Origin of the sequence: Duganella sp. P38 (assembly GCF_050859475.1) — a bacterium.
Classification (GTDB): domain Bacteria; phylum Pseudomonadota; class Gammaproteobacteria; order Burkholderiales; family Burkholderiaceae_D; genus Rugamonas.
Map to the genome: position 1 here is coordinate 4,585,743 of NZ_CP193936.1, position 454,727 is coordinate 5,040,469.

General features: G+C 65.0%; 398 protein-coding genes, 2 tRNA genes, 28 pseudogenes and 2 riboswitches (2 of these 430 cut by a window edge). Of the genes and pseudogenes, 195 read left to right on the forward strand and 233 right to left on the reverse strand.

Annotation, left to right across the window (positions count from 1 at the left end):
• The 5 genes from ACRQ5J_RS21325 to ACRQ5J_RS21345 all read right to left on the reverse strand — a co-directional run.
• A protein-coding gene (locus ACRQ5J_RS21325; protein WP_432379588.1) for a peptidoglycan DD-metalloendopeptidase family protein crosses the window boundary here: on the reverse strand, nt 1-184 show its start. It extends 743 nt beyond the left edge of the window; only the first 184 of its 927 coding nucleotides appear in the window; the start codon lies at nt 182-184; the stop codon falls past the left edge of the window.
• 29 nt (nt 185-213) lie between these two features.
• Nucleotides 214-1,080 (reverse strand): protein-L-isoaspartate(D-aspartate) O-methyltransferase, encoded by an 867-nt coding sequence (locus ACRQ5J_RS21330; protein ID WP_432379590.1) that lies wholly within the window; start codon nt 1,078-1,080, stop codon nt 214-216.
• Nucleotides 1,077-1,814 carry a 5'/3'-nucleotidase SurE gene (gene surE / locus ACRQ5J_RS21335; protein WP_432379591.1) on the reverse strand — a complete coding sequence of 246 codons (738 nt, stop codon included), beginning with the start codon at nt 1,812-1,814 and terminating at the stop codon, nt 1,077-1,079. The genes ACRQ5J_RS21330 and surE overlap by 4 nt, the downstream gene beginning before the upstream one ends.
• Before the next feature lie 70 nt (nt 1,815-1,884).
• A complete protein-coding gene (locus ACRQ5J_RS21340; RefSeq protein WP_432379592.1) occupies nt 1,885-3,837 on the reverse strand; it encodes a KGGVGR-motif variant AAA ATPase in 1,953 nt (650 codons plus the stop codon).
• Nucleotides 3,838-3,846: 9 nt separating this feature from the next.
• Nucleotides 3,847-4,452: a toll/interleukin-1 receptor domain-containing protein gene (locus ACRQ5J_RS21345; RefSeq protein WP_432379593.1), complete on the reverse strand. Its 606-nt coding sequence runs from the start codon at nt 4,450-4,452 to the stop codon at nt 3,847-3,849.
• A 156-nt stretch (nt 4,453-4,608) separates the two neighbouring features.
• On the opposite strand from ACRQ5J_RS21345, the gene ACRQ5J_RS21350 reads away from it, so the two are divergent.
• Nucleotides 4,609-5,586: an NADPH:quinone oxidoreductase family protein gene (locus ACRQ5J_RS21350; protein ID WP_432379595.1), complete on the forward strand. Its 978-nt coding sequence runs from the start codon at nt 4,609-4,611 to the stop codon at nt 5,584-5,586.
• A 101-nt stretch (nt 5,587-5,687) separates the two neighbouring features.
• Here ACRQ5J_RS21350 and ACRQ5J_RS21355 read toward each other — a convergent pair whose 3' ends face one another.
• The 9 genes and pseudogenes from ACRQ5J_RS21355 to ACRQ5J_RS21395 form a co-directional block, all read right to left on the reverse strand.
• Entirely contained in the window at nt 5,688-7,724 is a 2,037-nt protein-coding gene (locus ACRQ5J_RS21355) for an ATP-dependent DNA helicase (protein WP_432379596.1), read from the reverse strand.
• A 25-nt stretch (nt 7,725-7,749) separates the two neighbouring features.
• Nucleotides 7,750-7,950 (reverse strand): YdcH family protein, encoded by a 201-nt coding sequence (locus ACRQ5J_RS21360; RefSeq protein ID WP_135202455.1) that lies wholly within the window; start codon nt 7,948-7,950, stop codon nt 7,750-7,752.
• A gap of 97 nt (nt 7,951-8,047) precedes the next feature.
• Nucleotides 8,048-8,686, reverse strand: coding sequence for a hypothetical protein (locus ACRQ5J_RS21365; RefSeq protein WP_432379597.1), 639 nt, complete (start codon nt 8,684-8,686; stop codon nt 8,048-8,050).
• A 9-nt stretch (nt 8,687-8,695) separates the two neighbouring features.
• Entirely contained in the window at nt 8,696-9,793 is a 1,098-nt protein-coding gene (zapE, locus tag ACRQ5J_RS21370; RefSeq protein WP_432383703.1) for a cell division protein ZapE, read from the reverse strand.
• Nucleotides 9,794-9,964: 171 nt separating this feature from the next.
• Nucleotides 9,965-11,367, reverse strand: a pseudogene (gene lpdA / locus ACRQ5J_RS21375) (dihydrolipoyl dehydrogenase).
• 31 nt (nt 11,368-11,398) lie between these two features.
• Nucleotides 11,399-11,719 carry a PspC domain-containing protein gene (locus ACRQ5J_RS21380; RefSeq protein ID WP_432379598.1) on the reverse strand — a complete coding sequence of 107 codons (321 nt, stop codon included), beginning with the start codon at nt 11,717-11,719 and terminating at the stop codon, nt 11,399-11,401.
• 56 nt (nt 11,720-11,775) lie between these two features.
• A complete protein-coding gene (gene odhB, locus ACRQ5J_RS21385; protein WP_432379599.1) occupies nt 11,776-13,032 on the reverse strand; it encodes a 2-oxoglutarate dehydrogenase complex dihydrolipoyllysine-residue succinyltransferase in 1,257 nt (418 codons plus the stop codon).
• A 77-nt stretch (nt 13,033-13,109) separates the two neighbouring features.
• Nucleotides 13,110-15,965: a 2-oxoglutarate dehydrogenase E1 component gene (locus ACRQ5J_RS21390; RefSeq protein ID WP_432379600.1), complete on the reverse strand. Its 2,856-nt coding sequence runs from the start codon at nt 15,963-15,965 to the stop codon at nt 13,110-13,112.
• Nucleotides 15,966-16,180: 215 nt separating this feature from the next.
• Nucleotides 16,181-17,098, reverse strand: a complete 918-nt coding sequence (locus ACRQ5J_RS21395; RefSeq protein ID WP_432379602.1) for a LysR family transcriptional regulator — start codon at nt 17,096-17,098, stop codon at nt 16,181-16,183.
• Between the two features lie 99 nt (nt 17,099-17,197).
• Here ACRQ5J_RS21395 and ACRQ5J_RS21400 point away from each other — a divergent pair, with 99 nt between their 5' ends.
• From ACRQ5J_RS21400 to ACRQ5J_RS21425, 6 genes and pseudogenes are all read left to right on the forward strand, one after another.
• The gene (locus ACRQ5J_RS21400) at nt 17,198-18,043 is read left to right on the forward strand and encodes an MBL fold metallo-hydrolase (RefSeq protein ID WP_432379603.1); all 846 of its coding nucleotides are present in this window, start codon (nt 17,198-17,200) and stop codon (nt 18,041-18,043) included.
• A 62-nt stretch (nt 18,044-18,105) separates the two neighbouring features.
• Nucleotides 18,106-19,504 (forward strand): annotated as a pseudogene (locus ACRQ5J_RS21405) (leucine-rich repeat-containing protein kinase family protein).
• 18 nt (nt 19,505-19,522) lie between these two features.
• Nucleotides 19,523-19,903, forward strand: coding sequence for a BlaI/MecI/CopY family transcriptional regulator (locus ACRQ5J_RS21410; RefSeq protein WP_432379604.1), 381 nt, complete (start codon nt 19,523-19,525; stop codon nt 19,901-19,903).
• 219 nt (nt 19,904-20,122) lie between these two features.
• Nucleotides 20,123-20,479, forward strand: coding sequence for a hypothetical protein (locus ACRQ5J_RS21415; RefSeq protein WP_432379606.1), 357 nt, complete (start codon nt 20,123-20,125; stop codon nt 20,477-20,479).
• Between the two features lie 33 nt (nt 20,480-20,512).
• Complete coding sequence (locus ACRQ5J_RS21420; protein ID WP_432379608.1) at nt 20,513-20,845, forward strand: PilZ domain-containing protein; 333 nt, start codon at nt 20,513-20,515, stop codon at nt 20,843-20,845.
• 77 nt (nt 20,846-20,922) lie between these two features.
• Nucleotides 20,923-21,026: riboswitch (SAM-I-IV-variant riboswitch) on the forward strand.
• Between the two features lie 41 nt (nt 21,027-21,067).
• On the forward strand, nt 21,068-21,373 hold the full coding sequence (locus ACRQ5J_RS21425; protein WP_432379610.1) for a hypothetical protein: 306 nt from the start codon (nt 21,068-21,070) through the stop codon (nt 21,371-21,373).
• A 146-nt stretch (nt 21,374-21,519) separates the two neighbouring features.
• Here the strand turns inward: ACRQ5J_RS21425 and gltA are convergent, their stop codons facing one another.
• From gltA to ACRQ5J_RS21460, 7 genes are all read right to left on the reverse strand, one after another.
• Nucleotides 21,520-22,821: a citrate synthase gene (gene gltA, locus ACRQ5J_RS21430; protein ID WP_432379612.1), complete on the reverse strand. Its 1,302-nt coding sequence runs from the start codon at nt 22,819-22,821 to the stop codon at nt 21,520-21,522.
• 53 nt (nt 22,822-22,874) lie between these two features.
• The gene (locus ACRQ5J_RS21435; protein WP_432379614.1) at nt 22,875-23,156 is read right to left on the reverse strand and encodes a succinate dehydrogenase assembly factor 2; all 282 of its coding nucleotides are present in this window, start codon (nt 23,154-23,156) and stop codon (nt 22,875-22,877) included.
• A 148-nt stretch (nt 23,157-23,304) separates the two neighbouring features.
• Nucleotides 23,305-24,015 carry a succinate dehydrogenase iron-sulfur subunit gene (locus ACRQ5J_RS21440; RefSeq protein WP_432379616.1) on the reverse strand — a complete coding sequence of 237 codons (711 nt, stop codon included), beginning with the start codon at nt 24,013-24,015 and terminating at the stop codon, nt 23,305-23,307.
• An 11-nt stretch (nt 24,016-24,026) separates the two neighbouring features.
• Complete coding sequence (gene sdhA / locus ACRQ5J_RS21445) at nt 24,027-25,805, reverse strand: succinate dehydrogenase flavoprotein subunit (protein WP_432379618.1); 1,779 nt, start codon at nt 25,803-25,805, stop codon at nt 24,027-24,029.
• A gap of 2 nt (nt 25,806-25,807) precedes the next feature.
• A complete protein-coding gene (gene sdhD / locus ACRQ5J_RS21450) occupies nt 25,808-26,179 on the reverse strand; it encodes a succinate dehydrogenase, hydrophobic membrane anchor protein (RefSeq protein ID WP_432379620.1) in 372 nt (123 codons plus the stop codon).
• 1 nt (nt 26,180) lies between these two features.
• On the reverse strand, nt 26,181-26,603 hold the full coding sequence (sdhC, locus tag ACRQ5J_RS21455) for a succinate dehydrogenase, cytochrome b556 subunit (protein WP_432379622.1): 423 nt from the start codon (nt 26,601-26,603) through the stop codon (nt 26,181-26,183).
• Nucleotides 26,604-26,798: 195 nt separating this feature from the next.
• Nucleotides 26,799-27,584, reverse strand: a complete 786-nt coding sequence (locus tag ACRQ5J_RS21460) for a GntR family transcriptional regulator (RefSeq protein ID WP_432379623.1) — start codon at nt 27,582-27,584, stop codon at nt 26,799-26,801.
• A 237-nt stretch (nt 27,585-27,821) separates the two neighbouring features.
• On the opposite strand from ACRQ5J_RS21460, the gene ACRQ5J_RS21465 reads away from it, so the two are divergent.
• From ACRQ5J_RS21465 to ACRQ5J_RS21485, 5 genes are all read left to right on the forward strand, one after another.
• Complete coding sequence (locus ACRQ5J_RS21465) at nt 27,822-28,811, forward strand: malate dehydrogenase (RefSeq protein ID WP_432379624.1); 990 nt, start codon at nt 27,822-27,824, stop codon at nt 28,809-28,811.
• A 101-nt stretch (nt 28,812-28,912) separates the two neighbouring features.
• Complete coding sequence (locus tag ACRQ5J_RS21470) at nt 28,913-29,917, forward strand: HpcH/HpaI aldolase/citrate lyase family protein (RefSeq protein WP_432383704.1); 1,005 nt, start codon at nt 28,913-28,915, stop codon at nt 29,915-29,917.
• On the forward strand, nt 29,918-30,427 hold the full coding sequence (locus ACRQ5J_RS21475; RefSeq protein WP_432379626.1) for a hypothetical protein: 510 nt from the start codon (nt 29,918-29,920) through the stop codon (nt 30,425-30,427).
• Between the two features lie 147 nt (nt 30,428-30,574).
• Entirely contained in the window at nt 30,575-33,283 is a 2,709-nt protein-coding gene (gene acnA / locus ACRQ5J_RS21480; RefSeq protein ID WP_432379627.1) for an aconitate hydratase AcnA, read from the forward strand.
• Nucleotides 33,284-33,497: 214 nt separating this feature from the next.
• A complete protein-coding gene (locus ACRQ5J_RS21485; RefSeq protein ID WP_432379629.1) occupies nt 33,498-34,760 on the forward strand; it encodes a DUF2863 family protein in 1,263 nt (420 codons plus the stop codon).
• Nucleotides 34,761-34,841: 81 nt separating this feature from the next.
• Here the strand turns inward: ACRQ5J_RS21485 and ACRQ5J_RS21490 are convergent, their stop codons facing one another.
• Genes ACRQ5J_RS21490 through ACRQ5J_RS21500 form a run of 3 tightly spaced genes read right to left on the reverse strand, consistent with a single transcriptional unit; the run spans nt 34,842 to nt 37,963 of the window.
• A complete protein-coding gene (locus ACRQ5J_RS21490) occupies nt 34,842-35,306 on the reverse strand; it encodes a CYTH domain-containing protein (RefSeq protein ID WP_432379631.1) in 465 nt (154 codons plus the stop codon).
• Between the two features lie 2 nt (nt 35,307-35,308).
• Nucleotides 35,309-36,436: a M14 family metallopeptidase gene (locus tag ACRQ5J_RS21495; protein WP_432379632.1), complete on the reverse strand. Its 1,128-nt coding sequence runs from the start codon at nt 36,434-36,436 to the stop codon at nt 35,309-35,311.
• Between the two features lie 33 nt (nt 36,437-36,469).
• Nucleotides 36,470-37,963 carry an acetyl-CoA hydrolase/transferase family protein gene (locus ACRQ5J_RS21500; RefSeq protein WP_432379634.1) on the reverse strand — a complete coding sequence of 498 codons (1,494 nt, stop codon included), beginning with the start codon at nt 37,961-37,963 and terminating at the stop codon, nt 36,470-36,472.
• A gap of 92 nt (nt 37,964-38,055) precedes the next feature.
• Between ACRQ5J_RS21500 and ACRQ5J_RS21505 the strand changes: the two genes are divergently transcribed.
• Nucleotides 38,056-38,952: a LysR substrate-binding domain-containing protein gene (locus ACRQ5J_RS21505; protein ID WP_432379635.1), complete on the forward strand. Its 897-nt coding sequence runs from the start codon at nt 38,056-38,058 to the stop codon at nt 38,950-38,952.
• Here the strand turns inward: ACRQ5J_RS21505 and ACRQ5J_RS21510 are convergent.
• From ACRQ5J_RS21510 to cphA (ACRQ5J_RS21525), 4 genes and pseudogenes are all read right to left on the reverse strand, one after another.
• Nucleotides 38,927-40,027, reverse strand: a complete 1,101-nt coding sequence (locus tag ACRQ5J_RS21510; protein ID WP_432383705.1) for a patatin-like phospholipase family protein — start codon at nt 40,025-40,027, stop codon at nt 38,927-38,929. The genes ACRQ5J_RS21505 and ACRQ5J_RS21510 overlap by 26 nt on opposite strands.
• A gap of 51 nt (nt 40,028-40,078) precedes the next feature.
• Nucleotides 40,079-41,533, reverse strand: coding sequence for a catalase (locus tag ACRQ5J_RS21515; protein ID WP_432379637.1), 1,455 nt, complete (start codon nt 41,531-41,533; stop codon nt 40,079-40,081).
• Nucleotides 41,534-41,707: 174 nt separating this feature from the next.
• Nucleotides 41,708-44,279: pseudogene (gene cphA, locus ACRQ5J_RS21520) on the reverse strand (cyanophycin synthetase).
• 16 nt (nt 44,280-44,295) lie between these two features.
• A complete protein-coding gene (cphA, locus tag ACRQ5J_RS21525; protein ID WP_432379638.1) occupies nt 44,296-46,455 on the reverse strand; it encodes a cyanophycin synthetase in 2,160 nt (719 codons plus the stop codon).
• A 206-nt stretch (nt 46,456-46,661) separates the two neighbouring features.
• Here cphA (ACRQ5J_RS21525) and ACRQ5J_RS21530 point away from each other — a divergent pair, with 206 nt between their 5' ends.
• Both ACRQ5J_RS21530 and ACRQ5J_RS21535 read left to right on the forward strand, forming a co-directional pair.
• Nucleotides 46,662-48,932 (forward strand): ABC transporter ATP-binding protein, encoded by a 2,271-nt coding sequence (locus tag ACRQ5J_RS21530; RefSeq protein ID WP_432379639.1) that lies wholly within the window; start codon nt 46,662-46,664, stop codon nt 48,930-48,932.
• Between the two features lie 4 nt (nt 48,933-48,936).
• Complete coding sequence (locus ACRQ5J_RS21535; RefSeq protein ID WP_432379640.1) at nt 48,937-49,407, forward strand: DUF1854 domain-containing protein; 471 nt, start codon at nt 48,937-48,939, stop codon at nt 49,405-49,407.
• 101 nt (nt 49,408-49,508) lie between these two features.
• Here the strand turns inward: ACRQ5J_RS21535 and ACRQ5J_RS21540 are convergent, their stop codons facing one another.
• From ACRQ5J_RS21540 to ACRQ5J_RS21575, 8 genes and pseudogenes are all read right to left on the reverse strand, one after another.
• On the reverse strand, nt 49,509-51,077 hold the full coding sequence (locus ACRQ5J_RS21540) for an oleate hydratase (RefSeq protein WP_432379642.1): 1,569 nt from the start codon (nt 51,075-51,077) through the stop codon (nt 49,509-49,511).
• 130 nt (nt 51,078-51,207) lie between these two features.
• Complete coding sequence (locus tag ACRQ5J_RS21545) at nt 51,208-52,494, reverse strand: sugar MFS transporter (protein ID WP_432379644.1); 1,287 nt, start codon at nt 52,492-52,494, stop codon at nt 51,208-51,210.
• Between the two features lie 211 nt (nt 52,495-52,705).
• A pseudogene (locus tag ACRQ5J_RS21550) lies at nt 52,706-55,015 on the reverse strand (glycoside hydrolase family 3 N-terminal domain-containing protein); the annotation flags it as partial.
• A 90-nt stretch (nt 55,016-55,105) separates the two neighbouring features.
• Nucleotides 55,106-56,467: a GH1 family beta-glucosidase gene (locus ACRQ5J_RS21555; protein ID WP_432379646.1), complete on the reverse strand. Its 1,362-nt coding sequence runs from the start codon at nt 56,465-56,467 to the stop codon at nt 55,106-55,108.
• Nucleotides 56,464-56,742, reverse strand: a complete 279-nt coding sequence (locus ACRQ5J_RS21560) for a hypothetical protein (RefSeq protein WP_432379648.1) — start codon at nt 56,740-56,742, stop codon at nt 56,464-56,466. Before ACRQ5J_RS21560 ends, ACRQ5J_RS21555 begins: the two co-directional genes overlap by 4 nt.
• The gene (locus ACRQ5J_RS21565) at nt 56,670-57,743 is read right to left on the reverse strand and encodes a glycoside hydrolase family 5 protein (protein ID WP_432379650.1); all 1,074 of its coding nucleotides are present in this window, start codon (nt 57,741-57,743) and stop codon (nt 56,670-56,672) included. Before ACRQ5J_RS21565 ends, ACRQ5J_RS21560 begins: the two co-directional genes overlap by 73 nt.
• A 74-nt stretch (nt 57,744-57,817) precedes the next feature.
• Nucleotides 57,818-58,831 (reverse strand): LacI family DNA-binding transcriptional regulator, encoded by a 1,014-nt coding sequence (locus ACRQ5J_RS21570; RefSeq protein WP_432379652.1) that lies wholly within the window; start codon nt 58,829-58,831, stop codon nt 57,818-57,820.
• 51 nt (nt 58,832-58,882) lie between these two features.
• A complete protein-coding gene (locus ACRQ5J_RS21575; protein WP_432379653.1) occupies nt 58,883-60,169 on the reverse strand; it encodes an ABC transporter substrate-binding protein in 1,287 nt (428 codons plus the stop codon).
• Between the two features lie 154 nt (nt 60,170-60,323).
• Between ACRQ5J_RS21575 and ACRQ5J_RS21580 the strand changes: the two genes are divergently transcribed.
• Complete coding sequence (locus ACRQ5J_RS21580) at nt 60,324-61,787, forward strand: pilus assembly protein TadG-related protein (RefSeq protein ID WP_432379655.1); 1,464 nt, start codon at nt 60,324-60,326, stop codon at nt 61,785-61,787.
• Complete coding sequence (locus ACRQ5J_RS21585) at nt 61,784-62,362, forward strand: TadE/TadG family type IV pilus assembly protein (protein ID WP_432379657.1); 579 nt, start codon at nt 61,784-61,786, stop codon at nt 62,360-62,362. Before ACRQ5J_RS21580 ends, ACRQ5J_RS21585 begins: the two co-directional genes overlap by 4 nt.
• Before the next feature lie 20 nt (nt 62,363-62,382).
• Here ACRQ5J_RS21585 and ACRQ5J_RS21590 read toward each other — a convergent pair whose 3' ends face one another.
• Both ACRQ5J_RS21590 and ACRQ5J_RS21595 read right to left on the reverse strand, forming a co-directional pair.
• The gene (locus tag ACRQ5J_RS21590; protein ID WP_432379659.1) at nt 62,383-62,592 is read right to left on the reverse strand and encodes a hypothetical protein; all 210 of its coding nucleotides are present in this window, start codon (nt 62,590-62,592) and stop codon (nt 62,383-62,385) included.
• Nucleotides 62,593-62,681: 89 nt separating this feature from the next.
• Nucleotides 62,682-63,278, reverse strand: a complete 597-nt coding sequence (locus ACRQ5J_RS21595) for a BRCT domain-containing protein (protein ID WP_432379661.1) — start codon at nt 63,276-63,278, stop codon at nt 62,682-62,684.
• 498 nt (nt 63,279-63,776) lie between these two features.
• On the opposite strand from ACRQ5J_RS21595, the gene ACRQ5J_RS21600 reads away from it, so the two are divergent.
• The gene (locus ACRQ5J_RS21600) at nt 63,777-64,697 is read left to right on the forward strand and encodes a hypothetical protein (RefSeq protein WP_432379662.1); all 921 of its coding nucleotides are present in this window, start codon (nt 63,777-63,779) and stop codon (nt 64,695-64,697) included.
• Between the two features lie 565 nt (nt 64,698-65,262).
• Here the strand turns inward: ACRQ5J_RS21600 and ACRQ5J_RS21605 are convergent.
• On the reverse strand, nt 65,263-65,493 hold the full coding sequence (locus ACRQ5J_RS21605) for a hypothetical protein (RefSeq protein WP_432379664.1): 231 nt from the start codon (nt 65,491-65,493) through the stop codon (nt 65,263-65,265).
• Between the two features lie 71 nt (nt 65,494-65,564).
• Between ACRQ5J_RS21605 and ACRQ5J_RS21610 the strand changes: the two genes are divergently transcribed.
• On the forward strand, nt 65,565-65,699 hold the full coding sequence (locus ACRQ5J_RS21610) for a hypothetical protein (RefSeq protein ID WP_432379666.1): 135 nt from the start codon (nt 65,565-65,567) through the stop codon (nt 65,697-65,699).
• Nucleotides 65,700-65,879: 180 nt separating this feature from the next.
• Here the strand turns inward: ACRQ5J_RS21610 and ACRQ5J_RS21615 are convergent, their stop codons facing one another.
• Complete coding sequence (locus ACRQ5J_RS21615) at nt 65,880-66,320, reverse strand: hypothetical protein (RefSeq protein ID WP_432379668.1); 441 nt, start codon at nt 66,318-66,320, stop codon at nt 65,880-65,882.
• Between the two features lie 28 nt (nt 66,321-66,348).
• Nucleotides 66,349-66,425 (reverse strand) — tRNA-Pro (locus tag ACRQ5J_RS21620).
• Between the two features lie 70 nt (nt 66,426-66,495).
• Here ACRQ5J_RS21620 and ACRQ5J_RS21625 point away from each other — a divergent pair.
• The gene (locus ACRQ5J_RS21625; RefSeq protein ID WP_432379669.1) at nt 66,496-67,320 is read left to right on the forward strand and encodes an SIR2 family NAD-dependent protein deacylase; all 825 of its coding nucleotides are present in this window, start codon (nt 66,496-66,498) and stop codon (nt 67,318-67,320) included.
• A 5-nt stretch (nt 67,321-67,325) separates the two neighbouring features.
• Here the strand turns inward: ACRQ5J_RS21625 and ACRQ5J_RS21630 are convergent, their stop codons facing one another.
• The 5 genes and pseudogenes from ACRQ5J_RS21630 to ACRQ5J_RS21650 all read right to left on the reverse strand — a co-directional run bounded on the left by ACRQ5J_RS21630 (nt 67,326) and on the right by ACRQ5J_RS21650 (nt 74,604).
• Entirely contained in the window at nt 67,326-68,033 is a 708-nt protein-coding gene (locus ACRQ5J_RS21630) for a fumarylacetoacetate hydrolase family protein (protein WP_432379671.1), read from the reverse strand.
• 84 nt (nt 68,034-68,117) lie between these two features.
• Nucleotides 68,118-68,729 (reverse strand): TetR/AcrR family transcriptional regulator, encoded by a 612-nt coding sequence (locus tag ACRQ5J_RS21635; protein ID WP_432379673.1) that lies wholly within the window; start codon nt 68,727-68,729, stop codon nt 68,118-68,120.
• A 77-nt stretch (nt 68,730-68,806) separates the two neighbouring features.
• The gene (adeC, locus tag ACRQ5J_RS21640; protein WP_432379675.1) at nt 68,807-70,249 is read right to left on the reverse strand and encodes an AdeC/AdeK/OprM family multidrug efflux complex outer membrane factor; all 1,443 of its coding nucleotides are present in this window, start codon (nt 70,247-70,249) and stop codon (nt 68,807-68,809) included.
• Between the two features lies 1 nt (nt 70,250).
• The gene (locus ACRQ5J_RS21645) at nt 70,251-73,388 is read right to left on the reverse strand and encodes an efflux RND transporter permease subunit (RefSeq protein WP_432379677.1); all 3,138 of its coding nucleotides are present in this window, start codon (nt 73,386-73,388) and stop codon (nt 70,251-70,253) included.
• An 11-nt stretch (nt 73,389-73,399) separates the two neighbouring features.
• Nucleotides 73,400-74,604 (reverse strand): annotated as a pseudogene (locus tag ACRQ5J_RS21650) (efflux RND transporter periplasmic adaptor subunit).
• Between the two features lie 208 nt (nt 74,605-74,812).
• On the opposite strand from ACRQ5J_RS21650, the gene ACRQ5J_RS21655 reads away from it, so the two are divergent.
• The 3 genes from ACRQ5J_RS21655 to ACRQ5J_RS21665 are packed head-to-tail and all read left to right on the forward strand — an operon-like array spanning nt 74,813 to nt 80,030.
• Nucleotides 74,813-76,960 (forward strand): diguanylate cyclase domain-containing protein, encoded by a 2,148-nt coding sequence (locus ACRQ5J_RS21655; RefSeq protein WP_432379678.1) that lies wholly within the window; start codon nt 74,813-74,815, stop codon nt 76,958-76,960.
• Nucleotides 76,961-77,008: 48 nt separating this feature from the next.
• The gene (locus tag ACRQ5J_RS21660; RefSeq protein ID WP_432379679.1) at nt 77,009-78,496 is read left to right on the forward strand and encodes an ATPase domain-containing protein; all 1,488 of its coding nucleotides are present in this window, start codon (nt 77,009-77,011) and stop codon (nt 78,494-78,496) included.
• 4 nt (nt 78,497-78,500) lie between these two features.
• On the forward strand, nt 78,501-80,030 hold the full coding sequence (locus ACRQ5J_RS21665; RefSeq protein WP_432379681.1) for a response regulator: 1,530 nt from the start codon (nt 78,501-78,503) through the stop codon (nt 80,028-80,030).
• 18 nt (nt 80,031-80,048) lie between these two features.
• Here the strand turns inward: ACRQ5J_RS21665 and ACRQ5J_RS21670 are convergent, their stop codons facing one another.
• The 11 genes and pseudogenes from ACRQ5J_RS21670 to ACRQ5J_RS21720 all read right to left on the reverse strand — a co-directional run.
• The gene (locus ACRQ5J_RS21670) at nt 80,049-81,947 is read right to left on the reverse strand and encodes an MFS transporter (RefSeq protein WP_432379682.1); all 1,899 of its coding nucleotides are present in this window, start codon (nt 81,945-81,947) and stop codon (nt 80,049-80,051) included.
• 103 nt (nt 81,948-82,050) lie between these two features.
• Nucleotides 82,051-82,608: a hypothetical protein gene (locus tag ACRQ5J_RS21675; protein WP_432379684.1), complete on the reverse strand. Its 558-nt coding sequence runs from the start codon at nt 82,606-82,608 to the stop codon at nt 82,051-82,053.
• The gene (locus ACRQ5J_RS21680; RefSeq protein ID WP_432379686.1) at nt 82,605-82,823 is read right to left on the reverse strand and encodes a hypothetical protein; all 219 of its coding nucleotides are present in this window, start codon (nt 82,821-82,823) and stop codon (nt 82,605-82,607) included. The genes ACRQ5J_RS21675 and ACRQ5J_RS21680 overlap by 4 nt, the downstream gene beginning before the upstream one ends.
• A 32-nt stretch (nt 82,824-82,855) precedes the next feature.
• Nucleotides 82,856-84,415: a PepSY-associated TM helix domain-containing protein gene (locus ACRQ5J_RS21685; protein WP_432379687.1), complete on the reverse strand. Its 1,560-nt coding sequence runs from the start codon at nt 84,413-84,415 to the stop codon at nt 82,856-82,858.
• Nucleotides 84,412-84,681 carry a hypothetical protein gene (locus tag ACRQ5J_RS21690; RefSeq protein WP_432379689.1) on the reverse strand — a complete coding sequence of 90 codons (270 nt, stop codon included), beginning with the start codon at nt 84,679-84,681 and terminating at the stop codon, nt 84,412-84,414. The genes ACRQ5J_RS21685 and ACRQ5J_RS21690 overlap by 4 nt, the downstream gene beginning before the upstream one ends.
• Entirely contained in the window at nt 84,671-84,943 is a 273-nt protein-coding gene (locus ACRQ5J_RS21695) for a hypothetical protein (RefSeq protein ID WP_432379691.1), read from the reverse strand. Before ACRQ5J_RS21695 ends, ACRQ5J_RS21690 begins: the two co-directional genes overlap by 11 nt.
• A gap of 9 nt (nt 84,944-84,952) precedes the next feature.
• Nucleotides 84,953-87,091: a TonB-dependent receptor gene (locus ACRQ5J_RS21700; protein WP_432379692.1), complete on the reverse strand. Its 2,139-nt coding sequence runs from the start codon at nt 87,089-87,091 to the stop codon at nt 84,953-84,955.
• A 72-nt stretch (nt 87,092-87,163) separates the two neighbouring features.
• Nucleotides 87,164-87,412, reverse strand: a complete 249-nt coding sequence (locus tag ACRQ5J_RS21705; RefSeq protein WP_432379694.1) for a sensor histidine kinase — start codon at nt 87,410-87,412, stop codon at nt 87,164-87,166.
• Complete coding sequence (locus ACRQ5J_RS21710; RefSeq protein ID WP_432379696.1) at nt 87,355-88,410, reverse strand: histidine kinase; 1,056 nt, start codon at nt 88,408-88,410, stop codon at nt 87,355-87,357. The genes ACRQ5J_RS21705 and ACRQ5J_RS21710 overlap by 58 nt, the downstream gene beginning before the upstream one ends.
• Before the next feature lie 29 nt (nt 88,411-88,439).
• Nucleotides 88,440-88,718 carry a response regulator transcription factor gene (locus ACRQ5J_RS21715; RefSeq protein ID WP_432379698.1) on the reverse strand — a complete coding sequence of 93 codons (279 nt, stop codon included), beginning with the start codon at nt 88,716-88,718 and terminating at the stop codon, nt 88,440-88,442.
• 67 nt (nt 88,719-88,785) lie between these two features.
• Nucleotides 88,786-89,142, reverse strand: a pseudogene (locus ACRQ5J_RS21720) (response regulator); the annotation flags it as partial.
• Nucleotides 89,143-89,200: 58 nt separating this feature from the next.
• On the opposite strand from ACRQ5J_RS21720, the gene ACRQ5J_RS21725 reads away from it, so the two are divergent.
• Nucleotides 89,201-89,830 (forward strand): energy transducer TonB, encoded by a 630-nt coding sequence (locus ACRQ5J_RS21725; protein WP_432379700.1) that lies wholly within the window; start codon nt 89,201-89,203, stop codon nt 89,828-89,830.
• A 123-nt stretch (nt 89,831-89,953) separates the two neighbouring features.
• Nucleotides 89,954-90,511 carry an outer membrane beta-barrel protein gene (locus ACRQ5J_RS21730; protein ID WP_432379702.1) on the forward strand — a complete coding sequence of 186 codons (558 nt, stop codon included), beginning with the start codon at nt 89,954-89,956 and terminating at the stop codon, nt 90,509-90,511.
• 91 nt (nt 90,512-90,602) lie between these two features.
• Here the strand turns inward: ACRQ5J_RS21730 and ACRQ5J_RS21735 are convergent, their stop codons facing one another.
• Entirely contained in the window at nt 90,603-91,331 is a 729-nt protein-coding gene (locus ACRQ5J_RS21735) for a class I SAM-dependent methyltransferase (protein WP_432379703.1), read from the reverse strand.
• A gap of 92 nt (nt 91,332-91,423) precedes the next feature.
• Between ACRQ5J_RS21735 and ACRQ5J_RS21740 the strand changes: the two genes are divergently transcribed.
• Nucleotides 91,424-92,263, forward strand: coding sequence for a polysaccharide deacetylase family protein (locus ACRQ5J_RS21740; protein WP_432379705.1), 840 nt, complete (start codon nt 91,424-91,426; stop codon nt 92,261-92,263).
• Here the strand turns inward: ACRQ5J_RS21740 and ACRQ5J_RS21745 are convergent.
• The 21 genes and pseudogenes from ACRQ5J_RS21745 to ACRQ5J_RS21845 all read right to left on the reverse strand — a co-directional run bounded on the left by ACRQ5J_RS21745 (nt 92,205) and on the right by ACRQ5J_RS21845 (nt 109,987).
• The gene (locus ACRQ5J_RS21745; RefSeq protein ID WP_432379707.1) at nt 92,205-92,879 is read right to left on the reverse strand and encodes a 4'-phosphopantetheinyl transferase family protein; all 675 of its coding nucleotides are present in this window, start codon (nt 92,877-92,879) and stop codon (nt 92,205-92,207) included. The genes ACRQ5J_RS21740 and ACRQ5J_RS21745 overlap by 59 nt on opposite strands.
• A gap of 36 nt (nt 92,880-92,915) precedes the next feature.
• On the reverse strand, nt 92,916-93,407 hold the full coding sequence (locus ACRQ5J_RS21750) for an excinuclease ATPase subunit (protein ID WP_432379709.1): 492 nt from the start codon (nt 93,405-93,407) through the stop codon (nt 92,916-92,918).
• 10 nt (nt 93,408-93,417) lie between these two features.
• Nucleotides 93,418-94,650 carry a beta-ketoacyl-ACP synthase gene (locus tag ACRQ5J_RS21755; protein WP_432379711.1) on the reverse strand — a complete coding sequence of 411 codons (1,233 nt, stop codon included), beginning with the start codon at nt 94,648-94,650 and terminating at the stop codon, nt 93,418-93,420.
• Nucleotides 94,647-95,384: a 3-ketoacyl-ACP reductase FabG2 gene (locus tag ACRQ5J_RS21760; RefSeq protein WP_432379713.1), complete on the reverse strand. Its 738-nt coding sequence runs from the start codon at nt 95,382-95,384 to the stop codon at nt 94,647-94,649. Before ACRQ5J_RS21760 ends, ACRQ5J_RS21755 begins: the two co-directional genes overlap by 4 nt.
• Entirely contained in the window at nt 95,381-95,842 is a 462-nt protein-coding gene (locus ACRQ5J_RS21765) for a 3-hydroxylacyl-ACP dehydratase (protein ID WP_432379714.1), read from the reverse strand. The genes ACRQ5J_RS21760 and ACRQ5J_RS21765 overlap by 4 nt, the downstream gene beginning before the upstream one ends.
• Nucleotides 95,839-97,023: a beta-ketoacyl-ACP synthase gene (locus ACRQ5J_RS21770; RefSeq protein ID WP_432379716.1), complete on the reverse strand. Its 1,185-nt coding sequence runs from the start codon at nt 97,021-97,023 to the stop codon at nt 95,839-95,841. The genes ACRQ5J_RS21765 and ACRQ5J_RS21770 overlap by 4 nt, the downstream gene beginning before the upstream one ends.
• Nucleotide 97,024: 1 nt before the next feature.
• Complete coding sequence (locus tag ACRQ5J_RS21775) at nt 97,025-97,546, reverse strand: DUF3261 domain-containing protein (RefSeq protein WP_432383706.1); 522 nt, start codon at nt 97,544-97,546, stop codon at nt 97,025-97,027.
• Between the two features lie 29 nt (nt 97,547-97,575).
• A complete protein-coding gene (locus ACRQ5J_RS21780; RefSeq protein ID WP_432379718.1) occupies nt 97,576-98,823 on the reverse strand; it encodes an NAD(P)/FAD-dependent oxidoreductase in 1,248 nt (415 codons plus the stop codon).
• Nucleotides 98,816-101,188 carry an MMPL family transporter gene (locus tag ACRQ5J_RS21785; RefSeq protein ID WP_432379720.1) on the reverse strand — a complete coding sequence of 791 codons (2,373 nt, stop codon included), beginning with the start codon at nt 101,186-101,188 and terminating at the stop codon, nt 98,816-98,818. Before ACRQ5J_RS21785 ends, ACRQ5J_RS21780 begins: the two co-directional genes overlap by 8 nt.
• Nucleotides 101,185-101,808: an outer membrane lipoprotein carrier protein LolA gene (locus ACRQ5J_RS21790; protein WP_432379721.1), complete on the reverse strand. Its 624-nt coding sequence runs from the start codon at nt 101,806-101,808 to the stop codon at nt 101,185-101,187. Before ACRQ5J_RS21790 ends, ACRQ5J_RS21785 begins: the two co-directional genes overlap by 4 nt.
• A complete protein-coding gene (locus tag ACRQ5J_RS21795; RefSeq protein ID WP_432379723.1) occupies nt 101,795-102,232 on the reverse strand; it encodes an acyl-CoA thioesterase in 438 nt (145 codons plus the stop codon). Before ACRQ5J_RS21795 ends, ACRQ5J_RS21790 begins: the two co-directional genes overlap by 14 nt.
• Nucleotides 102,225-103,789, reverse strand: a pseudogene (locus ACRQ5J_RS21800) (HAL/PAL/TAL family ammonia-lyase). Before ACRQ5J_RS21800 ends, ACRQ5J_RS21795 begins: the two are co-directional and overlap by 8 nt.
• Nucleotides 103,776-104,718, reverse strand: a pseudogene (locus ACRQ5J_RS21805) (acyltransferase). The pseudogenes ACRQ5J_RS21800 and ACRQ5J_RS21805 overlap by 14 nt, the downstream one beginning before the upstream one ends.
• Entirely contained in the window at nt 104,715-105,467 is a 753-nt protein-coding gene (locus ACRQ5J_RS21810; protein ID WP_432379725.1) for a glycosyltransferase family 2 protein, read from the reverse strand. Before ACRQ5J_RS21810 ends, ACRQ5J_RS21805 begins: the two are co-directional and overlap by 4 nt.
• Nucleotides 105,460-106,827 carry a hypothetical protein gene (locus ACRQ5J_RS21815; protein ID WP_432379727.1) on the reverse strand — a complete coding sequence of 456 codons (1,368 nt, stop codon included), beginning with the start codon at nt 106,825-106,827 and terminating at the stop codon, nt 105,460-105,462. The genes ACRQ5J_RS21810 and ACRQ5J_RS21815 overlap by 8 nt, the downstream gene beginning before the upstream one ends.
• Entirely contained in the window at nt 106,721-107,407 is a 687-nt protein-coding gene (locus tag ACRQ5J_RS21820) for a hypothetical protein (protein ID WP_432379729.1), read from the reverse strand. The genes ACRQ5J_RS21815 and ACRQ5J_RS21820 overlap by 107 nt, the downstream gene beginning before the upstream one ends.
• Complete coding sequence (locus ACRQ5J_RS21825) at nt 107,400-107,945, reverse strand: hypothetical protein (protein WP_432379731.1); 546 nt, start codon at nt 107,943-107,945, stop codon at nt 107,400-107,402. Before ACRQ5J_RS21825 ends, ACRQ5J_RS21820 begins: the two co-directional genes overlap by 8 nt.
• A 5-nt stretch (nt 107,946-107,950) precedes the next feature.
• Nucleotides 107,951-108,220, reverse strand: coding sequence for an acyl carrier protein (locus ACRQ5J_RS21830; protein ID WP_432379733.1), 270 nt, complete (start codon nt 108,218-108,220; stop codon nt 107,951-107,953).
• Between the two features lie 10 nt (nt 108,221-108,230).
• Nucleotides 108,231-108,485: a phosphopantetheine-binding protein gene (locus ACRQ5J_RS21835; RefSeq protein ID WP_432379735.1), complete on the reverse strand. Its 255-nt coding sequence runs from the start codon at nt 108,483-108,485 to the stop codon at nt 108,231-108,233.
• The gene (locus ACRQ5J_RS21840; RefSeq protein ID WP_432379737.1) at nt 108,478-109,263 is read right to left on the reverse strand and encodes a lysophospholipid acyltransferase family protein; all 786 of its coding nucleotides are present in this window, start codon (nt 109,261-109,263) and stop codon (nt 108,478-108,480) included. The genes ACRQ5J_RS21835 and ACRQ5J_RS21840 overlap by 8 nt, the downstream gene beginning before the upstream one ends.
• Nucleotides 109,256-109,987 carry a beta-ketoacyl synthase chain length factor gene (locus ACRQ5J_RS21845; RefSeq protein WP_432379738.1) on the reverse strand — a complete coding sequence of 244 codons (732 nt, stop codon included), beginning with the start codon at nt 109,985-109,987 and terminating at the stop codon, nt 109,256-109,258. The genes ACRQ5J_RS21840 and ACRQ5J_RS21845 overlap by 8 nt, the downstream gene beginning before the upstream one ends.
• 266 nt (nt 109,988-110,253) lie before the next feature.
• Between ACRQ5J_RS21845 and ACRQ5J_RS21850 the strand changes: the two genes are divergently transcribed.
• From ACRQ5J_RS21850 to ACRQ5J_RS21870, 5 genes are all read left to right on the forward strand, one after another.
• Nucleotides 110,254-110,595 carry a ribonuclease E inhibitor RraB gene (locus ACRQ5J_RS21850; RefSeq protein ID WP_432379740.1) on the forward strand — a complete coding sequence of 114 codons (342 nt, stop codon included), beginning with the start codon at nt 110,254-110,256 and terminating at the stop codon, nt 110,593-110,595.
• Nucleotides 110,596-110,677: 82 nt separating this feature from the next.
• Complete coding sequence (locus tag ACRQ5J_RS21855) at nt 110,678-112,108, forward strand: sensor histidine kinase (RefSeq protein WP_432379741.1); 1,431 nt, start codon at nt 110,678-110,680, stop codon at nt 112,106-112,108.
• Nucleotides 112,098-112,658 (forward strand): hypothetical protein, encoded by a 561-nt coding sequence (locus ACRQ5J_RS21860; protein WP_432379742.1) that lies wholly within the window; start codon nt 112,098-112,100, stop codon nt 112,656-112,658. The genes ACRQ5J_RS21855 and ACRQ5J_RS21860 overlap by 11 nt, the downstream gene beginning before the upstream one ends.
• Nucleotides 112,655-114,058, forward strand: coding sequence for a sigma 54-interacting transcriptional regulator (locus ACRQ5J_RS21865; protein ID WP_432379744.1), 1,404 nt, complete (start codon nt 112,655-112,657; stop codon nt 114,056-114,058). The genes ACRQ5J_RS21860 and ACRQ5J_RS21865 overlap by 4 nt, the downstream gene beginning before the upstream one ends.
• 208 nt (nt 114,059-114,266) lie before the next feature.
• Nucleotides 114,267-114,599 carry a BON domain-containing protein gene (locus ACRQ5J_RS21870; protein WP_432379746.1) on the forward strand — a complete coding sequence of 111 codons (333 nt, stop codon included), beginning with the start codon at nt 114,267-114,269 and terminating at the stop codon, nt 114,597-114,599.
• Nucleotides 114,600-114,671: 72 nt separating this feature from the next.
• On the opposite strand, the gene ACRQ5J_RS21875 is transcribed toward ACRQ5J_RS21870, so the two are convergent.
• The 3 genes from ACRQ5J_RS21875 to ACRQ5J_RS21885 form a co-directional block, all read right to left on the reverse strand.
• The gene (locus tag ACRQ5J_RS21875; RefSeq protein WP_432379748.1) at nt 114,672-115,631 is read right to left on the reverse strand and encodes a DUF4351 domain-containing protein; all 960 of its coding nucleotides are present in this window, start codon (nt 115,629-115,631) and stop codon (nt 114,672-114,674) included.
• A 120-nt stretch (nt 115,632-115,751) separates the two neighbouring features.
• On the reverse strand, nt 115,752-117,074 hold the full coding sequence (locus ACRQ5J_RS21880) for a homoserine dehydrogenase (protein WP_432379751.1): 1,323 nt from the start codon (nt 117,072-117,074) through the stop codon (nt 115,752-115,754).
• Between the two features lie 104 nt (nt 117,075-117,178).
• Nucleotides 117,179-118,411, reverse strand: coding sequence for a pyridoxal phosphate-dependent aminotransferase (locus tag ACRQ5J_RS21885; RefSeq protein ID WP_432379753.1), 1,233 nt, complete (start codon nt 118,409-118,411; stop codon nt 117,179-117,181).
• Between the two features lie 187 nt (nt 118,412-118,598).
• Here ACRQ5J_RS21885 and ACRQ5J_RS21890 point away from each other — a divergent pair, with 187 nt between their 5' ends.
• The 11 genes from ACRQ5J_RS21890 (at nt 118,599) to ACRQ5J_RS21940 (ending at nt 128,728) form a co-directional block, all read left to right on the forward strand.
• On the forward strand, nt 118,599-118,979 hold the full coding sequence (locus ACRQ5J_RS21890; protein WP_432379754.1) for an Mth938-like domain-containing protein: 381 nt from the start codon (nt 118,599-118,601) through the stop codon (nt 118,977-118,979).
• A gap of 20 nt (nt 118,980-118,999) precedes the next feature.
• On the forward strand, nt 119,000-120,409 hold the full coding sequence (locus ACRQ5J_RS21895; RefSeq protein WP_432379756.1) for an ArnT family glycosyltransferase: 1,410 nt from the start codon (nt 119,000-119,002) through the stop codon (nt 120,407-120,409).
• Complete coding sequence (locus tag ACRQ5J_RS21900; RefSeq protein WP_432379758.1) at nt 120,385-120,660, forward strand: hypothetical protein; 276 nt, start codon at nt 120,385-120,387, stop codon at nt 120,658-120,660. Before ACRQ5J_RS21895 ends, ACRQ5J_RS21900 begins: the two co-directional genes overlap by 25 nt.
• A 16-nt stretch (nt 120,661-120,676) precedes the next feature.
• On the forward strand, nt 120,677-121,048 hold the full coding sequence (locus ACRQ5J_RS21905; protein ID WP_432379760.1) for an SMR family transporter: 372 nt from the start codon (nt 120,677-120,679) through the stop codon (nt 121,046-121,048).
• Nucleotides 121,049-121,099: 51 nt separating this feature from the next.
• A complete protein-coding gene (locus ACRQ5J_RS21910) occupies nt 121,100-122,239 on the forward strand; it encodes a DegT/DnrJ/EryC1/StrS family aminotransferase (protein WP_432379762.1) in 1,140 nt (379 codons plus the stop codon).
• Nucleotides 122,236-123,246 carry a glycosyltransferase gene (locus tag ACRQ5J_RS21915; protein WP_432379764.1) on the forward strand — a complete coding sequence of 337 codons (1,011 nt, stop codon included), beginning with the start codon at nt 122,236-122,238 and terminating at the stop codon, nt 123,244-123,246. Before ACRQ5J_RS21910 ends, ACRQ5J_RS21915 begins: the two co-directional genes overlap by 4 nt.
• Nucleotides 123,239-124,162: a formyltransferase gene (locus ACRQ5J_RS21920; protein WP_432379766.1), complete on the forward strand. Its 924-nt coding sequence runs from the start codon at nt 123,239-123,241 to the stop codon at nt 124,160-124,162. Before ACRQ5J_RS21915 ends, ACRQ5J_RS21920 begins: the two co-directional genes overlap by 8 nt.
• Nucleotides 124,107-125,222 (forward strand): bifunctional UDP-4-keto-pentose/UDP-xylose synthase, encoded by a 1,116-nt coding sequence (locus tag ACRQ5J_RS21925; RefSeq protein WP_432379768.1) that lies wholly within the window; start codon nt 124,107-124,109, stop codon nt 125,220-125,222. Before ACRQ5J_RS21920 ends, ACRQ5J_RS21925 begins: the two co-directional genes overlap by 56 nt.
• A gap of 21 nt (nt 125,223-125,243) precedes the next feature.
• Nucleotides 125,244-126,188 (forward strand): polysaccharide deacetylase family protein, encoded by a 945-nt coding sequence (locus ACRQ5J_RS21930; RefSeq protein WP_432383707.1) that lies wholly within the window; start codon nt 125,244-125,246, stop codon nt 126,186-126,188.
• A 21-nt stretch (nt 126,189-126,209) separates the two neighbouring features.
• Nucleotides 126,210-126,665, forward strand: a complete 456-nt coding sequence (locus ACRQ5J_RS21935; protein ID WP_432379769.1) for a peroxiredoxin — start codon at nt 126,210-126,212, stop codon at nt 126,663-126,665.
• Nucleotides 126,666-126,925: 260 nt separating this feature from the next.
• Nucleotides 126,926-128,728 (forward strand): PhoH family protein, encoded by a 1,803-nt coding sequence (locus ACRQ5J_RS21940; RefSeq protein WP_432379771.1) that lies wholly within the window; start codon nt 126,926-126,928, stop codon nt 128,726-128,728.
• 96 nt (nt 128,729-128,824) lie between these two features.
• Here ACRQ5J_RS21940 and ACRQ5J_RS21945 read toward each other — a convergent pair whose 3' ends face one another.
• Nucleotides 128,825-129,472, reverse strand: coding sequence for a CCXG family PEP-CTERM protein (locus ACRQ5J_RS21945; RefSeq protein ID WP_432379773.1), 648 nt, complete (start codon nt 129,470-129,472; stop codon nt 128,825-128,827).
• Between the two features lie 278 nt (nt 129,473-129,750).
• Here ACRQ5J_RS21945 and ACRQ5J_RS21950 point away from each other — a divergent pair, with 278 nt between their 5' ends.
• On the forward strand, nt 129,751-130,038 hold the full coding sequence (locus tag ACRQ5J_RS21950) for a type II toxin-antitoxin system HicB family antitoxin (protein ID WP_432379775.1): 288 nt from the start codon (nt 129,751-129,753) through the stop codon (nt 130,036-130,038).
• 37 nt (nt 130,039-130,075) lie between these two features.
• Here the strand turns inward: ACRQ5J_RS21950 and ACRQ5J_RS21955 are convergent, their stop codons facing one another.
• The gene (locus ACRQ5J_RS21955) at nt 130,076-130,831 is read right to left on the reverse strand and encodes a DUF4349 domain-containing protein (protein WP_432379776.1); all 756 of its coding nucleotides are present in this window, start codon (nt 130,829-130,831) and stop codon (nt 130,076-130,078) included.
• A 77-nt stretch (nt 130,832-130,908) separates the two neighbouring features.
• On the opposite strand from ACRQ5J_RS21955, the gene ACRQ5J_RS21960 reads away from it, so the two are divergent.
• Nucleotides 130,909-131,109 (forward strand): heavy-metal-associated domain-containing protein, encoded by a 201-nt coding sequence (locus tag ACRQ5J_RS21960; protein ID WP_432379777.1) that lies wholly within the window; start codon nt 130,909-130,911, stop codon nt 131,107-131,109.
• Here the strand turns inward: ACRQ5J_RS21960 and ACRQ5J_RS21965 are convergent, their stop codons facing one another.
• From ACRQ5J_RS21965 to ACRQ5J_RS22010, 10 genes and pseudogenes are all read right to left on the reverse strand, one after another.
• Entirely contained in the window at nt 131,110-131,832 is a 723-nt protein-coding gene (locus tag ACRQ5J_RS21965; protein WP_432379778.1) for a glutathione S-transferase, read from the reverse strand.
• A gap of 39 nt (nt 131,833-131,871) precedes the next feature.
• Nucleotides 131,872-133,845 (reverse strand): TonB-dependent receptor, encoded by a 1,974-nt coding sequence (locus tag ACRQ5J_RS21970; protein ID WP_432379780.1) that lies wholly within the window; start codon nt 133,843-133,845, stop codon nt 131,872-131,874.
• 127 nt (nt 133,846-133,972) lie between these two features.
• Nucleotides 133,973-134,191, reverse strand: a riboswitch (cobalamin riboswitch).
• Nucleotides 134,192-134,335: 144 nt separating this feature from the next.
• Entirely contained in the window at nt 134,336-134,722 is a 387-nt protein-coding gene (gene cueR / locus ACRQ5J_RS21975) for a Cu(I)-responsive transcriptional regulator (RefSeq protein WP_432379782.1), read from the reverse strand.
• Nucleotides 134,719-136,954 (reverse strand): annotated as a pseudogene (locus tag ACRQ5J_RS21980) (heavy metal translocating P-type ATPase). Before ACRQ5J_RS21980 ends, cueR begins: the two are co-directional and overlap by 4 nt.
• Nucleotides 136,955-137,021: 67 nt before the next feature.
• Nucleotides 137,022-137,759 (reverse strand): FecR family protein, encoded by a 738-nt coding sequence (locus ACRQ5J_RS21985; RefSeq protein ID WP_432379784.1) that lies wholly within the window; start codon nt 137,757-137,759, stop codon nt 137,022-137,024.
• Complete coding sequence (locus ACRQ5J_RS21990) at nt 137,728-138,324, reverse strand: hypothetical protein (protein WP_432379786.1); 597 nt, start codon at nt 138,322-138,324, stop codon at nt 137,728-137,730. Before ACRQ5J_RS21990 ends, ACRQ5J_RS21985 begins: the two co-directional genes overlap by 32 nt.
• Nucleotides 138,325-138,362: 38 nt before the next feature.
• Nucleotides 138,363-141,314, reverse strand: a complete 2,952-nt coding sequence (locus tag ACRQ5J_RS21995) for a filamentous hemagglutinin N-terminal domain-containing protein (protein WP_432379788.1) — start codon at nt 141,312-141,314, stop codon at nt 138,363-138,365.
• Between the two features lie 15 nt (nt 141,315-141,329).
• A complete protein-coding gene (locus ACRQ5J_RS22000) occupies nt 141,330-142,916 on the reverse strand; it encodes a ShlB/FhaC/HecB family hemolysin secretion/activation protein (protein WP_432379790.1) in 1,587 nt (528 codons plus the stop codon).
• Between the two features lie 193 nt (nt 142,917-143,109).
• Entirely contained in the window at nt 143,110-145,368 is a 2,259-nt protein-coding gene (locus ACRQ5J_RS22005) for a CHASE2 domain-containing protein (RefSeq protein ID WP_432379791.1), read from the reverse strand.
• Nucleotides 145,355-146,980: an HD domain-containing phosphohydrolase gene (locus ACRQ5J_RS22010; protein WP_432379792.1), complete on the reverse strand. Its 1,626-nt coding sequence runs from the start codon at nt 146,978-146,980 to the stop codon at nt 145,355-145,357. Before ACRQ5J_RS22010 ends, ACRQ5J_RS22005 begins: the two co-directional genes overlap by 14 nt.
• Nucleotides 146,981-147,211: 231 nt before the next feature.
• Between ACRQ5J_RS22010 and ACRQ5J_RS22015 the strand changes: the two genes are divergently transcribed.
• Nucleotides 147,212-148,108: an MBL fold metallo-hydrolase gene (locus ACRQ5J_RS22015; protein ID WP_432379794.1), complete on the forward strand. Its 897-nt coding sequence runs from the start codon at nt 147,212-147,214 to the stop codon at nt 148,106-148,108.
• Here the strand turns inward: ACRQ5J_RS22015 and ACRQ5J_RS22020 are convergent.
• From ACRQ5J_RS22020 to rpsF, 10 genes are all read right to left on the reverse strand, one after another.
• Entirely contained in the window at nt 148,105-148,656 is a 552-nt protein-coding gene (locus tag ACRQ5J_RS22020; RefSeq protein WP_432379795.1) for a hypothetical protein, read from the reverse strand. The two genes, ACRQ5J_RS22015 and ACRQ5J_RS22020, sit on opposite strands and share 4 nt — an antisense overlap.
• 70 nt (nt 148,657-148,726) lie before the next feature.
• Nucleotides 148,727-149,197, reverse strand: coding sequence for a GNAT family N-acetyltransferase (locus ACRQ5J_RS22025; protein ID WP_432379797.1), 471 nt, complete (start codon nt 149,195-149,197; stop codon nt 148,727-148,729).
• 14 nt (nt 149,198-149,211) lie between these two features.
• On the reverse strand, nt 149,212-149,592 hold the full coding sequence (locus tag ACRQ5J_RS22030) for a hypothetical protein (protein WP_432379798.1): 381 nt from the start codon (nt 149,590-149,592) through the stop codon (nt 149,212-149,214).
• Nucleotides 149,593-149,630: 38 nt separating this feature from the next.
• The gene (locus ACRQ5J_RS22035; RefSeq protein ID WP_432379800.1) at nt 149,631-150,644 is read right to left on the reverse strand and encodes an inorganic phosphate transporter; all 1,014 of its coding nucleotides are present in this window, start codon (nt 150,642-150,644) and stop codon (nt 149,631-149,633) included.
• Between the two features lie 20 nt (nt 150,645-150,664).
• Entirely contained in the window at nt 150,665-151,291 is a 627-nt protein-coding gene (locus ACRQ5J_RS22040) for a DUF47 domain-containing protein (RefSeq protein ID WP_432379802.1), read from the reverse strand.
• Between the two features lie 62 nt (nt 151,292-151,353).
• Nucleotides 151,354-152,739 carry a replicative DNA helicase gene (locus tag ACRQ5J_RS22045; protein WP_432379804.1) on the reverse strand — a complete coding sequence of 462 codons (1,386 nt, stop codon included), beginning with the start codon at nt 152,737-152,739 and terminating at the stop codon, nt 151,354-151,356.
• A 121-nt stretch (nt 152,740-152,860) separates the two neighbouring features.
• Nucleotides 152,861-153,313 carry a 50S ribosomal protein L9 gene (rplI, locus tag ACRQ5J_RS22050; RefSeq protein ID WP_432379806.1) on the reverse strand — a complete coding sequence of 151 codons (453 nt, stop codon included), beginning with the start codon at nt 153,311-153,313 and terminating at the stop codon, nt 152,861-152,863.
• A 27-nt stretch (nt 153,314-153,340) separates the two neighbouring features.
• Complete coding sequence (gene rpsR, locus ACRQ5J_RS22055) at nt 153,341-153,631, reverse strand: 30S ribosomal protein S18 (RefSeq protein ID WP_090176193.1); 291 nt, start codon at nt 153,629-153,631, stop codon at nt 153,341-153,343.
• Between the two features lie 15 nt (nt 153,632-153,646).
• Nucleotides 153,647-153,952 carry a primosomal replication protein N gene (priB, locus tag ACRQ5J_RS22060; RefSeq protein ID WP_432383708.1) on the reverse strand — a complete coding sequence of 102 codons (306 nt, stop codon included), beginning with the start codon at nt 153,950-153,952 and terminating at the stop codon, nt 153,647-153,649.
• A 21-nt stretch (nt 153,953-153,973) separates the two neighbouring features.
• Nucleotides 153,974-154,354, reverse strand: a complete 381-nt coding sequence (gene rpsF / locus ACRQ5J_RS22065; protein ID WP_432379808.1) for a 30S ribosomal protein S6 — start codon at nt 154,352-154,354, stop codon at nt 153,974-153,976.
• A 159-nt stretch (nt 154,355-154,513) separates the two neighbouring features.
• Here rpsF and ACRQ5J_RS22070 point away from each other — a divergent pair, with 159 nt between their 5' ends.
• Together ACRQ5J_RS22070 and lexA are read left to right on the forward strand one after the other, a co-directional pair.
• Nucleotides 154,514-155,272 carry a DUF5695 domain-containing protein gene (locus ACRQ5J_RS22070; RefSeq protein ID WP_432379810.1) on the forward strand — a complete coding sequence of 253 codons (759 nt, stop codon included), beginning with the start codon at nt 154,514-154,516 and terminating at the stop codon, nt 155,270-155,272.
• 123 nt (nt 155,273-155,395) lie between these two features.
• Nucleotides 155,396-156,034 carry a transcriptional repressor LexA gene (gene lexA, locus ACRQ5J_RS22075; RefSeq protein WP_432379812.1) on the forward strand — a complete coding sequence of 213 codons (639 nt, stop codon included), beginning with the start codon at nt 155,396-155,398 and terminating at the stop codon, nt 156,032-156,034.
• Nucleotides 156,035-156,071: 37 nt separating this feature from the next.
• Here lexA and ACRQ5J_RS22080 read toward each other — a convergent pair whose 3' ends face one another.
• From ACRQ5J_RS22080 to ACRQ5J_RS22175, 20 genes are all read right to left on the reverse strand, one after another.
• Nucleotides 156,072-156,869, reverse strand: coding sequence for a tetratricopeptide repeat protein (locus tag ACRQ5J_RS22080; RefSeq protein ID WP_432379814.1), 798 nt, complete (start codon nt 156,867-156,869; stop codon nt 156,072-156,074).
• A gap of 108 nt (nt 156,870-156,977) precedes the next feature.
• Nucleotides 156,978-158,222 carry a cystathionine gamma-synthase family protein gene (locus ACRQ5J_RS22085; RefSeq protein WP_432379816.1) on the reverse strand — a complete coding sequence of 415 codons (1,245 nt, stop codon included), beginning with the start codon at nt 158,220-158,222 and terminating at the stop codon, nt 156,978-156,980.
• Nucleotides 158,223-158,319: 97 nt separating this feature from the next.
• A complete protein-coding gene (gene purF / locus ACRQ5J_RS22090; protein ID WP_432379818.1) occupies nt 158,320-159,846 on the reverse strand; it encodes an amidophosphoribosyltransferase in 1,527 nt (508 codons plus the stop codon).
• Nucleotides 159,847-159,884: 38 nt separating this feature from the next.
• Complete coding sequence (locus tag ACRQ5J_RS22095; protein ID WP_432379820.1) at nt 159,885-160,373, reverse strand: CvpA family protein; 489 nt, start codon at nt 160,371-160,373, stop codon at nt 159,885-159,887.
• 1 nt (nt 160,374) lies between these two features.
• Entirely contained in the window at nt 160,375-161,289 is a 915-nt protein-coding gene (locus ACRQ5J_RS22100; RefSeq protein ID WP_432379821.1) for an SPOR domain-containing protein, read from the reverse strand.
• Between the two features lie 106 nt (nt 161,290-161,395).
• On the reverse strand, nt 161,396-162,685 hold the full coding sequence (gene folC, locus ACRQ5J_RS22105) for a bifunctional tetrahydrofolate synthase/dihydrofolate synthase (RefSeq protein WP_432379823.1): 1,290 nt from the start codon (nt 162,683-162,685) through the stop codon (nt 161,396-161,398).
• A gap of 148 nt (nt 162,686-162,833) precedes the next feature.
• Nucleotides 162,834-163,706 (reverse strand): acetyl-CoA carboxylase, carboxyltransferase subunit beta, encoded by an 873-nt coding sequence (gene accD / locus ACRQ5J_RS22110; RefSeq protein ID WP_432379825.1) that lies wholly within the window; start codon nt 163,704-163,706, stop codon nt 162,834-162,836.
• A gap of 234 nt (nt 163,707-163,940) precedes the next feature.
• The gene (gene trpA, locus ACRQ5J_RS22115; RefSeq protein WP_432379827.1) at nt 163,941-164,738 is read right to left on the reverse strand and encodes a tryptophan synthase subunit alpha; all 798 of its coding nucleotides are present in this window, start codon (nt 164,736-164,738) and stop codon (nt 163,941-163,943) included.
• Nucleotides 164,739-164,835: 97 nt separating this feature from the next.
• Nucleotides 164,836-166,056, reverse strand: coding sequence for a tryptophan synthase subunit beta (trpB, locus tag ACRQ5J_RS22120; protein ID WP_432379828.1), 1,221 nt, complete (start codon nt 166,054-166,056; stop codon nt 164,836-164,838).
• On the reverse strand, nt 166,025-166,729 hold the full coding sequence (locus ACRQ5J_RS22125; RefSeq protein ID WP_432379829.1) for a phosphoribosylanthranilate isomerase: 705 nt from the start codon (nt 166,727-166,729) through the stop codon (nt 166,025-166,027). The genes trpB and ACRQ5J_RS22125 overlap by 32 nt, the downstream gene beginning before the upstream one ends.
• A gap of 12 nt (nt 166,730-166,741) precedes the next feature.
• On the reverse strand, nt 166,742-167,545 hold the full coding sequence (gene truA, locus ACRQ5J_RS22130; protein WP_432379831.1) for a tRNA pseudouridine(38-40) synthase TruA: 804 nt from the start codon (nt 167,543-167,545) through the stop codon (nt 166,742-166,744).
• A gap of 52 nt (nt 167,546-167,597) precedes the next feature.
• Nucleotides 167,598-169,052 carry a FimV/HubP family polar landmark protein gene (locus ACRQ5J_RS22135; RefSeq protein WP_432379833.1) on the reverse strand — a complete coding sequence of 485 codons (1,455 nt, stop codon included), beginning with the start codon at nt 169,050-169,052 and terminating at the stop codon, nt 167,598-167,600.
• Nucleotides 168,968-170,317: a type IV pilus assembly protein FimV gene (locus ACRQ5J_RS22140; RefSeq protein ID WP_432379835.1), complete on the reverse strand. Its 1,350-nt coding sequence runs from the start codon at nt 170,315-170,317 to the stop codon at nt 168,968-168,970. The genes ACRQ5J_RS22135 and ACRQ5J_RS22140 overlap by 85 nt, the downstream gene beginning before the upstream one ends.
• Nucleotides 170,318-170,512: 195 nt before the next feature.
• A complete protein-coding gene (gene asd, locus ACRQ5J_RS22145) occupies nt 170,513-171,640 on the reverse strand; it encodes an aspartate-semialdehyde dehydrogenase (protein ID WP_432379836.1) in 1,128 nt (375 codons plus the stop codon).
• A 91-nt stretch (nt 171,641-171,731) separates the two neighbouring features.
• Nucleotides 171,732-172,802 carry a 3-isopropylmalate dehydrogenase gene (leuB, locus tag ACRQ5J_RS22150; protein ID WP_432379838.1) on the reverse strand — a complete coding sequence of 357 codons (1,071 nt, stop codon included), beginning with the start codon at nt 172,800-172,802 and terminating at the stop codon, nt 171,732-171,734.
• 11 nt (nt 172,803-172,813) lie between these two features.
• A complete protein-coding gene (gene leuD / locus ACRQ5J_RS22155; RefSeq protein ID WP_432379840.1) occupies nt 172,814-173,461 on the reverse strand; it encodes a 3-isopropylmalate dehydratase small subunit in 648 nt (215 codons plus the stop codon).
• A gap of 125 nt (nt 173,462-173,586) precedes the next feature.
• Nucleotides 173,587-173,673 carry an entericidin A/B family lipoprotein gene (locus ACRQ5J_RS22160; RefSeq protein ID WP_432383709.1) on the reverse strand — a complete coding sequence of 29 codons (87 nt, stop codon included), beginning with the start codon at nt 173,671-173,673 and terminating at the stop codon, nt 173,587-173,589.
• Nucleotides 173,674-173,755: 82 nt separating this feature from the next.
• Nucleotides 173,756-175,159, reverse strand: a complete 1,404-nt coding sequence (gene leuC / locus ACRQ5J_RS22165) for a 3-isopropylmalate dehydratase large subunit (RefSeq protein ID WP_432383710.1) — start codon at nt 175,157-175,159, stop codon at nt 173,756-173,758.
• A 271-nt stretch (nt 175,160-175,430) separates the two neighbouring features.
• On the reverse strand, nt 175,431-177,347 hold the full coding sequence (locus ACRQ5J_RS22170) for a chemotaxis protein CheA (RefSeq protein WP_432379842.1): 1,917 nt from the start codon (nt 177,345-177,347) through the stop codon (nt 175,431-175,433).
• On the reverse strand, nt 177,347-178,198 hold the full coding sequence (locus ACRQ5J_RS22175; protein WP_432379844.1) for a protein phosphatase CheZ: 852 nt from the start codon (nt 178,196-178,198) through the stop codon (nt 177,347-177,349). The genes ACRQ5J_RS22170 and ACRQ5J_RS22175 overlap by 1 nt, the downstream gene beginning before the upstream one ends.
• 264 nt (nt 178,199-178,462) lie before the next feature.
• Between ACRQ5J_RS22175 and ACRQ5J_RS22180 the strand changes: the two are divergent.
• From ACRQ5J_RS22180 to ACRQ5J_RS22215, 8 genes and pseudogenes are all read left to right on the forward strand, one after another.
• Nucleotides 178,463-178,928, forward strand: a pseudogene (locus ACRQ5J_RS22180) (universal stress protein).
• Nucleotides 178,929-179,013: 85 nt separating this feature from the next.
• Entirely contained in the window at nt 179,014-179,658 is a 645-nt protein-coding gene (locus ACRQ5J_RS22185; protein WP_090176109.1) for a response regulator, read from the forward strand.
• 203 nt (nt 179,659-179,861) lie between these two features.
• The gene (locus ACRQ5J_RS22190; protein ID WP_432383711.1) at nt 179,862-180,653 is read left to right on the forward strand and encodes a Crp/Fnr family transcriptional regulator; all 792 of its coding nucleotides are present in this window, start codon (nt 179,862-179,864) and stop codon (nt 180,651-180,653) included.
• A gap of 191 nt (nt 180,654-180,844) precedes the next feature.
• A complete protein-coding gene (locus ACRQ5J_RS22195; protein WP_432379846.1) occupies nt 180,845-181,048 on the forward strand; it encodes a hemin uptake protein HemP in 204 nt (67 codons plus the stop codon).
• 111 nt (nt 181,049-181,159) lie between these two features.
• Entirely contained in the window at nt 181,160-181,492 is a 333-nt protein-coding gene (locus ACRQ5J_RS22200; RefSeq protein WP_432379848.1) for a hypothetical protein, read from the forward strand.
• Nucleotides 181,493-181,506: 14 nt separating this feature from the next.
• A complete protein-coding gene (locus ACRQ5J_RS22205) occupies nt 181,507-182,232 on the forward strand; it encodes a hypothetical protein (RefSeq protein ID WP_432379850.1) in 726 nt (241 codons plus the stop codon).
• On the forward strand, nt 182,232-182,480 hold the full coding sequence (locus ACRQ5J_RS22210; RefSeq protein ID WP_432379852.1) for a hypothetical protein: 249 nt from the start codon (nt 182,232-182,234) through the stop codon (nt 182,478-182,480). Before ACRQ5J_RS22205 ends, ACRQ5J_RS22210 begins: the two co-directional genes overlap by 1 nt.
• Entirely contained in the window at nt 182,477-182,800 is a 324-nt protein-coding gene (locus ACRQ5J_RS22215; RefSeq protein ID WP_432379854.1) for a DUF2325 domain-containing protein, read from the forward strand. The genes ACRQ5J_RS22210 and ACRQ5J_RS22215 overlap by 4 nt, the downstream gene beginning before the upstream one ends.
• Before the next feature lie 80 nt (nt 182,801-182,880).
• On the opposite strand, the gene ACRQ5J_RS22220 is transcribed toward ACRQ5J_RS22215, so the two are convergent.
• Genes ACRQ5J_RS22220 through ACRQ5J_RS22240 form a run of 5 tightly spaced genes read right to left on the reverse strand, consistent with a single transcriptional unit; the run spans nt 182,881 to nt 187,307 of the window.
• Complete coding sequence (locus tag ACRQ5J_RS22220) at nt 182,881-184,245, reverse strand: sulfite reductase subunit alpha (protein ID WP_432379856.1); 1,365 nt, start codon at nt 184,243-184,245, stop codon at nt 182,881-182,883.
• Entirely contained in the window at nt 184,242-185,267 is a 1,026-nt protein-coding gene (locus tag ACRQ5J_RS22225; RefSeq protein ID WP_432379858.1) for an FAD:protein FMN transferase, read from the reverse strand. Before ACRQ5J_RS22225 ends, ACRQ5J_RS22220 begins: the two co-directional genes overlap by 4 nt.
• A 7-nt stretch (nt 185,268-185,274) precedes the next feature.
• Nucleotides 185,275-186,117: a DUF4198 domain-containing protein gene (locus ACRQ5J_RS22230; RefSeq protein ID WP_432379859.1), complete on the reverse strand. Its 843-nt coding sequence runs from the start codon at nt 186,115-186,117 to the stop codon at nt 185,275-185,277.
• A 14-nt stretch (nt 186,118-186,131) separates the two neighbouring features.
• The gene (locus tag ACRQ5J_RS22235; protein ID WP_432379861.1) at nt 186,132-186,641 is read right to left on the reverse strand and encodes a DUF2271 domain-containing protein; all 510 of its coding nucleotides are present in this window, start codon (nt 186,639-186,641) and stop codon (nt 186,132-186,134) included.
• Nucleotides 186,642-186,659: 18 nt separating this feature from the next.
• Nucleotides 186,660-187,307 (reverse strand): PepSY-associated TM helix domain-containing protein, encoded by a 648-nt coding sequence (locus tag ACRQ5J_RS22240; RefSeq protein ID WP_432379863.1) that lies wholly within the window; start codon nt 187,305-187,307, stop codon nt 186,660-186,662.
• A gap of 147 nt (nt 187,308-187,454) precedes the next feature.
• On the opposite strand from ACRQ5J_RS22240, the gene ACRQ5J_RS22245 reads away from it, so the two are divergent.
• Nucleotides 187,455-187,952 carry a pyridoxamine 5'-phosphate oxidase family protein gene (locus ACRQ5J_RS22245; RefSeq protein WP_432379865.1) on the forward strand — a complete coding sequence of 166 codons (498 nt, stop codon included), beginning with the start codon at nt 187,455-187,457 and terminating at the stop codon, nt 187,950-187,952.
• On the opposite strand, the gene ACRQ5J_RS22250 is transcribed toward ACRQ5J_RS22245, so the two are convergent.
• The 6 genes from ACRQ5J_RS22250 to ACRQ5J_RS22275 form a co-directional block, all read right to left on the reverse strand.
• The gene (locus ACRQ5J_RS22250; RefSeq protein WP_432379867.1) at nt 187,953-188,339 is read right to left on the reverse strand and encodes a KGG domain-containing protein; all 387 of its coding nucleotides are present in this window, start codon (nt 188,337-188,339) and stop codon (nt 187,953-187,955) included.
• A 133-nt stretch (nt 188,340-188,472) separates the two neighbouring features.
• Nucleotides 188,473-189,135, reverse strand: coding sequence for a ligase-associated DNA damage response endonuclease PdeM (pdeM, locus tag ACRQ5J_RS22255; RefSeq protein WP_432379869.1), 663 nt, complete (start codon nt 189,133-189,135; stop codon nt 188,473-188,475).
• Entirely contained in the window at nt 189,132-191,597 is a 2,466-nt protein-coding gene (locus ACRQ5J_RS22260; protein ID WP_432379871.1) for a ligase-associated DNA damage response DEXH box helicase, read from the reverse strand. The genes pdeM and ACRQ5J_RS22260 overlap by 4 nt, the downstream gene beginning before the upstream one ends.
• Nucleotides 191,594-192,904 carry an ATP-dependent DNA ligase gene (locus ACRQ5J_RS22265; protein ID WP_432383712.1) on the reverse strand — a complete coding sequence of 437 codons (1,311 nt, stop codon included), beginning with the start codon at nt 192,902-192,904 and terminating at the stop codon, nt 191,594-191,596. Before ACRQ5J_RS22265 ends, ACRQ5J_RS22260 begins: the two co-directional genes overlap by 4 nt.
• Nucleotides 192,787-193,212, reverse strand: coding sequence for a hypothetical protein (locus ACRQ5J_RS22270; protein WP_432379872.1), 426 nt, complete (start codon nt 193,210-193,212; stop codon nt 192,787-192,789). Before ACRQ5J_RS22270 ends, ACRQ5J_RS22265 begins: the two co-directional genes overlap by 118 nt.
• Complete coding sequence (locus tag ACRQ5J_RS22275; protein ID WP_432379874.1) at nt 193,205-194,395, reverse strand: ligase-associated DNA damage response exonuclease; 1,191 nt, start codon at nt 194,393-194,395, stop codon at nt 193,205-193,207. The genes ACRQ5J_RS22270 and ACRQ5J_RS22275 overlap by 8 nt, the downstream gene beginning before the upstream one ends.
• Here ACRQ5J_RS22275 and ACRQ5J_RS22280 point away from each other — a divergent pair.
• Together ACRQ5J_RS22280 and ACRQ5J_RS22285 are read left to right on the forward strand one after the other, a co-directional pair.
• Entirely contained in the window at nt 194,367-194,657 is a 291-nt protein-coding gene (locus ACRQ5J_RS22280) for a hypothetical protein (RefSeq protein ID WP_432379876.1), read from the forward strand. The two genes, ACRQ5J_RS22275 and ACRQ5J_RS22280, sit on opposite strands and share 29 nt — an antisense overlap.
• Before the next feature lie 164 nt (nt 194,658-194,821).
• Nucleotides 194,822-195,328, forward strand: a complete 507-nt coding sequence (locus ACRQ5J_RS22285) for a GAF domain-containing protein (RefSeq protein WP_432379878.1) — start codon at nt 194,822-194,824, stop codon at nt 195,326-195,328.
• A 9-nt stretch (nt 195,329-195,337) separates the two neighbouring features.
• On the opposite strand, the gene ACRQ5J_RS22290 is transcribed toward ACRQ5J_RS22285, so the two are convergent.
• The gene (locus tag ACRQ5J_RS22290) at nt 195,338-196,126 is read right to left on the reverse strand and encodes a YciI family protein (protein WP_432379880.1); all 789 of its coding nucleotides are present in this window, start codon (nt 196,124-196,126) and stop codon (nt 195,338-195,340) included.
• Nucleotides 196,127-196,168: 42 nt separating this feature from the next.
• On the reverse strand, nt 196,169-196,615 hold the full coding sequence (locus ACRQ5J_RS22295; protein ID WP_432379881.1) for a VOC family protein: 447 nt from the start codon (nt 196,613-196,615) through the stop codon (nt 196,169-196,171).
• 307 nt (nt 196,616-196,922) lie between these two features.
• Between ACRQ5J_RS22295 and ACRQ5J_RS22300 the strand changes: the two genes are divergently transcribed.
• From ACRQ5J_RS22300 to ACRQ5J_RS22315, 4 genes are all read left to right on the forward strand, one after another.
• Nucleotides 196,923-200,144 carry an efflux RND transporter permease subunit gene (locus ACRQ5J_RS22300; protein ID WP_432379883.1) on the forward strand — a complete coding sequence of 1,074 codons (3,222 nt, stop codon included), beginning with the start codon at nt 196,923-196,925 and terminating at the stop codon, nt 200,142-200,144.
• Nucleotides 200,137-201,285, forward strand: coding sequence for an efflux RND transporter periplasmic adaptor subunit (locus ACRQ5J_RS22305; protein WP_432379885.1), 1,149 nt, complete (start codon nt 200,137-200,139; stop codon nt 201,283-201,285). Before ACRQ5J_RS22300 ends, ACRQ5J_RS22305 begins: the two co-directional genes overlap by 8 nt.
• Nucleotides 201,282-202,688 (forward strand): efflux transporter outer membrane subunit, encoded by a 1,407-nt coding sequence (locus tag ACRQ5J_RS22310; RefSeq protein WP_432379887.1) that lies wholly within the window; start codon nt 201,282-201,284, stop codon nt 202,686-202,688. Before ACRQ5J_RS22305 ends, ACRQ5J_RS22310 begins: the two co-directional genes overlap by 4 nt.
• 156 nt (nt 202,689-202,844) lie before the next feature.
• The gene (locus ACRQ5J_RS22315) at nt 202,845-203,333 is read left to right on the forward strand and encodes a Dps family protein (RefSeq protein ID WP_432379888.1); all 489 of its coding nucleotides are present in this window, start codon (nt 202,845-202,847) and stop codon (nt 203,331-203,333) included.
• 4 nt (nt 203,334-203,337) lie between these two features.
• On the opposite strand, the gene ACRQ5J_RS22320 is transcribed toward ACRQ5J_RS22315, so the two are convergent.
• The 3 genes from ACRQ5J_RS22320 to ACRQ5J_RS22330 all read right to left on the reverse strand — a co-directional run bounded on the left by ACRQ5J_RS22320 (nt 203,338) and on the right by ACRQ5J_RS22330 (nt 207,092).
• Entirely contained in the window at nt 203,338-204,381 is a 1,044-nt protein-coding gene (locus ACRQ5J_RS22320; RefSeq protein ID WP_432379890.1) for an alpha/beta fold hydrolase, read from the reverse strand.
• Between the two features lie 55 nt (nt 204,382-204,436).
• A complete protein-coding gene (locus tag ACRQ5J_RS22325) occupies nt 204,437-206,182 on the reverse strand; it encodes a methyl-accepting chemotaxis protein (protein ID WP_432379892.1) in 1,746 nt (581 codons plus the stop codon).
• Between the two features lie 256 nt (nt 206,183-206,438).
• Entirely contained in the window at nt 206,439-207,092 is a 654-nt protein-coding gene (locus ACRQ5J_RS22330) for a hydrolase (RefSeq protein ID WP_432379894.1), read from the reverse strand.
• A gap of 209 nt (nt 207,093-207,301) precedes the next feature.
• Between ACRQ5J_RS22330 and ACRQ5J_RS22335 the strand changes: the two genes are divergently transcribed.
• On the forward strand, nt 207,302-208,936 hold the full coding sequence (locus tag ACRQ5J_RS22335) for a diguanylate cyclase domain-containing protein (RefSeq protein WP_432379896.1): 1,635 nt from the start codon (nt 207,302-207,304) through the stop codon (nt 208,934-208,936).
• Here the strand turns inward: ACRQ5J_RS22335 and ACRQ5J_RS22340 are convergent.
• Both ACRQ5J_RS22340 and ACRQ5J_RS22345 read right to left on the reverse strand, forming a co-directional pair.
• The gene (locus tag ACRQ5J_RS22340) at nt 208,920-211,172 is read right to left on the reverse strand and encodes a TonB-dependent receptor (protein ID WP_432379898.1); all 2,253 of its coding nucleotides are present in this window, start codon (nt 211,170-211,172) and stop codon (nt 208,920-208,922) included. The two genes, ACRQ5J_RS22335 and ACRQ5J_RS22340, sit on opposite strands and share 17 nt — an antisense overlap.
• 75 nt (nt 211,173-211,247) lie before the next feature.
• Nucleotides 211,248-212,261, reverse strand: a complete 1,014-nt coding sequence (locus ACRQ5J_RS22345) for a glycoside hydrolase family 53 protein (protein WP_432379900.1) — start codon at nt 212,259-212,261, stop codon at nt 211,248-211,250.
• Between the two features lie 321 nt (nt 212,262-212,582).
• Here ACRQ5J_RS22345 and ACRQ5J_RS22350 point away from each other — a divergent pair, with 321 nt between their 5' ends.
• Together ACRQ5J_RS22350 and ACRQ5J_RS22355 are read left to right on the forward strand one after the other, a co-directional pair.
• A complete protein-coding gene (locus ACRQ5J_RS22350) occupies nt 212,583-213,422 on the forward strand; it encodes a biotin carboxylase (RefSeq protein ID WP_432379902.1) in 840 nt (279 codons plus the stop codon).
• A gap of 2 nt (nt 213,423-213,424) precedes the next feature.
• Nucleotides 213,425-214,288 (forward strand): ion transporter, encoded by an 864-nt coding sequence (locus tag ACRQ5J_RS22355; protein WP_432379904.1) that lies wholly within the window; start codon nt 213,425-213,427, stop codon nt 214,286-214,288.
• Between the two features lie 7 nt (nt 214,289-214,295).
• Here ACRQ5J_RS22355 and ACRQ5J_RS22360 read toward each other — a convergent pair whose 3' ends face one another.
• The gene (locus ACRQ5J_RS22360; RefSeq protein ID WP_432379906.1) at nt 214,296-214,985 is read right to left on the reverse strand and encodes a DsbA family protein; all 690 of its coding nucleotides are present in this window, start codon (nt 214,983-214,985) and stop codon (nt 214,296-214,298) included.
• Nucleotides 214,986-215,179: 194 nt separating this feature from the next.
• Between ACRQ5J_RS22360 and ACRQ5J_RS22365 the strand changes: the two genes are divergently transcribed.
• The 6 genes from ACRQ5J_RS22365 (at nt 215,180) to ACRQ5J_RS22390 (ending at nt 225,088) form a co-directional block, all read left to right on the forward strand.
• Complete coding sequence (locus ACRQ5J_RS22365; RefSeq protein ID WP_432379908.1) at nt 215,180-217,018, forward strand: glycoside hydrolase family 2 protein; 1,839 nt, start codon at nt 215,180-215,182, stop codon at nt 217,016-217,018.
• A 20-nt stretch (nt 217,019-217,038) separates the two neighbouring features.
• The gene (locus tag ACRQ5J_RS22370) at nt 217,039-219,291 is read left to right on the forward strand and encodes a TonB-dependent receptor (protein WP_432379910.1); all 2,253 of its coding nucleotides are present in this window, start codon (nt 217,039-217,041) and stop codon (nt 219,289-219,291) included.
• The gene (locus tag ACRQ5J_RS22375; protein ID WP_432379912.1) at nt 219,281-220,591 is read left to right on the forward strand and encodes a right-handed parallel beta-helix repeat-containing protein; all 1,311 of its coding nucleotides are present in this window, start codon (nt 219,281-219,283) and stop codon (nt 220,589-220,591) included. Before ACRQ5J_RS22370 ends, ACRQ5J_RS22375 begins: the two co-directional genes overlap by 11 nt.
• A 47-nt stretch (nt 220,592-220,638) precedes the next feature.
• Nucleotides 220,639-221,334 carry a GntR family transcriptional regulator gene (locus ACRQ5J_RS22380; RefSeq protein ID WP_432379914.1) on the forward strand — a complete coding sequence of 232 codons (696 nt, stop codon included), beginning with the start codon at nt 220,639-220,641 and terminating at the stop codon, nt 221,332-221,334.
• 95 nt (nt 221,335-221,429) lie between these two features.
• Complete coding sequence (gene mutS, locus ACRQ5J_RS22385) at nt 221,430-224,108, forward strand: DNA mismatch repair protein MutS (RefSeq protein WP_432379916.1); 2,679 nt, start codon at nt 221,430-221,432, stop codon at nt 224,106-224,108.
• Complete coding sequence (locus ACRQ5J_RS22390) at nt 224,105-225,088, forward strand: hypothetical protein (RefSeq protein WP_432379917.1); 984 nt, start codon at nt 224,105-224,107, stop codon at nt 225,086-225,088. The genes mutS and ACRQ5J_RS22390 overlap by 4 nt, the downstream gene beginning before the upstream one ends.
• Nucleotides 225,089-225,215: 127 nt before the next feature.
• On the opposite strand, the gene ACRQ5J_RS22395 is transcribed toward ACRQ5J_RS22390, so the two are convergent.
• Entirely contained in the window at nt 225,216-225,761 is a 546-nt protein-coding gene (locus ACRQ5J_RS22395; protein WP_432379919.1) for an FKBP-type peptidyl-prolyl cis-trans isomerase, read from the reverse strand.
• A 194-nt stretch (nt 225,762-225,955) separates the two neighbouring features.
• Here ACRQ5J_RS22395 and ACRQ5J_RS22400 point away from each other — a divergent pair, with 194 nt between their 5' ends.
• From ACRQ5J_RS22400 to ACRQ5J_RS22430, 7 genes and pseudogenes are all read left to right on the forward strand, one after another.
• Entirely contained in the window at nt 225,956-226,510 is a 555-nt protein-coding gene (locus ACRQ5J_RS22400) for a carboxymuconolactone decarboxylase family protein (protein ID WP_432379921.1), read from the forward strand.
• 2 nt (nt 226,511-226,512) lie between these two features.
• Nucleotides 226,513-227,583 (forward strand): acyl-CoA dehydrogenase family protein, encoded by a 1,071-nt coding sequence (locus tag ACRQ5J_RS22405; protein WP_432379923.1) that lies wholly within the window; start codon nt 226,513-226,515, stop codon nt 227,581-227,583.
• Nucleotides 227,580-228,434 carry an ABC transporter ATP-binding protein gene (locus ACRQ5J_RS22410; RefSeq protein WP_432379925.1) on the forward strand — a complete coding sequence of 285 codons (855 nt, stop codon included), beginning with the start codon at nt 227,580-227,582 and terminating at the stop codon, nt 228,432-228,434. The genes ACRQ5J_RS22405 and ACRQ5J_RS22410 overlap by 4 nt, the downstream gene beginning before the upstream one ends.
• Nucleotides 228,431-229,659 (forward strand): annotated as a pseudogene (locus ACRQ5J_RS22415) (ABC transporter substrate-binding protein). Before ACRQ5J_RS22410 ends, ACRQ5J_RS22415 begins: the two are co-directional and overlap by 4 nt.
• Nucleotides 229,659-230,414 (forward strand): ABC transporter permease, encoded by a 756-nt coding sequence (locus ACRQ5J_RS22420; RefSeq protein WP_432379927.1) that lies wholly within the window; start codon nt 229,659-229,661, stop codon nt 230,412-230,414. The pseudogene ACRQ5J_RS22415 and the gene ACRQ5J_RS22420 overlap by 1 nt, the downstream one beginning before the upstream one ends.
• A gap of 120 nt (nt 230,415-230,534) precedes the next feature.
• Nucleotides 230,535-231,654 (forward strand): annotated as a pseudogene (locus ACRQ5J_RS22425) (JmjC domain-containing protein).
• Between the two features lie 105 nt (nt 231,655-231,759).
• Nucleotides 231,760-232,146 (forward strand): hypothetical protein, encoded by a 387-nt coding sequence (locus ACRQ5J_RS22430; protein WP_432379929.1) that lies wholly within the window; start codon nt 231,760-231,762, stop codon nt 232,144-232,146.
• Nucleotides 232,147-232,857: 711 nt separating this feature from the next.
• Here the strand turns inward: ACRQ5J_RS22430 and bamC are convergent.
• The 9 genes from bamC to ACRQ5J_RS22475 form a co-directional block, all read right to left on the reverse strand.
• The gene (gene bamC / locus ACRQ5J_RS22435; RefSeq protein WP_432379931.1) at nt 232,858-234,051 is read right to left on the reverse strand and encodes an outer membrane protein assembly factor BamC; all 1,194 of its coding nucleotides are present in this window, start codon (nt 234,049-234,051) and stop codon (nt 232,858-232,860) included.
• A gap of 80 nt (nt 234,052-234,131) precedes the next feature.
• Entirely contained in the window at nt 234,132-235,007 is an 876-nt protein-coding gene (dapA, locus tag ACRQ5J_RS22440; protein ID WP_432379933.1) for a 4-hydroxy-tetrahydrodipicolinate synthase, read from the reverse strand.
• Between the two features lie 84 nt (nt 235,008-235,091).
• Nucleotides 235,092-235,640 (reverse strand): class I SAM-dependent methyltransferase, encoded by a 549-nt coding sequence (locus ACRQ5J_RS22445; RefSeq protein WP_432379934.1) that lies wholly within the window; start codon nt 235,638-235,640, stop codon nt 235,092-235,094.
• Between the two features lie 15 nt (nt 235,641-235,655).
• A complete protein-coding gene (locus ACRQ5J_RS22450; RefSeq protein ID WP_432379935.1) occupies nt 235,656-236,858 on the reverse strand; it encodes a tryptophan--tRNA ligase in 1,203 nt (400 codons plus the stop codon).
• 7 nt (nt 236,859-236,865) lie between these two features.
• Complete coding sequence (locus ACRQ5J_RS22455; protein WP_432379937.1) at nt 236,866-237,540, reverse strand: site-2 protease family protein; 675 nt, start codon at nt 237,538-237,540, stop codon at nt 236,866-236,868.
• Between the two features lie 81 nt (nt 237,541-237,621).
• A complete protein-coding gene (locus tag ACRQ5J_RS22460) occupies nt 237,622-238,245 on the reverse strand; it encodes an L-threonylcarbamoyladenylate synthase (protein ID WP_432379939.1) in 624 nt (207 codons plus the stop codon).
• Between the two features lie 2 nt (nt 238,246-238,247).
• Nucleotides 238,248-239,132 (reverse strand): protease HtpX, encoded by an 885-nt coding sequence (htpX, locus tag ACRQ5J_RS22465; RefSeq protein ID WP_432379941.1) that lies wholly within the window; start codon nt 239,130-239,132, stop codon nt 238,248-238,250.
• Nucleotides 239,133-239,323: 191 nt separating this feature from the next.
• Nucleotides 239,324-240,163, reverse strand: coding sequence for a 3',5'-nucleoside bisphosphate phosphatase (locus ACRQ5J_RS22470; RefSeq protein ID WP_432379943.1), 840 nt, complete (start codon nt 240,161-240,163; stop codon nt 239,324-239,326).
• A gap of 58 nt (nt 240,164-240,221) precedes the next feature.
• Complete coding sequence (locus ACRQ5J_RS22475; RefSeq protein ID WP_432379945.1) at nt 240,222-241,058, reverse strand: alpha/beta fold hydrolase; 837 nt, start codon at nt 241,056-241,058, stop codon at nt 240,222-240,224.
• Nucleotides 241,059-241,193: 135 nt separating this feature from the next.
• On the opposite strand from ACRQ5J_RS22475, the gene ACRQ5J_RS22480 reads away from it, so the two are divergent.
• Complete coding sequence (locus ACRQ5J_RS22480) at nt 241,194-241,718, forward strand: gamma carbonic anhydrase family protein (protein ID WP_432379947.1); 525 nt, start codon at nt 241,194-241,196, stop codon at nt 241,716-241,718.
• 4 nt (nt 241,719-241,722) lie between these two features.
• Nucleotides 241,723-242,673, forward strand: a complete 951-nt coding sequence (gene hslO, locus ACRQ5J_RS22485; RefSeq protein WP_432379949.1) for an Hsp33 family molecular chaperone HslO — start codon at nt 241,723-241,725, stop codon at nt 242,671-242,673.
• Between the two features lie 79 nt (nt 242,674-242,752).
• Here hslO and ACRQ5J_RS22490 read toward each other — a convergent pair whose 3' ends face one another.
• Together ACRQ5J_RS22490 and ACRQ5J_RS22495 are read right to left on the reverse strand one after the other, a co-directional pair.
• Nucleotides 242,753-243,718, reverse strand: a complete 966-nt coding sequence (locus tag ACRQ5J_RS22490; RefSeq protein ID WP_432379951.1) for a bile acid:sodium symporter family protein — start codon at nt 243,716-243,718, stop codon at nt 242,753-242,755.
• Complete coding sequence (locus ACRQ5J_RS22495) at nt 243,718-244,029, reverse strand: hypothetical protein (protein WP_432379952.1); 312 nt, start codon at nt 244,027-244,029, stop codon at nt 243,718-243,720. The genes ACRQ5J_RS22490 and ACRQ5J_RS22495 overlap by 1 nt, the downstream gene beginning before the upstream one ends.
• A gap of 113 nt (nt 244,030-244,142) precedes the next feature.
• Between ACRQ5J_RS22495 and ACRQ5J_RS22500 the strand changes: the two genes are divergently transcribed.
• Nucleotides 244,143-246,524, forward strand: a complete 2,382-nt coding sequence (locus tag ACRQ5J_RS22500; protein WP_432379954.1) for a TonB-dependent receptor — start codon at nt 244,143-244,145, stop codon at nt 246,522-246,524.
• Nucleotides 246,524-247,705, forward strand: coding sequence for a glycerophosphodiester phosphodiesterase (locus ACRQ5J_RS22505; protein WP_432379956.1), 1,182 nt, complete (start codon nt 246,524-246,526; stop codon nt 247,703-247,705). Before ACRQ5J_RS22500 ends, ACRQ5J_RS22505 begins: the two co-directional genes overlap by 1 nt.
• Here ACRQ5J_RS22505 and ACRQ5J_RS22510 read toward each other — a convergent pair.
• Together ACRQ5J_RS22510 and ACRQ5J_RS22515 are read right to left on the reverse strand one after the other, a co-directional pair.
• Nucleotides 247,702-249,087 (reverse strand): ATP-binding protein, encoded by a 1,386-nt coding sequence (locus tag ACRQ5J_RS22510; protein ID WP_432379958.1) that lies wholly within the window; start codon nt 249,085-249,087, stop codon nt 247,702-247,704. The genes ACRQ5J_RS22505 and ACRQ5J_RS22510 overlap by 4 nt on opposite strands.
• Nucleotides 249,084-249,776, reverse strand: coding sequence for a response regulator (locus ACRQ5J_RS22515; RefSeq protein ID WP_432379960.1), 693 nt, complete (start codon nt 249,774-249,776; stop codon nt 249,084-249,086). Before ACRQ5J_RS22515 ends, ACRQ5J_RS22510 begins: the two co-directional genes overlap by 4 nt.
• Before the next feature lie 159 nt (nt 249,777-249,935).
• On the opposite strand from ACRQ5J_RS22515, the gene ACRQ5J_RS22520 reads away from it, so the two are divergent.
• A complete protein-coding gene (locus tag ACRQ5J_RS22520) occupies nt 249,936-250,715 on the forward strand; it encodes a MipA/OmpV family protein (RefSeq protein ID WP_432379962.1) in 780 nt (259 codons plus the stop codon).
• On the opposite strand, the gene ACRQ5J_RS22525 is transcribed toward ACRQ5J_RS22520, so the two are convergent.
• Both ACRQ5J_RS22525 and ACRQ5J_RS22530 read right to left on the reverse strand, forming a co-directional pair.
• On the reverse strand, nt 250,709-251,902 hold the full coding sequence (locus tag ACRQ5J_RS22525) for a hemin-degrading factor (RefSeq protein WP_432379964.1): 1,194 nt from the start codon (nt 251,900-251,902) through the stop codon (nt 250,709-250,711). The two genes, ACRQ5J_RS22520 and ACRQ5J_RS22525, sit on opposite strands and share 7 nt — an antisense overlap.
• 10 nt (nt 251,903-251,912) lie before the next feature.
• Nucleotides 251,913-254,222, reverse strand: coding sequence for a TonB-dependent receptor domain-containing protein (locus ACRQ5J_RS22530; protein ID WP_432379966.1), 2,310 nt, complete (start codon nt 254,220-254,222; stop codon nt 251,913-251,915).
• Between the two features lie 142 nt (nt 254,223-254,364).
• Here ACRQ5J_RS22530 and ACRQ5J_RS22535 point away from each other — a divergent pair, with 142 nt between their 5' ends.
• Nucleotides 254,365-254,805, forward strand: coding sequence for a hypothetical protein (locus ACRQ5J_RS22535; RefSeq protein ID WP_432379968.1), 441 nt, complete (start codon nt 254,365-254,367; stop codon nt 254,803-254,805).
• Here ACRQ5J_RS22535 and ACRQ5J_RS22540 read toward each other — a convergent pair whose 3' ends face one another.
• The 10 genes from ACRQ5J_RS22540 to ACRQ5J_RS22585 all read right to left on the reverse strand — a co-directional run bounded on the left by ACRQ5J_RS22540 (nt 254,806) and on the right by ACRQ5J_RS22585 (nt 263,429).
• Nucleotides 254,806-255,336, reverse strand: a complete 531-nt coding sequence (locus ACRQ5J_RS22540; protein ID WP_432379970.1) for a gamma carbonic anhydrase family protein — start codon at nt 255,334-255,336, stop codon at nt 254,806-254,808.
• 8 nt (nt 255,337-255,344) lie between these two features.
• Nucleotides 255,345-256,130 carry a hypothetical protein gene (locus tag ACRQ5J_RS22545; protein WP_432379972.1) on the reverse strand — a complete coding sequence of 262 codons (786 nt, stop codon included), beginning with the start codon at nt 256,128-256,130 and terminating at the stop codon, nt 255,345-255,347.
• A 54-nt stretch (nt 256,131-256,184) separates the two neighbouring features.
• Nucleotides 256,185-256,817 carry a glutathione S-transferase gene (locus ACRQ5J_RS22550; RefSeq protein ID WP_432379974.1) on the reverse strand — a complete coding sequence of 211 codons (633 nt, stop codon included), beginning with the start codon at nt 256,815-256,817 and terminating at the stop codon, nt 256,185-256,187.
• Between the two features lie 52 nt (nt 256,818-256,869).
• A complete protein-coding gene (locus tag ACRQ5J_RS22555; protein WP_432379975.1) occupies nt 256,870-257,811 on the reverse strand; it encodes a L,D-transpeptidase family protein in 942 nt (313 codons plus the stop codon).
• A gap of 55 nt (nt 257,812-257,866) precedes the next feature.
• Nucleotides 257,867-258,184 carry a VOC family protein gene (locus ACRQ5J_RS22560; RefSeq protein WP_432379977.1) on the reverse strand — a complete coding sequence of 106 codons (318 nt, stop codon included), beginning with the start codon at nt 258,182-258,184 and terminating at the stop codon, nt 257,867-257,869.
• A gap of 61 nt (nt 258,185-258,245) precedes the next feature.
• Nucleotides 258,246-259,052, reverse strand: a complete 807-nt coding sequence (locus tag ACRQ5J_RS22565) for a hypothetical protein (protein ID WP_432379979.1) — start codon at nt 259,050-259,052, stop codon at nt 258,246-258,248.
• Nucleotides 259,053-259,060: 8 nt separating this feature from the next.
• Entirely contained in the window at nt 259,061-259,390 is a 330-nt protein-coding gene (gene ftsB, locus ACRQ5J_RS22570) for a cell division protein FtsB (protein WP_432379981.1), read from the reverse strand.
• Between the two features lie 42 nt (nt 259,391-259,432).
• Nucleotides 259,433-260,716, reverse strand: coding sequence for a phosphopyruvate hydratase (eno, locus tag ACRQ5J_RS22575; RefSeq protein ID WP_432379983.1), 1,284 nt, complete (start codon nt 260,714-260,716; stop codon nt 259,433-259,435).
• Nucleotides 260,717-260,913: 197 nt separating this feature from the next.
• A complete protein-coding gene (gene kdsA, locus ACRQ5J_RS22580) occupies nt 260,914-261,768 on the reverse strand; it encodes a 3-deoxy-8-phosphooctulonate synthase (protein WP_432379985.1) in 855 nt (284 codons plus the stop codon).
• Nucleotides 261,765-263,429, reverse strand: coding sequence for a CTP synthase (locus ACRQ5J_RS22585; protein ID WP_432379986.1), 1,665 nt, complete (start codon nt 263,427-263,429; stop codon nt 261,765-261,767). The genes kdsA and ACRQ5J_RS22585 overlap by 4 nt, the downstream gene beginning before the upstream one ends.
• Before the next feature lie 144 nt (nt 263,430-263,573).
• Here ACRQ5J_RS22585 and ACRQ5J_RS22590 point away from each other — a divergent pair, with 144 nt between their 5' ends.
• Nucleotides 263,574-263,993, forward strand: coding sequence for a PRC-barrel domain-containing protein (locus tag ACRQ5J_RS22590; protein WP_432379988.1), 420 nt, complete (start codon nt 263,574-263,576; stop codon nt 263,991-263,993).
• Nucleotides 263,993-264,169: a hypothetical protein gene (locus ACRQ5J_RS22595; RefSeq protein ID WP_432379990.1), complete on the forward strand. Its 177-nt coding sequence runs from the start codon at nt 263,993-263,995 to the stop codon at nt 264,167-264,169. Before ACRQ5J_RS22590 ends, ACRQ5J_RS22595 begins: the two co-directional genes overlap by 1 nt.
• Here ACRQ5J_RS22595 and ACRQ5J_RS22600 read toward each other — a convergent pair.
• Nucleotides 264,166-267,332, reverse strand: a pseudogene (locus ACRQ5J_RS22600) (error-prone DNA polymerase). The gene ACRQ5J_RS22595 and the pseudogene ACRQ5J_RS22600 sit on opposite strands and share 4 nt — an antisense overlap.
• Nucleotides 267,333-267,546: 214 nt before the next feature.
• Here ACRQ5J_RS22600 and ACRQ5J_RS22605 point away from each other — a divergent pair.
• From ACRQ5J_RS22605 to ACRQ5J_RS22640, 8 genes are all read left to right on the forward strand, one after another.
• The gene (locus ACRQ5J_RS22605) at nt 267,547-268,038 is read left to right on the forward strand and encodes a PhzF family phenazine biosynthesis protein (RefSeq protein WP_432379991.1); all 492 of its coding nucleotides are present in this window, start codon (nt 267,547-267,549) and stop codon (nt 268,036-268,038) included.
• Between the two features lie 418 nt (nt 268,039-268,456).
• Entirely contained in the window at nt 268,457-270,775 is a 2,319-nt protein-coding gene (locus ACRQ5J_RS22610; RefSeq protein ID WP_432383713.1) for a TonB-dependent receptor plug domain-containing protein, read from the forward strand.
• A 217-nt stretch (nt 270,776-270,992) separates the two neighbouring features.
• Nucleotides 270,993-271,475 carry a DUF2844 domain-containing protein gene (locus tag ACRQ5J_RS22615; protein WP_432379993.1) on the forward strand — a complete coding sequence of 161 codons (483 nt, stop codon included), beginning with the start codon at nt 270,993-270,995 and terminating at the stop codon, nt 271,473-271,475.
• Nucleotides 271,476-271,488: 13 nt separating this feature from the next.
• Nucleotides 271,489-273,207 (forward strand): DUF3443 family protein, encoded by a 1,719-nt coding sequence (locus ACRQ5J_RS22620; RefSeq protein WP_432379995.1) that lies wholly within the window; start codon nt 271,489-271,491, stop codon nt 273,205-273,207.
• 85 nt (nt 273,208-273,292) lie between these two features.
• Nucleotides 273,293-275,410, forward strand: coding sequence for a bifunctional 2',3'-cyclic-nucleotide 2'-phosphodiesterase/3'-nucleotidase (locus tag ACRQ5J_RS22625; RefSeq protein ID WP_432379997.1), 2,118 nt, complete (start codon nt 273,293-273,295; stop codon nt 275,408-275,410).
• A 1-nt stretch (nt 275,411) separates the two neighbouring features.
• Complete coding sequence (locus ACRQ5J_RS22630) at nt 275,412-276,137, forward strand: tetratricopeptide repeat protein (protein WP_432379999.1); 726 nt, start codon at nt 275,412-275,414, stop codon at nt 276,135-276,137.
• 99 nt (nt 276,138-276,236) lie between these two features.
• Nucleotides 276,237-276,713 carry a cytochrome P460 family protein gene (locus ACRQ5J_RS22635; protein ID WP_432380001.1) on the forward strand — a complete coding sequence of 159 codons (477 nt, stop codon included), beginning with the start codon at nt 276,237-276,239 and terminating at the stop codon, nt 276,711-276,713.
• Nucleotides 276,714-276,813: 100 nt separating this feature from the next.
• The gene (locus tag ACRQ5J_RS22640; RefSeq protein ID WP_432380003.1) at nt 276,814-277,320 is read left to right on the forward strand and encodes a hemerythrin domain-containing protein; all 507 of its coding nucleotides are present in this window, start codon (nt 276,814-276,816) and stop codon (nt 277,318-277,320) included.
• A gap of 122 nt (nt 277,321-277,442) precedes the next feature.
• Here ACRQ5J_RS22640 and coaD read toward each other — a convergent pair whose 3' ends face one another.
• The 5 genes from coaD to ACRQ5J_RS22665 form a co-directional block, all read right to left on the reverse strand.
• On the reverse strand, nt 277,443-278,579 hold the full coding sequence (coaD, locus tag ACRQ5J_RS22645; RefSeq protein WP_432380004.1) for a pantetheine-phosphate adenylyltransferase: 1,137 nt from the start codon (nt 278,577-278,579) through the stop codon (nt 277,443-277,445).
• A gap of 32 nt (nt 278,580-278,611) precedes the next feature.
• Complete coding sequence (locus tag ACRQ5J_RS22650; protein WP_432380006.1) at nt 278,612-280,000, reverse strand: ATP-binding protein; 1,389 nt, start codon at nt 279,998-280,000, stop codon at nt 278,612-278,614.
• On the reverse strand, nt 279,997-280,656 hold the full coding sequence (locus tag ACRQ5J_RS22655) for a response regulator (protein WP_432380008.1): 660 nt from the start codon (nt 280,654-280,656) through the stop codon (nt 279,997-279,999). The genes ACRQ5J_RS22650 and ACRQ5J_RS22655 overlap by 4 nt, the downstream gene beginning before the upstream one ends.
• A gap of 135 nt (nt 280,657-280,791) precedes the next feature.
• Nucleotides 280,792-282,309, reverse strand: a complete 1,518-nt coding sequence (locus ACRQ5J_RS22660; protein ID WP_432380010.1) for a Do family serine endopeptidase — start codon at nt 282,307-282,309, stop codon at nt 280,792-280,794.
• A gap of 152 nt (nt 282,310-282,461) precedes the next feature.
• Nucleotides 282,462-282,914 carry an Hsp20 family protein gene (locus tag ACRQ5J_RS22665; protein WP_432380012.1) on the reverse strand — a complete coding sequence of 151 codons (453 nt, stop codon included), beginning with the start codon at nt 282,912-282,914 and terminating at the stop codon, nt 282,462-282,464.
• A 185-nt stretch (nt 282,915-283,099) separates the two neighbouring features.
• Between ACRQ5J_RS22665 and ACRQ5J_RS22670 the strand changes: the two genes are divergently transcribed.
• The 3 genes from ACRQ5J_RS22670 to ACRQ5J_RS22680 all read left to right on the forward strand — a co-directional run bounded on the left by ACRQ5J_RS22670 (nt 283,100) and on the right by ACRQ5J_RS22680 (nt 286,153).
• Complete coding sequence (locus tag ACRQ5J_RS22670; protein ID WP_432380014.1) at nt 283,100-284,977, forward strand: M61 family metallopeptidase; 1,878 nt, start codon at nt 283,100-283,102, stop codon at nt 284,975-284,977.
• A gap of 182 nt (nt 284,978-285,159) precedes the next feature.
• Nucleotides 285,160-285,798, forward strand: coding sequence for a glutathione S-transferase family protein (locus ACRQ5J_RS22675; RefSeq protein ID WP_432380016.1), 639 nt, complete (start codon nt 285,160-285,162; stop codon nt 285,796-285,798).
• A gap of 16 nt (nt 285,799-285,814) precedes the next feature.
• Nucleotides 285,815-286,153: a hypothetical protein gene (locus tag ACRQ5J_RS22680; RefSeq protein ID WP_432380017.1), complete on the forward strand. Its 339-nt coding sequence runs from the start codon at nt 285,815-285,817 to the stop codon at nt 286,151-286,153.
• Here the strand turns inward: ACRQ5J_RS22680 and ACRQ5J_RS22685 are convergent.
• The 3 genes and pseudogenes from ACRQ5J_RS22685 to imuA form a co-directional block, all read right to left on the reverse strand.
• Entirely contained in the window at nt 286,150-286,908 is a 759-nt protein-coding gene (locus ACRQ5J_RS22685; RefSeq protein WP_432380019.1) for an alpha/beta hydrolase family protein, read from the reverse strand. The genes ACRQ5J_RS22680 and ACRQ5J_RS22685 overlap by 4 nt on opposite strands.
• 9 nt (nt 286,909-286,917) lie before the next feature.
• Nucleotides 286,918-288,395 (reverse strand): annotated as a pseudogene (locus ACRQ5J_RS22690) (Y-family DNA polymerase).
• Complete coding sequence (gene imuA / locus ACRQ5J_RS22695; protein ID WP_432380021.1) at nt 288,325-289,017, reverse strand: translesion DNA synthesis-associated protein ImuA; 693 nt, start codon at nt 289,015-289,017, stop codon at nt 288,325-288,327. The pseudogene ACRQ5J_RS22690 and the gene imuA overlap by 71 nt, the downstream one beginning before the upstream one ends.
• Nucleotides 289,018-289,125: 108 nt before the next feature.
• Between imuA and ACRQ5J_RS22700 the strand changes: the two are divergent.
• Nucleotides 289,126-290,378: pseudogene (locus ACRQ5J_RS22700) on the forward strand (putative Na+/H+ antiporter).
• Between the two features lie 7 nt (nt 290,379-290,385).
• On the opposite strand, the gene ACRQ5J_RS22705 reads toward ACRQ5J_RS22700, so the two are convergent.
• Complete coding sequence (locus tag ACRQ5J_RS22705) at nt 290,386-291,435, reverse strand: extracellular catalytic domain type 1 short-chain-length polyhydroxyalkanoate depolymerase (protein WP_432380022.1); 1,050 nt, start codon at nt 291,433-291,435, stop codon at nt 290,386-290,388.
• 66 nt (nt 291,436-291,501) lie between these two features.
• The gene (gene hrpA, locus ACRQ5J_RS22710) at nt 291,502-295,662 is read right to left on the reverse strand and encodes an ATP-dependent RNA helicase HrpA (protein ID WP_432380023.1); all 4,161 of its coding nucleotides are present in this window, start codon (nt 295,660-295,662) and stop codon (nt 291,502-291,504) included.
• Between the two features lie 338 nt (nt 295,663-296,000).
• On the opposite strand from hrpA, the pseudogene argA reads away from it, so the two are divergent.
• Both argA and ACRQ5J_RS22720 read left to right on the forward strand, forming a co-directional pair.
• Nucleotides 296,001-297,310 (forward strand): annotated as a pseudogene (gene argA / locus ACRQ5J_RS22715) (amino-acid N-acetyltransferase).
• Between the two features lie 35 nt (nt 297,311-297,345).
• Nucleotides 297,346-297,618 (forward strand): oxidative damage protection protein, encoded by a 273-nt coding sequence (locus ACRQ5J_RS22720; RefSeq protein ID WP_072781290.1) that lies wholly within the window; start codon nt 297,346-297,348, stop codon nt 297,616-297,618.
• Nucleotides 297,619-297,709: 91 nt separating this feature from the next.
• Here ACRQ5J_RS22720 and rpiA read toward each other — a convergent pair whose 3' ends face one another.
• Nucleotides 297,710-298,387: a ribose-5-phosphate isomerase RpiA gene (gene rpiA / locus ACRQ5J_RS22725; protein ID WP_432380025.1), complete on the reverse strand. Its 678-nt coding sequence runs from the start codon at nt 298,385-298,387 to the stop codon at nt 297,710-297,712.
• Nucleotides 298,388-298,590: 203 nt separating this feature from the next.
• On the opposite strand from rpiA, the pseudogene ACRQ5J_RS22730 reads away from it, so the two are divergent.
• Both ACRQ5J_RS22730 and ACRQ5J_RS22735 read left to right on the forward strand, forming a co-directional pair.
• A pseudogene (locus tag ACRQ5J_RS22730) lies at nt 298,591-298,827 on the forward strand (response regulator); the annotation flags it as partial.
• An 88-nt stretch (nt 298,828-298,915) separates the two neighbouring features.
• Nucleotides 298,916-299,392 carry a DUF6265 family protein gene (locus ACRQ5J_RS22735; protein WP_432380027.1) on the forward strand — a complete coding sequence of 159 codons (477 nt, stop codon included), beginning with the start codon at nt 298,916-298,918 and terminating at the stop codon, nt 299,390-299,392.
• On the opposite strand, the gene ACRQ5J_RS22740 is transcribed toward ACRQ5J_RS22735, so the two are convergent.
• Nucleotides 299,374-300,210: a helix-turn-helix domain-containing protein gene (locus tag ACRQ5J_RS22740; RefSeq protein WP_432380029.1), complete on the reverse strand. Its 837-nt coding sequence runs from the start codon at nt 300,208-300,210 to the stop codon at nt 299,374-299,376. The two genes, ACRQ5J_RS22735 and ACRQ5J_RS22740, sit on opposite strands and share 19 nt — an antisense overlap.
• 89 nt (nt 300,211-300,299) lie before the next feature.
• Between ACRQ5J_RS22740 and ACRQ5J_RS22745 the strand changes: the two genes are divergently transcribed.
• Both ACRQ5J_RS22745 and ACRQ5J_RS22750 read left to right on the forward strand, forming a co-directional pair.
• Nucleotides 300,300-301,718, forward strand: a complete 1,419-nt coding sequence (locus ACRQ5J_RS22745) for a cytochrome P450 (protein ID WP_432380031.1) — start codon at nt 300,300-300,302, stop codon at nt 301,716-301,718.
• 73 nt (nt 301,719-301,791) lie between these two features.
• Nucleotides 301,792-302,103 (forward strand): hypothetical protein, encoded by a 312-nt coding sequence (locus ACRQ5J_RS22750; protein WP_432380033.1) that lies wholly within the window; start codon nt 301,792-301,794, stop codon nt 302,101-302,103.
• 3 nt (nt 302,104-302,106) lie between these two features.
• Here the strand turns inward: ACRQ5J_RS22750 and ACRQ5J_RS22755 are convergent, their stop codons facing one another.
• Entirely contained in the window at nt 302,107-302,820 is a 714-nt protein-coding gene (locus ACRQ5J_RS22755) for an NAD(P)H-dependent oxidoreductase (RefSeq protein WP_432380035.1), read from the reverse strand.
• Nucleotides 302,821-302,901: 81 nt separating this feature from the next.
• Between ACRQ5J_RS22755 and ACRQ5J_RS22760 the strand changes: the two genes are divergently transcribed.
• Nucleotides 302,902-303,795: a LysR family transcriptional regulator gene (locus tag ACRQ5J_RS22760; protein WP_432380037.1), complete on the forward strand. Its 894-nt coding sequence runs from the start codon at nt 302,902-302,904 to the stop codon at nt 303,793-303,795.
• Between the two features lie 73 nt (nt 303,796-303,868).
• Here ACRQ5J_RS22760 and eda read toward each other — a convergent pair whose 3' ends face one another.
• Nucleotides 303,869-304,495, reverse strand: a complete 627-nt coding sequence (gene eda, locus ACRQ5J_RS22765) for a bifunctional 4-hydroxy-2-oxoglutarate aldolase/2-dehydro-3-deoxy-phosphogluconate aldolase (protein WP_432380039.1) — start codon at nt 304,493-304,495, stop codon at nt 303,869-303,871.
• Nucleotide 304,496: 1 nt separating this feature from the next.
• A complete protein-coding gene (gene edd / locus ACRQ5J_RS22770; RefSeq protein ID WP_432380041.1) occupies nt 304,497-306,419 on the reverse strand; it encodes a phosphogluconate dehydratase in 1,923 nt (640 codons plus the stop codon).
• 213 nt (nt 306,420-306,632) lie between these two features.
• Between edd and pgi the strand changes: the two genes are divergently transcribed.
• Together pgi and ACRQ5J_RS22780 are read left to right on the forward strand one after the other, a co-directional pair.
• On the forward strand, nt 306,633-308,285 hold the full coding sequence (gene pgi, locus ACRQ5J_RS22775) for a glucose-6-phosphate isomerase (RefSeq protein WP_432380043.1): 1,653 nt from the start codon (nt 306,633-306,635) through the stop codon (nt 308,283-308,285).
• Between the two features lie 104 nt (nt 308,286-308,389).
• Nucleotides 308,390-309,286, forward strand: a complete 897-nt coding sequence (locus ACRQ5J_RS22780) for an SMP-30/gluconolactonase/LRE family protein (RefSeq protein WP_432380045.1) — start codon at nt 308,390-308,392, stop codon at nt 309,284-309,286.
• A gap of 9 nt (nt 309,287-309,295) precedes the next feature.
• Here ACRQ5J_RS22780 and ACRQ5J_RS22785 read toward each other — a convergent pair whose 3' ends face one another.
• The gene (locus ACRQ5J_RS22785; protein WP_432380047.1) at nt 309,296-310,807 is read right to left on the reverse strand and encodes a methyl-accepting chemotaxis protein; all 1,512 of its coding nucleotides are present in this window, start codon (nt 310,805-310,807) and stop codon (nt 309,296-309,298) included.
• A 272-nt stretch (nt 310,808-311,079) separates the two neighbouring features.
• Between ACRQ5J_RS22785 and zwf the strand changes: the two genes are divergently transcribed.
• The 9 genes from zwf (at nt 311,080) to ACRQ5J_RS22830 (ending at nt 320,204) form a co-directional block, all read left to right on the forward strand.
• Entirely contained in the window at nt 311,080-312,552 is a 1,473-nt protein-coding gene (gene zwf, locus ACRQ5J_RS22790) for a glucose-6-phosphate dehydrogenase (RefSeq protein WP_432380049.1), read from the forward strand.
• Between the two features lie 6 nt (nt 312,553-312,558).
• Nucleotides 312,559-313,413, forward strand: a complete 855-nt coding sequence (locus ACRQ5J_RS22795; protein WP_432380050.1) for an SIS domain-containing protein — start codon at nt 312,559-312,561, stop codon at nt 313,411-313,413.
• A 62-nt stretch (nt 313,414-313,475) separates the two neighbouring features.
• Nucleotides 313,476-314,912: an ATPase domain-containing protein gene (locus tag ACRQ5J_RS22800; RefSeq protein ID WP_432380052.1), complete on the forward strand. Its 1,437-nt coding sequence runs from the start codon at nt 313,476-313,478 to the stop codon at nt 314,910-314,912.
• A 9-nt stretch (nt 314,913-314,921) separates the two neighbouring features.
• Nucleotides 314,922-315,320: a response regulator gene (locus tag ACRQ5J_RS22805; protein ID WP_432380053.1), complete on the forward strand. Its 399-nt coding sequence runs from the start codon at nt 314,922-314,924 to the stop codon at nt 315,318-315,320.
• A 3-nt stretch (nt 315,321-315,323) separates the two neighbouring features.
• Nucleotides 315,324-315,578, forward strand: coding sequence for a hypothetical protein (locus tag ACRQ5J_RS22810; RefSeq protein ID WP_432380055.1), 255 nt, complete (start codon nt 315,324-315,326; stop codon nt 315,576-315,578).
• Nucleotides 315,503-316,183: an EamA family transporter gene (locus ACRQ5J_RS22815; protein ID WP_432380057.1), complete on the forward strand. Its 681-nt coding sequence runs from the start codon at nt 315,503-315,505 to the stop codon at nt 316,181-316,183. Before ACRQ5J_RS22810 ends, ACRQ5J_RS22815 begins: the two co-directional genes overlap by 76 nt.
• Before the next feature lie 62 nt (nt 316,184-316,245).
• The gene (gene tal, locus ACRQ5J_RS22820; RefSeq protein ID WP_432380059.1) at nt 316,246-317,181 is read left to right on the forward strand and encodes a transaldolase; all 936 of its coding nucleotides are present in this window, start codon (nt 316,246-316,248) and stop codon (nt 317,179-317,181) included.
• 225 nt (nt 317,182-317,406) lie between these two features.
• Nucleotides 317,407-318,480, forward strand: a complete 1,074-nt coding sequence (locus tag ACRQ5J_RS22825; RefSeq protein WP_432380061.1) for a patatin-like phospholipase family protein — start codon at nt 317,407-317,409, stop codon at nt 318,478-318,480.
• A gap of 86 nt (nt 318,481-318,566) precedes the next feature.
• Complete coding sequence (locus ACRQ5J_RS22830; RefSeq protein ID WP_432380063.1) at nt 318,567-320,204, forward strand: methyl-accepting chemotaxis protein; 1,638 nt, start codon at nt 318,567-318,569, stop codon at nt 320,202-320,204.
• Here the strand turns inward: ACRQ5J_RS22830 and hemW are convergent.
• The 5 genes from hemW to ACRQ5J_RS22855 are packed head-to-tail and all read right to left on the reverse strand — an operon-like array spanning nt 320,170 to nt 324,711.
• Complete coding sequence (gene hemW, locus ACRQ5J_RS22835) at nt 320,170-321,426, reverse strand: radical SAM family heme chaperone HemW (protein WP_432380065.1); 1,257 nt, start codon at nt 321,424-321,426, stop codon at nt 320,170-320,172. The genes ACRQ5J_RS22830 and hemW overlap by 35 nt on opposite strands.
• On the reverse strand, nt 321,423-322,007 hold the full coding sequence (rdgB, locus tag ACRQ5J_RS22840) for an RdgB/HAM1 family non-canonical purine NTP pyrophosphatase (protein WP_432380067.1): 585 nt from the start codon (nt 322,005-322,007) through the stop codon (nt 321,423-321,425). Before rdgB ends, hemW begins: the two co-directional genes overlap by 4 nt.
• 8 nt (nt 322,008-322,015) lie before the next feature.
• Nucleotides 322,016-322,750, reverse strand: a complete 735-nt coding sequence (gene rph, locus ACRQ5J_RS22845; protein WP_432380069.1) for a ribonuclease PH — start codon at nt 322,748-322,750, stop codon at nt 322,016-322,018.
• Between the two features lie 18 nt (nt 322,751-322,768).
• Nucleotides 322,769-323,707, reverse strand: a complete 939-nt coding sequence (locus tag ACRQ5J_RS22850; protein ID WP_432380071.1) for a PP2C family protein-serine/threonine phosphatase — start codon at nt 323,705-323,707, stop codon at nt 322,769-322,771.
• A gap of 11 nt (nt 323,708-323,718) precedes the next feature.
• Nucleotides 323,719-324,711, reverse strand: a complete 993-nt coding sequence (locus tag ACRQ5J_RS22855; RefSeq protein WP_432380073.1) for a serine/threonine-protein kinase — start codon at nt 324,709-324,711, stop codon at nt 323,719-323,721.
• Nucleotides 324,712-324,799: 88 nt separating this feature from the next.
• Between ACRQ5J_RS22855 and ACRQ5J_RS22860 the strand changes: the two genes are divergently transcribed.
• Together ACRQ5J_RS22860 and ACRQ5J_RS22865 are read left to right on the forward strand one after the other, a co-directional pair.
• A complete protein-coding gene (locus ACRQ5J_RS22860; RefSeq protein WP_432380075.1) occupies nt 324,800-325,690 on the forward strand; it encodes a YicC/YloC family endoribonuclease in 891 nt (296 codons plus the stop codon).
• A 139-nt stretch (nt 325,691-325,829) separates the two neighbouring features.
• Nucleotides 325,830-326,216 (forward strand): nuclear transport factor 2 family protein, encoded by a 387-nt coding sequence (locus tag ACRQ5J_RS22865; RefSeq protein WP_432380077.1) that lies wholly within the window; start codon nt 325,830-325,832, stop codon nt 326,214-326,216.
• Nucleotides 326,217-326,294: 78 nt separating this feature from the next.
• On the opposite strand, the gene ACRQ5J_RS22870 is transcribed toward ACRQ5J_RS22865, so the two are convergent.
• Nucleotides 326,295-326,582, reverse strand: coding sequence for a putative quinol monooxygenase (locus ACRQ5J_RS22870; protein ID WP_432380079.1), 288 nt, complete (start codon nt 326,580-326,582; stop codon nt 326,295-326,297).
• 49 nt (nt 326,583-326,631) lie between these two features.
• On the opposite strand from ACRQ5J_RS22870, the gene ACRQ5J_RS22875 reads away from it, so the two are divergent.
• From ACRQ5J_RS22875 to ACRQ5J_RS22890, 4 genes are all read left to right on the forward strand, one after another.
• A complete protein-coding gene (locus ACRQ5J_RS22875) occupies nt 326,632-327,375 on the forward strand; it encodes a DUF72 domain-containing protein (protein WP_432380081.1) in 744 nt (247 codons plus the stop codon).
• A gap of 83 nt (nt 327,376-327,458) precedes the next feature.
• Nucleotides 327,459-328,097: a guanylate kinase gene (gene gmk / locus ACRQ5J_RS22880; protein WP_432380083.1), complete on the forward strand. Its 639-nt coding sequence runs from the start codon at nt 327,459-327,461 to the stop codon at nt 328,095-328,097.
• A gap of 29 nt (nt 328,098-328,126) precedes the next feature.
• Nucleotides 328,127-328,330 carry a DNA-directed RNA polymerase subunit omega gene (gene rpoZ / locus ACRQ5J_RS22885; RefSeq protein WP_005665923.1) on the forward strand — a complete coding sequence of 68 codons (204 nt, stop codon included), beginning with the start codon at nt 328,127-328,129 and terminating at the stop codon, nt 328,328-328,330.
• 81 nt (nt 328,331-328,411) lie between these two features.
• A complete protein-coding gene (locus ACRQ5J_RS22890) occupies nt 328,412-330,742 on the forward strand; it encodes a RelA/SpoT family protein (RefSeq protein ID WP_432380085.1) in 2,331 nt (776 codons plus the stop codon).
• Between the two features lie 83 nt (nt 330,743-330,825).
• Here the strand turns inward: ACRQ5J_RS22890 and ACRQ5J_RS22895 are convergent, their stop codons facing one another.
• Genes ACRQ5J_RS22895 through greB form a run of 3 tightly spaced genes read right to left on the reverse strand, consistent with a single transcriptional unit; the run spans nt 330,826 to nt 332,193 of the window.
• The gene (locus ACRQ5J_RS22895; RefSeq protein ID WP_432380087.1) at nt 330,826-331,167 is read right to left on the reverse strand and encodes a hypothetical protein; all 342 of its coding nucleotides are present in this window, start codon (nt 331,165-331,167) and stop codon (nt 330,826-330,828) included.
• A 59-nt stretch (nt 331,168-331,226) separates the two neighbouring features.
• Nucleotides 331,227-331,625, reverse strand: coding sequence for a hypothetical protein (locus tag ACRQ5J_RS22900; RefSeq protein ID WP_432380089.1), 399 nt, complete (start codon nt 331,623-331,625; stop codon nt 331,227-331,229).
• 1 nt (nt 331,626) lies between these two features.
• Nucleotides 331,627-332,193: a transcription elongation factor GreB gene (greB, locus tag ACRQ5J_RS22905; RefSeq protein ID WP_432380091.1), complete on the reverse strand. Its 567-nt coding sequence runs from the start codon at nt 332,191-332,193 to the stop codon at nt 331,627-331,629.
• A 48-nt stretch (nt 332,194-332,241) separates the two neighbouring features.
• Here greB and ACRQ5J_RS22910 point away from each other — a divergent pair, with 48 nt between their 5' ends.
• The 9 genes from ACRQ5J_RS22910 (at nt 332,242) to ACRQ5J_RS22950 (ending at nt 342,720) form a co-directional block, all read left to right on the forward strand.
• Nucleotides 332,242-332,811, forward strand: coding sequence for a hypothetical protein (locus ACRQ5J_RS22910; RefSeq protein ID WP_432380093.1), 570 nt, complete (start codon nt 332,242-332,244; stop codon nt 332,809-332,811).
• A gap of 12 nt (nt 332,812-332,823) precedes the next feature.
• Complete coding sequence (locus ACRQ5J_RS22915) at nt 332,824-333,996, forward strand: ATP-binding protein (protein WP_432380095.1); 1,173 nt, start codon at nt 332,824-332,826, stop codon at nt 333,994-333,996.
• Between the two features lie 45 nt (nt 333,997-334,041).
• Nucleotides 334,042-334,689: a response regulator gene (locus ACRQ5J_RS22920; RefSeq protein ID WP_432380097.1), complete on the forward strand. Its 648-nt coding sequence runs from the start codon at nt 334,042-334,044 to the stop codon at nt 334,687-334,689.
• Nucleotides 334,690-334,854: 165 nt separating this feature from the next.
• Nucleotides 334,855-336,447: a GGDEF domain-containing protein gene (locus tag ACRQ5J_RS22925; protein ID WP_432380099.1), complete on the forward strand. Its 1,593-nt coding sequence runs from the start codon at nt 334,855-334,857 to the stop codon at nt 336,445-336,447.
• A 456-nt stretch (nt 336,448-336,903) separates the two neighbouring features.
• Nucleotides 336,904-338,532, forward strand: a complete 1,629-nt coding sequence (locus ACRQ5J_RS22930) for a flagellin (protein ID WP_432380101.1) — start codon at nt 336,904-336,906, stop codon at nt 338,530-338,532.
• A gap of 96 nt (nt 338,533-338,628) precedes the next feature.
• The gene (locus ACRQ5J_RS22935) at nt 338,629-339,015 is read left to right on the forward strand and encodes a flagellar protein FlaG (RefSeq protein ID WP_432380103.1); all 387 of its coding nucleotides are present in this window, start codon (nt 338,629-338,631) and stop codon (nt 339,013-339,015) included.
• Between the two features lie 134 nt (nt 339,016-339,149).
• A complete protein-coding gene (gene fliD, locus ACRQ5J_RS22940) occupies nt 339,150-341,927 on the forward strand; it encodes a flagellar filament capping protein FliD (protein ID WP_432380105.1) in 2,778 nt (925 codons plus the stop codon).
• A gap of 25 nt (nt 341,928-341,952) precedes the next feature.
• Entirely contained in the window at nt 341,953-342,387 is a 435-nt protein-coding gene (fliS, locus tag ACRQ5J_RS22945; RefSeq protein ID WP_432380107.1) for a flagellar export chaperone FliS, read from the forward strand.
• 3 nt (nt 342,388-342,390) lie between these two features.
• Nucleotides 342,391-342,720, forward strand: a complete 330-nt coding sequence (locus ACRQ5J_RS22950) for a flagellar protein FliT (protein WP_432380108.1) — start codon at nt 342,391-342,393, stop codon at nt 342,718-342,720.
• Here the strand turns inward: ACRQ5J_RS22950 and ACRQ5J_RS22955 are convergent.
• On the reverse strand, nt 342,717-343,400 hold the full coding sequence (locus ACRQ5J_RS22955; protein ID WP_432380110.1) for a hypothetical protein: 684 nt from the start codon (nt 343,398-343,400) through the stop codon (nt 342,717-342,719). The genes ACRQ5J_RS22950 and ACRQ5J_RS22955 overlap by 4 nt on opposite strands.
• A 25-nt stretch (nt 343,401-343,425) precedes the next feature.
• Here ACRQ5J_RS22955 and ACRQ5J_RS22960 point away from each other — a divergent pair, with 25 nt between their 5' ends.
• From ACRQ5J_RS22960 to ACRQ5J_RS22975, 4 genes and pseudogenes are all read left to right on the forward strand, one after another.
• On the forward strand, nt 343,426-344,154 hold the full coding sequence (locus ACRQ5J_RS22960; protein WP_432380111.1) for a flagellar hook-length control protein FliK: 729 nt from the start codon (nt 343,426-343,428) through the stop codon (nt 344,152-344,154).
• Nucleotides 344,151-344,482: pseudogene (locus ACRQ5J_RS22965) on the forward strand (EscU/YscU/HrcU family type III secretion system export apparatus switch protein). The gene ACRQ5J_RS22960 and the pseudogene ACRQ5J_RS22965 overlap by 4 nt, the downstream one beginning before the upstream one ends.
• 15 nt (nt 344,483-344,497) lie before the next feature.
• A pseudogene (locus tag ACRQ5J_RS22970) lies at nt 344,498-345,255 on the forward strand (flagellar brake protein).
• Between the two features lie 264 nt (nt 345,256-345,519).
• Nucleotides 345,520-346,416 (forward strand): IS110 family transposase, encoded by an 897-nt coding sequence (locus ACRQ5J_RS22975; RefSeq protein ID WP_432380113.1) that lies wholly within the window; start codon nt 345,520-345,522, stop codon nt 346,414-346,416.
• A 121-nt stretch (nt 346,417-346,537) separates the two neighbouring features.
• Here the strand turns inward: ACRQ5J_RS22975 and fliE are convergent, their stop codons facing one another.
• Nucleotides 346,538-346,882 (reverse strand): flagellar hook-basal body complex protein FliE, encoded by a 345-nt coding sequence (gene fliE / locus ACRQ5J_RS22980; RefSeq protein ID WP_432380115.1) that lies wholly within the window; start codon nt 346,880-346,882, stop codon nt 346,538-346,540.
• Nucleotides 346,883-347,066: 184 nt separating this feature from the next.
• On the opposite strand from fliE, the gene fliF reads away from it, so the two are divergent.
• The 14 genes from fliF (at nt 347,067) to ACRQ5J_RS23050 (ending at nt 367,765) form a co-directional block, all read left to right on the forward strand.
• Nucleotides 347,067-348,812: a flagellar basal-body MS-ring/collar protein FliF gene (gene fliF / locus ACRQ5J_RS22985; RefSeq protein ID WP_432380117.1), complete on the forward strand. Its 1,746-nt coding sequence runs from the start codon at nt 347,067-347,069 to the stop codon at nt 348,810-348,812.
• On the forward strand, nt 348,805-349,803 hold the full coding sequence (gene fliG / locus ACRQ5J_RS22990) for a flagellar motor switch protein FliG (RefSeq protein ID WP_432380118.1): 999 nt from the start codon (nt 348,805-348,807) through the stop codon (nt 349,801-349,803). Before fliF ends, fliG begins: the two co-directional genes overlap by 8 nt.
• The gene (locus ACRQ5J_RS22995) at nt 349,803-350,570 is read left to right on the forward strand and encodes a flagellar assembly protein FliH (protein WP_432380120.1); all 768 of its coding nucleotides are present in this window, start codon (nt 349,803-349,805) and stop codon (nt 350,568-350,570) included. The genes fliG and ACRQ5J_RS22995 overlap by 1 nt, the downstream gene beginning before the upstream one ends.
• Nucleotides 350,571-350,574: 4 nt before the next feature.
• The gene (gene fliI, locus ACRQ5J_RS23000) at nt 350,575-352,035 is read left to right on the forward strand and encodes a flagellar protein export ATPase FliI (protein ID WP_432380121.1); all 1,461 of its coding nucleotides are present in this window, start codon (nt 350,575-350,577) and stop codon (nt 352,033-352,035) included.
• A 35-nt stretch (nt 352,036-352,070) separates the two neighbouring features.
• A complete protein-coding gene (gene fliJ, locus ACRQ5J_RS23005) occupies nt 352,071-352,511 on the forward strand; it encodes a flagellar export protein FliJ (RefSeq protein WP_432380123.1) in 441 nt (146 codons plus the stop codon).
• 90 nt (nt 352,512-352,601) lie between these two features.
• Nucleotides 352,602-354,107, forward strand: coding sequence for a flagellar hook-length control protein FliK (locus tag ACRQ5J_RS23010; RefSeq protein ID WP_432380124.1), 1,506 nt, complete (start codon nt 352,602-352,604; stop codon nt 354,105-354,107).
• Between the two features lie 266 nt (nt 354,108-354,373).
• Nucleotides 354,374-354,823, forward strand: coding sequence for a flagellar basal body-associated protein FliL (fliL, locus tag ACRQ5J_RS23015; RefSeq protein ID WP_432380126.1), 450 nt, complete (start codon nt 354,374-354,376; stop codon nt 354,821-354,823).
• A 19-nt stretch (nt 354,824-354,842) separates the two neighbouring features.
• Entirely contained in the window at nt 354,843-355,826 is a 984-nt protein-coding gene (gene fliM, locus ACRQ5J_RS23020; protein WP_432380128.1) for a flagellar motor switch protein FliM, read from the forward strand.
• A 14-nt stretch (nt 355,827-355,840) separates the two neighbouring features.
• Nucleotides 355,841-356,275 (forward strand): flagellar motor switch protein FliN, encoded by a 435-nt coding sequence (gene fliN / locus ACRQ5J_RS23025; RefSeq protein ID WP_432380130.1) that lies wholly within the window; start codon nt 355,841-355,843, stop codon nt 356,273-356,275.
• Nucleotides 356,272-356,982, forward strand: coding sequence for a flagellar biosynthetic protein FliO (gene fliO / locus ACRQ5J_RS23030; RefSeq protein WP_432380132.1), 711 nt, complete (start codon nt 356,272-356,274; stop codon nt 356,980-356,982). Before fliN ends, fliO begins: the two co-directional genes overlap by 4 nt.
• Nucleotides 356,972-357,745 carry a flagellar type III secretion system pore protein FliP gene (gene fliP, locus ACRQ5J_RS23035; protein WP_432380134.1) on the forward strand — a complete coding sequence of 258 codons (774 nt, stop codon included), beginning with the start codon at nt 356,972-356,974 and terminating at the stop codon, nt 357,743-357,745. Before fliO ends, fliP begins: the two co-directional genes overlap by 11 nt.
• A 9-nt stretch (nt 357,746-357,754) precedes the next feature.
• Nucleotides 357,755-358,024 carry a flagellar biosynthesis protein FliQ gene (gene fliQ, locus ACRQ5J_RS23040; protein WP_432380135.1) on the forward strand — a complete coding sequence of 90 codons (270 nt, stop codon included), beginning with the start codon at nt 357,755-357,757 and terminating at the stop codon, nt 358,022-358,024.
• Nucleotides 358,025-358,075: 51 nt separating this feature from the next.
• Entirely contained in the window at nt 358,076-358,927 is an 852-nt protein-coding gene (gene fliR, locus ACRQ5J_RS23045; RefSeq protein ID WP_432380137.1) for a flagellar biosynthetic protein FliR, read from the forward strand.
• Nucleotides 358,928-358,999: 72 nt separating this feature from the next.
• Nucleotides 359,000-367,765, forward strand: a complete 8,766-nt coding sequence (locus ACRQ5J_RS23050; RefSeq protein ID WP_432380139.1) for an iron-regulated protein frpC — start codon at nt 359,000-359,002, stop codon at nt 367,763-367,765.
• Nucleotides 367,766-367,853: 88 nt separating this feature from the next.
• Here the strand turns inward: ACRQ5J_RS23050 and flgL are convergent, their stop codons facing one another.
• The 11 genes and pseudogenes from flgL to flgB all read right to left on the reverse strand — a co-directional run bounded on the left by flgL (nt 367,854) and on the right by flgB (nt 378,676).
• Nucleotides 367,854-369,116 carry a flagellar hook-associated protein FlgL gene (gene flgL / locus ACRQ5J_RS23055; protein ID WP_432380141.1) on the reverse strand — a complete coding sequence of 421 codons (1,263 nt, stop codon included), beginning with the start codon at nt 369,114-369,116 and terminating at the stop codon, nt 367,854-367,856.
• A 25-nt stretch (nt 369,117-369,141) separates the two neighbouring features.
• Nucleotides 369,142-371,088, reverse strand: a complete 1,947-nt coding sequence (gene flgK / locus ACRQ5J_RS23060) for a flagellar hook-associated protein FlgK (RefSeq protein ID WP_432380143.1) — start codon at nt 371,086-371,088, stop codon at nt 369,142-369,144.
• A 52-nt stretch (nt 371,089-371,140) separates the two neighbouring features.
• Nucleotides 371,141-372,112, reverse strand: a complete 972-nt coding sequence (gene flgJ, locus ACRQ5J_RS23065; protein WP_432380145.1) for a flagellar assembly peptidoglycan hydrolase FlgJ — start codon at nt 372,110-372,112, stop codon at nt 371,141-371,143.
• 11 nt (nt 372,113-372,123) lie between these two features.
• On the reverse strand, nt 372,124-373,239 hold the full coding sequence (locus tag ACRQ5J_RS23070; RefSeq protein WP_432380147.1) for a flagellar basal body P-ring protein FlgI: 1,116 nt from the start codon (nt 373,237-373,239) through the stop codon (nt 372,124-372,126).
• A 5-nt stretch (nt 373,240-373,244) separates the two neighbouring features.
• Nucleotides 373,245-373,898 carry a flagellar basal body L-ring protein FlgH gene (locus ACRQ5J_RS23075; RefSeq protein ID WP_432380149.1) on the reverse strand — a complete coding sequence of 218 codons (654 nt, stop codon included), beginning with the start codon at nt 373,896-373,898 and terminating at the stop codon, nt 373,245-373,247.
• 10 nt (nt 373,899-373,908) lie between these two features.
• Entirely contained in the window at nt 373,909-374,700 is a 792-nt protein-coding gene (flgG, locus tag ACRQ5J_RS23080; protein WP_432380150.1) for a flagellar basal-body rod protein FlgG, read from the reverse strand.
• A gap of 68 nt (nt 374,701-374,768) precedes the next feature.
• Complete coding sequence (flgF, locus tag ACRQ5J_RS23085) at nt 374,769-375,509, reverse strand: flagellar basal-body rod protein FlgF (RefSeq protein ID WP_432380151.1); 741 nt, start codon at nt 375,507-375,509, stop codon at nt 374,769-374,771.
• A 25-nt stretch (nt 375,510-375,534) separates the two neighbouring features.
• Nucleotides 375,535-377,091, reverse strand: a complete 1,557-nt coding sequence (locus tag ACRQ5J_RS23090; RefSeq protein ID WP_432380153.1) for a flagellar hook protein FlgE — start codon at nt 377,089-377,091, stop codon at nt 375,535-375,537.
• Between the two features lie 29 nt (nt 377,092-377,120).
• Nucleotides 377,121-377,816: a flagellar hook assembly protein FlgD gene (locus ACRQ5J_RS23095; RefSeq protein ID WP_432380155.1), complete on the reverse strand. Its 696-nt coding sequence runs from the start codon at nt 377,814-377,816 to the stop codon at nt 377,121-377,123.
• Between the two features lie 19 nt (nt 377,817-377,835).
• Nucleotides 377,836-378,246 (reverse strand): flagellar basal body rod protein FlgC, encoded by a 411-nt coding sequence (gene flgC, locus ACRQ5J_RS23100; RefSeq protein WP_432380156.1) that lies wholly within the window; start codon nt 378,244-378,246, stop codon nt 377,836-377,838.
• A gap of 2 nt (nt 378,247-378,248) precedes the next feature.
• A pseudogene (gene flgB, locus ACRQ5J_RS23105) lies at nt 378,249-378,676 on the reverse strand (flagellar basal body rod protein FlgB).
• A gap of 155 nt (nt 378,677-378,831) precedes the next feature.
• On the opposite strand from flgB, the gene flgA reads away from it, so the two are divergent.
• From flgA to ACRQ5J_RS23120, 3 genes are all read left to right on the forward strand, one after another.
• Nucleotides 378,832-379,524 carry a flagellar basal body P-ring formation chaperone FlgA gene (flgA, locus tag ACRQ5J_RS23110; protein WP_432380157.1) on the forward strand — a complete coding sequence of 231 codons (693 nt, stop codon included), beginning with the start codon at nt 378,832-378,834 and terminating at the stop codon, nt 379,522-379,524.
• Nucleotides 379,525-379,622: 98 nt separating this feature from the next.
• Nucleotides 379,623-379,940, forward strand: a complete 318-nt coding sequence (gene flgM, locus ACRQ5J_RS23115; RefSeq protein WP_432380158.1) for a flagellar biosynthesis anti-sigma factor FlgM — start codon at nt 379,623-379,625, stop codon at nt 379,938-379,940.
• A gap of 7 nt (nt 379,941-379,947) precedes the next feature.
• Nucleotides 379,948-380,424: a flagella synthesis protein FlgN gene (locus ACRQ5J_RS23120; RefSeq protein WP_432380160.1), complete on the forward strand. Its 477-nt coding sequence runs from the start codon at nt 379,948-379,950 to the stop codon at nt 380,422-380,424.
• A 124-nt stretch (nt 380,425-380,548) separates the two neighbouring features.
• On the opposite strand, the gene motD is transcribed toward ACRQ5J_RS23120, so the two are convergent.
• From motD to ACRQ5J_RS23175, 11 genes are all read right to left on the reverse strand, one after another.
• Nucleotides 380,549-381,319 (reverse strand): flagellar motor protein MotD, encoded by a 771-nt coding sequence (motD, locus tag ACRQ5J_RS23125; RefSeq protein WP_432380161.1) that lies wholly within the window; start codon nt 381,317-381,319, stop codon nt 380,549-380,551.
• Nucleotide 381,320: 1 nt separating this feature from the next.
• On the reverse strand, nt 381,321-382,067 hold the full coding sequence (locus ACRQ5J_RS23130) for a flagellar motor protein (protein WP_432380163.1): 747 nt from the start codon (nt 382,065-382,067) through the stop codon (nt 381,321-381,323).
• A complete protein-coding gene (locus ACRQ5J_RS23135) occupies nt 382,049-382,780 on the reverse strand; it encodes an RNA polymerase sigma factor FliA (protein WP_432380164.1) in 732 nt (243 codons plus the stop codon). Before ACRQ5J_RS23135 ends, ACRQ5J_RS23130 begins: the two co-directional genes overlap by 19 nt.
• Before the next feature lie 15 nt (nt 382,781-382,795).
• Nucleotides 382,796-383,599: a MinD/ParA family ATP-binding protein gene (locus ACRQ5J_RS23140; RefSeq protein WP_432380166.1), complete on the reverse strand. Its 804-nt coding sequence runs from the start codon at nt 383,597-383,599 to the stop codon at nt 382,796-382,798.
• On the reverse strand, nt 383,592-385,019 hold the full coding sequence (flhF, locus tag ACRQ5J_RS23145) for a flagellar biosynthesis protein FlhF (protein ID WP_432380167.1): 1,428 nt from the start codon (nt 385,017-385,019) through the stop codon (nt 383,592-383,594). The genes ACRQ5J_RS23140 and flhF overlap by 8 nt, the downstream gene beginning before the upstream one ends.
• Nucleotides 385,020-385,148: 129 nt before the next feature.
• On the reverse strand, nt 385,149-385,295 hold the full coding sequence (locus ACRQ5J_RS23150; RefSeq protein WP_432380168.1) for a hypothetical protein: 147 nt from the start codon (nt 385,293-385,295) through the stop codon (nt 385,149-385,151).
• 513 nt (nt 385,296-385,808) lie between these two features.
• The gene (locus ACRQ5J_RS23155) at nt 385,809-386,012 is read right to left on the reverse strand and encodes a hypothetical protein (RefSeq protein ID WP_432380169.1); all 204 of its coding nucleotides are present in this window, start codon (nt 386,010-386,012) and stop codon (nt 385,809-385,811) included.
• A 43-nt stretch (nt 386,013-386,055) separates the two neighbouring features.
• A complete protein-coding gene (gene flhA, locus ACRQ5J_RS23160) occupies nt 386,056-388,179 on the reverse strand; it encodes a flagellar biosynthesis protein FlhA (RefSeq protein WP_432380170.1) in 2,124 nt (707 codons plus the stop codon).
• On the reverse strand, nt 388,176-389,366 hold the full coding sequence (gene flhB / locus ACRQ5J_RS23165; protein WP_432380172.1) for a flagellar biosynthesis protein FlhB: 1,191 nt from the start codon (nt 389,364-389,366) through the stop codon (nt 388,176-388,178). The genes flhA and flhB overlap by 4 nt, the downstream gene beginning before the upstream one ends.
• A gap of 120 nt (nt 389,367-389,486) precedes the next feature.
• Nucleotides 389,487-390,464, reverse strand: a complete 978-nt coding sequence (locus ACRQ5J_RS23170; RefSeq protein WP_432380174.1) for a fumarylacetoacetate hydrolase family protein — start codon at nt 390,462-390,464, stop codon at nt 389,487-389,489.
• On the reverse strand, nt 390,461-391,177 hold the full coding sequence (locus tag ACRQ5J_RS23175) for a pseudouridine synthase (RefSeq protein WP_432380176.1): 717 nt from the start codon (nt 391,175-391,177) through the stop codon (nt 390,461-390,463). The genes ACRQ5J_RS23170 and ACRQ5J_RS23175 overlap by 4 nt, the downstream gene beginning before the upstream one ends.
• Before the next feature lie 123 nt (nt 391,178-391,300).
• On the opposite strand from ACRQ5J_RS23175, the gene ACRQ5J_RS23180 reads away from it, so the two are divergent.
• Nucleotides 391,301-391,588: a hypothetical protein gene (locus tag ACRQ5J_RS23180; RefSeq protein ID WP_432380178.1), complete on the forward strand. Its 288-nt coding sequence runs from the start codon at nt 391,301-391,303 to the stop codon at nt 391,586-391,588.
• Between the two features lie 170 nt (nt 391,589-391,758).
• Here the strand turns inward: ACRQ5J_RS23180 and ACRQ5J_RS23185 are convergent, their stop codons facing one another.
• The 4 genes from ACRQ5J_RS23185 to ACRQ5J_RS23200 are packed head-to-tail and all read right to left on the reverse strand — an operon-like array spanning nt 391,759 to nt 394,783.
• Nucleotides 391,759-392,748, reverse strand: coding sequence for a S49 family peptidase (locus ACRQ5J_RS23185; protein WP_432380180.1), 990 nt, complete (start codon nt 392,746-392,748; stop codon nt 391,759-391,761).
• 19 nt (nt 392,749-392,767) lie between these two features.
• Nucleotides 392,768-393,133 (reverse strand): Rieske (2Fe-2S) protein, encoded by a 366-nt coding sequence (locus tag ACRQ5J_RS23190; RefSeq protein ID WP_432383714.1) that lies wholly within the window; start codon nt 393,131-393,133, stop codon nt 392,768-392,770.
• A complete protein-coding gene (locus ACRQ5J_RS23195; protein WP_432380181.1) occupies nt 393,133-393,792 on the reverse strand; it encodes an HAD-IIIA family hydrolase in 660 nt (219 codons plus the stop codon). Before ACRQ5J_RS23195 ends, ACRQ5J_RS23190 begins: the two co-directional genes overlap by 1 nt.
• Before the next feature lie 10 nt (nt 393,793-393,802).
• Complete coding sequence (locus tag ACRQ5J_RS23200) at nt 393,803-394,783, reverse strand: RluA family pseudouridine synthase (protein ID WP_432380183.1); 981 nt, start codon at nt 394,781-394,783, stop codon at nt 393,803-393,805.
• A gap of 667 nt (nt 394,784-395,450) precedes the next feature.
• Between ACRQ5J_RS23200 and ACRQ5J_RS23205 the strand changes: the two are divergent.
• The 11 genes and pseudogenes from ACRQ5J_RS23205 (at nt 395,451) to moeA (ending at nt 416,282) form a co-directional block, all read left to right on the forward strand.
• A pseudogene (locus ACRQ5J_RS23205) lies at nt 395,451-398,640 on the forward strand (Rne/Rng family ribonuclease).
• A gap of 648 nt (nt 398,641-399,288) precedes the next feature.
• Nucleotides 399,289-399,774: pseudogene (locus ACRQ5J_RS23210) on the forward strand (TolC family protein); the annotation flags it as partial.
• Between the two features lie 118 nt (nt 399,775-399,892).
• Nucleotides 399,893-400,579 (forward strand): TolC family protein, encoded by a 687-nt coding sequence (locus ACRQ5J_RS23215; RefSeq protein WP_432380184.1) that lies wholly within the window; start codon nt 399,893-399,895, stop codon nt 400,577-400,579.
• The gene (locus tag ACRQ5J_RS23220; protein ID WP_432380186.1) at nt 400,576-401,331 is read left to right on the forward strand and encodes an efflux RND transporter periplasmic adaptor subunit; all 756 of its coding nucleotides are present in this window, start codon (nt 400,576-400,578) and stop codon (nt 401,329-401,331) included. The genes ACRQ5J_RS23215 and ACRQ5J_RS23220 overlap by 4 nt, the downstream gene beginning before the upstream one ends.
• Nucleotides 401,332-401,373: 42 nt before the next feature.
• Nucleotides 401,374-402,210, forward strand: coding sequence for a phage tail protein (locus tag ACRQ5J_RS23225; protein ID WP_432380188.1), 837 nt, complete (start codon nt 401,374-401,376; stop codon nt 402,208-402,210).
• 72 nt (nt 402,211-402,282) lie between these two features.
• Nucleotides 402,283-403,221: a tetratricopeptide repeat protein gene (locus ACRQ5J_RS23230; RefSeq protein ID WP_432380190.1), complete on the forward strand. Its 939-nt coding sequence runs from the start codon at nt 402,283-402,285 to the stop codon at nt 403,219-403,221.
• Between the two features lie 39 nt (nt 403,222-403,260).
• Nucleotides 403,261-409,626 (forward strand): Ig-like domain-containing protein, encoded by a 6,366-nt coding sequence (locus ACRQ5J_RS23235; RefSeq protein ID WP_432380191.1) that lies wholly within the window; start codon nt 403,261-403,263, stop codon nt 409,624-409,626.
• Complete coding sequence (locus ACRQ5J_RS23240) at nt 409,623-411,020, forward strand: efflux RND transporter periplasmic adaptor subunit (RefSeq protein ID WP_432380193.1); 1,398 nt, start codon at nt 409,623-409,625, stop codon at nt 411,018-411,020. The genes ACRQ5J_RS23235 and ACRQ5J_RS23240 overlap by 4 nt, the downstream gene beginning before the upstream one ends.
• A 2-nt stretch (nt 411,021-411,022) precedes the next feature.
• Complete coding sequence (locus ACRQ5J_RS23245) at nt 411,023-413,113, forward strand: HlyD family efflux transporter periplasmic adaptor subunit (RefSeq protein WP_432380195.1); 2,091 nt, start codon at nt 411,023-411,025, stop codon at nt 413,111-413,113.
• A gap of 89 nt (nt 413,114-413,202) precedes the next feature.
• Nucleotides 413,203-414,310: pseudogene (moaA, locus tag ACRQ5J_RS23250) on the forward strand (GTP 3',8-cyclase MoaA); the annotation flags it as partial.
• 4 nt (nt 414,311-414,314) lie between these two features.
• On the forward strand, nt 414,315-416,282 hold the full coding sequence (gene moeA, locus ACRQ5J_RS23255) for a molybdopterin molybdotransferase MoeA (RefSeq protein ID WP_432380197.1): 1,968 nt from the start codon (nt 414,315-414,317) through the stop codon (nt 416,280-416,282).
• Here moeA and ACRQ5J_RS23260 read toward each other — a convergent pair.
• The 5 genes and pseudogenes from ACRQ5J_RS23260 to cqsA form a co-directional block, all read right to left on the reverse strand.
• Nucleotides 416,257-417,383: pseudogene (locus ACRQ5J_RS23260) on the reverse strand (MFS transporter). The gene moeA and the pseudogene ACRQ5J_RS23260 overlap by 26 nt on opposite strands.
• 5 nt (nt 417,384-417,388) lie before the next feature.
• Nucleotides 417,389-418,168, reverse strand: coding sequence for a DeoR/GlpR family DNA-binding transcription regulator (locus ACRQ5J_RS23265; RefSeq protein ID WP_432380198.1), 780 nt, complete (start codon nt 418,166-418,168; stop codon nt 417,389-417,391).
• A 59-nt stretch (nt 418,169-418,227) separates the two neighbouring features.
• Nucleotides 418,228-419,517 carry a DNA recombination protein RmuC gene (locus ACRQ5J_RS23270; RefSeq protein ID WP_432380200.1) on the reverse strand — a complete coding sequence of 430 codons (1,290 nt, stop codon included), beginning with the start codon at nt 419,515-419,517 and terminating at the stop codon, nt 418,228-418,230.
• A gap of 4 nt (nt 419,518-419,521) precedes the next feature.
• Entirely contained in the window at nt 419,522-419,914 is a 393-nt protein-coding gene (locus tag ACRQ5J_RS23275) for a group II truncated hemoglobin (protein ID WP_432380202.1), read from the reverse strand.
• Nucleotides 419,915-419,929: 15 nt separating this feature from the next.
• On the reverse strand, nt 419,930-421,162 hold the full coding sequence (gene cqsA / locus ACRQ5J_RS23280) for an alpha-hydroxyketone-type quorum-sensing autoinducer synthase (protein WP_432380204.1): 1,233 nt from the start codon (nt 421,160-421,162) through the stop codon (nt 419,930-419,932).
• Between the two features lie 151 nt (nt 421,163-421,313).
• Between cqsA and ACRQ5J_RS23285 the strand changes: the two genes are divergently transcribed.
• The 3 genes from ACRQ5J_RS23285 to ACRQ5J_RS23295 are packed head-to-tail and all read left to right on the forward strand — an operon-like array spanning nt 421,314 to nt 423,595.
• The gene (locus ACRQ5J_RS23285; RefSeq protein WP_432380206.1) at nt 421,314-421,637 is read left to right on the forward strand and encodes a hypothetical protein; all 324 of its coding nucleotides are present in this window, start codon (nt 421,314-421,316) and stop codon (nt 421,635-421,637) included.
• Nucleotides 421,628-422,584: a sensor histidine kinase gene (locus ACRQ5J_RS23290; protein ID WP_432380208.1), complete on the forward strand. Its 957-nt coding sequence runs from the start codon at nt 421,628-421,630 to the stop codon at nt 422,582-422,584. The genes ACRQ5J_RS23285 and ACRQ5J_RS23290 overlap by 10 nt, the downstream gene beginning before the upstream one ends.
• A 3-nt stretch (nt 422,585-422,587) precedes the next feature.
• Nucleotides 422,588-423,595 carry a response regulator gene (locus ACRQ5J_RS23295; protein WP_432380210.1) on the forward strand — a complete coding sequence of 336 codons (1,008 nt, stop codon included), beginning with the start codon at nt 422,588-422,590 and terminating at the stop codon, nt 423,593-423,595.
• 142 nt (nt 423,596-423,737) lie between these two features.
• Here ACRQ5J_RS23295 and ACRQ5J_RS23300 read toward each other — a convergent pair whose 3' ends face one another.
• From ACRQ5J_RS23300 to ACRQ5J_RS23310, 3 genes are all read right to left on the reverse strand, one after another.
• The gene (locus ACRQ5J_RS23300; RefSeq protein ID WP_432380212.1) at nt 423,738-426,272 is read right to left on the reverse strand and encodes an ABC transporter permease; all 2,535 of its coding nucleotides are present in this window, start codon (nt 426,270-426,272) and stop codon (nt 423,738-423,740) included.
• Nucleotides 426,273-427,280: an adenosine deaminase gene (locus tag ACRQ5J_RS23305; protein WP_432380214.1), complete on the reverse strand. Its 1,008-nt coding sequence runs from the start codon at nt 427,278-427,280 to the stop codon at nt 426,273-426,275. It lies immediately after the preceding gene.
• 120 nt (nt 427,281-427,400) lie between these two features.
• Nucleotides 427,401-427,718, reverse strand: a complete 318-nt coding sequence (locus ACRQ5J_RS23310) for a hypothetical protein (protein ID WP_432380216.1) — start codon at nt 427,716-427,718, stop codon at nt 427,401-427,403.
• A gap of 4 nt (nt 427,719-427,722) precedes the next feature.
• Here ACRQ5J_RS23310 and ACRQ5J_RS23315 point away from each other — a divergent pair, with 4 nt between their 5' ends.
• The 15 genes and pseudogenes from ACRQ5J_RS23315 (at nt 427,723) to ACRQ5J_RS23385 (ending at nt 445,194) form a co-directional block, all read left to right on the forward strand.
• A complete protein-coding gene (locus ACRQ5J_RS23315; protein WP_432380218.1) occupies nt 427,723-429,645 on the forward strand; it encodes a PrkA family serine protein kinase in 1,923 nt (640 codons plus the stop codon).
• A gap of 104 nt (nt 429,646-429,749) precedes the next feature.
• Nucleotides 429,750-431,018, forward strand: a complete 1,269-nt coding sequence (locus ACRQ5J_RS23320; protein WP_432380220.1) for a YeaH/YhbH family protein — start codon at nt 429,750-429,752, stop codon at nt 431,016-431,018.
• Nucleotides 431,015-432,556, forward strand: a complete 1,542-nt coding sequence (locus ACRQ5J_RS23325; protein ID WP_432380222.1) for a SpoVR family protein — start codon at nt 431,015-431,017, stop codon at nt 432,554-432,556. The genes ACRQ5J_RS23320 and ACRQ5J_RS23325 overlap by 4 nt, the downstream gene beginning before the upstream one ends.
• Nucleotides 432,557-433,074: 518 nt before the next feature.
• Nucleotides 433,075-433,737, forward strand: a complete 663-nt coding sequence (locus ACRQ5J_RS23330; protein ID WP_432380223.1) for an energy transducer TonB — start codon at nt 433,075-433,077, stop codon at nt 433,735-433,737.
• A gap of 84 nt (nt 433,738-433,821) precedes the next feature.
• Entirely contained in the window at nt 433,822-434,739 is a 918-nt protein-coding gene (locus ACRQ5J_RS23335) for a MotA/TolQ/ExbB proton channel family protein (RefSeq protein WP_432380225.1), read from the forward strand.
• Nucleotides 434,740-434,745: 6 nt separating this feature from the next.
• Entirely contained in the window at nt 434,746-435,174 is a 429-nt protein-coding gene (locus ACRQ5J_RS23340) for an ExbD/TolR family protein (protein WP_432380227.1), read from the forward strand.
• A 60-nt stretch (nt 435,175-435,234) separates the two neighbouring features.
• Nucleotides 435,235-435,666 carry an ExbD/TolR family protein gene (locus tag ACRQ5J_RS23345; protein WP_202412810.1) on the forward strand — a complete coding sequence of 144 codons (432 nt, stop codon included), beginning with the start codon at nt 435,235-435,237 and terminating at the stop codon, nt 435,664-435,666.
• Between the two features lie 107 nt (nt 435,667-435,773).
• Nucleotides 435,774-436,960: pseudogene (locus ACRQ5J_RS23350) on the forward strand (tetratricopeptide repeat protein).
• Between the two features lie 496 nt (nt 436,961-437,456).
• Nucleotides 437,457-438,413 (forward strand): bifunctional riboflavin kinase/FAD synthetase, encoded by a 957-nt coding sequence (locus ACRQ5J_RS23355; protein ID WP_432380229.1) that lies wholly within the window; start codon nt 437,457-437,459, stop codon nt 438,411-438,413.
• Nucleotides 438,414-438,476: 63 nt separating this feature from the next.
• Nucleotides 438,477-441,344 (forward strand): annotated as a pseudogene (gene ileS, locus ACRQ5J_RS23360) (isoleucine--tRNA ligase).
• 92 nt (nt 441,345-441,436) lie between these two features.
• The gene (lspA, locus tag ACRQ5J_RS23365) at nt 441,437-441,973 is read left to right on the forward strand and encodes a signal peptidase II (RefSeq protein WP_432380230.1); all 537 of its coding nucleotides are present in this window, start codon (nt 441,437-441,439) and stop codon (nt 441,971-441,973) included.
• Between the two features lie 15 nt (nt 441,974-441,988).
• Nucleotides 441,989-443,210: pseudogene (gene coaBC, locus ACRQ5J_RS23370) on the forward strand (bifunctional phosphopantothenoylcysteine decarboxylase/phosphopantothenate--cysteine ligase CoaBC).
• A complete protein-coding gene (gene dut / locus ACRQ5J_RS23375) occupies nt 443,211-443,660 on the forward strand; it encodes a dUTP diphosphatase (protein ID WP_432380232.1) in 450 nt (149 codons plus the stop codon).
• A 21-nt stretch (nt 443,661-443,681) separates the two neighbouring features.
• Nucleotides 443,682-444,782 (forward strand): M48 family metalloprotease, encoded by a 1,101-nt coding sequence (locus ACRQ5J_RS23380; protein WP_432380233.1) that lies wholly within the window; start codon nt 443,682-443,684, stop codon nt 444,780-444,782.
• Nucleotides 444,783-444,798: 16 nt separating this feature from the next.
• Entirely contained in the window at nt 444,799-445,194 is a 396-nt protein-coding gene (locus ACRQ5J_RS23385; protein ID WP_432380234.1) for a surface-adhesin E family protein, read from the forward strand.
• Here ACRQ5J_RS23385 and ACRQ5J_RS23390 read toward each other — a convergent pair.
• Entirely contained in the window at nt 445,191-445,319 is a 129-nt protein-coding gene (locus tag ACRQ5J_RS23390; RefSeq protein ID WP_432380236.1) for a hypothetical protein, read from the reverse strand. The two genes, ACRQ5J_RS23385 and ACRQ5J_RS23390, sit on opposite strands and share 4 nt — an antisense overlap.
• Before the next feature lie 44 nt (nt 445,320-445,363).
• Between ACRQ5J_RS23390 and ACRQ5J_RS23395 the strand changes: the two genes are divergently transcribed.
• The 8 genes from ACRQ5J_RS23395 (at nt 445,364) to ACRQ5J_RS23430 (ending at nt 451,279) form a co-directional block, all read left to right on the forward strand.
• Nucleotides 445,364-446,386: an XdhC family protein gene (locus ACRQ5J_RS23395; RefSeq protein WP_432380238.1), complete on the forward strand. Its 1,023-nt coding sequence runs from the start codon at nt 445,364-445,366 to the stop codon at nt 446,384-446,386.
• 140 nt (nt 446,387-446,526) lie between these two features.
• Nucleotides 446,527-447,399: a DMT family transporter gene (locus ACRQ5J_RS23400; RefSeq protein ID WP_432380240.1), complete on the forward strand. Its 873-nt coding sequence runs from the start codon at nt 446,527-446,529 to the stop codon at nt 447,397-447,399.
• Nucleotides 447,396-448,328 carry a DNA-3-methyladenine glycosylase family protein gene (locus tag ACRQ5J_RS23405; RefSeq protein WP_432380242.1) on the forward strand — a complete coding sequence of 311 codons (933 nt, stop codon included), beginning with the start codon at nt 447,396-447,398 and terminating at the stop codon, nt 448,326-448,328. Before ACRQ5J_RS23400 ends, ACRQ5J_RS23405 begins: the two co-directional genes overlap by 4 nt.
• Before the next feature lie 65 nt (nt 448,329-448,393).
• Nucleotides 448,394-449,233 carry a class I SAM-dependent methyltransferase gene (locus ACRQ5J_RS23410; RefSeq protein WP_432380244.1) on the forward strand — a complete coding sequence of 280 codons (840 nt, stop codon included), beginning with the start codon at nt 448,394-448,396 and terminating at the stop codon, nt 449,231-449,233.
• Nucleotides 449,234-449,243: 10 nt separating this feature from the next.
• The gene (locus ACRQ5J_RS23415) at nt 449,244-450,287 is read left to right on the forward strand and encodes a MerR family transcriptional regulator (protein WP_432380246.1); all 1,044 of its coding nucleotides are present in this window, start codon (nt 449,244-449,246) and stop codon (nt 450,285-450,287) included.
• A 46-nt stretch (nt 450,288-450,333) separates the two neighbouring features.
• Nucleotides 450,334-450,885: a DUF29 domain-containing protein gene (locus ACRQ5J_RS23420; RefSeq protein ID WP_432380248.1), complete on the forward strand. Its 552-nt coding sequence runs from the start codon at nt 450,334-450,336 to the stop codon at nt 450,883-450,885.
• On the forward strand, nt 450,831-451,049 hold the full coding sequence (locus tag ACRQ5J_RS23425; protein WP_432383715.1) for a DUF29 family protein: 219 nt from the start codon (nt 450,831-450,833) through the stop codon (nt 451,047-451,049). Before ACRQ5J_RS23420 ends, ACRQ5J_RS23425 begins: the two co-directional genes overlap by 55 nt.
• Entirely contained in the window at nt 451,007-451,279 is a 273-nt protein-coding gene (locus ACRQ5J_RS23430; RefSeq protein WP_432380250.1) for a hypothetical protein, read from the forward strand. The genes ACRQ5J_RS23425 and ACRQ5J_RS23430 overlap by 43 nt, the downstream gene beginning before the upstream one ends.
• Nucleotides 451,280-451,301: 22 nt before the next feature.
• On the opposite strand, the gene ACRQ5J_RS23435 is transcribed toward ACRQ5J_RS23430, so the two are convergent.
• Nucleotides 451,302-451,378 (reverse strand) — tRNA-Met (locus ACRQ5J_RS23435).
• Between the two features lie 162 nt (nt 451,379-451,540).
• Between ACRQ5J_RS23435 and ACRQ5J_RS23440 the strand changes: the two genes are divergently transcribed.
• The 5 genes and pseudogenes from ACRQ5J_RS23440 to ACRQ5J_RS23460 all read left to right on the forward strand — a co-directional run.
• Nucleotides 451,541-452,125 (forward strand): NUDIX hydrolase, encoded by a 585-nt coding sequence (locus tag ACRQ5J_RS23440; RefSeq protein WP_432380251.1) that lies wholly within the window; start codon nt 451,541-451,543, stop codon nt 452,123-452,125.
• Between the two features lie 10 nt (nt 452,126-452,135).
• Entirely contained in the window at nt 452,136-452,864 is a 729-nt protein-coding gene (gene aat / locus ACRQ5J_RS23445) for a leucyl/phenylalanyl-tRNA--protein transferase (RefSeq protein WP_432380253.1), read from the forward strand.
• Nucleotides 452,865-452,901: 37 nt separating this feature from the next.
• Nucleotides 452,902-453,630, forward strand: a complete 729-nt coding sequence (locus ACRQ5J_RS23450; protein ID WP_432380254.1) for an arginyltransferase — start codon at nt 452,902-452,904, stop codon at nt 453,628-453,630.
• Nucleotides 453,631-453,666: 36 nt separating this feature from the next.
• Nucleotides 453,667-454,705, forward strand: a pseudogene (locus tag ACRQ5J_RS23455) (quinone-dependent dihydroorotate dehydrogenase).
• Between the two features lie 12 nt (nt 454,706-454,717).
• Nucleotides 454,718-454,727, forward strand: partial view of an aldo/keto reductase gene (locus ACRQ5J_RS23460; protein ID WP_432380256.1) — the 5' end (the start) only. 1,040 nt of this gene lie beyond the right edge of the window; 10 of the gene's 1,050 nt are visible here — the first part of the coding sequence; its start codon is at nt 454,718-454,720; its stop codon lies off the right edge, out of view.

Here is a 454,727-nt window from a genome sequence, read left to right on the forward strand (position 1 = left end):
CTTTTTTCACGGTGTACAGGCCGCGCTCCTCGCGCGCGATCTGCGCCGTTTCACTTGGCGTGGCGGGTTTGACAGCGGGCGTGATCGGGCGGTCGATGACCGGGGCCTGGTGGGGAGTGGTCTGGCAGGCGCTCAATATGAGCAGCGCCATGCCCGTGGCGAGCAGCTTGCTTTTATTCGTCATTCTCATCTTCATGTAGTGGCGGGCGCCATCTAGACAACGCCCGGGCGCAAGGGCACGAAGTGGCAATCTTCCAGCGTTTGGCTGGTCCACTCCTGCTTGCCGATGCGCGTAATCAGTTCCAAATGCTGCGTCTGGGCGCCGACCGGCGCGACCAGGCGGCCGCCGATGGCCAGCTGGTCCAGCAGCGCCTGCGGCACGGCCATTCCGGCCGCGGCCAGAATGATACCGTCAAACGGTGCCGCTTGCGGCAGCCCAAGCATACCATCTCCGTAGTGCAGACGCAGGTTCGGCACGCGCAAGGGGCGCAGATTGGCCTTGGCCAGCTCGTGCAGAGGCTTGATGCGCTCGATCGAGTACACCTGCTGCGCCACGCACGACAGCACCGCCGCCTGGTAGCCGCAGCCGGTGCCGATCTCCAGCACGCGCGCCAGCGGGCCGCCGTTGCGCATCACCTCGATCATGCGGGCGACGATGTAGGGCTGGGAAATCGTCTGCTGGTGGCCGATCGGCAGCGAGGCGTCGACATAGGCTTGCGGCGCCAGGCCCTCGTCCATGAACAGATGGCGCGGCACCGATTCCATCGCCGCCAGCACCACCGGGTCCTTGACGCCCTGCCGGGCGATGCGCTGCACCATGGCGCGGCGCACGCCGTCCGACACCAGCGCGCTCTGGCGCGGCGCCGGCTGCGCCGCCTGGGCGCGCTCCAGCGCGGAACTGTGCGACTTGGACGGCGCCGCCACCGGCTTGGCCGCCGGATAGGGCGGCGGCGCGTAGCGCGCGGCGTTCTGCGTGGCCGTTTGCGGCGTCGCCACCGGTTTGAAGACCGCCGCCTTCCTGGCCCCCTGATCGACTACCGAGGACAGCGGCAAAGGAAAGGTACGGTGTTTTTCGGTCATGCCAAGGCCCTTGCCAATGCATTGAGTTGGGTGGTGTGGGTCAGATCGATCTGCAAGGGCGTGATCGACGTCTGGCCTTGCGAGCAGGCGTTGAAGTCGGTGCCCTCGCCGGCGTCCTTGCAGGCGCCCGGCGGGCCGATCCAGTAAATATCGCGGCCGCGCGGGTCCTGCGCGCGGATCACCGGTTCGGCCTGGTGGCGCCGGCCCAAACGGGTGGCGACCACCTGGTTCAGCTGCTCATAAGGACGGTTGGGGATGTTCACGTTCAGCAGATACGGATGCGGCAACGTTTCATAATAACGCTGCACGATGTCACGCGCATGACGTGCGGCGTCGTCGATATGCTCCCAGCCGTACGTGCCCTGCGAGAACGCCATGGCCGGAATGCCGAACAGATAGCCCTCGGTGGCGGCCGCCACGGTGCCGGAGTACAGCGTGTCGTCGCCCATATTCGGGCCGTTGTTGATGCCGGACACCACTAGGTCGGGCCGGTAGTCGAGCAGCGCGGTCAGCGCCACGTGCACGCAATCGCTGGGCGTGCCGTTGACAAAATAAAAACCATTGCTGGCCTGCTGCACCGACAAAGGCCGGTCCAGCGACAGGGAGTTCGACGCGCCCGAGCGGTTGCTGTCCGGCGCCACCACCACGATCTCGGCGATCTGGGCAAGCGCGTTGGCCAGCGCATTGATGCCGGGCGCCAGGTAGCCGTCGTCATTGCTTATCAGGATTCTCATTCAAAGGATTTTACCTGAAGCAATGGCCGGACTGCGCATGCCGGCCCTGCCCTTTTCGCATAAATTTTGATTAGCGCGGGTTGTCACGGGTGCCGGACAGGTAGCCGTCCAGCGCCAGCAGGTCGTCGGCGCCGCGCGGCCAGGCACTGTTGGCAGAGGCGCCACGGCGGCGCGGCCGCAGCGGCGCGCCGCCGTAATCGTCCATCGAGGCGTCCTGATGCAGCTCGGGCACCAGCGGCGCCTCGTCGGCCGGCACTCCCAGTTGCAGCTGGACATCGATCAACTGCTCGCGCGCGTCGCGGGTTTGCGCATGGTCCGCCCCCAGCCGGCGCAAATTGGCTTGCAGCACCGCATCCAGCAGATTACGCGCGACGTCCAGTTCTTGCATTTGAAGCAAGGTGTGCGCCAGTTCGGTCTTGCTGCGCAGCGTCTCGGCGTGCTCGGCGCCCAGCAGCCGGCGCCGCGCCGCCAGCACCTGCTCCTGCGTGGCCAGCGCCAGTTCCACCTCGCCCCGCTGCAACAGCAGCTTGGCGCGCGCCGCCTTCGCGGACAGGGTCAGCAGGTGATCGGGGCCGAGCAGGCGCAGATAGGCGTCCAGCACCTGTTCTTGCAGCGGCAGCGCCTCGGACAGGCGACCCTGCAAGCCCAGCGTCGCAGCCAGCCCGGCGCGCGCGCTCAGCGTATCGAAGTGGTCGGCGCCCAGCATGCGTTCGCGGGCGTCGACGATGCATTCGTCGAGGAATAGCGCCTCGTCCAGCCGGCCCTGCTGGCGTAGCGTGTCGGCCAGGTTGATCTTGCTGACCAGCGTATCGGGATGATCCTCGCCCAGTCCGCGCTGGCGCAGCGACAGGCTCTCCTCGAAACTGGCCAGCGCCTGCCGCAGCCGCCCCTCGCGGCGATACAGCTCGCCCAGCGCGTTGAGGTCGCGCGCCAGCGGCGGCGGCACCGCGCGCGCGCCGGCCCCGCCCTCGTCCAGCGCCCGCCGCGCCGCGCCGATGGCGCCCTGAAGCTTGATCTCGCCCAGCGACTGCCACGGGAAATAGCCGGGCGCCAGCCAAGCCAGCAGCGACTCGAAGGTGCGCGTCAGCGAAAAACGGTCGCCGTCGCCATGCTCCTGCCGCACCGCCACCTGCTCGCCATAGGCCAGCGCGCGCGTCTGCTGCAGCTGCACCTCGTCGAAATAGCTCTCCAGCGACACCATCTGCATGCCGTAACTGTCGCGCAGCACCTCCTCGAAGCCGGACTGGTAACCGGCGATATTGCGCGCGGCATCGCCGCGCCGCCACTGGGCGCGCAGGGAGCTGTCGTCCATCTCCATGCGCGACGGCAAAGGATAGACCATCAGCGGGCGCTGCTCGTCCTCGTGACTGCGGCGGTAGGTGGTGGCGCGCTTGACCAGCGCCTGCACGCCCTCCAGGCTCTGCCGGTTGGGGGTGAACACCAGCACCAGCTTGCGCGGCAGCAAAGTGGTGCAAATGCCGGCGACATCGGTGCGGCCGGTGCGCGAATCGACCAGCACGTAGCGGAAGTGGCGCGACAAGCGCTCGGCGAAGCAGCGGAACAATGCCGGGCAGCGGTGGAACAGCGTCTCCCACTCCATCGCGGCCAGCCGTTCCGGGAAGGTATCGTCCAGACGCCCGGCGCGCATCAGGTACAGCTGGCTGGCCTCGTCCACGCGGCTCACATATTGCTCCCAGCCAACAGCGGTCAGCACCTCGTGCGCCAGCGCGTCGTCGTCCAGGGTGGCGCCTTGGCGGCGCAGCAACTGCTCATGGCAGGCCTCGAAGAATTCCAGCACGCCGGGCTTGTGCTCGTGCTGGTGTTCAAAATAATGATGCAAGCCCGGCGCTTCCAGGTCCCAGTCGATCATCAGCACCGGCGTGGTGGCGCTCTGCTGGCGCGCCAGCAGCACCGCTATATTAGACAGCGCCATGGTGCGACCCGTGCCGCCCTTGTATGAATAGAAAGTAATGACTTCGCCGCCGCTGCTCAGCGGCGGTAGTGGCAGGGAAGTGAGTTCCATGACAAACCTTTAGCGTGGGAAATGTGGAGGAGGAATGGCGCGCCATGCGGGCGGGATCTCCGGCAAGACGAAACGGCTGCAGTCGTGCCCCGGCGGCGTACTCTGTTTTAGGCAGTGATAGTGCTCGGCAATGCGGTGGACGATTTTTTCAATGTCCGGGATGAAATCTGGGTTGGCCTTCAGGTCGCCGCTGGCCAGCGTATAGCGGGAAAAATCCACATACATGCCGGGACCGGCGATTTGCGGCGGCAGGCTGACCGGGTGGCGGGTCATGATCACCGGAATAATCAGGTGGCTGGGCAGGGTGTACCACTGTTTGCGCTCGTTTTCGATAAGTTGCATCGCAGCAAATTCGCGGCGGGTGTAACCATGGGCCTCGTATTTGGGTGTGTAAATGACAATCATGCAGACGCTCTCGCACAGGGCGCGTGCGATCTTGCCGTCGAGGTCATCCCCTCCTCCGAGCTGCTCACTATCAATGAACAATTCATTCTCATTGTCGAAGTGCGGTTCCAGATAGCATTTCAAGGCATCGACAAGGTCGTTCTTGAACTTGCTCATATAAGCATGCTGGCCATGTGCATAACTGAAAAAGCAGCCGTGACGGATAGTCATGATACCCCCTGCGTTTAACCAACTCTAACAATCCTTTCGGCGCACACTTTGATGCAAAACAAACGCGCGGCAGTCCGAACTTTGCGCAAACGGCTGGCGTTTTCCGGTAAGATAAAAATATAACGAGCGTTCTTTTTTATAAACAAGGAGACCAGAATGAAAGCTGTCGTATGCGAAGCGTGGGGAAACCCAGACGCGTTAGCGGTAAAAGAATTGCAAGACCTGGAGGCCGGTGCGGGCGAGGTGGTCATCGACGTCCACGCCGCCGGCGTCAACTTTCCTGACGTGCTGATCGTGCAGGGAAAATACCAATTCAAGCCCGCGCTGCCGTTCGTACCGGGCAGCGAAGTCTCCGGCGTCATCCGCTCGGTCGCTGCCGATGTGACGACTTTCAAGCCCGGCGACAGGGTCATCGCCTTCGTCCCGACCGGTGGCTTCGGACAACAACTATTAGCGCCGGCACAAGCCGTGATCCCGATGCCGCCCGCCATGGAGTTTGATACGGCTGCCGCCATCACCCTCACCTATGGCACCTCGTACCATGCGATTATCGACCGCGCCAAGCTAGAAGCTGGCGAAAACATGCTAGTTCTTGGCGCGGCTGGCGGTGTGGGCCTGGCGGCGATCGAGATCGGCAAGGCGCTTGGAGCCCGCGTCATTGCTTGCGCTTCGACGGATGAGAAGCTGGAAGTATGCCGCCAGCACGGCGCGGACGTGCTCATCAACTACAGCAAGGAAGACTTACGGGAAGCGGTGAAGGCGGCGACTGGCGGCAAGGGGGCGGACGTCATTTACGACCCGGTTGGGGGCGAATACAGCGAGGCGGCATTGCGCTCGATCGCCTGGGGAGGGCGTCACCTGGTGGTCGGCTTCGCCAACGGCGACATCCCCAGGCTACCGCTCAACCTGACGCTGCTGAAAGGCGCCTCGCTGGTCGGAGTCTTCTGGGGCGAATTCACCAAGCGCAACCCCAAAGCCAACATGGCCAACATGGGCCAGTTACTGAAATGGCTACACGAAGGCAAAATCAAGCCACACATCTCGGCCCGTTACCCACTCGACCAAGCCGCCCAGGCCCTCAACGACATGGCCGCCCGCAAAGTCACCGGCAAAGTGATCGTGTTGCCTCAATAACACCTCCGGGGTCAGGTCTGACATTCGCACACGAGCTCAACTGCAACGCAGTTGAGCTCGTGTGCGAATGTCAGACCTGACCCCGGTTTTGGTACTAAAAGTTACTGGTTGGAATTCTTGTTTTTGAAGAATTCGATGACGACTTCCTGTTCGCGCGTGCGCTTGAAGGATGGCAGGCTTTGCCAGATGCGCTTGCCATAGGGTTTGGAGATGACGCGCGGGTCGCATAGCATCAGCACGCCCCGGTCGTTTTCGTCGCGGATCAGGCGCCCGGCGCCCTGCTTCAGGTTGATGATGGCTTCCGGCAGCGTGTGGTGCATGAAGCCGTTTTTGCCTTGCTTTTCCATCACTTCGATGCGCGCGGCCAGCACCGGGTCGTCCGGCGGTGCGAACGGCAGCTTGTCGATGATGACCAGCGATAGCGCGTCGCCGCGCACGTCAACGCCTTCCCAGAAGCTTTGTGATCCGATCAGCACGCCATTGCCGGCCTTGCGGAACTGGTCCAGCAGCTCGGTCCGACCTTTGTCGCCTTGCACGAACAGCGGATACGGCAGGCCGCGCTTTTCGAATTCGTCGCGCAGGCGCTCGGCGGCGCGCTTGACCGCCCGCAAAGTGGTGCATAGCAGGAAAGTTTTTCCGCCGGCCGCTTCGATCACCGGCAGCGCCAGGTCCAGCACCGCGTCCGTGTAGCCGAACGAGTTCGGGTCCGGCAGGCCGGTCGGCACGTACAAGATGCCCTGTTCCTCGTAGTTGAACGGGCTGGGCCAGGACATCGATGGCTCGTCAGTCAGCCCCATCTGCTCGGAGAAGTGGCTGAAGTCTTTCTTCACCGCCAGCGTGGCCGAGGTGAAGATCCAGCTGCGCGGCACGCCCTCGCGCTGGCCGGCGAAGATCGGCGCGATCGATAGCGGCGTTTTGTGCAACTGCAGCGACGAGGCGTAGGCTTCCACCCAGAATACCGCTTCCTCTCCCTTGGCGACCTTGGCTTTCGGGTCGAATTTCCAGGCGGCCAGCCGCGCTACCAGCTCGAGGCCGCGCTGGCGGCACTGTTCCAGCGTTTCGGCGCGCTCGGCCTGGGTTTCCAGCACCGCCATCATGCCGTCCAGCTCGTCCTTCAAGGTTTGCAGCGCCGGGAAGAAGTCGCTCGACGGGGCGATCTGCGGCAGCGATAGCCGGACGATGTCTTGCGGGAACGTCAGGCGCAGGTCGCGCGCGGCTTTTTCCACCACCGTCACCACCTTGCCCCAGTCGGCGCCGTCGCGCGCGTTCGACAGGCCTTCGGCCAGCACGTCGCGGCACAGTTCCAGCACCTGCGAGGTGGAGAAGGTGTCGCCGAAGAACAACGTCGCCGTGTCCGGCAGCTGGTGCGCCTCGTCGAAGATGATGGTGTTGGCGGACGGCAATAGCTCGGCCACGCCGGAGTCCTTCAGCGCCACGTCGGCAAAGAACAGGTGGTGGTTGACCACCACCACGTCCGCCTGCTGCGCTTCCTTGCGCGCCTTCATGATGAAGCAGTCCTGGTAGTACTGGCACTCGGTGCCCATGCAGTTGTCGCGGGTCGAGGTCACCAGGTTCCAGATCAGCGCGTTTTCGGGCACGCGCGCCAGCTCGGCCTTGTCGCCGGTCTTGGTCATTTTCAGGAAACGCGAGATTTCACGCAGGTGGCCGACGTCGTCGCGCGAAGTCATGCGGCCATTCTGCAGCGTGCGCTCCAGGTGGTAGTGGCACAGGTAGTTCGAGCGCCCCTTCAGCAGCGCCACCGATACCGGTGCCTGCAACGCCGCCCGCACGGTCGGAATGTCGCGCAGGAACAACTGGTCTTGCAGATTCTTGGTGCCGGTCGAGACGATGGTCTTGCCGCCCCACAGCAGCGCCGGCACCAGGTAGGCGAAGGTCTTGCCCGTGCCGGTTCCGGCCTCGGCGATCAAGGTGGTTTGCGCGGCGATGGCCGACGCCACCGCCTTGGCCATCTCGGTTTGCGAGCGGCGCGGACGGAAGTCGCCTACGGCCGGGCCCAGCGGACCGCCGGCGCCGAACAGGCGCTCGACCTCGGAATCATACTTGCCGGGAGGCTGTTCTGGCGTGGCGCCGATGACGGCGGGCGTGGCGTCGGGGGACGGTGGGAGGTGTTGGGTCAAAATAAACTTCGTTGTGGCGTTCGGCTCAGGCCGGCACGTCCGGCACCAATTGCATCTTCAGCAGGGTGATATGGTCTTTCAGTTGCAGCTTGCGCTTTTTGAGGCGGCGCAATTGCAGTTGGTCGTGGTGGCCGTCCAGAGTGAGCATATTGATGACCGCGTCCAGGTCGCGGTGTTCGACGTCGAGTTCGATCAAACGACGTTGGATATCTTGCACATCAGTCATATTTCTCAACCAATTAGTTTCACCACAACAAAAGGCAATCGCGCGCACGGCGCAACACGGCCATAGTGTAAACGACGCCGCGCCGCGCGCCAACCAATCATCGCGCCGGCTGCGCCGCCTTTTGCTCGGCGGCGGCCTCGCGTTCGGCCGCGCGGCGCGCCTTTTCCTCGTTCTCCGCCTTCTTGCGGGCGACGATGCCCTGGCGACGCTCGGCCTCGGCCTGCTTGCGCTCGAACGCGGCGACGTTGGCCGCGCGCTTGGCGGCATTGGCGGCCTCCTGCTGCTGCTGGCGCTTGACCTTGGCGTCGTACTGCGCTTCGCGCTCGGCCAGGCGCGGGCCGGTCGGCGCCTTCGGCTCAGGATGCTCTTGCTTCGGCGCTTTCGGCGGCTGGGCCGCGCGCGTGGCGGCTTCCTCCGCGTCCTTGCGGACGCGCTCGGCCAGGTCGGCGTCGCGCCCGGCCACCGAGTCGACCCGCTTGAAGTGCTCGGCGTCGACCTCGCGCGCGCGGATTTCGGCCAGCGCTACGCGGCGCTTTTCCTTGGCCTTGTCGAGGCAGTTGTTGACGAAGAACCGGGTGTAGCACTCGCGTTCGCTTGCGGCGAACTCGTCGCTCACGGCGGTGCGGTCGGTGGCGACCTTTTCCAGCGCGGCGTCGGCCTCTGCGACCGAGGTCACCTGGGCTTGCGCCGCTGCGCTGAGCACAGCCAGCGCGATCATGATAATACGGGCTTTCATTGCTTTTCCTTACGCCAGCGAGGCAGCGGCGCCACGCTGCTGGCGGTTCATGTATTCCTGCGATTGCATCTCGACAATGCGCGACACGGTCCGGTGGAACTCGTTGGCCATGGCGCCGGTCGTGTACAGCTCTTCGGGCGCGACTTCCGCCGACATCAGCAGTTTAACGCCCTGGTCGTAAAACACATCGATCAGCCAGGTGAAGCGGCGCGCCTCGGACGACATCGACGCCGACATCATCGGCACCCCGGACAATATCACGGTATGGAAACGGCTGGCGATTTCCAGGTAATCGTTCTGCGAGCGCGGCCCGCCGCACAGCGTGTGGAAGTCGAACCAGATGATGGTGCCGGCGCGGCGCAGCGCGCGGATCTCGCGCGCCTCGATGCGGATCACCGGGTCCTCGTCGGCGGTCTCTGCCACGCTGGCGTAGGCCGCGCGCAACGCCGCGTCGGTCTTGGCGTTGAGCGGCGTGTAGTAGGCCTCGACCTGCTCCAGCGCGCGGCCGCGGTAGTCGATGCCGGCGTCGATGTTCATCACGTCGAGCTTTTCGTACAGCAGCGCGATGGTCGGCAGGATGCGGTCGCGGTGCAGGCCGTCCGGGTACAGCAGTTCCGGATCGTAATTCGAGGTCATGATGAAGGACACGCCGTTGTCGAACAGCGCCTTCAGCAGGTTGTACATGATCATGGCGTCGGCCACGTCCGAGATGTGGAACTCGTCGAAGCAGATCAGCCGGTATTTCTTGGCCACGCGCTTGGCCACCTCGTCGAGCGGGTCGGCCACGCCGCGCAGCTCGTCGAGCTGACGGTGCACGTCGCGCATGAATTCGTGGAAGTGCAGCCGGGTCTTGCGCACCAGCGGCACCACCGAGAAGAAACTGTCCATCAGGAAGGACTTGCCACGGCCGACACCGCCCCACATGTACACGCCTTTCGGCACGGACGGACGGTTGATCAGGCGCTTGAAGGTGCTGGAGCGCTGCGACTTGTACTCGACCCATTCGTCATAGCATTGCTGCAGACGAGTGATGGCGCGCTGTTGCGCCTCATCGGCCTTGTAGCCGCGCTGCGACAGCGCGTTGTGGTAGTACTCTTGGACGTTCATGATGTTGTGTGTCTTACCGTTGTAGTCGTTCCCGCGCAGGCGGGAACCCATGCTGACGATGCTTCGCTGTTCCATGGATGCCCGCCTGCGCGGGAATGACGGGTTTGCGGTCTGCGCAAATAAAAACGGCGGGCCGTAGCGGCCCGCCCTGTAACGCAAGCTACATCAGGCTTAGAAGTTCAGCGTACGCTTGTCGATCGCCAGCGCCGCTTCCTTGGTCGCTTCCGACAGCGACGGGTGCGCGTGGCAGATGCGCGCGATGTCTTCGGCCGAAGCCTTGAACTCCATCGCCACCACGGCTTCCGAGATCAGCTCGGAAGCCATCGGGCCGATGATGTGCACGCCCAGGATTTCGTCGGTGGTCGCGTCCGCCAGGAACTTGACCATGCCCGAGGTATCGCCCAACGCACGTGCGCGGCCGTTGGCCAGGAACGGGAAAGTACCGGCCTTATAAGCGACGCCGTCAGCCTTCAGCTGCTGCTCGGTGCGGCCGACCCAGGCAATTTCCGGCGAGGTGTAGATTACCCACGGAATGGTGGCGAAGTTGGTGTGGCCATGCTGGCCGGCGATACGCTCGGCCACGGCAACACCCTCTTCTTCCGCCTTGTGCGCCAGCATCGGGCCACGCACCACGTCGCCGATCGCCCACACGCCTGGCAGGTTGGTTTTGCAGTCGTCATCGACCGCCACGAAGCCACGCTCGTCCAGCGCCAGGCCGACCTTGTCGGCGGCCAGGCCGTTGGTGTTCGGGGTGCGGCCGATCGAGACGATCAGCTTGTCGAACACGGCGGTGTTGGCCTCGCCCTTGGCGTTGTCATATTCCACGGTGACGTTGTTGTCGCCCTTGGTGATCTTGCCGATCTTGCAGCCGAGGTTGATGCTCAGGCCTTGCTTGGTGAACAGCTTGTTGGCTTCCTTGGCGATCTGCTCGTCCACGGCGCCGAGGAAGGTCGGCAGACCTTCCAGCACGGTCACTTCCGAACCCAGGCGACGCCATACCGAACCCATTTCCAGGCCGATCACGCCGGCGCCGATCACGCCCAGCTTCTTCGGCACCTCGCCGATGGCCAGCGCGCCGGTGTTCGACAGGATCAGTTGCTCGTCGAACTCGGCGCCCGGCAGCGCGCGCGCGTTCGAGCCGGTGGCGATGATCACTTGCTTGCCGACGATGGTTTCGTTGGCCGGGGCCGACACGGTCAGCGGGTAGCCTTCAGCGGTGGCGGCGCCAGCAAACGACGCGCGGCCGTGGAAGAAGGTCACCTTGTTTTTCTTGAACAGGAACAGGATGCCGTCGTTGTTTTGCTTCACAACGGTGTCCTTGCGCTTGATCATTTGCGGCAGGTTCAGCGACAGGCCGGCAACGTCGATGCCGTGTTCCTTGAACGCGTGGCCGGCGTGCTCGTAGTGTTCCGACGATTGCAGCAGCGCTTTCGACGGGATGCAGCCGACGTTGGTGCAGGTGCCGCCCGGCGCCGGGCCGCCTTTTCGTTTTCCCACGCGTCCACGCAAGCGACCGAGAAGCCCAGCTGCGCGGCGCGGATGGCAGCGATGTAACCGCCAGGACCGGCGCCGATAACTACTACGTCAAATTGTTTTACTCATTTTTTAATTTCCAATCAGTTCGTCTTCTGGAACGAAGATCCATAACAGAATGTAGATCGCGATGCCAAAACCAAACGTGACGACGAACAGCACGAACAGCACGCGCCAGATCCACGACTCGACGCCGCTGATGCGGCCCAGTCCGCCGCACACGCCGCCCAACCAGCGGTCGCTGCGCGAACGGCGCAAGGTGGTGATGTCGCTGGTGCCGCCGGCGGGCGGATTGTTCAGCAATCGGGCTTTGGCGGCGGCGAACTCCTCGTCCGACAGCGCACCGGCCTGATGCAGTTCGTGCAAACGCTTGATTTCTTCAGCAACGCTCATTCAAGACCTTCCTGAGAATCCCCCGAAGCCGTGCGGCTCCGGGGTCACGCGATGAATTACAGGTCCAGCAGCAGGCGTGCAGGATCTTCCAGCGCTTCCTTCATGGCCACCAGGCCCAGCACGGCTTCGCGGCCGTCGATGATGCGGTGGTCGTAGGACATCGCCAGGTAGTTCATCGGACGAACAACGATCTGGCCGTTTTCCACCACGGCGCGGTCCTTGGTCGCGTGCACGCCCAGGATCGCCGATTGCGGCGGGTTGATGATCGGGGTCGACAGCATCGAGCCGAAGGTGCCGCCGTTCGAGATCGAGAAGGTGCCGCCGGTCAGGTCGTCCAGGGTCAGCTTGCCTTCCTTGGCTTTGGCGCCGAATTCGCCGATTTTCTTCTCGATTTCAGCGATCGACATCTGGTCGGCGTTGCGCAGGATAGGCACCACCGGGCCGCGCGGCGAACCGACCGCGATACCGATGTCGAAGTAGCCGTGGTAGATGATGTCGTTGCCGTCGACCGAGGCGTTCAGGATCGGGTATTTCTTCAGCGCGGCAACAGCAGCCTTGACGAAGAACGACATGAAGCCCAGCTTGACGCCGTGTTCTTTCTCGAACTTGTCCTTGTACTTGGCGCGCAGGTCCATCACCGGCGCCATGTTGACTTCGTTGAAGGTGGTCAGGATGGCGTTGGTCGATTGCGATTGCAGCAGGCGCTCGGCGATACGGGCGCGCAGGCGGCTCATCGGCACGCGCTCTTCCGGACGGTCGCCCAGGTTGGCGGCGGCAGGCGCGGCCACTTGGGCCAGCGCTGGCTTGGCGGCTGGCGCGGCCAGCGGTGCTACGGCCGGGGTCGACGATGCCGAGGCGGCCAGGGCGTCGCCCTTGGTCACGCGGCCATCTTTGCCCGAACCGGCGACATCGCCAGCGCTCAGGCCTTTTTCCGACAGGATCTTGGCGGCGGCCGGCATGGCCACGTCGCCTTTCGAACCACCGGTCGCGGCGGCAGGCGCTGCGGCAGCGGCAGGCGCGGCGGCAGGTGCGGCAGCAGGAGCGGCGGCAGCCGGGGCAGCAGCGGCGCCAGCGTCGGTATCGATGATGGCGATCACTTCGTCAGCCACCACGGTGCTGCCGTCGCCCTTGATGATTTGCACCAGGACGCCTGCGGCAGGTGCCGGCAGTTCCAGAACCACTTTGTCGGTTTCGATGTCGATCAGGTTTTCGTCGCGCGCAACGGCTTCGCCGATTTTTTTATGCCAGGTCAGCATGGTCGCTTCAGCGACGGATTCCGACAGTTGAGGAACTTTGACTTCGATTTGTGCCATGAAAAAACTCCGTATATTTTGTTTTTGCGGCGCCCGCCGCGTAGCGGCCGGGCGCTCCGTTCATAAAGTGGTGCTGCTTATTTGGTCAGGATGAAACCTTTGAGTTTCGAGAACGCGGTTTCCAGCAGTTCTTTTTGCTGGGCGTAGTGCTTGTCGTAGTAACCGACTGCTGGCGACGCCGATGCCGGGCGACCGGCGTACGCCAGGCGCTGGCCCGATTCCAGGCTCTCGAAGATGTTGTGCTGAATCTGGAACCATGGGCCCTGATTCTGCGGTTCGTCCTGTGCCCACACCACTTCGGTCGCGGCTGGGAACTTTTTCAGTTCGGCGGCGAAGGCCTTGTGCGGGAACGGGTACAGCTGCTCGATACGCACGATGGCGGTATCGGTCTGGCCGCGCGTCTTGCGTGCGTTGACCAGGTCGTAGTAGACCTTGCCCGAGCAGGCGATCACGCGTTTGACTTTCTTGGCGTCGATGCTCTCGTCCACTTCGCCGATCACGGTCTGGAACGCGCCCTTGGCCAGTTCGCTCAGCGGCGAACCTGCGTCCTTGTTACGCAGCAGCGATTTCGGCGTCATGATGACCAGCGGCTTGCGGAACTGGCGCACCATCTGGCGACGCAGCACATGGAAGATCTGCGAGGCGGTGGTAGGCTGCACCACTTGCATATTGTTGTCCGCGCACAGTTGCAGGAAGCGCTCAGGACGTGCCGACGAGTGTTCCGGACCCTGGCCTTCGTAGCCGTGCGGCAGCATCATCACCAGGCCGGAAGCGCGGCCCCACTTCACTTCGCCGGAGCTGATGAACTGGTCGATGACAACCTGGGCGCCGTTGACGAAGTCGCCGAACTGGGCTTCCCAGATGGTCAGGGTGTTCGGCTCGGCGGTCGAGTAGCCGTATTCGAAGCCCAGCACCGCCTCTTCCGACAGCACCGAGTCGATCACGGTGAACGGCGCCTGGCCTTCGGCGATGTTTTGCAGCGGCACGTAGGTGCCGGCGTCCCAACGCTCGCGGTTCTGGTCGTGCAGCACGGCGTGACGGTGCACAAAGGTGCCGCGGCCGGCGTCCTGGCCGGTCAGGCGGATCGCGTAGCCGGACGATACCAGCGAGGCGAAGCCCAGGTGTTCGCCCATGCCCCAGTCGAGGTTGATTTCACCGCGGCCCATGGCGGCGCGGTCGGCCAGCACTTTTTCCACCAGCGAGTGGACCTTGAAACCTTCCGGCACGGTGGTGATGCGCGCGGCCAGGCGTTTCAGTTCGGTCAGCGGCACGGCGGTGTCGGCGGCGTCGGTCCATTTCTTGTTCAGGAACGGCAGCCAGTCGACCGCGAACTTGTTCTTGAAGTTGGAGATGACCGGATCGACGGTGTGCTTGCCGGCGTCCATGGCGTCGCGGTAGGCGGCTTGCATCTGCTCGCCGCCGTCGGCCGCGATCACGCCCTGGGTCGCCAGCTTGTCCGCATACAGCTTGCGGGTGCCTGGGTGCTTGCCGATTTTCTTGTACATCAGCGGCTGGGTCAGCGCTGGCGTGTCTTGCTCGTTGTGGCCCAGCTTGCGGTAGCAGATGATGTCGACCACGATGTCCTTGCCGAACTCGGCGCGGTAGTCCATGGCGATCTGCGAGGCCAGCACGGTCGCTTCCGGATCATCGGCGTTGACGTGCAGCACCGGCGCTTCGATCATTTTGACCACGTCCGAGCAGTAGATGGTCGAACGGGCGTCGCGCGGGTCGGAGGTGGTGAAGCCGATCTGGTTGTTGATGACGATGTGCACGGTGCCGCCGGTGCCGTAGCCACGGGTCTGCGCCAGATTCAGCGTTTCCATCACCACGCCCTGGCCGGCGAACGCGGCGTCGCCGTGCACCAGGATCGGCAGCACTTGTTTGCCGCCGTGGTCGCCGCGACGGTCCATGCGGGCCTTGACCGAACCTTCAACCACCGGGTTGACGATTTCCAGGTGCGATGGGTTGAACGCCAGCGACAGGTGCACCGGGCCGCCCACGGTCGAGATGTCCGACGAGAAACCTTGGTGGTACTTGACGTCGCCGGCCGGCAGGTCTTCGGCGTGCTTGCCTTCGAATTCCTCGAACAGGTCTTTAGGCGCCTTGCCCAGGGTGTTGACCAGCACGTTCAGACGGCCGCGGTGGGCCATGCCGATCACGATCTCTTGCACGCCTTTTTCACCGGCGCGCTGGATGATCTCGTCGATCGAGGCGATGAAGGTCTCGCCGCCTTCCAGCGAGAAACGCTTCTGGCCGACGTACTTGGTGTGCAGGTAACGTTCCAGGCCTTCGGCGGCGGTCAGGCGCTCCAGGATGTGCTTTTTCTTTTCCGGGGTGAAATTCGGGGTCGAGCGGATCGACTCCAGGCGCTCTTGCAGCCAGCGCTTTTCGGTCGGGTCCGAGATGTACATATACTCTGCGCCGATCGAACGGGTATAGGTGTCGCGCAGGTAGTTCAGCAGGTCGCGCAGGGTCGCGGTTTCGCCACCGAAGTAGGTGTTGCTGATGTTGAATACGGTGTCCAGGTCGGCATCGGTGAAGCCGTAGAAGCTTGGTTCCAGCTCAGGAATGTTCGGACGCTCCTGGCGTTGCAGCGGGTCCAGGTTGGCCCAGCGAGAGCCCAGGTAACGGTAGGCTGCGATCAGCTGGGTAACGGCGACGCGCTTGCGACCCATTTCCACGTCGGTGGAGGCGGTCACGGTACGGATCGGGCCGGCTTTGGCGCGCTCGGCGAAGGAGGCGATGACGGAGGCGTGGGCGACGTCGGCTTTGTTGGAACCATCGACTGCCGGCACGTGCTGCATGGCGTCGAAGTAGGCACGCCAGTTGTCTGGCACCGAGCCCGGGTTATTCAGATACGCTTCGTACAGTTCTTCAACGTACGGTGCGTTCCCACCGAACAGGTAGGAGTTGGACGTATATTGTTGCATCATTCTTGCTCACCTTTCTTCGCGCTTCGCGAGGAATTAGCGGGTTGGTCTAACCTTCCGCGACACGGCCTGACCGGTTAGCGGATTGCACATCAAGTTGTGGGGGAAGGGCTATTTATTCGGGTGTTACCTAAAACGGGTCCTTCAGCATAGCACCGGTATTGTATCGCAACAACCATTTGTGCGGACGAATACCGAACAATCTTGCACCATTAATTTTAACTTAAGCCGCGCCCCTGCTCGCTCTGCCGTTCGGCGGCGAACCACGTTAGCAATAAGTCCAGCATGGCGCGCAGGGCTGGCGACATGTGCTGGCGCGAGGTGTAAATACCGTGGATTCCCATGCTTAAGGGAGTGTAGCCAGGAAGCAACGCCAGCAGGCGGCCCGAGCGGATCAGCGGCGCCGCGCTGTACAGCGGCTGCAAGGCGATGCCGGCGCCCTGCTCCACCGCTTTCAGCAGGATGAAGTCCTCGTTGGCTGACAGATTGCCGCTGACCGGCACCGACAGCTTTTCACCGTCAGCGCCGGTGAACTGCCACAGGCTCTTGCCGAAGTAGTTGTAGGTCAGGCAGTTGTGGCCGGCCAGATCCTGCGGCAGCGTCGGCGTGCCGTGGGCCTGCAAATACGATGGTGCGGCGCACACCACCGAGTCGCACACGCCCAGTTGCCGGGCGATCAGGTTCGGCTCCAGTGTATTGGTCACGCGCAGCGCCAGGTCGATGCGCTCCTCGATCAGGTTGACGGCGCGGTTACTCATTTGCAAGTCAACCGCGGTGTGCGGATAGCGCCGGAGAAACTCGCTGACCGCGCCCAGCAGCTCGGCCTGCGCCAGCGCCTGCGAGCAGGTGATGCGCAGCAGGCCGCGCGGCGTGTCGGCGTCGGCGCCGGTGGCGACCGCCATGCCGTCGGCCACGTCCAGCATGCGGCGGCAGCGTTCAAGCGTGAGTTCGCCGGCGTCGGTCAGGCTCAGGCGGCGGGTGCTGCGATGCAGCAGGCGCGCGCCGGCCCATGCCTCCATCTCGGCCAGATAGCGCGTGACCATGGCGCGCGACATGTCGAGGGCGTCTGCGGCGGCGATCATGCTGCCGCGCTCGGCGATGCCGACAAACACGCGCGCGGCGGTGATGCGGTCCATTATTCATCCGATTTATGCAATTAATAAACGCAGAATACCGTATTTTTCTATCGGATCGAGAAATTTAAGATGGCGTCATTCTTACTGACTGGAGTGATCATGTTCAAACAAGCCCTGCTGACCGCCGCCCTTGCCACCACCGTCGCCGCCCACGCCGCGCCGCTGAAGCTGGATGTATTCAACCCCGGCGAGGCCGCCATCTTCCCGGTGGCGTCCGTCATCGTCAGCGGCGACAAGGACGCGGTGCTGATCGACGCCCAGTTCTCGCGCGGCGAGGCGGTCAAGCTGGTGGAGCGCATCCGCGCCGGCGGCAAGCATCTGACCACCATTTATATCAGCCACGACGATCCGGATTACTACTTCGGCCTGGACGTGGTGCACGCCGCCTTCCCGGACGCCAAGATCGTCGCCACGCCGGCGGTGATTGCCGGCATCGAAAAGAAGAAAGCCGCCAAGGTCGCCTACTGGGGCCCGATCCTGAAGGAAAACGCGCCGCATGAGGTCATCGTGCCGCAGCCGCTGAAGGGCGACACCATCACGCTCGAAGGCAAGACCCTGGAAATCAAGGCGGCGCCGCGCGGTTACGTATGGATTCCGTCGATCAAGGCGGTCGTCGGCGGCGTCACCGCCTTCAACGAACTGCACGTGTGGACGGCGGACACGCAAACGCCGGCATCGCGCAAGCAGTGGCTGACCACGCTGGACGGCATCGCCGCGCTGAAACCGGTGACCGTGGTGCCGGGCCACTTCAAGCCGGGCGCGCCACTGACGCCGGAGTCGGTCGGCTACACCCGCGATTACCTGGTCAAGTTCGAAGCCGAAGCCGCCAAGGCCGCCGACTCGGCAGCGCTGATCGGTCGCATGAAGCAGCTGTACCCCAACGCCGGCCTGGAAAGCGCACTCGACATCAGCGCCAAGGTCGCCAAGGGCGAAATGAAGTGGTGAGGTAAGCCCGGCGGCGACGGCGAAGTGATACACTGCGCCGTCGTTTTCAATCGCCACCTCACATGCATACTCTGGAGCAGCTGCGCAGGCGGCGCGCTGGCCGGCATCCAACGCCTGACCCTGCGCTGCGGCCTCACCGAATTCCCACGCGAGATTTTTACGCTGGCCGACAGCTTGGAAATCCTCGACCTGTCCGGCAACGCGCTGTCCTCGCTGCCGGACGACCTGCCGCGGCTGCACAAACTGCGCATCATCTTTTGCTCCGACAACCAGTTCACCGAACTGCCGGCCATGTTGGGCGCGTGCCCGGCGCTGAGCATGGTCGGCTTCAAGGCCAACCAGATCCGCCACGTGCCCGCCGCCGCGCTGCCGGCCGGCCTGCGCTGGCTGGTGCTGACCGATAACGCTATCGAAGAACTGCCGGCCGCGCTGGGCGAGCGCCCGCAACTGCAAAAGCTGATGCTGGCCGGGAACCGCCTGCGTGCCCTGCCCGCCTCGATGGCGGCGCTGCACAAGCTGGAACTGCTGCGCATCGCCAGCAACCAGCTGACCGCGCTGCCAGACTGGCTGCTGTCGCTGCCGCGCCTCACGTGGCTGGCCTATGCCGGCAATCCCTTCACCGAACAGCGCGAGGAGGCACTGGTTCACACGCCGTCGGCGGCGATCCGCTGGCAATCGCTGACACTGCGCGAAAAGCTTGGCGAAGGCGCCTCAGGCATCATCTACCGCGCCGACTGGCACGCCGCTGCGTCGCCGGCCGCGTCCGTCGGGCGCGGCCACGCGCCCGCCCCTGCGGCCACGCCAGCCGCTGCGCCGCCGCTGCTGCCGGCCGCCGGCGAAACCGCCGCGAGCGCGCCCGGCGCCGGCCAACCGGTCGCGGTCAAGCTCTTCAAGGGCGCAATGACCAGCGACGGCTCGCCGCTGAGCGAAATGGCGGCCTGCCTCGGCGCCGGCGCCCACCCGAACCTGATTCCTATCCTCGGCCACATTGAAGACCATCCCGGCCACGCGCACGGGCTGGTGATGTCACTGATCCCGCCCGAGTTCCGCAACCTCGCCGGCCCACCCAGCCTGGACAGCTGCACCCGCGACATCTACGCCGAAGATGCGCGCTTCGCGCTGAAAACCGCGCTGGGCATCGCGCGCGGCATCGCCGCCGCCGCCGCCCAGCTACACGCCCATGGCATCCTGCACGGCGACCTCTACGGCCACAACATCCTGCACGACGACCACGGCCAAACGCTGCTGGGCGACTTCGGCGCCGCCTCGTTCTACGACCCTGCCAGTCCGCAAGCCGGCGCCCTGCAAACGCTGGAAGTGCGCGCCTTCGGCAATCTGCTGGAAGAGCTGCTGGACCGCAGCGACCACGCACCAGCGGCATTGCGCGCCCTGCAAGCCGCCTGCCAACAGGGCACGCCGCGCTTCACCGACATCAAAGAAGAGCTAGACAATCCATTCTAGATATTTTATTCTACATCCATGAGTACCAAGAACCTGCCCAAACCGACCGCCGCCGAACTGGAAATGCTGCGCCTGCTATATGCGCTAGGCCCGGCCACGGCGCGCCAGGTGCATGTAGCCGCCGTGGAAACGCGCCCCGACGCCAACTACGCCACGGTCCTGCGCGTGCTGCAAATCATGCACACCAAGGGCCTGGTCAAGCGCGACGAAAGCCAGCGCGCCCACATCTACGCGCCGGTGCAGGAGCAAGACTCGGTACAGACCGGCCTGTTGAAAGACCTGATCCAGAAAGCCTTCGCCGGCTCCGGCAAGGCACTGGTGCTGGCCGCGCTGCGCGGCGGCCACGTCAGCAAAAAAGAACGCGAAGAAATCCAGGCCCTGCTCGACCAGGAAAAATAACTCCGGCCCGCCCCCGTCATGCCCGCGAAGGCGGGAATCCATGCTGAGTTTGCCGTTGAGGCGCGCGATGAAGTGAAGCATATGCGGTATGGATTCCCGCCTACGCGGGAATGACGGGCGCGGCAAGTGAGACTACAATGGTCGCCTTTCACCACGGCCCCAATAATGATTAATCGCTTCGATTCCTGGCCTGAGCGCTCCCATCCTGTTATTGCCGTCATGCTGGCGGTAGCGATCTGCGCGGTGCCAGTGGTGCTGCCGCACTTCGATCTGGCCAACCTGCCGGCCAACCTGTTCGCCTACGTCTTCTGCTGCGTGCTGGCCTACCCGTTTGCGGCGCTGCTGCGCCACCGCATCACCAGCCTGCCGGCGGTGTGGGGCATCGCCGCCCTGCTTTTGTTGGCGGCCTGCTTCTACCACACCAACATCATGGCCGAGACCGCCAACAGCGCCTGGCCGCAGCGGCGCGACGCCACGCTCGATAAATTCCTGTTCAATTTGCCGCAATTGACGATCGGAGTGTTGTGTTGGTGGTTATTGGTGCTGCGTCCCGACCGCCGCAACCGGAGAGTGTGATAATCTTTCCATAATCAAACTTCCGCTAGCATTATGATTCAGAAAGCCCGCACCGCCCGCCGCCATGCTGTCCGCCAGCCGGCCGTGCTGACCATGACCGATGAAAGCCGCCACGAGGTCCACACGCTGGACCTGTCCCACGGCGGCATCAGCCTGCAAACCGGAAGCCAGATGCGCCTGGCGCAATACTGCGCCGTCTCCTTCAATGTGCAGCTGGGCGATATCGACCACAGCGTGCTGGCCATGGGCCAGGTGGTCTACAGCGATCCCGACGCCGAACTCGGCTTCAAGACCGGCGTCCAATTCCTGCGCATCGACGACGCCAGCCGCGCCGTCTTCCACCAGCTGCTGCAAGAAAATCAATAAGCGCAGGCCGGTTGCATGACCGCGCGTTTTCCGCTATATTGAACACACTTTCGCTATAACGGATTTTCGCTATAGCTCATCAGCATCAAGAGTCGGTTGATCCGACGCCAACCTGCCTCCCCGGGCAAGGTGGAAGCCATTGCGGCGATGCGGCCTTTTAACGGCAACGAAGCGGGTGTGACATGGTTACTCCAAATCGAGCCAAGCTTTCAGGAGAACACCATGACCACTTCCCCACACACCGCACCGCTGGACAGCCAGTTCCGCATGACCCACACCTTCCACCTGTCGCTGGGCGCTGGCGAACCTGCCGCCGGCCAGCTGGAATCCACGTTAAAGAGCGCCAGCGCGCGCGTCGACAAATGGCTGATCCAGCGGCGTGGCGGCAGTTATGAGCATAGCATTACGGTCGGCGGCATCGGCGAAGGCTCGGCCCGCGCCCTGCGCAAGGCTCTCGCCAGCCTGAATAGTGAAATCAAGGTGCACGTCGAGCATATGCTGCATTTCGATAGCGCGGCCAAGGCTTGAGGCCAGCGCCCCTCGTCATTCCCGCGCAGGCGGGAATCCATGGGGCGCGGGCTGTTCATGCTCAGCATGGGTTCCCGCCTGCGCGGGAACGACGGCGAAAAAACGGGCCGAGGCCCGTTTTTTTAGTGCTACATGCTACGCATGGATTAACGCTTGTCCAGCGGCGGCACGTCGCGCACGGTCGAGCCGATGAACAGCTGACGTGGACGGCCGATTTTTTGCTCTGGATCGGCGATCATTTCGTTCCACTGGGCGATCCAGCCGATGGTACGCGCCATCGCGAAGATGCCGGTGAACAGCGACACTGGAATGCCCAGCGCCGATTGCACGATGCCCGAGTAGAAGTCGACGTTCGGGTACAGCTTGCGCGAAACGAAGTATTCGTCGTTCAGCGCGATCTTTTCCAGTTCCATCGCCAGCTTGAACAGCGGATCGTCCTGCAGGCCCAGTTCGGCCAGCACTTCGTGGCAGGTTTCGCGCATCAGCTTCGCGCGCGGGTCGAAGTTTTTGTAGACGCGGTGACCGAAGCCCATCAGCTTGACGCCGGAGTTCTTGTCTTTGACCTTGGCGATGAAGTCAGGAATGTTCTCAACCGAGCCGATTTCCTTCAGCATGGTCAGTGCTGCTTCGTTGGCGCCGCCGTGAGCAGGGCCCCACAGGCAGGCGATACCGGCAGCGATACAGGCGAACGGGTTGGCGCCCGACGAACCGGCCAGACGCACGGTCGAGGTCGAAGCGTTCTGCTCGTGGTCGGCGTGCAGGATCAGGATGCGGTCCAGCGCGCGCACCAGCACGTCGTTGACTTTGTATTCTTCGCACGGATTGCCGAACATCATGCGCATGAAGTTGGCCGAGTACGACAGGTCGTTGCGCGGGTACATGAACGGCTGGCCGATCGAGTACTTGTAGGCCATCGCCACCAGGGTCGGCATCTTGGCGATCAGGCGGATGGCCGAGATTTCACGCTGCTTGGCGTCGTTGATGTCCAGCGAGTCGTGGTAGAACGAGGCCAGCGCGCCGACCGTGCCAACCAGCACCGACATCGGGTGGGCGTCGCGGCGGAAGCCGCGGAAGAAGAATTGCATCTGCTCGTGCACCATGGTGTGCTTGGTCACGGTGTCCACGAATTCCTGCTTCTGCTTGGCGTTCGGCAGTTCACCGTTCAGCAGCAGGTAGCACGACTCCATGAAGTCGGCGTTCACCGCCAGCTGTTCGATCGGGTAGCCGCGGTACTGCAGTTCGCCCTTGTCGCCGTCGATGTAGGTGATCGACGAGTTGCACGACGCCGTCGACATGAAGCCTGGGTCGTAGGTGAACTTGCCGGTCGCGCCGTACAGTTTGCGGATATCGATCACGTCGGGACCAACGGTGCCTTTGTAGATCGGGAATTCGACCGAGGCGCTGCCGTCGGAGAACGAGAGAGTGGCTTTGTTATCAGAGATATTCATGGACTCTTCCTTCTTGGAGAGATGATGCAAGTAAAAAGAAACTGGGTGTGCTGCTACGCCAGGCGCAACTGCTGCAGCAACGCGCGAACGTGCGGCAGGTCAATCTCGCCTTCCGGCTCTTTACGGGCCAGTACCAGATCCATCAGGGCATTGTCCGACAAGTCGAGGAGCCGCGTTAACGCGTCCACTTCCTCGTCGGTCAATTCAGTTTCACGCGCATCCAGAAAACGGGTGAGGATGATGTCGTTTTCCAGCAGACCCCGGCGGGCGCGCCAGCGCAGGCGGGCGCGGTTGGCTGGATCGGACTGATGCGCGGAGTGATTCGTTTCAGTCATCGTTTTGCTACTTTACACGTTGTGCTCCGATGTTGCTGGAGCTACTGCTCTAATAGAAAACTACTGTCATTCCCGCGTCGGCGGGAATCCATAGAGCGCCTGAACGCAGGCTCGGCATGGGTCCCCGCCTGCGCGGGGACGACGGGGCTTAGATTGCGCGGCGTACCATCAGTTCTTTGATCTTGCCGATCGCCTTGTTCGGGTTCAGACCCTTAGGGCAGACATCGACGCAGTTCATGATCGAGTGGCAGCGGAACAGGCGGTACGGGTCTTCCAGGTTGTCCAGGCGCTGGCCGGTGGCTTCGTCGCGCGAGTCGGCGATGAAGCGGTAGGCTTGCAGCAGGCCGGCAGGACCGACGAACTTGTCCGGATTCCACCAGAACGACGGGCACGAGGTCGAGCAGCACGCGCACAGGATGCACTCGTACAGGCCGTCCAGCTCTTCGCGCTGTTCCGGGGTTTGCAGGCGTTCTTTTTCAGGACGGATCGAATCGTTGATCAGGTACGGCTTAATCGAATCGTACTGCTTGAAGAACTGCGTCATGTCGACGATCAGGTCGCGGATCACCGGCAGGCCTGGCAGCGGACGCAGCACGATAGGCTCGGTCAGCTCGTTCAGGTTGGTGGTGCAAGCCAGGCCGTTCTTGCCGTTGATGTTCATCGCGTCCGAACCGCACACGCCTTCGCGGCACGAGCGGCGCAGGGCCAGCGAGTCATCGACGTCGGACTTGATGCGTTGCAGCGCGTCCAGCAGCATCTTGTCGGTGTCTTTCAGCTCGACGGTGACATCCTGCATGTACGGCTTGGCGTCACGATCCGGATCGTAACGGTAGATTTTCAGTTTCAGAGTGCGTGCCATGTTGTATAGCCTTAGAAAGTACGTGGTTTCGGTTTGAAGGTATCAACCGTCAGCGGCTTGGTCACCACCGCCTTGTAGTCGAGGCGGTTGCCTTCCGAGTACCACAGGGTATGCTTCATCCAGTTGTCGTCGTCGCGGTGCGGGTAGTCATCGTGGGCGTGGGCGCCGCGCGATTCCTTGCGGGCCGCAGCCGAAACGATGGTGGCTTTCGCGGTTTCGATCAGGTTGTCCAGTTCCAGCGCTTCAACGCGGGCGGTGTTGAACACCTTGGACTTGTCCTGGAACGACACGTGCTTGCGGCGCTCGTCGAGTTTCAGGATTTCTTCCACGCCCTTGTTCAGCATCTCGTCGGTACGGAACACGCCACAGTATTTCTGCATGGTCGAACGGATGTCGTTGGCGACGCCCTGCACTTTTTCGCCGCCGGTCGAGGTTTCCAGCTTGTTCAGGCGGTTCAGCGCGAAGTCGGCCGCGTCTTTCGGCAGCGGCTTGTTTTCCTTCTGCTTCAGGTTCGAGGCCACCACGTGGTTGCCGGCCGCGCGGCCGAACACCACCAGGTCCAGCAGCGAGTTGGTGCCGAGGCGGTTGGCGCCGTGCACCGACACGCAGGCGCATTCGCCGATCGCGTACAGGCCGTTGACCACTTTCTGCGTGCCGTCGCCGTTTGGCGTCACCACCTGGCCGTGGATGTTGGTCGGGATGCCGCCCATCTGGTAGTGGATGGTCGGCACGACCGGGATCGGTTCCTTGGTCGCATCGACGTTGGCGAACTTGTGGCCGATTTCCAGAATCGACGGCAAACGCTTCTCGATGGTGTCCTTGCCGATGTGGCGCAGGTCCAGCATCACGTGGTCCTTGTTCGGACCGCAGCCGCGGCCTTCCTTGATCTCCTGGTCCATCGAACGGGAGACGAAGTCGCGCGGCGCCAGGTCTTTCAGCGTCGGCGCATAACGTTCCATGAAACGTTCGCCCTCGGAGTTAATCAGGATACCGCCCTCACCGCGCACACCTTCGGTAATCAGCACGCCGGCGCCGGCCACGCCGGTCGGGTGGAACTGCCAGAATTCCATGTCTTGCAGCGGCAGGCCGGCGCGCGCCGCCATGCCCATGCCGTCGCCGGTGTTGATGAAGGCGTTGGTGGACGCGGCGAAGATGCGGCCGGCGCCGCCGGTGGCGAAGATGGTGGTCTTGGCTTCCAGGATCATGACATCGCCGGTTTCCATTTCCAGCGCGACCACGCCGACCACGTCGCCTTCGGCGTCGCGGATCAGGTCCAGCGCCATCCACTCGACGAAGAAGTGGGTACGGGCGCGCACGTTACGCTGGTACAGCGTGTGCAGCAGCGCGTGGCCGGTACGGTCGGCCGCGGCGCAGGCGCGCTGCACGGCTTTCTCGCCGAAGTTGGCGGTGTGGCCGCCGAACGGACGCTGGTAGATGGTGCCGTCCGGGTTGCGGTCGAACGGCATGCCGAAGTGTTCCAGCTCGTACACGACCTTCGGTGCTTCGCGGCACATGAATTCGATCGCGTCCTGGTCGCCCAGGTAGTCGCCACCCTTGACGGTGTCGAACATGTGCCAGAACCAGTTGTCTTCTGCCATATTGCCGAGCGAGGCGCCGATGCCGCCCTGCGCCGCCACGGTGTGCGAGCGGGTCGGGAAGACTTTCGACAGCACCGCGACGTTCAGGCCGGCTTCGGCCAGTTGCAGCGATGCGCGCATGCCGGAGCCGCCGGCGCCGACGATTACCGCGTCAAAGCGGCGGGTTGGAATACCAGATTTAATAGCTGCCACGATTACACACTCCAGATAATTTGAATCGACCACACGGCGCAGCCGATCAGCCAGGCGATGGTGGCGATTTGCAGGAACAGGCGCACGCCGACGGCGCGCACATAGTCCATCCAGACGTCACGCATGCCTACCCAGGCGTGGTAGAACAGGCCGATCAGCGTCACTGCGCTGATCAGTTTGAACCATTGCTGGGCGAACAGGCCGGCCCAGCCTTCATAGGTGAAATTCTGGCCGGTCAGGAAGGCCAGCAGCAGGATGGCGGTGTACGCCACCATGATGACCGCGGTGACGCGCTGCACCAGCCAGTCCTTGACGCCGTAGTGGGCGCCGACCACGCGGCGCTTAGGGCCGATACCGTTATCGTTGATGGACATCTCAGAATACTCCAAACAGTTTCAGGGCGATCAGCGCGGTCAGCGCCAGGCTGATGACCAGCACGGTGATCGACGATTTGCGCGCGGACTGCTTGTCCAGGCCGATGTGCAGGTCCATCACCAGGTGACGGATGCCGGCGCACATATGGTGCAGGAAGCTCCAGCTCAGGCCGAGGATGATCAGCTTGACCAGCGGGTAGGTGACGAAACCTTCGTAGTAAGCGAAAGAGATCTCGGAACGCAGCGAATTCTGCAAGAGATACAGCACGAAAGGCAGCAGCACGAACATGCCGACACCGGAGATGCGGTGCAGGATCGACACATAAGCGGCTGGCGTCATACGGTAGTTGGACAGCTCGGTAACGTGAATGTTACGGAACTCCGGCCGTTCTTTTTTAGGGGCTTCCCTCACGGCTTCTGACATAACAAGACCTCCTCAGGCTAATACAAAATTTTGGTAAGACTGCGATTTTCGCCGATTTCCACTCTCATAACCAATATCTATTGTTACATATAACCAAAATAGTGGTCTGCGGCGGCGGCGGGCGGCTACTTTCCGTAGCTCAACGTATTATCAGCGCAACAATGCTACGGGCGTATGACTGCGCGCCGGTCTCCTTCAATTCAACTCGTTGTGATAATGGTGGCGCTCGGTCAGGTACAGGCCGCGGCGCAGCTCGACCGGCTTGTCGCCGTACGTAAACGACACCCGCTCCGACGCCAGCAGCGGCGTGTTGACGGCAACCTTCAGCAGCGCGGCGTCGCCCTCGGCGGCGCACACGGCGCGGATTTTCTCGGTGGCACGTATCATCCGCGTGCCGAATTCGGATTCGAACAGCCCGTACATCGGGCCCTTGTATTCTTCCAGCCGCTCGGCCGTCAGCCCCTTGAAGGTGATGCCGGGCAGCCACAGCTCCTCGACGATGGTCGGCACGCCGTCGAAATGCTGCACCCGCTTCACAAAGATCACGGCGTCGCCGGACTTCAGGTCCAGCAGGCGCGCCACGTCGGCCGGCGCGCGCATGCGCTTGACTTCGATGAACTGGCTCACGCCCGGATGCGGCACGCCCTCGTCCGGCATCAGCCGCAGGAAGCGGAACTGCGCCCGTTCTTCATGATGGGTGGAAACAAACGTGCCCTTGCCCTGCTTGCGCATGACCAGGTTCTCGGCGGCCAGCTCGTCGATCGCCTTGCGCACGGTGCCCTGGCTGACCTTGAAACGGTTGGCCAGTTCCACTTCGCTGGGGATCAGTTCGCCCGGCTTCCATTCGCCGGACTGCAGGCTCTTGGTGATCAGGGCCTTGATTTGCTGGTACAACGGGGAGAAAGTAGGCGACACCGTAGCCGCACTACCGGCGCTGGCAGCGGTAGCATTGTTGTTCGGATTGGGTGGCGCGGAACTCATAGACCAAGATTTCACCACAAATGAACAGTGCCGTCCAGAAAAAACGGCAATAAGTTATCTGTCTTATATAAGACATAAGATAGGATTGACAGATAGTGGTGACAGGCCTACACTCGCCGCCAACACTTATGGATACATCATTATAAGCGTTGATTTTTGCAGTATGATTACGATTTCCCGGACCTGCCCACGGTCCAGCTTCAAGAACGTTTTACTTACACACTTTGGAGATTCATCATGGCTAAAACCCCATTGCGCGTTGCTGTCACCGGCGCTGCTGGTCAAATCGGTTACGCACTGCTGTTCCGCATCGCCAACGGCGACATGCTCGGCAAGGATCAACCAGTCATTCTGCAACTGCTGGAAATCCCTGACGAGAAGGCGCAGAAGGCGCTGAAGGGCGTCATGATGGAAATCGACGATTGCGCATTCCCGCTGCTGGCCGAGATGACCGCGCACTCCGACCCGCTGACCGCGTTCAAGGACGTCGACTACGCCGTGCTGGTTGGCGCCCGCCCACGTGGCCCAGGCATGGAGCGCAAGGACCTGCTGGAAGCCAACGCGCAGATCTTCACCGCCCAGGGCAAGGCGCTGGACCAGGTGGCATCGCGCAACGTCAAAGTGCTGGTGGTCGGCAACCCTGCCAACACCAACGCCTACATCGCCATGAAATCGGCCCCTTCGCTGCCAGCGAAGAACTTCACCGCCATGCTGCGCCTGGACCACAACCGCGCGCTGTCGCAAGTGGCCGCCAAAACCGGCACCCAGGTGAAAGACATCGAGAAGCTGACCGTGTGGGGCAACCACTCGCCGACCATGTACGCCGACTACCGTTTCGCCACCGTCAACGGCAAAAACGTCAAGGAACTGATCAACGACCAGGAATGGAACGCCAACACCTTCCTGCCGACCGTCGGCAAGCGCGGCGCCGCCATCATCGAAGCGCGCGGCCTGTCGTCGGCTGCTTCGGCCGCCAACGCCGCCATCGACCACGTGCACGACTGGCACGTCGGCACCAACGGCAAGTGGACCACCATGGGCGTGCCGTCGGACGGTTCGTACGGCATCCCTGAAGGCATCGTGTTCGGCTTCCCGGTCACCACCGAAAACGGTGAATACAAAATCGTTCAAGGCCTGGAAATCGACGCCTTCTCGCAAGAACGCATCAACCTGACCCTGAAAGAACTGACCGAAGAGCGCGAAGGCGTCAAGCACCTGCTGCCATAAGCCCTTCCCTGCCCGTGGAACCGGTTAAACAACCGATCCGCCGCACCCGCCGCGCTGCCGAGAGCAGCGCGGCGGTTATTTCTTCTACCGCACCATCACGCATGCACCCATCCGAGGTTTTATTCCAGGGTAATCGCCAGCCGCTGCTGCTGCCCGCCTGCGACCATTACGCCGGCTCCGAGAAGCTGATGCGCAAATCGATCGCCCTGCAACAAGAACTTGGCCCGCTGTTCGACATCACCCTCGACTGCGAGGACGGCGCCAGCGCCGGCAACGAGGAAGCCCACGCCCGCCTGGTGGCGCAGCTGGTCAACTCCGCCGAGAACCAATTCAACCGCATCGGCGCCCGCGTGCACGACGTGCACAGCCCCTGGTTCGCGCAGGACGTCGAACTCATCTGCGACGCCGCCGCGCGCCTGGCCTACATCGTGCTGCCCAAGGTGCACAGCGTCGACGAGGTGGCGCGCGCCATCAAGCTGATCGAGACGCACGCCGCCCGCGCCGGCCGCAAGGACCTGCCGGTCCACGTGCTGATCGAAACCCACGGCGCGCTGCACGACGTCTACGCCATCGCCGCGTTGCCGCAGGTGCAGTGCCTGTCGTTCGGCATCATGGACTTCGTCTCGTCGCACTACGGCGCCATTCCCGGCAGCGCGATGCGCACGCCGGGCCAGTTCACGCACCCGCTGGTGGTACGCGCCAAGCTCGATATCGCCGCCGCCTGCCACGCGCACGGCAAGGTGCCGTCGCATAACGTCACCACCGACATCAAGGACACGGCGGTGGCCGCCAACGACGCCCAGCGCGCCGCCGCCGAATTCGGCTATACGCGCATGTGGAGCATCCACCCGAACCAGATCAAGCCGATCATCAAGACCTTCACGCCGCGTCTGTCGGAAGTGAACGAGGCGGCCGCCATCCTGCACGAGGCGGCGGCCGCGCAGTGGGGCCCGATTGCCCAAAATGGCCGATTGCACGATCGCGCCAGCTACAGATATTATTGGACTGTTTTGCAACGCGCCAAGCTGGCGGGCCTGAGCCTGCCGGAATCGGTGGCGCCGCTGTTCAACGGTCCGTCCCCCGACCAGCCACAGGAAGCAAATTAAATGTCGATCTCCAAATTATTCATGGCCTGCAGTCTCGCGCTGGCCTCGCTGACCCTTGCCGCCGGCGCCCACGCCGAAGGCGAGGTCAAGAAACCGGTCAAGAAGGAAGCGGTCAAGAAGACCGCCGCCAAGGCCAAGAAGGCCGCCAAGCCGGCCGAGCCGAAAGTGCCGAACGAGGAAGAGGACGAGCCGGTCATCACCGACACCGCCGCCACCGACTTCGACTGCGAACTGGGCAACAAGATCACCATCTACCAGAACGCCGGCGACGACAGCCACATCGCGCTGCGCTGGAAAAAGCGCCTGCACCGCCTGACGCGCGTGGGCACCACCACCGGCGCGCTGCGCTTCGAGAACAAGCTGTACGGCCTGATCTGGATCGGCATCCCGGCCAAGGGCATGCTGCTCGACTCCAAGCAGAACCGCCAGCTGGCCAACGAGTGCCGCAACGCCGAACAAATGAAGCCGGTGGTGACGGCCGACACGCCGGCCGATACGGTTCAGCAATAACGATAGCCCGTCATTCCCGCGCAGGCGGGAATCCATAGAGCGCCTGCGGGACCGGCTCAGCATGGATTCCCGCCTGCGCGGGAACGACGTCACAACAGCAGCACCACGCTTTTTAAAATAGACGATACCCAATACGAAGGAGAGGTCATGTCACACAACACTCTGAACACGCTTAAGGAATTCGACATCGCGGGCAAGAAGGCCAAGTTCTACTCGCTGCCGGCGCTGGAAAAGAGCCTGGGCGCCAAAATTTCCCGCCTGCCGATCTCGATCCGCGTGGTGCTGGAGTCCGTACTGCGTAACGTCGACGGCAAAAAAGTCACCGAAGAACACGTCCGACAAGTGGCCAACTGGTCGGCCACCGGCGAGCGCACCGACGAAATCCCGTTCGTGGTCGCGCGCGTGGTGCTGCAGGACTTCACCGGCGTGCCGCTGCTGGCCGACTTGGCCGCGATGCGCAACGTCGCCTACAAGATGGGCGTGAACGCCAAGAAAATCGAGCCGCTGGTGCCGGTCGACTTGGTGGTCGACCACTCGGTCACCATCGACCACTTCCGCGAGCCGAAGGCGCTGGACCTGAACATGAAACTGGAATTCCAGCGCAACAACGAGCGCTACCAGTTCATGAAGTGGGGCATGCAGGCCTTCGACACCTTCGGCGTGGTGCCGCCGGGCTTCGGCATCGTCCACCAGGTCAACCTGGAATACCTGGCGCGCGGCGTCCACAAGGATGCCAACGGCGTCTACTACCCTGACTCGCTGGTCGGCACCGACTCGCACACCACGATGATCAACGGCATCGGCGTGGTCGGCTGGGGCGTCGGCGGCATCGAGGCGGAAGCCGGCATGCTGGGCCAGCCGGTCTACTTCCTGACCCCGGACGTGATCGGCGTCAACCTGACCGGCGTGCTGCGCGAAGGCTGCACCGCGACCGACCTGGTGCTGACCATCACCGAAATGCTGCGCAAGGCCAAGGTGGTCGGCAAGTTCGTCGAATTCTTCGGCGAAGGCACCGAGACGCTGTCGGTCACCGACCGCGCCACCATCGCCAACATGGCGCCGGAATACGGCGCCACCATGGGCTTCTTCCCGGTCGACGACGCCACCATCGAGTATTTCGAGGGCACCGGCCGCACCAAGGCGGAGATCGACGCCTTCGCCGCCTACTTCAAGGCGCAGGGCATGTACGGCGTATCGAAAGCCGGCGACATCGACTACACCCGCGTGCTGGAACTGAACCTGACCGACGTTACGCCGTCGCTGGCCGGTCCGAAGCGCCCTCAGGACCGTATCGAAATCGGCAACGTCAAGAACAACTTCATCGAGCTGTTCTCGAAACCGACCTCGGAAAACGGCTTCAACAAAAAACCGGAAGACCTGAGCCAGACCTACACCACCAGCAACGGCGTGCACGTCAAGAACGGCGACGTGCTGATCGCCGCGATCACCTCGTGCACCAATACCTCCAACCCGAGCGTGCTGCTGGCCGCCGGCCTGCTGGCCAAGAAGGCCGTTGAAGCCGGCCTGACCGTGGCGCCGCACATCAAGTCGTCGCTGGCCCCCGGCTCGCGCGTGGTGACCGAGTACCTGACCGCCGCCGGCCTGCTGCCGTACCTGGAGAAACTGGGCTTCGGCGTCACCGCCTACGGCTGCACCACCTGCATCGGCAACGCCGGCGACCTGACGCCGGAACTGAACGCCGCCATCACCTCGAACGACATCGTCGCTTCGGCCGTGCTGTCGGGCAACCGTAACTTCGAAGCGCGTATCCACCCGAACATCCGCTCCAACTTCCTGGCCTCGCCGCCGCTGGTGGTGGCCTACGCCATCGCCGGCAACATGACCGTTGACCTGATGACCCAGCCGGTTGGCAAGGGCAGCAATGGCAAGGACGTGTACCTGGGCGACATCTGGCCGACCTCGCAGGAGATCGCCAAGCTGATGAAGTTTGCGATGAACTCGAAAGTGTTCAAATCGAACTACGCCGACGTCAAGGGCAATCCGGGCAAGCTGTGGGAGCACGTGTCGTCGACCGAAGGCCAGGTCTACAACTGGCCGGCCTCGACCTACATCGCCGAGCCGCCATTCTTCGACGGCTTCGAGATGACGCCGAAGGCGACCGATCCGAACATCACCGGCGCCCGCGCGCTGGGCGTATTCGGCGACTCGATCACCACCGACCACATCTCCCCTGCCGGCTCGATCAAGGAAGACGGCCCGGCCGGTAAATGGCTGAAGGAAAACGGCGTGCAGAAAGCCGACTTCAACTCCTACGGCTCGCGCCGCGGCAACCACGAGATCATGATGCGCGGCACCTTCGCCAACGTCCGCATCAAGAACAAGATGATCCCGCCGAAAGCCGACGGTTCGGCGGTCGAAGGCGGCATCACGATCCACCAGCCATCGGGCGAACAGCTGTCGATCTACGACGCGGCCATGAAGTACGTGGCGGCCGGCACCCCGACCATGGTGTTCGGCGGCGAAGAGTACGGCACCGGCTCGTCGCGCGACTGGGCCGCCAAGGGCACCCAGCTGCTGGGCGTGAAAGCGGTGATCGTGCGTTCGTTCGAGCGCATCCACCGTTCCAACCTGGTCGGCATGGGCGTGCTGCCGCTGCAATTCATCGGCAACGACTCGGTCGAATCGCTGGGCATCACCGGCAAGGAAACCTACGACCTGAAGGGCCTGGACGGCGAAATCAAGCCGCAACAGCTGGCCACGCTGGTGATCCACCGTGAAGACGGCAGCAGCCAGGACGTCAAGGTACTGCTGCGCATCGACACCCCGATCGAAGTCGACTACTACAAGCACGGCGGCATCCTGCCGTTCGTCCTGCGCCAGCTGCTGGCCGCGTAAGGTTCGCGCTTTATCGCTAAAAAAGCCGGGCTTGCCCGTAATGCCGTTAAGTCGCGCTTGAAATTGCACCGTGTCGTTCCCGCGCAAGCGGGAACGACCGCGACCGACTTAACGGCGTTCCGGGCTTGCCCGGCTTTTTCTATGCACGTTTGCCGAATCATCTACAATAGGGTCATAATCCGTTTTATTCACTTTTAATGAGACTCTTCGCGCAATGCGTCGTTCAAAACAAGCTTCACCCCACAAGTTGTCCGCCGAGAGCCAGCGCCTCGCCACCTATGCCCAGGCAGTCGGGCAGGCGGCCAGCCGCATCGAAGAACGGGCATGGGAACACTCCCTCGATGCACAGCTTCAGAAACTGCTGAAGACGGGCCACCAGGACACCATCGACGCCACCCTCAACGCGCTGTTCAAGGAAGACCTGAACGCCTACGACGTGCTGATGGACGGCGTGGAAGCGGTCAGCGAATCGAGCCACCTCACCATCGATACCGCCGACGGCGTCAGCAAGCCGTATGACGTGCTGCTGGTGGCCGCGCCGATCCTGGCCTGGACCCGCTTCGCCATCGCCTCCGGCGCCATCCCGGCCGACATCCTGCAAACGCTGACGGCGCACTTCGCCGCCCACCTGCTGGCCGACGGCACGCAGCTGGCCATGTCGCCGACGCTGTTCTCGATCGACCAGCTGCCGCGCAGCCACGTCGAAACCTACGCCAAGGTGCAGAAGCTGGCGCAGGCCGCCATCAAGGGCACCACGCTGAAAGCCGACACCAAGGTGCCGGAGACCGCTCCCTTCCTGGCCGACACGCGCTACCTGCTGGTGGCCGTGGTGGCGCCGGCCGGTGCGCCGCTGTTCCGCTGGCAGATGCCGGAACACCAGTCCGGCTTCGCCGCCGAGCGCAGTGCCGCGCTGGAAGCCTGGCGCGCGCAAGCCACGCCGACCATCAACCGCCTGTTGCCGGGCTGCGGCGTCGAGCTGCTGCTGCCGGAAGCCTACTACATGGCCTGCCGCGAGGCGGACAAGCTGATACGCCCGGTGTCGATCCGCGCGGCCGTGCACTACCTGACGCACACGCTGGACGTCGAGCCGTCCGACCTGCGCGCGGTCATCGCCGGCTTCGGCGAGGAAAGCGCCGATGGGCAGGTGGACGAATACCGCGTGGCCTTCACCCAGCGTTCGTCGACGGATGTGATCTATGGTGTGGTGTGGCCGCTGTATGGCCAGGAGGACGAGGAAGGCACGCCGCCTGAAGGTCCGGGCGCGATCGGCGGCCAGCAGAAGCCGCTCACGCCGGTGGAAGACATCATCTCCCACCTCAACGCGGCCGGCATCACGCAGATCAAAAAGCATAGCGAGCGCTATGTGGTGGAGTTTTGCGACGACTGCGGCGCGCCGCTGTTCGCCGATCCGCAAGGTGAGCTGGCGCACGCGGAAATGCCCGAAGACGCGCCAAGCGGCACCGAGCACTTCCACTAAGCCCGTCGTTCCCGCGCAGGCGGGAACCCATGGAATGCCAGCTCGGCATGGGTTCCCGCCTGCGCGGGAACGACGGGGGCGTTACCAGGTGGAGAACGGCTTCTTGATCAGGCTGGAATTGAAGTAACGCGCATCGCCGGTGACCTCCTCGCCGATCCAGTCCGGCTTATCGAACTGCTGGTCTTCCGACTGCAACTCGATCTCCGCCACCACCAGCCCGGCATTCACGCCGAGGAACTCATCGACTTCCCAGACATTGCCGCCGAACTCGATGCGGCGGCGATACTTCTCGATCAAAGGCTGCTCGCACAAACCATCGAGCAGCTCGGCCGCATCGGCGACAGGAATCTCGTACTCCCATTCGCCGCGCGTCGCGCCCTTGCTAGCGCCCTTGATCGTCATCACCGCCCGCTCGCCCTCGATACGCACGCGCACCACCCGCTCCTTCTGCGAGGACAAGTAGCCCTGCTTGAAAAACACCGGCTCGCCCAGGTGCATCCAGCCATCGCCGGACAGCAGGAACTTGCGTTCGATCTCGACGCCCACGATCAGTAGTCGTCCAGCGACAGCAGGATAGGCTGCAGGATCGCCGCGCCCAGCGCCGCGCTGCGCGCGCCATTCCAGCCCACGTGCGGGTCCGGCAGGTCGGCGTTGTCCTTGAACGGCATTTCCAGCGTCAGCGCCAGGCAGCCGAAGTGGTGACCGACATACTTCGAGGCCAGCGTCAGCATGTCTTCCTTGTACTTGCTGGCGGCATAGCCCACCTTGTCCTGGAAGTCCGGCGAGGCGTTCTTGTAGCGGTCAATGAAGGCCTGCTGCTTCTGGCGACGCTCGTCGCTGAAGTTCTCCAGCATCTCGTTGCCGGCCACGAAGTTGTAAGGCAGCGCCTCGTCGCCATGGATGTCGAAGAACATGTCGATGCCGGTTTCGTGCATCTTCTGCTTCACATACAGCACTTCCGGGCTGCGCTCGACCGAAGGCGTCATCCACTCGCGGTTCAGGTTCGCGCCGGCGGCGTTGGTGCGCAGGTTGCCGCGCACCGAACCGTCCGGATTCATGTTCGGCACAATGTAGAACACGCAGCGCTGCAGCAGCTTGCGGGCGATCGGATTGGCATCGTCCAGCAGCGAATCGATCAGGCCTTCGATGAACCACTCGGCCATCGACTCGCCAGGGTGCTGGCGCGCGATGAACCAGATTTTCTTTTCCGCTTCCGGCTTGCCGATGACAACCAGGTTCATATCGCGGCCATCGACCGTCGAGCCGAGATCGTGCACGCGCGCCAGCGGATGCTCGCCCACCTCGCCCAGCAGGCGCAGATGGCGCTCGAACGAATACGGCTCGAAGTAAGCGTAGTAGATGCTGTCGGTGTCCGGCGTGTGATTGATCGTCATGACCGCGCCATCGAACTTGGTCGGCACGCGGAACCAGTTCTCCGTGTCGTAGCTGGCAACGGCCTGGTAATCCTCGAAGCCCTTGGCGTAAGTCGCCTGGCCGGCGTTCACGAAGCGCATCGTCAGCTTCTGGCCGCGCGCGCCCTGTACGCGGAAGTGGAACCACTGGTGGATGTCAGCGTGAGAGTCCTTGCGCAGATTCAGTTCGATGGTGGAAGCACTGTCGGCGCGCAGCACTTCGATGGCGCCGGAGTCGAAGTTCTGGCTGATTTTGATGGTCATGTTGATCCAATACTAAGTGAACGCTAATGACCATTATTTTACCAGCATGCTCCCTTCGCGTTTATAGCGGGCATGCCACGACAAGGCCTTTTCCAGCACATGCGGGGTCTGCCCGCCGCCCTGCCTCGCCTCCTCGAAATAGGCGCGCAGTTGCGGGCGATAATCCGGGTGCGCGCAGTTCTCGATGATAAGCGGCGCGCGCTCGCGCGGCGCCAGGCCGCGCAGGTCGGCCAGGCCCCATTCCGACACCAGCAGGTCGACATCGTGCTCGGTGTGGTCGACGTGCGCGGCGAACGGCACCACGCTGGAAATCGCGCCATCCTTGGCCACCGACTTGCTGACGAAAATCGACAGCTGGCCGTTGCGCGCGAAGTCGCCCGAGCCGCCGATGCCGTTCATCATATGCGTGCCGCCAACGTGGGTCGAATTGACGTTGCCATAAATGTCGAACTCCAGCGCCGTGTTCAGCGCGATGATGCCCAGCCGGCGCACGATCTCCGGGTGGTTGCTGATCTCCTGCGGCCGCAGCACCACGCGCTCGCGGTACTGCTCGATGTTGCAGATGAACTTCTCGTGCATGGCCGCCGACAGCGTGATCGACGACGCCGACGCCATCTTCAGCTGGCCGGAATCGAGCAGCTCGATGGCGCTGTCCTGCAACACCTCCGAATACATGGTCATGTCGTGGAACGGCGAATCGATCAGGCCATGCAGCACGGCGTTGGCGATGGTGCCGATGCCCGCCTGCAGCGGCCGCAGCGACGGCTCCATGCGCCCTGCTTTCACCTCGCCTTCGAGGAAGGCGATGACGTGGCGCGCGATGGCGTCGGTCTCGTGATCCGGCGGCAGCGCGTTGGACGGGCTGTCGGGGCTATCGGTGATGACGATGGCGGCGATGCGCTCGGGCGGCACCGCAATCGCGGCGGCGCCGATGCGCTGCCATGGCGTCAGCAGCGGAATCGCCTCGCGGTACGGACGGGCGCCGGGCACGTAGATATCGTGGAAGCCCTCCAGCGCCAGCGGCGCGCTCAGGTTGATCTCGACGATCACCTTGTCGGCCTGCTGCACGAAGTTGGCGGTGTTCCCGACCGACATCGACGGAATGATGCCGCCATCCGGCGTGATCGCCACCGCTTCGATGACCGCGATATCGACCGCCTTCAGGTCGCCGGAGCGCAGCTGCTCGGCGGTTTCCGACAGGTGCTGGTCGATGAACATCACCTCGCCGCTGTTGATCTTGCGGCGCAGCGCGGCGTCGGCCTGGAACGGCATGCGGCGCGCGACCACGCCGGCGTTGGCCATCAGGCCGTCGCTGTCGTTGCCGAGCGAAGCGCCGGTCAGCAGGGTCAGGTGCAGCGGCGCCGAACGCGCGCGCTCGACCAGCGCCGCCGGCAGCGCCTTGGCGTCGCCGGCCCGGGTAAAGCCGCTCATGCCCACTGTCATGCCGTCCTTGAATAACAGGGCGGCCTGCTCCGCGCTCATCAGCTGGTTCATGAGCGCCGGACGGCGGATGCGATCTTCGTACATGGTTTGGGTTCTCCTCATTCTTTTGTTTCAGTATAGAATCAGAAAAACTGTAGTTTTATGACTTAAATTCTCACTTTCCATTCTTTTTATTCATGGATTTGCGCTCGCTCCGCTACTTTGTCGAAACCATCCGCCTGAGCAGTTTTACGCAGGCGGCGGAATCGCTGCATGTCACCCAGTCGACCATCAGCAAGATGGTGAAGCAGCTGGAAGAGGAAGTCGGCGCGCAACTGCTGATACGCGAAGGCCGCAAGCTGACGCTGACCGACACCGGCCAGGTAGTCTACGCGCGCGGGATGGAAATGCTGGCCACCATGCGCCAGCTGGCGGCCGAAGTGCACGACACGCAGACAGTGGAGCGCGGCCACCTGACGGTCGGCATACCGCCGATGATCAACCTGTTGTTCACGCCTGTGCTGAAGGCCTTCCGCCAGCGCCATCCGAATATCACGCTGACGCTGCGGGAGGACGCCGGCCAGGCGATCGAACGCCAGGTGGCGCACGGCGAACTGGAAATCGGCATGACGGTGCTGCCCGCGGACCCGCAACTGGAGCTGCAATCAGCGCCCATCGCCAGCTATCCGGTGTGGGCGCTGGCGGCGCAAGGCACCTTCCAGAAGCACCGCGCCACCATCAAACTCAAAGCGCTGGCCAACACGCCGCTGGTGCTGCTGAAGGACGATTTCGCCATGACGCGCACGCTGCGCGCCGCTTTCACCGCCGCCGGCTTCGAGCCGCAGGTGGCCGCGCAAAGCGGCCAGTGGGACTGGCTGGTGGCGATGGCCTCCGCCGGCATGGGCGTGGCGCTGCTGCCGGAACCGTTCATCCACCGCCTCGCCATCGGCCACGTCGATGCGGTGAAGGTCGCCGATCCCGAACTGGCCTGGCAGCCGGCGCATGTCTGGCGCAACGGCTACCTTTCCCACGCAGCCCGCGCCTGGCTGGAAGTGTGCGGCGAGGTGCTTAGCGCTCCGGCAGTTCGTGGATAGCGATGCCTTCGATCGGATCGATCGGCTGTTCCCATGGGCGCAGCTTGAGGAAACGCTGGGTGTCGGCATAGCCGGCCTGCCAGCGGGCGCGGATGCCGCTGGAGCTGAAGTCGATGTCCTTGGTATGGTCCTCGTTGCCGATGCGCGGCGCGCGCAGCGACACCACATGCATATCGGTGCCGCAGCCCCATGACGCCAGCTCGCGCACTTCCGGCAGCGCCAGTTCGCCGGCGTCGAGGTACTTGGTCAATTGGCGGATCACATGCCGCAAACGGTGCAGCTTGCGCTGCTGCTCGATGTTGCTGGCGCGGCTGGCGTACTGGATTTCCTTCTGCTTATCCAGCACATCGAGCACGCTCTGCGGCTCGGTGCCGTCGGGATTCCACACCTCCACCGAGAAGATCACCGATTGCCGGCGCGGCTCATCGTCCAGCACCGCCTCGATCGGCGTGTTGGAGTAGATGCCGCCGTCCCAATACGGCTCGCCATCGATGCGAATCGCCGGAAACGCCGGCGGCAGCGCGCCGGACGCCATCACATGCTCGACGCACAGCGGTTCCTTGCGGGTGTCGAAGTAGCGCATCCCGCCGGTGCGGGCGTTGACCGCGCCGACCGTCATCCGCATATCCTTATCGTTCAGCACATCGAAATCGACCAGGTCTTCCAGCGTGGCCCGCAGCGGCGTGGTCTGGTAGAACGACGCCTGCTCGACGCCCACATGCGCGTCCGGATTCCACCACGACACCAGATTAGGCTCAAAGAACGCCGGTATGCCCTGCCCCAGCGTGATCGCATTGGCCAGCACGCGCGGCATGGTGGTGAAGCCGAAGGAGTTGCGCTCCATGCGGTGCCAGAATTCGCGCAGCCGGTCGAGGCGCTGCGCAGGCGGATTGCCGGCGATGATGGCGCCGTTGATGGCGCCGATCGATGTGCCGATCACCCAGTCCGGCTCGACGCCGGCTTCGTGCAAAGCCTGGTACACGCCCACCTGGTAGGCGCCTAAAGCGCCGCCGCCCTGCAGGACCAGAACGATCTGGCCCGGCAAGGCAGGCGACGGCGGACAAGCGGGATTCAAGCTCAAGCCAACCTCCACGATGCACTGCAACGTGGAGATTGTAAGCCATCTTTACGCCAGGTTGACGCCGCGCGCTTGCAAGGCCGCGCGCACGCCGGCGCCATACGCCGGATCGGCCTGGTCGAAGTGCGCCAGCTGGCGGGCGATGATCTCGGCGCTTACCTGGCTCAGTGGACCGGCGATGTTGTTGAACAGGTTTTGCTGTTCGTCTGCCGGCATCAGGCGGAACAGATCGCCGGCCTGGGTGTAGTCGTCTTCCTTGCCGCGGCCGTCGTAGCGGCCGGCCGCGCCGTCCAGCGCCAGCGGCGGTTCGCCGTGGCCCATGCCGTGCGGATTGCTGCCGTTGGCCTGCACCGGATCGTAGTTCTGCGCCGCGCCGCCGTTGGCGCCGGCCATGGCGCCGTCGCGCTGCTGGTTGTGGAACGGGCAGCGCGGCGCGTTCACCGGCAGATGCTGGTGATTGGTGCCGACGCGGTACAGCTGCGCGTCGTGGTAGGCGAACAGGCGCGCTTGCAGCATCTTGTCCGGCGAGTAGCCCATGCCCGGCACCACGTTCGACGGCGACAGCGCCGCCTGCTCGACTTCGGCGTGGTAGTTGACCGGGTTGCGGTTCAGCTCCAGCACGCCGACCGGCAGCAGCGGGAAGTCCGCGTGCGGCCATACCTTGGTCAGGTCGAACGGATTCCAGCCGGTGCGCGCTTCCCATGCCGCCAGTTCAGCCTCGGTGGCCACTTGCAGCTTGACGTCCCAGCGCGGGAAGTCGCCGCCGGTGATGGCGTTGAACAGGTCGCGCTGGGCGTAATCCGGATCGGTGCCGGCGATGCGCGTGGCTTCGTCGGCGCTGAGGTTCTTGATGCCCTGCTGCGTCAGGAAATGCCACTTGACGTATACACGCTCGCCGGCGGCGTTAATCAGGCTGTAGGTGTGGCTGCCGAAACCATGCATGTGGCGGTAGCCGTCCGGCGTGCCGCGGCTGGAGAACAGCGTGGTGACCTGGTGCAGGCTTTCCGGCGTGCGGCTCCAGAAATCGAACATCGCGGTCGGCGATTTCAGGTTGGTTTGCGGATCGCGCTTTTGCGTGTGGATGAAGTCCGGGAACTTGATGCCGTCCTTGAGGAAGAACACCGGCGTGTTATTGCCGACCAGGTCCCAGTTGCCTTCTTCGGTGTAGAAGCGCACCGCGAAGCCGCGTGGATCGCGCTCGGTGTCGGCGCTGCCCTTTTCGCCGCCCACGGTGGAAAAGCGCAGGAAGGTTTCGGTCTGCTTGCCCACTTCGGCGAACAGCCTGGCCTTGGTGTATTGGGTGATGTCGTGGGTGACGGTGAAGGTGCCGTAGGCGCCGGAGCCCTTGGCGTGCACCACGCGCTCGGGAATGCGCTCGCGGTTGAAGTGCTGCAGTTTCTCGATCAGGTGGAAGTCTTGCAGCAGCACGGGACCACGGGGGCCGGCGGTGAGGGAATTCTGGTTGTCGGCGACGGGGATGCCGGAGGCGGTGGTGATCTTCATACTATGACTCCTCGTTGTTTGATAGCGTTAGGCTATTTTAAACAAGGGGAGTCATAAATAAAAACTATATATATTTATGGAAAATATAGCCAAAACCTATCGTCGTTCCCGCGCAGGCGGGAACCCATGGAACGCAGGCGCGCCATGGATTCCCGCATGCGCGGGAATGACGGGTCAGGCTTCGGCGATGCGTTTGGCGATGTGCGCCAGCGCGTCTTCCACCTGGTCGATCAGGATCAGGCACAGATCGCCGTCCTGCAGCCGCGCCAGGGCCGTATCGATGGCCTTGAACTCGCCGTAGATTTCCTCGATGTGCGTGGTGCGCGGCGCGCCGTTCAGGCCGGAACGCAGCAGCGCCACCACTTCGCCATCGACACGGCCACGCTGGCAGGCGTCCTCGTACAGCAGCACATCGTCGAAGGCGCGGCCGAGGATCTCGGTCTGCTGCGTGATGTCTTCGTCGCGGCGGTCGCCGGCGCCGGAAATCACCACCACGCGGCGCTTGGCCGGGATAGTCTCCACCGCCTTCACCAGCGCCAGGATGGCGTCCGGATTGTGGCCGTAGTCGGCGATCAGCGTCGCGCCCTTGTAGTCGAACACGTTGAAACGGCCCGGCGCGTTGTCCGAATCGTTGGCGAAGGTTTTCAGGCCGAGACGGATCGCGTCCCAGCTGATGCCCACGCCCCACGCGGCGGCCACCGAGGCCATCACATTCTCCACCTGGAAGCCGATGGCGCCGTTGCGCGTGATCGGCACCGCCGACAACGGCAGGCGATGCTGCGTGCGCCCTTCCGCCGCCACGATGTCGCCGTCTTCCACGTACACCGTGCGGCTGCCCTGCGCCAGATGGGTGGCGATGACCGGATGCGAACGGTCGGCGCCGAAGAAGATGATCTTGCCACGGCAGTTGGCCGCCATGCCGGCCACGATAGGATCAACCGCGTTCAGCACCGCGTAGCCGCTTTCGGCGACGTTCTGCACGATGACGCGCTTCAGCACCGCCAGGTCTTCCACGGTGGTGATGTAGTTCAGGCCCAGGTGGTCGCCCATGCCGATGTTGGTCACCACCGCCACCTGGCAGCGGTCGAAGGCCAGGCCTTCGCGCAGGATGCCGCCGCGCGCGGTTTCGAACACCGCCGCGTCCACGTCCGGGTGCAGCAGCACGTTGCGCGCGCTGCGCGGGCCGCTGCAGTCGCCGCTGTCGGTCTGGCGGCCTTCGATGTAGACGCCGTCGGTATTGGTCATGCCGGTGCGCAGGCCGCTGGCGGTCAGCAGGTGCGCGATCAGGCGCACGGTAGTGGTCTTGCCGTTGGTGCCGGTCACCGCCACCACCGGGATGCGGCCGTTCTCGCCCGGTGCAAACATGGTGTTGACGATGGCCTCGCCCACCGCGCGGCCCTTGCCGAACGATGGCGCGATGTGCATGCGCAGGCCCGGCGCGGCGTTCACTTCCACCACGCCGCCGCGCTGGTTCTCGATCGGCTCCAGCACGTTGTCGCACACCACGTCCACGCCGCACAGATCGAGGCCGATCATTTGCGCCGCCTCCACCGCGCGCGCCGCCACTTCCGGATGCACGTCGTCGGTGACGTCGGTGGCCGAGCCGCCGGTCGACAGGTTGGCGTTGTTGCGCAGGATCACGCGCTGGCCCTTGGCCGGCACCGATTCCGCGTTCAGGTCCTGCAACGCCAGGCGCGCCAGCGCGATATCGTCGAAGCGGATCTTGGTCAGCGAGGTGGCGTGGCCCGAGCCGCGGCGCGGATCGGCATTGACGATGTCGACCAGCTCGCGCACCGTGTGCACGCCGTCGCCGATCACCAGCGGCGGATCGCGGCGGGCGGCGGCCACCAGCTTGTTGCCGATCACCAGCAGGCGGTAATCGTGGCCCGGCAGGTAGCGCTCGACCATGACGTCGTCGCGGAATTCCTTGGCGGTGCGGAAGGCGGCTTTCAGGTGGTCCTCGGTCATGATGTTGACCGTGACGCCCTTGCCCTGGTTGCCGTCCTTCGGCTTGACCACCACCGGCAGGCCGATTTCCTGCGCGGCCTTCCAGGCGTCTTCTTCATCCTCCACCGAGCGGCCGATAGGCACCGGCACGCCGGCCGCGTGCAGCAGTTTCTTGGTCAGTTCCTTGTCCTGCGCGATGGTCTCGCCGATGGCGCCGGTGGTGTCCATTTCAGCGGCCTGGATGCGGCGCTGTTTCGAACCCCAGCCGAACATCACCATCGAGCCCTCGGTCAGGCGGCGGAATGGAATGTCGCGCGCCACGGCGGCGTTGACGATGGCGCCGGTGCTTGGGCCCAGGCGCACGTCTTCATCGAGGTCGCGCAGTTCGGTCAGCGCCGCATCCAGGTCGAAGGCGGTATCTCGCCAGCACCGAGGCGATCAGCGCCTCGGCCAGCTCCACCGCGCGGCGGCCGACGGCTTCCTCGGTGTATTCGACAACGGTTTGATAGATGCCGCTTTCCAGCGTGGCGGTGGTGCGGCTGAAGGTGACCGGGCAGCCGGCTTGCGCCTGCAGGCTCAGGGTCGCCACTTCCAGCACGCGGGCCAGCGACACGACATCGTCCTTGCCGACGGCGTGCAAGGCGCCCACGGCCGGGAAGCGCGCGTGCAGGCGCTGTTCAAAATTGGGCAGCGCGGCGATCGATTGCTCTTCCGGCGGGCACGAGACGATGACCTCCACCGCAGTGTGGTGGCTCCAAAGATTCGGGCCGCGAAGGGCGCGGGTGCGTATAACTTCCATGATTCTTGTTGTTCTTTCAGTGAGGTTTCTTTGGATTCGCTTCCCAGGTGCGCAGGCCGGCGCCGATCAGGTCGTGCGTCAGGCCCAGCGCCCAGCCGGCGGCAATCGCGGCCAGCACGGCTTCCGGCGGCACCAGCGGCGACAGCGGCAAGGCGCCCACCTCGGTGTGGCCCTGTGCCATCACGATGCAGTCGGCGCGCTGGAACACCACGCGCTTGTCCGCCTGGCGATGGGCGGCGATGGCGGCCAGGTGCTCGTCCACGCCGTAGAAAATCACTTCGCCGTCGCACAGCTCGGCCATTTCCACCACTTGCGGATCGGCGGCATTGAGCACGGCGGCGCCGCTCGGCAGCACCACGTCCACCTGCGTGCGCAGCACGTTGTACAGGCGCTCGTCGCTGTCGATGTGGAACTCCGCCAGCGCTTCCAGGCCGCCGACGTCGGTCACCACGCCGACCGCGCATTTGTCGTAAGCCAGGCCTTCGGCCAGGATCATGCGCGCGCTGTTCTCGAACACGCCCGCTTCGACGCTCTTGTTGAGCAGCAGGCGCTCGCCGGTTTCCCAGTCGGAGAAGCCGTCGCGCGGCAGCAGGCGGCCGTTGACGAACAGGCCGTCGGCGCAGGTCAGGCCGGTTTTCTTGCCGCTGATTTGCAGCAGCCAGGCGACCAGGTGCGCGGTCATCGTGGTGCCGTGCGTGCCGGCGATGCCGACGATCGGCATGCGGCCGGTGGCCTCGCCGAACAGGTGCTCGACAATCGCCTCGCCGACGTTGCGCGGCTCGCCTTCGGCCGGCTTCAGGTGGGCCAGCAGGCCCGGGCTGGCGTTGACTTCGATGATGGCGCCGCCGGTTTCCTCCAGCGGACGGGTAATGTCCGAGGTCACCAGGTCGATGCCGGCGATGTCCAGCCCGACCACGCGCGCCGCCAGCGCGGCCATCGCCGCCACCTGCGGGTGCACCTTGTCGGTGACGTCGATGGCGACGTTGCCGTTCGGCTGGATCAGCACTTTCTGGCCTTCGGCCGGCACCGTGGCGTAGGTCATGCCCTGGCGTTTCAGTTCCAGGATGATCTCGCCCGATTCATGCGGCTTGACCAGGCCCAGCGGGAACTCTTCGGTCTCGCCGCGGCGCGGGTCGATATTGATTTGCGTGTCGCACAGTTGCAGCACGGTGGACTTGCCATCGCCGGTGATCCACAGCGACTCGCCGGCGGCGGCGGCCACCACGCGGCGCCCCACCACCAGCAGCCGGTGCTCGTCGCCGACGATGAAGCGCTCGACGATGACGCTGCTGCTGTCGCCTTCCTGCGCTGCCAGCTCGTAGGCGGCGGCGACGTCGGCCTCGTTGGTCAGGTTCAGCGAGACGCCGCGGCCGTGGTTGCCGTCATACGGCTTCAGCACGACAGGCAGGCCGATGTCCTGCGCCGCAGCCCAGGCCTGCGCGGCGCTGGTGACCAGCTCGCCCTCGGGCACCGGCACGCCGCACGACGACACCAGCGTCTTGGTCAGGTCCTTGTCCGAGGCGATGCCTTCGGCGATGGCCGAGGTGTGCTCGGTTTCGGCGGTCCAGATGCGGCGCTGCGCGGCGCCGTGGCCCAGCTGCACCAGGTTGCCGTCGGTCAGGCGGATGAACGGGATCTGGCGCACGCCGGCGGCGTCGACGATGTTGCCGGTGCTCGGCCCCAGGCACAGGCTCTCGACCATGTCGGTCAGGCGGGCAACGGTGGCGTCCAGGTCGTATGGGCGGTCCTCGATGGCGGCCATCAGCAGGTCGCGGCCGGCGGCCAGCGCGGCGCGGCCGACTTCCTCCTGGCGGGTGCGGAAGGCCATTTTATACAGGCCGCTGTCCGGGATGATTTCGCGGGTTTTGCCAAAGCCGGTTTTCATGCCGGCCAGGTTTTGCAGCTCCAGCACAACATGTTCCAGGATGTGGCCGGCATACGTGCCGTCACGCAGGCGCTCCAGGAAGCCGCCGTGCTCGCCCACGCCGCAGCGGTGGACGATCAAGCCGGGCAGGATGGTTGTCAAACGTTCATACAAACCGGGCAACAGATTCGATGGGAAGTTCTCCAGCTCGCCAATGTCCAGCCACGCCTCGATCACCGGGCGATACGTCCAGATATTGGGTCCGCGCAAATAGGTTACGCGGAGAACTTCGATGTCTTTCTTCTTAGTCATGTATTGATTCTTGTAACTTTGTTATCGGCTTTGCCAGCCCGCGCCGTATTGTAAACCCTGTACCCGTGCCATGCTGCTGTGCGGTATACTTGCCGCCAGCACAAAACATCCGGTTTTATTGTTCTCTGTCAAATGTTTGATGAATGACAGAATACCGTAAATAAGCCATAACATCAGCCCCTTTCCCCTCCGGAGCATGCCTCACGATGACGACTGAACAACTTTCCAACGTATCCAGCCTGAGCGAGCTTCCCGAGCGCTGGCGTTCCGAGATACAGGCACAACTTTCCCAAGGGGAAAACGTTGTAAGTGCCCTGGAGGTTGACTTGGATCAGCAACTTCGTTTTTCCAAGGGCATGGTATTGGTCACGCCAAGCCGTTTACTGGCGCGCGCGCCGGGCGCGGACACGTGGCTGTCATGGCCGTTCACGCCGGACCAGGTGCTGAAACACCACGACCACGCCGGCGTCGGCCACCTGGAACTGGTCAATACGCAAGGCCGGCTGGGCGCGTGGCGCTTCACGCTGGGCCAGAACCTGGCGGCGATCCGCCTGGTCGAACAGTTCGACGCCCACCGCGACAGCCACGCCAGCGGCGAGCCGGTGGTGGTCGACGATAAAAACGTCTGCCCGAGCTGCAAGGCGCCGATGGAGCCGGAGCAGGAGGAATGCCCGGTCTGCACCAAGGTGGTCTATACGCCGCCGTCGACCTGGACGCTGTTCCGCCTGTGGCGCTTCGCCAAGCCATACAAATGGCAGCTGGCGCTCGGCTTCACGCTGATGCTGCTGTCGACCGGCGCGCACATGATTCCGCCCTACCTGACCATCCCGCTGATGGACAATGTGCTGATCCCTTACCAGAACGGCAAGGACGTCGATCCATCGCTGGTGGCGCTGTACATGTCCGGCCTGGTCGGCGCGGCGGTGCTGGCGTGGATTTTCGGCTGGGGCAAAACTTACGTGCTGGCGCTGGCGTCGGAACGCATCGGCGCCGACCTGCGCACCACGACCTACCAGCACTTGCTGCAACTGTCGCTGGAATACTTCAGCGGCAAGCGCACCGGCGACCTGATGTCGCGCATCGGCTCCGAGAGCGACCGCATCTGCGTGTTCCTGTCGCTGCACCTGCTGGACTTCCTGTCGGACTGCCTGATGATCATCATGACCGGCATCATCCTGTTCAACCTCGACCCGTGGCTGGCCATCTGCACCCTGGGGCCGCTGCCGTTCATCGCCTGGATGATCCACCTGGTGCGCGACCGCCTGCGCACCGGCTTCGAAAAGATCGACCGCGTATGGGGCGAGGTGACCAACGTGCTGGCCGATACCATTCCCGGCATCCGCGTGGTGAAGGCCTTCGCGCAGGAGGCGCGCGAGGCTAACCGCTTCCGCACCGCCAACAGGCACAATCTGGCGGTCAACGATAAGCTCAACCGCGTGTGGTCGCTGTTCTCGCCGACCGTATCCTTCCTGACGGAGCTCGGGCTGCTGGTGATCTGGGTGTTCGGCATCTACCAGGTTTCCAAGGGCAATATCACGGTTGGCGTGCTGTCGTCGTTCATCGCCTACGCCAGCCGCTTCTATGGCCGTCTCGATTCGATGAGCCGCATCGTGTCGGTGACGCAGAAATCGGCGTCGGCCGCCAAGCGTATCTTCGATATCCTCGACCACGTGTCGTCGGTGCCGGAGCCGGTCAATCCGGTCAGGCTGGACAAGGTCGAGGGCGATATCTCGCTGCGCGAAGTCGGCTTCCGCTACGGGAACCGCGCGGTCAATCGCGGCATCAATCTCGATATCAAGGCTGGCCAGATGGTCGGCCTGGTGGGCCACTCTGGCTCCGGCAAATCCACGCTGGTCAACCTGATCTGCCGCTTCTACGATGTCGCCGAAGGCGCGATTCTGCTGGACGGAAAAGACATCCGCTCGTTCAAGGTGGCCGACTACCGCCGCAACATCGGCCTGGTGCTGCAGGAGCCGTTCCTGTTCTTCGGCACCATCGCCGAGAATCTGGCCTACGGCAAGCCGGATGCCACGCGCGAGGAAATCATCGCCGCCGCGCGCGCCGCACACGCGCACGAGTTCATTTTGCGCCTGCCGCAAGGCTACGACTCGATGGTCGGTGAGCGCGGCCAGGGCCTGTCGGGCGGCGAGCGTCAGCGCATCTCGATCGCGCGCGCGTTGCTGATCGATCCGAAGATCCTGATCCTCGACGAAGCCACCGCCTCGGTGGACTCGGAAACCGAAAAAGAAATCCAGAAGGCGCTCGACAACCTGGTGCAGGGCCGCACCACCATCGCCATCGCCCACCGCCTGTCAACGTTGCAAAAGGCCGACCGCCTGGTGGTGCTCGATCGCGGCGTGGTGGTGGAAGACGGCCCGCACGACGAACTGATGGCGCTCGAAGGCGCGTACTACCGCCTGTATCAGGCGCAGGCCCGCAATGTGGACACGGACCTGGACGACGCCAGCAAGGAATAAGAAGATGACGACGACTAAATTTGAACTGACCCGCAATCCCTTCGGCCGCCTGATCCTCACCACTGCGGACGGCGTGGTGCACGAAGGCGTCTCGCCGGTGCGCGCCTTCCCGGTGCAGGCGCCGCAGGACGGCATCTCGCTGCTCAACACGGACGGCAAGGAAGTGGCGTGGATCGACGCCATCGGCGACCTGCCGCCGGCGATCGGCGCGCTGGTGTCGGAAGAACTGGGCGGACGCGAATTCATGCCGGAGATCGCGCGCATCAACAGCGTGACCAGCTTCGCCACGCCGTGCACCTGGTCGGTGGCGACCGATCGCGGCGACACCGAATTCGTGCTGCGCGGCGAAGAGGACATCCGCCGCCTGACGGTGGACACGCTGCTGATTTCGGACATCCACGGGATTCACTATCTGGTGCGCGACATCCGCGAACTGGATAAGCACAGCAAAAAAATTCTCGACCGCTTCCTGTAAAAGCCGAAGGCCCAACCCCGTCGTTCCCGCGCAGGCGGGAACCCATGCCGCGCGTGCCGCATGCCGTCCATGGATTCCCGCCTGCGCGGGAATGACGCGGGCTACTTAAACGCCTTAATCAGCGCATCGAACTTCACCTTCAGCGATTCGTCATGCGCCGTAATAGGCGGCACTTCGCGCTGCACGCCGAGCAGCTGGTACACCGCCATCTGCGCCGCCCGCACCGAGTATTCAACGGTAAACACCACATCCCCCGGCACCTCGACAAACTGGCTGACAAAGGCCAGATTGCGCGAACCAACAGGCACCGGCAACGGCCGGTCGCTGTACTGGCGCGGCATGAACATGCTGGTGATATAAGGCATACGGCACGGGATGCAATTCGCGTTCGCCATCACCTCGGCGTAATCGAAATTCAGATGTCCGCACAACTCGCGCAAAATCTCCTCCCCGCTGCACTCCGCCATCGGCTTCGCGACAAAATTGCCGACGCGGTCCGGATGCAAACCATAGCCCCAGAACACCTGCACGCCCTCCGGCTGCCCGGCAAAATGCGGCTGATGCGCCAGCACCACCGACATGAACCAGTTGGAGTCCTTGAACGTCACCAGCCCGCCGGTGCCGGCGACGTTGCCGGTGAATTTCTCCATGCGGTCGAAGAACACCGGGTCCTTCAGCGTGACGGTGAACGACTCCCACCACGATTCCGGAATACTGCTATTGAACGCCGCCGGATTGCCGAACTGCGGCCGCCCCGCGGCCAGCTTCTCCCACAAGGCCCAGCCCTGGCTGTCGCGCTTATCCAGCCTGGCCGGCGCGCTGTGCATGCTGCCGTAACTCGACGCATCGGTCATGGAGCCATTCTGGAAGAACACCAGATCCTCGGGCCGCACCTGAAGGGTGAACGCCTCGCCATCGCGCACGTAGCGGATCGCCGTCACAGTGGACGCATCCCCGGTCAGCGACAGATCCTCGACCTTCGCGCCAAGCAGCACCTGCACGCCCTGCTGCTGCAACCAGTGCTGCAAAGGACGCACCAGCGAATCGTACTGGTTATACACCGTGCGCTTGACGCCGGCCAGCGTCTCGATGCGCGAAAACTCCTTCATGAAGCGATGCAGGTAGCGCTTGAACTCCACCGCGCTATGCCACGGCTGGAAGGCGAAGGTGGTCGCCCACATATACCAGAATTTAGTCTCGAAAAATTCCGGCGACAGCCAGTCGGTGATGGCGCTGTCGCCCATGTCCTTCTCGTCGGCTTCCTCCAGCTTCACCAGCTCCAGCCGATCCTGCATCGAAAAGCCCATCGAACTCACATCCACCTTGAAGCGGTTGCGGTCCACCAGCCGTGCGCGCGAGTGCGACTTGTGCAGCTCGTTGAAGGCGATGGTTTCGTCGTACACCGTCTGTCCCGGATGCTCCAGCGACGGGATGCTCCTGAACAGGTCCCAGGTGCACTCGTAGTTATCGGTGGTGAGCATGCGGCCGCCGCGCAACGTGTAGCCGCTTTCCGGATCGCCGCCGCCGTCAAGGCTGCCGCCGGCCACCGGCAAGGCTTCGAAGATGGTGATATCGCTGCCGGCCACGCCGCCATCGCGGATCATGAACGCCGCTGCGGCCAGCGAACCGATACCGCCACCGATCAAATATGCTTTAACAGGATTACTCATGACGCAAACTCCCTCAGTTGAGATGAGCCGATTCTAGGCAGTCATCTCAACCAAGGTCAGTGCGCACGATTCAGAAAAGCCGGGATTAGAAGCGCTTACCTAAAAGGCAATCTGATCGAACAAAAACAGCTTATTTTTCAGCGTACATATTGGCGTACTTCAGGCCGAAGTACAGGATGAACAGATAGCAGGCGGCCGGCACCAGGAACGACAGCTGCAAGCTCACCGTGTCCGCCAAGTAGCCCTGCGCGAACGGCACCAGCGCGCCGCCGACAATCGCCATGCACAGCACGCCCGAACCCTGGCCGGTCAGCGGCCCCAGTTTGTTCAGCGCCATCGAGAAGATGGTCGGGAACATGATGGAGTTGAACAGACCCACCGCCAGAATCGCCCACATCGCCAGCTGGCCGCTGCTGAAGATCGCCACCAGCACCAGCGCGATCACCGCCGCCGCATTGAAAGCCAGCGCCTTGCCCGGGCTGACGGTGCGCATCACCGCGAAACCGATGAAACGGCCAATCATGGCGCCGCCCCAATAGAAGCTGACGTAATGCGCCGCCGTCTCCGCCGGCAGCGCCGCCACATGCGGCTCGCCGAGGAAGTTAATCAGGAAACTGCCGATCGACACCTCGCCGCCGACGTACAGGAAAATCGCCACCACGCCCAGCGCCAGATGAGGGTGCTTCAGCGCCTCGGCAAAGCCGCCCTGCGAGCCGCCCTGCTCCGCGTCGACGATTTTCGGCAGGCGCGCCAGCGCGAACAGGATCGCCAGCACCAGCAACGCGGCAGCCAGCGCCAGGTACGGGCCTTGCACGCTGGCCGCTTCCTTGGCGCGATATGCGGCCTGCTCCACCGCCGGCAGCCTGGCCAGATCGGCAGAACTCAGAACACCGCCACCCAGTATCAGCATGCCGCCCAGCGTCGGCGCCACCGTGGTGCCCAGCGAGTTGAAGGCTTGCGTCAGCGTCAGACGGCTGGACGCGGTGCGTGGATCGCCCAACACCGCGACATACGGGTTGGCCGCCACCTGCAAAATGGTGATGCCGCCCGCCAGCACAAAGAAGGCGATCAGGAACAGCGTGTAGCCGCTGGTGGCAGCCGGATAAAACAGCGCGCAGCCGGCGGCCGCAATCGTCAGGCCGGCCACGGCGCCATTCTGGTAGCCCAGCTTCTTGATCAGCATCCCCGCCGGCAGCGAAACGATGAAGTACGCGCCGAAGAAGCAGAACTGCACCAGCATCGCCTGCACATAGGTCAGCGTGTAGACCGCCTTCAGGTGCGGAATCAGCACGTCGTTCAAGGACGTGAGCAAGCCCCACATGAAGAACAGGATAGTGACGATGACCAGCGGCCCGGTATTGCCGCCCGCAGTCTGCGACTGCCCCGGCGCCACCGCAGTTTGCGAATAATGTTCCATACTTTACTTCCCCTTTATTGTTTAAAGTCCGCGCACGACAGCGCATCCTTGTCCCTGGCGGCGGCGCCAACGATCTGGATATTGGCGAACGTCGCCGCAAACGGCGCATCGGCGGCAACGCTGAACGGCGTGCTGAAAGCGGCCAGCGGCAGCCCCTGGCGGCAAAGCAGGACAGCGGAATCTTCACCGTCTGCTTGCCCTTGCCGGTCAGCTGCTTCAGGACAGCGCTGGCGTCCAGCTCCACCGTCTCCATGCCGATCAGCACCTTGCCCTGCGGCGCGGCCGTCACGATGGTATCAAACTGCAGCGCGCCGTCGGTGCTGGCAAACGCCGGCAGCTTGCGCGCCTTGCCGGCCTGCGCTTCCAGTTTCGCCGGCCCGGTCCAGGTCAGGCGCTTGGCGTCCTGTTGGGTATTGATCTGCGCCGTTTCCACTTTCACCGTCGGCAGGTTGAACACCGCGTTCAGGTCCGCCCCCAACGCCACACGCTGGCCGCCGCTGCTGACATACAGGCCATACGTCGCGCGGTCGGTCGGATTGTACACCGGCACCGCCAGCGACTTGCCGCAGCCGCCTTCCGGATAGCTGGTATCGAGCTGCGGCACGGTCGCCTTGCTGCCGTAGTCCAGGCCATAGCCGTATTTGAACAGCGGCGCGTAGTCCGCGTCGCCGACGTTGAGCGGCGTCTGGCAGGCCGCCTTCGGCCACGAGAACGATAGCTTGCCGCGGAAGTCCACATTGACCTTGCCGTCCGCCTTGCGAAACAGCACATCGCTCACGCCTTTGCCTTCGGTGCCCGGCAGCCATGCGGCCACCACGCTGTCCGACAGGTTGAAGATGTCGTTGGCGTACAGCGGACGGCCGGTAATCAGCACCGTCACCACCGGCTTGCCCTTGCCGGCGACCGCTTGCAGCACCGCCAGGTCTTCCGGGTGACGGCCGGACAGGCGCAGCGTGCCGGCCGGGCCGATGTCGCCGTCGCCCTCGGCGTAAGGCGTTTCGCCGATCACCGCGATCACCACGTCATATTTGCCGACATCGATGCCGGCCGCGTTCTCGCTGTAGGTGACGTGCTCCTTGCCGGCCACTTCCTGGATGCCGGCGAGGATGGTGTCGCTGAACGGATAGTCGCTGTTCTTGTTGTCCGTGCCCTGCCAGGTCAGCGACCAGCCGCCGGACTGGTTGGACATATTGTCGGCGCTTTTGCCGACCACGAGGATCTTCTTGCCGCGCGCCAGCGGCAGCACGCCGCCGTTATTCTTCAGCAGCACCAGCGATTCCTGCACCGCCTTGCGCGCCAGCGCGCGCTCCTGCAAGGCTTCCTGCTTGCCGGCGTAGATGTTCTGCGAAGGCTTCTTGCCGTCGAACAGGCCGGCGCGCATCTTCACGCGCAGGATGCGCGTCACCGCGTCATCGATGCGCGACATCGGAATCTCGCCCTTCTCCACCTGCGCGATGGTGTTGGCGATGAAGCTCTTCCACTTCTCCGGCACCATGACCAGGTCAACGCCGGCGTTGATCGACTGCGCGCAGCTGTCCTCCGCGCAGCCGGCCACTTCGCCGATGCCGTTCCAGTCGCTGACCACCAGGCCGTCGAAGCCCATTTTCTCCTTCAGCGCCACGGTCAGCAGTTCGCGGCTGCCATGCAGCTTGCCGTAGTCGTTCCAGCTGTTGAAAGACGCCATCACCGTCTGCACGCCCGCCGCCAGCGCCGGGTAGTAGCCCGCCGCATGCAGATTAATCATCTCCTCCGGCGTGGACTTGTTCAGGCCCCGGTCCTTGCCCTCGAAAGTGCCGCCGTCGCCGACAAAGTGCTTGGCGGTGGCCACCACCGTGTTATCGGATTTCAGGTCGCCTTGCAGGCCTTTGACGTAGACGCCGGCGTACTCGCTGACGATGGAAGCATCTTCCGAGAAGCTTTCGTAAGTCCGCCCCCAGCGGTCGTCGCGCACCACCGCCAGCGTCGGCGCGAACACCCAGTCGATGCCGGTGGCGCGCACGGCGCGCGCGACCGACTTCGCCATCTCGCCAACCAGCTGCGGATCGCGCGCGGCGCCAAGGCCGATGTTATGCGGGAACAGCGTGGCGCCGTACATATTCGAGTTGCCGTGCATGGCGTCGATGCCCCAGATGACCGGGATCTGCACCTTCATGTCGGTGCTCATCGAGGCGTCGTAGTAGGCGTCGGCCAGCTTCACCCAGTCGGCGGCGCTGGCGTGCTTGTTCCCTTGCGCCCAGCTGCCGCCGCCGTTCAGCACGGAACCGATGTAGTATTTGCGGATGTCTTCCGGCGTGCTGAATTTGATTTCCGGCTGCGTCATCTGGCCGATCTTCTGCGCCAGCGTCATGCCGGCGACGATTTCCTTGATGCGCGCTTCCATTGCCTTGTCTTGTTTGACGGCGCTGGTGATGCGGGGCCAGTCGGTCAGCGGTTTGCTGGTTGGTGCGGCGGTGACGCCGGCGCCCAGTGTCATGGCGGCCGTTACGACGGCGCAGCGCAGGATGTGATTTTGCGATTTCATTGTGTAGGTCTCCGTTATGTGTCGTCATTCCCGCGCAGGCGGGAATCTATGCCGGGTATGGGTTCCCGCCTGCGCGGGAACGACGGGTGGCTAGTGTCCGCGCACGAAAGCGCTGTACCACTGGCCGCTTTGCTTGATGATGCGGCGCTGCGTCGGGTAGTCGATATAGGTCAGGCCGAAGCGGCGCAGGTAACCCTCGGCCCACTCAAAGTTATCCAGTAGGCTCCAGGCAAAGTAGCCCTTGATCCTGCTGCCGCCCGCAATCGCATCGCGCATCGCGGCCAGGTGGCGGATCAGGTAATCGCGGCGCTGCGTATCGATCACCGCGCCATGTTCAAGATGATCGTCGTAGGAAGATCCGCTTTCGGTCACATACAGGTCGCCGACCAGGTAGTCGCGCGCCACGCGCTCCAGCAGCGTCACCATCCCTTGCGGCGACACCTCCCAACCGAAGTCCGTGCGCTGGCGGTCCTGCGGGTACACGATCTCCGCGCGCAGCGGATACTCGTCCGGCGCATTCTGCACCACTTCCGGGAAGTAGTAGTTCACGCCCAGGAAATCGCACTGCACGGCGATGGCTTCGAGGTCGCCCGGCATCACCACCGGCGCATCCTCGCCCACCAGCGCCAGCGCTTCGGCCGGATACCCCCGGCCATACAGCACATCGAGGAACCAGCGGTTGCGCAGCGCGTCGTGGCGCGACGCGGCGGCGGCATCGGCCGGGCTGTCGCTGGCCGGCTCCACCGGATGCAAACTCAATGCGATGCCGACCTTCGCGCCCGGCACATTGGCGCGGATCAGCGGCACCGCGCGGCCGTGCGACAGCAGCACGTGATGGCACACCTGCAACGCCAGCGGCAGCGACTTGTTGCCCGGCGCGTGCATGCCGTCCCAGTTGCCGTGCATGGCCGTGCACCACGGCTCATTGTGCGTGATCCAGTGCTTGATGCGGTCGCCCAGGTGGCGTGTAATCACATCCACATATTGCAGGTACAGGTCGACGGTGGCGCGGTTATTCCATCCGCCCTGGTCCTCGATGTACTGCGGCAGGTCCCAGTGGTACAAGGTGCACCACGGCTGCAAGCCGCGCGCCAGCATGCCATCCACCAGCCGCGAATAGAACGCCAGGCCTTTGGCATTCGGCTGCGCGTCCACGCCATTGAAGATGCGCGGCCATGCAATCGAAAAACGATAGGCGTTCAGGCCCATGGACTGCGCCAGGTCGAGGTCCTCCTCCCAGTGGTGATAGTGATCGCAGGCGACGGCGCCGGTGGAGCCGTCGCGGATCTTGCCGGGCCTCGCGGAGAAGGTGTCCCAGATCGACGGCACGCGGCCATCGACGGCGGCCGCGCCTTCAATCTGGTACGCGGAGGTGGACACGCCCCATACAAAGTCACTGGCAAAGTCGGAACGCTGGATCGCCATAGGCAGGTCGGTAGAAGTCTTGGTCATGGTTGGAATGGAGTAGGCGGTGTGGGAGAGTTCATCCACTTGATGGCGGTTTGCTGTGGCTCATACGGCACGCTGCCGAAGAGGCGGAACAGGTTTTCAATCTCGGCCAGCGAGGCCTTGTTGAAATCGAGTTTGGGAATCTTTGCGCCAGGCGCGTTGGTGACCAGGCCCCAGGTGCCCTTGCCCTGGCCGCCCTTGTTGGTCACCACCTTGTAGGCCCACGCGGTCGAGGCCCAGCCGTTGGCGACATAGGTGTCGTAAGTCGCCCGCAGCACCTGGCCGCCGAGCTCCGCTCCCATGAAGGCCCACGGCTGGAACTCGCCGACGAAAAAGGCGGTATCGAGCGCCGCCAGCTTCCGCTTCCACTTGCACACGCTGTCACCTTCGCCGGTGCATTGCAGCCAGGCCCTGTGCACCGCCAGTCCCGGCTTGCCCCAGCCGAAATGGCCGGGATAGGGATGCATCTCGAAGGCGACGTTGCGCATCCGTGGTCGGACGGCTTGCCGTAGGCGTCGATGCCCTTGACGTGGCCGGGCAGGATGATGACGTGGTTCTGATCGACCTCGCGGATAGCCGTGTACAGCGTGCGCATCACCGCCGCCATGTTCTCCGGCGTGGTGCCCCACGGTTCATTGAGAATGCTGTAGCCGGCCACCGCGCCGCGATCCTTGTAGCGCGCGGCGATCTGCTGCCACAGCCAGATGGTGCGCTGCTGGTATTCCGGCGTGTCCCAGTATCGATTGCGTCCCGCGCAGCCGCTGTGATGCTCCCAGCCCTGGCTGCCGACGGCGCCGTGCAGATCGAGGATTACATAAATGCCGCGCTTCTCCGCCTGCTCGATGGCGTTGTCCAGATACTTCCAGGCGTCGGCGCGCAGGTGGCGCGGGTTCTTTTCATCTTCCACTACGCTGTAGATGAACGGCAGGCGCACCAGGTTGAGATTCAGCCTGGGCAGCATATCCCAATCGCGTTCCGTGATCCAGTTATCGCGGAACAGCGTGTACAGGCGCTGACGTTCTTCGTAGCCAAAGCGCTGGTCGAGCACCGCCTCCAGCTTGCACTGATCGCCGACCGCCTTGGTCTGCTGCCCCATCATCCAGAACTCCTGGATCAGGTAGTTGCCCAGATTGACGCCGCGCAGCGCCGGCTGCGCGCCATCGGCCGCCAGCCACTTCGTGCCTTCCGTGTGCAACATCGGCAGCGGCGCCGGCGCTTGCGCGCGCGCCACGCCGGCCAGCAGCACGGCCACGCAGCAAGCGATTCGTTTTATCAGCATACGGCCTCCGTTGATGGAATCGTTTCCAAGCATACTGCAAAAAAGAGCATGCGGCCAGCGCGTGCTCTCGATCTTTACTTCGTTTTACGCGTAGCCAGCGACGCCCGCCGCGCCACATGCAGCTGATAGCCGCGCGTCACCGGTCGCTGCAGGCCATAGCACTGGTTCAGCAGATAGTTCAACCCGTTCATCGTCATCTCGCTCCACGGGATATGCACGCTGGTCAGCTGTGGCGCGGAGAACTGCGCGCTATGCGTATCGTCGTAACCGAGCACCGACACCTGCTGCGGCACCTGCACCCCCGCCTTCTGGAAAGCGGACAGCGCACCCACCGCCATTTCATCATTGGCGCAAAACACCGCCGTAAATTCCTCGCCCGACGCCAGCAGTTTCTCCGCGCAGGCAAAGCCGCCTTCCGAGGAGAACTCGCCGTCGGCCATCCACACCTTGCCGCTGTCGATGCCTGCCGCGTCCAGCTCCGCCTTGAAGCCGGCGATACGCTGCTGGTTGTCCGGCGCCGCCGCGCGGCCCGCGATCACCGCGATCTGGCGGTGTCCCGCGTCGAGCAGGGTGCGCGCCGCCAGTCGCCCGCCGGCCACGTGGTCCACCGTGAAGCACTGCCTGCTCAAGCTGGCGACCTCCTGGTTGATGACCACCACCCGGGACTGGAAAGGCCCCAGCGCCGCGAAATCCTCGTCCTCCATCGCATTGCTCATGACGATCAGGCCATCGCTGCCACGCTCGATCAGGAAGTTCAAGCCATCGATCGCCTGGTTGCGCGCATCGCCGTCGCCGACGCCGAACGCCACCACCATGTTCAAACCCGCCTCGCGCAGCGCCGTGTAGATCGACTGCAGAATCGGCGTATAAAACGTGCCGCTCAGGTAGGGGATGTACACACCGATCATCTGGCTGGTGCCCGACAACAGCGAGCGCGCCGCGTGCGAAGGCCGGAACTCCAGCTGCTCGATCGCCTTGCGCACCTTCTCCTGCGTGGATTGCGACACCGATCCCTTGCCGCTGATAACGCGCGAAGCGGTTCCTAAACCCACGCCCGCCAACCGGGCCACGTCTTTGATGGTTGCCACTCGATCCCTTATCCGTTCAGTCTATGCGGCGGCAAGGATAACCCGGGCCGCTCAATCCATCAAGGCGGCGGCGATGCCCTTCTGCGCCTTCTCCACCGGCATGCGGCTGTTCCAGTAGGTTGTCAGCACATCCTGTAGCGCGCCGTTCTGGTCCGGCGTCAGGTACACCTCGATCATGCCGAGCGCGCGCGTCTTCTCCTTCAGGATCGCCATGCCGGCCTGCGCGCACAGGTCCATGCCCGAGGTATCCACATTGCTCAGGATCGGCAGCGAACCCTTGATCCTGTTAAATTCCTGCTGCGCCTTCGGCGCCAGCATCGTCGTCGCCAGCAGCTTCTGCGCGCGCACGGCGTCCGGGTTGCGCGTCTTCGGGAAAACGAAGGCGTCGCCCTGGATCAGGTACGGCACATTCGGCCCCAGGCCGGCGATGCAGCCGAAGTCCTTGCCGGCGGTCTGCCGCGCGGCGGCGAACTCGCCCTTGGCCCAGTCGCCCATGATCTGCACCCCGGCCTTGCCGCTGATGAGCATCGCGGTGGCGTCGTTCCAGTTGCGGTTGGGCGAGCCGGCGTCCACATAGCTTTGCAGGCGCTTGAAGGCCAGCAGCACCTTTTTAAACGCCTCCGAATTGATCGCTTTCGGATTACGGTCGCGCAGCACCTGCAGGTACAGCTCCTTGCCGCCGATATTGGCCAGCATGGCCTGGAACAGGATGTTCTCCTGCCACGGCTGGCCGCCGTGCGCCAGGCCGACCAGGCCGGCGGCTTTCAGCTTGTCGAGCGCGGCGAACAGTTCGTCCGGCGTCGTCGGTTCTGCGGCGATGCCGGCTTTCTGGAACGCGGCCTTGGAATACCAGATCCAGGTCGACATATGAATGTCCACCGGCGCCGCGTAAAAGTGGCCCTTGACCTTGATGACGTCCAGTATCGGCTGCGGCATCAGCTGATCCCAGCGCTCGCGGAGGGCGATGTCATCAACGTTGTTAAGCGAACCCTGTTCGATCAGGTCGCGGAACTGCCACGTGGTATTAAACTGCGCGGCGGTCGGCGGATTGCCGCCAACGATACGGTTGATCGCCACCGCCTTGGCCTGGTCGGCGCCGGCAATGGCGGTATCGGCCCAGGCGCCGCCGGCGGCGCGGTAGGCGTCGGCAAACTTGCGCACGGCGGCGGACTCGCTGCTGGATGTCCACCAGTGCAGCACCTCTGCCTTGGGCGCGGCGGCGGCCGGCGCAGCGGACGCCGCGCCGCCGGCCAGCGCCAACGCCACCGCGGCCCCCGCAGCCACGGCACAGCGCAGCCGCCCGCCCGGACGCGCGGCGTCCCTGGTGTGCTTGTCCATCCTGTCTCCGTAGTTATTTTGATTGATTGGAAACGTTCCCAATTCCACCAAATATAGCACCGCTTGATTTTCAGTGTCAACGGAAACCCTTGCGGCAACTCAAGGGCGAATATTTCCCGTTGGATAAAATCGAGCGCGTCGACACCGTCAGGAGATGCCCGTGCCCGCCGTCCGCCCGAGCCTGCCCCGCCAGCGGGGCGTGATCGCCGTGCTGTGCTGCGCCATGCTGCTCGGCATGCTCGCCTTGATGGGCCTGGCATTGGACCTCGGCCAGTTGTACAACCGCAAAGCCGAACTGCAGGTGCTGGCGGACGCCACCGCGCTTGCCGCCGCGCGCGAGCTGAACGGCACAGGTGGCGGCGTCACCGAGGCCCTCAACGCGGCAGCCACGGCTGCCGCCCGCTTCCCGGTCGGCTACAACAAGATCAGCATCACCTGGGCGGCCGACGCGCTGCGCTTTGCCGCTGCGCCGGACGGCGCGTGGACCGATGCGGCGGGCGCCCAGGCCGCTGCCGCGCGCATGATGTACGTCAAGGTCGACACGCGCCAGCTGTCCGGCGATCCGGGCCTGGTCAACCTTATCTTCATGCGGCTGCGGGGCAGCGTCAGCGCCTCCGCGCAAGCCGTCGCCGGGCGCGCATCGACGCTGGTAACGCCGCTCGCGATCTGCGCCCAATCGACGCAACCGGCCGCCGCGCGCGCCAACGTCGGCGGCAACAGCGCCTTCGACGAACTGGTGGAGTTCGGCTTCCGGCGCGGTGTCGCCTACGACCTGATGAACCTCAATCCGCAAGGCCTGACGCCGCAGCATTTCCTCATCGACCCGCTGGCGCCGCCCGGCGTGGCCGGCGCCGCCGCCGACTTCGCCACCGACGTGGTCGGCCCCTTCGTCTGCAACGGCTCGCTGCCGATGCCCACCGTCATCGGCGGACCGCTGACGGTGCAGCGCGGCTTCCCGCTGGCCACGCTCTACCAGCACCTGAACTCGCGCTTCGACAACTACAGCGGCAACGTCTGCACGCCGGACGGCGCGCCGCCGGACAGCAACGTCAAGCCCTACCCCTACACCGCCATCAGTTGGATGGCGGCCGCGCCGGCGACGCAAACGGCCGGCGCCTGGACCAGCGGCGGCGTCAGGCTGTGGACACGCGCCGACCCGCTGCCGGGCGACGCCAGCAACACCGCCGCGCAGTACGGCCCGCTATGGGCCGGCGCCCGCGCCGTGCCCTATTCGGCCTACGTCGCGCAGCCGGTCGAGCCGGCCAATGGCTATGGCGTCTTCGCCGCCAGCGCGTGGAGCAGCCTGTATGCGCCGGGCGCGCCGGCCGCCAGCGGCTATCCGGCCGGCCAAGCCAACGCCACGCCTTACATCGCCACCGCCGGCACCCACTTCCTCGCGCCCAGCGCGGGGCACCAGCCCGGCGTTGCCAAACGGCGCGTGCTCCATGTCGCGCTGCTCGACTGCCCGGTGGCGGCCGGGCCCACCGCCAGTGCCACCGTGCTCGGCGTCGGCCGCTTCTTCATGACGGTACCGGCCACGCCCACCAGCCTTGCCGCCGAATTCGCCGGCATCGCCCCGCCATCGTCGCTCGGCGGCGCGACGGAGCTGCAACGATGAGGCGCCAGCGGCGGGCGCGCGGCGCCACCGTGGCCGAGTTTGCGCTTGCCATCGCCATCTTTCTTGGCGTGGTATTTTTCGTGCTGGAAGCGGCACGCGCACTCTACCTATGGAACACTTTGCAGGAAGTGACGCGCCGCGCAGCTCATGCGGCCGCCGTCAGCGACTTCAGCAACCCGGCCGCGATGGATGGCGTGCGGCAATCGGCGATCCTGCGCGACAGCGCCGGCCCGCTGGCGCTGGGCATGCCCATCACCGACGCCCACGTGCGCATCGACTACCTCTCGCTCGCGCGCGGCGCCGACGGCAGCCTGACGCCGACGCCGATTGCGGCAGGCGCGCTGCCGGCCTGTCCGGTCCAGGCGCGCATCAACTGCGCGGCCCATCCGCTCGGCGGCGACTGCATCCGCATGGTGCGCGCCCGCATCTGCGCGCCCGGCGCGGAAGACTGCGGCGCGGTCGCCTACCAGCCGATATTCCCGGTGCCCGGCTTCAGCTTGACGCTGCCGCAATCGCCGACCACCAGTCGCGCCGAATCGCTCGGCTTCCGGCCGGGAAGCACCTTATGTCCGTGAATATGACGGCGGGGAGGCGGCTATTTTTCGGTTAGCATGTTGTTAATCGCCGCCACCACTTCTGGTGCCTGGCTCTTGGGAATGATGATAATACTGTCCTCATTGCCATCCATGCCCTGCTGGCGCAGCACGATCTCGCCGTTACTGTTCGCGTAAATCGCCAGCGCATCCACACGCGGCAACACCAGCGACTCGCGGGCCGAAGCACTGTTCCAATCCCAATCCGCCATATCCGTCCCCTGTTATCAGACAAAGCAAATATGATAGCCCATTGCCACAAGAAAACAAAAACGGCGAGGCGGACCTCCCCTCGCGCGAATCACAAATGGCTATACCAGTGCTCTTCACCGACGATCACAATCCGGCCTCCGGCGGCGTTGTATTCGATAGCTTTCTCAATTTTTCTGCCATGCGTGGAATGCACACAGTTTTCGTTACCGATATCACCAATAACCAGATAATTCAGCTTTTTTGTAATCGAACCCGATGTGACGCCCCCACGCTCCGTGACCTGCTGCTCACACCAAGTGCGCTTGCCGGAGTTAAAAGCGCCGGTAAAGCAAAACACTTGATCGGCAAATTGGATTGGTCGCGCCGGCTCAGTGAAAGGCAGCCGGGTACTGCCGCTGGAGTTACCGTATTGCGGCGTAGTGTTACCGCCGACCGTTTTGGTCAGCAGTTCAAGAATCTCGGATTCTTCCTGAAGATCTAACTTACCGTCTGCCATTACAGCCAAGAGGCGCGGATACAAAACTTTGGCTGGCCAAAGGTTCGCAGCGCGGCGATTGGACTCCATCCAAGAAATCAGGAACTCAAGCTCGCCCTGCGAAACCATCCCGTCTGCAAGTACACCTTTAATGATCCCAATCAGTTCGTCAATCTGACGATCTGTAATGGCTTCGTTGCGAAAAAGCAAAGATAAGAGAAGCGTCGGTGGTCATGTCTTTCCTGGTAGCTAGGCCGTGGCTCGGCAATGTCTTTAAGTATAGACAAATTTACAGGAAGAAATATCACGCTTTATCACGTCAAAGATAAAAGTCGGTCGTCCAAAACTAAGAAACGAAAGATGCCAATCGATGATTGGCCTCCGTCTTTGATTGTGTTTGTCGGGGCGAGAAGATTCGAACCTCCACCCCATACACCCCATGTTTTGTTTTGTGCATCCGAGAAGGTCTTGGTCGATCTCACCCGCAAACAATCAAAGCCCCTGCGAAATAAAGTTTTGATTCTCCAGAGGTTCCGGCGATGTACACTAAGGGCCGAGGCAATTTAAGGCAAGGTTAAGGCAAGAAACGACTTATAGTAAAATCACAGCGCAGCAGGTGCGGCACTCAGGCCAGATTTGACGGCCAATTAACATTGTAACCTTAGTTCTTAATGTGGCGACGCAGAGCAAATTTTAAAAGGAAATACTATGAGTGAACTAGGGGAGCACGAACTTGTGCATGTTACCGGCGACCTCGAAATTATATCGCGGCAAGAACCGGCTTCAATTGTTTTTCTATGTAATGTATCTGCAGAGGAAGCCAACAAAAAACTTCGAAGCTTAAGGGATTTTTCCCAGGCAAAGATATTAGTTGAACTGGTGCGCATGAATATATCAGACTTCGTCAACACCGTAAAATTTCATGTACAGGAATATGCCGACAATGGAAATATCTCTGAGGAATCAATTACACAGGCCCGCCTAGATTTTATTAGGAAAATATTGAATATCTTATCATCATTCAGGACTTTTTTAGATCACGCCGATTGCGCAATTTCAAGAAAAAATGGGAAGTTATCCAACGAGTACTCCAAGTGGAAATCCGCACAAAGCGCGCAATACGATAGCTCTGCAGCATATCGAATTGTTTCTCGGCTGAGAAACTATTGCCAACATGTGGGCGTGCCACCCATGCAAATCACTTTTGGAAGTGAAAGATTGTCCGGCGAGATCACGCTCCAACTCCTTTTAGAACGAGATAGCTTATTGTCTGAACGCGACATCTGGAATCAAAAAACCAGACAAGACTTGGAAGCATTCCCCCCGCAATTCTCGATATTTGAACTGCTTGCGTCGTGGGAAGAGTGCTTCAATATGCTGTCACAGCATGTTTTGATTAGCGCTAGGGACGTGGCCCTGCCTCATGCTCAGACCATATTATCATATAGGAATACTCACAATATCCCCGAAAATGTGGGAAAATTGGCCTTCATGCAAACTCTAGTAATCTCTGATGAAAAAAATAAAGTTAATTTTAAATTAAATTGGCTTCCGGAAGGTGGTGCCCAAGAAATACTAACATTGACTGAAAATTCCGCACAGTTTGATCCCATCTTGCAGTTCAGCTAGTCCATTTGCAGTATCAGGTCCGGCGGCACCACTGCGACAGGCCACGACTTCTGCACCTGAATGTTTGCCACGCTGAGTGGTGCTGACACAGCTAACCGCCGATATTACGTCCGCGCTCCCCGCGAACGCCGACGCCCCCGCTAACTTTTCGCTGCGATAAGGCGGGCAATAATAGCGCGAGCTGGTGATCGTTCCAACCGAATGGGATAGCAGGCTCAGCTGCAAATCAGAATGCGCTTCTTTTGGGCTAGCAATCATGAAGAATATCTACCTCAGAACCTTTCTCTGATTCAGAGCATTTGGAACTTTACTGTCCGCAAATAGCCCTAAAATCAAGGTTCCCATTCGTAAGCCTGCGTCAGTGGCAACAACTTGGCGGCATGCTTCCGAAAAATTCTCTCCGGCATCGCCAAAATGCTATTTGTACATCTGGTTGTGCTCAAGAATATCCAAACTTTTCAACATAAGAATTTTGAAGTCTACGGCTCTTTCTTTTTTCTGGGCTTCTTAGTGGTCATTGCGTCGGTCTTGGAAAAACCCTTTCGGTATTATTTCATGAGCCCTATCACACAGAAATTCTTACAGGCTCAAGATTCGCAAGGCCGACCTGGCGCGCGTGCTGGATGTGCACACCCCACAAATCGACCGTCTGTCCGATCTTGATCATTCGTCCAAAATCGAATTCGTCGATCAAGCAGCCAAGGTTCTCGACAAAACTCTGAACTTCTCGCTCGCCTGATAGCGACGCATCCCCGCCATCGCCGTGAGGCGCCGGCACCTTAATTTGGTTTTCCATGAACAACATCGCACTATACTCGAGACGCAGGTTAACACCCTAAGCTTTCTCTACTTCAAACGACTAAAAACATGGACGACAATTTCACCGTAAGCTTCATCGACAACCCCGACGCATTTCCAGCACTGCACCAGCAGTTGGAGAAACGTGGATTGCGACTTACGCTGAACCACCCGGCCTTGGTCGGCCTGCCCACAACAGCTTGAACGAAGATCGCTATCAGGCAATGTTCGAAAGCACTTTTCTTCACAGCGCACGAGTATCAAGGCTGCGGTTCACACATTCGACGTAGGCAATGGGTTCCCCGACTTCTACGTCATTTACGACAGGGCGCGATTCGCAGATTCCGAAAAGTTAGGGCGGGAGCTTAAACGGCTCGGCATCCTTTAATGGGCGCCAGAAACAGTAAACGCCCGCGACTTTGAGGGGGGGGCCTGCGCGCCGATCAGCAGGACGGCCGACGGCGATGCCATGACCGCCAGGAAAATCATTACGCCGCCCTGCTTTGGCAGAGAGCGCACGAGCGTCGCCGCGCAATCGGTGCCGATAAACGCCGCTTGGACAAAGCACTGAAGGAGGGCCAGCGCGGCAGACTCCACACGGGGGACGAGTTGCATTGCCGCAGGCGACCTGGCCGCGCGCCTGACGCCTGCCAGGCAGCGCGAGCTCAACGCCCTGCGCGACCTGACCAAATCTGCCAGCAGCGTGGTCAACTCAACCAGGCCGAGGTCATCGACCTTGACGTGAAACACCTGCCAGCACCACCAGCATCGCGGCAGGTAAGGCGGAATCCTGACCGCCGCGTCAGATAAGAAAAAGGCCAGCATCTCGGCTGGCCTAAGTCTTTGATTTTGTTGGTCGGGGCGAGAGGATTCGAACCTCCGACCCCATGCACCCCATGCATGTACGCTACCAGGCTGCGCTACGCCCCGACGAACGGCTTATTATAGCAGCGGGTTTAAGTATTTGTCATGTTTGCCGAACGCGGCTAGCATAGCTTGGATGAACACTTCCGATCTCCACCGTGCCGCCGCCCTCGTCCAGCAAGCCGACCTGCTCATTGTCGCCGCCGGCGCCGGGCTTGGCGTCGATTCAGGCCTGCCGGATTTTCGCGGCAATCAAGGCTTCTGGCAGGCCTACCCTGCCCTCGGCCGCGCGCGCATGGCGTTCACCAGCGTCGCCTCGCCGGCGACCTTTAGTGAGGATCCGGCGCTGGCCTGGGGATTTTACGGGCACCGGCTCAATCTTTACCGCGCGACCACGCCGCACGCCGGCTTCGGCCTGTTGAAGAAATGGGGCGAGCGCATGCGGCTTGGCTACGCCGTTTTCACCAGCAATGTTGATGGCCAGTTCCAGGCGGCCGGCTTCGACCCGCAGCGCATTTATGAATGTCACGGCTCGATCCACCACCTGCAATGCCTGGCGCCGTGCGGCGCGGATATCTGGAGCGCGGACGGCTACACGCCGCAAGTCGATAACGACGCTTGCCAGTTGCTGAACCAGCCGCCCGCCTGCCCCCATTGCGGCGGCATGGCGCGGCCGAATATCCTGATGTTCGGCGACTGGGGATGGCATGACCACCGCTCCGCCGCCCAGGAGGCGCGCCTGGGCCGCCTGCTGCGCCAGGCGCAACGCCCGCTGGTCGTGGAACTGGGGGCCGGCGTGGCGATACCGTCGGTCCGCCACTTCGGCCAGTCGGTGATCAGCCATCACAACGGCCGCATGGTCCGCATCAATCCGCGCGAGCCGCAGGTTGCGGGCCCGCGCGATGTCGGACTGGCCGCCGGCTCGCTGGCGGCGCTGAACGCCATCGACGCTTTGCTATAAACGGTTTATACCAGTTTCACCGTGATCGGCGACAGGCCGGCGACCTTGCCTTCGAGGACGTTGCCGCGCACGACCGCGCCCACGCCTTCCGGCGTGCCGCTGAAAATCAGGTCGCCCGGCGCCAGCGTGAAGTAGGTCGACAGGTTGGCGATGGTTTCGCTGACCGACCAGATCAGCTGGGCGATCGACGACGATTGCCTGGTCACGCCGTCGACATCGAGCTCGATCGCGGCATTGTTGATGTCGCCCGCCTCTGCGGCACGGTGGATCAGGCCGATCGGCGCCGAGAAGTCGAAGGCCTTGCCGATTTCCCACGGACGGCCGGCGTCGCGCATCTTGAATTGCAGGTCGCGCCGCGTCATGTCGAAGCCGACCGCGTAGCCGAAGATGTGCGCGGCCGCGTCTTCCACCGCGATGTTGGCGCCGCCCTTGCCGATGGCCACCACCAGCTCGCATTCATAATGCAGGTTGCTGGTCAGCGGCGGATACGGCAGTTCCAGCACGCGGTTGGGCGCGGCCGGCACCACCGCTTGCGCATCGCCGGGCTTGGAGAAGAAGAACGGCGGTTCGCGGTCCGGGTCGGAACCCATCTCACGCGCGTGGCCGGCGTAGTTGCGGCCGACGCAGTAGACGCGGCGCACGGGGAACAGGTCGGAGGTGCCGGCCACCGGCAGGCCGACGATGTCATGGGCGGGAATTACGTAGGAGGTCATGATGCGCCTATCAGCTGATTAAGACCTCATGATGGTACAACAGCGCGCGCCCCTCTGCTGCGGCGCGAAACATTATGAGACAAATCAGGTCAGCAGCAATGCCGTCAGCACGACGCGCCACCCTGCCACCAGGGAGTCGCGGTTCATGTCGGGACGCTGTATGGCGCGGATCGACAGGCCCTGGAACAGCGACACCATGGTGTCGATGCGGCCGTCGAGCGTGGCGTCGTCGACCGCCAGGCCGCGCCGCTCGCGCTCGCGCTTGATGATGGGACGGAAGCGCTCCCCCACCTTGCGGTCGGCGGCGCGCAGCGCCTCGGCGATCTTCGGGTTGCGCGAAGCCTCGGCAAACATCTCCAGCGGCAGCTCGGTCTGTTGCGGGTCGAGGTGCTTCTCGATGTGCTCCGGCGCGCCGTCGATCATCGATTGCAGCGGGTCTTCCTGGCTATCGAGCTCGCCGAGCTTGATCAGCACATCCTCGGCATGCAGGTCGACAAACGCCATGATGATGGCGTCCTTGTTGTCGAAGTAGTTGTAGATATGGCCGGCGCTCATGCCGGCTTCCTTCGAGATTTCCGACATGCTGGCGGCGTGGAAGCCGCTGCGGGCGAAACACACGGCGGCCGCCTGCAAAACCTGATTGCGGCGGTTCTGCGCGCGCTCTGGGTCGGTGCGGCGTTTGACCGGGGTGCTCATGGGTGTCCTTGGTTATGTGCCTGGGGCGTGTATCGATGAGAGAACGGCGGGCGCGCGACGGCGCCCGCCGTGCCGGATCAGCCTTGCGGCTGCTGCTGCGGCAGCTCCGGCTGCCAGCCGCCGCCCAGCACCTTGTACAAGGTGACGGCGTTGCTGGTTTTTGCAAGGCGGGTGGTGATCAGGCCTTGCTGGGCCGTGTACAGCGCGCGCTGCGACACCAGCGCGTTCAGGTACGAATCGGCGCCCTGGCGGTAGCGCGCCTCGTTGATGGTGTAGCTCTTCTGCGACGCTTCCACCAGCGCCGTCTGCGACGCCAGGCGCTCGTCCAGCGTGCCGCGCGTGGCCAGGGCGTCGGCCACTTCGCGGAACGCGGTCTGCACCGATTTCTCGTACTGCGCCACCGAGATGTCGCGCTCGGCCTTGGCGATGTCGAGGTTGGCGCGGTTGACGCCAGCGTCGAAGATCGGCAGGTTGATCTGCGGGACAAAGCTCCAGGTCGACGAGCCGGCCTTGAACAGGCCGGAAAGCGTGGTGCTGGCGCTGCCGCCGGACGCCGTCAGCGAGATGCTCGGGAAGAAGGCGGCGCGCGCCACGCCGATGTTGGCGTTGGCGGCGCGCAGCGCGCGCTCGGCTTCCTGCACGTCCGGGCGGGCGCGCAGCAGGTCCGACGGCAGGCCGGCCGGAATCGCGGCCAGCTGCGTCACTTCTTCCAGATCGCCGGTCGGCAGCAGGTCGGCTGGCACGCTGCTGCCCACCAGCAGCGTCAGCGCGTTCAGGTCCAGCGCCACTTGCGCGGTGTAGACGGCGGCGTCGTTGCGCGCCGTCTCCACGCTGGTCTGGGCGTCGTACATGTCGGTGCCGGCCACCACGCCCGAGGCGAAGCGCTTCTTGCTCAGGTCATACGAGGTCTGCTGCGATTTCAGCGTCTCCTGCGCCAGCTTCAGACGCTGCTGGTCGGCGATCAGGGTCGAATACGCGTTGGCCACTTCCGCCACCAGCGTGATCTGCTGCGTGCGGCGCGCCTCTTCGGTGCCCAGATAGCTTTGCAGGCCGGCCTCGGACTGGTTGCGCAGCTTGCCGAAGAAGTCCAGCTCATACGAGGACATCACCAGGCCGCCGGTGTACTGGCGGCTGATGGCCGCCTCGCCGGTGCCGGTCATGGTCGACGGCGTGCGCGAGGCGCTCTGGTTGACATTGGCCGACAGCTTCGGCAGCAGCGCCGCCGTGTCGATGTTGTACTGCGCCTTGGCCTTCTCGATGTTGAGCACCGAGACGCGCAGGTCGCGGTTGTTGGCCAGCGCCAGCTCGATCACCTTGCGCAGTTTGGCGTCGGCGAAGTATTCGCGCCACAGGATCTGCGACACCGGCTTGGCGTCGGCCGCCGCCGGCGGCACGCCCTGGTAGGCGTCGCCGCTAGGATAGGCCTGCGGCACCGCTTGCGCCGGGCGTTCGTACACCGGCGCCAGGCTGCAGCCGGCCAGCAGCGCCAGCGCCGCCATCGTGATTAAGGATTTTTTCATATTAATGCACCTCCACAGCGGTTGCCGGCGCGGCCGGCTGCTTCGGAGCGAAGTAGCCACGCACCAGCACAAAGAACAGCGGCACGAAGAAAATGCCCAGGAAGGTCGCGGTCAGCATCCCGCCCAGCACGCCGATACCGATCGCGTTCTGGCTGCCGGAGCCGGCGCCGCTGCTGATCGCCAGCGGCAGCACGCCCAGGCCGAAGGCGATCGAGGTCATCAGGATCGGCCGCAGACGCAGTTTCACCGCGTGCAGCGTGGCCTTCTTCAGGTCCTCGCCCTTGTCCTGCAGCTCTTTCGCGAACTCCACGATCAGAATCGCGTTCTTCGCCGACAGGCCCACCACGGTCAGCAGGCCGACCTGGAAGTAGACGTCGTTCGACAGCTTGAACAGCATCGTGCCCAGCACCGTACCGATCACGCCCAGCGGCACCACCAGCAGCACCGAGAACGGCACCGACCAGCTTTCATACAGCGCGGCCAGGCACAGGAACACGATCAGGATCGAGATCGCGTACAGCACCGTGGTCTGCGAACCGGAGTCGCGCTCCTCGATCGACAGGCCGGTCCACTCGTAGCCGATACCGGCCGGCAGCTTCTCCGCCAGCTTCTCGATTTCCGCCATCGCGGCGCCCGAGCTCTGGCCCGGCGCCGGCGCGCCCAGGATCTCGGTCGACGACAGGCCGTTGTAGCGCTCCAGGCGCGGCGAGGCGTAAATCCACTTGCCGCTGGAGAAGGCCGAGAATGGCACCATCTCGCCGTCGGCGTTACGCACGAACCACTTGTTCAGGTCTTCCGGCGTCATGCGGGCTTCCGGCGCGCCTTGCAGGTACACCTTCTTCACGCGGCCGCGATCGACGAAGTCGTTGACGTAGGAGCTACCCCAGGCGGTGCTCAGCACCTTGTTCACATCATCGACCTTCAGGCCCAAAGCGATGGCCTTCTGCTGGTCGACGGTGATCTTGTACTGCGGCGTGTCTTCCATGCCGTTCGGACGCACGCCGGCCAGCACCTTGCTCTGCGCGGCCATGCCCAGCATCTGGTTGCGCGCGGCCATCAGCGCTTCGTGACCGACGCCGCCGATGTCCTGCAGCTGCAAGTCGAAGCCGGAGGCGTTACCCAGTTCAAGCACCGCCGGCGGGGCGAAGGCGAACACCATCGCGTCCTTGATCTGCATCAGCGCGCCCATGGCGCGGCCGGCGATCGCGCTGACGCGATTTTCCTTGCCCGAACGCTCGGACCAGTCCTTCATCCGCACGAAGGCGATGCCGCTGTTCTGGCCATTGCCGGCGAAGCTGAAGCCGGCCACGGCGAACACCGACGCGACGTTGTTCTTCTCGTTGGTCAGGAAGTGGTTCTCGACTTTCTCGATCACCTTCAGCGTGCGCTCCTGCGTGGCGCCGGTCGGCAACTGGATCTGCGAGAACAGCACGCCCTGGTCTTCTTCCGGCAGGAAGGAGGTCGGCAGGCGCATGAAGGCGAAGGCCAGCACCACCACGATGGCGGCGTAGACGATCAGCGAACGGCCGCTGCGATTCAGGATCGATGCGACCACGCCCTGATACCTGGTGCTGCTACGGTCGAAGGTGCGGTTGAACCAGCCGAAGAAACCCTTGTCGGCCATGTGGTGGCCCTTCTCGACCGGCTTGAGGATGGTCGCGCACAGCGCCGGCGTGAAGATCATCGCCACCAGCACCGACAGCACCATCGCCGACACGATCGTCACCGAGAACTGGCGGTAAATCACACCGGTCGAACCGCTGAAGAAGGCCATCGGCACGAACACCGCCGACAGCACCAGCGCGATGCCGACCAGCGCGCCGCTGATCTGGGTCATCGATTTGCGGGTTGCCTCCAGCGGCGACAGGCCCTCCTCGCTCATGATACGTTCAACGTTTTCCACCACCACGATGGCATCGTCGACCAGCAGGCCGATCGCCAGCACCACCGCGAACATGGTCAGCGTATTGATCGAGTAGCCCAGCGCCGACAGGATGGCGAAAGTACCCAGCAGCACCACCGGCACCGCCATGGTTGGAATCAGCGTGGCGCGGAAGTTTTGCAGGAACAAATACATCACCAGGAACACCAGGATCACCGCTTCCACCAGGGTTTTCACCACTTCCTCGATCGACAGCTTGACGAACGGGGTGGTGTCGAACGCCACCACCGCCTTCAGGCCTTGCGGGAAGCGTTTTTCCATCTCGGCCACTTTGGCCTTGACCAGGTTGGCGGTATCGAGCGCGTTGGCGCCGGTGGCCAGCTTGATCGCCACGCCGGACGCCGGCTTGCCGTTGTAACGGGCGACGATGTTGTAGGTTTCGCGGCCCAGCTCCATGCGGGCGACGTCGCGCAGGTGCACGGTGGCGCCGTTGGCGGAGGTCTTCAGCAGGATGGCGCCGAATTGTTCCGGCGTTTGCAGACGGCTTTGCGCCGTCACCGTGGCGTTCAGCTGCTGGCCCTTGACGGCCGGCAGGCCGCCCAGTTCACCGGCCGAGACTTCGGCGTTCTGCGCGGTGATGGCGGTCGACACGTCGGCCGGCGTCAGCTGGTAGCTTTGCAGCTTGGCGGCGTCCAGCCAGATGCGCATGGCGTACTGCGAACCGAAGTTGGTCACATCGCCCACGCCTTCCACGCGCGAGATCGGGTCCAGCACGTTGGCGGTGACGTAGTCGCCGATGTCGGCGTTGTTCATCGAGCCGTCTTCGGACACGAAGCCCAGCACCAGCAGGAAGTTCTTGGTGGCCTTGGCAACCACCAGGCCTTGCTGCTGCACGGCGGCCGGCAGCAGCGGCGTTGCCAGCTGCAGCTTGTTCTGCACCTGCACCTGCGCGATGTCAGGATTGGTGCCGCTCTTGAAGGTCAGCGTCAGGTTGACGCCACCGGTGGCGTCGGACGACGACGACATGTAGCGCAGGCCGTCGATACCCTTCATCTTCTGTTCGATGATCTGGGTAACGGCGTCTTCCACGGTCTTGGCCGAGGCGCCCGGATACGAGCCGGTGATCGAAATCGACGGCGGTGCAATGCTTGGATACTGCGATATCGGCAGGCCGAGAATCGCCATCACGCCGCCAAGCATGATCACGATCGCGACCACCCACGCAAAAATCGGGCGATCAATAAAGAAACGGGACATGTGCTATCTCCTTATTGCGCGCTCTTGGCGTTGGCAGGCGCGGCGCCGCCGGCGGCAGCCGTGGCGGCCGGCGCGGCCGCCGGCTTGGCAGGCGCGCCCGGTTTCACTTTTTGCAGGCCTTCGATGATCAGCAGGTCGCCCTCGGCCAGGCCGGATTTGACCAGCCACTTGTCGCCCTGGGTGCTGCCGGTGACCAGCGTGCGCTGTTCAACCTTGCCTTCCTTGTTGATCACCATGGCGGTCGCTTCGCCTTTCGGGTTGCGCGTCACGCCCTGCTGCGGCACGGCGATGGCTTTTTCATCCACGCCCGACTCCACCACCGCGCGCACGAACATGCCAGGCAGCAGATCGTGTTTCGGGTTCGGGAACAGCGCGCGCAGCGTGACGTTGCCGGTGCCCGGATCGACCGAGACGTCGGAGAATTGCAGCTTGCCGGTTTCGGCGTACTTGCTGCCGTCCGACAGCAGCAGCGTGACCTTGGCCTGGCCGTCTTTTTCAGGCCGCCGTTTTCCACTTCGCGCTTCAGGCGCAGCATGTCTTCGCTGCTCTGGGTGACGTCGACGTAGATCGGGTCCAGCTGCTGCACGGTGGTCAGCGCGGTGGTCTGGTTGGCGGTGACCAGCGCGCCCGGCGTGACGGTCGAGCGGCTGATGCGGCCGCTGATCGGCGCATCGACGTGGGTGTAGTCCAGATTGATCTTGGCTTGCTGCAGCGCGGCGTTCGCCGATTCGACCTCGGCCTTGGCCTGTTCGAAGGCGGCAACGGCGTCGTCGTATTCCTGCTTGCTGACGCCTTCGATCGCCACCAGCTCCTTGTAGCGCTGCACCTTCGGCTCGGCGGTCAGCAGGTTGGCCTTGGCCTTGGCCAGCGCGGCCTTGGCGGAATTGTACGAAGCCTGGTAAATGGCCGGGTCGATCTGGTACAGCGGCACGCCGGCCTTGACGTCGGCGCCCTCGACAAACAGGCGTTTCTGAATCAGACCGTTGACCTGCGGGCGCACTTCAGCGACTTGGTAAGCGCTGGTGCGGCCCGGCAGTTCGGTCGTGACTTGCAGCGGCGCTTGCGCCACCTTGAAAACGCCCACTTCCGCCACCTGCTGCTTTTGAGGTGCTTCGGTCGTGGACTTGGAGCAGCCGGCCAGGACGGCCAGCGCGGAGACTATGGCTGCGGCACCCGCGGTGCGCAACATCGTTTTTTTGCAGAAAAAGGCTTCCATCGGTGTGAGCTTTCTGTATAAAAATTAAGCACAGCCTCTAGAATGAACGATCATTCTAATTAAGTCAAGCAACTTTTTAATGCGGCGCAGCAACTCGAAGCGTTGTTTAAGTGGGACTTAAGACAGCCGGCCGGACAAGTCGCCGGACCGCCCCGGTCTTGCAATGCTACAATCAGATAATTTCTTTGTGACATCTTTTAGTACGACCGTGCATCTTTCATCCACCCCTTCCCGCGCCGCCCGTCCCCGCCTCACCACGCTGGTGACGGTGGGCGTCAGCGCCACGGTGCTGCTGACGGTGCTGTCGCTGCTGATCCTGGTCGACCATTTCGCCATCGACTACGCGCGGCGCGAGGCCGGCGCCCGCCTGCAACAGCTGGCGTGGCAGATGCGCGACTCGCTCAACAGCGTGGTGCGCAAGGCCACCGGCGACGTGCGACTGCTGGCGGAGCTGCCGCGCGTGCGCGCCGCGCGCTCGCCGGACGAGGTGCGCAAGGTGCTGGAAAGCCTGCAAAAAACCTTCCCCGACTACGCCTGGATCGGCCTGGCCAACCGGGACGGCAAGGTGGTGGCCGCCACCCAGGGCATGCTGGAGGGCGTGGACGTCAGCCAGCGCGACTGGTTCAAGGGCGGCCGCGACCGGCTGTTCGCCGGCGACTTCCACCCGGCCACGCTGCTCAACAACAAGCTGCCGGCCAGCGCCGATCCGTGGCGCTTCGTCGACGCCGCCGCGCCGGTGCGCGACAGCGCCGGCCGCGACCTCGGCGTGCTGTGCGTGCACATGAGCTGGGGCTGGGCGCGGCGCATGGTGCACACCATGCTGGCGCCGGCCGACCGCCGCTACGCCGCCGAGGTCCTGGTGGTGCGCGGCGACAATACCGTGATCCTCGGCCCGAAGGGGCTGGAAGAGCAAAAGATCGCCAGCGACAGCCTGACGCTGGCGCGCGCCGGCCACGCCGGCGCCCTCAAGGAAACCTGGCCCGACGGCCGCAGCTACCTGACCGGCTACGCCCGCAGCGGCGAGCCGGGCAACCCGGCCACCCTGAGCTGGTCGATCCTGGTGCGCCAGCCGGAGGAACAGGCGCTGGCCGGCGCGCGCGCGCTGGAGCGCCAGATCCTGCTGCTGGGCGCCATCCTCGGCGCCGCGCTGGCGTGCGCCGGCGCCCTGGTCGCCCGGCGGCTGACGCGCCCCCTCAACGCGCTCAGCCACGCCATCGAGCACCGCCTGGCCAGCGCCGACCCGGCGCCGCTGCTGCCGGCGCTGCAGCCGGTCGACACCTTCCACGAGGCGCAGGTGCTGTCGCGCGCGCTGGCCGGGCTGCTGCGCAACGAGCAGCAGCATCTGGACGCGCTGCGCGGCCTGAACGAAAAGCTGGAATCGACGGTTGCCGAGCGCACCCGCGAAATCGTCCGCAAGGCGCTGCAACTGGAACGCGCGCTGGGCCAGGAACACAGTACCCAGCAACTGCTGCAGGAACGCGCCGCCGAGCTGCGCGCCATCCTCGACAACGCCCACGACGCCTTCATCGCGCTCGATCCCGGCGGCGTGGTGCGCGAGTGGAACCAGCAGGCGGAAAAGCTGCTGGGCTGGAAGCGCAGCGAGGTCATCGGCCAGCCGCTGGCGGCCATGATGCTGCCGCCGCAGCTGCGCCGCGCCTACGAGCGCGACATGCGCCTGCTGGCCGAGCACGGCGCCGCCGTGCCGAGCCGCCGCGTCGAGCTGACGCTGCACAACCGCGCCGGCCAGGAGCTGCCGGTGGAAGTGTCGCTGGCCTATGTGCCGCGCAGCAGCGGCCACCTGTTTATTGCCTTCCTGCATGACATCAGCGAGCGCAAGTCGCTGTTCGCCTCGCTGGAGGCAATGGCGCTGCGCGACACCCTGACCGGCCTGTGCAACCGGCGCGCGCTGATGCAGGCGCTGCCGGCCGCGCTGCAGCGCGCCAACCGCAACCGCCACAGCTGCGCCGTGCTGTTCCTCGACCTCGACCGCTTCAAGCAGGTCAACGACCGCTACGGCCACGAGGAAGGCGACGAGCTGCTGCGCCAGTTCGCCGCCCGCGTGCGCGGCGCCGTGCGCAAGACCGACACCGTCGGCCGCCTGGCCGGCGACGAGTTCATCGTCATCCTCGAAATGCTGGCCGGCGACGCCGCCGCCCGCGAGGCGGCCGACAAGCTGGAACTGGCGCTGCGCCGGCCGTTCGCGCTGAAAACCACCACCGTCGAGCTCAGCGCGAGCATCGGCATCGCGCTGCACCATCCGGACGACCCGCAGGACGTCGAAACCCTGCTCGGGCGCGCCGACCGCGCCATGTACCGCCACAAGCAACAGGGAATTCAGCAGCGCGCTCGCCGCTGACGCTTTCGGGTAGCATGGCCCGATCTTCTTCCTGTACGGACCGCGCCCATGCAAGAACAAAACAGCCTGACTACCGACTTTCTATCGACCGGCGTGCCCGGCCTGGATGACGTGCTGGCCGGCGGCCTGACCCGCGACCGGCTGTACCTGGTCGAGGGCGAACCGGGCACGGGCAAGACCACGCTGGCGCTGCAATTCCTGACCGAGGGCGTGCGGCGCGGCGAGTCGTCGCTGTATGTCACGCTGGCCGAAACCACGGTCGAGCTGCGCAGCGTGGCGCAGTCGCATGGCTGGGACATGGCCGGCATCCACATCGAGGAAATCATCCCCGACGAACACGCGCTCGATCCGGACCAGCAATACACCATCTTCCACCCATCCGAAATCGAGCTGGGCAGCACCACCCAGCGCATCCTGGCCGCGGTCGACCGGCACCGGCCACGCCGCGTGGTGCTCGACTCGCTGTCGGAGCTGCAGCTGCTGGCCGAAAGCCCGCTGCGCTACCGCCGCCAGGTGCTGGCGCTGAAGCAGTATCTCAGCGGGCGCGGCTGCACCACCATCTTCCTCGACGACCGCACCGCCCTGTCCACGGACCTGCAGGTGCGCAGCGTGGCGCACGCGGTGCTGACGCTGGAACTGGCCGATCAGGACTATGGCGCCGAGCGGCGCCGGCTGCGCGTGGTCAAATACCGCGGCATCGCCTACCGCGGCGGCGCCCACGACTACCGCATCCTCAGGGGCGGGCTGCAGGTCTACCCGCGCCTGGTGGCGGCCAATACGCGCGAGAACAGCGAACGGGCACAGCTGTCGAGCGGCCTGCCACAGCTGGACGCGCTGATCGGCGGCGGCCTGGAGGAAGGCATGAGCACGCTGATCAGCGGCCCGTCCGGCACCGGCAAGTCGTCGCTGGCGGCGCAGTTCGTGCACGCGGCCACGCTGCGCGGCCAGCGCTGCGCCATGTTCCTGTTCGAGGAGGCGCGCAACAATATGCTGAACCGCTGCGCCAACCTCGGCATGAACCTCGGCGACGCCATCGCGCAGCAGCTGCTGTCGGTGCAGCAGATCGATCCGGCCGAGCTGGCGCCGGGCGAATTCGCCAGCGCCGTCATGCAGGCGGTCGAACAAGGCGCGCGGGTGGTGGTCATCGATAGCCTGAACGGCTACCTGAACGCGGTGCCGGAGGAGCGCTTCCTGATCATCTACCTGCACGAGCTGCTGACCTACCTCGGCCAGCGCGGCGTGGTCAGCATCATCGTCGGCGTGCAGTCGGGCATGCTCGGGGCCGGCATGAGGAACGCTGTCGACGCCAGCTATCTGGCCGACAACGTCATCCTGCTGCGCTACTTCGAGGCAGCCGGCGAGGTACGCCAGGCGATCTCGGTGTTCAAGAAACGCGGCAGCACCCATGAACGCACACTGCGCGCGTTCGAGGTCGGTCCCGGCGGACTGAAGGTCGGCCCGGTGCTGAAGGATTTCCACGGCGTGCTGACCGGCGTGCCCAGCTACCATGGCGCCGCCGACGCCGCCCCCGGCTGAGCCGATGGAAACGCGCATCCTGATCTACGCCCCCACCGGCCAGGACGCGCCGCTGGCGGCCAAGGTGCTGGCCATGGCCGCCATCGGCAGCCACGTCTGCGCCACGCTGGCCGATCTGGAGCAGGCGCTGGCGGACGGCGCCGGCGCCGTGCTGACGGTCGAGGAAGCGCTGGCGCCGGGCGGCCTGCAACTGTTGCAGGCCTGCGTCGCCCGCCAGCCGGACTGGTCCGATCTGCCGATCATCCTGCTGACGCACAGCGGCGCCGATTCGCCGGTGGTGCGGCAGGCGGTGGCGGCGCTGGGCAACCTGAGCCTGATGGAGCGGCCGGTGCGCACGCTGACGCTGATCACCGCGCTGCACGCGACGCTGCGCGCGCGCAACAAGCAGTACCAGGTGCGCGAAGCGGCGCGGCGCAAGGATGAATTCCTGGCCAGCCTGGGCCACGAGTTGCGCAACCCGCTGGCGCCGATCCGCACCTCGGTGTCGCTGCTGACGCACCTGTATCCGGACGCCGCGCCGGTGGCGCGCATCCGCGACATGGTCGAGCGCCAGGTGCGCCTGCTGACGCGGCTGGTGGACGACCTGCTGGACGTGGCGCGCATCACCAGCGGCAAGATCACGCTGCAACGCCAGCTGGCGTCGCTGGCGGCGGTGATGAACCACGTCAACGAGCTGTGCCAGGACGCCGCCGCGGCCAAGCGCATCCACATCGCCTGGCAGTTGCCGCCGAGCGAAGTCATGCTCAATATCGACTACGCGCGCGTGGTGCAGATCTACGCCAACATCGTCTCCAACGCGGTCAAGTTCACGCCGCAGGGCGGCCATGTGGCGGTGGCCGCCGCCATCGACGACGGCGGGCTGCTGGTGAGCATCCGCGACAACGGCATCGGCCTCGACGCCGACAGCATCGCCCGCATCTTCAATATGTTTGAGCAGAGCAAAACCGTCAACGGCCAGTTTTCCAGCGGCCTCGGCATCGGCCTCAGCCTGGCGCGCCAGTTTGCCGAGATGCACGGCGGCACGGTGGAGGCGTTCAGCGAGGGCGCCGGCAAGGGCGCCGAGTTCGTCGTCCGGCTGCCGGTGCTGGACCAGGCCGGCCAGCGCGACGCCGTGCCGCTGGCGCAGGCGGCCGGCGCGGACGGCCGCAAGCTGCGGGTGCTGGTGGTCGACGACAACGAGGACGCCGCCGATTCGCTGACGGCGCTGCTGGAACTGGATGGCTTCGACGTGCGCACCGTCTACGACGGCGCGGCCGCCATCGGCGCGGTCGGGCAGCAGGCGCCGGACATGATCATCATGGACCTCGGCATGCCGGGCATGGACGGCTACGAGACCGCGCGCGCCATCCGCCAGCAGCCCGGCGCCGAGCGCATCCTGATGCTGGCGCTGACCGGCTGGGGCCAGAGCGACGCGCGCCGCCGCACCCTCGACGCCGGCTTCGACCACCACCTGGTCAAGCCGGTCGAGCTGGACCAGATCGTCCGCCTGGCCGGCGCGCGCCAGAACCGCGACCAGGTGCAGGCGGCGCGCTAGGCGCCGGCCGCGCCCGGCTTATTTCCAGTCGCCGCGCAGCGCCGCCACGCGCAGCTTCAGCGCGTCGGGCGTGACGTCCTGCGGCGCCACCGGTTCGCCGACCACCAGTTCCAGCCGCGAGCGCAGGCCGCTGCGGAAGGCGCGGCCGAAGACGTTGGCCTGGTTGCGGCTCAGCAGGTGGCCCCACAGGCCGCGCAGCGCCATCGGAATCACCGGCACCCTGCTGCGCTCGATGATCTTGGCGATGCCGCCCTTGAAGTCGTTGATGTCGCCGGTGCGGGTCAGCTGGCCCTCGGGGAAAATGCAGACCAGCTCGCCCTCGTGCAGCGCCTGGGCGATGTCGACATACGCCTTCTCCATCAGCCACGGGTCTTCCTTGGCCGGCGCGATCGGAATCGCGCGCGCGGTGCGGAAGAGCCAGCCCAGCAGCGGCAGCTTGAAGATGCGGTGGTCCATGACGAAGCGGATCGGCCGCGGCGCCGCCGCGCCGATGACGATGGCGTCGACATAGCTGACGTGGTTGCACACCAGCACCGCCGCGCCCTCGTCCGGAATGCGCGCGGTGTCGACCGTGTGCACGCGGTGGATGGTGTGGATCAGCAGCCAGGCCAGGAAGCGCATCAGGAATTCCGGCACCAGCGAGAAGATGTAGACGGCCACCAGCGCGTTCAGCAGCGCCGTCACCAGGAACAGCTCGGGAATGCTCAGGCCCTGCCCCAGCAGCACGATGGCCAGGCCGGCGGCCGCCACCATGAACAGCGCGTTGAGGATGTTCATGCCGGCGATGGTGCGCGAGATGTGCGCCGGGTCGCAGCGCGTCTGGATCAGCGCGAACAGGGGCACGATGAAGAAGCCGCCGAACATGCCGATCATCAAAATGTCGAACAGGATGCGCCACATGCCGTGCTGCGCCAGCAGCGCCAGCGCGTCCAGGTGGGCGCCGGCCGCCGCCGCGCTGCTGTAGGCCAGGCTGGCGAAATACAGGTCGATGCCGAAAATCGTCAGGCCGATCGAGCCGAACGGCACCAGGCCGATTTCCACCTTGCGCCCGGACAGTTTTTCACACAGCAGCGAGCCGCTGCCGACACCAAGCGAGAAGATGGTCAGCAGCAGCACGAAGGCGCCGTGGTCGCCGTGCAGATAATCCTTGGCGTACACCGGGAACTGCGCCAGCACCAGCGCGCCGTAGAACCAGAACCAGGAGTTGCCCAGCATCGACAGGAACACCGTGCGGTTATTGCGCGAGAAATTGATGTTGCGGATCGATTCGCCGACGAAGTTCCAGCTGATCTTCAGTTCCGGCGCCGGCGCCGGCGAATGCGGAATGCGGTAGGCCGCCACCAGCCCCATGGCGGCCACCAGCACAGTGGCGGCCGCTTCCAGCCACAGGCCGTGCGGCTGCTGCACCACCAGCACCGCGCCCAGCACCTCGCCCATCAGGATGCCGACAAAGGTGCCCATCTCGGTGACGCCGTTGCCGCCGATTAGCTCCTCCTTACTCAGCTGCTGCGGCAGGTAGGCGTATTTGACCGGGCCGAACAGCGTCGAATGGATGCCCATGCCGACCACCGCCGCGATCAGCAGCCACAGATGGTGCGTGACCCAGCCGACGGCGGCCACGGCCATGATGGCCACCTCCAGCCACTTGACGCAGCGCGTCAGGCCGGACTTCTCGAACTTGTCGGCCAGCTGGCCGGCGGTGGCGGAAAACAGCACATACGGCAGGATGAACAGGCCGGGAATCAGGTTGGTCACCAGCGACGGCGACATCGTGGTCCAGCTCAGCGCGTCAAACGTGATGATGACCACCAGCGCAGTCTTGAACAGATTGTCGTTGAACGCACCGAGGAACTGGGTCCAGAAAAACGGCGCGAAGCGGCGTTGCTTCAACAGGGAAAACTGATTGGGCTGGCTCATGAGGGAGGTGTCCGTTCAGGAAAGATTGAGCGGATTATAACCGCTCGCCGCAACCAAGCATCATGCAAACAAGCAATTGCACTGCGCCGTATCAATGCCCCAGTCATCCAGCGCGTGCGCGGCCCCGCTGCAGGTCAAGGCGCCCGCCACATGCGCCGTCATCCCGCGTACCGCGGGTCGCCCGCTCCAGAATCCGCTCTGCATCGGGCAGCAGCTTGCGCCACTGCAAACCGTACAGAAACGTCGGGGTGGAGAGAATCAAAACACTGTCCGGTAGTCGCACCAGGAAGTTGGCTTTGCGAATATCCGAATCCTCAAACAGCAGCAAGCCGGCATCGATACCCTCCTCAAGTTCCGCGGCGAGCACCTCCGCCGCCGCCATTTCACCGCGATTGCGCGTACGCAGCGTGGGATTGAAGGCCAGTAATGCCTGGAATTCCGCAAACTCCTCAGTGGCGGCTAGTTCCACCAGTTGCCGATTGCGCTCGACCCAGGCCAGGAGCGTGCGCGCGCCGGGCTTATCGGCATACCTGGTGACTTCAAAGTGCACCATGTCCGGAATCACAATCCGCGTGCCCAGCAGTTTGAGCGTGTCCAGCGCATCCGCTACCGCAAGCGTGATCAGCGGTCTGGCGTCGGTGACGATCAGCGCGATGTTCATCCGAACACCGTGTCAAACAAGCACTGCTGTGCTTCATTGAAATGCACGCGGGTGTCGACACGCGGCAACGCCAGCCCCCTGTCCGCCAACGCCGACAAGATGTCGCCGAACCACCATCCGGTTGCTTTTTCCAGCTGGCGGCGGCTTATTCGACCAGCCGAATAAGCCGCCAGCAGTTGCTCCAGTTCACCGTCAGCTACAGCCAGATCTTCCATGGCTCACCTCCATGGATCGACTACACACCGCGTTATGCGGCCTGCTGCATCGTCTGCTGCGCGGACGCGGGCGGGCGCAGCGACCAGACGCTGTGCGGATCGCCATGGCGGCCGCGATGCAGCACGGCGCGCGCCATCTTCCAGTAGGCGACGGCGAACAGCAGCGCGATCGCCGCCACGCCGGCCACGATGGGGTCGCCCTGCAACAACGCCAGCAGCGGGTTAAGGCCGGTGCGCCACCAATGCGCCAGCGGCACGGCCAGCGTCAGCACGGAACACAGCACCAGCAGCTCGTGCGCGGCGCGCGCCGGCGGCCGGGCAAACGCCCACAGCACACAGGCGAAGAACACCGCGTAATAGCCGCGCTCCTCCCACAACGGCAACTGCGCTGCCGGTCCCAGCTTGTTCAGCACGAACACCGCCGACACCCCTGCCACGCAGCCAAGGCACACGCCCAGCGTGGCCTGCGCCATCAGCCTGCCGCTGCGCGGCTGCACCAGTTTCTGCCGCTTGCGCCGCGCCTCGATCCACAGCAGATTGCCGCTATAGAACAGGAACGCGCCGGCGATGCCGAGAATGAAATACACCCAGCGCACCGCCAGCTCGCCGAAACTGCCGAAGTGCAGCGCCTGCAGGCTGCGCAGGAAGCGCGTACCGGGCGTGAAGTTCTCCGGCATCATCACCCGCTGCACCTGGCCGCTGCTGGCGTTGAGCACCACGGCGCCCATGTCCGCCACCGATTGCTGCTGCACATGGCCGTACGCCTGCACCTGCGCATTGGCGTCGCCGGCATGGCGGTAGCTCAGCGTCGACACCTCGATGCCCGGCACTGCGCGCCGCACCTCGGCAAGCAGTTGCGCCGCTGGCGCCAGCGGCGCCGCCACGCCGGCCGCCTTCACCGGCGCGGCGGCGTTGATGTCCGGCCCCACCAGCTGCAACAGCTTGCCGTCGAAGACCAGGTACTGGAACGGCGCCAGCAAAACCAGGCCCAGCGCCAGCACCGCGCTGCTCCACGCGTACATCAGGTGGAAAGGCAGCGACAGCATGCCGATGGCGTTATGCGCGTCCTGCCACATGCGCTTGATGTTTTTGCCGATGCGCAGCGCGAACAGATCCTTGAAGAAGGTCGGCGCGTAAATAATCACGCCGCTGGCCAGCGCCACGCCATACAGCACGCACACCACGCCCAGCACATAGATACCCCAGCCGCGCGGCAGGCCGGCCGTGTAGTGCAGACGGTAGATGAAGTCCACCAGCTGCGAACGTTCCTCGAACTCTTCCAGCTTGCCGCCGGCGTCGAGGCGGAAATGGCGCTCGTCGAATTCCAGCATCATCCCCGGCTCGAACGCGGACGGCAGGCGCAGGAAGAAGCCCTCCTTCGCTTTCGGGTGCGCCTGCAATACCGCATCGATCAGTTGTTGCGGGTCTTGCGGCGCGGACGCCACCTGCGGCAGCGGCGTCTCCCACGCGTGCAGCTCCTCATGGAACAGCGTCACCGCGCCGGCATAAAAGGCGATGAACAGGCCGAAGCCAGCGATCAGCCCGACCCAGGTGTGCACCGAGATATAGGTGCGTAAGGTAGCGGCCTTCATGCGACGATCCTTATCAGGCCACTGGCCTTGAGAAAATGCAGCGCGGTGTAGCCGGCCACCGTCAACCCGCCCATCCACAGCCAGGCGCGCAGGCCGCTTTTGAACAGGAAGGCGCCGGTCATCACGGCGATCCACACCAGGAAAAACACCAGCAGCCATGGCAGCGTGGTGACGGACTGCGAGCTGCTGAGCAGCGCCGCAAAGCCGACCACCAGCACCGACAAGGGCATGCCGAGAAAAATCGCGGCGGTCGATTTACCCCACATGGCGCGCTCCTTTCCTGCGCCACGCGTCCAGGTAAGGCAGCAGCACCAGCGCGCTCATGAAGCCGGCCAGCGCGATGCACACGCCGCACCAGAAGCCATAGGCCTCGACCGCGCTGGCGATCGAACCGACGGCCAGCGGCACCGACAGCCAGCGCAAAAAGGCCTGGCGCTTCAGCGCCGCCGGCCATAGCGACTGGTGCGGCGAGGCCAGGTACAGACAGAGCGCGGCCAGTGCCGCCACGCCGATACAGATCCAGTTCATCGCGCCTCCTTACATTGCACCCTGCACGCCGAAGCCGTACTGGCGCGCGCTGCCCAGCGCCACCGCATAGCGGCCGGTCACGGTTTCCAGCTTGTTGTGGGTGACATAGTGATGGTTGGTCAGGTTGCTGCCATAGGCGAACAGCGTCAGGCCGTTGGCCAGCGTGTAGGCGGCCTTGCCGCCCAGCGTGGTGTGGCCGTCGTTGCGGTCGAGGTTCTCCGGGCCGATGTAGGTGCCGGTGGCGTGCTGGAGGTTCATGTTCAGCATCCAGCGTCCCGGCGTCCAGCTAAAGCCCAGCGACTGCGTCTGGCGCGGCGAGCGCGCGAACTCGTGGCCGCTGTAATCGCCGCCCGGCGAATCGAAGTCGATGAATTTGGTGCGCGCCAGGCCCACCGCGCCAAACAGCTCCAGGTTGCGGGTCACGCGGCCGCGCAGTTCCGCCTCCAGTCCTTGCAGGCGCGAGCTGCCGGCGTTGACGAACCACGTATCGAGCGTGTTGGCGCCGATATTGACCTGCTGGTCGGTCCAGTTGACGCGATAGGCGTTCAGCGACACCACCATGCCGTTATTCAGCGCGCCCTTCAGCGACGCCTCGTAGTTCCTGGTGTACTCGGGCGCGAAGGCGTGCGAGCCGCGCTGGTAGCTGTAATCGACGCCGCCGGTGCGGTAGCCGCGCTGCGCCGTCAGGCCCGCCACCCACTCCGGCGACAACGCATAGCGCAAGCCCAGCTTGGGCAGCCACACCGCGTTATCGGTGCGCAGGTCCTGCGTGCCGTCCGGCGAAAAGGCGCCGCCGGCGATCAGCTGCTTGTAGATCTGGCGCGCCAGCGCCGAAGTGCCGTCGGTTTCGGTGGCCAGCACGCGGCTCTGGCGCTCGCCGTCGTAGCGCATGCCGGCGGTCAGCGTCAGCTTGTCGATGACGTAATCGAACTCGCCGTAGACGGCGCGCGTCTTGCTGGCATTGTCCTGCATCTGGCGGCGGCTGATGAACTCCGCGCTGTAGGCCGCGTCGCACACCGCCTGCACGCGGCACTGGCCGATCAGTCCCAGCACGTAGGACACCGGCACCACGAACTTGTCGTCGCCGGCGTAATACTGCTGCGAGTAGTACAGGCCCGCCACGCCTTTCAGCTTGTGGCCGAACAGCTGCGTGTCGAAATTGGCGCGCGCCTCCTGCACCCACTGGCGGTCGATGTTCTCGCCATTGCGGATGCCCTGATTGAGCTCCGTGCCGTCGTAGTCGGCCACGCGGGTGTAGCGGTTGTGCGAATAGGTGGTCAGCAGCGTGATGTCGGCGCCGAGCGCGCGGAAAGTCTGCTCCAGCGCGGCTGAGCGGGTGTGGTTGACCACCTCGCGCGTTTCGTTGGAAAAGTTGAGGCGCGCCGCGGCCGGGGTTTTCACCGCCTCCACCGTGTTGTAGCCGGGGCGCTGCTTGTCGTCCACCAGCGTCACCAGCGCCTGGTAGGCGTCGCCCCAGGGCGTGATGCGCAGCTTGCCGCGCAGCGTGTGGCCGTCGTCGCGGTTGGCGCGCTTGTCGTCGCGGGTGACGTTGTACACATCGCCGTCGCGGCGGCGCTGTTCCAGCGTAACGCGGCCGGCCAGCACCTGTTCGACGATGGCGCCGCCGCCGGCCAGCGCCACCTGCGTCGCGTTCTGGTTGCCGGCGCTGACGCGGTAGCTGAAATCGCGCGCATCCTGCGGATCGCGCGTGCGCAGCACCACCGCGCCGGCCAGCGAGTTGCGCCCCTGGTTGGTGGACTGCGGGCCCCGCAGCACTTCCACGCGGTCGGCGTCCCACACGCTCAGTCCGGAAATGGTCTGGCCAAAGCCGTCCTGCGGCACGCCGTCCACCACCACGGTAATGGTCTTGCCGCCGCCGCCGGTCGGGCCATACGACTGCACGCCGCGGATCGACAGGTTCTCGGCGGTGCCGACGTTGGCCATCTGCGCGATCACCTCTTCCACGGTTGCCATGCCGGATTCGTCGATCTGGCGGCGGTTGCGGGCGCCGACGCTGGCGCTGCTGTCGATTTCCGTGCGTTTCAGCTTGTCGCCGGAAATGACCACTTGTTCGATCGGCTCTTCGGCGTGTACCGACCAGCAGGCCATGACGCCTGCCAGTGCCGCCACCATCAGTTTGATGCGCATTACTCGTTTCCCCGTTTTATTATCTAAAAAAGAAGATAGTAAATGAGAATCGTTTACAATCAAAGCGCTTTATTAAAGTGGTATCATGATGGCGATGCGGGTGCCGGCCGCCAGCCCGGTATCAATGGTGACAGTGCCGTTGACGGCATACACCCGTTCGCGCATGCCGACCAGGCCGATGCCGCCGGCCGCCTGCGTGGCGTCGAATCCCTTGCCGTTGTCGGCGATACCCATGTGCAGCGCGCCCGCTTCCCGCGCCAGCGTCACCGTCGCGTGCGTGGCGCGCGCATGCTTGACGACGTTGGCCAGCGCCTCCTGCACGATGCGATACGCGGAGATGGCAATGTTTTTTCCATCCGCGAGAAGTCTCCCTGGGCCTGCAATTCGAAGCGGCAGCCGCCGCGTGCGCTGTCATAATGGCGCACCAGCTCCTCCACCGCGCCATCCAGCCCCAGCATGTCCAGCACCTCGGGCCGCAAACGGCGCACCAGCGAACGGCCGCTGTTGTACAAGCCCAGCGCCAGCTTGGTGATGGACTGCGCCCTGGCGCGCGTCTCGCCCTCCGGGTTCAGGTCGGCAATGCGCTGCGCTTCCAGCCGCACGGCGATCAGCGTGGCGTTGAGTTCGTCATGGATTTCCAGCGCGATGCTCTGGCGCTCATCCTCGACCGCCGTGTTGACCTTGCGGATCAGCCTGCGCTTCTCGTCGTCCGCCTCGCGCAGCGCCCGCATCGACGCCTGCAATGACGCGTCCAGCCCCTTGGCCAGTTGCCACGCCAGCAGCACGCAAGCCAGCAGCCCCAGGCTGCCGACCGCCAGTTCCACATAAAAGCGGCGCGTCTGCCTGAGCAGCAGCGCCGATGGCGACATCGTCACCCGCACATAACCCATGGTTTCCACCGTGACGCCGCTGGCGCCGGCCGGCTTATCCTTCTGGTAGGGCTTGCCGTCTGGGCCAAGCACCGACACCCACATCAAGCGCTTGAGAACCGGCGCCTCGTAGTAGCGCAGCTCGGCCGCGCTGGCTGGCGCGCGCGCGGTGGCCTGCACCAGCGCGCGCCGCTGCGCATCCAGCACGTCGATGCGGTAGATGCTGGGATCGGCGCGCAGCAGGCCGTTGATGGTCAGCTTGAGATCGTCATAGCGGCGGGCTACCACGCTGAACTCGCTGCTGTCGGCCAGCACCTTGGCCACCAGCGGGCCGCGCTCGGCCATTTCCTCGCGCACCTCGGCCAGCCGCGACTGGTAGGCGTACCAGACGAAGGTGCAGAACAGATAAGCGAGCGGCATGGCGGTCATGGCCACCAGTCGCGTGCGCACGCTCCACCGCCGCCAGGGCTGCCAGCGCATCAGGGTTCAATCAGGCCGTGCTTGACCGCCAGCCGCGTGATGTAGGCCGGGCGGTGCACGCCCAGCTTTTCTTTCACCGCCTGGCTGATATTGCTGATGGTCTTGGTCGAGACGTCCAGCTTTTCGGCGATTTCCGCATTGGTCAGGCCTTCGGCCATCAGCGTGAAGATTTCCAGCGCGCGCTCGTCCAGTTGCGACTGCGGCGACAGGTCGCCGCGGTACCGACAGGTTGGCCAGCCGCTCGGCGATGTGCGGCAGGAAGTACAGCTCGCCGTCATGCGCGCGGCGCACCGCCGCCGCCAGGTCGGCCGGATCGCAGTCCTTGGTCATGAAGGCGCGGCCGCCGATACGGTAGGTTTCCTTGATCAGGCTGTCCTGGTCGAACTGGCTGAGGAAGATGATGGCGGCCGACGGGGTCTGCGCCAGCATCTGTTTTGCCACATCGAGCCCGGTCAGCTGCTCGCCGAAGCGGATGTCCAGCACGCACACGTCCGGTTGCAGTTGCGCGAATTGCGCCAGCGCCTCCTCCGGCGACCGCGCCTGCGCCACCACTTCCAGCCCTTGCCCTTCCAGCGCCATGGCGAAGCCTGTCATTACCATCGGATGATCGTCCGCCAGCATCACGCGTATTTTCTTCATTTTGCTACCTGTAGGTACTTGATGGTGCAAGCATAACATATAAATTGTGCTTTTATTTGCCATTCAATGGAATAGTATACTTCCATCAAGTAGCAATTTTAACGACCACAAAGGAGCAAGCATGAACCAAAAGAAGAATCTGACGGGCATGACCACGGTAGTCCTGCTGCACGCCGTGCTGCTTGCGGCCTTCCTGCAAGGATCGAAGCTGACAGTGTTCAAATCGAAGCAGCCAGTGGTGGACCTGCTGACCAATGTCGAGCCGCCCAAGCCCAGGCTGCAAGAGCCGCAGGTCGAGGAGCCGCGCATGACGCCGCCGGACATCTTCGTGCCGCAAACGCCGGTGGATGTGGTGATCGACACGCCGCCCAAAGTCAGCACACGGCCGCTGGCGGACGCGCCGCCGGCCCAGCCGCCGGGCCGTGGCGTGGCGGAGCCGGGCGAGAGGACGCCGCCGCTCAAGGCCGCGCCGGTGGTCACCGCCGCCGTGGTGGACGCCCAGGCCTGCAGCAAGCCGGACTATCCAAAGAACGCGCTGCGCAACGGCGACACCGGCACCGTCATGCTGGCCTTCCTGATCGGCGCCGATGGCAAGGTGGCCGAGGCGCGGGTGGAGCGTTCCAGCGGCTTCCGCGAGCTGGACCGCGCGGCCCAGGCCGGCCTCAGCCTGTGCAAGTTCAAGCCGGGCACGGTGGACGGCGTGCCGCAGCAATCCTGGACCAGGATGCAATATGTCTGGAGCCTCGACTGATACTTGATGAAGTTGGCGTGCAGGATTTTCTACTCTCCTATATAATATTGCCCCAGCGAAACGGAATGCCCGCAAGACGCGTTTCCGTTTTGCTGTTCTTAGCCACAACTTTAGGAATAGCAAATGAAAAAGAATGTACTGTTCGCCCTGATCGCAGCCCTGGCTGCTCCACTGGCCGCTCACGCTGAAGGCGCCTACATCGGCGGCAACGTCGGCCGTGCCGAACAGAAAGCCGACTTCGACGGCTTCTCGCTGAAAGACCACAACACCGCGTACAAAGTGTACGGCGGCTACAACTTCACCCAGAACTTCGGCATCGAAGGCGGCGTAGCCGACCTGCGCGAAGCGGAAAAATCCGAAAGCGGCCTGCGCGTTGCTTCGAAAGCACGCACCGCCTACGTGGCTGCCACCGGCACCCTGCCGCTGAACGAACAGTTCGCCCTGATCGGCAAAGTAGGCGCCGCCTACAGCCACGTTAAAGTGTCGGCATCGGCACTGGGCTTGTCGGACAGCGGTTCGGACAACCACGCATCGCCATACGCCAGCGTAGGCGCGGCATTCGTGCTGAACAAGAACGTCAGCTTCGTTGCTGAATACGAGTACTTCGGCAAGATCGCCAAAGACGGCGACGCCCACATCAAGGCCAACCTGGTGTCGGCCGGCGTGCGTTACACCTTCTAAGAAATGTCGTTCCCGCGCAGGCGGGAACCCATGCTGAATCGGCTATGCCAGCGTTCCATGGGTTCCCGCCTGCGCGGGAACGACTGAGAGCTTATGACGGCTTCACCGCCACCAGGTTAATCAGCGTCTCCTCGCGCACCGCCGGCGGCTTGATGCGCAGCACGGTTTCCATCATGCCCAGGTCCTCGCGGCTCCACCACAAAAACGGATACGACACCGCGCTATCCGGCACCAAAAATCCTGCGTTGCGCACCATGGCCAGGTATTCCGGCGCGGTCTTCTGCACATCCATCGGATGGCGGAACAGCAAGCGAATCACCCACGAATGAATATAGCGCCGCGTCGATTCGGCAAACAGCAGCACTCCGCCCGGCTTGAGCACGCGGAAAAATTCCTCAATCGCGCGTTCCTGATCAATCAGGTGATGGAAAGTCTGGTGGCAGAACAGCAGATCCACCGAGTTATCTTCCAGCTTGATATTGGAACTGGAGCAGCAGACGAAGTCCGCCTTGATGTTCAGCGCCGCCACTTCCCTGGCCGATTCCTCCAGCATTTCCGGATCGATGTCCATGCCGATCAGCCGTTTCGGCGCGAAACGCTGTTGCAGCTTGCCCAGCGAACGGCCGTAGCCGCAGCCCACGTCCGCCACCACCTCGAAGCTGCGCGGCGCGCCGGCCGGCATCAGGCGGTCCAGGTCCTTCAGCGCGCGTTCCAGCACATGCACGGTCCAGGTCTCGGTGCGCAAAAACCATTTGCCGAAAGCCGTCTCCGGCACATGGGGATCGCCCGGCGGCTGCATCAAATCTACATTGGCGCTCATAAGTCTTCTTCTCTCTACGTTATTCACCGCGGGGCGAAACTTTCAAATTCACGTACAATATCGGACCTTCTTCAGCGATTCATTCCGTGTCAGTGTTACGTCCCCGCCTGCTGCTTGCTGCTTTCTCTCTACTGCTCTGCTGCGCAGGTGCGCTGGCCCAGGGCCAACCGGCGCCGGTGCGCTTCCTGCTGACCTTTGACGATGGCCCGGCGGCGGCCATCAACGACAACCCGACCGGGCACATTCTCGACGTCCTCGCGCGCAAGCACATCAAGGCCGTCTTCTTCACCCAGACCCGCGCCTGGCACGGCGGCGGCACCGAAATGGGCCGCTTCCTGATCCGCCGCGAACACGGCGAAGGCCACGTCGTGGCGCTGCATTCAGCCACCACCTTCCATTCCAACCACCGCTTCATGAGCCGCGAGAAGCTCGATGCAACGATGCGCCTGGGCGTCGATGACCTGATTGCCGAAACCGGCGTCGCCCCCAAGCTGGTGCGCCCGCCGTTCTGGGCCTACGACGCCACCACGCTGGCCTCGTACCGCGCGCACGGCCTGCACATGCTGCTGACCGACCTGAATGCCAACGACGGCAAAATCTACGGCATCAACTTCAGCTGGCACAAGCGCTCCAACATGCTGACCCACCTGGCCGAAACGCGCCAGCGCTGGGCCGCCGGCGCCATGGCGTCGGTGGACGGCTACACGCCGGTGGTGGTCACCTTCCACGACGTGAACACCTACACCGCGCGCCACATCGAGGAATACATCGACATCCTGCTGGACGTGGCGCGCGAACTGAACGTGCCGCTGGCCGACAAGCCGTTCTACGATAATCGCGATGAGCTGGAGCGCGCCGCGCTGGCCGCCACCATCAGCAACCCGGACGCCAAGCCGCAGCTGCCCGGCCTGTGGAACTGGCTGTGGCAGTAGCCGTCCGCGTCACGGCAGCCTGACCAGCTCGATCTGCGGCGGCCGCGCCAGCGGCTGTTCGCTGCACACCACCACCGACAGCTCGGCATGCGGCACGGCCACGCAATGCCCCCGCAGCGCCCAGCTTGAAGCGCGCCTCCTTCTCGCTCCATAAACGATAAAACCCGTCGGTGCGCTCGTCGCCGGGCAGGTGCTGGATGCGCGCCCATTGCGCCATCTCATCGGCCTCGAACGCTTGCGCCGCCAACGCCGGCAAATCGCGCGTGGCGTCGCGCAGTTCGATGTCCAGCCCGAGCGCGGTGTGCGCGCTGACCGCGCACGCCACCCAGCGGCCGCTGTGCGCAATGCTGAAGCCGGGCGCGCCGTTCTTCGGCACCGGCGCCGCCAGCCTTGGCGCCTTGCCGATCTGTTCTTCCAGCCTGATCTCCTGCGGCATGGCGCCCAGCAGCCGGCCCAGCGCGGCACGCAGCAGCACGCGGCCAACGATGAACTGCCGCTGTCGCTGGGCGCGCACAAAGCGCTGATGGCGCGCCATCTCGCTGGCCGTCAGCCAGCCACGGTAGCGCTGCAGGTCGGCATCCGCCACCGCGTCGGCATCGCTGATCCACAGGGACACAACAGGCGAAAATGCTTGAGAGTGATTCAAAACCGACTAATTCCTCAGAGGGATGTTATGCAATAAACCAGCGCTTATCCCGATTGTAACTTGCCTACTCGGCGACCTTGACGAAGTCCCCTTCAGCGCAACGCCCGCCATGATGGCGCCATCGGCGCATTCGAACTCGGTGGCGCTGGCCATCTCGACATCCTTGAAGTTGCTGACGATGTTAATCACCGCGTTGGCGCCGACTTCCTTGGCGCGCTTTTGCAGCGCCAGCATGGCCGACAGGAATACCCAGTTGCAGGACTTCTCGGCCGATTTGCCGAAGCCGTTGGTGCGCTGGCTGGTTTTGTCGCTGGTGATTTTGGTCAGCACCTTGGGCGTCTGCTGGCCGGCGAAATAGAACTTCACGCCTTCATCCAGGCGCTTCTCGGCGTCGTTGACGGCCAGCGCGCCGGCGATCGGCAGCTTGATCATGGTGTCGGCGGCCGATGCGGAGAACGAGGCAGCCATCAGGGTGGCGACAAAGATTATCTTCTTCATGTGGTTTTCCTTATTTGACGTAGCGTTTAAAAATCAGCGACGTGTTAATGCCGCCGAAGGCGAAGTTATTCGACATCACGTAATCGCACTGCAATGCGCGGCCCTCGCCGGCGATGTAGTCCAGCGCCGCGCATTCCGGGTCGACCTGGTCCAGGTTGATGGTCGGCGCGAACCAGCCCTCGTTCATCATCTGGATGCTGATCCAGGCCTCCAGCGCACCGCAGGCGCCCAGCGTGTGGCCCATGTAGCTCTTTAAAGAGCTGATCGGCGTGGCGTTGCCGAACACCGCCAGCGTGGCCTGCGATTCGGCCACGTCGCCCTGCGCCGTGCCGGTGCCGTGGGCGTTGATGTAGCCGATGTCCGACGCCTGAAGGCCGGCGTCTTCCAGCGCCAGCTGCATCGCCGTGCGCATGGTGTCGGCGTTGGGCTGCGTGACATGGCAGCCGTCGCTGTTGGTGCCAAAGCCCACCAGCTCCGCGTAGATGGCGGCGCCGCGCGCCTGCGCGTGTTCCAGGTCTTCGAGAATCAGGCAGCCGGCGCCTTCGCCGATCACCAGTCCGTCACGCCCGCCATCGAAGGGGCGCGGCGTGGTGTGGCCGGCGTCGTTGCGGGTGCTGGTGGCAAACAGGGTATCAAACACCGCCGCTTCGGTGGCGCACAATTCCTCGGCGCCGCCGGCCACCATGGCCACCTGCTTGCCGCCCTTGATCGCCTCATACGCGTAGCCGATGCCCTGGCTGCCGGAGGTGCAGGCGCTGGACGTGGTGATGACGCGGCCGGTGATGCCGAAAAAGACGCCTATGTTGACCGGCGCCGTATGCGCCATCATCTTGATATAGGTGGTGGCGTTGATGCCCTTGGTGGTGCGCTCCTCCATCATGCGGCCAAAGTCGCCGATGGCGCTCGGCGTGCCGGCCGAGGAACCGAAGGACACGCCCATGCCGCCGCTCTTCAGCAGCGGATGTTCCAGCAGGCCGGCGTCTTGCAGCGCCAGCTCGGTGGCGCGGGTGGCCATCAGCGCCACCCGGCCCATGCTGCGGATCGCCTTGCGGTTGTAGCGCTCGTTCAGTTCAAACGGCGCGGCCGGCGCGCCGAGGCGCGTGTTCAGCCCCTCGTAGTCTTCCCAGTCGGCCATGCGCACCACGGCGTTGCGATACTCGCCCAGGCGCTGGCGGATGGCCGGCCAGTCGTTGCCGATCGGGCTGATGCCGGCCATGCCGGTGACGGCTACGCGGCGGCTCATGCCAGGCCACCATTGACGGAAATGACCTGGCGCGTGATGTAGCCGGCCTCCTCGCCGACCAGGAAGCTGACGGCGGCCGCCACCTCTTCCGGCTTGCCGACGCGGCGCGCGGGAATCTGCTTGAGCGCCTCTTCCATCGGCACGTCCTCGATCATGTCGGTTTCGATCAGGCCCGGCGCCACGCAATTGACGGTGATATTGCGCTTGGCCAGTTCCAGCGCCAGCGCCTTGGTGGCGCCGATGATGCCGGCCTTGGCGGCGCTGTAATTGACCTGTCCGCGATTGCCGATCAGGCCCGAGACGGAGGCCAGCGTGACGATGCGGCCCGGCTTGCGGCGCTGGACCATCGGCATGATCAAGGGGTTCAGCACGTTGTAGAAGCCGTCCAGGTTCGTTTGCAGCACGATGTCCCAGTCCTCGCCGGACATCGCCGGGAAGGCGTTGTCGCGCGCCACGCCGGCATTGCACACCACGCCGTAGTAGCAGCCATGCTGCTCGACGTCAGCCTCCAGCGCGGCGGCAGTGGCGGCGCGGTCGCCGATGTCGAATTGCAGCACGCGCGCCGCACGGCCCATGGCTTCGATCTCCTGCGCCACGGCGTCGGCCTCGGCGCGCTGGCTGCGGCAATGCAGCACCACATCGTAACCATCGCGCGCCAGGCGCAGCGCGATCGCCTTGCCGATGCCGCGCGACGATCCCGTCACCAGCACGCTCATGGATTTATTCTGATTCATCCTACGTTTCCATCTTTGAGAAATTGATTGACATTATGCGGCTGGAACACCGTCACCGTGGCCGTGGCGGCGGCGCTGGCGCCATCGACGACATCGATCCGGCACTCGAACGCGCCCAGGCCATTCTCGGCCTGCAGCACGCGGTGCACATGCACGTGCAGCACCTCGCCCAGCGCGAACTGCGCCACCTTCGCCTCGTATTTGCGCGAGCCAAGCAGGAAGCCGACCTTGACTTCATCGCCACGCTGCATGGCCAGCCAGCCCGCGTGGGCGGCAATCGCCTGCGCCATGTATTCGATGCCGACCCAGGCCCCGACGCCGCCCTCGTTGGCCAGCATGCTGCCGGCGTGGATGCGCACCTCGGCGCACAGGTCGTCGGTGTCGGCGCTGACCACGCGGTCCAGCAGCACCATCTGGCCGGAATGCGGCACCAGCGTGCGGATATCGGGCAGGCTCACGACGCTCTCCCCAGCAGCAGCACGGCGTTCGAACCGCCAAAAGCAAAGGAGCTGCTCAGCACATGGCGCAGCGGCCGGCCCAGCGCGGCGCCCACCGCCGCCAGGTTCAGCGCCGGCAGCGCGCTGTCGGCGACGCCGTCCCACAGGTGCGGCGGCAGCATGCCGTCGGCGTTATCGTCCTGCATCGCCAGCCAGCAGATGGCCGCCTCGATGGCGGCCGCCGCGCCCAGCGTGTGGCCGGTGAACGGCTTGGTCGAGCTGACCGCCACTTCGCAGCCAAACAAGTCGGCGATGACCTTCGATTCCATGGCGTCGTTCTGCGGCGTGGCGGTGCCGTGCATATTGATGTAATCGACCTGCGCCGGCTGCACGCCGGCGCGCTGCAAGGCTTGCGTCATCGCCAGCCGCGCGCCCTCGCCGGCCGGATCGGGCGCCGACATATGGTGGCCGTCGGACGATTCGCCCCAGCCCATCAGCGCCACCGGCGCCGCTTCCGCCGTCATCAGGAACAGCGCCGCGCCCTCGCCGATATTGATGCCGTGGCGGTTGGCGCTCATCGGATTGCACTGCTCCCGGCTGACTGACTCCAGCGAGGCGAAACCGGCCACAGTGAAGCTGCACAGCGAATCGGCGCCGCCGGTGATCACCGCGTCGCACAGGCCCATGCGGATCAGGCGCGCGGCGCTGGCCATGGCCTTGGCGCTGGACGAGCAGGCGCTGGAATGCACATAGGCCGGGCCGCGCAGGCCCAGTTCATGCGCCAGCATCTCGGCCGGCGATCCCATCTCCTGCACCGCGTAATGGAAGTCCTGCGGCAGCGATCCGACGGCGGCGTACTGGCCCACCGCCTGCTCGGTTTCGCCGATGCCGGAGGTGCTGGTGCCGATCACCACGCCCACGCGGTCGACGCCATAGCGCGCGATCGCCGCGTCCACGGCGGGACGGATTTGCGCCAGCGCCGCCAGCGCCAGTGCGTTATTGCGGCTGCGAAGGTGCGGCGGCAGGTGCGCCAGCGACGGCAATGGCGCGCGCACGGCGCCCAGCGGCAGCTCGCGTCCGGACGACCAGCGGCTGCTCGCGGCCACGCCGGTCTGGCCGGCGTACAGGCGCGTCTTGACCTGCGCGTGGCTGTCGCCAAGCGCGCAGATGATGCCGCAATCGTTCAGGTAAATATTCAACATGCTAGCTCTCTGGTGCAAACTGTATCGTGAGCTTATAGTGATATCGCAGGTTTTCCAACACCACCGTGCCGCTCCAGCGCGGATCGCCGCTGTAGGCTATCTCCATAATAGGTTCATCGGCAAGGTACACGGTGCGCTTGCGCCCCTGCTCCGCCACGCGCCAGCCGGCCGGCAGCGCGGCGGCGATGGCGTCGGCGGGCCATAGCGTCAGCTGCATGTCCTCCAGCACATCCTCGGCGCGTACCTGCGACGGCAGCATGATGTGGCGCCACGACGTCAGCTCCTTGCCGTCGTAGCGCAGCGTCAGCACGCGCTGGCCGAAGGCCAGCCCCACCACGTCGATCGCCTCCGGCTCCACCTGCAAAGCCACGTCCAGGTCGTCGGTGCGGCCGTTGCGCTCCACCTTCAGGTGCTGCTGCACGCTGATGGACGCGCCCAGCGCCGCCGGCGCCAGCTTCAGGCCGAGACGGGCGGCCGGCGGCGGCCTGGTGGCGCAGGCGGCCAGGGTCAGCGCCACCGCCATCGCGGCGGCGGCATGCCAGCGGCGCGCTGTCAGGAACACAGCGCCTCCAATGCCGTCAGGCGGCGCGACGTTTCCTTGACCAGCGGGTTGCTCTGGTCCCAGGCATAGCCGGCCAGGATCGAGGCGATCATGCGCTTCACGTCCGGCTGCTTCTGTTGGTGGAAGATGATCTTCTGGAAGCCGCCGGCATACCACGACTCGACAAAGGCGCGGAAGGTGTCCACGCCCTTGCGCAGCGGGACGCCGTAATCGGCCTGCCAGTCGACCGTCTCGCCGGCGAACTGGCGTTGCAGCGCGGCCGCCGCCAGGCTGGCCGATTTGAAGGCAATGGTCACGCCGGACGAGAACACCGGATCGAGGAACTCGCCCGCATTGCCCAGCAGCGCGTAGCCCTGGCCCCACAACTTGTCGACGTTGGCCGAGTAGCCGACGATCTGGCGCGCCGGCGTGTCCCAGTTGGCGTTGGCCAGCAAGGCGTGCAGCGACGGTTCCTCCGCGAGGATGGCGCGCAGGCGCTCGGTCGGCGTGCCTGCGTAGCTGTCGAGGAAGCTGGTCTCCGCCACCACGCCCTGCGAGCAGCGGCCGCCGGCGAACGGAATGGTCCAGAACCAGACGTCGCAATGTTTCGGGTGCACGGTGACGCGGATCTTGTTGCGGTCAAAGCCGCCGTCGCGAATGCCGTCTTCGACGTGGGTGAAGATGGCGCCGCGCACCGGGAAATTGGACGGCGTTTCCAGCTTCAGCAAGCGTGGCAGGATGCGGCCAAAGCCGCTGGCGTCCAGAATGAAACCGGCGTCCACCAGGTACTGCCGGCCTTCCGGATCCTGGACGGTGACGCGCGCACCGCCGCCGGCGCCCTGCCCCAGCTCGATATTCAGTACCTCGTGACGGTAACGCACCTCGGCGCCAAAACGTTCCGCCTCCCTGGCCAGGATATGGTCGAAGTTCGCGCGCTGCACCTGGTAGGTGGTGCCCCAGCCAGCCGAGTGCTTGTCGCGAAAATCGAAATCGGTGTAGCAGCCGTCGCGCATGAAGGCGGCGCCGTTCTTGAACTGGAAGCCAGCTTCCACCACCGCTTGCAGCATGCCCGCCTGCTCCAGGTAGGCCATGCTTTGCGGCAGCAGGCTTTCGCCGATGGAGAAGCGCGGGAACTGTTCGCGCTCGATCACCAGCACCTGCCGGCCCTGCTGACGCAACAGGGCCGCAGCGACCGAGCCTGCCGGCCCGGCGCCAACGATCAGGATTTCAGCGGTTTCGATCTTCAATGCGTCACTCATGTCTGCTTTCTCGGTGAAGGGAGCCAAAACAAGGAACAATCAGCCAGACCAGCGCGGTCCCCAGCAGCATCGTCAGGCCGAACGCCTGCAGTGCCGGTGTTGAGCTCAGGCCCAGCAAGCCAAACGACAAAATCGTATTCGCGGCCGACATGCCGACCGCCAGCCACGGCGTGGCGTCGCGCCGGTCCGGGTGCTCCTGCATGAAGATGCCGTAATCGACGCCGACGCCGAGCAGCAGCATCAGCGCCAGCACGTGGAACAGTTGCAGGTTCTGCGCGGCGTAGCCGAGTATCGCCAGCGTCGCCACGCTGGCCAGCGCGGTCGGCGCCAGCACGCGCCAGGTACGGCCGCGATAGCGGCGGAACAGCAGGCCGAACACCACCAGGTAGGCCGCGCCCACCACCCAGCTCATATACGCGCGGTAGCGGCCCAGCACCGACGAAATCTCGGCCACCTTGTCGACCCACTGCACGCCGTCCAGCCCTTCGGCCGCCAGCAGCACCTGCGGTGCGGCCGCGCTGCTCAAGCCGCGCAGCGCCACGATGCTGGCGAACACCGGCTTGCCGTCGCCGCCACGCTCGCTGTCGCCCAGCCACAGGTGGCGCCAAGGCTCGCTGGCCGGCGATTGCAGGAAGGCGTCCAGCGTCAGCGGCGCGGCAGCTTGCAGCAGGCCGTCGCGGGTCGCGGCGATCCACCGCCCATCCTCGCCCGCCTGTTCGGCGACGCCTTTCAGCGGACCGTCGTCGCGCAGCAGTTTTTCTTCAATCAGCGCGCGGCGCGAAGCCTGCGCCTGCGCCGAGGGCACCCAGTTCGATATCGCCTGATAGCCGGACAGCCGCCTGGCAGCGATCAGCGAGTCCAGCCGGGCCTTCAAGAGCTCCTCGCGTTGCAGCACCATTTCGGCGGACTCGCCGCGCACCAGGAAGTACTGCACCGGCGTCGGCGCATCCAGCAGCTTGCTCAACTTGATCTGGTCATCGACCAGATGCTTGGGCGGGTTTTGCAGCAGGCGGATATCATCGTTGGCGCCCAGCCGGCTGATGCCGTAGCCGGCGGCCAGCATGAACACCCCGGCCGCAACCAGCGTGCCGCGATTGAGGCGCAGCAGCGGCCAGCGTTGCAGGGCCGCGCCATAGACGCGCACCAGACCGCCGCTTTTCAGCGAACGGCTGCCGATCAGCTGCGGGAACCAGAACACCACCGTCAGCCATGCGAACACCAGGCCGAGCGCCGAGAACACCGCCATCTGCCGCAGGCCGGGGAACGGCGTCAGGCCCAGGCCCATGTAGCCGATGACTGCCGCAAGCAGCGTCAGGCCAAGGCCCGGCAGCAGGCGTTTGAGCAGCGCCGGCGAATCGACCTTTTCATCGGCCGCCAGGCGGTTGCACAGGAAGTAGATGCCGTAGTCCTGCGCCACGCCGATCAGGCTAGCGCCGAAAACCAGCGTCATCAGGTGGATATGCCCGAACAGCATCCAGCACACCGACAGCGCGCCTAGGCAGCCGATGCCAATCGACAGCAGGATCAGCGAAATCGGCTTGAACGAATGGAAGGCGAACCACATCAGCAAGATGATGCCCAACAGCGAGCCGATGCCGATGGTCGACGCCTCGCCGCTGGCCTTGCCGCTGGCGCTGGCCGCGTGCAGGATCACGCCGGCCTGTATCAGTTCCACTTCCGGCGCCGCCTTGCGCGCGGCATCGCCGGCCTGTTGCAGCAGCGGCAGCACGGTGTCCTGCGCGGTCATCGACAACGCGGGCACTTTCAGCGTCATTGGCAGCAGCACATACTGGCGCTGGCCGTCGGCCACGAACAGGTGGCCATCGCGCGGGCGCACCGGGGTTTCCATCGCGCGCTCCTGCACCCAGCCGGCGAACAGGCCGAATGGGTCGTCCTGCCACGATCCGAGCTTAGGGCCGCCGAATGGGGCGTACAGCTTGGCCAGCGCTGTCTCCAGCCAGAATTGCGACGGCTGCTCGCGCAGTTGTGCTTCCTGCTGCGCCGTCAGCAAAGTCAGGCGATGCTGCTGGAACAGCGAGAGCCAGTCGTTCTGCGTCTGCTCGTTGACCGGCGTGGACGCGAAAACATCCTTGCGCGCCGCCAGCACGGCGCTGTAGGCGTCGGCGGCGCGCGTGGCGTCTTGCCAGTCTTCCGCGCCAACCAGCACGATCAGGCGCTGCTGCGCGGCGTCGACCATGTGGCTGAACGACGCCTGCAACACCGGGTCGCGCTCCTGCTTCGGCAGCAGCGCCATGATGTCGGTGTCCGGCATGATGCGCTTGATCGACCACAGATAGACGTTATGGCCGAGCAGCAGGCACACGGCCAGCAGCCAAAGCAGCGCGAGTTGTCTGGTGCGTGTCAAAACAGCGCCGCTTCTTCTTTGGTCATCGCGCCGTCGCCGGTCTGGATGGCGGAGAACACGATGCTGGTGCGGTCGCCGCTCGCCTCGTTCATGACGATCGATTTGACGTAGCTGCCGCCTTCCAGCCTGATGGTGCCGATGGCTTTTTCCAGTGCCGCCTGGCGCGGCTTCAGCGCCACGTTCCAGCTACCGCCATCCACGCTGCCGTCGCCTTCGAACAGCGAGTCAAGCTGGCCAAGGTCGCCGGCCAGCAGCGAGAACAGCACGTTGTTAATCACGCGCACCGTCGGTTCGGTCTTGGCATCCAGGCGCATCGCCACGCGGTCGCCCTGGTAGTTGACGATTTCGTCGCGCGTCAGGCGCAGCGTGCTTGGGAAAGGCTTGAGCGTGCGCCACAGGATGCCCTTGCCGGCCACCACGCAGAAACGGCCCTCGGCGGCCAGCGGCTTTTTCATGCCGGCCAGGTTCTTGGTCTGGTCGAAGCGGCCGCACATGACGGCGGGCTTGGCCAGCATGGCCTGGATCTTCGCGGCCGGAATGGCGGCGTGCACAGGGTTCAGCGCGGCCAGCATGGCCAGCGCCGATGCCCCCGCCGCGATAGCGTACTTAATTTTGTTCATGTGTGATTCCCAGTTTTTCAAACAGCACCGGCGGCGAGACGAAGCACATTTCCTTGGTGGCGATATCGACGGCGACCATGGTGGTCGTGGCGCGGTTCAGGCGCTTGCCGGTTTCGGCGTCGGTGATCAGGTAATCGATCTTCAAACGGTTTTCCCATTCGACGATATCGGCGCGCAGCTTGAGCTTCTGGCCGAAGACCGCCGAGCCTACATAGCGCAGCTGCATGTCGATCACGGGCCAGGCGTAGCCGGATTCCTTCATCTGCGGGTAGTTGTAGCCTATCTTGTCGAGCAAGGCGCAGCGCACCACTTCAAGATACTTGACGTAGCGGCCGTGCCAGACGATCTCCATCGGGTCCAGGTCGAAGAACTGCACCTGCATCTCGACTTCCGCGAACCAGCGGCTTTCCTTGGCTTTACGCATACAGCTCCCATGCCTGGCTGCGGATGCGCTGCAACAGCACGTGCAGGTCCGGTTCCAGTCGGCGGTCTTCCTCGACCGGCTTGATATCGGCCGCCAGCGCGTCCTGCATCGCCGCCAGCGCGGCATGCGGTTGCAGCTCCGGGCTGGCCTGCATGCGCAGCCACACGCCCTGGCGCACGGTGATCAGCAGCGCGGCAACAACCTGCTCGGTCAGTTCCAGCACACGCAGGCAGTCGCGCGCGGCGATGGTGCCCATGCTCACCTTGTCCTGATTGTGGCATTCGGTGGAGCGCGAGAACACGGAGGCCGGCATGGTCAGCTTCAATGCTTCCGCCGTCCACGCCGAGGCGCTGATCTGCAAGGCTTTCAGGCCGTGATTGATTGGCGCGCGCGCACCGGTGGCGCCGGACAGGTTGGCCGGCAGGCCGTGGTTGTAGCGGCTGTCGACCAGCAAGGCCATCTGGCGGTCCAGCAGGTCGGCCAGGTTGGCGACGGCGTTCTTCATGCCGTCCATGGCGAAGGCGATGTGGCCACCGTAGAAATGGCCGCCGTGCAGCACGCGTTCGTTGTCGGCGTCGATCAGCGGATTGTCGTTGGCGCTGTTCAGTTCATTTTCGATCGAGGTACGGAAGAACGGCATGGCGTCGGCCAGCACGCCGATGACGTGCGGCGCACAGCGGATCGAGTAGCGGTCCTGCAGGCGCTTGCCGTTGCGTTCCCAGGTGTCGGTTGGCAGGTCGCCGCGCAGCCATGCGGCCACCTGCTGCATGCCGCCATGCGGCTTGGCCGAGAACAGCACTTCGTCGAAGTGGTGCGCGTTGCCATCCATCGCAAACGAGGCCATGGCGGTGATGCGGGTGGTCAGCTTCACAAGATAGCCGGCGCGGTCATAGGCGAGGCAGGCCAGCGCGGTCATCACGGCGGTGCCGTTCATGATGGCCAAGCCCTCCTTCGGGCGCAGGCGCAGCGGCGTGATGCCGGCTTCCTGCAAGGCTTGCGCGGCCGACACCTGCTCGCCGTTGCGCCACACTTCGCGCTCGCCGCACAGCACCGCCGCCAGATAGGACAACGGCGTCAGGTCGCCGCTGGCGCCGACCGAGCCCTCGGATGGAATCAGCGGCAGCAGGCCGGCGTCCAGCAGGCGCGTAATCTGCAACAGCAGTTCGACGCTGACGCCGGAGTAGCCTTGCTCAGCGACGCCAGGCGCGCCGCCAGGATGGCGCGCGATTGCGCCGGCGTGAAGTATTCGCCCAGGCCGACGCCGTGGTAGGTGTACAGGTGGTGCGGCAGGTCCGCCACCAGTTCCGGCGGCACGGTAACGGTGCAGGAGTCGCCATAGCCGGTGGTGACGCCGTAGATGGTGCCGTCCTCGCGCAGCAGGCGTTCGAGGAAGTCGGCGCCGCGCGCGATGGCGGCGCGGAAGGCTGGATCGTCCGACAGCTCGGCGCTGGCGCGGCCCTGCGCGATATCGACGATGTCTTCGATGGCCAGGCGGTTGCGGTCGAAGCGCACGGTGCGCGTAGGCTGGTTAAGTTGGGCTATGTCAGCGAGATGCATCTGGGCGTTCCAATTGTGGTGAGTGCCAAAAATCGTAGTAATTAAACCATTGCAGCGGTGCGCGCAAGGTGTAGTGTTCCAGCCGTTGCGCGTAATCGGCGGCCAGTTCGTTGAAGGCTTCCTGGCGGCCCACGCGCGGGATGCGCACCGCTTCGCGGAAGCGTTCGAAATACACCGCCGCGCTGCGCCCTTCGCGGATGGAGAACAACAGGTAAAACCGGGCATTGCAGAATGTTGGCTAGCACGTACGGCCCAACCGGGAAGGCGGCCGGCGCGCCGATGAAGTCCGCCATCGCCACGCGTGGGTTGTGCGACACCGGCACGCGGTCGCCGGCGATGACGACGAATTCACCGCGCGCCACGCGCTCGGACAGCAGCATGGCGGTGGCGGGCGACATGTCGGTCACCTGCATCAAATTCATCTGACTGGCCGGATTGAGCTTGCCCAGCATGTCGTTGAAGGCTTGCGCGTGCTTGGTGTGCACCAGCACCGTGAGCTTGATGTCATGGCGCTGGCGCGACAGCACGCGGCACAGTTCCAGGTTGCCCAGGTGAGCACAGATCATCAAGCCGCCCTTGCCTGCGGCGACGGCGTCGGTAATCAGGTCGCCGCCATGCAGCTCGACGCTGTCGACCTTATACAGGCCGCCCCACAGCAGCATTTTATCGAGGATGCTTTCACCGAAGGCGGCAAAGTGGCGCAACACGCCGGGCAGCCTGCTTCCGGTATGGTCGCTGACGCGTTGCAGGTATTCCTGCGAGGCGCGGCGTGGCAGCGGCTTGGTCATCACGTACCAGCCGAGGATCGGGTACAGGAACAAGCGGAACGGCCAGCGACCGAAAACGCGGGCGATCCAGAACAGCAGCCGCATGCCAGCCACGAAGCTGATCTCGTTGATCGATGCCCAGTGCAGTCCGCGCGCGCTCATCGGGCTTGCCATTTTCGCGCCAGCAGTTTGGGGATGCGCGGCAGCATGCCGAAGAACAGCTTGGTGTGCATCCAGGAGATCATGACGTTGTCGCGCCAGACGCGGAAGTGCGAGACGCCGTCCGATGGATACGATACGCGCGTGCCAAGGTTGACCACTTGCAGCCCGCTCCAGAACAGGCGCACCAGAATATCAGTGTCGAAGTTCATGCGCTGACCGATGTTGCGACGCGCCGCCAGCGCGTTGACCGGTTCGACCGGATACACGCGGAAGCCGCACATGGAGTCCTTGATGTCGAACGACAGCGTGTTTATCCAGACCCAGATGTGGGTGGCGTAGCGGCCGTACAGGCGCGCTTTCGGGACCGACTCGTCGTAGATCGGGTAGCCGACGATGACGGCTTGCGGGTGCGCGGCGGCTTGCGCCAGGAAGGCCGGCACGTCGGCGGTCTGGTGCTGGCCGTCGGCGTCGATTTGCAGCACGTGGGTGTAGTCCAGTTGTCCGGCGCGGCGGAAGCCGGCCAGCACGGCGGCGCCCTTGCCGCCGTTTTGCGGCAGGCGTTCCAGCAGCACCGGCGGCTGATGCTGGCCGTACCTCTGCGTCAGCGCGTCCAGCGCGGCGGCGCAGGCGGCGCTGCTGCCGTCGTCTACCAGCATGATTGGCACGCCGTGTCGGAGCAGGCCCTCAACCACGGCGCCGATGGCGTGTTCGTGGTTGTAGACGGGGACGACGATGCACGGCTTAAACATCGGCGCCCTCCAGCATCACGCGGCCGCTGGCGTGCTGGCCGGCTGCGGACATGTAGCGGAAATTCAGGCTGCTCTTCGCGGTGTCGTGGATCAGTTCCACTTGCACCGGGACTTCCGGCTGGATCACCTGCTGGAACTTCAGCGCGTTGATGCCTTTGAAGTGCGTCGGCAGCGAGAAGTACTGGCGGCCGTAGTGCATGGCCCAATCGACTTGCACCACGCCCGGCAGGATGGGGGCGACGTCGAAGTGGCCATCGAAGTACAGCAACTCGGCGGGTGCGGTGATTTCCAGCAGTACGCGTGGCTGCGCGCCGTCCTCGTTTCGCTCCAGTTCCCGCACACGCGGGAAGCGCGGACGCTCCTGCGGCGTGTTCTCACGCCGCTCCGGCGCCGGCGTCGTGCCTGTCGCGGCGCCGGCAGCCGCCATGGGCACGGTCGCCGCGTCCGCCTGTATCTCGTGCGCCTGGCGCGCCGCATCCTCGGCTGGGCTATCGCCGCCATTCAGCAACGCCTGCAAGGCGGCGAGCGTGATCTTGCCTTGGGTGTTGACCGGCATTTGTTCGATGTAGCGCCAGCGGCGCGGCAGCGCGACTGCCTCCACCGTGGTCGCCAGCACGCCGCGCAGTTGGGTATTGAGCGCGTTCCTGCCCTGCTCTTCCAGCAGCGCGCGGCCGGCGGCAGTCGGCACGACCAGCGCTGCAAGGCGCTGACGTTCGCCGGCTACCGGCTCGCACAATATCACGCGTGCTTCAGCGGCGAGGCCGGAGGCCAGCAGCGCCGCCTCCATCGCAGTCAGCGAAATGCGCTTCTCTTCAATCTTGACGATGCGGTCCGCGCGGCCCAGCAGCAGGAAGCGCGGTGCGCCGCTATGCTGGACACGCGCGGCACGGTCGGCCAGCACCAGCCATTCATCATTCTCCAGATGCGGCGAGCGTACTTCAAGCGCGCTATCCTCGTCGCCGATGCGCCAGTCGACAGTCGGGAAAGGCAGCCACGAATCGTCGCCGCAGCGGCTGCGCTGGCGCCAGGCGATGCCGCCGGTTTCCGAGCTGCCGTACACCTCGATCGGTATTTCGCCCAGCAGGCTGCCGGTGGCAAACGCGGTTGCTTCCGGCAGCGGCCCACCGGACGAGAACACGCCGCGCACCATGCGCGCGGCGCAGCTCCAGTCCAGATGCTCGGGCAGGCGCTTGAGGTGCGCCGGACTGGCCACCAGCAGGCATGGCCCGGCTGCCATGGCCGGCGCCAGCTCCTCATGGAATGCGATGCTCTGCGCGTGAATGGCGCGCGCTGCGGTCAGTGGCCACAGCACCTTGAACAGCAACCCGTAGATATGCTGGTGCGACACCGTCGCCAGCACGGCGGCATTGCCGGCCGCGCGGCCGAACAGCTGTTCCAGCGTGGCGACTTCGCTGGCGATCTGCGACAGCTTTTGGGAATGGCCTGCGCCGCGCCGGTGCTGCCGGAGGTGAACACCACCAGCGCCGGCAGGTCGGCCGACAGCGTCTCACCCGGCGCGACATCCGCAGCGGGCCAAGCAGCGTCGGTGGCGCCAGCAGCCGGCCTCGCGCCTCCCCCGCCGCCAGCGGCTGCGGCTGTGATGGCGACGGCGAGAGTGGCGACAGCGATGCCGGAAACTGGCCGAGGAAGCCGTCGACCTGCGCGCGCAGCGAGGCGCATGTCGCCTCCAGCGTATCGGCGCTCAGCCAGACGGTTTTGCCGGCATGCCAGGCGCCCAGCAGCGCCGCGCCGAATTCGATGCTGTCGTCGAGGTACAGCGCAAAATTGCGGCCCGCCTGCGCCCGCAGCAGCACATGCCAGTCGCGCACGCGCGACAGGAACTGCGCATTGCTGACCGCCACACCGGCGCGCCAGCCAACCAGCCCATCGGCCGGCCGCGCCGCAATCGCGGCGACCAGATCTTCCATACGATCAGACATGATGCAAACGCTTGAAACGCAAGCGCACCAGATACTCGGCGCCGAACAATGCCGCCATCAGCACATACGAAATCACGCCGGTGTACAAAGACCACACGGCCTCCGACGCCCACAGCGCGGTGCCCAGCGCGATTGCGCCATTGAGCACAAAGAAACCGCACCACACCTGCGTCACCGTGCGCATATACGCCTGCGCCACCGGCGGAAAATCAGCGCCGCGCAAGCGCGCCATGCGCTCGACCGCCGACACCGGCGTGGTCAGGCTATAGCCGAAGCCCGCCAGCAGCGCCATGTTCACCAGCACCGGATACAGCTTCAAAGGCAGCAGCAGATTGCTCCAGATGGCGCATGCCACCAGCACCAGCGCGCCGGCCACCGACCAGCGGGCCACGCCGCTCAGCTTCAGCGCCGGCAGGCGCGTGGCTGCGGCCAGCAGCAGCAGGCCGGCCAGCCAGCGCGGCTCCACCTGCCCGTGCCCGAACCAGATCGCCAACGGATACAGCAGCGTAATGGCCGCCGTCAAAACAGTCATCGGCATCGTGCTTATGCTGCCTGCTCCGTCATGCCGGCCAGCGCATCGACCACGTCGCCGATGGTGCGGATGGTCTTGAACACTTCCGGCTGCAAACGCTTGCCGGTCAGCTGCTTCAGCTTCACCGCCAGGTCGACCGCATCGATGCTGTCGATATCGAGGTCGGTGTACAGGTTCGATTCGGCCGTGAGGTCGGCCTTGTCGAGTTCAAACATGTCGGCCAGCAGATCGACCACCCAGGTCTGCAGCTGCTCTTTATTCATTTCGCTCAAGTCAATCATGGACAATCCCTTACTTTTTTCTATGGCTTTCAATCATCGCCGCCAGCGCCTGCACCGAGGCGAAATGACGGCGGGTATCTTCCGAATCTGCGGACAGAGAGATCCCGTACTTCTTTTGCAGCGCCACGCCCAGTTCCAGCGCGTCGATCGAATCGAGGCCCAGGCCGTCGACAAACAGCGGCGCCGCGCTGTCGATATCATCCGGCGTGATGTCCTCCAGTTGCAGCACATCGATAATCAGTTCTTTGACTTCCTGTTCAAGCATGGCTTTGATACTTCCCCGTAAAATAATTTTGTAAAAACTCGGTCAACTGGCGCGCCGCCATCACTTCGCTGGCGCCGCCATCGATAAAGCGGCCAATCGCCAGGTCATCCTGCACATCGATGCGCATCAGCACGCGGCGCGGCGGCACGCGCCACCATTTTTCGCCCTTGCCCAGCGTGACCGGCTCGCAGCGGATCAGCACCGGCGTCATGTCGCGCGCGCCGCGCACCGCGATGTTGGCGGCGCCGCGCTTCATGCTGATGACGCCATTGCCCGGGGTGCGCGTCCCTTCCGGGAAGACGATCAGGTTGTTCCCGCGCTGGAGCGAAGCGATGCAGTCGTCCACCAGCTCCGCCCCGCCCTCATTGTTGATATAGCCGGCCGCGCGCACCGGACCGCGCGTGAACGGGTTATTCCACAACGCGCCCTTGACGATGCAATCGGCGTTCCTGACGAAGGCCATCAGGAACACGGTATCGATCAGCGTCGGATGGTTCGCCAGTATCAGCAAGCCGCCGCGCTCCAGCTTTTCCAGGCCGGTGATCTCGTAGCGCAGCACGCCCAGGGCGCGCATCAGGTCCACGTACGCGCGGAAGGCGCGCCGTATCACCTCGCGTGCCGCCGCCACGCGGCGCTGCGGCTGGCGCACCATCAGGTTCAGCAGCGGGAACACCACCAGGCGCATGAGCAGCCCGCCCACCCCAAACACCACAAAACTCAATCCCGTCGCCAACACCCGCCAATACAACGACACCCGCGCCAGCAGTGCCTCAAGCATCGCGGCTCCAGCACCAGCGCAGGCGGCCGTCGCAGCGCTCCATGCTGCGCGACCCGCTTTGGTGGAAGGCCGCCACCTGCAAGCCGCCCGGCTGGCCGCCTTGGGGCCCGTCGTCGCAGGTGCTCCAGTCCAGTGCAAGCGCTTCGCCATCGGCCTCAGTCATCAGCCAGGCCCACGCGAACGGCTGTTCTTCGCAGGCCTCGAACGGCTTGAATAACTGCGGCAGCGGGCAATCGCAGGCCACCAGCAGCACTGCCGGCGCGCCGTCGGCCAGCAGGCCGCAGGCTTCGATCACCGCGTGCTCGATGGTCGCCGCGCCGGCAGCCAGCGCGATGTGGTTGGCGCGGTCGCCGCGGGCGATGGTGAACAGGCCGGGGATGGCGTTGTGCACCGCCATGCCGAAAGCGGTCGGCGACAGCGCCTCGCCGTTGGCCAGGTCGGTCAGCAGTTCAACCGCGCGCGTGACGTCGCCATGGCGCGAGCAGAATACGGTGGGCACGCCGGCGCGGCCGTCGAGGCAGGCGTAAGCCACTTCCAGCGCCATCTTGCCGAGGAAGCCGGCGCGCCGGCGCAGCATCGGCGGCATCGCCTTCACGCCCGGCTCTTCGCCACGCACAATCGGATACGGCGCCTGCGCCCAGGCCGCCCAGGCATCATCGGAAGTCAGGCCCGGGGCCCATAGGGCATGCCGGGAAATGGAAAAGCGAACGCCAGGGGAGCGCATGGTAATGATTGATATCTAGAACTTGGAGAAAAAAGCAGCTGGCGTACTTTTCAAATTATAAACGAGCGACCTCGGCTGTATCAAAATAAATAGACCATAGGCAACTTTTTTATTGATATATCTCTAAAGTTGTGCACAACCGCGCACAAATTCTCTCTGAAACTCACACTTTTTGAGCAGGAAACGGCAATTATCGCGTCTGACGCGCCGATCGCACCGCGTATCGTGTGCGCGGTAAAATACGGTCTGGACTTCAAGGAATACTTATGATTAGCAAAGAAGAAATGGAAACGCTGTTCGCCGACATGAAAGCGAACGCGCCGTGGGACATCAGCAAGCCGCTGCTATGGGGCTACTTTTTCGCCGACGCCGACAAGGCCAAGCTGGAAGCCGCGCAGGCGCCGCTGAAGGCCAAGGGCTACCAGGTGGTCGGCATCTACGACTCCAAGCCCGAGGGCGACAATCCCGCGCTGTGGTGGCTGCACATTGAAAAAGTCGAGAAGCACACGGTCGACACGCTGCACGCGCGCAACCAGGAGTTCTACAAGTTCGCCGACGAACACCAGCTGGAATCCTACGACGGCATGGACGTCGGCCCCGCCGCCTGACCGGCGCGGCGCCCAATCGAACAGGCTGTCGCAGCCGTTTGGCCATATTATTCAGTCAATATGGCCATTTTCTAACCCCACAATGCTCTCGAAACTCTCGTTTCGCCAGTTGTTGCTGGGCGTCTTTTTGCTGATTGCCGTGCTGCTGAGCGCCGCCTCGCTGCATGCCTTGTGGACGCTGGACCGCCTGGCCGCCCACAGCCGCGACAGCGGACGCCACGCGCTGGCGCTCACCGAAAATACCCAACAACTGGCCGAACGCAGCGTCGCCATGGCGCGCAGCGCGCGCCAATACCTGGTGCTCGACGATCCCGCGTTCCGCAAGCGCTATGCCGACGCCTGGCGCGACGCCCGCCTGGCGCTGGACGGCGTGGCGGCCGCCCTGCCCCACACGCCGCCGGCGCTGTTCGCGCGCTGGCGCCAGTCCGGCGAGCAGGCATGGGAGATCCTGCAGGCGCCGTCGCGCCCCGGCAGCGGCCGCACCGCGCGCCAGCTGGCGCTGGAAAAGGCGCTGCTGCCGCTGCTCGAGGTGAACGAACGGCTCGACGACGAGGTCAAACAGGAGGTGGAACGCCGCAACGGCGAGCTGCTGGCCGAACTCGACCAGCGCCGCGCCGTGCTCAAGGCGCAGGTGATCGCTTCGATCCTGATCGCCGCCGCGCTGGCGTCCGGCTTCGGGCTGTGGCTGTCGCGCCCGCTGGCGCAGATCGAGCAGGCCATCGACACGCTGGGCGAGAACCGCTACGACCAGCCGGTCGTGGTGCGCGGCCCGAGCGACCTCGAGCGCGTGGGCCAGCAACTGAACTGGCTGCGCCAGCGCCTGGCGGACCTGGAAGCGGACAAGGCGCGCTTCCTGCGCCACATCTCGCACGAGCTGAAGACACCGCTGGCGGCGCTGCGCGAAGGCGTGGCCTTGCTGGAAGACGGCGTGGCCGGCGCGCTCTCGCCCAACCAGCGCGAGATCGCCGGCATTCTCAAGCAAAACACGGCGGCGCTGCAATCGCAGATCGAGGCGCTGCTGCGCTACAACACCGCCACCTTCGACGCCCAGCACCTGCAACGCCAGCCGGCCGACTTCGGCGCGCTGCTGACCCAGGCCATCGACGCCCAGCGCCTGCAATGGCAGGCCGCGCGGCTGACGGTGGCAAGCGAGGGCCGCGCCTCGCCGCTGGCGATCGACGCCGACAAGATGGCCACCGCCATCGGCAACCTGCTGTCGAACGCAGTGCGCTTCAGCCCGCCAGGCGGCCTGATCAGCTTCCGCCTCGGCGAGCTCGACGGCAAGCTGCTGCTCGACTGCGTCGACCAGGGGCCGGGCGTGGCGGCCGAGGACGCGGCGCGCATCTTCGAGCCGTTCTACCAGGGACAGCGCCAGCCGCCCGGCGCGCGCCGCGGCAACGGCATCGGCCTGTCCATCGTGCATGAATACGTGGCCGCGCATGGCGGCGTTTTAAAACTGATGCCCTCGCAGCGAGGCGCCCACTTCCGCATTGAACTGCCCTATGAAAGCTAAGCTCCTCCTATTGCTGGCCTGCCTGGCCCTGTCGGCCTGCACGCTCAATTCGCCGCTCCCCGAGGACCCGGCGCCGCCACCGGCGCCGGCGCCGGTGATCGAAATCGTCACCACGGCGCCGCCGCCACCGGACGAGATCGCTCCGCTACTGAACTATCATCAGACGCTGCGCCGCATGAGCCAGGGCGAACTGCTGAAGGAGTTGAGCGGCCTCGGCCTGCAAAAACGCAGCCCGCGCGTGGCCATCCAGATGGGCATGGCGCTGATGCTGACGCGCGGCGGCGGCGACCTGGCGCGCGCGCAGGCGCTGCTCGACAGCGTGGCCACCTCGGCCGACGTCGAAGCCGGGCCGTTCCGGCCGCTGGCGCAGCTCTTGTCGAGCAATTGCGCCGAAACGCGCCGCCTGTACGACCACGCCGACAAGCTGGCCGCGCAGCAAAAAGACAGCCTGCGCCGCATCGACCAGCTCAACGAGATGCTGGAAGGGCTGAAGACCATCGAACGCACGTTGCCGGTCCGCCCGGCGCCAGGACCACAGGTGACCAAATGACCACCACTCCCCAGGGCCAGGGCGCCCATCTGCTGCTGGTCGACGACGACGACGACCTGCTGCGCCTGCTGTCGATGCGGCTGACCGCCAACGGCTACCGCGTCACCGCCGTCGGCAGCGCCGAGGAGGCGCTGACGCGGCTGTCGATGGAACTGCCTCGTCTGGTGATCAGCGACATCCGCCTGCCCGAGCGCGACGGCATGTGGTTGTTCCAGGAAATCCGCCGCAGCTATCCGGCGCTGCCGGTGATCCTGCTGACCGCGCACGGCACCATCCCGGACGCGGTCGAGGCCACCACGCTGGGCGCCTACGCCTACCTGACCAAGCCGTTCGACGCCAAGACGCTGCTGGAGCGCATCGCCCAGGCGCTCAGCCTGGCGGCGCCGGCCGCCAGCAACGACGAGGGCGACCAGGCCTGGCGCGCCGACATCATCAGCCGCAGCCAGTGCATGGACGAGCTGCTGGCCGAGGCGCGGCTGGTGGCCGCATCCGAGGCCAGCATCCTGATACGCGGCGAGAGCGGCACCGGCAAGGAGATGCTGGCGCAGGCCATCCACCGCGCCAGCCGCCGCGCCAAGGCGCCGTTCATCGCCATCAACTGCGGCGCGATTCCGGAAGCCTTGCTGGAATCGGAACTGTTCGGCCACGTCAAGGGCGCCTACACCGGCGCGGTCGGCGCGCGCGAGGGCCTGGTGCAGGCCGCCGACGGCGGCACGCTGTTCCTCGACGAGATCGGCGACATGCCGCTGCTGTTGCAGGTCAAGCTGCTGCGCGTGCTGCAGGAACGCGTGGTGCGCCAGCTGGGGTCGGACGTGGCCAGGCCGGTCGACGTGCGCATCCTGTCGGCCACCCACCGCGACCTCGACGCCGCCATGCAGGAAGGCCAGTTCCGCGAGGACTTGTATTATCGCCTCAACGTCATCACGCTGACCTTGCCACCGCTGGCGCAGCGGCGCGAGGATATCGTGCCGATGGCCAACCAGTTCCTGCAAACGCTGGCCGCCAAGTACGACAAGACCGTGCGCGGCTTTGCACCCGACGCCCTGGAGGCGCTGACCACCTCGGCCTGGCCCGGCAATGTGCGCCAGCTGTATAACGTCATCGAACACGTCTGCGCGCTGGCGACAGCGCCGCTGATTCCCTTGTCGCTGGTGCAGCGGGCGCTGCGCGTGCCGTCGCTGGAGGTGCTCAGCTATACCGAGGCGCGCCAGCGCTTCGAGCGCAATTACCTGGTCCAGCTGCTGAAACTGACCGATGGCAACGTCGCCGACGCCGCCCGCCTGGCCGAGCGTAACCGCACCGAGTTTTACCGTTTGCTGCAGAAGCACAATCTGGACGCGAGCCTGTTCCGTGGCGATGTCGCCAGCGAGCGACAAGACGAACCCCTTAAAAATCAATGACTTGGACCATACCCGCTGGCTATCGTCGCTATTTCACGACAAAATCGCGGCAATATGGCCGGAAAATTTACGAACTTGTTATTTCCCCTTAGAAATTAACAAGTAAGTGTTTGAAAATAAAGGGAAAATCAGAGCTGGCACGGGGTTTGCAAAGGAGTGGGTAACGTCACAGACGTTTTATCCTCAAACTCGATAAAGGAAGCAAATCATGATGACCAACAAACTGATCGCCCGCCTGATGGTAGCCGCCACCCTGACCGCCGCTGCCGCAACCGGTACCGCATTCGCCGCTGGCCAACAGGATGCAGCCCTGGCTGGCGCCGCTAAAGCTGGCGCCGCCACCAACGACGAGGCTATCACCAGCAAGATCAAGGCTTCCCTGGCTGATCAAAAGCAGATCGGCGTTACCACCGCTGAAGGCGTTGTGACCCTGAGCGGCACCGTTGCCAACACCGACGAAGGCACCAAGGCAATCCAGGTTGCATCGGCCGTGCCGGGCGTCAAGGAAGTGAAGAGCGAGCTGACCGTCGCGTCGAAGTAATCCGTAGCCAGCTCTAGTCGTAAAAAGAACCCTTTACCGGGACGGCGTGCGTAGACGCTGTCCCGGCTTTTTTTATCTGAACACCTGGCTCAGCGACTCAGCCTCCGGCAGCGCATCGCTCCACGCCTCCAGTTGCGCCAGCTCCGCCTTCGTCAGCTTGTTTCGCACCTTCTTCGGCAGCGGCCCGAAGCGCCGTACCAACTGCCGCTCCAGCAACGCCAGCGCTCCTTCCCGACGGCCCGCTTCCAGGCCTTCTTCCCGGCCTTCTTCACGGCCCGCTTCCAGACCCGCTGCACGTCCTTCCTTCAAGCCTTTTTCCCAGCCGCGATCCATGAACATCTGCTCCAGCGGCGTCACTATTTCCATGAGTTCGGACAGTCGTGTCATGTCAACCTCCATATCCAGCTCGATGACAGCGTCCCAGTAACGCTGCTGTAGCGGCGCCGGCAGCACCATCATCCAGTTAATCACTTTGAACATCGCCAGTATGCGCTCCTTGTGCCAACCATGTTGGAACATTAGCCTGGTGAGTTGCGACTTGACCGCATACAGTTGATTGGGATCATGGCGCGCCTGCTGCGTGCGCAGATGTGCCAGCACCACCCAGGCAAACGGATTATCCGACGCCAACAACGCCGCGTCCTGTTCGGCATGATCGAGCAGCTTGGCGGTGGCGAACGAGATACCCATCACCGTGCCAAGCACATCGTTATGAAATGCGCCCGGACGCCAGTCAGGGTCCTCATCGGCCAGCAACACAAGGCTGGCCACCGGCTGCCGATACTCGTTGAAGATGCGGTAGTTATAGTCGAGCACTCGCCGCGCCAGCTCTGGATCTCGCTGCGCTTGCACTTCGATGTGAACCAGTACCCACTGTGTGCGTCCAGCGGCAAGGCGAAGCTCGACCAGCTTGTCGGCCACCATGTTGTCCGGCGTGGCGCCGAAAGTGATGCCGGTAAGTTCCTTGTCGCGGAAGCGTGGCGGCTTGCGCCAATCGATTTGCGGATGGAGTTCGGGAAAGAAGAAGGCCATGAAGTCGCCAAACGCGTGGCTTAGCGCGATCTTCCAGGGCAAGTCATAGCGGGCGGCTGCGGGTGGCATCCGCCCAGTCTACGGCCGGACTGAACCCGGCCGTATTGAGGCGCTACAAACCTAGCTGAGGTTTTCCAGGCGGATCTTGGTGACGCTGCCGCCCACCGTCGACAGCGCTTCCATCTTGGCGATGGCGGCGCTCACGTGCTTCTCCTGCGTCTGGTGCGTCAGGAAGATGATGTCGGTGCGGGTTTCCCCTTCGGCCGGCTCCTTTTGCAACATGGCGTCGATCGAAATGCCGCCGTCGGCCAGGATGCGCGTCAGGTCGGCCAGCACGCCCGGCTCGTCGCTGACGTTCATGCGCAGGTAGTAGCTGGTGGTCACTTCCGCCATCGGCAGAATCTCGATATTGGTCATCGCGTTCGGCTGGAACGCCAGGTGCGGCACGCGGTGTTCCGGATCGGCCGTGGCCAGGCGGGTGATGTCGACCAGGTCGGCGATCACGGCCGACGCGGTCGGCTCCGAGCCGGCGCCCTTGCCGTAGTACAGCGTGGCGCCGACGGCGTCGCCCTGCACCAGCACCGCGTTCATCGCGCCCTCGACGTTGGCGATCAAACGCTTCGATGGGATCAGCGTCGGGTGCACGCGCAGCTCCACGCCTTCCTTGCCGCCCACCTTGGCGCGCTTGGCGATGCCCAGCAGCTTGATGCGGTAGCCCAGCTGCTCGGCGTACTTGATGTCGACCGCGTTCAGCCGCGAGATGCCCTCCACGTGCGCCTTGTCGAACTGCACCGGGATGCCGAAGGCGATCGCCGACATGATGGTGGCCTTGTGCGCCGCGTCCACGCCCTCGATGTCGAAGGTCGGATCGGCCTCGGCGTAGCCCAGTTGCTGCGCCTGCTTCAGCACGGTGGCGAAGTCCAGGCCCTTGTCGCGCATCTCGGACAGGATGAAGTTGGTGGTGCCGTTGATGATGCCGGCGAACCAGTCGATGCGGTTGGCGGTCAGCCCTTCGCGCAGCGCCTTGATGATCGGGATGCCGCCGGCCACCGCCGCCTCGAACGCCACCATCACGCCCCGGTCCTGCGCCGCCTTGAAGATTTCATTGCCGTGCACGGCCAGCAGCGCCTTGTTGGCGGTGACCACGTGCTTGCCATTGGCGATGGCCTGCAGGACCAGTTGGCGCGCCTCGTCGTAACCGCCGATCAGCTCGACGACGATGTCGATTTCCGGATCGTTGACGATGTCGGCCGGGTTGGCCACCACCTGCACTTTGCCGCCGGTGCGCGTCCTGGCGCGCTCCAGGTTGCGGGCCGAGACGGCCACCACTTCGATGCTGCGGCCGGCGCGGCGGCGGATTTCTTCCTGATTGCGCTCCAGCACATCGAACGTGCCGCCGCCGACATTGCCGACGCCTAACAGGCCTACTTTGATTGGTTTCATATAAATCCCAAAGATCTCATTCTTCATTCCCGCGCAGGCGGGAATCCATACAACGCTGGCACTGAGACTCAGCATGGATTCCCGCCTGCGCGGGAACGACGGCGTTAAAAGCTGGCGCCGTGGCGCTTGCGGTAGCTTTCCATGAATTTGGCCATGCGGCCGAAAGCCTCCACCATATCGTCCGAGTTCGGCAGGAACACGACGCGGAAGTGGTCCGGCGCGATCCAGTTGAAGCCGCTGCCCTGGACGATCAGCACTTTTGTTTCGGCCAGCAGCTCGTAAGCGAACTGCTGGTCATCCGCGATCGGATAGATCTTCGGATCAAGACGGGGGAACATATACAGCGCCGCTTTCGGCTTGACACAAGTGACGCCCGGAATCTCGGTCAGCAGCTTGTAGGCCAGATCGCGTTGCTTCAACAGGCGCCCGCCCGGGCCCACCAAATCGTCGATGGACTGGTAGCCGCCGAGCGCAGTCTGGATCGCAAACTGCCCCGGAGCGTTGGCGCACAAGCGCATCGAGGCCAGCATGTTGAGGCCTTCGATATAGTCTTTCGCGTGCGACTTCTCGCCCGACACCACCATCCAGCCGGAACGGTAGCCGCAGGCGCGGTAATTCTTCGACAGGCCGTTGAAGGTCACGAACAGCACGTCGTCGGCCAGCGAGGCGATCGACACGTGCTGGGCGCCGTCGTACAGCACCTTGTCGTAAATTTCATCGGCATAAATAATCAGGTCGTGCTGGCGCGCCAGCTCGATGATCTGCAGCAGCAGCTCGACCGGATACAGCGCGCCGGTCGGATTGTTCGGGTTGATGACGACGATGGCGCGCGTGTTCGGCGTGATCTTGCTGCGCATGTCGTCGATGTCCGGATACCAGTCCTGCTGCTCGTCGCAGATGTAGTGCACCGGCGTGCCGCCCGACAGCGACACCGCCGCCGTCCACAGCGGATAATCGGGCGCCGGCACCAGCACCTCGTCGCCGTTGTTGAGCAGCGCGTTCATCGACATCACGATCAGCTCGGAGGCGCCATTGCCCAGGTAGATATCGTCGATCGACACGCCGGCGATGTTCTTGCCCTGCGTGTAGTGCATCACCGCCTTGCGCGGCGCGAACATGCCCTTGGAATCGGTGTAGCCCGCCGCGTTGGACAGGTTCATCTTCATATCCTGGACGATCTCGTCCGGAGGGTCGAACCCGAACACGGCGAGGTTGCCGATATTCAACTTCGTGATCTTGTGGCCCTCTTCCTCCATCTGCCGGGCTTTTTCCGGCACCGGGCCGCGGATCTCGTAGCAGACTTCCGCCAGTTTGTTCGATTTTTGAATCGGTCGCAAAATAAAATCCTGTTTATGTGAGGCAAACTTCTCTGACCTGCCAAAACCCCGGCCGCGGCCCGTGCTGCAATGCGAAAAGAACCATTCTGCCGAAAGGGGCCGATTTAATCAACCTTTCAGGCCTGAGCCTCCCTGAAAACGCTACAATGGCGCTCTTTTTTGCCGACTTTCACAGAGCAATGACGCCATGAAGCTCCATCAAAGCGATACCCAGAAATACCAGACCGTCACCGGCTACGACGCCAGCGGCGTCGAAATCAACGCCGAACGCTACGACTACAGCCTGATCGTGCTGCCGGAAACGCCGCCGCGCCCGCTGAACGCGCCGACCTTCGAGTCGCTGACCGCCGCGCACTTCGACCTGATCGGCCAGGACAGTCCGGACGTGGTGATCCTCGGCACCGGCGAGCGCCAGCGCTTCATCCATCCGAAACTGACCGCCGCGCTGACCATGCGCCGCATCGGCGTCGAATGCATGGACAGCCAGGCCGCCTGCCGCACCTACAACATCCTGATGGGTGAGGGCCGCAAGGTCACGCTGGCCCTGATCATCAATCCAGCCGCATAAATACAATAACGACGTGCCTGATGAACGACCTGTACAACTCGAAGAAAGTCGTCTGGACTTTGGTGGCGGTGTTCGCCCTGGTCTGGCTGTATGCGCTGGGCATCCGCTCGCTGGTCCCGCCTGACGAAGGCCGCTACGCCGAAATGGCGCGCGAGATGTGGGCCAGCGGCGACTGGATCACCACCCGCCTGAACGGCATCAAGTACTTCGAAAAACCCCCGCTGCAAACCTGGATGAACGCGCTGACCTTCGCCGCCTTCGGCCTCGGCGAATGGCAGGCGCGCCTGTGGACCGGCTTGTGCGGCCTGGGCGGCGTGCTGTTCACCGGCTACGCCGCCACCCGCGTGTTCGGCGCCCGCGCCGGCTTCTACGCCGGCGTGGTGCTCGGCTCCAGCCTGTTCTGGGTCGCCAGCGGCCAGATCAACTCGCTCGACATGGGCCTGAGCGGCATGATGACCCTCGCCCTCGGCGCGCTGCTGATCGCCCAGCGCGACGGCGCCACGCCCGCCGGGCGGCGCAACTGGATGCTGCTGTGCTGGGCCGGCATGGCGCTGGCGGTGCTGGCCAAGGGCCTGATCGGCGTGGTGCTGCCGGGCGCGGTGCTGGTGCTGTACACGCTGCTGTCGCGCGACGTTTCCATATGGAAACGCCTGCACCTGGCCAAGGGCTTGCTGCTGTTTTTCGCCATCGCCGCGCCGTGGTTCGTGCTGGTGGCGCTGAAGAATCCGGAACAGCCGCACTTCTTCTTCATCCACGAACACTGGGAGCGCTTCTTCCTCAAGACCCACCACCGCGAAGGCGCGTGGTACTACTTCCTGGTGCTGCTGATCCCCGGCGTGATGCCGTGGCTGGGCCTGCTGCCGCAGGCGCTGTTCAACGGCGCCCAGCGCCAGGCCGGCGCCGTGTTCCAGCCCAAGCTGCTGCTGCTGGTGTGGGTGGTGTTCATCACCTGCTTCTTCAGCTATTCCAGTTCCAAGCTGCCGGGCTACATCCTGCCGGTGTATCCGGCGCTGGCCATGCTGCTGGCGGTGCAGCTGGAAAACGCCTCGCGCCTGAGCCGCATGGTGGCGGCCGGCCTGCTGGTGCTGGCCGGCGTGGCCGGCATCGCCATGATTCCGCACATGATACAAGCGGCCTCGCGCCACCCGGACGAGCGCGCGCTGCTGGAGCTGTACCAGCCGTGGGTGATGGCCGGCGCCATTATCGCCGCCGCCGGCGGCGCGCTGGCGCTGCTGCAGGCGCGCCAACTGCGGCGCGACCTCGCCGTGCTGACGCTGGCCATCGCCAGTTTCGCCGCGGTGCAGGTGCTGCTGGCCGGCTTCGAGACGTACGGCCAGCTACGCTCCGGCAAGGCGCTGGCATTGCAGATCAAGCCCGAGCTGCAGCCGGACACGCCGGTATCTCGGTGTTCGTCTACGAACAGTCGATGACCTTCTATCTTGGCCGCCCGGTCACGCTGGTGTCGTACTGGGATGAGTTCGCCTTCGGCCTGCGCCAGCAGCCGCAACTCTCGGTGCCGGCGCTGGACGCTTTCTACGAGCGCTGGCGCGCGCACACGACCAGGCACGAAAAGGCGCTGGCCATTGTCGGCATCGAAACAATGGGCGTCATGCAAGGACACGGTTTACAGTTCCGCATCCTCGCCCAGGACAGCCGCCGTGCCGTCCTTACCAATATGTAATGAACAAAACCATAAAATGAATTTCGCTACTTTTTGCTTCATCGTCTTCGGTGTTTTGCTCAACGCGGTCGCCCAATTATTGTTGAAAGCGGGCGCGCGCAACATCGGTGAAATCCACATTACGCTGGCGAATATTTTCAGCGTCGGCTGGCGCGTCGCAACGCAGATCCCCATAATTGGCGGGCTTGCTTGCTATGTGCTATCGGTGGTGCTGTGGATTATCGCGCTGTCGCGGGTCGATGTTTCGGTCGCTTATCCGATGCTCTCGCTGGGCTATGTGGTGACCGCGCTGGGGGCCTGGTATCTGTTCGGCGAGGCGCTGTCGATGCAGCGCCTGATGGCCATTTTAGTGATCCTCGTAGGGGTTGCTTGGCTAGCGCGCACCTGACGAACAATTTAGAATTGCAGCCAGATCACCCATCAACTAGATTAATACCCCATGAGTGCTGCGCTGCCCTTCCTGCCCTTCTCCCGGCCGACGATAGACGAGGCCACCATTACCGCCGTCGGCGACGTGCTGCGCTCGGGCTGGATCACCAGCGGCCCCAAAGTGGCCGCCTTCGAGGCCCAGCTGTCCGAGTACGTCGGCGGCCGCCCGGTGCGTACCTTCAATTCCGGTACCTGCACGATGGAGATCGCGCTGCGCGTGGCCGGCATCGGCCCCGGCGACGAGGTCATCACCACGCCGATCTCGTGGGTGGCCACCGCCAATGTCATCCTTGAAGTCGGCGCCACGCCGGTGTTTGCCGACATCGATCCGCTGACGCGCAACATCGACCTCGACCTGGTGGAAGCCGCGATCACGCCGCGCACCAAGGCCATCATCCCGGTCTACCTGTCCGGCCTGCCGGTCGACATGGACCGCCTGTACGCCATCGCCCGCAAGCACCAGCTGCGCGTGGTGGAGGATGCGGCGCAGGCCCTCGGCGCCGAGTGGCAAGGCCAGCGCATCGGCGCCCTGGGCGACTTCGTCTCGTTCAGCTTCCAGGCCAACAAGAACATCACCACCGGCGAAGGCGGCGCACTGGTGCTGAACAACCTAGACGAAGCCAGGCTGGCGGAAAAATACCGGCTGCAAGGCGTGACCCGCAGCGGCGTCGACGGCATCGATGTCGACGTCCTCGGCGGCAAATACAATATGAGCGACATCATGGCCGCCATCGGCCTGGGCCAGTTCGCCAATATCGACCACGTCACCGCGCAGCGCCGCGCGCTGGCGCGCCGCTACTACGAAGCCTTCGGCCCCGAATTTGAGGCGCAGTCCGGCGCACAGCTGCCGCTGCAAGCCTTCGACAGCAGCAACTACCACCTGTTCCAGATCATCCTGCCGGACAACGGTCCCACCACGCGCGCCGACTTCATGCGCGCCATGCAGGAAGGCTACAACATCGGTACCGGCTACCACTACGCGCCGATTCATTTGTTCACCCTGTACCGCGAGCGCGGCTTCAAGCCAGGCATGTTCCCGATCGCTGAAAAGATCGGCCGCCTGACCGTGACGCTGCCGATGTTCCATGCCATGACCACGGCCGATGTCGACCGTGCTGTCGCAGCCGTGAAAGCGATCCTGATCAAATGACCGCCCTGCTGATCAACCCTGAAATTTCCGTCGTCATCCCGATCTACAACGAGCAAGCGGGCCTGGCTGCGCTGTTCGCCCGCCTGTACCCGGCGCTCGACAAGCTCGGCTCCGCCTACGAGATCGTGTTCGTCAACGACGGCAGCCGCGACAACTCGGTGTCGCTGCTGGCCGAGCAGTTCCGCAAGCGCCCCGACGTCACGCGCGTGGTGCTATTCAACGGCAACTACGGCCAGCACATGGCGATCCTGGCCGGCTTCGAGGCGGCGCGCGGCGAGATCATGGTCACGCTCGACGCCGACCTGCAAAATCCGCCGGAGGAAATCGGCAACCTGGTGGCCAAGATCCGCGAGGGCTACGACTACGTCGGCTCGATCCGCCGCAAGCGCCAGGACTCGGCGTGGCGCACCTACGCGTCCAAGGCCATGAACCAGCTGCGCGAGCGCATCACCAACATCAAGATCACCGACCAGGGCAATATGCTGCGCGCCTACGGCCGCAACGTGGTCGACCTGATGAACCAGTGCTGCGAGGTCAACACCTTCGTGCCGGCGCTGGCCTACCGCTTCGCCCGTAACCCGACCGAGATCATCGTCGAGCACGAGGAACGCGCGGCCGGCGAATCGAAGTACTCGTTGTACAGCCTGATCCGCCTGAACTTCGACCTGGTCACCGGCTTCTCGCTGGTGCCGCTGCAGTTCTACTCGATGCTGGGCATGGCGATGTCGTTGTTCTCCGCCATCATGGTGGTGGTGCTGGCCTACCGCCGGCTGGTGGTCGGCGTCGAGGCGGACGGCGTGTTCACGCTGTTTGCCGTGGCCTTCTTCTTCATGGGCGTGATCCTGTTCGGCATCGGCCTGCTCGGCGAGTACGTCGGCCGCATCTTCCAGCAGGTGCGCGCGCGGCCGCGCTACGTGGTGCAAACCATTTTGCAGCAAAAGCCCGGCGAACACGCCGAGCTGCCGATCAGCGTCGAGAAACGCAGCGTGGCGCGCCATCATGACTGAACTCGAACCGCGCCAGCGCGCCGTCGTCTTCGGCTATCACAATGTCGGCGTGCGCTGCCTGAAGGTGCTGCTGGCCGGCGGCGTCGATGTGGCGCTGGTGGTGACCCACGAGGACAGCGCCGGCGAGAACATCTGGTTCGAATCGGTGATCTCGCTGTGCCAGGCCGAAGGCATTCCCTACATCACGCCGGCCGATGCCCTCTCGCCGGAACTGCTGGCGCAGGTCAAGGCCGCCAGGCCGGACCTGATGTTCAGCTTCTACTACCGCCACATGCTGCCGGCCGCGCTGCTGGAGGTGGCGCCCGCGTTCAACATGCACGGCTCGCTGCTGCCGGAATTCCGCGGCCGCGCGCCGGTCAACTGGGCGGTGCTGCACGGCGCCACCGTCACCGGCGCCACGCTGCACGAGATGACCGTCAAGCCGGACGCCGGCGCCATCGTGGCGCAGATGGAGGTGCCGATCCTGCCGGACGACACGGCGCACGAAGTGTTCGGCAAAGTGCAGGTGGCGGCCGAGCAGGCGCTGTGGCGCGTGCTGCCGTCGCTGCTGGCCGGCCACGCGCCGCGCCTGCACAACGACTTGAGCCAGGGCAGCTACTTCGGCGGCCGCACGCCCGAAGACGGTCGCATCGACTGGAGCTGGCCGGCGCAGCATGTCTACAATTTGCACAGGGCGGTCGCCCCTCCCTATCCAGGCGCGTTCACCGACATCGATGGCGTACGCTACGTCATCCAGCGCGCGCGCCTGGCCGGCAATGTGGTCGGACTCAGCCTGCCGCCCGGGCTGGCGGTGCTCGACCACCGCATCGTTGGCGTCTGCGGCGACGGCCGCATGCTGACGATCGACGCGCTCACGGCCGATGGCGTCGCCATCACCGCGGAACAGCTGCAGGCCCGCCTGGCTGCGGCGGCATAAACATCTCTGGAAAAATCATCATGAAAAAGTTCTCATCCTTGGCGTCAACGGCTTCATCGGCCACCACCTGTCGAAACGCATCCTCGAAACCACCGACTGGCACGTCTACGGCATGGACATGAGCACCGACCGCATCCCGGAACTGCTGGACCATCCGCGCATGCACTTCTTCGAAGGCGACATCACCATCAACAAGGAATGGGTGGAGTACCACGTCAAGAAGTGCGACGTGATCCTGCCGCTGGTGGCGATCGCCACGCCGTCCACCTACGTCAAGGCGCCGCTGCGCGTGTTCGAGCTGGATTTCGAGGCCAATCTGCCGATCGTGCGCTCGGCCGCCAAGTACGGCAAGCACCTGGTGTTCCCGTCGACCTCGGAGGTGTACGGCATGTGCCACGACGAGGAATTCGATCCCGAGAACTCGGAACTGATCTGCGGCCCGATCAACAAGCCGCGCTGGATCTACTCCAACGCCAAGCAGCTGATGGATCGCGTGATCTGGGGCTATGGCATGGAGGGCCTGAACTTCACGCTGTTCCGGCCCTTTAACTGGATCGGCGCCGGCCTCGATTCGATCCACACGCCGAAGGAAGGCTCGTCGCGCGTGGTGACGCAGTTCTTCGGCCACATCGTCCGTGGCGAGAACATCTCGCTGGTCGACGGCGGCCAGCAAAAGCGCGCCTTCACCGACATCGACGACGGCATCGACGCGCTGATGAAGATCATCGCCAACCGCGGCGGCGCCGCCAGCGGCAAGATCTACAACATCGGCAACCCGGTCAACAACTACTCGATCCGCGACCTGGCCGGCATGATGCTGGACCTGGCCCGGCAGTATCCGGAATACGCGGCCGGCGCGGCGCAGGTGAAGCTCATCGAAACCACCTCCGGCGCCTACTACGGCGAGGGCTACCAGGACGTGCAGAACCGCGTGCCGAAAATCACCAACACCTGCGAAGAACTGGACTGGAAGCCATCGACCTCCATGGCCGAGGCGCTGAAGAAAATTTTCGACGCCTACCGCGGCCAGGTGGCGGCGGCCCAGGCGCTGGTGGACTGAGCGTTGGCCGCCAAACCCTTGATGGTGTTGAAGATCGACGTCGACACCTACCGCGGCACCCGCGAGGGCGTGCCCAACCTGGTGCGCATGCTGAAAGCGCGCCAGGCCGGCGCCACCTTCTTGTTCTCGCTCGGGCCGGACCACACCGGCCGGGCGCTGCGCCGCGCGCTGCGGCCCGGCTTCTTCAGCAAGGTGTCGCGCACCTCGGTGGTCGAGCACTATGGCCTCAAGACGCTGATGTACGGCGTGCTGCTGCCCGGCCCCGACATCGGCAAGGACTGCGCGGCCGGGCTGCGCGCCGTGCGCGACGCCGGCTTCGAGTGCGGCATCCACACCTGGGACCACGTGCTGTGGCAGGACAACGTGGCCCGGCGCGACGCCGCCTGGTCGTCCGCCATGATGCGCAAGGCAGCCGCGCGCCACACGCAAATCTTCGGCACGGCGCCGCGCACCCACGGCGCCGCCGGCTGGCAGATGAACAACGGCGCCTTCCACGAGCACGACGCCGCCGGCTACGCCTACGCCTCCGACGGCCGCTGCGGGCTGAACCCGGACGGCACGCTGGCCAACCCGGCCGACGGCCCGCACCGCCTGTGCGACGGCGGCCAGCCGCTGCGGCACATCCAGATGCCCACCACGCTGCCCACGCTGGACGAGGTTTTAGGCCGCGAAATCAACGGCGTGACCATCGGCGTCGGCAATATCGCGGCTTTCCTGCTCAATTTGACAGAGGGCGCCACGCGCGACCACGTTTATACTTTGCATGCAGAGCTTGAAGGACAGAAACTCGCCCCCATATTCGAGCAGCTATTGGCAGGATGGCAAGCGCAAGGATACCAATTGGCGTCCATGGCTGACTACTATCAGAAGATACGTACCCTGCCGATGCCGGTTTGCCCCATCACCTGGGGCGAATTGCCGGGACGCTCGGGCCAGCTGATCATTCAAGGTGCTGCCCAAGCTTAGTAACCCTCTTAGGAGACGCCTGTGGCTGATGTAGTAACCGATTTCTCCGCGCCGATGACCAGCGACCGGACCTTCCAGTTGTCCGGCCGCCCGGCGCGTTATACCGTGCTGTTCTTCTACCCCAAGGACAACACCCCAGGCTGCACCACGGAAAACGTGGCCTTCCGCGACCTGTACCAACAATTCCAGGCGGCCGGCGCCGAAATCTACGGCATCAGCCGCGATTCGCTGCGCTCGCACGAAGGCTTCCGCGCCAAACTGGGCCTGCCGTTTGAACTGATTTCCGATCCGGAAGAAAAAGTCTGCGAGCAGTTCGGTGTCATGAAGATGAAGCAAATGTACGGTAAGACTGTACGCGGCATCGAGCGCAGTACGTTTGTGATTGACGCTAACGGCCAATTGGTGAAAGAATGGAGAGGCGTGAAGGTAGCGGGTCACGTCGATGAAGTGCTGGAATTTGTGTCGCGCCAGGCTTAGTTGTTACGGTGCGCTGCGGCTTCCGGTTTGCTCAACCCGTAGGAACGACACCACATTGAGTCAACACTGTAACTCTTACCCTCCTAGGTGGCCAGCCGGCCACCTTGCGGTACTCATCGGGCAAGACCAATGCCCTTCGGCAGTCTTTCACCGTTTTTCCCTATCGCATCCACCCCATCCGCTGTCAATGCTGCCGTCCGCCCGGCAGCGTCCTGCATCGATGGGCGGATTCCTCCAGATATCTTTCGATTGAGATCCTGATGCCACTGCCAAAAATACCAAGTAAGCCAGCGACTATACTGTTGGCAAAAGATTATCCCAAGGCCGCCGGCCGCGTGACGCCTGCCCTCGCGGCAGTTGCCGACATCGCCCCCGAGCCTGCTCCAGCGCCGAAGAAAGCGGCGACCGTTAAAGCCGTTCCCGTAGCAAAGAAACCGGCAGCCGCCAAGCCGGGCGCCAAATCCAAGGCCGTGGCCGCCGTGCTGCAAGCCGCGCCGGCCGTGCTGCAGGCCGCCGCCGAGGCAGTCGAGGCCAAGGGCAAGCCTTCGCCGCGCGGCAAGGTCACGCCGATCGTGGCCGAGGCGCCGCATCCGGCCAAGCACAAGGCCAACGAGGTGACGATCAAGTCGTCCACCAGCCGCAACGCCGACCAGACCGGCCGCACCAAGATGTTTGTGCTCGACACCAACGTGCTGATGCACGATCCATCGTCGCTGTTCCGCTTCGAGGAGCACGACGTCTACCTGCCGATGATGACGCTGGAAGAGCTGGACAACCACAAGAAAGGCATGACCGAAGTGGCGCGCAACGCGCGCCGGGTATCGCGCACGCTGGACGCGCTGGTCTCCAACACCGACGACGACGCCATCGAGAACGGCATCCCGCTGTCCAAGCTGGGCAACAAGGACGCCAAGGGCCGCCTGTACTTCCAGACGCGCCTGCAAACGGCGGAACTGCCGGTCGGCCTGCCATCGGGCAAGGCCGACAACCAGATCCTGTCGGTGGTGCGTTCGCTGGAAGCCGAGCAGGCCGGCCGCGCCATCGTGCTGGTGTCGAAAGACATCAACATGCGCATCAAGGCGCGCGCGCTGGGCCTGCCGGCGGAGGACTACTTCAACGACCACGTGCTGGAAGACACCGACCTGCTGTACTCGGGCATCGTCCAGCTGCCGGACGATTTCTGGAACAAGCACGGCAAGGACCTCGAATCCTGGCAGGAGAACAAGAACGGCCAGAGCGCCACGTTCTACCGCGTGACCGGCCCGTTCGTGCCGTCGATGCTGGTCAACCAGTTCGTGTTCCTGGAGCCGAAGAATGGCGAAGCGCCGTTCTATGGCCAGGTCAAGCAGATCAACGGCAAGACCGCCGTGCTGCAAACCCTGCGCGACTTCAGCCACAACAAGAACAACGTCTGGGGCGTGACCGCGCGCAACCGCGAGCAGAACTTCGCGCTGAACCTGCTGATGAATCCGGAGTGCGACTTCGTCACGCTGCTGGGCCAGGCCGGTACCGGCAAGACCCTGCTGGCCCTGGCGGCCGGCCTGGCGCAGGTGCTGGAAACCAAGCTCTACAACGAAATCATCGTCACCCGCGTGACGGTGCCGGTCGGTGAGGACATCGGTTTCCTGCCGGGCACCGAGGAAGAGAAGATGTCGCCATGGATGGGCGCCTTCGACGACAACCTCGAAGTGCTCAACAAGTCCGATTCGGACGGCGGCGAGTGGGGCCGCGCGGCAACGCAGGACCTGATCCGTTCGCGCATCAAGATCAAATCGCTGAACTTCATGCGCGGCCGTACCTTCGTCAACAAGTTCCTGATCATCGACGAAGCGCAGAATCTGACGCCGAAGCAGGTCAAGACGCTGGTCACGCGCGCCGGTCCGGGCACCAAGATTATCTGCCTGGGCAATATCGCGCAGATCGACACGCCATACCTGACCGAAGGTTCGAGCGGCCTGACCTACGTGGTCGACCGCTTCAAGGGCTGGTCGCACAGCGGCCACGTCACCCTGGCGCGCGGCGAACGCTCGCGCCTGGCGGACCACGCCAGCGAAGTGCTGTAAGCCGCCCCCGTCATTCCCGCGCAGGCGGGAATCCACGGACGGCCCAACGGACCACCGGCAAAAGCCCCGCTGACAGCAATGTCAGCGGGGCTTTTTTCACGCTGCCGGTTTGCCGCGCCGGCGGCGGGCGATAGCGCCCACCAGCCCCAGTCCACCCAGCATCATGGCGTAAGTTTCCGGCTCCGGCACCGCCGCAGCCAAACGCAGCGTGTCGGCGCTGAAGCTCTGGAAGGCCGCGCCGTTGGCCGAGAACTGCACTTGCTGGCCGCCGTCGCAACAGCCTTCGAGGCCGTAGATGGTCAGGGTGTGGTTGCCGGCCGCCAGCGCCTGGCTGCCGACGCTGAACACCGAATTGGTGTTGTTATAGCTGTGCGCCCACCACATATCGCTGCTCTTGAAGGCGACCGCCTGGCCGTCGAGGAACACGGCGCCGCCATTGCCGAAGTCGACACCGGCGCGGAACGCGTAGCTGCCAGCCGCATCGAGGCCGAAATTGATCGTGGATTTGAAGGCGATATGGTTGGCGCCGGCGCCGAACAGCGACTGGTTGGAAACGATGTCGTAGTTGTTGAGCACGGTCGAATGCGACGAATTGGCAACAGCCGCCTCCACCACATCGCGATACTCGATGGCGGAGCCTTGTGCGCCGGCGTTGGAGTAACCGGTCTGGAAAGTAATGACAGCGGCTTCAGCCGTGCTGAACGCCATAGCAACGGCCAAGGCCGCGAGTTTGACAAATTTCATGATGATCCCCGAAGTGGTTAGGTGAATAAAGCGTGGCGCTTGACCAGGTACGGGGATATGGGACCGTGGCGTTGTGTATTTCTACACAAATATTTTAGATGCCTTTCGGCATGTTTTAAATGTTATCTGAGGCAATTATCGATGTCAATCGCTTAAAGCGTCGAACAAAAGCGGAAAACCGTTCAGAGAAATTGCTTGAAACCGGCGGCAAGCTGTATGACACTACACATCCAAGTTATTGATTTTGCCCGTGTTTCCCCACTGTCGAGGTAGACACCATGGACATCCCTATCCTGATCCAGCGGACGATAGGCACGCAAAAATACGGCGTCACGGTGCCGGACATTCCGGGCTGCGTCACAACAGGCGAGACGGTGGACAAAGCCATGAGCAATGCCGCCAAAGCCATCTACGGCCACGTCGGCCAACTGGTCGAACAAGGCCGCTCGTTCGAAATCAAACCTTCCGACGTGGAATCGCTGTTGCAGGAACCGGGCTATGTCGGCGGCATCTGGGCCTTGATCAATCTCGACCTGGCGCGCCTGGACGATCCGCCGGCAGGCTAGCGCCCCCCGACAGGACCCAAGCCCGCGCCGGTGCCGGTCATTTCCTGAATACCCGCCGCCACAGTTTGCGGCCGAGCCACCAGCACAGCGATAGCACCAGCAGCCAGGGCAGCAGGTACGCCACGCCGGTGACGGTGCTGGCGATGCCGCTGGACAGATTGCGCTTGAACTCGCCGAAGGCGCGTGCGATCGGCGTCCAGAATGATTGCCGGTCGCGCGACTGGATCTGCACATTCAGGATATCCAGATTAATGCGGGTCATCAGATGCGTATTCTGGCCGGTGGCCTCCTCCAGGTCGGCCTGTACGCTGGCCAGCTCCCTGGACAGCTTGATCAGCGCATCGGCATCCAGGCCCGGACGGCGTTCAAGGTCACGCAGTTTCTGCTGATAGGCGCGCAGCATGTCCAGCCGCTTGGCGTTGTCGGCCACCGGACGCGCCAGGTCTTCCACGCGCGTTTCCTGCCGCGCCAGCTCGCCGCCCGATGCCGCCAGCGCCAGCAGCTTGTTGACACCCGCCGTCTTCGCGCGCAGGCGCAGACTCGCGCCTTCAAACCGGCCACCCTCGACCGAGGAATTCAGCACGGCGCAGTGATTGTCGCGGTCCGCCGCGCAAGCGGCCACCAGCTTGCTCAACAGCGGCCTGACGTTACCTTCCTCGGCGTCGATGGCGATTGTATGCTCATAAGCCAGAAACTTATCGCGCGCCTCGGCGGCGGGCGTGGACGACGGCGCCTCGCCGGAGCGGCCGCAAGCGCTCAGCAACAAAACGACTAACAGGGTAAAGAATCTCATCATCATAAAATCAGCTTGACCTTCCCATGGCTGGAAGCCTTACAGTATAGGGTATCGAAACTGTTCGGGAGAACATGATGTATGAGCTTCAAGTGGAAAACATGACCTGCGGCCATTGCGTGCGCGCAGTCACGCAGGCGGTACAGGAAGTCGACGCGGCAGCCCAGGTGGAAGTCGACCTGGCCAGCAAATCGGTCAAAATCAACAGCGCCACCCCACTGGCCCCGCTGAAATCGGCCATCGCCGATGCCGGCTATCCAGTCACCAGCGCAGCCTGACTAACCATCAAGCTCGGGATAGCGGCGGAAAATGCCGCTTTCGTTGAACGGGATGCGGCGTTTGGAATTCAGGTAGGCGGCGATATTGGGACGCGCCGCCACTTTGTCACGCAGCGCGATCAGGCCGGGGCAGGATGGTTCGAGGCGCGCCATGGTTTTCGGGAAGGCGTAGCGCAAGCCTTCGATCAGCTGGAATAGCGACAGGTCCACATACGACAGCCGTGCGCCTACCGCGTAGCCGCCGCGCGCCCGGTTGCGCTGGATGACGCCTTCAAAATAATCCAGGAATTTGGGAATGCGCTGCTCGCGGAAGTCCCTGGCGCGCGCCTTCGCTTCCTTCTTCTGGTCTTCGTAATACAAATTGGTGGAAACAGGATGGTGCGTGTCGTGCGCCTCGGCGACGATATCGGCGATCGTCAGTTGCAGCTGATTGGCCCACAAGCGGCCCTGCTGCGAGCGTGGCGCCAGTCCGTGCTTCGCCCCCAGAAACATCAGGATATTGGTGGTCTGCCCGATCAGCATATCGCCCGCCAGCAGCGCCGGCGGCGCGAATGACGGATGATCGACCTTGTCGCCATCGAGGCTGGCTTTCAGCTTCGGCATGCCGCCCTTGTGCCGCGCCACGTCCACATAAGGCGCTCCCGCCTCTTCCAGCGCCAGCCGGACAAATTCACCGCGGCCCTGCAAGCCGTCCCAGTAATAGAGTTGGTATGGAGTCGTCATGAGACGATGGTAGCACCCTCGCCTCATCACCGTAGCGCGTTAGAACGTCGCCTTGACCGTCAGGCGGAAAGTGCGCCGTTCGGCCGGATGGTAATGCACATCCTCCACGCCCTCTGCCGCCTCGCCCGGCAGGCGCGAGGCATAGTAATAATCCACGTCGCTGACGCGGCGATCGAACAGATTGAAGGCATCCAGCTGCGCCGACCAGCGACGATTGAACTTGTAGCCCACGCGCGCATACGCAATCGCGGTGGTGGCCGAACGCCGGCTGTTATCCTCGATCAGCGGACGAGGTCCGAAGTAACGCATCTGGAACGCCGCCGACCACGGGCCAAGATCGGTAATGGTGGCGCCGAACGACGCGACCTTGCCGATCGCGCCGGGGATATGATCGCCCGCCTCATCGTGCTCGGTATAGTGCCCGCGCGAATACGCGAGATCGAGGTCGAATAGCAGCCACGAATTGGCGATGTAGTGGTTGTTCCACTCGATGCCGGAGCGATAGCTGCCACGGCTCGGCGAGGTGTCGCCGGCATCGCCGGAAAACACCAGCTCCGAATCCGAGCGCAGCTTCCACAGCGCGACGGAGCTTTGCAGGCCGGGCAGGAACTCGGTGCGCGCGCCGATCTCGGCGCCGCGCGTTTTCACCAGCGGCGTCACCGGATCGATAGGTTCGCGCTCCTTCGGCGTCAGGTGCACGGTGGTGCCACGCGCATCATTGCTGTGGAAACCCTCACCGTAATTGACGAAGAATTCGGTCCTGGCCCAAGGCCCCAGCACCACCGACAGTTTCGGCGACGTGGTGCCGGCGCTGACCTTGCCCGAGTTCTCGGCGATATCGCTGTCGACATCAAAGCGGTAGCGGTCATAACGCAGGCCTGCCGTGGTGCGCAGCCAATCGCGCCACTGCACGGTGTTTTCCAGATACGCTCCCACGCTGCCCTGCTTCACGCGCGACTCCGAGATGGCGCGCAGCGGCTGCTGGTTGCGCGTCGCATACAGCGACAGCGGCGACAAATAATCATAGCGGCCCTGCACGCCAACCTTGTTGCTGACATCGAGCCCGCCCCAGTGGCTGAACCACGTCTGCGCCACATCGAAGCCGCCCATGCGGCGCTTCTCGTGCTGGCGCGACTGGTCGCCGTTGACCGGATCGTCGAGGAAGTAAGTGAAGTTGTTGAACAGCGTCAGGCTCGATTGCACAAGATAGGCGTTCGCCTGCAGCAGCGCGTCGCTGGAGCGCTTGCGCATGGTGGCGGAGACACTGTAACGCGAGGTGTCGCCGCCATCGCTCGGGTCGACCGCGCCGAATTCGTCCAGCGCTCCTTCCCGCACCGCGCGCAGCGGAATCTGATTGCTCGCGTGCCAGGCGCCCTTGTAGAACATGCCGGTCACGCTGAATTGCTGGTCGCTCGCACCCTGCGTATAACGCAGCACGCCGATATTCTTGTGGAAGGCTTCCGGCGTCACCCAAGGGCCGTTGTTGTGGCCCAGCTCAGCGCCATACACCAGACTTCCCGCGCCAAGCGGCGTCGAGCCGGTAACGACGGCGCGTAGATAGTCGTTTTCGCCGACGCTCACGCTGGCGGTGTTGTCGCGCAGCCTGTTCGCCAGCGTCATATGCGCCGCGCCGGCCGAGGCGAAATCGCCTTCGTCGGCGTAGTACGGCCCTTTCTTGTAGTTGATGCGGTCCACCAGTTCGGGGATCAGGAAGTTCAAGTCGGTATAGCCCTGGCCGTGGGCGTGGCTGCGCATATTAATCGGCATGCCGTCGACGAAGGTGGCGAAGTCGGTGCCATGATCGAGGTTGAAGCCGCGCAGGAAGTACTGATTGGCCTTGCCGTCGCCGCTATGCTGGGTGACGATCACGCCGGGCACGAATTCCAGCAACTCGCCCGGACGCAGGGCCGGGCGATTGGCGATCAGGTCCGCCGTCACCGCGCCCTGGCTGGCGGCGCTGGAGGTGCCGACGCCGTTATCGTAATGGCCTCGTACTTCAATCGTGGTGTCCACGGGGTCTGCATGGACGGCAAGCGGCAATACCGCAATCATTACGGCGATGGATTTACTTATCATGAATGGTTGAATGAGTAGCGCAATCCCCTCACCTCCCCGTGAGCGGATTGAACAGAGACGCCTGGACGTCTCCACCTGTCTGGCCGGTATCCGGGCTGGCAAGCGAATCCGCCTGACCTTCCCATGCAAAAAGCACAGTGGTGTAGAGAGGCGGATTGTCGTCGCGAGACGACGCTTGTTGACCGTTGCGGGGGCAGCACAGGTTCACCAACGAAGGCTTCCTGTTTCCCGTTTAACTACGCATTCAGAAAAACGCGCGAGCACCATACTTGACAGGATTATACGTACTTCTTCACGTTTGCAAAGCGTTGGCGTCGCATCACACCGAAGCAGCTGAACGTCAGCACCATCCCCGCCCCTAGCATGCTCAGCGCTTGCGCGAATATCGCAATATCGCGCATTCCGGGCACACCGATTTTGCGGCGGGTCAATCGGCGAGGTTTTGCAGGATGGGGCAGTCCGGGCGATGGTCGCCGTAGCAGCAGCTGGCCAGGGTTTGCAGCGTGTCGCGCATGTCGGTCAGTTCGGCGATGCGCTGGTTCAGTTCCGCCACGTGGCCCATGGCGATGGTTTTGACGTCGGCGCTGGCGCGCGCCTTGTTCTGCCACAGCGACAGCAGGTCGCGGATCTGCTCCAGCGAGAAGCCCAGCAGGCGCGCGCGCTTGACGAAGCGCAGCGTGTGCAGGTCGTTCTCGCCGTAGACGCGGTAGCCGGCATCGGTGCGCCGCCCCGCTGGAATCAGGTCGATGCTTTCGTAGTAGCGGATCATCTTGGCCGAGATGCCGGACGCCTTGGCCGCTTCACCAATATTCATTTGCCCTCCGGTTTCCAGCGCCGCAGCAGCAGCGCGTTGCTGATGACGCTGACCGAGCTGAGAGCCATCGCGCCACCAGCCACCATGGGGTTGAGCAGGCCGAGGGCCGCCAGCGGAATGCCGATCAGATTGTAGATAAAGGCCCAGAACAGGTTCTGGCGAATTTTGCTGTAGCTGCGGCGCGAGATCGAAATCGCCGCCGCCACCAGCGCCGGATCGCCGCGCATCAGCGTTACGCCGGCGGCGTGCATGGCGACGTCGGTGCCGCTGGACATGGCGATGCCGACATCGGCCGCCGCCAGCGCCGGCGCGTCGTTGATGCCGTCGCCCACCATGGCGACAGTGGCGCCCTCGCCTTTCAAGCCGGCGATGGCGCCGGCTTTGTCCGCCGGCAGCATATTGGCCACCACGCGCTGCACGCCGAGTTGCCTGCCTACCGCGTCCGCGCTGCCCTGGTTGTCGCCGGTGAGCAGGACAGTCTTGATGCCCATCGCGTGCAGCGACGCAATGGCGGCTTGCGCCTGCGGCTTGATCCGATCGCCGAAAGCCAACAGGCCAAGCAGCTGATGCGCGCCATCGTCGGCCAGCCAGGAAATGGTGTGGCCGGCGCGCTCCAGCTCCTCGGCGCGCGCCGACAGCGCCTGCAGCGAGACGCCCTGCTCGCGCATCAGGCGCGTGCTGCCGAGCAGCAGGCGCACGCCGTCCACCGTCGCCGCCACGCCTCGCCCCGGCAAGGCGCTGACTGCGGCCGGCGCCGATGTCAGCGCCGCCCCGCGCGCTTCCGCAGCCTGCTGCACGGCGCGTGCCAGCGCATGCTCGCTGCCGCGCTGCACGGCGGCGGCCAGTTGCAGCAGCCGCGTTTCGTCGCCGCCCGGTACGGCGGCCAGCACCGCCAGCGATGGCTGCCCTTCGGTCAGCGTGCCGGTTTTATCGAAAGCCACGGTGGTGATGCGGTGCGCCAGTTCCAGCGCTTCAGCGTCCTTGATCAGAATCCCATGGCGCGCGGCGACACCGGTGCCGGCCATGATGGCGGCCGGCGTGGCCAGTCCCAGCGCGCATGGACAGGCAATCACCAGCACCGCCACCGCGTTGATGATGGCCTGTTCGGCGTCGCCGCCCACCAGCCACCAGACGGCAAAGGTCAACAGCGCCAGCACCAGCACCACCGGCACGAACACCGCACTCACGCGGTCGACCAGATGCTGCACCGGCGCCTTGGCCGCCTGCGCGTCCTCCACCAGCCGAATGATGCGCGACAGCGTGCTCTCGGCGCCGATGGCCGCCACGCGCACCAGCAGCAGGCCTTCGCCGTTGATCGCGCCGCCGGTCACCCGCTCGCCGGCATGGCGCGCCACGGGCAGGCTCTCGCCGGTGATCAGCGCTTCGTCGACATGGCTCGCGCCCACTGTAATCACGCCATCGGCGGCGATACGTTCGCCGGGACGCACGACGATGATGTCGTTCACGCGCACTTCATTGATCGCCACGTCGATATCCACGCCGCCGCGCCGCACGCGCGCCGATTCCGGCCGCAGCGTTTGCAGCGCGCGGATCGCGGCCGCCGTCTGGCGCTTGGCGCGCGCCTCCAGCCACTTGCCCAGCAAGACCAGCGTAATGACCACCGACGATGCTTCAAAATACAGGTGCGGCAGGTCGCCGCCGGCCAGCAGCAGGTAGACGCTGAGGCCATACGCGGCGCTGGTGCCGAGCGCCACCAGCAAGTCCATATTGCCGCTGCGCGCGCGCGCGGCAAGCCAGCCGGCGCGGTAGAAGCGCGCGCCCAGCCAGAACTGCACCGGCGTGGCGAGCAGCCATTGCAGGCGGCCGTCCAGCATCCAGTGGATGCCGGCCAGTTCCAGCAGCATCGGCAGCAGCAAGGGCAAGGAGAACAGCGCGGCCAGCAGCACCGCCGCGCCGCCAGTTGGCATCAGCGCGGGCTTTGTTACGTGCGATGCGGACGATTGGCCCCCGGCGCCCTGTGGATCGACGGCCGCGGGGGCGTGCGGCGCGCCCGGCTCAGGCGCAGGCAGCGAGGCCTGATAGCCTGCCTTGTCGATCACCTTCGCCAACGCGGCGAAATCGACCGGCTCGGCCGACTCCACCCGCGCCATCTCGGTTGCCAGGTTGACACTGACTTTATCGACGCCAGTGCACGGCCGCCAGTACCCGCTCCACCCTGCCGACGCAGGAGGCGCAGCTCATGCCTTCAATTTTGATCGCTAGCTGATTCATGGGACACCTAATGCTGTTTCTACACTTGCAGCATCAAGTATCCCACGATTGGAAGGTCAAGGTTTTTTTAGCGGACGATGCAATCGACAGCTTCGGGCTGTTGCGGCGCGCCAGCGCTGTTCGCCGGCCCGGTGCTGCTATTGAATGCCGGCGGCGGCGTGAACTGGATGCCGGGATTCTGCGGCACGATCACGGGCGGCGCCAGCGCGCTCGGCACATAGCCGAACTGTCCCACACCGAATAGCTGGGAGCCGCCCTGGTTGCTCAGATTGATGCTGCCGTCAGTCACCTGCACATACAGGCCGGGCGGCTGGCTGTTGGGCGGCGCCGGCGTCACCAGTGGTTGTACCCACTCGGCAATGAAGGTGGTGCCGCGAATGCCGATGGTGGCACTCGGCGTCTTCATCTCGAACTTTTCCTTGTTACGCTTGCCCAGCAGCCCGGTCACCGAGCGCAGGCCGCCTTTGAGCAGATTGAAAGAGGCCTTGTCGCCGTCCGGTTTATCGGCGTCGTAGGAAAAGTTATCGACCTTGAAGGTGGTCGATGGCTTGAGCGTGATTTCGCTGTTGTCGATGAACTTCACCATGGCGTAGGTGTTTTTCTCGGTGATCAGCGTGTCGCCGCTTTCCACTTCGGAACGCTTGGACAGGATGCGTACGGCGCCATCGGCTTTTTGGGCCATCAGCGGACCGCTGAGCTGGACGACGGTACCGGCGACCTGGGCGGCCAGGCTTGCACCGGCCAGCCAGAACAACATCAGCGCCAGCCAGGCTTTAATTGCAGTACATTTTTTTGGTTGCGTCATTTTGTTTTCCGGTCTTGTCGCTGGCTGCGGGGCCTGCGGATTTGTCAGACGTCTCGTCGTCGCCTGGCGTGGTCGAGGTGGCGCTGTTACCTGCCCCGCCGCCCTTGCTCTCGCCAGCGCCCGAAGCCAGCGTGGTGACGACCTGGTTGGTCGCCTGCTGCACCGGCTTGACCGGCTCCGCCGCGGTCGGCGGCGACAATACCTGACACAGCGCGGAGTTCGGCGCGATGGTGCAGATGTCCGCCGATGGTGTCGGCACTGGCGTTGGAACAGGTGTCGGCACAGGCGTCGGCGTCGGGGTGGGCACAGGCGTCGGCACAGGCGTAGGCACCGGTGTGGGCACCGGCACCGGCACCGGCGTCGGTGTCGGTGTCGGTGTTGGCGTTGGCGTTGGCGTTGGCGTTGGCGTTGGCGTTGGCGTCGGCGTCGGCGTTGGTGTTGGTGTTGGTGTTGGTGTTGGCGTTGGCGTTGGCGTTGGCGTCGGTGCTGGCGTCAGCGTGGTGGTTACGCCATTGGTTGCCGTCACCGTCCCATTCTGGTTATAGCTGGTGGCCAGCACAGTCACGTGCCCTCCAGTCGTGACCAGGCCTGACGACGCAACCGTCACCGAGTTACTGACATCGTAGGCCTCCCCGCCGTCAACGTAATATTGCCGCTGTCGGAATGCACTGTACCGTCAATCTGAAGCGGGCTATGCGTTTGCAACGTGATATTGCCGGTGCTGGTCGATACCACACCTGCAACCGTCATGCCGCCAGTATTGTCGATTTTAATGAACCCGCTACCGCCATCCTGCGTAACGTCGTTCACCTCCAGCATCGACACGCCATTATTGGTGTTGGAGATATTGATAGCCGAAGTGTCATTGACACCGCCGACATTCACAGCCGACAGGCTGGACACCTTGGTCGTCAGGGCACGGCCGTTGGTGCCAATACCGCCGGCGGCCCGCATCACCAGATTACCAGCAGTAATCAATCCAGTGCCGCTGATACTGCCCCCGACAAGCGACACCTGATTGGTGCCGGCGTTCAAAGCGCCAGCCACCGTGATATCGCCAGCGCGAATGCTGATGAAAGGATCCGCACCGCTACCATTGAGGACAACGTCGTCCAGCGTAATCGCATCGTTGTTGTTAAACGAAATCGCAGCCAAATTCGCAGCACTCAAGGTATTTACCCGATTGTCCCAAGCATTCAGGCTCACCTGTCCAGCGGCATCGAGGGTCAAGGTCTTGGTGACGATTGCGGCGTTAACATCCTGGAAAATGCCGTCGCCGGAAGTCAGCATCGTATTGCCATTGGCCGCACTGATTCCAGTGCCGCCGATCGTCATCTGATCCCGGGTCGTGAAACTGAAATTGCCGCTGGCGGCAGAACCCTGCACCGTATCGACCACGTTCGCGCCCTGCAATGTGACCGAACTGCCCTGCGCCATCAGATTGGCGGCGGTAATCACGCCGGTGCCACTGAGCGCGCCAACACTACGCAGCAAAAGAGAATCACCCGCAGTGAAATCATGGTTCAACTTGATTGTGCCGTGACTTTCCAGCCGCAGATCGGCCACACCGGTGACGGCCACTGGCCCACTGGTGCTGATGTTGCCCGAGCCGCTATGACCGATCAGCAGCGTACCTGCACCGATGGCGTCGAGGTCGCTCTGCGTCAAGGCCAACACGTTAGTCGGACTGCTGTCCCCCAGTCTGATTTCACGGGGACCTTGATACGCCGATAACGACACCGTATCCGAACCGCCCGCCGCGCCACTCCCGACACTACCGGCGCCGCCGTTCAGATCGATATTGTCCGCGACAATCGCAATCAATCCGTTCCCGGTTCGGCTGGTGACCACACTGCCGGTCTGCCCCACGGTAAATGCGCCGCCAAGCGCGCTCGCCCGCGCGTCAAGGCTGCCGTCACCAAGGTCAATGCGGCCATCGACGTTAATCTTGTACGCGTTCAGCGTCAGTAAGCCGCCATTGGTGCCGAGCGCGGTATTGCCATTCTGGCTGAGGATATTGATTACGCCGGAGCCATCAGCGGTACCGCTGGCGAAGTCATTGGCGATCAACGTCACCGCACCTCTCATCAGCAGCGGTGCATTCACATTGATGTCATGGCCGGCCTGCGCGGTCAGGCTAACGCCGTTATTTGCATTGTTGACAGCGGCATCGAAGAAAATATCGTTCTTGGCTTGCAGAATAATGCCGGTGGTCGCCCCCGACAACAGCCCGGCATCGATCAAGGTTTCGCCGCTATCAGGCGGCTTGGAAAAGTCATCCACGTCATCCAGCGTGACGGAGTTGTTCACGGTGGTGATCCTGATGTCATAAGGGTCCAGCAGCCAGTTGCCGGTCTTGCCCCTGGCGGCGCTGGTATTGACGCGCGCGCCGGCAACGTCGAGATGATTGGCCGAGGTTTCCACCAGGCCGCCGTCGCCGCCAGCCGCGCCGCCGCGTGCCGACAGCGTGCCGTGCATGCGCGTCGCGTCCTGGCTCCATACCACCACGGTGCCGCCGTTGCCCTGCCGCGTGGCGTCCGCGCTGATCACCACATCCTTGCCAACGTAGGTCGCATCGGCGTTGCGCACAGCGGTGTTCTTACCCTGATAGTCGCCGCCGACCAGCACCTTGCCGCCGCCTGTCTCGCCGCTGGCGTCGACCAGCGCGTTGCCCGTCAAGCCGACCTGGGCGCCAAGCAGCACGATGTCGCCCCCCGTGTTCAGATTGCTGCCGGTGGCGGTGGTGCTGCTGCCCGCCTCGACCAGCGTGGTGCCGCTGGCCTTGAGCACGATCTTGCCGTTCTCGCCGCGCACCGCGCTGTTGGCGTTGATGACGCCGCGCTGGTTGACCAGCGCGCCGAACACGCCCACGCGGCCGCCCTGCGCGACTATGCTGCCGAGGTTGAGCGCCTGGTCGGACGGCGCCGACACCACCACCTGTACATTCGGATCGGCCGAGTCGAACAACTGCACGCTCTTGCCGGCCGCCAGCACCACGTCGCCGTTCGGTGATGAAATGATGCCGCTGTTTTCCACCGCCGGCGCGATCAGGAAGATCTGGCCGCCGGCCGGCGTGGTGATCGCGCCTTGGTTGCTGACCTTGCCCGCGCTGCTGTCGCCGCTGAAGTTGTGCTTGCCCGCCAGGAAATCGGCGTTGGAGATGTTGAGGCTGGACGCCACCAGGCCGCCGACGTCGACGCGCGCGCCGGCGCCGAAGACCACGCCGTTCGGATTAATCAGGAATACCTTGCCGTTCGATTGCAGCGAGCCGAGGATCTGGCTCGGGTCCTGGCCGGTGATGCGGTTCAGCACCTTGCTGTCCGCGCTTTGCTGGATGAAGCGGGTGATCTCGCCCGGCGCGACCGAGAAGCTGCGCCAGTCGATGATGGTGTTGGGCGTGTTGGTGATCGTGTACAGGCTGCCCTGCTGGTTGAAGGTCGCCGTGCCGTGCACTACGGTGGGCGACACCGGTGCGGCCTGGGCGGCGCCGAAAGCGGCGGCCACCACCACGGCCAGCGCGTTGCGGCGCAAGTTAAACGGGGTTTGCGGTTTCATTTGCGTTCTCTTCAATCAATAGGCGAGGCCCAGCCGCACATGCAGGCGGTTGGCGTCGGCGCGGGTGGTGGCGCCGGCCTTGGTCACATGGCCATAGTCCAGTTGCAGGTTCACATTGGTCGACAGCACAAAGCGCGCGCCGACGCCGGCGCTGGCGATGGTGGTGCTGTCCACTTCGCCCGGCAGCGCCTTGTTGCGGTTGACATAGGCGCTGTCGTAAAAGCCCAGCAGGCGGCAATTCCAGCCGTCGCGCGGGCACAGGTTGGGCGTGTAGGCTTCCAGGTTGAGGTTCAGGCCGGAATCGTTGGCCACTTCCCGTTCGAGGAAACCTCGCACCGAGGTGGCGCCGCCGGCGCCGAACTGCTCGCCGGGAATCAGCGCATCGCGCGTGTACTGGCCGTTGACGATGGCGCGCAACTGCCAGTCGCCCCCGACTGCACGGGTGACGCTGCCGCCGAAGCGCAGGATGGTGTAAGCGGTTCTGGCGTGTGCGCGCGCCAGCGCGAAGGCATCGTGGCCGCCGTTGGAGCCGCCGGGAAGATTGCGCAGCAGCGTCAGTTGCCAGCCGGCCTCGCCGCTGCTGATCGGCATGCTGGCCTGATAGCCGATGCTGAGCGGGTGCACCGTCACGTCATTGCCCAGCTCCGTGCCGTCGAGCAGCACACTGTTCTTGAAGGCCTTGACGTCGATGCCATACGACAGGCGCGCGTCGAGCTCGCCCCGTTTGGCCAGTGCCTGGTTGTAGCGCGCGCCGTACACCGCGCCCTTGCCGCTGACGGCCAGGTTGAACAGGCCGGCATTGATGGTGCCGGAGTCGACGTTGGAATAGCTGGCGTAGAAGTCCAGCGAGTCGCCCGACGCGTACAGCGGAACGTGGTAGCCGGCGCCATACACCTTGACGCGCCCCGGCTCCTCGGCCGAGGTGGTGTATTGCAGCGTGGCGATGTGGTCGCGGTTGAACAGGTTGGCGTTTTGCAGCAGCACGCCCACATGCGTCTTGCCGCTGGCGTCGGTGCCGGTGTTGTCGACGTTGCCGATGACTTTCCACGGCGACTCGTCCTTGACTTCCAGCAGCGCGTCGACTTCGTCGTCGCGTTCGCCGGCGCGCAACTTCATCGTCACCTGCCGGGACGGATTCTCGTTGGCCTGCTTCAGGTTGGCCGACACCGCCTTCAGGTCGGGCGAGCGGCCCTCCTGCAAGGCCGGCAGGCTGCGGCGGATATTGGCCTCGTCAAAATATTGGTTGTTGCGGACGCTGACGCGGCCGACTTTGCTTTCCACCACGCGCAGCGTGACGACGCCGCCGTTCAGCTCCTGCTCCGGCAATTCGACGATGACCACGTTGTAGCCACGCTGGTGGTAAGCGGCCTCCAGCGCCTCCAGCGCGCGCTGCACGTCGCCGAAGTCGCGCTGCTGGCCCGCATGCGGCGCCAGCAGCGCCGCCACTTGCGACTGCGGCAGCAGCGTGTTGCCCTGGACGTCGAAGCGCGTGATTTCAAAGCGGACGACACCGTCGTCCGCGCCCCAGGCCGAGGCGGCCGAGGCGGCAAGAAGGGAACCTGCAAGCACGCGCTTCAGGGTATTTCGCAGTTGTTGACTCATGGTTATATGGATGTGGCGAGAACGTCGCCTGTTTGTAGTTCCCGCAGTAACTATTGCCGATGCTAGCACGGCAACACCGCCCCGCGCGGACCATCTTGCTTTTGAGAACTTAAGTGTTGGATTTGTGTCTGGACTGACTAGCAATAGTGTTTGTCGGCTTGGCCACTAAGATGTCGATTTGCTAGCGTCTCCACTATTTGCTGTCAAAACTCGTCACGCCATCCCACTCCGCGCCCGGCGGATGCTGGCGATAGTGGGCCACGCGCGCGGCGTACAGCCGGTACAGGCCGCGCTGCGGCGCCGACTGCTGCAACCCGGCCAGCAGCGACTCGGCCTCGTCCCAGCGCTGGGCGCGCACGGCAGCCAGCGCCGCGTGCCAGCGCGCCAGCTCCTGCCGCGTGCCGGCGTCGATCTCGTGCGCCAGCCCGACCGGCTCGAAGATCGCCACCGGCGCCTGCTTGCCTTTGACGCGCACGCGGTCCAGCTCGCGGTAGCAGAACTCCGGCGCCGCCGCGCACGTGGCTTCGCCGACGGCGATGCCGACGTCGTACACCTTGGTCACGCCCTCCAGCCGCGACGCCAGGTTGACCGCGTCGCCCATCACCGTGTAGGCGCGGCGGATGTTGGAACCCATGTCGCCGACGTGCATCAGGCCTGAGTTCAGGCCGATGCCGATGTTCAGCGCCGGCCAGCCGCGCGCAATGAAGTCCTGGTTCAGCCGGCGCGCGCTGTGCTGCATGCGCAGCGCGGTGGCCACGCCGCGGCTGGCATGGTCGTCGAAGTGCACCGGCGCGCCCCAGAACGCCATGACTGCGTCGCCGATGTATTTGTCCAGCGTGCCCTGGTGGGCGCTGCGGATGTCTTCCGACATCGCCGTCAGGTACAGGTTGATGTATTCGCGCAGCTGCTTCGGCGTCAGCCCTTCCGAAATGCCGGTGAAGCCGCGCACGTCGACAAACATCACGGTCAGCTCGCGGCTTTCGCCTTCCATATTGTACTGTCCCGGATTCTCGGCCATGCGCGCCACCAGTTCCGGCGCCACGTATTCGCCAAAGCGCGACACCAGCCCGCGATTGCGGCGCACCTCGAAGAAGTAGCCCCAGGCCAGGTTGAACACGAACACGGCGCCGATCAGCAGCAGCGTCATCGCCATCCGCAGCACCCAGTCCAGTTCGCTATAGGCCCAGTAGTTGAAGCCGATCACGGCGCCCGCCGTCGCCGTCGCCAGCAGCATCGACGGCAGCGGCGCCAGCACCGCCAGCGCGATCGCCAGCACGCCGCCGGCCAGCAGCACCTGGATCGCTTCGACGCCGTCGGCATAATCGGGACGCACCTTGAAGCGTTCGTCGAGGATGGACTTGATCATGTTGGCGTGCACTTCCACGCCCGGATAGGCGCTGTTGACCGGCGTTGGCCGCAAGTCCAGCAGGCCGGGCGCGGTGGTGCCGACCAGGACGATGCGGTCGGCCAGCACCGCCTTGGGCACGCGGCCGGCCAGCACGTCGGCCGCCGACACGTACGGGAAGGCGCCGCCGTTCGGCCCGCCGGCGCCGCGGTACTCGATCAGCGCGGTGAGGTTCTCGCCGACCGGGATGCGCAGCGGTGCTTTTTGCTGGCCGATGAACATCAGCAGCTCGTCCAGCCCGCCATTGGCGCGCTCGCTGGCCGACATCCGGTCCACCGCCTTGCCGAACGCCGGCGTGACGGCGCGCGCCTGCAAGGCCACCGCTGCGGTCGCCAGCGACAGCGTCGGATAGAACCCGTCGCCGATGCGCATCAGCAGCGCCGAGTGGCGCAGGATGCCGTCCGGGTCCGGCGTGGCGGTGAAGATGCCGCCGCCGGCCGCCGCGTCCTGCAGGCGCGCCAGGTTGGCCAGGTAGCCGCGCGCGGCGACCGCCGGCAGCGTGCGGCCGTTCAGCGTGTCGCTGGTGAAGAACGGCGCCGGCAGCTTGCCCTTGCGCTGGCCGTCGGCGATGTTATAGCCCAGCACCACCGGCTGCTGGCGCAGCGCAGCGGCCAGCAGGCCGTCATAATCCATCGCCTGCTGGAGCGCGTCGACCCGCTCGCGGAAGCCGCGCACGTCCTTCAGCTGGTCGCCGGCCAGCGCGCTCAGCACGTCATAGCCGGAACTATTGTCGGCTTCGGGAAACACAATGTCGAAGCCGGCCGCCGCCACGCTGTAGTCGTCGGTCAGCCGGGTGACCAGCCGGGCGACGATCTTGCGGTTCCACGGAAAGTGGCCGACTTCGGCGATGCTCGTTTCATCGATGTCGACAATGACGATGCGCGGATCGGGCGCCGGCTTTTGCAGGCGCATGCGCAGGTCGGCGAGGAAGGTGTCCATGCGGCTGACCGGATCGATGCGCAACTGCCCCGCCACGTGCAGCAGCGCGAGCGCGGTCAGCAGCAGGCCGGCGGCCCAGCGCGCGCCGTACTTGTTAAGCGCCCGCACGGTATCCCGGGATCTGCGACTCGTCGATCGGGTCGATCTGCCGCTCGTCCATATTGCGCCGCGCGAAGTCCAGATAGATCCGGTTGCGGATGAAGATGTCGAACAGGTCCGGATCGATGTGGCCGTTCAGCGCGAAGTTGCCGAGGATGCGCAGCGATTCCGACAGCATCTTGCCCTTCTTGTACGGCCGGTCGCGCGCGGTCAGCGCCTCGAAGATGTCGGCGATCGCCATCACCCGCGCCGGCACCGACATCTGCGCGCCGGTCAGGCCGCGCGGATAGCCCTTGCCGTCCATGCGCTCGTGGTGGCCGCCGGCGTACTCGGGCACGTTCTTCAGGTGCCTGGGCCACGGCAGCGCCTCCAGCATCTTGATGGTCACCGCGATGTGGTTGTTGATCTGCTTGCGCTCGGCCTCGGTCAGCGTGCCGAACTTGATGGTCAGGTTGAGCAATTCATCGGCGCTGAGGAAATCCTGCTCGGCGCCGTCCGGCCCGACCCAGCGGCGCTTGCCGATCTGGCGCACGCGCGCCTGGTCGGCCGCCGGCATGCTCTCGCCGCCGATGTTGGCAAAGCGGATGAACTCGCGCTCGGCGCGCAGCGTTGCCTGCTGCCGGGCCAGCTCGGCGTCGATCGCCGCGTGGTCGGCGCCGGGCGCCAGCTTGCGCCTGAGCGCGGCGATCTCGGCGTCGCGCAGCAGCACCTCGAAACGGGTGTCGACCATGGCGATGCGGTCGAAAATGGTTTCCAGCTTGGTGGCCTTGTCGACCACGTGCACCGGCGTGGTGATCTTGCCGCAATCGTGCAGCAGGCCGGCCAGCCACAGCTCCTTGCGGTCGGCGTCGCTCATGCGGAAGCTGGCCAGCGGACCGCTGTCGGTGTCGTGCACGGCTTCGGCCAGCATCATGGTCAGCTCCGGCACGAACTGGCAGTGGCGGCCGGTGTACGGCGACTTCTCGTCGATGCCGATGTTAATCAGGTTGACCAGCGCTTCCAGCAGCTCTTCCAGCTGGGCGATCAGGCGCTGGTGCGTCAGCGCCACCGCCGCCTGCGCCGCCAGCGCTTCGATGAAACGCTGGTCGGTGCGGCTGAAGGCGCGCACCGCGCCGGTCGCGGCGTCCTTGGAATTGATCAGTTGCAGCACACCGACCAGTTCGCCCTCGTGGTCGCTCATCGGCACCGTCAGGAACGATTGCGAGTGGTAGTTGTGCAGCCGGTCGAACTCGACCATGCCGGAAAAATTGAAGTCGCCGGCCTGGTAGGCGTCCTCGATATTCACCGAACGGCCCAGGTGCGCCACATAGGCCGCCACCGCCGCCAGGTTTTGCTCGCCGCCGTCGTGGTACAGCGGCACGGCGCCGGCCGTCACCGGCTGGCCGCCCGAGCCACCCTGGTGGATCTGCAGGGTGTCATTGATGAGGATGTGGAAATTCAGCCGCCGCTGGTCGTCGCTGGGACGGTACAGCGTGCCGCCGTCGGCATTGGTCATGCGCTTGGCCAGCACCAGGATGCGCTCCAGCAGCGAATCGGTGTCGTGCGAGCTGCCCAGCAACACACTGAGTTCGGTCAGCTGATCCAGCCGTTCGGCGATTTGCGTTTGGCTCAACTCGTGCATGGTTATGTGTTTCAATACCTGTTCAGGACAAGACGCAACGGCGCCTGCGCGCGGCGCAGCATAGACAGAGTGTAGCTTCAGCGCAAGCTGTTGTACATGAGGAAATGAAAGGAACGCTGTTTTTGCAGCGGCCAGTCGCCGCCGGTGGAAAAAAAGCTATCATCAGTTGTAGGTAATGCGGCAACACCACATAGCGAATAGCAAAATAAAAAGCACAACAGGGATTGCTTTATGAAATTTAAATTTTGGGGAGTACGCGGCTCCATCCCGTCCCCCGGCCCGCGCACCGCGCGCTACGGCGGCAATACCACCTGCATCGAAGTGCGCACCGACGACGACACCCTGATCATCATCGACGGCGGCACCGGCCTGTTCGCGCTGGCGCAGTCGCTGTTGCAGAATAAGACCAAGCCGATCCACGCCAACATCTTCATCACGCACAGCCACTGGGACCATATCCACGGCCTGCCGTTCTTTTCGCCGCTGTTCATCCGCGACAGCCGCGTGCGCCTGCATGGCGTGACCGATCCTTCCAGCGGCAACGGCATCGAGCATGTGATGGGGGTGCAGCTGCAAAACAGCTATTTCCCGGTCAGCGAAACGCAGATGGACGCCACCATCGAATACCAGACGCTGGAAGTCGATGTGCCGGTCACGGTCGGCGACGCCACCGTCAGCAATGTGGTGATGAACCATCCGGTGATAGACCTTGGCTACCGCGTCGAGTGCAACGGCAGTTCGCTGTTCTTCACCGGCGACCATGAGCCGCACTACAACATCCACCCGCCCGGCCATCCCGAGCATGCGGCGTATGCAGCCTGGATCGCCGAACGCGACGCCGCCATCGAAGCCACGGCGCGCGGCGTCGACGCGCTGATCGTCGACTGTTCCTACACGCGCGAGGAATACCCGGCCAAGCAGGGCTGGGGCCACGGCACCTTCGACAGCGCCGTGGCGCTGGCCTTGCGCACCGGCGCGCGGGCGCTGTACTGCACCCATCACGAACCGACGCGCAGCGATGATGAACTGGAAGCGGTGTTCGCCGACGTCATGGCGCGCCATGCACCACGCCTGGGCGGGCTGCAGGTATTCCTGGCGTACGAGGGATTGGAAGTCCGGCTGCCTTAGCGCGCGGGGACGGCTGCCATGGACGGCGCCAGAAAGGGTTTGCGGACCGACATCAGGATGGTGCGGGCGGTCTGCATCAGGTTGGCGCGCGGCTTGCGGCGGCGGTCGGCCAGCGCGCGCAGGCGCGCCAGGCCGGCCTTGACGTTGAACGAGCGGCCGGCCAGCATGGCGTCCACCAGTTGCGTGGCCATGGCCAGCGCCGGCGCAGCGGCGCTTTTCGCGCTGTACGGCAGCACCAGGCGATAGCGGCCCTTCATGCGCGGCACCACGCCGACGAAGCCGACGGTGACTTCATTGAGCGCCAGGCGACGCAGCTCGATGGCGGTTTGCTGCACCAGCGCCACCAGCGGCGGCACGGCGTCGGCGTCGGCGCGCTTGCCCACCAGGCCGCGCAGGCGGCGCAAGCCAGGCAGTGCGGCGTACAGGCGCTCCTGCGCCTGCGCCGCGAGTTCAGGTTGCACCGGCTCCAGCTCCAGAATACTGAGCAGGCACGGTTGGGTCGAATAGCGATTGTCGCTGTCCAGATAACGTTGATCGATGATTTTCATGGACAGTATTGTGCCCGCCGGCGCTCCCGCACGGTAGCGGCGCATGGCGCAGCGCCTTGTAAGACCATACTTACAGCTGTTTCTCGAAACAAACCGCGAGCGGGTTGCCGATGTATTTGCCGTAGTTGGCGATGCGCGTGTAGCCGCGCGCCGCGTAGAAATCCACCGCGCGGCGGTTGACCAGCCGGGTTTCCAGCCACACCGCCTGATAGCCGAGCGCGGCCGCCTCTGACTCCAGGAAGCGCAGCACCGCGCTGCCGACGCCGCTGGTGCCATGGCGCGCATACATGCGCTTGATCTCGGCCACGCCAGGTTGTAGCGGGCGCAATGCGCCGCAGCCGACCGCTTTGCCGCCGGCGTCGCGCGCCACCACGAAGCATCCCGCCGCACCGGCCGCGTCAGCCGCGTCGAACGAGGCCTTGCCGCTGTCGCCGGTAATGGCTTCAAGCGCGCTCGATAACTCGTCCATCAGCCACACCGAATCGGCGGCGGCGGGATCTTCCTTGCTGAGCTGTAAAGGCGCGGTCGTCACGCGGCGCATTATTGCACAGCCCGTTAGGCGTCGACCAGCAACTGCGGCCGCAGCGCGCGGATGCGCAGTTCGGTGAAGTAGCCGCCGGCTTCGTTGTAGCGCAGGTAGTGGCGCCCGCACTTGACGCAGCGCACCACCAGGCACTGGTTGTACGGATAGTAGCGCGGGGCGATCGGCGCCTCGGCGCTCTCGTAGCGGGTGCCGTCGGGGTGGTATTCGGCAAAGGCCGGCTCCTCGTAAGGGTCTTCAACCAGCGTGCCGACCTCGTTGAGCTGCTCCAGCTCCAGGGTCATCGGCAACGGTTGCCAGCCCAGCATCGCGGCGTCGGCGCAGTTGCACGGCAGGCTGACCGCCGCCGATGCGTCGGCCAACTGCTTCAAATGCGCAAAATCGATAAACGTCATTGTCGTTCCAATAAAAAAGGGAGCCGAAGCTCCCTTTGTCACATGATGTGGTGGCCGATCCACCAGGCGATCGCGGCCACGAAGGCCGAGGCGGGGATCGTGAAGATCCAGGCCCAGACGATGTTGCCGGCCACGCCCCAGCGCACCGCCGACATCTTCTGCGCCGAGCCGACGCCGACGATGGCGCCGGTGATGGTGTGGGTGGTCGATACCGGCACGCCCAGCGCGGTCGCGGTGAACAGCGTGATGGCGCCGCCGGTCTCGGCGCAGAAGCCGCCCACCGGTTTCAGCTTGGTGATCTTCTGGCCCATGGTCTTGACGATGCGCCAGCCGCCGAACAGCGTGCCGAACGAGATCGCCGTGTAGCACGAGACGATCACCCACAGCGGCGGCTCGGCCTCGCCGGCGCTCGAATAGCCGGCGGCGATCAGCAGCATCCAGATGATGCCGATGGTTTTCTGGGCGTCGTTGCCGCCGTGGCCGAGGCTGTACGAGGCAGCCGAGAACAGTTGCAGGCGGCGGAACCACTTGTCGACCCGGCGCGGCGTCGAGCGCACGAAGATCCACGACACCAGCAGCATCATGATCGAGCCGAACACGAAGCCCAGCAGCGGCGACAGCACGATGAACAGCACGGTCTTGATCAGGCCGGCCGAGATCAGCGCGCCGGTGCCCGACTTGGCCACCGCGGCGCCAACCAGGCCGCCGATCAGCGCGTGCGACGACGACGACGGAATGCCGTAGTACCAGGTAAACACGTTCCAGACGATGGCGCCGACCAGCGCGCCGAAAATGACGTACTGGTCCACCACGCCGGGATCGATGGTGCCCTTGCCAACCGTGGCGGCCACGGTCAGCTGGTGGAACACGAAGATGGCGACAAAGTTGAACAGCGCCGCCATGGCAACGGCCGTCTGCGGCTTCAGCACGCCGGTCGAAACCACGGTGGCGATGGCGTTGGCGGCGTCGTGGAAGCCGTTCATGAAGTCAAATATCAGCGCCAGGGCGATCAGCATGCCCAGCACGTAGATACTGATTTGTAGGGTTTGCATGTCAGGTCAGTCTTCTGTAATCAAGCATTTTCGACGATGATGCCTTCGATGATGTTGGCCACATCTTCGCAACGGTCGGTCACAGTTTCCAGGATTTCGTAGATGGCCTTCAGCTTGATCAGGTTGCGCACGTCCGGCTCGTCGCGGAACAGCTTGGACATGGCGGCGCGCATCACGTGGTCGGCGTCCGATTCGAGGCGGTCGATCTCTTCGCACACGGCGACGATCTGGCGCGAATTGTCCATATTGTGCAGCATGCCGACCGCTTCTTTCACCTTCTCGGCGCAGGCCAGCACCAGCTCGGCGAGCCGCTTGGCTTCCGGCGTGACCGAGTGCAGGTCGTACAGCGAGACGGTCTGGGCGGCGTCCTCCAGCAGGTCGAGGATGTCGTCCTGGCGCGTGATCAGCTTGTGGATGTCGTCGCGGTCGATCGGCGTGATGAAGGTTTTGTGCAGCAGGTCGACGGTCTGGTAAGTGATCTTGTCGGCCTGCTTCTCGATGCTCTCGATCGCGTGCACGCGGTTTTCCAGGTCATCGAAATTCGACATCAGGCCCACCATTTCTTTTGCCCCCTTGACGCACAGTTCAGCATGCTGATTGAACAGGTCAAAGAATTTGCCCTCGGTGGGCATCAAACGTCCAAACATATTTTTCTCCGTTTATTACTACTGCAGATCGCCAGTCCGGTCGTGCCGGGCCGGCGTCAAGATTAGTCGCCCTGGTAAATACCCAAACTACCAGAGTAATTGCCGAACTTGGTGTAGGCGCCGATCCAGGTCAGGCGCACCGCGCCAATTGGACCGTTACGCTGCTTACCGATGATGATTTCAGCGGTTCCCTTGTCCGGCGAGTCGGCGTTGTACACCTCGTCGCGGTACAGGAAGATGATGACGTCCGCATCCTGCTCGATAGCGCCGGATTCGCGCAGGTCGGACATGACGGGACGTTTGTTGGGGCGTTGCTCCAGCGAGCGGTTCAGCTGCGACAGCGCGATCACCGGGCAGCCCAGCTCCTTGGCCAGGCCCTTGAGCGAACGCGAGATTTCGGAAATCTCGGAGGCGCGGTTGTCGCCGGCCTTGGAACCCTGCATCAGCTGCAGGTAGTCGACGATGATCAGGCCCAGCTTGCCGCACTGGCGCGCCAGGCGGCGCGCGCGGGCGCGCATCTCGATCGGGTTCAGCGCCGGCGTCTCGTCGATGAACACCTGGGCGTCGTTCATCTTCTGGATCGCGTGCGTCAGGCGCGGCCAGTCCTCGTCGTTCAGGCGGCCGGTGCGCAGGCGGTGCTGGTCGAGCTGGCCGACCGAACCGAGCATACGCATCGCCAGCTGCGCGCCGCCCATCTCCATCGAGAAGATGGCGACGGGCAGGCCGGCTTCGATGGCGACGTTTTCGCCGATGTTGACCGAAAATGCCGTTTTACCCATCGACGGACGGCCAGCCACGATGACCAGATCGCCGCCCTGCAAGCCCGAGGTCATGCGGTCGAGGTCGATGAAGCCGGTCGGCACGCCGGTGATCTCGGACTGGTTGTCGCGCGAGTACAGCTCGTCGATGCGCTCGACCACCTGGGTCAGCAGCGGCTGCACCGCCAGCCAGCCGGCGGCGCCGCGCGCGCCCTGCTCGGCGATGGCGAAGATGCGCGACTCGGCCTCGTCGAGGATTTCCTTGGTTTCCTTGCCCTGCGGGCTGAACGCCTGGCCCGAGATATCGTCGGCCACGGTGATCAGCTGGCGCAGCACCGAGCGGTCGCGCACGATCTCGGCGTAACGGCGGATGTTGGCGGCCGACGGCGTGTTCTGCGCCATCGCGTTCAGGTAGGTCAGGCCGCCGACGTCGTCGGCCTTGCCCAGCTGGGTCAGGTTCTCGAAGACGGTGATCACGTCGGCCGGCTTGGAGGCGTTAATCATGCGCACGATCTGCTCGAAGATGATGCGGTGATCGTAGCGGTAGAAGTCTTCCGGCTGCATCATGTCGGCAATACGGTCGAACGCCGAGTTATCGCGCAGCAGGCCGCCGATGACGGACTGTTCTGCTTCGATGGAATGCGGCGGGACGCGGAGCGACTCGACTTGCGGATCGGAGGGGGCGTTCATGGCGACGAATTATACCTGCTTGTGCAGTATTACAAAATTATGACGAGAAAAAAGCCGGGGCTCAGCCCGGCTTTTTTCTAGGGTGTTGCGTACCAGACAGGCGTTGCCGCCCGGTCTAGTCTTAGGCGGCTTCGCCCACAACAGCAACGGTTACTTCTGCGATCACGTCGGTGTGCAGCGCAACGCTGACTGGGAACTCGCCAGTGGTCTTCAGCGGACCGGTTGGCAGGCGCACAGCAGCTTTTTCAACAGCGAAACCTGCTTTGGTCAGGGCTTCGGCAATGTCGAAGTTGGTTACCGAACCGAACAGACGGCCATCAACGCCGGCTTTCTGCGATACGGTCACGGTCATGCCGTTCAGTTTTTCGCCCTGGGCTTGGGCGGCGGCCAGTTTGGCGGCTGCGGCTTTTTCCAGTTCGGCGCGCTTGGCTTCGAATTCCTCGATGGCGGCGGCGGTAGCGCGGCGGGCCATTTTTTGCGGGATCAGGAAGTTACGTGCGTAGCCGTCTTTAACTTTAACGACTTCACCCAGGTTGCCCAGGTTGACAACTTTTTCCAACAGAATGATTTGCATAGTTCTTCTCCAGTTTCTCTGCCGCGATTAGGCGTTGTGCAGATCGGTGTACGGCAGCAGGGCCAGGTAACGGGCGCGTTTGATCGCGGTGTCAACTTGACGCTGGTAGTGAGCTTTGGTGCCGGTCAGACGTGCTGGCATGATTTTGCCGTTTTCCTGGACGAAGTCTTTCAGGGTGTCTACGTCTTTGTAGTCCACTTGTTCCACGCCAGCGGCGGTGAAGCGGCAGAACTTCTTACGCTTGAACAGTGGGTTTTGTTGCTTGCGCTTTTCTTTCAGCTTGAGCTTGTTTTTGTCGAACTTTTTACCGAATGCCATTTTAGGCTCCTGTATTTAAATTGAGCTGTCGGGGACAGCACTAAAATCAATGATGTGAAACACCAGGCTTTTGCTATTGCGGCTTTTCTTGCTGAGGAAACCGGAGAACTGGTACATGCCTGCCAGTGGCAGCTGGCTGAACCGGCCTGAAAGTTCGCCCGCAGCCACTGCGGACACTTCAAACTCGGTCAACCGGGCAATGCCCGCCTCCATCTGCTGCGACCGGTGCTGGAGTACAGCGTTGACGATCGGCATGCCGGCCGGGGTGTAACGGATTGCGTCCCGCTCGGCGATGAGGGCGATGAACTGGAGCTGGTTCAGCGCGGTTCCTTCTCAGAACAATTAAGCAGCGGCTGGAGCGGCTGGGGCTTCGGCGCGATGCGATTTCGCTGCATCTTCGCGTTGTACCGACTTCATCATCGGCGAAGGAGCGGTTTCCGCTTTCTTCATCTTGACGGTCAGGTGACGCAGAACGGCATCATTGAATTTGAATGCGGTTTCCAGCTCAACCAGGGTTTCGTTGTCGGCTTCGATGTTCAGGCAGATGTAGTGTGCCTTCGCCAGTTTCTGGATTGGGTAAGCCATTTGACGGCGGCCCCAGTCTTCAACACGGTGAACGTTGCCGCCGCGGGTCGTTACGGTGGTTTTGTAACGCTCGATCATGGCGGGCACTTGCTCGCTCTGGTCCGGGTGGACGATAAATACGATTTCGTAGTGACGCATGTATAACTCCCTTAAGGACTTGATAAATAGCCCACCCTGGCGTCAAGACAGGTGTGGGAAGAGGTAAGCCCGCGACTATAGCAGCTTTTCAAGCGGAACGCCAGCGCGGCGTGGTCGATGCTACAGTTGGGCCTCGTTGCCGTTACAACAGGATTGCCCGTGAAGCCATTTTTCCTTCTGTCGCTGGCCGCCGCCATGGCCGCCACCTCCCCCGCCCCGGCCGCCGCTGCCGACTACCCGGCCGTCAAGACCAAGGCCTACAGCACGCCGAAATGGCTGTTCGCGCTGCGCGTCGATACGCAAACGCTGGCCCGGCTGACGCCGGTAGCCGATCCCAGCGTCGACTTCACGCTCGGCCCGCGCGTCGAGGAACGCCAGTTCGACGGCTACCGCCATCTCGGCGACCTGACGCTGAAGCTGCGCGTGGCCGGCGGCGAATGGCAGACCTACAGCTCGTTCGCCGCGCGCCAGCCGATCACGGTGCTGCCGGCCGTGCGCGTGCTGGCCGCCGCCGACATCAGCGCCAGCATGGGCGCCGGCCTGCCGCTGACGGTGGAGCGACGCTGGCTCAACGACAAGGGCGCGCTGGTGCTGCGCTACACGCTGATCAACCGCGGCAAGCAGCCGGTCGACATCGCCGAGGCCGGCATGCCGATGGTGTTGGCGCCGGACAGCACCGTCAAGCCGCGCCCCGGCGACCAGGGATCGGTCGAGGTGACCAGCCACGCCGGCTTCAAGCCCGTGCTGCGCGTGCAAGCGGACGGCCGCACGCCGCTGCTGAGCTGGCAAGCGCCGGCCGAGCAGCGCGCCATCAACGAAGACCACGCCAGCTGGGTGACGCCGGGCTTTACGCTGCAGCCGGGCGCCAGCCGCACGATCGGCCTGCGCTTTGTCGCGCGCGCGCAGCCGACGCGCTGAAGCCGAGGGGCCGCCTGCAACAACTTTTTTCAGTTTATTTCGCTCAAAGCAATAAATTCCCTTGCATTGCGAGCCATACTGTACAAAAATACAGACTGTCTATATCCACAGGCTACCGACCACATGCTCAAGCTCACCGCCCGCCAGGAACAAATCCTGAATCTGATCAAGGACGCCATCGAAAACACCGGTTTCCCGCCGACCCGCGCCGAGATCGCCAATGAACTGGGCTTCAAGTCCGCCAACGCGGCCGAGGAGCATTTACAGGCGCTGGCGCGCAAGGGCGCGATCGAAATCGCGGCCGGCACCTCGCGCGGCATCCGGCTGCTGGGTGCGCACGCCGAACCGGCCGCGCCGAAGGTGCCGGCCGCGCTGATGATGTCGCTGCCGCTGATCGGCCGCGTGGCCGCCGGCTCGCCGATCCTGGCGCAGGAAAACCTGGAAGCGAGCTACAGCGTCGATCCGGCGATGTTCGCCGCCAAGCCGGACTACCTGCTCAAGGTGCGCGGCGAATCGATGCGCGACGCCGGCATCATGGACGGCGACTTGCTGGCCGTGAAAAAGGTCGACAGCGCCAAGAACGGCCAGATCGTGGTGGCCCGCATCGGCAGCGAAGTCACGGTCAAGCGCTACCGCAAGACCGGGGCCACCGTCGAGCTGCTGCCGGAAAACCCGGACTTCAAGATCATCAAGGTCGATCCCGAAGCCGACGAATTCGCGCTGGAAGGCCTCGCGGTCGGCCTGATGCGCACCTGGCACTAAAGAGAAAAGCCCGCGCTCGGCGGGCTGTTGGGGCAGATTAGCGGCCGCCGCTCGTCAGCGGCGCCGCGAAACCGGCGCCCCTATCACGCTTCATCGCATTCAGTTTCTCGATTTCCGCACGGCGCTGCTCCAGATCCGAAGCGGTCTTGGCATTCGCACTGACCACATGCGAGTTGGTCTTGGCCTGCCATGCGTCCTGCGCGGCGAGGAAAGCTTCCGCCTCCACCTTGGCGTCGGCCGCCACCGTCGCGTAAGCCTTGTCCATGCGGTCAATAGCTGTGGCGATCTCCTCATCCGTCATCAGGTTTTGCAAGTCAGCAGGAATCGCTTTGCCCACCGGCAGCTGTGCGCTCAGGTTGCTGACAAAGCCCTTGTAGCAACTCTGCCAGCCCTCGATGCCAGCCACGGTTTTCTTGATCTCTTCGGTGGTGGTGGAAACAGCTGGAATCACTGGTTTGACGCAGTTGAACTTCTCCAGCCGCACATCTTCGCCCGCGTATTGCCGGGTGTAGTAGTCGATCTTGGATTTATTGGCAGCACGCTGCGGCGTGAGCTGCAACCCCTGCCTGGCCTCTGCAACGCCAGCGTCGGCAGCCTTGCGGAACAACTCATCGGCTTTGGCCATATCGACCGGCGTGCCTTCGCCATACCAGTGCAGTTCGCCGAGGCGAAGCTGCGCCACGGCGTTGCCGCCAGCGGCAAGCTTGGCGTAGATCGGCAAGGCGCGCGCGTAATCCTTCGCTGCGGCGAACCGGTCCGCATCAGCCATTTCGTCGGCGCGGGCGCCGCCACCCAGCAATGCCAGCGCCAGGCCCAGCAAGTGAATCGTTTTCATCTCATCCCCTTACAATTATTAAAACAGCAAAGCGAGTGTAGCGCAGTCACTTTGTTGCTGCATTAATTTGCCAGATGAATTGGCGAAATCGCAACACTTGTCAGATGATTAGCAGCCTTCCAGCGCGGTGCAGAAGTCGTCCAGCAGGTCGTCGGTGTCTTCGATGCCGACCGAGACGCGGATCAGCGATTCGGCGATGCCCATCGACGCCCGGCGCTCGGCGCCCATTTCGTAGAAGATGGTGTGCGCGACCGGAATGATCAGCGTGCGGTTGTCGCCCAGGTTGGACGCCGGAATCGCCAGCTTCAGGCGGTTGAGGAAGTCGAAGCAGTCCAGCCCTTCCTTCAGCTCAAAACTCAGCAGCGAGCCGTGCGCACGGAACAGCTCGGCGCTGATGCCGTGCTGCGGATGCGACTTCAGGCCCGGATAGTAGACAGCGGCAACCCGCTCATCCTTTTCCAGCAGCTCGGCCAGCGCCAGCGCGTTGGCCGTGGTGCGCTGCATGCGCAGCGCCAGCGTTTCGGCGCCGGCGGCGATGTGGTGCGCGGCATCCGGCGCCAGCGAGGAGCCGAAGTCGCGCAGCGCCTTGGCGCGTACTTGCGCCAGTCCCCATTGCAGCGGCGCGGCTTTCTTGTAGTTCTCGTAGATGTTCGGGAAGCGGGTCCAGTCATAGGCGCCGGTGTCGGTCAGGCTGCCGCCGAGCGCGTTGCCATGGCCGCCGATCGATTTGGTCAGCGCGTTGACCACCAGGCCGGCGTGCACGGTCTTCGGCTGGAACAGGTACGGCGTGGTCATGGTGTTGTCCACCACGTAGAGGATGCCGCGCGCCTTGCACAGCTCGCCGATGCGCTTCAGGTCCGCCACTTGCGTGCGCGGGTTGGCGATGGTTTCGACAAACACCACGCGGGTGCTGTCGGTGAGCGCCGCCTCGACGTTGGCGACATCGGTGGCGTCGACGAAGGACACGCCGATGCCCTGGCTCATCGCGGTCTGCCACAGGCTGTTGGTGTTACCAAACAGGAAGGACGAGGACACCACATGGTCGCCGGCGCGCAGCAGCGCCTGCACCACGGCGCCGATCGCGCCCATGCCGGTGGCGAAGCAGATGGTGCCGACACCCTGCTCCATCTTGTTGACCTTTTCTTCCAGCGCGGAGATGGTCGGGTTGCCTTGGCGGCCGTAACGGAAGCCCGGTTCCTTGCCCTGGAATACCGAGGCCAGCTGGCGCGCGTCGGCGTAGCCGAAGGCCACCGAGGTGTGGATCGGCTTGTGCAGCGAGCCGTGCTCGATGCCCTTCTGGCGATCGCCGTGCAGAATGGTGGTGGTGAAACCGTAGTTCTTTTTTTCGCTCATGTGTTCGTTTCCACGGTCATTCCCGCGCGGGCGGGAATCCATAGAACCGCTGAGCATAGTCAGCATGGATTCCCGCCTGCGCGGGAACGACGAATAATCAGGCTTCGGTGGCGGCCAGGTTCAGGTTCAGCTGCGTGCGCGCGGCGTCTTCCGGCACCTTGGCCTTGGTCGGGTTGTGGCGCTCGTATTCGAGCTTGTCCAGATATTCCTTGGTCACATCGCCGGTCACGTACACGCCGTCAAAGCACGACGCCTCGAAATTGGTCAGCGCCGGGTTGACGTCCGAAATCGCACGCTTCAGCGCATCGATATCCTGGTACACCAGCGCATCGGCGGTAATCTCGCGGCACACCTCTTCCACGGTGCGGCCGTGGGCGATCAGCTCGTCGCGGGTCGGCATGTCGATGCCGTACACGTTCGGGTAAATCACCGGCGGCGCGGCCGAAGCGAAGATCACCTTGGTGGCGCCGGAGTCGCGCGCCATCTGCACGATCTCGCGGCTGGTGGTGCCGCGCACGATGGAGTCGTCCACCAGCAGCACCACCTTGCCCTTGAATTCGTCCGGAATCGCGTTCAGCTTCTGGCGCACGGACTTCTTGCGCGCGGCCTGGCCGGGCATGATGAAGGTGCGGCCGATGTAGCGGTTCTTGATGAAGCCTTCGCGGTACTCGACGTTCAGCGCCAGCGCCAGCTGGATCGCCGCCGGGCGCGACGAATCCGGAATCGGCATCACCACGTCGATCTTCATGTCCTTCAGTTCGCGCTTGATCTTCTCGGCCAGGTACTCGCCCATTTTCAGGCGGGTGGCGTAGACCGAGGCGCCGTCGATCACCGAGTCCGGGCGGGCCAGGTACACATATTCGAACACGCAGGGATTGAGCGACGGATTGTCGGCGCACTGGCGCGCGTGCAGCTGCTTGTCGGCGTCGATGAACACCGCCTCGCCCGGCGCAATGTCGCGCACGAAGCGGAAGCCCATACCTTCCAGCGCCACCGATTCCGAGGCGATCAGGTATTCATTGCCTTCCGGCGTTTCGTTGATGCCCAGGCACAGCGGACGGATGCCGAACGGATCGCGGAACGCCAGCAGGCCGACGCCGGCGATCTGCGCCACGGCGGCATAGCCGCCGCGCACACGGCGGTGCAGCACGGTGACGGCATTGAAAATGGTGTCGGCGTCGATCGAGATATCGACCGTGGCTTTCTGGATTTCGTGGGCCAGCACGTTCAGCAGCACTTCCGAGTCGGAATCGGTGTTGATGTGGCGGCGGTCGTTGATGAACATCTCTTTCTTGAGCTGTTCCCAGTTGGTCAGGTTGCCGTTGTGCGCCAGCGTGATGCCGAACGGCGCGTTGACGTAGAACGGCTGCGCCTCTTCCTCGCTCGACGAGCCGGCGGTCGGGTAGCGGCAGTGGCCGATACCGGAATTGCCTTGCAGCGTACGCATATTCCGCGTGCGGAAGACGTCACGCACCAGGCCGTTGGCCTTGTGCATGGCGAACATGCTGCTGTGATTGGTCGCAATACCCGCCGCATCCTGGCCGCGATGTTGCAGCAGCAACAAGGCGTCATACAGCATTTGGTTGACAGGTTGATGGGAAACGACGCCGACAATGCCACACATGATGGTGCTCCTGGACAGGTACTACAGATTTAAAGAATTCAAAAATTCACATGCTGCGCCAGCGCAGCGGGAAGATACGGCTTGACCATGCGCACGCCTTGCTCGGCGTAGGGGCTGGTGGCCGCCTGCTTCCAGAAATCCTGCTGCGGCAACGAGGTCATCCCGCTTAAGATGACGGCTGCCAACACAATTACAAGCCCGCGCGCGACGCCGAACACGGCGCCCAGCAAGCGGTCGATGAAACTCAGGCCGCCCGCGTCGAGCAAGGCGTCCAGCGCCAGCGACAGCAGGCCCATTAAAATCCGCGCGCCGATGAACAGGGCGAGGAAGGCGATAATCAGCCGCAGCACCTCGCCCGGCACCGCCTCGGGCAGCATCGGCGCCAGTTGGGCGGCATAGGCGTTGGCCACCACGAAGGCGATGATCCAGCTCAGCACCGACAGCACTTCCTTCACCAGTCCGCGCACCAGTCCGATGATGACCGAGGTGACCATGACGAAGATCACCAGATAGTCGAAGAGCGTCACGTCAGACAGTTTCCAGGCGGCCTTCCAGGCCCATGCTGCTCAGCTTGGCCTTGACCTTCTCGGCCTCCTCCTTGCTGCTGAACGGTCCGACACGCACGCGGGTGATGCCCGACGCGGTCTTCTGCGTGAAGGAGCTGATGCCGCCGCTCTTCAGCTTGGCGCGCAACTCCTCGACCTTGGCCGCATCGCTCAATGCCGCCACTTGCAGCACGAATTTCTCGCCGGACGGCGCGGCGGCCTGCTTGCCTTCCAGGATGGCCAGCGCGCGCGCGTCTTCCGACTTGGCTGCCGCCGGCTTGCTCTCGGCCGGCTTGTCAGCGCCCTTGGCCTTCGCTTCGGCCAGCTTGCGCTCGGCTTCCTGCTTCTCGGCTTTCAGCCCGGCTTCCGCCTTGGCTTCGGCCAGCTTGCGTTCCTGCTCCTGCTTGTGCTCGCGTTCAGCCTTGGCGTCGGCCAGCGCCTTGGCCTGGGCTTCCGCTTTGGCTTCGGCCTTGGCGCGTGCATCCGCCTCCGCCTTGGCGTCCGGCCTGGTGGTGTCGACGGCGGCGACCGTCGGCGCGGCGGCCGCCGGCGACGGCTTGGCGGACGGTTTCACGTCCTCGACGATTTCTTCCTTGCTGTCCAGCGCGGCGGTGGCCGGCACCGGCTCGGCGCGCGCCGGCGCTGGCGCGGCCTCGGCCAACGGCTTGTCCTTGGATGGAATTTTGATATCAATGTCGGACGACAGCGGCTTCGGCTCGGAATCGAGCAGCATCGGCAGGCCGACGGCGACGCCCAGCGCCAGCATGATGGCGCCGACCAGGCGGCGGCGTGCGCGTTTCTTTTCCGGCAACACCGGGTCATTGTCCTCGCGGTCGCGCGAGCGGCGCTTGGGACCGTCGGCGGACGAGGCGCGCTTGGCGCGGGCGCGTTCAGACAACGCCTGGTCATCCGCGCTGGTGTAATAACCGCTGTCTTGACCAGCGTCTTGCTTGTTTTTGCCAGATTTCGAGAACAAGCCCATGCGTGATTTCAGTCCTGTGCGTTCAGTGAAGTGAGGATTTTCGCGCCGCCATGACACCGGCGACGGTCAGGAAAGATCCAAAGACCACAATTCTATCATCCTCCCCGGCCCGGCTGATGGCATTTGCGTACGCGGCGGCAGGGTCGTCGAACACATTGATGGTGCGCTCGTCGCGCTCCGGTTGCACCGCCTGCACCTTGGCGGCCAGTTCCGCGGCGCTGGCCGAGCGCGGCGACGGCAACGTTGCCAGGCACCAGTGGTCGACGTGCTCGGACATGGCGGCGATGACGCCGTCGATATCCTTGTCGTGCATGGAGCCGAACACGGCGTAGGTGTAGCGGTGGAAGCCCATGTTGCCGAGGTTCTGGTTCAGCGCTGCGGCGGCGTGCGGGTTATGGGCGACGTCGAGGATGATGGTCGGGCGGCCCGGCAGCACCTGGAAGCGGCCCGGCAGTTCGACCGTGACCAGCCCGGTGCGCACTTCCTGCGCGCCGACCGGCAGCTCCAGCTTCAGCGCCTCCAGCGCGGCCAGCGCGGCGCAGGCGTTGAGGATCTGGTTGGCGCCGCGCAGGCTCGGATAGGCCAGCGAGTTGCGACGCTGGCCGCGGCCGCCGTAGCTCCACTGCTGCTTGTCGCCGGAGTAATTGAAATCGCGGCCCATCAGCCACAGGTCGGCGCCGATGGCGTTGGCGTGGTCGATCAGCGACTGCGGCGGCACCGGGTCCGAGCAGATCGCGGTTTTACCCGGACGGAAGATGCCAGCCTTCTCGAAGCCGATCTTCTCGCGCGTATCGCCAAGGTAGTCGGTATGGTCGATGTCGACGCTGGTGACGATAGCGACGTCGGCATCAACGATGTTGACGGCGTCCAGCCGGCCGCCCAGGCCCACTTCCAAAATCACCACGTCCATGCCGGCTTGCGACAGCAGCATCATGATGGCCAGCGTGGTGAACTCGAAGTACGTCAGTGTGGTGTCGCCGCGCGCGGCCTCGACTGCGTTGAACGCTTGCACCAGCGTCTCATCGCTGGCCATGTCGCCGTTGATGCGGGCGCGCTCGTTGAAGTCGAGGAAATGCGGCTTGATGTACAGGCCGACCTTGTAGCCGGCGCGCATCAGCACCGATTCCAGCATGGCGCAGGTCGACCCTTTGCCGTTGGTGCCGGCCACCATGATGACCGGGCAGCTGAAGCTCAGTTGCAGGCGCTCCTTGACGGCGAGAACGCGGTCTAGCCCCATGTTGATGACGGTTTCGGCGTGGCGCGATTCAAGCAGCGCAAGCCAGGCGGGCAAAGTAGTTGGGAGGTTCGACATGATGTGACTTCTGAAATGGAAACGGCGCGCAGGCCGGATGATATCCGATTGCGCGCCGTCGCGTGTAACTCTGGCGTCTTCCCGCGCGGGCGGGAACCCATAGCATGCATGCTCAGCATGGATTCCCGCCTGCGCGGGAATGACGGTTTTAAGCCAGCACTTCCACCGGCTGATTTTGCAGCAGGGCCAGCAGGCGGGCGATTTCCTCGCGCATCTTGCGGCGGTCGACGATCATGTCGACGGCGCCCTTCTGTACCAGGAATTCGGCACGCTGGAAGCCTTCCGGCAGTTTCTCGCGCACGGTGTTTTCGATCACGCGCGGGCCGGCGAAGCCGATCAGCGCCTTCGGTTCGGCGATGACCACGTCCCCCATGAAGGCGAACGAGGCCGACACGCCGCCCATGGTCGGGTCGGTCAACACGCTGATGAACGGCAGTTTCTTCTCCGACAACTTGGTCAGCATGGCAGTGGTCTTGGCCATCTGCATCAGCGACAGCAGGCCTTCCTGCATGCGGGCGCCGCCGGTGGCGGTGATGCAAATGAACGGCACTTTCTGCTCCAGCGCCACCTGGGCGCCGCGCACGAAGCGCTCGCCGACCACGGAACCCATCGAGCCGCCCATGAACTCGAACTCGAAGCACGCCACCACGGCTGGCAGGCTCATGATCGAGCCACCCATAACGATCAGGGCGTCGGTTTCGCCGGTGGCTTCCATCGCCTGTTTCAGGCGGTCCGGGTATTTCTTGCTATCTTTAAACTTCAGCGTATCGACTGGCAGCGTATCCATGCCAATTTCATAACGGCCGCCGGCGTCGAACAGGCTGTCGAGGCGTTCGCGGGCGCGGATGCGCATATGGTGATCGCATTTCGGGCAGACGTGCAGGTTCGACTCCAGGTCGGTGCGGTACAGCACGGCCTCGCACGACGGGCATTTGACCCACAGGCCTTCCGGCATGGTCTTGCGGGCGCCGGCGTCGGAACGCTGGATACGTGGGGGCAGCAGTTTTTCCAACCAACTCATAAATTCTCCTTGCAGCTTACTCGTGGGCCGAAGTGTAGCCGTTTCTCGCCCCCCTGTCGAACTTTAGAGGAATTGCACTACCCCGATAGAGGGAGCTTGCCCAACTCCGCCCCTTCAGGGTGAGAATGCCAAGATTGGCTTTATAGCCACATCCGGCGATGTGGCGACCGCTCCCTTTTAACATAGCGGGTGCTTCACTATGCATCAAGGTGAGCGGTCGGAATTTGAGAGGCGTCAGGCGTCGAGGGCGGTGCGGATGGCGGTGGTGAAGGCTTGCACGGCGGCGGCGGCGTTGTCTTTGCCGGCGGTTTCGATTTCCTGAATGATGCGGCTGCCGATGACGACCGCGTCCGCCACCTCGGCCACGGCGCGCGCGGTGGCGCCGTCGCGGATGCCGAAGCCCACGCCCACCGGCAATTTCACGTGCTTGCGAATGGCCTTCAGGCGCTGCGCCACGTCGGCCACATCGATGTTGCCGGCGCCGGTCACGCCCTTCAGCGATACGTAGTAGCTGAAGCCGCCGCCGACCTTGGCCACCTGCTCGATGCGCTGTTCGGTCGAGGTCGGCGCCAGCAGGAAGATCAGGTCTAGCTCGGCCCCGCGCATGGCGGCGGCAAACTCCTCGCACTCCTCAGGCGGGTAATCGACCACGATCGCGCCGTCCGCGCCAACCGCCTTCGACCGGGCGATGAACTCGGCGGCGCCGATGCGCTCGATCGGATTGGCATAGCCCATCAGCACCACCGGCGTGCGCTGGTTGGTCTTGCGGAATTCGGCGACGTAGTTAAACACGTCCTGGATGCCGACGCCGTTGGCCAGCGCGCGCTCGCAGGCGCGCTGGATCACCGGGCCTTCGGCCATCGGGTCGGAGAACGGCACGCCCAGTTCGATGATGTCGGCGCCGCCGGCCACCAGGGCGTGCATCAAGGGCACGGTCGATTCACGGCCGGGATCGCCGGCGGTGATGAAAGTGACCAGCGCGGTTTTGTTTTGCGCTTTCAAGGCGCTGAAGGTTGCTGCGATTTTGGACATAGTGTTCCTTTTGATATCGGTCGTCATTCCCGCGCAGGCGGGAATCCATGGACGGTCACGCTCAACATGGGTTCCCGCCTGCGCGGGAACTGACGCGCTAGCTGAAGTTCAGCCCCATACGCTCAGCGACCGTATGCATGTCCTTGTCACCACGGCCCGACAGGTTGGCCAACACAATCTGCTCTTTCGGCAGCGTGGCTGCCAGCTTGGCCGCGTAGGCCAGGGCATGCGACGATTCCAGCGCCGGGATAATGCCTTCGATATGGCAGCAATCGTGGAATGCCTTCAGCGCTTCCTCATCGGTGATCGACACATACTCGGCGCGACCGCTATCCTTCAGATACGCGTGCTCGGGGCCGACGCCCGGATAATCGAGGCCGGCCGACACCGAATGCGTCTCAATGATCTGGCCATTCTCATCCTGCAACAGATACGTGCGGTTACCGTGCAGGACGCCCGGATAGCCCTTGGTCAGCGAAGCGGCGTGCTTGTCGCCGTCCAGCCCCTCGCCCGCCGCCTCCACGCCGACCAGCTTCGTGCCGGCCTCGTCGATGTAAGGATAGAAAATCCCCATGGCGTTCGAGCCGCCGCCAATGCAGGCCACCACGTAATCGGGCTGGCGGCCGGTCATTTCCGGCATCTGCACCAGGCACTCCTCGCCGATCACGGACTGGAAATCGCGCACCAGCATCGGATACGGGTGCGGGCCGGCCACGGTGCCGATGATGTAGAAGGTGTTTTCAATATTGGTGACCCAGTCGCGCATGGCCTCGTTCAGCGCGTCCTTCAGCGTCTTCGAGCCGGATTCGACCGGCACAACCGTCGCCCCCAGCAGCTTCATGCGGTAGACATTCTGGGCCTGGCGCTTGACGTCCTCGCTGCCCATGTACACCACGCACTCCAGGCCGAAGCGCGCGCAGATGGTCGCGGTGGCCACGCCGTGCTGGCCGGCGCCGGTTTCGGCGATGATGCGCGGCTTGCCCATGCGCCCGGCCAGCAGCGCCTGGCCGATGACGTTGTTGATCTTGTGCGCGCCGGTGTGGTTCAGGTCTTCGCGCTTGAAATAGATTTGCGCGCCGCCGGCCTGCTCGGACCAGCGCTTGGCGTGATAAATCGGCGACGGCCGGCCGACAAAATGCTTCAGCTCGTAGCGGAATTCTTCAAGGAATTCAGGGTCTTTGCTGTACCTGGCGTAGGCTTCGTTGAGCTCGGCCAGCGCGTACGTCAGGGTCTCGGCGACGAAGCTGCCGCCGTAGGGGCCAAAGTGGCCTTTGGCGTCGGGAAGTTCATAATCCTTGGCGTGAAACAGGGCTTTCATGATGGGCTGCGCTTTCGATAAGAGTATCTGCTGCCCGCACCGCCGCGACAAAGTCGGCAATCTTGCGGGCGTCCTTGATCCCCTTGGACGCTTCGACACCAGAGCTGATGTCCACTGCGTAGGGGCGTACACCTGCCACCGCGTCAGTCGCGTTGTGTACGCTCAAGCCACCACTCAAAACGACCCGAGGCGCGAGATCTTTTGGAACGAGAGACCAATCAAAACCCTTTCCTGCGCCACCGTAAGCGTCCACATAGGTATCCAGCAACAGGCTGGTGAACAAGGGACTGGCGGCGCGGTTTGCCTGCTCGTATTCTAGCAGTTCATCCGGACGTGTGTCAGGTTTGACGCGGAACACCTTCATGAACTGTCGCCCGGCCGCGGCGCCGATGGCGGCGGCGGCGGCCACCGTTTCATCGCCATGCAATTGTATTAACGACACCGGCGCCACGCGCACGATGGCCGCCACCTCTTGCGGCGTGTGGTTGACGAACAGGCCGACCGTGGTGATCAACGGCGGCACCACGCGCAGCAGCTCGGCGGCGCGCTCGGGCGTCACGTAGCGCGGGCTTTTCGGGTAGAACACAAAACCGATCGCATCGGCGCCGGCCGCCACCACGGCTTGCACGTCTTCCTCGCGGGTCAGGCCGCAGATCTTGATACGGGTACGCATCGCGCTATCCTCTTAAAACCACGGCAGCTGGCTGGCGGCTTCCTGCGGCAGCGCCCATTTTTCATCGTAATCGATTTTCGCCAGGTACAGGCCGTCCGGCATGAAGGTCGGCGCGGCCACCTGGCGGTTTTTCGCCACCAGCAATTCGCCCATCCACGTCACATCCTCGCGGCCCTGGCCGATGTAGACCAGCGAGCCGACCAGGTTGCGCACCATGTGGTGCAGGAAGGCGCTGGCTTTCAGCGTGAAGATGATCAGGTCGCCCTGGCGGCGGATCTGGATGTCGTGCATCTGCTTGACCGGCGACTTGGCCTGGCAGTGGGCTGCGCGGAAAGCGGTGAAGTCATGCGTGCCGATCAGCGGCCTGACCGCCTCCTGCATGCGCGCGACATCCAGCGCGTGGTGGTAGAAGCCGGCGCGGCCGTTCAGCAGCGGCGAGCGCGTCTGGTGGTTGTACAGCACGTAATGATAGGTGCGCGCCTGCGCGCTGAAACGGGCGTGGAAGAAGTTGTCGGCTGCCGGGTCGCCGTCCAGCTCCTTGGCCCAGCGCACGCCGATCGACGGCGGCAGGAAAGCGTTGATGCCGCGCACCCAGGCGTGCGGCAAGCGGTTCAGATCGGTATCGAAATGCACCACCTGCTCGGAAGCGTGGACGCCGGCGTCGGTGCGGCCGGCGCAAGTGGTAGCCAGCGGCACGGTGGCGAATTCCAGAATGGCCTGCTCCAGCTTGTCCTGCACGGTGAGGCCGTGGTCCTGCTTCTGGTAGCCGTGCCAGGCCTGGCCGTCGTACTGGAGCCCGATTGCGATCCGTTTCAAAATTGCTGCCCAATCTAAATGTCTGAGTCAGCCATTATATAACGGCGGGGTGCTATCCCAGCTGGGCCTTCATGGCGTTGGCCTTGGCGACCTGCTCGTCGCTGCCGCCGCGCAGCACCTCGTCCAGCAGCTCGCGCGCGCCCTCCTTGTCGCCGATTTCCTGGTAGGCCACCGCCAGGTCCAGCTTGGTGTCCATTTCCATGTGCAGCGCCGACAGCGGCTCGCCGCCCTGCGCGCCCGCGGCTGGCGTGTCGCCGGCCAGCGCGCCCAGGTCCAGGTCGATGCCGGACAGGTCGAATTCCTGCGCCGCCGGCGCAGGGGCCGGCGCGGTGGTTGCGGCGTCCGGCGGGAAATCCAGGCTGGCGTCGAAGTCCAGCGGCGCCACAGCCGTCTGTGGCGGCGCGGTGAAAGCCGGCGCCTCGGGGATGTCAAAGCCAGCCAGGTCCAGGTCCAGCGGGCCAGTCGTGCCGACCGGCTGGGTTTCCACGGCCGGGGCCGAAGCAGCGGCCGGCATGTCGAGGCCGAAGTCCATGCTCAGGTCGTCTACAGGCGCGGTGGCAGGCGATGCCGGCGCGTCGTTCGCCGGCGGCGGCGCCGATGCTGTATCGAAGTTCAGGCCGCCGAGGTCGAAGTCCATCAGGTTGCCGGCGTCGGCTGCCACGGAGGCTGGCGACACCGAGGCATCGGCCGCCTGCGGCAGCGCGGTTTCCAGATCGGCGGCAGCGAAATTGGCGCCGAAGTCGGTGCTGCTGGCGGCCGGCGCGGTGTCCTGGCTCAAGTCCAGGTCCAACGGCGACAGCGCCGGCGCCGATTCCGGCTCGGCAGCGAAGGTATTGCCGTAGTCGCTGCCGAAGTCCGGCGCTGCGGCTGCCGCGCCCGCAGCCACGACGGCTGCTGCGGCAGGTGCGGCAACGCCGCTGTCGTGCAGGCCGCCATCGTGGTTGCCGCTGTACAGCGGGTTGTCCGGGTCCAGCGTTTTGCCCATGGCGGCAGCGCGCTCCCACTCGTCGCCCTGGCCGCGGGTTTGCGCGTACAGCTCCGACGCCTGGGTTTCGAACGCGCGCGCGTCCTTGCGGGCCAGATAGATTTCCAGCAATTTCAGGCGCACGGCGTGGCGCTCCGGATGGGTGCGCAGCGCTTCTTTCAGGATCTCTTCCGCCTGGGCGTCGCGGCCGTAGGCGATATACACATCGGCTTCCGCCACCGGATCGACCTCATTGGTATCGAGCTGGCTGGCCGATGGTGCGAAGTTCGAGTTGAACACGCTGTTATTGGCGTCAACGCTCTGGCCCTCCGCTTCGGCAACCGGCGGCTGCGGCGCCGGCGCGGCCGGTTCGCCGAGGATCGACGCCTCTTCCTGTGGCACGACGAATTTCTTGCGGCGGCGGGACGAGACGTAGGCCAGCGCGGCGGCCAGCACGGCTACCGCCGCCAGGCCGACGTAGGCCAGGTTGTCCATGATGATTTCGAAGATGCTCGGCTCGGCGATTTTCTTCGGCGGCAGCACCGGTGTGCGCTTGGTTTTTGCTCGGCCTGCGCTGCGGCCGGCGCGGGAGCGGCCGGCGCCGGCGCTGCGGCCGGCGCCGCTGCGGCTGGCGCCTTGACGTCGGCGGCGGTCTTGCTCTTCATCGACATCAACTTTTCCAGATCGTTGACGTTCTTTTCCAGTTCCTTGACGCGGGCGGCCGCCTCGTCCACCTGCTTTTGCTTGGCGATCTTGTCCTCATCCGCCGCCACGCCGGTCTTGCCGGCTTGCGGCTTCTCGGTGGTGGCCTTGGACAAGGTCAGCTTGTCCTGCGCGGTGTTGGCGGCGTTCGGCTTCTCTTCGACCTTGGCGCTGACTTTGCCGGAGGCGTTTTGCGTCGGTTCGGCTTCCTTGGCCGGCGTGCTGGCGGCCACCTGGCCGGCCAGCTTGGCGCGGTAGGCGTTGAAGTCGAGCGCGTGCGCCACCACCACGCTGCGCGCCTCGCCTTCGCCGCCGACGGCGGTGATCTGCTCGGTGTTCGGCACGGACAGGATCTGGCCGGATTTCAGCCGGTTCATATTCTTGCCGCTGAAGGCTTCCGGATTGGCGCGGTACAGCGCGACCAGCATGGCGTCCAGCGAAACATCGACCGGCTTGACCTGGTTGGCGATGCGGGTCAGCGTGTCGCCGCGCTTGACCTTGTACTGGCTGGCGACAGCTTTCGGCGCCGGCGCTTTCGCTGCGGCGGCCGGCGCGGCGGCGCCCGGGGCTGGCGCGGCTGCGGCCGGCTGGGCCGGCGCGGTGGCGGCGTTGCCTGCCGCGCCCGGCGGCTGCGCAGCGATGGCAGCGGCCGCTGCCGCGTTGGCGCTGCGGTTGCTGATATCCACCGGCGCCGTCACTTGCGGCGCCTGCGTGGCGCGCATCTCGGGCGGGTCCAGCAGGAAGGTATATTCGCGCACCATGCGGCCGCCATTCCACGTCAGTTCCAGCAGCATGTCGACGAACGGTTCGTTGATGGCCTGGCCGGAGCTGACCTTGATGATCTGGCGGCCGTTACGCTGCTCGACGTCGAAGCGCAGCGACAGCAGCGCCGGGTTGAAATCGATATTGGCGTTGCGGAAGGATTCGGCCGGCGCCAGCTTGGCCACCAGCGCGCCGGCCTCTTCCGGCGTGACCGAGGTCAGTTCGATTTCCGCGCGCAGCGGCTGGCCGAGGGCCGACAACACCGTCAACTTGCCTAGCCCGGCCGCATTGGCCGTGGCGGCCATCAACACCGCGCTGGCTACTGCGCTGGTGAGAGTTTTCAACGCAAACGAAACAACGCGGGGGCGATTTTGTACTGGCATAGTCGGTGGTTTTTATGGTTGTCAGTTGGAAAATGTTACTTTCCCAGATATGTCAACATAACATCATGCTTTTGACTGCGCAAGTTTAAACGACAAAAAGGGGTTTCTCCTATGAGAACACATAGGAAAAACCCCTTCTCTTGTGACGATGAACGCTTACTGGTCGAGCACGATACGCAGCATGCGGCGCAGCGGTTCGGCCGCGCCCCACAGCAGCTGGTCGCCGACGGTGAAGGCCGACAGGTAATCCGGGCCCATTTCCAGTTTGCGCAGGCGGCCGACCGGAATCGTCAGGCTGCCGGTCACGGCGGCCGGCGACAGGTCCTTGACCGATGCCTCACGGGTGTTCGGCACCACCTTGGCCCACTGGTTGGCCGAGGCGATGATGTCGCTGATTTCGTCCAGCGGCACATCCTTCTTCAGCTTGATGGTCAGCGCCTGCGAGTGGCAGCGCATGGCGCCGATACGCACGCACAGGCCATCCACTGGAATCGGCTTCGAGCCGAAGTCCGCGCCCAGGCCGAGGATCTTGTTGGTCTCGGCGCCGGCCTTCCACTCTTCCTTCGACTGGCCGTTGCCCAGGTCCTTGTCGATCCACGGGATCAGGTTGCCGGCCAGCGGCACGCCGAACTGCTTGGTTTCGTCGGCCGACAGGCCGTGCTGGGTGGCCAGCACCTGGCGGTCGATTTCCAGGATGGCCGAGGCAGGGTCGTCCAGCAGCGGCTTGACGGCGCCGTTGATGGTGCCGAACTGGGTCAGCAGTTCGCGCATGTGCTGCGCGCCGCCGCCCGAGGCTGCCTGATAGGTCATCGAGGTCATCCACTCGACCAGGCCTTGCTGGAACAGGCCGCCCAGGCCGATCAGCATGCACGACACGGTGCAGTTACCGCCGATGAAGTTCTTCACGCCCTTGCCCAGCGCGTCCTTGATGACGTGCATATTCACCGGATCGAGCACGATCACCGCGTCTTTTTCCATGCGCAGCGTCGAGGCGGCGTCGATCCAGTAGCCGTTCCAGCCGGCCGCGCGCAGTTTCGGGAACACCTCGGTGGTGTAATCGCCGCCCTGGCACGAGATGATGATCTCGCACTTTTTCAGTTCGTCGATGTCGGTGGCGCTTTTCAGCTTGGTTTCGTTCCTGGCCATCGCCGGCGCGTTGCCGCCCGGATTCGAGGTGGTGAAGAACACCGGCTCGATGTGGGCGAAATCGCCCTCTTCCTGCATGCGCTGCATCAGGACCGAACCCACCATACCGCGCCAACCTACCAGACCTACGAGTTTCATTTTGCTCTTCCTTTATTATCGTCTCTCCCGCGCAGGCGGGAGTCTATAGAACGCTTGCTCAGCATGGGTACCCGCCTTCGCGGGTACGACGTTATGCGAGGGCTTTCACGACCGCGTTGCCCATTTCTTCGGTGCCCACCTTGGTGGTGCCTTGCTCGTAGATGTCGGCGGTGCGCAGGCCTTGCGCCAGTACTTTCTTGACGGCGGTTTCAATGCGGTCCGCCTGCTCCGCCTTGTTCAGCGAGAAGCGCAGCATCATCGCGGCCGACAAGATCGTCGCCAGCGGATTGGCGATGCCCTTGCCGGCGATGTCCGGCGCCGAACCGTGCGACGGCTCGTACAGGCCCTTGTTGTTGGCGTCCAGCGAAGCCGACGGCAGCATGCCGATCGAACCGGTCAGCATCGCCGCCGCGTCCGACAGGATGTCGCCGAACATATTGCCGGTGACGATGACGTCGAATTTCTTCGGCGCGCGCACCAGTTGCATGGCGGCGTTGTCGACGTACATATGGTCCAGCGCCACATCCGGATACTCCTTGTGCACATCGGTGACGATGTCCTTCCAGAACTGGAACGTCTCCAGCACGTTCGCCTTGTCGACCGAGGTCAGGCGCTTGTCGCGCTTTTGCGCGGCCTGGAACGCCACGTGGGCGATGCGGCGGATTTCGCCTTCGGCGTAGCGCATGGTGTCAAAGCCTTCGCGCTGGCCCTTGAACGGGCCGTCCGGGCACTCGCGCACGCCGCGCGGCTGGCCGAAGTAGATGTCGCCGGTCAGCTCACGCACGATCAGGATGTCCAGGCCCGAGACGATTTCCGGCTTCAGCGTCGAGGCGTTGGCCAGTTCCGGGTACAGGATGGCCGGACGCAGGTTGCCGAACAGGCCGAGGTTCTTGCGCAGGCCGAGGATGGCCTGCTCAGGACGCAGCGGGCGCTCCAGCGTGTCGTACTTCCAGTCGCCGACCGCGCCGAACAGCACGGCGTCGGCGTCCTTGGCCAGCTTCAGCGTGGCTTCCGGCAGCGGGTGGCCGCTGGCTTCGTAGCCGGCGCCGCCGACCGGGGCGGTTTCCAGTTCAAATTGTTCGTCCAGCGCGTTCAGCACCTTGACCGCCTGGGTGACGATTTCCGGGCCGATGCCGTCGCCCGGCAGGATTGCGATTTTCATGGTTTCTATCTTTAGATGACGTTAGCCAACCAGGGTTGGTTTGCCAGATGGCGCTCTTCGAAGGCACGGATGGTGTCGGCGTGGCGCAGCGTCAGGCCGATATCGTCGAGCCCGTTCATCAGGCAGTATTTGCGGAAGGCGTCGATCTCGAATGGGTAGGAGACGCTGCCATTGCTGGTGGAAATGCGTTGCTGCTCAAGGTCGACCACCAGTTTGTATCCGGGGAAGGCCTTGACTTCGTTGAACAGATGATCAATCTGCGCTTCGCTCAAAACGATCGGCAGCAAGCCGCTCTTGAAACAGTTGTTGAAGAAGATGTCGGCAAACGACGGCGCGACGATCGCGCGGAAGCCGTACTGGTCCAGCGCCCACGGCGCGTGCTCGCGCGACGAGCCGCAGCCGAAGTTCTTGCGGGTCAGCAGGATCGAGGCGCCCTGGTAGCGCGGCTCGTTGAGCACGAAGTCCGGGTTCAGCGGACGCTTGCTGTTGTCCATGCCGGGCTCGCCGTGGTCGAGGTAGCGCCACTCGTCGAACAGGTTGGGGCCGAAGCCGGTGCGGTGGATGGATTTCAGGAATTGCTTGGGAATGATGGCGTCGGTATCGACGTTGGCGCGATCCAGCGGCGCGACCAGCCCTTCATAAATCGTAAATTTTTCCATTTTTAATGACTCTGTGTTCGGTCCGCTGCGCCGTCATTCCCGCGCAGGCGGGAATCCATGCTGCGCATCGACGCCAGCGTTCTATGGGTTCCCGCCTGCGCGGGAACGACGGGGGCGGTATTTCGTTAATGGCCCGAGGCGCCCTGCACCGCTTGTCCGGCCCGCTGAATGTCCTTGCCGACGCCGGCCACGGTGTTGCAGCCGCTCAGCACGAAGCTAGCGATAACGGTCAGTGCGAAGATTTTTTCATGATGGACTCCAGTTTCAGTGCGGCGCCTCAGCCGCGTATTGTGATCAGTGCAGTGCGCGTACGTCGACGAAATGGCCGGCGATACCGGCGGCCGCAGCCATCGCCGGCGACACCAGATGGGTGCGCCCGCCCTGGCCCTGGCGTCCCTCGAAGTTGCGGTTGGATGTCGACGCGCAGCGCTCGCCCGGCTCCAGGCGGTCGGCGTTCATCGCCAGGCACATCGAGCAGCCCGGCTCGCGCCACTCGAAGCCGGCGTCCTTGAAGATGCGGTCCAGGCCCTCGCGCTCGGCCTGCTCCTTCACCAGGCCCGAGCCGGGCACCACCAGCGCCAGCTTGACGTTGGAGGCGCGGTGCTTGCCGCGCACCACGGCGGCGGCGGCGCGCAAGTCTTCGATGCGCGAGTTGGTGCAGGAACCGATGAACACCTTGTCGATGCGGATGTCTTCAATCGCCGTGTTCGGCTTCAGGTTCATATACACCAGCGCCTTTTCCATGGCGCTGCGCTTGACGCTGTCCTTCTCCTGGTCCGGGTCCGGCACGCGGCCGTCGACCGGCAGCACCATTTCCGGCGAGGTGCCCCAGGTGACCTGCGGCTTGATCTCGGCGGCGTTGAGCGTCACCACCAGGTCGAATTTCGCGCCCGGATCGGTGTGCAGCGTGCGCCAGTAGGCTACCGCCTGGTCCCATTGCGGACCGGCCGGCGAGAACGGCCGGCCCTTGACGTAATTGATCGTCGTGTCGTCGACGCCGATGATGCCGGCGCGCGCGCCCGCCTCGATCGCCATATTGCAGACCGTCATGCGGCCTTCCATCGACAGCGCGCGGATCGCCGCGCCGCCGAACTCCATACAGTAGCCGGTACCGCCGGCGGTGCCGATCTTGCCGATGATGGCCAGCACGATATCTTTCGCGGTGACGCCGGCCGGCAGCACGCCGTTGACTTCCACCAGCATGGCCTTGGATTTCTTTTGCAGCAGCGTTTGAGTGGCCAGCACGTGCTCGACTTCCGAGGTGCCGATGCCGTGCGCCAGCGCGCCGAAGGCGCCGTGGGTCGAGGTGTGCGAGTCGCCGCACACCACGGTCATGCCCGGCAAGGTCGCGCCCTGCTCCGGGCCGATCACGTGGACGATGCCCTGGCGCTTATCGTTCATGTTGAAGTAGGTCAGGCCGTAGGATTTGGCGTTCTTGTCCAGCGTTTCGACCTGCAGGCGCGAGACCGGATCGGCGATGCCGTCGGCGCGCGAGGTGGTCGGCACGTTGTGGTCGGCCACGGCCAGGTTGGCCGACAGACGCCATGGCTGGCGGTTGGCGGCGCGCAGGCCGTCGAATGCTTGCGGGCTGGTCACTTCGTGGACCAGGTGGCGGTCAATATAGAGGATGGTGGTGCCGTCTTCCTCGGTGTTGACGACGTGCGATTCCCAGAGTTTGTCGTAAAGCGTCTTCATGATGTCTTTATGCTACTGCTACTATTATCCAACTTGATTATGCCATATTGTGCAATGCAATAGCAGCCACCGCTGCCGGGCCTCTTGAGCCCGACGCCTTCTGCATACCGCTCCACGTGGTATGACCTCCGATTGTCGTTCCGGCGCAGGCGGGAACCCATACGCGGCATCCGGATCCGGCGCGCTATGGATTCCCGCCTGCGCGGGAATGACGACGTATAAAAAAGCCTGCGGGTGAACGCAGGCTTTTGGTCCTTCGGGCTTGATCCGTGAATCAAGCCGCCATGCGTACACTTCCCCTGCAACCGTCCATTAGGAACGATAGGCCCACCACTAGCACCAGCTCGCCCTCGGCGGAGCGCGCCGTGCCGGTAATGCCCTCGACGGTAATCGCGGTCATCGGTTTAATCACCAGGTCGGCAGTACCGTCGACCGCTTCCACGGCCAGAATGTACGGCTGTGGCGCCGAGACAACAATACCGACCTTCTCGCGGCAGCTTTCATAGCCCAGCGAGTCGGCCAGCGAGCGCACCGGCAGCGGCCGGCCCTGATCCTTGAGGACCGGGGCGCCGCCCACCTCCATGAACACTTCCGGCAGCTCGACCACACGCTGCACCACGGCCATCGGCAGCGCCAGCGCGGCGCCCGAGGTCGAAACCAGCATGGTCGGCACGATCGACAGCTCGATCGGCAGGCGGATCGAGAACTTGGTGCCCTTGCCCAGTTCCGACTCGATGTGGATCGCGCCACGGTTTTTCTCGACGGCGGTCTTCACCACGTCCATGCCGACGCCGCGGCCGGACACGCTCGACGCCACTTCCTTGGTCGAGAAGCCCGGCAAGAATACCAGCTGATAGCAATCGTCGGCGGTCAGCGCGGTCGATTCCGAAATCAGGCCCTTCTGCAATGCCTTCTGGCGCAGCTTGACCGGGTCCATGCCCTTGCCGTCGTCCTGCAGCACGATCATCACGCTGTTGGCTTCCTGCCACGCCTTGAGCTGGATGAACGATTTCAGCGGCTTGCCGGCGGCCAGGCGCTCTTCCGGCGTCTCGACGCCGTGGTCCAGCGCATTGCGCAGCATGTGCACCAGAGGATCATACAGCGAATCGACCACCACGCGGTCGACTTCGGTTTCGGCGCCCTCGATGTTCAGGTCGACTTCCTTGCCCAGGTCCTTGGCCAGCTCGCGCACCAGGCGCGGGAATTTCTGGAACAGGCGGCCGACCGGCTGCATGCGCGTCGCCAGCGTGGCGCGTTGCAGTTCGGTCGAGTAGCGCGAGGCGCGTTCCAGCGTCTCGGCCAGCGTCGCCATCAGCGTCTGCGCCTGGCCTTCGAACTTGAATTGCAGCAGGCGCTCGAGCAGCACGGCAGCCTGGTTGGCGGCCTGCACCGATTCGCCGGCCACTTCCAGCAGCGCGTCCAGCTTGACGGCGTCGATCCGGATCGATTCCTCCTTGGCCGGGGCGGCGTGCGGGCGCTCGTCCTTCTTCTCGGCCGCTTCGCGCTTGGCGGCGGCTGGCGCGGCCTTGATCTCGGCGGCGACCGCGGCGATTTCGGCCGCGCTCGGCGGCGTGGCGGCAGCGACCGGGGCGGCCGCAAGCGGCGCCACGGCGGCGGCCGGCGGCGGCGCCGAACGGGTGAAGGTGCCCGGCGGCACCACCGCTTCATACATGCTTTCCCAGTCCAGGCCGTCGGCGGACGCGGTGGCCACTGGCGCGGCGGCAGCCGGCGCCGGCGCGGCGACCGCGGCGGCCGGGGCTGGCGCAGGCGCGGGCGCGGCGGCCGGCGCAGGCGGCGCCGAGTCGGTCTTGCCGGCGATGGCGTCGTTGAGCAGTTGCTCCAGATCCTTCGGCAGCGCCGGCAGGCTGTCCGGCTCGGCGCCGTTGTTCAGTTCGGCCAACTGGTCGGCCACAAAGCCCGACGCCTGCAGCGCCGCCTCGATCGACAGCGGCGTGACGGGCGCGGCGCCGGTGCGCAGCGCGTCGAACAGGTTCTCGGTCAGGTGGCAGGCCGCCACCAGCGCAGGCAGGCCCATGAAACCGGCGCCGCCCTTGATGGTGTGGAAGGAGCGGAACACCGCGTTCAGCGTTTCCTTGTTTTCCGGGTCACGTTCGAGGCGCAGCAAGTGCTCTTCCACGTTGACCGCCAGATCCATCGCCTCGACGACGAAATCTCTCAGCATATCGTCCATTAGAACCCCAGATCGGCAAGCAGGTCGTCAACGCTGTCCTGGCTCAGGGCCACCGTCGGCGCCGACGGGCCCTGCATCAGGGACACTTCTTTCTGGGCAATCTTCTCCTTGACCGCCGGCGGCGCGTTATCGCGCAGCAGCGTCGCCAGTTCGCTCTCAACGGTCTTCGTGATATTCACCACTTTCTTGATGAGTTGGCCGGTGATGTCCTGGAAGTCCTGGGCCATCATGATTTCCAGCAGGCGCGCCTTTTCCGTCTCGGTCGCGGCGGACACGGCGATGGCGAACTGCTGCGAGTCGCCGGCCAGCTGCTTGAACTGCTCGAGGCTGAGCTTGCCGGCGAACAGGTCGGCCCAGCGGGTTTCCATGTCCTTCGACTGCTTCGACAGATTGTCCTGGTCGGGCATCGCCTCGTCCAGCGTGTTGAGCACCTTGTTGGCGGCCTGTTCGGTCAGGGTGGCCACGTACTCCAGGCGGTCCTGCGCGTCGTTGATCTGGGTCGAGGCTTCGGTCAGCGCCTTGTCGTAGCCCAGTTCGCGCAGCGAGTCGTGCAGCAGGCGCACGATGCCGCCCAGGCGTTCGAACATGGCCTTGCCCTCTTCCGGCTCGCCCTCGGCGCCGGCTTCGGCGGCAGCGGCGGCGGCAGCGGGCGCGGCGGGCGCGGCGGCCGGCGCGGCGGCGGCATCGGCCGGGCGGGCGGCGGCGACTTCCTCGAACAGGCTTTCGAGGTCGTCTTCCGCGCTGGCGGCAGGGGCCGGGGCCGGGGCCTGCGCTGGAGCAGGCGCTGCGGTTTTGCTCTGAGCGGACACTTCTTCAAATAAGGCGTCGAAATCGTCAGCGGCGTTAGTCATAATCCCTGCTTCTCCATATTGATAAGTTACTGCCAGAACTAGCTGCATTTTCAAATACTAACATTGGATAGATCGGCGGAGTATGCTGCGTGACACAAAAGTAGTGCTTTGGTGCAAAAAAAACGTGTAAAACGCATAAAAGCCCACACCGCGCTCCACGCGGCAAAGCGGTTTTATTTGATAAATATCAAGTATTTCCATACTATTAATAATGTAAATCCCGACTACAATACAGCAGTAAGCGCATCAGCAAGGAGGTCCGTCATGTACCGCAAAATCCTGATCACCACCGACGGCTCGGCCGTCTCCAGCAAGACCGCCTGCGCCGGCGTGCAGTTCGCCGAGCAGATGGGCGCCGAGGTGCTGGTATTGTTTGTGGCGCCGGAATACCAGTACCCGATCTACGTTGAAATCATCCCCCCAGCTATCCGAGCGAGGACGAATACCGCGCCGCCATGCGCCGCGCCGGCGCCGGGCACACGCAAAGCGTGGCCGACGCGTGCGCCCGGCGCGGCGTGCGCTGCGAGGCGCTGACCGCGTTCCACGAAAGCGCGGCGCAAAAATCGTCGACGTCGCGCAGCAGCACGGCTGCGACCTGATCTTCATGGGCTCGCACGGGCGCAGCGGCTGGGGCCAGCTGCTGCTGGGCAGTGTAACCAACAAGGTGTTGCAGCATGCGGCAATCCCGGTGCTGGTGCATCGTCTGATCCAGGAGCCCGGCAGCAAATAACGCCCACGCGCACGCCGTTTGTAGTAACATCACAAGCTTAATTCAAGAATAACAACAGTTACTATTAATCACTTTTGGCGGCCCCATGATACGCATAGTCATCGCTGACGACCACACCATCATGCGCGAGGGGCTCAAACGCATCCTCGACGGCGCGCCCGACATCGACATCGTCGGCGAGGCGATCGACGGCTTCGAGGTGCTCGGCCATGTGCGCCAGGGCGGCTTCGACCTGCTGCTGCTGGACCTGTCGATGCCGGGCCGCAGCGGGGTCGACCTGATCCGCCAGATCAAGGCCGAGGCGCCCAAGCTGGCCATCCTCATCCTCACCATGCACGAGGAGGAGCAGTACGCGGTGCGCGCCATCCGCGCCGGCGCCCAGGGCTACCTGACCAAGGAAAGCGCCGGCACGCAGCTGGTCGGGGCGATCCGCAAGGTCGCCTCCGGCCGCCCCTACATCAGCACCGAGGTGGCCGAGCAGCTGGCGCTCAACATCATGATGCCGCACGAATCGCTGCTGCATAAGCAATTGTCGGACCGCGAGTTCGAGGTGTTCTCGCTGCTGGTGGCGGGCCGCTCGATCACCGAGATCGCCAACAGCCTGCACCTGAGCGTGAAGACGGTCAGCACCCACAAGACGCGCATCATGCAGAAGATGGGCATGAGTTCGCTGTCCGAAATGGTGCAGTACGCGGTGGCGCACCGGCTGCTGTCGCCGTTCAAGACCTGACAAGCTGCCTCGTGCGTAGGACTACTCCTACAAACTTTAGCCCGACTCCTACCTGTAGATTCAGCCATTGCTGATATCTATCTCACCACTGTGTTGGCATACTGAAACCATACCGTCCAGATACCTGCCCACAGGAGAACACCATGCTGTCTACGCAAACGACTGAAATTCGCCCAGCCACGACGGCGCTGCAATCGTCGTCGATGGAAGCCGGCCGCCAGCGGCAGGGCCGGCTCTGGTCGAACCTCAAGGAAGTCTGCGACCTGTTGCACATTCCGGCCGCCAGCTCGATGGCCAACGAGGAACTGCTGTTCCAGCACGTGCAGTTCAAGACCGGGCAGCGCATCCACACCATCGGCCAGCCGTTCGACACGCTGTACATCGTCAACTCCGGCTTCCTCAAGACGGTGCTGATCGACGAATACGGCAACGAGCAGGTGCTCAGCTTCCCGATGAAGGGCGATATGCTGGGCGTGGACGGCATCCACACCCGCCACTACTCGTCGGAGGCGGTGGCGCTGTCGGACTGCGACCTGATCCTGCTGCCGTTCAAGAAGCTGACCGCGCTCGGCCGCGTGCACCTGGAGCTGGAGAACATGATGTACGGCGTCATGAGCCGCGAGCTGGTGCGCGAGCAGGCGATGATTGGCATGCTGGGCGCGCTCAGCGCCGAGGCGCGCGTGGCGCGCTTCCTGGTGGCGCTGGCCGAGCGCTTCGCGCAGATGGGCTATTCCAGCAAGCTGTTCAACCTGCGCATGACGCGCCACGAAATCGGCAGCTACCTCGGGCTGACGCTGGAAACGGTCAGCCGCACCTTGTCGGCCTTCAACGAGATCGGCCTGATCAGTGTCGACCAGCGCACCATCGGCATCAAGGACCCGGAAGCGCTGAAAACCCTGCGCCGCCTGCCGCCGTCGCGCACCCGCGGCAAGCCCGCCGCGCGCGGCAAGGGCGGCGCCCGCGAACCGTCCGCGCAGTTGCTGGCGGCCCTGTAGCACCCGCAGGCGAGTAGCCTGGCAATTCAGTATTACCTCCCGCATTACCCAGCCTTGGGCCCGGTCCTCCAACCGGGCCCCTTTTTTATCGTCTTGGTAACAAAAAAGCCCGCAAAAAGGCTTGCATTCCTGCCCGGCTTCCACAATAATGAATGCAAATACGAATCATTCTTATTTAAGGAGAAGCGAAGATGATTACGACCACCCCAGCCATGCCCCCTGTCGTTGTAAACCACCCTGTCAGCGCCGCCGTGGCCGCGCACGCCGTCAAGCCGGTCAAGCGCATCACCAGCGCCAGCCTGATGGACGGTGGCCGCGAACTGGAAATCGAGCATGCGGGCCGCGTCTACCGTCTGCGCGTCACCCAGCTCAACAAACTGATTTTGACGGCGTAAGCCGTCACAGATTAACTGTGCGTTAAAGGGGCGCCGCCGCGCCCCATTCTCCCCTCGAGTCGCCAGCCGCAGCCGCCAGCCACACTCTCTTTTCCGACCCAGGAGCGTCTGATGGCCATCGAACATAGCAACCCGATTTTCCTCGCCCCATCGCATGGCGGCCACAATCCCGAACTGATGCTGTCCGCGGTGCTGCATCTGATGTCGCACTACACGGCCGGCAGCGACGACGCCGGCGGCTGCGTCAAGCTGGCCTCGGTGATCGAGCGCCACCTGAAGGCGCTGGCCAGCCTGCCGGACCTGGCGCCGGTGCTCAGCGCCACCTGCGCGCAACTGTCGGAACAATGGGCCAGCGAGGTCGAGCGCAACATCCACGAGCAGGAAAAGACCAACTTCCTCAGCCGCATCATGGCGCGCGCCCGCACCGCGCCGTCGGTGGCGTAACGGAGCGGCCACCCATGTGCGAGAAACACGATCCACTGGCGGCCATCATCGCCGCCGCCATGCCGCAGGTGGCCGGCGCGGTCGCCGAGCCGGGGCCGCGCGTCGGCGCGCCGGCGGCCAAGCCGCAAGTCATCAAACCGGTCATCAACAGCGTGCGCAGCGTGCTGGGCAAGGAAGCCGACGCGCAGGCCTCGCGCCGGCGCCGGCTGTGGGAGCTGGGCCATGCCTGCCACTGCCCGCTGGTCGGCGTCGGTTTCCCGCTGGGCGTGCTGCGCAAGCTGGTCGACAAGGTCACCAACGGCAAGGTGGTGGCCGACGACTATGAAGTGCACGTCGGCGCGGTCACCGAATGCGGCAGCCGCAACCGGCTGTCGGAAGCGCTGCAAAAGGAACTGGAGCGCCGCTACGCCGCCGTGCTGCTGCGCTTCCGCAACGCCAAGAACACCGAGCAGGTGGCCGAGCTGTGGCGCAACGCCGTCAACGCCGGCGACGTCGCCGGCGCCTTCTGGGCCGGCCTGACGCACCCGCGCTGCACCTCCGAGCTGGAAGAACAGATGTGCCGCGACCTGCACATGGTGCAGCACCAGGCCGGCGCCTGCGTGCGCGCCGACATCAGCAAATTCAACGCCACGCTGGATGAGAACAAGCGCCTGACGCACGACCTGGCCAAGGCGCAACAGCGCGCCACCGCGCTGATGGCGGAAAAACCGCGGACGCCGAACGGCACGCGGCGCAAATGATGCAGCTGCGCGCACAGCTGGTCGGCAAGGACAGCATGGTTGACTCGCTCAGGGTCGAGCTGGAGCAGTTGCGCGAATCGATCCCGGGCCTGGAGTCGCGCGCCAAGCTGGCCGAACGGCTGGCCCAGATGGACGAGCGCGAACGCGCCATGCGCCAGCAGATCGCCGAGCTGAAGCTGGAACTGGCGCGCGCGGCCGAGGCGCCGGCGCCGCTGCAGGAAGCCCCCTGGTGGTCGAACACGTCATGAAAATGCCGCTAAGCCTGCGTGAACGCGCGGTGCTGTGCGTGGGCGGGCGCAACGGCAACGTCGCCAGCTATCGCGAGCTGATCGAGCGCGAAGGCGCGCAATTCAGCCACCACGACGGCGGCCTGGAAGACAACGCCAACCGCCTCGAAGCGAGCCTGGCGGCGGCCGACCTGGTGATCTGCCAGACCGGCTGCATCAGCCACAGCGCCTACTGGCGGGTCAAGGACTACTGCAAGCGCAACGGCAAGCGTTGCGTCTTCATCGACAACCCCTCGATCTCCAGCCTGGCCCGCGGCCTCGAACAAGCCAGCGCCGACTAAACCGGGGTCAGGTCTGACAAAGCACACGGGCTCAACTGCAAAGCAGTTGAGCCCGTGCTTTTGTCAGACCTGACCCCGGGTTAATAGACGTCGCGGCGGTAGCGGCCGGTGGCGGCGAGGTCGTTCAGGGCGGCGCGGCCCAGCACGGTTTCCAGCGCAGCATCGACGCCGGCTGCCATGCCCTCAAGGCTGCCGCATATATAAAATGCTGCGCCTTGCCTGACCCAGTCGCGCACCGCGTCCGCCTGCTCTGCCAGACGGTCCTGCACGTAGCGGCGTTCCGCTTGGTCGCGCGAGAACACCATGTCCAGCTTCTCCAACAGGCCGTCGCGTTGCCAACCCTCCAGCTCGGCGCGATAGTGGTAGTCGCAGGCGGCGTTGCGCTCGCCGAACAGCAGCCAGTTGCGCCGCTGCCCCGCCAGCGCGCGCGCTTTCAGGTGGCCGCGCAGGCCGGCGAGGCCGCTGCCGTTGCCGATCAGGATCAGCGGCCGCTCGCTGTTGCCCTCCAGGCGGAAACGGCGGTGCTGGCGCAGCCGCAGTTGCACCGTGGCGCCCAGCGCCGCTTGCCGCGTCAGCCAGCCGGAGGCGACGCCGTGGCTGCCGTCCGCATGCGTGTGCAGCCGCACCAAGAGGTGCACGCGGCCGTCGGCCGGGATCGAGGCGATCGAGTATTCGCGCGCGCGCGACGGGTCGGCCGGCGCGGCGATCTGCACCAGGTCGCCCGATTGCCAGTCCGGCAGCACGCCGCTGGCCGGCTCCAGCTCCAGATGGTAGACCGGGGCGCCGGCGCTGCCGGGGTTCAGCTGCACGCGCTCGCTGAGGCGCCAGTCGTCGAAGGCCGGCGCGCCCCAGTCCGGCGCGTCGCTGGTGCCGGCCAGATGGCTCAGTTGCTGGCGCCAGGCGTCGATGGCGTCGGCCGCGCTGCGGTCGACTTCCACGCGTGGGAACAGGCTTTGCGCGCCCTGCGCCTGCAGCCATTGGTCGAGCGCGCGGCCGAAGCCGCAATAGTGGTTGTAGCTTGTGTCGCCCAGCGCCAGCACCGCGTAATGCAGCTGCGGCAGCGCCAGCGTGGTGGTCATCAGGCGGCCCGCGAAGCCGGCGGCGGCGTCGGGCGCGTCGCCCTCGCCGTAGGTGCTGACCAGGAACAGGATGCGCTCGGCTCCCTGCAAATCGTCCGCGCCCAGCTCCGACAGTTCCGCCAGCCGCGCCGGGATGCCGGCCAGCTTCAGCGTGGCCGCCGTCTGCTGCGCCAGCGCCTCGGCGTTGCCGGTCTGGCTGGCGTAGCTGACGATCCAGCCGGGCGACGCCGCCGCCTCGGCCTTGGCGCGCGCGGCCGCCAGCCGCTTGCGGCGGGTGCGCATATACGGCGCCAGGCAGACCAGCGCGTAAGCGACGCTGATGCCTGCCACCAGCAGCAGTCGGGTGGGGTCGTTGGTCCAGATCATACGTCTAACATGGTGCGTAAATGGGTGCTCAGGTGTTCCGTGAAGCTGCCGTCCGGCTGGCGGACGACGAAGCGCGCGGCCAGCCCTTGCAGCTCGGCCAGTTGCAGGCCGTCGCGGCTGCCCAGCACGGTCAGCGCGGTCGACCAGGCGTCGGCCGCCATGCATTGCGCGTGCACCACCGTGACCGAGGCCAGGTCGTTGGCGATCGGCATGCCGCTGCGCGGGTCGATGGTGTGCGGGTAGCGCTGGCCGTCGAGTTCGAAATAGCGGCGGTAGTCGCCCGAGGTGGCGACCGCCAGCCCGTGCAGCGCCAGCACCAGCTCGGCCGGCGTCGCCACGCCGGGCGCGGCGTCGGCGACCTGCTCCAGCATCACCCACCACGGCTGCCCGTCCGGCTTGACGCCGGCGCCGCGCAGCTCGCCGCCGACCTCGACCAGATGGTGCGCGTAGCCCTGCGTTTTCAGATAGTACGATAGCCGGTCGACGCTGTAGCCCTTGGCCACGGCCGACAGGTCCAGCTGCACGCCGCCCGGCTGCCAGGCCTTGCGGCCGTCGCGTTGCAGCAGCACCGGCCGCGCCGCCAGCTGCGCGCGGGCGATGCCGATTTCCTCGGGCGACGGCGGCACGAAATCGGGCTGGTCGAAGCGGCCCCAAGGACCGAAGCCCCACAGGTTGACCAGCGAGCCGGCCGTCGGATCGTAGGCGCCGCCCGAGGCGCGCGCCACGTCCATGGCGTACGCCAGCACGTCGAAGAAGGCCGGCGGCAAGGTGTGCCAGCTGTCGGCCGGGGCGCGGTTGAAGCGGCCCAGGTCGGATTCGGTTTCCCAGTGGCTCATTTCGGCCACGACGGCGTCGAGCTGCTGTTGCAGCCCGTCCTGCAAGTGCGCGCAGGCCGCGTCCGGCGCGGCCACCAGCCGCACCGACCAGCTGGTGCCCATGCTGCGGCCAGCGTAGTCGCGGATCTCGCCGCCTGCTGGCGCCGGGTCGTCGGAAATAGCGTGAGGCAGTAAAACCCGGCGCATGCCAACCTTAATCCGGCAGGATTTCCAGGATGGCGGCGTAGCTGGCGCGGCGCGGCGCCATCTGCGGCGGCTGGCCCGGCACCGGCGCGGCGGCGGCCGGCCAGCTGCTGCTGACCATGTAGGCGCCGGCCGCCGGCAGCGTCAGCGTCAACTCGCCCTTGGCGTCGGTGCTTTGACGGATCTCGCCCAGCGTGCCGCGGTAGCGCACGCCGCCCGGGATCAGGCTCACGCCGAGGTTGGCGGCAGGCTTGCCGTCCAGCAGCAGGCGCCAGGTGACTTTTTCGCCGGCGCGCAGTTCGTTCGGATGGCCGACCGGCACCAGCTCCAGGCCCTTGCCGCTCGGCTTGAGCACATCCGTGGTCGGATCGCCGTTGGTAACAAAGGTCTCCAGGCGGCTTTCGTTGCGGGTCAGCTTGACCTCGGTGGCGTCGGCCGGCACGTCCTTGGCCAGCGACTCCTCGGTGCCGCGGAAGCGCTTGGCGTTGCCGTCCTTGTCCTTGTAGCTGCCGAACACGCTCTGCGTGACCAGCGCGATGCGGTAGGTGCCGGCCTTGCTCAGCTTCAGGTCGAAGGTGTTGCGCAGCTTGCCGTTGCTGACGTTTTCCGGCGTGACCTTGATGCCGCCAGGGCCGGTGATATCAATGCCGTCGATTTTCAGCGGCACGTGGTCGATATCGAACAGCCCTTCCGAAATGGCGGCGTCCACCGTCACCCAGGCGGCGCCGTCGCGGCCCGCTTCCACCAGCGTCGACGATGGCAGGATCCATGGCTTGTGCGCCTGCGCGTTGAGCGAGACGAACGACAGGCCGGCCAGCGCCAGCGCGATCAACGATTTATTCAATTTGGACATATCCCCGCCTGTTGTTATGGTTTGACTTGCACGACCACCGCGCCCAGCTCTTCCTTGCCCTGGCCGCTCACATTCTGCGCCGATTTAGGCGGCCATTGCAGCGGCACTTTCACCACTTCGCGGCCGCCGGCCTCGCGCGACGCCTCCACCAGCACCGTGTACTGGCCGGCCGGCAGCTTGTCCAGCGCGCCTTTCGGGATGTTCAGCGTGACTTCGCCCGGTGCGCGGGTGGCGCCCGAAACGCCGTCCAGCGGCATGGTCAGCTCGCGGCCGGTCTTGCGCCACCACTGGCGCATGTCCTTGAGCCACTTGGTGCCGGCATTGTCCTTCTTCTTGGTGTCGTACAGCACGGCCAGGTTGGCGACCACTTTCTGGTCGGCGTTCTCCAGCCACGCGGCGATGTAGGGACGGTGGTATTCGGCCACGTTCAGCTGCGGCACATCGAGTTTGAGCGCCAGATCGGCGGCCATGGCCGAAGCGCTGGCGAGTGGCAGGGTAAGCGCGATGGAGTAGCGTAATTTCATGGAGGTCCTGTCGTGAGATTAATGGATAAACAGCGCTGCGATAACTACGGGTATCAACACGCCCAGGCCCACCATCGGCCAGGTGAACGGGCGATTGGCCGCGTGGAACTTCAAAATCAGTAAGCCGGTAATGCAGAACACCAGGCACAGCACGGCGAAGATGTCGATGAACCAGTTCCATGCCGGGCCGGTGTTGCGGCCCTTGTGCACGTCGTTCAGCCACGAGATCCAGCCGCGGTCGGTGTTTTCGAATTCGGCGGCGCCGTCCTCCAGGCCGATGCGCACCCAGGCGTCGCCGCCGGCCTTCGGCATCGGCAGGTAGACCTCGTCGGCCGACCATTCGGCCGCGCGGCCGCCGGCCTGCACCTTGAAGGCCTCCTTCAGCCATTGCTCGACCGCCGGCGGCAGCGGCTCCTTGGCGCCGTCATGCTGGCCGGCGTAGCCGCGCAGCTGCGCCGTCAGCGCCTCCGGCAGCTGCGCCTGTTTGTTGGTGATGACCGGCTTGGCTTCGATCTGCGCGGCGTGGTTGAGCGTGATGCCGGTGACCGAGAACAGGAACATGCACAGCAAGCACATGGCCGAGCTGACCCAATGCCACTGGTGCAAATGCTTCAGCCAGACAGCGCGGCTGGCATTGCGGGCGGGACTGGCGCTGGGTACGCTCACGGATTTTCCTTAGGTCAAAAATACAAATGATAATGATTATCATTTGATCGGTCAATCCATCTTGTGTATCTGTTATGTAAAGTACAGTGGCGAACCGGCGGGCGCGTTAAGGTGGGCGCAACACTCTCTCTATCATGGAGGCGCATCATGCCGCTCTATTCACAGGAACAGATCAACGCCATCGCCGCCAAGGTCAAGCATGTACGCTTCGGCATGTTCACCACCATCGACGACGACCACGGCCTGACCAGCCGGCCGCTGACCGTGCAGCAGATCGATGGCGAAGGCAATATGTGGTTCTTCACCTCGGACGAGGCGGACTTTACCCACGCGCTGGCGTCGCATCCGGACGTGAACGTCAGCTTTTCCAACCCGCACGAACACCTGTACCTGTCGGTGACCGGACAAGCCTATCTGGTGCGGGACCGCGCCAAGGCGCGGGAATTGTGGAACCCGCTGGTGCGGGCATGGTATCCGCGCGGACTCGATGAGCCGCATCTGGCGCTGATACGGGTGCGGATACAAACGGCGGAGTATTGGGATGCCAGCACCAGCAAGATGAAGCAGCTGGTGCAACTGGCCAGGACGGCCGTTACCGGCCGCGCGCCCGTGGCCATGGGCAAGCACACCACCATCTGTCTTTAATCAGGACTTGGAGCGGGAGCCGGAACCGCCGCTGCGGCCGCCACGGCTGCCGCGCTGCCCCTGTTCCTGCCCCTGTTCCTGCCCCTGTTCCTGGCCCTGTTCGTCCTCGTCCTCATCCTCGTCCTCGCTGGCGCCGCCTTTGCTGCCGGCGCCGCGCGCGCCGCTGCCCGACGACGCGCTCTGGCTGCTGCGGCCCGGATCGTTCTTGTGGCTCATCGCGCCGGCGCGGCGCGCCTCTTCCGACGTGAATTCGTGCGCCGTGCCCTTCTCATGCGCGGCGCGACCGCCTTCGGCAGCGATTTCGCGCTGCTGCTCCGGGTCCATCGAAGCGAAACCGCGCTTGCTGGTATCGCCGCCCTGCTTGTTGCCTTTGTCACTGGTTGCCATGATCATCTCCTGTAGTTAAGACTTGCTCCTGCATGCGGCACAGGAGCATTCATCCTAGTTCACGGCCCAGCCAAACAATATAGGACTCCCACAGCAGCCCACGTAGGAACATTCCGGTGACCGGTAGTGCGGTTTAACCGAGACTTGATCGGGGTATCTCCAGCACCGCCTCGCCGCTGCTGACGAACACCCGCTCGCCCGGCTGCGCCAGCACCGGATGGCCGCCGGTGAAGGCGCCGAACGACGGCAGCACCATCCGTTCGGGTCCCACCAGGAAGCACGGCAGCAGCAGCGAATCCCACCCCGAGCGCAGCCGGTACACCGGGTGCACGTGCCCGGCCAGCACATACGATGGCACCATCACGTCCGGGTGATGGCAAAACGCGAACGGCCCGATCACGTGCGGCTCGTCCACCATCGCCATCGCCAGTTGCGGCGGCGGGTCGCCGGCGTGGGCGTCGTGATTGCCGCGCACCAGCGTCAACAGCAGGTCGGGATGGCGCGCGCGCCACGCCTGCATCGCCGCCAGCGTGGCCGGCGCGCGCGCCGCCCTGGCGTGCAGGAAGTCGCCGAGGAACATCACCTGGCGCACCGGCAACCGCGCAATCAAGTCGTCCAGCGCGGCCAGATTGGCGCTGGTGGTGCCGGCCGGCACCGGCACGCCGAGCGCGCGGAACGAGGCGGCCTTGCCGAAGTGGATGTCGGCGATAATCAGCATGGACTCGCGCGGCCAGTACAGCGCCTTCTGTGGCAGCATCAGCAATTGTTCGCCGGCGATCTCGATCAGGTGATTCATGGTCCTGCTGCTTTCTCCAGTTCGCGCACCAGCCGGGCCACGCGGTCCGACAGTTTTTCGGTGCTGAGTTTTTCACGGAAGCGCTCCACCATCAGCGCGAAGCCGAACGGGGTGGCGCGCTTGATGGCGTGGAAGGCGACGCCGCGCGCCTGCAATTCGAGCAGCGTGGCGCGCAGGCGGCCCAGTTCCAGTTCCTGCTCCAGCACCTCGCGCTGCGCCTGCGTCAGCAGCAGGTTGCCGGCATCGTGCTGCGTGAACACGGCAAAGAACAGCGACGACGACGCCTGCAACTGGCGCGCGCTCTTGCCCTGCCCCGGATAGCCCTGGAACACCAGCCCGGCGATGCGGGCGATTTCGCGGAAGCGGCGCTTGGACAGCTCGGTCGCGTTCAGGCTGGCCAGCACGTCCTCCAGCAGGCGTTCGGTGCTGAACAGGCCGACATCGACGCCGCGCGCCACCTGCAGCAGCGCCGCCCAGTCCAGTTCCTGCGCCGACAGCAGCTCGAAGCCGTAGTCGTTGACGGCGATGGAAAACGTCACCGGCGTCATGCGGCCGACGCGGTAAGCCAGCAGCGACGCCAGCCCCACGTGCACCGAGCGCCCGGCAAACGGATACATGAACAGGTGCCGGCCCTCGCGGCTGTGCATGGTCTCGATGACGGTGGTGTCGGCCGTCGGCAGCGACGACCAGCGCTGCTGGATTGCCAGCAGCGGCTGCAAGGCGCGCATCTCCGGTCCCTCGTAGCGGCCCTGCGTGGCCAGCCGCAACTGCGCCAGCGCCGCATGCGCCAGCTCGGACGACATCGGCATGCGCCCGCCCTGCCAGCGCGGCACAGCGCCCCTGGCGCCGGTGGCGCGGCGCACATAGGCGGTCATCTCGTGCAAGCGCACGAATTCGAGAATGCGGCCGGCGAACAGGAAATGATCGCCCTTGCGCAGCCGCGAAATAAACGATTCCTCGACGCTGCCCAGCCGCCCGCCGCTGACATACTTCACCTGCAACGACGCATCGGCAACAATGGTGCCGATGCCCATGCGGTGCCGGCGGCCCAGCGCCACATCGGGCACGCGGTAGACGCCCTGCTCGTCCGGCAGCACGCGCCGGTATTCCGGGTAGGCGACCAGCGTCTGCCCGCCGCGCGCGACAAAGTCCAGCGCCCATTGCCACTCGTCGTCTGTCAGGTTGCGGTAGGACCAGGCGGTGCGCACCTCGGCCAGCAATTCCTCGGAGCGGAAGCCGCCGCCCAGCGCGATCGTCACCAGGTGCTGCACCAGCACGTCCAGCGGCTTGTCCGGCACCGGCCGCGCTTCGATGTCGCGCGCGGCCACTGCCTGGATGGCGCCGGCCGCTTCCAGCAATTCCATGCTTTGCGTCGGCACCAGCGTCAGGCGCGAGACGCGGCCCGGCGCGTGGCCGCTGCGGCCGGCCCGTTGCAGCAGCCGCGCGATGCCTTTGGCACTGCCGATTTGCAGCACGCGTTCGACCGGCAGGAAGTCGACGCCGAGGTCCAGGCTGGAAGTGCACACCACCGCCTTCAGCTTGCCTTGCTTGATGCCCTGCTCCACCCAGTCTCGCACTTCCTTGTCCAGCGAGCCGTGATGCAGGGCGATCAGGCCGGCCCATTCGGGTCGGGCGTCCAGCATGTGCTGATACCACAGCTCCGCCTGCGAGCGGGTATTGGTGAAGACCAGCGTGCTGCCATGCTTTTCCACCTCGGCCAGCACCGGTTGCAGCATCTGCACGCCAAGGTGGCCGCCCCAGGGGAAGCGCGACGGATTTTCCGGTATCAGCGTATCGACCTCGATCTGCTTGCTGATATGGCCTTCGATGATGACGCCGTCCGGCGCCAGCACGTCGCGCGCGCGTTCAAGGTTGCCCAGCGTGGCAGACAAGCCCCACACCAGCAGCGCCGGATTCCAGCGGCGCAGCCGGGCCAGCGCCAGTTGCGTCTGCACGCCGCGCTTGTTGCCCATCAGCTCGTGCCATTCGTCGATGATAATCATCGCCAGATGCTTGAAGCGGTCGGCGGCGTCGGCGTGGCTGAGGAGCAGCGTCAGGCTTTCCGGCGTGGTGACCAGGGCGTCGGGCAGGCGCTTGTTCTGGCGGGCGCGCTGGGCGGAGCTGGTGTCGCCGGTGCGCGCCTCGACCTGCCAGTCCGGCGCGGCTTCCTGCAAGGCGCGCAAGGTGTCAGCGGCCAGCGCGCGCATCGGCGTAATCCACAGCACCCGCAAGCCGCCCGGCGCCGTGCGGCTGCCGCCAGCGCTGCCGCGCACAGCGCGCGGGCGCGGCGACGACATGGCGGCGACGCGCTGCAGCGCGGCGAACCAGACGGCGTAAGTCTTGCCGGCGCCGGTGGTCGCGTGCAGCAGGCCGGAGCGGCCGGAGGCGGCCGCCGCCCACACTGCGCGCTGGAACGGGAATGCCGTCCAGCCGCGCTCGGCGAACCAGTGTTCCGCGTTCATGGCGCTGCCAGCAGGCTTTTCAGCGACTCCAGCGTGTCGGCCTCCTCCACCTTTTTATCCTCGCGCCGGCGCAGGATGCGCGGGAAGCGCACCGCGATGCCGGACTTGTGGCGCGGCGAGCTGGCAATGCCCTCGAAGCCGATCTCGAACACCATGCTCGGCGTCACGCTGCGTACCGGGCCGAATTTCTCGATCGTGGTCTTGCGGATCGCCTGGTCCACCTGCGCGATTTCGGCGTCGGTCAGCCCCGAGTACGCCTTGGCGAACGGCACCAGCTTGCGCTCGTCATCCCACACGGCAAACGTATAGTCGGTGTACAGCGAGGCGCGCCGTCCGTGGCCGGCTTGCGCGTAGATCAGCACCGCGTCCACGCTGTACGGATCGATCTTCCATTTCCACCAGGTGCCGACGCTCTTGGTGCGGCCGACGCCGTAGCGCGCGTCGGCCGCCTTCAGCATCATGCCCTCGACGCCGCGCTCGCGCGATTCCATGCGAATGGCGGCCAGGTGCGCCCAGCTGTCCGCCACGATCAGCGGCGACAGCCGCAGCTGCGGCGCGCCTTGCAGGCTGCCGACCAGCTGTTCCAGCAACATGCGCCGCTCGGCCTGCGCCAGGTCGCGCAGGTCGCGGCCGTCGAGCTCCAGCAGGTCGTAAGCCACCATCACCGCCGGCAACTCGCCCAGCAGGCGCGCCGACACCTGCTTGCGGCCCATGCGCTTTTGCAGGTCGGCGAACGGCGCCGGGGCATGGCCGCCGTGCCAGATCAGGATTTCGCCGTCCAGCACCACGCCGTCCGGCAGGCGCAGCGCGGCCAGTTCCGGGAAGCGTTCGGTAATCAGGTCCTCGCCGCGCGACCACAGCCAGTTCTTGCCCTCGCGGCGGACCAGCTGGGCGCGCATGCCGTCGTATTTCCATTCGATTTGCCAGTCGGCCAGATCGCCCAGCGTGGCCGGGTCGCGTTCCAGCTGGTGCGCCAGGAAGAAGGGATAGGGCTGGCCGCCCCGCTGCGCCTGCTCTTCCGGCGTGTGCGCGGAGATCAGTTGCTGGAAGCCGGCGGCGGTCGGACTGACGCTGCCATCGGTCCAGCCCATCAGCCGCTGCGCGATCAGTTTGCTGTCCAGCGCGGCGATGGCGCTGAGGGCGCGCGTTACCAGCAGGCGCGAGACGCCGACGCGGAAGCCGCCCCCAATCAGCTTGGTGAGCAGGAAGCGTTCGCGCGTGTCGAGCTGGTCCCAGTAGGTGAACAGCGCGGTGCGCACCGCTTCGGGGTCGGCCCCACGCAGGGGGCGATGCCCAGTTCGATCCAGTCGGCCAGGCCGATTTCGCTCGGGTGTTTGGGCGGCGGCAGGATATGGGCGATGGTTTCGGCCAGGTCGCCGACGGCGTGGTAGCACTCGTCGAACAGCCATTCGTCGAGGCCGGCGTATTCCATCGCGTACTGGCGCAGCAGCCTGGTCGGCACCGCCTGGCGCGGCTTGCCGCCGGCGAGGAAGTAGACGGCCCAGGCGGCGTCCTGCGGCGCGGCGGTCGTGAAATAGGTCTGCAACGCCGCCAGCTTGCGGCTGGTGGAGGTGGTTTCGTCCAGCTCGGCGTAGAGCAGCGCGAAGTCACGCATGGCCCGCCTCCCCCGCGTCGTCACCGAGGTCCGCCGCGCCGCCCGAAAGCGCACGGCCGCCATCGAGCGCTCCGTCCGGCCCGGCGCTTACGCCGGCCACATCGGCGACGCCCGGGCCACCAGTTGGCGCCGCTGCGGCCGGGTTGGCGGACGCAACGGCGGTGGTCGGGACGCCGGTTGGCGTGGCTGCGCCCTCGGCTTCGTCGTCGCCGTATTCGGTGTCGAAGCCGCTGGCTTGCAGGCCTTGCTGTTGCAACCAGCGCACCAGCACCGCGATCGAGCCATGCGTGACGATCACGCGCTGGGCGCCGGTGGCGCTGATCGCCTCCAGCAAACCCGGCCAGTCGGCGTGATCGGACAGCACAAAGCCGCGGTCCACGCCGCGCCGCCGCCGCGCGCCGCGCAGCTGCATCCAGCCACTGGCAAACGCATCGCTGAAATCGCCAAAGCGCTTGATCCACGGCGACCCGGCAGCCGACGGCGGCGCCAGCACGATCGCCCTGCCCATCTCGCTCTTCGGCACATCGCCCACCATCACCGTGGACGGCAGCCACACGCCGCCCTCCCGATACACCTGATTCAAGGTCTGCACCGCGCCATGACAAATGATCGGCCCGATCGCAGGATCAAGCCCGCTGAGCAAACGCTGCGCCTTGCCGAAGCTGTAACCGAGCAGCACACTGGCGCGCCCCTGCTCCGCGTTGGCCGCCCACCAGGCGTTCACGTCATCATAGATTTCCTGCTGCGGCTGCCAGCGATAGATCGGCAGGCCAAACGTGGACTCGGTAATAAAGGTATCGCAGCGCACCGGCTCGAACGGCGCGCAGGTGCTGTCCGCCTCGACCTTATAGTCGCCGGACGCCACCCACACCTCGCCGCGATACTCCATCCGCACCTGCGCCGAACCCAGCACATGCCCGGCCGGATGCAGCGACACCGTCACGCCGTTGTGCACGACGCGCTCGCCATAAGCCAGGCCGGTGACATTGATCGGCCCCAGCCGCGACTGCATCACATTCACACCGGGCGCCGCCGTCAGATAATGCTGATGGCCGCCGCGCGCGTGGTCGCCGTGCGCATGGGTAATCACCGCCCGCTCCACCGGCCGCCAAGGGTCGATGTAAAACTGGCCGGGCACGCAGTACAGGCCCTCCTTGCGCACGATCACCATATCTGCGGGCATAAACGGCTTTCAAGTCACGATGAAAACCGATTCTCGCGTCGAGTCGCGCTCCGGTCTGTCAGCCAGCGCACCGACTCACTCGATCGGCTCCGCCATGAAGGTGATGTTGTCGTCCTCTTCGCAATCGATATGCACGCGCTCCTCGCCGATCATCAGCATGGCGTCGAGATCCAGCGCGCCCGGCGCCGGCGCCCGCGCGGCCGGCGCCGCAGGCAGCTTGGGTGGTCGCGGCGGCTCTGCGCTCTTTTTCTGGTGGACATAATTTCCCCGCTTCGGTGGTCACAACTGCCAACCAGAGTAACGCGCACAACGCAAATGCGCTATCGGATACTGCCTACAAACCGGGTAGGAAGTCCTCGTATAATCGCCGGATCGGCTACCATAGAGCCCTGTGCGCGCCCGCGCTTATCTACTGAACAACACATCATGACCTTCACCCTCAGCGACACCGCCTACGGCACCGACAGCGCCGACGCCAAAAACGCCATGTACAACGACCTGCGCCCGCAGCTGCAAGGCCTGGTCCACGGCGAAAGCGACCTGATCGCCAACACCGCCAACTTCAGCTCGCTGGTATTCAACAGCATGCCGGGCCTGAACTGGGCCGGCTTCTATTTCCTCAAGGGCGATGAACTGGTACTGGGCCCGTTCCAGGGCAAGCCAGCCTGCATCCGCATCAAGAAAGGCCGCGGCGTCTGCGGCACCACCGTGGTCGAGGGCAAAGCGATCGTCGTGCCGGACGTGCACGCCTTCCCGGGCCACATCGCCTGCGACGTCAACTCGCGTTCGGAACTGGTGGTGCCGGTGCGCGGCCCCGATGGCGCCATCGTCGGCGTGTTCGACCTCGACAGCCCGCTGCCCAACCGCTTCGACCAGACCGACGCCGAGGGCATCGAGTCGCTGGTCAAGGTGCTGGAAGCAACGCTGGCTTAAGAGCAGCCATCAGCCGCCGCGCGCGGCCTTGCTGAAGGCGTTGCGCAGCTTCGCCTCCAGCAGTTCGGCGCGCAGGCGCTCCTCCGCCTTCTCCATCTCCGGCGTGAACTCCGCGTGCGACTTGCGCTCGCAGGCCTCGCGGATTTCCAGCGTGATATCGCCCGGCTGCGGATACGGATACGCCTTGGCCCAGGCGATCGCCTCCTCGCGCGAGGCCGCCTGCACCATCCAATAGCCGGCGACCAGCTCCTTCATCTCGCCGAACGGGCCATCGACCACCGACGTCTTCGAATTGGCGTAGTGCACGCGCGCCGAGCTGGCCGTGCCTTTCAAGCCCTCGCCGGCCAGCAGCACGCCCTGCCGCACGCCGGCCTCGTTCTGCCGGGCGACGAAGTCGACCACCTCCGGCTCCAGCAGCGCGTTGGCCTCGGTGGCGCTATCGGAGCGCAGGAAAATCACATAGCGCGTCAGCTGCGCGTCACGCAGCGGCAGCGTGCCGCGCTCGTCGAAGCCGACGCCGCCGGCGTCGCGGATTTCATACACCGCACCGCTGTCGAACAGCGGCCACCAGCGCACCTGGTCGATGATGTCCTCGCGCGACTCCGCCTCCAGCAGCACGAAGCCGGCCACCAGTTCCTTGGGCGGGAACGGCCCGTGCACCTCGCTCCACACGCCGTCGCGGCGCAGCAGCCGCACCGCCTCGGCGCTGGGCCGCAGGAAGGTGCCCGGCTCCAGCGCCGGCGGTTGCATGCCTCGTTCGGTGCTCTGATTCGCGCGGCGCAGTACCATGAATTCCATTACTTCTTGCTCCAGAGTAAGTTCAACCAGTAAGGTATCACATCACTGGCAGCCCGGCGCCATCTGCTTCATCGCCGCTTCCATCTCTTCCGGCGAGACGTCGCGCAGATGGGTGGCGATCGACCAGTGGTGGCCGAACGGATCGGTGACCTGGCCATAGCGGTCGCCCCAGAACATGTCGGCCACCTCCATGCGCACCGTGGCGCCGGCGTCGACCGCCTGCCTGAACGCCGCGTCCACGTCCGGTGAATACAGGTGCAGCGTGACCGGGCTGCCGTTCAGCGCCTTCGGTCCCTTGCCGCCGTCGTAGTCGGGAAAGTCGTCGGCCAGCATGATGGTGGACTCGCCGATCTTCAGCTCGGCGTGCATGACGCGGCCGCCTTCGCCGGGCAGGCGCATAATCTCCACGGCGTCGAAGGCTTTTTTGTAGAATTCGATGGCGTCGGCGGCGCCTTCGCATACCAGGTGCGGGGTGATGGTGCTGATCATGGTGGTCTCCTCCGGTTAAAAGACCACTCTATACCCGCCGCGCGGCGGCGCCGCACGATTCGTCAGGCCAGCTGCGAAAATGTCGGTTCAGCGATACACAGTGATACATACCAGAAACAAATCTTAAGTCAACTGCCGCCGTTAAGCGGATAAAATTCTTCACTAATGTAGCACTCTGCTGCAATACAGCATTACATCCACCGGTGATTGATTAGCCTGGCTCATAAGGGCATGCATCACCACCGCATTACTCAAAATGCTGCGCCGCGTTATATTGGCCGGTCAGACTGTCCCTGGGGGTAACTTTGTGTTAATTGAAATCGTCCGCGTGGCGCTTCGGCGTCCCTACACATTCGTGGTCATGGCGCTGCTGCTGCTGATCGTCGGTCCGCTGGCGGCGCTGCGCACGCCGACCGACATTTTCCCGGACATCAAAATCCCGGTGATCGCGGTGGCCTGGCAGTACACCGGCCAGCCGCCGGACCAGATGGCCGGCCGCATCTCGACCCAGTTCCAGCGCGCGCTGACCACCACCGTCAACGACATCGAACACATCGAGGCCAACACCTTCACCGGCGTCAGCATCGTCAAGATCTTCTTCCAGCCGGGCGTCAACATCGCCGTCGCCAACGCCCAGGTGACGGCGATTTCGCAAGCGATCGTGCGCCAGATGCCGGCCGGCATCACGCCGCCGCTGGTCATCAACTACAACGCCGCCACCGTGCCCATCCTGCAGGTGGCGCTGTCCGGCAAGGGGCTGTCGGAACAGCAGCTGTCCGACCTCGGCACCAACACCGTGCGCACGCCGCTGGTCAGCGTGCCGGGCGCGGCGATCCCGCTGCCGTACGGCGGCAAGCAGCGCCAGGTGCAGATCGACGTCGACCCGGCGCTGTTGCAGGCGCGCGGCCTGTCGGCGCAGGACATCGCCAACGCGCTGGCGGCGCAGAACGTGCTGACGCCGGTGGGCACGCAGAAGATCGACAGCCTCGAATACACCATCCAGCTCAACAGCGCGCCATCGGCCATCGCCGACCTGGCGCGGCTGCCGGTGCGCGTGGTCAACGGCGCCACCATCTACCTCGGCGACATCGCCAACATCCACGACGGCAATGCGCCGCAGACCAACGTGGTGCACGTCGACGGCAGCCGCTCGGTGCTGATGTCGGTGCTGAAGAACGGCTCGGCCTCGACCCTGGCCATCGTCGACGGCGTGCGCGAGAAGATCAACACGCTCAAGGCCGGCTGGCCGGACGCGCTGACCGTCACGCCGATCAACGACCAGTCGGTGTTCGTGCGCGCCGCCATCAAGGGCGTGGCGTCGGAAGGCGTGATCGCCGCCGCGCTGACCAGCCTGATGATCCTGCTGTTCCTCGGCAGCTGGCGCTCGACCATCATCATCGCCGTCTCGATCCCGCTGTCGATCCTCGGCTCGATCATCGCGCTGTCGGCGATCGGCGAATCGCTCAACCTGATGACCCTGGGCGGCCTGGCGCTGGCGGTCGGCATCCTGGTCGACGACGCCACCGTGACCATCGAAAACATCAACTGGCACCTGGAACACGGCAAGCCGGTGGAAACCGCGATTCTCGACGGCGCCGCGCAGATCACCACGCCGGCCTTCGTCTCGCTGCTGTGCATCTGCATCGTGTTCGTGCCGATGTTCTTCCTCGACGGCGTGTCGCGCTTCCTGTTCGTGCCGATGGCCGAGGCGGTGATCTTCGCGATGATCTGCTCGTTCATCCTGTCGCGCACGCTGGTGCCGACCATGGCCAACTACCTGCTCAAGCCGCACGACACCGGCGAAGGCCACGCCCACGGCCACGGCGGCCACGGCACGCCGACGCCATCGTCCAACCCGCTGGTGCGCTTCCAGCGCGGCTTCGAGGCCCGCTTCGAGCGCCTGCGCGCCGGCTACAACGGCGTGCTGGAATCGGCCGTGCTCAACCGCAAGCGCTTCATCGTCGGCTTCCTGCTGGTGGTGGCGGCCTCGTTCACGATGGTGCCTTTCCTTGGCAGTAACTTCTTCCCGTCGGTCGACTCCGGCCAGGTGCTGATCCACGTGCGCGTTCCGGTCGGCACCCGCATCGAGGAAACCGCCGCCCGCTTCGCCCGCATCGAGCAGGCCATCCGCCGCGTGATTCCGGCCAACGAAATCGTCACGCTGACCGACAACATCGGCATGCCGGCCAGCTCGATCAACACGGTCTACAACAACACCGGCACCAGCGGCACCCACGACGGCGACTTCCAGATCGCGCTCAGCGAGGACCACCGGCCGACCGCCGAGTACGTGCGCACGCTGCGCAAGGTACTGCCGGAGCAATTCCCGGACACCACCTTCTCGTTCCCGCCGGCCGACATCGTCAGCCAGATCCTGAACTTCGGCTCGCCGGCGCCGATCGACGTGCAGATCCGCGGCGCCAAAATCGCCGACAACTACGCCTACGCCGACAGGCTGCTGAAGCGCATCCGCGCCATTCCGGGCGTGGCCGACGCCCGCATCCAGCAATCGAACAAGTCGCCGGTGTTCAACGTCGACATCGACCGCACCCAGGCGCAGCAGCTGGGCCTGACCACGCGCGACATCACCAACAGCATGGTGGTCAACCTGGCCGGCTCGTCGCAGGTGGCGCCGACCTACTGGCTCAACCCGGCCAACGGCGTCGGCTACCCGATCGTGATGCAGACGCCGCAGCCGCAGATGGACTCGCTGGCGGCGCTGGCCAACCTGCCGGTCGGCAACGGCGCCACCACCAGCGGCGCCACGCTGGGCGGCGTCGCCCGCTTCGAGCGCGGCACGCAGTCGGCCATCATCAGCCAGTACGACATCCAGTCGATGGTGCAGATCTACGCCACCACGCAGGACCGCGACCTGGCCGCCGTCGCCAAGGACATCAACCAGGCCATCGCGGACACCAAGGCCGACCTGCCGAAAGGCTCGACCGTGCAAATGCTGGGCCAGGTCAAAACCATGGACCGCGCCTTCTCCGGCCTGCTGTTCGGCCTGCTCGGCGCGGTGGTGCTGATCTACCTGCTGATCGTGGTCAACTTCCAGTCGTGGGTGGACCCGGCGGTAATCGTCTCGGCGCTGCCGGCGGCACTGGCCGGCATCGTCTGGATGCTGTTCGCCACCAACACCACGCTGTCGGTGCCGGCGCTGACCGGCGCCATCATGTGCATGGGCGTGGCCACCGCCAACTCGGTGCTGGTGATCTCGTTTGCCCGCGAACGCCTGGAGGAACTCGGCGACGCCACCAAGGCCGCGCTGGAAGCGGGCTCGGTGCGCTTCCGTCCGGTGCTGATGACGGCGCTGTCGATGATCATCGGCATGCTGCCGATGGCGCTCGGCCTGGGCGACGGCGGCGAGCAGAACGCGCCGCTGGGCCGCGCCGTCATCGGCGGCCTGATCTTCGCCACCACCGCCACGCTGCTGTTCGTGCCGGTCGTGTTCAGCCTGGTACACCGCAAGCACGCGCCCAAATCGCAATCCAACGACCAACCTATTTCCGGAGCACCTGTCCATGTCTAAACCATCTCGCACGGGTCACAAGCCGTTGGCCCTGGGTCTGATCGTTGTCGCCGCCGCGCTGGTCGCGGCCGGCGTCATCAGCCGCCGTTCGCAAGCCGAACAAGTCAAGCAAGCCAGCACGCCGGTGGTGCCGATGGTCAGCGTGATCAGCGCCGGCCAGGCCGCCGGCGCGCCGCTGGAACTGCCGGCGCGCATTGAGCCGTGGCAGCGCGCGCCGATCTACGCGCGCGTCAGCGGCTACCTGAAAAGCTGGAGCGTCGACATCGGCGCGCCGGTCAAGTCCGGCCAGACGCTGGCCGATATCGAAACGCCCGACCTCGACCAGCAACTGCTGCAAGCCAAGGCCGAACTGGCCACGGCGCGCAGCAACCTGACGCTGGCCACCAGCACCGCCAAGCGCTGGCAGGGCCTGCTGGCGGCGGACGCCGTCTCGCACCAGGAAGCCGACGAGAAGGCCGGCGACCTGGCGGCCAAGCAATCGGCGGTCAACGCCATGCAGGCCAATGTCGACCGCGTGCAGGCGCTGCAACGCTACACCCGCCTGGTGGCGCCGTTCGACGGCGTGGTCACCGCGCGCAACACCGACGTCGGCGCGCTGATCAGCGTCGGCGGCGCCGCCGGCTCGGAACTGTTCGTGGTGTCCGACATCAACCGCCTGCGCGTCTACGTCAACGTGCCGCAGCGCCAGGTGGCCGCCATCAAGGTCGGCGACAAGGCCGAGCTGAGCGTGCCTGAACGTCCGGGCAAGACCTACACCGCCACCGTGCAGTCGCTGTCGCAGGCCATCAACGCCAACTCCGGCGCCATGCTGGTGCAGCTGACCGTGCAGAACGACAGCCGCGAACTGCTGCCGGGCGGCTACGCGTCGATCCACTTCGACACGCCGCAAGCCGGCAGCGCGCTGAGCATTCCGCCAAGCGCGCTGATCTTCAATAAGGCCGGCACCCAGGTGGCCACGCTGGGCAAGGATGGCCGCGTGGTGGTGAAACCGGTCACCATCAGCCGCGACCTCGGCAGCGCGCTGGAAATCGCCGCCGGCATCGACCGCAACGACCAGGTGATCGCCAATCCGCCGGACGGCGTCGCCACCGGCGACCAGGTGCGCGTGGCCGCCGCCAACAACGCAAAGGCCAAGCTGTGAAGATTTTCTACGCCACCACCCTGGCCCTGGCGCTGGCCGCCTGCGCGCAGGCGCCGGTACAGCAGCCGCCGGCCGTGCCGCTGGCCGACAGTTTCCGCGACATTCCGGCCGGCTGGGCCGCCGCCGACGCCACCGCGCCGGCGCTGCCGGCCGACTGGTGGACCATGTACCAGGACCCGCAGCTGAACACGCTGCAACAGCAACTGATCGCCAACAGCCCGGACCTCGGTAGCGCGCTGGCGCGCTACAAGCAGGCGCAGGCCGCCACCGGCGTCGCCCGCGCGGCGCAGTCGCCGACGCTGGCCGCCTCGCTCAACGGCCAGCGCGACCGCCAGTCCGACCTGCGGCCGCTGCGCGGCGCCACCTCGCCGTCCGAATACAACAGCGGCACCTTGCAACTCGACCTCGGCTATGAAGTCGACCTGTGGGGCCGCATCGCCAGACAGGTCAGCGCCGGCGAGGCGCAGGAACAGGCGGCCGGCGCCGACCTGGCCGCCGCCCGCCTGGCGCTGCAAATCCAGCTGGCCGACACGCTGCTGGCCCTGCGCGGCGCCGACGCCGACCTCAAGCTGCTGCGCGAGACCGAGGCCGCCTACCGGCGCCAGGCCGAGCTGATGACGCTGCGCCACGACGGCGGCACCGCCTCCGGCCTCGACCTGGCGCGCGCCGAGACGCAGCTGGAATCGACCCGCTCGCTGCTGCGCCAGCGCACGGCGCAGCGCAATGTGCAGGAACACGCGATCGCCGCGCTGGTTGGCGCCAACGCCGCCAGTTTCAGCGTCGCCCCGGACGACGGCACGGCCTTTGTTACGCCGGTGCTGCCGGTCGGCGTGCCGTCGCAATTGCTGCAACGCCGCCCGGACATCGCCGCCGCCGCCTTCCGCGTGGCGGCCGCCAGCGACCAGCTGGGCGTGGCGCACACGGCGCTGTTCCCGTCGCTGACGCTGGGCCTGACCGGCGGCTACCAGACCAGCGATTTCGACCGCTTCGCGCGCGCCTCCAACCTGTTCTGGGCGGTCGGGCCGACGCTGGCGGTCAACCTGCTGGACGGCGGCCGCCGCAAGGCGCAGATCGCCGGCGCCGAGGCCTCGCTGGACGAGGCCGGCCAGCGCTACCGCGCCGTGGTGCTGGGGGCGTTCCAGCAGGTCGAGGACCAGCTGACCCTGCTCAACAACTATGAGCAGGCGGCCAGGTCCGACCATCTGGCGGCCGCCGCCGCGCAGCGCGCGCTGGACCTGGCCACCAAGCGCTACGACCAGGGCGCGGCCAGCTACCTGGAAGTGGTGACGGCGCAGACGGCCTACCTGCAGTCGCGCCGCAGCGAGCTGGACCTGACCACCCGCTACCGCCAGGCCGGCGTGCAGCTGGTCAAGGCCATCGGCGGCGGCTGGCGCGGCGGCTGACGGCGTTTTCGCGCCCGCCGTCGTTTTCGCGCAGGCGGCAACCCATGCGGCCTATGGGTTCCCGCCTGCGCGGGAACGACGTCTCACCAGCGAGACAGGCGAACTTGGCGGCATGGCGCTACAATGTCAGCGTCGAATGACCAACCAAGGAGTTAAATGATGGCTGCAAAACCAATCAAGATCGATATCGGTCTGACCGAAAAAAGCCGTGCCAAGATCGCCGCCGGCCTGTCCGGCCTGCTGGCCGACAGCTACACGCTGTACCTGATGACGCACAACTTCCACTGGAACGTCAAAGGTCCGATGTTCAACTCGCTGCACCAGATGTTCATGACGCAGTACAGCGAACAATGGGCCGCGCTGGACCAGATCGCCGAGCGCATCCGCGCGCTGGGCTACCCGGCGCCCGGCACCTACGCCCAGTTCGCCAAACTGGCCACCATCAAGGAAGTCGAAGGCGTGCCGGTCGCGCTGGACATGGTGCGCCACCTGGTGGCAGCGCAGGAAGCCACCGCGCGCACCGCGCGCAAGCTGCTGCCGGTGGTCGACGAGGCCGACGACCAGCCAACCGCCGACCTGCTGACCCAGCGCCTCGACGTCCACGAAAAAACCGCGTGGATGCTGCGCAGCCTGCTGGAAGAGTAATCCCCTAGCCGGCCGGCGCGCGGTCCGCGCTATCGCCGTGTTGCGCCGCGCCGTCGAGCCGCTGCGCCGGCGGCGCCAGGCCGGCGCGCTCGGCCAGCGCATCGACCGCCTCCGCAATATCATCCTGCGCCAGGTGCGGCAGCATATGCCCCATGCCCGGCAACAGCGTCAGCTCGCTGTCCGCCAGCATCCGGTGCAGCCGTTCCGAATGGCGGTGCGGGTCGATCACCTTGTCGCCCTCGCCAGCCATGACGCCGACCGGCATTTGCAACTGCCCGTAGCGCCCCTCCAGCGCCGCCGCGCCGGGGATCATCAGCGCCGCCTCGGACGCGGTGGCACGCACCTGCCTGGGCCGCAGCAGCATCCACGGCGGCTCCCTGCGAAAACTGTCGGGCACCGTGGCCGGGCTGAACATGCCCTTGGCCGTCAGCGGCCACGCCAGCCGCCCGCACAGCGGCGACACCGTATAACGCATCATATCGCCCAGCACGGGAATGGCCGGCAGCGCCGCCAGCGGCACGTCGAGCCGCGGCCCCGGATAGTAGTAGCCGGACAGCAGCAGCAGGCCGCGCACGCGCGCCGGCTCCTGCAAGCCCATCGCCAACGCCACCAGCGTGCCCCACGAGTGCCCCAGCACCAGGTACTCGTCGGCGCCCAGCTGGCGCAGCGCCTGGTGCAACAGCGTGGCCTGCGCGTCCGGCGTCCAGCTGATGTCGCGCGGCCGCTCGCTGTAGCCGAAGCCGGGGCGGTCGAAGGCGATCACGCGGTACTGCGGGGCCAGCCTTTCGATCAGGCCGCTGAGGCGGAAATCGTCGGCCATCACCATATTGCCGTGCAGGAGCACCAGCGCCGGGCCTGCGCCCTGCTCGAGGTAATGCAGGCGCACGCCGTCGACATCGATGAACCGGCCAGTGGGGGGATGTTGGCGTTCGGCGCGCGCGCTTTGCGTGCGCACCGCAATATAGGCGGCGGCCAGTGCGGCCAGGGTAAGCAGGCCGGCGTTGCGCCAGCCCGTGCTCTTGCTTGATGTGGTAGCTAAGTCTTGCATCGCGCCCTCCGGTCAAATCTATCTGACCCGGCCAGCGCGATGCGAGTTCCTCAGATCAGAACTCTTCCCATTCCTGGCTCTCGTCGGCCGGCGCCTTGCGTGGCGCGCCCGACGGGCCGGCGGCCGGCTTGGCGCTGGCGGCCGGCTTGGCGGCCGGCTTCGGCGCCAGCTTCAGCGCCGGCTTGCGGACCGGCGCGGCGGCAGGCGTGGCGCGGGCCACCGGCGCGCTGGCGGTGCGGCGCGGCGCGATGTTGCCGCCTTCCACCTGGAACACGGCCACCATCTCGGCCAGCTTGACGGCCTGCTCCTGCATCGCCTGCGAGGCGGCGGCCGCTTCTTCGACCAGCGCGGCGTTCTGCTGCGTGACGGTGTCCATCTCGGCCACGGCGGTGTTGATCTGCTCGATACCGATTTCCTGTTCGCGGCCGGCCGAGCTGATCTCGCTGATGATGTCGGTCACGCGCTTGACGCTGGTGACGATCTCTTCCATCGTGGTGCCGGCTTCGTTGACCAGCGCGCTGCCGCTGCCGACCTTCTCCACCGAATCGGTAATCAGCGCCTTGATGTCCTTGGCGGCAGCCGCCGAGCGTTGCGCCAGGTTGCGCACCTCGGTGGCGACCACGGCGAAGCCGCGGCCCTGCTCGCCCGCACGGGCCGCTTCCACGGCGGCGTTCAGCGCCAGGATGTTGGTCTGGAAGGCGATGCCGTCGATCACGCCGATGATGTCGGCGATCTTGTCGGACGATTGCGTGATCGAGCCCATGGTTTCGATCACGCGCGTGACCAGCTCGCCGCCCTTGACGGCGATGTCGGACGCCGACGTCGCCAGCGTGTTGGCCTGGCGCGCGTTGTCGGAATTCTGGCGCACGGTCGAGGTCAGCTCTTCCAGCGACGACGCGGTTTCCTCCAGGCTGGCGGCCTGCTGTTCAGTGCGGCGCGACAGGTCCAGGTTGCCGGCGGCGATCTCGCTCGACGCGGTGGCGATGGCGTCGCTGCCTTCGCGCACGCTGCGCACGGTGCCGGCCAGGCGTTCCTGCATCTGCTGCAGGCCCAGCATCATCTCGCCCATTTCATCCTTGCGGCCCAGCTCGATGCGGTTGGACAGGTTGCCATGCGCCATGGCCTGGAAGTGGCCGATGGCCTGGTTCAGCGGGCCCATGACGGCGCGCAGCAGCAGCATGCCGGACACGGCGGCCAGCACGATGCCGGCCACGATGGCGCCGATCGCCAGCACCATGTTGCGGTTGTAGGCGGCCTGGCTGGCTTCGTACTGCTCGGCGGTAGCCTTCAGCTGGTAGGTCGACAGTTTTTCCGAGCTGTCGGTATACAGGCGGAACAGGCGCGTGACTTCGCTCAGCATCAGGCGGTCGATTTCCGGCTTGTTCTTCTCGGTGATGGCCTTGATGGCGGCCTGCAAGCCATCCTTGATCAGCGCGGCACGCTGCGCGGCCACCTGGTCGGCCAGCTGCTTTTCGCCGTCGCCGAACGGCAGCGAGTAATAGCTATTCCAGAACTTGTCGCTGCCCTCGATGAAGCCGAGGGTGCGTTGCAGCGTCTCCGGCACGTTGGCCGCGTCCGGCGCCAGCGCGATCCGGTCCAGCGACAGGCGCGCGCGGTCAATCTGGATCTGCGTCTCGTAAATGGCCTTCATCGACACCATGGAATTACTGTAGACATCCTTCAGCACGCTGTTGGATGTTTGCAACGCCGTGATGCCTTTGACGCCGATAAAAATAATGAGTACGCCGAGCAGGGCCATGGTGCCGACCAGCCGGGTACGAATCTTCAGGTTAGCAAACATGAAAGTTTCCTATTTGAGTGAGCTATGAGAATTCGGACACGGCGGGGGTGCGGCCGTCAATTTGGAGTCCGCCAGGCGAGAATGGCATGGGGACGGAGATATGAATGCAGACAGCTTAGCTGAATACTTTCCACATAACAAGAAATATCGGCGCGGGCGGGATAAAGGTGGCGCCCTGTGCGCGCAGGAAGTTGCGCGACGGCGCATGGCATCCCGCCATCGACTGGGGGGATGCCATGGTTACAGCAATTGCAGGTCAGTGGCCTTCGGAGGCGTTGAACATGGTCTTGGCGTAGATCAGGCCCAGGCCATAGCCGCCGCCGTTGGCGATCGCGGTGGCCACCGTTTCGTCGTAGGTTTCGCCACGGGCCCAGTCGCGTTGCAGTTCCAGCAGGTATTGCAGCGAGGTCATCGGGCGGGCGCCGGCCTGGATCATGCGCTCGACGGCGCGCTCGTGCGCTTCGTCCGAGATGTCGCCGCTGGCGTCGGTGATGACGTACACCTCAAAGCCCTGGTCGAGCGCCGACAGCGCCGGGCCAACGATGCAGACCGAGGTCCACAGACCGGCCAGCACGATTTTGTCCTTGCCGATGGCGTTGACGCGCTCGGCGATGCGCGGATCTTCCCAGGTGTTCATGCTGGTGCGGTCGATCGCCGCTTCGTTCGGGAACACTTGCTTGATTTCGTTGAACATCGGGCCCGAGAACGATTTTTCCGCCACGGTGGTCAGAATCGTCGGCACCTTGAATTCCTTGGCCGCTTTCGATACCAGCGCGACGTTGTTGCGCAGCTGGACCGGATCGATCGACTTGGTGGCAAACGCCATCTGCGATTGGTGGTCGATCATGATCAGCGTGTGGTTGGCTGGGTTCAGCAGGGTTTTACCTGGTTGGGCGATGGCGGTCGGCATAATATATTCTCCTGAGATTCAAAAATTTCGATTTAGTGTTTAGCGCTGTTTGCTGTGTGCGTCGCGCTGATGGAATGCATTATGCGGCAGCGCGACGCCGTCAAAAAGCGGAAAAATTACCGTGCTACTTTCGATTTTTTCGATACATCGCGGACGCGGTATTTTGCACGCCGGCGCTATACTGGACTTCCCTTGCTTCGGGAGCCAATATGCGGCCTCTCCCCGGCTTCCTGTACAGTTTCAAGTTCAAGATCAGCGCGCTGGTCATCGGGCTGCTGCTGTTCGCCGGCATCGGCGCCGGCGGCGTTTCGCTGCTGATCGCCGAATCCGAGCTGCGCCAGGTCATCGCCCACCAGGAACTGTCGCTGCTGACCGGGGCCGCCGCCTTCATCGATAACGATCTCCAGAACAAGCGCCAGCAGCTGAAGGCGCTGACGGAGGAAATCAGCGAGCGCGGATTGCCGCAGGAGCGCCTCCAGCAGTTGCTGGAAAGCCGTGAATCGCTGCGCGACAACTTCTTCAACGTCAACGTCTTCGACCTGTCGGGCAAGCTGGTGGCCAGCCTGCGCGACCGCAACGCCAAGCGCATCAACATCTCCGGGCGCCAGTATTTCAAGGACACGCTGAGCCTGCAGGAGGGCGTGATCTCGCCGCCGTTCGAGAGCGCGCTGTCGGGACGGCCGGTGGTGGTCATCACCCAGCCGCTGCGCGACGCCGAAGGCCGCGTCACCGGCATCCTGCTGGGCGCCATCGACCTGCTGCGGCCGTCCTTCTCGGCCCAGCTCGACGCGCTGCGCGCCGGCGCCGACGGCTATCTGTTCATCGTCACCGACAGCGGCCTCACCGTGCACCATCCGGACAAGAGCCGGCTGCTGGAACAAGGCGACGACGGCCCCGGCACACTGCTGGAGGCGGCGCTGCGCAAGCCGGACGGCTGGCAGGACAATGTGCTCGACGACGGCGTGCCGGTGCTGCTGGTGCACAAGCATCTGCGCGAGGTCGATTGGACCATCGCCATCTCCTACCCGGTGCGCAGCGCGTTCGCCACCATGCAGAGCGTGCGCCTGCGCGCGCTGCTGGGCGCGGCCCTGCTGATCGCCTGCGCCGGGGTGTTCGGCTGGGTCATCACCAAGAATCTGCTGCGGCCGCTACGGCAGTTGCACCGGCACGTGGTCGCGATCAGCGCCGGCCAGGCCGATATCGCCGTGTTCGATGTCAGCCGCAAGGACGAGTTCGGCCACCTGAGCCGCGCTTTCTTCGGCCTGTCGCAGCGGCGCGAGCAGGCCGAACGCGAACTGCACCGGCTGGCCACCACCGACGTCCTGACCGGCATCCACAACCGCCGCATGTTCGACGCGCTGCTGCCGCAGGCGCTGGCGCGCGCCGCCCGCTCCGGCCAGCCGCTGGCGCTGGCCATACTCGACGTCGACCACTTCAAGGACATCAACGATACGCTGGGCCACGCGGCCGGCGACCAGGTGTTGATCGAGTTTGCGCGGCGGCTGAGCGGCGCGGTGCGCGCGACCGACACCGTGGCGCGCCTGGCCGGCGATGAATTCGTCATCGTCTTCGAGCAGCTGTCGTCGACCACCGAAATGGAGATGCTGGGGCGGCGCGTCATCGAGGCCATGCACGTGCCCTTCACGCTCGGCGCGGCGCAGCGCGCGGTCAAGACCAGCATCGGCATCGCCGTCACCTGCGCGGCGGCGACCACCGCCGAGGAACTGATGCGCGCCGCCGACCAGGCGCTGTATGGCGTCAAGGCCGCCGGCCGCGATGGCTACGCGGTGCACCAGGCCGGCGCCGCGCGGCGCCAGCCGCCCGAGCTTAGAAGCGCGCTTTGACGCGCAGGCCCACGGTACGCGGACGCACCATGTACAGATTGTCGCCGGGCTGGATGGCGATGGTGTTGGTGGTGACATCGCTGATCCGGGCGCCGTTGCTCAGGTTGGTGCCGAACAGGCCGAATTCATAAGGGCCGCTGCGGTACGCCACGGTCGCGTTCAGCGTGTTGGACGACGGAATGCGCGAGTAGTTGCCCTGCGACGCCGCGAAGTTGGTGTAGGACTCGCCGCGATACGCATAGCTGGCCGACAGCGCGATCTCGCGCGCGCCGTCCAGCGGAATGCTGTAGTTGGCGACAGCGGTGGCGGCAAACTTCGGCGAGTACGGCACGCGCGCGCCCTCCGGTATCGACTGCGCCGCCACGCCGGTAATGACCGGATCGGTGGCTGTCGCGTGATTGAACGATGCGCTCACGCCGAACGACGCCTGGCGCGACAGCTTGACAAAGCTTTCCAGCTCGACGCCCTCGCTGCGGATCTTGCCAGCGTTTTCGGTGAAGTAGTAGGTGCACGGCAGGCGGTTGAACACCTGCACGTCCTTCCACTTGACCACGTAGGCGCTGGCGTTGAAGGTGACGCGGCGGTCGAACAGCGTGTTCTTGGAGCCGGCCTCGAAATTCCACAGGCTGTCCGGCGCGAAGGTCGACGGCGCATTCTGGCCGCAGAAGTCGAACGGCACCGGCTGGTTATTGCCGCCGTAGCGGAAGCCCTTGCCCACCGACGCGTACACGGTGTGGTCGTCGTCGATGCGGTAGGCGGCCGCGAAGCGCGGGTTGGCGCCCTTCGAGGTTTCGCTGCTGGTGCTCACTTCCGGCTTGCTGCTTTGCGGCGCCGCCGGCGTCGAGTTGACCAGGTTGCCGAACAGGCCACTGAACTTCAGGTCGAAGTCCTGCGTGCCGCGGAACAGCCGCAGGCCGGCCGTCAGGTCCAGCTTGTCCCACACGGTGTAAGTGGCTTCGGCAAACAGCGCCGCCTCTTTCGAATCGATGTTCTGCGTGCCGGAGAAGTAATCGTCCGGCGTGAAGGCGTTGTCGTTGAGCTGCGAGTTATAGCCGGGGAAGTTCCTGGCGATGGCGAAGCGCGCGTCGAAGCCGGGCGTCGGCTGGTCCTGGCGCAGGTCGCGCTTGCCCTGCGTGTAGAAGGCGCCGGCGGTCCATTTCAGCGGGCCGCCCGCCTTCGATTGCAGGCGGAACTCCTGGGCGAAATTGGTGATGGCGTTGTCGATCACATACGACGAGGCGATCAGCGGCAGCTGGCCGCCGAAAATGAAGGCGGTCGCCTTGTACTGGCCGGAGTTGATGTAGCGCGTGTCGCGGTGCAGGTAGGAGCTGGACGATACCAGCTGCGCCGCGCCGGCGTCGTAGTTCAGCGTCAGGTTATACAGTTGCAGTTTGTCCTTGCTGGTCTGCGGGATCAGCGAGGTGGTGGTGTACGGCGCCAGGCCGGCGTAGGCGTCGTTGATGCCGCCCTGGATGTTGGAGGCGATGACGCTGGCGTCGATCAGCAGGTCCGGCGTGGCGCGCAGGCGGACCGCCGCGCGGGCCTGGTTGGTGGAGACATCGTTATCGGTCTTGCCGTTGTGCTGATTGAACACATAGCCGGAATCGTTGCCGGTGTAGCCGGTCAGGCGCAGCGCCAGCACGTCGTTCTTGAGCGGCACGTTGACGGTGGCGCGCAGATTGTGGTTGTCGCCGCCGAACTTGGCGGTGCGCGAACCGAGCGCTTCCACCGAGCCGAAGAAATCGTTGAATTCCGGCTTGGCGGTAATCTGCCGCACCGTGCCGGCCATGGCGCCGGCGCCGAACAGCGTGCCTTGCGGACCTTGCAGCACTTCCACGCGCTCCAGGTCCAGCACCTTCAGGTCGGGATTGCCGGACTTCAGCGTCACCGGCATCTCGTCGATGTACACCGCCACCAGCGAGGCGTCCTGCACCTCGGACGGCACAATGCCGCGCACCACCAGCCCGCGTATCGTGATGTTGTTGACGCCCGCGCCCTGCTCCTGCAGCGACAGCGCCGGCACCAGGTTGGCGATGTCGCGCAGGTTGCCCTGGCCGTACCTGGCCAGCGCCTCCGGCTTGATGACGGTGATCGCGGCCGGCACCTGCTGCACGTCCACCGCGCCGGTGCGGGTGGCCGTGACCTCCACTTTTTCGATCTTGTCGGACGCGCTGTCCTGCGCGTTGGCCGCCGCGAACACGCCGGCAATCGCCAGCGCCATCAAATGCTTGTTCATCCCGTTCCTTCAGTGGTTATTCTGACTACTATACATAATCGAAAAACCACTGAATACGAAGAAAACCGACTTTTCTTATAATGAATCCAGGAATGCATCCATCGCCCTGGTCGGGCGGCCATCCGCGCCCCAGGCGCTCAGTTCATAATGGCTCCAGCTGCGCGCGCCCAGCGGCTCCCAGTAGATGACGCCCTGGCCCTTGCCGTGCGGGACCTCGCGCACCTTGCGCTGCACCGCCATCAGCATGTCGTAAGTGTTCTGCGGCTGCGTGTCCTCGCCGCCCACTTCCACCACCATCACCTCCTTGCCGTAGCGCGCCGCCAGATCGTTCATGTTCGCCGCCAGCGCATCGATCGACTGCGTGTAGTCCGGGCGGCCGTCCAGCCAGTATGGATAGTAGGACAGGCCGATCACATCGTACCTGGCGCCATTGGCCTGGGCGTTGTCGAACCAGGTGCGGAACCACTGCTTGTCCTGGCCGCGATCCAGGTGCAGCACCACCTTGGACGACGGGCTGACCGCCTTCACCGCGTCGTAGCCCTGGTTGATCAGCTGCGCCAGCTGCGGCCAGTTGTCGGTGTGGCCTTCCGGGTAGAGCATGCCGGTACGGGTTTCGTTCCCCACCTGCACCCATTCGGGCGTGACGCCGGCCTTCTTCATGGCGCTCATCACATCATGGGTGTAGTCGTAGACGTCCTGCTTCAGCTGCGTGAAGTCGTGGCCGACCCACGCCGCCGGCTTGCGCTGCTGCTGCGGATCGGCCCAGCTGTCGCTGTAATGGAAGTTCAGCATGATGCGCATGCCCATCTTCTGCGCGCGCAGCGCCATCGCCACTGTTTCATCCTTGCTGTTGTGGCCACTGGCCCTGTCGTCGGATGGGTTGACCCAGGTGCGCAGGCGGATGGTGTTGATGCCGTAATCCTTGAGGATTTGCAGCGCATCCTGCTCCTTGCCGTGCTTGTTGTAGAACTTGTAGCCGGTGGCTTCCATCTGCGGCAGCCAGCCGACGTCGGCGCCCTTGACGAATTGTTCGGCGGCGTTGGCGGACAGGCCGGCCGCCATCAATAGCGTAATCAGTAGTTTTTTCATGCCGCCATGCTAGCCCAAAGGCAGATCCGCGAGGCATGCGGAAAATGCCACAATCCATGCCCTTTCGATATGGGCGCGACCCGGTTTGGCATTTGCCGGTAAGATAGCGGCCGTCGCCAACCTTACCGTCACTATCATGGCCGAACGCATCGCCGTGCTGTATCAGGCACTTCCTCCCCCGTCATCGATGGCCTGCGCAAGGACGCCAAGCCGGGCGGCTATTCCGACAGCGGCGCCGACATCGCCTGCGCGCTGCGCCGCGCCGGACACACGGTCCTCACGCCCGTCGCCGCGCCCGATCCGGCGCAGGCGCTGGACTGGGTGTTCGCCGATACGGAGGAAGGCATCGCCGGCGCGCTGCAGGCCGGCGCCACGGTGCTGTGGGCGAACACGGTGCTGTTCTCCGGCCACCCGCTGGAAGCGCATCGCGGCCGGGTCGCCATCGTCGGCCAGTTGCCGGAACGGCAGCAGGCGGCCGACGACAAGTTCGCCACCAACGCGCTGCTCAAGTCGCACGGCCTGCCGGTCGCCGGCGCGCTGCTGGCGGGACGCGAGGCGCCGGCGCTGGAACGGCTGGCAGAACATGGGCTGCACTTCCCGCTGGTGGTCAAGCCGGTGCGCGGGCGCGGCAGCCAGGGCGTGTCCAGGGTGGACGGCTACACGGCGCTGGTGGTGGCGCTGCAAACGCTGCTCGACAGCCGCGCCTTCGGCAACCAGGCCATCGTCGAACAATATCTCGGCGGCGACGAGCTGACGCTGACGGTGCTGCCCGGCGCCGCCGGCCCGCTGTTGCTGCCGCCGGTGCGCCGCTTGAATCACATCGACGGCATTGCGCCGTACAACGGCACGGTGGCGGTCAGCAGCAACAGCGCCGCGCTGACCGCAGAAGAAGCGCAGGCGCCGCAAGTCCGGGGGCTGATGGCCGCCTGCGCCCAGGCCTGCGACCTGGTGGGCGCGCGCGCCGCCATCCGCATCGACTGCCGCGCCGATGGCAACGGCAACTACCACATCTTCGACCTGAATCTGAAGCCGAACATGACCGGCGCCGGCCGCCCCGGACGCGAAGACCAGGACAGCCTGTGCGCCATCGCCGCCCGCGCCCACGGCTGGAGCTACACCGACCTGCTGGCGGCGATGCTGGCCAGCGCCTGGACCGAATAATCATGCAAGACAAGCGCCCCACCACGCTCACCTCCGACCCGCACCAACGCCTCGGCAAGCCGGCCGGCGGCTGGCGCGCCAGGCTGTACGCCATCATCTTCGAATCCGACACGCCCAAGGGCCGCGCGTTCGACCTGGCGCTGATCGGCGCGATCCTGCTGAGCGTCCTGGTAGTGGTGCTGAGCAGCGTGAAACCGGTGGCCGACGCCTATGGCGCCTGGCTGCATCGCGCCGAGTGGTTCTTCACCATCCTGTTCACGCTTGAATATGTGGCGCGCTGCCTGTGCGTGCAGCGGCCGGTGGTGTATGCGCGCAGCTTCTTCGGCATCATCGACGTCATGTCCATCCTGCCCAGCTACATCTCGCTGGTGTTCCCGGCCGCGCACGTGGTGCTGGGCGTGCGCATCCTGCGCCTGCTGCGCATCTTCCGCATCCTCAAGCTGACGCTCTACATCCAGGAATACAGCATGCTGGGCGACGCGCTGCTGGCCAGCCGGCGCAAGATCTTCGTGTTCCTGTCGGTGGTGTTCCTGATCGTGTTCCTGCTGGGGACCGTGATGTATGTGGTGGAAGGCCCGGAGAACGGCTACACCAGCATTCCCACCGCCGTCTACTGGGCCATTTCGACGATGACCACCGTGGGCTTCGGCGACCTGGTGCCGAAAACCGACATCGGCCGCGCCATCGCCTCGTTCATGATGCTGCTCGGCTGGGGCATTCTGGCCGTCCCGACCGGCATTATCAGCTCGGAAATCACCTACCAGCGCGGGCGCAGCGTGCTGCCGCTGCGCGCCTGCCCGGCCTGCCCCGCCACCGGCCACGACGCCAGCGCCCAATACTGCAAGGACTGCGGCGCCAGGCTGTGATCCCGCGTCAGCGCGGTTGCGGCGGTTGCGGCGATTGCAGTAGTTGCCGCAGCGCTGGCGCCAGCGCCTCGTCATTCTGATACAGCGCGTTCGAGCCGACCGCTTGCAGTGCGTCGCCCTGACGCACCAGCAGCTGCGGCACGCCACGGATGCCCGCTTGCCGCATCAGCGCTTGCGCGGCCGCGATGCGCGCATCGGTGTCGCGGGCCAGCACGGCGTCGCCACTCAAGGCCTCGGCCAGCTGCGCCGCATCGGCCGCATGCCCGGCCTCGCTGGCAAGCGACGCCGCGATTTCCGCCACCACGCCGGGCAGCGCGGTGTCCTTGCCGTCCACATAACGCGCCAGCTGGGCGCGGTGCAGCAGTTGCGGCTCCAGCGCGGCATCCAGCGCGCGCACCCAGGTCAGCGCGCGGGCGATGACGCCGGAATCGAAGCGCACGCCATCGCCGTGCAGGATGTCGGCACGATAGCGCTCGCTGAACACGCGGCCGGTCATGCTGGCGATGCGCTGGTCGTTGTGCCATGCGTGGGCGGCGAAGTCCGGCGTCAGGTCGCGCGCGCCAGCGCCGGAGAACAGGCCGCTCGGCCACAACTCCAAATGCTGCGGGAAGTGGCGGGCCAGCGTGGCCAGCGCCGGGGCGCTGGCGTAGCACCAGCCGCAGAGGGGATCGAACAGATAAAGCAGTTTGGTGGTCATGGTGGTCCGGCAAAAAAGTCAGGCTTGCAGCTTACTGGCCTGGGCGCTGCGGATAAACCGCCTGCCGGTCAATACTGTGTTGCACCGGCCGGGCGAATGCCATCCAATCATTATGGTGATTATCTTTAGCTAAACGATTAACTGGGCGAACAAGGCCACTAAAATATTAGTACGTCTGCTGAGATCACAACGCCATGAAAAAATTCGCGCTTGCAGTATTCACCTTTATCCTCCTGGGATCGCAGGGGGCCGCCTGCCTGGCGGACGACTTGCGCCCGCCCCTGCTGCTGACCGGCAGCCACCAGCGCGACAGCCAGGACCTGTCCGGGCCATGGACCTATTCCAGGGATTTGTACCGCACCGGCCTGACCGACATCAACGGCTGGGTGGCAAAGTCGCGCATGCAGCGCTACCGCGACATCGACGTCGCCGCCGAGGAAGCCAAAGGCGGCGCCACCTTCTTCGAATTCGACATGGACCGCGGCCCGGTGATGACCATTCCCGGCGCCTGGAACGCGGCGCAGCCGGAACTGCGCTACTACGATGGTCTGATCTGGTTCCAGCGCAAATTCAACGCCCGCGAGCTGCGCGGCGGCCGCGCCTTCCTGCGCTTCGAAGCGGTCAACTACCGTGCCCACGTCTACCTGAACGGCAAGGAAGTGGGCAAGCACGAAGGCGGCTTCACGCCGTTTGCCGTCGAGGTAAGCGAGGCGCTGCGCGCCGGCGAGAACCGCCTGGTGGTCGGCGTCGACTCGCAGCACGACGCGCAAAGCATCCCGACGCAAATCACCGACTGGGACCTGTACGGCGGCATCACGCGCCCGGTACGATTGGTCTACACGCCGTCCACCTTCATCGACGACGCCATGCTGCACCTGAACCGCGACGGCAGCATCGCCGGCAGCGTGCAGCTGAACGGCCCCGGCGCGGCCGGCCAGCAAGTCGCCATCCGCATCGGCGACATCGCCAGCGTCAATGTCACCACCGACGCGCAAGGCCGCGCTGCCGTCTCGCTGCCGGCCCCGCGCAAGCTGCAACGCTGGTCGCCGGACAGCCCCACGCTGTACGACGTGCAGTTTGCCGCCGCCGGCGATACGCTGCGCGACCGCATCGGCTTCCGCACCATCGCCGTCGACGGCAGCCGCATTCTATTGAATGGCAAACCGATTTTCCTGCGCGGCGTGTCGATGCACGAAGAGGAATTCGGCCCCAACCCGGCGCGCAACATGAGCGAGCAAGCGTCGCGCGCGCTGCTCGGCGAGATCAAGCACAAACTGCACGGCAACTACGTGCGCCTGTCGCACTACCCGCACTCGGAAACCACACTGCGCCTGGCCGACGAAATGGGGCTGCTGGTGTGGAGCGAAATCCCGGTCTACTGGACGGTGGACTGGGACAACCCGGCCGTGCTGCGCAAGGCGCTGGCGATGCAGGCGGAAACCATTTACCGCGACCGCAACCGCGCCTCGGTGATCCTGTGGAGCGTGGGGAACGAAACGCCCGTGTCGGCGCCGCGCACCCGCTTCCACGCCGCCATGGCCGCCAATGTGCGCGCGCTGGACCCGACGCGCCTGATCAGCGCCGCGCTGCTGGTGGAGCGCGACAAGGACGTCACCACCATCAACGACCCGCTGCTGGAGCAGCTCGACGTGCTGGCCGTGAACACCTACGCCGGCTGGTATGGCGACGACCGGCTGGCCGACCTGCCCGGCCTGAAATGGAACGTGCCGGCGAATCGGCCGCTGATCCTGTCCGAATTCGGCGCCGACGCGCTGGCCGGCTACCACGACGCCGGCGTGAAGAAATTCAGCGAAGAGTACCAGGCCGCGTATTACCGCAACACGCTGGCCATGGCCGACAGGATTGCCACGCTGGCCGGCATGTCACCCTGGGTACTGAAGGACTTCCGCTCGCCGCGGCGCGAACATCCTTTGCTGCAAAACGGCTGGAACCGCAAGGGCCTGCTGTCTGAAACCGGCGCCCGCAAACAGGCGTTCGACGTGCTTGCCGACTACTACAAGCAAAAAAACTAAACGACGATACTGGAGGCCACATGAAACTCTCACGCACGGCCGAGGCCGTATTGGCGGCGCTCGCCCTGATTTCCCTGCAACAGCGCGCCCTGGCGCAGGAAGATGGCTTGCAAACCATCGTGGTCACCGCGCAGAAGCGCGCGCAGGTGATGCAGAACGTGCCGGTGGCGGTCAACACCATCGACGCCAAGACCATCGAGAACCAGCAGATCGTCGACTTCCGCGACCTGGCCCGCGTGTCGCCGTCGATGACACTGAGCGAAAACCCCAACAACAGCGCCATTTCGCTGCGCGGCGTCGGCACCATCGCCTTCAGCTTCGGCATCGAATCGGCGGTGGCGGTGGTGGTGGACGACGTGCCGGTGATCCAGCAGATGCAGGCCTTCTCCAACCTGAGCGACCTGGAACGCATGGAAGTGCTGCGCGGGCCGCAGGGCACGCTGTTCGGCAAGAACTCCTCGGCCGGGCTGATTAACGTCGTCACCCGGGCCTCGTCCGCCGAACTGGAACGCAGCGTGCAGCTGACCACCACCAGCGACGGCGAGCGCCGCCTCGACGCCTCCATCTCCGGCCCGCTGAGCGAGCGCAGCGGCTTTCGCATCAACGCCTACGGCAACCAGCGACGCGGCGACATCAACAACCTGACCTACGATTCCACGCTCAACGGCGAACGCTCGCGCGGCGTGCGCGCGCGGCTGGACTTCTTCAAGCCGGCCGACGAGTTCTGGGGCCGCATCATCGCCGACTACAATGCGCGCCGCATCGAGGGCCCGGTGACCACGCTGCTCTACGTGCCGCCCGGCGCCAGGCAGCAGAACGTGGCGCCACTGGAGCCGACGCTGGCCGGCGTCACGCCCGGCCCGGACAACCGCAATGTGCGGATCGACGATCCGGGCTATTCGGACAGCCGCGGCAGCAGCGTCAGCGCCGCGCTGAACTGGAAGCTGCCGGGCCACACGCTGACCTCGGTGACCACTTACCAGGACTGGAAATTCGACATCGAGGCCGACTACGACTTCACCGACGTCGACCTGCAATCGGTGCTGACGCGGAACGCGCTGCGCGGCGGCGTGCGCCACGGCGGGCCGTACGACGCCCACATGCTGACGCAGGAACTGCGGCTGACCTCCAGCGGCGAGCAGGCGCTGAACTACCTCGGCGGCCTGTACTTCTCCGACTCCAGCACCGGTCGCAGCTTCCTGCGCGGCCCGACGGTGGCCGTGTCCCGCTGGGACGGCAACTCGAAGAACCGCACGCTGGCCGCGTTCGCGCAAGCGGACTACCGGCTGGCGCCCGCCACGCGCCTGAGCGCCGGCCTGCGCTACAACCACGAGCGCATCGAGGCCGACTTCAGCAACAAGGTGCCGGCCACGCCGCTGCACTATAACGGCGGCAATACCGACGATGTCGTCACCGGCAAGCTGGCGCTGCAACAGGACCTGGCCAAGGCGGTGATGGCCTACGCCTCCTTCGCCACCGGCTACAAGGGCGCCGGCTTCGACGTATCGAGCGGCTTCGATCAGTCGCGCATCGACAACTACATCAGGCCGGAAACCTCGAAGGCCTATGAACTGGGCCTGAAGAGCCGCTTCCTGAACAACCGCCTGCAACTGAACGCCACGCTGTTCAGCACGGATTACGACAACTTCCAGGCACAGTCGCGCCGCCTCGATCCGGTGACCAACCTGATTCAGAACGCGGTGGCCAACGTCGGCCAGCTGCGCACGCGCGGCCTGGAGCTGGAAGTGGCGGCCAAGCCGGTCAACACGCTGCTGCTGGAAGGTTCGCTGGCGTGGGTCGACGCCACCATCCGTTCGTATCCGTCGGCGATCTGCTATCCGGGCCAGACGCTGGCCCAGGGCTGCCGGCCGCTGGGCAACTCCAGCGTGCAGGACCTGGCCGGCAAGCGGCTGGCCAATGCGCCCAGGCTGAAGTACACGCTGGGCGCCACCTACAACACGCCGCTGACAGAGTCGGGCTATCGCGGCATCTTCAACCTGAACTACCAGCACCAGTCCGAGGTGAACTACGACCTGTCGGTCAACCCGCTGACGATACAGCGCGCATACGGCGTGCTGAATGGCAGCGTGGCGGTCACCGATCCATCGAGCCAGATCAAGGTCACCTTCTACGTCAACAACCTGCTCGACAAAAGCTACAATAGCTTCGTCGCCGACAACTTCAACTTCTACAGCGGCGCACACGTGCTGTCGCAAACCTTGTCGCGCAATTCTCAACGCTATGTCGGACTGCGGGTGAAATATGAATTCTAAAACGCTGCTGGGCATGGTCCTGCTGGCCGCCGCGCACGCGGCGCCGGCGGCCACCTACTATGTCGCCCCTGCGGGCAGCGACGACAACGCCGGCACGCTGGCGGCGCCGTTCAAAAGCATCGTCAAGGCGCAGTCGGTGGCGGTGGCCGGCGACACCGTCTACCTGCGCGGCGGCAGCTACCTCTACACCGCGGCGGAAAGCGCGTGCGCCAGCCGCACGGCGCGCGTCAACGCCATCACGCTCGGCAAAAGCGGCGCCGCCGGCAACCCGATCCGCTATTGGGCTTACGCCGGCGAAAAGCCGGTGTTCGACTTCTCGCGGATGAGCGACGACTGCCGCGTCAAGGGCTTCAACGTCACCGGCAGCTGGCTGCATCTGCGCGGGCTGGAGATCAGCGGCGCGCCGCAGCAGCCGGGCAATTTGCTCAACAACGAGTCATGGGGCGTGTGGAACAGCGGCAGCAACAACATCTTCGAAAGGCTCGACATCCACCACAACATGGGGCCGGGCATGTTCATCGCGCAGGGCAGCAACAACCTGGTGCTGAATGTCGACTCGCACCACAACCGCGACCCGTACAGCAAGAGCGGCGACGGCCAGAACGCCGATGGCTTCGGCGTTCACATCGGCGCGAACGAGCCTGGCAACGTGCTGCGCGGCTGCCGCGCCTGGGCCAACACGGACGACGGTTATGACCTGATCCAGGCCAGGTCGGCGGTGCTGATCGAGAACTCGTGGGCCTGGTCGCACGGCTACATCCCGGACACCACCACCTCGCTGGCGGCCGGCAACGGCAACGGCTTCAAGATCGGCGGCTTCGGCGGCAAGTACGCCGCCGACGCGCCGCAGCACATCGTGCGCAACAGCGTCGCCTTCAACAACAAGGCCTCGGGCTTCTACGCCAACCACCATCCGGTGGCGAGCTACTTCTACAACAACACCAGCATCGCCAACCGGCACGACTTCAACATGCTGGGGATCGATCCGTCGGGCGCCGCCATCAACCTCGGCATCCTGCGCAACAACCTCGCCTGGCAAGGCACGCTGGTGACCAATGTGGACGGCGCCGACGCGGTCAACAACAGCTGGAACCTGAGCGGCGTGGTATCGGTGACGGCGGCCGACTTCCGCAGCGTGTCAACGGCAGGCTGGGACGCGCCGCGCCAGGCCGACGGCAGCTTGCCGGTGCTGCCGCACTTCCGCCTGGCGGCGGGCAGCGATCTGCTGAACAAAGGCGTCAACGTCGGCCTGCCGTACAGCGGCAGCGCGCCGGACCTTGGCGCTTTTGAAGGGGAGTAATATGCTAATATATCAACACCGATTGACTCTTCGCGCGGCCCCGTTAAATGCAACTCGACAGCCTGCTTGGCACGTTCAAACTGGACCGCTCGCGGAACGCCACGATCCAGGTTTATGAGCGTTTGCGCGAGTTGATCGTGAGCTCCGTGCTGGAGCCGGGCACCATCCTGCAACGCAGCCAGCTGGTGGAGTATTTCACGCTGTCGCAGACGCCGATCCGCGACGCGCTGACCCGGCTCGACGACGAGCGTCTGGTTGAAATCTTCCCGCAGCATCAGACCCGCGTGCGCGGCATCGATCTCGATTCCGCGCGCCAGGCCCACTTCGCGCGCCTGTCGATCGAGCTGGAAATCGTCCACACGCTGGCCGCCAAGCCCAACAAGGAAATGGAAAAAGCGCTGCTGGTGTTCACCGGCCAGCAGCGCGTCTGCCTCAAGGCCGGCGACCTCGAAGGCTTTAACGCCGCCGACCAGGCCTTCCACAAAAAGATGTACGCCGAGGCCGGCGTGCCCGACCTGTGGGCCGCGGTGCGCAACCTCAGCGGCAACCTCGACCGCCTGCGCCGCCTGCACCTGCCGTTGAACAACAAGGCCAATTCCATTCTCACGCAGCACAACGACATCGCCAAAGCCATCGGCGCCGGCGACCGCGCGGCTGCGCAGGACGCCGTGCGCGCGCACCTGTCCGGCACGCTGTCGCAGCTGGAGCTGCTGCGCGACAAATTCCCGAGTTACGTCCAGTAGCTTGGCTGACGGCCAGCTTCTGCGCGTTTTCACTGTAGCGCGGCCGAAAGCGGTAAAATGACGGGTTAATTATTGCACCATACTTCTCAGAAACAATGACCACCGTCCCGAACGAAATCAACGCCGCCGCAGTCAAGAACAGCCCTGCCGAAAAGCTCACGCCGATGATGCAGCAATACCTGGCGATAAAAAATCAGCACCCGGACATGCTGGTGTTCTACCGCATGGGCGATTTCTACGAGCTGTTCTTCGAGGACGCGGAGAAAGCGTCGCGCGTGCTCGGCATTACGCTGACGGCACGCGGTTCGTCGGGCGGCCAGCCGATCAAGATGGCCGGCGTGCCGTTCCACTCGCTGGAAGGCTATCTGGCCAAGCTGGTCAAGATCGGCGAGTCCTGCGCCATCTGCGAGCAGATCGGCGATCCGGCTACCAGCAAGGGCCCGGTCGAGCGCAAGGTGATGCGCGTGGTCACGCCGGGCACCTTGACCGACGCCGACCTGCTGCCGGAAAAATCGGAACGCCCGCTGCTTGCGCTGGCCGTCATCAGCCAGCGCAAGGTGGCCACCGCCGGCCTGGCGTGGTTGTCGCTGGCCAGCGGCGCGCTGCGCCTGATGGAGTTCTCGGGCGATGCGCACACCGTCAACACCCGCATCCAGCAGGAGCTGGAGCGCATTTCGCCGGCCGAGATCCTGCGCGGCGATAACGGCGAGCTGTTCGAGGAATACACGGCGTGCCACGTCAACCGCGTGCCGGAATGGCACTTCGACGTGGTCAGCGGCCACAAGGCGCTGCTCGACCAGCTGGCCGTGTCGACGCTGACCGGCTTCGGCGCCGACGGCCTGGGCGCCGCCTTCGGCGCGGCCGGCGCGCTGCTGCGCTACGCGCAGTCGACGCAAGGGCGCGGCCTGCAGCACGTGCGCACGCTGACCACCGAAACCGAAAATGAATTCATCGGCCTCGATGCGGCCACCCGCCGCAACCTGGAGCTGACCGAAACCATCCGCGGCCAGGAATCGCCGACGCTGTTCTCGCTGCTGGACCACTGCCGCACCGCCATGGGTTCGCGCCTGCTGCGCCACTGGCTGCACCACGCGCGCCGCGACCAGAACCTGGCGCGCTCGCGCCACCAGGCCATCGCCGCGCTGGCGCAGGCCGATGCCACCGGCTCGCTGTCGCACACGCTGGCGCAGGTGCCGGACATCGAACGCATCACCACCCGCATCGCGCTGCTGTCGGCGCGCCCGCGCGACCTGGCCTCGCTGCGCGACGGCCTGACGCAGTTGCCGGCGCTGCGCCACGGCATGCAGCGCACGCTGACCGACGCCAACGGCCTGCTGGCCGCGATCCACGCCGACCTGGCCACGCCGGAAGCCTGTCTCGACCTGCTGCAGCGCGCGGTGATGCCGGAACCGGCGGTGATGGTGCGCGACGGCGGCGTCATCGCGCGCGGCTTCGACGCCGAGCTGGACGAGCTGCGCGGCCTGTCGGAAAACGCCGGCCAGTACCTGGTGGACCTGGAGGCGCGCGAGCGCGCCCGCACCGGCATCGCCAACCTGCGCGTCGAGTACAACAAGGTGCACGGCTTCTACATCGAAGTCACCAACGGCCAGGCCACCAAGGTGCCGGACGACTACCGCCGCCGCCAGACCCTGAAGAACTGCGAGCGTTACATCACGCCTGAGCTGAAGGCCTTTGAAGACAAGGCGCTGTCGGCGCAGGACCGCGCGCTGGCGCGCGAGAAGATGCTGTACGAGCAGCTGCTGGGCGATCTGGCGCCGTTCATCGGCGCCCTGCAAACCATCGCCCGCGCGCTGGCGCAACTGGACACGCTGACCGCCCTCACCGACCACGCGCTGCGCCACAACTGGTGCGCGCCGGAGCTGGTGGCCACGCCGTGCATCAACATCAAGGAAGGCCGCCATCCGGTGGTGGAGAACCAGATCGAGCGCTTCATCGCCAACGATTGCCGCTTCGTCGACGAACGCCGCCTGCTGCTGATTACCGGCCCTAACATGGGCGGTAAATCGACCTTCATGCGCCAGGTGGCGCTGATTACGCTGCTGGCCTACATGGGCAGCTACGTGCCGGCGCAAAGCGCCGTCATCGGCCCGATCGACCGCATCTTCACCCGCATCGGCGCCACCGACGACCTGGCTGGCGGTCGCTCAACCTTCATGGTGGAGATGACCGAGGCCGCCGCCATTCTCAACGGCGCCACCGAACACTCGCTGGTGCTGATGGACGAAATCGGCCGCGGCACCTCGACCTTCGACGGCCTGGCGCTGGCCTGGGCCATCGCGCGCCACCTGATCGAGACAAGCCGCAGCTTCTCGCTGTTTGCCACCCACTACTTCGAACTGACGCAACTGCCGGAGAGCCATCCGACCGCCAGCAACGTCCACCTGTCGGCGGTGGAGCACAAGGACACCATCGTGTTCCTGCACGCGGTGCAGGACGGCCCAGCTTCGCAGAGCTACGGCTTGCAGGTGGCGCAGCTGGCCGGCGTGCCGCAGCCGGTAATCAAGGCCGCGCGCAAGCACCTGGCGCGGCTGGAAGCGCAGGCGCTCGACGCCACGCCGCAGCTGGACCTGTTCGCCGCGCCGTCGGTGGACGCCAACGACGAGGAAGTCGACACCGCGCCTGCCACCGCCAGCCCGGCGATGCGCGAGCTGCTGGAGGCGCTGGACGATCTCGATCCGGACGCGCTGACGCCGCGCGAGGCGCTGGAGCGCCTGTACCAGCTGAAGCGCCTGACAGAGTCGGCGCAGGCATGATGCGCACGGCGCGCCCTCGCCGCGTGTTGCTGGCCGCCGCTTTGGCGCTGGCAGCGGCGGGCGCGCACGCCGCGCCGCCGATTACGCCGATGGCGCCGGCCACGCCGCCGCAAAAGCCGTTCGCGTTCGGCGTCATCGGCCATCCATTGCAGCACGGGCGCGACGAGGCGGTGCTCAAGCGCGCCCTCGTCGAAGCGTCGCAGAACTATCCCGCCTTCGTGGTCGCCACCGGCATCAAGGCCGCCAGCGAACCTTGCAGCGACAAGCTGTATGCCCAGCGCCGCGCGCTGCTGAACGAATCCTCCGGGCCGATGGTGGTGTCGCTGGCCGGCAGCGACTGGAGCGCCTGCCTCAATTCCGCCGGCCGCTCCAACGCCATCGAACGCCTGAACCGCCTGCGCGAGCTGTTTTACGCCGACAGCGAATCGCTCGGCGTGCGCCGCATTCAGGTGACGCGCCTGTCGTCCACCGCCAAGTTCCGCAGCTACGCCGAGAACGCGCACTGGGAAGTCAACAAAGTGCTGTTCGCCACCATCAATCTGCCGGCCAACAACAACCACTATCGCCCGGAAGCGGGCCGCAACAGCGAGTACGAAGACCGGCTGGTGGCCAACCGCGCCTGGCTGCATCGGCTGTTCGCGCTGGCGGAGCGGCAGAAAATGGCGGGACTGGTGCTGTTCTCGGACGGCGATCCGGGCGTGACGGCGGAGGAAAGCTTCTCGCTGCTGCCTTCGTTCCAGAGCAAGCAGGATGGCTTTGCCGAAGTGCGCAAACAAATCCGCACCATGGCGGCCAAGTACAAGGGAAAGGTGCTGCTGATCGATGCGCAAGCGGGAGCGCAGAATGGAGAACCGGCCATTCAATGGCGCGGCAATGTGGGACACGTGAACATGGCCGCCGATTGGGCCGAAGTCCGCGTGACGCCCGGCGCCGCCGCCCTGTTCTCGATCAAGGGCGGCAGCGCCGAGCACGCGCCGTAGCGCTATCCCCGGCCCTGACGTCATTCCCGCGCAGGCGGGAATCCACTTCACAGTGTCCGTGGCACGCGGCCGGTGCGCAGCAGCGGCCACTCACCATGGGTACCCGCCTGCGCGGGTACGACAGCTTTTAGTGAATCGGGTGGATGGCGACGTGATCGCCCTCTTCGCCTTCGTCGTCCTCGTCACCGTGGTGGTGGCCGTGGGCGCCGTGCACGTGGCCGTGGGCGATTTCTTCATCGGTGGCTTCGCGCACGTCGGCAACGTTCAGCGAGAAGCGCAGCGCCATGCCGGCCAGCGGGTGATTGCCGTCCAGAACCACCTTGTCGTCAGCGATGTCGGTCACGGTGAAGATCATCGCTTCTTCCGCGCCGCCTTCGCCGTCCGGCATGCCTTCGAACTGCATGCCCACTTCCAGCGGCTCAGGCAGACGGTTGCGCTCTTCCACCTTCACCAGCGAGGCGTCGTAATCACCGAACGCGTCTTCCGGTTCGATCTGGATGATGGACGAGTAGCCAACTTCCTTGCCGTCCAGCTCTTCCTCGATTTTCGGCAGGGTGTTCTCGTAGCCGCCGTGCAGGTAGACCATCGGCTGGCGGCCGTCTTCGATCAGATTGTCCTGGGCATCGGACAGTTTGTAATTCACAGTCACGACTGTATTCTTGGCAATCTTCATGTTGTGCATCCTTTCAATGATTAGCCCACGATTATACCTTGGATCGCAAACGGGCCTCGCGCGCGCGTCCGTCATAAGGTTATGTGGATTCCGTTCTGACAGCCGCTAGCCATGCGTCTTACAATCGCTAAACTGTCGATTTTCGCCGAGACTGATAATATGTCGACATCATTTCAGAAAAAGTTGAATAGATCATGCCCCGCCTAACTGTACACACCCTCGATACGGCGCCCGAAGACAGCCGTCCCTTCGTCGAAAAGGCGATCGCCAACAACGGCTACCTGCCGAACCTGATCGGCGTTCTGGCCAACGCGCCGGTGGCGCTCGAAACCTACCTGACTGTCTCCGGCATCAACTCGCGCGCCAGCCTGTCGCTGGCCGAGCGCGAAGTGGTGCAGATCACCAGCGCGCGCCTGCACGGCTGCGACTTCTGTGTGGCCGGCCATACCGCCATCTGGCTGCGCAAGGCCGGCCAATCGGTGGAGGCGGTGCGCGCCCTGCATGCGGGCCAGCCGACCGGCGACGCCCGGCTGGACGCCGTTGCCGTCTTTACCGCCGCCGTCATCGCCCGCCGTGGCGCGGTCGACGACGCCGACCTGCAAGCCTTCATCGAAGCCGGCTACAACCAGCAGCAGGCGCTGGAAGTGGTGCTGGGCGTCAGCCTGGCCACGCTGTGCAACTTCGCCAACAGCTTAGCTGACACGCCGGTCAATCCGCAATTGCAAGCGTTCCTGCCGGGAGCCGTATAACGATGGCGGCGCTGCACGAATGGCTGGCGCAGAACGCCGATACACTCGATCAGACCGAATCGCTCAACGATGCGGTGCTGCCGGCGCTGGCCGCCCACGGCTGCTTCCGCGCCGGCGTGCCGCTGGCGCTCGGCGGCGCGCCTGGCGCCCATAACGATGTGCGCGACGCCATTCTGGGCATCGCCGAAGTGGCGCGCCACTCGGTGACGGCGGCCTTTGTCTACTGGGGGCAGCGCAGCTTTATCGAGTACCTGCTGCAAAGCCAGAACAGCGCGCTGCGCGACCGCCTGCTGCCGTCGCTGCTGGATGGCACGCTGGCCGGCGCCACCGGCTTGTCGAATGCGATGAAGTTCTTGTCCGGCATGGAGCCGCTGTCGGTCCACGCCACCGCCGATGGCGATGGCTGGGTCCTGAACGGCAAGCTGGCATGGATTACCAACCTGCGTCCGCAGCGCTTTGTCGCGGCGGCGGCGGTGGCGCCGGTCGATGGCGCGACGCCGCTGGTGGCGATGTTTTGCAGCGGCGACGCTGGCGTGCAGCGCAGCGGCAACCTGCAACTGATCGCGCTGCGCGGCAGCCATACCGCCGCCGTGCAGCTGGAGAACGTGGCGGCGCCCGCCGACTACATCATCGCGCCGCAGGCGCCGGAGTGGCTGGCGCGCGTGCGTCCGGCCTTCCTTGGCATGCAGTGCGGGATGTCGCTTGGTTTGGCGGCGGCGGCGCTGGACAAGGCCGCGGCGGTGGCGGCCAATGGCCGTGGGCAGCTAAGCGAGAGCATCGCCGATGCGCAGCGCGAGCTGGACGCCCTCACGCGGCAACTGCTGGACGGCGTGGCCGACGGCCGCTTCGTCACGGCTGCGCCGCAGATGTTCAAGCTGCGCATCGCCATTGCGGACGTGGTGCAGCAGGCGGTTACGCTGGAGCTGCAAGCCAAGGGCGGACACGCCTATCTGATGCAGGAGGAAGACGGCTTCGCGCGGCGCCTGCGCGAATCGGCTTTCATCCCGGTCATCACGCCGAGCATCACGCAACTGCAAGCGGCGCTGGCCAAGCACGCCGCCGCCACGCAATGACCGACGTGACCGCCGGCCACGCGGCTAACGCAGGCGCGGCCGGGAAGGCGCCCGCTGCGGCAGGTGATGGCTGGGCGCTGCGCGCCGAGCGGCTGTCGTTTGCCTATGCCGGCGCGGCGAGCACTTTCGAAAACATCACGCTCGGCGTGCGCCCGCGCGAGATCGTCGCGCTGCTGGGCGGCAGCGGCTGCGGCAAGTCGACGTTGCTGCGCGTGCTGGCCGGCCTGCAGCCGCCGAGCGCCGGCGCGGTCCACTTCCTTGGCGCGCCGCTGACCGAACCGAGTCCGCGCAGCGCGCTGGTATTCCAGCAAGCCAGCCTGCTGCCATGGCTGAACGTCACGGCCAACGTCGGCTTCGGCCTGGACTTCGCGCGCCAGCCGACAATCTCCCGCGCCGAACACGCACAGCGCGTGCAGGACGCTATCGCTGCCGTTGGCCTCTCCGGCAGCGAGAAGCGCTACCCGGCCGCGCTGTCCGGCGGCATGGCGCAACGCGTGGCGCTGGCCCGCGCACTGGCGCGCCAGCCGGAACTGCTGTTCGCCGACGAACCCTTCTCCGCGCTGGACGCCATCACCCGCGCCGAAATGCAAACCCTGCTGGTCGACGTGGTGCACCGCTGGCACACGGCCGCGCTGCTGGTCACGCACGATATCGACGAGGCGCTGCTGGTGGCCGACCGCATCGTGCTGATGGGCGGCCGTCCCGGCGCCATCATGCGTGAATGGCAGGTGGAGCTGCCCCGCCCGCGCCTGGCCGACAGCGATGCCCTCAGCCGGCTGCGTCTCGACATCCTGGCCGCCCTGCAGGGCGTGCGCGGCAACGCATCAACCACAATAGAAAGCACACCATGACCAAGCCACCCCACATCTGCGTCTCCTCCGATTGCGATTGCGGCATGAGCCGCCGCGATTTCCTGCGCGTGTCCGCGTTGGGCACCGCCAGCGTGGCGGCGCCGCTGCTGTTCGCCGGCGACGCCATGGCGCAGCAAGGTCCGAAGGGCGACGACCAGCCGGTCAAGATCGGCTACCTGCCGATCACCGACGCCACGCCGCTGCTGGTGGCGCATGGCCGCAAGCTGTTCGAGGCCGAAGGCCTGCAAGCGGAGACGCCGCGCCTGTTCCGCAGTTGGGCGCAGATCATCGAAGCGTTTGTCTCCGGCCAGGTCAACGTGATTCACCTGCTGTCGCCGGCCACCATGTCGGTACGCTACGGCGCCAGGTTCCCGGCCAAGGTAGTGGCGTGGAACCACGTCAACGGCTCCGGCCTGACCGTCGCCAGGGACATCAACAAGGTCGCCGACCTCGCTGGCAAGACCGTAGCGATTCCGTTCTGGTACTCGATCCACAACGTGCTGCTGCAGCAGATCCTGGCCAAGAACGGCTTGTCGGTGGTGAGCAAGGGCCGCGAGGGCAATATCGGTCCGAAGGAAGTCAACCTGGTAGTGCTGGCGCCGGCCGAGATGGTGTCCGCGCTGGCCAGCAAATCGATCGCCGGCTTCATCGTCGCCGAGCCGTTCAACGCGCTGGCCGAAACCACCGGCGTCGGCAAGATCCTGCGCTTCTCCGGCGACGTCTGGAAGAACCACGCCTGCTGCGTCACCTTCCTGTCGGAGCGCGACATCAGCACCCGCCCGGAATGGGCGCAGCGCGTCACCAACGCCATCGTCAAGGCGCAGCTATGGACCCGCTCCAACCAGCTTGACACCGCGCGCCTGCTGTCGAACGGCGACAGCCACAAATACACGCCGCACGCGCTGCAAGTGCTGTCGAAAGTACTGACCGTGACCGACTACGCCGATTACGAAAAGAGCGGCGTCATCGCGCACAAGGACTGGAACCAGCGCCGCATCGACTTCCAGCCCTACCCGTTCGCCTCGTACACCGAGCAGATGGTGCGCGCGCTGCAAAAGTGCGCGTGGAAGGCGATACCGGCTTCCTGCAAAAACTCGATCCGGCCTTCGTCGCCAGGGATCTGGTGGACGACCGCTTCGTGCGCAAGGCAATCACCGCCGTCGGCGGTCCGCAAGCCTTCGGCCTGCCGGCCAATCTGCTGCGCACCGAGACGCTGGCGATCTGATGGCGCTTCGTCGTTTTGGCCTGCCGCTGCTGGGCTTTGCGGCGGCGCTGCTGTTGTGGCAAGCCGGCGTCACCGCGCTGGAGAAGGACACGCCGATCGCCGCCGCCTTCGCGCCGCTGGAGGCCGGACGGGCGCTGGTGCAGATGCTGCAAGGGCCGGATATCTGGCGCGATATCGGCCTCAGCCTGCGCCGCGTTGGCTACGGCCTGCTGGCGGCGGCGCTGATCGGCATTCCGCTCGGTGTGCTGGTCGGCAGTTCGAAGCGCTTCGCGGCGGCCGCGATGCCGCTGTTCCAGCTGCTGCGCATGGTGTCGCCGCTGTCGTGGATGCCGCTGGCGGTGATGACGCTGGGCGTCGGCGACGCGCCGGTGTACTTCCTGCTGGCGTTTGCGGCCGTGTGGCCGATCCTGCTCAACACCGCCACCGGCGTGGCGCGGCTCGATCCGAACTGGCTGTTGCTGGCGCGCAGCCTGTCGGCCACGCGCGCCGAGACGGTGCTGCGCGTGGTGCTGCCGGGGATTACCGCCGATATCCTGACCGGGGTGCGGCTGGCGATCGGCATCATCTGGATTGTGCTGGTGCCGGCCGAGATGCTTGGCGTGTCGGCGGGACTCGGTTATTTCATCCTCGATGCGCGCGACCGGCTGGCCTACAATGAGCTGATGGCGGCGATCGTGCTGATTGGCGTGCTCGGCTTCGCGCTCGACTGGCTGGCGCGCGCCGCCCACGCCCGCTGGCTGCACACCGGCCGCTAAGCCGTCGTCCCCGCGCAGGCGGGGACCCATGGGGCGCGTGCAGGCAGGCGTTCCATGGGTTCCCGCCTGCGCGGGAACGACGTAGGGGTGGGTTTCCGGCGCGCCGGTTTATAATGCGGTATGAACAAATTACCCCTCCTCGGCGACATCACGCCAGCGCAGTTCCTGCGCGAATACTGGCATAAAAAGCCACTCCTGATCCGCAACGCCATCCCCGGCTTCAAGCCGCTGCTGAGCCTTGACGCCCTGGCCAAGCTGGCCTCCACCAACCACGCCGAATCGCGCCTGGTCACCGGCTTCGACGGCGAATGGTCGCTGCAACACGGCCCGCTGGAATCGCTGCCGCCGCGCGACAAAAAGAATGGACCATGCTGGTGCAAGGCGTCAACCTGTTCGACGCCAAGGCCGACGCGCTGCTGCGCCAGTTCCGCTTCCTGCCGGACGCCCGCCTCGACGACCTGATGATCAGCTTCGCCACCGATGGCGGCGGCGTCGGTCCGCACTTCGATTCCTACGACGTGTTCCTGCTGCAGGCGCAAGGCCAGCGCCGCTGGCGCATCGGCAGGCAGAAAGACCTGACGCTGATCGAGGGCCTGCCGCTGAAGATACTGGCCAACTTCGAGCCGGACGAGGAATTCGTGCTGAACCCGGGCGACATGCTGTACCTGCCGCCGCAATACGCGCACGATGGCATCGCCATCGGCGACTGCCAGACCTACTCGATCGGCTTCCGCCTGCCATCCTACCAGGAACTGGGCGAAGGCTTCCTGCAATTCATGGCCGACTCGATCGACCTGCCGGGCCGCTACGAGGATCCGGACCTGAAAGCCACCGACAAGCCGGCCGAGATCCCGCGCCAGATGCTGACCGACCTGGCCGAGGAACTCAACAAGGTGCGCTTCACCGAGGAAGACATCACCATCTTCCTCGGCGAGTACCTGTCCGAGCCCAAGCACAATGTCTTCTTCACCGGCCCGGCCAAGCCGCTCACCGTCGGCAAGTTCGGCGAGGCCGTGATGAAAAAGGCCTGGTCTTGTCGCGCAAGACGCAGATGCTGTATCGCGGCAAAAACGTCTTCATCAACGGCGAATCGTTTGGCGTCGGCAAGGCCGACAAGGCGACGCTGGAAGCGCTGGCCAACAACCGCCGCCTGGAGCCGGAAGAGTTCGCCGCCGCGTCGGACGACGTGCTGGAAGCGCTATACACCTGGTACCAGGACGGCTGGGCCGAACTCGGTTAATCAAGCGGAGGCAAGATGGACAGGCAGGTCATTCCCTTCACCACGCGGGCGGAATTTCAGCAGCACCTGGCCACCTGCCTCGCGCGCGCCGAACACACGCTGCTGATGTTCGATCCGGACTTCAGCATCTGGCAGCTGGGCAGCAGCGCCAGCGACGCGCAATTGCGCCGCTTCTTCCAGGACGGCGGCCGGCTGCAACTGGCCGCGCACGACGGCAAGGCGGTCGAGCGCGACGCGCCGCGCTTGCTGCGGCTGCTCAACGATTACGGCCACCTGATCGAAGTACGCCGCACCGGCGCCCAGCTGCGGCAACTGACGGACTCCTTCTGCATCGCCGACCAGCGCCACATTGTGCGCCGTTTTCATGCCGATCATTTCCGTGGAGAAGCCGTTTTTAACGGCCCTCAAGACCTGCAAATCAGTTTGGAACGTTTTCTTACAATTTGGTTAGAATCCGCACCCGGTTTATACGCAAACTCAACAGGATTATGAGGTTTTTGGGAGTAAAATACTGGCAACACGGTAGTTATGCGGACAGGGTCGCAATGCGGTCCGAAACGAAATGTTGCGATATCGCAAAATAGTTGAGTGTTAGGCTTGTTGAACTATTGCGATGCACTAAAAATCGCTATAATATTCGGCTAGGAAGTTTCCGTTGTCTGGTAGGCACCTTTTAGGTACGAAAGCCTTCGAAGACGACCTAATTGAGCGATAATTACCGGTAATTATTAATCGCAACACTGTGTTTAATTTTTGAATTAACTAAGGAAAATCCATGAAAAAATCCCTGCTGATCGCCTCCCTGCTGGCTGTTGCTCTGGCTGCTTGCTCGAAAAAGAAGAGGCTCCTGCCGCTCCAGCTCCAGTAGCTGCTCCAGAAGCCGCTGCTCCAGCCCCAGCTGCTCCAGCTGCTGACGCTGCTGCTCCAGCCGCTGCTGCCGCTGCTTCGGAAGCCGCTTCGGCTGCTGCTGACGCTGCTGCTGCTGCTTCGCAAGCTGCTTCGGCCGCTGCTGCTCCAGCTGCTTCGAAGTAATATCAGCTTGAGAGAAAAAACCGGCCTTAGGCCGGTTTTTTCGTCCCGCGTTTTATCGACTAGAACCGGGATAAATAAAATGCCGGCTTGCGCCGGCATCTCTCGTCCATGCCGAGTCTGTATTTGACGCGGCCTATGGGTTCCCGCCTGCGCGGGAACGACAAACTGTATTTACTTCAGCTGTTCGTGCAGCAGCGTGATAATCTTCTCGCCGACCGGGCTGGTTTCAGCCGCGCCGGCATTGGTCAGCACCTTGACCACGCTGGTATTGCCCTCGGCCGCCTTGACCGAAATGCGATAACGCTGCGCTTCCTTATCCGCCTCGTCCGACGAACCCCAGCTAAACAGCTTGCTGAAGAAACCTTTCGATTCGGCCGTGTCGTTGATATAACGCACGAAGTAAATACCCTGGGTGCGGTCGCGGTCCTCGACGGTGAAACCGGCGCGGTCCAGCGCCAGGCCGACACGGCGCCAGGCGCGGTCGAAGCCCTCGTCCACCTGCACCGCGCGGTCGGCGCCGGCGCCCACCAGCGACGCATGCTGCGGCTGCACAATGGCGCCGTCGACCGCTTCCTTGGCTTGCGCCAGCTGCTCGCCGCCATTGCCCAGCTTGTTCATCAGGCGCGACAGGAATTCAGCCTCCAGGCCCGGATCGTTGGGACGGGCCATCCACTTGGTGCTTTCCTTCTCGGCGCCGACCGTCACTTCCTGCACGCCGCGATGGCTGATGTAGATTTCGCTGGAACCGTCGGCGCGGCGCTCGATGCGGGTGCGGAACTTGTCGCGCTCGCCGCTGGAATACACCGAGTCGAAGACCTTGCCGATGGTGTTGCGGATGAAGTCCTGCGGAATCTTGGCGCGGTTCTCGTTCCACTCGGTTTCCATGATGCCGGCGCCCGGCAGTTCCTGCGACAGCGTGAAGCCCGAATCTTCCCAGAACTGTTTCAGCTGCGGCCACAGCTGCTCCGGCGTCTGCTTGATCACCAGCCAGCGCTGGTTGCCGTCGCGCTCGACCTTGATATCGCTCAGCGAGGTTTGCGCCACGGTGCCGGCCGATGGCTGGCCCGGCACCACCGCCTGGTTCAGCGCGCCGGACTGCGCGGCTTTCGAGGCGTTGTAGCCGGAGGCGGTGGCGACACCGTTGTTCGAGTCCGGCAGCGAGTAGCGGTTATCTTTTTGCAGCTGGGTCAGGTCCGGCGGCACATCCAGCGTGCTGGCCTTCTTGGCGGAACGATAGTCCACCTTGTCATTGCCTACTACCGAGCTGATCATGCCGCAGCCGGTCAGGCTGGTCACAGTGGCTACCACGGCGCCGGCCACCAGGGCGCGCTGCGAGGAAATAAAAGCTGTCTTGCGAATAGTCATGTCGTTACTGTTTAAGAAGCTGGAGTGCAGCAAAATATGATCCGACCCAGGTCGGGGCTAGTTGCTCGATGCTACGGATATTACAGTACGCCGGCTTCTCGCAGGGCCGCGCGTACTGCCTCATGATAGCCATCGGCCAGTTGCACCAGCGGCAGGCGGATGCCGGACGGCATCTTGCCCATTTCCGCCAGCGCCCACTTGACCGGCACCGGATTCGGTTCGATGAACAGTTTCTGGTGCAGCGGGAAGACCTTGTTGTTGATCTCGACCGCCTTGGCGACGTCGCCGGCGATCGCCGCGCGGCAAAGGTCGGCCATGGCGCGCGGGGCGACGTTGGCGGTCACCGAGATATTGCCGGCGCCGCCGGCCAGCATCAGCGCCATCGCGGTCGGATCGTCGCCAGAGTAGACGGCGAACGATTTCGGCGCCAGGCGCAGCAGGTCGTAGCCGCGGCCGATGTTGCCGGTGGCGTCCTTGACGCCGACGATGTTCGGGATCGCGGCCAGGCGCAGGATGGTTTCGTTGCTCATGTCGGCCACGGTGCGGCCCGGCACGTTGTACAGGATCACCGGCAGGTCCACCGCCTCGGCGATGGCCTTGAAGTGCTGGTACATGCCTTCCTGGGTAGGACGGTTGTAGTAAGGAACCACTTGCAGCGTGGCGTCGGCGCCCGCTTCCTTGGCGTAGCGGGTCAGCTTGATCGCCTCGGCGGTCGAGTTGGCGCCGGCGCCGGCGATGATCGGGATGCGGCCCTTGGCGTGCGCCACCGTCGCCTTGATCAGCGCGCAGTGTTCCTCCACGCTGACGGTGGCCGATTCACCGGTGGTGCCGGCGATGACGATGCTGTCCGTACCTTCGGCGATGTGCCAGTCGATCAGCTTGTTCAAACCCTCGAAGTCCAGACTGCCGTCTGCGTGCATCGGGGTGACGATTGCTACGATGCTGCCCTTAATCATAGGAAACCACTGCAAAAAGTATTAAAACAACGATTGTAGTCGATAGGCCGCGCCCGTGGTGCATTCGGGCCGACAAATCGGCGCTCAAAATGGCGGTAACAGCGCCGCCTCGCGCGGAAATTCCGGCTTCACGGCGCATAGTCGTTGCACCATGGCAGCTTTTGGACTGTCGATGACGCCGTCCTCGAACGCCACCACCCGCAGGCCGTGCGCGGCGGCCAGCGCCAGCAGCTCGCCGGCCTGCAGCAGGAAGGCCGGATTCGACGGCTTGCCGAACTGTTCGTTGCCGGCCGCGAAGGTCTCGTAAATGAGTACGCCGTTTGGCGCCAGGCTGGCCAGCATGTCGCCAATTAGGGGACGATGCAGGTAGTTTGTGACCACGATGCCGGCAAAACGGTGCGGGCCGAAAGGCCAGGCGGCGCCCTGCTGTTCCAGGTCGATGGCGCTGGTGGTGATGCCGGGACCGCAGGCGGCCGCCAGCGCGGCCGGGTCGCGGTCGACCGCCACCACCTCGTGGCCCAGCGCCGCCATGTGGCGCGAGTGGCGGCCGCTGCCGCAAGCGAGGTCCAGCACGGCGCCGCCGGGGACCAGTGGTGCGTAACGGCGCACCCACGGAGAAATTTGATCGCTCATTTGTTTTACCTGCTTTTACGTATAAGCCAGGCCCATGGCCTCGCGCACATCGCGCATGGTGTCCAGCGCCAGCTTGCGCGCCACGTCGTTGCCGTCGGCAACGATGGCGCGCACCAGCGAGGGATCGTCCAGATAGGGCTGGGCGCGCTCGTGCATGGGTTCCTGTTCCCTGATGATGGCGTCGATCACCGGCTGCTTGCATTCGATGCAGCCGATGCCGGCCGACCGGCAACCCTTGACCACCCATTCCCGCGTCGGCAGGTCGGAATACACCTGGTGAAACTGCCATACCGGGCAGCGCTCCGGATCGCCGGCGTCGGTGCGACGCACGCGCGCCGGGTCGGTCGGCATGGTCTTGATCTTCTTGCCGACCGTGTCCTTGTCCTCGCGCAGCGCGATGAAGTTGCCGTAGCTCTTGGACATCTTGCGCCCGTCCAGGCCCGGCAAGCGCGACGCCGCAGTCAGCCGCACCTGCGGCTCGACCAGGATCAGCTTGCGGCTGCCTTCGAGGTAGCCGAACAGGCGCTCGCGGTCGCCCAGCGACAGGCTCTGGGCATCGTCCAGCATGGCCTTGGCCTGTTCCAGCGCCGCGTCCTTGCCGTGCTGCCGGTATTCGGTGCGCAGTTCGTTGTACAGCTTGGCGCGCTTGCTGCCCAGCTTTTTCACCGCCTCCTGCGCCTTCTCCTCGAACCCCTTTTCCTTGCCGTACAGGTGATTAAAACGGCGCGCAATCTCGCGCATCATTTCAATGTGCGGCACCTGGTCCTCGCCGACCGGCACCTGGCTGGCGCGGTAGATCAGCACGTCGGCGGCCTGCAGCAGCGGGTAGCCGAGGAAGCCATAGGTGGCCAGGTCTTTATTGGCCAGATTGTCGATCTGGTCCTTGTAGGTCGGCACCCGTTCGAGCCAGCCCAGCGGCGTGGCCATCGACAGCAGCAGGTGCAGTTCGGCGTGCTCGGGCACGCGCGACTGGATGAACAGCGTCGATTGCGATGGATCGACGCCGGCCGCCAGCCAGTCGACCAGCATGTCCCAGGTGCTGCGCTCGATGACGGTGGGGTCGTCGTAATGCGTGGTCAACGCGTGCCAGTCGGCCACGAAGAACAGGCATGGCAGCTCGGTCTGCATCTTGATCCAGTTCTTCAGCGCCCCATGGTAGTGCCCCAGGTGCAGGGCGCCGGTGGGACGCATGCCGGAGACGACGCGGTCGGGATACATGCGCGGTTCAGCTAAACAGCGCCATCAGCGGGTAGACCAGCAGGTGCCAGACGCTCTGCACCAGATGCATGCCGTTCACCAGGAAGCCGGTCAGCAAGCCGAACTGCAGCATCAGGATCAGGCCGATGAACACGAACAGGCCATAGCGCTCGATGCGCGCGTAAGGACGCGCCAGCGACAGCGGCAGGATGCCGGTGACGATGCGGCCGCCATCGAGCGGCGGAATCGGCAGCAGGTTGAACACGAACATGGCCGAGTTGACGCCGATGCCGGCGCGCGCCATCTGGATGAAGAAGTCGTGCTGGTCCATGGCGAACACATAGGTCAGGATCACCCACGCGATCATCCAGCCCAGGCCCATGGCAAAGTTGGCGCCCGGGCCGGCGGCGGCCACGAAGGCCATCTGCTTTTTCGGATTGCGCAGGTTGCCGTAGTCGACCGGCACCGGCTTGGCGTAGCCCAGCGGCGGCAGCGTGGCGATGGCCAGCAGCAGCGGCAGGATGATGGTGCCGAACAGGTCGATGTGCTTGAGCGGATTGGCGGTCAGGCGGCCCAGGTTAGCGGCGGTGGGATCGCCGAAATAGCGGGCGACATAACCATGCGCGGCTTCGTGCAGGGAAATTGCAAAAAGAACAGGAATGGCGTAGACCGTGGCGGTCTGAATAATGCTATCGATATCCATGGAGCGGGATTTTACCAGAGGCTGGTTTGCCTACTTGCGGCGCCGTCAAAGGCCGGCGCCCTCGCCTGAATGTGGGGAATGTCAGAGGCCGAAGGCGGCGGCGTCGCCGCGTCCCTGGCGCACCAGCACGGCCTCGTCGCCGGTCAGGTCGATCACCGTGGTCGGCTCCATGCTGCAGGCGCCGCCGTCGATAATCAGCTCCAGCTGCTTGCCGAGGCGTTCGCAGATGGTGTCGGCGTCGTTCAGCGGCTCGTCCTCGTCCGGCATGATCAGCGTCGACCCCAGCAGCGGCTGCTCCAGTTCGGCCAGCAGCGCGTTGATGATGGCGTCTTCCGGCACCCGCAGGCCGATGGTCTTGCGCGACGGATGGCTGAGACGGCGCGGCACGCACTTGGTCGCCTCAAGGATGAAGGTGAACGGCCCCGGCGTGGCCGCCTTCAGCAGGCGGAACTGGCGGTTGTCGACGCGGGCGTAGACGCCCAGCTCGCTCAAGTCGCGGCACAGCAGGGTCAGGTGGTGTTTCTCGTCGATGCCGCGGATGCGGCGCAGGCGCTCGACGGCGCCCTTGTCGTCCAGGTGGCACACCAGCGCGTAGCACGAATCGGTCGGCACGGCGACGATGCCGCCGCCGTGGATGATTTGCGCCGCCTGCTTGATCAGGCGCGCTTGCGGATTGACGGGATGTACCTGGAAAAATTGGCTCATGCTTACGATTGTACGCTACGCAGCGCGGCGATGCGCTCCTCGAACGGCGGGTGGGTCGAGAACAGCGCGCCCCAGCCGCCACGGCCGCTGCTGATGCCCGACGCCGCGAACGACTGCGGCAAGCTGCCCGGCTCGACGCCGTTCAGGCGCGCCAGCGCGTGCTGCATCGGCACGGTGCTGCCCAGCAGCCGGGCCGAGCCGGCGTCGGCGCGGAATTCGCGCTGGCGCGAGAACCAGGCCACGATCAGCGAGGCCACCAGGCCGAACACGATTTCGCAGACGAACACGGTCACCATATAGCCGATGCCCGGGCCGCGGCGCTCCTCGTTGCCCTTGTTAAGCATATTGTCGACGAAGAAGCCGACGATACGCGCCAGGAACACCACGAAGGTATTGGTCACGCCCTGGATCAGGGTCATGGTCACCATGTCGCCGTTGGCGATGTGCGCGACCTCGTGGCCCAGCACGGCTTCGACCTCGTCGCGGTTCATGCTTTCCAGCAGGCCGGTCGAGACGGCGACCAGCGCCGAGTTCTTGAAGGCGCCGGTGGCGAACGCGTTCGGGTCGCCAGGGTAGACCGCCACTTCGGGCATGCCGATGCCGGCGCGCTCGGACAGCGTGCGCACGGTGTTGACCAGCCACAGCTCGGTGGAATTGGAGGGATTGTCGATCACGCGCGCGCCGGTCGACCACTTGGCCATCGGCTTGGAGATCAGCAGCGAGAAGATGGCGCCGGTGAAACCGACCACCAGCGAAAACGCCAGCAGGCTGCCCAGTTGCAGCTCGCTGCCCGAGCCCGGACGGCCGATGCCCAGCAGCGACAGGACGATGGACAGCACCAGCATCACGGCCAGGTTGGTGGCGATAAACAGGACTATGCGTTTCATGTAAGGGTCTCCAGTACGGGCAACAGCCCACGATGATAAGGTAAGACCGGCTTAACGCAAAATCAAGATGCAACTCAGCGGTAATTATCCAGCCATTTCACCATCCGAGCCCGCCGTCGCTCCCGCGCGGGCAGCAGCCGATACACGGCGTAACGACCAAGGCAGTGCGCCATGCCGGCGCAAACCCGCGACTAAAACCAGTCGTGCCAGACTGGCGTCACATTGGCCGGCAGCGGCGGCAGCGCGGCAAAATCGACGCGCGACTCGCCCGGCGCGTGGAAGTCGGTGCCGCGCGAGGCCAGGAAACCGTAGTAGTTTGCCAATTGCGCATACTGCGGATATTGATCCGGCGTATGGCTGCCGGTCACCACCTCGATGGCGGCGCCGCCCAGCTGCTTGAATTCGCTGAACAGCTCGCCCTGCGCCAGCGGCGTGAAGCGATAGCGGCCCGGATGGGCGATGACGGCGATGCCGCCGGCGTCGCGTATCCAGCCGACCGCCTGCGCCAAGGTCGCCCAGCAATGCGGCACGTAGCCCGGCTTGCCTTCGGACAGATACTTCTTGAATACCTCGCCCGTGTTGGCGCAGGCGCCGATTTCCACCAGGTAGCGGGCGAAATGGGTGCGCGACATCAGGTCCGGGTTACCGACGTATTTCAGCGCGCCCTCGTAGGCGCCGCCGATGCCGATCGTTTCGAGCTGCCTGGCGATCTCGCGGCCACGGCTGTCGCGGCCGGAGCGGGTGCTGGCCAGGCCGTCGACCAGCGCCTGGTTGTTCTCATCGATGCGCAAGCCGACGATGTGGACCGTCTCGTTGGCCCAGGTAATCGAAATCTCGACACCGGTCACAAAGCGCATGCCCTGCTGCTCGGCGGCGGCGCGCGCGGCCGGGATGCCGCTGACCTCATCGTGGTCGGTCAGCGCCCAGACGTCGACGCCGGCCTTGCGGGCGGTGGCCGCCACGGCGGCAGGAGCGAGGACGCCATCGGAGACGTTGGAATGGCAATGCAGATCGACTTTCATATCAGGCATTGTACATGGTTAGCCGGCGAGGAATTCCTCGATCATCCGCGCCAGCGCTTGAGGCTGATCATGGTGCAACATGTGGCCGGCGTCGTCGACCATTTTGCGGGTGACGTCGCGCAGGTGGCCGAGGCGGCGCTCCAGTTCGACGCGGCCGGCCGGCTTGGCGCCCATCCAGTCCCACATATTGGTCTGGTCGGCCTCCACCCACAGCACCGGCGCGGTGATCGCCTGCCAGCAGGCCATGACGTCGTCGACGTGATACGGCAGCGGGCCGGCCTGCTTGTGCACCGGGTCGCCGAGGATTTCCCATGCGCCGGCCTCGTTCTGCGCCGACCAGTGCTGCGCCAGGAAGGCGGCCTTGTCGTCGCTCAGGCGCGGGTTGGTTTTGCAGCCGCGCGGCGACCGCAGCCTGGGTCGGATAGCTGCGCATCTCGGGCTGTTCCAGCAGGCTGTCCAGCCATTTGGCGTAGCGGCCCGGCGTCTGCTCCGGCTTGGCGCCCTTGAGGCCGGCGCCTTCGAGGTTGATCAGCTTGCGGATGCGCTCCGGCCGCGCGCCGGCGTACAGGCCGACGATGTTGCCGCCCATGCTGTGCCCCAGCAGATACACCGCCTGATCCGGCGAGTAGTGGCGCAGGATGGCGTCGAGGTCGGCCAGGTAGTCGGGGAACCAATAAGTGTCCAGCCCGCTGCGCTGCGACAGGCCGAAGCCGCGCCAGTCCGGGGCGATCACGTGCCAGTCGCCTTCCAGCGCGTCCACCACGAACTGGAACGAGGCGCCCACGTCCATCCAGCCGTGCAGCATGAACAGCTTGGGCGCGCCCTCCCGGCCCCAGTGGCGCACGTGGCAGCGCAGGCCGCGAATGGTCAGGAATTCGGAACGGGAAGGTGTGTGGGTCGTCATCTCTGTCTGCCTTGAAAATACGGGGGCCAGCGCCATATCGGAAACTTGCTAGCGTGAAGCAAAATAATAGCACGACCGTTCGCTAGACGCGCAAGCGTAAAATAGCGCCATCCCACCGACCACAACCAGGTTCCCATGTCACTATACCAACTGGGCGATCACACGCCCGAGATTGCCGCATCGTCATTTGTTGCCGATTCTGCCACTGTGATTGGCAAGGTCAGCCTGCACGAGCATAGCTCGGTGTGGTTCGGCGCCACGCTGCGCGGCGACAACGAGCGTATCACCATCGGCGCAAACAGCAACGTTCAGGAAGGCACGGTAATGCACACGGACATCGGCTACCCGCTCACCGTGGGCCGCAACGTGACCATCGGCCACCAGGCCATGCTGCACGGCTGCACCATCGGCGACGGCTCGCTGGTCGGCATCCAGGCAGTGATCCTGAATGGCGCGACAATCGGCAATGGCTGCCTGGTCGGCGCCGGCGCGCTGGTCACCGAGGGCAAGAGCTTTCCCGACCATTCGCTGATCATCGGCGCGCCGGCCAAGGTGGCGCGCCAGCTGACGCCGGAGGAAGTGGCCGCCCTGCAAGGCAGCGCCGATAGCTATGTCAAACGCGCCCAACTGTTCAAGACGCAACTCAAAAAGATTGGATAAAACAATGAGCACCACCACCCAGGACACCCTGCAAAAATTCATCTTCGACAATGCCGCCGTGCGCGGCGAGCTGATCGACATCTCTGCCACCTGGCGCGAAGTGCAGGCCCGTCACGACTACCCTGCCCCGGTCAAAAAACTGCTGGGCCAGATGACGGCAGCCGCCGCGCTGCTGTCGGCCAACCTGAAGTTCAACGGCTCGATCGTCATGCAAATCCATGGCGATGGCCCGGTGAGCCTGCTGGTGGTCGAATGCGACGCGGAACTGCGCCTGCGCGCCACCGCCAAGCTCAGCGCCGGCGCCAGCGTGGCCGACGACGCCACGCTGACCACGCTGCTGAACGCGCACGGCAAGGGCCGCTTCGTGATCACCCTCGATCCGCTGGAAAAAGTGCCGGGCCAGCAGCCGTACCAGGGCATCGTGCCGCTGGATGGCGACGACGTCAGCACCGTCATCGAAAACTACATGCTGCGCTCGGAACAGCTCGATACCAAGCTGTGGCTGGCGGCCGATGACAATGTCTCGCGCGGCCTGCTGCTGCAAAAGCTGCCTTACCACGGCGGCAAGGCGGAAGCCACGCCAGTGAGCGAGGAGGAGGCGCTGGAAACGTGGAACCGCGCGGTCATCCTCGGCTCGACGCTGAAGGAGCAGGAGTTGCTGGAAACCGGCATCGATGTGCTGATCCAGCGTTTGTTCTGGGAAGAGACGATCCGCGTGTTCGATCCGCTGCATCCGCAATTCCATTGCAGCTGCACGCGTGAGAAGGTCGGCAATATGCTGAAGATGCTGGGCCGCGAGGAGGTGGAGAGCGTGATCGCCGAGCAAGGACAGGTGGCGGTGAATTGCGATTTCTGCGGCAAGCACTACGAGTATGACAAGGTCGATTGCGCGCAGTTATTCGCCAGCGCCGATCCGGTCGCGACGCTGATCCCGGCCGGCGAGGCCAAGCACTAAGCATGGGTTCCCGCCTTCGCGGGAACGACGGGCCTGCGCCGCCGCAAGGCCGTCGTCCCCGCGCAGGCGGGGACCCAATTTACTCCGCCTCCCTCGCATAGCGCTGCGCCAGCACCGCACACACCATCAACTGCAGCTGGTGAAACAGCATCAACGGCAACACCACAGCCCCCAGCGCGCCGCCGGCAAACAGAATCTTGGCCATCGGCACGCCGCTAGCCAGACTCTTCTTGGACCCGCAAAACACAATCGCAATCCTGTCCTCGCGATTGAAACCCAGCCGCCGCGCCGCCTGCGCGCTGATCGCCATCACCAGCCCCAGCAGCAGCGCGCTGATGAACAGCAGCCCGGCCAGCGTGCTCCACGACACCTGATGCCACAGCCCCTCCCCCACCGATTCACTGAACGCGGTGTACACCACCAGCAGAATCGAACCCTGATCAACCATGCGCGTCAACGGCTTGTGTTGTTCCACCCAGGCGCCGATCCAGCGCCGCGCGACCTGGCCGGCGATAAACGGCAGCAACAGCTGCAGCGCGATCTGCCCGGCCGATTCCAGCGGCGAGCCGCCCGACATCTGCGCGCTGGTCAGCAAGCCCACCAGCACCGGCGTGATAAAAATGCCGAACAGATTGGACGCCGAGGCGCTGCAAATGGCGGCCGGCACATTGCCGCGCGCCGCCGCCGTGAAGGCGATCGACGACTGCACGGTCGACGGCAGCATGCACAGGAACAGGATGCCGAGGTACAGGTCCGGCGTCACCAGCGGCGTCAGCAACGGCTTCAATGCCAGCCCCAGCAGCGGGAACAGCGCGAACGTGCACAGCAACACCAGCAGGTGCAAACGCCAGTGCGTCACGCCGGCGATCACCGCCTCGCGCGACAGCTTGGCGCCGTGCAGGAAGAACAGCAGCGACACCGCCACATGGGTGATGTTGTTAAAGATCACGGCGCCCTGGCCGTGGCAGGGAAACACGCTGGCGGCCGCCACGGTGGCGATCATGGCCAGCGTAAAGTTATCCGGCAAAAAACGGGGACGCTTCATTATTGAGGACACTTCACTTCCAGCACATCGATGGCGCCGACGGTCTTGGCGGAGGTGGCGCTGCGCACCAGGTCGACGCGCTCCAGGCAATTCTTGCGGATCAAGCGTGGGTAGGTGCGGGTGCAGGCGATGACCGCCTCGACGCCGCTGCCGGCGTTGCAATAAAAGCCCTCGGCCTGCATGCGCACCAGCGCCTGCTCCATCGGCATGCCGGGCTGCACCGTCTGGGTGACGAAGTGGCCCAGCTTCGATTGATCGATTGAGCAGGCTGCCAACACCAGTGGCAAGGCTGCCAATAAAAATCTGCGCATCTTAGCGATCTCCTTATTTCCAGCCAGCAGTGTAACGCATGTGCGCGTCATGATCCGGTAACACTCTCCACCTATGATGCCCAGCGTTATTCATCCACCAACCTGAGCAAAACATGAACAAGAAACTGTCCGTTGTCCGCTTCGCCGCCCTGAGTATCCCGATGCTGGCCATGGCCGCCAACGTCGCCGCCGCCGTCGCCGACATGGCCGACGCCCCAGCCGCCGAAGCCGTCACGGAGGCGGCCGCCGCCGCGCCGATCGCCACCGTCGAAGTGGCCACGCGCAAGACCCGTTCCTCGGTAGAGCTGGGGAAGAACGAAATGCAGAAGATCCTGCCCGGCGTCAATCCGCTGAAGGCGCTGCACACGCTGCCCGGCGTCAGCTTCCAGACCGCCGACCCGTGGGGCAATAACGAGCAAAACCTGTCGCTGTTCATCCACGGCTTCAGCGGCCAGCAGCTGGGCTACACGATGGACGGCGTGCCGCTGGGCGACCAGCAGTACGGCAACTACAACGGCCTGTCGCCGCAGCGCGCCGTCATCAGCGAAAACGTCGGCCGCGTGATCCTGTCGTCGGGCGCCGGCGACCTGGCCACCGCCTCCACCAGCAACCTCGGCGGCACCATCGAGACCTTCTCCAGCAACCCGCTGCCGAACGCCAACTTCTCGGCGCAGCAGACCGTGGGCAGCTACAAGACCTCGCGCACCTTCCTGCGCTACGACACCGGCAACTTCGGCGACGGCAACAGCGCCTATATCTCGGCCTCGCACCATGAGCAGAAAGCCTGGGACTTCAACGGCCGCCAGGGCGGCGACCAGGTCAACGCCAAGTTCATCAACAACAGCAGCCTGGGCAAGCTGACGCTGTACGTCGCCTACTCGGACAAGATCGAGCCGAACGAAGACAGCACCGTGCGCTCTTCCAGCGAGAAATACCAGCCGTACACCCGTCCATTCATGTACCCGAATTTCCAGCAGGCGCTGAACTACCTGTCGCCGACCGGCGCCACGCCGGCGGCCGAGGGCAACAACTACCGCAACTACTACAGCGACGCCCAGCGCACCGACTACCTGACCTACGCCAAGTTCGACATGAACCTCGGCGAGTCCACCACCTGGTCGAATCAGGTCTACTACCACAACGACGACGGCGTCGGCGTGGTGGCCGGCCCGATCGGCGTGGCCGGCCTGCCGGCGCTGTTCGCGGTCTACTTCCCGGGCCAGAACCTGAAGCAGGTATTCGGCAACTCCGGCTACGCCACCCGCACCACCGAATACGAAATCAACCGCAGCGGCTGGCTGTCGACCGTGAAGACCGAGCTGGGCGACCACAATCTGCAAGCCGGCCTGTGGTTCGAGCACAACCGCTCGTCGGCCTATCGCCGCTGGTACGCGCTGGACGTCAACAATCCAAGCTCGCCGTACGACCGCCCGAGCAACCCGCTGATCACGCAGTACGGCAGCGAGATCGACAACAAGGTGGTGCAGCTGCACCTGCAGGACGAGTGGCGCATCCGCCCGGACATGGCGCTGCAAGCGGGCTTCAAGTCCAGTCTGCAATTTGCCGACGGCCAGTTCCCGGTGCAGCCGAAGAACGGCGCCATCGCCAACTCGACCGCCCTGCCGGTCGGCAAGATCGACACCAAGAAATGGTTCCTGCCGCAGATCGGCGGCCGCTGGGACATCACGCCGCAAGACCAGGCCTTCTTCAACATCCAGAAGAACATGCGCCAGTTCGTCACCTACGGCGGCGGCGGCGCCTCGCCGTGGAGCTTGTCGAGCCAGGGCGCGTTCGACCTGTTCAAGTCCACCGCCAAGCCGGAAACCTCGGTCACGTATGAGGCCGGCCTGCGCACCAGCCACCAGTTGAACGGCGGCGTGCTGACCGGCTTTGACGGCCAGGTCAACGTCTACCACGTCAACTTCAAGGACCGCCTGCTGCAGATCAGCCCGACCTCGGTGATCTCGTCGATTATCGGCGGCAACCTGGCGGTGCTGACCAACGTCGGCAGCGTCAAGACCAACGGCATCGACTTCTCCGGCACGCTGCACTTCGGCCGCACCTTCTCGCTGTACAACGCGCTGTCGTACAACCAGTCGAAATACGACGACAACTACATGAACGGCAACGCCGTGGTGCCGACCGCAGGCAAGAAAGTGCCGGGCAGCCCGGAGTGGATGGACAAATTCGTCGCCACGCTGAACCTGGCCGACACCGAATTCCAGCTCGGCGGCGACTACGTCGGCAAGCGTTACGCCACCTACACCAACGACCTGCAAGTGAAGAGCTACTTCCTGATGAACCTGGGCGTCTCGGGCAAGCTGCCGTTCCTCAACGGCGGCTGGGTCAAGAACGCGCGCTACCGCCTCAACGTCACCAACCTGGCCGACCGCAAGGGCGACCTCAACGTGGTGGTCGGCGCCGCCAGCGGCACGTACAATACCTTCCCGATTGCACCTCGTCAGGGCTTCCTGACTTTGATGGCGGACTTCTGATGACTAAACTTTATTTACCGCAGCGCCTGTCGCGCCGCGGCTTCATCCAGACGGCGGCAACGGCCGCGGCGGCGGCCGGTTCCTCGCTGCTGCTGCCGGCTGCGGCCTTCGCCGCAGCGCCGGTGGCCGGCGACCAATCCGGCCTGCCGGGCGTCGCCCCGGTGGGCGCCGGCGCCGGCCGGCCGCTGGTATTCGGCCACCGCGGCGCCAGCGCGCTGCGTCCCGAGCACACGCTGGCCGCGTATGCGAAAGCGATTGCCGACGGCGCCGACTACGTCGAGCCCGACCTGGTCAGCACCAAGGACGGCGTGCTGGTCGCGCGCCACGAAGCCTTCCTCAGCGAAACCACCGACGTCGGCAGCCGCAAGGAATTCGCCGGCCGCAAGGTGCGCAAAACCATCGACGGCGAAACCCACGATGGCTGGTTCGTCGACGACTTCACGCTGGCCGAGCTGAAAACGCTGCGCGCCGTCGAGCGCATCCCGCAATACCGTCCGGGCAGCGCGCAGTACAACGGCATGTTCCAGGTGGTAACGTTTGAAGAAATGATCGACTTCGTCGCGGCCGAAGCGGCCGCGCGCGGGCGCATCATCGGCATCGTGCCGGAGCTCAAGCACTCGACCTACTTCGCCAGCGTCGGCCTGCCGCTGGAAGACCGCTTCCTGTCGATCCTGGCGGCGCACGACTACACGCGCCGCAATCCGGTGGAAATCCAATCGTTCGAAGTGGCCAACCTGAAATACCTGCGCGGCAAACTGGGCCGGCGCGCCAACCTGCGCCTGATGCAGCTGGTCATCGGCGAGAACGTCCGGCCGATGGACGTGGCGGCCGCCGGCGGCACGCTGACCTTCGCGCAAATGTGCACGCCAGGCGGCCTGCGCGACATCGCCCAGTATGCCGATGTCGTGGCGCCGCCGACCCGCTCGATCATCCCGCTGAACAAGGACGGCACGCTGGCCGCGCCGTCCTCGCTGGTCGAGGACGCGCACAAGGCCGGCCTGCGCGTGGAACCATGGACCTTCCGCCCGGAAAACCAGTTCCTCGCCGCCGACTTCCGTAACGGCGCGCTGACGGCGCGCAACGAGGCCGGCGCCATCGCTGAAATGAAGCGCTACATCGCCACCGGCATCGACGGCTTCTTCACCGACGACCCGGCGCTCGGCCGCGCCGCCCTCGGCTAGGCGCGCGGCAGCCGGACGGTGGCCAGCAGGCCACCGCCGGCGGCCTCGCCCAGCGCGATGCGTCCGTGGTGGCTGGCCGCCACGGACGCCGCAATCGCCAGTCCCAGGCCGCTGCCGCTCTGCGTTTGCCGCGGATCGCGGAAGAAGCGGTCGAACACCCGTTTGCGCAACTCCGGCGCAATGCCCGGCCCCTGATCGCGCACCGACAGCAGCACCTCGGCGCCGACGGCGGCCAGGCTCACCTGTACCATGCCGCCCGGCGGACTGTACTTGATGGCGTTTTCCACCAGATTGTCGATCAGCGACACCAGGCTTTCGCTGTGCCCCTGAATGTGCACCGGCTCGGCCGCCACCATTTCCAGCTCGACGCCGCTGCGCGAGGCCAGCATCGACAGCACCGCCAGCCGGTCTTGCAGCAGGACATCCAGCGCCAGCCCGACGTGCGGCGCGCTGTCCGGCGCGTCGCTGCGCATCAATTGCAGCAACTGGCCGACCAGCCGGCCGGCGCGGTTGCCGCTGTTCAGGATGCCGTTCAGCAGTTCGCGCTGCACCGGGTTGCCGGTCTGCCGCTGCAAGGCTTCCGCGTGCACGCGCATGGCCGCCAGCGGCGTGCGTAACTCGTGCGCGGCGTCGGCGATGAAGCTGCGCTCCCGCTGCGCGCTGTGGCTGACGCGCAGCAGCAAGGCGTTGACGCTGTCGACCATGGCCGACAATTCGCGGTGCGGCGTTTTCGAGGTCAGCGGCGTCAGGTCGGACGGGCCGCGCGACGCCACCTCCTGCGCCACCTGGCGCCATGGCCGCATCGCCAGCCGGATCGACAGCCAGGCCGGCAGCGGCAGCAGCGGCAGGCTGACCAGCAAAGGCAGCAGATAGTAGCCGCGCGAGTTAATCGTCAGGAACAGGTTGATGACATCGACCGGCACGGCAAACATGGCCGTGGTGCCGGTCCGCGGCGAGCGATAGGTGCGCGCCCGGAAGCGCTTGCCATTGATGTGCAGCGTCTCCATGTCGACGCCGGGATTGCCTTGCAGGCCGGGCGGCGCGCCGGCGGTCTGGTAGACCAGTTTTCCGCCCTGCCACACCAGCAGCAGCGGACCGATCTCCGCCAGATCGCTTTCCTCGAACTGCTCGCGCAGGGCGGCGTCGATGGCGCGCAGCGTGGCGTGCTGGCGCGGCTGGCCGGCGAGGTTGTCGGCCACCTGAATCACCGCTTCGGAGGTTTTATGGGCGTTCAGCAGCGAGCTGCTGTCGCCGCCGTTGTGGGTGATGACGGCAATCACGCCGCCCCACATCAGCAGCACCAGCAGCACCTGCGCCACCATCAGGCGACGCACCAGGGTGGGCTCGGCGATCATGCGCCAGCACCGGCGCAGCCACGTCATGCGTGGCCTCCGGGCGCCTGCAAGTCGATCACGTAGCCAACGCCGCGTACCGTGCGGATGTAGCCTTCGCCGATCTTGCGGCGCAGATTGGCCATGTGCACGTCCAGCGAATTGCTGGCGTTGGTCTGGCTGCCGGGCAGCGTCTGTTCTTCCAGCAGGCGGCGCGTCAGCACGCGGTCGGCGCGCATCATCAGCATCTTCAGCAGCGCGTATTCGCTGGCGGTCAGTTCCACCGCGCGGCCGGCCACGCTGACACGGCGGGTCGGCGCGTGCAAGGCGAGGCCGCGCACTTCGATGGTTTCGCCGTCGAAGCCGTAGCTGCGCCGGGCCAGCGCGCGCACGCGGGACAGCAGTTCCGCCAGCACAAACGGCTTCACCAGGTAATCGTCGGCGCCGCCATCGAGGCCGCTCAGGCGCTCGCTGACCGAATCGCGGGCGCTGAGGATCAGCACCGGCAGGCCGGCGCCGTCGGCTTGCGTGCGGCTGCGGCGCAGTTTGGTCAGCAGTTGCAGGCCGTCGCCATCCGGCAGGCCCAGGTCCAGCAGCACCAGGTCGCAATTGTCGCGTTCCAGGCTGCGCGTAGCGTCTTCCAGCGTCCGCACCCAGACCACGTCCATGCCCTGCTCGGTCAGGGCGATGCGCACGCCGTTGCCCAGATCAAGGTCGTCTTCTATCAACAGGATTTTCATGGCCGATATTAGAGCACGGCAACCTGAAGATCAGCTAAAGAATGGCGGCTTCATGTTTCCTTCATAAAAGGCTCAGTTTGTCTTCATGGCAGGTGCCGATACTGCTCGCAGTTGCCCGGGCCGTGGTGGCGCCGGAACTCCTCTGAAATGGAAGTCATGATGAAAAACCTGTCTCGCCTCATTCCCCTCGCCTGTCTGCTGAGCGCCCCGGCGCTGGCCGCCGATGCCGATAGCCAGTTCCTGGTCGGCGGCGGCATCGCCGGCGGCAGCCGCTACGCCGGCTCCGGTCACAATATGGTGGCGCCGGTCGTCGTGCTCGATTACACCCACTCAAGCGGCTTCTTCGCCAGCAGCTTGCGCGGCCTCGGCTACGGAGCGCAGATCGGGCCGTTCAACTACAGCGCGGCACTGGGCTATCGCGGCGAGCGCCGCGAGGAAAATGAAAAATCGCTGTTCGGCAACAATGGCAGCGAGGAGCTGAAAGGCATGGGCGATATCAAGGGCAACGCCAGCGCCTTGCTCAGCCTGGGCTACAAGCCCTTGTCCATGCTGGAATTCAATGTGCGCGCCGACGTTCCGCTGTCGCAGCGCGACAATGGCAAGACCGTGCACGGCGGCGTGTCCGCGCAGTTGATGGCCAGCGACACCGACGCGCTATCGGTCGGCGTCTCGGCCGGCTTTGCCGACGCCAAATACGCGCAGACCTACCACGGCGTGAACGCCCGGCAAGCGGCCCGTTCGCGCTTCAAGGCCTACACGCCGAAATCCGGCCTGTACGAAGCCAACCTCATGCTGACGTGGCAGCACAGACTGGCTTCGCAATGGAGCATGACCACCATGCTGGGCGCCAACCACTTGCTGGGCGACGCCGCCGACAGCCCGCTGACCAAGCGTAAAACCAGCCCCGCCGCCGCCGTCTACGTCACTTACGCCTACTGAGCCGGCTGCACGCTGGCCTGACGTGGCGCGCCGGCCTTCGGCAGCGCGGCGGTGAGGTCGATCCAGGCTTGCGGCACCGGTTTTTCGCGGCTGCGCACGCCGAAGAAGCTGACCACTTCGCGGCCGTCCTTGTCGTAGAATTCGACGTTGACCACGCCGGCACGCTTGACTACGTAGCCGCTGACGAAGCTGGTGTCGCGCAGGTGCAGATTGAATTCCGGGTCCAGCACGTTGAAGTAGCCGCCGGTTTCCTGCACCTTGTTGATCTTGCCGCTGAAGATCTGGATCGTTGCGTCATTGCCGAGGAAGGCCATGATCTCAACCTGCTGCCTGGCCGCCTGCTCCAGCAGCTGGCGCACCGCCAGCGGTTCGATCCGCTGCACCTTGTCGGCCGGGCCCAGGCGCAGGCCCTGCTCGCGCGTCACGCCAAACTCGCCCAGCAGGCGGTTGAACTGGTGCACGTCATTGATCTCGTTCCACGCCAGCTGGAATTCCTTGACGTCCACCGCGCTGTCCGGCTTCGGCGCCGGCCTGGCCGGGGCCGTGGCCACTTTCAGGTCGGCGCTCTGCACCGGGTTGCGGAAGTCGGCGACGATTTTGTCGAACACCGGTACGCCGGCGTCGCTCTTGACGTAGACCTTGTGCGCGGCGTGACCGTACTGGTCGAAGAATTGCAGGCTGCGCGAAAGCACGCCGTCCTTGCCCGGCTGTACCACGGCAAACGCGTAGGTCCAGTTCTTGAACGTGAAGCGCAGGTCGATTTCGCCGCCGAGGTAGCCGCCGGCGATGTTGCGCATGCGCGCTTCGCGTTCCTTTTCCTTGTCCGCGTCGAGGCCGGTCACAGGTTCCTGCGGCTTCATTTTGGTGGCGACGCCGGTGCGCTCCAGCACGCCGTTCTCATTGCGCGTCATGGCCATGACCTTGCCGAGGTCGAGCGCGCGGCGCATGATTTCACGCGGCACGTTCTCGCCTTCCTGCAGGCGGGTGACGGTTTTGCCGATGCCGTTGGCGGCCAGCAGCTCCGCTTCCGATACGTTCAGCCTGGCGGCGGCGTCGCGCAGCGCCAGGCGCGGTTCGGCCGCGCGCAGCGCTTCGTAGCGCTCGGTCAGGCTGGCTGCACCCGCCGGCAGGGACGAGATCAGCATGGCGCCTGCCAGCGCCAGGATAAATCGTTGGTGGGGTTTCATCGCTTGCTCCTTAGTAGATCACTTTGAGGTTGAATGCGTAGTTGCGGCCAGGACGCGCCTGGCGTTCGATGTCGGCCAGCGTGGTCGAGCTGGTGCCGGCCACCAGGCTGCGCACCGAGGCGTAGTCCCAGTATTTCTTGTCGCCGATGTTGTACACGCCGCCGCTCAAGGTGACGTGCTGGTTGATGTTCCAGTAGGCTGTCAGGTCGAGCACGCTGTAGCCGGGCACGTCGAACAGCGTGGCGGTGCCGCCGGTCAGCACGTCGCCGGCGGCGCGCTTGCCGCGCGCGGTGCTGGCGGTCAGGGCGCCGCCGAGGCGCTCGTCGTCATAGGCGAAGCTGGCGTTGGCCTTGTACGGCTGCACCGACGCCAGGTCGGCTTGCTTGCCGGTCCTGGTGTTTTCCGCCTTGCCCTTGGAGGCGCCGGCCGCCAGGTTGACGCTGAAGCCCTTCATGGTTGGCAGCCACTGGCCCAGCGCGAAGCGCGAGCTGAATTCGACGCCATAGATGCGCGCCTTGCCGACGTTCTCCGGACGGAACAGGCCCTGCGTGATGGTCGGGTAGTTGACCGGATCGGCCGGCTGCGCGACGTATTCGATGAAGTTGCTGTAGCGGGTGTTGAACACCGAGGCGCTGAATTCCACGCCGGCCGTAGGCGCGCCTTTCAGGCCCAGCTCGAAGGCCTTGCTGGTTTCCTTGTCCAGATTCGCGTTGCCCAGCACGGCGTAGCCGTTGCCGGCGCCGGTGTAGCTGAACGAGTCGTAGGTGCCGGTGCGCTCGGCTGCCGACGGCAGGCGCGTGCCGCGCGAGTATTGCGCGTAGGCGTTGAAGTTGGGCGTCAGCTCCACCGACAGGTTCAGCGACGGCGTCAGCGTGGAATCGGTTTCTTGCTTGATTTCCCTGGCGGCGGCCGGCACGGCAACCACGTATTTGTCCAGGTTCTTCGGCGACAGCTTGCGGTGCTCGGCGCGCAGGCCCGGCGTCAGCGTCGCCTGGTGGCCGGCCAGCGGGAAGCCGAACTCGCCGCGCACATAGGCGGCGTACTTGTCGGTGTCCATGTCGATCATGCGTTCCTTGGTCATGTACTGGTGCGCGCCGGTGGCGACCACCAGCCGGTCCTCGCTCCACGGACGGCGGCTTTCCAGGCGCTCGTACTGGACGCCGTAGTTCAGCAGGTTGCCGCCGCCCAGCTGCTTGCTGGCGTCCATGGCGATGCCTTTGCTGTCGTTGTAGTAGCCGGTGTTGATGTCGCGCACATAGCGCTGGCCGCCGCTGACGTAGGCGGCGTGCGTCAGGTCTTCCACTTCGGCTTTTTGCGTGTACAGCTTGGTTTCCAGCAGGTCGAACAGCGCCGCGCCGGACGGCGCCCATTGGTGCTCGACACTGAAGCGGTTGCGCCGGGTGTCGGACTGCTGGGCGACGCCGTTCGGATACAGCGCGCTGGTCTTGTTGACGTACTGGCGGTCGTGTCCCGACTTGAAGCTGTCGATGGTGAAGTTCAGCTTCTGGTCGCGGGCGATGGTCCAGTGCAGCTTGGCCAGCACGGCGTCCGAATCCCAGTCTTCCGGATTCAGCGGCGCGCTGCTGGTGCTGTCCGGCTGTTCGCCGCTGCGGTGCACGGCGACGATCAGCGCTTTCAGCTGCGGGTTGATTTCAGTGGCGGCGTTGACGGCGTGGACGCGGCTCTTGCGGTCCGAGGTGTAGCCGAAGCGGTAGTCGGCGTAGACCTTGCGGGTGTCGCTGAGGAAGTCTTCCGGCGACTTGGTGACAAACGAGACCGCGCCGCCCAGGCCCGGCGACCCCGGGCCGGCCGGGCTGGCGCCGGAACCGATGCGCACTTCGCGGAAGGTTTCCGGATCGAAGTAATCGCGGCCGATGCCGAAGGCGTTGTTGGCGGTGCCGTCCGGCTTGGAGGCGGCGTCCGGCAGCGAGATGCCGTCCAGGTCGAGCGCCACGCGGTTGCCCTCGACGCCGCGGATGTTGATGCCGGTGTTGTTGGCGCTGTCCCACACGCTGCCGCCGCCGCTGGCGGCCGCCGGCACGCTGATCAGCGGCGAGTAGCGGGCAATGTTGGACATGTCGATCGCATTGTTGCGCTCGAGCTGGCGCGCGCCGATGACCACGGTGTTGCCGTTGCGCGTGGCGTTGAGTTCGTCGCGCTTGGCCTGGACCAGGATTTCCGACAGTTCACCGGCGGACTGGGCTTGCTGCGCCGCCGCCGGCAGGGCGGCAGCAACGCCGAGCATCACCAGCAGCGCGGCGCGGACGTGGAGGGACAAAGGCGCGGCCTGCTGCCGGGCGCCCGTATAGGTAGCGACCATAGTTTTCCAAGAGAGTGGGAGTTATCGAACGGCTGGCTCTCGGAAGAAACGATCGCTGGCAAAGCAAGCATCCTAACAATAATGATTCTCATTTACAAGGAATATTATCGTCAAGATTGGTAAATCCGCTACAATCTGTATCATGAACCGCGTTTCACTGACGATGCCCGCCACCACCGCCGGCCATGCCCGCCGGCGCACGGCCGCCGTCGCGGCGACGCTGGCCGGCGCGGGCGCAGGCGCCGTGCTGGCGCTGTGGCTGATGGTGTTGTGGCCGCTGGCGCTGAGCCTGGCGGCGGTGCTGGCGTTTGGCTGGCTGATGCAGACGCAGCCGCTGGTGCCGCATGTCGAATATTTTTCGGCCGACGAGGACGGCCTGCGCTACGTCCATGCCGACGGCCGCGTGGCGCGCTACCAGTGGACGGAGATTCTGAGCGTGAGCGCGGCCAAGGGCGGCCTGGCGCTGGAAACCGGACGCGGCGCGCAGAAAGGCGCCACGCTGATGCTGGCGATGCGCTCCGAGGCCGACTGCCGCGCGGCGGCCAACGCGGCCGCGCACTGGCTGGCCGCCTATCGCGTGTGATCAGCCGGCCAGGTAGTTGTTCTTCACCCGCACATAGTGCTCGGCGGAATACTTGAGGTAGGCGATTTCCTCGGCCGTCAGCGCCCTCACCTTCTGCGCCGGGCGGCCGACGTACAAATGGCAGCTTTCCAGCACCTTCCCCGGCGGCACCAGGCTGCCGGCGCCGACCATCACCCGGTCCTGCACCACCACGTCGTCCATGATGATGGCGGCCATGCCGATCAGGCATTCGTTGCCGATGCGGCAGCCGTGCAACATGGCCTGGTGGCCGATGGTGACGTAGTCGCCGATGATCAGCGGCGAACCGTCCGGCTTGTTGTCGTTCTTGTGCGAGACGTGGCCCATGGCGAAGTCCTGCACATTGCTGCAGTCGCCGATGACGATGCGGTTGACGTCGCCACGCAGCACGGTGTTGCACCAGATCGAGCAATCCTTGCCGACGGTGACATCGCCGATCACCTGCGCCGACGGGTGCAGGTACAGGCCTTCGCCAAGCTGCGGCGTGGTGTTGAGATAGGAAGTGACAGCCATGGAAATCCTTATTTGCGGGAATATTTGCTCAGCATACCGCCCAGTTCGTTCTGATGCGAGGCCATCCACGTCCACACCGCCTCCACCTGCTCGCGGTGCGCGGCGTAATACGCCGGGTTGGTGGCCAGCCACAGGTTGCCGCTGAACAGCGGCACGCGCAGGCGCACCACCTCGCTGCCGTAGCGCTCGGCGATGGCCTGGTCCATATCGCCGGCCATGCCGACCGTCAGCGCCACGCCGTCGACGCGCCGGAGTTTGAGCTTGCCGACATTGCTTTCCAGGTCGCGCCCGCCCTCATCGACCTTGATGCCGGCCTCGCGCAGCGCATCGGCGTAAGGCGCGCCGTACGGGACGCCGATCACGCGGCCCTGGAAGTAGCGCGGCGTTGGCGTGTCCGCCGGCAACTGGTCGGCTCCGCGCACCAGCACGATGATGCTGGTGTGGATGGCGCGGTTGCGGTCCGGCGCGCCGGTGCGGTCGCGCGGCAGCACCACGTCCGGCGGCAATTCCGCGCGTTCCTCGATCGGCAGGTAATCGATGGCGCCGCTTTGCAGCGCCAGCCGCAGCCGGTGCGCCGGCAGCCTGACGAATTGCAGCGGACAGGGAATGGCGGCAGCGCCGGCGGCGCGCAGGTAATCGACGGCGACGCCGGGCGGGTCCGGCACCTCGCTGCCCTTGCCCAGCCAGTACGGCGGCCGGTCCTGGTCCATATAGCCGATGCGGACCGGTGGACAGGCGGCCTGGGCGCCGAAGATGAAGAACAGGGACAACACAAATAGAACGCGGCGCGACATGACAAAAAGACTTTGCTTATGACAAAGCCTGAATTATAGCTGCCGGATTGGCAATCACCCCTGATATGTTCCGTCGCCGTGCGGCGCGGCGCGGAATTCCGGCAGCTGCTCCGCCTGGCGCGAGTAGTCGGCCAGCGCCGGATAGCTGGAAGCCGGCGCGGCGTCCGGCACCATCTGCTGGATGAAGTGCCAGGTGACGGCCATCATCACGCCCGGCGGCGGCATGGTGTCGCTGGTGACGCCGAGCGGCTCGCGCGCCTGTTCTTCCTCCAGCGTGTCCAGCGCCGCGCGGAGTTGCAGGATGATGCGGTCGGCCCACGGCTGGTGCAGCTTTTCCGCCGGCCGCAGCTGGCGCTCGTAGTACAGCTGCACCGCCTTGTCGCAGGCGGCCAGCGCCAGCCCCAGCAGGCGCTGCGAGCGCCACAGCTCGGTCGGCATGGTCGGCGTGCGGCGCAGCGCCGGGCGGGCGATGTATTCGGCGTATTGCAGGATCAGCGTGGAGTCCATCAGCGGCACGCCCTCTTCGTCGAGCAGGGTCGGCGCCTTGACCACCGGATTGATCTCGCGGAACTGGTCGAAGGTGCGGAACACCGACAGCGACTGGTGCTCGAACTTCAGCCCCAGCAGCTGCAACGACACCGCCACGCGGCGGACATAAGGCGAATCCAGCATCCCGATCAGTTTCATGACGACTCCTTTATAAGAGCCCCCATCTTAGCGCGCCGGATGCCGTTTGTCGCTAGGCTTGCAGCAGGACCGCCGCGCCGCGGCCCAGCGAGCGCACCACTTGCAGCACGTCCCAGTTGGTCAGGCGGATGCAGCCGTGGGATTGGGTCTTGCCGATCTTGCCCGGCTCCGGCGTGCCGTGGATGCCGTAGTGGTCGATGCTGAGGTCGATCCACGCGAGGCCGACCGGGTTGTTCGGGCCGGGCGCGATGCGCGCCTTGGTTTCGCCGGCCTTGGCGTCCCAGAACAGTTTCGGGTTGTAGCGGTATTCGGGACTGGTGGCCACGCCCAGCACGCTCCAGCGGCCTTCCGGCAGCGGGTCGTGCTTGCTGCCGGTGCTGGCCGGGAATTGCGCGAACGGCGTGCCGCCGGCGTCCAGCAGCGTCAGCGTGCCTTCCCTGGCGTCGACCAGCACCGAAGCGGCCTTCGGCAGGGGCTTCATGATGCCCACGTTCGGCACCAGCAATTGCTCGCCGACCTTGCTGAACTTCTTGCCCGGATTGAGGCGGCGCAGCAGCTCCGGGCTGCAATGGAAGCGCTCGCCCAGCGCCTCGGCCAGGCTGGCGTAGCCGAGCATGGGCAGCCTGGCCTTGCCCGCCATGTCGGCCGGCACCGGCTTGTAGGGGCCGGCGACATCCCTGGCGGTGACGGTGTAGACCCCCAGCACCGGCGCCTGGTCGCGCTCCAGCGCCTTCCACGTGGCGGCGTCGATATTGCCGCTGACGGTCAGCTGGTTCAGTTTCTGGAAGCCGCGGATGGCGTGGCGCAGATTGCTGCCGTAGGCGCCATCCATCTCGCCCGGCGAAAAGTGTGCGCGGTCCAGCAGCACTTGCGCGCGCAAGACATTCGGGCCGCTCGACTTGGGCAACACCGGCCTGGCGCGCTGCGCCGCGCTCAGGGTGTCGGCCGCCGACAACGCCGGCTCGGCGGCATGGGCGCTGGAAACTGCCAGCATCACTGCAAAAAATAAGACTCTCAAACCAGACTCGGATAAAACCAGGGAGCTTATTTTAGCCGACCGGACGATTGATGACTGCTTCGATACGATGGCCGTCCGGATCGATCAGGAAGGCGGCGTAGTAGTGATCGCCATAGTCCGCGCGCAGGCCGGCGGCGCCGTTGTCCACGCCGCCGGCCTTGATGCCAGCGGCATGAAACGCATCCACCGCCGCGCGCGATGGCGCGGCAAAGGCCAGGTGCGCACCGTCGCCGGGCGGCGCGGCATTCGGCCGCAGTTTCAGGCACAGCAGGTCGTTGTCGTCTTCCACGCCGTAGCCGATGGCGGTGTCGTCCTCGAACACGCGGCGCAAGCCCAGCGCGCCGAGCACGGCGTCATAAAGGCGGCGGCGCGCGCCAGATCGCGCACGCCAAAGGAAATGTGGTGGAGCATCAGTTTTTGGTATAGCGTTGCATGACGTAGCCGAGGCGGCCACGGTTGGTGTCGAGCCAGGTCCAGAGCGCTTCGGCCTGGCGCGGATGGGCATGATAGAAGCTGTCGTTGAAGGCCAGCCACAGGCGGACGTTGAGCAGCGGCTGCGGCAGTTGTTCGATGCTGCCCTTGTACCTGGCCAGCGTCTGTTGCAGGTGGGCCGGCGCCACGGCAGCCACCACCACGCCGTCCACCCGGCCCAGCCTGAGCTTTTCGATATTGCGCTCCAGGTCGCGCGCGCCGTCGTCCAGCGTCAGGCCGGCTTCGCGCAGGCGCGGCGTGTAGCTGTTGCCCATCGGGATGCCGAGCGTCTTGCCCTTGAAATACTGCATCGGATTGGTGTTGGCCGGCAGCCTGTCGCTGGAACGCACCAGCACCAGCACCTGGTTGTGCAGCGCGCGCTTGAGGTCGATATTGCCGGCCTTGTCGCGCGGCAGCGCGATCTCGGCCGGATAGAAGCTCAGTTCGCCCATCGGCGCCAGGTCGATATCGCCGGCGGCCAGCGCCACCCGCAGCCGCGCGGCCGGCAGCCGGACCCAGATCGGCGTGCAGCCGAAGCCGGCGCCGAGCACGGCGTCGCGGATCAGGTCCACCGCCGCGCCGGGCGGGTCGGGCACCTTGTCGCCTTCGCCCAGCCAGTATGGCGGGCGGTGCTGGTCGACATAGCCGACGCGGATCGGAATGCAGGTCTTGCCCGGATCGGGCATGGCGAAAACGGAACCGGTAACCACAGCGAACATCAGCAACAGGCCAGCACGCAGCGTCATCGGTTTTCTCAGTGTTGTGGAGGTTCGGCCGGCTTGGGTGCCAGCGGCGCCAGCGCGGCCGCCTGGCCCTTGCCGACTATCTGAACGAAGATTTCGTTCTGCTTGATCATGCTCAGTTCGTAGCGGGCCCGTTCCTCGACCGCGCCGGTGCCGTCCTTCAGGTCGCGCACTTCGGAGTCGAGCTTGGCGTTGCGGGCGATCAGCTCGGCGTTCTTCTTGTGCGCCTCATTGACCTGCGCCTCGAAATCCTTGACGCGCAGCCAGCCGCCCTTCCCCAGCCACAGCGGGTATTGGATCAACAGCAGCAGGAAAGCCAGGGCGAGCGTAATCAGGCGCATGAATCGTCAAGCGGCCGGATTGCTCCGGCCGCGCTTGCTTAATTACTTCAGATTATAGAACGCGTCGCGGCCCGGGTAGGAAGCGATATCGCCCAGGTCTTCCTCGATGCGCAGCAGCTGGTTGTACTTGGCCATGCGGTCCGAGCGCGACATCGAGCCGGTCTTGATCTGCAGCGCGTTGGTGCCCACGGCGATATCGGCGATGGTCGAATCCTCGGTTTCGCCGGAACGGTGCGAGATCACGGCGGTGTAGCCGGCGCGCTTGGCCATTTCGATGGCGGCGAAGGTTTCGGTCAGGGTGCCGATCTGGTTGATCTTGATCAGGATCGAGTTGGCGATGCCTTTCTGGATGCCTTCCTTCAGGATCTTGGTGTTGGTGACGTACAGGTCGTCGCCGACCAGCTGCACTTTCTTGCCCAGTTCCTTGGTCAGGATGGCCCAGCCTTCCCAGTCGCCCTCGTGCATCGCGTCCTCGATCGAGATGATCGGGTACTTGTCGCACCAGGTCGCCAGCAGGTTGGTGAACTCGGTGGCGGTCAGCGACAGGCCCTCGCCTTCCAGCTCGTATTTGCCGTCCTTGTAGAACTCGGAGGCGGCGCAGTCCAGGCCGAGCGCGATCTGGGTGCCTGGCTCGTAGCCGGCTTCCTCGATCGCCTGGATGATCAGCTTGATCGCCTCTTCGTGGTTGGCCAGCGATGGCGCGAAGCCGCCTTCATCGCCGACGGCCGTGTTCAGGCCCTTCTTGTGCAGGATTTTCTTCAGCGTGTGGAACACTTCGGCGCCATAACGGACGGCTTCCTTGAACGACGGCGCGCCCACTGGAATGATCATGAATTCCTGGATGTCCAGGTTGTTGTCGGCGTGCGCGCCGCCGTTGATCACGTTCATCATCGGCACCGGCAGCTGCATCGCGCCCGAACCGCCGAAATAGCGGTACAGCGGCAGGCCGGCTTCCTCGGCGGCGGCCTTGGCCACGGCCATCGACACCGCCAGCATGGCGTTGGCGCCCAGGCGCGATTTGTTTTCGGTGCCGTCCAGGTCGATCAGAGTGCGGTCCAGGAACGCTTGCTCATTGGCGTCCAGGCCCATGATAGCTTCCGAGATTTCGGTGTTGATGTTTTCGCAGGCTTTCAGCACGCCCTTGCCGAAGTAGCGCTTCGGATCGCCGTCGCGCAGCTCGATCGCTTCGCGCGAGCCGGTCGAGGCGCCCGACGGCACGGCCGCGCGGCCCATGACGCCCGATTCCAGCAGCACGTCGCATTCAACGGTGGGATTGCCGCGCGAGTCGATTACTTCACGGCCGATAATATCAACGATAGCACTCATGTCATTCTCCAAAGTTAGGCAAAGCGGCGTCGCGACGCATTCTGGTGCGCGTGGCGGACGAAATAAAGGGAATTGTACCCGGTCAAGACAAGATTGCTAAATATTCCACACGCAACTGTGGCTTTAGCCCCCGTCATTCCCGCGCAGGCGGGAATCCATACTTGGCATGGATTCCCGCCTTCGCGGGAATGACGGTCCTAGCTGAAGCTGTTTTCGAGGAAGCCCGCTTTTTTGGTGACGCGGTCCAGCTCGATCAGCACCGACAGCAAATCCTTCATGCGGCCCAGCGGCACGGCGTTCGGGCCGTCCGACAGCGCTTCGGCCGGATTCGGGTGGGTTTCCATGAACAGGCCGTCGACGCCGACCGCCACCGCCGCGCGCGACAGCACCGGCACCATCTCGCGCATGCCGCCCGACGAGGTGCCGTTACCGCCCGGCAGCTGCACCGAGTGGGTCGCATCGAACACCACCGGCGCGCCCGATTCGCGCATGATGGCCAGCGAGCGCATGTCCGACACCAGGTTGTTGTAGCCGAACGAGGCGCCGCGTTCGCAGGCCATGAAGTTGTCGGCGTTCAGCCCCTTGGCCTCGGCGGCCGCGCGCGCCTTGGCGATCACGTGCTTCATGTCGCCCGGCGCCAGGAACTGGCCCTTCTTGATGTTGACCGGCAGGCCCGATTCGGCGCAGGCGACGATGAAGTCGGTCTGGCGGCACAGGAAGGCCGGCGTCTGCAGCACGTCCACCACTTTCGAGGCCACCTCGATGTCCTCGATCGAGTGCACATCGGTCAGCACCGGCACTTGCAGCTCGCGCTTGACGTCGGCCAGGATCTGCAGGCCCTGCTCGCGGCCGGGACCGCGATACGAGGTGCCCGACGAGCGGTTGGCCTTGTCGAACGAAGCCTTGAAGATGAAAGGAATGCCCAGTTCGCTGGTCATCTCTTTCAGCGCGCCGGCGGTGTCGAAGGCCATCTGGCGCGATTCGACGACGCAGTTACCGGCGATCAGGAAGAACGGTTGGTCCAGTCCAACGTCGAATCCGCACAGTTTCATGCCGCCTCTCCTTGCTGTTCAGCGCCAGCCGCCTTGTGCGCCAGCGCCGCCTTGATGTAGGACGTGAACAGCGGGTGGCCGTCACGCGGGGTCGATTTGAATTCCGGGTGGTACTGCACGCCCATATACCATGGGTGCGCATTGTCGCCGCTGCGTGGCAGCTCCATGATTTCGCACAGGTCTTCGGTCGGCGTGCGGGCCGCCACCACCAGGCCGGCCGCTTCCACGCGCGGCAGGTAGTGGTTGTTGGCCTCGTAGCGGTGGCGGTGACGCTCGGTCACCACGGCGCCGTAGATTTCCGACGCCAGCGTGCCCGGCTTGATGGCGCAGGTCTGCGCGCCCAGGCGCATGGTGCCGCCCAGGTCGGAGTTCTCGTCGCGCTTCTCGACCTTGCCGTCCTGGCCTTGCCATTCGTCGATCAGGGCCACCACCGGTTGCGGCGTCGCCAGGTCGAACTCGGTCGAATTGGCTTCGCTCAGGCCGGCCTTGTGGCGCGCGTATTCGATCAGCGCGACCTGCATGCCGAGGCAGATGCCGAGGTAGGGAATCTTGTTTTCACGGGCGAACTGGGCCGCCATGATCTTGCCCTCGACGCCGCGCTTGCCGAAGCCGCCCGGCACCAGGATGGCGTCGAACTTGGCCAGGTTGGCGCAGCCGGTGGTTTCGATCTCTTCCGAGTCGATGTACTCGATGTTGACCTTCGACTCGGTGTGAATGCCGGCGTGGCGCAGCGCCTCGGTCAGCGATTTGTACGACTCGGTCAGCTCGACGTACTTGCCGACCATGCCGATCGACACCTCGGTCTTCGGATGCTCTTGCGTGTAGATCAGCTTGCTCCAGACCGACAGGTCGGCCGGCGCCGGGTTGAGGTCCAGCGCCTCGCAGATGATCGCGTCCAGGCCCTGGTCGTGCAGCATCTGCGGCACTTTGTAGATGGTGTCGACGTCCCACACGGAAATCACGGCCTGCTCTTCGATGTTGGAGAACAGCGAGATCTTGGCGCGCTCGTCGTCCGGAATGCGGCGGTCGGCGCGGCACAGCAGCGCGTTCGGCGAGATGCCGATTTCACGCAGTTTCTGTACCGAGTGCTGGGTCGGCTTGGTTTTCAGCTCGCCGGCCGAGGCGATGTACGGCACCAGCGTCAGGTGCACGAAGGCGGTGTTCTTGCGGCCGGCGCGCAGGCTCAGCTGGCGTGCGGCTTCCAGGAACGGCAGCGACTCGATGTCGCCGACGGTGCCGCCGATTTCGCACAGGGCCACGTCGTAGCCTTCGGCGCCGCGGCGGATGTAGTCCTGGATTTCATTGGTGATGTGCGGAATCACCTGCACGGTCTTGCCCAGGTATTCGCCGCGGCGTTCCTTGCGGATCACCGATTCGTAGATCTGGCCGGTGGTGAAGTTATTCACCTTTTTCATACGGGTGCTGATGAAGCGCTCGTAGTGGCCCAGATCGAGGTCGGTCTCGGCGCCGTCGTCGGTGACGAACACTTCGCCGTGTTGCATGGGGGACATGGTGCCCGGATCGACGTTGATGTACGGATCCAGTTTGAGCATGGTGACTTTGAGGCCGCGCGATTCGAGGATCGCGGCGAGGGAGGCGGCGGCAATCCCTTTACCAAGGGAAGACACAACGCCACCGGTGACGAAGACAAATTTGGTCATTGCGGATGGTGCCGAACGGCACATGCGGGAAATTGAAATTATATCCTAAAACGCCTGAATCTTCATCTGCCGTGTGCATCAGCGTACAGACTCGACTTGCCGAAAAGACCAAAATAATAACTCAATAATGAAAGGAGATTCATGATGAGCTACGAAGATCGTGATCAATATGGCATGTATGTGGACAACGGCCACAAGGGTCCCGGCCCCGAGCTGATGGGCGCCGACACGCTGATCGGCGACCACGTCCACAACCTGAAAAACGAGCACCTGGGCGAGATCAAGGAAATCATGCTCGACATGCGCACCGGCAAGATCGCCTACGCGGTCATGGCCCACGGCGGCGTGCTGACCATCGGCGAAAAGCTGTTTGCCGTGCCATGGGAAGCGCTGACGCTGGACACCGTCAACAAGCGCTTCACGCTCAATATCGACAAGGAGCGCATCGAGGCCGCGCCCGGCTTCGACAAGGACGACTGGCCGGACATGGCCAACCAGACCTGGGCCAGCCAGGTGCACAGCTACTACGGCATCGACCGCGACGTGCGGCCGGGAGCACGATAATGTTTGCCGCCATCCTGGTGCTGGCCGGCATCGCCGGTGTCGCGGGACACTGGATCTATCGCCACTACCTGCGACCGCCACGGCGGCTGCAGGACGGCATGCCCGTCATGCTCAGCAGTTGGGCCGACGGCCAGGAATCCATGGTGGCGGTACATTTGCGGCGTCGTTCACGCTAACAGAAATCCCGGCTCACGGTCGGCAGTCGCCCCAGCAGGTGCGACATGTCGACCAGCTGGTGGGCCACCAGGTGGCGCACCATGCCCTCCTGTTGCCACACCCCGTACACCCCCAGCAGCGGCGCCCCGAGCACCTCGCGCCGCTGCTTCTCCAGCAACGACGGCCAGATGATGACGTTGACGCTGCCCGTTTCATCCTCCAGTGTCATGAAAATCACGCCCTTGGCCGTGCCCGGCCGCTGGCGCACCGTGACCATGCCGCAGGCGCGCGCCACCATATTGCTGGTGTAGGTGTTGAGCGTGGCGGCCGGCATGAAGCGGCGCCGGGCCAGCGTGGCGCGCAGCAGCGCCACCGGATGGCGGCGCAAGGTCAGGCCGTGCGAGCGGTAGTCGCCGAGGATGTCCTCGCCTTCGCTGGGCGCGTCCAGCGCAGGCAGCGCCTCATCCAGTGCAGCGGGCCGCAGCAGATCCTTGTCCGGCACCGCGCCGACCGCCTGCCACAGCGCCTGCCGGCGATGACCGGACAGGCCGCGCAGCGCGTCGCCGCCGGCCAGCACGTGCAGCGCATGACGGTCCAGGTCGGCGCGGCGCGCCAGGTCGGCCACGCTGGCGAACGGCCGTGCCGCGCGCGCGTCTTCAATCCGCTGCGCCGCCTCGGCGCTCATCCCCTTCAGCATATTCAGCCCCAGCCGCACCGCCGGCTGTCCGCGCCGGCCGGCCGGCTCTTCCAGCGACGACTCCCAGCCGCTGATGGTGACGTCGATCTCGCGCACCACCACATCATGCTTCCTCGCATCCTGCACCAGCTGCGACGGGCTGTAAAAACCCATCGGCTGGCTGTTCAGCAGCGAGCACAAAAGGCTGCCGGCTCGTGGCACTTGATCCACGAGCTGGCATAGCTAAGCAGCGCAAAGCTGGCCGAATGCGATTCGGGAAAACCGTACTCGCCAAAGCCTTTGATCTGCTCGAAAATCGCCTCGGCAAACTCGATCTCGTAGCCGCGCTCCGTCATGCCGTCGACGATGCGGCGATGGTATTTATCGACCCCGCCCTTGCGCTTCCAGGCCGCCATCGCGCGCCGCAACTCATCGGCCTCGCCCTCGGTGAAACCGGCCGCGATCATGGCGATCTGCATCACCTGTTCCTGAAAAATCGGCACTCCCAGCGTGCGTTTCAGCGCCACCTCCAGGCCTGGGGGGCAATCCACCTCTTGCAGCCCCATGCGCCGTTGCAGGTAAGGATGCACCATGCCGCCCTGTATCGGCCCCGGCCGCACAATCGCCACCTCAACGACCAGATCGTAGAACTCCCTCGGACGCAATCGCGGCAGCATGCTCATCTGCGCGCGCGATTCGATCTGAAACACGCCGATGGTGTCGGCTTCGCAGATCATGTCGTACGTTGCGCTATCTTCGGCCGGGATGTCATAAATGCCGATTGGCCTACCGTGCCGGGCGCTGACCAACTCCAGCGCGCGCCGCAAGGCCGACAACATGCCCAGCGCCAGCACATCGACCTTCATCAGGCCCAGTTCTTCGAGATCATCCTTGTCCCACTGAATCACATGGCGCCCCTCCATGGTCGCGGCTTCGACCGGAACCAGCCGGGTGAGCTTCTCATGCGAGATCACGAAACCGCCAGGGTGCTGCGACAAATGGCGCGGAAAACCCAGCAACGCAACCGCCAGCGCGGCCCACTGCTGCGCCAGTTGCGACTCCGGGTCCAGGCCGCATTCGGCCAGCCGCGCCACCAGGTCATGCTTGCTGTCGAACCAGCGCTGCGACTTGCAGACTTTCTCGACGATGGCCAGGTCAACGCCCAGCGCCTTGCCACTGTCGCGCAGCGCGCTTTTCGGCCGGTAGCTGATGACGACCGCAGCCAGCGCGGCGCGGTCGCGGCCATATTTTTCGTAGATGTACTGGATCACCTCTTCCCGCCGCTGGTGCTCGAAGTCCACATCGATGTCGGGCGGCTCGTTGCGCTCTTTCGAAATGAAGCGGCCCATCAGCATGGTGCCGCGCGCCGGATCGACCGCGGTGACGCCGAGGCAGTAGCAAACGGCCGAATTGGCCGCCGAGCCGCGTCCCTGGCACAGGATGCCCTTGATCCGCGCAAACTTGACGATGTCGTACACAGTCAGGAAATACGACTCGTATTCCAGTTCCGCAATCAATGCCAGCTCGGTCTCAATCTGGGTGCGCACCTTGTCGGGAGCGCCTTGCGGCCAGCGACGCAACACGCCAAGCTCGACCTCCTGGCGTAAATAACTGGCGGGTGTATGGTCGGCCGGGATCAGCTCTTTCGGGTATTCGTAGCGCAACTCTGTCAGCTTGAAACTGCATTTCATCGCGATGCTCAGCGTTTCGGCCAAAGCAGCCGCAGGATACAGATTGGCCAGCTGCAGCCGTGGCCGCAAGTGCTGCTCGGCGTTCTGCGCCAGCGCGTAGCCGCATTCGGCGACCGGCTGGCCGACGCGGATCGCCGTCAGCGTATCCTGCATCGGCTTGCGCGACCGCACGTGCATGCAGACGTGGCCCACCGCAACCACCCGCATCCGGTGCTGCGTGGCCACCTCGGCAATACTGCTCCGATGCGCCTCGTCGAAGGAGCGCAGCAGCAGGTTCAGCCCCATCCAGGTGCGGCCAGGAAAGGTCGCCTCCATCCACGCCGCTTGCGCGTGCAACTGATCGACATCCTCGGGGCGGTAGGCCGGATATTCGGGCAGCAAGATCAGCAGGCAATCCGGCAGGCCTTGCAGGTGCGAAAACTCAGGCGGCGGCGCGGCCAGGTCGGCCGGCGTCAGCAGATAGCTGCCCTTGGCCACGCGGTTGCGGCCGATCGTAATCAGCTCGCACAGATTGCCATAGCCATTCTTGTTGCTTGCCAGCGCCACAAAGGACAAGCCGGGGCTGCCATCGGGATTGGTGAGGCGGAAATAGCTGCCGATAATCAGCGGCAACCCCGCCTCCCTGGCGGCGGCGTGAGCGCGCACTACGCCGGCCAGCGAGCATTCATCGGTAATGGCCAGCGCCGCATACTCCAGCTGCCGGGCGCGCGCGACCAGCTCCTCGGCGCGCGAAGCGCCTTGCAGGAATGAAAAATTGGACAAGCAGAACAGCTCGGCGTAAGCCGGCAGTGCTGCGGCGGGCGTGGTGGCACTCATGTTGAATACTGTATTTTTATACAGTATACTACACCCACTTCCCGCCAAGACTCAAGGTGCGACGTCGACGCGAACCATATTTCAAGACTCGACCGGTCAGCGTTGAATGGAACAGCTAACAACGGTAAAAATGCAGATACAGGAACTTCTTTGTTTTGGCGTGGCGCCGGGTGGCGGCAATGCGGCGCTAGTGGTGCGGGGAGATAACACTACCATGGAGCAACGCCAGCGCTTTGCCTGCCAGCGTGGCAAGCCGGCGTGCGTGTTTGTCGATTACGCGGCGGATGGCGGCGTGGTGCTGGATTATTTTTATCCGCATAAGCGCAGCCCGCTTTGCCTGCACGCCACGCTGGCGGCGGCGCGGGTGCTGCTGTCGCCTGAACAGCCAGAGCTGCAAGTGCGCACGGCCATGCACGAGCAGCAACTGACGCTGCTCCTGCGCGACGGCGAAGTCTATATCCAGCTGTCGCCAGAGCCGGCGCCGGTGGTCGAGATTGCCGCCGATTTGCCGGCGCGCTTGCTGGCCGCGTCCGACATCACGTTGCAATCAGCGCCGGTAATTGCCTCCGTTGGCAGTCCCAAGCTGCTGCTGGAAGTGGCCGACAGCGCGACGCTGCAGGCCCTGAGGCCCGACCTCCCCCTGATCGCCGCCTGGAGCCAGCGGCACGGTTGTCAGCGGCTGCTACGCCTGGTGCCGCCGCGATGACGGCGCTTTCGAGGGCCGCAACTTTAATCACCTCGATCCGGCGGCCGAAGACGGCGCCACCGGCGTGGCGGCGGGCGCGCTGACGGTCCACCTGCACGCCAGCCTTACTTTATTTCAAGGAGGCAACGTCGGCACGCCGTGCCGGCTGCGAACCGAGTACTTTCACGAACGAACTTTAATTGGTGGCAGGACCGAGTTTGCGTAGTGCTACGCAAGGGAAACACACCGGGAAACACAGCGCTGGAGCAGATATACAACACAAAATAATCTCCTCACGAAAAATCGCTATCAAATCGCATAGTTGTATAGGTAATTTGCATAGAATGAAATTTTTCAAGGGAGAAGACGCGTGCTCATAACAACACCACTACGTAAAGCCGTCTTGATCAGCCTGTACGGCGCCAGCGCCCTGGCCACCATGCCTGCCGTCACTTACGCGCAGTCCGACAACAGCATGCAATCGGTCAGCGTAGTGGGTTCGCGCCGCGCCACCAGTTCCGCCACCGACACCGTGGTGCCGGTCGATGTGATCCCGATGACCAAGGCCGGCGAGTCCGGCGGCCAGTTCGACCTGGCGCAGACGCTGACCTATGTTTCGCCCTCGTTCAACTCGACCCGCCAGACCGGCTCCGACGGCGCCGACCTGGTCGACTCGGCCGCGCTGCGCGGCCTCGGCTCGGACCAGACGCTGGTGCTGGTGAACGGCAAGCGCCGCCATACCACGGCGCTGGTCAACCTGTTCGGCGCGCGCAACCGCGGCAACACCGGCACCGATATGAACGCGATTCCGATGCTGGCCATCAAGGATGTGCAGGTGTTGCGCGACGGCGCCGCGGCCCAGTACGGCTCCGACGCCATCGCCGGCGTGATGGACATCGGCCTGAAAAAATCGAAGGGCTGCGAGGCGGTCACCGGTTATAGCCAGTACAGCGAAGGCGACGGCAAGAACTGGCTGGCCTCGGCCTACTGCGGCTTCGAGATCGGCAACAACGGCGTGCTCGGCATCACCGGCGAATACCTCGACCGCGGCCGCTCCAACCGCGCCGACGCCGGCAACCCGCGCACCATCGGCGACAGCAAGACCGAAAACCAGACCATTTACCTGAACGGCGAACTGCCGACCAGCGGCAGCGGCCGCCTGTACTTCACCGCCGGCGCGCAGAAGCGCGACGCCTCGTCCGGCGCCTGGGCGCGCGAAGGCATCGGCAGCGGCGACATCCCGTCGCGCAACTCGGCAGCGATGTACCCGAACGGCTTCGTGCCGTTCATCAACGCCCGCATCGACGATTACTACGCCATCCTCGGCCACCGCAACCAGCTGGGCGCGTGGAATATGGACCTGTCGCAGACCTACGGCAAGAACAAGATGATCTACGACATCAGCAACACGCTGAACGCGTCGATCGCCAACCAGGATTTGCTGGCCGGCGGCAAGGGCGTCAGCCCGAGCAGCTTCAACGCCGGCGGCTTCGCGTTTGAGCAGCTGACCACCAACCTCGACTTCAACCGCTACTTCGAAGGCGTCGCCGGCAACGGCCTGAACGTGGCTTTCGGCGGCGAGTACCGTCACGAGAACTACCAGATTTACGCCGGCGAAGCGGGTTCGTATATCGACGCCGACGGCGTCGGCAGCGGCGGCAACGCCGGCAGCCAGGGCTTCCCCGGCTTCCAGCCGGCCGACCGGGTCGACGCCAACCGCCACAGCGTGGCCGCCTACCTCGACCTCGAAGCGGACCTGAGCGACACCGTCAAGGCGCAGGGCGCGGTGCGCTACGAGAAATACAGCGACTTCGGTTCGACCACCACCGGCAAGCTGGCCGGCAGCTGGCGCGTGGCGCCGGGCGTGCTGCTGCGCGGTTCGGCCTCGACCGGCTTCCGCGCGCCCTCGCTGCAGCAGATGTATTTCTCGTCGACCTTCACCGACTTCATCGGCGGCGTGCCGACCGATGTGGTGCTGGCGCCTAACAACAGCGCCGTCACCAACCTGGCCGGCATTCCCAAGCTGACCAAGGAGAAGTCGACCAGCTTCACGCTGGGCACGACGTGGACGCCGACGCCGGCGCTGTCGGTCACCGCCGACCTGTACCAGATCAAGATCAAGGATCGCATCGTGCTGTCGGGCCGCTTCGACGAGGGCAACTATCCGGATCTGGCGACCAGGCTGGCGACGCTGGGCGTGGGCCAGGCGCAGTTCTTCGTCAACTCGGTCGACACCAGGACACGCGGCCTGGACCTGACCGCCTCGCACAAGGCCAGCTTCGGCGCCGACAAGCTCAACACCTTCCTCGCGCTCAACGTCAGCAAGACCGAGGTGACTGGCATTCATGCGCCGGCCTCGCTGCGCGGCTATGAGGATGTGCTGCTGTCGGAGAAGGAGCGGCTGTACATCGAGCAGGGCGCGCCGCGCTCGAAGGCGACGCTGGGCTTCGATTACACGCACGGCGCGTGGAACACCGACTTCAAAATCATCCACTTCGGCCCGCAGACGCTGGGCACGTACTCCGGCACCGCCAAAGGCGTGGCGAACCAGCACTACGATGCGAAGACGTCGGCCGACCTGGCGTTCACCTACAGCATCAACAAGAACATGAAGTTCTCGTTTGGCGGCAACAATATCTTCAACGTCAAGCCGACCACGCAGAGTCCGGATGAAACCGACAACGGCTTCAAGTACGAGTCGGTGCAGTTCGGCCTGAACGGCGCGTCCTACTTTGGCCGGCTGTACGTGAAGTTCTGAACTACCTCTATCGGGCCCGTTTGACGGGCCTGACGGGTCGGCGCCGCCATTGTGCTGGGCGGCACGGGGATTACCGTCACCATCCTCGTGCTCAACCACGTCACGCCGAAGGCGGCGCCCGCGCCGAAACTGTAACGTTTTCTTACATCTTTCTAACTTAACTCAACGCGGCCGCGTTCTACACTTCATTATCTTTATTTTCAGCAACGGAATTCCTATGCGCCGCGCGCTCACCCTGATGTTCATGCTGTCCATGCTGCAAGGCGCGCTCGCCTGGGCGGCGCTCGGCAGCGCGCCGTCCGATTTCGGCAACGGCGCCACGCAAACCAAGCTGGCCGCGCGCAGCCTGGCGGCCACCAGCGCCACCACCGCCGCCAGCAGCGCCGCCGCCGTCTACACGGTCAACCAGTCCACGCTCGACAGCGGCACCGTCGTGCGCGAATACATGGACGCCAGCAACATCGTCTTCGCCGTCAGCTGGAAAGGCCCGACCCTGCCCGACCTGCGCACGCTGCTCGGCGACAAATTCACCGTCATGACCGGCAACGCCGCCAAGCGGCCCAAGGCCGGCCACTCGCAACTGGCGGTCGACCAGTCCGACGTGGTGATCGTCTCCAACGGCCACATGCGCGCCTATGCCGGCAAGGCCTGGATACCGAGCGCGCTGCCGGCCGGCTTCGACACCTCGACCATCGAATAACAAGGAAGTCCGCATGAAATACACCCACCTGGCCGGCGCCCTGCTGTGCCTGGCACTTGCCGCCTGTGGCGGTGGCGGCGGCGCGTCGTCCACCAGCGCCAGCACCACCTCCAGCACCGAGGCGACGAACACGCCAACCGCCGTGGTCAGCATCAGCGCCACGCCGACCGCCACCACCACCGGCCAGGTCGTCACGCTGAGCTGGAACGTCAGCAACCCCGCCACCAGCACCTGCACCGCTTCCGGCGCGTGGAGCGGCACCGTGGCCACCAGCGGCACGCAGACCGTCACCGCCGGCGCCGCCGGCAGCGCCAGCTACACGCTCACCTGCGGCAGCGTCAGCAACACGGCCGTGGTCACCGTCAGCACGCCGCCGCCCTCGCCCACCGTCAGCCTGACGCTGGCGCCGGCCAACATCACCACCGCGCAGACCAGCGTGTTGAGCTGGTCGTCGGCCAACGCCAGCAGCTGCACCGCCAGCGGCGCGTGGAGCGGCAGCAAGGCCACCTCGGGGGCGGTGACGATCACGCCGTCGGCCGCCGGCAGCTTTACCTACAGCATGACCTGCAGCGGCGACGGCGGCAGCGCCAGCGGCAGTACCGCGCTCAGCGTCACGGCCGCACTCAGCAACAGCACCGCCATCGTCGTCGACAGCGGCCCGAGCGGCGTCAGCGGCGTGATCAATGTGCCGTATGTCAGCGTCACCGTCTGCCGTCCCGGCACCAGCGTCTGCCAGACCATCGACCACGTGCTGCTCGATACCGGCTCCTACGGCCTGCGGCTGCTGGCCAGCCAGATGAGTTCGACACTGGCGCTGCCGGCCGTCACCACCGCCAGCGGCGCCGACGCCGGCGAATGCGGCAAGTTCATCAGCGGCTATACCTGGGGCGCGGTGCGCCAGGCCGACGTCAAGATGGCCGACGAAGTCGCCTCGGGCATTTCGATCCAGGTCATCGGCGACAGCGGCGCCAGCTACGCCAGCACGCCAGCGACGTGCAGCAGCGCCGGCGCCAACCTCGGCACGCTGGCGTCGATCGGCGCCAAGGGCATCCTCGGCGTCGGCATGTTCCAGCACGATTGCGGCACGGCCTGCGCCAACGCCGCCATCAGCGGCGTCTACTACGCTTGCGCCAGCGGCAGCTGCGCCGCCAGCGCCATGCCGCTGGCCAAGCAGATCAGCAACCCGGTGGCCTCGTTCGCCACCAACAACAACGGCCTGATGATCACCATGCCCAGCGTCGGCGTCGCCGGCCTGACCTCGGTAAGCGGCACGCTGGTGTTCGGCGTCAACACGCAGAGCAACAACACCATCGCCAGCGAAACCATCTTCAAGGCCAACAGCAGCGGCGACTTCACCACCACCTACAAGGGCACGGCCTACACGGCCAGCTTCATCGACAGCGGCTCGAACGGCTACTTCTTCAGCGACAGCACGATCCGCACCTGCTCGGGCGGCGACTTCTTCTGCCCGGCCTCGACGCTGTCGCTGACCGCCACCAACAGCGCCGCCGACGGCAGCGCCAGCGGCGACGTCAACTTCAACGTGGTCAACCTGGTCGGCCTGGCCTCGACCATCACGGCGGCCCAGGTCGGCGGCACGGTCAGCAGCGGCAGCGTCTCGTCCAGCACCTATTTCGACTGGGGCATGCCGTTCTTCTACGGCCGCCGCGTGTTCGTGGTGATGGAGAACAATACCGTGGCCGGCAAGACCGGGCCCTACTGGGCCTACTGAGGCAGGCCTGTGCGCCATGTCATAACGTTGTCACGATAACCATATACAGTCGCAACCTTGAATTTTTCCCTTGTTCGAGGTTGCAATGAAACTGAATTTGGTGATGCTGGCCGCCCTGGGCGCCGCCGGCCTGGTCGCCTGCGGCGGCGATAACCAGCCGGTCGCGGCGACGCCGCCAGCCACGCCGGCGATCCCGGAAGGCACGACCGTCACGCTGGCGTTGTTGGAAACCACCGACATCCACACCAACGTGATGAGCTACAACTACTACTCGCTGGCCGAGGACACCAGCCTGGGCCTGGAGCGCACCGCCTCGCTGGTCAAGGCCGCGCGCGCCGAGAACCCGAACAACGTGCTGCTGGACGACGGCGACACCATCCAGGGCACGCTGCTGGGCGACCTGCAAGCCGTCACCAAACCGATTCCCTGCGCCGACACGCTGGCCGTGCACAAGGTCATGAACGCCATGAAGTTTGACGGCGGCGGCTTCGGCAACCACGAATTCAACTACGGCCTGCCGTTCCTGAGCCAGGTCACCAACACCGATTTCGGCATTCCGGGCGTCAGCAAGCCGGCCGGCAACTGCGGCGCGCCGGCCTTCCCCATGGTGCTGAGCAACGTCACCGGCGTCGCCAGCGGCAAGCCGATCGTGCAGCCGTACACGCTGCTGCCGCGCACCTTCGCGGCGGTCAAGCCCGACGGCAGCAAGCTCGACGTCAAGCTCAACATCGGCATCATGAGCTTCGTGCCGCCGCAAATCCTGGAGTGGGACCAGAAGAACCTGCAAGGCAAGGTGGCCATCACCGGCGTGCAGGAAGCGGCCGAGCAGTATGTGCCCGAGCTGCGCGGCAAGGGCGCCGACCTGGTGGTGGCGCTGTCGCACGGCGGCCTCGACCCAAGCCCGTACAGCCCGAAAATGGAAAACGGCTCCTACCACCTGACCACCACCGGCATCGACGCGCTGATGATCGGCCACTCGCACCTGATCTTCCCGAAAGGCAAAGAGGCCGGCGCCGCCGCGCTGGACGCCTCGTTCGCGGCGTTCCCGGCCAGCGCCAACATCGACGCCATCAACGGCTTCGTCAACGGTGTGCCGACGGTGATGGCGCAAAGCTGGGGCCGCCGCCTGGGCATCATCAAGATGACGCTGGCCTACACCAGCGGCAAGTGGGTGGTGCAGCCGGCCAAGACCACGGTGGAATCGCGCGGCTTCAAATACACCGATGGCGCCACCAACATCGCCGCCGACAGCAGCATCGCGCCGATCGTCGCCGCCGAGCACGCGGCCACCATCGCCTTCGCCAAGCAGCCGCTGGGCGTGACCACCGACTTCGAAATGTCCTCGTACTTCGCGCTGGCCGGCGACGTCTCGGCGATCCAGCTGGTCAACCAGGCGCAGCTGGCGTACGTGAAGAACTTCATCGCCACCAGCACCGACGCCACGCTGGCCAGCTACAAGAACATCCCGGTGCTGTCGTGCAGCGCGCCATTCAAGGCCGGCCGCAACGGTCCTTCGGACTTCACCGACGTGGCGCCGGGCGCCAGCGCCGCCGCGCCGGTCGGCCTGCAGGTGCGCAATCCGGGCGACCTCTACCTGTACTCGAACAACAACCTGCAAGCGGTCAAGATCAAGGGTTCAGACCTGAAGAACTGGCTGGAAACGGCCGCCAAACAGTTCGCCCAGATCGACCCGGCCAAGACCACCGAACAGGACCTGGTGCCGTCGTACAGCACCATCTACAACTACGACGTGTTCTACGCCGAGGACAACGCGCTGACCTACCAGATCGACGTCACCAGGCCGGCCGGCAGCCGCATCGTCAACCTGACCTACAAGGGCAAGGCGGTGGCCGATGGCGATGACTTCATCGTCGCCACCAACGACTACCGCGCCGGCGGCGGCGGCGCGGTGCCGGGCATCGACGGCAGCAAGACCATCATCAAGTCGCCGGACGCCAACCAGACCGTGGTCAGCAACTACCTGACGGCGCAAGGCGCGGCCAGCGGCAAGGTCACGCTGGCCGGCAACGGCAGCGCGCGCAGCTGGAGCTTCGTCAAGACCACGACGGCCGGTCCGGTGATTTTGCGCTCGGCGCCGGGCCACCTGGCGCTGGCCAACAGCAGCGGGCTGACGGCGGTGACGGCCGAGGGCGCGCTGGACGCCAGCGGCTTCGCCAAGTACACCATCGACCTGAGCAAATAAGATGCGCGCCCTGATCGCCCTTGCGCTGACTGTGGCCTCGCTGGCCGGCTGCCAGATCCAGCATGAAAAGCCGGGTTCGGCACAAATCGAAGTCGTCGGCATGAAGGCCAGGCAGGAAGCCGATCCGCACGCCGAGCGCAAGCTGATGGCGTGGTCCGAAGCGGCCATGCCGGTGGCGCAGCGCGAGCTGGCGATCTTGTACCAGACCCGGCCCGGACAGCGCACGCAGGCGCTCCAGCTGTTCGAGCGGGCCGCGCGGGCCGGCGACACCGAGGCCGCGTTCCAGCTCGGCGAAATGCTGCGCATCGGCGTGCTGGGCGTGCCGGCCGCGCCGGCCGCGGCGGCCCCGTGGTACGAGCAGGCGGCCAGGCAACAGCACGCCAGGGCCGCCCTGGCCCTCGGCCTACTGTACAAGAACGGCAACGGCGTCCAGCGCGACGACGCCATAGCCGCCCGTTGGCTGGGCCTTGCCGGCGAGCGTGGCAACGCCCACGCGATGTTCCTTCTCTCCAACATCTATAACGAAGGGCTGGGGGTGCGGCAAGACCGCGCCAAGGCCAGGGCGCTGCTGGAAGAAGCCGCCGAGCACGAATATCCGCCGGCGCTGCAGGAGCTGGCGATGACGGTGGAACTGGGCGACGACCACAGCGCCAGGGATCAGCTGCGCGCCAGCCACCTGATGAAGGAAGCCACGGAGCACCGGCGTAACAACTGGAACCGGTTCTAAGCCGACGGCCTGCGGGCCGTTTTTTACGATATTTAACACGCATACGCTTTAATCGGATAAGATGAAAAATCCTCATTTCGATATCAGGAGAACCCTGTCATGAAAACCTTGTTTGCCACCCTGTTGTTGGCGGTCGCCGGCCTGTCGCAGGCGGCGCAGAACGCCTCGCCGATCTACGGCGTCACCTTGCCCGAGGGCTATCGCCAATGGCAGTTCATCGCGCCGGCGCACGAAACGCCGCCGCTGGACGAGTTGCGCGTGGTGGTCGGCAATCCGGCCGCGATGGCCGCGATTGAAAAGAACCAGCTGCCCTTCCCCGACGGCACGGTGCTGGTGAAGATGGCGTGGAAGCATGTGCAATCGGCCGAGGCGCCGGCCGCCTACGTGCCGGGGGCGGCCACCACGGTGCAGGTGATGGTCAAGGACCCGAAGAAATACGCGGCCACCGGCGGCTGGGGCTTCGGCCGCTTCATCAATGGCCAGCCGGCCGACCTGGCCCAGCACCAGGCCTGCTGGGGCTGCCACCAGGCGCTGGTCAAGGACCACGACTTCGTGTTCACCCGCCTGGCGCCGTAAGCCGGGCGCGGCTCCTTGCGTGGTCCGGCGCACAGACCGGTGAAGGTGCGACTTCTAGACTGGCCCCGTAGTCACTTCATTAGCCACGCAAGGAGCCGATATGAGAACCACGTCCCAATCCTCGGGCAAGATCCCCAAGCCTATTCCGACCGAATCCCAGCCGCAAGACGCGATCGCGCTGCTGATCGAAGATCACGAAACGGTCAAATCGCTGTTCGAGCAATACGAAGAACTGGGCGACCGCGCCCACGTCAGCAAGCACAAGCTGGCCTTGCAGATCTGTGAAGAGCTGACCAGGCACACGATGATCGAGGAGGAAATCTTCTATCCGGCCGTGCGCAAGGCCATCAAGGATGACGACATCATGGACGAATCGCTGGTCGAGCACGCCTCGGCCAAGGACCTGATCGCGCAGATCCAGAGCATGGAGCCGACCGAAGACCTGTTCGACGCCAAGGTCAAAGTGCTGTCCGAGATGATCGACCACCACGTCGAAGAAGAAGAAACGGAAATGTTCCCGAAAGTCCGCAAAACCAAGCTGGACCTGGAAGAACTGGGCCAGGCGATGGCCGAGCGCAAGGAAGAGATTCAGCTGCCGCCGGTTTGATCGCGCTGCCGGGCGCCGCCCGCCGCCACCTTCGTCATTCCCGCGCAAGCGGGAATCCATAGGCGGCTGGCACGCACGCTGTGTATGGATTCCCGCTTGCGCGGGAATGACGTGGTACGGGGTCAGCTCAGCCGGTCGAGCTCGCGCTGCATATTGTCGATGGCGCGTTCGTTGTACTGCTCGGCAAAATAAGCATTGCCGAACAGCTGCCCGGCCTGCGCCTTGCGGCACAGGTGCGCCAGCGCGCCGCTGCGCTGCCGGCGGTACTCGGCGTCCGGCAGATGGTTGTACTCCTGCCGGATCGCGCGCGCATAGTTCTGGTACACCTCTTCGTCCTGGCCAAGAATGGCCAGGTCCACACTCAGCAGCACGTCCTTCAGTCGGTGCGTGATCGACGCTTCCTGGAAGTGATCGGTGGCCCGTATCAGCTCGGCCGCGTCGCCCATTTCCTGCCCCAGGTGGCTGCCCAGCCAGAGCTGGGCGCTGGCTTCTTCATTGCTGAGCTCGCTAGTGCCGACGCCGTGCTCGGCGTCATGGAACCAGAACGCCTGCTTGATGATGTCGACGTCGGCCGGCTCCGGCCGGGTGTTGGCCGCCCACACGCGGATTTCGCACAGGCCGTGCACCAGGTGGTCGAGGTTGTGATAATGGCGCGCCGCGCCGCCATAGCACGACGGCCCCGTCAGCCGGGCGAACCAGTCGTCGGCGTGGGCGATCGCGGTGGCGTCGCGGTGCGCGTAGTCCCACAGCGTTTCCCATTCCTTGCGCAGCCAGCTCAGCACCCAGGCGTGGTAGCCCGGCCCCGGCACGAATTTCTTCATGATCCAGTTCCAGCCGATCGGCCCTTCCAGCGCCTTGACGAACGAGGAGCTGACCGAGCCGAGGTCGCGCGGCGGCATGACAAACACCGTCTTGGCGCCCTGCAGCACGTCGACATTGGTTTGCTGGATCAGGTTCTCGTAGTCGAAGTCGGCGGTGGTGCGGATGCCGCGGATCAGGCAGTGCACGCCCTGCTTCTTGGCCGCGCGCGCCGTGTAGTCGCCGCGCACGATCACCACCGAGACGTTGTCCCAGCCCTGCTCTGCGCAGCTGAGCGCGATGATGCTCTTGCGCTCCTCGGCGGTGAACTTGGGTTTCTTGGCGGGATTTTCAGAAAGAAAGACCACCACCTCGTCCGCCAGCGAACGGGCTTCGTTGATCACCCACATGTGACCGTTGGTGATCGGGTCCAGGGTTCCCGAAAAGCCGATTTTCTTCATGCGCCACTCCAGCACCGTGTAAAAACGGCATTTTAGACTGGAGTGGGCTTGCCAGTCTCGGGAAAATCAACCTTGACTTTCAGGCCGCCAAGCCGTTCCGACTGATCCAGCGACAGGCTGGCGTTGTGGCGCTCGGCGATCGACTGCACGATCGCCATGCCCAGACCGCTGCCGCCGGCAGGGCTGCCGGGCACGCGGTAGAAGCGGCTGAACACCCGTTCGCGCTCTTCCGGCGGGATGCCGGGACCGGAATCCTCGACGCTCAACAGAATGCGCGACCTGGCGTTTTTTGTGGCGGCCACGCTACGCCGCAGGTCGATATCGACGGTGCCGCCGGCCGGCGTGTACTTGATGGCGTTGTCGATCAGGTTGCGCAACAGGATCACCAGCGCGTCCTGCTGGCCGTCGACCACCACGTCGTCGGCGTGGTGCAGGCCAAGGTCGATCTGGCGCGCCTGCGCCAGCCCGTTCATATCGCCCAGCACGCGCTTGACGACGTCGCCGAGGTTGACCGGCTCCAGCTTGATTTCCTCGCTGCCGCCCTCCTGCCGCGCCAGCATCAGCAATTGCTCGACCAGCCGCGTGGCGCGCTCGATGCCGGCCGACACGCGCGAGATGGCCACCTTGCGCGCCGCCTCGTCCTGCGCCCGTTCCAGGCTCAGCACCTGCAGCTTGAGCGCGGCCAGCGGCGTACGCAGCTCGTGCGCGGCATCGGCCACGAAGTGCTGCTGCGCCTGGAACGCCGTGCGCACGCGCACGAACAGCAGGTTCAGCTCCTGCACCAGCGGCAACACCTCGTCCGGCAAGTCGTTCTCCGACACCGGCGACAAGTCCTCGGCCTGGCGCGCCGCCACCTGCCGCTTGACGCGCGACACCGGCGCCAGCGAGCCCGACACCACCCACCACACCACCAGCATCAGCACCGGCGCCATGACGGCGATCGGGCCGACCGTGCGCAAGGCCAGCGTGCCGGCCATGCGCTGGCGCACCGCCATGTCCTGCGCGATCTGCACGGTCTGGTTGGAGGTTTGCACCGAGAACACCCGGTAGGTGGTGTTGTTGACGCGCACGTTGGAGAAGCCCAGCACCGCGCGCTGCGGCAAGGCGGCGCGCGACAGCGAACGGAACACTTGCGCGCCGTCCGGCGTCCACACCTGCACCACCAGGTCGTCGTTTTCGGGATCGGCCGCGGTGTCGGCGGCCTTGTTGGTCAGCGTGGCGCTGGAGCGCAGCGACATCGCCATCTGCTGCATGTGGTAATCGAAGATCTGGTCGGCGTCGCTGAGCGCGCTGCGGTAGGCGATCATCGCCTGCGCGAACGCCGCCATGGTGATGGCCGCCAGCAGGAACCACAGCAGGCGGCCGCGCAAGGAGTGCGTCACCACCGGCACGCGCGGCAGCGGCGGCATCCGCACTTTCATAGTTTCGGCACCATGTAGCCGAGACCGCGTACGTTCTGGATCAGCTCGGCGCCGAGCTTCTTGCGCAGGCCGTGGATGTAGACTTCCACCGCGTTGCTGTTGACCTCATCCTTCCAGCTGTACAACTTTTCCTCCAGCTGGTGGCGCGACAGCACGATGCCGGGCCGCGCGATCAGCGCCTCCAGCACCGCCCATTCGCGCGCCGACAGGTTGACCGGCTTGCCGTCGGCGATCACTTCGCGCGTTTGCGGGTTGACGGTGACGTTGCCGTGCTCGAACACCGGCTCGGCGCGGCCGGCTGAGCGGCGCAGCAGCGCGCGGATGCGGGCCAGCAGCTCGTCGAGGTCGTAGGGTTTGAGGACGTAGTCGTCGGCGCCGGCGTCGAGGCCGGCAATGCGCTGTTCCTTGGCGTCGCGCGCGGTGGCGATCAGCACCGGCGTCAGCTCCTTGCGCAGGCGCATCGAGCGCAGCACGTCGAGGCCGTCCTTGCGCGGCAGGCCCAGGTCCAGCAGCACCAGGTCGTAGGTCTGGGTTTGCAGCGCCGTGTCGGCCATGGCGCCGTCCTTGACCCAGTCCACCGCGTAGTGCTCGGCCCGCAGCAGGTCGAGCACCACTTCGCCGATCATCGTGTCGTCTTCTACCAGCAGAAGTCGCATATTGTTGTTCCTTTCTGTTTTTTTGCTTCTGCACCGTCGCGCGTGCTGCACCGTCATTCCCGCGCAGGCGGGAATCCATGCCGAGCATGCCTTCACGCGCCCCATGGGTTCCCGCCTGCGCGGGAACGACGTAGTTTAACCGAGGCGGACCGGTATAAAGATTTTATCGTCGCCGCGCTGGATCAGCAATGCCACCGACTTGGACGACTTGCCAACCACCTCGCGCACCTGGTCGATGCTGCTGACCAGGCGGCCATTGACCGACAGCAGCACATCGCCGGGCTGCACGCCGGCATCGGCCGCCGCGCCGCCGGCGTCCTGGATCAGCAGGCCACCCGGCAGGCCGGCCTGCTGGCGTTCGGCCGGATTCAGCGGCCGCAGCGCCAGGCCCAGCCGCAGCTTGGCGCTGGCCGGATCGGCCGACGCCGCTTCGGCCTGGGCCGCCACCTTGTCGTTGGCGTTGCCCAGCGTCGCGGTGATCTGCACCGGCTTGCCCTGGCGCCAGACTTCCAGGTTGATCTTCTCGCCCGGCGTCGACAGGCCCACCATCGACGGCAAGTCGACCGAGCTGACGATCTTCTGCCCGTTCAGGGTACGGATCACGTCGCCCGCCTTCAGGCCGGCCTTGTCGGCCGGGCCGCCGCGCTCGACGTTGGAAATCAGCGCGCCTTCCGGCGTGGCCAGGTTGAACGAATCGGCAAAGCCCTGGTTCACTTCCTGCACCGTCACGCCCAGCTTGGCGTGCACCACCTTGCCGGTGGCGACGATCTGGTTCTTGATCTTGGTGGCCACATCGATCGGAATCGCAAACGACAAGCCCTGGTAGCCGCCGGTCTGGCTGTAGATCTGCGAGTTGATGCCAACCACCTCGCCACGCGTGTTGAACAGCGGGCCGCCGGAGTTGCCCGGATTGACCGCGACGTCGGTCTGGATGAACGGCACGTTGCCATCCGGCAGGGAGCGGCCCTTGGCGCTGACCACGCCGGCGGTGACCGTGTTGTCCAGGCCGTATGGCGAGCCGATCGCCAGCACCCATTCGCCGACCTTCAGGTCGTTGCTCTTGGCCAGTGGCACCACCGGCAGGTTCTTGGCGTCGATTTTCAGCACCGCCACGTCGCTTTGCGGATCGGAACCGAGCACCTTGGCGCGGTATTCGCGGCGGTCGGTCAGCTTGACCACCACCTCGTTGGCGTCACGCACCACGTGGGCGTTGGTCAGGATGATGCCGTCCGGGCTGATGATGAAGCCGGAACCCAGGCCATGCGTCGGCATCTGCTTTTGCTGGCCGCGCTGCTGGCCCTGGAAGCGGCGGAAGAATTCGTAGAACGGGTCGTCGCCGAAGGGATCGTTGCGTCCCTGCGGGCCGTCGCCATCGTAGGAGGTCTTGGTGCTGCCGGTGACGTTGATGTTGACCACCGCCGGCCCGTTGTGGGCGACGATCACACTGAAATCGGGCAGGGAAATGGCTGGCGCGGCAACCGGGGCCGGCTGCGCACTGGCAGCACTGGCGGCGGCCGGGGCAACCATGGCGACGGCGGGGGCGTTGGCGGCGGCCACCGCCGCGTTCTGCTTGACAGCGACTGCACCGCCGACGCCGACCACGCCCAGTACGGCGACGGCGATGGCGGCACGCTTGAGAGTAGTATTGGACATAACGGTTCTCCTATTGGATGAAGACTTTAGATGTATCTAATATGAGCCTAAAAACTTAGGCGCTGCTTAGAAAATCCGGGCCGAAATATCTTGTTACAACGCAAAACTGGCCGGATAAACCGGCCAGTTGCAAGCACTACACGAGAGCGGGATCAGGCTGCGCGCTGCTCCAGGGCAGTCACGTTATCGCCACCGTCGATGACGATCTTGCGTGGCTTCAGCGCTTCCGGAATCTCGCGCACCAGTTCGATGGTGAGCATGCCGTTGTCGAAGCTGGCGCCAGTCACCTTGACGTGATTTGCCAGTTGGAAACGCTGCTCGAAATCGCGGGCGGCGATGCCGCGGTGCAGATAAGTGCGCTCGGTGGCGTCCTTCTGCTTGCGGCCCACCACGGTCAGCGAATCGCGCTCGAAGGTGATGTCGATTTCCGAACGGTCGAAGCCTGCCAGCGCCATCACGATGCGGTATTGGTCATCCGATACCAGCTCGATGTTGTATGGGGGATAGCTTGGGGTGTCGTTGCGCTGGGCGTCGTTGAGCATTTGGGCCAGACGATCGAAGCCGATAGCCGAACGGTACAGTGGGGTCAGGTCAAAACTACGCATGATAAATATCCTTTCAAAAATAAGCGATATGGCGGGGAGCATCCCCTGTTCACGGCCCCCATCTGGGCAACCGCTGACTCCCATATAAGTCGCGTCAAAACGCTTTCAAGAGGATTTTTTGAAAAATTTTTCGTTTCCCGCGTGCTACACTCAGCCTCTTTTGTAAATCGTTTTATCAAAAAACCATGTCCCTGACCCGTGCCGTACTCGCCGGCCTGCTGGCCACCGCCTTCAGTGCCCAGGCCGCCTCCATGTCCGAACAGCCCTACCCGGGCACCATCGTGCTGAAAGTGGATGCCACCAATAATGCGCAGCAAATTTTCCGCGTCACCCAGAACATTCCGGCGCAGCCCGGCAAGCTGACCCTGCTGTATCCGCAGTGGGTGGTGGCCAATCACGGCCCCAGCGGCGCGCTCAACCAGTTTGCCGGCTTCAAGGTCAGCACCGGCGGCAAGGCGCTGAACTGGAAACGCGATCCGCTCAACGTCTGGGCCTTCAACATTGAGGTGCCGCAAGGCGCCAGTTCGGTCGACGTCGAGTTCCAGTACGTGTCGCCGGTCGAGGCCAGCCAGGGCCGCACCACCTTCACCCACGACATCCTCGGCGTGCAGTGGCAATCGCTGGCGCTGTACCCGGACGGCTACCGCAGCCGCAACATCACCGTCCAGCCCAACCTGACCGTGCCGCCGGGCTGGCAGTTCGGCAGCGCGCTGGAAGTGGAAGAGCGCAAGGGTGACGAGATCGCCTTCAAGCCGCTCGACCTGGAAACGCTGCTGGACTCGCCGCTGTTTGCCGGCCGCTACTTCCGCCGCATCGACCTCGACCCTGGCGCCAAGGTGCCGGTGCACCTGAACCTGGTGTCGGACAATGCCGAGCAGCTGGAAGCGACGCCGGAGCAGATCGCGCCGCACCGCGCGCTGATCCAGCAGGCCTACAAGCTGTTCAACTCGAAACACTACAAGCACTACGATTTCCTGCTGGCCATCAGCGATGAATTCGGCGGCATCGGCCGCGAGCATCACCAGTCCAGCGAAAACGGCGTCAAGCTCGGCTACTTCACCGAATGGAAGAAATACGAGGCGCGCCGCGAGCTGCTGCCGCATGAATTCGCGCACTCGTGGAACGGCAAGTTCCGCCGCCCGGACGGCCAGGACGTGCCGAACTTCAATACGCCGCTCGACAACTCGCTGCTGTGGGTCTACGAAGGCCAGACGCAATACTGGGGCGCGGTGCTGGGCGCGCGCTCGGGCCTGCTCAAGCCGGAAAACACCATGGACCTGCTGGCGGCATCGGCCGCACGCCTCGACAACGTCAGGGGCCGCGAATGGCGCGCGGTGCAGGACACCACCTACGACCCGATCGTCAACGCCCGCCGTCCGCAGGTATGGAACAACTGGCAGCGCGGCGAGGACTACTACCAGGAAGGCCAGCTGATCTGGCTGGACGCCGACACCAAGATCCGTGAACTGTCGGGCGACAAGCGCTCGCTGAACGACTTCGCGCGCGGCTTCTTCGGCGTCGACGACGGCGTGTACGTCGCCAAACACTACACCTTCGATGACGTGGTGAAGGCGCTCAACGCCGTGCAACCCTACGACTGGGCCACTTTCCTGCGCGAGCGCGTGGAAAGCCACGGCCCGGGCGCGCCGCTGGATGGCCTGACCCGCGCCGGCTGGAAACTGGTGTACACCGAGAAACAGACCGATTTCCTCAAGGCGCAGGAAGATCTGAGCAAATCGGCCAACTTCCAGTATTCGCTGGGCTTCTCGGTCAGCGCGGAGGGCAAGCTGGAATCGTTCATCTGGGACGGTGTTGGCTTCAAGGCAGGCCTGTCGGGCAATACCACGCTGCTGGCGGTCAACGGCCGCGCCTACAAGCCGGACGTGCTGCGCGCGGCGATCACGGCCGCCAAGACCTCGAAGGAGCCGATCAACCTGCTGGTGAAGAAACGCGATCTGTACCAGACGGTATCGCTCGATTATCACGACGGTTTGAAGTACCCGCGCCTGGAGCGCATCAAGGGCACGCCGGACCGCCTGAGCGCCATCCTCAAAGCCCTCTAAAGTAAGCTCCCCGTCATTCCCGCGCAGGCGGGAATCCATACTGCGTATGCTCTGAGGCGTTCCATGGATTCCCGCCTTCGCGGGAATGACGCGCGCAAGGCGGGAGGAGGCGGCAGCGCTACCGCGCGCTGCCTTGCGGCCGCATCGATTATCGTTATGAAAATTCATCGCGAGGATTGTTCATGCTAACGCTGCACACCTGGACCACGCCCAACGGGCGCAAAATCCCCATCATGCTGGAAGAACTGGGCCTGGAATACAACATCCTGACCGTCGACATCAGCAAGGGCGAACAATTCAAGCCGGAATTCCTGGCGCTCTCCCCCAACAACAAAATCCCCGCCATCGTCGAAACCGACAACGACGGCAACAGCTTCAGCATCTTTGAAAGCGGCGCCATCCTCACCTATCTGGCCGAGAAGACCGGCAAGCTGCTGCCCGCCGCCGGGCCCGAGCGCTACAAGGTGCTGGAGTGGCTGCACTGGCAGATCGGCGGCCTCGGCCCGATGCTGGGCCAGCTCGGCTTTTTCGCCATCCGCTCGGAGCAAAAATCGACGCTGGCCATCGACCACTTCGTCGAGGAAGCCGACCGCCTGCTGGGCGTGATGGACAAGCAACTGTCGAAGCACAGCTACATCGCCGGCGAAGCCTACAGCATCGCCGACATCGCCTGCTATCCGTGGGCCGTGGGCGTGCTGGACAAGCTGAAACCGGCGCTGGGCGACCGTGTGGCCAGCAAGCCGCACCTGCTGCGCTGGCTCGACCTGATCGGCGCGCGGCCGGCCGTGCAGCGCGGCATGGCTTTACCGAAAGTGGACTAGGCTGTATGCTGCGCCCATGAACAATGATACCGACATCCAGCTCAGCGGCCCGTTCAAGGCCACCGACGGCTCCGGCCGTGCTCACGACGCCAAGGCGATCCGCATCTTCGACGAGGGCTATGGCGCCATCGACGTCTATGTCGATTTCAAGGCGCCCATCGCCGGCCTGCACAAGGACAAGGCGCTGATCGCTGCCGTGGTGGCGCAGCTGCGCACCGTCGGCTACAAGGGCCCCGAGCTGACCGCCGGCGATCCGGTGTTGCAGGAAGGCCGCCTGCTGGTTCTGGAGGCGCCGGACGAATTCAACGTCTTCGCCGCCAGCAAGGGCTGGAAAGACCTGTCGGAAGACTTCTAAAACAGGTAGCGGTCCGCCCACGTCGCGATGAGGTTGGCGACGTAGACCGCGTCCTCGCGCCTGGTCAGCAGGTGGTCTGCGTTGTCCAGCGAGATAAAGCTTTTCGGATGCCTGGCGGCGGTGAAAATCTCCATCGCGTTGTTGAGGCTGACGGTGTCGTCGCCCGGCGCATGCATCACCAGCAAGGCGCGGCGCAGTCCGGCGATCTTGCCCTTCAAATCATGCCCGCCCGCATCCTCGACGAACTGTTGCTTGATGCGGAACGGACGCCCCGCCAGTTGCACCAGCGCCTCGCCCTCGCGCGCGATTTCCTCCAGATGATGGCCGAACATGCTGTTGACATAGGCCGGGCTGCTCGGCGCGGCAATCGTCACCACCGCCTTGACCTCCGGCATGTGTTCTGCCGCCGCCAGCACGGCCGCGCCGCCCAGGCTATGGCCGACAAGCAAGGCCGGCCCCTGCCAGGCCGCGCGCATGAACCCGGCGGCGGCGACCAGATCGGCCAGGTTGGACGAGAAATTGGTGTCGGCAAACTCGCCCTCGCTCGCGCCCAGGCCGGTGAAGTCGAAGCGCAGCACGGCCACGCCGTGTTCGGTCAGCGCTTCCGCCACGCGTCGCGCGGCCAGCACGTCCTTGCCGCAGGTGAAGCAGTGGGCGAACAGCGCATAAGCCTTGATTTCGCCATCGGGCGCATCGAGCCGCGCCGACAGCGTATGCCCGTGCGCGCCAATGAATTCTTGTCGTTGTGATTTCATCCGCATACTTTACCCGAAGAGGCCGTGCAGATACCAGCGCGTCTCGGGCTCGGTGGCGCTGGCGTCGCGCTGCTTGAACAGCCAGTAGTGCGCATGGTCTTCCCCTTCGGCCATGAAGTAATCGCGGGTTTGCATCGTGCTCCACCAACCGGCCTCGATGCGCTCGCCGGTCGAACGCAGCCGCAGCGCCGAGCCATAGTAGGGACGGTGATCGCGCATCAGCAGCGGAATCGGGTTCGGCAGCAGCCACGCCGGGCGCGGCAGGCTGGTCACGTCCTGCGGCAACTGCGCGCGCACCTCGGCCGGGCGGATTTTTCCTGGATGCTGCGCCAGACGTTGGCCTGCTCGGGACGGTAATCGGCGCTCGGCGCGGCTTGCAGCACATTGTCCGCGCCCAGCCGCGCGGCCAGCAGCTCCAGCAGCCGCTGCCAGTCTTCCTTGCTGCCGCCCGGCTCGGGGAACAGCGATTCGCTGGGCGGCGCCATCGGCTGCACCTGCGGCGCTTCGAGCGCCAGGCCGATGACGGGCGCGTCCAGTTCCTGCTTGGCCAGGCGCTCCTTCAGCAGGCGCACCAGATGGCCGTCTTGCCACGTCGGCTCGGCCAGCGCGACTTCAATCACGGTCGGCGGGCCGGCGGTGCGGCCGCGTTCGTGCTCCAGCAGCAGGTGGATGCGCTCGACCGCCAGCTGGCGCGCACTGAGCCAGCCGGTCAGCTGCAACACCAGCCGCTGCGCGCCAGACAGCAGCGCCTCGGCGTTTTCCACGCGGTCGAACAGTTCCAGCCTGGCGCGGAAGCTGGCCGGCGCCTCCAGCCATTGATGCATTTCGGGACGGGCGCCATGCGCGTCGTCGAGCATGTCGAGCAAGGCGCGGCCGCAGCGGCGCTGCAATCCCGGCCGCGGCAGGCCGCGCAGCTGGCCCAGCGTCAGGCAACCGATGCCCTCCATCCAGCTCAGATAAGGCCGGGCCGGCGGCAGCACGCCGACCGGCAGGTGCGCGATGCGCCGCTCCAGCGACGCCATCTTTAAAGCGCGGCCGGCATTGCAGCGCGCCAGCAGCCAGGCGCCGCGCGCAGTCGGCGCGCAGCCGAGGGAACCGGTAAAGCCCAGCGCGCGCACGCTGCCGGCCACCTTGCGGCACAGCGCGCGGATGCCGCCGAACAGCCGCAGGCTGGCGCCGACATCGAGCAGCAGCGTCGCTTCCTCCGCCTCCGCCAGCTGCGGCGTGAATTGCAGCAGCGCCATCGCCACCGCCTGCAGGGCCTCCGCCTCCAGCGACAGCGAACGCTCCTGAAACTGCGATTGCGGCGCCAGCATGATGGCGCCGCCGCGCCGCAAGCCCGGCCGCACGCCTGCCGCATGGGCCGCAGCCGACAAGGCGACGACGCGCTCCTGCTCCAGCACCACCGTGCAATGGTCAGCCGACCAGCGTGGGCAGAACACTTCGAGCGGGAGCCGTGGCAGGTGTAGAGCGATCCAGAGGCGCATGGCGTTGAAGCAAAGCAGGAGTTAAGGGAAGGAACAAAGGCGCGTCACGCTGCGGCCCGCGTCGCTTGACGAAGCCGATGTCCACGCCGCCGGCCACCGGCCTGAGCGACAGCCGCAACGGCGCCGGCGAGGCGTCCTGCGCCGCCGCCAGTGGCCGCAGCATGCAGAACAGCGTCTCGCCGCTCTGCGCCGCCAGATGCAGGCGCCGCAGCGTTTCGCCGCGCATATTTTTCTGCCAGAACAGCAAGGCGCCGCAACATCCGCTGCGCAGGATTTGCTCGGCGGCCCACAGCGCATCGCTGGCCTTGGCGCCGCTGCGCACCCACAGCAGTTGCGACGGCTCCAGCCCCAGCGCGGCCAGCGCCAGCGACTGCGGCGCGTAAGGCGGCTGCAACAGCACGATCGGACGCTTGCCCAGCGCCGCCAGCGCCGGCTGCAACAGGCGCAGCTCGCCAATGCCGTGCTGCTGCACCAGCAAATCGATCAGCGTGCCCAGCGGCCAGCCGCCGCCGGGCAGCTGCGCGGACAAGGCGGCAAAGCCTGTGTCCATGCAGCGCGTAGCGCTGTGGGCGAGTTGATCCGCCCGCCACAAGGACGGGTGCAGGGTTTCCGGGAGTGTCATGGCATTGTACCGCAAATACTGTATAAATACACAGTACTACTCGCACCGTAGTTTGGCAAGGCTTATCTGCTGTACCATGCGACTGGAATCATTATCAAAGGACGCACCTTGCAAACGATACAACTGGTTGGCGCCATCCTCTTCGCCCTGGCGTTGCTGCACACCTTCAGCGCCAGGTTTTTGAACAGCTGGCGCAGCGCCACCCGCGCCACGCCGGGCTGCTGCACCTGCTGGGCGAGGTCGAGGTGGTGTTCGGTTTCTGGGCCTTCATCCTGATGATAGCGCTGGCCCTGCTCAACGGCGGCCAGGTCGCCATCGCCTATGCCGAATCGCGCCAGTACACCGAACCGCTGTTTGTGTTTGTGGTGATGGTGGTGGCGGCGTCGCGCCCGGTGATGGAGATCGTGCAGCGCGTGCTGCTGGCCGTCGCCCGCGTGATGCCGGTGCCCACGGAACTGGCGCTGGCGTGGCTGGGCCTGGCGCTGGTGCCGCTGACCGGTTCGCTGATCACCGAGCCGGCCGCGATGACGCTGGCGGCGCTGATGCTGGCGCCGCTGATCTTCCGCGACGGCATGCCGGAGTGGCTGAAGTACGGCGCGCTCGGCGTGCTGTTCGTAAACATCTCCATCGGCGGCATGCTGACCTCCTACGCCGCGCCGCCGGTGCTGATGGTGGCCGCCACCTGGAACTGGGATACCGCCTACATGGCCGCGCACTTCGGCTGGAAGGCGGCGATCGCGGTCGCCATCAACGCCACGGCCGTCAGCTTCCTGTTGCGCAGGCATCTGCGCGCGCCGGCTGAAGCCGCCGCATCCCCGGCGTCGCCGGCGGTGCCGCTGGCGGTGATGCTGATCCACCTCGGCTTCCTGGCGGCGGTGGTGGTGCTGGGCCACCATCCGGTGCTGTTCCTCGGCGTCTTCATGCTGTTCCTCGGCTTCACCACCGCGTACCAGCGCTATCAAAGCCCGCTGATCATCAAGGAAGGCCTGCTGGTCGGCTTCTTCCTGGCCGGGCTGGTGGTGCTGGGCGGGATGCAGCAATGGTGGCTGCAACCGATCGTCGAAAGCCTGTCGCCGCTGGCCCTGTTCTTCGGCGCCATGAGCCTGACGGCGATCACCGACAACGCCGCCCTCACCTATCTCGGCTCGCTGATCGACGGCATGTCGGCCGAAGCGCAATACATGCTGATGGCGGGCGCGGTTACCGGCGGTGGCCTGACGGTGATCGCCAACGCCCCCAATCCTGCCGGCGCGGCGCTGCTGCGGCACGGCTTCCGCGACCAATCGATCGGCGCCCTCGGCCTGCTGACTGGCGCCCTGGCCCCCACCGCCGTCGCCGCCCTGGCCTTCCTGCTGCTTTGATCGCAGCCTAAACGCGTCGGTGGCGGGCGAAAAACGCCAGCATCATTTTGCTGGCATTCGGGCCGGCGCGGTCATTGAACTTGAATGCCGGGTCGCCGCCGCTCCAGGCGTGTTCCAGCTTGCCGACCTGGGCGACGCGCAGCAGCAGCTTGCGGCCGTCGTAATAGTCGAGCAGGCGGTAATGGCGCTTCTGCGTGACCCTGGCTGGTTCCGATAAGCGGTTCAGCAGCAGGCTTTGGCGGGTCAGCTGGACTTGGTTGATGGATTTGACGACATTGTCGCTTTCACCCTGAAACAGGATGGCGGGCATGCCGGGGAACTGGCCATGACGTTGCAGAAGCACGTGGGCGGCGATGTCGGCGCCCATGCCGAGGGCGCCGTTTTTCATCACGCTCAATGCGCCCAGCGAGTTGTGTCCGGTGCCGAACACCGGGCCTGAGTGCAGGCCGACAGCGGCGAACAGCTGCGGGTAATTCAACGCCAGGATGTTGGCCATGCCGGCGCCGGCCGATATGCCGGCGACGTAGATGCGCGAACGGTCGATGTCATATTGCGTCAGCACTCTCTGGATGATGCCGATGATGGTGAGCGCGTCGCCGCCGCCTTCCTGTGTGGCGCGGTCGTACCATTTCCAGCAGCGGTGCGGATGGCTGCTCACCAGTTGCTGAGGATAGAGGACCGCGCACCCCATTTTTTCCGCGTGGAGGTTCATGCGCGTGCCTTGCGCGAACTGCGTGGCGGTCTGCTGGCAGCCGTGCAGCATGACGACCAGCGGCATGCCCTTTTCAGGGCGATTGTTGGGCAGGTAAAGCCAGTAGCTCATGCGCTGCCCGGTCGCATTGGGCACATGGCCGGACAGCCATTTCCCCGGTGCGGCGACGGGGGCCGACGCAGCCGACGCCACGCGCGCCCCGGCCGGCGGCGCTGGCGATGCCGGCGCGGCGCGGGGCTTGCGCGGCTTGCGTGGCGGCGGCGGTGTCGCGGCGGCGGCGAATAGCTTTGCCGTGCGCGTGCCGGCGCGGATCAGACTACGCAGCAGCTTCCCGGTCTTCACCATCGCGACGCCCTCCTGTTGCCAAACAGTCTAGCGGAATGCCGCGCCGCCGCGCGTTCGCTACCGCGCTTAGCGCAGCATCGATTCCCACACTTTCTGCAAGCGCTTGGCCGATACCGGCATCGGCGTGCGCAGCTCCTGGGCGAACAGCGAGACGCGCAACTCTTCCAGCATCCAGCGGAACTCCACCATCTTCGGATCGGTGTTCTTGCCGGCCGACTTGTCGCGGCTCGCGCGCAGATAGGCCGCCGCGGCCTGCTGCCATTCGGCCATCAGTTTGGTATCGCGGGCTGGATCGCCGCGCAGCTTTTCGATCCGCACATTCATCGCCTTCAGATAGCGCGGGAAGTGCGACAGCTGGCTGTACTCGTTCTCCTGCAGGAAGCGTTTGTGCACCAGGCCTTGCAGCTGTTGCTGCATGTCCTGCGCCGCCTGTTGCGGCAGGCCTTGCAGGCGTTTCGGCAGGCCGTGGAATTCGGTCAGCACTTGCGACAGCAGGCGCGCGATCTCGTTCACCAGCAGCACCAGGCGCGATTTGCCTTCGTCCTTACGCTTGGCGAAAGTGGCGGCGTCGATCGGCAGCGGGTCTTGCAGGCAGGCGATGTCCAGCGCTTTGTTGATGATCTGTTCGCGCAGTTCTTCCTGCGTGCCCATGCTCATGAACTGCATGCCCATTTGTTGCAGGTTGGGGATGCTCTTTTCGATGAACTTGATCTGGTCCTTCATTTGCAGGGCGAACAGGCGGCGCAGGCCGACGCGGTGCGTGCGCGCGGCAACCGTTGGGTCATCGAAGACTTCGAGGTCGCAGTGGCTGCCTTTGTCGACCAGCGCCGGGAAGCCGATCAGGGTTAGCTTGCCTTGGGCGATTTCCAGTAGTTCCGGCAGTTCGCCGAAGGTCCACGAGGTGAGGTTGGTGAGGGTGATGTTGTTGGTTGCTGCTGCGGGCGATGCCGGCGCGGCATGGGCTCCCGCCTTCGCGGGAGCGACGGTGCCTGCCGGTGCGGCGGTGCCTGCCGGTGCCGATTTCGCCGGCACCACGGCGCGCGCGGCAACGCTGGACTGGGGACCGGAGGCTTCCGCCATTTTCTGGAAGCTCTCGCGCGCCTGCGTGCCGTATTCCGCTTGCAGCGTCGCCAGGTTGCGGCCCATGTCCAGCTGGCGGCCATGCTCGTCGATCACCTTGAAGTTCATGAAGTGGTGCGCGGCCAGCGTCTCCGGCTTGAAGTCGGTGGTCAGCGGCGTGATGGTGATCTGCTGGCGGATGTCGGCGATGATCGCGTCAATCAGCTCGCCACGGCCGAAAGCATGCTTTTCCTCGATGCGCTCGCAGAATTTCGCCGCGTATTCCGGCAGTGGCACGCAGTGGCGACGCAGCTTCTGCGGCAGGGATTTCAGCAGCAGATGCACCTTCTCCTTCAGCATGCCCGGCACCAGCCACTCGCAACGCTCGCGCGACAGCTGGTTCAGCGCATACAGCGGCACCGCCAGCGTCACGCCATCGCGCACGCTGCCCGGTTCGAAGTGATAGGTCAGCGCCAGCTCCAGGCCGGAGACGTTCATCTTCTTCGGGAACAGGTCGGTGGTCACGCCGGCCGCCTCGTGGCGCATCAGTTCATCGCGGTTCAGGAACAGCAGCTTCGGTTCCTGGGCCGTGGCGTCCTTGTGCCATTTCTCGAAGCCGGCGCCGTTCACCACGTCGGCCGGAATCAGCTTGTCGTAGAAGGCGGCGATCAGCTCATCGTCCACCAGCACGTCCTGGCGGCGCGACTTGTGTTCGAGGTTCTCGATCTCTTTAATCAGCTTGTGGTTGTGGGCGAAGAACGGCGCGCGCGTCTCGTAGTCGCCGCCGACCAGCGCATCGCGGATGAAGATTTCGCGCGCTTCCGCCGGATTGAACAAGCCATAGTTGATGCGGCGCTGGCTGTACACCACCAGCCCGTACAAGGTGGCGCGCTCGGACGCGGTGACCTGCGCCGACCGCTTTTCCCAGCGCGGCTCGCCCCACGATTTTTTCAGCAGATGGCCGCCGACCTTCTCCAGCCACTCCGGCTGGATCTGGGCGATGCAGCGCGCGTACAGGCGCGTGGTGTCCACCAGCTCCGCCGCCATGATCCATTTGCCGGGCTTTTTGCTCAGCGAGGAACCCGGCCAGATATTGAACTTGATGCCGCGCGCGCCGAGGAAGCCCGGATCGTCTTCCTGCTTGAAGCCGACGTTGCCCAGCAGGCCAGTCAGCAGCGCCATGTGCAGGTTCTCGTAGGTGGCCGGCGCTTCGTTCAGGCGCCAGCCCTGCTCTTTCACAATCGTCAGCAGCTGCGAGTGCACGTCGCGCCATTCGCGCAGGCGCAGCTGCGACAGGAAGTTGGCGCGGCAGTTGTCCTGCAGCTGGCGATTGGTCTTCTTGTGTTCAATCGCGTTTTCGAACCACTTCCAGATCTTGATATAGCTGAGGAATTCGGACTTCTCGTCGGCGAACTTTTTATGCGCTTCGTCAGCGGCCTGCTGGTGTTCCAGCGGCCGGTCGCGCGGGTCCTGCACCGACAGCGCGGAGGCGATGATCAGCACTTCGTTCAGGCAGACGTTGTCCAGCGCGGCCAGGATCATGCGGCCGACGCGCGGGTCCAGCGGCAGCTTGGCCAGCTTTTTGCCGAGTGGCGTGATCTGGTTGTATTCATCGACCGCGCCCAGCTCCTGCAACAGCTGGTAGCCGTCGGCGATGGCGCGCGCCAGCGGCGGCTCGATGAACGGGAAAGTCTCGACGTCGGCCAGGTGCAGGGTCTTCATGCGCAGGATGACGGAGGCCAGCGACGAGCGCAGGATTTCCGGCTCGGTGAATTTAGGCCGCTGCAGGAAGTCCTGTTCGTCGTACAGGCGGATGCAGACGCCGTCGGCCACGCGGCCGCAGCGGCCGGCGCGCTGGTTGGCGGCCGATTGGGCGATCGGCTCGATCTGCAGCTGCTCGACCTTGTTGCGGTAGCTGTAGCGCTTCACGCGCGCCAGGCCGGCGTCCAACACGTAGCGGATGCCGGGCACCGTCAGCGAGGTTTCGGCCACGTTGGTGGACAAGACGATGCGGCGCGCGTTGGTAGGTTTGAACACGCGCTCCTGCTCCTCGGCCGAGAGGCGGGCGAACAGCGGCAGGATTTCCACGTGCGGCGGATGGTGCTTGCGCAGCGCTTCGGCGGTGTCGCGGATTTCGCGCTCGCCGGGCAGGAACACCAGGATGTCGCCGGAGCCGATGCGCGCCAGTTCGTCGACGCCGTCGACCACCGCGTCCATCAGGTCGCGCTTTTCGCGGGCGGCGGCGGTGCGCGCGCCCTTGCCTTCGGCGTTGGCGATGGCGGCGGCGTTGGCGCCGGCCGGAACGTCGCTTTCGATCGGGCGGTAGCGCACTTCCACCTTGTACAGGCGGCCGGATACCTCGATCACCGGCGCCGGCTTCTCCGGCGTGCCGAAGTGGCGCGCGAAGCGGTCGGCGTCGATGGTGGCCGAGGTGATGATGATCTTCAGGTCGGGGCGGCGCGGCAGCAGCTGCTTCAGGTAGCCGAGCAGGAAGTCGATGTTCAGGCTGCGCTCGTGCGCCTCGTCGATGATGATGGTGTCGTAGGCCTTGAGCAGCGGGTCGCTTTGCGTTTCGGTCAGCAGGATACCGTCGGTCATCAGCTTGACGGAGGCGCCTTTTTGCAGCGTGTCGGCAAAGCGCACCTTGAAGCCGACGTGCTCGCCGAGCGGCGAGCCCAGCTCCACGGCGATGCGCTTGGCGGTCGACGAGGCGGCGATGCGGCGCGGCTGGGTGTGGCCGATCAGGCCTTTCTGGCCGCGGCCCAGCTCCAGGCAGATTTTCGGCAGCTGGGTGGTTTTGCCGGAGCCGGTTTCACCGGAGACGATGATGACCTGGTTATTTTGCAGCGCCTCGGCGATTTCGTGGCGGCGGCCCGAGACCGGCAGGTCCTCCGGGAAGGTGATCGGCGGCAGCGGATTGCGGAAATTGCGCTCGGCCTCGCGCGCGGCCTGTTCTTCCGGCGTCAGCCGCGGCCGCGGTTCGCGAGGCGGCTTGCGGGGGCGTCGGGGCGGGGGGGCGTCCGTCGTCCGAACGTGGCGTGCGAACGCCGTCCGAAGGCGGCGTGCGCCCGTCGTCGGCGCGTGGGGTACGTCCGTCGTCGGTGCGTGGGGTGCGCGCGTCGTCGGAACGTGGCGTGCGCCCGTCGTCGGAACGCGGCGTGCGCCCATCGTCGGGGCGTGGTGTGCGTCCGTCGTCGGCGCGTGGGGTGCGCCCGTCGTGGCCGCGAGGCATGCGCGCGTCGTCGGAACGTGACGTGCGCCCGTCGTCGGAACGTGGCGTGCGCCCGTCGTCGGAACGCGGCGTGCGCCCGTCATTCCCGCGCAGGCGGGAATCCATACTTTGCTTCCGCTCCTGCGCTCCTTGGGTTCCCGCCTTCGCGGGAACGACGAGGTGGGGGCGTTTTGGGGCCGTTCAGACGGTTTTTGTGGCTTGTTGCTGGCTTCTGACATTGTTTTTTACAAAGGTATTTGGCGCGGACGTCGCACCCCGAATTATAATGCGGCTAATGGAAAACCCTACCCAATTCGTCCAATGGCTGCGCTCCGTCGCGCCCTACATCCACGCTTTCCGTGGCAAGACCTTCGTGGTCGCCTTCCCAGGTGAACTGGTGGCCGCCGGCGCCTGCCGGTGCTGGCCCACGACCTCTCGCTGCTGCACGCGCTCGATATCAACGTCACCGTCGTCTACGGCTCGCGGCCGCAGGTGGCCGAACAGCTGGCCCTGCGTAACGTCGAAGGCCGCTTCCACAACGGCGTACGGATCACCGACACCGCCGCCATGGAGTGCGCCAAGGAAGCCGCCGGCGAACTGCGCCTCGACATCGAGGCCGCGTTCAGCCAGGGCCTGCCGAACACGCCGATGTCCAACGCAGCCATCCGTATCATTTCCGGCAACTTCATCACCGCCCGCCCGCTCGGCGTGATCGACGGCGTCGACCTGGAGCTGACCGGCGTGACCCGCAAGGTCGACGCCGAAACCATCCACTCCATCCTCGGCTCGGACGGCCTGGTGCTGCTGTCGCCGCTGGGCTTCTCGCCGACCGGCGAGGCCTTCAACCTGACCATGGAAGACGTGGCCTGCAGCGCCGCCATCGCGCTGCACGCCGACAAGCTGATCTTCATCACCGAAACGCCGCTGATGACCGACGCCAGCGGCGCCGAAATCCGCGAACTGTCGTCGCACCAGGCCGAGGCCGTGCTGCAGGCCGGCTTCCTGCCGGACGCCACCGCGTTCTACCTGAAGCACTGCATCAAGGCCTGCGACAACGGCGTCGAGCGCTCGCACATCGTCTCGTTCGACATGGACGGCTCGGCGCTGCTGGAACTGTTCACCCACGACGGCGTGGGCACCATGATCTCGCACGAGAACCTGGAATCGCTGCGCCCGGCCACCATTGAGGACGTCGGCGGCATTATCAAGCTGATCGAGCCGCTGGAAGCCGACGGCACGCTGGTCAAGCGCGGCCGCGAGCTGATCGAGCGCGAAATCGACCTGTTCTCGGTGATCGACCACGATGGCGTGCTGTTCGGCTGCGCCGCGCTGTATCCGTTCCCGGAGCAGAAAATGGCCGAAATGGCATGCCTGACCGTCAACCCGGAAGTGCAAGGCCAGGGCGACGGCGACCGCATCCTCAAACACATGGAAAACCGCGCGCGCGCCATGGGCATCCAGAAACTGTTCGTGCTGACCACCCGCACGGCGCACTGGTTCATCAAGCGCGGCTTCCATCCGGCCGCCGTGGACGCGCTGCCCAAGGACCGTCAGCGCATGTATAACTGGCAGCGCAAATCCCAGGTTCTGATTAAAACCTTATAATCACTATTTTACAGATAGCTTTAGGAGCAACCCACATGGCCCGCACCGTTCAATGCATTAAACTCAACAAGGAAGCCGAGGGCTTGGACTTCCCGCCGTATCCGGGCGAACTGGGCAAGAAGATTTACGAGCAGGTGTCGAAGGAAGCCTGGGCCGCGTGGCTCAAGCACCAGACCATGCTGGTCAATGAGAACCGCCTGAACCTGGCCGACCAGCGCGCCCGCAAATACCTGGCGACGCAGATGGAAAAACACTTCTTCGGCGACGGCGCCGACGCCGCACAAGGCTACGTGCCGCCGACCGAGTAAGCCCTCCCCGTCGTCCCCGCGCAAGCGGGGACCCATGCTGCGTGTGCTGTCCAGCGTTCCATGGGTTCCCGCCTGCGCGGGAACGACGCCGTTAGAACTTCAGCGTTTTCACACCTTCCGCCGTGCCCAGCAGGCACACATTGGCGCCGCGCGCGGCAAACAAGCCCACCGCGATCACGCCCACGACCTGATTGATCTGCGCTTCCAGCGCCTTCGGATCGGTAATCGACAGGCCCGCCACATCCAGCAGATAGCCGCCGTTATCGGTCACAAACGCCTCTTCCGTGCCCGGCTTCAGGCGCAGCTTCGGCGTGCCGCCCAGCTTGGCCAGCGCGCGCGCCACCGACGCGCGCGCCATCGGGATCACTTCCACCGGCAGCGGGAACTTGCCCATCACGTCCACCAGCTTGGAACCGTCGGCGATGCAGACGAACTGTTTCGATACCGAAGCGACAATCTTTTCACGCGTCAGCGCCGCGCCGCCGCCCTTGATCATCGCGCCCGAGGCGTCGATTTCGTCGGCGCCGTCGATGTAGACGGCGATTTCCGCCACATCGTTCAGGTCGAACACTTCGATGCCATGGCCGCGCAGGCGCGCGGCGGTGGCTTCCGACGAGGCCACGGCGCCCTTGATCTTGTGCTTGATCTTGGCCAGTTCGTCGATGAAGAAGTTGGCGGTGGAGCCGGTGCCGACGCCGATGATCTGGTTTTCCACCACATAGTCGATGGCGGAGCGGGCTACGGCTTGTTTCAGTTCGTCTTGGGTCATGATAAATGCTTAAGAGATGGGGAAATCGAATCGCGCTATTTTACCATCCCGTTTTTGGTGAATAACCGTACAAAGAATGCAACACGGCTGACCGGAAACGCCGGCCGATGTGCGAAAATTCCTCAAAAGAGTCGCCGTGGAAGAGAGACATGACCAGCACGAAAACCGTCCTGATAGTCGATGACAGCCGCGTATCGCGGATGATGGCGCGCCAGTACATCGCCGGCCTGCACCCCGGCTGGCACGTCGAGGAAGCCGGCAGCGGCGAGGAGTCGCTGCTCAAGGCGCGCCAGGCGCCACCGGACCTGGTGCTGATGGACCTCAACATGCCCGGCATGGGCGGCATCGCCGCCGCCGAACAGCTGCGCAAGGAATTTCCGGGCGTGCCGATTTCGCTGCTGGCGGCCCACGTCCAGCCAGCCGCGCGCGAACGCGCCGCCGCCCTGCGCCTCGGCTTTGTCGACAAGCCGGTCACCGAAGCGCGCATCGTCCAACTACTTGCCGCGCTGCGGCTTCCTGAGGACCATCATGCACAAGATCCTGATGTTGTTGGCGCTGGCCTCGGCCGGCGCGCACGCCGCCCCGCTGGACCAGCTGGCGTGGCTGAGCGGCTGCTGGACGCTGGACAAGGGCGAACCCGGCTCGGTGGAGCAATGGACGGCGCAGGTGGACGGCTCGATGATGGGCATGAGCCGCACCGTCAAGGGCGGCAAGGTGGCCAACTATGAATTCATGCGCATCACCACCGCCAACGACGACGCGGTGATCTTCCACGCGCAGCCATCGGGACAGGAGGCCGCCAGCTTCACCGCCACCACGCTGACGGCGACCGAGGTGGTATTTGAAAGCGCCGGCCACGACTTCCCGCAGCGCGTCAGCTACCGCCACCGGCCGCCGGCGGCGCTGCACGCGGCGGTCGAGGGCACGCACCAGGGCAAGACGATGCGCATCGACTTCCCGATGACGCGCGCGGCCTGCCCCGGCCCTCAGGTCCAGACGCGATAAATCCAGTAACTCTCGTCGCTGGAGGCCAGCAGGCGCACCAGCTCCAGCGGGCTATGGCCGGTGATTTCGCGCGCCTCGCGGCACAGGTGCGCCTGGTCGGCATAGCCGCCGCGCGCAGCGATGTCCGTCCACACGGCCTTGCCGGCCAGGTATTTGTCGCGCGCTTCAAAGAAGGAGTGTTCGGCGCGTTGAAGGCGCAGCAGCTTGCGCATCGGCTGGCCGGCGCGCAGCTTGATGCGGCGCTCGATATTGCGCACGCCGCGTCCCAGCGCGGTATCGGCGGCTTGCGCCGCCAGGTGCCGCACCCAGTCGCCGGCCGCCGCGCCGGCGCCACCGGGACGCACGGCTTGCCAGCGCTGCGCGAGAAAGCCTTCCAGCCTGGCCAGGCGCGCCTCGTCGCTCTGCGGCGCCAGCAGGTCGCGCGACAGCGCCTCCCATTCCGCGCCCAGCACCTGCCCCGCCGGCGCCCAGCGGTCCAGCCACTGCGAAGTGTCGATGCCGCACAAGGCATGCAGCACCTGCGGGTAAAAGATCACCATCAGCATGCGCACCGGGCCGGGATTGTAGGTGGTGACGGGGCGGCTTTGCGGGCCGCAGAACACGGCGCGGAACTGGTCCTGCATCACCTCGGGCGGATCGACCACCTCGACCTCGCCTTCGATGTAGAAGGTGATCGAGCAATGCGGCGTGGCCGGATAATGGTTGTAGCGGTCCTTGCGCTCTTCCAGCGGCGTTTCGAAGGTGCTGCGCACAACATAGGCGCGCACGCAGGACGCCAGCGCCTTGCGGGGAAAGATCAATCGGGTGGGCGATGTCATGGCGGCTAGTGTATACCAATGTCGTAAACGTTCAATACAGCCGGCGCGGGCCAGCGCACAATGAGGCATCCTCATTCTGGAAAGCCGTCATGCTGAACACCAACGCCACCAACGAGCTTCGCCACATGAACGCGCTGCCGGGACCACGTCCGTGGCCGCTGGCCGGCAACCTGCCGCAATTGCGGCCGCTGCGCGTGCATCAGCAGGTGGAGGCGTGGGCGCGGCAATACGGGCCGCTGTTCCGCATGACCTTCGGCCGCACGCCGTTGCTGGTGGTGGCGGACCATGAACTGGTCAGCGCCGTGCTGCGCGACCGGCCGGACGGCTTCCGCCGGCCTTCGGTCACGGCCCGCGTCTCCGACGAGATGGGCGGGCGTCCCGGCGTTTTCAACGCCGAGGGCGCGGCCTGGCGCGACCAGCGGCGCATGGTGATGGCGGCATTGGCGCCGCATGCGGTAAAGGCTTACTTCCCTTCGCTGGTCAGCGTGGCGTTGCGCTTGCGGGCGCGCTGGCAAGGCGCCGCGCGCGACGGCGTGGCGATCGACCTGGCGGAAGACCTGAAACGCTACAGCGTGGACATCATCGCCGGACTGGCGTTCGGCACCGAGGTCAATACCATCGACGGCGGCGAAGACGTAATCCAGCGTCACCTTGATGTGGTGCTGCCGGCGGTGGCGCGCCGCTCGCTGGCGCTGTTCCCGTACTGGCGCTACGTGCGGCTGCCGCAAGACCGCCGCCTCGATGTCAGCCTGCGGGCAATCGACCGCGCGGTCGATGAACTGATCGCGACCGCCCGCGCGCGGTTGGCGGCGCAGCCCGAGCGTCGCGCGCGCCCGGCCAATCTGCTCGAAGCGATGATTTGCGCGGCCGACGAAGGCGGCAGCGGCGTCGATGATGTGGCGGTGGCCGGCAATGTCACCACCATGCTGCTGGCCGGCGAGGACACCACCAGCAACACGCTGGCGTGGATGCTGTACCTGTTGCAACGTAACCCGGCCGCCATGCGCGAAGCACAACAGGAGGTCATGCGCATCGCGCCGGATGCGCGCGCTTTCACCATCGAGCAGATGGACGCGCTGGATTATCTCGAAGCCTGCGCGCAGGAAGCCATGCGCCTCAAGCCGGTGGCGCCCTTCCTGCCGCTGGAAGCGCTGCGCGACAGCGTGGTCGGCGACGTGCGCGTCCCCAAGGGCGGCCTGATTTGGTGCGTGATGCGCAACCACAGCGTGTCGGAGTCCCATGTGCCGCAGGCGGCGGCGTTCCAGCCGGAGCGATGGCTGCGGCGCGACGCCGGCGCCATCGACAAACATCTTTCGATGCCGTTCGGCGCCGGCGTGCGGACGTGCCCCGGCCGCTATCTCGCGCTCCTCGAAATCAAGATCGCCAGCGCCATGCTGCTGTCCAGCTTCCGCATCGAGTCCATCGACACCGTTGACGGCCGCGAGGCGGAAGAACGGATGGCCTTCACCATGTCGCCCATCGGCTTGCGCATGCGCTTGCAACACTAGCCTGTTGCAAGGCTGTTTCGCGCGCGCCGCATGCGTGCTAGGCTGTTCTGCACAGGCCAGATGGAGACGCGCGATGCGGTTTAAATTTGAAACCCGCAGGCAGGGGCGGTGCTTCGCCGAGAGCGAGCACGATGACGATGCGATCCGCGTCGAGATCTGGTACGACCAGAATACCGATCCGAAGAAAGTCGAATACCTGCTGCACATCCGCGATGAACCCTTGCCCAAGCAGATCACCGAGGCGGGCGCTTTGCAGGACGCCACCCGCATCGCCATCAATCACTTCCAGGCCACCAACACCAAGGACGGCGACGAATTCGAGATGCATTGCAGCCGCATCACCGCGCGCTGGGCCGGCACCATTTACACCAAGTTGGGCGGCTGACGGTCACTGCTCTGCGAGGTGGATTTCCATGCCGGTCGCGCCCGGCGCGATATGCTCTTTCAGCGTCAGCGCGGGAATCTCGTAGTCGCCGTCGTTCTGGCGGCGGAATGGAATCGGCGCGGCCGCTTGCAGCGTATCGAGCCGCCGCCCCAGCTCTTCGCAGGCATCGGCAAAGCGCGCCTGATCGACGCGGCTGGTGCGGTAGATCAGGAACGGCGGCAGCACCTGCATGCCCGAGTAGTACAGGATGCCGTGGTGGATCGGGAACAGCAGCTGTTCGATCGGGCCGTTGATGCCGCGCGCGCTGTAGTGCGGCTCCCAGCCGCCGGTGGTCACCATCAGCATCGCGCGCTTGCCCGCCAGCGTGCCGTCGCCGTAACGGTCGCCCCAGCGCTGGTCCGAATGCTCGCCGATGCCGTAGCCAAAGCCGTAGGAGTACACCCGGTCCACCCAGCCTTTCATAATGGCCGGCATGGTGAACCACCACAGCGGGAACTGGAAGATAACGGTGTCGGCCCACAGCAGCTTTTCCTGTTCGCGCTGCACGTCCGGGCCGGGCGTTTCGTTGGCTTCCAGCGTGGTTTTCCATTCCATGGCGTACAGGTCGGAAACCTGCACCGCGTGGCCGGCGGCTTGCAGGTGCGCGACGGCATAATCCTTCAACGCGCCGTTGAGCGAGCGTGAATCAGGATGGGCGTAGACAATAAGGACGTTCATATAAGGCTCCATGAGAAAAGCCCCAGCATAGGTGGCACTGCGGTATAGTAGAAATGAATTCCTTACATTCCAGCTATAGACATGCATAATCTCAGGCGCCTGGACCTCAATCTGCTGGTCACGCTCGACGTTCTGCTGGCCGAGCACAATGTCACGCGCGCGGCGGAGCGGCTGAACTTTTCCCAGCCCTCAATCAGCGTGCACCTGGCCAAGCTGCGCGATATCTTTGGCGATCCCTTGCTGTTGCCGGGGCCGCGCGGCATGCGGCCGACCGCGCGGGCGGAGGAGTTGCGCGAGCCATTGCGGCTGGCACTGGAGGCGCTGGGCCGTGCCGTCTCGCCATCGGCGCCCTTTGATCCTTTGCAGGCGCGGCATACCTGGCGCGTGGCAGCCACCGACTATGGCGAATCGACCATCCTGCTGCCGGCCATGGCGGGACTGCGCGGCGCGGCGCCGGGCACGCGGCTGGCGGTGCTGGAACTGGCGCCGGCGCATATCGCGCGCCAGGCCGAGCAAGGATTGATCGATCTCGCTTTCCACACGGCGCACGACGCGCCACAGGAATTGCGCCACCGCGTTCTGTTCAGGGAGAGCTATGTGCTGGCGGGACGGGACGGCCATCCACGCCTGAAACGGCGGCCGACGCTGAAACAGTTCTGCGAGCTGGAACACGTGATCGTGTCGCCGAACGGCGGCGGCTTCGCCGGCATCACCGACAAGGCGCTGGCGCAGGCCGGCCTGACGCGGCGCGTGGTGCTGTCGGTGCCGCACTTTCTGTTTGTGATTTCGGCGCTGGCCAGCACCGACCTGGTGGCGATGGTGCCGGAGCGGTTGGTGCGTGGCCACCCGGGCTTGCGGGTGGTGGCGCCGCCGGTCGATGTTCCCGGCTATGAGATGACGATGCTATGGCATGAGCGCGCGCATCGCGATCCGGCGCATCAATGGCTGCGCGAGCATATCGCCAGCCATCTATAACGTCGTCCCCGCGCAGGCGGGGACCCATGCTGAGCGAGCGCGCCATGGGTTCCCGCCTGCGCGGGAACGACGGTCAGGCGCGCAGGGCGCTGGCTGCTTTCGCCAGCTCGGTGATTTTGTCCCACTCGCCGTTAGCCATCAGGTCTTTCGGCGTCAGCCAGGAGCCGCCGACGCAGGCCACGTTTTTCAGCTTGAGGAACTGCGGCGCAGTCTCGATCGAGATGCCGCCGGTCGGGCAGAAGGTCACGTCCGGCAACGGGCCGCCGATGCCGTTCAACATGCCAACGCCACCCGCCGGCACCGCCGGGAACAGCTTGAGCTGCTTGAAGCCCTGCTCGCGCGCCACCATCACTTCCGACGGCGTCATCACGCCCGGCAGCAGCGGCAGGCCGCTGCTCTTGGCGGCGGCGATCAGCGCCGGGGTCAGGCCCGGCGACACGCCGAACACCGCGCCGGCGTCGCGCGCGGCGGCGAATTCCTCCGGCTGCGTCAGCGTGCCGACGCCGACGATGGCGCCTTCCACTTCGCTCATCGCCTTGATCGCGCCCAGGCCATGCTTGGTGCGCAAGGTGACTTCCAGCACGCGGATGCCGCCGGCCACCAGCGCTTTCGCCAGCGGTACGGCGTGGTCGGGATCATCGATCGCGATCACGGGGATCACGGCCGAGGTACGCATAATATCGAGCAGGGACAGGGTCATATCAGGCTTCTTTCTTGGTCGAGAAATCTTCGTCGGAACCCGGCACGGTATTACCGACCGGTTCTTTTTCATGCAGCTTCACCGTGGTGTGGATCGGCGACGGCAGCGGGAAAGTGGTAGCGCCCTGCTCCGCTTCGCTGACGCTGTTGCGGAACATCGAGAACAGCTCGCGCCCCATGCCCACCTGGTTGAGCGACATGTCGGCATGCGCCATCGAGCGCGCGTGCCAGGCGGCCGAATCGACCAGCGCTTCCAGCGTGCCGGTTTCGGCGCAAACCTTGATGATGTCGCCGTCGCGCACCAGGCCGAGCGGGCCGCCGGCCAGGATTTCCGGCGACACGTGGATCGCCGCCGGCACCTTGCCCGAGGCGCCGGACATGCGGCCGTCGGTCACCAGCGCCACCTTGCGGCCGGCGTCCTGCAGGTTGGCCAGCGCTGGCGTCAGCGCGTGCAGTTCCGGCATGCCGTTGGCGCGCGGGCCCTGGAAGCGGATCACGGCGACAAAGTCGCGGTCGAGCTGGCCGGCCTTGTAGGCGTCCATGAAATCTTCCTGCGAGTTGAACACCAGTGCCGGCGCTTCCACCGTGCGGTGCTGCGGCTTGACGGCCGACACCTTCATCACCGCGCGGCCCAGGTTGCCCTTCACCAGCACCATGCCGCCGTCCGGCGAGAATGCCGCCTCGTACTTGCGCAGCACCTTGTCGTCGCCCGACACCAGCGGCGCGTCCTTCCACACCACGCCCGCGCCGCCTTCGCCCAGGAACGGCTCGGCGCAGTGCGCGCGCAGGCCCTTGCCCAGGATGGTGGTGACGTCGTCGTGCAGCAGGCCCGCGTCCAGCAGCTCGCGGATGACGAAACCGGTGCCGCCGGCGGCGTGGAAGTGGTTCACGTCCGCTTCGCCGTTCGGGTAGATGCGGCACAGCAGCGGCACCACTTTCGACAGCTCGTCGAAGTCGTTCCAGTCGATCACGATGCCGGCCGCCTTGGCGATGGCCACCAGGTGCAGCGTGTGGTTGGTCGAGCCGCCGGTGGTCAGCAGCGCAACGATGGCGTTGACGATGGCCTTCTCGTCGACCACATGGCCGACCGGCAGGTATTCGTCGCCCTGGTCGCTGATGACGGCGGCGCGCTTGGCGGCGGCCTTGGTCAGCTCATCGCGCAGCGGCGTGTTCGGCGTGATGAAGGCGGCGCCCGGCAGGTGCAGGCCCATAACTTCCATCAGCATCTGGTTGGAGTTGGCGGTGCCGTAGAAGGTGCAGGTGCCGGCGCCGTGATACGACTGCGACTCGCCTTCCAGCAGCTCGGCGCGGCCTACCTTGCCCTGCGCGTAGAGCTGGCGGATCTTGGCCTTCTCGGAGTTCGACAGGCCGGAAGTCATCGGCCCGGCCGGCACGAATACCGCCGGCAGGTGGCCGAAGTGCAGCGCGCCGATCAGCAGGCCAGGCACGATCTTGTCGCACACGCCCAGGTACAGCGCCGCGTCGAACATATTGTGCGACAGCGCCACGGCGGTGGCCATGGCAATGGCGTCGCGCGAGAACAGCGACAGTTCCATGCCCGGCTGCCCCTGCGTGACGCCGTCGCACATTGCGGGCGTGCCGCCGGCAAATTGCGCCACGGCGCCGACTTCGCGCACGGCCTGTTTGATAATTTCAGGGAAACGCTCGAATGGCTGGTGCGCCGACAGCATGTCGTTGTAGGCCGAAACAATCGCCACCGACGGTTTCTTCACCTCTTTCAGCACCAGCTTGTCGTTGGCCGGGAAGGCGGCAAAGCCGTGCGCCAGGTTGGTGCAAGCCAGCGTGCCGCGCTGCGGACCCTTGACGCGGGCCGCTTCGAGATGGGCCAGATACGCGCCGCGCGAAGGTTTGCTACGCTGAATGACGCGGTTGGTGACAGTTTCCAGGACAGGGTGCAACGCCATGATCGTTCCTTATGAATGGATTCCGTGAAATTTTACTACAAAATCTGAAAGCCCATGGGCTTTTCTTAGATAGCTGGCAGAAGCTGGCGGGTTCGTAACACGGTCACATCATCCCTATTAGCGCTATAAAAAATCCGGTGTCCGGTTGAAACCGTAGTGAATTTACCGAATTTTCCTGTATCATTCTGCTATCCCCTTCCTACTCACAACATTATGCGCCAGCCTGCACTGACTTCCACCGCGAGCTTCCAAGCCCTTGCCTCCCACGCCGCCGATGCTAAAAACTGGCAACTGCGCCAGTTGTTCGCCAGCGACGCCCAACGTTTCCCCAAGCTGACGGTCGATGCGGCCGGCCTGTTCCTGGACTATTCCAAGAACCGCCTGGACGCCACCACCGTCGGCCTGCTGCTCGATCTGGCCAGGGAGCGCGGCGTGGAACGCCAGCGCGACGCCATGCTGAGTGGCGAGAAGATCAATCTTACCGAACAACGCGCTGTGCTGCACACCGCGTTGCGGATGCCGCGCGGCAAGAAATTGCTGGTGGACGGCCAGGACGTCAACGCCGACGTGCACGCGGTGCTCGATCACGTGAAGGAATTCACCGACCGCGTACGCAACGGCCAGTGGCTCGGCTACAGCGGCAAGCAGATCACCGACATCGTCAACATCGGCATCGGCGGCTCGGACCTGGGCCCGAAAATGGCCGTGCTGGCGCTGCGCTCGTATGCGCATCCGCGCCTGAAGACGCACTTCGTGTCCAACGTCGACGGCCATGACATGGATGCGGCGCTGGCGCAGGTCAACCCGGAGACGACGCTGTTCATCATCGCCTCCAAGACCTTCACCACCGCCGAAACCATGCTCAATGCGGGCACCGCGCGCACCTGGTTCCTGCAAAACGGCGGCACGCAAGAGGGCCTGGCCAAGCACTTCGTGGCCGTGTCGACCAACACCACGGCGGTGGCCGAATTCGGCATCGACACCGCCAATATGTTCCCGTTCTGGGACTGGGTTGGCGGCCGCTACTCGGTGTGGTCGGCGATCGGCCTGTCGGTGGCGCTGGCGGTGGGCTTCGGCTTCTTCAACGATTTCCTGGCCGGCGCGCATGCGATGGATGAACACTTCCGCGAGGCGCCGCTGGAACAGAACATGCCGGTGCTGCTGGCGATGGTCGGCTTCTGGAACCGCCAGTTCCTCAATGCCGGCTCGCTGTCGATCGCGCCGTATCACCAGGACCTGAGCCGCTTCCCGGCCTACCTGCAACAGCTGGACATGGAATCGAACGGCAAGCGCGTCACCCGCGGCGGCGGCGAGGTCGATACCGTCACCTGCCCGGTGGTGTGGGGCGAATGCGGCACCAATGCGCAGCATGCGTACTTCCAGTTGCTGCACCAGGGCACGGACGTGACGCCGATCGATTTCATCGCCGCGCTGCGCGCGACGCACGATCTGGCCGGCCATCACGACGCGCTGCTGGCCAACTGCTTCGCACAGTCGGAAGCCTTCATGACCGGCAAGACCGCCGACGAAGTGCGCGCCGACCTGGCGGGCCAGAACCTGAGCGCCGAGCAGGTCGAGGCGCTGGTGCCGCACAAGACCTTCCCCGGCAACCGTCCGTCCAACACCATCCTGATGGACCAGCTGACGCCGGGCGCGCTGGGCGCGCTGATCGCGCTGTATGAGCACAAGACCTTTGTGCAGGGCGTGATCTGGGACGTCAACAGCTTCGACCAGTGGGGCGTGGAGCTGGGCAAGGTGCTGGCCAAGAACATCCAGGCGGAGCTGACCGGCGAGGTCAAGCCCGAGCGTCATGACAGCTCGACCAACGGCCTGATTTTCATGGCGAAAGCAGCACAACACATCTAACCTTCCCCCGGTCATTCCCGCGCAGGCGGGAATCCATGCTGAGCGTTTCCCGCAAGCGCAACATGGGTTCCCGCCTGCGCCGGAACGACAGCTGATTGACAATGATGAACACTCAACAAATCAACGTAGCCTTTCAGACAGCCATGCAAACCGGCGAGTGCCCGCTGTGGCATCCGCGAGAGCAAGCCCTGTACTGGGTCGACATCCCCGCCTTCACGGTGCATCGGCTGCACCCCGCCAGCGGCGCGCACCGCGCGTGGAAGCTGGCCAGCGAGCCGGCCACGCTGGCCATCGCCGGGCAAGGCGGCCTGATTGTCGCCATGCGCAGCGGCTTCGCGCACCTGGACACCGGCAGCGAAGAGCTCAGGCTGACCGAAATCGTCGCCGCCCCTTACGATCAGGCGATCACGCGCTTCAACGATGGCCATGTCGATCCGGCGGGACGATTCTGGGTCGGCACCATCTACGAGCCGCGCGACAAGCCGGCGGCCGAGATGTTTGTGCTGGAGCGCGGCAAGCTGCGCACGGCGTGGTCGGGCGGCATGACCAACTCCAACGGCACCAGCTTCAGCCCGGACCAGAAAACCATGTACCACGCCGATACGGCGGCGCACCGCGTGTACCGCTACGACTACGATGTTGCCACCGGCACGGTGGCGAATCAGCGCGTGCTGCATCAGTTCTCGGCGGATAAGGAGAACAACTACGGCGGCCGTCCGGATGGCGCGGCCGTGGACAGCGAGGGCAATTATTGGGTGGCCATGTTTGAGGGCGCGCGCATCGTCAAGCTGTCGCCGGAAGGTGCGCTGCTGGGCGAGATCAGGCTGCCGGTGCGTTGCCCGACCATGCCGGCGTTTGGCGGGCCGGATTTGCGCACCCTGTATGTCACCAGCGCTGGCGCGCGCCCGGCGGCGGAGCTGGAACAGTATCCGCTGAGCGGCAAGCTGCTGGCGATTCAGATGGATGTGGCCGGCCGCGCCGAGCCTGACTACCAGGCCTGATCGGCCGCCTCACTGCCGCGCAGGCGGGAGTGCATGCGGCGCACGCCCGGCATGGGTCCCGGCCTTTGCCGGGACCACCGGCAGCGGTCCGCGCGCCGCACGGCCCTCCTCCAGCTTGAACGCCGACACCAGTGTCGTCAGATGCCGCGCCTCCTGCGCCAGCGCGTCGGCTGCGGCCGCATCCTGCTCCACCAGCGCCGCGTTCTGCTGCGTGGTTTCGTCAAACTCGACGATGGCGCTGTTGATGCGCTCTATGCCCTCGTTCTGCTCCTGGCTGGCGTTGCTCATCTCCCCCATGATGGCGGTCACGCGCCGCACGCTGTCGACCACCTCCAGCATCGTCGCCCCGGCCTCGTCGACCAGCTTGCTGCCACCGTCCACCGTCTGCACCGTGTTGCCGATCAACTCCTTGATCTCCCGCGCCGCGGCCGCCGAGCGGTGCGCCAGTGCGCGCACCTCGGACGCCACCACCGCGAAGCCGCGCCCCTGCTCGCCGGCGCGCGCCGCTTCCACCGCCGCGTTCAGCGCGAGAATATTGGTCTGGAACGCAATCCCGTCGATCACCGAAATAATGTCGACAATCTGCCGCGACGAGGCGTTGATCTCGCCCATGGTATCGACCACCTGCCGCACCGCCTCGCCGCCCTTGGCCGCGATGCGCGAGGCGCTTTGCGCCAGCGCGTTCGCCTCGCGCGCACTCTCGTTGTTCTGCCGCACGGTGGCGGCCAGCCGCGACATCGACGCCGCCGTCTGCTCGATGCCGCCGGCCTGGCGCTCGGTGCGGCGCGACAGCTCCGCGTTGCCCTGCGCGATTTCGCCGGAAGCGCCGGCGATCGTATTGGCGCCATCGCGCACGCCGGCGATGGTGTCGCGCATGGTGGCCAGCATCTCCAGCAGCTTGCGCGCCAGCCGGCTGCGCGGGCTGCCGCCGGCGGCAGACAAATCGATGTGCCCGTCGACGGCCGCCAGCGCCGAGACGATGCGCTCCAGCTCCGCCGCCTGGGTCGCCGCGCGGCGCAAAATGGTGGTCAGGAAGATCAGCACCGCCGACTCCACCACCACGTAGGCGGCGTGGATGAACACGGTCGACAATTGCGGCCGCGTGAAGCACATCACGCCGTAGCCCCACTCCTGCAAATAATGGAAGCTGAGGTGATGCACGGCGATCAGCGCCGCCGCCACCACGATCGGCCGCCAGTCGCGGTAGGCCAGCAAAAACGCCAGGTAGACAAAGATGCCGAAGTGCAGCTCGGTCAGGCCGTTGGCCTGGTGGATGTTGAGCGCCGCGAATACCATCACGGCGGCGCCGACCACGCAGCGCGTCAGCACCGAGCCGGGCGCGCTCAAGTGCAGCGCCGTCGGCACGCCGGCCGCCGGCAGGCCGATCATCAGCGCCAGCAGCCAGGTGTCGTTCAGGCCGGCCAGCGCCAGCGAGAACAGCTGCAAGGCCCACAGCACGCACAGCATCAGCTTGTCGGCCTGGACGGCAATCGCCTGCAAAGGGTCAAATCGATCAGTCATGGATCACTCCACGCTGGAGCGGCGGGCGCAATGCGACTGCACGCGCGCACGGCCCAGCTTATAATCTGCTTGTTGGACAGCGGCGGGGGCGTAACACACCCATTATAGCCCCGGATGTCTGGCGGATTCGCTAGCTGTACAGCACGGATTCCCATAGGGCAATGTAGTAAAATTTCTTGCCAACCGCCTCTATAAGTAGTAAATTTACAGAAGCGGCCGCCACCAGCTCGCGGCCATTCCTCCGGCACTTTTTTTGCGACGATTTTCACACTATGGCTCTTTCCGATTTTGATCTGGTTCTGTTTGGCGGCAGCGGCGATCTGGCGATGCGCAAATTGCTGCCCGCGATGTACGCGCGCGACGTCGCCAACGATCTGCCCCCTTCCGCCCGCATCATCTGCGTCGGCCGCGCGGACGCCAGCCAGGAGGAATTCCTGCAAACCGTCGAAACCACCTCGAAACCGCTGATCAAATCGCCGGCCGTGATTCCGGCCGCGTGGGAACGCTTTACCCGGCGCATCGTCTACGTGTCGCTGAACGCCACCGACGCCGGCAGCTACCAGGGCCTGGTCGAGGCGCTGCGCAAGGACGAGGCCATCACCAAGGTCTACTACCCGGCGACGCCGCCGGCGATCTTCGCCAAGATCTGCGAAGCGCTCAAGGAAAACGGCCTGGTCACGCCGAACTCGCGCGTGGTGCTGGAAAAGCCGCTGGGCCGCGACCTCGCCTCGGCCAAGCAGATCAACGCCGAAGTCGGCAAGGTGTTCGAGGAATCGCAGATCTACCGGATCGACCACTACCTCGGCAAGGAAACCGTGCAGAACCTGCTGGCCCTGCGCTTCGGCAACATCCTGTTCGAGCCGCTGTGGCGCCGCGAATGGATTTCCGACGTGCAGATCACCATCGCAGAAAAGCTCGGTGTGGGCAACCGCATGGGCTACTACGACACCTCAGGCGCGCTGCGCGACATGCTGCAAAACCACCTGCTGCAACTGCTGTGCATTGTCGCCATGGAACCGCCGACCTCGATCGCGCCGGACGCCGTGCGTGACGCCAAGCTGCAAGTGCTGCGCTCGCTGAAAAAATTCACGCCGACCACGCTGGCGCAAAACATCGTGCGCGGCCAGTACCGCGCCGGCCACGTCGACGGCAAGGCCGTGCCCAGCTACCGCGACGAGCCGGACGCGCCCGAGCATTCGCGCACCGAGACCTTTGTGGCGATGAAGGCCGAAATCGACACCTGGCGCTGGGCCGGCGTGCCGTTCTACCTGCGCACCGGCAAGCGCATGGCCGACGGCCTGGCCGAAATCGTCGTGCGCTTCAAGCAGATTCCGCACTCGATCTTCAACCAGCCGACCAACAGCTTCCAGCCGAACTCGCTGGTGATCCGCCTGCAGCCGGACGAGGGCCTGCGCATGAACCTGATGGCGAAGACGCCGGGCGACGGCATGCGCCTCAAGCAGGCCGAGCTGGAACTGGACTTCCGCGAGCAGTTCAAATCGCCGCGCATGGAAGCCTACGAGCGCCTGCTGCTCGACGTGCTGCGCGGCCAGCTGACGCTGTTCATGCGCGGCGACGAGCTGGAAGCGGCGTGGGAATGGGTCGAGCCCATCCTCGACAACTGGGAATCGGACGACAGCTTCCCGCTGCCGTACGCCTCCGGCACCTGGGGCCCGGCCGCCGCCTCGGCCCTGATCGGCCGCGACGGCCTGCAGTGGCGCGAAGAAGTGCTGCCTGAGGACTGAGCCTAGATGTTGTTAGATTCCATCCGTACCCAGCTCGACTCGCTCTCCAAATCGGAGCGCAAGGTGGCGCTGGCCGTGCTCGAACAGCCGACGCAGACGGTCAACCAGAACATCACCGCGCTGGCCAAGCACGCCCAGGTGTCGGAGCCGACCGTCGTGCGTTTCTGCCGCACGCTGGGCTACGACGGCTGGCACGAGTTCAAGCTCAAGCTGGCGCAGGGCCTGGCGCTGGCGCTGCCGGGGCTGAACGAGCAACCGACCCAGGACGACCTCGCGGCCGACCTGGTCAACAAAATCTGCAGCCGCTCGATCAACACCCTGCTCGACCTGCGCAACAACCTCGACCCGGAAGCGATCCAGAAGGCGCTGGACATCCTGTCCAAGGCCAACAAGATCGAGTTCTACGGCCAGGGCACGTCCGGCATCGTCGCCGCCGACGCCCAGCACAAGTTCTTCCGCTCCGGCGTGCCGACCGTGGCCTACGCCGACCCGCACATCCACAGCATCGCCGCCGCCCTGCTGCGCACCGGCGACGCGCTGGTGGCGATCTCGCAGCGCGGCAACAGCCCGTCGCTGGTGCGCTCGGTCAAGCTGGCGCGCCGCGGCGGCGCCGAGGTCATCGTGCTGGCGCCGTCCGGCACGCCGCTGGCCGACCTGGCCACGGTGCTGATCCCGATCGACCTGATCTTCAACATCGACCCGTACACGCCGATCTCGGCGCGGCTGGCCTACCTGGTGGTGATCGACGTGCTGGCGGTCGGCCTGGCGCTGCAGCGCGGCCCGGAATTCCGCAAGAAAATGCAGAACGCGCAGAAGGCGCTGCAGGAATTCGACCTGCAGTTCGATTCCTTCATCGGCTAGGCGGCTTTGTCGCGAGTGTGCTACAGTGCGGAGATTATTTGCCGCATTCACAACTTTGCGCCATGCATAACCGTTCCTCAGAGCGCATTCCTCTGCTCAGCACCCACGTTCCCGGCCTCGACGACATTCTCGGCGGCGGCTTTCCCGCGCACAGCCTGTACCTGATCCAGGGCCTGGCCGGCAGCGGCAAGACGACGCTGGCGTGCCAGATCGGTTTCCAGCATGCGCACCAGGGCAAGAAGGTCCTGATCCTGACGCTGATCGCCGAAACCCACGGCAAGATGCTCAATCACCTGAGTAATTTCTCTTTCTTCGACGAACGATTGGTCGACGAGCGCATCCTGTTCATCGGCGCCTACGCCGACCTGCTGCGCGGCGGCCTGCGCGAGCTGCTGAAGTCGATCGCAGCCACGCTGGCCGAGCAGCGCCCCGACATCATGATCATCGACGGCTTCCGCACCGTGCGCGAGGCCAAGCCGTCGGACGTGGCGCTGTCGGAGTTCATGCTGTCGCTGAACTCGCTGGTGTCGACCATGGAATGCACCACCTTCCTGCTGTCGCCGACCGAGGGCAACCAGGCCGATTCGGAAAACACGCTGGTCGACGGCCTGATCGAACTGAGCCAGTACGAGCGCGGCCTGCAGCTGATCCGCGAGATCAAGGTGTTCAAGCTGCGCGGCAGCAAGCACCTGCTGGGCCGCCACGTGTTCGAGGTGGGCGAGGACGGCATCGAGATTTATCCGCGGCTGGAGGCGGTCAGCAGCCTGTCGCCGGCGATGCCGACGGCGGCCGCCGGCCGTGTCAGCTTCGGCATTCCCGGCTGGGACGGCCTGACCAAGGGCGGCGTGGCGCAAGGTTCGACCACCGCACTGCTGGGCAACCCCGGCGTCGGCAAGACGCTGATGGCGCTGCACTTCATCCACGAGGGGCTGCAGCGCGGCGAGACGGCGCTGATCGTCGGCTTCTACGAATCGCCGCAGCGGCTGCTGGAAAAGGCGCGCAGCGTCGGCCTCGACCTGGCGCCCTATTTCAACCAGGGCGCGCTGCAAATCATCTGGCACCCGCCGCTGGAGGTGCTGGTCGACAGCCTGGCCAACGGTCTGCTGCGCAATGTCGAACAACGCGGCGTGACCCGGCTGCTGATCGACGGCATCGACGGCCTGCGCGAAATCGTCATGCACGAGGGCCGCTCGCGCTCGCTGCTGGCGGCGCTGGTCAACGAGCTGCGGGTGCGCAACGTCACCACCTTCTTCACCCAGGAACTGCCGTACTTCGGCACCGGGCCGGTGCAGAGCGACGTCACGGCGTCGATGCTGTTCGAGAACATCGTGCTGCTGCGCTACGTCGATGTGGCCGGCGTCAACCTGCGCCAGATCGGCGTGCTCAAGCTGCGCGAAAACAGCTATGACGCCGCCAACCACGTGCTGCTCATTTCCGACCAGGGCATGAGCATCGACGGGCCGGTGCCGCCGACGGTGCCGCCGATTCTGAACCGTTAGCGGCTGGCCATGAGCGACCATCCCGCAATCATGGACAGCAACCCGGATGGCAAGCTCATTCTGGTAGTGGACGACGAGTTCGACGTCTTGTCGGCGTATGCCATGCTGTTCGAATTCCGCGGCTTCCGCGTGCGCACCGCCGCCAACGGCGCCGCCGCGCTGGCCATGGCGCAGCGCGAGCGTCCCGACGTGGTGCTGTCCGACTACATGATGCCGGTGATGAACGGCGCCGACCTGTGCGTGGCGTGGCGCGCCGACCCGGCGCTGCACGCGATTCCCTTCATCCTGACCAGCGCCGGCATCCTGCCGCGCGACCTGCGGCCGCCCTACGATAGCTTCTTCCGCAAGCCGGTGTCCTTCGATACGCTGCTGGCCGAAATCAACCGGCTGATCGCACGCCGGGGCTAGGCGGTGGACGGCACGGTCGTCAGCATCGTCCTGTTCGCCGCGCTGCTGCACGCCGCCTGGAACGCGCTGGTCAAGGCCGGCCCCGATAAATACCTGAGCGCGCTACTGGTGGCCTGCGGCGCCGGGCTGGTGTCGCTGCCGCTGCTGCCCCTGGTTGCGGCGCCGCTGCCGGCCAGCTGGCCGTGGCTGGCGGCGTCGGCCTGCTGCCGGTGCTGTACTACCGGCTGCTGGCGGCCGCCTACCACCACGGCGACATGAGCCAGGCCTATCCGCTGATGCGCGGCGCCGCGCCGCTGCTGGTGGCGCTGGCCAGCGCGCCGCTGCTGGGCGAGCGGCTGCACTGGCGGCAGGACCTGGCCATCGCGCTGATCTGCGGCGGCGTGCTGACGCTGACCATCCTGCGCGGCGCCAGCGCCGGCGCCGACAGCGCCGCCAACCGCGCCGCGCGCCGCCGCGCCACGCTGTACGCGCTGCTCAACGCCGCCGTGATTGCCGCCTATACCATGCTCGACGGCGTCGGCGTGCGCCGCGCCGGCGCCCCGGCCGGCTACGCCATGTGGCTGTTCGTGCTGACCGCGGCGCTGCTGCTGGCCAGCAGCGGCCGCCGGGCAGAGCTGCCGGCCTACGCCCGCGCCCATGCGCGGCTGCTGCTGCTGGGCGGCGCCGGCACGCTGGCCGCCTACGGCCTGGCCCTGTGGGCGATGACGCAGGCGCCGGTGGCGGCGGTGGCGGCGCTGCGCGAGACCGCGATCCTGTTTGCCGCCGCCATCGCCGCGCTGTTGCTGCGCGAGCGGCTGGCGCCCGGCCGCCTCCTCGCCATCGGCCTGATCGCCTGTGGCGCAATTGTCATGCGGCTGGGCTGAGATGGCCGGGTTAGGAGTAAAATAGGCTTGATCACAACTCCCTTATCAAAACGGCAGCGCTTATGAACCAACTCGAACAGCTCAAGCAATACACCACCGTGGTCGCCGATACCGGCGACTTCCAGGCCATCCAGCAGTACGCGCCGCGCGACGCCACCACCAACCCGTCGCTGATCCTGAAGGCGGTGCAGAAGGAGGAGTACAAGCCGCTGCTGGAAAAAGCCGTGCGCGACAACCTGGACGCCTCGACCGGCGAGGTGATCGACCAGCTGCTGGTGGCCTTCGGCAAGCAGATCCTGCGCGTGATCCCCGGCCGCGTGTCGACCGAGATCGACGCCGCGCTGTCGTTCAACAGCGCCGGTTCGGTGGCCAAGGGCCGCGAGCTGATCAAGCTGTACGAGAAGAATGGCATCGACCGCGAGCGCGTGCTAATCAAGATGGCCTCGACCTGGGAAGGCATCCGCGCCGCCGAGATCCTGGAGAAGGAAGGCATCCACACCAATATGACGCTGCTGTTCTCGCTGCCGCAGGCGATCGCCTGCGCCGAGGCCGGCGCCAAGCTGATTTCGCCGTTTGTCGGCCGCATCTACGACTGGTACAAGAAATCGACCGGCATCGACTACCAGGGCGCCGAGGACCCGGGCGTGCAGTCGGTCAAGCGCATTTACAACTACTACCGCAAGTTCGGCTACAACACCGAGGTGATGGGCGCCAGCTTCCGCAACACCGGCCAGATCCTGGAACTGGCCGGCTGCGACCTGCTGACCATCAGCCCGGACCTGCTGCAACAGCTGGCCGACAGCAGCGCGCCGGTCGAGCGCAAGCTGAGCGCCGACAGCGGCCGCAACGCGGCCATCGGCAAGATCTCGATGGATGAGCCGACCTTCCGCTTCATGCTCAACGAGGACGCCATGGCCACCGAGAAGACCGCCGAAGGCATCCGCGCCTTCGTCGCCGACACGGGCAAGCTGAAGCAGATCATCTCGGGCATGCGCTAAGCGGCCGGGGCTGGCGCAGGCAATCGTGGCGCGTGCGGAAGTTTTCTTCGCGTCTGCGCAAGCCGCTGTCGCTCTTGCGGAAGCCACTGTCGCTCTTGCGGAAGCCACTGCCGCTCTCGCATCAGCCACCGTCGCTCCCGCGCAGGCGGGAGCCCATGCGCGGCCTCCTTCGCCGCACTATGGGTTCCCGCCTGCGCGGGAACGACGGGGATTCTGGAAATTTTCATGAGCGCACCAATCACCATACGCCTCGGGCCGCGCGCCCGCGCGCGCATCGCCGCCGATGGCGTGCAAGCGGCCGATATCGCCATCGTGCCGGCCGCCGCCGGCGGCCCCAAGGGCCTGATCCTCAACGGCCTCGATTGCTGGCTGTTCGGCGAATTCTTCCGCCATGCGCCGCGCCAGCGCCGCCTGATCGGCGCCTCCATCGGCGCCTGGCGCATGGCCGCCTCCGCCTTCGACGATCCGCTTGCCGCGCACCAGCGGCTGGCGCGCCTGTACGCCGGCCAGCGCTATCCGGACAAGGTGACGCCGGCCTACGTGTCGCAAACCTGCCGCGCGCTGCTCGACGAACTGCTCGACGGCCGTGACGCCGAAGTGCTCAACCACGCCCGCCACCAGCTGTCGGTCATCACCGCGCGCGGCATCGGCGCGCTGCGCAACACCAACGGCGCGCGCTGGCGCGAGATGACCGGCTTCCTGCTGGCGGCCGCCGGCAACGCCGTGTCGCGCCGGCGCCTGGCGGCGTCGATGGAGCGCGTGATCTTCCATCACCCGGACGACGACGGGCGCTGGCTGCGCGACGGCTTCGACGCCTTCGCCAACCACTTCGTCGGCCTGTCGCAAGCCAATCTGCGCGACGCGCTGCTGGCGTCCGGCTCGATTCCGCTGGTGCTGGAGGCGGTCGGCAACATCGTCGGCGCACCCGAGGGCGCCTACTGGGACGGCGGCCTGATCGACTACCACCTGCACCTGCCCTACCAGCGCGATCCAGGCCTGGTGCTGTACCCGCACTTCAGCGACTACCTCGTACCCGGCTGGCTCGACAAGTCGATGCCGTGGCGCCGCGCCCGCGACGCCGCGCTCGACAACATGATCCTGGTGTCGCCGTCGGCCGAGTTCGTGCGCACGCTGCCGAACGCCAAGCTGCCAGACCGCAAGGATTTCCACGTCTACAGCCAGGACCACGCGAGCCGCAACCGCGACTGGCTCAAGGCCGTCGGCGAAAGCCAGCGCATGGCCGAGGCCTTCGCCCGCTGGTGCGAGCGGCCGGACCTGAAACAGGCCGCCAGCTTTTAAGCTGTTCCCAAACAGCAACAAAGCGCACACAGCGCCGCCGGACAGGCGCATACTTGACTCCCGCTTTCCTGTTGGGAGTGATGATCATGAATGTACTGTCGCAGATGCGCATCGGCACCCGTCTCGCCATCGGTTTCGCCGTGGTGCTGTTGCTGGCGATCCTGGCCACCGGCGTGGCGCTGTTCAACGCGCGCGGCACCGCGCAAGCCACGCGCGCCATGATGGAACAGCCGCTGGCCAAGGAGCGCCTGGTGTCCGACTGGTACGTGCTGCTGTATTCGGCCGTCGCCCGCACCGAGCTGATCGCGCGCAGCAAGGACGAGACGCTGCCCACCGTGTTCGCCGATGTCATCGCCGCCAGCAGCAAGCGCGGCGCCGAGCTGATGGGCCAGGTCAAGGAGCTGATCACCAGCGACGAGGAACGCGCGCTGTTTAACGAAGTAACCACATTGCGCAATGTGTATCAAAAGGCCAAGACCGATGTCGGCAACATCCGCAAGAGCGGCGACGACGCTGCCGTCGAGGCCTTGTTCAACAACACCTTCGTGCCCGCCGCCAAGGCCTACCAGGGCAAGGTCAACCAGTTGCTGGCCCACCAGCGCAAGGCCATCGACGATACCGCCCACGCCATCGACGCCGCCAACAGCCGCGCCAACACGCTGCTGATGGTGCTGGCGGCGCTGATGGTGGCGATCGGCTCGGTGGCCGCCTGGATCATTTCGCGCTCGGTCACCGAGCCGCTGAAGTCCGCGCTCGATATCGCCACCACGGTGGCCAACGGCGACCTGACCACGCAGTTCCCGGCACGCACCAACAAGGACGAAATCGGCGACTTGATGCAGGCGCTGCGCGGCATGAACGATGCGCTGCGCAATGTGGTGAGCCAGGTGCAGACCGGCACCCATACGATTGCCACCGCGTCCAACCAGATCGCCTCCGGCAATATGGACCTGTCGCAGCGCACCGAGGAGCAAGCCAGCTCGCTGGAGCAGACCGCGTCGTCGATGGAGGAGCTGACCTCCACCGTGCGCCAGAATGCGGAGAACGCGCGCCAGGCCAACCAGCTGGCCCAGGCGGCATCGGCGGTGGCGGAGAAAGGCGGCGCCATCGTCGGCCAGGTGGTCGACACGATGGGATCGATCAACGATTCGTCGCGCAAGATTTTCGACATCATCAGCGTGATCGACGGCATCGCCTTCCAGACCAATATCCTGGCGCTCAACGCGGCGGTGGAGGCGGCGCGCGCCGGCGAACAGGGACGCGGCTTTGCGGTCGTGGCCTCGGAGGTGCGCAACCTGGCGCAGCGCTCGGCCGGCGCGGCCAAGGAGATCAAGGAGTTGATCGGCAATTCGGTCGAGCAGGTCGACATCGGCTCGAAACTGGTGCAGCAGGCCGGCAGCACCATGGACGACGTGGTGTCGAGCGTGCGCCGCGTTACCGATATCATGGGCGAGATCACCTCGGCCAGCAGCGAGCAGAGTATCGGCATCGACCAGGTCAACACGGCCATCGGCCAGATGGACAGCGTGACGCAGCAGAACGCCGCGCTGGTCGAGCAGGCCGCGGCGGCGGCGGCCAGCATGCAGGAGCAGGCGGCGCGGCTGGCCGACGTCGCCTCGTCCTTCAAACTGGGCCACGATGCGGCGCCCAGCGCGCCGCCAGCGCCGCGCGCCGCGCCACGGCTGGGCGCTAGCCCTTCAAGAACATCTCTTGCAGGTCGTTGAGGAAGCGCTGGCCCAGCGCGGTCGGCTTGATGGTCTTGTAGTCGCGGTAGAGCAGGCCCTTGGCCTCGGCCGCGTTAAGCTGCCTGTCGATGGCGTTGATGCTCATGCCGGTGCGCTCGCTGAACAGCTTGGGATCGAAGCCGCCGTGCAGGCGCAGCGTGTTGAGCATGAACTCGAAACCCATGTCCTCGCGCTGGATCTCGTATTCGTCCTGAACCGGCGCGCCCAGCCTGACCTGCTCCATATAGGCCTTGGGCTGCTTGTAGCGGGCCTGGCGCAGGATGCGGTGCGGGAACGACAGCTTGGAGTGCGCGCCGGCGCCGATGCCGAGGTAGTCGCCGAACTCCCAGTAATTGAGGTTGTGGCGCGCGCGCTTGCCCTGCCTGGCGTAGGCCGAAATCTCGTACTGCTGGTAGCCATTGGCGGCGGTCAGCTCGGCGATCATGTCCTGCATGTCGGCGCTGGCGTCGTCGTCCGGCAGCGCCGGCGGGTATTTGGCGAACAGCGTGTTCGGCTCCATCGTCAGGTGGTATAGCGACAGGTGCGGCGGCTGGAACGACATCGCCGTTTCCACGTCGGCGCGCGCTTCCTCCAGCGTCTGCGACGGCAGCGCGTACATCAGGTCGAGGTTGAAGTTGTCGAAGTTGGCGACCGCGATCTCCACCGCGCGCTTCGCTTCGTTGTCGTCGTGGATGCGGCCCAGCGCCTTCAGGTGGCGCCCATTGAAGCTCTGGATGCCGATCGACAGGCGATTGACGCCGCTGGCGCGATAGGACTTGAACTTCTCCGCCTCGAAGGTGCCGGGATTGGCCTCCATCGTGATTTCGCAGTCGCTGTCGAGCGGCAGCAGGGTGCGCACGTCCGACAGCAGGCGATCCAGCCCGGCCGCCGACATCAGGCTCGGCGTGCCGCCGCCGATGAAGATGGTGTAGATCTTGCGACCCCAGATCAGCGGCAAGGCCTGTTCCAGGTCGGCGCGCACCGCGTCCAGGTATTCCTGTTCGGGGAAGGCGCCGCCCTGCTTCGCCTCGTGTGAGTTGAAATCGCAGTACGGGCATTTGCGCACGCACCACGGGAAGTGGATGTACAGCGACAGCGGCGGCAGCGCGGTCAGGTTCAGCGCGCCGCCTTGCAGGTACTTCGCAGCGACGCCGGCGGCTTCGCTGATGTCGGCCGCTGGCTTGCTGCCTGCGCTGGCGCCGACGACTTTAATCGGGATCATTTCAGTTTCTCTACCAATGCGCGCAGTGCCTGGCCGCGGTGCGACAAGGCGTTTTTCTGTTCCGGCGCCAGTTCGGCGGCGCACTTGCCCAGCGCGGGAATGAAGAAGTACGGGTCATAGCCGAAGCCGCCCTCGCCGCGCGGCGTATCGACCATCACGCCATTCCAGCGGCCGTCGGCGATGATCGGTTGCGGATCGTCGGCGTGGCGCACGAACACCAGCACGCAGTAGTAATACGCGGACTTGTCCGCATGCCGGGCCAGTTCGGCGATCATCTTCTCGTTGTTGCGGGCGTCCGATTTCGGCTCGCCGGCGAAGCGCGCCGAATACACGCCGGGCGCGCCGCCCAGCGCGTTGACGCAGACGCCGGAATCGTCGGCCAGCGCCGGCAGGCCGGTGATGCGCGCCGCGTGGCGCGCCTTTTGCAATGCATTTTCAACAAACGTGTGAAAAGGTTCATCCGCTTCGGGCACGTCGTATTCGCCCTGCGCGTGGACCGAGAAGCCCACGGTGGACAGGAGTTCGTTGAACTCCTTCAGTTTGCCCTTGTTGTTGGAGGCGAGGATCAGTCGTTGAGTCATGGCGTATTTTACCCCGCGATGCCCAGCGCCTGCTTTTGCAGCCTGACCAGGTCGGCGATGCCGGCCTGCGCCAGGTCCAGCAGGCGGTTCATGCCGGCGCGGTCGAAGGCGGCGCCTTCGGCGGTGCCCTGCACTTCGATGAAGTGGCCGGCGTCGGTCATCACCACGTTCATGTCGGTGTCGCAGTTGGAGTCCTCGACGTAGTCCAGGTCCAGCACCGGCGTGCCCTGGTAGACGCCGACCGAGATCGCCGCCACGAAGTGCTTCAGCGGAATCGCCGGAATCGCGCCGCGCGCGGCCAGCCTGGAGAAGGCGTCGTACGCCGCCACCATGGCGCCGGTGATCGAGGCGGTGCGGGTGCCGCCGTCGGCCTGGATGACGTCGCAGTCCAGGTGCAGCGTGCGCTCGCCGAAGGCTTGCAGGTCGAAGGCGGCGCGCAGCGAGCGGCCGATCAGGCGCTGGATTTCCTGCGTGCGGCCGGACTGCTTGCCCTTGGCCGCCTCGCGGTCCATGCGGCTGTGGGTGGAGCGCGGCAGCATGCCGTATTCGGCGGTCAGCCAGCCCTGGCCCTTGCCTTTCAGGAAGCCCGGCACCTTCTCTTCGATGCTGGCGGTGCAGATTACCTTGGTGTCGCCGCATTCGATCAGCACCGAGCCTTCGGCGTGCTTGGTGTAGTCGCGGGTCAGGCGCAGGGTGCGCAGGGCGTCGACGGGACGGCCGCTTGGGCGGATGGCTACGGTCATGCTGTTTTCCTTTTTGATTTATCTGAGTACGTGCGAGGATTTCTCTATCGCCCCGCGGATTTCCGCGATGGCTTTTTCTATTTCGTCTTCATCGAAGGCATCGATGTTTTCCGGCGGCGCCTGGACGGCCGGCGTGTCGCGGATGGTGGTGCTGTGCAGCCCTTCCGGCAACGCCGCGGTCGACACCATGCTGGCCGGCGCCGCATCGCCGGCCGGCGCGCCGCCGTGCCACGCGACGGCCAGCGCGGTGACGTTGTCGCCGCTATCGCCGGCGGCGCCCAGCGCGGCCCGCAGTATATCCGGTACGGCGTGCGCCACCGTTTGCGCGTGCAGGCGGCGCGCCAGTTCATCGTCCGGCAGCATAGACCACAAACCGTCGGAGCACAACAGCAGCTGGTCGCCCGGCAGCATGCCGGCGCCGGTGGCCACTTCCACCTGGGGCGGCGTGTCGGCGCCGAGGCAGTTATACAGCTTGTTGCGGTCCGGGTGCGTGGCGCGCCCGGACGCCTGCACCAGGCCCTTGGCGATCAGCCGCTCGACGTGCGAATGGTCGCGCGTGCACGCCAGGATGCGGCCCTGGCGCATCCAGTACAGGCGCGAATCGCCGCAATGCGCCCAGGTGGCGGTGTTGTGCTGGATGACGCAGGCGACGATGGTGGTGCGCGGCGTGTCCGGCATCTGGTGCGCCTGGCGGTACTGGTGGATGTCATGGTGCGCGGCCAGCAGCGCCTCCTCCAGGAAGCGCTGCGGCTTCTTGATGCACGGCGTGGCCTGCTGCTGGAACAGCGTGGCGACGGTTTTCAGCGCCACGCTGGCGGCCACTTCGCCGCGCAGGTGGCCGCCCATGCCGTCGGCCAGCACCAGCAGCAGCGCATCGCGCGTGAAGCTGTAGCCGACGCGGTCCTGGTTGACCTTGCGGCCGCCGATGTGGCTTTCCTGATAAACGGAGAATTGCATGTGCGTGTCCTTTATATCAGCGTGTCCGGCCCGGCCTTGGCGCGGGCGCCGCCGCCGAGGCGGCCGACCAGGCCGCGCAGGCGGTCCATCATGCCGGCCGGCGCGCCCGCCGCCGTGGCAGCCGGCGCGGCGGCCTGCAACACCTTCTGCACCGCGAACAGGCTTTGCGGACGGTCCAGCGGCTCCACTTCCAGGCACCAGCGCACCAGTTGCACCAGCTCCGGCGAGTACTGGCTTTGCAATTGGTCGAAATGGCCGGCCATTTTATCCTCGCTCTGGCGCTGGTCGGCCGGCTGCGGCGGCGAGCCGACCATGCAGGCGAACATCGCGGCGCCGATGCTGTAGATATCAGTCCACGGCCCGAGGTTGGTCTTGCTGTACAACTCCGGCGGCGCGAAGCCGGGCGTGTACATCGGCGTCAGCGTCGGCATGTCGGTGTTGACTGTCTGGCGCGCGGCGCCGAAGTCCAGCAGCATCGGCGTGCCGTCGGTGCGCAGGTAGATATTGGCCGGCTTCAGGTCGAGGTGCAGCAGCTTGCTGGCGTGGACTTCGCGCAGGCCCTTGACCACCTGGGTGAAAATGGTGCGGATGAAAAGTTCACCTACTTTAAGCCCCCGCCCGCGCTGGTCCTGGATGTGCTCCTGCAGCGAGCGGCCGGACTCGTAGGCCATCACCATGTACACCGTGTCATTGGCGCGAAAGAAGTTGAGCACGCTGACCACATTGGGATGGGCGATGCGGGCCAGCGCCCGGCCTTCCTCGAAAAAGCATTTGAGGCCGATGCGGAACACGGGAAGATGGGCCTTGGCCACGGTCGGCGCCAGTTCGCCGGGCTGCCGCAGCGCCAGCGAACTGGGCAAATACTCCTTGATGGCGACCGCGACACCCTCGGTATCGTATGCAAGGTAAACAATACTGAACCCACCGGACGCAATTTTCTTTACAATGCGATATCCAGCAATTTCCAGACCATCTGGTAAGGGGGCGTTGTTCTGTGCGGCCATAAGGTTCCTCGCCTCGACAACCTGATTGTGTTGATAAATCACTGTTTTGTAAAGATTAAATCGGGGATATCCATTGAGCATTTCCAGCATGACGGGCTACGCTGTCGCCACAAGTGAGAGTGCGGCGGGAACACTGACGATCGAAATCAAGAGCGTCAACTCGCGGTTTTTAGACTTGCAGTTCCGAATAAACGACGATTTGCGTGCGCTTGAACCCGATTTACGCTCGGCGATCATGGCAGCCATCACGCGCGGCAAGGTCGAGTTGCGGTTGAGCTTTGGGCGCAAGGCCGCCACCGCCGGCACGCAGGCCTTGAATCTCCCGTTATTAACTGAATTACAACGGCTGCAAGGCGAAGTCGGCGGCCTGTTCCCCGGCGTGCAAACGATGTCAGTGGCTGAACTGCTGCGCTGGCCCGGCGTGATCGAGGAAGCACAGATCGGCCAGGAGTCGCTGCAGGCCGACGTGGCCGCCCTCGCCGCCCGCACCATCCAGGCTTTTGTCACCAGCCGCCAGCGCGAGGGCGCGGCGCTGGAGGCGATGCTGATTTCGCGGATCGAGGCGATGGAAGGCATCGTCAAGCGCATCACGCCGCTGATTCCGCAGGTGGTGGCGGCGTTCCAGCAAAAGGCGGTCGAGCGCATGCAGGATGCGCTGGGGCTGGCTTGCCAGGGCTCGAATTCGGCGCTGTCGCGCCAGGATGCGCTGGAGCGGATACGCCAGGAGGTGATCCTGTACGGCATCCGCATCGACGTGGCCGAGGAACTGGGCCGCCTGTCGGCGCACCTGACCGAAACCCGCCACATCCTGAAAAAAGGCGGCCAGGTCGGCAAGCGCCTGGACTTCATGATGCAGGAGCTGAACCGCGAAGCCAACACGCTGGGCGCCAAGGCCTCCGTCAAGGAACTGGCCGACGCGTCGATGGAACTGAAGCTGCTGATCGAGCAGATGCGCGAACAGGTGCAGAACCTGGAATAAGCAAGAAGGAGCCCCGGCTCCTTTTTTACGCCCGAATTATCCATGCACATGGATAAAGTATTCGATTTTAGCGGATTTATCAAATAATCTGGCGACGCTACAGTGGAGCCATACCAACTTCCACTGAAAGCGAAACATCATGCAAACCCCAGCCCAATTGCTTAACGCCTACCTCGACAACATCCAGCAGCCGGCCGCCGCGGCAGCCTTGTTCGCGGAAGACGGCGTGCTCGAACTGCCGTCGCTCGGCCCGAACGTGCGCGCGGTCGGCCCGGCGGCCATCGCAGCCTTCATCGGCGGCCTGCTGAAGAACGTGCCGGACTTCCGCTTCCACGACGTGCAGCTGTTCATCGAAACCGCCGACCAGGCGTTCGGCGAATACAGCGTCGAAGCCACGGTGCTCTCCACCGGCAAGCTGTACCGGCAAACCTATGCCGGCCGCCTGGTGGCCAGGGACGGCAAAATCACGCTGCTGCGCGAAGCGCTCGACACCCTCGCCGCCTCCAAGGCCTTCACCCCGGACTGAGCACGTCGAGTAAAGCAGGTGCGAAGGTCCGCGGCTGGAACGTGCGCGCCATGCGATGTCATCGGCGTGGCGCCACGTTCAGAGCAGCTGGTTCAGCTTATTGATCTGGACGTCGGCCTTGCCGGCAATGCGGTTGACCAGGGCCTGGAAATGCGGCGTGGCTTCATGTTCGGCCAGCGCGGCGTCGTCGCGCCAGGCTTCCAGCATGACGAAGCTGGCGTGGTTGCCCAGGTCGACGTGCAGGTCGTAGCGGATGCAGCCCGCTTCCGCGCGGCTTGGCGGCACCATCGCTTCCAGCGCTTCGCGCACCACGACTTCATTGCCTTCTTTGGCGGTGATGGTGGCGACGACGATCAGATCTTTCATGGTATATCCCTATGCAGGCTTAAACCTCAATGCTATCAGGAGACGCACAATGGCGCAGATCAGGGCAGGCATCGGCGGCTGGGACTACGCGCCGTGGCGGGAAACCTTCTACCCCGCCGACGTGCCGATCAAGAAACAGCTGGAATACGCCAGCACGCAAGTGACCAGCATCGAAATCAACGGCACCTTTTACCGCACCGCCAAGCCCGAACACTTCGCCAGCTGGGCGGCAAAGACGCCGGACGACTTCGTCTTCTCGGTCAAGGCCACGCGCTACGCCACCAACCGCAAGGTGCTGGCCGAGGCCGGCGAATCGATCGAGCGCTTCATCGCCAGCGGCCTGGCCGAACTCGGCGACAAACTCGGCCCCATCCTGTGGCAGCTGGCCGCCACCAAAAAGTTCGACGCCGACGACATCGCAGCGTTCTTCAAGCTGCTGCCGGCCAGGCTGGGCACGCGCAAGCTGCACCACGTGCTGGACGCGCGCCACGACAGCTTTGTGTGCGACGAGTACCTGCAGCTGGCGCGCAAGCACAAGGTCGCCACCGTCATCACCGACTCGCCGAAATTCCCCAACTTTACCGACATCACCGGCGACTTCGTCTACGCCCGCCTGATGGACGCGCACAGCGACATCGACACCGGCTACAGCAAGCCGGCGCTGAAGCAGTGGGCCCGGCAGGCGCAGCACTGGCAGGCGGCGGCGAAATCCGGCCAGGTCTACGTCTACTTCATCAACGGCGCCAAGGAGCGGGCGCCGGCGGCGGCGCAACAGTTGCTCTCGCTGCTGTAAATTGAACTTCCGTCCTTGCTCTTGGTAAAATACTTCTTTGGGCGAAGCAAAAGTCGCCCGCCGACGTTTTTGAAAGATCACCCATGAGCTCAACCAAGGCATTTTCGGGCAGCCTGTTTGTTGTCGCCGCGCCGTCCGGCGCCGGCAAGTCGACGCTGGTCAACGCGCTGCTGGCCCAGGAACCGACCATCAAGCTGTCGATTTCCACCACCACCCGCGCGCCGCGTCCGGGCGAAACCCACGGCCAGCAATACTACTTCACCACGGCCGACGATTTCGTCGCGCGCGCCAACGACGGCGAGTTCCTGGAATGGGCCGAAGTGCACGGCAACTACTACGGCACCTCGCGCCTGATGGTGGAAGAACAGATGAAGTCGGGCACCGACGTGTTGCTGGAAATCGACTGGCAGGGCGCGCGCCAGGTCAAGAAACTGTTCCCGCAGGCGGCCGGCATTTTCATCCTGCCGCCATCGATCGCCGCGCTGGAAGATCGGCTCAATAAACGCGCCACCGACGAACCGCATGTGATCACCAAACGCCTGCTGGCGGCGGGCGGCGAAATCGCCCACGCGCCCGAGTTCGAGTATGCTATTATCAACGAAGAATTCGACGTCGCGCTGTCGGAATTGACAGCGATAGTCCGAGCGGCCCGTTGCCGGTTTGCGCAACAAGCGGCACGCAACGCCTCGCTCTTTGCCCAACTGGGCATCCACGCTGAATAACCAAACACACAAGATTTTAGGAGTTTTAGATGGCCCGCATCACGATTGAAGATTGTCTGAAAAACGTACCGAACCGTTTCCAGCTGACGCTGGCCGCCACCTACCGCGCGCGCCAGCTGCTGCAAGGCCACACCCCGAAGGTGGAAGCCAAGGACAAGCCTACCGTCGTCGCCCTGCGTGAAATCGCAGCCGGCAAGGTCGGTCTGGAAATGTTGAAGAAAGTCCCAATGTAAGTTGGGCTGCGTTCCCCTCTGTGTGAATGTGGTATGTTTTAGCGGTAGCAAGACATTCTCATCTAGACGGAACGCACACGTATGAATCTGATCCCTGCCGATCCGACACTCAGTGGCAAGCCCGCCCGGGCGAAACGGCCGGCCCAAGCGCCGGCCAAAGCCACGTCTGAGCCGGGCGCGGGGGACCACAGCGCCACCGTTCCATCCGCCACACCCCCAGTTCCTCCCGTGATTTCCTCGTCGCCCCTGGCCACGCCTCCCGCCCTGACGGCCGGTGTCGCGTCGGTAACCCATCTGACCGAAAAACTGGCCGCATACATGACGGCCGCCGACCTGAAAAAGGTCAAGGAAGCGTACCGCTTCTCGGACGAGATGCACCTCGGGCAGTTGCGCAAATCGGGCGAGCCCTACATCTCGCACCCGATCGCGGTGGCGGAAATCTGCGCCGACTGGAAGCTCGACGCGCAAGCGATCATGGCGGCGCTGCTGCACGACGTGATGGAAGACCAGGACGTCAAGAAGGACGAACTGATCGAGCGCTTCGGCGCGCCGGTGGCCAACCTGGTGGACGGCCTGTCGAAGCTGGAGAAGATCGAATTCCAGAGCCAGATCGAGGCGCAGGCGGAAAACTTCCGCAAGATGCTGCTGGCGATGGCCTCGGACGTGCGGGTCATCTTGATCAAGCTGGCCGACCGCCTGCACAATATGCGCACCATGGAAGTGATGAAGCCGGCCGCCAAGGCGCGCATTTCCAAGGAAACCATGGAAGTGTACGTGCCGATCGCGCACCGCCTCGGCCTCAACAACATCTACCGCGAGCTGCAGGACCTGTCGTTCGCGCACCTGTTCCCGCTGCGCTACCGCACGCTGGCCAAGGCGGTCAAGGCGGCGCGCGGCAACCGCCGCGAGGTGGTCACCAAGATTCTCGAATCGGTGAAGAACACGCTGGGCGCGGCGCACATCGAGGCCGAGGTGTACGGGCGCGAGAAAACCCTGTACGGCATCTACAAGAAGATGCGCAGCAAGCACCTGTCGTTCTCGCAGGTGCTGGATGTGTACGGCTTCCGCGTGGTGGTCGACAGCTTCCCCAACTGCTATGTGGCGCTGGGCACGCTGCACTCGCTGTACAAGCCGATGCCGGGCAAGTTCAAGGACTACATCGCGATCCGCAAGCTGAACGGCTACCAGTCGCTGCACACCACGCTGATCGGCCCGTACGGCACGCCGGTCGAGTTCCAGATCCGCACCCAGGAAATGCACCGCACCGCCGAATCGGGCGTGGCGGCGCACTGGCTGTACAAGAACGGCGAGGCGAATATGTCGGACCTGCAGCAGCGCACCCACGCGTGGCTGCAATCGCTGCTCGACATCCAGCAGCAGACCGGCGACTCGGCCGAGTTCCTGGAGCACGTCAAGGTCGACCTGTTCCCGGACTCGGTGTACGTGTTCACGCCGAAATCGAAGATCATCGCGCTGCCGCGCGGCGCCACGCCGATCGACTTCGCCTACGCGATTCACACCGGGATTGGCGACCACACGGTGTCGGCAACGATCAACAACGAGCCGGCCTCGGTGCGCACCGAGCTGCGCAACGGCGACATCGTCGAGATCGTCACCGACGCCAGCTCGCGGCCGAGCCCGAGCTGGCTGTCGTTCGTGCGCACCGGCAAGGCGCGTTCGGCGATCCGCCATCACCTGCGCACCATCAACCTGCCGGAATCGATCGCGCTGGGCCGGCAGCTGATGTCGCACGCGCTGACCTCGCTGGGCATGAGCGCCGACCTGGAAGAGCACCTGATCGAACGGCTGCTGAAGGAATCGAGCGCCAAATCGCTGGACGAGCTGTACGCCGACATCGGCGTCGGCAAGCGCATGGCGGCGCTGGTGGCGCGCCACATCTTCGGCCTGCGCGGCGGCGAATCGGCCAGCGCGCCGGTCGACCACAACAGCGCGGCCGAGCTGGACCCGGTCACCATCTGCGGCAGCGAAGGGGTGTCGGTGCAACTGGCGCCGTGCTGCCTGCCGATTCCGGGCGACGCCATCATCGGCCAGCTGCGCCGCGACCAGGGCTTGCTGGTGCACACCTCGGACTGCACGCAAGCCAAGCGGCAGAAGGCCAAGGAGCCGGACCGCTGGATCGCGGTCAAATGGGGAAGCGAGCTGAACCGCCGCTTCGACAGCCGCATCAAGCTGCTGATCAACAACGAAAAAGGCATCCTGGCGCGCGTGGCGGCGGAGATTGGCGAATCGGACGCCAACATCACCTACGTCGGCATGGACGAGGACAAGGACAACGTGCTGCACCAGCTGCGTTTCACGGTGCAGGTCAAGGACCGCGTGCACCTGGCCGGCCTGCTGCGCAACGTGCGCCGCGTGGCCGGCGTCAACCGCATCCTGCGCGAGCGCAGCTAACCCGGGGTCAGGTCTGACATTCGCACACGGGCTCAACTGCTTCGCAGTTGAGCCCGTGTGCGAATGTCAGACCTGACCCCGGGTTATTGGTCGAGGCGGAAGATGCGGCGCTTGCGCAGACCGGCTTTTTCGATGAGGTCGTCGTAGAATTCGTGGAATAGCTGGTCGAAGCGGCCGTCGGCGACCAGCAGCTGCATGCCGTATTCCAGCCGCTCGGCCAGCCGCCGCTGCTGGCCGCCGCCAAGGAAGAAGTAGCGCGGCGACGGGATGTACAGCGCGAAGCTGCGCTCGACGCTGAGCGTCGGGAACGCCGGCGCATAGGCGGCCTGCTCGTAGACCGCTTCGTCGATCGCGCGCGGGAAGTGCTGGAAGCGCGCCGCCGCCAGCATGCTGTGCAGCCCGGCCGTGGTGCTGCCTTCCACCACGTTGAAGCCGGCCTGCTTGTAGCTGGCGGTCAGGCTCCATTGGCGGCCGGCGCCCAGCGTCAGCTTTTGAGCTGGTCCAGCGTGCGCAGGCTGCTGAACAGGTCCTGGTTGCGGCCGTCTATCAGCGAGATGCGGTAGGAGGAGATGCCTTTGTCGACCGCGATGCGGATCGGCGTCAGCTTTTGCTCCCATTCGGCCGACGTGACCTGCGCGCTGAGGTTGACCAGCTCGCCCTTGAGCATTTCCTGCAGCAGCCGGTCGCGCTCCATGCGCAACCGGGCCACGCGGAATTCATACGGCCCATAGCGGGGACTGGAGGCGTCCAGCGCGGCCGTGACCAGCCGCAGGATGTGGCTGTCGCTGTAGCTGGACTTGCTGGAATTCATGTCGATGACGTACACGTCGACCGCGCGCGCGGCGCCCTGCCAGCCCAGCAGCGCCAGCCCGATCAAACCCACTCTAATCAGCGGCCGGCGCAGGATAGCGCACCTCCAGGATGTCCAGTTCCTCGACGCCGTGCGGCGCCTGGAAGCTGATGGTGTCGCCCTCGCGCGCCTTGGTCAGCGCCCGCGCCACCGGCGCCACCCAGCTGATCTTGCCGTTCAGCGGGTCCAGCTCGTCGATGCCGACGATGGTGATGGTGCGCTCCTCGCCGTGCTGGTTGCTGTAGGTGACGGTGGCGCCGAAGAAGACCTGGTCGCTGCCGTAATGCGCGCTCGGATCGACGATGAAGGCCGAGTCCATGCGCTTGGTCAGGAAACGGATGCGGCGGTCGATTTCGCGCAGCCGGCGCTTGCCGTAGATGTAGTCGCCATTCTCGGAGCGGTCGCCGTTGGAGGCGGCCCAGTGGACGATTCTGACCACCTCCGGCCGTTCGACATCGATCAGTTGCAGCAGCTCGTCCTTGATGCGCTGGTAGCCTTCGGGACGGATGTAATTCTTCGAGCCGGCCGGGATCGCCAACGCCAGCGCTGCGGCTTCGTCGTCATCGTCCTGGTCGCTCTCTTTGACAAATGCTTTATTCATGCGGCCTATTGTAACGGCTTTCACGTATCATGCTGGCAAGGGAAACCCATGAGAATATTGCATCGATTCCAACGCTGGCTGTTTGCGCCGCTGGTTTATCTGGCGGCGCTGCTGCTGTTGCTGGAGGACTGGCTGTGGCACCTCGGCGCGCGCCTGATGCGGCGGCTGGCGCAGTGGCCGCCGCTGCACCGGCTGGAGGCGTGGATCTGCCGCCTCCGCCCGAAGGCGGCGCTGGTGCTGTTCGTGGCGCCGGCCACGCTGCTGTTTCCGGTCAAGCTGCTGGCGCTGTGGGCGATGGCGCACGGCTATCCGCTGACCGGTGTGACGGTGATCGTGCTGGCCAAGCTCGGCGGCGCGGCGGCCGTGGCGCGGCTGTATCTGCTGACGCGGCCGGTGCTGCTGAGCATCGTCTGGTTCGCCGCGCTGCTGGCGTGGTTCCTGGCGCTGAAGGCGCGCTGGATCGAGAAGCTGCGCGCCACCCGCGCCTGGCAACAGGTGGCGGCGCTGCACGCGGCGCTGCGCCATTGGCGCATGCATGCGGCGCCGCGCCCCGGCAGCTGGCTGGCGCGCTTCCGCCGCCTGCTAAAGCGCTTCCGCAGCCGCTGGCACACACGATAAAATGACAAGCCCATGAGCGCACTCCCCCACTCCCATCACGATAGCCTGCTGGCCGAACTGGAACAGGTGCGCGCTCGCTTTGCCGCCATCGTCTCCAACACGCCGGGGCTGGTATACCAGTTCGTGCTGCACGCCGACGGCCAGGTCAGCTTTCCCTACCTGAGCGACGGCTGCCTGGCGCTGCTGGGCCTGCCCGCGGCCGAGCTGCACGCCGCGCCGCAGCGCTTCCTGGCCCTGATTCTCGAGGCCGACCGTGCGTCGTACCTGGAGTCGATGCAGGCGTCGGCCAAGGCGCTGTGGAGCTGGAACTGGGAGGGCCGCATCTGGGTCGAGGCGTGGAAGGACGTCAAGTGGATCAACCTGCGCAGCACGCCGCACCCGCTGGCCGACGGCGCGGTGCGCTGGGACGGCATCATGACCAATATCACCGACAGCAAGCTGGAACAGCTGGAGGTGCGCCATTCGCGCGCGCGGCTGGCCGAACTGTCCGCGCATACCGACCGCGTCAAGGAGCAGGAGCGCACCCGCATCGCGCGCGAAATCCACGACGAGCTGGGCGGCAACCTGACCGCGATCAAGATGGCGGTGGCGATGCTGGCCGCCCGCCTCGACGGCGCCGAGCCGGCGTTGCGCGAGAAAACCGATTACGTCGACAACCTGGTTGACCGCACCATCGACGCCATCCACCGCATTTCGCTCGACCTGCGCCCGGCGCTGCTGGACCTGGGCCTGGTGGCGGCGCTGGAATGGCAGGTGAAGGAGTTCGACAAGCAGACCGGCATCGCCACCAGCTTTAGCGCCAACCACCGCGACATCGGCCTCGACAACGACCAGGCCACCGCCCTGTTCCGCATCGCCCAGGAGGCGCTGACCAATATCGCCAAGCACGCCAACGCCACCAAGGTCAGCGTCAAGCTGGCGCGGCTGCGCCACCATGTCAGCCTGAAGATCAGCGACAACGGCGACGGCATCGACCAGGCCGATCGCAGCAAGCCGGCCTCGTTCGGCCTGCGCGGCATGGCCGAACGGGCGCGCGCGCTGGGCGGCACCTTGACCTTAAGCCACGCCAGCGGCGGCGGCACCGTGGTCTCGATCAAAATTAAGCGCGATACGGTCCCCGACAGCCGCATGGCGCCGCCCGCTGGCGCTACAATAGCGGAAGAAAAAATTTCCGCCGCGAAATAATGTGTATGAGAGCACGCTGGCGGGACACAACAGGGTAAGAGATTCATGACAGAAAAAGCCATCATCAAGGTCTTTATCGCCGACGACCACGCCATCGTACGGGAAGGCTTGAAGCAAATCCTGGCCGAAACGCGCGACATCGTGGTGGCCGGCGAGGCCGAGAACGGCCTGGACGCCATCAAGCTGTTCCGCAAGTCGGAATGCCAGGTGATGCTGCTCGACATTTCGTTGCCGGATCGCAACGGCATCGAGGTGCTCAAGCAAATCAAGAAGGAAAAGCCGGAGTTGGCGGTGCTGATGCTGTCGATGCACCGCGAGGACCAGTACGCGATCCGCTCGCTGAAGGCCGGCGCGGCCGGCTACCTCACCAAGCAGAGCGCGCCGAAGGAGCTGGTGACGGCGATCCGCCAGGTCGGCGGCGGCCTCAAGTACATCAGCCCGGCGCTGGCGCAGGAGCTGGCCAACCACGTCGGCGACGACCACGAGGCGCCGCTGCACGAAACGCTGTCCGACCGCGAGTACCAGACGCTCACCATGATCGCCTCCGGCAAGACGGTCGGCGCGATCGCCAAGGAACTGTCGCTGTCGGTGAAGACGGTCAGCGAGTACCGCGCGCGCCTGCTGGTGAAAATGAAGCTGAAAAACAGCGCCGAGCTGACCCATTACGCAATTAAAAATCAACTAATTGAATAAGCACAGGTAAGATAGCAATACGGCAGTGTATTTATAGTTGCTGAAAGCAAAACGGTTAATACTTTAATGAAAGCCAGCTTCCCGCCGCTTATTCGGGCAATGACGGGCTAGTGGCGGGCTTATCATTGCCGTAATTGGTAATCCATTAAGAGGTCCGCGCGTCATATGTCCAGCAAACCCACCACGCCCGAGCAGAATCCGGCCGATATCGCACGCGAGGCCTTCCGTCGCCTGGCGCTGCGCCGCATCGCGCCGACGCCGGAAGCCTATCGCGAAATCTACCACGAAATCTCCGGCATCACGCCGGAGCCGGCGCCAGCCGCAGCGGCGCCGCTGGGCAGCGCCGCGCCGGGGCCGGAATCGGTGCTCAGCCAGTTCGCCACCCGCATGACCGAAAAAACCGGCGAGCTGGCCGACTTCGGCCGCCGCTTCGACCGCGCGGTCAAGACGCGCGATTGGGAAGGCTATGCGCGCGCGCTGTCGCAGCTGGTGGAAAAGCATTTTGTGGCGCCAAAGAAAGGCATCGAAGTGGCCGGCGTGCCCGGCGAGGAGAGCGAACAGGCGCGCAGCCTGCGCGATCTGCTGTCGCGCACGCTCACCTTCGCCGTCGCCTCACTGCTGACCGGGGCGCCGGTGCTGGCGGCCGAGGCCGAATCGCTGGGCGCCGCCACCAAGCAGGCCCACAGCGAGGAGGCGCTGGCCGAGATCGCCGTGCGGCTGAAACAGCTGTGCTACCAGATTGAAGTGCGCGGCGGCGACGGCGGCGAGCAGCAGGAACTGCTGCTGCGCCTGTTCCGGCTGCTGCTGGAAAATGTCAGCGAGCTGCTTGACGACGACAGCTGGCTGCGCGGCCAGATCGAGGCGGTGCAAAACCTCATTGCCGGCCCGCTGGACGTGCGGGCGCTGGAGGAAGCCACGCGCAGCCTGAAGGATGTCATCTATAAGCAGGGCCAGCTCAAGCACAGCCTGGCGGACGTCAAGCTCACCGTCAAGAACATGATGATGACGTTTATCGACCGCCTCAGCCAGGTGGCCGCCTCGACCGGCGACTTCCACGAGAAGATCGGCGGCTATTCGGACAAGATCAGCAAGGCCGACAACATCTCCGAGCTCAACAGCATTCTCGACGAGGTGCTCAAGGAAACCCGGCTGGTGCAGAGCGAGGCGCTGAAGGCGCGCGACAAGATGATGCTGGCCAAGCAGGAAGTGCAGGACGCCGAGGCGCGCATCCACACGCTGGAGGCCAAGCTGCAGCACCTGAGCGAGCTGGTGCGCGAAGACCAGCTGACCGGCAGTCTCAACCGGCGCGGCCTGGACGACGTGTTCGAGCGCGAAACCGCGCGCTCCGACCGCCGCGGCACGCCGCTGTGCATCGCCGTGCTCGACCTGGACGACTTCAAGAAGCTCAACGACACCTACGGCCACATCGCCGGCGACGCCGCGCTCAAGCACCTGGTCAAGATCGTCAAGGAAACGCTGCGCTCGATGGACGTGATCGCCCGCTTCGGCGGCGAGGAATTCCTGATCCTGATGCCGGAAACCACGGTCGAGGCCGCCGCATCGACGATGACCCGGCTGCAGCGCGAGCTGACCAAGCACTTCTTCCTGCACGATAACGAGAAGGTGCTGATCACCTTCTCGGCCGGCGTGGCGCTGCGGCGGCCGAACGAGGAGCAGACCGAACTGGTCAAACGTGCCGATAAAGCCATGTACACCGCCAAACAGACCGGCAAGAATCGCGTGGTGATTGCCGAATAGGCCAGCGTTGGGCGCTGGTGCCGTTCTGGCGCCTCGCGCCGCCAGTCTCATCCAGTGAAGCTGAATCCCCCCGTCGTTCCCGCGAAGGCGGGAACCCATAGAGCGCATAACCGCACGCCAGGCATGGATTCCCGCCTGCGCGGGAATGACGGGGGGCTCAAATGAACGACGACACAGCTTCACTAAAACCACACACGCCCCGCTCCGGGGCTTTTTTATGCCCAAAATAAATTTTTTTCGCCCTAAAGTTTGGTTGTTAGCCGTCGTTTAGACGCTCATCAGGAACGAACTTTAGGCCTGAAAACAAAAATTTACTGCATTTTTCTCCCTAAACTTTCCATACGGGAACCCGTTACCGGTAATAACTGCGGTTTGATTGTCACGGAACAGCGTGGCAGACCAAGGCCAACTGAGGCACCCAGCCCACAATGAGTAGTACCTGTTTGGAGAAACATCATGGCACAAGTCATCAACACCAATGTCGCATCGCTGAATTCGCAACGTAACCTGACCTCGTCGCAAGCTAGCCTGACGACTTCCCTGCAGCGCCTGTCGTCGGGCCTGCGTATTAACAGCGCCAAGGACGACGCTGCCGGTCTGGCTATTTCCGAGCGTTTCACGTCGCAAATTCGCGGCAACACGACCGCTGCTCGTAACGCCAACGACGGTATCTCGCTGGCTCAGACGGCCGAGGGTGGCTTGAGCACCGCCGGCGATCTGCTGCAACGTATCCGCGAACTGGCAGTTCAGTCCGCTAACGGCACCAACTCGGATTCGGACCGTAAATCGATCCAGAACGAGGTATCGGCCCTGTCGCAAGAACTGGACCGCGTCGCCAACACCACCCAGTTCAACGGCCAGAACGTGCTGGACGGCTCGCTGACCTCGGCACAGTTCCAGGTGGGCGCCAACTCGGGTCAAACCATTACCGTTGGCGTCGGCTCGGCTAAAGCAACCGATATCGGCAACAACACCGCCACCAGTGCGTACGGCAATGCTACCGATGGCAAGTCGATGTCGGATGCCACCGGCTTCGCCGGCGGCGCCGCCGGTAACACCAACCTGGTTACGCAGCAAACGCTGACCATGCGCTCCGCTGGCGGCGTTAGCACGACCGTACAGGTGGCTGCGGGCGACAGCGCTAAAAAGATCGCTGCGTCGGTCAATGGTCAAAGTGGCTCGAGCGGCGTCACCGCCACTGCCTCGACCAGCGCAACCCTGGCCGGCCTGGGCGACGGTTCCTACCAGTTCAGCCTGCGTGGCGCAAACTCGATCGCAAATGATGCGCAATCGAAACCTGTCACGATCTCGGCTCAAGTGAAGGGCGGCGACCTGTCGGCGCTGGCACAAGCAATCAATGCGCAGAGCGGCACGACCAACATTACTGCTTCGATCAAAACCAGCGCAGACGGCACCACCAAAGAAATTGCGCTGGTCAATAGCAACGGCGATGACATCAAGCTGCAGAATACCAATACCGCAGCGGATGACAAACTGGCGGCAGCGACCATTCGCGGCGCCGACAAGCCAGCTAACGGCTCGATTCCTGCACAAAAAGCGACCGAAATCACGATCGGTGCCGGTGGCGCAGGCGACACGGTGGATGCAACCGGTACGCCGACCTATGATGCTGCGGCAGCGACGGTCATCATTGGCGGCCACGTCGACTTCTCGTCGGACAGCGGTTTCTCTGTCAGCTCGACTGCCAATGACAATACCGTGGTAGCCAAGTCGACCGGCACGGTAGCCACTGCCGCGAGCGAATTGCAGTCGGTTGCCAAGCTGGACGTAAGCACCGTTGCAGGTTCGAACGCCGCGCTGAAGACGATCGACGCCGCACTGAACCAGATCAACAGCAACCGTGCTGCACTGGGTGCGATCCAGAACCGTTTCGCTTCGACCATCGCCAACCTGAACACGACCACCGAGAACTTGTCTGCCTCGCGTAGCCGTATTCAAGATACCGACTTCGCTGCAGAGACCGCAAGCATGACCCGCGGCCAGATCCTGCAACAAGCTGGTACCGCGATGCTGGCGCAAGCGAACTCGCTGCCAAACGGCGTGCTGTCGCTGCTGCGTGGCTAAAATCCGCCGATGAGCTGATTCAGGAAACAATCTATCGCTCTGACCAGGTTCCCCGGTTGATTCGTTCAACCGGGGATTTTGCGTAAAGGAAGCATCATGACTATCGATACCATCGGCACGGCCACCTCGGCCCGTACCGCGGACCGTTCACCGGTCAGCCCCGACGCCGCCGCAGCGTCCGGCGTCGCGCGTGCGCCAGCCACCGCGGTTGAAACAGCCAACGCCGTCAAAGGCAGCGCTGCCATCCCGACGCTGGACCAGGTTAACGAGGCCGTGTCGCAACTCAACAAATCGGCCCAGGCCAAGACGCAGGGACTGGAGTTTTCGGTCGACAGCGACACCAAGCGCACCGTGGTGAAAGTGATCGACCAAAGCACCAAGGAAGTGCTGCGGCAGATTCCCACGCCCGAGGCGCTGGAAATCGCCAAGGCGCTCGAAGCCAAGTCCGGCAGTACCGGCCTGCTGATCCAGCAGACCGCCTGAAACGGCGCGCGCAATGCGCGCCGTTTTTTCTCATCTATGGCATCCTGATTCCGGGAGCGCCCTCCCTCATCATTGCCTCTTGCTGCTCATTACTGCGCAGTATCAGCCTGTTAACACTGCCGGTTTTTTCAGCTTTGCGCGAACTGGCGGGTAATCTCCCCTCTCAAGTCCCGTTTGATTCTGCCGATATTGTCTTATATTATTGTTTTACACAGGAGCAAAAAGTGGGCATCTCAACTCCCGGCATCGGTTCAGGCCTGAACGTCAACGACATCGTCAGCAAGCTGATGGCGGTCGAGTCGCAGCCACTGACCAATTTCGACAAGAAATCTGCCAGCTACCTGTCGCAGGTATCCGCCTTTGGCAACCTGTCTGGCGCACTTGGCACGTTTCAGTCTTCCTTGTCCAGCCTAACCTCACTGTCCAGCTTTCAAACCCGTGTAGCCACCCCTGGAGATAGCAGCATATTCACTGCGACTGCCACTGGCGACGCCTTGCCCGGCAGCTATCGTGTAAACATCAGTCAGGTGGCGCAGGCTCAAACGTTAGCCTCCGGAGGTTATAAAAGCACCACCGCGGCAATCGGCCTGGGAGGCAAAACCACTATCAATTTCTCGCTCGGCAGCGTGAGCGGTGGTACTTTTGGCATGACGGGCACGCAGTTGGGGGCCAGCCTGAATACCAGTGGTCTCACGCCAGGATCGCTGGTCATCAATGGCACCGCTATCGCAACCGATGGCAGCACCCGCAGCGCTCGCTTGCTCGCGGACGCGATCAACTCGAAAAGCACCACCACCGGCGTTTCTGCGAAGGCTGCAGCGACGGCAACCAGCGCCACACTGTTCGGCAACGGCGGAAGTTCAACCTTTGGCGAAGTCGACACCATGGGTGGCGGCACTTACTCGTTATCGGTGGCAGGCGTCGAAATTGCGGTACAGCCAGCCGGGGTGGATGCCGGCAGTGGCGTCAGTGCAGCATCGCTGGATGCGGCACTGACGGGCGACACCGCCATTAGCCGTGCACTGGCGGACGCCAATATCACCGTGACCGGCACCGCTGCCGGCGGCGACTTGCAATTTAAAAATTCCGACGGCAATAATATCGCCATAACCGAGACTGTTACCGGCACTGTCACGGGCGGGATAGGTAATAGTGGAACTGCCAACATCGGCTCAAACACCACTGCGATCGGATCGATCTCGCTCATTTCTGCCGATGGCAGTCCTATCACTGTAAGTGGCACCAACCCCGCGGGCGCCGGCTTAACTGCAGGCACTGGCGGTGCGTACCTGGACGCCAGCTTCACCGCAGACGGCAGCCGCACCAGTGGCAACATCGTCATCGACAGCTCGAATAACACCATGGCTGGCATTGTCGCCGCTATTAACAAGGGAAATTTCGGCGTGACCGCCAGTATCGTCTCGGACGGTTCCAGCGGTACCGGTGCCACCCCCAACCACCTGCTGCTGACCTCGACAGCGACTGGCGCAACGTCGACTATGAAGATCACGTTATCGGGTTCCGGCGGCAATCCACCGGATCCGGCGCTGGTAGCACTGCTGGGCTATGATCCTGGTGGCGTACAAAATCTTTCTCAGACAGCCGCTGCGGCAGACACCAAAGCCACTGTCAACGGCATCGCCGTGACCAGCCCTAGCACCGGCATCAGCGGCGCGATTCCTGGGGTAACGATTAGCGCGCTCAAAACCGGCAGCACCACCCTAAACGTGGCAACCGACAGCTCCTCGCTCACCAGTGCGGTGAATGGTTTCGTCAAGGCGTACAACGAACTTAACAACCAGATCTCCACCTTGGGCGGTTACAATGCCGAGACCAAGTCCGGAGGTCCTTTGCTGGGCGACTCAACACTGCGAAACGTCCAATCGTCACTGCGGCGCCAATTGTCGAGCTCTATTACAGGGCTGCAAGGCACGTCATTAACCAATCTTTCGCAAATTGGCATCTCGTTTCAGAAAGACGGGACGCTGCAGCTTGACACAAGCAAACTCACCAAAGCGATCAACAATAATTTTAACGATATCCCTGGTTTGTTCGCTGCGGTTGGTCGTGGCACCGACCCGGACATCAAATTTGTCAGTTCAACCGCCAAAACCCAGGCCGGTGACTACAACATCGAGATTAGCCAGCTAGCCACCAAAGGCACGCTGGCGGGCAATGTCGTACTGCCGGCCGAAACCACGATTGCCGCTGACACGACTTGGACCGTGACGCTGAACGACACCAAGCCCGCCAATCTATCGAACACCGCCACTGTCTCGTTACCTGCGGGCACCTACAACCCGAGCCAGTTGTCCACCATGCTGCAGTCGGCGATAAATGGCGTCAGCGCGTTCTCGACCGCAGGTGCGACAGTGAGTGCGACGATAGGGGACGACGGAAAGTTGTCGCTAACGTCCACCCGTTACGGTTCCAAATCCAACATTCATGTGAGCAGCGCCACAGGAACGGCGGTTTCGGCGGTTTTTGGTACAGCGAGTTCAGTTGATGGTGTCGATGTTGCGGGAACGATCGGCGGCTACACGGCCACCGGCGATGGTCAAACCCTGACTGGCGCGCCGGGCGCCCCCATCGACGGGTTGAAACTTACCGTGACCGGCGACGATATTGGATCCCGGGGCAGTTTCGGCTTCTCGCAAGGATATGCATATCAGTTGAATACGCTAGCCGCAGGCTTCCCTGGTAGCAGCGGCACGATCGCCAGCCGCACCACCGGCCTGAACAAAACTGTGGCGGACCTCGCAAAGCAACGCGAAGCTTTCGCCACCCGCCTGGTCGACGTCGAAGCGCGCTACCGCAAGCAATACTCGGCGCTCGACACCGCGATCGCCAGCATGAACACCACCCAGCAGTTCCTGACCCAGCAGTTGGCCGCCTTGTCGGCCAACTCTTGAGTGAACGCTTAACAGGAGAGAAAGTATGTTTGGATCCCGACAAACCGGCGCCAACGCCTATGCCAAGGTTGGCATGGAAACCGGCGTGGTGGCAGCCAGCCCCCACAAGCTGATTGTGATGCTGTTCGACGGCGCGCTGGTGGCGTTGAGCAGCGCGCTGACCGGCATGCGCAGCGGCAACATCGGCGAGAAGGGCAAATCGATCTCCAAGGCCATCATGATCATCGACAGCGGCCTGCGCGCCGCGCTCGACAAAAAGGCCGGCGGCGACATCGCCGAAGGCCTCGATGCGCTGTACGAATACATGAGCGGCCGCCTGCTGACCGCCAATATCACCAACGACGCCAGCATCATCGAAGAAGTGCAGCGTTTGCTGACCGAGTTGCGCGACGCCTGGAACGCGATTGCCGACACGCCCGCCGCCACCGGCATCCCCCAACCCAACCTCGCGAGCGCCTGATTTATGATGACGAGTCAAGATGTTTTATCCGTGTACGCCGCCATGGCCGACCTCAGCGAGCAGATGGTGCAAGCCGCCACGCGCAGCGACTGGGATACGCTGGCATTGCTCGAACAGCGCTGCGCCGCCCATGTGCAGGCGCTGCGCGACCAGGAGCAGCAACAGCCGATGCGCGGCGCCGACCGCGAGCGCAAGATCGAACTGATCCGTCAGATGCTCAACGCCGACCGTCAGATCCGCGACCTGACCATGCCGTGGATGGCCCAGTTGTCCAAGCTGATCAACACCACCGGCACTGAACGACGCGTCGTCAACGCCTACGGTAGCGTCTAAAGCAGGCGCGCGCCATGTTGCCGCGCCTGGACGCTGGAATCACGCCGGTCAAGCCGGCTGATGGCGCTGGCGCCGGCGTTGCCATCGGCGACGGCCGCCAGGCCGCCTTCCAGCGGGCGCTGCAGAACCTCGTCGGCCAGACCGTCAGCGCCGAGGTGATGTCCAAGATGAAGGACGGCAGCTACCTGGTCAAGGTGGCCGACAACGCCGTGCGCATGATGCTGCCGGGCGACACGCAAGTGGGCAGCAATGTCCCGCTGACCGTGCTCAGCGCCCAGCCCCGCCCCACTTTCCAGCTCGGCAACGCGCCGCCCGGCAGCGCCACCGTGCTGTATTCCGATGGCGGCGAGGCGGCCGCCGAGCTGCCGTCGCAGGGCGCCGCCGTCTACGTGCCGGGCGGCGGCAAGCCTGCCAGCGGCGCGGCGGGCCAACCGGGCCTGCCGGGCGCGCCGGGCGGCGGCGCCCAGGCGGCCGCCGACGGCGAGGCCGTGCCGGGCCAGCTCAAGCCCGGCGCCGGCGATCCCGCCGCTGGCCGTCCCGGCGCGGCCGACGCCGCACAGCCGGGCCGGCCGGGCGCAGCGACGCCGAATCCGGCTGCCGCGCTGGCCACGGGCGCCGGCCAGTGCCGCAGCAGCCGAGGGCGCGCGGCCGCAAAGCCTGGCGGCGACGCTGCTGGGCAAGGCGCCGCTGATCCCGTCGCACGAGTTGCCCGAACTGGGCGCCAACACGCCGCAGGCGACGCTCAGCAGCGCGGCGCGGGTGCTGACCACCATGCTCAGCACGGCGCTGTCGCAGCCCGGCCAGGCGTCGCAACTGGCGCTGATCGGCAAGACCGCGCTGTTCGGCAACGCCGCGCCGGACACCGCCGACCTGACGCAAAAGTTGCAGGAAACCATATCCAAAAGCGGCCTGTTCTACGAATCGCATGTGGCCGAATGGGCCAAGGGCGAGCGTCCGCTGGCCGACCTGATGCGCGAGCCGCAGATGCAGCGCCTGCTGCAGCAAGGCCAGGAAGGCGCGGCGCGCGCGGCCGCCAGCGGCCCCGACCTGACCGCCGCGCAAATGGTCAACCAGCAGTTGCACACGCAGGAGCAGAACCGCGTGCTGTGGAACGGCCAGGCCTGGCCGGGCCAGCAGATGCAATGGGAAGTGCGGCGCGACCAGCGCGAAGGCGGCAAGGGCGGCGGCGACAGCAACGCCGAGCCGGAGCAGATCTGGCGCAGCGGCGTGCGTTTCCGCCTGCCGATGCTGGGCGCGGTGTCGGCGGCGGTGACGCTGATCGGCGACCAGGTCCACATCCAGGTGCAGACCGACAGCGACGGCAGCGCCAGCACGCTGCGCGCCTGGTCGGGCCAGCTGGAAAGCGCGATGCAGGCGGCCGGCGCGCAGCTGTCGTCGCTGACCATCAGCCGCGACGATGAGGCCCAGCCATGAACGACGACGCCCCGCGCAAGCCGCTGCAACAGGCGGTGGCGCTGGCCTACGACAGCGGCCAGCCGGCGCCCAAGGTGGTGGCCAAGGGCCGCGGCCTGATCGCCGAGCAGATCATCCACGTGGCGCAGGAGGCCGGTGTGGCCATCCACGAGTCCAAGGAACTTGTCTCGCTGCTCATGGATGTTGACTTGGATCAACAAATCCCCCCATGTTGTACCGGACGATTGCGGAACTATTAGCGTGGCTATATCATATTGAAGCAGCGCAAAAGTCTGGCGCCCCGCTGCCGCCGGCACCGGACACCAGCATCCCCTTGACCGAAAATTGACTCGACTGGCACTAGATGTACTCACACTTTCAGGATGCGGATTTGGAGAACTGGCACGATTTTGAAGTCGAGTCGCGGCGCGAGATTTACGCGCTGCTGCGCGGCATCGGCGAAAAAACCAGTTAATCCGCATGCTGATCAACGGCGAGTCGGACGTCTGCGTCACCTCGGTCCTCGGCGTCGACGACGCGGGCGACGCGGTCTACCTCGACTGCTCGATCGACCAGGAGCAAAACCAGCGGGTGCTGGCCTCGCCGCAGTTATCGTTTGAAACCTCGCTGGACAAGGTGCGCATCCTGTTCGCGGCCGAGCGCGTCGAAGCGGCCACGTTCGAAGGCAACCCGGCGTTCAAGATCGCCATCCCGGCCTCGCTGATCCGGCTGCAGCGGCGCGAGTATTACCGCATCTCGACGCCGGTCAGCAACCCGGTGCGGGTGCTGATTCCGCTGCCGGACGACTTGGGCGGGCCGACCTCGTTTCCGCTGGCCGACATCAGCTGCGGCGGCATCTCCATCCTCGACAACAAAATGATCCTGGCCAACGCCATCGGCAAGCAATACGACGGTTGCCGCATCGACCTGCCCGAGATCGGCCAGGTCAGCACGGCGCTGCAGGTGCGCAACTCGCTGGACATGACGCTGCTCAACAACAAAACCAACCGCCGCCTGGGCTGCGAATTCGTCGACATCTCGCGCGGCAACCTGTCGGCGGTGCAGCGCTTCATCACCAAGCTGGAGCGCGAACGCAACGCCCGCATCGCCGGCCTCACATAACCCGGGGTCAGGTCTGACAAACGCACACGGGCTCAACTGCGCAGCAGTTGAGCCCGTGTGCGTTTGTCAGACCTCGTATATTGAGCATACCGCCCCATCATCGGATAAAGTGACGGAGGTGGTCAGGCAGGGTGATGCCGATCAGAATTTGGGCCATTGAGCCCGTGGGTCAGATTGGTGCCCCTGCCTGTTTCATTTTAAAAGTCCGAACGGTATCTTGGGTCATCGCCTCGCGCGTAAGCCCGCATACGAGAGAGGTCAAAAATGGATAGCTCAACAGCAATCGTGGGGATTGATGTCGGCAAGAAAAAGCTCGACGTGGCCCTGCTAGTGAACGGCAAGATCAAGAGCAAGGTCATAGATAACTCTGCCGCAGGCCATCAGCTGCTCTTGGAATGGCTGGACAAGACCAAGTTACCCAAGGCGGCATTACGGGTCTGCATGGAAGCGACCGGCGTGTATTTCGAGGAGGTGGCAACCACGCTTCATGATGCCGGGCTTGCCGTGAGCGTAGTCAATCCGGGCTGTATCAAGGGCTTTGGCCAGAGCGAGAACCTGCGCAATAAAACCGACAAGGCGGACGCAGCATTGATCGCACGTTACTGCGCGGCGATGGCGCCGGCAACGTGGGCGCCCGCTCCGCTGGAGCAACGTCAGTTGCGTGCGTGGTCGCAGCGGATACTGGCTCTGAAGGATATGCGCCAGCAGGAACGCAACCGGCTGGAAAGCTATGAGGCCAGCGGCATGGGCGAGGTGGCTGAGCAAGCGCGCTTGCTCATTGCCTGGTTTGACACCGAGATCAAGCAACTGGAAGACGACGTGGATGACCACATCGACCGCCATCCCGGCCTCAAGCACGACGCGCAGCTCATCACCAGTATTCCAGGCATTGGCAACACCACCGCAGCTCGCATCTTGGGCCAGTTGGGCGACATTCGGCGCTTCGGCAACGCGAAGGCCTTGGCGGCATTTCTCGGCGTGACGCCACGCCAGCGCAGCTCAGGAACCTCGCTTCGGGGGCGCACCATCATCAGCCGCAAGGGCAGCACCTCAATGCGCGCCGCGCTTTATATGCCCGGCATGGTGGCAAGCCGCCACAACCCGCTACTACACCAGTTTGCCCAGCGCCTGGCGAATAATGGCATGGCGAAAAAGCCGTGATCGGCGCCGTGATGCATAAGCTCGTGCATCTCATCTACGGTGTCATTCGTACCGGCAAGCCCTTTGACGCCAATTACCTTTCAAAAGGGCTTGCCATTCAAGACGGTATCTGACCCCGGTTTTAGACTTGCATATTCATGATGTCGTGGTAGGCCGAGACCAGCTTGTTGCGGACCTGGATCGCGGCCTGGAAGTTGATGCTCGATTTCTGCTGCGCGATCATCAGGTCCGACAGGCTGACCGAGTCGTCCCCCGACGCGAATTTCTTGCCCATGCCCTCGGCCGTCCGCGCGCTGGCGTTGACCGAGTCCAGCGCCGTCTTCAGCGCGTCCGTGAATTCTACCTTCGGCTGCGCCGGCGCTTCGGTCTGGATCACCGGCGGCGTCAGGCTCGGCCGCGTGGCGTGGGCCTTCAGCTGCGCGATCATCGACTGGATCTGGCTGCTGTCTATTCCACCTGTTCTCATTGCTACTCCTCTTGTTACAATACGGCAAGGCTTTATCAGTGCTGACAGAATATCAAGGGTTGGTCCAGCCTCCTGCTTCGAGCAGAACCGTAAAGGGCGCGCTGTTCGGGCTATTGGATTTCCTATTTACAAGTAATAATGGCCGTATTCCTTCAAGAACCCTCGTATTCGGGACCCAACCATCATGGCCGTAGCGGAAGAGATCAATAGCGCCACAGCAGCCGAGGCAGCCGAAGACGGCGCCGAGAAACTGCCCTTCATCCAGACGCCGATGGGCAAGAACTTCGTGCGCGCCGCCGGCGCCGCCGCCATCGTGGCCGTGCTGATCGGGCTGTGGCTGTGGAACAAGCCGCCCGAGTACGCGGTGCTGTTTTCCAATTTCACCGACCGCGACGGCGGCGCCATCACCGCTGAACTCGACAAGTTGCAGGTCAAGCACAAGTTTTCCGACAACGGCAGCGCCATCCTGGTGCCGGCCGAACAGGTGCACGACATCCGCCTGAAACTGGCGGCCCAGGGCTTGCCGAAAGGCGGCAACGTCGGCTTCGAGCTGATGGAGAACCAGAAGCTGGGTGTGTCGCAGTTCCTCGAACAGGTCAATTACCAGCGCGCGCTCGAAGGCGAGCTGGCGCGCTCGGTGATGTCGCTCGCGCCGGTCGAGAACGCCCGCGTCCACCTGGCGCTGCCGAAACCGTCGGTGTTCGTGCGCGACCAGCAGAAACCGACCGCCTCGGTCATCGTCACGCTGCACCCGAACCGCATGCTCGACCGCGCCCAGACCGGCGCCATCGTCCACCTGGTCGCCTCCAGCGTGCCGGAACTGTTGCCGTCCAACGTCACCGTGGTCGACCAGGCCGGCAACCTGATTTCCGACCAGGAAAAGGCTGGCGCCAACAACGCCAAGCTCGACGAGCAGCAGCTGAAATACGTCAAGAACCTGCAAACCCAGGTGATCAAGCAGGTCGAGTCGATCATCATCCCCATCGTCGGCGAGGGTAATGTGCGCGCCGAGGCGGTGGCCGATGTCGACTTCGCGCAGATCGAGCAGGCGTCCGAGAACTACAAGCCGAACTCGCCGCCGGCGGCATCGGCCATCCGCAGCCAGCAGACCAGCGAAACCAATGGCAACGGCAACAATACCAATCCGGGCGGCATTCCGGGCGCGCTGTCGAACCAGCCGCCGGGCACTGCCACCGCGCCGCTGAACCAGACCGCCGCCGCCAACGGCCCGAATGCGCCCGCCCCGGGCACGCCGCCGGGCGCGCTGCCGGCCAGCGGCGCCGCCGGCGCGCCGAGCCACAAGGAATCGACTACCAATTACGAAGTCGATAAAACTGTGCGTTACGAGCAACGCGGCATGGGCGGCCTGCGCCGCATGACCGTGGCGGTGGTGGTCAATTACAAGCGCATCGTCGATAAGGACGGCAAAGTTACGGTAAAGGCCTATACTCCTGAAGAGATGGCCAAGATCAACGATCTGGTCAAGCAGGCCATGGGCTATAACCAGGACCGCGGCGACGCCGTCAGCGTCGCCAATTCGCCGTTCGATGGCGTCGACAAGCCGTTCGAGGCGCCGCCGGACTGGTGGCGCGATCCGGCCAACTTGCCGATGGCCAAGGATCTGGCGAAGTTCCTGATTACCGCCCTGATCCTGCTGTACATTGTGATGCGCATCGTGCGCCCGATGATGCGGCCGGTGTTCAAGAAGATCGACGAGATCAACGCGCCCGAGCCGGAACCGGAAGTGCCGGAGGAACAGATCGACGAGGGCCCGGACGAGGCGCTCATCGCCGAAGAAGAGCTGCGCAAGATGGAAGAAAACACCGCGCGCGGCTACCGCGAAAACCTGGCCATGGCCAAGAAACTGGCGATGGAAGACCCACGCATTGTGGCCAATGTGATTAAGGACTGGATAGGCGCAAATGACTGAGAATACCGGACTGCAAAAAGCCGCCATCCTGATGCTGGCCATGGGCGAGGCCGAGGCCGCCGAGGTGATGAAGTTCCTCGGCCCGCGCGAGGTGCTCAAGCTCGGCGCCGCCATGGCCACCATGAAGAACGTGCCGCACGAGGAAGTGGTGGGCACGCTGGACAATTTCCGCGACATGGTCGCGGCCGCCTCGACCGTGGGCCTCGATTCCGACGAGTACATCCGCCAGGTGCTGACCAAGGCGCTCGGCGACGACAAGGCCTCGGTGCTGCTGTCGCGCATTCTGGGCGGCAAGGACGCGTCCGGCATCGAATCGCTGAAGTGGATGGATTCGCAGTCCGTTGCCGAACTGATCCGCAACGAACACCCGCAGATCATCGCCACCATCCTGGTCCACCTGGAGCGTGACCAGGCCTGCGAAATCCTCGGCAACTTCACCGACCGCCTGCGCAACGACGTGGTGCTGCGCATCGCCACCTTGGACGGCGTGCAGCCGGCCGCGCTGCGCGAGCTCAACGACGTGCTGACCAAGCTGCTGTCGGGTAACGAGAACATCAAGAAATCGACGCTGGGCGGCGTGCGCGCAGCGGCCGAGATTCTCAACTTCATGTCCGGCGAGCAGGAAAGCTCGGTCATGGACAATATCAAGAACTACGACAACGACATGGCGCAGAAGATCATGGACGAGATGTTCGTGTTCGACAATCTGATCGATATCGACGACCGCGGCATCCAGCTGCTGCTGCGCGAAGTGCAGTCGGAAATGCTGATCATCGCGCTCAAGGGCGCGTCGCAGGAGCTGCGCGACAAGATCTTCAAGAACATGTCGGCCCGTGCGTCGGAAATGATGCGCGAGGACCTGGAGTCGAAAGGCCCGGTGCGCCTGTCGGAAGTGGAAACGCAACAAAAGCAGATACTGCAAATCGTGCGGCGCCTGGCCGACGAGGGTCAGATCGTGCTTGGTGGCAAAGGTGAGGATTCCTTCGTTTAATGGTTATTCATTCGAAAGACGCGCAGCCGGCATTCAAGCGCTGGGAAATGACCTCGTTTGGCGACGAGCGCCCCAGCACGCTGGCGCTGCGCGAAGCGGAACAACGCGAGATCGACGCCGACAACGCCCGCCGCGAGGCCGAGCAGCGCGTGCAGCAGGCGCTTGAGGCGCAGCAGGAACAAATGGAGATGGGCCCGCCCCCGCCGCCGCCCATCGAGTACCCGACCGTCGAGGAGCTGGAACAGATCCGCGAGGACGCCCGCAAGGACGGCTACGACGAGGGCCACGCGGCCGGCCATGCCGACGCCACCGAGGCCGTGCGCAAGGCTGCCGACGAGGCGCTGAAGCAGGAACTGCAACAGGTGCGCGAACTGGCCAACAACTTCAGCAACGCGCTGCAGGACGCCGACCAGTTGATCGCCAACGAGGTGCTGGACCTGGCGTTGCAGCTGGCTAAGGGCATGCTGAAGAACGCCTTGCAGGTCAAGCCGGAACTGATCCTGCCGATCGTGCGCGACGCCATCGAATACCTGCCGGTGCTGCAACAGCCGGCGCTGCTGGTGTTGCATCCCGACGACGCCGCCACGGTGCGCGCCGGCATTGCCGAGGAACTCGACAAGGGCGGCTGGCGCGTGGTCGAGGACCCGTCGATCGGCCGCGGCGGCTGCAAGGTCGATACCGCCAGCAACACCATCGACGCCACCGCAGCCGCGCGCTGGCAACGCCTGAGCCACGCGCTGGGCAAGGAAGTCGACTGGCTGGACTGACGCCATGGATACCGTAGACCACACCGTTGCTGCCGGCGCCGCCGGCGATGGCGCCGCCCTCCCGGCCGGCCCGGCCGCCAATCCGCACGCAGGGCGCTGGAAATCCTATCTGAACGATTGCTCGGCGCTGGTCGACATGGTCGAGCCGATGCAGGTATCGGGCCGCGTCACCCGCGTGGCCGGGCTGGTGATGGAGGCGGTCGGGCTGCGCCTGGCGGTCGGCGCCGCCTGCACCGTGCCGCTGCCCAGCGGCGGCCGCATCGAGGCCGAAGTGGTCGGCTTCGAGGGCGACAAGCTGTTCCTGATGCCGCAGTCGGACGTCGAAGGCGTGGTGCCGGGCACGCGCGTCTTCCCGGTCGAGCCGGCCATTCCCAAGCCGGGCACCGTGGCACACCCGCGCCGCCGGCCGAGCGACCGCGCGCGCCACCTGCCGGTCGGCATCGAATTGCTGGGCCGCGTGGTGGACGCCGCCGGCCGCCCGCTGGACGGCCTCGGCCCGATCCAGGCCACCGACAGCGCGCCGATCAACACCCGCCCCGCCAACCCGCTGGGCCGCGCGCCCATCGTCGAAACGCTGGACGTCGGCGTGCGCTGCATCAACGCCATGCTGACGGTCGGCCGCGGTCAGCGCATGGGCCTGTTCGCGGGTTCCGGCGTCGGCAAGTCCGTGCTGCTGGGCATGATGGCGCGCTACACCGAGGCCGACATCATCATCGTCGGCCTGATCGGCGAACGCGGACGCGAGGTCAAGGAATTCATCGAGCAGATTCTCGGCGAGGAAGGCCTGGCGCGCTCGGTGGTGGTGGCGGCGCCGGCCGACACGCCGCCGCTGATGCGCCTGCAAGGCGCGGCCTACTGCACCGCCATTGCCGAGCACTTCCGCGACAAGGGCCAGAACGTGCTGCTGATCATGGATTCGCTGACCCGCTACGCCATGGCGCAACGCGAGATCGCGCTGGCCATCGGCGAGCCGCCCGCCACCAAGGGCTATCCGCCGTCGGTGTTCGCCAAGCTGCCGGTGCTGGTCGAACGCGCCGGCAATGGCGAACTGGGCGGCGGTTCGATCACCGCCTTCTACACCGTGCTGACCGAGGGCGACGACCAGCAGGACCCGATCGCCGACTCGGCGCGCGCGATTCTCGACGGCCACATCGTGCTGAACCGCCGCCTGGCCGAGGCCGGCCACTACCCGGCCATCGACATCGAGCAATCGATCAGCCGGGCGATGCATTCGATCACCTCGCATGAACACCAGACCAAGGCGCGCCAGCTCAAGCAGCTGTTCTCGCGTTTCGAGCGCAGCCGCGACCTGATCAGCGTGGGCGCCTACGCCGCCGGCACCGACCCGGTGCTGGACCAGGCTATCCAATTGCATGATCGGATAGAAAATTTCTTACAGCAACAAATCACAGAACGCGTCACCATGGGCGAGAGTTTGGGGCAATTAACCTCTCTGTTCGACTGATTGAACGGGTAGCATGCTACTTATAATTTGTCATTATGGCTTCCAAAGCGCAACTAGAAACCCTGATGGACCTGGCACAGCGTGAAACAGACGACGCTGCCAAGCGTCTGGGCGCGTCCCTCAAGCAGGTGGAAGAGGCCAAGCAGAAGCACGAAATGCTGGTGGGTTTCCAAGAGGAATACATCAAGAAATTTGAAGCTGCGCAGGCGGCCGGGATCACGCCGATGGCCTACCGCAATTTCGTGGCTTTTATCGAAAAGCTGGACACCGCGGTCAAGGGCCAGCTGGACATGATCAAGCACGCCGAGTACCGCAGCGAACAGGAAAAGAAAGCCTGGCAGGCCAGCGAGCGCAAGCGCATGTCCTACTCCACGCTGAACGACCGCGCCGACGCGGCGGCGCTCAAGCTGGAAAACAAGCGCGACCAGAAGGCGATGGACGAGCACGCGGCGCGCGGGGCCTATTACAAGCGATGACGCATTAACCGAACAAGATACGGCGCAATCATGCAGAATATTCAAACTCCCCTCCTCAATGCCAATGCAGTGGCAGCGCCCAAAGTCAATTTGAACCTGAACGCGGGCGGCGATAACGATGCTTTCAAGCAGGCGTTGACGCGCGAGATGAGCCAGCGCCAGAACGGCAACGCCGGCGCCAACCAGCAAACCCGCAACGAGCAGGCGCGCAACGCCGAACGCGCCAACGCCGCGCGCGCGGCCGCGCCGAAGCCGCAGCAAGCGGCGCCCGCCAGGCAGCCGGAACATCCATCCACCGACACCAGGCCGGCCGCCAGCGACGAGCAAGCGGCGCCGGCCAAGACCGCCGCCAGCGAGAGCGACAACAGCCAGGACGCCGGCGACGCCGGGCAAGCGCGCGGCGCCGATCCGGTGGCCGACATGCTGGCGCTGATGGCCGCCTATAACCAGCCGGCCGCCGCTGCCGACGCCAGCGCGGCCACGACCGCCGCCAATGCGCAGGCCGCCGGCGCGGCAGTCGGCGCCGCCGGCGCCAGCGCCGCTGACCTGGCGGCCGCCGCAGCCGCTGCGGCGGCCGGCGCCGACGCGGCCCTGGCCGCAGCAGGCGCCACCGATGCGGACGCCGGGGCCGCCGCCCTCGCCACCCAGGACGCGGCCGCACTGGCCGCCGATTTCAAGGAGGCACTCGGCAAGGCCGGCGCCCCGGCGCAAAGCGCGGCCGACCTGGCCGCCGCAGCCGCCGCCGCCGCCAAGGCAGCCGCCGGCAAAGCCGATGGCACGGAGAATCTGAAACCGGTGATCGCTACCGCCGTGGCGGCCAGCACCGACGCCGACCTCAAGCCGGGCGCCACCCTGCCGGCCGACGGCGCGGCCAGCGCCGCCAACGGCAAGGCGGACGCCGATGCACTGGCCCAGGCCGCCGCCAAGGCGGCGCCCGGCGCCGGGACGCAGCAGCCAGCGTCGCCGACGCTGCAACAGGCCGACATCAATGCGGCCCAGCTGGCCGCCGCGCCGAAAGCCACCACCGTCAACGCCGAGGTGGCCGCGGCGCTGAAGGAACAAGCCAATATCACCATCGCGCCGACTGCCAGCCAGGCGGCGCAGGAAATCGCCAAGGCCGCCACGACCGTGCCGACCGACAAGCTCAGCAGCCGCGTCGGCACCCAGGCCTGGGACCAGCAACTGGGCCAGAAAATCATCTTCATGGCTGCCGGCGGCGAGCACAGCGCCACCATGGAACTGAATCCGCCAGACCTGGGCCCGCTGCAAGTGGTGTTGAGCGTCAACAAGGACCAGGCCACCGCCGCCTTCAGCTCGGCCGCGCCCGAAGTGCGCGAGGCGCTGGAGAACGCGCTGCCGAAACTGAAGGAAATGATGAGCGACGCCGGCATCCAGCTGGGTAGCGCCACTGTTTCGGCCGGCATGTCGGACCAGAACAACAGCGCCTTCAGCCAGCAGGCCGGCAGCGCCAACGGCGGCAGCGGCCGTGCCGGCGGCCGCTATGGCCGCGACAGCGCCGAGGGCGGCGAAGCCGAGGCGCGCGGCGCGCCGGCCCCACGCCGGCTGCCGGCCGGCGCCGTCGACACCTTCGCCTGATCCCAAGCGGCAGCCACGACCGACCGGGACCGGCGCACCGCCCTCCCGGTTTTGTTGTCTGTTACACTAGGGAAATGTCAAGCAGCATGGGGAAGCCCCTCTTTTCGGCGCTTCCGTATGCCTTGGCGCAAGCGATAATGCCATAATGGCGGCGTGATCCATCGAGCAGTTTGAAGGGCTATTTTGAAAGCGAATCCAAAAATGAAAGCGGATCAGAAAGTTGAAGCACCAGCCGGCGGCGGCAACAAAAACTGATCATCATCATCGTGATACTGGTGTTGCTGCTCGGTGGCGGCGGCGCCGGCGCGGCATGGTTCTTCATGCACGGCAAGGCCGATGCGGAGGAGCATGACGAGGCGCCGGCCAAGAAGAAGAAAGCCAAGAAGCCGGCCGGCCCGGTGATCTATGAGCCGGTCGAACCATTCACCGTCAACCTGCAACCGGGCGAGAACGGCGCCGACCAATACCTGCAAGTGGCCTTTTCGCTACAGCTGAGCGATCCGGAAACGCAGGAAGAAGTGAAGAAGAACATGGCCAAGGTGCGCAGCCGCATCCTGTTGCTGCTGTCGAGCAAGCACGCCAGCGAGATCAACACGCCGGAAGGCAAGGTCCAGCTGGCCAAGGACATCATCACGGCCTTGAAAGAACCGTTCGAGGACCGCGGTTCGCAGCAGGAAATCGAGGACGTGCTGTTCACGTCGTTCATCATTCAGTAAGCAGAGAAGCAGATAAGCCATGGCTGATAATTTTCTCTCCCAGGAAGAAGTCGATGCCCTGCTGAAGGGCGTCAACGGCGACCAGGACGATGTCGCGGCGGCGGAAGACGTCGCCGGCGTACGCAACTACAACCTGGCCACCCAGGAACGTATCGTGCGCGGCCGTATGCCGACGCTGGAGATTATCAACGAACGCTTCGCCCGCCTGCTGCGCGTCGGCCTGTTCAACTTCCTGCGCCGCAGCGCCGAGGTCTCGGTGGGCTCGGTGCGGGTGTCCAAATATTCCGAGTTCATCCGCAACCTGGTGGTGCCGACCAACCTCAACCTGGTGCACATGAAGCCGTTGCGCGGCACGGCGCTGATGGTGTTCGACCCGGGCCTGGTGTTCCTGCTGGTGGACAATCTGTTCGGCGGCGACGGCCGCTTCCACACCCGCGTCGAGGGCCGCGACTTTACCCAGACCGAGCAGCGCATCATCCTGCGCATCCTGGACATCGTGTTCGAGGCCTACACCAAGTCGTGGGAGCCGGTCTACCCGGTCGAGTTCGAATACATCCGCTCGGAAATGAATACACAGTTCGCCAACATCGCCACGCCCAACGAGGTGGTGGTGGCGTCCACCTTCACGGTGGAGCTGGGCTCGGTGTCGGGCCAGATCCACTTTTGCATGCCGTACTCGATGATCGAGCCGATCCGCGATTCGCTGACCTCCAGCCTGCAAGGCGAGGCGCTGGAAGTGGACAAGCGCTGGATCCGCCTGATGACGCAGCAGATCCAGATCGCCGAGGTCGAACTGGTGGCGTCGCTGGGCACGGCCAAGGTCAATTTCGACGAGATCCTGAATATGCGCGCGGGCGACATCATCCCGCTGCAAATCCCGGAATTCATTTCGGCCACCGTGGACGGCGTGCCGGTCATGGATTGCAGCTACGGCGTCATGAACGGCCAGTACGCGCTCAAGGTCGAGAAGCTGCTGACCAACGCGGATAACCTTAACAAATAAAACCGGAGAGAAACATGTCGGATAACCAAGACGATCAACCGCTGGACGAAGACGATCCATGGGGTGCGGCGATCGCCGAACAGGCGCAGGCCGAAGCCGCCGCGCTGGAAAAGCAGCAAGCGTCGCAGGCGGCCAGCGCCGCCGTGTTCAAGGATTTTTCCAGCACGCCCAGCAAGACCGAGACGCATAACGATATCGACTTCATCCTCGACATCCCGGTCCAGCTGACCGTGGAACTGGGGCGCACCAAGATCGCCATCAAGAACCTGCTGCAACTGGCGCAGGGCTCGGTGGTGGAGCTGGACGGCCTGGCCGGCGAGCCGATGGACGTGCTGGTCAACGGCTGCCTGATCGCCCAGGGCGAGGTGGTGGTGGTGAACGACAAGTTCGGTATCCGCCTGACCGACATCATCACGCCTTCCGAACGTATCCGAAAACTGAATAAATGAAGCACGGACTGACTTCCACCCTGTTGATCGCGGCGGCCTTGGCCGCCGCGCCTGCGATGGCCCAGCGCAGCGTCTCGGGCACGATTGGCGGCGCCCACGCCGTCACGCCGGCCGCAGCAGCCGCACCGGCGCAGGCAGCCGCACCGGCGGCCGCCCCCGCCGCCGCCACCACACCGCCCCAGGCAGCCGCGCCGTCGGCCCCAGCCGCCACACCGGCCCAGCCAGCCGCCGACCCGGCCCCCACCGCGCCGGCCGATCCGGCCGGCGCCACGCCGCCCGCCGCCGCGACTGCGGCGTCCGTCCCGTCCCAAGCCGGCGCGATGGCGATGACCATCCCGACGCCGCAGCAGCCTGCCGGTCCGTCGGCCGGCGGCAGCCTGCTGCAAACCTCGCTGGCGCTGGTGTTCGTCATCGCCCTGATGCTGGGCTTGGCCTGGCTGACCAAGCGCATCAACCCGCGCGGCCTCGGCGGCGCCGGCAGCAACGTCAAGCTGGTCGGCACGCTGAGCGTCGGCACGCGCGAGCGCATCCTGGTGGTCGAAGTCGGCGAACAGTGGATCGTGGTCGGCGCCTCACCCGGCCGCATGAACGCGCTGGCCACCATGCCGCGCCAGGAAAGCAGCGCAGCGGCGCAGCAGGCCAGCCTGCCGAGCGCCAACTTCGCTGAGTGGATCAAACAAACGATAGACAAACGCCATGGCAAATAAGCTGTCCGCAGGCGTTTCCAAGGCGGCCCCGGCCCTGCTGGCGCTGGCCATGCTGGCGCTGCCGCTGGCGGCCGCCGCCCAATCGAACATCGGCATCCCGGCGCTGAACGCCACGCCGGCGCCGGGCGGCGGCACCAACTACACGCTGCCGATCCAGACCATGCTGCTGATGACGGCGCTGACCTTCATCCCGGCGGCGCTGTTGCTGATGACCTGCTTCACCCGCATCATCATCGTGCTGTCGCTGCTGCGCCAGGCGCTGGGCACGCAGTCGTCGCCGCCGAACCAGGTGATGGTCGGCCTGGCGCTGTTCCTGACCTTGTTCGTCATGGGGCCGACCTTCGACAAGATCTACAACGAGGCCTATTTGCCGCTGCAGGAAAACAAGCTCAACATGAGCCAGGCGCTGGACAAGGGCGCCGCGCCATTGAAAACCTTTATGCTCAAGCAGACGCGCGAGGCCGACCTGGCGCTGTTCGTCAAGCTCTCGCGCGGCCCGGCGCTGCAGGGGCCGGAAGACGTGCCGCTGCGCATCCTGGTGCCGGCCTTCGTCACCAGCGAGCTGAAAACCGCGTTCCAGATCGGCTTTGCCATCTTCATCCCCTTCCTCATCATCGACATGGTGGTGGCCTCGGTGCTGATGTCGATGGGGATGATGATGATGTCGCCGGCGGTCATTTCGCTGCCGTTCAAACTGATGCTGTTCGTGCTGGTCGACGGCTGGCAACTGCTGCTGGGCTCGCTCGCCCAGAGCTTCTACTAGGAGGCCGCCATGACGCCGGAAACCGTGATGACCATGGGCAAGCACGCGATGGAGGTGACGCTGATGGTGGCCGCGCCGATGCTGCTGGTGGCGCTGGCCATCGGCCTGGTGGTCAGCATCTTCCAGGCCGCCACGCAGATCAACGAACAGACGCTGTCCTTCATTCCCAAGCTGGTGGGCGTGTTCGTGGCGCTGGTGGTGGCCGGGCCGTGGATGTTGTCGGTCATTCTCGACTATATGCGCGAGGTGCTGACCGGCATCCCGCTGCTGGTCGGCTAGCGTTTCAGCAACAATGCCACAAAGAAATGTAAAAGTGGCGCGCCTGCCCTCATGATTACCATCTCTTCTGCCGATATCAACATATGGATCGCAGGTCTGCTGTGGCCGCTCACGCGCATCCTGGCGCTGATCACGGCCGCGCCGGTCTTCGGCAACCGCTCGGTGCCGGCGCGCATCAAGGTGGCGCTGGGCGTGTCGATCGCGGTGATTGTGGCGCCGGCGGTGCCGGCCTGGCCGGCGGTCGATCCGATGTCGTATGCGGGACTGCTGATCCTGGCGCAAGAAATGCTGATCGGGCTGGCGATGGGGTTCAGCATCCGCATCATTTTCGCGGCGGTGGAAATGGCGGGCGAGATTTCCAGCCTGACCATGGGCTTTGGCTTTGCCACCTTCTTCGACCCGAACACGCAGGGCCGCTCGTCGGCCATCAGCCAGTTCCTGTCGCTGGTGGCCACCATGGCCTTCCTGGCCGTCAACGGCCACCTGGTGCTGCTGTCGGCGCTGGTGGAGAGTTTTAGCTCGCTGCCGGTGTCGTCGATACCGGTCTACGGCGGCGGCTTCAAGCAGATGGCCGACTGGGGCGGCACGATTTTCAGCGTCGGCCTGCAACTGTCGATGCCGATCGTTGCGGCCTTGCTGATTACCAACGTCGCGCTGGGCGTCCTGACGCGCGCGGCGCCGCAGCTGAACCTGTTCGGCATCGGCTTCCCGATCACGCTCGGCGCCGGGCTGCTGGTGGTGGCCGTGACGCTGCCGTATTTGAACATGCCGATCCAGAACCTGTTCCTGGACGGCATAGAACGGGCGCGGCTGATGCCGCGCACCTGGTCGCAGCGGCCCGAGGCGGCCAGGCCGGCCGGCGCGCCGCTGCGGCCGCCGGCGCTGCAACGCATGGCGGAATAAACGCAACGCGGTGGTTGCGGGTTTTTCCAAGGTAATTTAATCCATATCCTCGTCGCCCCTGGAGGCCGTGCAATGACTTCGATTTTTGTGAACTTTAATTCCGACCAGATCGCCAGCCTGTCGACGCAGCAAATTGCCGCGCTGACCACCGAGGATATGCACGCGTTCAGTTCCGACCAGCTCGGCTGGTTCAGCCCGACACAGCTGCGTGCGCTGACCACCCGCAGCATCGCCTACCTGACCACGCAGAACATCGCCGGCATCAGCACCGACGGCATCCAGGCGCTGAGCACCACGCAGATCGCCGCGCTGACCACCGCCGTGCTGCCGGCGCTCACCACTGACCAGCTGGTGGCGCTGACCACGGCCGACATGACGGCGCTGTCGAGCCGCCAGCTGAACGCGCTGCTGCCGGGCCAGTTCGCCGCGCTGGAAACCGTCGACCTGCGCGCGCTGCGCACGCAGCAGATCAGCGGCATCAGCTCCAACCAGATCGTCAACCTGAGCACCGACCAACTGAGCGCGCTCAGCACGGCCCAGCTCAACGCCATCAGCACCAGCGCCATCACCACGCTGACCGCCGAACAGCTCGGCGCGCTCAACTCCACCGCGTTGCAGGCGCTCGGCAGCCAGCAGCTGAACGCGCTGCGCGCCGAACAGCTGGCGACGGTCAGCACCGACCAGATCGCCTGGCTGAGCACGCAACAAATGGCCGCCCTGTCGACCGCCGTGGTGCAATCGCTGTCGAGCGACCAGATCGCCGCCATCGAGACGCGCGACCTGGTCTGGCTGAACAACGCGCAGATCCGCGCGCTGAGCGCCGGCCAGCTGGCCGCCCTCGGCACCGGCCAGGTGCAGTCGCTGCGCAGCAATGCGATCGCCGCCCTGCGCTCGGACCAGCTGAGCGCGCTCAGTAGCGACCAGATCAACGCCCTCACCTCGCTGGCGCCGCTCACCGCCGCCCAGATCGCAGGCCTGAGCACCGACCAGGTGAACGGGCTGCGCACGCAAACCGTTGCCGCCCTCAGCAGCGCCCAGCTGGCCGCGCTGAACGGCGACCAGGTGGCGGCGCTGAGCGACGCGCACATCATCGCCCTCAGCACGCAGCAAATGGCCACCTTGGGTACCCGCATGGTCAGCCAGCTGACCACGGCGCAGGTGCTGGCGATCGAAGCGCGCGACATCGCCGCCCTCGGCAGCGCCCAGTTGCGCGCGCTCAACAGCGACCAGCTGGCCGCCCTCAGCACGGCCCAGGTGGCGGCGCTGGCCAGCGACATGCTGCCGGCGCTGCGCCCCGACCAGATCAACCTGCTCAGCACCGACCAGATCGCCGCGCTGAAAAACCTGCTGCTGATGAGCAGCGCGCAGTTCGCCGCGCTCAGCACCGACCAGCTGGTGGCGCTGGAAACGCGCGACCTGGTGGCGCTGACCAGCCAGCAGCTGGCGGCGCTGACGCCGGACCAGATCGCCGCGCTGAGCACCGACCAGGTCGCGCTGCTGGGTTCGGCCCAGGTGGGCGCGCTGACCACGCGCGTCATCGCGCAACTGGGCACGGCGCAGATCCAGGCCATCGAAACACGCGACATCCGCGCGCTGACCGCAGCGCAGATCGGCGCGCTGCAGAGCGACCAGCTGGTGGCGCTGCGCACCGACCAGATTTACGCCCTGACCAGCGCCGACCTGCAGGCGCTGCGCCCGGACCAGTTGGCCGTGCTCGGCACCGACCAGATCGTCGCCATCAGGTCGCCGCTGCCGCTGACCAGCGCCCAGCTGGCGGCGCTCAGCACCGACCAGCTCGCCGCGCTGTCCACCGCCGCCATCGCCACCCTCAGCAGCAGCCAGCTGGCCGCGCTGAACGGCGAGCAAGTGCAGGCGCTGGGCAGCGACCAGCTGGCCGCGCTGACCACCGCCCAGGTTTCGGCGCTGACCACCGCCATGCTCGGCAGCCTGAGCACGCAGCAGATGCTGGCGCTGGAAACGCGCGACATCGCCGTGTTGAGCCCGTCGCAGCTGCGGTCGCTGTCGACCGCGCAGCTGGTGGCGCTTACCAGCGACCAGTTCGGCGCGCTGAGCACCGACGCCGAGCGCGCCCTGACGCCGGAGCAATTTGCCGCGCTCACCACCGACCAGATCGTCGCGCTGAAAACGCTGGCGCCGCTGACCACCGCGCAAATCCGCGCCATGACCAGCGATCAGCTGCTGGCCATCGAAACCCGCGACGTGGTGGCGCTGACCAGCGCCCAGCTGGCCGCGCTCGGCAGCGACCAGGTGCAGGTGCTGAGCTCGGATCAGATCGTCCTGCTGACCACGGCGCAATACGCCGACCTCAGCACCAACATGCTGAACGCGCTGACCACCGACCAGCTACGCCTGATCGAAACGCGCGACATCCGCGCGCTGCGCAGCGCGCAGGTGGCGCAGCTGGGCACGGACCAGGTCGTCGCGCTGGGCAGCGACCAGGTGGCCGCCCTCAGCACGGCAGCCGTGAGCGCACTGCGCGCCGAACAGCTGGCCGCGCTCAATAGCGACCAGTTGGCCGCGCTGCTGCTGTCGCCGCTGGGCACGCACCAGATCAGCGCGCTCACCAGCGACCAGATCGCGCTGATGAGCGGCAGCGGCTTCAGCCGGCTGAACACGGCGCAGATCGCCGCCCTCGGCAGCGACCAGGCGCTGGCCATCACCAGCGACCAGGTGGTGGCGCTGGACACCAGCCAGTTGCGCGCGCTCGGCACCAGCGCGCTCATGGCACTCGGTACCGACAGCATCGCCGCACTCAGCAATGGCGACCTGGCCGCGCTCAACACGCGCCAGATCGCGGTGCTGACCAGCAACCAGCTGCTGGCGCTGAGCACCACGCAGCTGCGCGCGCTGACCACGCAGGAAATCGCCGCGCTGACCGCCGCCCAGCTGAACGGCATGAACGACACCCAGCTCGACGCACTGCTGACCTTGTCCGCGCTGAGCACCCGCCAGTTGCAGGCGCTCAATACCGACCAGCTGTCGCACCTCAATCTGGACGACCTGCGCTCGCTGAAGACCAGCCAGCTGGCGGCGCTGGCCACCGACCAGGCGCGCGCGCTGACCACCGACCAGATCGCCGGCATGCTTACCGAGCAGCTGCGCGCGCTGAGCACGCAGGCGATCCGCGCGCTCACCACCGATCAGCTCAGCGGCCTGACGCCGCTCGGCATCATCAGCCTGAGCACGCGCCAGGTGGCGGCGCTGAGCACCGAGCAGCTGACCTCGCTGACCACGCGCCAGATCAGCGCCATGAGCACCGCCGAAGTGGCGGCGCTGACGCCGGCGCAAAAGGCGGCGCTGACCAGCGACCAGATCGCCGCGCTGCCGTCGCTGGCCAGCTTCTCGACGCAGGCCATCGCCGCGCTCACCACCGACCAGATCATCTCGCTGCCGCTGGCGATCCTGGCCAGCCTGACCACGGCGCAGGTGGCCGCGCTGACCAGCGACCAGGCGGCGGTGCTGACCACGGCGGAAATCGTGGCGCTGAGCACGGCCCAGGTGCGCGCGCTCGGCACCGCCCAGCTGGCGGCGCTGAGCAACACGCAGCTGCAAAACATGGAGCTGATCGACCTGCAGGCGCTGAGCAGCCGGCAGATCGCCAGCCTCACCACCGACCAGGTCAGCAATCTGCTGCTGGGCCAGGTGGCGGCGCTGGGCACCCACATCATCAGCGCGCTGACCACCGCGCAGGTGCAGGCGCTCAGCACCGACCAGGTCGCGGCGCTGAGCACGCTGGCGCCGCTGACCAGCCGCCAGATCGGCGCGCTCACCACCGACCAGATCGCCAGCCTGAGCAGCATCGCCACGCTGAAGACCAACCAGATCGCCGGCCTCACCAGCGGCCAGGTCGGCGCCCTCACCAGCGCCCAGATCGTGGCGCTGAGCACAGCCCAGGTGCGCAGCCTGAACGCCGCCACGCTGGCCGCGCTGTCCACCGACCAGGTGGCGGCGATCGAGGAAATCGATATCGCCGCGCTGGCCAGCAACCAGATCGTCGCCTTCAGCAGCGACCAACTGGCCGCGCTCAGCGGCGTCCAGTTCGCCGCCATCAGCAGCGCCAACCTGGCGGCGCTGACCACGCGCCAGATCGCCGCGCTGAGCCTGGCGCAGGTCGACAGCCTGGCCTCGCTGGCGCCGCTCACCACCAGCCAGATCCGCGCCCTCACCAGCGACCAGTTCGCCAGCCTGCTGCTGGGCCAGATCGCCACGCTGAAAACCAGCCAGTTGGCCGTGCTCAACAGCGCGCAGGCGCAGGCCCTGAGCAGCGACCAGCTGGTGACGCTGAGCACGGCCCAGGTGCGCGGCATGGGCGCCGCCACGCTGACCCTGCTGACCTCGGACCAGATCGCCGCGATGGAAGCGGTCGACATCGCCGCGCTGTCCAGCGCGCAGGTGGCGGCGCTGCGCACCGACCAGGTGCGGGCGCTGACGCTGGAGCAGTTGGCGGCCTTCACCTCGCAGGAAATCGCGGCCTTGACCACGCGCCAGCTGGGCATGCTGAGCACGCAGCAATTTGCCGCGCTGGGCGCGCTGGCCGGGCTCGGCACCCGGCAGATCGCCGGCCTGTCGTCGGACCAGCTGCGCGCCCTGACGCCGGAGCAGATCGCCAACCTGAAAACCAGCCAGGTGGCCGCCCTCGGCAGCCAGCAAGTCCGCTACCTGACCAGCAGCCAGGTGCCGGCGCTGACCACCGCGCAGGTACGCTCGCTGTCGAGCGACGCGATCGCGGCGCTGTCCGGCGAGCAGCTGAACGCGCTGGAAGACGTCGACCTGCGCGCGTTCAACAGCCAGCAGATCGCCGCGCTCGGCAGCGCGCAGCTGGCGGCGCTGCGCCTGAACCAGTACAACATCCTGACCACGCAGGAAATCGCCGCGCTGACCACGCGCCAGATCGGCTACCTGGACAACAGCCAGCTGGCCGCGCTCAGCAGCCTGACCGTGCTGACCAGCGCCCAGGTGCGCGCGCTCAGCAGCGACCAGTTGGGCGGCCTGTCGGTCGACCAGTTTACCGCCCTCAAGACCAGCCAGCTGGCGGCGCTGGACAGCCGCCAGGTCGGCGGCCTCGGCAACGCGCAGTTGATCGCGCTCAGCACCGCGCAGGTGCGGGCGCTGGCGGCCGGCCTGATCGCGCGCCTGAACCAGGCGCAACTGACCGCGATGGAAGTGGAAGACTTCGCCGCGCTGAGCACCGACCAGCTGCGCGCGCTGACCACCGAGCAGATGACCTATCTGCTGACCCAGCAGTTGCAGGCGCTGCGCACGGCCAGCGTTGCCGCGCTGACGCAAAGCCAGATCGGCGCCCTCAGCGCCGCCCAGCTGGCCGCGCTGGGCGCGCTGGCCAACTACACCACGGCGCAGATCGCCGGCCTGTCGACCGACCGCATCGTCGCCCTCACCGTGGACGACATCGCCTCGCTCAGCACCCGGCAGATCGCCGCGCTGACCGCGCTGCAGACCGGCGTGCTGGCGCCGGCCCAGCTGGCCGCGCTCAGCGGCGCCCAGGTCGGCGCGCTCAACACCAGGGCGCTGGCCGGCCTGGCGCCGGCGCAGCTGCCGTCCATCGAGGCCGGCGACTTCGCCTTCCTCAACTCGGCGCAACTGGCCGCGCTCGGCACCGACCAGTTGCAGGCGCTCAGCGATGAGCAGATTGCCTTCCTCAGCAGCCGCGGCATCGCCGGTCTGAAGCCGACGCAAATCGCCGCGCTGCGCGGCGACCAGCTGAACGCGCTGACCGCGATCAACAGCCTGAGCACGGCGCAGATCCGCGCGCTGAGCGGCGACCAGTTGGCGCTGCTGTCGCAGGCGCAGATCGCCGCGCTCGGCACCGCGCAGATCGCCGCGCTGAGCAACGCGCAAACGCCGTACCTGACGCCCGACCAGATCGTCGCGCTGCAAACGGGCGACCTGATCGCCATGAACACGCGCGCGCTGCAAGCGCTGTCGCAGGGACAGATCAGCGCCATCGAGGGCGAGGACCTGGCGGCGCTCAAATCGGCGCAGATCGCCGCGCTGACCACCGCGCAGTTCAGCTGGCTGACCGACGCCCAGATCGGCTTGCTCAGCACGGGCGCGCTGGCCGGCCTGACCGCCGCCCAGGCGCGCAGCCTGTCAGCCAGCCAGCTGATCGGCATGAGCGGCGGCCAGTTGCGCGCGCTGAGCACGCAAGCCATCGCGGCACTGAGCGCCAGCCAGTTCGCCGCCATCGAAGCGGGCGACATCGCCGCGCTGACCACGGCGCAGATCGTAGCGCTGGGCACGGCCGACATCCAGGCCATTTCTGACGCCCAGCTGCAAGCGCTGACCTCGGCCCAAGTGCGTGCGCTCAGCACCGCCCAGGTCAGCGTGCTGACCCAGGCGCAACTGGCGCAGCTCCCGCTCGGCTGGCTCGGCACGCAGCAACTGCCGGGGCTGAGCACGGCCAATATCGGCCAGCTGGACGACAGCCAGCTGGCCGCGCTCACCACGGCGCAGATCGCCGTGCTGTCGACCCGGCAGATCGCCGCGCTGAACACGCACCAGATCCAGGCGCTCAGCGTCAACCAATGGAAGGCCATCAGCACCGACGGCATACGCACGCTCAGCGCGGCGCAGCTGGCCGCGCTGGAAGATGCCGACCTGGCCGCCCTCGGCAGCCGCCAGTTCGCCGCGCTGAGCACGGCACAGATCCAGCAGTTGTCGGTTGACCAGATGGGGCAGTTGAGCACGCTTGAAATCGCCGCCATGACAGCCGCGCAAATCAAGGCGCTCAGCACCGCCCAGCTGGCCGGCCTGCGCACGCTCACTCCGCTGACCACGCTGCAATTCAGCGCGCTGACCAGCGCCCAGCTGCAATCGCTCGACGGCGCCCGCATCGCCACGCTGCAAACGCGGCAGGTTGCCGCGCTGACCAAGACGCAGCTGCAAATCCTGCGCACCGACCAGATCGTCGCGCTGACCACCGCGCAGGCGCAGGCGCTGTCGCTGGCCGCCCTGCCCGGCCTGAGCACCGCGCAGATCGCGGCCATGGAGGCCGAGGACGTGCGCGCGCTCACCAGCGCCCAGTTCGCCACGCTGAACACGGCGCAGGTGGTCACGCTGAATCTGGACCAGCTATCGCTGCTGCGCACGGCGCAATTGCCGGGCCTGAGCGCGGCCGGCCTGAAGGCGCTCAGCACCAGCCAGCTCAACGCGATCGCGTCGCTGGGCACCTTGAACGACAGCCAGGTCGGCGCGCTCACCACCGCGCAGGTCGGCGCGCTCGACGAGGACAGCTTCCTGTCGCTGCGCTCGGCGCAGATGGCGTCGCTGCGGGCGGCGCAGGTGGCGGCGCTGGCCAGCGACAAGCTCGGCATGCTGAGCACCAGCCAGGCCAGCGGCCTGACGCTGGCCTGGCTGACCACCGCGCAGATGCCGCAACTGAGCCTGACCGCGATGAAAGGCCTGAGCAGCGCCCAGGTGGCGACGCTGAAAACCGCGCAGCTGACCGCGCTGAGCGGCGAGCAACTGAACGCGCTGACGACGCGCGCGCTGCCAGGACTGACCTTGTCGCAGCTGCGCGTGCTGCGCACCGACCAGATCGGCGCCCTGAGCACGCTGCGCGGCTTCACGGCCGACCAGATGGCCGGCTTCAGCTCGACGCAGATCGCCGCACTCGAGGCCAGCCTGTTCGACACGTTATCGACCCGCCAGCTCAGCGTGCTGACCTCGGCGCAGTTCGCCGGCATCGGCACCAGCCAGATGGCCACGCTCGGCTCGGCCGACGTCGGCGCGCTGTCGCTGGGCGTGCTCAACGGCCTGAGCGCCGAGCAGGTCAGCATGCTGGACGGCGGCGACATCGCCGCGCTGAAGACGGCGCAGATCGTCGGCCTGAAGGCGCCGCTGGTGCAAATGCTCAGCGTGCCGCAGGTGCAGGCGCTGACCACCGCGCAGATCCGCGCGCTGATCGCCACGCAGCTCAAGGCCCTCAGCACCGATCAACTGGCCGGTCTCAGCATGACGCAGGTCACGGCGCTGCTGGCCAGTCCGCAGAAATCGGCGCTATCGACCGAGCAGTTGTCGGTGCTGACCGTCAGCCCGCTGGTCCTCGACCTCGACGGCGACGGCATCAGCACGCTCAACATCGGCGCCGGCGTGCGCTTCGACCTCCGCGCCGACGGCAGCAAGGTCAACACCGGCTGGGTCGGCGGCGGCGACGGCCTGCTGGCGCTGGACCGCAACGGCGACGGCGTCATCAACGACGGCGGCGAGCTGTTCGGCACAGCCACCGCCAGCGGCGCCGGCGGCAACAGCGCCAACGGCTACGCCGCGCTGAGCGAACTCGACAACAACCACAACGGCGTCATCGACAGCGCCGACACGCTGTTCGGCGACCTGCGCGTGTGGGTCGACGCCAACGCCGACGGCATCAGCCAGGCCGGCGAGCTGAAGACGCTGGCGGCGCTCGACATCGCCAGCCTCGGCCTGCAAGCGCAGGCGTCGACCGACTTCGACCACGGCAACTGGATCGGCCTGCGTTCCAGCTACACCAGCACCGACGGCAGCACGCACGCGCTGGCCGACGTCTGGTTCCAGGCCGGCCGCGCCAGCGACGCCAGCGCGCTCAGCGCAGCGATCGGCGGCTACGTCCAGCAAGCCGGCAGCAGCGCACCGGCCACCGCCCGGCTGACGCCCGACGGCAGCAGCACCCCGCCAGGCGGCCTGGACGGCAGCGTCGCCAGCGCCGCCGCGCGTCTGCAGCAATACCAGGCGCTGACCGCGCTCAGCAACGCCGCCGCCGCGCAGCACGACGACTGGCTGCGCAAGCAGCCGGCCCCGCAAGGCATCCTCGCCGCAAAATAAAACCGGGGTCAGGTCTGACAAAAGCACACGGGCTCAACTGCTGCGCAGTTGAGCCCGTGTGCTTTTGTCAGACCTGACCCCGGAATGGCTAGCTGATGTAGTTGAACAGCGAGAGGCCGGACATGGTGGTGAACGATTTCTGTGCGGCCGTCAGCGTGGTCTGCTGCTGCGTGAACAGCGAGATGGCGGCCGTGTAGTCCAGGTCTTGCAGGTTGGAGAGCGTGGTGGCGTATTGCAGCCCCAGGTCGTCGCCCGAGCTGTCCAGGTAGTCCAGCTCCTTCAGCCGCGAGCCAACCGCCGCCTGCACCGACAACACATTGTCGGCGGCGTTGTCGATGTTGACTTGCAGCTGGTTCAGCATGTTGTTGATCTCGGCATTGCCGGCCGGGCCGTTGCCCGGCGAACGCAGCGCGTCAATGAAGCCTTGCACCGTCTCGAAGATCGATTGATTGGTCGACGGCTCCACCGAGAAGCTGTCGCCGTCCGCCGGCTCGCCCTTGACGTCGAACTGCACGCCGTCAAAGGTGATGTTCTGACCGCTGACGTAGTCTTGCGGCACCGCCGGAATCGGCGTCGGCGGCACCGGATCGCCGGTGGTCAGGTTGGTGACCGTGTACGTGGTCTTTTTCGGCACGCCGTCCGCGGCCGGCACCACCTGGAAATTGATCTGGTACTTGTCGCCGGTCAGTTGCGTAGCGTCCTTGACCGAGCCGGCGCTGATGATGCCGGTGCCGCCCCGGTCGTAGTTGCCGGCGTCCGGCATGGTGACGAACTTGCCGTTGCCGGTGATGTTAGATTCGAACACCGCGGCGCCCGAATCGGTGATGGGGATGGTGCGGGTCGATCCCACCTGCAACGAACGCTGGCCCTGGTCGCCCTGGTAGTCGGCGCCGGTGGCGGTCTTGGTGAACGGCATGGTGGTCGATTTGTAGCCGGAGAAGACGTAGCCGCCCACCCCGTCCGAGGAGTTGGCCACGCCCAGCAGGTCGGCCAGCCGCGCTTCCAGCTCGGTGGCCAGCGAGCCCAGGTCGGACGGCGTGTAGGTGCCATTGCCGGCTTTCACCGCCAGGTCCTTGATGTCCTGCAGGATGGCCGTGGTGCTGGCCAGCGCCGTCGCTTCGAGGTTCAGCAAGCCCTTGGCGTTGGAGCGGTTGGTGGCCAGCTGGGTGTTCAGTGATTGCGATTGCGTCACCTCCAGCGCGCGCGCGCTGGCGATCGGGTCGTCGGCGGCGGTCAGGTTCTTGCGCCCGGTCGACAGCTGCTGCTGCGTGCGCGCCATGGCCGACGACAGCGACGTGATCTGATTCGATCCCGTATCGAAGATGGTTCTGGTGCTGATGCGCATAATCATGATGCTACCCTATTCCTGTGTTTGCCTAGTTGCCCAGGCTGAGCAATGTGTCGAATAACTGGCTGGCCACCTGCATGACCTTGCCGCTGGCCTGGTACGCCTGCTGGTAGCGCAGCAGGTTGGCGGCTTCTTCGTCCAGGTTGACGCCCGATACCGACTGCTGCGCATTGGTGGCCTGCTTGACGGCGGCGTCGGCGGCGGTGCTGGCGATCTGCGATTCGCGCGCCTTGGTGCCGACAAAGTTGACCATCTGCGCATACGTGGTCTGGAAGGTCGACTTGCCGTTGTTGAGTATGTTCTTGGTCTGCAGGCCGGCCAGCAGCGCGCCGTTGCGGCTGTCGCCGACGCCGCTGGTGTTGGGGCCGACCGTGAATTGGTCGTTGTCCGCCGGCGTGCCGCTGATGGTGAAACTGATGCCGCCAAAATTGATGGTGGCGCCGTCGGCGTACTTCGGCTGGCCCGGCGTCGGCGGATAGGCCGTGGTGGTGCCGTTCTGGGTGACGCTGACGGTGACGCCGGCCGGGAAGCCGGACAGTTCGCCGGTGTCCTTGTCGTAGGTGAGCGTGACGGGCGCGGTCAGCGGCGTGCCAAGGTAATCCTTGTCCACCGTGCCGGCCGAGATCTTGGCGTTGCCGGCGTTGGTGGTCGGCGCGGCCGTGGTGACCGGCGCCGCCAGCGCGATCTTGGCCGGGTCCGTGATCGCCACCGTCAGGCTGGCGGCGGCGTTGTAGGTCGGCCGCACCAGGAAGTTGTCCTTGTCCGCCGGCGTGCCGCTGAAGGTGTACGTGACACCGTCGACCTCCTGCGGCGAACCGGTGATCTGGGTGACCTGGCCATCGCTCTTGCGGGTAATGCTGTAGCTGGCGCTGACGGCGTCGTAATCGACGCTGTAGTCGCTGGCGGTGAGCTTGCTGGCGTCGGTCACCACGCCCTTCACTTCGGCCGTGCTGGCGGCCGAATTGCGCGTGCTCGGCCCGACATAGGCTTCGATCGGATTGAAGAAGTTGCCACCGGGCGCGTCGTTCTGGTCCTGCCCCAGCACGTGCTGGGCGTTGAAGGCCGTGGCCAGGCCGGCGGCGACCTGCCCCAGCTGGTTCTGCGCCTGGTCCAGCGCGCCGTTGCGGAAGTCCATCACGCCGCCCAGCTGGCCGCCGGTAAACACCGCGTCCGGCAAGGCGCTGAAGTTGCCGTTGGGCGCGGCGTAGCCGATCACCAGCCGGCTGGCATCGTTGGGCGAGGACGCGGTTTCCAGCTGAAATGGCTTGTTGCCCACCACCAGCGGTTGACCGTTGCCGAACTGCACGTTCAGCATATTGTCGTCGCCCTGCGTGACGTTGACCTTGATCAGCTTGTTCAGCTCGGTCAGCATCTGGTCGCGCTTGTCGAGCAAATCGTTGGGCGCCACGGTGTCGGTGGTCAGGCCGGCGATGGTGTTGTTGATCTCGGCGATCTGGCGCGCGTAGGCGTTGATCTCGTTGACGCTGGAGTTGATCTGGCTGTTGACGCCGGACGAAATCTCCACCAGCCGCGCGTTCATCGCGTGGAAGCGCGAGGCCAGCGATTCGGCATTCGACAGCAGCGACTGGCGCGCGGCCGACGAGGCCGGGCTGGCGGTGGCGTCCTGCACGCCCGAGAAGAAATCCTGCAGGGCCGGCGACAGGCCGGCGGTCGGGTCCGACAGCAGATTGTCGATCTGGTTGATCTGGTTGCTGTACGAGTCCAGCGCCGCCTGGTTGGCCTCGGCATTGCGCAACGACGTTGCCAGGAAGTTATCATAATAGCGGCGGACGGCCGTGATCTCGGTGCCCGTGCCTACGTAGCCGAAGCCGCGGTACTGGGTACCGGTATCGCCCTGGATGGCCACCTGGCGGTTGTAGCCGGCCGTATTGGCGTTGGTAATATTGTTGCCGGTGGTCGATAAACCGACCTGGGCAGCCAATAAACCACTTTTACCGATGCTGAGAAGACTCATGATAGTTTCGCTTTAGTTAGGAAGGTTTACGGCAGCTTTTGCCGAAACTTGATCATCCAGCCAGCGAGCGCTTGATGATGCTGGTCAGTTTGCTGGCGTAGTTCGGATCGGTGGCGTAGCCGGCCTTTTGCAGCCCCTGGGCGAAACTGGCGGCGTCGCCGGCGCTGGCCAGCACTTTTTCATAGCGGGGGTTGCCTGTAATCAATTTCGCGTAATCCTTGAAACTGTCGGCATAGCTGTCGTAGGCGCGGAAGCGCTCGACCCGGCTCTGCGCCTTGCCGTTCACATACTCGGTGGTGGTGGCCTCGACCACCTTGCCCTTCCAGTCGGCGCCGGCCTTGATGCCAAACAGGTTGTGGCTGTTGCTGCCGTCGCGGCCCTTGATCTCGCGCCGGCCCCAGCCTGATTCCAGCGCCGCCTGGCCCAGCATGAACTTGGCCGGGATGCCGGTGGCCTTGCTGGCCTCCTCGGCGTGCGTCGCCAGCTTCTCCTGGAAGCTGCGCACGTGCGGCGCCTGCGAGCCCTTGCTGGCCGAGGCCGTCGCCGCCTCGGTGCTGGCGGCGGTGGCGGCCGCATTGCCGCCGGCCGCCGCGATCGCGCGTTGCAGCTTGGCGTCCATCAGGCTGGCCATGCCGGAAAAACTGCCGGCGTTGCTGCCGCTGGCGCGGTCGCCGGCGTCGCCGCTGCCGATCGCCAGCGCCTGCTGGTCGCTCTGCCTGGACAGCTGGCGCACCAGCATGTCGGCCAGGCCGATGCCCTTCTTGGCGATGTTCTGGCTGGTTTGCTGGTCGAGCATGGTCTGGAAGGTCTTGCTCTGCTGGCTGTCCAGCATGCCGTCCTGCGGCGTGGCGTCGCGCATGCTTTTCATCATCATGTTGACGAACATGGCTTCGAACTGGGTCGACGCGGTTTTCAGCGCCTCCGGGCTGCCGGCGCGGGCCGATTGCTTGAGGCTGCCCATATCGCGCAGGTCAAGGGCGAATTTGCCGCTCAGGTCATTGGAGGTCGAGGTTGGGCTGGCCATGGGACACCTGCTTAAATAATTTCCAGTTCAGCGCGCAGCGAGCCTGCGGCCTTCATTGCTTGCAAGATCGACAGCAAGTCTTGCGGCGTGGCGCCGATGGCGTTGAGCGCCTTGACCACCTCGGCCAGCGAGGCGCCGCCCTTGACCAGCATCACCTTGCCGCTGTCCTGCTTGATGCCGACCTGCGGATTCTGCGTGACCACCGTGCGGCCGCCGGACAGCGGATTGGGCTGGCTGACCTGGGTGTCGGCGTTGACCGATACTGACAGATTACCGTGGGAAATGGCGCACGTATCCAGCGTCACCGCGCGGTTCATCACCACCGAGCCAGTGCGGGCGTTCATGATCACCTTGGCCGGCTGCTCGGCCGGATTGACTTGCATGTCCTGCAGCGTGCCGATGAAGCTCACGCGCTGGTCGCTGCCGCTGGGTGCCTGCACGCGGATCACGCGGCTGTCCATGGCGTAGGCGATGCCGGCGCCGTATTTGTCGTTGATCGCCTCGACCACGCGGCTGGCGGTGGCGAAGTCGGCATTGTTGAGCTCCAGCTTGATCATATTGCCTTCGCCCAGATTGGTGGCGACAGCACGCTCGACCGTGGCGCCACCGGAAATCTTGCCCACGCTCAGGTGGTTGACGGTCAGCGAGCTGCCGCCACCGCCACCGCCGGCCTGCACGCCGACGCCGCCGACCAGCACATTGCCCTGCGCCATGCCGTACACCTGGCCGTCGGCGCCCTTGAGCGGCGTCATCAGCAGCGTGCCGCCGCGCAGGCTCTTGGCGTTGCCCATCGACGAGACGGTGATGTCGAGCTGCTGGCCGGGCTGGGCGAACGGCGGCAAGGTCGCGGTCACCATCACGGCTGCGACGTTTTTCAGCTGCAACTGGCTGCCCTGCGGCAGGTTCACGCCCAGCTGCTGCAACATCGAAATCACGCTCTGCACGGTGAACGGGGTCTGCGTGGTCTGGTCGCCCGAACCGTCGAGGCCGACCACCAGGCCATAACCCAGCAATTGGTTGTTGCGCACGCCGGCGATGCTGGCCAGGTCCTTGATGCGCTCGGCCTGGCTCAGCGGCGCCCACAGCGACAGGCACACCAGCAGCGCGGCTTTGAGGGAAGTTTTCATGGTCATCAGAACGGCAGCAGGCTTTGGAAGAAGCGCGACGCCATCGACGACAGCTCGGCGCGGTCGATGGTGTTGGCGGTGCGGTACTCGACGCGCGCGTCGGCCACCGCGGTCGACGACACGGTGTTGCCGGTGGCAATGCTATCGGGGTTGATCATGCCGGAGAAGCGGATGTACTCGGTGCCCTTGTTCATGCCGACCTGCTTCTCGCCGGCCACGATCAGATTGCCATTGCTCAGCACCTCGACCACCGTGATGCCCATGGTGCCGGTGAAGGCGTTGCTGGCGGTCTGGGCGTCGCCATCGCTATAGGTGTTCTCGGTCGACACCGCCAGCGGATTGCCAAAGGTGCTGCGCAGCTTGGCCGGCATGGTGGCCGATACGCTGCCCGACTTGTTGCCGGACGCGGTGCCGCTCTTGTTGGCCGAGGTGCGCTCGGTAATCACCAGCGTCAGCACGTCGCCGACATGGCGCGCGCGGCGATCCTCGAACACCGGGCGGAACGCGGACGACTGGTAGATGGCGCCGTTGTTCGGCACCGCCTGCAGCTGTTCGCTGGTCAGCGGGCGCGCGGTCTTCGGACCGGCCACGATGGTCGACGGCGTGGCGGCGCAACCGCTGAGCACAGCGGCGGCAAGCAGGGGAATGGCGTAGTTCATGGCGGCTCCCTTACATCTGCGACAGCTTCTGCAGCATCTGGTCGGAGGTGGTGATGGCCTTGGAATTGATCTCGTACGCGCGCTGGGTCTGGATCATATTGACCATCTCCTCGACCACGTTGACGTTGGAGGTTTCCACATAGCCTTGCAGGATCAGGCCGGTGCCATTGGTGCCGGGCGTGTTCTGCTGCGGCGCGCCGGAGGCGGTGGTTTCCACGTACAGGTTCTCGCCCTTGGACTCCAGCCCGGTCGGATTGATGAAGGTGGCCAGCTGCAAATTGCCCAGTTGCTGGGTGGTGGTGGCGCCGTTCGGGCCGGCGATATTGACCGAGACCGTGCCGTCGCGCGCCACGCTGATCGATTGCGCGGTGATCGGGATGGTGATGGCCGGTTGCAGCACAAAGCCTTCCGAGGTCACCATCTGGCCGTTCTGGTCGCGCTGGAACGAGCCGTCGCGGGTGTAGGCGGTAGTGCCGTCGGGCAGCAGCACGGTGAAGAAGCCGCTGCCGTTGACCATGATATCTTTATCGTTGCCGGTCGACTGCGGGTTGCCCTGGGTGTGGATGCGCTCGATGGCGACCGGGCGCACGCCGGTGCCCAGCTGCATGCCGGACGGCAGGTTGGTCTGCTGCGACGACAGCGCGCCCGGCTGGCGGATGTTCTGGTACAGCAGATCCTCGAACACGGCGCGCGACTTTTTGAAACCGTTGGTGCTGACGTTGGCCAGATTATTGGACGTCACGTCCATCTGCGTCTGCTGCGCCTCCATGCCGGTCTTGGCGATCCATAACGAACGTATCATCTTGCTTCTCCCAATGCCGGATGAACGTTGGCTGTTCATCCCATGCAAGCATTATGCGGGAGAGGCCGTCAACTCAAAGCGAGGATCTGGGTGGCTTTTGCGGCGTTATTCTCGGCGTTCTTCATCAGGCTCATTTGCATTTCGAACTGCCTTGCCAGGCTGATCATGCTGACCATGGAGTCGACCGGATTGACGTTGCTGCCCTCCAGCACGCCATCGACCACGCGCACATTCGGGTCGTTCTGCGCCGGCGCGCCGTCGGCCTGGCGGAACAGGCCGTCGTCGCCGCGGATCAGGCCCTTGACGTCCGGGTTGACCAGCTTCAGCCGCCCCAGCACGTTGGCCGGGCCCGGCTCGAAGTTGTCGTTGACCACGCTCACCGTGCCGTCGCTGCCGATGGCGATCTTGGTGTCCGGCGGCACGGCGATCGGGCCGCCGTCGCCGATCAAGGTCTGCCCGCTGGTGGTCTGCAGGATGCCGTTTTCGGTGATCTTCAGGCTGCCGTTGCGGGTGTAGGCCTCGGAACCGTCGGCCGACTGCACCGCCAGCCAGCCTTGGTCGCGCACGGCGATGTCGAGCGGGCGGCCGGTGGTTTCCATCGGCCCGGAACGGAAGTCCGCGCCGACGGTGGAGTCGACCACGAAGGCGCGCGTCGGCAAGCCCTCGGACACCACCGGCACCGCCCGGAACGAGTCGAGCTGGGCGCGGAAGCCGGTGGTGGTGGCGTTGGCCAGGTTGTTCGACACGGTGGCTTGCTGCTCCATCACGTGGCGGGCGCCGGTCATCGCGGTGTAGATAAGACGGTCCATCGCTTGCTCCTCTTAACGCCGCGCCTTAACGCAGGTTGACCAGCGTCTGCAGGATCGAGTCCTCGGTCTTGATGGTCTGCGCATTGGCCTGGTAGACGCGCTGCGCGGTGATCATGTTGACCAGCTCGGCCGTAAGGTCGGTGTTCGAGGTTTCCACGGCGCTGGCGCGCAACTGCCCCATCGAGCCGGCGTTCGGCACGCCGATGGTTGGCGGACCCGAGTCCGAGCTTTCCGCCCAGGCATTGTTGCCCAGTGGCGTCAGGCCATCGACGCTGGCGAAGTTGGCCATTGCGATCTGGCCCATGGCGCGCGACTTGCCGTTGCTGTACTGGCCCAGGATGATGCCGTTCTCGTCGATCGAGTAACGCTGCCAGGAGCCGGCCGAATAGCCGTTCTGGGTCGAACCCAGGTCGTTGGTGACGCTGCCGTACTGGGTGGTCTTGTCGAAGGTGGTGGCCACGGTCATGGGTTCCTCGGCGCCGGTGGCCGGGAAGATCGGCAGCTTGACCTGGAACGGCAGCGTTTGCGGCGGGTCCATCAGCGCCATCGCCTGCTCGTCCAGCGCGCCGGACTTGGTGAACAGCAGCGTGCCGACCTTGACCGCCGGCACGACGATCGCGTCGGCCAGCGCGGCGTTGATGTCGTCGGGCGACTTGCCGGTGATGGAATTGCCGCCGGTCGGATTCAGCTTGGTGTATGCGGCTTGGAGCGCGGCGAGCTGCTCATCCGAGGCTGAGGCTGGATCGGTGCGGGCGGCCGCCACCATGGTGTCGTACGCGACCTGCGCATACGCGGCCGCGGCCGCGCCAACCGCCGCCGGATCGGCCGGCACGGCGCGCACAGCGTTGTTGTAGGCGGTGCGGGCCGCCGCCACGTCCGTGCTGGTATTGACCGAGGCGGCCACGCCGGCCGTGACGATCTCCTTGTTGTCGGCGCCGGCGTAGACGTCCCACGTATTGGCGTCGGTCTTGACGTAATAGGTGGTCATGATGTGGGCGGTGCCGAGCGTGTCGTACACGGTCAGCACAGTCTGCTTGTTGTAGCTGGTCGGGTCGGTGGCGTCGAACGGGACCGTCTTCGGCACCGCCTCGGCCGAACTCAGGTTCAGCTGGAAGTTCGCCTCGGTGGTGGCCACCGGTTTCAGGTCGGACTTGTCCAGCGTCAGCGGCACCGGCGCGCCCAGCTGGATCACGCCGGCCGTGTTGGCCAGGTAGCCGGTCAGCACGGCGCCCTGGGCGTTGACCAGCGTGTGGGTATTGTCTTCGTGGAACTGGCCGTTGCGCGAATACTGCACCGCGCCGTTGACCACCAGGCGGAAGAAGCCGCCGCCGTTGATGGCGATGTCGAGCGGGTTGTTGCTGGTCTCGATATTGCCCTGCGTGAACTGCTGCGCCAGTTTGGACACCGTCACACCAATGCCCGGGTTGTTGCCCGACACGCCGTTCAGCGAATTGGCGTACAGGTCGGCAAACTGCGCCTGCGAGCTCTTGAAGCCCACCGTGCTGGCATTGGCAATGTTGTTGCCGATGACATCGAGCGACTTGGATGCGGCGTTCAGGCCGCTCAATCCTTGTTGGAACATGGTATTCCCCTATCTAGGTGTGATACTGCTTACAGAACTTCCTTGACTTCGCTCATCGTGAAATGCCCGAGCGAGGTATTCAGTTTGACGCCGCTGGCGCCGGTCGAGACGCTGGCCACCGCGGCCAGCTGCAGCGGCGTCGCGGTCAGCGCGCTGCCGGCGGTCTTGGCGGTGACGGTGAAGGTGTAGTTGCCGGCCGGCGCGGTGGTGGTCTTGTCGTCCATCAGGCCGTCCCAGGTGATCGGGTAGGTGCCGGCCTCGGCATTGGTCATGCTCATCGTGCGCACCGTCTTGCCGCTGCTGTTCTTGATCTCGATGTCGACGGTTTGCGAATCGGACGCCAGCTCGACGCCGAACACGCTGGAACTGGTGGTCTTGCCGTCCTCGCCAGTGGCGCTGCTCAGCACGATGCCCTTGCCCTCGACCAGGATGCCCTTGCCGATCAGGTTGATGGCGGTGGACGACTGCGTGCTGGCGATGTCGCCGCGCAACGATTCCAGCGTGGCGTTGATCTGGTTGACGCCGGTGACGGTCTGCAGCTGCGCCAGCTGGCTGGTCATGGCCGCGTTGTCCATCGGATTGAGCGGGTCCTGGTTTTGCAGCTGGGTCACCAGCAGCTTCATGAACTTGTCCTGGTCGGCCTGCACGCTGTCGGTGGTCTTGGTGCTGGTCGGGACAGTGCTGTTCAGACTGACGGGGGTGTCGATAATGCCGCTAACACTCATGATGGCCTCTTCTTATTGGTTAGTTCTGACCGATGGTCAGGGTTTTCATCAGCAGCGACTTGGCCGCGTTCATGGTTTCCACATTGGTCTGGTAGGAGCGCGAGGCCGACAGCATATTGACCATCTCGTCCACCACATTCACATTGGGCATCGTCACGTAGCCGTTCTCGTCGGCGGCCGGATGCTTGGGGTCGTACATCATCTTCATCGGCGACTGGTCTTCCACCACCTGCTTGACCCGCACGCCGGTCGAGGTGCCGCCGTTGGTCGGCGTCTGCGCCTCGAACACCACCTGGCGCGCGCGGTAGGCTTCGCCGCTGGCGCTGGTGGCGGAATCGGCATTGGCCAGGTTGGAGGCCACCACGTTCAGGCGCTGCGCCTGCGCGCTCATCGCCGAACCCGACACATCGAAAATTTTAAAGAGCGACATGATTAGTTCCCTGGCTGAATGGCGGCCAGCATCGCCTTGATCTGGCCGTTGATGGCGTTGACGCCGGCTTCATAGCGGATGGCGTTGTCCGTAAACTGGTTGCGTTCGACATCCATGTCGACCGTGTTGCCGTCCACCGCGCCCTGCACCACGCCGCGGTACAGCAGCGGCGTGCCGTCGGCCAGCGTACCAGCCACTTGCAGGGGTTGGGGTAATGCTTGGGCGCAGTGGTCTTCAGCGCTTGCTGGGCGTTCGGATCGGCCTTGTCCATGGCCGACTGCAGCGCGCTGCTGAAGTCGATATCGCGCGCCTTGTAATTCGGCGTGTCCGCGTTGGCAATATTGGAGGCAATGACACTCTGACGCGCCGAGCGCAGGCTCAGGGCGGTCTCATTGAAGCGCATATAATCGTCTAACTTGCTGCCGAGCATGATTCGCTCCCCTTCCACATTGATGACAGAATCGATGATACGGAGTTGCCCGCCGCAACCATCGGGCGAGAAGCAGCGCATTTCCCGCGCTATTCCGCGCTTCAAGTTCAGACCGCCAGACTATGATGGCAACATTGAACGGGAAACCCACCACCATGAAACCACGTCTGCTAATGATCACGCTGCTGGCTGGCGCACTGAGCGCCAGCGCCGCCGCCCAGACCGGGCGCCAGGAAGTGGCCGCGCTGAAGAGCGCGGTCGAGCAATTCCTGCAGGTGCAGGCCGGCGGCCTGCCGGGCCAGGTCACGGTCACCGTCGGCGCCATCGATCCGCGCCTCAGCCTGGCCGCCTGCGCCGAACCGCAAGCGTTCTTCATGCCCGGCGCGCGCGCCTGGGGCAAAACCACGGTCGGCGTGCGCTGCGCGGCGCCGGCGTGGACGATTTATGTACAAGCCAACGTCACCGTGGTCGGCGAATACGTCGCTGCTGCCGCGCCGCTGGTGCAGGGCCAGCCGATCGACGCCGGCCAGCTGACCGTACTCAAGGGTGATCTGACAATGTTGCCTGCCGGCATAGCCACCGACGCCAGCCAGGTGATCGGCCGCAGCGCCACGATCTCGCTGCCGCCCGGCACGCCGCTGCGGCTCGATACGCTGCGCAGCAAGCCGGTGGTGCAGTCGGGCCAGCTGGTGCGGCTGGTGTCCAGCGGCAACGGCTTCAGCGTGTCGGCCGAGGGCCGGGCGATGAGCACGGCTGGCGACGGCCAGGTGGTGCAGGTCAGAACCGGCAACGGCCAGCAAATTACCGGCATCGCCAAGCATGGCGGCATGGTCGAGGTAGCATTTTGAACAACAAAAAGGCACGGGCCCGGCTAAAGTTTCGCGCCAGGCCGCCGTTACCGACTCAGATCCCGGAGTTTCGTACTCCTAGCTGAGAAGGAAATGCTGTGAAAATCAATGACTCATTAAAGAGCACGCCCGGCCTGCCGTCGACGCCGGCGGCCAACGGCGCCACCGCGCGCGGCACCGAAAAGGCGGCGCAAACGGCGACCACCAATGTCGCCTCGGATAATGTACGCCTGTCCTCGCAAGGGCAGGCGATGGCGGCCAGTTCTGCCAGCGGCGCCAACGCCGTGTTCGACACGAAGAAAGTCGAGCGCATCAAATTGGCGATCGCCGATGGCCAGTTCCAGGTCAACTCGGAAAAAGTAGCGGATGGCTTGCTGGATACCGTCAAGGATCTGCTGCACTCAAGAAAACGATAGGAAGATTATGACCACCGTCACTCCGCTGAACAGCCTGCGCGAAGAAGAGCACATCATGTCCACGCTGCTGGACTTGCTGCGCCAGGAACAGCAACTGCTGGTGACGGCGGAAATCGAAGGCCTGCCGGCGCTGACCAACCGCAAGACCGCGCTGGTCACGCAAATGACCTTGTTGTCGGCGCAACGCCACCGGGCGCTGGGCAAGGCGGGTTTTCCGGCCGAGGAAGCCGGCATGGATGCGTGGATCGCGGCCAGCGGCGAGGCGCGCGACGAATCGGCCAGCCTGTGGCAGGCGCTGCTGCAGCACACGCGCGAGGCCAAGGAGCTGAACCGCGTCAACGGCATGCTGATCAACAAGCAGATGGGGCATACGCAGGACGCGCTGCAATCGCTGCGTCCGCAAGGTTCGACCGCGAATAATTTCTACGGCCCTGGCGGCATCTCCACTTCCCTGCCGCGCAGCCGCGGCTTTCTGGCTGGCTGATCCGGTTTTTCCCGCGTCGCTTGCCGTCATTCACCGCCTAGCCCGCCGTCATTCCCGCGCAGGCGGGAATCCATGCTGCGTATGGGTTCCCGCCTGCGCGGGAACGACTGGATGAATGACGACATTACTGGCTGGTTGGCAATTCAGTACTCGGATCCGGAATGCCCGACAAAATCGTCACCGCCACGCGGCGGTTGCGCGCGCGGCCTTCGGCGGTGGCGTTGTCGGCCACCGGCTGATTGGCGCTGAAGCCCACCGCAGTCAGCCGCCCCGGCGCCACGCCGGCATCGATGAACAGCCGCACCACGCTGCTGGCGCGCACGGCCGACAATTCCCAGTTGGACGGAAAACGCGGATTGCCGATCGGCTGGTTGTCGGTATGCCCTTCCACCTGCACGTCGTGGCTGTCGGCCGCCAGCAGGCCGGCCACCGCGCGCAACGCCTCCACCGATTCCGGCATCAGCCGCGCATCGCCCGGATCGAACAGCACCGAAGCGTTGATCTCGACGCTGACGCCGCGCGAATTCTGCGTCACCCGCACCTTGCCCTCCTTGACCAGCGGCGCCATGGTCGACAACAAATCCTGCGCCAGCCTGGTCATCTGCTCCTTTTCCTTGCGCAGCAGCTCGGTGCGGCGCTTCAGGCCGGGATTGGGGATAGGCAGGTTCTGCACCTGGGTATTGACCGGCGTGGCCGAACCCTGGCCGCCGAAGGCGTCGCCGAGGGCGTCGGAAAACACCTTGTACTTGCCGATGTTGACCACCGAAATCGCATACATGACCACGAAGAACGCGAACAGCAGCGTGATGAAGTCGGCGTAGGAAATCAGCCAGCGCTCATGGTTCTCCGGCTCGTCGTCGAACTTCTTGCGCGCGCGGCGGTACTGGGGCTGCATGTCAATGCTCCCGCATCAGCGTGGCGATGCGTTCGTCGATGACGCGCGTGTGGTCGCCGGTGGCGATGTCGTAGAACACCTGCGCGGCGATCTCCTGCTGGTGCACGGCCTGGGTAACGATGGCCTTGAGCTTGTTGGCGACCGGGTAAAAGAACAGGTTGGCCAGGCCGACGCCGTAAATGGTCGAGACGAAGGCGATGGCGATGCCGGAGCCGAGCTTGCTCGGGTCGGTCAGGTTCTCCATCACGTGAATCAGGCCCAGCACCGCGCCGAGGATGCCGATGGTCGGCGAGTAGCCGGCCGCCGATTCCCAGATGCGCACCGCCTGGCGCTCGGCCGTTTCATAGGCGGTGATTTCGGTGTCGAGCAGCTGGCGCAGCTTTTCCGGCGCGATGCCGTCGACGATCAGGCGCAGGCCCTTGACGTTGAACTGGTCCTTCGAGGCCAGCATGTAGCGCTCCAGCGACAGCAGGCCGTCGCGCCGCGCCGCCAGGTTCCAGGCGTTGATCTCGCGCGCCAGCGCGGCGCGGCTGTCCTTGGGCGGCGCGAACACCAGCCGCAGCATGCGCACGCCGCGCACAAAGGTCTTGAAGCGGGTTTGCAGCAGCACCGCGCCAAAGGTGCCGACCACCACGATCGCGAACGCCGCCGGTTGCAGCAAGGAAGTGACCTTGCCGCCCTCCATGGTCTGGCCGATGACGATGCCGGCCAGCGCCAGCAGCACGCCGGCTACGCTGGCCCAGTCCAAGACCGCTCCCGGAGTGAGGCGCGCAGCCGCGCCACGGCCTGCGTATGCAACTGCGATACGCGCGATTCGGATACGCCCATCACGGCGCCAATTTCTTTCAAGTTGAGCTCCTCTTCGTAGTACAAGCCCATCAGCATCTTCTCGCGTTCCGGCAGCAGGTCGATGGCGTCGATCACCGCCTGGCGGAAGTCGCCGTCCAGCAGCGCACGCAGCGGGTCGGCGTCTTCGTCCGACGCGTAGCGATCCAGGAAACTGTCGTTGCCGTCGTCGTCGTGGAAGTCCTCGTAGTACACCAGCTGGTGGCCGCCGCCGTCGCCCAGCATTTCCTGGTAGTCGGCCAGCGACAGCTTGAGCGACTTGGCCACCTCCGATTCGCTCGGCGGACGGCCCAGGCGCTGCTGCAAGGTCGACATGGCGGCCTCGACCTTGCGCATATTCTGCCGCAGCGAGCGCGGCAGCCAATCGCTGCTGCGCAATTCATCGAGCATGGCGCCGCGGATGCGCAGCACCGCGTAGGTTTCAAATTGCGCGCCGTGCGTTTCCTCGTAACGGCTGATGGCGTCCAACAGGCCGATCATCCCGGCTTGCACCAGATCGTCGACTTCGACGCTGGGCGGCAGTTTCGCCTTCATGTGGTGGGCCAAGCGCTTGACCAACGGCATGTGCTCCGTCAGCAAAGTATCCTTGTCCGCTTTCCCTTTTACCGTATACATTCGAATATTTGTGTTCTAATCAAGCGCGCAGTTGGTTGTTTCCCCCAGCGCAAAGCGGCCCGCCAGCTGGCGGAACGCGACAGATGCCCCTGCCAGCGGAAACGCATCGACCACCGCGCGCCCGAGGCGCGCTGCGCGTTGCAGGTATTCATCCGCCGGCACCGATCCCATCGACACCAGATTGACGGCAAGGTAACGGCTTGCCGCCTGTGCCATATTATCATAGACCAACCTCGCTTCGTCTTCAGAGGCGCCGGTGACCAGGATGCCGAACGGCCGCCGGCCCAGTTCCTGGTTCAGGCGCTTAATCATACTGTACGCCGCCTTGATCGAGGTAGCGCTATTGGAGACTTGTACGACGATATCCGAGCTGGCCATGATCGGCACCGGGAAGGCCTCGCCGTCGAACTCGCCGTCGACCAGCACCATGCCGGTCTGCTTGGCCAGCACGTCGAACGCCTTGGCCAGGCGGCGGGTGTCGTCCGGGCCGGTGCGCGGCGTGCCGCGCGTCATCGACGCCACCGCGAAGCCCTGCGGCACCTGGTGGATCACCTGGTTCAGCGCGCACTCCTGGCGCGCCACGTTCAGCAGGCTGTGGCCGCCGTCGAGGCCGAGCCGGCTGGCGACGCCGTGCGCGCTGGCGCAGGCGTCGACCACCAGCACGTCGTTGCCGGCGCGCGCCAGCGAGGCGCCCAGGTTGACCAGCATGGCGCCTTTGTCGTCCTGCGGCGCGGCCGACAAAAAGGTGACGATGCGGGGCTGCGCCCCGGCCAGCATGCGGCGCAGTCCCTCCGCCTGGTCGAAATCGAAGTTAGCCAAGGTGCACCTCGCGCATGGCGTGGTCGTTGCTCATCAGCAGGGGCAGTTCCGCGTCGTGGTACTGGGTGTTGACGACCTCGCGTTTCAATTTGAACGCGCGGTCGATCAGGTAGGCCGGGTCGGCCAGGTGCAGGTCTTCCGGCACGCGCTGGCCGTTCGACACGTAGAACAGGTTGAGCTTGTGGCGGATCACCACGTCCAGCGCGTTGCCGATCGCGGCCGCCTCGTCCAGCTTGGTCATGATGCAGCCGGCCAGGCCGCTGCCCTGGTAGGCGCGCACCACTTCGCTCAGCGTCTCCTGGGTCGCGGTCGCGTTCAGGCACAGCAGGCGTTTGACGTTGGCGTCGGCGCCTTGCAGCATCGACACCTGCTCGGTGACCATCTGGTCGCGCTGGCTGACGCCAACCGTGTCGATCAGCACGGTGTGCTTGTTCTTCAGTTCCTTCAGCGCGATGCGCAGGTCGGCCTCGTCCTTGACCGAGTGCACCATCACGCCAAGGATCTTGCCGTAGATGCGCAGCTGCTCGTGGGCGCCGATGCGGTAGGCGTCGGTGGTGATCAGCGCCAGCTTGTCCGGGCCGTGGCGCATCACGCAGCGCGCAGCCAGCTTGGCGGTGGTGGTGGTCTTGCCGACGCCGGTCGGGCCGACCAGCGCGAACACGCCGCCCTGGTCGATCAGCGCATCTTCGTTGACCATGGTTTGCAGGTTGCGCGTGAGGACGGTCTTGATCCAGCGCAGGCTGTCGGCGGCGTCGCGGCCGGCCGGCAGTTTTTCGATCAGGTAGCGCGCCAGGCTGGCCGAGAAGCCGGCCGCCAGCATTTCGCGCAGCACGGCGGTCTTCTGCGGCTCGCGCGCTTGCGTCGCGCCCCACGACAGTTCAGCCAACTGGGTTTCCATCATGCCGCGCATGGCGCGGATTTCATTCATCATGCCGCTCATTTCGACGGCGGCCGATTCCTTGGCGCTGGCAACGGCGGCGCTGACCATGGCGGCGATCTGCTGGGCGTCGATGGACGGCGCCTTCGGCTGCGGCGCCGGTGCGGCCGCGGCGGCGACCTTGGTGGCCAGCGAGGTGTGCGAGGCGACCACGCGGCGCTGCGGCTGCTGCGGCAGGCTGGCCGGGCGCGGCGCGGCGGCGACCGCAGGCGACATGTGCGGCAATTCATCTTCAAAACGCGGTTCGACGCGGCCGGCGGCGATCACCGGCGCGCCCAGGTCCAGCGACGGCGCCGGCTCGGCCATCGGCGAGTGCGGCGCCGGCATGGCCAGCGAGGCGGCGTCGTCGTTCGCCAGCGCGAGGATTTCGACGACGCCATCCGATTGACGGTTGGACAGGATCACGGCGTCAGGGCCGAGGGATTCGCGGACTTTGCGCAGCGCTTCGCGGGAAGTCGGTGCGGTAAATTTTTTCACGTTCATGACCGTCTCTCAATGTAACCAGGTTGAGCAGTGCGTCCGCAATGGCAAACGCCTTACTCCAATGCTGTCCATTATTGACGATGCACTCTGGAAACGATCCGATGAACAGGGGCAGAAATGGCCCGTATTTCAGTCGCCGAAAACCTCGGCCAGCGACTCCGCCTCGACGGCGTTGAGCGCCCATGCCGACAGCTGCTTCACATTGGCCGCGGCCAGCTGCTGCGCCACCGCGCCATCAAGCGGCCCGAAGCGCTTGACCAGCATGGCGGCAAGCACCTCCGCGCCGCCCTCCTGCCGTCCCTCCTGCCGTCCCTCCTGCCGTCCCTGCCGCCGCCCCGGCGGAGTCCTTTGCCGATCGCATGCCGTTCAAGGCTAGTCAGATAAGTCATGCTCTCCCTCCTTTGCAAAGCGATAGCGCCCCGCATGTAGCGGGCCTGCAAGCCGTCCGGCAGGCGCATCATCCAGTCGATCACTTTGAAAAAACTAATCATACGCCCCCTGCCCCGCTGGCGCGCGTACAGAATTTTGGTCAGGCGCCACTTGGCGATGCGGCGCCGATGCGGATGATGCCGGGTCTGCTGCGTCAGCAGATGCGCAGCGGTGACCAGGGCAAACGGATTCGCATGGGCCAGCAGCTCCGGCAGGCGGCCGGCGTAGTCTTGCAACTTCGCCACAGGAAAAGTCAGGCACATCTCGCAGCCCAGCATCTGATAGGCATACGACGAAGGCCGCCATCGCGCGTCCTGGTCCGCCAATACGGCCAGGCTGGCCAGCGGCCGAAGGTAATGGTCATACACGCGGTAATGCCAGCTTGTCGAGCAGTCGGGTGCCCAGCTCGGCGTCGCGCGACAGGGCTGCCAGTTCCTGGTCGAGGAAATCGTGCGGCCGCGACCAGTCGATCGCGTCATACGCGTCGGGGAAGTAAAAGGCCATGAATTCGGGCAGGTGGCCGGCGATGGCCTGCTTCCATGGCGTGTCGTAGTCGTCATGCATGCAGGCAGTCTAGCCTGCCCGCCTGCACGCGACGCGAGCTGGATCAAGCCGGCTGCTGCCCCACCAGCGCGGTGACGCGGATGGTTTTGCTTTCCGGGATTTCCGCGTGCGACAGCACCTTCAACTGCGGCAGCGAGCGGCGCAGGAAGCGCGACAGCAAGGCGCGCAACGGTCCCGGCACCAGCAGCACCGGCGTCAGGCCCAGCGCCTCCTGCTGCTGCGTCGCGGCGGCCGCCTGCTGCGCAATCGTATCGGCCGGGCCCGGCTCGATGCCGGCGCCGTCCGGCCCGCTGGCCGCCAGCGCCTGCATCAGCAAACGCTCCAGGCGATTGTCCAGCGTCATCACCGACAGCTCGCCGGCGCCGGGAAACAGCTGCTGCACGATCGCCCGGCCCAGCGCGATGCGCACCAGCGCCGTCAGGTCGTTCGGGTCCTGCGTGTGCACGGCGTGCTCGGCCAGCGTCTCGATGATGGAACGCATGTCGCGGATATGCACGCCTTCGATCAGCAGGTTCTGCAGCACTTTTTGCAGCGTCGACACCGACACCATCTTCGGCACCAGATCCTCCACCAGCTTGGGCGATTCCTTGGCCAGGTGGTCCAGCAGCGCCTGCACCTCGGCCCGCCCCAGCAGCTCGGACGCGTGGGTGGTGATCAGGTGATTCAAATGGGTCGCCACCACCGTGCCGGCGTCGACCACGGTATACCCCATGCCCTGGGCCTGGTCGCGCAGGCTGGCGTCGATCCACACCGCCGGCAGGCCGAAGGCCGGATCGGTGGTCACCATGCCTTGCAGCGTGCCGGTCGCCATGCCTGGATTGATCGCCAGGAACTGGCCGTTGAAGGCCTCGCCCGCGCCCACCTCGACGCCCTTGAGCGCGATGCGGTAGGCCGACGGCTTGAGCTCCAGGTTGTCGCGGATGTGCACCGGCGGCGCCAGGAAGCCCACCTCCTGCGCGAATTTCTTGCGGATGCCCTTGATGCGCTTGAGCAGCTCGCCGCCCTGGGTCTTGTCCACCAGCGGAATCAGGCGGTAGCCGACCTCCAGCCCCAGCGTATCGACCGGCATCACGTCCTGCCAGCTGGCCTCCTCCTGCTCGGCCGCCGCCGCCGCGGCCGGCGCGGCCGCTTCGGCCGCAGCCGTCTCGGCCGCCACCTTGGTCACTTTTTTCTTCGACATCAAATAAGCCGAGCCGCCCAGCGCGCCGGCCAGCGCCAGAAACACCAGGTTCGGCATGCCGGGAATCAGGCCCAGGCCGCCAATGATGCCGGCGGTGATGTACAGCACTTCGGGCTTGGCGAACAGCTCGCCCACCAGCTGGCCGCCGATGTCCTGGTCGTTGGCCACGCGCGACACCACGATACCGGCCGCAATCGAAATGATCAGCGAAGGAATCTGCGCCACCAGGCCGTCGCCGATGGCCAGCAGCGTGTAGTTCTTGGTGGCGTCGGCGAACGGCATATCGTGCTGGATCACGCCGACCAGCAGGCCGCCGACGATGTTAATCACCGTCACCAGGATGCCGGCCACGGCATCGCCGCGCACATACTTCGAGGCACCGTCCATCGCGCCGTAGAACTCGGCTTCCATCGACACTTCGCTGCGGCGCTTCTTGGCTTCCGCCTCGCCGATCAGGCCGGCGTTGAGGTCGGCGTCGATCGCCATCTGCTTGCCCGGCATCGCGTCCAGGGCGAAGCGCGCGCCCACCTCGGCGATACGGCCGGCGCCCTTGGTCACCACCACGAAGTTGATGATGGTCAGGATGACGAACACCACGATACCGACCGTGTAGTTGCCGCCGATCAGGAAGTGGCCGAAGGCCTCGATCACCTTGCCGGCGGCGTCGGCGCCGGTGTGGCCCTCGGTCAGCACGATACGGGTCGAGGCCACGTTCAGCGACAGGCGCAGCATGGTCGACACCAGCAGTATCGTCGGGAAGGACATGAAGTCCAGCGGCTTGACCGTGTACAGCGAAGTCAGCAGCACGATCACCGACAGCGCGATATTGAAGCTGAAGAACAAGTCCAGCACAAACGCCGGCAGCGGCAGGATCATCATCGCCAGCAGCATGATGATCAGGATCGGCGCCGCCAGGCTGGCCTTGTTCTGCGACGAGGCCAGGCCTTGCAGCCATGGCGGTAACTTCACGTTGCTGAGGGCGTTCATGCGGATGCTCCGTTATTCAAATCAGGTTGCGGGCCGTGCTTGGGGACAAAGGCCGGGTCCAGCGGGTCCATGGTGGGCGGCACGTCGAGTTTCTTCGGTTCTTCCGGACGGTTGCCGCCGCCGCGGTTGAACAGGCGCAGCTGGAACACATAAGCCAGCACCTCGGCCACGGCCGCGTACAGCTGCTCCGGAATCTCGTCGCCGATCTCGGTGTGCTTGTGCAGCGCGCGCGCCAGCGCCGGCGCTTCCAGGATCGCCACCTTGTGTTCCTTGCCCAGCTCGCGGATCCTGGCCGCCACCTCGTCGGTGCCCTTGGCCACCACCTTGGGCGCGCCGCGCATGCTGTCGTTGTACTTGAGCGCCACCGCGTAGTGGGTCGGGTTGGTGACGATGACGTCGGCGGTCGGCACGTCGGCCATCATGCGGCGCTTGGCCATCTCGCGCTGCAGCTGGCGGATCTTGCCCTTGATCTGCGGATTGCCGTCGGACTCCTTGGACTCCTGGATCATTTCCTGGCGCGTCATCTTCAGTTTGTCGGCGTAATGCCACATCTGGTAAGGCGCGTCGATCGCCGCGATCAGGCCCAGCGCGCCGACGATGAACATGAAACTGGCCGCCAGCATATTGGCGGTGTGGGCGATGCCCAGCTTGAGCGGTTCGACCGCCAGCCCGATCACCGCGTCCTTGTACTTGAGCACCACCAGCCAGGCGACAAACGCCACCACCACCGTTTTCAGAATGGCTTTGACCAGCTCGACCAATGCGTTCTTCGAGAACATATTGGCGACGCCCTTGATCGGATTGAGTTTGTTGAAGTTGGGCATGAACGACTTCGAGCTGAACAGCCAGCCGCCGACCAGGATCGGCGACGCCAGCGCCACCACCATCACCGCCACGCCCAGCGGCAGGCAGGCGATCAGCACCTGCACCAGGTCCATGCCGATGCGGCGTATCAGCACGTCGGCGTTGAAAATCTGTTCCTGGTCCAGCGCCAGGCCGGACACCATCACCGCCTCGAGCTGGCGGATCACCATGTCGCCCATCGCCCACAGGCCGGCGCCGGCGGCCATCAGCACGGTAAACGTCGCCACTTCCCGCGAGCGCGGGACGTCGCCTTCCTCGCGCGCCTGCTCGAGGCGCTTCGCTGACGCGGGTTCGGTCTTTTCGGCGTCGCTGTCTTCTGCCATATCGGGTCTGCCTGCTGCGTGGGTTAATCTTCGACAGTGCCATTATCGATGGCGGCAGCGGCATATCATCGGTGGAATACGGCAGGTTTTCACCGCCATATCCACGATTCCACGGGGAAATTAAATCGGCTTGACGATCTGCTCGATGGCGCCGAACACGGATTTGCCGTCGTCCAGCATTTCGATGCGGATGGTGTCGCCAAAGGCCATGAATGGCGTCACCGGCGCGCCGCCGGCCAGCGTCTCCAGGCAGCGCTGCTCGGCGATGCAGGAATAGCCGCGCCTGGCGTCGCGGTTGGACACCGTGCCCGAGCCGATGATGGAACCGGCGCGCACATTGCGCGTCCTGGCCAGGTGGGCGATCAGCTGCGGGAAGTTGAACACCATGTCGACGCCGGCGTGCGGCTTGCCGACCAGCTTGTCGTTCCAGGTCGACAGCAGCGGCAGGTGCACCTTGCCGCCCTTCCAGGCGTCGCCCAGCTCGTCCGGCGTGACCGCCACCGGCGAGAAACTGGTGGCCGGCTTGGCCTGCACGAAGCCGAAGCCCTTGGCCAGTTCGTCCGGAATCAGGTTGCGCAGCGACACATCGTTGGCCAGCAGCAGCAGGTGGATGCGCTGGTGCGCCTGGTCCGGCGTCGCGCCCATGGGCACATCGTCTGTGATCACGCACACTTCCGCCTCGAAGTCGAGGCCCCACGCCTCATGCGCCAGCACGATGTCGTCGGTCGGGCCGAGCAGGTCGTCGCTGCCGCCCTGGTACATCAGCGGCTCCTCCCAGAACGAGGCCGGCAGCTCGGCGCCGCGCGCCTTGCGTACCAGCTCGACGTGGTTGACATAGGCCGAGCCATCGGCCCACTGGAACGCGCGCGGCAGCGGCGCCATGCAGTTTTTCGGCTCGAAGTCGAAGCTGCGGCGGCCGCCGCCCCGGTTCAGTTCCTGGTAGATAGCGTCGAGTTGCGGGGAGATGAAGGCCCAATCGTCGAGGGCGCGCTGCAAGGTGCGGGCGATGCCGTCGGCCAGCTGGGCGCGTTTGAGGTCGCGTGACACCACCATCAGCTGACCGTCGCGGGTGCCGTCTTTCAGGGTGGCGAGTTTCATGCCGGGGCGAGCAAGGCGAGTTGTTCGGGGGTCAGGTAGCACCAGTCGCCTTCCTCGATGTCCAGCGACGCCAGTTCCAGGCCGCCGATGGCGGAGCGGTGCAGCGCCGCGCAATGGTTGCCGGCGGCAGCCAGCATGCGCTTGACCTGGTGGTATTTGCCCTGCTCCAGCACGATTTCGAGTTGATGCTCGCCGCGCTTGATGCAGGTCTGAGCCGCCAGCGGCTCCGGCTCGTCGTGCAGCTTGACGCCCGACAGCAGTTCAGCGATCAGCTTATCGCTCACCGGCTCGGCGGTAGTGGCCTGGTAAATTTTGGGGACATGCCGCTTCGGCGACGATTGTGCATGGATAAAGGCGCCATCGTCCGACATCAGCAGCATGCCGGTGGTGTCGTGGTCGAGCCGGCCGACCGGCTGCACATCGCGCCAGGTCAGCTCTTCCGGCAGCAGCGTCAACACGCCCGGATGGTGGCTCGGCTTGCGCGAGCACTCGTAATTCTGCGGCTTGAACAGCGCGATATACACGTGTTCGCGGTACACCACGTCCTCGTCGAACAGGCGGAACACCAGGCCGTCGGTTTCGATGGTTTCTTTGTAATTGTCGTGCACCACGCCATTGATGGCGACTTCGCCGTCCTCGATCAGGGAGCGGCAGTATTTGCGGGTGCCATAGCCCTGCGATTGCAGGATGCGGTCCAAGGATAATTTGCTCATGGCCGCGATTTTACAGGAGTATGCATCCTTGATACATATCAAGCCATGGCGGGATGCGATTGATAGACTGAAACCGCATTAGGAATCCGCCTACTGCTCATCGGAATACTCAGCAGGACCATCATGACTTATATTGCCAACCCAGCGGCGCAAGCCCAGGCCGCCCATCACCGCACCGCCCTGTTGCTCGACCGCTGCCGCGCCGGCCAACCGGCGCTGGCCAGCGCGCAAACCCTGTGGTACAAATATCAACAAACGCTGTTCCTGGCCTGGCTGGACGCCGGCGGCTTCGCGCACACGCAGACGGAACAAGAAAACAGCGGCACGGAGCCGCTGTTTTCAGTCCCACGAAAGGACTTGGAAGAGGAATCGCAATTCACTCTGGTCCGCATCGATGATGCGGTTGAGTAGTTCCGTCTATCACCGTGAATCAAGAACGTGCTGACAACAAGCTAATGTTTATATCGGCCCCCCTTGGAAAGAACTACAACACCACTATAGTTCATCACCTCGGAGATGCAAGTGAAAACAAGGCCGTATTGATAATGTTAATCGCCAAGCCACTTGCACCATGGCGCCGGCTAATGCAGGCTCGGCCGTACAGCATCGACCGCCGACTTCATTGCGCCGGCGCCCATGGCGGCGCCGAATTTCTTCAGCACGCGCTCCTGCAAGCCCTCGTGCGTGGTGTAGTCGACGATGTCCTCGGCCTTGATGACGTCGCGGGCGACCGAGTCGACGCTGCCGTAGGCGTCGGCCAGGCCCAGTTCGATGGAGCGGGCGCCGGTCCAGAACAGGCCGGAGAACATGTCCGGCGTTTCCTTCAGGCGCTTGCCGCGTCCGGCGCGCACCACGTCGATGAACTGCTGGTGGATTTCGTCCAGCATGTGCTGGGCGTGCTGCTTGTGCTTTTCCGTTACCGGGCTGAACGGGTCCATAAAACCCTTGTTCTCGCCGGCCGTCAGCAGGCGGCGCTCGACGCCCAGCTTTTCCATCGCGCCGGTAAAGCCGAAGCCGTCCATCAACACGCCGATCGAGCCGATGATGCTGGCCTTGTTGACGTAGATGCGGTCCGCGCCGGCGGCGATGTAATAACAGCCGGAGGCGCAAATTTCGTCCACCACCACGTACAGCGGCTTGCCCGGATAGCCCTTGCGCAGGCGCACCATCTCGTCGACGATCATGCCGGCCTGCACCGGGCTGCCGCCAGGGCTATTTATATGTAGCACCACCGCCACCGAGCCGGCGTCGGAAAACGCCTTGTTCAGCGCCGGGATCACCACGCCGGCCGAGCCGCTGCCCTCGGCTTCGATGGCGCCCTCGACTTCGATCAGCGCCGTGTGGCGGCCCAGCGCTTCACTGTCCGAGCCGGTCCAGCTGATGTCGAAATACGCGCTCAGCGCGAACACGATCACCAGCAGCGTCATCGTCTTGAAGAAAATGCTCCAGCGGCGCGACGCTTTTTGCTCCTTCAGCGTGGCGAACACCAGTTTTTCCAGCACCTCGCGCTCCCAGTTGGACGCGGCCGGCCGTGCTGGCTGGGAAGGATTCGTATCGAGGTTATCGCTCATGGAAGACTTTTCTTGTTAATCAGGCGCGCGCGGGGCGCAGGTACTCATCTGGTTGCCAAAAGATTTGCTGGTCGTGCTCGACCACCGTAATCGGCCGCAGCCGGCCGCCACGGCAGGGGCCGCCGGCGCACTGCCCGGTTTCCGGCACATACACGGCGCCGTGGGTCGAACACATCAGGTACAGCTTGCTGGACTCGAAGAACTCGCCCTCTGCCCAGTCCAGTTCAATCGGCACGTGGGCGCAACGGTTCAGGTAGGCATACGCCTGGCCGCCGTGGCGCACCACGAAACCAGTGGCGTCGTTGCCGCCGGCGGTCAGCGCAAAGCGCACGCCCTTGCCGCCATTTTCAATGGCGTCCGAGGCGCAAATCAGAATTTCATCCATCAAGCGTGCTCACTCAGCCATTGATGCAGTTCGGCGACGGTTTTGGCCGAGAACAGCGGCTTGCAGACATGCAACTGCTCGACCGGATGGGCGCCGTACTCGACCGCGATACCGGCCGCGCCGGCATTGCTGGCCATCAGCAGATCGTGCGTGGTATCGCCGATCATCACGGTACGCCGCATATCCTGGCCTAACTCCCGCGTCAGCTCCTGCAACATGGCTGGATGCGGCTTGGAAAAGGTTTCGTCGGCGCAGCGCGTGGCGTCGAACAGCGACAGCACTTTGACATCATTCATGGCGCGGTTCAAGCCAACCCGGCTCTTGCCGGTGGCCACCGCCAGGAAATAGCCGTTTTGCGACAAATCCTCCAGCATGTCATGCACGCCCGGGAACAGGCTGATCTCGTGATCGCGCGACAGGAAGTGGTAGCGGTAGCGCTCCACCATGCGCGGATAGTAGGCCGGATCGATGTCCGGCAACACCGCCTGCATCGCCTCGTGCAGGCCGAGGCCGATCACGTGGGCCGCCATATCGTCGCGGGGCACCGGCAGCGCCAGGTCGCGCGCGGCCGCCTGGATGCATTTGACGATAGTCGAGGTCGAATCCATCAACGTGCCGTCCCAATCGAAGACGATCAGATCAAATTGCTTTCTTGCCATGTGTTTGCGATTAGTTAAGAGGTTTGCCCAAGCTTACCAAGAATCGCTCACATTCGGCGGCCAATGGCGCATTGAGCGTCATCTTTTTACCGGATTCGGGATGGGTAAAGGTAATCTGATGCGCGTGCAGGAACATGCGCTTCAGCGCGCCGCGCGTGTCGGTGGCTTTTTGCAAAGCCTTGTTCAACGCGAAATCGCCGTACTTATCGTCCCCCAGGATCGGGAACTCCGACGATGACAGATGAACGCGGATCTGGTGGGTGCGGCCGGTTTTCAGCTCGGCCTCCAGCAGCGCGTAGCCGTCGAATTTTTTCAGCAGCGAGAAAATCGTGTGCGAGGCCATGCCGTCGGCCGACACCGACACCCGGCGCTCGCCGTCGGCCGTCGTGTATTTATGTAACGGCAACTTGATGTGCTGGCGCGCGTTTTTCCAGTCGCCGGCCACCATGGTCAGGTAACGCTTGTCAGTGAGGCCGTCGCGCATCTGTTCGTGCAGGCTGGTCAGCGCCGAACGTTTCTTCGCGAGCAGCAACAGGCCCGAGGTTTCGCGGTCCAGCCGGTGCACCAGTTCGAGGAACTTGGCGTCCGGGCGCGACGCGCGCAACTGCTCGATAACGCCGAACGACACGCCGGAACCGCCGTGCACGGCCACGCCGGCCGGCTTGTCGATCACCAGCAGGTGGCTGTCCTCGAAAATAATCTTGAACTCGGCGGCCGGCACGTGGTTGTCCGGTTTTTCCGCCAGGCGGATCGGCGGGATCCGCACGACATCGCCTTGCACCAGACGGTATAGCTGGTCGATACGACCTTTGTTAACGCGCACTTCACCCGAGCGCAGGATGCGATAAACGTGGCTTTTTGGCACGCCTTTGCAAACACGCAACAGGTAGTTATCGATCCGTTGACCGGCTTCTTCTTCAGTGATGGTTACGAATTGGGCTTGCAGCGGGGCGGACGTTGAAGCGGGAACAACATCATTTTGCATCTTCATTTGCTCTGTCTTCCCAGAAATCTCTCTAAGTCCTTCATTTTGAATATATAATCGTTTCGCTGCGGTTCAAACTGCGGCAAGTGTAAGAATAAAAGCACATTTTACACAGGGGCGTCTCCACTGGCCTCGCCAAATTGCAAATTCAGAGGAAAAAATGTATACGCACCGCCCTTGTCGGAGTCAGGGTTGCACCGTAGTTGTAATCGGATGGCGACAGGGATGTTGAAGAAGATTGATTGGATAGTAAGGATAAAGTCCGGTCAGCCAGTTCACAGGGGCTGGCCGGTTGATGAGAAGTTGATAACGCTTGCCGTTTTCGCCAGACCCCATGCTCACTGCAAGCTCGACGGAAGGCTGAAACCAGCCTGGTTACCGAAGTTGCAACACTTGTAGTATGAAAGCCTGGTCGAGATCTGGCCATTATGACGCTGCTCTCCGTCTGTTCTTTTCTGCCGTCCGTTGGGGCCGCATGGAGAACTACAGATGAAGCGAGCACTCGGCATGTCGATCAACCTCATGCGCCCAGTTGCGGCCGCCCACGCGGCCGCACAGGATGGGCATACCCACCGCAATCATTCCGATTCTCGCGTATATCCCTGTAGCTTGCCGCACCGGTCCTAAGAAACCGGACGGCATCGATGGCCCAAGGGTCGCGGAGTTTATAAAAATGAAACGCATGTTGTTTAATGCTACGCAGCAAGAAGAGCTGCGCGTAGCCATTGTCGACGGTCAGAAACTGATCGATATCGACATCGAAACCGCCGGACGCGAACAGCGCAAGTCCAACATCTACAAGGGCGTGATCACCCGCATCGAACCGTCGCTGGAAGCTTGCTTCGTCAGCTATGGCGAAGATCGCCACGGTTTCCTGCCGTTCAAGGAAGTAGCACGCACTTACTTCCGCGAAGGCGTGGATGTGCGCAACGCCACCATCAAGGACGCGCTGCGCGAGGGCCAGGAAATCATGGTCCAGGTGGAAAAAGAAGAGCGCGGCAACAAGGGCGCCGCCCTGACCTCCTTCGTCTCACTGGCCGGTCGCTACCTGGTGCTGATGCCGAACAACCCGCGCGGCGGCGGTGTTTCCCGCCGTGTCGAGGGCGAGGAGCGCCAGGAACTGCGTGAAACCATGGACAAGCTGGATCTGCCGCAAGGCATGTCCGTCATTGCCCGCACCGCTGGCATCGGCCGCAACGTCGATGAACTGCAATGGGACTTGAACTACCTGATGCAACTGTGGCGCGCCATCGAAGGCGCCGGCAAGTCGGCCTCGGGCGCGTTCCTGATCTACCAGGAATCGTCGCTGGTGATCCGCGCGATCCGCGACTATTTCCAGCCAGACATCGGCGAGATCCTGATCGACACCGACGAGATCTACGAGCAGGCGCACCAGTTCATGAGCCACGTGATGCCCGACATGGTGCACCGTGTAAAACGCTACAGCGACGACGTGCCGCTGTTCTCGCGCTTCCAGATTGAACACCAGATCGAAACCGCCTACAGCCGCACCGTGCCGCTGCCGTCGGGCGGCGCCATCGTCATCGACCACACCGAAGCGCTGGTGTCGGTGGACGTCAACTCGGCCCGCGCCACCCGCGGTTCCGACATCGAAACCACCGCTTTCCACACCAACTGCGAAGCGGCCGAAGAAGTGGCCCGCCAGCTGCGCCTGCGCGACCTGGGCGGCCTGATCGTGATCGACTTCATCGACATGGAAGTGGCCAAGAACCAGCGCGAAGTGGAACAGCGCCTGAAGGACGCGCTGCACCACGACCGCGCCCGTGTACAGATGGGCAAGATTTCCCGCTTCGGCCTGATGGAACTGTCGCGCCAGCGCCTGCGTCCGTCGCTGTCGGAAGGCTCGCACGTGACCTGCCCGCGCTGCTCCGGCACCGGCCACATCCGCGATACCGAATCGTCGGCGCTGCAAGTGCTGCGCATCATCCAGGAAGAGGCGATGAAGGAAAACTCGGCCACCATCCACGTGCAAGTGCCGGTGGACGTGGCAGCTTTCCTGCTGAACGAGAAGCGTGGCGAAGTGCTGAAGATCGAGACCCGCCATCGCATCAACATCATCCTGGTGCCGAACAAGCACCTGGAAACCCGCACTACAAGCTGGAGCGCATCAAGCACGACGATCCGCGCCTGGAAGACAGCGCCGCAAGCTACTCGCTGGCCGAGCAGGCGGAAACCGACATGGCCTACAGCAAGCGCCAGAAGGAAGAAGCCAAGCCGCGCCAGGAAGCCATGGTCAAGACCATCACCCCGGATCAGCCGGCGCCGCTGGTCGAGCGCAAGCCGACCGAGACGGTCATCAAGCCGGCCCCGGCGCCAGCACCGACGCCTGCGCCGCAAGGCTTCTTCGCCAAGCTGGTGAGCTTCTTCACCGGCGCGCCAGCCGCCCCTGCCCTGCCGCAACAGCCGACCATCGTGGTCAAGACCCCGGCCAATGGCGAGCGCGCCGACCGCAACGCCCGTGGCCCACGCGGCCGTGGCCGTAACGGCAAAGGCGGCCGTGGCGAGCGCGACGAGAAAGAAGCCGGCGCCACCCGCACCGGCGCCGGCGCCGGTCAGGAAGAAGGCAAGGCAGCAGACGCCAATGGCCGTCCGCCACGCCCACCGCGTCCGCCACGCGAAGCGCGTGAACCCCGCGAGCCACGCGAGCAGGCCGCTGAAGGCCAGGGCCGTGAGCGTGCCGAGCGCGCTGAGCGTCCTGAGCGCGCCGAGCGCCCGGAACGCGCGCCACGCGAGCCGCGAGCTCCACGCGAGCCGCGCGGCGAGAAAGCCGCTGCGGAAGCCAAAGTGGAAGAGCTGGCACTGGACGCCGCCGCGCCAGCCACCGGCCCGGTAACGGACGCTGCCGCCAGCATCCTGAAATCAGCGCCCAACGCCGGTCCGGAAGGTGAAGAAAACGACGTGGCAGGCGAAGGCGATGAGCCGCGCCGTCGCCGCCGCCGTGGCGGCCGTAACCGCAATCGCCGTGAACGCGAAGGCGTAGAAGGCCAGGAGGGCCAGGAGGGCCAGGAAGCCGTTGCCGGTGAAGCTGGCGAACAGGCTGAACTGAGCTTCGCCCCGGCGCCAGCCGCCGTAGCTGTCGAAGCCCCTGCCGCAGCAGTGGCTGCCGAAGCAGCGGCCGCTGCACCGGAAGCGATTGCCGCCGCACCGGCCGCAGAGGCCGCCGCTGCTGCTGTAGTAGAGCCGGTCGCCGCCGCCGACGCTGCCCCGCTCCGGCCGCTGAACCAGTCGCCACCGCGCCAGTAGTTGCCGCCGAGCCAGCGGCTGCTGAGCCAGTGGCGGCCGCTGAGCCAACTGCTGCTGAGCCGACCACCGCTGAGCCAGTTGCCGCCAAGCCAGTTGTCGCTGAACAGGCAAACGCTGCCCCGGCCGCTGCTGAACCAGCAGCCCCGGCCCCGGTTGTCGCCGAGCCTGTCGCCGCCGAGCCTGTCGCCGCCGCTGAGCCGGTAGCTGTTGAACCAGTCGTTGCCGAAGCAGCACCGGTCGCCGAGCCAGCCGCTCCGGCCGCCGTTGGCGCCGAAGCAGTCGCCCCGGCACCGGTGGAAGCCAAGCCGGTCGCAGCTGAACCAGCCGCTGCAGCTGCAGCCGCACCGGTTGCCGCAGCTGTGGCGGCATCGCCCGCACCAGCAGCGGCACCTGCTGCGCCAGCACCAGCGACGCCCATCGACCTGCAAGCCGTACTCGGCTCCGCTGGCCTGACGCTGGCGGCCACCGATCCGGCCAAGCTGCGCGCCGCCCAGGAAGCAGCCGCCAAGATCGCTCCCCCGGTCCGCGTGCCGCGCGAACGCAAACCGCTGCCGCCGCAAAACGACGAGCCATTGATTCAGGTCGATACGCGCCGATAAACCGGTCCGTTAAATAAAAAAGGGAAGCTTCGCGCTTCCCTTTTTTATTTCCGAACGCCCCCTCAGGCTGCAAAATATCTCCAATAATCACACTATTTTGAATAGCATATTAATTAAATATTAATTTTATTGTCACGAATACTCACACCGGCCTGGAAGTAAGCCTACAGCTGCATGAAAAAGAACAAAGAAGGTTTCCAGAAGGATTGTAAATTGATGTTAGGATAGAGTTGTCTGCCAAATCAGCAGCAGCAGGAATACTGCGAATCCTGAGCGTATGCTCCAATTAGACTATCGAAATTCTTATTAACCGCGATTCACTGACTATTAATCGCGCAAATCAGCCCCGATTTCCGCATTCTGCCCAGTCACACCGAATCGACTTTTTTTATCTTGCTGAGAGAACCATTAATGCGTTCCTACCAACTTTCCGCGCTCGGCCCGCTGTCCCTGGGCATGCTCCTGTTAACCGGTTGTTCCACCTTGAATGTCGAACAAACGCGCCTCACGCTGCCGGAAGTGCGCGCCACCTTGCAAGAAGATAAAACCGCGCTGACCAAGGATGTCGAGCCGCTGTCCGGTCCGCTGACGCTGGACAATGCCATTGCGCGCGCCATCAAATACAACGCCGACCGCCGTTTCCGCGCCATGGAAGAAGCGGTTGCCCTCGGCACCTTCGAGGCGGGCAAGTTTGACATGCTGCCCAAGCTGGTCGCCTCGGCCGGCTACCGCGACCGCAACAACGACCTGATCACCCGCAGCGTCGACTCCGTCACCGGCGCGCCGTCGCTGGCCAATCCCTATATCTCGTCCAGCCGCGAAGTGCTGACCACCGAGGTCGGCATCTCCTGGAGCCTGCTCGACTTCGGTCAGAGCTACTATGCCGCGCGCCAGAACGCCGACCGGGTACTGATCGCCAGCGAACGCCACCGCAAGGCGCTGAACAACCTGGTGCAGGATGTGCGCTCGGCCTACTGGCGCGTGGTGGCGGCGCAGAAACTGCTGCCGCAGCTGCGCCAGACCATCGCCGAGTCCGAATCCGCGCTGAACGACGCCCGCAAGGCCGAGGACGACCGCATCCGCTCGCCGCTGGAACCGCTGCGCTACCAGCGCCAGCTGCTGGAAAATCTGCGCCTGCTGGAAACTATCGAACAGGAACTGTCGACCGGCAAGATCGAACTGGCCACGCTAGCCAACCTGCGCGCTGGGCGCCGACTACACCGTGGTCGAGCCGGCCGGCGAGGTCAGCACCGTGTGGCTGGAACAGCCGGTCGAACGGCTGGAAGAATACGCGCTGCTGCGCAATCCCGACCTGCGCGAAGGCATTTACAACGCCCGCATCGCCCAGCAGGAAACCCGGCGCACGCTGCTGAAGCTGTTCCCGGGCCTGTCGTTCAACTATGGCGTCAAGCACAGCAACGACGACTACCTGATCCACCAGAACTGGAATGAGGCCGGCGCGCAGATCTCGTTCAACCTGTTCGGCCTGCTGTCGGCGCCGGCGCAGATGCGCCTGGCCGACGCCGGCGTGTCGCTGGCCAACCAGCGCCGCATGGCGACCCAGATGGCGGTGCTGAGCCAGCTGCACATCGCGCGTTTGCAGTATGCCAACACCGCGCGCCAGTTCCAGCGCGCCGACGCCATTGCCGGCGTCGATACCCGCATCGCCAGCCACATCGCCAACCAGGCCGAGGCGCAGAAACAGTCGGCGCTGGACCGCATCTCGCAGCAAAGCACGGCGGTGCTGTCGCAGCTGCGCCGCTACCAGGCGCTGTCCAACGCCCAGGCCGCCGCATCGCGGCTGCAGGCCACGCTGGGCATGGAGCCAAGCATTACCGGCTCGTCCAGCATGCCGCTGGACCAGCTGACCAGCGCCGTCGGCCAGTCGTTGCAGGCATGGAACCGCGGCCAGCTGCCGGCCATCGAGGGTGGCCAATGAAACGGATGTTGTCCCTGTTGAGCCTGACCCTGTGGGCAGCGCTGCCGGCCCAGGCGGCGCCGGCCCCGGCCGCCGCCGCGCTGGACAGCCGCGAAATCCGCGCCCAGCTGGCGCCGCGCCGCTACACCACGCTGGCGGCCGAGATCGGCGCCAAGATCAACCGCCTGCCGCTGGCCGAAGGCGCCGCGTTCCGCCAGGGCCAGTTGCTGGTGCAGTTCGACTGCGCGCTGCAGCAGGCGCAGTTGGCCAAAGCCGAGGCCGCGCTGATGGCGGCCGACACCAACTGGAAAGGCAACCAGAAACTGGCCCAGCTCAATTCGGTCGGCCAGGTCGAACTCGACGTCTCCAAGGCCGAGGCGCAGAAAGCCCAGGCCGAAGTGGCGGCCAACCGCACGCTGCTGGGCAAGTGCCAGGTCACGGCGCCGTTCGCCGGCCGCATCGCCGAGCAAAAGGCGCGCGAGCAGCAGTATGTGCAGCCAGGCCAGGCGCTGATGGAAATTCTCGACGACAGCACGCTGGAACTGGAATTCATCGTGCCGTCGCGTTGGCTGAGCTGGGTGCGCGGCGGCACCACCTTCCAGGTCAGCATCGATGAAACCGGCAAAACCTACCCGGCCAAGGTGCAGCGCATCGGCGCCCGCGTCGATCCGGTCAGCCAGTCGGTCAAGCTGAACGCGGTGATCGACGGCCGCTTCGGCGAGCTGATCGCCGGCATGAGCGGCAAGGTGCTGATGACGCCGCCGCAAAAATGATTTCGCAGTGACGTACCACCAACCAAAACCAAAGGGGAGCCCATGAAATCACCTACCAACCGTATTGCCCGCATCCTGACGCTGGCCGCCGTCACCGCCTCGGCGGCCAGCTGGAGCAACGCCAGCTACGCTTGCTCGGCGTCCGACCCGTATCTGTCCTCGGTGTGCGTGCTGGCATGGGCCCGCAACGACCTGCGCGGCTATGCGCCGGCCCAGGGCCAGGTGATGAGCATCGCGCAGAACAGCGCCCTGTTCGCGCTGCTGGGCACCACCTATGGCGGCAACGGCGCCACCACCTTCGCGCTGCCGGACCTGCGCGGCCGCGCCATCATCGGCGCCGGCACCAGCCGTGAAGGCATCACCTACAATGTCGGCGAAGTCGGCGGCACCGCGCAGACCACGCTGGTCACTGCCAACATCCCGGCCCACGTCCACACCACGCCGGCGGTGCCGCTGGCCAATATCACCGCCGGCATCGATCTGAGCAAGATCACCAGCAGCGTCGACATGAAGCCGGTCACCTACACCGCCAACACCTCGCAGCTGGCGCTGAAAGCCAGCAGCGTGCAAGGCACGGTCACCGCCCCGCAGCCGGGCGGCAGCCTGGCCTCGCCGCTGGCGCCGGCCAGCCGGATCTACGGCACCACCGCGCCGGACGTGACCATGGGCGCCGGCGCCATCGCCGGCACCGTCACTGTCACCAGCAGCGGCACGCCGACGGTCACGCTGGGCGGCTCGGCTGCCGTCACGCTGAGCGGCAACCTGCCGGCCGGCACCACCGGCGCCACCGGCGGCAACGCCGCGTTCAACAATATGTCGCCTTACCTGGCCATGTACTACTTCATCGCCATCCAGGGCGTGTTCCCGAGCTCCAACTAAACCGTGTCGCGCGGCCGCTTACGCAAGGGGCGGCCGCCTGAATCAACCATGCCATCGATACGCCTTCTGCTGTTGTTCCTTGCGCTCATGAGCGCCCAGTGCGCCGCCGCCGGCAAGCCGGTCAAGGATTACGCCCAGCCGCTGCAGCCCGCCTACGCGCTGCAAGTCAAGGGCGACTACACGCGCGCCTACGCCGCCTTCGAACGTCACGCCGCCCGCAATCCGCTGGCGCAATTTTCCCTCGGCCAGTATCACCAGAACGGCTGGGGTCGCCCGGTCAGCCAGGAGCTGGCCTGCAGCTGGTACGCCAAGGCTGCCAGCGGCAAGATTCCCGCCGCGCTGCACCTGCACGCCGATTGCCTGATGCGCGCGCCCGACGCGCCCGGCAACGCGCTGGCGGCGCTGGCCAGCTACCAGGCCGCCGCCGACCGCGGCCACCTGATTTCGCTGTGCTCGGCCGCCGAGTTCTACATCCGCGGCCGTTACGTCGCGCGCGACGTGCAGCGCGGGCTGGCCATGTGCCGCCAGGCCGCGCTGGCCAGCTCGCCGCCGGCGATGCTACGCATGGGCAATTACCTGCGGGCCGACGCCGACGTGCCGCCCGACCTGCCGGCCGCGCGCCGCTGGTACCAGATGGCGGCGCCGTACAACGAGGACGCCCGCTACCGCCTGGCCATCATGCAGGCCCAGGGCGATGGCGGCCCGGTCGAGGTCGACGCGGCGCTGGCGGCCATGGAGCAGTTGGCCGCGGCCGGCTACCTGCCGGCCTACCTGCCGACGGCGGTGCTGTACTCGCACCTGCCGCCTGAACCCGACACCGGTGCGCCCAGCGCCGCCCACCTGGCCAAGATCTATCTGTGGACCAGTGCAGCCAAGGCGCGCCTGCGCGACCAGGGACTGCTGAACCAGGCCAGCGCCCTGCAGCAGCAGGTGCTGGCCGTGATGCCGCCCGAATGGCGCGCCGACCTCGACGCCAAGGTCAGCGCCCACCTGGCCCAGTTTTCCGGATAAATCCCCATTTGCGCGCCGCGCGCGCCTCAGGAGTCAGTCATGAACCAGCCCCTCTACCCTCTGCACCAAGCTGCCGCCGGCGTCGAACGCACCGGCCGCAAGCCGTTGCGGCGCAGTTCGCAACTGCTGCCGCTGGAGCAGCGCTTCATGTTCGACGGCGCCGTCGCCGAGGCCGCTCATGCGGCCCAGGTGCATGACGCCGCCGTCGCCGCCGCCGCGGTGCCGCCGGCGGTGCTGGTGCGCGCGGCCGAACCGGCCAAGGACGACGGCAAGAAGGAAGTGGTGCTGGTCGATACCTCCGTGGCCAACTACAAGACGCTGGAAGCGGGCATCCGCGCCGGCATCGGCATTGTCGAGTATGACGGCAGCCGCGACGGGCTGGCGCAGATCGCCGCCTGGGCCGCCACCCAGAACGGGCTGGACGCCATCCACATCCTGTCGCACGGCGCCGACGGGGTGCTCAACCTCGGCACCCGCCAGCTGACCAGCGCCGCGCTGGCGTCGGCCGACACCCAGGCCCAACTGGCAGAACTGGGGCGCGCGCTGAACACCGACGGCGACCTGCTGCTGTACGGCTGCGACGTCGCCGACGGCAACGGCGCCGCCCTGCTGGACGGCCTGGCGCTGGCCACCGGCGCCGACATCGCCGCCTCCACCGACGCCACCGGCGCCGCGCGCCTGGGCGGCAACTGGACGCTGGAAGCGCAGCGCGGCCAGATCGACAGCCGCAGCCTGGCGCTGGACGGCTACGACAGCCTGCTGACCCTGCTCAACACCGGCCCCGGCAATTTCCCCGAAGGCTCGACGAGCTTCACCAAGACCGTCGACGGCGTCACCCTGACCTTCACGCTGGGCGCCTCATCGACCGTGCCGGGCGACACCCCGGGGTTCTGGGAAGACGGTCCCGGCTTCCGTCCCGATACCTATATAGTTGGGCAGCAGGTCGACTTCACCATCTCGGTCCCCGCCGGCTTCAGCTTCGACCTGACCCAGGTGAACGGCCTGACCGAAGACACGCTGGTCTACCGCCCGACACAGGCCGACGGCAGCAGCAAGCCCAACGTCTCTTACACCACGCAGGCGCCATTCACCCAGGAGATTTACACCCTCAACGGGCTGAGCGGCATGTCGCAGCTGCGCGTCACCGGCGCGTATTACGCCAGCTTCGCCAGCTTCGTGATCAACGTCCACTCGCTGGCGTCGAGCAACACCATCGCCAGCGCCGCGCTGCTGCATGACAGCGGCGTCAGCGGCGACTACGTCACCAGCTACACCGGCGTCAACACCATCAACGGCACGCTGACCACGGCGCTGGCGGCCAACGAGAAAGTCCAGGTGTCCTACAACAACGGCGCCAGCTGGACCGATGCCACCAGCTACACGGTCGGCGCGGTCGCCTGGTCCGCCAACACCACGCTGGCCGGCAGCGGCGTGTTCCAGGCGCGCGTGGTCGCCGTCTACGGCAGCGATGCCTTTGGCAACACCTCCTACACGCACAACTACCAGGTCGACAACAGCTCCCCGACGATCAGCTTCAGCAATGTCACCCTGTCGACCGACAACGGCAAAAGCGGCACCGACCGCATCACCAACGTGCAGGCGCAAACCGTCAAGGCCACGCTGAGCGGCGCGCTGGCCGCCGGCGACACCGTGTGGGCCTCGCTCAACGGCGGCAACACGTATGTCGACGTCACCAGCTTCGTCAGCGGCACCACGCTGACCTGGACCGGCCGCACGCTGCCGGTCGGCAGCGACACGCTGATGTTCAAGGTCAGCGACCTGGCCGGCAATGAGAGCGCGCCCGACAGCGCCAGCTACACCATCGACATCACTCAGCCCGCCATCACCAGCAGCGGCCTGACGCTGTCGAACGACACCGGCACGCCAGCCGACCTGATCACACGGACCGCCAGCCAGACCCTGAGCGGCAACCTGTCGGCGGCGCCGCTGTCGACCGACACCGTGTATGTCTCGGTGGCCAACGGCGCCTGGGCGTCCGCCACCGTCAGCGGCAGCAGCTGGTCGCTGGCCGGCGTCACGCTGGCCGCCGGCGCCAATACCATCCGCGTCAAGGTCACCGACCTGGCCGGCAACGACGGCAGTATCAGCAACAGCAATTACACGCTGGACCAGACCGCGCCAGGCATCGCCATCAGCAACATCCACATCTCCAACGACAGCAACATCACCACCGACTTCATCACCAACGTTGCCAGCCAGACCATCACCGCCACCCTCGGCAGCACGCTGGGCGTGAGCGACGTGCTGTATGGCTCGACCGACAACGGCGCCAGTTGGAGCAATATCACCAGCAAGGTCAGCGGCACGACCGTGACCTGGACCGGCGCCACGCTGACCGCCGGCGGCGGCGGCATCCAGCTCAAGGTCGGCGACAACGCCGGCAACGATGACAGCCCGACCACCCAGACCTACACGCTGGACACCAGCGCGCCGGCGACGCCGCCCACACCGGTGCTGGCCACCGCCAGCGACACCGGCCAGTCGAACAGCGACCGCCTGACCAGCGACACCACGCCGACCCTGAGCGGCACCGCCGAATCCGGCAGCACGGTCAGCGTGTACGATGGCGCCACGCTGCTCGGCAGCGTGGTGGCCACCGGCGGCGCATGGAGCTACACCACCGGCACGCTGGCCGGCGGCAGCCACAGCTTCACCGTCACCGCCACCGACACCGCCGGCAACGTCTCGACGCCGTCGAACCCGCTGGCGGTGACGATCGACGCCACCGCGCCGGTGGTCAGCACGGTGACGGTGCCGACCAGCGCCGCCTACGGCAGCAGCGCCACGCTGAGCTTCACGGTGCACACCGACGACATCGTCTATGTCGACACCAGCACCGGCACGCCGCGCCTGGAACTGACCATCGGCGCCACCACCCGCTACGCCAGCTATGTCAGCGGCAGCGGCAGCAGCAGCCTGGTGTTCTCCTATGCGGTGCAGGCCGGCGACAGCGACAGCGACGGCATCACGGTGGCCGGCCTGTCGGCCAACGGCGGCAAGCTGGCCGACCTGGCCGGCAACGCGCTCGACACCACGCTGCATGGCGTGGCGCCGACCGCCGGCGTGCTGGTCGACACCCAGGCGCCGACGGTGACCTCGGTCGCGGTGCCGGCCGACGCCACCTACTACACCGGCGACGCGCTGGAATTCACCGTCAACTACAACGAAGCGGTGTACGTCAACACCAGCGGCGGCACGCCGCGCATCGAGATCACCATCGGCGGCACCACGCGCTACGCCAGCTACGTTTCCGGTTCCGGCAGCAGCGCACTGCTGTTCCGCTACACCGTGGTCAATGGCGACAGCGACGCCGACGGCATCAGCGTCGGCACCATGGCCGTCAACGGCGGCACGCTGGCCGATGGCGCCGGCAACGCCGGCACCGTCGCGCTGAACAGCATCGGCAGCACCGGTGGCGTGCTGGTCGACGGCTCGCAGCCCAGCGTCATCAATGTCAGCAGCGCCACGCCCAATGGCGCCTATCGCCAGGGCCAGACCATCACCATCACCGTTGCCTTCAGCGCCCCGGTGGAAGTCAACACCGTCGGCGGCTCGCCGACCCTGTCGCTCAGCACCGGCGCCACCGCCACCTACCTCAGCGGCGGCGGCAGCAGCACGCTGGTGTTCCAATACACGGTCGGCGCCGGCGAAAACAGCGCCGACCTCGATTACGCCAGCAGCGCCGCGCTGGCGGCCAACGGCGCGCTGATTTACGAAAGCGGCGGCGGCGGCCGCAACGCCTCGCTGGTGCTGCTGGCGCCCGGCAGCGCCGGCTCGCTGGGCGCCAACCGCGCCCTCGTCATCGACACCCTGGCGCCAAGCGCGACCGGCAGCACGCTGGTGCTGTCGGAAGACACCGGCAGCTCGCTCAGCGACCGCATCACCTACCAGTCGCAACAGACCGACATCCACGGCACGCTGAGCGCGCCCCTGAACAGCGGCGAATTCGTCCAGGTCTCGCTCGATAACGGCGCCAGCTGGTTGACCGCCACCACCAACGGCAGCAACTGGTCGATCGGCGCCCGTACCCTGAGCGGCAGCAATACCGCGCTGGTGCGCGTGCAGGACGCCGCCGGCAACCTCGGCAACAGCACCCAGTTCACCTATGTGCTGGACCAGGCCGGCCCCACCACCAGCTTTGGCAGCATCGGATTCTCCGACGACAGCGGTGTCAGCGACAGCGATCTGATCACCAATGTCGCCGCGCAAACCATTACCGCCACGCTCAGTGTGGCGCCCGCCGCCGGCGAAAAAGTGTTTGGCTCGCTCGATGGCGGCGCCACCTGGTCCGAGATCACCAGCAAGGTCAGCGGCACTGCGCTGAGCTGGGACAATGTCACGCTGGCCGCCTCCAACCAGCTGCAGTTCTATGTGCGCGACGTCGCCGGCAACGACGGCAGCGTCACCAGCACCGCCTATGTGCTGGACACCACGCAGCCGGGCACCACCGTCGCCAGCGCCGGCTTGTCAGCCGACACCGGCGCCAGCAACAGCGACTTCATCACCAAGACCGGCAACCAGACCATCAGCGGCACCCTGTCGGCCAACCTGGCGCCCGGCGAGATGGTGTATGTGTCGACCGACGGCGGCACTTCCTGGGCCCTCGCCACCAGCGACGGCCTGGACGGCTGGTCGATCGCCGGCCGCACGCTGACCGCCGGCAGCGACACGCTGCTGGTCAAGGTCACCGACGCCGCCGGCAACGACGGCCAGATCTATAGCCGGGGCTATACCTACGACACCACGCCGCCGGCCGCCGCCACTGTCACGCCGTTGCAGACGCCGAGCCTGACGCCTGTGCTGAGCGGCAGCGCCACGCTGGCGGCCGGCGACAGCCTGCAGGTGACGGTCGGCGGCGCCACCTACGACGTCACGCCGGTGGCTGGCGCCTGGACGCTGGACCTGGCCACAGCCGTGCCGGCCAGCGGCGCGCTGACGCTGGTGCTCAACACCCAGTACAGCGTGGTGGCCACCGTCACCGACGCCGCCGGCAACAGCAGCAACGACGGCACCTCCGGCGAACTGATCGTCGGCACGCTGGCGCAGCCGGCGACGCCGCCGACTACCGTCGCGCGCGGCGCCGCGCTGTCCAACGACAGCGGCGCCAGCAGCAGCGACCTGATCACCAATGTGGCCCAGCAAACCATCAGCGGCAGCCTGTCGGCGCCGTTGCTGGCCGACGAGCGGGTTGAAGTGTCGCTGGACGGCGGCGTCACCTGGAGCAGCGCCAGCGCCAGCGGCAGCAACTGGTCGATCAACGCCACGCTGGCCGCCAGCGGCACGCTGCAGGTGCGCGTCAGCGGCGACGGCGGCACCGGCCCGGTCTACAGCCGCGCCTACACGCTGGACACCACGCCGCCGCCGGCGCCGGTGGCGGCGGCGCTCAGCACCAGTTCGCTGACGCCAGTGCTGAACGGCAGCGCCACGCTGGCCGACGGCGACACGCTGAACGTCACCGTCGGCGGCGCCAGCTACGCGGTCAGCGTCACCGATGGCCGCTGGACGCTGGACCTGGCCAGCGCCACGCCGCTCAACGGCACGCTGTCGCTGGCGGCTGGCAACAGTTACAGCGTAGTGGCCACCGTCACCGACCTGGCCGGCAACCGCAGCAGCGGCAGCGCCACGCTGACCGTCAACGCCAGCGACACGCCGCAGGAACCGCAACTGCCGCAGCAACCGCCGCCACCGGTGCGCCCGGAAGCGCCGCTGCTAGTCGACACGCAGCCGCCAACGCCGGCCGTTGCCGGCCCTGAAAACACGCCGATCGTCGCCACGCCGGTCGAGCCGCCAGTGGTGGCGCCCGTCAGCGGCAACGACATCGTCACCACCTGGCCGGGCCAGACGCCGCCAACGGTGATCGACACCTTGCCGGCCTATGTGGCGCTGCAGCCGATGGCGGAGATCCGCGCGGCGGCCGCCAATGTGTTCCAGATCATTACCTTGCCGGATCTGCCCGGCGGCAACACGCTGGTGGCCTACACGCCGATCCCGGACGTGCGTAGCGCCAGCGGCGACAGCATTTCGGTGCAGATCAGCAGCGACGCCTTCGCCCACGCCAGCGACAGCGCCAGCGTCACGCTGAGCGCGCAGATGGTGGACGGCAAGGCGCTGCCGGGCTGGCTGCGCTTCGACGGCCGCACCGCCCGCTTCGAAGGCACGCCGCCGCCGGGCTTCGAGGGCACGCTGAGCTTCCGCGTGACCGCGCGCGACAGCCAGGGCCGGATCGCCACGCAGGTGTTCAAGATCGTGGTGACCAAGGATGGCGCCAAAACCAGCCCCTGGCAGGGCGAACCGGCCGAGCCGGCCGGCCGCGCCAGCCTGGGCGAACAGATGCGCAGTGCGCGTAGCAGCGCCGCTGCCCGTCTGGTAGCATTGTCGTCATGAACGATGGCGCACCGACCAATCCCCTGATCGCGCTGCTGGAACTGGCCCAGCGCGCGCGCGCCGCCGCCAGCGGCAACGAGCTGGCCTTTTTGGCGGTCAACGACAGTCGCGCGCTGGCGCCCTACCGCCAGGCCGCGCTGTGGTTCCGCGGCAGCGGCGTGCACACGCTGTCCGGCGTGGTGGCGGTGGAAAGCAACGCGCCCTACGCGCAGTGGCTGGACCAGCTGTGCCGCACGCTGGCCGCACAGCACGACGCCGACACCCCGCTCGACATCGATCCGGCCACGCTGCCGCCCGCCATCAAGGCCGAGTGGGACGACTGGCTGCCGGCGCGCGCGGTGTGGCTGCCGCTGCGCGCCGTGCAGGCGGCCGCGCGCCCGTCCGGCGACAGCGCGCCCGGCGCCGCCAGCGGCGGCCTGCTGCTGGCCGGCGACAGCGCGCCGGCGCCCAAGGAACTGGCGCTGCTGGCCGAATGGATGGACATCTGGCAGCACGCCTGGCGCGCCGCCCACCCGCCGCCGCGCTGGTCGCTGGCGCGCGCGCCGACGCTGCTGCGCGCCTGGTGGCAGGGCGGCGCCCGCGACCGCCGCTGGCGCCGCCGCACCGGCGTCGCGCTGGCGCTGCTGGCGGTGCTGCTGTTCCCGGTGCGGCTGACGGTGCTGGCGCCGGGCGAACTGGTGCCGGCCAAGCCGGCCACCATCCGCGCGCCGCTGGACGGCGTGATCGCCGAATTCTCGGTGCGGCCCAACCAGGTGGTGGCGGCCGGCCAGCCGCTGTTCGCGTTCGACCAGGCGCCGATCGGCAGCCGGCTCGATGTGGCGCGCGAGGCGCTGGCCACCGCGCAGGCCGAATACCGCCAGAACGCCCAGCTGATGCTGAACGATCCGCGCGTGCGCACCCAGCTGGCGGCGACGCTTGGCAAGGTAGCCGAGAAGCAGGCCCAGGCCGACTTCCTCGCCGGCCAGGCGCAGCGGTCGCGCGTGCTGGCGCCGCAGGCCGGCATCGTGCTGTTTGACGATCCGTCCGAATGGATCGGCCGGCCGGTGCAGACCGGCGAGCGCATCCTGCAGGTGGCCGCCGCCGACGATGTCGAAATCGAGGCCTGGGTGCCGATCGGCGACGCCATCCCGCTGGCCGCCAACGCGCCGCTGCAGCTCTACCTGGCGGCGTCGCCGCTGACGCCGCTGTCGGGCACGCTGCGCTACATGAGCCACCGCGCCACCGCGCGCCCGGACGGCAGCTACGCCTACCGCGTGCGCGCCACGCTGGACGCGGCGGCCGGCCAGCGCATCGGCCTCAAGGGCACGGCCAAGCTGGGCGGCGAACGGGTGCCGCTGGCCTACTGGATGTTGCGCCGCCCGCTGGCCGCGATCCGCCAGTTCATCGCGCTGTGAGCATGCTGCTGCAACTGCCGCTGCTGCGCCAGGAACTGGCGATCGACGCCGGCCCGCGGCTGGCCGACGGCCAGCCCAGCTGGACGCTGCACGACCCGGTGCGCAACCAGTTCTTCCAGCTCGACTGGCCCAGCTTTGAAATGCTGAGCCGCTGGGACCTGAAAAATCCCCACGTGCTGCTGGAACAGATCAACCGCGACACCACGCTGCAACTGGCGCTGGACGACCTCGACCGCTTGCTGACGTTCCTGCGCGAGCAGCAGCTGCTGCAGCCGGCGCGCGGCGCGGCGGCGGCGCTGGCCGCAGCGCGCGCCCGGCAGCGCGGCAGCTGGCACCAGTGGCTGCTGCATAACTACCTGTTTTTCCGCATCCCGCTGGTGCGGCCGGACCGCTGGCTGGAACGCGTCACACCGCGACTGGGCTGGCTGTTCTCGCCGCTGTTCCGCTGGCTGACGCTGGCCGCCGGCGTGCTCGGCCTGGCCGGCGCGTACCGCGAATGGGACCGCTTCAGCGCCACGCTGATGGACACGCTGAGCTGGCACGGCGCGCTGCTGTACGGCTGCGCCATCACCTTTGCCAAGGTCTGTCACGAGCTGGGCCACGCGCTGACCGCCAAGCGCTATGGCTGCCGCGTGCCGACCATGGGGCTGGCCTTCCTGGTCATGTGGCCGGTGGCCTACACCGACACCAACGAAGTGTGGAAGCTGGCGCGCCGCGAACAGCGGCTGGCGGTGGCCGGCGCCGGCATCATGACCGAGCTGATGATCGCCTGCTGGGCCACGCTGGCCTGGGTCTGGCTGCCGGAAGGCGGGCCGCAGCAGGTGGCCTTCCTGCTGTCGACCACCACCTGGATCACCACGCTGGCGATCAACGCCAGTCCCTTCATGCGCTTTGACGGCTACTTCCTGCTGTCCGACTACCTGGGCCTGCCCAACCTGCACAACCGCGCGTTCGCGCTGGCGCGCTGGGACCTGCGCGAGCGTTTGTTCGCGGCCGGCGCCGCGCCGCCGGAAGCCTTCCCGCCGCGGCTGCACGGCGGCCTGATCCTGTTTGCCTGGGCGGTGTGGATTTACCGGCTGGTGCTGTTCCTCGGCATCGCGGCGCTGGTCTACCACTTCTTCATCAAGGCGGTCGGCATCCTGCTGTTCATCGTGGAAATCGGCTGGTTCGTGGCGCTGCCGGTGTGGCGCGAGATCCAGGTCTGGCGCGCCCTGCCGCACGGCCGCCGCAGCCGCCGCAGCGCGCTGCTGCTGTTGCTGCTGGCGGCGCTGTGCGTGCTGCCGTGGCCCAACCGCGTGCTGACCTCCGGCCTGCTGCAGCCGCAGCAGCGGCTGGCGCTGTACGCGCCGCCCCACGCCACGCTGGAGGCGCTGCCGGTGGCCAATGGCCAGCAAGTCGCGGCCGGCGCCCCGCTGCTGCGGCTGGGCTCGCCGGAACTGGCGCTGCGCGCCGATGAAACCGGCGCCCGCCGGCAGGCGCTGGCCTGGCAATCGGCCGCCGCCGGGCTGGACGCCGGCAGCCGCAAGGACTGGCAGGTGCTGAACGACCAGCTGTCCTACGCCAGCGCCGAACGCGCCACGGTCGGCGCCGACCTGCAGCGCTACCGGCCGCTGGCGCCGTACGCCGGCGTGCTGGTCGATGTCGATCCCGACCTGCGCCCCGGCCAGTGGTTGCAGAACCAGGAATATGTGGGCTCGCTGGTGGCGGCCGGCAAGTGGCAGGTGGTCGCCTATGTCGACGAGGACGCGGTGCGCCGCATCGCCCGCGGCGACCGCGCGCTGTTCATCGCCGACGGCATGGCCGGCCCGGCGCTGCGCCTGACCGTGGCCAGCATCGACCGCGACGCCAGCCGCGTGCTGGGCGAACCGGAACTGGCTGCGCTGTTCGGCGGCGACGTGCTGGTGCGCGAAAAGCACGGCGTGCTGTATCCCGAGCAGGCGGTGTACCGGGTGCTGTTGCAGGCCGACACCGAGCTGCCGCCGTCGACGCCGGCGTGGCGCGGCCATGTCGCCATCGCCGGCGACTGGGAGGCGCCGGCGCTGCGCTTCCTGCGCACCGCCGCCTCGGTGGCCTGGCGCGAGGCCGGCTTCTGACCTTCGGACAGGGCGTGGAATTGCCGCTCGTGGTATCGTAGCTGGTTGGGCGCGCGCCCGGTTTTCAAAAACAGCAAGATTGCAATACCATGGCAGAAAAGATCATCATGATGGCCGAGCAACGTGGCGACGTGCCGGTCATCCCCGCCACGCTCGAAACACCGACCGGCCTGCTGGGCGACCAGCTGGCGCGGCCGCTGCACGACCTGCGCATATCCGTCACCGACCGCTGCAACTTCCGCTGCGTGTACTGCATGCCGAAAGCGGTGTTCAACAGCGATTATCAATACCTGCCGCATACCTCGCTGCTGTCGTTTGAAGAAATCACCCGCATCGCCAGGCTGTTCATCGCCCACGGCGTCGAAAAAATCCGCCTGACCGGCGGCGAACCGCTGCTGCGCAAGCACATCGAGCGCCTGGTCGGCATGCTGGCCGAGCTCAAGACCGTCAGCGGCAAGCCGCTCGACCTGACCCTGACCACCAATGCCTCGCTGCTGGCGCGCAAGGCGCAGTCGCTGAAGGACGCCGGCCTGCAACGCGTGACGGTGTCGCTCGACGCGCTGGACAACGCCACCTTCCAGCGCATGAACGATGTCGATTTCTCGGTCGACGATGTGCTGAAGGGCATCGACGCCGCGCACCAGGTCGGCCTGGGGCCGATCAAGATCAATATGGTAGTCAAGGGCGGCATGAACGAGCAGCAGATCCTGCCGATGGCGCGCCATTTCCGCGGCTCGCCCTACATCCTGCGCTTTATCGAGTACATGGACGTGGGCGCGTCCAACGGCTGGAAGATGGACGAGGTGATTCCGTCGGCCGAGGTGGTGCGCCGCATCAGCGCCGAGATGCCGCTGGAGCCGGCGGCCGCCAATTACAGCGGCGAGACGGCGTCGCGCTGGCGCTACGCCGATGGCGGCGGCGAGATCGGCGTCATTTCCAGCGTGTCGCAGGCATTTTGCGCGGACTGCACTCGCGCGCGCCTGTCGACCGAGGGTAAAACTGTACACCTGTCTGTTCGCCACCAGCGGCCACGATCTGCGCGCGCTGCTGCGCGAGGGCCGCAGCGATGCGGAAATCAGCACCGCGCTGGCGCATCTGTGGCGCGCGCGCGGCGACCGCTATTCGGAGCTGCGCACCAGCCAGACGGCGGAGCTGCGCCGCAGCGCGAACAAAGTGGAAATGTCTTATATCGGGGGTAGTTTTGTCTTTGAAGAGCAAGGTCACCGGATTGATCCTGGCGGGCGGCCGCGGCACCCGCATGGGCCGCGTCGATAAGGGCTTGCAGCCGTTTCGCGGCACGACGCTGGTAGCGCAGGTGCTGGCCCGCCTGGCGCCGCAGGTGGCGTCGCTGGCGATCAACGCCAACCGCAATCTGCCGCAGTACCAGGCGCTGGCCGGCGCCGCGCCGGTGCTGCCGGATTACCTGGATGGGTTTGCCGGGCCGCTGGCCGGCTTGCAGGTCGGCCTGCAGTTCTGCCCTACCGAGTTGCTGCTGACGGCGCCGTGCGATTCGCCATTCTTCCCGCTGGATATGGCTGAACGCCTGCACGCGGCGCTTGAGGCCGAGGACGCCGACCTGGCAATGGCGGTGACCATGGAGCGCGATCCGGAACAGCCGGATGCGGCGCCGTTCCGCCAGCCGCACCCGGTGTTCAGCCTGGTGAAGGCCAGCGTGCTGCCGCAGCTGGAGGCCTATCTGGCGACCGGCGCGCGGCGCATGGAAGGCTTCTACAAGTCGCTGCGCGTGGCCGAGGTGCTGTTCGACGACAGCGCCGCCTTCAGCAACATCAACACACTCGAAGACCTGCACCACCACGAGCGCACGGCCGCCGCGCCGGACCGCGCGCCAGCGGCCGCGCCACCGGGCCGCGCCGCCGGCTCGCCGCAAGGCGCGGCCAGCGGCGCAGCGGGCAGCCGCGCGGCCGATGGCGATCCGGCGGCGCTGGCGGTCGAGCAGGCGCAGCGCCTGATCTGCGCGCGCATCGCGCCGGTCGAGGCGACCGAGACGCTTGCGCTGCTGGCCGCCCTCGATCGCGTGCTGGCGGAGGACATCGTGTCGCCGATCAACGTGCCGGCCTACGACAACTCGGCCATGGACGGCTATGCCCTGCGCGGCAGCGATCTGCCGGCCGAAGGCGCGACCGCCACGTTCAAGAGCATCGGCGTCGCCTACGCCGGCCACCCGTTCGCGCAAGCGCCGCAGGCCGGGCAGTGCGTGCGCATCATGACCGGCGCCGCCATCCCGCCCGGCTGCGACAGCGTGCTGCCGCAGGAACTGGCCGCCGGCATTGACGGCGACAACGTCACCATCGCCCACAACGCCATCCGCGCCGGCGCCAACCTGCGCCGCGCCGGCGAGGACCTGAAGGCCGGCGGCATCGCCATCGCCAAGGGCAAGCTGCTGCGCCCCGCGGACCTGGGCCTGATCGCCTCGCTCGGCATCGGCGAAGTCACGGTCCGGCGCAAGCTGAAGGTGGCGTTCTTCTCCACCGGCGACGAACTGCGCTCGCTCGGCGAAAAACTTGAGGATGGCTGCGTCTACGACAGCAACCGCTACACGCTGTTCGGCATGCTGCAACGCCTCGGCTGCGAAGTATTAGACATGGGCGTGGTGCGCGACGACCCGCAAGCGCTGGAGGCGGCGCTGCGCGCGGCGGCCCAGAATGCGGACGCCATCATCACCTCCGGCGGCGTCTCCGAAGGTGCGGCCGACCACACGCGCGAGATCATGGCGCTGCTGGGCGACGTCGCCTTCTGGAAGCTGGCCATGCGCCCCGGCCGCCCGCTGGCTTTCGGCAAAGTGCAAACCGGGCAGGACAGCGCCTGGCTATTCGGCCTGCCCGGCAATCCGGTGGCGGTCATGGTTTCGTTCTACATGTTCGCCCGCCCCGCCCTGCTGCGCATGATGGGCGCCGACAGCCAACTGCAAACCATGCAGGCGCGCGCCGCGCAGGCCATCCGCAAGCGTGCCGGCCGCACCGAATACCAGCGCGGCATCATCAGCCTGGCGGAGGACGGCGCGCCGCAAGTGCGCCTGACCGGCGCCCAGGGCTCGGGCATCCTCAGCTCCATGACCGAAGCCAACTGCATCGTCGTGCTGCGCCACGACCAGGGCAACGTCGACGCCGGCGACATGGTCGACGTTATGCTGTTCGACGGGCTTGTGTAGCCACCATCAGCATGCCGCAGCCCAGCGCCGCGAAGGCCCACTGCAAGCCGACGGCATGCGCGACAAAGCCGATCATGCCCGGCCCCACCAGGATGCCGGCGTAGCCGATGGTTGAAATCGCGCTGACCGCCAGCCCGGCCGGCATGTCACGCTGATTGCCGGCCGCCGAAAACAGCACCGGCACGATGTTCGACGCGCCGCAGCCGATCAGCGCGAAGCCCGGCAGCGCCAGCCACGCCGACGGCGCCAGCACCACGATCAGGAAGCCGGCGGCAGCGGCCAGTCCACCCAGCAGCATCACGCGGCGGCCGCCGAAACGCTGCACGATCCGGTCGCCATTCAGGCGGCCGACGGTCATCGCCACCGCAAACACCGCGTACCCCAGGCCGCCCTGCGCACCGCTCATGCCAACGCTGGTCAGCATCACCGCGCTCCAGTCGAGCACCGCGCCTTCGGCCAGGAACACGAACATGCACAACACGCCGATCAGCACCACGGCGCCGCGCGGCACCGCCAGGAAGGGCGCGTCGCGCTCCGCCGGCGGCGCCTCGCGCAGCAGGTGCGGCGCCGCAGCCAGCAGCACGCCGGCGCAAATGACCGTCATCGCCAGCGAGGCGCTGACTATGCCCATGCCCAGCCACAGCATCAAACTCATGCCGCCCGCACCGGCAATGCCGCCGACGCTGAACATGCCATGGAAGCCCGACATCAGCGCGCCGCCGTAATCCTTCTCGACGATCACCGCCTGCACATTCATCGACACATCCAGCGTGCCGATGGCGGCGCCGAACAGGAACAGGACCAGCGCCAGCAAGGCGCGCTCGGTGCAATCGCCAAAAATGGCAGCACCGCGCAGCAGCCGAACCCGGACAACAGGATCACCGGGCGGCAGCCGAAGCGCGCCGCCAGCGCGCCGGTCAACGGCATGGCCATCAGCGAGCCGATACCGAGGCACAGCAGCAGCAAGCCCAGTTGCGCCGCCTCGACGCCGGTGCGCGCTTGCGCGTAAGGCACCAGCGGCGCCCACGAGGACATGGCCATGCCGGCCACGAGGAAAGCCAGGCGCGTCGAGACGCGCTGTTTCAAACCAGTCGTTTTCATTGGATTCATGCGTCCGCGCGCAGCAGGCGGGTGCCAGCGGCGGCATAAGCCTGCGCTACATCCTCGCCCGTCGCGGCTTCGACGATCAAGTGGGTTAATTGGGAAATGGGCAGCACGCGGTAGGTGGCCACCGCGCCGATCTTGCTGGCGGTGGCAACCACCGCCGTGGCCTTGCTGTGCGCCGCCAGGCGGCGCTTGAACTCGGCCTCTTCGTAATCGACGGTGGTAATCCCGGCCTGCAGATCGACGCCGCAGGCGCCAACAAAATACAGGTCGGGATGGATCAGTTCCAGCTCGCGCATCGCCGTGGCGCCTACGCTGCCGCCCAGGCTTTGCTTGATGCGGCCGCCGATCATGATCAGGTCCACATGCGGCTTGTCCAGCAGCCGCGCCGCGATCGAAGGCGCATTGGTCAGCACCGTCACCGGCGCTGTTGGCAGCGCTTCGGCGATGGCGAGATTGCTGGAGCCGGCGTCCAGGAAGACCGTGCTGCCCGGCGCGACCAGCCGCGCGGCGGCCGCCGCCAGGCGGGACTTGTCGTCCTGCCCACGCGTCATGCGCTGCGCCAGCGTGCCGGCCTCGGGCGACGCCGGCATGCGCACCGCGCCGCCATACACCTTCTGGCACAAGCCGGCGGCGGCCAGGTCGCGCAGGTCGCGACGGATCGTGTCTTCGGTAACGTTGAGTTCACGCGCCAGCGTGGCGGCCAGCACCCGGCCATCGTCAGCGAGTTGTTTAAGTATTAAAGCGTGCCGCTCAGGCAGCAGCAGCGGTTCGGTTTTCATGCGCACATTGTACACAAGTGCGCAACAACGCGCACAAACAAGTATAAATGCGCACAAACTTATTCGTTGTCGAGCTCGCGCTTGTCGATGTCCGCGCCCATGAGCAGCTGCGCCTGCTCGCTCGGCAGGGCCTCCACGGTTTTCAGCTTGCGCGCCATGACGCGGCTGCGCGTTTCGGCCGATTCGATATTCTTGGCGGCGCGCTCCAGCGTCAGCTTGGTGGCGGCCAGCACGTCGCCAAACTTGGCGAACTCGGTCTTCACGGCGCCCAGCACCTGCCACACTTCCGACGAGCGCTTTTCCAGCGCCAGCGTGCGGAAGCCCATCTGCAAGCTGTTGAGCAGCGCCGTCAGCGTCGACGGGCCGGCAATGCTGATGCGGTTCACGCGCTGCAACTCATCGGCCAGGCCGGGACGGCGCATCACTTCCGCGTACAGGCCCTCGGTCGGCAGGAACAGGATCGCGAAGTCGGTGGTGTGCGGCGGTGCGACGTATTTTTCCGAGATGGTGCGCGCCTCGTTGCGCACCGCGCGTTCCAGTTCGCGGCCGGCCAGCGCCACGCCTTCCGCGTCGGCGCTGTCGGCCGCCTCCAGCAGGCGCTCGTACTGCTCTTTCGGGAACTTGGCGTCGATCGGCATCCACACCGGTACGCCGCTGTCGCCCTGGCCCGGCAGCTTCAGCGCGAACTCGACGCGCGCGCCGCTGCCGGCAATGGTTTCGACGTTCTTCGCATACTGGTCCGGTGTGAGCACCTGCTCCAGCAGCATCTCCAGTTGCACCTCGCCCCACGTGCCGCGCGTCTTCACATTGGTCAGCACGCGCTTCAGGTCGCCGACGCCCAGCGCCAGCTGCTGCATCTCGCCCAGTCCCTGGTGCACGCGTTCGAGCCGCTCGGACACCTGCTGGAACGAGGCGTTCAGGCGCGTTTCCAGCGTTGCGTGCAGTTTCTCGTCCACGGTCTTGCGCATTTCCTCCAGGCGCGCGCCGTTGTCCGCTTGCAGATCCTTGATTTTCAGTTCCAGCGTGGCGCGGATTTCCTCCATGCGCTGATGCATGGTGTCGGAGAACAGCTTCAGGCTGCGCGCCTGCTCGTTGCGGCCGACCAGGCCTTGCGCCTCCAGCTGGCGGCGCATCGCCTCGAACTGCTGCACCGAGGCGGCGTTGCTGGCCTGCGCGGTGGTTTGCAGCTGCATGCGCACCTCGCGCTCGACGCGCTCGATGCGTTCGGCCAGATCGCCGGCCGGCGCGGCAACGTTGGCAGCGGCGCGGCCGCGCAGCAGCGCGGCCAGCTGCAACACGATGACGACGGCCAGCGCCGCCAGCAACACGAAAAACTCGATCTGGCTCATGGCATCAATCCGGCTTGTTACGCATCCAGTCGGCGGTCTGGAAGAAGGAATTCATCAGGCGCACGCGCAGTGCGGTGTCGATGCCGACATCCTCCATCGCCCACGCCATGCAGCGCAGCCACTGGTCGCGTTCCTGGGTGCCGATGGCGAACGGCATGTGGCGCATGCGCAGGCGCGGATGGCCGTGCGCCTGCTGGTACAGATCGGGGCCGCCCATCCAGCCGCTGAGGAACATGAACAGGCGCTGGTTGGCGTTGTCCAGCGATGGGCCGTGCACCGAGCGCAGCAGCTGGAACTCGGGTTCGAGCTCCATCAGGTCGTAAAAACGGTTGACCATCTCGCGGATGGTCGACTCGCCGCCAATTACTTCATAGAGGGTACGGGATTCTTCAGTCATACCCGCCATGATAGCTTATACCAGCGCCAGCCTGCGCAGGCGGCGCGTGGAAGACCAGTGCTCCACGCCGGCCGCGTCGCGGATCTGTTCGCAGGCGTGGACGATGCGCGCCAGCTGCGCGCGATCCAGCCCGGAATTGAGCGTCAGCCGCACCAGCGAGCGGTTCTTCGGCGTCGCCGGCGCGCAGAACATGGCGCCGTAGACGCCGTGCTGTTCCAGCAGCTTGCGCAGCGCCAGCGTCTTCGGCTCCGGCCCCGGCTCCAGCGCGATGATCTGCTCGCTGCCGTCGCTGACGTTGTAGCCCAGCGCGCCGAGGTCCTCGCGCAGCGCGCGCGCGTGGCGGCGCAGCGCGGCGCGGCGGTCATCGGCGGCGGCGATGAAGTCGATGGCCGCGTCGAACCACGCCAGCTCGTGCCCCAGCAGGCAGGAACTGAAAATCGCCGGCCGCGACTCGGACAGGAAGTAGCCCTTGAAATGGCTGCTACAGGTGATGAAGCCGGCGCGGCCGGCGAACGCCTTGGCCAGCGACGCCGTGCGGAAGTGGACCCGCCCGCCCAGGCCCTGCGCCGCCACCAGCCCGGCGCCGCGCGGCCCGTGCGTGCCCAGCGAATGCGATTCGTCGACGATCAGCATGCAGCCGCTGTGCTCGGCGATGTCGGCCAGCTGCGCCAGCGGCGCGATGCTGCCGTTGGTGCTGTACAGCGCGTCGACCGCGATCAGGCCGCGCCCATGGCGCTGCAACTGCCTGCGCAGGTGGTCCATGTCGTTGTGCAGGAAGGGCACCGGCAGCGCGCCGGCCGACTGCACGCCCTCCCACAGCGAGGCGTGCGCCTGCATGTCCAGATACACCGGCACGCCCGGCGCGGCCAGCGTCTGCACCAGCCCGACGTTGGCGGCCCAGCCCGATTGCGCCAGGACGCCGTCCTCGGCGCCCATGAAACGCGCCAGCCGCCGCTCCAGCCGGTGCTGCGCGCTGCCCTGCTGCAGGTACACGGCCGACATCAGCATCTCGCCCTGGCTGTGCTGCAGCGCCCGCATCTGGGCGCCGACCAGCGCCGGCTCGCCGGTCAGGCACAGGTAGTCGTTACCGGCCAGGAACACCGCATCGGCCGGCCTCGGCTGCCACGCGTGCGGGTGCTCGCCGCCCAGCAGTTGCGCAATGCGGGTGACATAGTGCAGATCCATGCGGCGGCTGACAAAGTCGGGAAAGCGGGCCGCCGGCGGGGGCTGGATGGACGCGCGGGTCATGGCATATCTCCTTGAAATATGGACAGAAAAACAGCACCATGCGGCTAAAAAAACTCATCGAGATTGATGCGGATCAATTACCGTCTTGATATCCCAGAACACGTTGTAAATTAAGGCGATGATGGCAACTTGATAAAAGTCAAACGTCATCATGAAGCCCACCCCGCACGCACGCTGGAAGCGCTGGCAACACGGACTGGTGCAGTCCCTGCTGCTGTATCACGGCCGCGCAGACCACGCCACCGTGCGCGTACTGCTGCTCGCCTGCATCGGCACCGTGGGCATGCCGCTGTACTACGTGATCTGGCAGCACTTTTTCCCGCAGGAGTACGAGTCGCTGTCGCTGCGCCTGCTCGGCATCGTGCTGTGCGCGCTGGGGCTGTTCGCGCGCCAGTTCGGCCGGCAGATGCTGCACCTGTACCTGCTGGTCACGCTCAGCTACATCTTTCCTTTTTCTTCACGTTCATGTTTCTGATGAACCACGCGTCCGGCGTGTGGAGCGAGTCGCTGCTGATCGGCCTGGTGGTGCTGTTTCACTTCGACACCGGCCTGGCGCTGCGCGCCTACCTCATCGGCACGACGCTGGCCTGCGCGGCGGCGGCGGCGCTGGGCGCGGGCGACATGCTGCTCAGCCGGCAGGTGCTGCAACAGGTGCCGATCCACTGGTTCACCATCGCCGTGCTGTCGGTCGCCAAGATCAGCCGCCACGTGCTGGCGCAGGAGAAGCTGGCCGGCATGGGCGCCGGCCTGGCCACCGTGGCGCACGAGCTGCGCACGCCGCTCACCAGCGTCGACGCCAATGTGCGCGGCCTGCTGCGCATGATGGCCGACGCCCAGCCCCAGGGCCAGAACGCCGAGGACCGCCTGACCATCATCGACGCGCTGGCGCGCATCCAGTTCGAGGTGCGCCACATGAACCACATGATCGACCTGTTCCTGCTGAGCGCGACGGCGGTGCGGCAGAACCTGCATCCGGTGGAAACGGTGTCGATGGAAACCGTGGTGGAGGCGGTGCTGAAGCGCTATCCCTTCTCCAGCATCAAGCAGCAGAAGATGGTCAGGCTGGAAGTGCGCCGCAACTTCCAGTTCGCCGGTCAGACCGAGCTGGCGGTGGTGGTCCTGCTGAACCTGCTGCGCAACGCGCTGCGGGCGGTGCAGCGCGCCGGCAAGGGGCGCGTGCGCATCGTCATCGACGGCGGCCACCAGCCGCCGCGCCTGCTGTTCATCGACACCGGCTGCGGCATCGCGGCGCCGCAGCTGGCGATGATTTTCCGCCGCTTCTATTCGCATCCGCCGCACAACGGCGCCGGCATCGGGCTGGCGCTGTGCAAGGAGATCATGGATGCGTGGAACGCCAACATCCGCTGCGTATCGCGCGAGAGCGCCTATGCCATCTTCGTTCTTGAATTCCCGCCGAGGTGAGTCATGCATCTGCCCGTTTATGCCCATCCCACGCTGACCGTGCTGGTCGACGACAGCGATTCCTTCCTGCGCAGCCTGTCGTTCCAGCTCGATCCGATGCTGGCCAATAAAACCTTCCACGACACCACCGAAGCGCTGCGCTGGCTGTGCAGCAGCGCGCCGGACAGCGCGTTGCCGCTGCACGTCAACTTCGACATGCAGAACCTGCCGGCCGACCAGTGCAATGTGACGCTGGAGCTGGACCGCATCTACCGCATCGCCGAACAGCGCGAGCGCTTCGCCACGCCGTCGGTGCTGGTGGTCGATTATTCGATGCCGCAGATGAACGGGCTGGAATTCTGCGCGGCGGTGGCGCACCTGCCGTGCAAGAAGATTTTATTCACCGGCGCGGCCGATGAGAAGGTGGCGGTCAGCGCCTTCAATCGCGGCCTGATCGACCGTTACATCAAGAAAAGCGACGATCATGCGCTGGATCTGCTGGAGATGGAAATCGCCACCATGCAGGACTGTTACTTCGACAGCCGCTCCGATACGCTGCGCGAGATGGCGGCGCTGCACGATTACCGTTTTCTGACCGATCCGGCGCTGGCCGAGGTGGTGCGGGAACTGAAGCGCACGCTGGGCTTGGTCGAGCACTACATCTTTCCCAATCCGACCGGGATCCTGTTCATCGACCAGCATGGCAAGACGACGTTGATGGTGATCGAGACGGAGCACAGCATGCAGGCGCAATACGAGATAGCGCGCGACAGCGATGCGCCGCGCTCGCTGCTGCGGGCGCTGCTGGAGCGGCGGGTGCTGACCTTCTTTAGCGATCCGTTTGGCGATGGGATGTATATCAGCAGCATGGCGGAGAACTGGCACCGCTACAGCGCGGCGCCGCGCATGTGCCATGGCAGGGAGACGTATTATTGGGCGCTGTTTGATGTGCCGGGGCATTATTTCGACCAGCGGCCGGGGACGTATGCGCAGTTTTTGCAGGGGTTGCAGCCGGTGGCTACGGCGGCGTAGCGGCGACCGCGCGGAGCGTCCCGGGGCTGCTGCGCGCGTCTCCGCGGTGCGCCGCTCTCGCCTATCCCTCCGTCGTCCCCGCGAAGGCGGGGACCCATGGAACGCATGCTCGGCATGGGTCCCCGCCTTTGCGGGGACGACGTCAGGCTTCGCGGAGGGTTTGCAGCGGCGGCTGGCGCAACACATTGCGCAGCCCCAGCCAGCCACCAGCGATCGCGCACAACGCACCGGCCACCAGCCCCACCAGCCACACCGCCGGGCTGAACTCCCACGCAAACTTGAACTGGTACGTCGCCAACGCCCAGCCCATCGCCGCCGCGCCGGTCGCCGCCAGCACGCCCGACAGCGCTCCCACCAGCGTGAACTCGATCAACTGCGCCTGCGACAGCTGCTTGCGCGTCGCCCCCAGCGCCCGCAGCAGGCCCGATTCGCGCGTACGCTCGTCCTGCGAGCCCATCAAGGCCGCATACAGCACCAGCACACCGGACGCCAGCGTAAAGATAAACAGGAACTCCACCGCCGTAATCACCTGATCCAGCACCGCCTGCACCTGGCGCAGAATGCCGCCGACATCAACAATGGTCAGGTTGGGATAATCGCGCGTGAGCGCGTTCATCAGCGTGCCCTGGCCTTGCGGCAGGTGGAAAGCAGTCAGCCAGCTCTGCGAGATATCGGTCATCGCCGCCGGATTGATGATGGCAAAAAAATTGACCCGCATCGAACCCCAGTCCAGCTTGCGGATGCTGGTGATGGTCACGTCCACCGGCGAGCCGGCGATCTCGAAGCGCAGCTTGTCGCCGAGTTTCCAGCGCAGCGTCTTGGCGATGCCCTCTTCCACCGACACCTCCGGGAAGCCGGGCCGGTCCTCGAACCACTTGCCCTGCACGATCTTGTTCTCGGCCTGCATCTGCGCCATGGTCGACAGGTTGAACTCGCGGTCGGCCAGGCCGCGCGCGCGGTCCTCGGTGTAGGTCTCGGCAGTGACCGGCACGCCGTTCACCTGCGTCAGGCGGCCGCGTATCATCGGGTATTGCGGCGCGTAATCCACGCCGGCCGCCTTCAGCCGCCTGCCGATATCGGCGCCCTGCTCCGGCTGGATGTTGATGATGAAACGGTTGGGCGCATCCGGCGGCGTGGCGTTGCGCCAGGCGGTCATCAGGTCGCCGCGCACCACGGTCAGCACCAGCAGCGCCATCATGCCCATGGCCAGCGACACCACCTGCACGATGGTCGCGCCCGGCCGGCGCTGCAGGGAAGTCACGGCAAAGCGCCAGCTTTGATGATCGATGGCGCCGCGCAGCGAGCGCAGCGAACGCAATCCCAGCCACGCCACCAGGCCGAACACGGCGAACGCGCCAAAGAAGCCCAGCGCCGTGTACAGCGCCATCTTCGGGTCGCCCGCCTGCCACAGCAGCAGCGCAACAAAGCCGGCCATGCCGAAGCCGTAGGTGGCCAGCGCGCCGACTTTCGGCGCCTCCTGTTCACGCCGGATCACGCGGTTGTGCGGCACCTTGCGCAGTTGCAGGATCGGCGGCAGCGCGAACGCGGCCAGCAGCACAATGCCGATCGCCATGCCTTGCAGCGCCGGGAAAACAGTCGGCGCCGGCAGCTCGGCCGACACCAGCGATCCCAGCACCTCCAGCAGCACGTAGTGCGCGCCGAAACCGACCGCCACGCCTAGCGCGCTGCCGGCCACGCCGACCAGCAGGAATTCGATCAGGTACATCAGCGTCACCTGGTTCTGCGTCAGGCCCAGGCAGCGCAGCATGGCGCAGGCGTCCAGGTGGCGCTGCATGAAGCGGCGCGCGGCCATCGCCACCGCCACCGCCGCCAGCATGGCCGACAGCAGGCCGACCAGCGACAGGAAGCGGTCGGCGCGCTCCAGCGTGGTCTGCATTTCAGGACGGCCATCGAGCGACTCGACGCGCACGCCCTTGATATTGTTGTTCTTGATTTCCGCCTTGACCCACTCCTCGTAGGCCTTGGCGACCTGGGCGCCGTTCTTCAGCGACGCCGGCGCGCCGATCAGCAGGCGGTAGTTGACGCGCGAGCCGGGCTGGATCAGGTTGGTGGCCTCCAGGTCGGACAAGGCAAACATCACGCGCGGCGCAAAGGCCATGAAGTTGGCGCCGCGATCCGGTTCGCCGGCAATCAGCTGCGTGATGGTGAATTTCTTGTCGCCCAGCTGGATCTGCTGGCCGACGGCGGTGTTCAGGCTGCCCAGCAGGCCCGGCTCGACCCACACGGTGCCGGGCGCCGGCACCACATAGGCGGCGGCGCCGATGCTCTGCTCGGCCTGCGCGGCGTCGGTCGTGGTCTTGACCTTGCCGCGCAGCGGATAGCCGGGGCCGACGGCCTTCAGGGCCGACAGCACCGATGTCGATAGCTCGCCCTCGCCAGCCTGCGCCATGCTGGGGAAGCCGACGGTGTCGGTCACCACCAGCCCGCGCCGCACGGCCTGCTCGCGCCACGCGGCGCGCACCGGCAGGTCGGCGCTGACCACGACGTCGGCGCCGAGCAACTGGTGGGCGTCACGCTCCAGGCCGCTCCGCAGGCGGTCGATGAAGAAGCCGGTGGCGGACAGGGCCGCCACGGCCACCGTCAGCGCAATCAGCAGAAAGCGCAGCTGGCCGGCGCGCCAGTCGCGCGCCGTCATGTTGAGGGCGAGTTTGAACATTTAGACCTTTGCGAAGAATGCGTCCACTTCATCCAGATACTTCTGCTTCTGCGCGGCCGGCAGGAAGGCCGCCGCGAAGCTGTTGCGCGCCAGGCGCTGCGCGTGCGACAGGCCCAGCGGCAGCGCCTCGAAGGTGGCGATGAAGTTGTCGTTCATGTAGCCGCCGAAGTAAGCCGGGTCGTCCGAGTTGACGGTGGCCACGATATTGGCGTCCAGCAGTTCCACCAGATTGTGCTGGTGCATCTTGTCGAACACGCACAGCTTGATGTTGGACAGCGGGCACACGGTCAGCGCCATCTGCTCTCGCGCCAGGCGCTCGGTCAGCGCCCGGTCCTCCAGGCAGCGCACGCCGTGGTCGATGCGCTCGACTTTCAGCGTGTCGAGCGCAGTGTAGATGTACTCCGGCGGCCCTTCCTCGCCGGCGTGCGCCACCAGGTGCAGGCCCAGCTCGCGGCTGCGGGCGAACACGCGCGCGAATTTTTCCGGCGGGTTGCCAACCTCCGACGAATCGAGGCCGACGCCGATGAACTTGTCGCGGTACGGCAGCGCCGCGTCCAGCGTGGCGAGCGCGTCTTCTTCCGACAGGTGGCGCAGGAAGCACAGGATCAGCGTGGCGCTGACCGGGCTGTCCTGGCAGGCGCGGTGGATGCCGTTGATGATGACGTCCATCGGCACGCCGCGGTGCGTGTGCGTCTGCGGGTCGAAGAAGATTTCCGTGTGGCGCACGTTGTCCTGTTCCGCGCGCTTGAGATAGGCGGCCGTCATGTCATAGAAATCCTGCTCCTGCAACAGCACGCTGGCGCCAGCGTAATAAATGTCGAGGAAAGATTGCAGGTCGGTGAAGGCATACGCCGCGCGCAGTTCTTCCACCGAGCCGTAGTTCAGCTTGACGCCGTTGCGTTCGGCCAGTGCGAAGATCAGCTCCGGCTCCAGCGAGCCTTCGATGTGGATGTGCAGCTCGGCTTTCGGCATCTGCTGCAAAACACGGCGTAATTGATCGTTCAACATATTGATTTTTCCTGTTACTGAGGTGACTGAATTGGTCCATCTTATCGCATGCGGCGGATAGCGTGTCAGCACATCTTGCAAAGGCGTGTTACTGTGGTGCGCAAGGACTGTAACACGCCATCATTTTTGCCTGTCAAACGCCAGATAATCGTTTGAAATCAGGCCGTTACAAAAGGGTATTAACGATATTACGACATACCTTTTGACTTCCTGCACCAATAGCGCAATAATCAATTTCATAGACGTAAGAAGCGTTACGACCGACACATAAAAGCCGCCATCCGGCCATAAAGCCAGCTCAAGGACACGGGCAATCCGTGCCGCCCAAAGAAGCTGACCACAAGAAAAATAAGACAGAAAGGACTGATACGAACCAGAGCCAGGGCAGGCGAACTGCCGGTGACTCGTGACATGCAGGTTTTCATCATCAAAGGACATGCACATGACCATTTTTGACAACTACGCCGCACGATACGAACGGACCAAAGAAGAAGAGATGTCCATGAAGGAATATCTCGAACTTTGCAAGAAAGACCGGCTGACCTACGCCAGCGCCGCCGAGCGCATGCTGGCTGCCATTGGCGAACCGACCCTGGTTGATACCCGTAATGATACGCGACTGTCGCGCATCTTCGCCAACAAGGTCATCAAGATCTACCCGGCCTTCCGCGAATTCTACGGCACCGAAGAAGTGATCGAGCAGGTGGTATCGTACTTCCGCCACGCGGCGCAGGGCCTCGAGGAACGCAAGCAGATCCTGTACCTGCTCGGTCCGGTGGGCGGCGGCAAGTCGTCGATCGCGGAAAAACTCAAGTCGCTGATGGAGCATGTGCCCTTCTATTGCCTGAAGGGATCGCCGGTGAACGAGTCGCCGCTGGGCCTGTTCAACGAGGACGAGGACGGCACCATCCTCGAAGAGGACTACGGCATTCCGCGCCGCTACCTGCGCAATATTCCGTCGCCGTGGGCGGTCAAGCGCCTGCACGAATTCAATGGCGACATCAACCAGTTCCGCGTGGTCAAGCGCTACCCGTCGGTGCTCAAGCAGATCGGCATTTCCAAGACCGAGCCGGGCGACGAGAACAATCAGGATATTTCCTCGCTGGTCGGCAAGGTCGACATCCGCAAGCTGGAAGATTATTCGCAGGACGATCCGGACGCCTACAGCTATTCCGGCGGCCTGTGCCTGGCCAACCAGGGCCTGATGGAATTCGTCGAGATGTTCAAGGCGCCGATCAAGGTGCTGCACCCGCTGCTGACCGCCACGCAGGAAGGCAACTACAAGGGCACCGAGGGCTTTGGCGCGATTCCGTTCGACGGCGTGGTGTTGGCGCACTCCAACGAGTCCGAATGGAAATCGTTCAAGAACAACCGCAACAACGAGGCCTTCCTCGACCGTATCTACATCGTCAAAGTGCCGTACTGCCTGCGCGTGACCGACGAGATCAAGATTTACGACAAGCTGCTGTTCAACTCGTCGCTGTCGAGCGCGCCATGCGCGCCGGGCACGCTGCGCATGATGGCGCAGTTCGCCATCCTGTCGCGGCTGAAGGATCCGGAAAACTCGTCCATCTTCAGCAAGATGCTGGTCTACGACGGTGACAACCTGAAGGACACCGATCCGAAAGCCAAGTCGATCCACGAGTACGTCGACTATGCCGGCGTCGACGAGGGCATGAACGGGCTGTCGACGCGCTTCGCGTTCAAGATCCTGTCCAAGGTGTTCAACTTCGATAACACCGAGGTGGCGGCCAACCCGGTGCACCTGCTGTATGTGCTGGAGCAGCAGGTCGAGCGCGAGCAGTTCCCGCCCGAGCTGGAACAGAAATACTTCTCCTATATCAAGGAGCACCTGGCCCAGCGCTACGTCGAGTTCATCGGCAAGGAGATACAGACCGCCTACCTGGAATCGTATTCCGAGTATGGCCAGAATATCTTCGACCGCTACGTGACGTTTGCCGACTTCTGGATACAGGACCAGGAATACCGCGATCCCGACACCGGCGAGAGCTTCGACCGCGAGTCGCTCAACAACGAGCTGGAGAAGATCGAGAAGCCGGCCGGGATTTCGAATCCGAAAGACTTCCGCAACGAGATCGTCAACTTCGGCCTGCGCGCGCGCGCCAACAACGGCGGCAAAAACCCGGCGTGGACCAGTTATGAGAAGTTCCGCACCGTGATCGAGAAGAAGATGTTCTCGAATACGGAGGAACTGCTGCCGGTGATTTCGTTTAACGCCAAGGCCAGCGCGGAGGACGCCAACAAGCACGCCGACTTTGTCGCGCGCATGGTGGAGAAAGGCTATACGGCCAAGCAGGTACGGCTGCTGTGCGAATGGTATCTGCGCGTGAGGAAGTCGTCGTAACATGAATCGTCATTCCGGCGCCAGCCGGAATCCATAGGCCGCGTGATGGCACGCTCAGCATGGGTTCCCGCCTGCGCGGGAACGACGTGAACAGGAGGCATCTTTTGACTTACCTCATCGACCGTCGTTTGCAAGGCAAGAACAAGTCCGCCGTCAACCGCGAGCGTTTCTTGCGGCGCTACAAATCGCAGATCAAGGACGCGGTGGGCCGCGCCATCAAGGGGCGCTCCATTACCGACGTCGAGAACGGCGAAAAAGTCTCGATCCCGGTCAAGGATGTGAGCGAGCCCTCGTTCGGCCACGCCCACGGCGGCATCTGGGAAGTGGTCAACCCGGGCAACCAGGAATACCAGAAAGGCGACCAGATCAACCGCCCCAAGGGCGGCGGCGGTTCCGGCCGCGGCAAGGCCGGCAATAGCGACCAGCTGACCGAAGACGACTTCATCTTCGAACTGTCGCGCGAAGAGTTCATGAACTATTTCTTCGAGGACCTGGAACTGCCGCACATGGTCAAGACGCAGCTGACCGCCACCACCGATTTCAAGAACCAGCGCGCCGGCTACAATATGTCCGGCACGCCATCGAATATTCACGTGCTGCGCTCGCTGCGCGGCGCGCTGGGGCGGCGCATCGCCGTCGGCGGCGGCTCGCGCAAGCGCGTCGCCGAGGCGGAGCAGGAACTGGAGCAATTGCTGCTGGACGGCGTGCCGCTGCAGGACCCGCGCGTGGTCGAGCTGAAAAAGCTGATCCACCACCTGCACACGCGGCTGCTGGCCATCCCCTTCATCGACCCGTTCGACCTGCGCTACACCAACCGCATCAAGGTGCCCAAGCCGATGACGCAGGCGGTGATGTTCTGCATCATGGACGTCTCCGGCTCGATGGATGAAACCCGCAAGGACACCGCCAAGCGCTTCTTCATCCTGCTGTATCTGTTCCTCAAGCGCGTGTACGACAAGATCGAGGTGGTGTTCATCCGCCACCACACGGCCGCGGCCGAGGTCGACGAGGAGGAATTTTTCCACTCGCGCGAATCGGGCGGCACCGTGGTGTCGTCGGCGCTGCACCTGCTGGACAAGATCATCGACGAGCGCTTCGGCGCCGGCAGCTACAACGCCTATGTTGCCCAGGCCTCGGACGGCGACAACTGGGACAACGACTCGGTGCTGTGCCGGCAGCTGCTGGTCAACACCATCATGCCCAAGGTGCAGTACTACACCTATGTCGAGATTACCGACGGCCCGCCGCAAAACCTGTGGGAGCAGTATTCGCAGGTGCCGGACCACCATCCGCATTTCGCCATGCAGAAGATTGTGACGCCGGCCGACATCTATCCGGTATTCCGCGAACTGTTCAAGAAGCAGCCAAAATGAACGACATGACCACGCCCAAGCCCAAGCACCCGAACGCGCTGCCGGAGCAATCCGAGTGGACCTTCGAGCTGATCGAGCAGATCCACCAGGAAATCCGCCGCGTCGCCGAGAACTTCGGGCTGGACACCTACCCCAACCAGCTGGAGATCATCACCGCCGAGCAGATGATGGACGCCTACACCTCGGTCGGCATGCCGGTGTCGTACAACCACTGGTCGTTCGGCAAGCACTTCCTCAGCACCGAAAAGGGCTACAAGCGCGGACAGATGGGGCTGGCCTACGAGATCGTCATCAACTCCAATCCCTGCATCGCCTACCTGATGGAGGAAAACAGCCTGACCATGCAGTCGCTGGTGATCGCCCACGCGGCCTACGGCCACAACTCCTTCTTCAAGGGCAATTACCTGTTCCGCACCTGGACCGACGCCGACGCCATCGTCGACTACATGGTGTTCGCCAAGAATTACATCGCCGAGTGCGAGCAGCGCCACGGCATCGACGCGGTCGAGCTGCTGCTCGATTCCTGCCACGCGATCCAGAACTACGGCGTCGACCGCTACAAGCGGCCGGCCAAGCTGTCGATGGCGCAGGAGCGCGCGCGGCAGAAGGAGCGCGAAGCCTACGTGCAGTCGCAGATCAACGAGCTGTGGCGCACGCTGCCGCGGCGCGAGGAAGAGGAAGCCGCGCACGTGGTTAAACGCTTTCCTCCGGAGCCGGAGGAAAACCTGCTGTACTTCATCGAGAAGTACGCGCCGCTGCTGGAGCCGTGGCAGCGCGAGATGGTGCGGATAGTACGCAAGATCTCTCAGTATTTCTACCCGCAGCGGCAAACCCAGGTGATGAACGAGGGCTGGGCCACGTTCTGGCACTACACCATCCTCAACCAGTTGTACGACGAGGGCGTGGTCGGCGACGGCTTCATGATGGAGTTTTTGAAGAGCCATACCAACGTCGTCTACCAGCCGCCCGTCAACAGCCCCTACTACAGCGGCATCAACCCGTATGCGCTCGGCTTTGCGATGATGACCGACATCCGCCGCATCTGCGAGAACCCGACCGACGAGGACCGCGAATGGTTCCCCGACATCGCCGGCAGCGACTGGCGCAAGACGCTCGACTTCGCCATGCGCAATTTCAAGGACGAGAGCTTCATCGCGCAATACCTGTCGCCCAAGCTGATCCGCGAGTTCCACTTCTTCGCCGTGCTCGACGACGACAACAACGACAAGCTCAGCGTCTCGGCCATCCACGACGACCTCGGTTATCGATACGTGCGCCAGCAGCTAGCAGAACAATATAATCTGGGCAACCGTGAGCCCAACATCCAGGTATGGTCGGTCAACACCCAGGACGACCGGGCGCTGACCTTGCGCCATACCCAGTTCCAGCGTCGCCCGCTGAACCAGCAGGCCGGCGAGGTGCTGAAGCATGTTGCACGCTTATGGGGCTTCGACGTCCACCTGGAAACAGTGGGGCCGAGCGGCGAAGTCGTCAGTTCCCTGGAAGTCAAACGGGAGAAACGCGGCCGGATTCTCTGACCAACTAATATATAAGGCTTTTTTTGGGCCGTGTGCTTCGGGCACGGCTCTTGCAAGAGTCCAAAACCGGGGTCAGCGAAGGCGCGCTGACCCCGGTTTTTTTATCCAAGGCACGGTGGCCGCGCGATGTCAATATTTTTCTGTCGCTGCTTGTATAGGAGTGCCAGCAAGAATTTCATGAAAGAAACATTCGCGGCCAAATTATTAACTGCGATGTAGTAAAGCTACCTGCATAAAATTCCGTTTTTCGCTTTAAGGGAAAACTAAGTAACGTCGTGGTGCAGCACCGCCCAAAAATGCGCCGGAGAGACTTGCAAGTTGATCCAGAACGGTGCAAAGGGAGCGCTACCATATAGGAAAACCCTATGAAATTTAACCGGTTTTAGGGATGAAAATTCTATGTAAAATCAAGAATTCGTATGTATAATTCGCCGACGTCCCGGATGCGGCTGTTGTTTTGTGTCGCCATTTTGGGGTTTAAGTAGCACCAAAGAGAGTTGGTATTGGAGAAAGCAGGCATGAATTTCACGCACAACGAGAAAAGCACCGGGAAGAACTTTACAGGCATAACGATTGTCGTTTTGTTGCACTTGCTGGTCGCTTATGGGATCGTGACGGGCTTGGGAACACGTCTGGTGCATAAGATGATCGCACCAGTGGAGACCAAGATCATCGAGGAGGTCAAACCTCCTCCACCGAAAGAGCTCCCACCACCGCCACCACCGCCAGAGATGAAGGCACCACCACCGCCATTCATCCCGCCAGTTGAGGTGAACGTGCAGCAGCCGCCACCACCACAAAACGTGATCGCGAATGCGACCAACGTTAAACCGGCCACCACCGAGATCCAGAAGGCGCCGCCAGCTCCGCCGGCAGCCCCTCCAGGCCCTCCGAAGACCGGTGTGCGTACCGCGGCAGTGGTCGACTTCAGCACTTGCGCCAAACCGGAATGGCCGAAGTCGTCCCTGCGTAACGAGGAAACCGGCACTGTGCAGTTGTCGTTCCTGATTTCCGCTGACGGTCGCGTTACCGAAAGCAAGGTAGTGAAATCGAGTGGCTTCAGGGACCTCGATAAAGCTGCGGTCGCTGGCATCACGAAATGCCGTTTCAAACCGGCAACCGTAGATGGCACCCCGCAAGAAGGCTGGCAGCAGATGCAATACGTCTGGACGCTGGAGTAAAACCGAGACAACTGACCGTCTCACTTAGTAATTTTCGTTGTCATTACGCCAGCGATCTGATTATTTTATCAATTTGGAGGAAGCATGTTTAAGAATACCCGTTTGTCCGCTGTACTGGCCGCTGTGCTGTTCTCGGTGACCGCAGCAACCGCCCTGGTGAGCGCTCCTGCCTTCGCGCAAGAGCAAGCCTCGGCACCTGCTGCTGCTCCAGCAGCCGATGCAGCAGCGCCAGCACCAGCAGCAGATGCGGCAGCAGCACCTGCAGCCGACGCTGCGGCTCCAGCAGCAGCGCCAGCCGCCCACGGTGGCGCAGAAGAAGTGGAAAACCCATACGGCTTCAAAGCAGTCTGGGACGCCGGTTTCGTATCGCGCGCAACCCTGATCATCCTGTCGCTGATGTCGATGGGTTCGTGGTACATCATCATCACCAAGCTGATCGACCAGACCAAGATCTTCAAACAGTCGAAAGAAACCTCGGCCAAGTTCTGGAAAGCTTCGTCGATCGCTGCTGGTTCGGCTACCCTGACCGAAGGTTCGCCATTCCGCTTCATCGCTGAAACCGGCACCAAGGCCACCGCCCACCACGACGGCGCCCTGCTGGAACAAATCGACCTGTCGACCTGGGTGACCATGTCGATCCAGCGCGCTGTGGACAAAGTCCAGTCGCGTCTGCAAGACGGCCTGTCGTTCCTGGCAACCGTTGGTTCGACCTCGCCGTTCATCGGTCTGTTCGGTACCGTTTGGGGTATTTACAATGCGCTGATCGCCATCGGCATGTCGGGTAACGCCTCGATCGACAAAGTGGCAGGTCCGGTCGGTGAAGCGCTGATCATGACCGCCTTCGGTCTGTTCGTGGCAGTTCCAGCCGTTCTGGGTTACAACTGGCTGGTACGTCGTAACAAGTCGGCAATGGAAGACGTGCGTGCCTTCTCGGCTGACGTTCACTCGGTGCTGATCTCGGGCGCAATGTCGACCGCAACCGGCTCCAAAAAAGTAGGCTAATTCATCATGTCCATGTCCGTAGGCTCCGATACCGGAGACGAAGATACCGTCATGTCAGAAATCAACACGACGCCCCTCGTGGACATCATGTTGGTTCTGCTGATTATCTTCCTGATCACGAGCCCGGTTGTTCTGAAGCTGATCAAGATCCAGCTGCCAGAAGAAACCAACCAGGTGATTCAGACCAAGCCGGAAGACGTCAACATCGTTGTGAGCAAGGATGGCGACATCTACTGGAATCAGAAGAAAATGCGCGACGCCAATGAGCTGTTCGATTTTCTGAAGGTGGAAGCTGTGAAAGTACCGCAGCCTGAAGTACACGTACGTGGTGACCAAGAAACCAAGTACGAGTCCATCGGCAAGGTAATTTACACGACCCAGCGTGCTGGTATCCAGAAGGTCGGCTTCATCACCGAACCGCCTGATAAGGGTTAATTCCCGGCTAGTGCACCGCAGACCTGGTCGCCAGGTCTGCCCTTCTTAAAAGGAAACATCATGAGTATGAATGTCGGCTCTCCGGCCGCCGCTGGCGCGGATCCGGAACCAATGATGGAAATGAATATGACGCCCCTCATCGACGTGATGCTGGTGCTGATTATCATGATGATCATTACGATTCCAAAAGCCAACCATTCGGTCAACCTGAACATGCCGGTCGGCACCCCGCCACCGCCAACCAAGGAACCAGTGGTCGTGACGATTGACGTCGACTTCGACGGTACGATTCTGTGGGATAACGTGGTTGTACCTGACCGCGGCACCCTGGAAGCGAAACTGACCGATGTCGCCGCGCAAGCGGATCAGCCGGAAGTGCATCTGCGTCCGAACAAGCTGGTCTCGTACAAAGTTGTCGCAGGCGTCATGGCTTCGGCCCAGCGTCTGGGCGTGACCAAGATTGGTCTGGTCGGTAACGAACAGTTCCAGTAATTAGTCCCATGTACAATAATAGGCAGGACCATTCCTGCCTATTTGCTTTTTTGAAGAAAGAAAACTCACCCATGACCAAGTTTCGTCTCGCTCATCTCGGCCTGGTAATGGCCGCTATTGGTTTTACTGCAGCAGCCCCTATCGCAGGTTTCTCGTCGGTCGCCTACGCAGCAGAAACGGTGCGCGCAGAAATCGGCAAACCATTGCAAGAAGCACAGAAACTGGCCGCGGCCGGCAAGAATAAAGAAGCACTTGCCAAACTGAAAGAAACCGACGCCGTCGGCGGCAAATCCGCCAACGAAACCTATCTGATCGAGCGCACCCGCGCTTCGGCGGCCGCTGCCGCCGGCGATAACGACGCAGCCGCCAAGGCCTTCGAATCGGTGATCAACTCCGGCAAGCTGTCGGCTGCCGAACAACCAAAATTCACCCAGGCCCTGGCCGGCATCTACTACCGCGCCAAGGACTACCCTAAGGCCATCACCTGGATTCAGCGCGCGCTGAAAGACAATCCGAACGATAACCAGATGCGCGAGCTGCTGATCCAGACCTACTACATCAGCGGCAAGTACGCGGAAGCGGCCAAGGAACTGCAATCGTCGAAGAACGCTTCCGAGCAGTCGCTGCAGATGCTGGCCAATATCCAGCTGAAGCAGAACGACAAGGCCGGCTACGTGCAGACGCTGGAAAAACTGGCCGGTTCCTACCCGAAATCGAGCTACTGGGCCGACCTGCTGAACCGCGTGGCCGGCAAGCCGGGCTTCTCGTCGTCGCTGTCGCTGGACGTGCTGCGCCTGCGCCTGGCCAACGGCCTGCTGACCAAGCCAGCCGAATACATGGAAATGGCCCAGCTGTCGCTGCAGGCGAACAACCCGGCTGAAGCGATCAAGATCATCGACCAGGGCTACAAAAAGGCGCACTGGGCACCGGTACCGACGCCGCCCGTCACCAGCGTCTGAAAGACCTGGCCGCCAAGACCCAGACCGAGTTCGACGCCAAAGCCGCTGCCGCTGAAGCGGAAGCCGTCAAGGCCAAGGACGCTGACGCGCTGGCCAACCTGGGCTACGGCCTGGTGTCGGCCGGCAAGGCCGACAAGGGCCTGGCGCTGATGGACCAGGCGGTCAAGCTGGGCACCGGCCGCAACCCTGAAGCGATCAAGCTGCACTACGGCATCGCGCAGAACGTCGCCGGCAAGAAAGCCGCCGCGCTGGCTACGCTGAAAACCGTCAAAGGCACCGACGGCACCGCCGACCTGGCCCGCTACTGGACCCTGAACATTAACCACCCGATGTAATTTCGGGCGGTTGATGCGCAAAGCGCTGTTCCGGCCCCGCCGGACAGCGCTTTTTTCGCCACCGTCGTTCCCGCGCAGGCGGGAACCCATAGAACGTATGAAGCATGCTCAGCATGGATTCCCGCCTGCGCGGGAATGACGATGGGTCAGGTTTCCGCTTGCGGGCACATGACGGCGGGGCAGGTTCCGCTTGCGGAGGCATGACGACGGGTCCGGTTCCGCTTGCGGACGCATGACGACGGGTCCGGTTCCACCTGCGGACGCATGACGACGGGTCCGGTTCCACCTGCGGAGACATGACGATGGGTCAGGTTCCACCTGCGCACACATGACGTCAGCTCAGGTTCCACTTGCCACCACACGACGGCAAGCCAGGTTCCGTTTGTAAACGGATAACAGCGCCCCAAGTTCCCCTCAGCGGGAACGACGGATTTTTTCGCTTTGGGGGATTCCCCGTATAATCTCCAATTTGCGACAAGTTTTCCCCCAGGTTCCCATGAAGGTATTTCGAGGTCTTCCCAATGCTGCGGCGCGCGCGCCGTGCGCGCTCACGATCGGCAACTTTGACGGTGTCCACCTGGGCCACCAGGCATTGCTGGCCCGCGTACGCGCCGCCGCCGACCGCCTCGGGCTGGAAGCGGCCGTGATGACCTTCGAACCCCATCCGCGCGAATTCTTCGCGCAGAAGTCCGGCGACCTGTCGAAAGCCCCGGCCCGCATCGCCAACCTGCGCGACAAGCTGCAATCGCTGTCGGACAACGGCATCGACCGCGTCATCGTCGAACATTTCTCGTCCTCGTTCGCGGCGCTGACGCCGCAGGAGTTCACCGAGAAGGTGCTGGTCGAGGGCCTGCACGTCAAATGGCTGATGGTCGGCGACGATTTCTGCTACGGCGCGCGGCGCGCCGGCAATGTGCAGATGCTGCTGGAAGCGGGCGAAAAATACGGCTTCCACGTCGAGACGCTGCCGACCGTGATGAACGGCAGCACCCGCATCTCCTCCTCCGCCGTGCGCGCCGCGCTGGGCGAGGGCGATTTCCCGCACGCCGAGGCGCTGCTGGGCCACCCGTACGCCATCTCCGGCCACGTGATCCACGGCCAGAAACTGGGCCGCACGCTCGGCTTCCCGACGCTGAACCTGCGCGTGCCGCACCGCCCCGCGCTGTCGGGCATCTTCATCGTCCAGGTGCACGGCCTGGGCGAGCAGCCCTTGCCGGCCGTCGCCAGCCTCGGCGTGCGCCCGACCGTCGACGACAGCGGCCGCGTGCTGCTGGAGGTGCACGTGTTCGACTTCGCGCAGAACTGCTACGGCAAGCAGGTGCGCGTCGAATTCCTGCAAAAAATCCGCGATGAGGAAAAATACGTCGACCTGCCGACGCTGACGGCCGCCATCCACCGCGACGCCGACATCGCCCGCGCCTATTTCGCCAAGCGCGCCACCGACCGAATTTGACCGCGCGATCAGCTACGAGCGCCGGCTACACAGAATCTCCGAATAAATCACTGAACGCATACCATGTCCGATAACAAACCTGCAAAGAAGCCTGAAAGTAAATACCCGGTCAACATGACCGAAACCCCGTTCCCGATGCGCGGCGATATGGCCAAGCGCGAGCCGAACTGGGTCCAGCAATGGCAAGACAAGAAAATCTACGAGCGCGTGCGCAGGCCGCCGCCGGCCGCCCTAAATTCATCCTGCACGACGGCCCGCCCTACGCCAACGGCGACATCCACATCGGCCACGCCGTCAACAAGATCCTGAAGGACATGGTGGTCAAGGCCCGCACGCTGGCCGGCTACGACGCGCCTTACGTGCCGGGCTGGGATTGCCACGGCATGCCGATCGAGATCCAGATCGAAAAACAATACGGCAAGAACCTGCCGACCGGCGAGGTGCTGACCAAGGCGCGCGCCTACGCCTACGAGCAGGTTGACCGCCAGCGTAAGGACTTCATCCGCCTCGGCGTGCTGGGCGAATGGCAGAATCCTTACCTGACCATGAACTTCTCCAACGAGGCCGACGAACTGCGCGCGCTCGGCAAGCTGCTGGACAAGGGCTATGTCTACCGCGGCCTGAAGCCGGTCAACTGGTGCTTCGACTGCCAGTCGGCGTTGGCCGAGGCGGAAGTGGAGTACAAGGACAAGCGCGATCCGGCCATCGACGTCGGCTTCAAGTTCGCCGAATTCGACAAGCTGGCCAAGGCCTTCAGCCTCGATAAGCTGCCGACCGAGAACGGCTACATCGTCATCTGGACCACGACGCCGTGGACCATCCCGTCCAACCAGGCGCTGAACGTGCACCCGGAAGTGATCTACTCGCTGGTGCAGACCGAGCGCGATGGCCAGCCTTTGCTGCTGATCCTGGCACAAGACCTGGTCGAATCCTGCCTGGCGCGCTACAAGCTGGAAGGCACCACCATCGCCACCGCGCACGGCGCGGCGCTGGCCGATATCGGCTTCCGCCACCCGCTGCATGCGGCCGACCCGTTCTACGATCGCCTGTCGCCGATGTACCTGGCCGAATACGTGACCACCGACAGCGGCACCGGCGTGGTCCACTCGGCGCCAGCCTATGGCCTGGACGACTTTATCTCCTGCCGCGCGCACGGCATGAAGGACGCCAACATCCTGACGCCGGTGATGGGCGACGGTAAATACGCCTCGACGTTGCCGCTGTTCGGCGGCCTGACGATCTGGGAAGCGTCCAAGCCGATCTGCAACGCGTTGAAGGAAGCCGGGGCCCTGTTCGAGCTGAAGATGTTCGATCACAGCTATATGCACTGCTGGCGCCACAAATCGCCGATCATCTACCGCGCCACCTCGCAGTGGTTCGCCGGCATGGATGTGAAGCCGAAGGACGGCGGCCACACGCTGCGCGAAACCGCGCTGCAAGGCATCGAAGCGACCCAGTTCTTCCCGGACTGGGGCAAGGCGCGCCTGCACGGCATGATCGCCAACCGTCCTGACTGGACCCTGTCGCGCCAGCGCCAGTGGGGCGTGCCGATGGCCTTCATCGTCCACAAGGAAACCGGCGCGCTGCATCCGCGCACCCCGGAACTGCTGGAGCAGGTCGCCCAGCTGATCGAAAAGAGCGGCATCGACGCCTGGCAGGCGCTGGACCTGAAAGACCTGATCGGCGACGAGGCAGCGCACTACGAGAAAAACAAGGACACGCTGGACGTCTGGTTCGACTCGGGCACCACGCACCAGACGGTGCTGCGCGGCTCGCACAAGGAGCAATCGGCCTTCCCTGCCGACCTGTATCTGGAAGGCTCCGACCAGCACCGCGGCTGGTTCCACTCGTCGCTGCTGACCTCCTCGATGCTGAACGGCGCGCCGCCCTACAAGGCGCTGCTGACCCACGGCTTCGTGGTCGACGGCGAAGGCAAGAAGATGTCCAAGTCGATCGGCAACACGGTCGCGCCGCAGGACGTGTGGAACAAGCTGGGCGCCGACATGCTGCGCCTGTGGGTGGCCTCGACCGACTACACCGGCGAGCTGTCGATCTCCGACGAGATCCTCAAGCGCGTGACCGAGTCGTATCGCCGCATCCGCAACACGCTGCGCTTCCTGCTGGCCAACCTGTCGGACTTCGACTATGCGAAGGACGCGGTGCCGGTGGCCGAGCTGCTGGAAATCGACCGCTACGCCATCGCCAACATGGCGTCGCTGCAGAAGGAAATCGAAGCGCACTACCTGCAGTACGAATTCCAGCCGGTGATGTCCAAGCTGCAGAACTACTGCTCGGAAGACCTGGGCGGCTTCTACCTCGACATCCTGAAGGACCGCCTGTACACCACCGGCGTGACCTCGGCCTCGCGCCGCTCGGCGCAGACGGCGCTGTACCACCTGACGCAAAGCCTGCTGCGCCTGATGGCGCCGGCGCTGTCCTTCACCGCCGAAGAGGCATGGGAAGTCTTCGCCGGTGCGGAAGGCTGGAAAGCCAGCGACGAAACCATCTTCACGCAGACCTGGTGGCAGCTGCCGCGAACTGGCCGACGCCGATGCGCTGCTGGCCAAGTACGCGACGCTGCGCACGGTGCGCACCGACGTCACCAAGCAGCTGGAAGACCTGCGCACCTCGGGCGCGATCGGCTCCTCGCTGCAGGCGGAACTGAGCATCAAGGCGGCCGGCGACAAGTTCAAGGCGCTGGCCAGCCTGGAAGATGACCTCAAGTTCATTTTCATCACCTCGCTGGCGGCGGTGACGGAAGTGGCGTCGGAAGCGGAGGAAGCGGTGAGCGTGGCCGCGTCGACCGCCGGGAAGTGCGAGCGTTGCTGGCACTACCGCGCCGACGTCGGCGCCCATGCGGACCACCCTACGCTGTGCGGCCGCTGCTACAGCAACCTGTTTGGTGCGGGCGAAAAACGCAAGTTCGCTTAAGATACCGCCCACAATACCGTCGCTCCCGCGCAGGCGGGAGCCCATGCCGAGTGGATGGCGGACGCCCGGCATGGATTCCCGCCTGCGCGGGAATGACGAAGCGATCGCTGCGAAAACTGAAAACTTATGGCCACCAAAAAATCTTCCCGACCAAGTCCTCCTCCAGCATCACGCCATGGCTGGGCATCGCCACGCTGGTGATCCTGATCGACCAGCTGACCAAGATCACCGTCAACAAGACCTTCCAGTACGGCGAGGAAAAGGTCATCACCTCCTTCTTCAACCTGGTGCTGGCGTATAACAAGGGCGCGGCCTTCAGCTTCCTCAGCAACAGCGGCGGCTGGCAGCGTTACTTCTTCACCGCCATCGGCATCGGCGCCGCCATCTTCATCATCTACCTGCTGAAGAAACACAGTGCCCAGCGCATGTTCGCGTGGGCGCTGTCGCTGGTGCTGGGCGGCGCGGTCGGCAACGTCATCGACCGCCTGCTGTACGGCCACGTGGTCGACTTCCTTGATTTCCACTGGCCTGGCCTGGGCCACTTCCCGGCGTTTAACGTGGCCGATTCGGCCATCTGTATCGGCGCCGCCCTGTTCATCCTGGACGAACTGCGCCGGGTGAACAAATAACGGAGCAGCATCATGATGGAACTGACTGGTAAGAAAATCGTCCTCGGCCTGTCCGGCGGCGTGGCCTGCTACAAGGCGGCGGAACTGTGCCGCTCCTTCACCAAGGCCGGCGCAACGGTGCAGGTGGTGATGACCGAGGCGGCCACCCACTTCATCACGGCGGTCACCATGCAGGCCCTGTCGGGCCGCCCGGTGATACCGACCAGTGGGACGCGCGCGTCAACAACAACATGGCCCACATCGACGTCACGCGCGACGCCGACGCCATCATCATCGCCCCCTGCTCGACGGACTTCATCCGCAAGCTGGCGCACGGCGCCTGCGACGACCTGCTGTCGACCATGTGCGTGGCCCGTCCGCGCCATGTGCCGCTGCTGATCGCCCCTGCGATGAACGTCGAGATGTGGCAAAACCCGGCGACCCAGCGCAATGTGCAGACTTTGCGCGACGACGGCATCGTCATCTTCGGCCCGGCAGCCGGCGACCAAGCCTGCGGCGAAGTGGGCCTGGGCCGCATGCTGGAGCCGGAACAACTGCTGGAGGAAGTCATCGCCGCCTTCCAGCCGAAAGTCCTGGCGGGCAAGCGCATCCTGATTACCGCGGGCCCAACCTTCGAGCCGATCGACCCGGTGCGCGGCATCACCAATCTGTCCTCGGGCAAAATGGGCTACGCCGTGGCGCGCGCCGCGCGCGAGGCCGGCGCCGAGGTGGTGCTGGTCTCCGGCCCGGTGACGCTGCCGGTGCCGTTCGGCGTGCAGCGCATCAACGTGCAAAGCGCGCAGCAGATGTATGACGCGGTGATGAGCAATGTCGACCATCAGCACATCTTCATCGCCGTGGCGGCGGTGGCCGACTGGCGCATCGCCAACGCCAGCGACCAGAAACTGAAAAAGAACCCGAACGGCACCGCGCCGGACCTGAAGTTCGAGCAGAATCCGGACATCCTGGCCTCGGTTGCCGCGCGCACCAATCTGGCCGGCCATCCGTACTGCGTGGGCTTTGCCGCCGAATCGGAAAACCTGGTCCAATTCGGCGCCGACAAGCGCGAGAAAAAGGCATCCCCCTGCTAGTAGGGAATATCGGCCACCACACCTTCGGCCAGGACGACAACACCATCATCCTGTTCGACGAGAACGGCCACACGATTCTGCCGCGCGCCGACAAACTGACGCTGGCGCGTCAACTGATTTCCGAGATCTCGAAGCGGATCTCCCAACACTCTTTGTTCGCTAAATAAATGAAAAACGTAGACGTTAAAATCCTTGATCCACGCATGAAAGACCAGCTGCCGGCCTACGCGACGCCCGGCTCGGCGGGCCTGGACCTGCGCGCCTGCATCGACGCGCCGCTGGTGATCGAGGCCGGCCAGACCGTGCTGATTCCCACCGGCCTGGCGATCCACGTCGGCGACCCGGGCTACGCCGCCATGATCCTGCCGCGCAGCGGCATGGGCCACAAGAACGGCATCGTGCTGGGTAATCTGGTAGGCTTGATCGACTCCGACTATCAGGGCCAGCTGATGATCTCGACCTGGAACCGCGGCCACAGCGCCTTCACGCTGCAGCCGATGGAACGCCTGGCGCAGCTGATCATCGTGCCGGTGCTGCAAGTCGGCTTTAATGTAGTTGAGGAATTCGACACCACCGAACGCGGCGCCGGCGGTTTCGGCAGCACGGGCAAACACTAAGAACGGAGACGGAGCGCAGGGATGAACAAGACGAATACATTTGGCACATTCTCCCTGGCGATGGTCGTCGCAGGCGCGGCGGCCACGCTGACCGGCTGCTCCACCTTCCAATCGCAACCGTCCGCGCCTGACGCGGCGCCGGCGGTGGTCTCCACCGCCACCGAAGCGCCGCCGGCCGTCACCGCCAAAATGGCCGCCGCGCGCCAGCAACTGAGCCAGATGGTGGCGCTGCAGGACCGCCTGTACCGCGTCGCCGGCCCGCTGTTGATCAACAATGCGGACCTGTGCCGCACGCAGGCGCGCAACCTGCTCGGCTTCACCGCCAAGAACAAATACTCCTACCCCGGCGAGTTCAGTGACGCCGCCGCCGCGGTGCTGAATTACAGCGAGCGCCTGGAAGTGGCCACCGTGCTGGCCGGCAGCGGCGCCGCGCGCGCCGGCCTGCGCAAGGGCGACGTGCTGGTGGCCGCCGACGGCAAGCTGCTGCCGGTGGGCGCCAACGCCGAAACCGAGGCGGCCGCGGTTCTCGGCCCGCTGGTCAGCAACAACAAGATCCTGACCCTGACCATTTCGCGCGGCGGCAGCAACCAGCAGCTGCGCGTGCCGGTCACGCGCGCCTGCGCCTTCAAGATCGACATCGGCAACGCCGACAACATCAACGCCTATTCGGACGGCCAGCGCGTGATGATCACGCGCGGCATGGTCAACTTCGCGCAGAGCGACGAAGCCATCGCCTACGTGCTGGCCAAGGACATCGCCCACAATGTGCTGGGCCACGCGGCCACCACCAAACAGGCCTACACGGTGGGCGGCATCATCGACAACCTGGTCGCGGTGCGGCCCGACCTGTCGATGCTGATCGGCACCGCTGGCGTCAAGCCGATGCCGCAGGAGCTGGACGCGGCGGCCGACAACCTGTCGCTGTACATGGTGGCGCGCGCCGGCTACAACGTCAGCGGCGCGCGCGCCTTCTGGCAGCGGCTGGCGACGCAATATCCGGCCTCGGTGCTGAACGGTTATACTGCCAACCACCCTGCCGTCAGTTACCGTCTCGGCGTGATCGACAAGACGGTGGCGGCGATCCGCACCAAGCAGGCGGCCAAGCAGCCGCTGGTGCCTTAACCACTGAGAGAACGCCATGAACAAGCCCGGCCTGATCGCAATCGCACTGATGTTGACGGCCGGCGGGGCGCATGCCGCGCAATGGGTCAAGGTGGGCGGCGCCAAGGCGGCCACCTACTACATGGACAAGGCCAGCTTGATCAAGACCGAGAAGACGCGCAAGGTCTGGTCGATGCAAACCTTTACCCGCATGCAGAAGACGCCCGAGGGCAAGCTGTATCGCTCGGTGAAGATGCTGCACGTGTATGCGTGCGAGGAGCACACCACCACCCTGCTGGCGCAGGTCTATTATCCGGAAGCGATGGGCAAGGGCGAGCCGGTGGAAAACTACAAGTTCGAGAAGTTCAACCCCGAAGACATCGTGCCCGACAGCGCCTTCGACAGCGTGCTGGTTGCGGCCTGCAAGGACTAGCCGGGAAAGTTGGGGAAGTAGGCCGACATCACCCACGTCAACCCGGCGCAGGCCAGCACTGCACACAGCAGCACGATCAGTAAACGGCCGAATTTGGGTGTAACGTCATCTTCCTTCTGAGGCATGTCCGATCCCTGCAAGGTTTAATGAGCCGTAGTATATTCCATTCATGGACTCTATCGACCTTGAAGTACTCAAAACCAGCGCCGCGTGGATTGCGGCCGGGCGCCGCTGTGAGCTGATCACGGTCATCAAGACCTGGGGTTCCAGCCCGCGCCCGATCGGCGCCACGCTGGCCATCTGCGAGGACGGCACGGTGATCGGCTCCGTCTCCGGCGGCTGCATCGAGGATGACCTGATCGCGCGCGTGCGCGACCAAGGCATCAGCCGCCAGGCGCCGGAAATTGTCAGCTATGGCATCACCGCCGACGAGGCGCACCGGTTCGGCCTGCCGTGCGGCGGCACGATTGAATTGTCGATCGAGCCGCTGTCCGCGCGCAGCCGCATTGCCGAGCTGCTGCAACGGCTGGAGCGCCATGAACTGGTGCAGCGCCGGCTTGACCTGCGCACCGGTGAGGTGGAACTGTCCAACGCGGCAGCGGGCGCGCAGATGCAGGTCAGCGAGCAGGCCATGGTGACGCTGCACGGCCCGCGCTGGCGGCTGCTGATCATCGGCGCCGGGCAGCTATCGCGCTTTCTGGCGCAGATTGCGCTGGCCATGGATTACAGCGTGACCGTCTGCGATCCGAGGGAGGAGTACCGCGCCGGCTGGCATGTCGACGGCGTGCAACTGGTGCACGAGATGCCGGACGACGTGGTGCTGGCGATGAACCTCGACCACCGCAGCGCGGTGGTGGCGCTGACGCACGATCCGAAGCTGGACGACCTGGCGCTGATGGAGGCGCTGAAGTCGGACGCGTTCTATGTCGGCGCGATCGGTTCGCGGCTTAACAACAGCAAGCGCCGCGAGCGGCTGCTGGAATTCGACCTGACGACGGAGCAGCTGGAGCGCCTGCATGGCCCGATCGGCCTGTACATCGGCAGCAAGACGCCGTCCGAAATCGCCATCTCCATCCTGGCCGAAATGACCGCCATCAAAAACGGCGTACCGACCAACCTGATCGTCCCCCACGCCGCCGCGCCGACCAGGCCGGGCGACGCCGTCTGCGTCGCCGACAGCGGCGCGGTCTAGCGCCCCGCCGCCGGCAGCGCACCAGCCGCGCGGTCGCCACGAATTCCAGCGCAAGAATCGGCTAGTGCGGCGCGCGCGGATACGCGACAATAGAGGACGGCAGCGCCATTCCGCCCTGCCGCCTCTATCCTGGATTCCGCATGAGCACCGCCAACCTGTTACGCCTTATCCTGCTAGCCGCCATCTGGGGCGGCTCCTTCCTGTTCATGCGCATCGCCGCGCCGGTGCTGGGTGCTGCGGTACTGATCGAATACCGCGTACTGTTCGCCGCCATCTTCCTCGCCATCGTCGGCGTCTTCCTGAAAAAATCGCTGGACTGGAAGCAGCACTGGAAGCACTACTTCATCCTCGGCCTGTTCAACTCCGCCCTGCCCTTCCTGATGTTCGCCTTCGCCGCGCGCACGCTGTCGGCCTCCGTGCTGGCGGTGCTCAACGCCACCACGCCGCTGTGGGGCACCTTGATCGCCGCCGTGTGGTCGCGCACCATGGTCAGCGGCAAAGTGCTGCTGGGCCTCGCGCTGGGCACCTGCGGCGTCGCGCTGCTGGTCGGCTTCGATCACGTCAGCACCAAGCCGGGCGCCGGCATCGCCATTGCAGCCGTGCTGTTCGCCTCCTTCAACTACGGCATCGCCAGCAACTACGCCAGGCAGGCCAAAGCCGTCGAGCCGTTCGCCAATGCGCATGGCTCGATGTGGGCCTCGGCGCTGATGGTGCTGCCGGTGGTGCCGTTCTTCCCGGCGCCGGGAGAGCACACCGTCGGCATCATGGGCGCGGTGATCGCGCTGGCGGTGCTGTGCAGCGGCGTGGCCTACCTGATCTACTTCCGCTTGATCCAGGACGTCGGGCCATCGTCGGCGCTGACGGTGACTTTCCTTAGCCCGCTGTTCGGCATCCTGTGGGGCGTGCTGTTCCTCGGCGAGACGGTCGGCTGGTACACCTTCGCCGGCGCCGCCATCGTCATCACCGGCACCGCGCTGGTGACCGGCTTCCGCTTCAGGAGCCGCGCGGCATGAAGCCCTACGCGATCGAACTGCCGGCGGATTATCGCCTGGATGACGTACTGGCCTTCCACCGCCGCGACGCCGAAAGCATCGCTGAACAAGTCAGCGCCGAACGGCTACGCAAAGGCGTGCTGCTGGACGGCGTACCGGTGCTGCTCGACATCGCGCTGCCGCCCGCAGGCACCGCCACGCAAGCCGCAGCGCGCGATCAGCGCCCAACGGCAACCGCGAAAGTCTCGCTGCATGCGGATGGCACACTGGGCGCCGCCGGACGCCAACAGGCGCGCGACGCGGTGTTGAACATCCTCGGCCTGCGTATCGATCCCGCGCCCTTCTGCGCCTTCGTCAAAAAAGACAAGCTGTTCGCCGCGTTGGTCAAACGCCAGCCCGGCCTGCGCATCGTCCAATCGGCCACCGTGTTCGAGGCGCTGACCTGGGCCATCATCGGCCAGCAGATCAACCTGTCGTTTGCGATTGCGCTGCGCCGCACCTTCATCCTGCAAGCGGGACGCCAGCACAGCAGCGGCCTATGGTGCTATCCGGACGCCAGCAGCGCCGCGTCGCTTTCGGTGGACGACCTCACCACCCGCAAATTCTCGCGCGCCAAGGCCGAAACCCTGCTGCGCCTCGCCCAGTTGGTCGCCAGCGGCGAACTGCGGCTCGACCTCGCGCAAGACAACAGCATTGGACAAATCTCCGCGGCCCTGCTGGCCGTAAAAGGCATCGGCCCATGGACCGTCAACTACGGCCTGCTGCGCGGCTACGGCTACGCCGACTGCTCGCTGCACGGCGATGTCGCCGTGCGCGCCGCGCTGCAAACACTGCTCGGCGAAGACACCAAGCCTGACATCAAGCGCACCGAAGACATCCTCGCCCGCTACAGCCCCCACCGCACCATGGCTGCGGCGCACTTGTGGGCCAGCCTGCATCCGCGCGGCTAAATTCCACTTGAGCCTCACGTAACGTCAGGCTTTACGCTCTTCTTATCAACCACAAGGAGAGCACCATGCACAAGCCCAGCGCCTGGGTCACCGCCACCGCCCGCGCCGCACACCAGCTATACGACACGCCGCTGATCCTCAACGATCCGCTGGCCCTGCGCATTCTCGGTGCCGAACGCGAGGCCGAACTGCGCGCCGACGCCCAGCGCCAGCAGCATCCTCTCGCCGCCGCGATGCGCGCCACCATGGCCGTCCGCGCCCGGCTGGCGGAAGATAGTGCGGAAGGCGCACCGCAGTACGTTATCCTCGGCGCAGGGTTGGATACGTATGCTTATCGGCAGCCGTCGCTCAGCATGGATTCCCGCCTGCGCGGGAATGACGGGGTGGGGGTGGCCCGCATTTATGAAGTCGACCTGCCGGCCATGCTGCAATGGAAGCGCGGCTGCCTGCGCGATGCAGGCATCGCGGAGCCGGCGCACGTCAGCTACGTCGCCGTCGACTTCAGCGGCGACGCGCTGATGGACGAGCTTCAACACGAAGGCTTCGACGCCGCGCAACCGGCCTGCTTCTCGTGGCTTGGGGTGAGCATGTATCTCAAGCCGGATGACGTTATGCGCACGCTGGGCGATATCGCCAACTGCGCGCCTGGCAGCAGCATCGTCTTCGACTACTGCGTGCACCGCAAGCACCTCGGCGATGATGAACGCGCCGGCCTCGATTTCGTCGCCGCCTCGCTCGCTGCGCAAGGCGAGTACCTGCACAGCAGCTTCGAGCCGCAACTGCTGGAACACATGCTGCGGCACCACGGCTTCCACCGCATTGAGCACTTCGGACCTGAAGAACTGGCCGCGCTGTACGGCCCGCGCCTGAGCGGGATTTTTCGCCTGATCCGCGCGACGGTTTAAACTAGCGCGCATGGAAAAAAGCGTTCTCAAAATCGGCGAACTGGCGGCGCGCTCCGGCCTGACTGTCCGCGCGCTGCACCACTACGACGACATCGGCCTGCTGACGCCATCGGCGCGCGCCGATTCCGGCTACCGCCTCTACAACCGGGACGACGTCGCGCGCCTGCACAAGATTCAGGCGCTGCGCAAGTTCGGCATGTCGCTGGCGGACATCGCCACCTTCCTCGCCAGCGACGACGCGCAATTTGCCGACATCGTCGCCCAGCAGATCGCCGCGCTGGATCAGCAGATCAGGCAAGCCACCACGCTGCGCGAACAACTCGGCCGCCTGCAACAGCAAATGCGGGGCGACAGCGATCCCGCACTGGAAGACTGGCTCGGCGCGCTGGAACACATGAAACTCTACGAACAATACTTCACGCCCGAAGAACTGCGCCGTCTGCCCTTCTGGCAGCAGGACGCACGCCGCAACGCCAACTGGCGTGGCATGACGGAAGAACTGAGCTCGTTGATGGCACGCGGCGTGCCAGCCGACAGCGACGAAGCCAGCGCACTGGCGCAGCGCTGGATGGAAACGCTGGAGCAGGAGACCGGCGCCGATCTGAAATTCGCACTGCGCATGACCGCCATGCTCAAGCAGCAGAAGGAGGCCGGCGAGCATTCGCCCATCAGTCAAAAGGTGCGGCAATATATTTATCTGGGCGAAGCGTTCATGGCCCGCAAGATGGCCATCTATGCCAAGTATCTGACCGCAGACGAAATGCGGCAACTGCGGGCCACCACCAGCAGGCAGACCTCCGACGAATCGACGACGCTTTACCTCAACCTGCAACGCCAGATGGACAATGGTGTGCCGCCGGAGGACCCGACATCGCAATCGCTGGCGCGCGAATGGCAGCGCATGATGCGCGAGCGCATGGGCGACAGCCCGGACATGCAGGCAAGAATCGACCTCGCCCACGACAACGAACCTGAACTGCTGCGGGGCACATGGGTCAGCGAAGCCACCGTCGACTACATCCGCAAGGCCGTGGCTGCTTGCCCACCTGTTTGATCCGGCATACAGTGAAGGTCCATTTACCGCCATATGATGGTGCGCTATGGACGAGCATCTCAACAATCTGTATGACGCGGATTTCTGCCGGTGGGCATACCGCCAGGCCGAGCAGCTGCTGGCGCGCGATTTCGAGCGACTTGATCTGCCCAATCTCATCGAGGAACTCGACGCCATGGGCGATCGCAAGCGGGACGCACTGGAGCACAGGATGGAAGTGCTGCCCATCCACCTGCTCAAATTCCAGATCCAGCCGGATCATATCAGCGGTAGCTGGATTGGTACGATCGTCGAGCAACGCAAGCGCATCCACCGGTTGCTGAAAAAAACGCCCAGCCTGCGCCGCACAATGGATGACTGCATCCTCAACGCTTATGACATGGCGCGCGATCTGGCCGCGTTGCAGACAGGCTTGCCGCCAGCGATGTTCCCACCCGGCGTAAAAACACATAGAAAAGATGCTATACGGCTTCCTCAATCAAGCTGTATCCCGAGCGACTGTCGGGCCAGTCACGGAGCAAGCTATTCACACATCGTCACCGCATCCGGCAAAGCATCGCGCGCATGCCAAGCATCGCGCCACTGTTGGACAACTTGATCGCAGCGGCATACACGCAAGCAGCGGACCGTCTGACCGCCAGGGCCAGGCTGTCACGCTCCGCGCTGCCGGAAAACCTGCCCTACACCAAGGAGCAATTACTCAATCAGGACTTCATGCCATGGACGACCATCTCAACAACCTCTACCAAACCGATGCGCTGATCTGGACCGATACCCAGATAGCCCTGCTGCGCGCCGGCAAATACGATCAGCTGGTCACCTGCTCAAATACCAATATCAGCCGCAACGGATCTGCAGGCGCTGGACGCATACCATTCACAACCACCAGGCTGCCGCCGTCGATCTTTCCCCGAAAGTGCGCCTTTACCAAGCGGCAAATCCTCGACGAGGACTTCTTTCCGGGCGAAAACGAAAAAGCCGCTGATCCCTGACGGTATCAACGGCTTTGGAATTTGGTTGCGGGGACAGGATTTGAACCTGTGACCTTCGGGTTATGAGCCCGACGAGCTGCCAGACTGCTCCACCCCGCGTCTGATAGGCAGTATTATAGGGCAGATCGGCCGTTTAGGCAATATCAATCCCTAAAACAAGCGCGATAGATCGAATAAATGCCAAACCTGCAGCCCCGCGCCCATGCCGTGCGGGCGGCAATCGGTGTAAAGTAAGCATAAAACCGACTTGAACGATTGTTTATGAAATACTGCTCCGAATGCGCCTCCCCCGTCAGCCTCAGCATCCCGGCCGGCGATAACCGTCCCCGCTATGTGTGCGCCAACTGCGCCGCCATCCATTACCAGAATCCGAAAATGGTGCTGGGCGCGATTCCGGTGTGGGAGCGCGACGGCGAACTGAAGCTGCTGCTGTGCAAGCGCGCGATCGAGCCGCGCTACGGCTATTGGACGCTGCCGGCCGGCTTCATGGAAAACAACGAAACCACGGCCGAGGCGGCCGCGCGCGAAACCCAGGAGGAAGCCGGCGCCAACATCAAGCTTGGCAATCTGTTCACGCTGCTCAACGTCGCCCACGTACACCAGGTCCACATGTTCTATCTGGCCGAGCTGCTCGACCTCGACTTCCAGCCCGGCGAGGAAAGCCTGGAAGTGCAACTGTTCAGCGAGCAGGAGATTCCGTGGGACGACCTGGCTTTCCCCACCATCCGCACCACGCTGGAACTGTTTTTCGCCGACCGCGTCAAAATCCGTGAAGGCGGCAGCTACGGCTTCCACACGCAGGACATCACGCGCGCCATGCGCGCCGACATCGAACCGACGACGTGACGCGGCACCCATGATTCCGTGGCTCGACACCCATACGCCGTTCCCCGACGTGGCCACCGCGCTGACGACGGACGCGCCCGGCCTGCTGGCCGCCGGCGCCGACCTGTCGCCGCAGCGATTGCTGATGGCCTACCGGCACGGCATCTTCCCGTGGTTCTCCGAAGGCCAGCCCATCCTGTGGTGGAGCACCGACCCGCGCATGGTGCTGATGACGGACCAATTCCGCATCAGTGATTCATTAAAGAAAACCTTGCGCAAAGTCCAACGCAGCATGGAGCAAGGCGGGCGCTGGCAAGTGCGCTTCGACAGCGCCTTCGAGCAAGTGATGCGCGCCTGCGCCGCGCCGCGCCGCGACGGCCCCGGCACCTGGATTTCAGAAGAGATCATCGCCGGCTACAGCGGCCTGCACAAGATGGGCTACGCGCACTCGGCCGAACTGTGGCTCGATGGCGAACTGGTCGGCGGCGCCTACGGCGTCAGCATCGGCCGCATGTTCTATGGCGAATCGATGTTCGCGCGCGTCACCGACGGCTCGAAGATCGCCTTGTCCTACCCGGTGCGCTTCCTGCGCCAGCACGGCGTGCAGATGATCGATTGTCAACAGGAGACCGGCCACCTGGCCTCGCTGGGCGCGGCGCCGATACCGCGCGCGCAATTCCTGGCGCATCTGCGCAACAGTATTGAATTGCCGCAGATCACTGTATGGGAACCGATTGCACCACTCGCCCCAGCCAGTTAAGCTAACATAGAGACTCAACCCTGCCGATAGGACGTGCATGACGTACCTGAACGACCTGCCCTTCGCCACGCTGCAGTTTTACACCACGGCGCCCTACCCTTGCAGCTACCTGGACGCGCGCCAGGCGCGCTCGCAGGTGGCCACGCCGTCGCACCTGATCAACGCCGACGTGTATTCCGAACTGGTCAAGAACGGCTTCCGCCGCAGCGGCATCTTTACCTATCGTCCATATTGCGACGGGTGCCAGGCCTGCATTCCGGTGCGTGTGGTGACCGACGACTTCAAGCCCAACCGCACCCAGCGGCGCGCGTGGATGAAGCACGGCGAGCTGATCGCCGGCGTCGCCACGCTGTCCTTCTCCGACGAGCATTACGACCTCTACCTGCGCTACCAGAGCCGGCGCCACGCCGGCGGCGGCATGGACCAGGACAGCCGCGACCAGTACGCGCAGTTCCTGCTGCAAAGCCGCGTCAACACCCGGCTGGTGGAGTTCCGCGAGCCGGGCGGCACGCTGCGCATGGTCAGCATCATCGACGTGCTGTCGGACGGCCTGTCGTCGGTGTACACCTTTTTCGACCCGGATGTCGAGGGCGCCTCGTACGGCACCTTCAACGTGCTGTGGCAGATCGAGCAAGCCCGCGAGCTGAAGCTGCCGTATGTGTATCTGGGCTACTGGATCCGGGAAAGCCCGAAAATGAGCTACAAAACCAACTTTAAACCGCTGGAAGCGCGGATAAAAGGCGTGTGGAGCGTCATGGACGCCTGATAAAATACGGGCGAATTACACACCAACCGCCCGCCCATGTCCAAATTCCTGTATTCCCTGGCCCGTCCGATGCTGTTCTCGATGGACGCCGAAGCCGCCCACCACTTCACCCTTCCCGCACTGAAGCGCGCGGCCGCGCTGGGCCTGACCAGGCTGGTCGCCCAGCCCAAGGCCGATCCGCGCACCGTGATGGGCATCACCTTCAAGAACCCGGTCGGCCTTGCCGCCGGCCTCGACAAGGACGGCGCCTACATCGACGCGCTGGCCGACCTCGGCTTCGGCTCGATCGAAGTCGGCACCGTGACGCCGCGCGCGCAGCCGGGCAACCCGCAGCCGCGCATGTTCCGCCTGCCGGAGGCGCACGCCATCATCAACCGCATGGGCTTTAACAACGGCGGCGTCGACGCCTTTGTCGCCAATGTGCAGGCCTCGCGCTTCTACCAGAACAAGGAAGGCGTGCTGGGCCTGAACATCGGCAAGAACGCCGCCACGCCGATCGAAAACGCCACCGACGACTACCTGCACTGCCTGGAGAAGGTCTACCCTTACGCCAGCTACGTCACCGTCAATATCTCGTCGCCCAACACCAAGAACCTGCGCCAGCTGCAAGGCGGCTCCGAGCTGGACGGCCTGCTGAGCACGCTGAAGGACCGCGCAGCTGCGCCTGGCCGACCAGCACCAGCGCTACGTGCCGCTGGCGCTGAAGATCGCGCCGGACATGGACGGCGACCAGGTCAAGAACATCGCCGACGCGCTGCTGCGCCACAAGATCGACGGCGTCATCGCCACCAACACCACGCTCAACCGCGACGCCGTCACCGGCATGCTGCACGGCGCCGAAGCGGGCGGCCTGTCGGGCGCGCCGGTGTTCCAGTTCTCGAATACCGTGATCCGCCTGCTCAAGGCCGAGCTGGGCGACGCGCTGCCGATCATCGGCGTCGGCGGCATCATGCAGGGCGCCGACGCGCGCGTGAAGATGGAGTGCGGCGCGCAGCTGGTGCAGCTGTATAGCGGCCTGATCTACGCCGGCCCGGCGCTGATCAAGGATTGCGCCGACGCCGTGCGCGGCCACTAGCAGGAGCCGCCGATGGACAAGG

What these genes read in the sequence shown, in the direction of transcription:
- ACRQ5J_RS21330 (WP_432379590.1), bottom strand. Translation starts at nt 1,080, where the DNA reads ATGACCGAAAAACACCGTACCTTTCCTTTGCCGCTGTCCTCGGTAGTC.
- surE (WP_432379591.1), bottom strand. Translation starts at nt 1,814, where the DNA reads ATGAGAATCCTGATAAGCAATGACGACGGCTACCTGGCGCCCGGCATC.
- ACRQ5J_RS21340 (WP_432379592.1), bottom strand. Translation starts at nt 3,837, where the DNA reads ATGGAACTCACTTCCCTGCCACTACCGCCGCTGAGCAGCGGCGGCGAA.
- ACRQ5J_RS21345 (WP_432379593.1), bottom strand. Translation starts at nt 4,452, where the DNA reads ATGACTATCCGTCACGGCTGCTTTTTCAGTTATGCACATGGCCAGCAT.
- ACRQ5J_RS21350 (WP_432379595.1), top strand. Translation starts at nt 4,609, where the DNA reads ATGAAAGCTGTCGTATGCGAAGCGTGGGGAAACCCAGACGCGTTAGCG.
- ACRQ5J_RS21360 (WP_135202455.1), bottom strand. Translation starts at nt 7,950, where the DNA reads ATGACTGATGTGCAAGATATCCAACGTCGTTTGATCGAACTCGACGTC.
- ACRQ5J_RS21365 (WP_432379597.1), bottom strand. Translation starts at nt 8,686, where the DNA reads ATGAAAGCCCGTATTATCATGATCGCGCTGGCTGTGCTCAGCGCAGCG.
- zapE (WP_432383703.1), bottom strand. Translation starts at nt 9,793, where the DNA reads ATGAACGTCCAAGAGTACTACCACAACGCGCTGTCGCAGCGCGGCTAC.
- ACRQ5J_RS21380 (WP_432379598.1), bottom strand. Translation starts at nt 11,719, where the DNA reads ATGAGCGTTGCTGAAGAAATCAAGCGTTTGCACGAACTGCATCAGGCC.
- odhB (WP_432379599.1), bottom strand. Translation starts at nt 13,032, where the DNA reads ATGGCACAAATCGAAGTCAAAGTTCCTCAACTGTCGGAATCCGTCGCT.
- ACRQ5J_RS21390 (WP_432379600.1), bottom strand. Translation starts at nt 15,965, where the DNA reads ATGATGCAACAATATACGTCCAACTCCTACCTGTTCGGTGGGAACGCA.
- ACRQ5J_RS21395 (WP_432379602.1), bottom strand. Translation starts at nt 17,098, where the DNA reads ATGGACCGCATCACCGCCGCGCGCGTGTTTGTCGGCATCGCCGAGCGC.
- ACRQ5J_RS21400 (WP_432379603.1), top strand. Translation starts at nt 17,198, where the DNA reads ATGTTCAAACAAGCCCTGCTGACCGCCGCCCTTGCCACCACCGTCGCC.
- ACRQ5J_RS21410 (WP_432379604.1), top strand. Translation starts at nt 19,523, where the DNA reads ATGAGTACCAAGAACCTGCCCAAACCGACCGCCGCCGAACTGGAAATG.
- ACRQ5J_RS21415 (WP_432379606.1), top strand. Translation starts at nt 20,123, where the DNA reads ATGCTGGCGGTAGCGATCTGCGCGGTGCCAGTGGTGCTGCCGCACTTC.
- ACRQ5J_RS21420 (WP_432379608.1), top strand. Translation starts at nt 20,513, where the DNA reads ATGATTCAGAAAGCCCGCACCGCCCGCCGCCATGCTGTCCGCCAGCCG.
- ACRQ5J_RS21425 (WP_432379610.1), top strand. Translation starts at nt 21,068, where the DNA reads ATGACCACTTCCCCACACACCGCACCGCTGGACAGCCAGTTCCGCATG.
- gltA (WP_432379612.1), bottom strand. Translation starts at nt 22,821, where the DNA reads ATGAATATCTCTGATAACAAAGCCACTCTCTCGTTCTCCGACGGCAGC.
- ACRQ5J_RS21435 (WP_432379614.1), bottom strand. Translation starts at nt 23,156, where the DNA reads ATGACTGAAACGAATCACTCCGCGCATCAGTCCGATCCAGCCAACCGC.
- ACRQ5J_RS21440 (WP_432379616.1), bottom strand. Translation starts at nt 24,015, where the DNA reads ATGGCACGCACTCTGAAACTGAAAATCTACCGTTACGATCCGGATCGT.
- sdhD (WP_432379620.1), bottom strand. Translation starts at nt 26,179, where the DNA reads ATGTCCATCAACGATAACGGTATCGGCCCTAAGCGCCGCGTGGTCGGC.
- sdhC (WP_432379622.1), bottom strand. Translation starts at nt 26,603, where the DNA reads ATGTCAGAAGCCGTGAGGGAAGCCCCTAAAAAAGAACGGCCGGAGTTC.
- ACRQ5J_RS21460 (WP_432379623.1), bottom strand. Translation starts at nt 27,584, where the DNA reads ATGAGTTCCGCGCCACCCAATCCGAACAACAATGCTACCGCTGCCAGC.
- ACRQ5J_RS21465 (WP_432379624.1), top strand. Translation starts at nt 27,822, where the DNA reads ATGGCTAAAACCCCATTGCGCGTTGCTGTCACCGGCGCTGCTGGTCAA.
- ACRQ5J_RS21470 (WP_432383704.1), top strand. Translation starts at nt 28,913, where the DNA reads ATGCACCCATCCGAGGTTTTATTCCAGGGTAATCGCCAGCCGCTGCTG.
- ACRQ5J_RS21475 (WP_432379626.1), top strand. Translation starts at nt 29,918, where the DNA reads ATGTCGATCTCCAAATTATTCATGGCCTGCAGTCTCGCGCTGGCCTCG.
- acnA (WP_432379627.1), top strand. Translation starts at nt 30,575, where the DNA reads ATGTCACACAACACTCTGAACACGCTTAAGGAATTCGACATCGCGGGC.
- ACRQ5J_RS21485 (WP_432379629.1), top strand. Translation starts at nt 33,498, where the DNA reads ATGCGTCGTTCAAAACAAGCTTCACCCCACAAGTTGTCCGCCGAGAGC.
- ACRQ5J_RS21495 (WP_432379632.1), bottom strand. Translation starts at nt 36,436, where the DNA reads ATGACCATCAAAATCAGCCAGAACTTCGACTCCGGCGCCATCGAAGTG.
- ACRQ5J_RS21500 (WP_432379634.1), bottom strand. Translation starts at nt 37,963, where the DNA reads ATGTACGAAGATCGCATCCGCCGTCCGGCGCTCATGAACCAGCTGATG.
- ACRQ5J_RS21505 (WP_432379635.1), top strand. Translation starts at nt 38,056, where the DNA reads ATGGATTTGCGCTCGCTCCGCTACTTTGTCGAAACCATCCGCCTGAGC.
- ACRQ5J_RS21515 (WP_432379637.1), bottom strand. Translation starts at nt 41,533, where the DNA reads ATGAAGATCACCACCGCCTCCGGCATCCCCGTCGCCGACAACCAGAAT.
- cphA (WP_432379638.1), bottom strand. Translation starts at nt 46,455, where the DNA reads ATGACTAAGAAGAAAGACATCGAAGTTCTCCGCGTAACCTATTTGCGC.
- ACRQ5J_RS21530 (WP_432379639.1), top strand. Translation starts at nt 46,662, where the DNA reads ATGACGACTGAACAACTTTCCAACGTATCCAGCCTGAGCGAGCTTCCC.
- ACRQ5J_RS21535 (WP_432379640.1), top strand. Translation starts at nt 48,937, where the DNA reads ATGACGACGACTAAATTTGAACTGACCCGCAATCCCTTCGGCCGCCTG.
- ACRQ5J_RS21540 (WP_432379642.1), bottom strand. Translation starts at nt 51,077, where the DNA reads ATGAGTAATCCTGTTAAAGCATATTTGATCGGTGGCGGTATCGGTTCG.
- ACRQ5J_RS21545 (WP_432379644.1), bottom strand. Translation starts at nt 52,494, where the DNA reads ATGGAACATTATTCGCAAACTGCGGTGGCGCCGGGGCAGTCGCAGACT.
- ACRQ5J_RS21555 (WP_432379646.1), bottom strand. Translation starts at nt 56,467, where the DNA reads ATGACCAAGACTTCTACCGACCTGCCTATGGCGATCCAGCGTTCCGAC.
- ACRQ5J_RS21565 (WP_432379650.1), bottom strand. Translation starts at nt 57,743, where the DNA reads ATGCTGATAAAACGAATCGCTTGCTGCGTGGCCGTGCTGCTGGCCGGC.
- ACRQ5J_RS21575 (WP_432379653.1), bottom strand. Translation starts at nt 60,169, where the DNA reads ATGGACAAGCACACCAGGGACGCCGCGCGTCCGGGCGGGCGGCTGCGC.
- ACRQ5J_RS21580 (WP_432379655.1), top strand. Translation starts at nt 60,324, where the DNA reads ATGCCCGTGCCCGCCGTCCGCCCGAGCCTGCCCCGCCAGCGGGGCGTG.
- ACRQ5J_RS21585 (WP_432379657.1), top strand. Translation starts at nt 61,784, where the DNA reads ATGAGGCGCCAGCGGCGGGCGCGCGGCGCCACCGTGGCCGAGTTTGCG.
- ACRQ5J_RS21590 (WP_432379659.1), bottom strand. Translation starts at nt 62,592, where the DNA reads ATGGCGGATTGGGATTGGAACAGTGCTTCGGCCCGCGAGTCGCTGGTG.
- ACRQ5J_RS21600 (WP_432379662.1), top strand. Translation starts at nt 63,777, where the DNA reads ATGAGTGAACTAGGGGAGCACGAACTTGTGCATGTTACCGGCGACCTC.
- ACRQ5J_RS21605 (WP_432379664.1), bottom strand. Translation starts at nt 65,493, where the DNA reads ATGGAAAACCAAATTAAGGTGCCGGCGCCTCACGGCGATGGCGGGGAT.
- ACRQ5J_RS21610 (WP_432379666.1), top strand. Translation starts at nt 65,565, where the DNA reads ATGGACGACAATTTCACCGTAAGCTTCATCGACAACCCCGACGCATTT.
- ACRQ5J_RS21615 (WP_432379668.1), bottom strand. Translation starts at nt 66,320, where the DNA reads ATGCTGGCCTTTTTCTTATCTGACGCGGCGGTCAGGATTCCGCCTTAC.
- ACRQ5J_RS21625 (WP_432379669.1), top strand. Translation starts at nt 66,496, where the DNA reads ATGAACACTTCCGATCTCCACCGTGCCGCCGCCCTCGTCCAGCAAGCC.
- ACRQ5J_RS21630 (WP_432379671.1), bottom strand. Translation starts at nt 68,033, where the DNA reads ATGACCTCCTACGTAATTCCCGCCCATGACATCGTCGGCCTGCCGGTG.
- ACRQ5J_RS21635 (WP_432379673.1), bottom strand. Translation starts at nt 68,729, where the DNA reads ATGAGCACCCCGGTCAAACGCCGCACCGACCCAGAGCGCGCGCAGAAC.
- adeC (WP_432379675.1), bottom strand. Translation starts at nt 70,249, where the DNA reads ATGAAAAAATCCTTAATCACGATGGCGGCGCTGGCGCTGCTGGCCGGC.
- ACRQ5J_RS21645 (WP_432379677.1), bottom strand. Translation starts at nt 73,388, where the DNA reads ATGTCCCGTTTCTTTATTGATCGCCCGATTTTTGCGTGGGTGGTCGCG.
- ACRQ5J_RS21660 (WP_432379679.1), top strand. Translation starts at nt 77,009, where the DNA reads ATGCAAGAACAAAACAGCCTGACTACCGACTTTCTATCGACCGGCGTG.
- ACRQ5J_RS21665 (WP_432379681.1), top strand. Translation starts at nt 78,501, where the DNA reads ATGGAAACGCGCATCCTGATCTACGCCCCCACCGGCCAGGACGCGCCG.
- ACRQ5J_RS21670 (WP_432379682.1), bottom strand. Translation starts at nt 81,947, where the DNA reads ATGAGCCAGCCCAATCAGTTTTCCCTGTTGAAGCAACGCCGCTTCGCG.
- ACRQ5J_RS21675 (WP_432379684.1), bottom strand. Translation starts at nt 82,608, where the DNA reads ATGAACATCGCGCTGATCGTCACCGACGCCAGACCGCTGATCACGCTT.
- ACRQ5J_RS21680 (WP_432379686.1), bottom strand. Translation starts at nt 82,823, where the DNA reads ATGGAAGATCTGGCTGTAGCTGACGGTGAACTGGAGCAACTGCTGGCG.
- ACRQ5J_RS21685 (WP_432379687.1), bottom strand. Translation starts at nt 84,415, where the DNA reads ATGAAGGCCGCTACCTTACGCACCTATATCTCGGTGCACACCTGGGTC.
- ACRQ5J_RS21690 (WP_432379689.1), bottom strand. Translation starts at nt 84,681, where the DNA reads ATGTGGGGTAAATCGACCGCCGCGATTTTTCTCGGCATGCCCTTGTCG.
- ACRQ5J_RS21695 (WP_432379691.1), bottom strand. Translation starts at nt 84,943, where the DNA reads ATGAACTGGATCTGTATCGGCGTGGCGGCACTGGCCGCGCTCTGTCTG.
- ACRQ5J_RS21700 (WP_432379692.1), bottom strand. Translation starts at nt 87,091, where the DNA reads ATGCGCATCAAACTGATGGTGGCGGCACTGGCAGGCGTCATGGCCTGC.
- ACRQ5J_RS21715 (WP_432379698.1), bottom strand. Translation starts at nt 88,718, where the DNA reads ATGACGGCGAGCTGTACTTCCTGCCGCACATCGCCGAGCGGCTGGCCA.
- ACRQ5J_RS21725 (WP_432379700.1), top strand. Translation starts at nt 89,201, where the DNA reads ATGAACCAAAAGAAGAATCTGACGGGCATGACCACGGTAGTCCTGCTG.
- ACRQ5J_RS21730 (WP_432379702.1), top strand. Translation starts at nt 89,954, where the DNA reads ATGAAAAAGAATGTACTGTTCGCCCTGATCGCAGCCCTGGCTGCTCCA.
- ACRQ5J_RS21735 (WP_432379703.1), bottom strand. Translation starts at nt 91,331, where the DNA reads ATGAGCGCCAATGTAGATTTGATGCAGCCGCCGGGCGATCCCCATGTG.
- ACRQ5J_RS21750 (WP_432379709.1), bottom strand. Translation starts at nt 93,407, where the DNA reads ATGAAGAAGATAATCTTTGTCGCCACCCTGATGGCTGCCTCGTTCTCC.
- ACRQ5J_RS21755 (WP_432379711.1), bottom strand. Translation starts at nt 94,650, where the DNA reads ATGAGCCGCCGCGTAGCCGTCACCGGCATGGCCGGCATCAGCCCGATC.
- ACRQ5J_RS21760 (WP_432379713.1), bottom strand. Translation starts at nt 95,384, where the DNA reads ATGAATCAGAATAAATCCATGAGCGTGCTGGTGACGGGATCGTCGCGC.
- ACRQ5J_RS21770 (WP_432379716.1), bottom strand. Translation starts at nt 97,023, where the DNA reads ATGTTGAATATTTACCTGAACGATTGCGGCATCATCTGCGCGCTTGGC.
- ACRQ5J_RS21775 (WP_432383706.1), bottom strand. Translation starts at nt 97,546, where the DNA reads ATGGCGGTGGCGCTGACCCTGGCCGCCTGCGCCACCAGGCCGCCGCCG.
- ACRQ5J_RS21780 (WP_432379718.1), bottom strand. Translation starts at nt 98,823, where the DNA reads ATGAGTGACGCATTGAAGATCGAAACCGCTGAAATCCTGATCGTTGGC.
- ACRQ5J_RS21790 (WP_432379721.1), bottom strand. Translation starts at nt 101,808, where the DNA reads ATGAACAAAATTAAGTACGCTATCGCGGCGGGGGCATCGGCGCTGGCC.
- ACRQ5J_RS21795 (WP_432379723.1), bottom strand. Translation starts at nt 102,232, where the DNA reads ATGCGTAAAGCCAAGGAAAGCCGCTGGTTCGCGGAAGTCGAGATGCAG.
- ACRQ5J_RS21810 (WP_432379725.1), bottom strand. Translation starts at nt 105,467, where the DNA reads ATGTTTAAGCCGTGCATCGTCGTCCCCGTCTACAACCACGAACACGCC.
- ACRQ5J_RS21820 (WP_432379729.1), bottom strand. Translation starts at nt 107,407, where the DNA reads ATGTCTGATCGTATGGAAGATCTGGTCGCCGCGATTGCGGCGCGGCCG.
- ACRQ5J_RS21825 (WP_432379731.1), bottom strand. Translation starts at nt 107,945, where the DNA reads ATGCCGATGACTGTTTTGACGGCGGCCATTACGCTGCTGTATCCGTTG.
- ACRQ5J_RS21830 (WP_432379733.1), bottom strand. Translation starts at nt 108,220, where the DNA reads ATGATTGACTTGAGCGAAATGAATAAAGAGCAGCTGCAGACCTGGGTG.
- ACRQ5J_RS21835 (WP_432379735.1), bottom strand. Translation starts at nt 108,485, where the DNA reads ATGCTTGAACAGGAAGTCAAAGAACTGATTATCGATGTGCTGCAACTG.
- ACRQ5J_RS21840 (WP_432379737.1), bottom strand. Translation starts at nt 109,263, where the DNA reads ATGCTTGAGGCACTGCTGGCGCGGGTGTCGTTGTATTGGCGGGTGTTG.
- ACRQ5J_RS21845 (WP_432379738.1), bottom strand. Translation starts at nt 109,987, where the DNA reads ATGCGCTCCCCTGGCGTTCGCTTTTCCATTTCCCGGCATGCCCTATGG.
- ACRQ5J_RS21850 (WP_432379740.1), top strand. Translation starts at nt 110,254, where the DNA reads ATGATTAGCAAAGAAGAAATGGAAACGCTGTTCGCCGACATGAAAGCG.
- ACRQ5J_RS21855 (WP_432379741.1), top strand. Translation starts at nt 110,678, where the DNA reads ATGCTCTCGAAACTCTCGTTTCGCCAGTTGTTGCTGGGCGTCTTTTTG.
- ACRQ5J_RS21860 (WP_432379742.1), top strand. Translation starts at nt 112,098, where the DNA reads ATGAAAGCTAAGCTCCTCCTATTGCTGGCCTGCCTGGCCCTGTCGGCC.
- ACRQ5J_RS21865 (WP_432379744.1), top strand. Translation starts at nt 112,655, where the DNA reads ATGACCACCACTCCCCAGGGCCAGGGCGCCCATCTGCTGCTGGTCGAC.
- ACRQ5J_RS21870 (WP_432379746.1), top strand. Translation starts at nt 114,267, where the DNA reads ATGATGACCAACAAACTGATCGCCCGCCTGATGGTAGCCGCCACCCTG.
- ACRQ5J_RS21875 (WP_432379748.1), bottom strand. Translation starts at nt 115,631, where the DNA reads ATGGCCTTCTTCTTTCCCGAACTCCATCCGCAAATCGATTGGCGCAAG.
- ACRQ5J_RS21880 (WP_432379751.1), bottom strand. Translation starts at nt 117,074, where the DNA reads ATGAAACCAATCAAAGTAGGCCTGTTAGGCGTCGGCAATGTCGGCGGC.
- ACRQ5J_RS21890 (WP_432379754.1), top strand. Translation starts at nt 118,599, where the DNA reads ATGAAGCTCCATCAAAGCGATACCCAGAAATACCAGACCGTCACCGGC.
- ACRQ5J_RS21895 (WP_432379756.1), top strand. Translation starts at nt 119,000, where the DNA reads ATGAACGACCTGTACAACTCGAAGAAAGTCGTCTGGACTTTGGTGGCG.
- ACRQ5J_RS21905 (WP_432379760.1), top strand. Translation starts at nt 120,677, where the DNA reads ATGAATTTCGCTACTTTTTGCTTCATCGTCTTCGGTGTTTTGCTCAAC.
- ACRQ5J_RS21910 (WP_432379762.1), top strand. Translation starts at nt 121,100, where the DNA reads ATGAGTGCTGCGCTGCCCTTCCTGCCCTTCTCCCGGCCGACGATAGAC.
- ACRQ5J_RS21915 (WP_432379764.1), top strand. Translation starts at nt 122,236, where the DNA reads ATGACCGCCCTGCTGATCAACCCTGAAATTTCCGTCGTCATCCCGATC.
- ACRQ5J_RS21920 (WP_432379766.1), top strand. Translation starts at nt 123,239, where the DNA reads ATGACTGAACTCGAACCGCGCCAGCGCGCCGTCGTCTTCGGCTATCAC.
- ACRQ5J_RS21925 (WP_432379768.1), top strand. Translation starts at nt 124,107, where the DNA reads ATGGCGTCGCCATCACCGCGGAACAGCTGCAGGCCCGCCTGGCTGCGG.
- ACRQ5J_RS21930 (WP_432383707.1), top strand. Translation starts at nt 125,244, where the DNA reads ATGGTGTTGAAGATCGACGTCGACACCTACCGCGGCACCCGCGAGGGC.
- ACRQ5J_RS21940 (WP_432379771.1), top strand. Translation starts at nt 126,926, where the DNA reads ATGCCACTGCCAAAAATACCAAGTAAGCCAGCGACTATACTGTTGGCA.
- ACRQ5J_RS21945 (WP_432379773.1), bottom strand. Translation starts at nt 129,472, where the DNA reads ATGAAATTTGTCAAACTCGCGGCCTTGGCCGTTGCTATGGCGTTCAGC.
- ACRQ5J_RS21950 (WP_432379775.1), top strand. Translation starts at nt 129,751, where the DNA reads ATGGACATCCCTATCCTGATCCAGCGGACGATAGGCACGCAAAAATAC.
- ACRQ5J_RS21955 (WP_432379776.1), bottom strand. Translation starts at nt 130,831, where the DNA reads ATGAGATTCTTTACCCTGTTAGTCGTTTTGTTGCTGAGCGCTTGCGGC.
- ACRQ5J_RS21960 (WP_432379777.1), top strand. Translation starts at nt 130,909, where the DNA reads ATGTATGAGCTTCAAGTGGAAAACATGACCTGCGGCCATTGCGTGCGC.
- ACRQ5J_RS21965 (WP_432379778.1), bottom strand. Translation starts at nt 131,832, where the DNA reads ATGACGACTCCATACCAACTCTATTACTGGGACGGCTTGCAGGGCCGC.
- cueR (WP_432379782.1), bottom strand. Translation starts at nt 134,722, where the DNA reads ATGAATATTGGTGAAGCGGCCAAGGCGTCCGGCATCTCGGCCAAGATG.
- ACRQ5J_RS21985 (WP_432379784.1), bottom strand. Translation starts at nt 137,759, where the DNA reads ATGACGCAACCAAAAAAATGTACTGCAATTAAAGCCTGGCTGGCGCTG.
- ACRQ5J_RS21995 (WP_432379788.1), bottom strand. Translation starts at nt 141,314, where the DNA reads ATGAAACCGCAAACCCCGTTTAACTTGCGCCGCAACGCGCTGGCCGTG.
- ACRQ5J_RS22000 (WP_432379790.1), bottom strand. Translation starts at nt 142,916, where the DNA reads ATGAGTCAACAACTGCGAAATACCCTGAAGCGCGTGCTTGCAGGTTCC.
- ACRQ5J_RS22010 (WP_432379792.1), bottom strand. Translation starts at nt 146,980, where the DNA reads ATGCACGAGTTGAGCCAAACGCAAATCGCCGAACGGCTGGATCAGCTG.
- ACRQ5J_RS22015 (WP_432379794.1), top strand. Translation starts at nt 147,212, where the DNA reads ATGAAATTTAAATTTTGGGGAGTACGCGGCTCCATCCCGTCCCCCGGC.
- ACRQ5J_RS22020 (WP_432379795.1), bottom strand. Translation starts at nt 148,656, where the DNA reads ATGAAAATCATCGATCAACGTTATCTGGACAGCGACAATCGCTATTCG.
- ACRQ5J_RS22025 (WP_432379797.1), bottom strand. Translation starts at nt 149,197, where the DNA reads ATGCGCCGCGTGACGACCGCGCCTTTACAGCTCAGCAAGGAAGATCCC.
- ACRQ5J_RS22030 (WP_432379798.1), bottom strand. Translation starts at nt 149,592, where the DNA reads ATGACGTTTATCGATTTTGCGCATTTGAAGCAGTTGGCCGACGCATCG.
- ACRQ5J_RS22035 (WP_432379800.1), bottom strand. Translation starts at nt 150,644, where the DNA reads ATGCAAACCCTACAAATCAGTATCTACGTGCTGGGCATGCTGATCGCC.
- ACRQ5J_RS22040 (WP_432379802.1), bottom strand. Translation starts at nt 151,291, where the DNA reads ATGTTTGGACGTTTGATGCCCACCGAGGGCAAATTCTTTGACCTGTTC.
- ACRQ5J_RS22045 (WP_432379804.1), bottom strand. Translation starts at nt 152,739, where the DNA reads ATGAACGCCCCCTCCGATCCGCAAGTCGAGTCGCTCCGCGTCCCGCCG.
- rplI (WP_432379806.1), bottom strand. Translation starts at nt 153,313, where the DNA reads ATGCAAATCATTCTGTTGGAAAAAGTTGTCAACCTGGGCAACCTGGGT.
- rpsR (WP_090176193.1), bottom strand. Translation starts at nt 153,631, where the DNA reads ATGGCATTCGGTAAAAAGTTCGACAAAAACAAGCTCAAGCTGAAAGAA.
- rpsF (WP_432379808.1), bottom strand. Translation starts at nt 154,354, where the DNA reads ATGCGTCACTACGAAATCGTATTTATCGTCCACCCGGACCAGAGCGAG.
- lexA (WP_432379812.1), top strand. Translation starts at nt 155,396, where the DNA reads ATGCTCAAGCTCACCGCCCGCCAGGAACAAATCCTGAATCTGATCAAG.
- ACRQ5J_RS22080 (WP_432379814.1), bottom strand. Translation starts at nt 156,869, where the DNA reads ATGAAAACGATTCACTTGCTGGGCCTGGCGCTGGCATTGCTGGGTGGC.
- ACRQ5J_RS22085 (WP_432379816.1), bottom strand. Translation starts at nt 158,222, where the DNA reads ATGAGCGAAAAAAAGAACTACGGTTTCACCACCACCATTCTGCACGGC.
- purF (WP_432379818.1), bottom strand. Translation starts at nt 159,846, where the DNA reads ATGTGTGGCATTGTCGGCGTCGTTTCCCATCAACCTGTCAACCAAATG.
- folC (WP_432379823.1), bottom strand. Translation starts at nt 162,685, where the DNA reads ATGTCGAACCTCCCAACTACTTTGCCCGCCTGGCTTGCGCTGCTTGAA.
- accD (WP_432379825.1), bottom strand. Translation starts at nt 163,706, where the DNA reads ATGAGTTGGTTGGAAAAACTGCTGCCCCCACGTATCCAGCGTTCCGAC.
- trpA (WP_432379827.1), bottom strand. Translation starts at nt 164,738, where the DNA reads ATGTCCAAAATCGCAGCAACCTTCAGCGCCTTGAAAGCGCAAAACAAA.
- trpB (WP_432379828.1), bottom strand. Translation starts at nt 166,056, where the DNA reads ATGAAAGCCCTGTTTCACGCCAAGGATTATGAACTTCCCGACGCCAAA.
- ACRQ5J_RS22125 (WP_432379829.1), bottom strand. Translation starts at nt 166,729, where the DNA reads ATGCGTACCCGTATCAAGATCTGCGGCCTGACCCGCGAGGAAGACGTG.
- asd (WP_432379836.1), bottom strand. Translation starts at nt 171,640, where the DNA reads ATGAAACTCGTAGGTCTGGTAGGTTGGCGCGGTATGGTGGGTTCGGTC.
- leuB (WP_432379838.1), bottom strand. Translation starts at nt 172,802, where the DNA reads ATGAAAATCGCAATCCTGCCGGGCGACGGCATCGGCCCGGAAATCGTC.
- leuD (WP_432379840.1), bottom strand. Translation starts at nt 173,461, where the DNA reads ATGGAAAAATTTACGATTTATGAAGGGCTGGTCGCGCCGCTGGATCGC.
- ACRQ5J_RS22170 (WP_432379842.1), bottom strand. Translation starts at nt 177,347, where the DNA reads ATGGACGATATGCTGAGAGATTTCGTCGTCGAGGCGATGGATCTGGCG.
- ACRQ5J_RS22175 (WP_432379844.1), bottom strand. Translation starts at nt 178,198, where the DNA reads ATGACTAACGCCGCTGACGATTTCGACGCCTTATTTGAAGAAGTGTCC.
- ACRQ5J_RS22185 (WP_090176109.1), top strand. Translation starts at nt 179,014, where the DNA reads ATGATACGCATAGTCATCGCTGACGACCACACCATCATGCGCGAGGGG.
- ACRQ5J_RS22190 (WP_432383711.1), top strand. Translation starts at nt 179,862, where the DNA reads ATGGAAGCCGGCCGCCAGCGGCAGGGCCGGCTCTGGTCGAACCTCAAG.
- ACRQ5J_RS22195 (WP_432379846.1), top strand. Translation starts at nt 180,845, where the DNA reads ATGATTACGACCACCCCAGCCATGCCCCCTGTCGTTGTAAACCACCCT.
- ACRQ5J_RS22200 (WP_432379848.1), top strand. Translation starts at nt 181,160, where the DNA reads ATGGCCATCGAACATAGCAACCCGATTTTCCTCGCCCCATCGCATGGC.
- ACRQ5J_RS22205 (WP_432379850.1), top strand. Translation starts at nt 181,507, where the DNA reads ATGTGCGAGAAACACGATCCACTGGCGGCCATCATCGCCGCCGCCATG.
- ACRQ5J_RS22210 (WP_432379852.1), top strand. Translation starts at nt 182,232, where the DNA reads ATGCAGCTGCGCGCACAGCTGGTCGGCAAGGACAGCATGGTTGACTCG.
- ACRQ5J_RS22215 (WP_432379854.1), top strand. Translation starts at nt 182,477, where the DNA reads ATGAAAATGCCGCTAAGCCTGCGTGAACGCGCGGTGCTGTGCGTGGGC.
- ACRQ5J_RS22220 (WP_432379856.1), bottom strand. Translation starts at nt 184,245, where the DNA reads ATGATCTGGACCAACGACCCCACCCGACTGCTGCTGGTGGCAGGCATC.
- ACRQ5J_RS22225 (WP_432379858.1), bottom strand. Translation starts at nt 185,267, where the DNA reads ATGCGCCGGGTTTTACTGCCTCACGCTATTTCCGACGACCCGGCGCCA.
- ACRQ5J_RS22230 (WP_432379859.1), bottom strand. Translation starts at nt 186,117, where the DNA reads ATGTCCAAATTGAATAAATCGTTGATCGCGCTGGCGCTGGCCGGCCTG.
- ACRQ5J_RS22235 (WP_432379861.1), bottom strand. Translation starts at nt 186,641, where the DNA reads ATGAAATTACGCTACTCCATCGCGCTTACCCTGCCACTCGCCAGCGCT.
- ACRQ5J_RS22245 (WP_432379865.1), top strand. Translation starts at nt 187,455, where the DNA reads ATGCCGCTCTATTCACAGGAACAGATCAACGCCATCGCCGCCAAGGTC.
- ACRQ5J_RS22250 (WP_432379867.1), bottom strand. Translation starts at nt 188,339, where the DNA reads ATGGCAACCAGTGACAAAGGCAACAAGCAGGGCGGCGATACCAGCAAG.
- pdeM (WP_432379869.1), bottom strand. Translation starts at nt 189,135, where the DNA reads ATGAATCACCTGATCGAGATCGCCGGCGAACAATTGCTGATGCTGCCA.
- ACRQ5J_RS22260 (WP_432379871.1), bottom strand. Translation starts at nt 191,597, where the DNA reads ATGAACGCGGAACACTGGTTCGCCGAGCGCGGCTGGACGGCATTCCCG.
- ACRQ5J_RS22270 (WP_432379872.1), bottom strand. Translation starts at nt 193,212, where the DNA reads ATGCGTGACTTCGCGCTGCTCTACGCCGAGCTGGACGAAACCACCTCC.
- ACRQ5J_RS22275 (WP_432379874.1), bottom strand. Translation starts at nt 194,395, where the DNA reads ATGCCCGCAGATATGGTGATCGTGCGCAAGGAGGGCCTGTACTGCGTG.
- ACRQ5J_RS22285 (WP_432379878.1), top strand. Translation starts at nt 194,822, where the DNA reads ATGACCTTCACCCTCAGCGACACCGCCTACGGCACCGACAGCGCCGAC.
- ACRQ5J_RS22290 (WP_432379880.1), bottom strand. Translation starts at nt 196,126, where the DNA reads ATGGAATTCATGGTACTGCGCCGCGCGAATCAGAGCACCGAACGAGGC.
- ACRQ5J_RS22295 (WP_432379881.1), bottom strand. Translation starts at nt 196,615, where the DNA reads ATGATCAGCACCATCACCCCGCACCTGGTATGCGAAGGCGCCGCCGAC.
- ACRQ5J_RS22305 (WP_432379885.1), top strand. Translation starts at nt 200,137, where the DNA reads ATGTCTAAACCATCTCGCACGGGTCACAAGCCGTTGGCCCTGGGTCTG.
- ACRQ5J_RS22315 (WP_432379888.1), top strand. Translation starts at nt 202,845, where the DNA reads ATGATGGCTGCAAAACCAATCAAGATCGATATCGGTCTGACCGAAAAA.
- ACRQ5J_RS22320 (WP_432379890.1), bottom strand. Translation starts at nt 204,381, where the DNA reads ATGCAAGACTTAGCTACCACATCAAGCAAGAGCACGGGCTGGCGCAAC.
- ACRQ5J_RS22325 (WP_432379892.1), bottom strand. Translation starts at nt 206,182, where the DNA reads ATGTTTGCTAACCTGAAGATTCGTACCCGGCTGGTCGGCACCATGGCC.
- ACRQ5J_RS22330 (WP_432379894.1), bottom strand. Translation starts at nt 207,092, where the DNA reads ATGCCGACCGCCATCGCCCAACCAGGTAAAACCCTGCTGAACCCAGCC.
- ACRQ5J_RS22335 (WP_432379896.1), top strand. Translation starts at nt 207,302, where the DNA reads ATGCGGCCTCTCCCCGGCTTCCTGTACAGTTTCAAGTTCAAGATCAGC.
- ACRQ5J_RS22340 (WP_432379898.1), bottom strand. Translation starts at nt 211,172, where the DNA reads ATGAACAAGCATTTGATGGCGCTGGCGATTGCCGGCGTGTTCGCGGCG.
- ACRQ5J_RS22345 (WP_432379900.1), bottom strand. Translation starts at nt 212,261, where the DNA reads ATGAAAAAACTACTGATTACGCTATTGATGGCGGCCGGCCTGTCCGCC.
- ACRQ5J_RS22355 (WP_432379904.1), top strand. Translation starts at nt 213,425, where the DNA reads ATGCAAGACAAGCGCCCCACCACGCTCACCTCCGACCCGCACCAACGC.
- ACRQ5J_RS22360 (WP_432379906.1), bottom strand. Translation starts at nt 214,985, where the DNA reads ATGACCACCAAACTGCTTTATCTGTTCGATCCCCTCTGCGGCTGGTGC.
- ACRQ5J_RS22365 (WP_432379908.1), top strand. Translation starts at nt 215,180, where the DNA reads ATGAAAAAATTCGCGCTTGCAGTATTCACCTTTATCCTCCTGGGATCG.
- ACRQ5J_RS22370 (WP_432379910.1), top strand. Translation starts at nt 217,039, where the DNA reads ATGAAACTCTCACGCACGGCCGAGGCCGTATTGGCGGCGCTCGCCCTG.
- ACRQ5J_RS22375 (WP_432379912.1), top strand. Translation starts at nt 219,281, where the DNA reads ATGAATTCTAAAACGCTGCTGGGCATGGTCCTGCTGGCCGCCGCGCAC.
- ACRQ5J_RS22380 (WP_432379914.1), top strand. Translation starts at nt 220,639, where the DNA reads ATGCAACTCGACAGCCTGCTTGGCACGTTCAAACTGGACCGCTCGCGG.
- mutS (WP_432379916.1), top strand. Translation starts at nt 221,430, where the DNA reads ATGACCACCGTCCCGAACGAAATCAACGCCGCCGCAGTCAAGAACAGC.
- ACRQ5J_RS22390 (WP_432379917.1), top strand. Translation starts at nt 224,105, where the DNA reads ATGATGCGCACGGCGCGCCCTCGCCGCGTGTTGCTGGCCGCCGCTTTG.
- ACRQ5J_RS22395 (WP_432379919.1), bottom strand. Translation starts at nt 225,761, where the DNA reads ATGAAGATTGCCAAGAATACAGTCGTGACTGTGAATTACAAACTGTCC.
- ACRQ5J_RS22400 (WP_432379921.1), top strand. Translation starts at nt 225,956, where the DNA reads ATGCCCCGCCTAACTGTACACACCCTCGATACGGCGCCCGAAGACAGC.
- ACRQ5J_RS22405 (WP_432379923.1), top strand. Translation starts at nt 226,513, where the DNA reads ATGGCGGCGCTGCACGAATGGCTGGCGCAGAACGCCGATACACTCGAT.
- ACRQ5J_RS22410 (WP_432379925.1), top strand. Translation starts at nt 227,580, where the DNA reads ATGACCGACGTGACCGCCGGCCACGCGGCTAACGCAGGCGCGGCCGGG.
- ACRQ5J_RS22420 (WP_432379927.1), top strand. Translation starts at nt 229,659, where the DNA reads ATGGCGCTTCGTCGTTTTGGCCTGCCGCTGCTGGGCTTTGCGGCGGCG.
- ACRQ5J_RS22430 (WP_432379929.1), top strand. Translation starts at nt 231,760, where the DNA reads ATGTTCGATCCGGACTTCAGCATCTGGCAGCTGGGCAGCAGCGCCAGC.
- bamC (WP_432379931.1), bottom strand. Translation starts at nt 234,051, where the DNA reads ATGACTATTCGCAAGACAGCTTTTATTTCCTCGCAGCGCGCCCTGGTG.
- dapA (WP_432379933.1), bottom strand. Translation starts at nt 235,007, where the DNA reads ATGATTAAGGGCAGCATCGTAGCAATCGTCACCCCGATGCACGCAGAC.
- ACRQ5J_RS22445 (WP_432379934.1), bottom strand. Translation starts at nt 235,640, where the DNA reads ATGAGCGATCAAATTTCTCCGTGGGTGCGCCGTTACGCACCACTGGTC.
- ACRQ5J_RS22450 (WP_432379935.1), bottom strand. Translation starts at nt 236,858, where the DNA reads ATGTATCCCGACCGCGTCGTCTCCGGCATGCGTCCCACCGGCGCCCTG.
- ACRQ5J_RS22455 (WP_432379937.1), bottom strand. Translation starts at nt 237,540, where the DNA reads ATGGATATCGATAGCATTATTCAGACCGCCACGGTCTACGCCATTCCT.
- ACRQ5J_RS22460 (WP_432379939.1), bottom strand. Translation starts at nt 238,245, where the DNA reads ATGAGCCAATTTTTCCAGGTACATCCCGTCAATCCGCAAGCGCGCCTG.
- htpX (WP_432379941.1), bottom strand. Translation starts at nt 239,132, where the DNA reads ATGAAACGCATAGTCCTGTTTATCGCCACCAACCTGGCCGTGATGCTG.
- ACRQ5J_RS22470 (WP_432379943.1), bottom strand. Translation starts at nt 240,163, where the DNA reads ATGCCTGATATGAAAGTCGATCTGCATTGCCATTCCAACGTCTCCGAT.
- ACRQ5J_RS22475 (WP_432379945.1), bottom strand. Translation starts at nt 241,058, where the DNA reads ATGACGACCCACACACCTTCCCGTTCCGAATTCCTGACCATTCGCGGC.
- ACRQ5J_RS22480 (WP_432379947.1), top strand. Translation starts at nt 241,194, where the DNA reads ATGTCACTATACCAACTGGGCGATCACACGCCCGAGATTGCCGCATCG.
- hslO (WP_432379949.1), top strand. Translation starts at nt 241,723, where the DNA reads ATGAGCACCACCACCCAGGACACCCTGCAAAAATTCATCTTCGACAAT.
- ACRQ5J_RS22490 (WP_432379951.1), bottom strand. Translation starts at nt 243,718, where the DNA reads ATGAAGCGTCCCCGTTTTTTGCCGGATAACTTTACGCTGGCCATGATC.
- ACRQ5J_RS22495 (WP_432379952.1), bottom strand. Translation starts at nt 244,029, where the DNA reads ATGCGCAGATTTTTATTGGCAGCCTTGCCACTGGTGTTGGCAGCCTGC.
- ACRQ5J_RS22500 (WP_432379954.1), top strand. Translation starts at nt 244,143, where the DNA reads ATGAACAAGAAACTGTCCGTTGTCCGCTTCGCCGCCCTGAGTATCCCG.
- ACRQ5J_RS22505 (WP_432379956.1), top strand. Translation starts at nt 246,524, where the DNA reads ATGACTAAACTTTATTTACCGCAGCGCCTGTCGCGCCGCGGCTTCATC.
- ACRQ5J_RS22510 (WP_432379958.1), bottom strand. Translation starts at nt 249,087, where the DNA reads ATGACGTGGCTGCGCCGGTGCTGGCGCATGATCGCCGAGCCCACCCTG.
- ACRQ5J_RS22515 (WP_432379960.1), bottom strand. Translation starts at nt 249,776, where the DNA reads ATGAAAATCCTGTTGATAGAAGACGACCTTGATCTGGGCAACGGCGTG.
- ACRQ5J_RS22520 (WP_432379962.1), top strand. Translation starts at nt 249,936, where the DNA reads ATGAAAAACCTGTCTCGCCTCATTCCCCTCGCCTGTCTGCTGAGCGCC.
- ACRQ5J_RS22525 (WP_432379964.1), bottom strand. Translation starts at nt 251,902, where the DNA reads ATGAAACCCCACCAACGATTTATCCTGGCGCTGGCAGGCGCCATGCTG.
- ACRQ5J_RS22530 (WP_432379966.1), bottom strand. Translation starts at nt 254,222, where the DNA reads ATGGTCGCTACCTATACGGGCGCCCGGCAGCAGGCCGCGCCTTTGTCC.
- ACRQ5J_RS22535 (WP_432379968.1), top strand. Translation starts at nt 254,365, where the DNA reads ATGAACCGCGTTTCACTGACGATGCCCGCCACCACCGCCGGCCATGCC.
- ACRQ5J_RS22540 (WP_432379970.1), bottom strand. Translation starts at nt 255,336, where the DNA reads ATGGCTGTCACTTCCTATCTCAACACCACGCCGCAGCTTGGCGAAGGC.
- ACRQ5J_RS22545 (WP_432379972.1), bottom strand. Translation starts at nt 256,130, where the DNA reads ATGTCGCGCCGCGTTCTATTTGTGTTGTCCCTGTTCTTCATCTTCGGC.
- ACRQ5J_RS22550 (WP_432379974.1), bottom strand. Translation starts at nt 256,817, where the DNA reads ATGAAACTGATCGGGATGCTGGATTCGCCTTATGTCCGCCGCGTGGCG.
- ACRQ5J_RS22555 (WP_432379975.1), bottom strand. Translation starts at nt 257,811, where the DNA reads ATGCTGGCAGTTTCCAGCGCCCATGCCGCCGAGCCGGCGTTGTCGGCG.
- ACRQ5J_RS22565 (WP_432379979.1), bottom strand. Translation starts at nt 259,052, where the DNA reads ATGACGCTGCGTGCTGGCCTGTTGCTGATGTTCGCTGTGGTTACCGGT.
- ftsB (WP_432379981.1), bottom strand. Translation starts at nt 259,390, where the DNA reads ATGCGCCTGATTACGCTCGCCCTGGCTTTCCTGCTGCTGTTGATCCAA.
- eno (WP_432379983.1), bottom strand. Translation starts at nt 260,716, where the DNA reads ATGAGTGCTATCGTTGATATTATCGGCCGTGAAGTAATCGACTCGCGC.
- kdsA (WP_432379985.1), bottom strand. Translation starts at nt 261,768, where the DNA reads ATGAAACTGTGCGGATTCGACGTTGGACTGGACCAACCGTTCTTCCTG.
- ACRQ5J_RS22585 (WP_432379986.1), bottom strand. Translation starts at nt 263,429, where the DNA reads ATGACCAAATTTGTCTTCGTCACCGGTGGCGTTGTGTCTTCCCTTGGT.
- ACRQ5J_RS22590 (WP_432379988.1), top strand. Translation starts at nt 263,574, where the DNA reads ATGAGCTACGAAGATCGTGATCAATATGGCATGTATGTGGACAACGGC.
- ACRQ5J_RS22595 (WP_432379990.1), top strand. Translation starts at nt 263,993, where the DNA reads ATGTTTGCCGCCATCCTGGTGCTGGCCGGCATCGCCGGTGTCGCGGGA.
- ACRQ5J_RS22605 (WP_432379991.1), top strand. Translation starts at nt 267,547, where the DNA reads ATGGAGCAACGCCAGCGCTTTGCCTGCCAGCGTGGCAAGCCGGCGTGC.
- ACRQ5J_RS22610 (WP_432383713.1), top strand. Translation starts at nt 268,457, where the DNA reads ATGCCTGCCGTCACTTACGCGCAGTCCGACAACAGCATGCAATCGGTC.
- ACRQ5J_RS22615 (WP_432379993.1), top strand. Translation starts at nt 270,993, where the DNA reads ATGCGCCGCGCGCTCACCCTGATGTTCATGCTGTCCATGCTGCAAGGC.
- ACRQ5J_RS22620 (WP_432379995.1), top strand. Translation starts at nt 271,489, where the DNA reads ATGAAATACACCCACCTGGCCGGCGCCCTGCTGTGCCTGGCACTTGCC.
- ACRQ5J_RS22625 (WP_432379997.1), top strand. Translation starts at nt 273,293, where the DNA reads ATGAAACTGAATTTGGTGATGCTGGCCGCCCTGGGCGCCGCCGGCCTG.
- ACRQ5J_RS22630 (WP_432379999.1), top strand. Translation starts at nt 275,412, where the DNA reads ATGCGCGCCCTGATCGCCCTTGCGCTGACTGTGGCCTCGCTGGCCGGC.
- ACRQ5J_RS22635 (WP_432380001.1), top strand. Translation starts at nt 276,237, where the DNA reads ATGAAAACCTTGTTTGCCACCCTGTTGTTGGCGGTCGCCGGCCTGTCG.
- ACRQ5J_RS22640 (WP_432380003.1), top strand. Translation starts at nt 276,814, where the DNA reads ATGAGAACCACGTCCCAATCCTCGGGCAAGATCCCCAAGCCTATTCCG.
- coaD (WP_432380004.1), bottom strand. Translation starts at nt 278,579, where the DNA reads ATGAAGAAAATCGGCTTTTCGGGAACCCTGGACCCGATCACCAACGGT.
- ACRQ5J_RS22650 (WP_432380006.1), bottom strand. Translation starts at nt 280,000, where the DNA reads ATGAAAGTGCGGATGCCGCCGCTGCCGCGCGTGCCGGTGGTGACGCAC.
- ACRQ5J_RS22655 (WP_432380008.1), bottom strand. Translation starts at nt 280,656, where the DNA reads ATGCGACTTCTGCTGGTAGAAGACGACACGATGATCGGCGAAGTGGTG.
- ACRQ5J_RS22660 (WP_432380010.1), bottom strand. Translation starts at nt 282,309, where the DNA reads ATGTCCAATACTACTCTCAAGCGTGCCGCCATCGCCGTCGCCGTACTG.
- ACRQ5J_RS22665 (WP_432380012.1), bottom strand. Translation starts at nt 282,914, where the DNA reads ATGCGTAGTTTTGACCTGACCCCACTGTACCGTTCGGCTATCGGCTTC.
- ACRQ5J_RS22670 (WP_432380014.1), top strand. Translation starts at nt 283,100, where the DNA reads ATGTCCCTGACCCGTGCCGTACTCGCCGGCCTGCTGGCCACCGCCTTC.
- ACRQ5J_RS22675 (WP_432380016.1), top strand. Translation starts at nt 285,160, where the DNA reads ATGCTAACGCTGCACACCTGGACCACGCCCAACGGGCGCAAAATCCCC.
- ACRQ5J_RS22680 (WP_432380017.1), top strand. Translation starts at nt 285,815, where the DNA reads ATGAACAATGATACCGACATCCAGCTCAGCGGCCCGTTCAAGGCCACC.
- ACRQ5J_RS22685 (WP_432380019.1), bottom strand. Translation starts at nt 286,908, where the DNA reads ATGAAATCACAACGACAAGAATTCATTGGCGCGCACGGGCATACGCTG.
- imuA (WP_432380021.1), bottom strand. Translation starts at nt 289,017, where the DNA reads ATGACACTCCCGGAAACCCTGCACCCGTCCTTGTGGCGGGCGGATCAA.
- ACRQ5J_RS22705 (WP_432380022.1), bottom strand. Translation starts at nt 291,435, where the DNA reads ATGGTGAAGACCGGGAAGCTGCTGCGTAGTCTGATCCGCGCCGGCACG.
- hrpA (WP_432380023.1), bottom strand. Translation starts at nt 295,662, where the DNA reads ATGGGCGCACGCCGCGTTCCGACGACGGGCGCACGCCACGTTCCGACG.
- ACRQ5J_RS22720 (WP_072781290.1), top strand. Translation starts at nt 297,346, where the DNA reads ATGGCCCGCACCGTTCAATGCATTAAACTCAACAAGGAAGCCGAGGGC.
- rpiA (WP_432380025.1), bottom strand. Translation starts at nt 298,387, where the DNA reads ATGACCCAAGACGAACTGAAACAAGCCGTAGCCCGCTCCGCCATCGAC.
- ACRQ5J_RS22735 (WP_432380027.1), top strand. Translation starts at nt 298,916, where the DNA reads ATGCACAAGATCCTGATGTTGTTGGCGCTGGCCTCGGCCGGCGCGCAC.
- ACRQ5J_RS22740 (WP_432380029.1), bottom strand. Translation starts at nt 300,210, where the DNA reads ATGACATCGCCCACCCGATTGATCTTTCCCCGCAAGGCGCTGGCGTCC.
- ACRQ5J_RS22745 (WP_432380031.1), top strand. Translation starts at nt 300,300, where the DNA reads ATGCTGAACACCAACGCCACCAACGAGCTTCGCCACATGAACGCGCTG.
- ACRQ5J_RS22750 (WP_432380033.1), top strand. Translation starts at nt 301,792, where the DNA reads ATGCGGTTTAAATTTGAAACCCGCAGGCAGGGGCGGTGCTTCGCCGAG.
- ACRQ5J_RS22755 (WP_432380035.1), bottom strand. Translation starts at nt 302,820, where the DNA reads ATGAACGTCCTTATTGTCTACGCCCATCCTGATTCACGCTCGCTCAAC.
- ACRQ5J_RS22760 (WP_432380037.1), top strand. Translation starts at nt 302,902, where the DNA reads ATGCATAATCTCAGGCGCCTGGACCTCAATCTGCTGGTCACGCTCGAC.
- eda (WP_432380039.1), bottom strand. Translation starts at nt 304,495, where the DNA reads ATGACCCTGTCCCTGCTCGATATTATGCGTACCTCGGCCGTGATCCCC.
- edd (WP_432380041.1), bottom strand. Translation starts at nt 306,419, where the DNA reads ATGGCGTTGCACCCTGTCCTGGAAACTGTCACCAACCGCGTCATTCAG.
- pgi (WP_432380043.1), top strand. Translation starts at nt 306,633, where the DNA reads ATGCGCCAGCCTGCACTGACTTCCACCGCGAGCTTCCAAGCCCTTGCC.
- ACRQ5J_RS22780 (WP_432380045.1), top strand. Translation starts at nt 308,390, where the DNA reads ATGAACACTCAACAAATCAACGTAGCCTTTCAGACAGCCATGCAAACC.
- ACRQ5J_RS22785 (WP_432380047.1), bottom strand. Translation starts at nt 310,807, where the DNA reads ATGACTGATCGATTTGACCCTTTGCAGGCGATTGCCGTCCAGGCCGAC.
- zwf (WP_432380049.1), top strand. Translation starts at nt 311,080, where the DNA reads ATGGCTCTTTCCGATTTTGATCTGGTTCTGTTTGGCGGCAGCGGCGAT.
- ACRQ5J_RS22795 (WP_432380050.1), top strand. Translation starts at nt 312,559, where the DNA reads ATGTTGTTAGATTCCATCCGTACCCAGCTCGACTCGCTCTCCAAATCG.
- ACRQ5J_RS22800 (WP_432380052.1), top strand. Translation starts at nt 313,476, where the DNA reads ATGCATAACCGTTCCTCAGAGCGCATTCCTCTGCTCAGCACCCACGTT.
- ACRQ5J_RS22805 (WP_432380053.1), top strand. Translation starts at nt 314,922, where the DNA reads ATGAGCGACCATCCCGCAATCATGGACAGCAACCCGGATGGCAAGCTC.
- tal (WP_432380059.1), top strand. Translation starts at nt 316,246, where the DNA reads ATGAACCAACTCGAACAGCTCAAGCAATACACCACCGTGGTCGCCGAT.
- ACRQ5J_RS22825 (WP_432380061.1), top strand. Translation starts at nt 317,407, where the DNA reads ATGAGCGCACCAATCACCATACGCCTCGGGCCGCGCGCCCGCGCGCGC.
- ACRQ5J_RS22830 (WP_432380063.1), top strand. Translation starts at nt 318,567, where the DNA reads ATGAATGTACTGTCGCAGATGCGCATCGGCACCCGTCTCGCCATCGGT.
- hemW (WP_432380065.1), bottom strand. Translation starts at nt 321,426, where the DNA reads ATGATCCCGATTAAAGTCGTCGGCGCCAGCGCAGGCAGCAAGCCAGCG.
- rdgB (WP_432380067.1), bottom strand. Translation starts at nt 322,007, where the DNA reads ATGACTCAACGACTGATCCTCGCCTCCAACAACAAGGGCAAACTGAAG.
- rph (WP_432380069.1), bottom strand. Translation starts at nt 322,750, where the DNA reads ATGACCGTAGCCATCCGCCCAAGCGGCCGTCCCGTCGACGCCCTGCGC.
- ACRQ5J_RS22850 (WP_432380071.1), bottom strand. Translation starts at nt 323,707, where the DNA reads ATGCAATTCTCCGTTTATCAGGAAAGCCACATCGGCGGCCGCAAGGTC.
- ACRQ5J_RS22855 (WP_432380073.1), bottom strand. Translation starts at nt 324,711, where the DNA reads ATGGCCGCACAGAACAACGCCCCCTTACCAGATGGTCTGGAAATTGCT.
- ACRQ5J_RS22860 (WP_432380075.1), top strand. Translation starts at nt 324,800, where the DNA reads ATGACGGGCTACGCTGTCGCCACAAGTGAGAGTGCGGCGGGAACACTG.
- ACRQ5J_RS22865 (WP_432380077.1), top strand. Translation starts at nt 325,830, where the DNA reads ATGCAAACCCCAGCCCAATTGCTTAACGCCTACCTCGACAACATCCAG.
- ACRQ5J_RS22870 (WP_432380079.1), bottom strand. Translation starts at nt 326,582, where the DNA reads ATGAAAGATCTGATCGTCGTCGCCACCATCACCGCCAAAGAAGGCAAT.
- ACRQ5J_RS22875 (WP_432380081.1), top strand. Translation starts at nt 326,632, where the DNA reads ATGGCGCAGATCAGGGCAGGCATCGGCGGCTGGGACTACGCGCCGTGG.
- gmk (WP_432380083.1), top strand. Translation starts at nt 327,459, where the DNA reads ATGAGCTCAACCAAGGCATTTTCGGGCAGCCTGTTTGTTGTCGCCGCG.
- rpoZ (WP_005665923.1), top strand. Translation starts at nt 328,127, where the DNA reads ATGGCCCGCATCACGATTGAAGATTGTCTGAAAAACGTACCGAACCGT.
- ACRQ5J_RS22890 (WP_432380085.1), top strand. Translation starts at nt 328,412, where the DNA reads ATGAATCTGATCCCTGCCGATCCGACACTCAGTGGCAAGCCCGCCCGG.
- greB (WP_432380091.1), bottom strand. Translation starts at nt 332,193, where the DNA reads ATGAATAAAGCATTTGTCAAAGAGAGCGACCAGGACGATGACGACGAA.
- ACRQ5J_RS22910 (WP_432380093.1), top strand. Translation starts at nt 332,242, where the DNA reads ATGAGAATATTGCATCGATTCCAACGCTGGCTGTTTGCGCCGCTGGTT.
- ACRQ5J_RS22915 (WP_432380095.1), top strand. Translation starts at nt 332,824, where the DNA reads ATGAGCGCACTCCCCCACTCCCATCACGATAGCCTGCTGGCCGAACTG.
- ACRQ5J_RS22920 (WP_432380097.1), top strand. Translation starts at nt 334,042, where the DNA reads ATGACAGAAAAAGCCATCATCAAGGTCTTTATCGCCGACGACCACGCC.
- ACRQ5J_RS22925 (WP_432380099.1), top strand. Translation starts at nt 334,855, where the DNA reads ATGTCCAGCAAACCCACCACGCCCGAGCAGAATCCGGCCGATATCGCA.
- ACRQ5J_RS22930 (WP_432380101.1), top strand. Translation starts at nt 336,904, where the DNA reads ATGGCACAAGTCATCAACACCAATGTCGCATCGCTGAATTCGCAACGT.
- ACRQ5J_RS22935 (WP_432380103.1), top strand. Translation starts at nt 338,629, where the DNA reads ATGACTATCGATACCATCGGCACGGCCACCTCGGCCCGTACCGCGGAC.
- fliS (WP_432380107.1), top strand. Translation starts at nt 341,953, where the DNA reads ATGTTTGGATCCCGACAAACCGGCGCCAACGCCTATGCCAAGGTTGGC.
- ACRQ5J_RS22950 (WP_432380108.1), top strand. Translation starts at nt 342,391, where the DNA reads ATGATGACGAGTCAAGATGTTTTATCCGTGTACGCCGCCATGGCCGAC.
- ACRQ5J_RS22975 (WP_432380113.1), top strand. Translation starts at nt 345,520, where the DNA reads ATGGATAGCTCAACAGCAATCGTGGGGATTGATGTCGGCAAGAAAAAG.
- fliE (WP_432380115.1), bottom strand. Translation starts at nt 346,882, where the DNA reads ATGAGAACAGGTGGAATAGACAGCAGCCAGATCCAGTCGATGATCGCG.
- fliF (WP_432380117.1), top strand. Translation starts at nt 347,067, where the DNA reads ATGGCCGTAGCGGAAGAGATCAATAGCGCCACAGCAGCCGAGGCAGCC.
- fliG (WP_432380118.1), top strand. Translation starts at nt 348,805, where the DNA reads ATGACTGAGAATACCGGACTGCAAAAAGCCGCCATCCTGATGCTGGCC.
- ACRQ5J_RS22995 (WP_432380120.1), top strand. Translation starts at nt 349,803, where the DNA reads ATGGTTATTCATTCGAAAGACGCGCAGCCGGCATTCAAGCGCTGGGAA.
- fliI (WP_432380121.1), top strand. Translation starts at nt 350,575, where the DNA reads ATGGATACCGTAGACCACACCGTTGCTGCCGGCGCCGCCGGCGATGGC.
- fliJ (WP_432380123.1), top strand. Translation starts at nt 352,071, where the DNA reads ATGGCTTCCAAAGCGCAACTAGAAACCCTGATGGACCTGGCACAGCGT.
- fliM (WP_432380128.1), top strand. Translation starts at nt 354,843, where the DNA reads ATGGCTGATAATTTTCTCTCCCAGGAAGAAGTCGATGCCCTGCTGAAG.
- fliN (WP_432380130.1), top strand. Translation starts at nt 355,841, where the DNA reads ATGTCGGATAACCAAGACGATCAACCGCTGGACGAAGACGATCCATGG.
- fliO (WP_432380132.1), top strand. Translation starts at nt 356,272, where the DNA reads ATGAAGCACGGACTGACTTCCACCCTGTTGATCGCGGCGGCCTTGGCC.
- fliP (WP_432380134.1), top strand. Translation starts at nt 356,972, where the DNA reads ATGGCAAATAAGCTGTCCGCAGGCGTTTCCAAGGCGGCCCCGGCCCTG.
- fliQ (WP_432380135.1), top strand. Translation starts at nt 357,755, where the DNA reads ATGACGCCGGAAACCGTGATGACCATGGGCAAGCACGCGATGGAGGTG.
- fliR (WP_432380137.1), top strand. Translation starts at nt 358,076, where the DNA reads ATGATTACCATCTCTTCTGCCGATATCAACATATGGATCGCAGGTCTG.
- ACRQ5J_RS23050 (WP_432380139.1), top strand. Translation starts at nt 359,000, where the DNA reads ATGACTTCGATTTTTGTGAACTTTAATTCCGACCAGATCGCCAGCCTG.
- flgL (WP_432380141.1), bottom strand. Translation starts at nt 369,116, where the DNA reads ATGATTATGCGCATCAGCACCAGAACCATCTTCGATACGGGATCGAAT.
- flgK (WP_432380143.1), bottom strand. Translation starts at nt 371,088, where the DNA reads ATGAGTCTTCTCAGCATCGGTAAAAGTGGTTTATTGGCTGCCCAGGTC.
- flgJ (WP_432380145.1), bottom strand. Translation starts at nt 372,112, where the DNA reads ATGGCCAGCCCAACCTCGACCTCCAATGACCTGAGCGGCAAATTCGCC.
- ACRQ5J_RS23070 (WP_432380147.1), bottom strand. Translation starts at nt 373,239, where the DNA reads ATGAAAACTTCCCTCAAAGCCGCGCTGCTGGTGTGCCTGTCGCTGTGG.
- ACRQ5J_RS23075 (WP_432380149.1), bottom strand. Translation starts at nt 373,898, where the DNA reads ATGAACTACGCCATTCCCCTGCTTGCCGCCGCTGTGCTCAGCGGTTGC.
- flgG (WP_432380150.1), bottom strand. Translation starts at nt 374,700, where the DNA reads ATGATACGTTCGTTATGGATCGCCAAGACCGGCATGGAGGCGCAGCAG.
- flgF (WP_432380151.1), bottom strand. Translation starts at nt 375,509, where the DNA reads ATGGACCGTCTTATCTACACCGCGATGACCGGCGCCCGCCACGTGATG.
- ACRQ5J_RS23090 (WP_432380153.1), bottom strand. Translation starts at nt 377,091, where the DNA reads ATGTTCCAACAAGGATTGAGCGGCCTGAACGCCGCATCCAAGTCGCTC.
- ACRQ5J_RS23095 (WP_432380155.1), bottom strand. Translation starts at nt 377,816, where the DNA reads ATGAGTGTTAGCGGCATTATCGACACCCCCGTCAGTCTGAACAGCACT.
- flgC (WP_432380156.1), bottom strand. Translation starts at nt 378,246, where the DNA reads ATGTCGCTCTTTAAAATTTTCGATGTGTCGGGTTCGGCGATGAGCGCG.
- flgA (WP_432380157.1), top strand. Translation starts at nt 378,832, where the DNA reads ATGAAACCACGTCTGCTAATGATCACGCTGCTGGCTGGCGCACTGAGC.
- ACRQ5J_RS23120 (WP_432380160.1), top strand. Translation starts at nt 379,948, where the DNA reads ATGACCACCGTCACTCCGCTGAACAGCCTGCGCGAAGAAGAGCACATC.
- motD (WP_432380161.1), bottom strand. Translation starts at nt 381,319, where the DNA reads ATGCAGCCCCAGTACCGCCGCGCGCGCAAGAAGTTCGACGACGAGCCG.
- ACRQ5J_RS23135 (WP_432380164.1), bottom strand. Translation starts at nt 382,780, where the DNA reads ATGTATACGGTAAAAGGGAAAGCGGACAAGGATACTTTGCTGACGGAG.
- flhF (WP_432380167.1), bottom strand. Translation starts at nt 385,019, where the DNA reads ATGAACGTGAAAAAATTTACCGCACCGACTTCCCGCGAAGCGCTGCGC.
- ACRQ5J_RS23155 (WP_432380169.1), bottom strand. Translation starts at nt 386,012, where the DNA reads ATGCATGACGACTACGACACGCCATGGAAGCAGGCCATCGCCGGCCAC.
- flhA (WP_432380170.1), bottom strand. Translation starts at nt 388,179, where the DNA reads ATGAACGCCCTCAGCAACGTGAAGTTACCGCCATGGCTGCAAGGCCTG.
- flhB (WP_432380172.1), bottom strand. Translation starts at nt 389,366, where the DNA reads ATGGCAGAAGACAGCGACGCCGAAAAGACCGAACCCGCGTCAGCGAAG.
- ACRQ5J_RS23170 (WP_432380174.1), bottom strand. Translation starts at nt 390,464, where the DNA reads ATGAAACTCGCCACCCTGAAAGACGGCACCCGCGACGGTCAGCTGATG.
- ACRQ5J_RS23175 (WP_432380176.1), bottom strand. Translation starts at nt 391,177, where the DNA reads ATGAGCAAATTATCCTTGGACCGCATCCTGCAATCGCAGGGCTATGGC.
- ACRQ5J_RS23180 (WP_432380178.1), top strand. Translation starts at nt 391,301, where the DNA reads ATGACTTATATTGCCAACCCAGCGGCGCAAGCCCAGGCCGCCCATCAC.
- ACRQ5J_RS23185 (WP_432380180.1), bottom strand. Translation starts at nt 392,748, where the DNA reads ATGAGCGATAACCTCGATACGAATCCTTCCCAGCCAGCACGGCCGGCC.
- ACRQ5J_RS23190 (WP_432383714.1), bottom strand. Translation starts at nt 393,133, where the DNA reads ATGGATGAAATTCTGATTTGCGCCTCGGACGCCATTGAAAATGGCGGC.
- ACRQ5J_RS23195 (WP_432380181.1), bottom strand. Translation starts at nt 393,792, where the DNA reads ATGGCAAGAAAGCAATTTGATCTGATCGTCTTCGATTGGGACGGCACG.
- ACRQ5J_RS23200 (WP_432380183.1), bottom strand. Translation starts at nt 394,783, where the DNA reads ATGAAGATGCAAAATGATGTTGTTCCCGCTTCAACGTCCGCCCCGCTG.
- ACRQ5J_RS23220 (WP_432380186.1), top strand. Translation starts at nt 400,576, where the DNA reads ATGAAACGGATGTTGTCCCTGTTGAGCCTGACCCTGTGGGCAGCGCTG.
- ACRQ5J_RS23225 (WP_432380188.1), top strand. Translation starts at nt 401,374, where the DNA reads ATGAAATCACCTACCAACCGTATTGCCCGCATCCTGACGCTGGCCGCC.
- ACRQ5J_RS23235 (WP_432380191.1), top strand. Translation starts at nt 403,261, where the DNA reads ATGAACCAGCCCCTCTACCCTCTGCACCAAGCTGCCGCCGGCGTCGAA.
- ACRQ5J_RS23240 (WP_432380193.1), top strand. Translation starts at nt 409,623, where the DNA reads ATGAACGATGGCGCACCGACCAATCCCCTGATCGCGCTGCTGGAACTG.
- ACRQ5J_RS23245 (WP_432380195.1), top strand. Translation starts at nt 411,023, where the DNA reads ATGCTGCTGCAACTGCCGCTGCTGCGCCAGGAACTGGCGATCGACGCC.
- ACRQ5J_RS23265 (WP_432380198.1), bottom strand. Translation starts at nt 418,168, where the DNA reads ATGAAAACCGAACCGCTGCTGCTGCCTGAGCGGCACGCTTTAATACTT.
- ACRQ5J_RS23270 (WP_432380200.1), bottom strand. Translation starts at nt 419,517, where the DNA reads ATGAGCCAGATCGAGTTTTTCGTGTTGCTGGCGGCGCTGGCCGTCGTC.
- ACRQ5J_RS23275 (WP_432380202.1), bottom strand. Translation starts at nt 419,914, where the DNA reads ATGACTGAAGAATCCCGTACCCTCTATGAAGTAATTGGCGGCGAGTCG.
- cqsA (WP_432380204.1), bottom strand. Translation starts at nt 421,162, where the DNA reads ATGACCCGCGCGTCCATCCAGCCCCCGCCGGCGGCCCGCTTTCCCGAC.
- ACRQ5J_RS23285 (WP_432380206.1), top strand. Translation starts at nt 421,314, where the DNA reads ATGAAGCCCACCCCGCACGCACGCTGGAAGCGCTGGCAACACGGACTG.
- ACRQ5J_RS23290 (WP_432380208.1), top strand. Translation starts at nt 421,628, where the DNA reads ATGTTTCTGATGAACCACGCGTCCGGCGTGTGGAGCGAGTCGCTGCTG.
- ACRQ5J_RS23295 (WP_432380210.1), top strand. Translation starts at nt 422,588, where the DNA reads ATGCATCTGCCCGTTTATGCCCATCCCACGCTGACCGTGCTGGTCGAC.
- ACRQ5J_RS23300 (WP_432380212.1), bottom strand. Translation starts at nt 426,272, where the DNA reads ATGTTCAAACTCGCCCTCAACATGACGGCGCGCGACTGGCGCGCCGGC.
- ACRQ5J_RS23305 (WP_432380214.1), bottom strand. Translation starts at nt 427,280, where the DNA reads ATGTTGAACGATCAATTACGCCGTGTTTTGCAGCAGATGCCGAAAGCC.
- ACRQ5J_RS23310 (WP_432380216.1), bottom strand. Translation starts at nt 427,718, where the DNA reads ATGTCCTTTGATGATGAAAACCTGCATGTCACGAGTCACCGGCAGTTC.
- ACRQ5J_RS23315 (WP_432380218.1), top strand. Translation starts at nt 427,723, where the DNA reads ATGACCATTTTTGACAACTACGCCGCACGATACGAACGGACCAAAGAA.
- ACRQ5J_RS23325 (WP_432380222.1), top strand. Translation starts at nt 431,015, where the DNA reads ATGAACGACATGACCACGCCCAAGCCCAAGCACCCGAACGCGCTGCCG.
- ACRQ5J_RS23330 (WP_432380223.1), top strand. Translation starts at nt 433,075, where the DNA reads ATGAATTTCACGCACAACGAGAAAAGCACCGGGAAGAACTTTACAGGC.
- ACRQ5J_RS23335 (WP_432380225.1), top strand. Translation starts at nt 433,822, where the DNA reads ATGTTTAAGAATACCCGTTTGTCCGCTGTACTGGCCGCTGTGCTGTTC.
- ACRQ5J_RS23340 (WP_432380227.1), top strand. Translation starts at nt 434,746, where the DNA reads ATGTCCATGTCCGTAGGCTCCGATACCGGAGACGAAGATACCGTCATG.
- ACRQ5J_RS23345 (WP_202412810.1), top strand. Translation starts at nt 435,235, where the DNA reads ATGAGTATGAATGTCGGCTCTCCGGCCGCCGCTGGCGCGGATCCGGAA.
- ACRQ5J_RS23355 (WP_432380229.1), top strand. Translation starts at nt 437,457, where the DNA reads ATGAAGGTATTTCGAGGTCTTCCCAATGCTGCGGCGCGCGCGCCGTGC.
- lspA (WP_432380230.1), top strand. Translation starts at nt 441,437, where the DNA reads ATGACGAAGCGATCGCTGCGAAAACTGAAAACTTATGGCCACCAAAAA.
- dut (WP_432380232.1), top strand. Translation starts at nt 443,211, where the DNA reads ATGAAAAACGTAGACGTTAAAATCCTTGATCCACGCATGAAAGACCAG.
- ACRQ5J_RS23380 (WP_432380233.1), top strand. Translation starts at nt 443,682, where the DNA reads ATGAACAAGACGAATACATTTGGCACATTCTCCCTGGCGATGGTCGTC.
- ACRQ5J_RS23385 (WP_432380234.1), top strand. Translation starts at nt 444,799, where the DNA reads ATGAACAAGCCCGGCCTGATCGCAATCGCACTGATGTTGACGGCCGGC.
- ACRQ5J_RS23390 (WP_432380236.1), bottom strand. Translation starts at nt 445,319, where the DNA reads ATGCCTCAGAAGGAAGATGACGTTACACCCAAATTCGGCCGTTTACTG.
- ACRQ5J_RS23395 (WP_432380238.1), top strand. Translation starts at nt 445,364, where the DNA reads ATGGACTCTATCGACCTTGAAGTACTCAAAACCAGCGCCGCGTGGATT.
- ACRQ5J_RS23400 (WP_432380240.1), top strand. Translation starts at nt 446,527, where the DNA reads ATGAGCACCGCCAACCTGTTACGCCTTATCCTGCTAGCCGCCATCTGG.
- ACRQ5J_RS23405 (WP_432380242.1), top strand. Translation starts at nt 447,396, where the DNA reads ATGAAGCCCTACGCGATCGAACTGCCGGCGGATTATCGCCTGGATGAC.
- ACRQ5J_RS23410 (WP_432380244.1), top strand. Translation starts at nt 448,394, where the DNA reads ATGCACAAGCCCAGCGCCTGGGTCACCGCCACCGCCCGCGCCGCACAC.
- ACRQ5J_RS23415 (WP_432380246.1), top strand. Translation starts at nt 449,244, where the DNA reads ATGGAAAAAAGCGTTCTCAAAATCGGCGAACTGGCGGCGCGCTCCGGC.
- ACRQ5J_RS23420 (WP_432380248.1), top strand. Translation starts at nt 450,334, where the DNA reads ATGGACGAGCATCTCAACAATCTGTATGACGCGGATTTCTGCCGGTGG.
- ACRQ5J_RS23430 (WP_432380250.1), top strand. Translation starts at nt 451,007, where the DNA reads ATGGACGACCATCTCAACAACCTCTACCAAACCGATGCGCTGATCTGG.
- ACRQ5J_RS23440 (WP_432380251.1), top strand. Translation starts at nt 451,541, where the DNA reads ATGAAATACTGCTCCGAATGCGCCTCCCCCGTCAGCCTCAGCATCCCG.
- aat (WP_432380253.1), top strand. Translation starts at nt 452,136, where the DNA reads ATGATTCCGTGGCTCGACACCCATACGCCGTTCCCCGACGTGGCCACC.
- ACRQ5J_RS23450 (WP_432380254.1), top strand. Translation starts at nt 452,902, where the DNA reads ATGACGTACCTGAACGACCTGCCCTTCGCCACGCTGCAGTTTTACACC.